Below are 461,373 nucleotides of genomic sequence, written 5' to 3'. Positions count from 1 at the left end.
CAGGCACAAAAGACTCTCCTAATTATGAAAAAAACACTTGCCCACCTAAGAAACGGACTGAATACACAATCGGCTGAAGCTGTTTGCCAAATTATTCATAAAGAAATTAATACAAGCGCAGTATCCATGACCAACTCATCGGAAATTTTGGCACATGTTGGTGTTGGTGATGAACATCACCGCCCGAATAGTCCCATCCAAACTCAAATCACCTTAGATGTTATTCAAAAAGGGGAAATCATCACAGCAGACCATGAGTTAATCAATTGTTGTATTAAAGGATGCAAACTGGGGGCTGCGGTCATAGCGCCATTACAACAGCGGGGAAAAACCATCGGAACATTGAAATTTTACTTCCGGTCTGAAAAAGAAATCACTCCAGTCATAATCGAATTGATTACAGGGCTCAGTGCCCTTCTAAGCAACCAGCTGGAATTGGCCGATTCCGATAAAGCCCATCAACTGGCGAAGGAAGCAGAAATCAAGGCGCTTCAAGCCCAAATAAGCCCCCATTTTCTGTTTAATACGCTGAATACGATTCTTTCATTAATTAGGGTAAATCCAACGAAAGCACGGAAATTGCTTGTCTATCTTTCGCATTTTTTAAGGCAAAATTTATCGGTCACAACCCAAAATTTAACAACGCTTGAGCAGGAACTAAAGCAGGTGAAAGCCTATTTAGCAATTGAAGAAGCTAGATTCATAGATAAATTAACGATTGTCTATGAAATTGAGGATAATGCCTTATTACAAGGTATACCTCCCCTTACCCTGCAGCCGATTGTCGAAAATGCGATTAAACATGGCATGAAAAATAAAGAAAGCAATTGTTTGATCAAAATAACAATTTTCACACAAAATCAGGCTACCTATGTAAAAGTGAAAGATAATGGGCATGGAATGACAAAAGAACGGTCTGAGCAAATATGCAAAACGCCTATTTCATCAGAAACAGGCAGCGGACTAGCTCTTTATAATGTAAACCGCAGGCTGACCGCAATGTTCGGGGATCAAGCCGCTCTAAAAATTAAAAGTGAACTAGAAAAAGGGACGGACATTACTTTTTCCATACCATTTGTAGAGGTGATGCAACAATGGAACCAACCACCATCCGAACACTCATTGTCGATGATGAACCATACAGCCGGGATGAATTAAAGCATTTGTTAGAGGCTTATCCTTCTATTCAAATAGTCGGCGAAGCAGAATCGGGAGAAGCTGCGGTGATAAACGCCATACAGCTTCAGCCTGATGTCGTCTTTCTTGATGTCGAAATGCCAAAGATAAACGGAATGATGGCTGCCAAAGCGTTAATGGAGCTGAAAAAAGCCCCATTAGTCGTGTTTGCGACAGCCTACCCGCAATTTGCCGCTGAAGCCTTTCGCTATGATGCAGTCGACTATTTGCTGAAGCCGTATGATGAAGAGCAATTGCAGGAAACGGTTGAACGGATTGAAAGAAAGCTTAATACACATAAGGAAACCGATCTTGGCAAAACGACCGGAAAGCTTGCCGTTGAGTCAGATGGGGAGATCTATTATCTCGAGCCAAAGGATCTCCTCTATATTGTCAGAGATGATAAACTAACAAAATTAATAACAAAAAATGGCGAGTTTGAAACAAAAACCCCTTTGAAGGATTTAGAAAGCCGGCTCATTGGCTTTGGATTTTTCCGGATTCATAAAAGCTTTCTTGTAAACTTGGAACATGTCACCCGGCTTTCCCCTTGGTTTAACGGAGCCTATCAATTACAAATAGAAGGAAGAAAGGAAATGCTGTCTGTCAGCAGAAATTATGTCAAAGCACTAAGGGCTAAATTAGAAATATGACTTTTTTCCTAAGAATTGTGAACTTTTTCGTAATTTTTTGCATTTTATACCGATTATAAAACATCATAATCTTAATTTTCTACCTTTCAATCTCAAATCTCCCCTCATTCCCCCTTTCTTTTTTATACTATTCTATGTAACCGCATTCATTTTTTTATAAAGGGGGAAGAGAATTTGTATACATTTTTAGCGGGCATAGCCCTGTTAGTCATTGGTTATTTCACATATGGAAAGTTTATTGAAAAAGTTTTCGGGGTAAAAGAAGAGCGGGCAACACCTGCCTATGTAAATAATGATGGTGTTGACTATGTGCCAATGAGCACTCCAAAGAATTCATTAATACAATTATTAAACATTGCCGGAACCGGCCCTGTTTTCGGTCCAATTATGGGTGCACTTTATGGACCAGTTGCATTTATCTGGATTGTTGTCGGCTGTATTTTTGCCGGTGCGGTACATGATTATTTAACAGGAATGATTTCCATCCGCAACAAAGGTGCTCACTTACCAGAACTTGCAAGCAAGTTTTTAGGAAAAGTGATGAAGCACGTTGTTAACGCCTTTGCTGTACTATTACTTTTATTAGTTGGTACCGTGTTCGTTTCAACACCAGCTGCCCTGCTTAATGTTTTAATGGACGGTAAAATTGCTATTGGCATTATTATCGCAGCTATTTTCCTTTATTACATTTTAGCGACTTTACTGCCAGTTGATAAGATCATCGGGCGCTTATATCCTTATTTTGGTGCGTTACTGGTCATCAGTGCTGTTGGAGTTGGAATCGGTTTAGTTGCAACAGGTGCTCCAATTCCGGAATTATCCTTCCAGAATTTCCACCCTGCTAATGCACCGATTTTCCCACTGCTATTCTTTACGATTACATGTGGTGCGCTTTCAGGATTCCATGCAACACAAACACCAATTATTTCACGTACGACCCAAAAGGAAAAACAAGGTCGTAAAATTTTCTACGGCATGATGATTGCAGAAGGAATCATTGCGATGATTTGGGCTGCTGCAGCAATGAGTTTATTCGATGGTTATAAAGGATTAAATGAATTGCTAGCTGCCGGCGGACCTGGTGCGATTGTAAGTGAAGTTTCAACAAGAATGATGGGTGCAATCGGCGGAACTCTTGCTGTACTTGGGGTTGTTGTCCTTCCAATCACTTCCGGTGATACGGCATTCCGTAGTGCTCGTATGATTATTGCAGAATACTTAAATATCGCACAAAAGAAATTTTCCAGCCGTCTATGGATTGCGATGCCATTATTTGCAATCTCTGTTGTGTTAACGCAGATTGACTTTAACATTTTATGGCGTTACTTTAGCTGGGCGAACCAAGCGACTGCCGTTATTGCCCTGTTCGTAGGTGCGATGTATTTATACATTGCCAGAAAGAATTACTGGATTTCCCTTGTTCCGGGTTCATTCATGCTGGTAATGGTTATTACTTACATCTTAAATGCACAAATTGGTTTCGGCCTTCCAATGAATATTGCCTGGATCGGCGGGTTCATCGGTGCAGCAGTATTAATTGCACTATTCTTCCGTGCAGCTGCAAAGGCCCGCGCTAATAACCTTCCTCTTGAAGTGGACATTTCCGATTGGAATCAGGTGGCGTAAGTGGGCTGCTGCAGTCCGGAATATCGGAAGGTTGTCAATGAACAGGAAGCAAAGATTAACCAGAAGGAAAAGGATTCCATCCCACTTTTGGCTAAAATCATAATCGTCAATATAACAGTTGGGGCCCTTGCAATTTTGTCGTTTCAACTGTGACTCTGGGTGTGCGCTTTTTATATTTTTAATAATCCACTATAAAATTGCTTATATATCATTCAAAACTGCAAATAAATAAAAAAAGGCCGCCAACATTAAAAATTGGCGGCTATTCCTTATCCCATTTTCTTTTTAAACTCTAAGAAAAATTCCAATGAACCCGGGTTAGCTAATGAGTCTAGGTTTACCGCTTTTTCCACAGGTGTTCCCATTAAGATTTTCTTGATTGGTACTTCGAGCTTCTTACCATTTAGTGTTTTCGGCAGCTCTTTTACTGGAAAAATTCCATTTGGTACGTGCCTTGGTGAGCAATTTTGACGAATGACCAGGTTAATCCGTACTTTCACATCTTCAGTAAGCTCAGCCCCGTCTTTTAACACGACAAATAGCGGCATATACGATTGTTCACTGGATAGTGGAATATCCACAACTAAACTATCAACTACTTCGGGGATGCTTTCTAAAGCACTATAGATCTCACTCGTCCCCATCCGGATGCCGCCGCGGTTAATTGTTGCATCGGAGCGGCCGTAAATCACCGCACTGCCGCGTGAAGTAATTTTGATAAAATCCCCATGGCGCCAAACGTCAGGAAATACATCAAAATAACTGTCCCGATATCTTTCACCGTTCTCGTCATTCCAAAAGTAAATTGGCATCGACGGCATCGGCTCAGTTATCACCAGTTCTCCAATCTCATCGATCAATTCTTCTCCTTGATCGTTAAATGCCCTTACTGCAGCACCGAGGGAACGGGCCTGCAATTCACCAGAGTGCACAGGCACTAGCGGAGAGCCACCTACAAATGCGGTACAAAGATCTGTGCCGCCGCTAGTGGAAAACAGCCAGACATCTTCCTTGACCTCTTCATAAACCCATTCAAAACCGCTGACAGGAAGCGGAGAGCCAGTGGAACCAATGCTCTTTAATGAGGACAGGTCAAATTGTTCCTTCGGTTTTACTCCTGTTTTCATGCAACCGGTGAGAAAGCTCGCACTTGTTCCGAATACGGTCATTTTTGTTGATTCCGCAAACTTCCATAACGTATTGAAGTTTGGATAGCCAGGATTTCCATCGTATAATAGAATAGTAGAGCCTACCAACAGCCCGCTTACAACCACATTCCACATCATCCATCCTGTCGTCGTGTACCAGAAAAATCGATCTTCAGCTTTTAAATCATTTTGCAGACCGCCCATTTTTAAATGCTCCAGTAGTATACCTCCCTGGCTTTGGACAATGGCTTTCGGCTTACCCGTCGTGCCAGATGAGTACAAAATCCAGAGAGGATGGTCAAATGGAACAGCCTCAAAACGAAGGACCGCATCACGATTTTCGGTAATCACCTCATCCAATAACACTGCTTCAGATAAACCGCTTACATTTGGACTCGTATGTAAGTAAGGAATCATAATCGTTTTTTCCAATGTCGGCAGTTCTTCCTGGATTTTCTTAACCATTTCCAGGCGATCAAAGTCCTTTCCCCCGTATCGATAACCATCGACAGCAATTAACACCTTTGGTTCAATCTGTTTAAACCGGTCAATCACGCTCATGATCCCAAACTCCGGTGCACAGCTTGACCAGACCGCACCAATACTGGCACAGGCCAAAAAGGCCGAAATCGTTTCATGAATATTCGAAACATAAGCTGCAACCCTATCCCCCGGCCCAACACCTAATGATTTTAAATAGGCCGCAATTGCTGCTGTGTTCTTCTTCAATTCAGGCCAACTAAGTTCCGCTTGCGGACGTAATTCTGTTTCATAAATAATTGCAGCTTTATCAGCTGCATCATTTCGAAAAATGTGCTCCGCGTAATTTAATTTTGCACCGGTGAACCACTTCGCACCCGGCATTCGTTTATTAGTTAATACCTCGTCATAAGGAGTTTTTGCTTGCACTTCATAGAAATGCCATAGCGCTGACCAGAACCCTTCAATACTAGTGACAGACCATTGCCACAGTTCATCATAGGTTTTAAAATGCAGCCCCCTTGTTTCCTCAAGCCACATCATAAATTTTTTCATATTAGATTCAGCTTGCAATTCCTGGGAAGGCTCCCACATCAGCTTGCCTTCCGCTTTATCAACTGTCATCTTTAGTCCCCCATCCCTGAACTGTTTTCATTATTTTTCGAAAAATCTAATACTTACCATATACGAGTTGGGAATCTGATTTTCCTTCTTTACAGGTTAAAATTTTTCAATATTTGTTGCGGGGCGCCCTTTTCGGGGAATTCTTCAAATTTTCCTGCCGTTTTGTCCATGCCCTAGAGGAACAAAAAGACATATTTTATAAGAACGGATAAGGAATTCTATAAACAGCAAAGATTGGAGGATTTTTTTTGGACACTGTCATGCATTTAAATTTAAGAGTGGACCCCACTCAGTATATACCCCAAATTCGTGAAGTGCCGGGATACGATTATATCCATCTAGTACGACAGCCAAAATATATGGTGGATCTCTCCCTTTTAAACGACAAGGTCTATTATCTAAGTGAAATTTTTTCACCAAGGAAATTTGTGAAGAAAAACAATATCTCTCTTTTACATGCGCATCACGGTCAATTAGGCGTAATGCTGCTCCCGTTTAAGGAAAAAACCAAACTGCCGCTGGCCACTAGTATACGCGGCCGCGATGCAACGATGGCAAATCAGCCAGTTGGTTTCTTAGAGGGAATGAAACTGCTTTTTCAACAAGGAGATGTATTTTTTCCTGTTTGTCAGTATTTAGCCGATCGGATCAATATATGGGGCTGTCCTAACGATAAAATCAGGGTGTTGTATGGCGGAGTCGATCTGAATCAATACCATTACAGGGCTCCTAATCAAACAGATACTCAAAATATTTTATCAGTCGGTAGATTAATAGAAAAAAAGGGTCATCATGTCCTGATGAAGGCCTTTCATAAAATTAAAGGGAAATTCCCCAAAGCTACCCTTACCATCATCGGCAGGGGTGAATTAGAAGGTTACATGAATTCATTAGCTGCGCAGTTGCAATTAGGAGATTCATTCCGGCTCCTCCCTCACCTTACGAAGGAAAAAGTACGTGAACATATGGCAAATGCCGATTTATTCTGTGCCGCAAGCATCGTTGCATCCAATGGTGATGTAGAAGGGATACCAAACACAGTAAAAGAAGCGATGGCAACCGGGATTCCTGTTATCACGACCAACCATGCTGGTATTCCAGAAATAGTTACCCATGAACAAGAAGGGATTTTAGTTCAAGAAAATGATGTAGATGAACTTGCAGAAGCACTTGAGTTCATGCTGTCAAACCGGAAAAAATGGGAAGACTATACTGTTGCAGCCCGTCAAAAGGTAGAGCAATTCTTTGACTTAGAGAAACAGCTGAAGATGCAAGCTGCTTACTATGATGAGCTGTTAGGAGGGTCAGCATGAGAAAATTTCATGGTATTAAGAAGAAAAAGGAGAAAAAGAATCAGATTAACAAGACTATGGTAAAGGATTTCAAGGCGATAAAGGTAATAAAAGGTGAGAAAACTTTAGAGATTCATAACCCGACTCACTATCCCCTTGTTGGATCTGGTTCACAAGGGGCAGTATTTCAACTATCAGAGGACAAATGTGTCAAAATATATGCAAACCCCGAACAAGCCACTATGGAAGCAGAAGCTCTTAAAGCTGGTCAGCTTTTATCCTTCTTTCCAAGGTTATATGATTATGGTGAAAATTTTGTCGTGATGGAGTATTTTAACGCACCGACATTAAAAGAATACCTAAAAAATTCCACTCATATACCTGAATCAATCGTAAAGAGGCTGTTAGCGATTTTGAAAGAATTAAAAAAGGCAAAATTTACAATGGTGGATGCTCCGCTAAGACATATTTTTGTGCTGGAAAATGAAGAATTGAAAGTAATTGATCATGTGAATGCCTTTAAACGAAACCATCCCATTCCCTTAAAATTATTGAGGGATTTAAATATCATTCTATTAAAGGACTCCTTTTTATCACAGGTTAAGAAACTAGAACCAACTATGTTTCGAGAATGGGGGAAATTTTTAAACATAAAAAAGGTCGACTATCAAAACCTTGCTGTTTCTTCAGGAGGTTCAGGTGAAGCTGTAAAAGTAGATCACGCCAATGCACACCTACTGATTGGAAAAGGACATCAGGGTGCAGTGTTTCGTGTTTCTGAAAATCGCTGTGTCAAAATTTATGGAAAAACAAATCATGCCAAGCAGGAACAAGAAGTTCTTTTATCAGCGAAAAAATTATCCTTTATCCCAAAAGTTTTTGAAACTGGGGATAATTTCGTTGTTATGGAGTTTTTAGCAGGACCTGATTTAAATTCGTTTTTAAAAAAACAAGCAAATTTATCCGAGGACGTTACGAAACAATTACTTGAAATATTAACTCAGATGAAAAAGTTTGGTTTTAAGCAAATTGATGCTCCTTTAAGACATATCATTGTAACAAAAAATGGATTTAAATTAGTCGACCATGTTTACTCATTCATCCGTAATCAGGAGCGACCTTTAGAATTATTCAAGGACCTTCATATCAGAGGCTTTTTAGAGACATTTCTTGAACAAGTAAAGGTACTTGATATTAAAACCTATAAAGAATGGACTAAATCTCCAATCACTCATGATGAAGAAGGAATGATGTTAAAGTGAGGCAAATTTTAGTGACAGGGGCCGCTGGGTTTATTGGTTTCCATCTGTCTAAAAGGCTGCTATCACTTGGTTTTCATGTGATAGGTGTTGACAATCTTAATAATTACTACGATGTCCATCTTAAAAAAGAACGGCTGAAAATTCTTGAAGAACAGCCTAATTTTACATTTTACCTAATAGACCTAACGGAACGGGAAAAATTAAATGAATTATTTACTAAAAATCATACTGAGTTGGTCGTCAATTTAGCCGCTCAGGCTGGTGTCCGCTATAGTTTAAGAGATCCCCATTCATACGTTCAATCAAACCTCGTTGGTTTTATGAATGTGCTGGAAGCTTGCAGACATAACGGGACAAAGCATTTGATTTATGCCTCCTCAAGTTCGGTTTACGGAGCAAATCAACGTCTTCCCTACTCGACACAGGATTCTGTCGATCATCCCATCAATATTTATGCTGCTACGAAAAAAGCCAATGAGCTGATGGCCCACAGCTACAGCCATTTGTATCAGCTGCCAACAACAGGACTCCGTTTCTTTACGGTTTACGGTCCATGGGGACGACCGGATATGGCCTATTACACCTTTACAAAAAATATTTTTGAAGGCAAGCCGATTAAAATGTTTAACTATGGAAACATGGAAAGAGATTTTACGTATATTGATGATATTGTCGAGGGAATTATTCAATTGCTTGACCGTCCCCCGGAGGCAAGACAAATATCGAAGGAAGCCCATAATTCAATTACTGCCCCTTACAAAATTTATAATATTGGTAACCATAAACCAGTGAAATTACATGATTTTATTCAAATATTAGAGAATCTAATTGGTAAAAAAGCCATCATCGAATCTTGTCCAATGCAGCCAGGAGATATGAGGGTAACATATGCTGATATCAGCGATTTACAAACAGATACTGGCTTCCTTCCATCGACCACCATTGAAGAAGGGTTATACCGTTTTGTTGAATGGTACAAACAATGGATGATTAAGTCTAACTTTTAGAGATTAAAAAATCTGATTCGTCACGGTTGCTGGTGACATGTCATAAAATAATTACGGAATTTTAATGATAAGGAGGTTAATCCCATGACCCCTGAGGAACCTCAACGTCCTGACTCCCATGATGTAATGGTTGATTTTATGAATTCCATTGCAATGGAAGAGATTGCAATTTCACATCTTCTAAATGCAGAAGCAAAAAAAATGCAGGCGTTTGTTGGGAAAGAACTGGATTTCCCGACCAATCCCAGCAACGTGGAAATTTTTCAATTTAACAAAGAGGCTGCACGGTTTATCGAAACATTAGTTATAAAGGAATGGTTATTGCTGCGAAAATTCCAGAGTGTATCGGATTATTTTTCCAAAAGGTCTGAAAGTTCTCTTCCTAGTCCTCCTCCTAGTCACCCTTCTCCACCCTGTGAAGGTCCACTGGAAATGTAATCGTTGTTTGAAAGGGGGAAACAGCTCATGGATTTTTCAAATAAAATGATAACCCCCCTCTGCTGTTTAAATACTGCCGTTAATCAATATATAAATGCTATTTATGAGATGGTTTATGCGATTAGCATTCAAAAAAGCGAAACTGCCGATGTTTCCGCTTTTGCTGACTCCATTAAAAACGGTGTGATTCCCCAGCTCCAGGCCATTTTAGAAATAGAGCGGCTGCTGCTACGAAAATTCATTTATCTTCTCGAATATTTTCCAATTGATGGGAAAGATACGGTTTATGAGGCTGACACCCTTAATCGAAAAACAAAAATCGTTCAATTAAACAGGGTGCTGCACCAGCTTTGTCCAAACGATTCTGTCATAGAGGACACGATTGAGGCGATATTTCAACTAGATGCCCAAAAAAAGAAGGTTATTGAATCATTTTTTCAGTGTAGACAGAAAAACGACCCAAAAACCGTTTGGCTTTCGGTGTAGGTAGAATAGATATTCGGACGGATTTAGAAGCGCTTAAGGCGCTTTTTTAAATTAGAAGGGTTTATTTTTTATAAGCAGTTTTAACGTGGTAAAATAAAATAAAGTCAGCTAAGTCAGAAGGGTTATTATTGATCAATTTAAATAGCAATTTATTAGGTTTTTTCGTGACAATTATTTATGCCTTTTTTGGAGGTCTAATTTTCTCGGCCTTAAATACCCCCATTCCATGGCTTCTCGGTCCGATGACGGCGGTTTTTATCGGTGCTCGATTTGGACGATTTCAATACAATTGGCCAAGCTGGATTCGTAATGCCGGCTTGATTATTGTGGGATATTCTGTCGGTCTTTCGTTTACAAAGGAAGCACTCTTTGTCGTTATCGGAAAATTGCCGTCCATGCTGCTGGTAACCGTTTTGTTGGTTTGCTTTTGCGCTGGGATTGCTTTTGTCGTTTCGAAACTGTCAGGTGTAGATTATCCGACCGTGCTCACAGGGAGCATCCCCGGAGGACTGACACAATTGATTATTTTTGCAGAAGAAATGAAAGGTATCGATCTCACCACGGTTACATTTTTACAAGTAGCAAGATTGATGATGATTATCTTCTTTGTTCCATTTCTTATTTTAGGACCTTTTTTTAAAATTCGATACAGCAGGTGCCACAAGACGATATGTTGCTCAGCGTTGAGAGTTCCTTGCATGGGAATTTAGGAATCCTGCTTTTGCTTGCTGTTATTTGTATACTAAGTGCTTTACTTGCAAAAAAACTTAAATTTCCAACACCGCATTTGTTGGGACCCATTTTGGCAACAGCGATTTGCAATATTACCGGTTTACACGGTCCTGCCCTATCCGCTCCATTACTGGATCTTTCGCAATTTATGATTGGAGGCTACATAGGTCTGCTATTGAAACCGGAGAAATTAAACCATAAAGCACGGGTGATCTCTCTTGCTTTAATTAGTGGAATCGTGATGATTTTAGGATCATGGGGCTTAAGTCTGCTGCTTGTTTATTATTATCACATCTCCGCCGCCACCAGCTTTTTAGGCGTGGCACCCGGAGGAATGGATCAAATGGCGATACTCGCACACGAGGTGAATGCTGATTTATCTGTGGTCACCGGGTATCAATTATTCCGCTTATTCTTTATTTATTTCGCTGTACCGCCGCTGTTGAGGTTGCTATTCTTGAAACGAAAGGGAAATACCGACTAGAACTTCGGTATTTCCTTATACGCCATTTTCAGAATAATCTCCCGATGCTGCGGATATTTTTCCAACAGCTCGTCCTGGGTAAATAATTCAAAGTCCTGGAAGTCGAAACCTGGTGAAACCATGCAGCCTACCAAGGAGCATGTCCCTTCTTCTTTGACGGAAGATCCAAAAATAGAGTTTTTTGGAACTAGTGCTTGAGGCACCTCACCCTTTTCCAAATCCATCCCTAATTCGATTTCTTCATACTCTCCATTTTCATGAATAACATGAACAGTCAATGAACATCCGCCATGGTAATACCATAATTCATCCGATTTTAACCGGTGGAAATGGGAAATATCCTTTGAGGTTAACAAAAAATATATACTCGTATATAGCTTACGCTGGCCTGCGTAATTAACACTTAGCTCCTTAGAAGAAACTTTTTCCCCTGATTCAAAAGTCCTTTTGTAATAACCGCCTTCCGGATGGGGAGTCAGCCCCAGCTTGGTCGTCCAATATTCTAATTCACTTATTTTCAATATAAAAAACCCTTTCATTCGTATTGTCACTTCAATTCATTTACTATTATATCCGTTAAAAGGAGCCCTTTTAAAATTTTTGACTAATTTTGAGAAAAAATAACGATGGACTATTTTAAAATCCCTGATATAATGCAATATATGAATATATTACACTTATAAAGGTGGGCACTATGGGGAACACTTGTAGGTATGTTGTCAATGCTCTTGGTAAGGGTGGGGAAACATATTATACACAATGCAAAGATAAGCACGAATTAAAAAAATGGATTGCAGATAACCAGGAAAAATTAGTCATGCACGAACTAAACATTACAGACAAAAATCAGCACCCATTATTGAAACTATTCAAACCGAAAAAAATATTTTAGAAATTGGAGACGCCATCCCTTTAAGGAGCGGCGTCTTAGTTTTTGAAGCGCTCGATTTGATTAGTCAAAAACGTTAGTTTATTTTATGACCCTTTCCACTAAGTAACCGTTGCTTTCAAAATTGGCAAGCAAGCCTTCTTGTCCTTCTAAATGTCCTGCTCCAACAGCAGCAAAATAAATATCCCCGCTATCTATATAAGACTCAAGCTTTTTAATCCACCGTTTATTTCTCTCTTCAACCAGAATTTTATTTTGCCATTTTTCCACGTCATTCACAGGGATTTCATCGTCAAGTTTAATTTCTCCTTCTATGTAATCCTTAAATAAATGATTGAGCCCCTCTTTCGCTTCTGTTAATGGCGGAATTTGTTTTATTAATTGATCTGCCTCTGTTTCCGGATATGCCTTTTGAATGAGGTCAAAATGCTCTTTTGGGGACTCTAAAAATTTATAATTTACATGATAATTAGTGGCCAGTTCAGATATTTTATGATCAACCCCATAATCAACACTTAAGCCAGCTGTTTCTGCATTTAAGAACTGATTGATTACATACCAGAGCTTATAGTCCTGAAGGGATTCATACTTTACACCATATTCCTTGGCTCTTTCCTGTAGGTAGTCTTGGGATTCCTTTGATAGATAATGATTGAGAGTTTTACCATTACCTAGGAGAAATACCTTTTCATCGATTGATTGCTGATAGTCTCCCCTGTCAATCCCTTCACCATCCGTTTCCGTGACCAAATATTGTGAATCCTTCAGAGCCTCTTTGATTTGCTTTGGGAAAGGATACATTTCCTCTTTCCCAATGTGTATCGTTCCGAGTAAATACATATAGTGGTCACCTTTGCTGATTTTATAAAACGGCCATTTCACATTGAGCTGTGGCTTTTCTTTCGCATGATTAACGGTAGAGCAGCCAACTAAAGAAAACCCTGCAAGAAGTGAAACAACTAACAACACAAAACCTTTCAAGTTTAAAGACACACCCTTTCGTTTACCAATATCACCCAAACTATCCACCTCAGGCGTACAAAATGGACGGTTTGCCTTTTTGTGGGGTCAGGCACCAACTTCCTCGATTTCGTCCATAACGAATTTTCGCTTTTGGATATAAAGGAGTCTGATGGATAAAGCGATTCCTGCTGCGAGGAGGCCGACCGTTAGGCCGATCCAGTAGCCTCTTGCGCCTAGTTGTGTGTAATGGGCAAGGGCATAGCCAATAGGAAGACAAATGGCCCAATAGGCGAACAATGTCATTATAAAGGCGAGATTAACATCCTTGTAGCCTCTTAAAGCCGCCTGGGCAGTTGCCTGGATTGCATCCGAAATTTGGAAAAACAGGGCAAAGATTAAGAAATACGCTGTTAAATTGATGACCGCCGTTTCATTGGAATAAAACCCTGCCACCTGATAACGGAATCCGACCACGAACAAACCGGTTACGACCGCAATTACTACCGCCAAGACAATCCCAAGCCAGCTGTAATCCCTGGCATCTTTATAGCGTTTCGCCCCGACTTCATAACCTACTAAAACTGTCAAAGCCATTGAAATACTAATCGGAATCATGTACAAAAACGAAACGATATTTAAAGCTGACTGGTATGCTGCCACTGTCGTTACACTGAACTTACTTATTAAAATGGTGACAACTGCAAACATGCTTGTTTCGAAAAAGGTTGAGAGACCCATCGGTATCCCGATTTTTAAAATTTCCTTGCACTTTCCCCACGAGAATTCCCTCATATCGGTAAACACTCGATAGGCAGCAAACGGCTCTTCCGCTTTAACAATATAGACAGTAAAAGCTAAAATTGCCCAATACGTAATCGAGGTCGCATACCCCGCACCAGCGCCGCCTAGCTCAGGAAATCCCCATTTCCCGAAAATCAACACATAGTTCAAAAAGAAATTAACCGGAAGCGAGGAAATCATAATTACCATCACTACCCTAGTTCTCCCTAAAGCGTAGATAAATGACCTTAATACATTAAATAAAAATAAGGGTAATATACCAAAACTGAGTCCTATTAAATAGTCACGGGCAGTCCTCTGAACTCTTGCAGGCAAATCCATCGTAGCTAAAAGTGGCTCTAAAAGAAAGAATCCAAAAAAGATAATTATGATGGTTATAATAAAAGACAAATATACCCCTTGCTTCACTACTGAAGCAACTTCATTACTTCTTTTTTCCCCAAAATACTGTGCGGCAATAGGTGAGACTGCAAGCAAGATGCCGCTAAGCCCTGTAAAAACCGGATTCCAAATCGATGATCCAATCGCTACTCCGGCAAGATCAGCAGAATTATATTTCCCTGACATGATCGTATTAAAAAACACCATCGAAAACATGCCAAGCTGGGTGATTAAAATCGGAATTAACAGCACAAAGATCTGCTTTGTTTTTCCTTTTAAAGAAAAAGTTTGATTCATGATTGACTGCTCCTTGGAAAATATGTATCAAAATATCATTATAAGCTAAATTTTAGCATTTTTCCGCATCTAAATTGGCAAAACACAAAAAGACAGGAATAATCCTGTCTTGGTTGATTAAATTTCTTATTAATTTTCCCCTAGTTTTAATGTCCTTGACCATAGGTTCCGTGCCCATGATGGTAGCCATGTCCCGGATAATAGCCGCCGTGTCCATGGTGGTAGCCCATTCCTGGATAATAGCCGCCGTGTCCATGGTGATACCCCATCCCCGGATAATAGCCGCCATGTCCATGGTGGTAGCCCATCCCCGGATAATAGCCGCCGTGTCCATGGTGGTAGCCCATTCCTGGATAATAGCCGCCATGTCCATGATGGTAAGAGTCCATACCCGGAGTACCAACACCAGCGCCTGCACCAACATTTGCGCCCATTCCTGGCATTCCAGCACCTGTTCCAACATTCATACCCATCCCAGGAAAACCGCCAGGCATTCCCATAAATTGTCTATCCATTCTGCATCTCCTCCTCATATGGTTGCACAATAGTGTATGTGTCTATATGAAAAAAGGAATAGGTAATTGCCCAAATACGAAGCCATATTTCGTTCCTAGCATTAATTTGAAAACTGTGATTGCTATCACCACATCACCGCCAATAAGTTTTAAAATAGATTCAGGAGGGGATAGGTGATTATTCTTATGGAAAAGCAGTTCAATGACTTAACGATTTTTGAAGAATATCGAAACAGACAAGTCGTTTTGAATTATTATCAAGATGACGATTTTTTATGGAAACGAGATTGCTTTCATTTTGAATCGATTCAAGTTGATATCAGGAAACTAATATTCTTCAAAAAAAATGGCATTATCGTTGAAATTCCTCTTATGGAATATACATCGGCGGTGATTAACAATGACTTTCAAAATTATTATATTTTCAAGAATGGTACAGACCGATTGGAGATATATTTTCCTCATTAGAATGAAAATGGGGACCCCGCAAAGGAGTCCCTTTTATTTTTTCATAAGTTTAGATGGGTTGTTAATTTTATACAAGACAGGAGCTTCTACAATAAATTCCTCTTCTACATCTTTTCCTTTGGCCAATTTCTTTGCTACAACTTTTCCATCAAATTCAAGCAGCTCTCCTGGAGCCAGTTCAAATTTTTTCAGCGTTTTGCTGTGGCTGCACCAGGCAAGTCCTAGATCGAGTGGATTTTCCTGCTGGATTTGAACGTTTTCAAGAACGACTACCTCGTCATTTTCCTCATTAAAAGGATTATAGGTAAAGGCGAATTGTTTTACATTTGCCGTAAAATGGACCTTTTCAGCAGGAAGTTCAAGTTTTGCTGCTTTTGCTTTTTTAGGTTTTGGTTCAGATGGTTTGGAAGTCTTTGATTCAGCTTTTTTGATGGCCGTTTCCACTTCTGGTTCAGCCTCATTTGCTGAGCTGCTGTCTTTATCGGATGCCATTTCTTTAATCTCCTTATCCTCTAAAGCAGTTATTAAGCTTTCTTTACCAAAGCTCGATTGCTGCATCTCTTTCAAAAACGCAGGATGAATACTGGTCAACTTCCCATCCGGAAATTCGATGATTAACGTGTTAAACTCAGCAGTATTTCCATATATTTCGTACCCTTTAATAGAAACTGGCTGCTGGAAATTACGATCCTTGTACCAAAATTCCTTCTTAGCCGTGGATAATCCCCACTCCTTTAGCTTCTCTTTCATGTGCTCCTCATCGCGAAAGGTTTCGTATTCACCTTTTGGCGGCAGGTACTGGATTTGCTCCGATTGAGGTGCTTCAGTCGTCATTTTTCGCACACCCTTCCGTATGTAGTTTGAACCTATTATAACAGTTCCATAATTGAGGATAAAAGAATCCGAACATTCATTTTTTATATTTCAGATTTTGGCAAAAATTTTTCGTGCAATTTTAGTTTTTCCGAGTATAATAGCTTTGTATATCATAAGAAAATGGTGGAAAACATGCATGCGGACTTATAACGAAAAAATTAGTATATATCACGGAATGGTGTCAACTATTGCTTTAAATTTAGCAAGCAACTATTTTCCCATCTTTGCCATTACAATATTGGGTGCCACCAACTATCAGGTTGGCTTAATCAGCTCCCTCCCGCCGCTTGTTGCCCTCATTGTGACGATTCCGGCAGCGATTTTGCTAAACCGGCTGGAGCAGCAAAAGAAAATCGTTGCTCTGAACGTGTTTGGGGCTAGAGCAATGTTTTTGCTTTTAATTGGAGTTGCTTTTCTACCTCCCGCCTATCAAGCATGGGTGTTTCTATTGATTATTGCCTTAATGAACGTTCCTGGAACAATTTCAAATATTGGCTGGCAGACCTTGATCAGCGGGATGATCAGTGAAGAGCGAAGAGGGACATTCTTTAGTGACCGCAATCGCTTATTAACCGTCGTTGGAATGGTGACGATGCTGATTATTGGGATAGTCATGAAAAAACAATCGTACAACCCTGCTGCCTATCAAATATTATTTTTACTGGCATTTATTTTTGGTCTAATGGAAATGTTTTTCTTGTTTAAACATAAAGAAACGGTCCAGCCCAAAACGGGCGCTTCCAAACAAAATTCCTACATGGACTGGTCGATTTTTAAGAATCAAGGGTACAAATTGTTTCTGATTGCTGCTTTATGCTTTAATTTTACCTGGCAAATGGCGTGGGGTATATTCAATATTTATAACGTCAAATATGCCCATGTGACCATTCTCTGGATTAGTATTTTCTCCGTCGGGAACCAGTTGGTACAGATTTTTACCTTTCCATTGTGGAAAAAATGGGCCGAGCGGAAATCAAACACTTTAGTGTTCGTCTGGGTCGCCGTTGGTATGGCAACAGCACCATCGATGACTGTTTTATCAACCAATCTATATTATTTAACCTTTGTCCAAATGACATCCGGCTTTTTTGTATCTGGTACAACACTATTACTATTCAATCTATTATTGGAGAAATCGCCAAAGGAAACCAGAACCTACTGCATCACCACTTACAACGTCCTGCTCTCCTTTGTCGCATTCATCGCACCACAAATCGGAATCTGGCTGCTCGAAACAACAGGAGTTCACCTATCCATGCACATCAACAGCCTCCTCCGATTCATGAGCGCTGTAGTCTTCTTCGTGATGTATTTGAAATCAAAAACATCATCCTCTGTATCATCGGTGTCAGGCACCACCCGTGGACAAATGTAGCAATTTGTCCACGTGGGGTGGACAGTAGGCTGATGGAGAAAAATCTACTTCTTTTTTTGCTGATCTTTTTCCTTGAGGACTCTTCAGACCCTCTTTTTGGATGGCATCTGTCCTCTTGAACTCCTTTTTAAGTAATCTAGTTAAATCCCCCAATTATATACAAATAAAACCCCTTGCTGCATCATACTTTGTATAGAGCACCGAATTATGCAATCTGGAGGTTTAACAGCTTATGATTAGAATTAACTATCAGATTGTCAAGCCGGAGGATCTGTCTAATGAGTTTACCAGTGCTGAAAACAATGCAATCATTAAGCAAATGGGCTCCTATCAGCAAGTTTATCAATATCAAACCATCCAGGAATTAAAATTTGAGCTCTTCTTTCGTTCCAATATAATGAAGGCTGCGCGTGAATTAAATAGCAGCGGGGCAAAGTTTACAACATTTAGCTATGCCTTTCCAAATAAAAAATACTGGGACCGGCTCAGCAATGGAGGGTTCCTGCTCAAAAACAACGTCAGCCCTTCCACTGCGATTCTTGATATCCTGAAAAACGGAAAGCTCTATGCCTTTGAATGCTCTACCGCCATAGCCATCGTTCTCTATATAGCCACACTTTATTCGATTGGAAGCTCAAGATTTGATTTTCTGTTCACCAGACTTTACCTGATGGATTGGCAATTTGATGATGATCTTCCCATTCATCAAAAAAATGGGGATGACTATCTGCCTGGCGATGTACTCCACTTTAATAACCCTGACTTTGACCCGAAGCAGCCGCACTGGCGCGCTGAGAATGTAGTGTATTTTGGAGACGATCAATATTATGGCCACGGCGTTGGCATTCGCAATTCACGTACTATCATTGACTTCCTTAATAAAAAAAGAAAGCCATATCCAAAGATTTCAGCTTATCTCATGAATATGATTACTAGACCTGATTATAAAGCCTTCTTATAACTCTTATATGGGATGGTCACAATAAAGGTCGTCCCGCTTTCTGCTTTTGAATGCACTTCCATCATTCCATTCATTTTTCCAAGACTTTGCTTCACTAAATATAATCCATGACCCCGATTAGGACCTTTCGTCGAAATGCCTTTCAAAAAAATTTGCTCCATATGCTCCTCCGCAATTCCACCGCCAGTATCATGCACTTCCATCACAAGGACCTCATCATAATAATCAAATCGTAAAATGACCTTTTTCACTGGTCGTCCCTGGACTGCATCCAAGGCATTATCAATTAAATTCCCAAGTATCGTAATGACTTCATGTATGGTTTCCGTCTCCTCTGGTTTAGGAATGCTGCCTTCACCCTCAATCAAAAAGTCGCAGCCATTTTCTCTTGCATAGCTGAGTTTGCCTAAAATAAACCCGGCTAGCACAGGATCCTTAAAGCAGCTGACAACAAATTCTACTTCATTTTGCTGCTGATCAGCGACCTTTTCAATATAGGATGAAACGGCCTGATAGTCTTTCATTTGAACTAATCCCGAAATGGCGTGTAATTTATTTCTAAATTCATGTGCCTGAGTTCGCAGTGCTTCAGCATATTGCTTTACACCGGTTAACTGTTCAGCCAGCAATTTGATTTCCGTTTTTTCTCGGAAAGTAGTAATAGCACCGACTATGCTTTCATTTACTTCAACAGGAACTGAGTTTGTAATAAGGGTAATTCCATTTAGGTCATGCTCTTGGTCTAATAATGATACTCCATTATCTAAAACGGCATTAAGCTGAAAATAAGGCATGTAATCTTTAATTTTTGAGCCTATTGGAGACTCATAATAACCCGCCTCATGGAAAAGTCTAGTCCCTTCCGTATTCACCAAGGTAATTATCCCACTCTGATCGACTGCCAAAATCCCTTCCTTCGTCGATTGCAGCATGGCACTTCGTTCTTCTAACAATTTAGCAATTTCTATTGGCTCCAACCCAAATAAAATTTGTTTAACCTTTCTCGCTAGAAAAAGCGCGCCGAGAATTCCAACCACTAATCCCGCACCAACTCCGATATAAATAAATGTCCGTGCTTGCCCACTTGTCTTATTAACTTGTTCAAGCGAGATTCCAACAGCCACAGCCCCTATTTGCTTGTGCTGCCTATCATAAATTGGTGTGAAAGCACGTAAAGATATCCCTAAGGTTCCTTTTGCAATCGAAATATGCTCTTTCCCGTTTAATACCGGTCCTTCGTCCCCGCCGACAAAATGCTTTCCGATCTCACGCTTATTTGGATGCGACTTTCGTATTCCCTTCATATCCATCACGACAACAAAGTTCACTTTAGTCACACGTTTGATTTCGTTCGTGAAGGTTTGAATATCATCTTCACTATCATGACGACTGAGCCCATTAATGACAACCGGCGACCGTGCCACAATCCGGGCAATATCGGTTGCTTTTTCAGCCTGACTGCTCTCAATTCGCTCCGAAATCCAGTTGGAAATTAACAAATCCGTTACAAGTAACGCTAATAAAACCACTGTCAATACGAGTAAAATAATCGTTGTTTTTAAAGTAAATCTATTGCCTTTAAAACCTCTCTGCCCCACAATCATTCCTCCTGATTTATGAAGGAATAAACCTTAATACATTGCGTACCGATTAACAGGTCTGCCCACCCCGCCATACTGGATGTGAAGCTTTACTCTTCCTTCCTTTTCTAAATAATCCAGGTATCTGCGTGCCGTAATCCGTGCAATACCAATGCTTTCTGCCACTTCTTCAGCAGATACCGGATTATTCTGCTGAGAAATAAACATGGCTACCTTTGTAAGTGTATTGAAATTTAGGCCTTTTGGTAAATTTCCTTCATTAGACTCATTTTTTGTATTTTTAAAAATAATTTCATCTAACTCAGTCTGCAAGATTGACTCTTTTTCAGATAATTTAATTCGATATTCTTTATAGTTTTCTAACGATTTTTTAATTCGTTCAAAGGTAAATGGTTTCATGATGTAATCAATAGCCCCTTGCTGCAGAACCTGATGAATTGTGTCAACATCATCTGCAGCTGTAATAGCAATTACATCAACAGATAATGCCTTTGAGCGAATGCCTCTTAGCATGTCCACCCCGCCTAAATGCGGCATGTATAAATCAATAATCGCAAGATCCGGCCGCAATTCGTGAACCAATTTTATCCCTTCCACTCCATTGGAGGCTGTTCCGATGATGGAAAACCCATCAATTTTCTCGATAAATTGCCGGTGAACTTCCCTGACCATTGGATCGTCCTCTACTAAAATTACTCTTATCGGAAACACGTATTTACCTCCACAGTATTGATAATCATATTTTATTTTATAAAAAGCGGCACATTCACACAACTATTTTTACAAACCTGTATTACCACTTCGATCAAACCCCACTTCCTTGTACTATAACAAAAGGAACAATAAGAACAATATGACCAAAATAACATCATTTTCTGAATTTTTATTATCATTGAGTCAGGGGAATGAAAACGTTGTCAAATTAAACAAAGGGGTTGGAATTATGAAGATTAATTTTAAAAATCTGACTGTCCAAGTAATCTGCGGGATTATTCTTGGTATTATCATCGGATTTCTATTTCCGAAATTTGGGGCAGAATTAAAGTTTTTAGCGGACATTTTTATAAAATTAATTAAAATGGTCATCGCACCAATTGTCTTTTTCACGATTGTAATTGGAATTGGAAGCATGGGCGATTTAAAAAAGGTTGGTCGTATTGGCGGTAAGGCACTACTTTATTTTGAAATCATAACTACCTTTGCCCTCGCAATTGGTTTAATTGTCGTAAATATTATTAAACCAGGTTCTGGTTTTAATACTTCACACGTCAAGGGCGGGGATATTTCACAATATACTTCACAAGCCGCAGAAACGAGCCACGGGGCGATTGAGTTTATTTTAGGAATCATTCCCGATAATTTCGTTGGGGCAATGGCAAAGGGCGAGCTCCTTCCGATTCTTTTCTTCTCGGTACTTTTCGGAATAGCGCTTGCTTCCTTCGGGGAAAAAGGAAAGCCGCTAGTTCACTTATTTGAACAATTGACAGAGGTCTTTTTCAAGATTGTTAACATCGTCATGAAGTTTTCACCAGTCGCAGCTTCCGGTGCAATGGCCTATACAATCGGTAACTTTGGTCTCGGTTCGCTCGTGTCTCTAGGAAAATTAATGGGCAGTGTCTATTTAACAATGTTCTTATTCATCGTGATTATACTTGGTGCAGTAGCCAAATTGTATGGCTTTAACATCTTAAAATTTATTGTTTATATAAAAGAAGAAATATTGTTAGTACTCGGTACTTCTTCCTCCGAATCAGCTTTACCTAGAATGATGGAGCGGCTGGAGAAATATGGCTGCTCTAAGTCTGTGGTCGGACTTGTGGTTCCAACGGGGTATTCCTTTAACTTGGACGGTACTGCTATTTACCTTTCCATGGCAGCCCTCTTTATTGCACAAGCTTATAATGTAGACATTACAATCTGGCATCAAATTACCTTGTTAGGGATATTAATGTTGACTTCTAAAGGTGCAGCTGGTGTAACAGGTTCTGGTTTCATTACCCTTGCCGCTACCCTTTCAGCCTTCCCGGTTATTCCTGTTGAAGGAATAGCTTTATTGCTGGGTGTTGACCGCTTTATGTCTGAAGCACGCGCGATTACCAACTTAATCGGTAACGGTGTAGCAACAGTGGTTGTCTCTAAAATGGAAAATGAATTCCATCCAACTTCGGAAGTTAAAACAAAGAAAAAAGACATGTCGATAAGTGCGTAATAAATAAAAACCAGAGATGCGATCTTCGGATCAAATCTCTGGTTTTTTGGCTCAAAAAAGTGTTAGCTGTTTTTCAAAGGGTTTTGGCTACTTTTTCAACTGTTTTGGCTACTTTTTCAACTGTTTTGGCTTTTTTTTCAACTGTTTTGGCTATTTTTCATGATGTTTTGGCTATTTAGACATTTTCTGTAAAAATTACATCCATATAAGGTTGCGATCATAATTATCAGTATCTGATACCACTTTCACTTATTTAACATTTACGAATGCATCTTCTGCGTTTACTTTCTGGTTGATGACTTTGGTTTCTTTTAACCAACTGGCGACTTTGTCCCATGTTTGTGGGTCTTGGTAGCCGAATGGTTTGTCTTTGGCGTCCATAAGCGGCAGAAGGATGTCTAAGCTTTTCGTTTCGATATCCTTCTCCAGCGGGGATGATTTTTCCTCATGCTTTAATAATATTGAAAGCCCTTCTTCTGGATGCTCTGCCACATATTCTTGACCTTTCGTCATCGCTGCAACAAACTTTTTAAATACCTCCGGCTTCTCTTTTAACCCTTTTTCACTTCCAACCATAACTAATTCGTAATAATCCGGAACACCGTATTCTGCAGGGTTCAACGTTCGCATTGGGTGCCCTTCTTTATCGAGCAATAATTTCTCATGATTGATGTAACCACCGATCAAAGCATCCGTTTTCTTTGTAGCCATTGCCGGAATCAAATCCCAGCCGACATCGACCATTTTTACCTTTTGGGCATCACCGCCCGCTGCTTTCACCATTGTATTGATAATCGCTTCATCCAGTGGGATTGATGGATACCCAACAGTTTTTCCCACTAAATCTTTTGGAGATTGTATAGGACCATCTTCAGGAACCATTACTTGGTTCAACGGATGGCGGACAATGGCGGCAAATGATTGGACAGGAATATCCTCTCCCCTTGCAACAAGCACCTCCGGCTGATAGCTCATGGCCATGTCGATTTTTCCGGCAGCAACGAGTCTTAAAGGATCATTCGTATCCGCAGGCATTTCAATTTGCACATCCAAGCCTTGCTCCTTAAAGTAGCCCTTTTCTTCAGCTGCAAAAAGAAACGAATGGACAGCATTTGGATACCAATCTAGCATTAAAGTAACTTTTTCCAACCCCTTTTCCTTCCCTGCTGTTTTTGCAGACTCTTCCTTACCGCAGGCACCTAAAACAACTAAGCATAGACTAAATATAATCAATAGAATTTTTTTCATAAAAATTGACTTCCTCTCCTGAAGTTTAGTTAACATAATGTATTTACAGTAATTTATAATTACCGGCACTTTAAGCAAGCTACCGGCAGATTTTCAACCTTTACCGGCACCTGGACCGTCCCATATTCCAAGTACACCAATGCAGCAGAAGAATCGCCCCTATGTTTCCTAGCGTCCTCTCATTACATTTTTCAACAACCGCTTTTCTATGAAACTAATTACTAAAAATAGGCAGATTCCCATTAAAGACAATAGGAATATGGCTGCGAATACTGAGTCCGCCTGTAAATTACCGGACATCCTGCGGCTGAAGTATCCTAAGCCTTCGCTTGCCCCGAGCCATTCACCAATCGTTGCCCCTGTGACACTGTACACAACGGCCATTTTTAACCCTGATAGAATGGAAGGCAAGGCCATGGGTACCTGGATTTTTTTAAAAATCATCCAGCGGTTTGCTCCCATCGTCCGTAGCAGCTCCCGGTATTCATTTCCTCCCGCCTTCAGTCCGTCATAGGTACTAACGACAATAGGAAAAAAAGCAATTAAAAACGTAACTGCCACCTTGCTCCAAATCGTATAGCCGAACCAAAGAATAAAAATCGGTGAAATCGCGATCAGCGGCACCGTTTGTGAAATGACAAGGAAGGGATACAAGATTTTTTCTAACGAACGTGAGAAATGCATCCCGATACCGAATAAGAGTCCACCTGCAAGTGAAAAACCAAAACCAATTAAGACTTCCAAAAGGGTTGCAGGCAAATGCTCTCCAAAAAGCAGCTCTCTATTTTCCACAAGCGAGCCCCAAATAGCTGTTGGGGAAGGCAAAATAAATGCTGGAACCGCCCCGGCAAGTACAATCCACTCCCAAATAGAGATGAGGCAAATCACAGCAAGGAAAAACAAGCCATAATCAGCGGTCCATTTTTTCCATTTAGTTTTCATGATGAATCAGCCGCTCCAGTTCTTTTCTTAACTCTATAAATGCTGGTTGGTAGATTTGCTCCGAATTTCTTGGTCTTGGCAGGTTAACCTTCCATTCTTGAACATTGCCATCTCCTATTAGGTAAATCCTGTCACTTAACAGAATTGCTTCCTCCAAATCATGGGTGATAAACAATACAGTCTTCTGCAAATCCTCCCAGAGACCAAGGAGCCAGCTGTGCATTTTCCGTTTCGTTAAGGCATCCAAGGCTCCGAATGGTTCATCAAGCAATAACAGATCTTTTCCAGTCATCATTGTTCGTAAAAAAGCGGCCCGCTGCCTCATTCCACCGGAGAGTTCATCTGGAAAGGCGTTTTCATAGTCTGATAAACCGAAGCGGGATAACCATTCGCGTGCCTCAGCCAGATTTCCCTTCTTCCCCCTTACTTCCAAGGGAAGCAATACGTTATCGAGAACGGGTCTCCATGGTAATAGCAAGTCCTTTTGCGGCATGTAGCCTACTTTGCCTAAACGTCCTCCAGAAAAATCCCCGTTAATCCCGATTTTGCCCTGGTCCGGTTCTAATAAACCGGTAATCAATTTAAACAGCGTACTTTTTCCGGATCCACTTGATCCAATCACAGACACAAATTCTCCGGGATTGACGGTTAGATTTATTTTTTGAAAAATCGGCCTGTTTCCTTGGAAGGCATATGTTAAATCATGGATGGATAACATCAATGTGTCAGACAGGCCAATCGCCCCCCTCATAGGCCATATCCCAAAACATATATTCAAACCGTGATGTGGTCAGGAAGTGTTCTTCTAAAATTGCTAATTCACGCTCTGGCTTTCCGTCCGTCAGACGATCTAAAATGTCTATCAGCCATAACGATAACGAACCAAATTCATCAGAAGAATACATGGTTACCCAATCACCATATAAGGAATGATCTTTCGAACCCGGGCAGGTTTCAGCCAGCAATTTGCCAATTTCCCAATAGCTCCACATACATGGAAGCAATGCAGAAATTAATTCTTCCAATGACCCGTTTTGTGCTACCTTCAGCATGTAGCTTGTATAAGCTAAATTATTAGGCAGCGGTTTCGTCTCTTCCAACTCTTGGCTGGTGATGCCAAAACGTTCCGCATACTTGCGGTGAAGGTCCATTTCACCATGTAAAATCTCGTCCAGCAGCTTGGCAAATGCCGCCATCGTTTCAACGTCATGAGCTTTCACAGCACCGTAAGCAAACATCTTAGAATAATCAATCAAATATACATAATCTTGTTTCATATAACGGATAAATGACTCAACCGGCAGCTCGCCCGTCCCCAAACCGACTACAAATGGATGCTGATGTGTTTTTCCCCAAATATCTCCTACTTGTTTAAACAGTCTTTGTGAAAATTTCATCCTACTCTTCCCCCTTTTTCGTATTACACCATTCTGCAATAAACACAGCCATAACCTTTGTAAAATCTAGCAGCTGCTGAACTTCTACTTTTTCGTTAACAGCGTGAGCATCTTCAAGTTTTCCTGGTCCGAAGATAACTGTAGGAATTCCTGCCCGGCCAAGCCAGCCGGCATCTGTAACGGTCGTCGACATGCCAACAGCTGGCATATGTCCCAGCAATTTTTCGTAGGAGTTTGTTAGCGCATGCATGCCTGGATGTTCGTTATCCAATTCTAATGAAGGAAAAATTTCTCCCCGGTCGACAATCATCGATTTCCCGCCCCAGTTAAATTGCGGCGGATTCTCTCGAAGCCACGGATCCGCTGCTGAAACCGCACGGATATGATCCTCAATTTCCTTGATAACCTCTTGATAATCTTCATTCGGGTAAAAATGAACCGTGATCCACAGTGCACAGCGGTCGGCGACAAAAGCGGCGTGCCTGCCTCCTTCTATCACCGCTGGATTTATCGTATTCGTCCCCGGTGGAAATCCTTCGTAGGATTTAGTCACTGCCCAGTGGCGCTCAAGCTCCTGCAGACCTGTGATGATTTTCACCATTTTCTCTATCGCGCTGGCCCCTTTTACACCACCGCCAGCATGAATCATTTTTCTTCTCAGACCATCATGATGGGTTTCCTTACTTTCAATCGTAATCCATCCGGTGATCACACCGCCTTGTCCTTGAATATGTAGGTCGCTTGTATCCACCACAACAGCATAGTCAGCTGAATACCCTTTCTCCACACATGCAAGAGTTCCAGCCTCACCAACCTCTTCACCGATTACTGACTGAAATTGAAGGTCGCCTTTAAATGAGACGCCAAGGTCTTGCAGCAGTTTGATGGCAAATAATGATGCAGCAATACCGCCCTTCATATCAGCAGCCCCGCGTCCATAAAGATAGGAATCTTGGATTCTAGCTGCAAATGGTGATGAATGCCACTCCCTTTCATCGCCAACCTCCGCTACATCCACATGGCCATTGACAATTAAACTATTATATTCTGTTGAAGCTTCCCCTTTTAATATTCCAACTACGTTTGGGTCCTCAGGGTACACTTCCCATTTATCCGTTTTAAATCCCATCTGCTCTAAATATGTTTTGATAAAGTCTTGGATATCATTTGTATTTCGTGCAGGCGGACTTACTGTGGGATATGAAATTAATTGGCTGAGCAGGTGGATTAGTTCCGCTTTTCGTTCTTCCACTTGCCGTGAGATTGTTTCAACAAGACGTTCCATTTTTTCTCCCCCATTTCCCTTTTTGTACAAAGAAACCCGCTTACCAAAACAGCGGATAGCAGGTTTACTTTCGAAGCAGTTCATGTTTCAATTGTCCTCCGCTGGTATGTTCCAGTTCTAGTTCAAAGGGTTCTGACAGTACCAGTCCATCTCAATCCAAGCTGGCTTCCCCTAGCAACAAATTTTATTTTGATTTTAGAACATGAACTTCATCGGCTGCCCCTACATGCAGAACTTTCTTTCGTAAAAAAACAACTAAAATAACAAATCCAAGCAGCGCTCCCGCAAATGAGCTAAAAATAAACAAGGGAATAAATCCGAATAACGTTGCTTTTTGCCCCAAGAAAAGAGTTGCGATTGGATAGCACAAAATGGCACCTATGATTCCCGTTCCAATTACCTCACCTATGACTGCATGATAAATTTTCTTTGTTTTTGCAAAAATTAACGCCGCCAATAAGGCACCAACCATACTTCCTGGAAAAGCAAATAGGGATCCCGTGCCCATTAGATTTCTAAGAAGCGAAACACAAAAAGCTTGTGCAACGGCGTAAACAGGGCCTAAAAGAACTGCTGATAAGACGTTTAGAAAATGCTGCATCGGGAATACCTTGGTAAAACCCACCGGAATCGCGACCACGCTGCTTGAGACAGTGCCAATAGCAATCATCATTGCCGTTAAGGTCAATTTATAGGTTTTCTTCATTTCGATAGACCTCCATCTTTAGGGCATTAGCTGCTTCCAGTGGTGATTCTGCATGGCTAATAGCCGTGATAACCGAAACACCATCGGCCCCCGCTTTAATCACACTTGCTGCATTATTACTTGTAATTCCGCCAATCCCGACAATCGGAATGGTGAATCCCTCGGAGCGTAATTTTTCAATTAGCCTTGTTCCTTGGGACCCTTTGGCGTCTTTCTTTGTGGCAGTTGGAAAAACAGGACCAATTCCAAAATAGTCTGCGCCTTCTTGTTTCGCCGCTGCAGCTTCCTCCATTGTGTGAACAGAAACACCCAGGATTTTTTCATGACCGATTTTTTCCCGAACTATATGAATTGGTTCATCTTCCTGTCCGATATGAACACCGTCCGCATCAAGCTCGACTGCCAGCTCGAGGTCATCATTCACTATGAAAGGAATCTGATGCTGTTGACAAATTTGTTGCAGCTCTTTCGCCAGCTTGTATTTGGCAGTACCTGTTAATGCCCCTTCACCTTTTTCACGAAATTGAAAAAGGGTGATACCGCCTGCGATTGCCTCTGTTAATACTTCTTTAGGTGGTTTTTGGCAATTTGGACTGCCCATAATAAAGTAGACTTTTAAGGCCTGTTGTAGATTTTTCATCTTGGTGCATACTCCTTTACGGCATTTCTTTTTTGATATGCCCAATGGTTTGTAGGTCCGTGCCCATGTCCAACTTGGATTTGGTCTTCAATTGCTGCTTGGATAAATTGCTTCGCAGTTTGCACAGCTTCTTGTATACTTGCTCCTTTTGCCAGCTCAGCGGTTATTGCAGCGGAAAAAGTACAACCTGTACCATGGGTATTTTTCGTATTCATTCGTTTGCTTGTATACGTGTAGAATTCTTTCCCATCAAATAATATATCGATGGATTCAGAAGGATCTTCATCATGACCACCTTTAATGATGATATTGCTGACGCCTAGTTCATATAATTTTTTGGCAGCGTCTTTTTTCTCCTGGGAGGTTTCAATCGTCATTCCTGTTAGGACCTCAGCTTCCGGAATGTTTGGTGTTATCACTTTTGATAGCGGCAATAAGTATTTTTTTAGCGCTGATATGGCTTCTGTTTGCAGCAGGGAAGCACCGCCTTTAGCAATCATGACGGGATCAACCACAACATTTTTCCATTGGTATTTTTTTATTTGTATTGCAACAGCTTCAATAATTTCCGCATTAAATAGCATGCCTGTTTTTATTGCATCAGCACCGATATCTTCACCAATGGCATAAATTTGGTTGACGACGGCATCTGCTGTCATAGGATATACACCATGGACTCCTAATGTATTTTGTGCTGTGACAGCGGTGAGGGCGGACATTCCGAAAACGTTCAGTTCTTGAAATGTCTTAAGATCTGCCTGAATTCCTGCCCCGCCGCCGGAGTCAGAACCAGCAATTGTTAAAGCTTTTTGCATTATAATCGTCTCCTTTTTGATTGGTATATTTACTGGAAACCTAGAACAAATTGGAGGAATCCCCTTTACGTGACCAAGAGCCCTGGTTTTTCCTCCGTTCGGGCACGTATGCGCTTTCAACCTAATCGCAAAAACAAAATTATTGCACTATTTTAAATGAACCCATTCGATAAAGATCCTTATCTCCAACTAGTGACAATTGATTCAAAAATTCAATCTGGAAACTTCCTGTTCCCTGGCCATAAGTTTTTTCAACAGCCTTTTCTGCAGCAACGCCATAAAACATTAAAGCAGCAGTCGATGCTTTTAGTACATCCTTTTCCACTCCCGCAAACGCACCGATGACCGAGGTTAACAAACAGCCTGTCCCTGTTACCTTCGTTAAAAGCGGATGTCCATTTGCCACCACATAGGATGTGGTCCCATCCGAAGCAACATCCTCTTTTCCGGTAATCACAACGATGCAATTCAATTTACGGGCGGCTTCTGTTGCAAGTGTCAATACATTTCCTTCCGAGGCCCCAGCATCGACCCCTTTAATCTCCCATTTTTCTCCTATTACATTAGCTATTTCAGCTGCATTGCCCCTAATCACGGCAACCTTCACTTTAGACATAATTGTTTGCGCACTTTCTGTCCTAAATCGGGTCGCTCCGGCTCCCACCGGGTCGAAAATGACGGGGACATCAAGTTCATTTGCACTCATTCCAGCTAGAATCATAGATTCTACTGTCTGCCCATTTAACGTGCCGATATTTAAAACAAGGGAACTAGCAATCTTCGCCATATCCGCGGCTTCCTCCGGGGCATTTGCCATAACAGGGGAGGCTCCAACCGCCAGCAGCCCGTTCGCCGTAAAATTGGTTACCACTGTGTTTGTGATGTTATGTACAAGTGGGTTCTCATCCCTAATTCTTTGCAACATCTTACATACGTCGTTTTTATCCATGGTAGTCTTCCCCTTTTTGTAAAATAAAAAAGCCAGTTCCTTTTTATGGACCTGGCTTGTTAGCATTAATATAAAGCACACTGCTACTTTCCTCCGCTGGTATGATCCAGATCAGGTCCGAAGGGTTAAAAACTCGATCGTCTTCTCTCAGCCCGCAAACAGGGCACCCCCAGTAGATATTACTCTTATTAAATTAAATTAAATTCATCATACTCCGCTGGCATTTAAAAGTAAAGGAAATTGTTCCAGTTACTTTGCTTCACATCTTTAGTTGAGGGAAAATACTAAATTGTGCGATTCTTTTTTCCAAATCTTTTTTCGCTAATTGTACAAGATACTTCTCATCTTCGTATTGAACCTGTTCCTCACAAAACCTAAATAGGTTTCGTAAGTCCTCAAATTTTAAAAGAGAAATCTCTTTTAGATTCCCATAAGCCTCCAAACACTCATTCTTATATGAATCTATAATCTGCACGCCTTTAGGGGAATATTTTTCATCAAGAATTAATAGGGAAAAATAAAAGTCTTTCTTTCCAGCGTAATCTGACCCAATATCAATATTTCGCAAAATCTGATTTCGACTATTATCATGTACTGTCTTCATGCTTATATCACTTTTATATTTCACTTCGATAAACCAAACAAAATGATCATTTTCCAGCATGACATCCACCTCAGTGGGTCCTTCTGGATTTTGAACTCCTGCTGGAGGTGTGAATTTCTTCCACAAGGAAATCTTCATGTCTTGGACAATGTCATATCGAAGTTTCCGGAATGAAGCTTGGAACAGCTTAGGAAGCCACAATTCTGGGTCAATTTTCTGCAGCGTTCGAAAAATATTCCACGTTACAGCATCTTCGCTATTTTCACTTCGAATGGCTTCAAGCTTTGGAGCGCGCATTTTCAGAAAAACACGATTATATTTATCAATGATGATGTTATCTTTATAACTGTCATAAATAAAAACGCCTGATTTTGTTAATGAGCCTTTAGGATTCATTATGAATAGCCTCCCGCACTCTTTTCTATTATTAATTCGGCTTTTTTTAAAAATATCCTTTTTAAAAAAGATAAACCCCAATGAAAACTGGGGTTTTTAAGGAATTTATTATATTTCCTGCTTTGCCAGCTCCATCAGTTCCTTCAATTCATTTGTAAACCCTTTTACGGCACGATTCTCAAGTACTGTAACCGGAACTCCTAAAAATCCGTACTTTTCCACTTCCTTTTGAAACTTTGGATTATCAGAAATATTCCTCGTTTCAAACTGAATCCCATCCTCTGTAAGTACCTTTTTCACCATCGTACATTCGATACAATCATTAGTGGTATAAACAATTACTTTTTTCCCCATTCTAATTTTCCCTTTCTAATTTTATAGAACAATCAGCACATTCTTCATTAACTACCATTATAAAACAAGTCACCATATTTCGCTCAATTCCGACACCATCAATCGATAATTGTCTTTTCCTGCGCTTTCCCGAGGAATATTTCCTTCAGGATACACTAACGTGGAGTATTTATACACCTATGTAATCAACCCAATTCTCACATCCCCAGTCATCAAAATAAGACCATAAAAACAAAAAATCCTCATACCTGCGCAATCCGGATCATCAAAACAACTTTCCCGCCAATTTGTCCACCTCAGGTGGACAAATTGGCAGGATTGTCTTTCTATGGTGCCTGACACCATTTCCCTTTTATTTCCCTAAGATGTTCCATGACGGCTTGTTTTGTGTCTGATCTTTCGAGGGCAATGTCGATTGTGGCTTTGACGTAGCCGATTTTGTCGCCGATGTCGTAGCGTTTTCCTTGGAAATTGTAGGCGAGGACGGCTTGGTGTTTGTTTAGTTCGTTGATTGCGTCGGTTAGCTGTAGTTCTTTGCCTTGTCCAATTGGAAGTCTCTCTAAGATTGCAAAGATATCCGGGTGTAAAATGTATCTGCCCATAATCGCTAAATTCGATGGGGCTTCCTCTTTTTTCGGCTTTTCTACCAGAGCTGCAATATAGTTCAAATTTGCTTCATCCATTCCCCCCCTTGGCTTAATAATCCCGTACTTATGAACATCTTCTTTCGGAACATTTTGGACCGCAACCACCGAACTTTGATAATAATCAAAAATATCCACCAGCTGCTGCAAACAAGGTGTTTCCGAGACGACAATATCATCTCCTAATAAAACGGCAAACGGCTCTTTCCCAATAAAGCTTTTGGCACATAGAATGGCATCACCTAATCCTTTAGGCTCTTTTTGACGAACATAATAGATCTTCACTAGACTTGATATTCTTTGAATTTCCTCTAAAACTTCCAACTTATTCCTCTTGAGTAATGTATCTTCCAGCTCATAGGATTTATCAAAGTGGTCCTCAATCGACCTCTTCCCTCTGCCGATAACCATAATGATTTCCTCAATCCCTGATGCAACAGCCTCTTCTACAATATACTGAATTGTTGGTTTATCAACAATTGGCAGCATTTCTTTGGGCTGCGCTTTAGTAGCAGGTAAAAAACGAGTACCGAGACCGGCTGCTGGAATAATGGCCTTTCGGACTTTCATAAACTCCCACCTTTCAACAACTCCTTACTCTCTTTTATATGCAAAAGGCCAACCCCCGGTCACGACGGAAACCTATTTCTCGCTTAATACTCAAGAATAAATGCAGGATATTTTTTCTACCAACTACGAGAATCCAGAACAAACCCCAGTTGTCAAAAAACTCCCACCATTTAAGATTGGGAGTTTTTTAGGTTTTTTAAGTTTTTGATGCAATAATGTAATGGCCGATAGACTGTTTTAATAAAATGTTTCATGATATCAGGCAGTTCTTTATTCCGTCTTGTCACCAAAGCAGTCACCATCGCCTTCTTTTCTTCCTTCGAAACATTCCACTCCTCTGGGATTAAAGTGACAATCTCTTCGATTAAAAGGATTGGAATCGTTTGTATCAGTTCCAATTGCTCATAAAATTGCTGCTCATCCTCAATAAACAAAGCCATCATTTGATGGGTAGCACTCTTTATCAAACTCATAGGGAGATTTTCAATATCTGCCTGCTCCCAGGCAAACCCTCCAAACACTTCAGCATGATCGATAATCCAAATTTTAAAAGAACGTGGCGATTCTTCACGAAGCAGAATATTTTTCCGCGTTCTATCACAATTATAAAGCCAATAATCAAATAAAATGACTCCAGCTAAAGACTGATAATTATTAATTCGGCAAATATTTGCAGCTTGATGGCCATCAAAGCAATCCGGTACAAATACGGATGCAAATTGATAGGGGGTCTTACTCATTTCTGCCAGTTCAGGAACTTGAGATGAAAATTCTTGAGGAATTTCAATAATCTTGGCAAAAGGTATGGGAAGATCTAAATAACGTCCAAGACAGTAACCAACCCATTCATTCGGTAATGATTTTTCAAACCCGGACTGAAAATATTTTACGACATAATCCTTCCCATCACTAAAAGTAATGAGATGGGCATTCGATTTTCCTTCCAGTTTTCTTTTATATGTTACAGGCTCCATCATGGTATATCCCCTTTCACCTTGTCATTCCCGCTCTTTAGGATAACCTTTTTTAGAAGCTCTACATATTGTTCAGCGACTACTTCAATCGCAAACTTCTCTTCCATTCGTTGAATCGCTGCCTTTGACATTTGACGCTGCAAAGCCGGATCATCTAGGATTGTATAAAGCTGTTTAACAGCATCATCAACATTTTGTCCGCGAAATAACAATCCTGTTTCACCATGAGCAACAATCTCATTAATTGGCATGATGTTTGAGGCAACAACAGGTACTCCGCAGATCATTGATTCTATAAAGGTATTGCCAAAGGATTCCGATTTTGTTGTCGCTAATGTACAGCCCCCTGATTGACGGATTTTAGCATAAGCATGAGGCATTTGTTGGTAAGGTATAACAGGAAACCATTTAATCATATCTTCAAGATGTTCCTTTTTCCACACATCTGCAAATTCTTCCCGCTGGACACTTTGAGCACCGCCGATTAACCAAATCTCAATATCATTTCTTTCACTTTTAATTTTCTTTGTTACTTCGACTAACATCGGCCAGTTTTTTCGTTTATCAATCCGGCCAATCCACCCAATAATTTTCTTTTCTCTAGGAAGAATTGGAACATTTGAATAATCAATTTCCTCCGGTGGCAGGGCATGGAAAAAAGAGGTATCGACCCCGTTGTAAATGACATTGATGGGAGTATCCTCAACTAATATGGAAACTAACCTTTTTTGATATTTTGAGGGGACAATGATTAGCTGCGGTTCAATCCGTTTAAAGGATTTTAAATGGGGTGATAGCTTGATTAGTTCAGGCGTACGTGCCTCTATTAATATAGGACCTTCAAATTGAGCTTTTCGAATCCATTTGTAAGCGGCTTTTGTATCAACCACAATGATTGCATCATAGGCATTCTGCTTTATAATTTTTATAATTTCTTCGTCATCCCTAGTTAAATACACTTTGGCAACATCCCGCATGATATGATGTCCGCCATGGTCTGTCGTATAAAGGAACTCCGTTTCAATGCCATGTTTTTTAAAATAAATCGCACGGTTTCGCCAGCCGGCATTTACTCCGCCAACGGTAAGTAAACGCCAGATGACAAGTACTTTCATGTTTGTATCACCTCTCATGTTGGGAACCTCCTCAGAACTTTTAAGAAATTATTTCTTTTTGCTGCCTGTATATTTTTTGCGGCCGTTCTCATCATTGTATTTCACTTTTATTTCCTTTTTAAGATCTTTATCTTTTGACTTAGATTTTGATTGCTTATATGACTTTGTACTGGACTGGCTTCTACTTTCACGGAACCCTGTATACCTGCGTGTATTTTTATTTTGATCAGACTTGGAAGATGCAACCTTAATTCCCATGCTTTCCAATTCACGCTCATCCCAATAATTATCGATTTCTTCCATTACTTTGTCTGGATCTTCACCACGAGCAAGCATTGTTTTGACCCATTCTTCTTTAAACACTTTGTGCATTAATCCTTCCATCAATAGAACGTAATTTTTTTCATCATCACGAGTTAACAGCTTATCACTTTCCGTTTTCAACGATTTCTTTTTTTCCTTTTTCTTCTCCTCGTCCGGTGTTTCATTAAGAATCAATTGGTAAATTTCCCTGGACAATTCTTCCATACGGATATAATGCAGCCATTCCTCATAAAGCTGCGGTGATAATGCTTGTACATGTGACAGAAAAATTTCCTTATTGTCATCCCCAAGCGAATTTAATAATTTTCGAGGATAAGGATACACACGGTCACGCCAAACAGTCCTTGCTACATCAATTACTTTTAAACTCCCATCCTCCTGTAAATAAATTTGCCGTTTATGATGATCAATCCGCTCATATCCAATTTCTTTAAACACGATTAACATCTTGATTAATTTATCGGATAATTCCTCTGTTAATGGCTGGGATTGCAAATATTCTCTTAGATCTACCCCTCTTACGAAATCCATTGCAATATAAAGCTTTCCTTTTGCATGAATTTTTGGAAATAGGTTCGTATGCTGTCCTAGTGACAGTGCATAATGCTCTCTGTCACAATCCTCCTGGTTCCCGAATACCTTCACACAAATATCATCTGAATAACGAAATACAGCTCCTTGACGACCTTTTCCAATCAATTTAAGTGGTGAATTATTGACTACTTCCACATCAGCATTGATTAAATTCGTAACCTTAATCTTCTTGGTCCATTTTCTCAGTTTTTCGGTATCCATAATTTTCCCCCTCTCCACATTATATGTTGGAATATAGGTATTGGTTTTAGTTGTAAATTTACAGCCAACCCTTTATTCCTACAAATCGGTTTAATTATGAAAATCCTTTCTGCCTTATATAGTAAATTCAAGTAAACAGCAGATTGTAAAGGCAAATATCCAGATTCCTCATTTGAAATAATTACTTTGTCTATTTTTTATTATATTTTCGATAGGAAATTAAGGTTCTGAACTATTACGGATCTTCAATATTTTTTTCTTAAAGGGCAGCCCATTTTTCTTTATGCAGGACAAACGTCCTCGCTTGTCCGTCGTGTTTACATATTATATTTCTTGAAGGAGCCCTATTCTGGGGGGAGAAAGGGGTGGGTGATCAATGTTTTCCGTTGCTATTTTCATGATTGTGTTAGTTTTGTTAGTTGCTTTACTTTTAGCGACAGCTCTTAATGTAAACACAATGCCATTATTAACAGCAATCCGTGCATTATTAAACTGTTAGTTTTATCTTTTCAATTAGCTCATTTACGGCCCCATTAATCCATTTCCCTAGAAGTTATTTCTTTTAGAAAAATCTTCTAGGGTAAATTTTTGTCTTTTTTATTTTTACACGGCATCCGCACACACCTATTTCGGGCAAATATCATACCTTAGACAAATAAATGATTGTAAAGAAGGAGGTAAAAACGGTGAGAAATGATAATAATGACCAAAATAAGGGAAATACAATCAACCAAGACGCCGTCATGAATTTAGCAAATAACCTGTTTAAAAATGAAAGTTCTTTTGATATCTCTTCCATAATGAGAATGGCGACGAATTTGTTGTCAAATGATGCCCTGATGAACTCTGTTCAGGCAATTTCACAGCCAAATACAGCCGCCTCCCATTCAAATAACGTAATGGGTATACCTGATCAATCTCACTCTGCTGGCAATCAAACAGAGGAAACAGGAAAAACCTTTCCTGAAAATAATCTAGTAGATCAGCTCGCTAAACTAGCAGCTTCAGCCGTATCAGCTGAGGATGTGGCGATGCAACCGGGCCCGGAAAGCAACGAGATTAACCAAACGACTAATATAGCTGCAGATAACAGCACCACAGCTCCAAATCGTTCTGAGTACTTTATCATTAGCAGTCAGCTAGAACAAATTACAAAGGACATTTTGGACATAAAGAATGAACTCCAGGCATTAAAGAAGGAAGATTTACTGGATAAAGTTAATAAAAAAGCAGGCAAAAAACAAAAAAAGAAAAAATAATTCATTTTTTCTAGTATGTAAAAAAACCTTGAAGAGTTTTAACTTTTCAAGGTTTTTTATGAAGAATAATTTTCTTCGATTTAATAATTATACGGTCACAACATTAGGCTCTACTGAGAATTCAACACTATTTCTTAATGTTTGTGAAATGAAGCAGGCTTTTTCAGCACGAACAGCTATCTCATTCAGCTTTTCTTGGGTAGCTTCAGTGTCAGCAGTTATGTAAAATACAGGCTTATGCGTAATTTGCTTGAAATGTAATTTGCCATCTATTTTCTCAACCACACACTCTGAATGAACCTCCAACTTTTCCACTTCAATTTTCCGATTACTTAGCATCGCAGCGAGAGTAATCATATAGCAGTTGTTTGATGAAGAAATGAGCAGCTGCTCCGGATTCGAGCCAATTCCTGGCCCATCCAATTCACTTGGAGCGGACACCTCAATGCTTAAATCATTCCCCAAACATATTTTCCCTTTCCCATTACGATCGCCCTGCCATGAACCTTGAACTGAAAAAAGTATACTGGTCACGTTTAAACTCCCCCTTAAATGAATGCACATCCTAATTATAATCCTTGCCAAACGAAAAAACACCGATCTACATCAGAACGGTGCTCAAAGTGAATAAGTGTCCACCCCAGAAGGACAAAGCTAGCAAAATGTCTTTTTGTGGTGCCTGACACCAAAATCAAAAATAAACTAAACCAGCTGTCCGCCTCTGAGAACCACTTGGCCATTTTTCACAACGGTATCGGTGTGGTTTACTCCATATGAGTATTGAAGTTTCATATAATTTTCAATGTTAAAAATAGTGACATCGGCTTTTTTGCCGACCTCTAAGCTGCCGATCTCACGGCCGCGATTGATGGCATGTGCAGCGTTGATGGTTGCAGCCGTAATGACTTCCGCCGGTGTCATTCCCATTTTTAAACAGCCTAAACTCATGATAAATGGCAGGGATACGGTTGGTGACGATCCTGGGTTACAGTCAGTAGACAATGCTACAGGTACCCCTAGGTCAATCATTTTCCGACCATTAGCCGATTCGGCCATTAAAAAGTAAGCCGTTCCTGGCAGCAGCACGCCGACAACTCCTTTTTCGGCCATTGCCTTCATACCTTTTTCAGAGGCTTTCAGAAGATGATCTGCGGAAATAGCACCGACCTCAGCCGCAAGTTCCGCCCCTTCATACGGTTCGATTTCATCCGCATGGATTTTGGGAATCAGCCCATGACGCTTCCCAGCTTCTAAAATCACCCGTGACTGTTCCGGCGTAAATACCCCTTTTTCACAAAAGACATCATTGAATTCCGCTAGCCCTAATTCCGCCACCTTCGGAATCATCTCTTCCACCAATAGATGAACAAATTCATCCGGTCTCTCTTTGTACTCCTTTGGGACTGCATGCGCGCCCATAAAGGTAGAAACGATATCAATCACATGCGATTCGTTCAGCTGCTTTGCTACTTCCAGCTGTTTAAGCTCAGTCTCCCAGTCCATTCCATAACCGCTTTTGGCTTCCACAGTTGTTACACCATGGCGCAAAAATTGATTTAACCTGTTATAGCTTTGCTTGTAAAGCTCCTCATGTGGTGCTGCCTTTGTCGCTCTTGTTGTCGCGTGAATCCCGCCGCCAGCATTCATGATATCCATATAAGTAGCACCTTGCAGACGCATATTGAATTCATTTTCTCGGCTCCCGGCGTGAACAATATGTGTATGTGGATCAACGAGTCCAGGAGTAACAAGCTTCCCGGCTGCATCGATAACCTCTGCTTCGGAAAGACGTCCTTCATATTTTTCCGCCAGCTCAGTGTCAGGCCCTACTGCTTGGATGACACCATCCTCTATCCACACGCTGCCATTTTCAATGATTCCAAGCTCAGACATCTCACCCTTCACACGGGGAGCATCGGAGCTCCCCTGAAGAGTGACAAGCTGAGCAGCATTTCTAATAAAAACTGCTTTACTCAAGTTACAACATCCTTTCAGTCTATTAGTCTTGCTTTAGCATCGGCATATGGATGCCCTTTTCCTTTGCTGTTTTAATCGCAAGTTCGTAGCCGGCATCTGCGTGGCGGACAACTCCCATACCAGGGTCAGTCGTTAATACACGCTGCAATCGAACTTCTGCATCCTTCGTACCATCCGCAACAATAACCATTCCCGAGTGCTGCGAATATCCCATACCGACACCGCCGCCATGATGCAGAGATACCCAGCTTGCGCCGCCAACTGCGTTAATCATCGCATTTAAAATCGGCCAGTCAGAAACAGCATCACTGCCGTCTTTCATCGACTCCGTCTCGCGGTTTGGCGAAGCAACAGAACCAGCATCTAAGTGGTCACGGCCAATAACAATTGGTGCAGACACTTCACCTGAAGCCACCAAATCATTAATGATTTTACCGAAACGTGCACGGTCACCATACCCTAACCAGCAAATTCGTGCCGGAAGTCCTTGGAAGGCGATTTTTTCCTGTGCCATTTTAACCCATTTACAAAGATGCTCATCATCTTTAAATTCGCGAAGCAATGCTTCATCAATTTTGCGGATATCCTCAGGGTCGCCTGATAGTGCTGCCCAGCGGAATGGTCCTTTTCCTTCACAGAATAACGGACGAATGTAAGCAGGAACGAAGCCAGGGAAATCGAATGCATTCTCAACTCCTTCATCCTTCGCTACCTGACGGATATTATTACCATAATCGAAAGTAACCGCACCTTTTTGCTGCATTTCAAGCATTGCCTTTACATGGATTGCCATGCTTTGCTTAGAAAGCTTTACGTATTTTTCCGGATCTGCTTTGCGTAGTTCAGCAGCTTGATCTAGGCTGAAACCAACCGGTACGTATCCGTTTAACGGGTCATGGGCTGATGTTTGGTCAGTTAATACATCAGGATTGAAGCCTTTTTCAATCATTAATGGTAAAATTTCTGCCGCATTTCCTAACAAGCCGATTGATAAAGCTTTTCCGGCTGCCTTTGCTTCATGCGCCATTTTCAATGCTTCATCTAAATCATGTGTTTTCACATCAAGGTATCTCGTTTCAATCCGGCGGTCGATTCTCCATTCATCGACCTCAATTGCAATACATACACCATCGTTCATTGTTACGGCAAGCGGCTGAGCCCCGCCCATGCCGCCAAGACCGGCAGTAAGTGTGATTGTATGTTTTAATGAACCGCTGTACTCTTGGCGGGCAAGTTCGGCAAATGTTTCATAGGTTCCTTGAACAATTCCTTGGCTGCCGATATAAATCCAGCTTCCTGCTGTCATTTGTCCATACATGATCAAACCCTTTTTATCTAGCTCGTGAAAATGCTCCCAATTGGCCCAGGCAGGGACTAAATTTGAATTAGCAAGCAATACGCGTGGGGCATCCTTGTGAGACTTCCATACTACCACTGGTTTCCCTGATTGAATTAACAATGTTTCATCCTCTTCAAGCTCTAAAAGCGTTTTCACAATTGCATCAAAAGATTCCCAGTTACGTGCAGCCTTCCCGATACCGCCGTAAACAACCAAATCCTCCGGTCTTTCGGCTACCTCTTGGTCGAGATTGTTCAATAACATACGTAGTGCTGCTTCTTGAATCCAGCCTTTCGCATGTAATTCAGTTCCTTTATAATTTTTAATAACTCTTGATTCTGATGTTTTTGTTTCCATTCTTTCCACTCCTTTTTCAATTTCAACTTGTTTTTATTATAAAATGTAAATCTTCTGAAAAAAACAGATATATAAATAGAAATCGGATAGTTTTCATAGATTAGGATAGATATTATGGATACATCATTTCCAATAAATATTAATATTTTTAGTAAATGATAATATTTTTAGATTAAAAAAGACCCCAGTTACCCGGAGCCGATTTCGTTATTCACTATATTTACTTTTTTACTGCGAAACTCTCTAGGTGACAGCCCGACAAATTCTTTAAAAATCCTGCTAAAGTAATTTGCATTTTGATAACCGGTAAGTGTTGAGATTTCTTTAATTGGTTTATTCGACTCAATTAATAACCTTTTTGCTTCTTTTATCCGAATTCGAATAAGTACATCAGTAAAGCTTGAACCCGTTTTTGACATCAAAAGGTGGCTAAAGTAAGAAGGATTTCGATCGACATAGTGCGCTACATCCTCCAGCCGTAGATCGTTTTTCCAAAAATTCGCCTCCATATAGGCTATTCCGCGTTCAATTGGATCTGGCATGAAATTGCGGATACTTGTTTCTGCACCGTGGAAAATTTTTTGTATAAATAAAACTAAATTTTGGACCGTTCGGTAAAGTACAGTGTCATATAATATGGAATTGAAAATATAACGGTACTCCTGCTCAAAACTGGCGTCTTCATCCAACTTATAGGTTTTCATATATCTTCTTACTTGAGCAAGAATACTTGTCAGCCTGATTCTTACCAGACCTGGATCTGGATAAGGATTATTTAATTGAAGAAATTCATCATAAAGCCATTTTTTGATTTTTTCAATATCCATATTTGTTAACATATCGACCCAAGTTCTCTGTTCGGGAGGTGTTAAGAAAGGATCGATATGAACCCATTCTGCTATGTATTCAGATTCCATCACCTGTTGATATCCTTTATAATAGGTAAGCTCCAGCATTTTTCTTGTTTGTAAATACTTTTGATTTAGCGAAAGCTCTGTAGAACATCCGGAATGAATGACGATGGCCAGCGGGTCCGAGAATTCCTCCTCCCAACGCCTCATGGCTTTTTGACATTGTTCCTTTATATGCTGACAATGTTGCGAAAACAAAAGAATGACCATATCACTAAGTGGAAAAACACCATGAAGGTCTTTAAAAGAAAACTCCGTTAAAAACGCTTGCAGGGTGGCTAGAGCCTCGCTGCTTTCTGTTTGGAACGCAACAATATGATAATTCTCCGTCCCGTATGACTGATCCATGAATAAAGCTTCATAAGAAAGGTCTTTGTAAGAGTTTAGGCTGTTGGTTCCGGTCGAATTGGATTTTAACCGCAGCTGACGTGCTGCCTTTTGAAAGGCGGATTTAACTTTGGCTGTTGAAAAAGGCTTGATCATTAAATCCAATGCCTGCATATCAATTGCTAAACGTGCTTTTTCAAACGTTGCCTCTGCACTGGTTAACAAGAGCACCGGCGAATAAATTTGCATCAAATCACGGAAGGACGACCAATCATTCTGGCCCACCATATCCAGCTCAAGCAGAACCACATCAGGAGATTCCCGTTCAAACAACACAACAAATTCCTGATAATCCCCCGCCAAAAAAATATTCTCCACCGAAATCGCAGATGATTTCAACAGCCACTTCAACCCTTCCCGCTCATTCAAATCACGATCCGCAATCAACCACTTACCATCCATAACGATTACTCCTTTTCCCTATCTTCCCTTCTCTTATTTTACTTCATCATAGATTTCCGCGCTATTTTGATACCACTTTGGTGCTATTTGCTGCAATTGGTGCCTCAATTTGGTGCCTGACACCTTCCGTGGACATTTGTCCTCCTGGGGTGGACACTCATGCTTTATTTCAATATCTTTGTTTTGTTCCGCTTGTTTAAACGGAATGTTTTTGCTGTGAATTGGGAAACGCTATAGGAAAATGACTAAGGGGTGATGCAGTGTGCAGAAATTATTTATTTTGTTTGTATTAATGTTCGTTTTTACGATTACGAACATTCGTGCTCATGGTAACGTCCTAGAGGACAAAATACCAGTTAGAGGGATTTATGTCCAAGCCTCCAATACCCAAGGACCGAAGTTTAATCAATTATTAGCGCTTGTCAACCAGTCCGATTTGAATGCGATGGTAATTGATATAAAGGACGATCATGGCACACTCACATTCCAGCCGGCCAATAACTCGCCCTATTACGATATTAGCAGACCCTATATTAAAGACCCAGCAAAGTTAATTCAAACATTGAACCAGCACAACATTTACCCAATAGCAAGAATAGTGGTTTTCAAAGATAATGTACTAGCGAAGTCAAACCCGGATTGGTCCTTCAAAACCCCAAAAGGGATTTGGAAAAATGGTCGCGGAGACTCATTTACGAATCCATTTGTCAAGCAGGTCTGGGACTATAATATCGGAATTGCCATCGAAGCGGCAAATATGGGGTTTAAGGAAATCCAGTTCGATTATGTAAGATTTCCAGAAAAGTTCGAGACATTTGAAACCTCTCTTACTTATACCGGGCAAACAAAAGAGAGAAGCCGTGTATCGGCCGTTACCGAATTTGTCAAAACGGCTCATGAAAGACTAAAGCCTTACGGGGTTAAAATGTCAGTCGATATTTTTGGCAATGCAACTGTTATTCCGGAGGCACGTGGGATCGGACAGAACTTTGCAGAAATTTCCCAGCATGTAGACGTCATTTCTGCCATGATTTATCCCAGTCATTGGACCAGTATTTTTGGGATAAAGAAGCCTGATTTAGAACCATATCGTCTTATTTCAGAGTATGCCAAGGTAGAGAAAGACCGCCTTAAAAAGCTGACTGCTCCACCAATTTCACGGCCATGGCTTCAAGATTTTACAGCCTCATATCTCGGTAAAGGTAATTATCAGGTCTACGGAAAAAAAGAAATCGAAGATCAAATCCGTGCCTTACACTCTCAGGGAATCAATGAATTTTTATTATGGAACGCTGAAAACAACTACACACCCAACGTCAACTATAAACCATATTAACAAAAAAAGGACCAATCCCCTATTCATGAGGTGATAGCGGTCCTATTTGTATATATTTGTAAAATCATCCGCCCCACGTGGACAAAATCCTATAGCTGTCTTTTTGTGGTGCCTGACACCAAAGTTGATCCCAATATCATTTCCTTTTCGATATGGCTGGCACGGATGCCGAATTTTGGTTTTAGCTGCCCAACGTCAATTTGTTCGTCGAGCAGTATTTTGATGGCGAGGTAGGGCATGTTGATGCCGGAAAGGCAGCTGATATGCATGCCGCCGCTCATGCGTGGGTTAATTTCTAGCAATTTGGGAATTCCTACATTATCATATTTCACTTGAATGTTAAATACATAAGGAATTTTGTATTCGAGGTGAAATTCATATGCAAGCTCAATCAACTCCCGATGATCCACCAGTTCCCGGACTCTGCCGTCTCCTTTCATTCTCGGAATAGCGGCAAAGAGCTTCTCAAAAGAACCTACACAGTCAATGCTGTATTCTCTTCCTTCAAGATACTCCATCACCATTAAATCCGGAAAAGTTTCCTGCTGGCCTAAAATGTCACAGGCATAGTTGAAAGGCATCCGAAAACTTGTGCCATGTCGGAATAGCTGATCAATTGAATCCATTTCATCTTTTATAACGCGAAATCCATTTGCCCCTTCTCCAATCACCGGCTTAAAACAAACCTTTTGCCCTTTTTCCTTTAACTCCATATAAGCCTTTTTAAAATCAAAAACATTATTGACGACCTTATACTCTGGAATGGTAAAAATCGAACCGCCTCTTTTTTTCAATAGCATTTGATATGTGACAGCCTTATTGTCCATCATTTCCATCAGCCCAGCGTCAGGGCAAACTAACACCTTAACACCCATTGCTTCAAAATCATACAATCGTTTCGATATTAAAACATTTTCCATACGCGGAACAAAAATATCAATGCCATGCATCCTGCAAAAATCAAGACAAAAATCTACGTACTCATCCCCCGTAAGATCGGGCTCTTCAAAAGCAAAATCACAATATTGTAAATAAAGCGCATCTTTATTTGGATGACTGCCATAAATAATAAATTTTCGCTGATCCTCATTATTACGTATCATTTCCATATAATGCGAAACAGTCGTAAACCATCTGTTAAACCAAATCTTCATTTAAATATCCTCTTTCATGTTATAGTTATTTAATTTCCACTATGTTCCAGTTGGAAAAATATTATATCATGAAAATATTTAAATTCAAATTTGTTGTTTACATAATTCATATTATGTATACTAATTTCTAAAAAAAAAGACAGTGAATAACAAGGCTATTTTATATAGGAAAACAATTTTCTCAAAAAGAACTTAAACAACCTTGTCCTTTAACCAGTCCATTGCCTGATTCTCAGATATCCCTTTTATTAGACCTAATTCACTGATGAAAAACTTCCGAGCGGTCTCCAGCATTTGCTTTTCGCTTTGATTAAGTGCTTTATTACTGTTTATACGCATTAAATCACGTACAACCTCAGCTCCGTCTTTAAAATTTCCGGTTCTCAATTTTTCCGAGTTAATTTTGTATCTTTCCTTCATAGAAAGAGTACTATCGGTTTGTCCGTGTTGGATAATATTTAAGACTTTTTCAAGTGTAGGACTATCTGAAACTAATCGAATACGGGCTTTTTTTTCTTTTCCAACAGGAATCATAACCCGCATTTTAGTGCTTGGTATTCTTATAACATAATAATTTCGTTTCTCACCTAATACTTCCTTTTCTTCAATAGCTTCAACAACGCCAGCGCCCTGCATTGGATAAACAATGTAATCACCAACTTGAAACAACTAAAAACACCTCCAAATTTTGAACCATTTCAATCATAACACACATTCACTTTTTTATCAAATTTTTAATTATAACACCAATTAATTATTATCGTCAATATAATTTTTTTATTTTTTAAGTTTATTACTGGCTTTTTTGCTCAGATGCCTGAACGTCTATTTTTATTTTTTAAAAAACTCTGAAATAACCTTTCCTTATGATCTCAATTCCTGCTGCATATAGTAAAATGAAACTAGCATGACATCTATTATCGGAGGATTCCATGAATCGACTTACCGACCATCTCATTATCATCTCTTTTGATTGCCTGTCAGCTTTAGATTTACCTATTTTAAAAGACTTGCCACACTTTCAATTCATTCTAAAGAACGGAGCCCATGTGGAAAACGTCCAAACCGTTTATCCTTCTGTGACTTATGCCTGTCATACCTCGATTGTGACTGGAAATTATCCAAAACGTCATGGAGTTATTAATAATACCCTTCTTCAGCCTAGCCGGGAGTCACCAGATTGGAATTGGTACCGAGATGAGATCAGCGGGACAACGCTTTATGACGAAGTAAAAAAGGCAGGCATGACAACGGCGGCCCTATTATGGCCAGTAACCGCCAAAGCGAATATAGACTATAACATGCCGGAAATTTTCGCCAACCGCCCATGGCAAAATCAAATTTTAGTGTCACTGATGAATGGAACCCCCAGCTTCCAATGGGAATTAAACCAGCTTTTTGGTCATATCAGGAATAGGCTTAATCAGCCGCAATTAGATGATTTTGTCCTTGAATCAACGGTCCATACAATTAAGACAAGAAAGCCGAATTTATTGATGGTTCACTTTACAGACCTTGATACCCAGCGTCATAAGCATGGCTTCTCTTCTGATGAGGCCATTGCAGCCATTAGGCGCCACGATGACCGTCTTGGCAAAATTCTAAAATCTTTAGAGGATGGCGGCATCTATGAAAATTCAACCATTGTCTTGTTAGGTGACCACAGCGCCCTTGATGAAAATAAAGCCATTAAGCCAAATGTACTTTTACTGCAGCAGAATCTCATCACCACCAGTCCAAACGGCAGGGTGAAAAGTTGGAAGGCGTACTGTAAAAGCTGTGATGGCTCCGCATATATTTATCTTAAAGATTCATATGATACTGCTTCATTAACAAAAGTAAAACAGGTGCTAGATTCTTTGATTAATGATTCAAACTCCGGAATTGAATCTTATTTGACAGGTGCACAAGCTGCAGAAAAAGGGGCTGACGGTTCATGTGCCTTTATGTTAGAAGCTCATAGAGGATATTACTTTTTAGAAGATATAAAGGGGGAATATATCCAAACAATCACTGTCGATGACGTAAAAGCTGATTCTAAATATACACTCGCCACCCACGGTTACTCACCCGAAAAAGAAAACTATGGAACCATCCTTATGGCAGCTGGAAACGGCATAAATCCAGTCACTCTCCCCTTCTGCCGGCTTATCGATGAAGGGCCAACCTTTGCTAGATTGTTAGGTGTTAGTTTAGGTGAAACCGATGGCAAAGTGTTAAAGGCGTTATTAAAAATATAAGGGGGTTTTAAGATGGGCCGGATGTCAAAACAAGAAAAAAGCTGGGTATTTTACGATTGGGCCAATTCAGCCTACTCCATTCTAATAACCACAGCCGTATTTCCATTGTATTTCAAAGCTGCAGCTTCAGAGGCCGGGCTTAGCGCCACAACTTCGACTGCATATTGGGGCTATGCCAATTCGTTCGCCACACTGCTCATTTCTATTTGTGCACCAGTACTCGGAAGTATTGCTGATTTTAAAGGCTTCAAAAAACGCTTTTTCACCTTTTTCTTCGCATTAGGAATTATATTTACCTTTATGCTCGCTGTTGTTCCGAGCAATCAATGGCTGATTCTTTTAATTTGTTATATGCTCACCGTCATTGGTTTTGGGGGAACGAATATTTTCTATGACGCCTTCCTGGTTGATGTTACCACGGAAGAACGAATGAACCGAATCTCCTCCCATGGCTTTGCCATGGGTTATATCGGCAGTACGATTCCCTTTATTTTAGGAATCGCGTTGATTATTTTATCACAGCAGCAAATACTTCCAATCTCTGTTTCCATCGCCAGCCAGCTTGCCTTTGCCATTACCGCACTGTGGTGGGGGTTATTTACGATTCCAATGCTGAAAAATGTAAATCAGGTTTATTACAAAGAACGTGTTGCCAATCCGATTACCAATAGCTTTAAGCAGCTTTTTGAAACCTTTAAAAAAATCAAACTATATCGTCCGTTGTTTCTCTTCTTACTAGCTTATTTCTTCTACATTGACGGGGTAAATACGATTATTACAATGTCAACAGCCTACGGTTCAGACCTAGGAATTGATTCCACGAATCTATTAATCATCTTGTTTGCGACCCAGGTGGTGGCAGCGCCATTTGCAGTACTGTACGGCAAGCTTGCGGATAAATTCCAGACCAAAAGAATGCTGCTTGTTGGAATATTTGTCTATATTGTCATTTGTACGTATGCCTATTTCTTAAAAACGGTATTGGATTTCTGGATCCTGGCTATGCTTGTCGCCTCCTCCCAAGGCGGGATTCAGGCGTTAAGCCGCTCCTATTTTGCCAGGCTTGTTCCAAAGGAAAATGCCAACGAATTCTTCGGCTTCTATAGTATCTTTTACAAATTTGCTGCCATCTTAGGACCATTCTTAGTAGGTATCACAGCACAGATGACCGGCAATACAAACAGCGGTGTTTTCAGCTTAATTATTTTATTCATCATAGGCGCTGTCATCCTGTTAAGAATCCCTAAATCGACCGAAATACCGCAATCCAACTTGCTTTCACAATAAAAGACTCCATCAGTGATCTGACCCCATAAAGTTGGACAAAAAATTTTATGCTGATTGCTCGGTGGTAAGAAGCCTGTATTGTACAGGGCTTTTACCACCGAGTTTTTCTTTAATTCGATAATTGTTATAATCATTTATCCAATCTGCTGCAGCCTCAGCGACCTCCTCAAAGGATTTGTAATCGTGTTGATAGATTTTTTCACATTTCAAAAGGTGGAAGAAACTTTCCATTGCTGCATTATCAAGACAATTTCCTTTTCGCGACATACTTTGAAATACATGATGCTCCTTAAGTTCCCTTACCCAGCTATGATGTTGATATTGAAACCCTTGATCCGAATGGACAGTGGTCCGATAAGGTAGCTTAGGAAGTGCCTCAAGGGCTTCATGCAACGGTTTTAAAGCAAAACTTACAGTTGGATGAAGACTAATGTTAAAAGCTAAAATTTCACCAGAGTAAAGATCCATAACAGGTTCCAGATAACAGCGATGTTCTGTGGACTTGTCTCCCCGGCGTAACTCAGTGACATCTACTGTAAGTTTTTGATATGGTCGGTCTGTTTTAAACCGACGATGCAGACGATTGGGGGCAACTTTACCAACTGTCCCTTTATATGAGTTATATTTCCGACTTTTCTTGGTAAATGCTTGTGATCGTAAGTGATGTTCCTGCATAATGCGCTGGACCTTTTTATGGTTTACCTTCCACCCACGATTTTTTAATTCAAGATGAATGCGTCTATAACCATAAGCTGAATTATCCTTTTTGATTGCTTTAATTTCATTTATTAACCCAGATTATTGTGTTTAGTTTCTTCATGATTTTGATAGTAGAAATATACACTTTTCGGAAGGTCGACGACCTTCAAAATCTCTGATAAACGATATTTTTCCCTTAATTCAGTGACTACTTTCGCTTGCTTTTACCGGTATCCACGGGTCCCTGAATTAAGGCTCTTAGCTTTTTTAGGTATTCATTTTCAATCCTTAACATACGATTTTCACGTTTTAATCTTTCAAGTTCGGAGGATTCCTCTTCTTTCGCCTGTTGATGATCATTTTTAGCTGTCATTTGTTCTGGTCTTCCTCTCCGTTTAATCAGAGCTTTAATGCCTATCTCTTCATAAGTCTTCTTCCAAGTCCAAATTGTACTGGGTGTATTTATATTAAAATGAAGAGCAGTTTCAGGTAATGATGCCCCATTTCTCTCCATCCATTCTAATACTGCTAGCTTAAACTTACCATCATAAACACTCTTGGTATTTTGTATATCAAATGCTTTATTCCCATATTTTTTGTATCGATTCACCCAATCAAGAACAGTTTGCTTACTGCCAATCCCATATTTCTTTGCCAGTTCTCCCAATCCTCCTCCATTTAAATACTCAAATACAATCTTTGCTCGATATTCACTTGAAAACTTAACCAAACTAAAAACCCCCTAACCTGGATATTAGTCCAACTTAAGGGGGTCGCTTCATCAGCGGAGTCTTTTTTTACTCATTTTTTCATCAACTTTTGAATAGTAACCAGCACCTCATCCAAAACCTCTATGTCGCCTTCCTGAATTCTTTCAACCACACAGCTTTTTAAATGGCCTTCCAATAAAATTTTTGCTACACTATTTAAGGCCGATTGAGTAGCGGAAATTTGATGGATGACGTCATCACAATATGTGTCTTTTTCAATTAATCCTTTAATGCCGCGGATTTGTCCTTCAATTCGATTTAATCTCGTGACTAAATTGCTTTTCACTTTATCGGAATGATGGCTTTTACGCTGACTGCCCTCATGTGTACAACAGGATGGATCCAGTAAATCTTCATGGCTCAATTCATTTGACATTTTAACGGCCCCCTCTCTTTGATTGATTATAACATACCCCCCTACCGTAATGCGACGGGTGTGAATATTAAAACATGCTTTGATTGCAAGAAATTTTTTATTATTTTAAGCAACACGGAGTTATTTTACGATTTTTCGGATTTCTTCGCCAATATCGCCTCAAATCCTTCATTTTCGACTTTGTTCAATTAAACACATGATGGTAAGATGTTAACTATGTATCATAGGAAGTCGCAAAAATGACAAAAACCGGAGGGATTTGTATCAATCAGTTAAAATTGAACTACACGCACGATATGGAAAAAGCCATGTATAGCGCCCATGGAGTATGTTTTGCCGACTACAGCAGAAAGCTTGACGTCCGTATGAAAGTCGAAAGACGACGTGAGCGTGAATATTTACAAAGTCAGCACATTTTGACAAATATCGAGAAAAAACTGCATTATTAAATTCCACCCAAAAGCTAGTCCATCTGGATTAGCTTTTTTTATAGAATTCAGGTTTAAAATTAAAACATTTTGGAAAAAAATGAATACAATTATTTAATAAAAAATACTCATTAACCGTACATTTTATTCGCAATCCTGATCCACTATCCTTTATAATATCATCATATATTACTTGAAAGGTGTTGGTTAAATTGGCAAACCAAGCTGAATCTAAAAAGAATATCTCTGTAAATTCCACGATTTCGTTAAAAGGAATTGTGAAAGCCATTTTCAACGATACCGTTCATGTCCAAATTGGCGGAAAAATTATTACAATCCCAACTTCTGAGTTCTTGGTTGAAAAGCCAGCACAGTGAAATTATATTACCCACAAGGTCCAACAAGGTTATTCTATGATGGACCTTATTTTTTTATAACTCATTTTTCATTGAAAAATCTCTATTCACGCTTCACCATCATTCCGTAATTTCTCTAACACTTCAGGCGGAAAAACCAACCGGCAAATCACTTTTGCCAGCTCTTGATAATTTATCCTATTTCCACCTTGTCTTTCTTTTTCGTGCCCATTTTCGACTAATATCATGATGGACCAGGCAAGTATATCAAGATCCAAATCCCTCCATGTTAATCCTTTTTCATAGATTAATTGTAAACCAGATAATATTCTTGCATGGATTCTTATTCTTGCTGCCTGCATAACCTCGGCAAGTTCTAAGTCTTTTGATAAGATTTCAGGTAACACGCGGTAAAGTCCAGATTTTTGCAGCCGATTCGCATGTGTTTCCAAAAGAGATGCCAATACGAATTCGGGATTACTAGAAAACCAATGTGGCTCAGGGGCAAGGAAATTATCAATTTCATCCTCCAAAAGAGCCATCAGCAGCTGCCGTTTATCTGAAAAATAACGATAGAATGTTCCTGTTGCTACCTTGGCATGTGCAGCAATTTCTTTCGCAGTTGTCTGCTCATATCCTTTTGCAGCAAATAAAATCTGTCCGCTTTCAAGCAGCGCCTTTCGTTTTTGCTGTGCTCTTTCCTGCCTTGGGATAAAAGGGAATTCACCAACCAAATAATCTTCTTTTTCCGACATGATTACCACCTCAATTCTCATATTATCACAATTCTAAAAAATGAACTATAGTTCACTTTTTCATTGACAATAGACACATTACCATGTAATACTTGAACTACGGTTCATGTTATGCTGTATCCCTTAATACACCCCTTTAAAAATAAAACATAACATGACCGATTTTTTTATTATTTTCACCAAATTCCTTCTTAAATAAGAAGGATATTAACAGATTTTTCCGAATAATATTAATGTAACTTCTTTATCTTTATCTATATTTCTTTGACTAATTTGAAAGGTGTTGATTTTTTATGGCCGTCCAATCTGAAGAAAAAAAAATCTCAATTAATTCCACCATCTCACTAAAAGGAATTGTAAAAGCCATTTTCAACGATACCGTTCATGTTCAAATTGGGGGAAAGATCATTCCGATCCCAGTATCTGAATTTGCAATTGATAGAAAATAAATTAAAAACGATGTCTTCTTGTTAAGACATCGTTTTTTTGCGGCTTCTTTGATAACAAAAACAAGTTTCAACATGATCATTCACCATTCCAACTGCCTGCATGAAGGCATAACAAATCGTTGAACCGACAAACTTAAAACCGCGTTTCTTTAAATCCTTGCTTAAGCGGTCACTGATGTTGGTTGTCGCGGGAACCTCGCTTAAATCTTTAAAATGATTTTGAATCGGCTTGCCGTCAACAAATGACCAAATATAATCCGCAAAAGACCCGAATTCCTCCACAACCTTCAGATATGCTTTAGCATTAGTCACAACTGCATTTATTTTCAGCTTATTTCTAACAATTCCTTCATTATGTAAAAGCTCTTCCATCTTATGTTCATCATAGGCAGTAATTTTTTCGGCATCAAAATTATCAAAAGCCTTTTGATAATTCTCCCGTTTCTTCAAAATCGTGTACCAGCTTAACCCTGCTTGTGCTCCTTCCAAGTTTAAAAACTCAAACAGCAAACGATCATCATATACTGGAACTCCCCATTCGTGATCATGATAGTCAATGTACAATGGATCTTGATTGACCCATCCACAGCGGCTTACATTTTCCATTTTCATGAAATGCACCTCTTTTCCCTTCCATTTTATCCTATCCATAAAGAACAAGGAAATGAAAAAACAAAACTCCTGTTATAAGGAGCTTTAGCTTTTATAAATCTATTTTTTTCATCTCTAAGATGACAATATGTGCAGGTTCTGTTGCAGAAATGTGAATATCTTCTTCTAGGATTTCTAATGCATCTCTTTGGTTTAATTCCATTGTATTAACCGTAGATTTACCTTCCACCTGGACCATATATGCTTGTCTGCCTTCACCGACTGGGAAACTAATATCATTCCCCTTATCAAGTTCCAGGGCATAGACATTAACATCTTGATTTATTTTAATTGGGGCATTTCCCGCTTTACTTGAAACCATATGAAGCCATTGATTTTTCCTGTCTTCCCAATTAAAACGGTAATCGCCATAGCTTGGTGTATAGCCGTTTTTATCAGGAATGATCCAGATTTGTAAAAATCTCAATGTTTGCTCGCCAAGGTTGTGTTCACTATGATACACACCGGTTCCAGCGCTCATATATTGAACATGACCGCGGGAAATCGTACTCTTATTTCCCATGCTATCACCATGAGTAAGTTCACCATCAACAACATATGAGATGATCTCCATGTTTTGATGAGGATGTAAATCAAATCCAGTACTATGAGCAACCATATCATCATTAAGTACACGTAACATTCCAAAATGGATATTTTTCGGATTATAGTACTCTGCAAAGGAAAAGTGAAAAATACTTCTTAACCATCCTAAATTACTTCTACCCATATTTTCATTATCTATTTTTCTAAGCATGTTCCATACACTCCTTTTTCCAACTCTCAATCGATTTTATCTCGAATTCAAGATAATAGTAATCCAATTATTTATTTTTGTCAAAGTGCCAAGAAGAAATGGTGAAGATTGTTAATATATAAATAATATTTTTTTAATAGAAGACAGGCTGCCGAAGCAGCCTTCCTTCTATTCATACACTTACCATGTTACCAATTTAAGGTATGAGAGTTGGCAGGTTGTTTTTCAATGCGGCAAATGTTTATTCAAAATAAATTCCAAAATAATGCTCAAATATACAGTTTCATTAGCATAGCCCATTATTGTCCCCTCCTTTATTATGTAAGCATAGGATATCAAGAACAAAAAATAATGAGGTGGAGTGTGATATGGGCTTATATATTAATAAAAAACAGCTGCCGGGTTTATATAAAAATCTTAATGAAATAAAAGAACCGAATCAAGCGTATTCAAAGCAGGATTTTCTTACTGAGTTAATGAAGCAACAGGATAAGACCAATACTGCCTTACAAAATTCCTTAAGCGAATTAAAATCCCGTTCACTTGTCCAAGAACAAAGCCAACTTCATCAATGGACCCAGGTCGATCGGCAGCTTCAAGAATTAAGAAAAAGCAATTTGGAACAAAAGGACTTTGAAACACAGATTGTTCACTTTTTACAAAGCTTGAATGAGAAGAATGGTGATTTCCAAAGGATTCTAGAGAACGAGGCTCTGCTGAAAGAAGATATCATCGAAAATGTTAACCGCCTTAGTGCCAGCATTCAAGAAATTTCTAACAGGCTGGAAAAACAAGGAGAAACAAATCAGATGCTTAGTCAGCGATTAAACGAACAGCTTGAATTGCAAAAGGATGCAACCGCTAAACAAGAGGATTTTCAAGAGGACGTTTTGCTGCGGCTGGACAACCAAGAAGCATTGACGGAAAAAATTGTCCGGCAGCTGAACCATATCCGGTCGATTATTTTTGAACGGACAAACTTTTTGGCATCTAAAATTGAGGATGGATATAAACTCACATCGTCCTATGTTTACAAACTGATGACCGGCTCCGATAAGCCGTTAACCTTTTTCATGTTAAATCAACAAAAAGAAGAAAAGCACAAAAATCTAGAATAGCTACCTAAAGCAAGCAGCTTCTCTTACATGAAGAAATAAAAAATGTCCATGCATTATCACATGGACATTTTTTATTAAATTTCCACTTTATTAAAAACCTCAGTCAGTACAGGTACAATTTGTTTCTTACGGGAAACAACGCCCTTTAATGTTGCCGAATTGTCAGATAGAGTTACATTGTAGGCTCTTTCCACAGCAGCAGCTTTTCCGCCAAGCGCTAGGGCAACGGAATCATTTGTTAAGATATCAGTAATCACAAATAAGAATAGATCTAAATTCTTATCAGCAATTTTTTTATTAATAGCAGCTTCTAATTCTGCTTTACGGACAAGCACATCAGATGGGTCCACTGTGTTCACTTGCGCAATTTCCACCTTGCTTGAACCCATTTCGAAGCCTTTGGCATCAAGTGTCAATAACTCCTCGATCGTTTTGGTGCTAACATCAGCACCAGCCTTCAGCATCTCTAAGCCGTAAACATTGGCATCTACGCCGGCGATTTCTGCTAATTCATGTGCAGCAATTACATCTTCATGAGTGCAGGTTGGAGATTTGAAAAGCAATGAATCAGAAATAATCGCAGAAAGCATTAGTCCAGCGATCTCCTTGCTGATGGTCTTGCCATTTTCCTTGTACATTTTATTTAAGATCGTCGCTGTACATCCAACAGGCTCACAGCGGTAATATAGAGGATCACTTGTTTCAAAGTTAGCTATACGGTGATGATCAATTACCTCAAGAATACGGACATTGGTAATATCATCGGCACTCTGCTGGCGCTCATTATGGTCAACTAAGATAACGGACTGTGCTTCTTCCGAAACCTTTTCAACTAAACGTGGTGCCTCAGCCTTAAAGGTATCAAGTGCATATTGTGTCTCACCATTGATTGCACCAAGGCGAACAGGCTCTACATTCAATCCTAATTGTTTCTTCAAGTCAGCGTAAGCAATCGCTGAACAAATGGAATCTGTGTCAGGATTTTTATGTCCAAAAATAAAAACTTTTTCCATTGTTACTACTCCCAATCCTTTTAAAGTATAAAGGTCATAAATTTTTGAAAAAATGACCCTAATGGAAATTATATATGATTACGCTAAAGGATTCAAAAAAAAATAAGTGATTTTTTCAAATCACCTTTATATTATATTCTAAAAATGGAAAGTTGTGATTTATTTTACGACTCATTTCTCAATGGTTTAATAAAGCCGAAACACCACAATTTCCATCACCTCACTTTTAATTATGTTTCTTCATTTAAAATCATTCATCTTACTTTACTCCTTCCTCAGCAAAGAAATATGACCATTTTTGACTATTTTCTAGTCCATTTACAAATAATAAGAATGATATTCCTAATGAATATCGTCGTTTCAAAAATCCTTTATAGAGGTGATTTGATGAGCTACAGAGAGCGTTTAGATGAAAAGTCAGAGCTATTTCACCACACTTGGACGAGACCGAAACGTCAGAAGTCTCAAGTAAATGGCCAAACGCAATTGACGCAAAACACAATCATCTTAAGGAGTAATGCCAAAGCTCACCGTTGGTAAGGGATTGGCAAAGAAACGAATGCTGGAGGAAGCTTAACGCATACTTCCGGATCGAAGAGAAACCTTTCCTAAAAAATAGGGAAGGTTTTCTTCATAATTTTATTGATTTTCATTTGCCTGGGGTTTACCATAAAATCTAGTAAATTAGACAACAATAAGGAATGGTGATTATGTTCACAATTAGAGATGCAGAAATGAAGGATTTAACCGTAATCGTGGACATTTACAATTCTACAATTGCTGGCAGAATGGTCACAGCAGATCTCGAACCAATCCATGTCGAAAGCCGAATTCAATGGTTTCACGAGCACTCCCCTTCATTCAGACCGTTATGGGTGGTTGAAGATAAAGGTGTTATTTGCGGCTGGCTTAGCTTTCAATCATTTTATGGCCGCTCAGCCTATAACGGTACGGCTGAAATCAGCATTTACCTGCATCAAGACTACCGTGGAAAAAAACTTGGTAAATATTTAATTGAAAAAGCAATAAGTATCTGCCCTGAACTAAAAATCAAAACATTACTTGGGTTTATTTTTGCTCATAATGAGCCGAGTATAAAGCTATTTTCACAATTCGGATTTGAAAAATGGGCCCATCTGCCTAATGTAGCAGAATTAGATGGGATCGAGCGCGATCTTGTGATTGTAGGAAAAAGAGTCTCTTAACTTCTTCTATTTCGAGAATAATTAGATTCCAAAACCATTCAATTTCTTGTACTATATAGTAGGACAAATGTTTTATAAAATTACAAGTATTGATTAGGAGTATTTCATGCAGAAAAAAAAGCTTATCCTCCTTTACATTCTTATAAGTATTATTTGGATATTTGGGTCTAATTATTTCATTTACAATTTTTTCTCAGATTCCTTTAATGTAGTAGCAGCAAGGATAAAGGAAGTAATATATGTCATTATTACAGGCGGATTTTTTTACTTTTTTGTCAGCAAAACTGAAGAGTTGCATACGTCAAAAGAAGATCAGCAGCGCCTTTCTACCTTAATTAACTCGATGGTGGACTTTGTTAACTTTAAGGATGGAGAAGGCAGATGGATTGAAGCTAATAATTTTGGCCTGAAATTATTTCAACTAGAAAACGTCGACTATCGCGGAAAAAAAGACTCTGAGCTTGCTGAATATACGGACTTTTATGCAGAGGCATTAAGGTTTTGCGAAATTTCAGACGAACAAACGTGGAAAAATGGGGAAATTACCCGTGTAGAAGAATCCCTGCCCACTCCAGATGGCACTATCAAGATTTTTGATACAATTAAAGTGCCGCTTTTTAACCCTGATGGCACGAGAAAAGGTTTAGTTGTTATGGGGCGCGATATTACGGAAAGAAAAGAAATGTTAAAGGAATTACAGGAACGAGAAGAACGCCTTAGACGAACAGAAAAGCTGTCGGTAGTCGGGGAGTTATCTGCAAGCGTTGCCCATGAAATCCGCAACCCCTTGACTTCATTAAAGGGCTTTGTTCAGCTCTTGCAGGTAGAGGATGCAAAACATCAATAGTATTATCAGATAATGTTAGATGAATTAAACCGCATCAATCATATTGTTGGGGAGCTTTTGCTATTAGCCAAGCCGCAACATGTTAAATTTTCAATAACCTGGGTTCAAAAACTGCTGCAGGATGTAATCTCCTTACTCGGAACGGAAGCAAGTTTATATAATGTACAAATAAAATCTGCTTTTCCCAAAGAGGAGCTTTTCATTGAATGTGAGCCAAACCAGCTGAAGCAATTATTTATTAATATTATAAAAAATGCGATTGAAGCCTCCATCAATGGCGGTAAAGTTACCATTAGTCTAAAAAAAGAACAAGAAAACCGGATTTTAATCATGATTAAAGACAATGGCTGCGGCATTTCTCAAGAAAGATTGCAGAGGATTGGGGAGCCTTTTTATTCTTCCAAAGAAAAAGGGACCGGATTAGGTCTAACCGTCAGCTTTAAAATCGTACAATCACATGGGGGTACCATTCGATTCGAAAGTGAAAAGAATGTGGGAACAACCGTTTTTATTGAATTACCGATGGAGCAGCAACAGATGGCAGGTTCTCACCCGCAATAACAATTAAAACTGCCTAAACTTAACTGTTTGGGCAGTTTTTTTATTCTATGATGCAGCTTCCTTTGACTGTTTTCGGCGATTTCGAAAAAACGCAATGACTAAAAGCAGGCAAGGCACAATAATTTGCAATGGCCAATGCAGATAAATTGGAACAATATCTAGACCCTCTCGAATATGTTCTGTATAGTTGGAAGCAATCATTAATGCAGTTAATAAAATTAGGATTCCAATTGGTAAACTTATTGTTCGGTAATCCTTAAATTGAAACAGGCTCGCTGTTCCCGCAACAGCTGCATAATAGAAAATCGCTACTTTAATAAAACCCGCAATCATTAGATAGATCATGAACAAAACATCAAGCCGCTCAATAAAATTAAAAAGCTGAATCCTACTAATCGTTGAAAGCAGCGGGTATGGTGAGCGCATAAATAAATCAATTCCTAATGTCGTAATATTAATGATTGTAGCAATCGTAAAATTAATTCCACTTAGAATCATCCCAGAGATACAAACTAGTTTTGCTTTCTTCGCTTGGTTTAAATAAGGAAGCAGCATGGTAAAAACAACCATCTCACCAAAAGGGAAAGTCAGCGTGCCTTTAAAGGTAGTTTTTAAAATCTGAATCCAGTCACTCTCCAGCACAGGTTTTAGGTTTTCCAAATGTATCAACCCGGAAAAAATGATGAGAAAAAATCCACCGATCGCCATTAAATAAACAACCACAAAAAACAGTTCTCCCACCCTGGCAATCACTTCAAAGCCTTTTTGAATGGCATAAGCATTCGTAATTATCATTAAAGACATCAGGAAAAACAGCGGTGTATGTGTGTAAATTGTTGATGTCAATAGCTCGCCGAAGTCCCTTAGCACCCTTGCAGCAAGGTAAGCAAAATATAAAATATAAAAATACGCCATGATCCTTCCCGGCCATTTACCAATTATTTTTTCTAAATAACTTGTCAGGGGAAGGTCAGGAAAATATAAAAAAAGACGGTAATAAACAAAGAAAAGCCCTACACCCATTGCCATGCCAAGTAAAACCGCAACCCAGGCATCTTGTTTCAAATTAAGCGGAAAACCCACTAGTATTGCGCTGCCCATTTCGAATAAAACGACTAAAACAAACAGCTGTTTAGCACTTATCTTTGCTTTTTCCACAGGACCTTCCCCCTTTCTATTATTTTTTCAAATCCGACCAAAACGGTTTACCCCTTAAACCTGACTCTCGGTAATAGCTTTTAACATTTATTTGATAATCCATATTGGCAAACTGATTCCCCCAATCATGTTTGATTTCTCCCCAAATCTTAGGGTGATTTCGATGAATATTTTCCCCGAAGCCGAAGATGTCTGCTTTATATTCTTGAACCTGTTTTATAGCTGACTCCACTTCACTTTTAATTTGGGCAGATACTCTATTTTCGAGCACTTCAATCTTCTTTGGATCTTCGTTATCAAAATCCGTATTAATTTCACTCAACTTAAACGCAGTTTCAATATTGATGTTGGCAAATGGCTTGCCGTTTTTAATAGAAACAGCAACTTTCGTATTAGATAAAAACGGAGTTGTACTTACTGCATCTTTAATCCCATTCCAATTAAAATCGATGTCCGTCCCTTGCATTTTATTCATCAGCCAAACAGCACCACGAGCATTATTGTAATCAAGCCAGCCCGCTAATTTCCCTTTCCTAATCACAGCAAGCCCATCAGCCGTAATCATAGCCGGAGGTTTTGTCGTATTAATGTTTTGTGGGGATGTTCCTTTCTCTGTACTGCCTTCCATGATAAAGCCGCTAATTACTGGTTCTTTCCCAGAGCTGGTAATCCCCTGCAAAAGATCGTCTATCGTGACTTTTATATTTTCACCGAGCATCGCCTCTGTTGCTTCAAGCGTCTTGATAAATCTATTCATCGGGAGCTTATCTAGATTTGTAATTACAGATATTAAATCTTCCGCCTTTCTATCTTTAGCAATAATAACCACCGTTGTCGTGCGAAATTCAGGATCTCTGTCAAGAGCATCTAATACACCAAGAATCCCCTCTCTGGCCAAGTCTTCACCGATGACAACAATACTAGTATGGGAATAGTACAGCTCCCGCGGAATCTTTTTTGTTGCTCTTCTGCTTGCTTCTGTTAAATTATTTCCCGAACTCTTGTAGACAACAACAGGTGGCCCCTGCCCCCCGCTGCCGCCATTTTGACTTGATGCTACATTTGCAGGTACAACTACCTGAAATGTTACATCATATTTTTCATTCCCCGTCCCTTTATCGATTCCAAGTGCCATGACAAAAGCTAAATCCGTCAGTTCTCGCTGGTTCCAGCAGCCTCCAAGAAGAGGTATAACGATGATCAACAACATAAATATTCGAATAAATGAATTCATCGTCTAATTACCTTTCGTATCATCTGATTCATGTGAATTTCCATGTTTTGGCGGAGCAGGCTTTTGATTCTCCCCAGTTCTAACGATATTTCCTCTTGCAATATGTCTAGGGCGGTATTTAAGAGCCCAAATGGGATAACGAATAAATACATCCTGCTGATTTTCCCCGCTAAACGGGGCTACTGGTGACATATATGGAACCCCAAAGGAACGCAATGAACACAAATGGATCGCCATGACTATTAATCCAAGCATAATACCAAAAAATCCAACAAGTGCCGCCAGAGCCATCAGTGCAAAACGCAGCAGTCTTGCTGAAATCGCCATCGCAAATACAGGTGTAGAAAAATTGGCGATAGCTGTTATTGATACGACAATGACCATAACCGGTGAAACGATACTTGCTTGAACGGCTGCCTGACCTATGACAAGCGCTCCAACAATCGACACAGCCTGTCCGACGGCTCTTGGCAGGCGTAATCCAGCCTCTCTTAGAATTTCAAAGGTGACTTCCATAATTAATGCCTCTACAAAGGCCGGGAAAGGGACATTTTCCCGCTGTGCCGCAATCGCAATTGCCAGCGTGGTCGGGATCATTTCTTGATGAAAGGTAGTAGCCGCAATATATAATGATGGTCCAATCAATGCGATAAAAAAAGCTAAAATTCTTAACATCCGAACGCTTGTCGAAAGATCAAAGCGAGAATAATAATCATCGGGTGCTTGGAAAAATTGTACAAACACAGCCGGAACAGTTAGCACAAAGGGGCTTCCGTCGGCAACAATCGCGATTCTGCCTTCGAGCAGCTGCGAAGAAACAACGTCCGGTCTTTCCGTATGGTAAGTTGTCGGAAAGGACGTAAACGTCTGCTCTTCAATCAATTGTTCTACATAACCGGAGTCAAGAATCGCATCAATATCTATCCGATTTAATCTTTGTTTTACCTCATTCACAATTTCTTCATCGGCAATACCTTTTACATACATGATAGCAATATCGGTTTGTGTCACCCTGCCAATTTTCATTGATTCAATCCAAAGATTCGGACTCTTAATTCTCCTGCGAATCAATGCAGTATTCGTTCTTAGCGTCTCAGTAAAGGCATCCTTGGGCCCGCGAATGGATAATTGCTGTGTGGGTTCAGCAATCGAACGTGTCTCCCCGCCTCTCGTTTCCCCGCTAATCGCTTTATTACAGCCATTCAATAAAATGATGGAACAGCCTGATAATAATTTATCGAACAATTCATTCCAATTAGTAATTGTACTAACCGACCCTAGAGCAACAGTTTGGTCCAATACAAATTGAAAAAGATCAAACTCTTCAATTGGAACCTTTTTATCCATGAGCGTTTCCAAAATAAACTCATTAATGCCTTTACCATCAACCAGACCATCGATAAAAAGCAGAGCCCCTTGGTATGGACCAATCTTTAATTCTCTTATCCCTAGATCCGCACTATTACCTAATTCACCTTTAATACGTGAGATATTTTCTTGATAATCTTTATGAATTAATAATTCCCCCGGAATAGAGTGATCGAGCTTTTGACGAAAATTATCATTTTTCCTTTGCACTTGTTTCTTTTTTAACATTTTGGTTAAAATCGACACAAATACCGCCCCACTTTTAAACCTACTTTTGTTCTGGTTATGTTATCCAAAAAGGCTTATTTTATCCAAGGTATAAAATTTTTGAAATGAATAATTCGGGGCTCCAATGAGAAACTAGGATATATTTCCAAATGAGGTGAATCGATTGAAAACCATTGTCGTCATGTTCCTATTGTCATTATCAATGATCATTCTTGTGACCCTATTAGATTTCGCGATGGGCTTCGGTCGAACTGAAATAATTAGCAAACAAATAAAACCTTTCCGGGTATCAGAAAAAACTGATATCACCATAATGGTCCTTTTTGCCCTTTATTTTGTTATAAAGGTAATTGTAGGATTTGTGAAACAGATTCAACAGAACAATGGACAATAAAAGAACCCGCCATTAAGGCGAGTCTATATCATTCGTTATATTTGATTGAAGGTCCTTTTGACGCTTTCTTTTAAGTCCTGTAAACCACACTGCCGCTTTTTGATACCATCTTCCATGCTTTCTTTGTCTTTTCCCGTAAACATAACGATTCCAAAAATAATAGATTAATTCTTCCAAAACAGCAATAAGGACGATAACTAGAATGAAAAGGGTCATCCAATACCACATAATAAGAGCTCCTTTTTTTACTAAGTTAGTTCATCCTATTCCACTGTCCTTAATAGAATTACTAATTTCCAGCTAATTGGGTTTTTTATAATTCATAGCCCTGACACTGTCACGATAGCCTTTTGTTGTTGGGTCTTGGACAAGACCGAGCATCGACAGCAAGACAAAGACAGCATTCGCAAACATTAGTATCCAATCCTTAATGGCATCCGTAAGCTGAAAATCAGTTACTCCTAATGAATTCAGTCCAGCCAATATTATTTGTGTGACGATTAATAGCTGTGAAATAAAAGCAATCACCCAATTGCGATTTTGAAACCGAACCTTCCAGTTAATCATTCCCCCACCTCGCTTTAATAGAATTTCTTTCTATTATTATATGCGGGTGACGGCGAATGGTTGTCCATTTTAAAAAAACAGGCTGTCCAAAACGGTGTCAGGCACCATGTGAATTTTTCACATGGTGCCTGACACCTTAACCGGGTTTATACCTCTCTTCTCAATGCTTTTAACACATCAACTTTTACAGCCCGTTGTGCTGGCCGGTATCCCGATATAATTGTCACAACGTAGCAAATCACGATACAAATGATTGGCAGGATGAGCGGAATATCACTAAAGGTCAAACCTGCCGGCATTTCCTCCCCAAATGCCTGTTTAATGATGAGTGGTATTGAAAAATTCACAGCATAACTAATTCCGTAGGAAACGATAGTCCCAATTACAGCTCCAATCAGGCCGATATAGCTGCTTTCCAGCAGGAAAATACGCTTGATTGTTTTCGGATTTGCACCGATCGCCTTCATGATCCCGATTTCCGGTGCCCGCTCCGTTACTGCCATTGTCATCGTATTGTAAATTCCAATGGACGCAATTAATATTGCAATTGTCCCAATGAAGATGAGACCCGCTTTGGCGATTGTAAAGACCATATTGATTTCCTTTAACTCATTTACAACAGAGTAAGTTGCATAATTTTTATCTTTTAATTGGTCAACAATTCCTTGAACAGCTTCCATGTTTTTTGCATAAATTTTCACTTCATCATAAATACGTTCGTTTGTTTCAGGATTTTGCTGCTGCGGTTCATCCGGACCAAGAATGGCTCCATTTGGTGTCCCGGTAAAACTCTCAATCTCCTTTAATACTTGATCGGAAATGAAGACGCTCCTATCCTGCATCCATTCTCTTGTTGGCTTTTTGCCAATCCCTACAACGGTTAACTGCAGTTTTTTCTCTACATGCTTACCGTTTTTTAATTGTTTAACTGTTAAATCTAGCTTTTTGTCAATTAAATTTTCAGGATAACGGTATTTTTTCTTCACATGACCTTTGTTATCATACAAATCTTCTACTTCGTCCGTTGTTCCCAGATTTAATGGAAAATCATAACCAACGACCACTTCATTTTCAGTCTTTGGCAAACGTCCTTCCGACAATTCAAATCCTGCTTTTACTTCAGAAGGAAAATGGCTCACATACGTTTCTGCCCCTTCTTGATAATTTCCTATTTTATATGTACTCTCCTGCTGCAGCATGATCTTTCTTGTTACAGCTTTTACCTTCCCGACCTTTTCAAGAACTTGAATATCCTTAATGTTTATCGGACGAAACCCTCCGTCTTTAACCTCTTTTCCATGGACATCAATTTGAGTCACAATTCGTTGTTCCAACATTTCTTTTACTACTGATTTTTGCAGCCCGAATCCTACTGAGGCTAATACGATAAGAAAAGCGCATCCCATGGCTGTTGCCAGGATAGTCATAAATACCCGAGTTTTATTTTTCTTCATATTTTGCCGGACGAAGCGAAATTGGTCTCTTAGTTTCATACCAATACCCCCTCCTCGACAATTTTTCCATCACTTAATTCAATCGTCCGATGGCCGATTTCGGCTACCTTGTCATCATGGGTGATGATGAGAAAGGTAATTCCTAGATCACGGTTCAATTCCTTAATGAATTGAAGTAAATCCTCTTCTGTTTCACTATCAAGACTTCCGGTCGGTTCATCGGCAAGAATAATGGGAGGATTCACGATTAACGCCCGGGCGATACTCACCCGCTGCTGCTGCCCGCCTGATAATTCACTAGGGTAGTGATCCTGATATTCTAGTAATCCAACCCTTTCTAGCATTTCCTCCGTCTGCTGTTTTCGCTCTCGGTCACTTACCCCTTTTAAAATTAACGGCAGCTCCACATTTTGAAATGCAGTCATGCTTGGAATCAGTTGAAAGCTTTGAAAGATAAAGCCAAGATGATGTATCCGGAAATCCGCTAACTTTGCTTCATTCAGCTCAGATACCTTTGTGCCATTTATCCAAATTTCACCATCTTTTGGACGAATAAATCCGCTGACCAAATTAAGCAAGGTTGATTTTCCTGACCCGCTCCTGCCAACAATGGTCATAATTTCACCTTTTTCAACTTTAAACGAAATATTCTTTAATACCGGAATAATCGTCTGTCTACCCTTTTTACCTATGACAAACTCGTGACTTAAATTATTGATTGTAATCATTTTTTCCTCCTGATTTTTCCTACTTCACTTTAATAGACGTTTATCATCCATATTTCCCCTTCAGTTTTTTGAAAAAATTTCATCCACCTTATGATTGGTCTTTTTGGTTAAGAAAACTTATAATATAAAAAGCAAAAATCCCTATTAAGGTAAGGAGACACAATGGAAAAATTACGTCCACTTTGGGAATTCATTGTTCGTTTTTGGAAAAGGAAACATTTAACGCAAATTCTGTTATTAATCATTTTGGTTGTTGTACTTGTGACCATTCTATATTTTGCCTGGCTGGCATCACGGGCTAATGTCCAGTCATTAAAAGAAGGCCTAAGCCAGCCGACCGTTATTTATGACAAGGACGGCGACATGGCAACAAATGTGGCAACGAACCGAACAAAAGGTGTAAAGATTGAGGAGCTTCCAAAATTTGTTCCAAATGCCGTTGTTGCTATCGAGGATGAGCGCTTTTATGAGCATGGAGGCTTTGATATTAAGGGCATTGCCCGTGCCTTTTTTGGCAACCTGCTCTCAGGGAGAATAACAGGAGGCGGCAGCACTCTCACACAGCAGCTGACAAAAAATGCCCTGTTATCGCCTGAACGAACATATAAGCGTAAGGCTGAGGAATTATTTTTAGCTGTCAAAATCGAAAAGGTTTATAAAAAGAACGAAATACTGCAAATGTATTTGAATCAAGTGTATTTCGGCGGCGGTGCATGGGGGATCGCCAACGCCTCAAAAAAATATTTTGATAAAGATATTAAGGATGTCACAATCAGCGAAGCAGCGATGCTTGCCGGTCTTTTGCACTCGCCAAATTATCTTAACCCTTATAATAATTACGATTTGTCAATGAAACGCAGGAACGTTGTGCTTGGCAAAATGAAAGAGCTTGGTATGATCACAGATGCTGAGTATAAGGAAGCGAAACAGGAAAAAATTCAATTGAAAGATGGCGGCGGCAGCTTTATTGAACGGAAATTTCCTTATTATGTTGATGCTGTTTTAAATGAGGCAATATACAAATACGGTTTGACACAGGAAGAAATATTAACACGGGGATATCGTATTTATACTGAATTGGACCAAAACCTGCAAACGGGGCTTGAAAAAGTTTATGCAAAAGATTATTTGTTCCCGCGTGGAATGGGAGGGCAAATCGTTCAGAGTGGTGCTGTTTTAATGGATCCTGCATCAGGCGGTGCCCGGGCGCTGGTAGGCGGAAGAGGTGAGCACACATTCCGCGGCTTTAACCGAGCCACACAATTACGCGCCCAGCCAGGTTCATCCATTAAACCGCTTGTTGTTTATACACCAGCATTGGAAAACGGCTATAAATACTCATCTGAGCTTGAGGATAAGCCAATGACAATCGACAAGTATAAACCAGAAAATTTCTCAAGAACCTATCAAGGGAAGGTTCCAATGTATAAAGCATTAGAAGAATCCTTGAATATTCCTGCCGTTTGGCTGCTTAACAAGGTTGGCTTAGATAAGGGGCTCGGCAAGTTAGATAAATTCGGAATTCCTGTTGAAAAAGCGGACAAGAACCTCGCAATTGCTCTTGGCGGCATGAGTAAAGGTGTATCGCCCATGCAAATGGCCAATGCCTTTTCAGTTTTCCCGAATGGCGGAAAACGTCAGGAAAGCCATTTGATTACAAAAATTGTTGGCCCAACGGGGAATATAATTGCAGAACGGGAGCCAGTTACAACAAAAGTAACCTCGAAAAAGGTGACAGATGAAATGACCTCAATGCTGCTCAATGTCGTCGAAAGCGGAACAGGACGCCGTGCCCAGATCCCTGGTGTTCAGCTCGCAGGAAAAACAGGTTCAACCCAGCTCCCGTTTAGCGGCGTATCAGGAACAAAGGATCAATGGATGGTTGGCTATACGCCAAATTTGGTCGGGGCAATCTGGATTGGTTTTGACCAAACAGACCGAGAGCATTACCTGCAAAGCGCAAGCTCATCCAATGTTGTTCCGATTTTCAAAGAAATCATGAGTACGTCTGCGGCCAATCTGCCAAAAGAAAGTTTTGATGTTGTCTCAATTAATGACCAGCTTGCCGGTAAATCGAAGGCAGGTTCCTTCGAGGATCAAGCAAAGCAAATCAGCAAGGAATTAAATGAAAACGCCAAAAAGTTTGGAAACACCATTAAAGAGCAGGCACCTAAGTGGAAAGAGGGCTTGGACAAGGTAATCTATACAATTGGTGAAACCATTGATTCCATCTTTGAAAATGTAAAGGAAATAAGACAATAGCACGCCGGTTTACGGCGTGCTGTTTATTTTTAATGAATGAATGAAGTTTTCGGCGAGCTTATTTAATAGTTCTTTTTGTTCATTATTAAAAGTGCAAATAAAGCACGTTGCAGGTCCCGAGGATTTGCACAAATCCACGTCAGATTCTACTTTTTCCTTCGTTAATTCCAATTCTGGAAACATTCTTTGAAGCTCGTATAAGATCCCCTTCGATCCGACCGGCCAGGCAAGAACCCCATTTAATTTGCTTACCTCAAGGAAAACCGACAAAGGGACAACTTCGTTCCCCCGTTGGATCACTTCATCACCTACTAAAGGCTGTCCAATAACAGCCAAGTTTACACTATTAAAATTTTGAATCTCCGATTTTTTATCAGCTGTTTTTTTACCAATCACTATTACTCCAAAAGCCGATTGCATTAATTGAAAATTGCTTTCCGTACTGCCTGTAATAGAAACATCGAATAGACCAAGTTCAAACAATCCTTTTTGAACACCCTTTACCAGCTCTTCCCACGGTTCATTGCCGCAAAAATTATGAAGAACAACCGAAACAGGAGCCCCTCCTGCCGCAATACATTCCATTGCGGCCACCCGAAACGAATAATAGGCAACTGTTTCGTATGGAACATGGACATGGTCATGCTCCTTCATCCCAATGGCACCACTATTATCACTGGAAATAATCAGGAAGCTTCCCCCTTCAAAAGGAAGTGTCAGGACATTCCTCATCGTTTTACCGTCCCTTTAGAAAATCCATGTGAAACAAATGAAACGAGACGAGGAATCGCAATCATGGCAATAATGGTATTCAATATCGAGCCGATCACCAATGAAGGAACCATCGCTGTATAAAATGCTTTACTGATTAAAAAGATAAATGGAATCGGAGCCGCAAAGGAATTTCCAAGCACGAAAATTCCACCGGCCATTACCTTTTGTTTTTTATAGACAACGCCAAATAACCAAACAAGAACAGCCATTTCCCCTGCAATCAAAAAGTGCATCGGACCTAATGGGAACCCTCCCAACAACGCTGATATTAAATGTCCTAATGCTCCTACTAACGCTCCAGCGCCACCGCCTAACACTGCAGCTGCTAAAAGTGCTGGAAAAGCATCCAGGGCAACACTCGCTACTACCGCAGGAACCTTAATAGATGCTCCCACGACGGATAAGGCGGTAAACATGGCACACATGCTGATAAATTTTCCGCTAAGCTTACTTTTCATCTTTCCGCTTCCCATCGCGAAACACCTTCGCACTGCGGACATACTCAACATCCTTTACATTTAAACGGCAATTGATTACCCTAGCCAATGCAAAGAAATAGTCTGAAAGCCTGTTTAAATATTGTAAAGTAAGTACAGGGGTTTTTGAGTCTGCTTTTAAAAGTGATACTACTAATCTTTCTGCCCTTCTTGTAACCGTTCTGGCAATATGGATGGAAGCAGCCGGTTTAGTTCCGCCAGGTAAGATAAACCTTTCTAATTCCGGTGCCTCTTTAATATATTCATCAATTTTCGCTTCTAAAAAATCAATCGATTCTTGCTGAAGTTTTACAGGGCGCTTTTCAGTCACATTTGCCAGATCACCGCCGCAGTCAAATAACTCATGCTGAATTTTTTCTAGATCATCAAGTACATCTTTGAAAACTTCATGGTCAAGTTCGGTTACCGCTTGTCCAACAAAGCAGTTCACTTCGTCAACTGTACCATATGCCTCAACACGGATATCATCTTTATCAACCCTGCCGCCAATGATACTTGTTTGTCCTTTATCACCTGTTCTTGTGTAAATTCGCATTAACAATCTCCCCCTGATTTAATTGTTTGATTGATGCCATACCAAATAAAATCTACTTTTTCTGCTTTGGCTGCTAGATCTTGATAGGCCCAGCCAGTTACATCCCGCCAAAGGCGGTTTTCTTTTTCCATTGGAACAATTCCTTTTGTGATATCTGTTCCGATTACCACGACTAAGCGATTGGGATCGGCTTTCTCCCAGCGGTGCCAACCATTTAGACAGCAATTCCAGATCTCCCGGCATTGGTTAGCATCATCATGTTGTTTAGTTAATTCTCTAATCCAAATCTCAATTCCTTCTAAAACCAGTAAATTAGTAGTTATGGCCAATTCAGCCGGGAGTAAGCCATTTTCATATGCTGAAACCCAAACTGCATCTTTATATACTTTCTTTACCCAAGCTCTTTTGCCGTTAAAGGCACCTCCTGTAACAAAATGCATCGTTCACCTCTCCTCAACCCTTCACGTGAAAAAGTTAGTTCAACCCCTGCATCATGCGGTATATTCCAGTCCCAAAAATCCTTTACTTCCTGAGCATATGCAGTTAACAAATAACGAATCACCCCACCGTGTGTAATAACAGCACAGCGATGAATATTTTTTGAAAAAATTGCAGTTGTCAGAGTTTTCCACCCGGCATCAACTCGGCTTGTGAATTCCTGAAAAGACTCTCCGTTTGGCGGATTGTAACGAAAAGGTTCTGACAGCCAGTGACGATAAAGTTTATGATCCTTTAAGTCTTCATATGTTTTTCCTTCCCATTCCCCGAAACTCATTTCCCTAAATTCTTGCAGGTAAACCGGAGATGTATTCGGAAACATAAATTGGGCAGTCTCAGCACATCTTGCTAAATCACTGGAAAAATAAGCACCATAATCCTTTTTCGGTGACAATGACTTCGCTTCGGGACATAATGGTGAATCACTCCAACCTAAATACGCCCTTCGCTTGTTTGCTTCAGTTACTCCATGACGAAATAATGCAATAACCACACAGTCATCCATAGAATCAGCTCCGTTCCTTCCACGGCTGCACCAAGTACATCACCCGTAATCCCTCCAAACCACTTTATCACCTTCCGGCGGGCGTAAAACAAACAGACCACAGCTGCAGCTAGTAAAATCCCGGTAATCGGTAAAAGAAAAACACTTACCAATAAATAGATTGGATATATCCATAATGCTTCCAACTTAGCGGCATTTTGAAATAGAAAGCCAAGACCCTCCCGCTTTGCTGATTGAACCGAAAGAAGCAGGACGCCCATGACCGCTTTGCTGAAAAAAGGAATTGCTGCTATCAAAATAAATGACATCAGGTGAGCATTTTCAGTAATTTCATAGATAAATAAAAACCGAGAACTTAATAGCAGGATAATCGACATGACCCCAAATGCACCTGTTCTAGGATCCTTCATAATCTCCAGTCGTTTTTCTTGATCGCGATAGGAAAAGTAAGCATCGCTTGCATCCATCCAGCCATCAAGGTGGATACCGCCTGTAAGAACAATGGTCATTAACCATAGTATGAAAGCAGCAGCCAAATGGGAAAACGGTGTGTATTCAAGCAATAGATATAATAAAAAGGAATAGATAAGTCCTTGAAATAACCCCTGTAATGGGAATGCTTGAATCGTCCTTTTAAGATGCACTTGATCCATTGGAAATTGTTTTGTAATAGGAACAGCAGAAAAAAATTGCAGCCCAATCAAAAACCCTCTAAAGAATTTCATTTTTTAATGCCCCAGTTATCGATAATTTCTTTTATTACGTCCCATCTAAGCAGGCTTTTCATTTGCGAGGCAACCTCATCCAATTTTGTATTCCGGTCCTCTTTATGGCCGGCCGTCTGAGAAGAAATTCGGCTTGAGGATAGTGAGTCCTCAACGTCAATCATATGATTTTCTACATATGGCAGCACCCCAAGTACCGGGATGCCTGTTTTTGCTTCAAGCCATTTGATTCCATCCTGAAATAGACCAACGTCTCCGTGAAACTTATTAATGATTACACCAACAACCCGCTCACGTTCTTTTGGCTCCAGCAGTTCAAGTGTACCTACAATACTGGCAAATGCCCCGCCGCGGTCTATATCGGTTATTAGAATTACAGGGACATCCGCAAGCTCCGCCACCTTCATATTGACTATCTCGCGGTTTTTTAAATTGATTTCTACCGGACTGCCCGCACCTTCTATCACAACTGTCTCAAATTCATTTTCGAGCCGGGCAAGGGATGTTTCGATAACGGCTATGGCCTTCTCATAAAAGCTCTCCCTATAAGCTTTTCCGCTAATAATGTCAATTTGCTCGCCTAAGAAGACAACTTCGGATTCTTGGTTGGGACGGGGCTTTAATAAAATCGGGTTCATCCACTCAGTCGGTTTAATTCTGGCAGCTTCCGCCTGAATTGCCTGAGCAATGCAAATCTCCTTGCCATCCGGGGTGAAAGTTGAATTATTGGACATATTCTGCGACTTAAATGGGGCAACTTTGATCCCTTCATTTGCAAGGATTCGGCATAACACCGTCACAATAAAACTTTTTCCTACATCAGATGCCGTCCCTTGAATCATGATTCCCTTCATCGCTGCACCCCTTTCATTAAAACCGGAACTCCGGCTTCTACTAAAAATGCCTGATCGGCTTCCTTTACTAGTTCTTGATGAATTCTCCCTAGCAATTTGCCATATGTAAAAACAAGCTCATTGCCGGCCAACGGTTCGTTTAAAACCTCATTGCTAACCACAATGAGTGCCTTTGCTTGGTTTTTAAGCTTTAAGATCCCTGATACTACACTTTCTTGTACATTAGTTAAAAAAAGATTGTCCCAGACATGCCCTCTGCTAAATAATTCGTTATTTAACAGAGTCGTAACACAATCCAATAAAACAATATCCTCCGAATTGAATGATGAAACAAGCTCACCAATATGAACAGACCGTTCTACTGTTTTCCATTGGCATTCTCCTGTTTCCCTGTCGCGCTGATGTTTTTCAATCCGTTCTGTCATCTCGGGATCTGATGGAACACCAGTAGCAAGATAGTTAAGCTGTCCTCCTGTTTCTATTGCGATTTCCTCAGCATGCTTTTCAGCAAAGCTGCTCTTTCCGCTTCTTACACCGCCAGTGATAAAAATCAAGGAAGCATTATGTGACAGCACGCTCAAATACAGTACCTCCAATCCATAAAAAAACCAAGAATAAAAATACTGTTCTAGTTAAAATTGTATTAGCCTGAATGATATGATCTGCTTGAATCGGATGAATCGGGTCTCCCATTTTTGCCCGGTTTGACACGATTCCCTTGTAGTAATTGGTTCCCCCGAGCTGGATTCCTAAAATACTGGCAACAGCCGCTTCACCCCAGCCGCTGTTTGGACTAGGATGCTTTTTAGCATCACGAAACAAAACCATCCATGCCTTTTGATAATTCATCCTTTTGGGACGATTGCCAATAAGCATCAGCATGCCTGTTAACCGGCTTGGAATCCAATTCATCACATCATCCCATTTCGCAGACGCCCAGCCAAACTCCTTATATCGGTCACTAAAATTCCCTACCATGGAATCACATGTATTCACTGCCCGGTAAACCATTGCCAGCGGTGCACCGCCTATTAGAGCCCAAAATAATGGGGCTGTTACCCCGTCACTCGTATTTTCTGCCACCGTTTCAATCGCGCCCCGCGAAATTTCAGCTTCATCCAATTGATGGGTATCCCTTCCGACAATATAAGAAAGTTTCTTTCTAGCCTCGGGAAGGTCACCATTTTTTAACGGCTCATAAACCTCAATGGACGCCTCTTTTAAGCTTTTTTGCGCAATGGCAGCAGCAATAGTGGCACCTTCCACCGCTACTCCAACAAATGGGTGAATCTTGTAAGCAATGAAAACAAAAATAAATACTGCCGCAAATACTAGAAATACGACAAAAAGGAGCATGGCCACTCCCTTAAATTTTTTAAATCTTCCATTGTTTAAGCGATTCTCAGAATAGGATATCAGTGAACCAATCCATCGTACAGGATGCGGCCAATTAGGGGGATCACCGATTATCATATCAATAAAATAAGCAATCGTTATGGCGGCCAAATGATACATCATCACGATCGTTTCCTCTTTTGTGATTTTTGAACTGCATTCGTAGTACAATGGTACACTGCTTTACTTATTAGCTTCCCAAGAGGAGTAACCGTCCCGGCATAGTCCAATCCTTTTCCTGCTTGCGTTGCCGCAATTAATATACTATCAGTCGACGTCCCTGTAGCTATTGTCCCTGTTATCTCATCCCTGACTTCTAGATCATGCAATGCTTTAGTCTTGGCTTCCGTAGCGGTCATAATACTTTGAATGAATGCTTCTTCGGTCAGTTCCCCATTTACAAATATCCAAGTATTAATGGTGCCAGGCATCATCTCCACTCCGTGCATATCACTGTTGGAAGCATCCACAGCATTGCCAACTCCTGCGGTTACGACAACAAAGATAGAAAATCCACCGGCTTCAAATAACCTATATTCGACGTCCGCAAGCAGTACTGCTGTCATCATCCCAACCGTTTCTGATGGTTCAAATCCTTTGGATAGTAAAAACGAAGCCATTTCTTCACGATGGTCGCTGCAGTTATAATCTTTACATACATGACGATTTACAAATGTTTGATGCCAGCCGGTACCCGACCCGATCACACCAGAGGACATGGTCCTCAACGGGTTTGGCGATTTTAAACAGATGATCTCATCAGATTGCAGCAGTAACGATTCGTTAATCTGGATTAAATTTTCCAGCTTCTGCTTTTCAGGGAGCAGGACCATCTGGGGGGCCGCAACTTTTGGATGCGGATGCTTCTGGATTTTCGTTTGATACACATCGCGAATGGTTTCCTCGCGTATTACCTCATTTGGAACATGATTGATTTTAATCCTTCCTTTTTCAAGCAATAGCAAACGGTCGCAATATAGTCCGGCAAGGTTCAAATCATGAAAAATCGAAATGACTGTCAGCCCATTTTCTATCGTCCATTGTTTTAACAGGTCAAGCAGTTCCTTTTGATAGGATAAATCTAAATGGTTCGTTGGTTCATCCAGTAAGAGGATCTCCGGCTCCTGTGCTAATGACTGTGCGAGAAATACACGCTGCTTCTCGCCGCCAGACAATTCCTGGATATTTTTTTCTTGAAATTTAGATACGCCAATCTGCTTCATCACCCTTTGGACTACTGCTTCGTCCTCTTGACTCCATGTCTGAAACAAACCCTTTTGATGAGCATACCGGCCAAGCGCTACCGTTTCTTTGACCGTATAGGAAAACGACTGTGTAGAATGCTGGGATAATACGGCAATCTTTTGGGCCAGCTGTTTTGGACTGTACGTTTGCAGCCGCTTTCCTCCTATAAGAATTTCCCCTTGCCCGAACGGAAGAATGCCGCTAAGCATTTTTAACAGCGTTGTTTTCCCGCTGCCATTTGGACCAAGGATGCCGAACAGTTCCCCTTTATTAACACTGAATGAAATATCTTTTACCACGTCTTCTCCTGAATAACCGCCAGAGACATGTTGAACGCTTAGCATCCCTATCCACTTCTTTCCATTCTTTTTCTTTGCAATAAAATAACAGCAAATACTGGTGCGCCGATCAAGGCCGTAATAACGCCAATCGGCAATTCAGTCGGTGAAATAATCGTCCGTGATATTAAATCAGCAAGAATTAAAAATCCGCTGCCTATCAAAATCGATAATGGCAAAAGATGTTTATGATCTGGTCCCCAAACCATTCTTGCCAAATGCGGTATCACCAAACCAACAAAACCAATGGTGCCTGACACTGCCACTGCCGCCCCTGTTAAGATGGAACCGGCTGTAAGGATGACCAGTTTTCTTTTTTGGACGTTGACTCCTAAATGCTGGGCACGTTCTTCCCCAAATGACATAGCATTTAGTTCTTTGACATTTAATAGAAGAATGCCCGAGCCAATGATAAAAAACGGCAGGATAATCTTAATATATTCCCAGCCGCGCATCGAGACACTGCCAAGCAGCCAACCAATAATTTGCCGCAGTTCATCTCCTGTTAATGCAATCATAAGTGAAATCACCGCTCCTAAAAACGAGCTGAAAATTATCCCGGTTAAAATAATGGTTTCCACCCGCATAGAGCGTTCAATTTTCCGAGCAAAAGTGAGGACACTAAAAATTGTGATAAATGAAAAAAGAATACTTAATAATGGCAAAGTAAAATAGCCGACAAATGGAATAGACAGCTTGAAAAATAACGTGATAACCGCACCGACAGATGCCCCGGAGGAAACCCCCAATGTATATGGGTCGGCAAGCGGATTCCGCAGCAGTCCTTGGAAGGCTGCCCCTGCAATCGCAAGCGACGCACCAACAAGACCCGAAAGAATAACTCTTGGCAAACGGATATTAAGAACGATACTTTTAAACATCGGTTCCACATCGTTAATCGAAAAACCAAATAATTTGGCCCCAATAATTTTTATAATAATAGGAACTGGCACAGATACAGTACCAATGCCAATCCCTAATAAAATTGAAATAATTAAAAATATCCCGGCAATCGTATATGCAGCTATTTTATTATTTAAAAACTTCCGGATAGATGGCCTTAGCAAGATCCTCTACTCCTTCGATGATTCTAGGACCTGAACGAGTCACACGGTCTGAATCAACATCGATTACTTGCTTATTCTTCACAGCATTTACGTTTTCCCAGCCTTTTCTTGATAAAACCTGATCGACTGGATTTTTCACATAATAGCCATATGTAGTCAGGATCACATCTGGATTGCGTTTAATCATCGCTTCTTGATCAATCTTTGCCCAGCCGTTTAAATCACTGGTAATGTTTTCAGCGTTAATTATTGTTAACATTTCATTCATGAATGTGTTGTTCCCTGGTGAATAGATTTCTGGTGCAGGTGATACTTCTACTAATACTTTTTTCTTGTCTTTTATTGTTGCAGCCTTTTCTTTAATCCCAGCAAGCTTTTCCTTCATTTCGGAAACAAGCTCTTCTGCTTTTGTTGTTTCTCCAGCAGCTTTCCCAACCATCAGAATTGAATCATAAACTTGATCAAAATTTTGTGCGTCATTGACAGTTAGTACAGCAATTCCAGCATCCTGCAGCTGCTTCAATCCCGCTTCAGAGTTATGGGCAGAAGAAGCGTGTGCTAAAACCAAATTGGGCTTCAAAGCAATAATTTTTTCTAAATTAATTTCCATTCCGCCAATTTTCTCTTTCTTTGTTACATCTTCCGGATAATTATCAAAGTCAGAAACGCCGACAACTTCCTTACCAAGGTCTAGAGCATAGGCAATTTCAGTGTTACTTGGAATTAGAGATACGATTCTTTCAGGCTTCTTGTCGATGACAACATCATCATTTAGGGCATCTTTAACCGTTACCGGGAATGTTACTTGTTCTGTTTTTTTGGTTTCAACATTTGTTTTATTTTCTTCTTTTACTTGTTCTTTCTTTTCTGCACAGCCGGCTAATGCTCCTACTATTAATAAAAGTATGAACAAGAGTGAATATAATTTCTTCATTTTCCTACCTGCTTTCTCATAATGTAACAAAAAATATACCTTTCATTGCCAATCCAACACAAAAAAACATCCCCAAACTTAAGAGGATGTTGGTTTGATTAGATTCATTTACGAAAAAGTAAAGACGTCTAGTCTTCCATACCTCCCTATCCTCGTAGGTTTTTTGGCATAATCGAAATAGGCAGGTCTCCTGGCTCATGGTCATTGCATCCTAAGTCTTCCCATCAAATTGACAGTGACATCGTATAGAACTGCTACCATATACAGTGGCGGGACCGCGTTGGCTTTTCACCAATCTTCCCTTTTAAGCTAAAAATCTAAAGATCTTTAAGCACCTATGTTCATTTTAAGTATATTTTGTCTACTTCATTATAGAAAATGTTTTTTCATTTGTATATGATTTTCGACAAATAATTTCATGCTCCAGGTTAAACTTCCAGATTCCTGCATAAGTTTGCCATTTCAATTGCTGAGGAAGCAGCATCCCAGCCTTTGTTTCCAGCCTTTGTGCCGGCACGTTCAATCGCCTGCTCAATTGAGTCTGTTGTTAATACACCGAAAACAACAGGAATTCCAGTTTTTAATGAAGCAGCGGATACCCCTTTTGCAGCCTCATTACAGACATAATCGAAATGTGGTGTGGATCCTCGAATAACAGTACCAAGTGTAATGACCGCATCGTATTTTCCGCTTTGCGCCATCTTTTGCGCAATCAACGGAATTTCAAATGCACCTGGAACCCATGCTACATCTACATCTGTTTCATTTACGCCATGTCTTTTTAATGCATCTTGTGCCCCGCCTAATAATTTGCTGGTAATAAACTCATTAAAACGGCCAACAACTATTCCTACTTTCAAACCTGTACCAACTAAATTTCCTTCAAAAATATGTCCCATCGTTTAATCCCCCATTAAGTTATTTGTTTAATAGTGAAGCAGATGCCCTAGCTTATCATGCTTGGTACGTAAATATTTTTCGTTTTCAGCTCTGGCCTCCATCTCAATCGGCACCCGTTCAACAACCTCTAGATCGTAACCTTTTAGACCCTTAATTTTCCGCGGGTTGTTCGTTAGAAGCATTATTTTCCTAACACCCAAATCCTTTAAGATTTGTGCACCGATTCCATACTCCCGTAAATCTGCCTTGAACCCAAGCTTTTCATTTGCCTCAACCGTATCATAGCCCTGTTCCTGGAGTTTATAGGCCTTTAATTTATTGAGAAGTCCAATACCACGCCCTTCTTGACGCATGTATAAAAGAACGCCATTTCCGGCCTGCTCAATTTGCGACAGGGCTGCATGCAGCTGAGGTCCGCAGTCACAGCGGTAGGAACCAAACACATCACCCGTTAAACATTCGGAGTGAACTCTGACTAAAATTGGCTTTTCCGGGTCAATTTCTCCTTTTACTAAAGCGACATGCTCCTTGTCGTCAACTAGATTGGAATACCCAACTGCTTTAAAATCACCAAATTCAGTTGGCAGTTTAATCTCCACCTCCCGCTTAACCAATTTATCCTTTTTGTTCCGATATTCAATTAGATCCTTGATTGTTACCATTTTCAAATTAAGCTTATCGGCAATTTTACGGAGCTGAGGAACACGCGCCATTGTACCGTCCTCATTCATAATTTCACAAATAACGCCTGCAGGTGCAGCACCGCAAATAGCAGCAAAATCCACTGCTGCCTCGGTATGACCTGTTCGGCGAAGCACTCCGCCTTTTTTAGCAACCAGCGGAAAGATATGCCCAGGCCGTTTAAAATCGTCTGCCTTTGATTCTGGATCAATCATGCTCAGGACCGTTGCCGACCGCTCGAATGCTGAAATACCGGTTGTCGAATATTTATGGTCGATACTGACCGTAAAAGCAGTTCCATGTGAGTCTGTATTTACGGCAACCATTGGCATCAAGTCAAGCTTATGTGCTAATTCTTCTTCAATTGGAACGCAAATAAGTCCCCTTCCATGGGTAGCCATGAGATTAATCACATCTGGTGTGGCTTTTTCAGCCAACACTAGGAAGTCTCCCTCATTTTCCCGGTCCTCGTCATCACAAACTATAATGACCTTTCCTTCCTTTAGGTCAGAAATCGCTTCTTCAATCGTATCAAACATGCTTACTCACTCCTTTGTTTTAGTATAGATTCAGAAGAATTAAAGAAATCCATTGTCTTGTAAAAACTCCGCTGTTAATCCTTGTTTAGTTGATTGCTGCTGGTCCCCTTTGAGATTTTTAAAAAAATGTCCAACATATTTTCCAATCATATCGCATTCCAGATTAACGATATCGCCAGGTCCCTTAAACCCTAAAATTGTTTCCGATAATGTATGTGGAATCAATGACAGCGTAAAACTATTTTCTGTTACCGCAAAAACGGTAAGGCTTGTCCCGTCAACGGCGATAGATCCTTTCAGAATGACATATTTCATTAAGTCAGGATCTGCCTCAATCTCATAATAAACTGCGTTTTCAAATGCATTCTTGCTCTTAATCACGCCGGTGCCGTCAATATGACCTGAAACAAAATGCCCGCCAAACCTGCCACCGGCTGCCATCGCTCGTTCAAGATTCACTTTTGAACCTCGTTTCAAATCTTTTAAGCTTGTTGCTTTGACTGTCTCCGGCATGACATCGACTGTAAAGCGATGTCCGGTAAATGAAGTAACGGTCAAACAAACTCCGTTCACCGCAATACTATCACCAAGATGAACATCTTCAAGAATTTTCTTTGCCTCAAGGGCCAGAACAAAAGAATTTCCGGTCCGCTTCATTTCTGACAGAATACCAATTTCTTCAATGATTCCGGTAAACAAAATCCATCCCCCTTATCTAGGCTCTGCAATAATTCTTACATCCCGGCCAATAAGATCGACCTGTTTCAAATTTAAATCAATTGCCTCAGCCATCATTTCCATTCCCGGACCGCCAAAAGAAGAAGGTGCAAGCTTACCGCCAATTAATTTCGGTGCGATATAGCTGATGAGTTGCTGAAAAGCACGCTCCTTTAAAAAGCTGCCATGCACCTCAGCGCCGCCTTCGACAAAGAGCGATGTAATCCCTCGTTCACCTACTACCTTTAGCATTTCCTTAATAGAAATGGACTTACCTGCCATTTTAATTATTTCAATGCCAGCATTGCGAAATATCTTTTCTTTTTCCACGTCTATCTCGGAACCTGTAATAATCCATGTAGGCGCTTCTTTGTCGGTTACGATTTTTGCCTCTTCCGGTGTTCGGAGATGGGTATCCAGAATAATTCTTATCGGGTTTTTACCTCCATTAGAAAGCCTGGTCGTTAGGGAAGGATTATCTGCTAAAACCGTATTTACCCCCACCAAAATACCATCATGCTGGTGCCGAAATTGGTGGACATCAGCACGAGCTTCTTCTCCCGTAATCCACATACTATCACCCGTTACCGTCGCTGTTTTACCATCTAGAGTAACAGCAGATTTTAATGTAACGTAAGGAAGTCCTGTTTGAATGTTATAAAAAAACACTTTATTCAACTCTCTGGCTTCCTGCTCCAGCAGCCCTATTTCCACTTCAATACCAGCTTGTTCCATCCGCTCAATTCCTGTTCCGGCAACACGCGGATTCGGATCTGTTGTTGCGACAAAAACCTTTTTGATTCCAGATTTAATGACTAAATCCGAGCATGGCGGTGTTTTTCCATAGTGGCTGCAAGGCTCAAGAGTGACATACAACGTAGAACCCTGTACCTTTTCACCAGCCATACGAATAGCATGTACCTCCGCATGAGGTTCCCCTGCTTTCAGATGTGCACCCATGCCAATTATTTGATTGTCCTTAACAAGCACAGCACCGACAACCGGATTTGGTGAAGTTTGTCCTGCCGTTCCTCTCGCAAGGTTTAAAGCAAAATCCATGTAATACGCATCATTCATCATTTTGTCTCCTTCTAAAAACGTAAAAAAGCCCTGAATATCAATTCAGGGCTCAGTAAAAGACAATAGGAAAGTAAGGCTTAAACATACAGATTTTTTTCCTGTGTCTAAACCTAAATCTTTTCCTTCTCCCATCCAGACTGTAACTGTCGGCTCTGGAGTTTCACCAGATCCACCGTTTAACATTACTGTTAAACGGGTCACGGACTAAGAAGCATCGCTTCATCACCGCCGGTAAGGACTTTCACCTTGCCCCGAAGGAATTATTCAATTAAGATAATAATTTTTATTATACAGAAAAAAGTCCAAAAAGGGAAATAGCCTGCTTAATTTATGTAAAAAAGAGAAGCAAGCGCTTCTCTAAAATAGTTAACTTTTATAAGTTTTTACAGGTAAATAAATTTCAAAATGAAGATTTCCAGCAGCATTTTGCTGTTTATGTTCTTCTTTATAAATTTCTAGACTTAGTGCTTGGTGGTCCTGTTCGTAACCATATTCCTCCATCCAAGCTAATAATCTACGGTATGTATTTTCAACCTCCTCAGGACTTCCTTTATGAGTGGTGCACACATAATGTTTACGCGGAATCGAAAAACCGACCATTCCATCAGGGATTTCCTCAACCTCTTCAACTGGTGTTGTTACATAATAAGTAAACTCAGATTCCCGGCTATGGAATGGTGCAATCAGCACCGGTTCTTTCGTCTGAAGCGGCACCTCTTCAATACGTTCCTCCAACAACTGAAATAGACTAGGAATTTTGTCCGTTTGGGAATACGATCCATTCCATGAAATACCAACGACTTTTATTTCTTCTTTTTCAACCACTTTAATACCCATATGACCCCTCCTTCAATCTATCATATTTCTATTATTCTCATAATATCACTGAAATTCCTGCCAAATTATTTGATAAAAAAATTAATTTTTGCTATCTTTAAAAAATTTTAGCAAACAAATTTTTCATTCAAAACATTTTTAAATATATGTTTGAGCAACAAACCGATTAATTTTACATTATTTTCCTATACCTTTTTTCGACAAAAAAAACAGAGGATGAATCATCCTCTGCAATCATTAGTAACCCGTATCAACTTCTGAGGTTAAGTCCTTAATTCTTCCATTGTGGAATTCTAATTTCCCATATGAAAGACTTTGCAGCTCCTTCCAGACTCTCTTCTTTTCTAAATTTGATTGTTTAATAATTTGATCCCGCGAAATTCGAAATGGCTCAAAGGACATGACCATTTCCCCATTGGCAATATCCAAATGCAATATACCAGTTTGGGCCGCATTTCCACTAATATAGTTTGGAAATAAAAAGTTTCCTAATGAATAAGCAATAGGTTTTCCTTTGTAATACTCAAACCCCTGAAGCACATGAGGATGACTGCCGATAACACCATCCGCTCCAGATTCGATCATATTCCTAGCCCATTCACGTTGAAACAGTTCCGGAGTGCGGTTCTTTTCAACCCCCCAATGAATAAAAACAAATAAAAGATCCGTCTCCGCTTTTTCCTTTTGGATTGTATTTTCGATAAGGTTAATGTCATAGCCATTTGCTAAGCCTGGTCTTGTGTCTGTCGCTACCCATGAATAATCAGGCAGGACTCTTGAAAAGGCTAATATTTTGACGATTTTCCCTTTTATCATGTATTTCTTTGCTGAATAGGCTTCTTCCTTATTTAAACCGCCTCCGACATAATCCACGTTATATTGTTTTAAATTAGCGATTGTATCAGTAAAACCTGTTTGCCCATAATCAAGCGAATGGTTATTTGCTAAGCTTACAAGCTGAAAGCCAGCATTTTTTAACCCGGATAAGGCTTGCGGGTGCGACCGGAACGTATATTGTTTATCTTGCTTATTTCCTCCTGTGGTAATTGCCGTCTCCAAATTCACCACATTTAAATCGCTGGAGCCAAGCTCTGATTTAACATATTCAAACGGATAATCAGGCCCCTTCTGTTTGACTGTTTGTTTAACAGACCAATCAAACATTGCGTCACCTGCAAAGGATAACCGAATCGGTTCATCCGCTATACTTTCATTAGGCACAATCGGGTGAATATCCGTAACGGCCGTCTTAAGCCCCGCAAGAATATCAAAGCAGCTATTCCGGTTTACATAGACTGGTTTGATATACTTTCCAAACAGTTTAGCTTCAATAAATGAATAGAAAAAACTGCCCTTTTCTGCTTTTACAACGTGATTTCCCATAGGTTTTAAGTACTCGCCTAAATCCGCCTGCATTTTCTGCAGGTTATTGGATTGCTCTGCTTTTGCCGAGATGCTTAAACATCCTTGAAAAATAAATATGAATAAAAGCATACAAATAAAGTATTTATGATTAAGCATTTTCTTCCCCCTCTTGTTACTACAACCTAGTTTAATAGAGAAGATGCTTCGTATTTGTCGTAATCTGTCGAAGGTGTTAGCTTTTAGTTTTATTAAGGGTTTTAAGAACTACCGCTTCCCATTGATTCCAAGGGATTAAGTTCTTTAAAAGAATGGTCATTCCCACTCCTTTGCCGATTGAAAAGCGTAGGGTTGGCTTTTTCATTCTCGCGATTGCTGCTATTTTTTTGGCAACTGTCACCGGGTCGCCATGGCCGGATTCTCCTGATAAAATATAGTTTTCAAGTTTTTGCATATGCTCGAAATAAGGGGATTCCGTTTGAGAGGGGGTTACCTGCCTGCCAGTTGACCAAATATTTGTCTTAAACGAACCTGGCTCTACTAAGACAACATCAACCCCAAAAGGCTTCATCTCTAAGCGCAGACTTTCACTCCACCCCTCAAGGGCATGTTTAGACGCACAGTATGGAGAGAGCCCCGGAAAAGCCACCTTCCCACTGATACTGCTAACATTGATGATCTTGCCGCTCTTTTGTTTTCTCATGTAGGGGAGAACAGTCTTGGTTACGGCGATGACTCCAAATACATTTGTCTCAAATTGCTTGCGATATTCATCTAATGGAACTTCCTCGACAAAACCGCCGGCAGCGTAGCCGGCATTATTCACAAGGACGTCTACCCTTTCTACTGTTTCAAGAAATGATTGAAATTTATTGATTGAAACCTCTGATGTGACGTCCAGTTCGTGAAGAGTAATGTTCGTTTCTTGATTGTATTTTTTAGCCTCCGTTAATAGATTGATACTTTTTTCGAGGTTTCTCATTGTCGCGACCACTTTAAACCCCGATTTGGCCAACTCCATTGTAGTTAACAAGCCAAACCCACCCGATGCACCGGTTACTATTGCGGTTGGTTGGTTCATTTATTGATGCCTCCTTTTTATAGTGCTTCTTTGGGCGACTCACAGATATATTGCTTCAAGTCGCAGATAAAATGGTCCGACTCGCAGATATATTGCTTCAAGTCGCAGATATATTGCTAAAACTCGCAGATATATTTTTAAAATAGATATTTCTTACCAAATATCAAATTGAGATAACTAATATCATAAGTAATAGTTTAAAATTCAATTATATTTTCGAAAAAGACCTAAATATATGTAAATTTTAGCAGAAAAACTCTGTTATTCCTCATAAAAATAACAGGAAATTAACCTTTTATAAAAGTTCGATAATATTCCACAGACTATGCAAAAATTAGTTGCTTTTTCATTTAAAATAGTGAGGAAATGATTAAAGGAGTGATGTGTATTGATAGGAAAAGAACGTGGTATACCCATTTTCATTTTAATTTTAGAAGCCATTTTACGGCGCCTCCCAAAGTTCCATGTAAAATACCCCCTAATCGTTGAGGAACTGGAAAGAAGATGGGCCGGGTTTCGAGGAGAGGAAGCACTCGACTTTTATTTACGATCCCTGCTGGATGATGAATACATAATATTCCATGATTTAAACTTTCCCGACGATGAGTATAATTGCCAAATCGATACCCTTCTATTGACCTCAAGATTTGCCCTAATCCTTGAAATAAAAAATATGACCGGAAAACTAACATTCGACACAGAGAATGAACAATTTTTTCAAAATAAAGATGGAATTGAAAAAGGTTTTTCTGATCCCATTGCTCAGGCAGAAAGACATCAAAAGTTTGTCCAACAACTGCTTGCCAAACATAACATGCCGCCGGTTCCAGTCGATTATCTAGTCGTCATTAGCAATTCCAACGCTCTTCTAGCATTCAAGGGAAACAACCACAAAGTTATAAAACGGGTTTGCAAATCACATAGCATGCTAAAGAGGATTCCATTATATGAGCAGAAGTATGGTAACGTTAAATTAACTCCTAAAGATCTACGCAAATTAAGTAAACTTCTAGTTAAATTGAATACTCCTCCAACAAAATACATTCTTCAAAACTATGGAATCAAAAAGTCAGATTTAAAATTTGGGGTTCATTGTCCAACATGCGATTATCTGCCCCTTTCTCGTAAGAAATTAAAATGGTACTGCCCTTCCTGTCAAAGCTTTTCGAACAATGCTCATGTTTATACATTATTGGATTATTTTTTATTGTTTGATTTAAAAATTACAAACCAACTGTTTCGTGAGTTCGCACAAATAACTTCACCAGATGCCTCAGGCAGAATGCTGAGGTCAGTTAATTTAAAATATTCCAGGGCAAATAAGGGCAGATATTACTTTGCAAATAGTAAACAATTAGAAAACTTAACAAAAAAATACCGCTCCCCTCGTCGAAAATCGTAAGTCGCAGATATATCACTTCAACCCGCAGATAAAATGTGTTAAGTCGCAGATATATCACTTCGACCCGCAGATAAAATGCGTTGAGTCACAGATATACTGCTTCAACCCGCAGATAAAATGCGTAAAGTCACAGATATACTGCTTCAACCCGCAGATAAAATGCGTTAAGTCACAGATATATCGCTTCAACCCGCAGATAAATTACTTTCAATTAATAAAAACTAGCCGCTCTCCAAAATAGAGCGGCCTAGCACCAGTTTCTTAGATTATTTCACTTCCTGCGGCACCTGTAAGTTCAAGCCTTTTGCGACTCGTTCACCGTACTCTTGATCCGCCTTATAGAAATGCTGGATTTGACGCAGCTTGATGTCATCTCTTTCAACTGGTTTCATTGCAGCGACAATATTTTCAACCAAACGACCGCGCTCATCCTCAGACATTAAACGATATAGATTGCCGGCTTGTGTATAGTGATCATTATGGTCATACGCAACCTGTGCAGCTTCGCCGGAAACCTCAAATGGCGTTTGTTTATATTGAGGTGCCTCCTTCGGTCCGCCGAAACTGTTTGGCTCATAGTATACAGAGCCGCCGCCATTATTATCAAAACGCATCGCACCATCACGCTGATAGTTTTGTGCTTCTACTTTTGGACGGTTAATTGGCAGTAAGTTGTGATTTGCGCCAACACGGTAACGATGGGCATCGGAATAAGCAAAGAGACGCCCCTGGAGCATCTTATCCGGCGATGCTTCAATACCAGGAACCATTGTACCAGGTGAAAATGTCGCCTGCTCAACCTCGGCAAAATAGTTTTCAGGATTCCGATTTAGTACCATACGTCCTACTTCAATTAATGGATAATCCTTATGGGACCAAACCTTTGTCACATCGAACGGATCAAAACGGTAGGTATTGGCATCCTCTAGCGGCATGATTTGTACATGCAGTCTCCATGCCGGGAAATCACCATTCTCAATTGCATTAAACAAATCCTCTGTATGATAATCTGGATTCTCACCTGCTAATTTAGCAGCAACATCATTGGCCATATTCTTAACGCCTTGTTCCGTGATAAAGTGATATTTCACCCATACAGCTTCTCCTTCAGCATTTCCCCATTTAAAGGTGTGGCTTCCATAGCCATTCATATGGCGTAATGTCGCCGGAATACCGCGGTCGCCCATTAAGTAGGTTACCTGATGCAGCGATTCAGGTGACAGGCTCCAGAAATCCCAAACCGCATTTGGATTTTTCAAATGGGTTCTTGGGTCTCGTTTTTGCGTATGAATGAAATCTGGGAATTTGATGGCATCCCGGATAAAGAAAATCGGTGTATTGTTTCCTACTAAATCATAGTTTCCTTCTTCTGTATAAAACTTAACTGCAAAACCACGCGGGTCTCTAACGGTATCAGCTGAACCGAGCTCACCGGCCACAGTTGAGAATCGAATAAACATCGGCGTCCGTTTGCCCACTCCATTGAAAAGCTTTGCCTTCGTATATTTGGACATATCGTTAGTCAATTCGAAATAGCCATGAGCCCCAGCACCTTTCGCATGGACAACCCGCTCAGGTACACGCTCGCGATTAAAATGGGCCAGTTTCTCTAGTAAATGTACGTCTTGAATTAACGTTGGCCCGCGTCCTCCTGCCGTCATTGAATTTTGATTATCCCCAACCGGTGCTCCAGTCCCTGTTGTCAAATGTTTGTTTACATTACTCATTTGATCACCTCGTAAACTATTTTTAAAGCTTTAATTAAATTATAATATAAATCTTATAAAAATCAATACTAAATTATAATAACTATAATATAGTATTAACTTTAATTAAATTCATATTAAACTCACTATTAAATACGTATTAAAAAGAAAGGACATTATTCCAATTTGAAGGAATAATGTCCTAAAAATTTCTATTCTTGTTTTAAAACCCATTTCCTGATGGCTTTCGCTACTCCATCTTCTTCATTTGAAGACGTAATCCAATCAGCCGCTTGCTTTAAGGTGTCCTGGGCATTCCCCATTGCTACTCCAATTCCAGCTTCCTTTATCATAATCAAATCATTTAAGCTATCACCCACAGCCATGACATTATTCATTTCAATACCTAACATGCTGCAAACCAATTCAAGTCCTCGTGCCTTGTTAATCCCTTTACAATTCACTTCAATATTATTTGGCGCCGAGTTGCTTAATTCAAATTCATCTCCTTCTACAAGCTGTTCGTAAATAGTCTTTAAAGCAGCCTCATCATTTATATGAAAGCCAAATTTCATCCATTCTACTGAATTGAGATCTTCAGGCATTTCATCACGCCAATTGCGTTCCGTGTTAATTGCCCAAAATGATGTTTTATACTGCTTAGCTAACCCCCACATCCTCTCAATGTACTCAGGTTTCATAACCGTTCTCCTAATTAATTGTCTATTTTCATCCCAAACTTCACTCCCATTTACGGTAACCAAATAGGAATCAAGGCCAAGTGCATCGGCGTGAGGATGACAGGTCTGATATGATCTGCCCGTACTCAGCACAACCTTCACACCTTTTTCCTGCGCTTCTTTAATCGCTTTACGGTTTGCTTCGGAGATTTCATGATTATTTCTCAAAAGCGTCCCATCCATATCAAGTGCTATAAGTTTAATATTAATATTGTTTAAATCCATGCCCGGTCTCCCTTCCATTTTCCACTTTCATTAGAGTACCATGTTTTATTACCATCATTCAAAAGACACGTTTTAAGTTTACATAATATTTTTATCACAAACAAAAGGATCTGCGAAAAAAGGCACCATGTGAATTTTACACATAGTGCCTGACACCAATTTTATTTTGAACTGTTTTTCCTTTTTGTCCTCACCAATTGGTAACCGATAAATGTTATGTAGAGCGGAATGGCGACGTATATAAAATAAGGAAAGCGATGATGTTCTTTTTTAAATACAATGTAAATGGCGTAGCCCAAGAAGAGAGTAATGATGATGCCGTATTTAGGCAGCGGCACTTCTTTTAAGCTTGGAATTTTGATCGTACTCACCATCAAGATACATATTACAAAAAACGCAACGGGAAGTATAATACTAGGCATCTTACCGTGAAATAATGTTAAAAAAGTTAGGATCCCGCCGCCTGCTGTAATTGGAACACCAGTGAAATATTTTAGTGATGACTTTACAGCGTTAATGTTAAAACGCGCTAAGCGATATGCGCCAAATAACGGAAAGAGGCCTGAAATGGCCATGCCCACCACACCAAACGCCGAAAAATAGGCATAATACGCCATCATCGCAGGTGCAACCCCAAAGGTAACGATATCTGCAAGGGAGTCTAATTCTTTTCCGAAATCACTTTGCACTCGCAGCATCCTGGCAATCCGCCCGTCCATGCTATCAAGCATCATTCCAATTAATATAAGAATTGCGGCATTCTTATAGTCTCCCACCGCAGAATACATGACCGACAAAAATCCAAAAAATAAATTAAAAAGGGTAAATAAATTCGGAATACTGTTCCTGATAATATGTATCACTCCTGTTTTTAAAAAACGGTATTACTACTATTGATTTCTCAATATGTTTCTAGTCTTATACCTTTTTTCTTTGTAATATTGGAAAAAGAATATGGCTAAGGACACCCATACTGCGCTCGCAAGATAACCACCGACAATATCACTCGGATAATGTACACCCAAATATATCCTGCTTATTCCAATGGCTAAAATCATGATGATGCTAAAAATAATTAGGATGCTTCTCCCAATCCTAGTGGATATGTGGCGCCATAGCAAGAAAGAAATCATTACATAAACGGTAAAAGCGCTCATCGCATGACCGCTCGGGAAACTGTAGCCGCCAATCTCGATTAACCGATGAAAATCAGGTCGGACACGATGAAAAAATTGCTTCAACAACTGATTTATAATCGCAGTCCCCATTACTGCAGCGATAAACAAGATCAGTTCTAATCGATGCTTTAGCACTTTATAAAGGAAAAAAATGAGAAGTACACTAAGAATAATAACAAATTTTGTTGAACCAATAAAGGTAAAAAATTTCATCACCTCCGTTAATCCAGGCGATTCCATCCCCTGTACCGCAGCAATAATCGAGTTATCAAAGCCGATAATTTGATGGTCGCTAATCAGCATTGATACAAAAGCAAAACCAATTACGCAAATCACACTAATCACAAAGGCGATCATAAGATACAATCTTAATTTCATGCATAATACCTCACAAATTTGTTTGAAATTTTATTATTTGAAAAAATGTTTGTTTCATTCCTTTAAACTAAAAGAATAAGGCAGTTCACTAGAATAGCCTTATTCCTTATTCTATATAATTTTTAAACTTTATTCGAGTCTATAGAGTTAAACTTAAACATCAGCTATCTTTAAGCGGAATTTTTGATGGACGTTTTTGTGTTTTATCCTTTGAGAAAAACCAGCCTGCAGCTGCAATCCCTACAAGAACAAGATAGAAGGTTACTTTCCACACAGTCGAGTGGGCAAATTCCTCACTAAGAATGGAAAGTTCCGGATGCGAAAGTGTATATACGGCAAGCTTTACGCCAACCCAGCCAACTATCGTAAACGCGGCGATTTCCAATCCGGGCTTATTTTCCAACAGCCTAACAAATAGGTTAGCAGCAAAGCGCATGATGATTAAACCAATTACTCCGCCAGCAAAGATAACTAAGAATTTACCCCCATCAAGACCGCCAATATTCGGAAGCGGTGTATTTGGAAGCACGACCGCCATTGCTACTGCAGCAAGAATCGAATCGACAGCAAAAGCAATATCTGCAATTTCTACCTTTAGAACGGTCATCCAAAAACCACTCTTTTTATTAGTTTCGTTCTCTTTCGTAGCCTTATCCTCTGCCTTGCCTTTGATAACTTTACGAAAAATATGATTCCCAGCCATAAAGAGTAAATAAATTGCCCCGATTGCCTGCACCTGCCATACATCGACGAGAAACGAAATCGCGAACAATGAAGCAAAACGGAACACAAATGCTCCGGCCAATCCGTAAAATAAGGCCTTTTTACGTTGTTCTTCAGGAAGGGGCTTTACCATAATTGCCAATACTAGTGCATTATCGGCAGCTAACAGGCCTTCCAATGCAACCAAAATAAGTAAAACCCAGCCATACTCCAAAAAAATTGATAAATCCATCCAAACTCCTCCTCTAAACTTAATATTTCTATAAATACTTCCCTAGCCATTAAAAAAGGCCTTTACTATTAACAGTAAAGGCCTAGGATAAACATCAAAAAGACCTTTACTGTAAAAGTAAAGGTCTTGCTAACAACGTTCACGTTGCCAATAAAGCCGGAGAAAAATTTCTCGAGAATGACGACTTTATTGTAGCAGCTACTCCCCTTTAAAAGGAAATATTTTATTACTCTTACTATATTATTAATTTTGCCGACTGTCAATAGTTTCTTGAAATTCTATTTTTCTTCCAATCCATAAACCTCAGAATATTTCTCTTCTAAATAGTCCACAAGATAATCAGCGTTTAATTCTTCACCGCTTACCTTAACAATTATTTCATTTGGTGTGTAGAGCTTGCCGTATTGATGAATGTTTTCCTTTAACCATCCTTGAATCACATCAAAGCGGCCGTTTTCAATATGGGACTTAAATTCAGGAAGCACTTTTTCAATCGTCCGTAAAATTTGGGCAGCGTAAAGATTCCCTAAAGAATAGGATGGAAAATAACCAATCCCGCCAAATGACCAGTGTACATCCTGTAGTACGCCTTCGGTATCTGATAAAGGAGTAATACCAAGGTAATCCTGCATTTTTTTGTTCCAGATTTCAGGGAGATCCTTCGCTTCAATCTCGCCGGAAATTAGCGCCTTTTCAATCTCATAACGGACCATAATGTGTAAGTTATACGTTAATTCATCCGCTTCCACGCGAATAAAAGAGGGGCTGACGGTATTCACGGCGCGGTAGAATTCATCCTTCGATACATGGGCTAATTGTGTTGGGAAATACTCCTGCAATGTCGGATAAAAATAGCTCCAAAATTCCTTGCTGCGGCCGATCATATTTTCTAAAAATCGTGATTGCGATTCATGAATACCGAATGATGTACCGCTTTGTAAAACCGATTCCTCAAACTCGGGATTAATCTGCTGTTCATAAATCCCATGCCCTGCTTCATGAATCGTTCCGAAAAGTGCCGAACGGACATTATTTTCTAAGTAACGCGTTGTCAGCCGAACATCCCCGATATTAACAGTTTGCGCAAATGGGTGGACGGTTTCATCAAGCCGGCCTGCCTCCATATCAAAGCCAATAATCGGCAGGATAAAACGATTAAAATCCTTTTGTTTTTCAATAGAAAATGTTTGCTCAAAAATCTCATTTCTAGTCTGCTTTCCGTGTTTTTGAATACGGTTTAGAAGATTAACGCTTGCTTCCCTTAATTTAGCAAACAACGGGTCGAGTATTTTCACCGTCAACCCTGGTTCAAATTCATCTAACAAGGCATCATATGGGTGATCCTTATATCCATAAATCTCTGCAAATTTCCGCTTATACTCCACAATCTTTTCAAGAAACGGAAGGAATTTAGCAAAATCATTATCCTCTCTTGCCTCTTCCCATGCATCATTTGCCTGTCCGGTAAGGATGGCGTATTCCTGAAAAAATTCAGCCGGAATGCTCTTTGATTTTTGATAATAAGACTTGTACTCTCTAACCTTCGCTTTTGTCACCTCATCCAAGGCACTTATATTCTCTGATGCGGAAAGCGTATCTAGCAGACTCCCCATTTCCTCTGACACGGAAAGCTTAAATACTTCCGTCCTTAGTGTTCCCGCAGCTTTGGCAAACACATTTCTCCCTTTTTTCGGCGCCATTACCTTTTGGTCCCAATCAGCCAGACCAATAATGCTGTAATAATGTGTTATCTTTTGGTCTAATGCTTGGAATTGCTCCAATGCATTTTGTAAGGGTTGTTTCACCGTCGTCTGTTCCATTCATAGCCCCCCTAATCAATTCTTCAAGGATATAAATTGAAAGAGTTTACATCCTTTACCATTATAAAACAAAAATTCCAACATAGGGGGATTTTTAAAGTTAATTGATTGACATTAATATTTCTAAAAACAAATTTTTATTCCCATATTCTTTGCATAAATTCCACCTCTCCTTGGAAAAATTAAGCAGTAGGACTAATAATAAACTTTATTCCCAGGAGGAATTTCTAAATGTTAGATAATCCGTGGATGTCAGTCGGAAAGCCAGAACCTAGAATTGATGCAGTTGAAAAAGCTGCGGGAACTGTTCGATATACGGCAGATTATACAGCCCCAGGGTTACTGCATGCAAAGCTGGCTACAAGTACTAAGGCCCACGCCAAAATAAAATCAATTGATGTAACTGAAGCATGGAAGATACCTGGAGTCCGTGCAATTGTAACAGGGAAAATGTTCCCTTTTCATATCGGCCCAATATTAGCCGACCGTCCGCCGCTTGCATTTGAAAAGGTCCGCTATTTTGGTGAACCGCTGGCAATTGTTGTCGCTGATCATGAATACCAAGCAAAGCAGGCAGCTGGCCTAATAAAAGTAGAATATGAACCACTTCCTGTAGTTAATTCAGTCAGGGAGGCATTTCAATCAAATGCCCCATTGATCCATGAAAACTCCGGACAATATATAAAAATTATTAGCAATGTGTACCCCGTTCAAGGCACGAATATAGGCAGTCATATTAAAATCCGTAAAGGTGATATTATCACGGCTTGGGAAAATTGCGATTATAAAGTGAAAGAAACGTATTCGTTCAATCTCTCTGACCATGTGGCGCTGGAACCGCGATGTACTCTCGTAGAAATTAACCCAGCCGGAAAAGTGGTAGTTCATTCGACGACACAGTCCCCTTTTACGATTAAGAAGGTGTTAAATCAATTTTTTAATATTGAGGTCGGAAATATCATAGTCCATGTCCCTCTTATAGGGGGAGCTTTTGGCGGTAAAGGTACCGTTCAATTGGAGCCGCTTGCCTATTTAGCCTCCAAAGCTGTTGGTGGAAAAATGGTGAAATTGGAATATGACCGTGAAGAAGATCTTATAACTGCACCAGGACATATTGGCCTCGAAGCCACAATTGCTCTTGGAACTAATAAGTCAGGGAAGCTACTTGCTGCTCAGTATACATACTTAATTGATTCAGGAGCGTATACTGACCAGGCTGCTGGCATAACAAGAGCAATGGCTCTTGATTGTACAGGTCCATATGATATTGCAAATGTCTGGTGTGATTCCTATTGCATGTATACGAATCATCCATATGCCACTTCCTTCCGCGGCTACGCCCATCCGGAGCTGACATTTGCCGTTGAACGAACAATGGATCAACTGGCTAAAAGGCTCAATTTTGATCCAGTTGAGCTAAGAAAAATCAACGCCATAAAGCCGGGCAATAGCTCTCCAACCAGGACCATGCTTAACGCCAATAATATCGGGGATGTCGTCCAATGCATCGACAGAGCCAAAGAATTAATTGGCTGGGATGAGAATTCCCTCCGCAAGAAAACCACCGATGGCAAAGTTAGAACAAAAGGAATCAGTACCTTTTGGAAAACTTCAACCACGGCAACAAATGCCCAGTCAGGTGCTATTTTAAAATTTGAGGCGGATGGGAGTGTTAATTTAAACTGCGCTGCAATTGAATTAGGACAAGGAACAAAAACAATTCTAGCCCAAATGGTTGCAGAACGATTGAAGATGGACATTAATAAGGTTCACGTCACGATGGAGGTGAACACCCAGACAGATCCTCATCAATGGCGGACTGTTGCAAGCTCAACAACTTTTTTAGCCGGCAGAGCAGTAATGAATGCCGCGGATGATGCGATTTCGCAATTAAAACGAACTGCTGCGACTGCCCTTCAATGTTCTATGGAGGATTTAGAGGTCGGAGGCGGCCGTGTGTATTTAAAATCAAGCCCCGAATACGGGGTGAAAATCGAAGATATCGCTCTTGGCTATAAATATCCTAATGGCCATGCCGTTGAAGGACAGGTTGTCGGCCATGGTAGATACATACAGCGCCATCTCACCCCAATGGATAAAGATACCGGCTTCGGAAAACCTGGCCCATGGTGGTCTGTAGGGACACAGGCTGTAGAAGTTGAATGGGACCCAAAGGATTGTACTTATACCATTTTGAAAGCAGTGACTGTGCTTGATGGCGGAAAAATCATTAACCCGATGACCGCTGTCCAGCAAATGCGCGGCGGTATGTATTTAGGATTAAGCTTTGCCAGTCAGGAAGCGTTTCTATTTGATTCCCATGGCACTGTCCTGAACCCGCAATTGCGCACATACCAAATTATGCGATTTGGCGAGCAGCCGGCAGATTATATTGTCGACTTTATTCAAACGCCGGCGGCTGATGGTCCTTACGGAGCCAGAGGCATTGGGGAATATGGAGTTATTGGCATGGCGGGTGCCCTCGCAAATGCCCTGTCAAGAGCGGCAGAGGTGGAGTTAAATCACCTGCCCCTGATACCTGAACGAATTTGGAAAACGCGGAAGGAGATGCAAAAATGATACCATTTGACTTTGACTATTATCGGCCGGACAGCATCTCGGAAGCGGTTCAAATATATGAGACATTAGCTAAGCAATCCAAAAAAGTCCTATTTTATAGCGGCGGAACGGAATTTATTACGTTTTCACGAATTAATCAGCTTTATGCGGACGCGGTAATTGATCTTAAAGGTATTCCTGAATGTAATACGTTAGAGATGCAAGGGGAACAAATAGTCATTGGTGCTGCTGTCTCTTTAAACAAAATCACGGAATCTAATTTATTTCCATTATTAGGGCAAACAATTAAAAAAATTGCCGACCATACATCTAGAAATAAGATTACCATTGGCGGAAATCTCCATAGCCGGCTCATTTACCGCGAATCGGTTTTGCCGCTCTTGGTTGCAGAGGCAGAGGTTAGACTAGCCGGCAGTGAAGGTGAAACGACGGTTCAGCTGGAGGAGATTTTCAATCAACAATTAAGTACCAGTCCCGGTCAATTTTTAGTTCAAATAATTGTTCCAAAAACTTATACTGATTCACCATTTGCAAGTTTTAAAAAGACAAAAATGTCAAAGGTAGGCTACCCTATTGTCTCGATAGCGGCAATTTTAAAGAACAAACAGATACGAGCAGCACTGAGCGGCGTTTGCGAATATCCATTTCGATCGGTTGAAATAGAGGCCGCACTAAACGATTCATCATTATCAATTGAAGAAAAAATAGAGAAAGCTGTAACGCTATTACCATCACAAATTATTGACGATATCCAGGCATCGAGTGACTACCGGGAATTTGTATTAAAAAATACTTTACATGAAACAATGGAAGCACTGGGGGCGGCTCATGGATGATAACAAACGGAACATCAAAAACAGTTGTAAAGCTTCATGTCAATGGAGAAACCCGGGACGTCATGATTCGGTCCGCGGATACTCTATTACAAACCTTACGCGAGCAGCTTGGTTTAACAGCGGCGAAACGAGCTTGTCAAAACGGCGACTGCGGTGCCTGTACCGTATTAGTGAACGGTGAACCAACACATTCGTGCCTTTCCTTGTCAATTGAATCCGTTGACCAGCACATTACGACTATTGAAGGTTTTAACAATTCATTTATTCAGCAGGAATTCGTAGACAAATGGGCTATCCAATGTGGGTTTTGTACACCTGGTTTCATCTTAAACTGTTATGCTTTGGCAAATAAACATCCAAATGCGGACGATGCGACCATTGAAGAATGGATGCAGTCTAATCTTTGCCGCTGTACTGGTTACCAAGAAATTAAAGAAGCTGTAAAATCGGTGCTGCAAAAGCATGCGGGTGGCTCTGTTTCGTAATAAAATACCCAGCTTACTTTTTCCAGAAGCTGGGTTAATTGTATTATCCTTTTTTAAAACTATTATTTCCAGAATTCAGGGACTCAATGAGGTTGAGTGTTTGTGAGGCCTGTTCTATTTGCTGTTGAACCTGTTCCAGTTGCTGCTGCTGAGCAGTTGTTGCCTGAGTAACCGCAATCCCTTGCAATTGATTTAATTGCTGGGTTGCTTGGTTTAGCTGTTGCTGTGCCTGCTGCAAACCTTGGAGATTTGCCATCTGTACATTCTCCTTGATGGCATGTGAAGCTTGCTGCATCGTCTGTAAGGCCAGCTTTTTCTGTACTTCAAATTGCTGCTCCATCATCGTCTGACTTTCTTTTAGCTGCTGCTGTTGCTGAAGCATTTGCTGCTCCTGAATGGATTGTGGTTGCTGCTGCGATTGTATTGGGCTGTTCTGTGGTTGATGCTTATTCATGAATTGTCCTCCTTTCGGTTACGATAATCATTATTAATTTTTTTTACTTACTTTAGTTTATCCGCTAAAGCACTACGTATCCATGTAAAGGAAGTGAAACAGTTGGACAAACAGAAGAAGAAAACGTCTCATTTCCCCTTTCGACTAAACGTCCTTTTTTTCAGTGTATTTGTGCTGTTTTCCATCTTAATCTTAAGGCTCGGCTTTATTCAAATCGTCCATGGGGAAAATTATAAAAAAGATTTGGAAAGAAAAGAGGATATTACTGTCAGCAATCCAGTTCCTCGGGGAAAATTGTATGACCGCTATTTTAGAGTCATCGTTGATAATGTCCCAAAAAGTGCGATTACCTTTACTAACCAGGGGTTTAGTCAAACTGAAATGCTCCAAACGGCTGAACGTTTAGGGCAATTGATTGAGAAAAACACCGACAGGGTAACGGACCGAGATAAACGAGATTTTTGGATGATGAAGCATCCTGCCCTTGCCGATGCTAAAATTACAAAACATGAAAAAGACCTATATGCAGCCAAAAAATTATCAGATCGAGACTTGTATAAATTAAAACTAGATCGCATAACGGACGAGGAATTAAAAAAGTTTTCAAAACAAGAATTAAAAGTACTGGCCATTTTCAAAGAATTTACAAGCGGATATAAATTCATCCCGCAGATTGTCAAAAATGAAAACGTTACCGATGAGGAATTCGCCTTTGTTAGTGAAAATCTTCAATCACTTCCCGGGGTGGACACAACAACGGATTGGGAACGGTTCTATCCGTTTGACTATACATTACGATCTGTATTGGGTAAAGTAACAAAATCGGAAGAGGGTCTGCCTGCTGAACAATTAGAATATTTTTTAGCTAGAGATTACCATCGTAATGACCGGGTAGGCAAAAGCCAGTTAGAATCTTACTATGAAGAAATTCTTCGTGGACATAAGGCAAAAATTAAGAATATCACGGATAAAACTGGAACAGTAATTGAAACCCAGCAGGTCATCGATGGCAGAAAAGGAAAAGACCTTGTACTAACAATTGATATGGATTTACAAAAGGCAGTGGATCAAATTGTTGAAGAGGAACTCTTGAAGGCTAAAAGATGGCCGGGCACTTGGCTGACTGACAGAGCGTACGTTGTCTTAATGGACCCTTACTCGGGTGATATTTTGGCCATGTCAGGCAAAAAATTAACTCGAAATGACAAAACAGGACGTCTTGAAATGCAGGATGATGCCCTAGGCACTTTTACTACCACCTATAGTGTAGGGTCCGCGGTCAAAGGAGCCACGATTTTAACAGGATACAAAACAGGGGCGATTTCACCAGGAACTGTGTTTGATGATACTGGGATAAAAATAAAAGACACACCCATCAAAAAATCATATGCCTATTTAGGAAGATTAAATGAAATCACCGCTTTAAAGAAATCCTCAAATGTTTATATGTTCCATACGGCCATTCGAATTGGAAAAGGACATTACGAATACGATAAACCGCTTAATTTTTCTAATAAAATGGCTTTCGAAACGATTCGCAATTCATTTGCTTCCTTTGGTCTTGGAACGCGGACGGGAATTGATTTGCCGAATGAACAAACAGGGTTTAAAGGGCAAAGCAGACTTCCCGGTTACCTGCTTGATCTTGTGATTGGACAATATGATACCTATTCAACGATGCAGCTGGCCCAATATGTAGCGACAATCGCCAATGGCGGGTATCGGATGCAGCCGCATATTGTAAAAGAAATTCGAAATCCAGTTCAAGGCAAGGATAAATTAGGTCCAGTTTTGAAAGAAATTTCACCCACCGTCCTTAACACCATTGATGCTAAGGACGAATGGCTTCACAGGGTGCATACCGGCTTTCGCAAAGTGATGCAAGAGCCTGGCGGGACTGCTTACAAATTTTTCAAAGGGGCAAAATACTCCCCTGCTGGAAAAACAGGAACCGCTGAAGCCTTTTATGATGGCCCTTTACGACACAGGTATGGCAAAGAACCCCCGCCTGTCATGAATTTAAGTTTGGTAGGCTACGCGCCAAGTTCACATCCGGAGGTAGCGATGGCTGTTCTCGTACCATGGGCCTACCATGGAAAAGAGGATAACAAAGCAAACCTAAAAATCGGCCGCAGGGTGTTAGATACGTATTTTAAAATGAAACAGGGGTCCAATTACTGATTGAGCCCTGTTTGTTTGATGTGGGCTAATTGAAGCTGCTTCAACACCAATTGAACATGTCTTCCCGCTAATTGACGTGCCTCCCCCGGCCAATTGCTGCCAACATTAAAACAATTAGCTTAGCCCCCCGGCTCCTCCTTCCTCAGCACCGATTTCACCGCTTTTTCAATTTCGATATAACTTGTACAACGGCAAATATTTGATTCCAGCCACTCTTTGATGATTCGATCATCGGCATCTGGATGCTGCTTGAGCAGCGAATGACAATTCATAATAAAACCCGGTGTGCAGTAGCCGCACTGAAAGGCAAACTCTTCAACGAAGGCACGTTGAATCGGCGTATCATGCAAGCCTTCGATTGTTACCACCTCTTTTCCAACGGCCTCTACTGCCAGCATTAAACATGACTTCATTGGCCAGCCATCCACATTGATTGTGCAGGCACCACAGTCTCCATTTAAACAGCCAGGCTTTGGTCCTGTGAGACCAAGCTTCCCACGTAAGGCAAAAAGGAGGGTATCTGAAGCCCTGACCGTTATAGTCCGAACTTCCCCATTGACATGTAAAGTAATCGTTTTTGACGCCACTCTTGTTGCCCCCTTATATTAGCAGTCAATTAAACTACTAATTATTCCAATGCTACTAGTGCATCATATAACAAATTACGCAGCACAAATAAACGATATTGGGCTGACCCTTCGACATCATCTAAAATAGGTTTTGGCAGAACCGAAAGTGCTCCATCAATTCTCTCCTCCATAGACCCCTGCCGGTTTAAGTATGCCTCTGCTTCCTGTGAACGAAATGGAAAGGGGCAAAGTCCACTAATCGCTACCCGGAATTCCTGGTCTATTTTTAAAGCAGCAATAGTGATTAATGGATAGCCGGTATCCCATTGTTGTCGCCGTTTAACCGTGAAAAACGGGGCCTCAATAAAGCGGCGTTCGGTTGCCGTTTGTACAAGAAGTTCTCCTTTTTTCAGCTTTAATTGTTGTTGAAAAATGTCATTAATATGAATTGTCTGAACACCTTCCGGGCCGACAATTAACAGTTGGCTATCCGCTAGTAACAACGGTAAGACCGCTTCCCGGTAAAATATTTGTGCACAAATATTGCCGCCTAATGTAATCTTGCCCCGGGCAGTATGGTCGGCTACCTCACTGGCAACCTTGGTCAGCAGCGGAAATGGATTAGCCTCCTCTATTTGTGTTAACGAAAGTGCCCCGCCAATGAACAAATAGTCACCGCTATACTGCATTACCTTACATTCTGGAATGTTTTTAATATCGATCACTGCATCTGAAAATGCTAAATCAATTCGGCCCAAAGTAATTAATTCTGTACCGCCTGAAAAAAACATGGGCTGTTTGCCCTGCTGCTCCAAATACCTAAATAACTCGACTGCCTCCTTTAACGACTTCGGCTGGAAATAATCAAAGTCAAATGGAAGCATTTTTGGCCGCCTCCTTTGCCCGCCAAACTAATTCTGGTATTAATGGTAAATGGTGCAAGGAGACCCCCGCAGCATTTGATAAGGCATTTCCCAGCGCTCCGGGCATCCCCATTAGGCCATGTTCTCCAACACCCCGGGCTCCATATGGTCCATCAAGCTGCGGAGTTTCTACAAAACCTACTACATATTGGGGATTTTCCCCGTATCTCAGCGGCCGGTACGTGCGAAGCTGCGGGTTCAGAACACGGCCCAGCTCATCAAAGTAAAATGTCTCTCGGCCGGCAAAGGCAAGGCCCATACTCATTGCCCCCATCACTTGACCGAGGGCCGCTTTTTCATTCATTACATTGCCGATATCGACAACAGTACACGCCTTAATCAGCCTATACGTATAATCTCGTTTATCAAACTCAATCTCCACGCCATATGCCGCAACCGTCCATTCCGGACCGGGCTTTCCCGCTCCTGTTTCAGGATCCAAATGCGTCAAGTGCCGCAAAATATAGCTCCCCCTGCCAATGATTTGCTGCCCAATCGTTTCACCGTTTGGATACTTATAACCGTAACCAATGTCTTTAAAGTGAAGTCCAATAGAGGGGTCATCTCGTAAAAACACACGGCTGTCGGCAATTTCGAGATCATCCTTTGGAGCTTTTAACACGCATGCAGCGACCTCTTTTAGTTGCTGAATTACATCCTCTGCCGCCCTTAAAACAGCCCTTCCGCCCATAAACGTTCCCCGGCTTGCAACGGTTTTCCAGTGCTCCGGTGTCGTTTGGGTGTCCACTTCCATCCTCACGTGAATGTTATCCACATCCATTTTTAAACGTTCAGCAAGAATTTGGGCCAAGACTGTTTTCGTACCCGTTCCAATTTCAACAACGCCTGACATTAAATTGATGGAGCCGTCCCGATTGAACGTCAAGATCACTCCCGAAGGTGCATCAGAATCGATTGTAGAGGTTTTCCAGCTGCAGCTGACACCTTTCACGCGGACATATCTTTTATTAACTTCCTTAATAATTCCTTCGTCCCAATTAAAAAGTTCCTTTAATTTATCTATACACTTCCTGAGATTGCCTACATTACTCTTATTTAGCTTTACTCGTGTCGGTGTTGTATCCCCTGGTTTAATGGCATTAATATATCTGAGCTCCAGTGGATCCATATTTAATTTCTGTGCGAGTAAATCCATAGTCCGTTCAATGGCAAACGAAAGTTCAGAATGGCTGAAGCCCCTAAATGGAGATGCATAAGGATGGTTTGTGTACATGCAATATGAATCACACCAGAGATTTTCAATATCGTAAGGTCCTGTACAATCAACAGCACCCGACCTTGTTACATCCACTGCTTTATCGGAATAGGCTCCGCCATCCCATAAATACCGAATTTCAGCCGCCCTTATCCGGCCATTTCGATCGGCACCAAATTTAACTGTCGCATCTAAACCAATATGACAAGGGGATGTAATGATATCTTCTTCCCTGGAATTAAGCAGTTTTACCGGTTCGCCGCCTACTGCCTTTGAAGCCAAATAAGCAAGTACCTCAAGCTGTACAGAGGCCTTTCCGCCGAAAGCACCGCCAACAAGCGGTGTATGAACGATGATTTTGCCCATATCCTCACCAAAGTAGTCGGCAATTAATCTTTTAACCATAAATGGTGCCTGTGATGATGTCATTATTATAATTGTGCCATCTGGCTTGATTTCAGCTGTTGCACATCGCGTCTCCATTGCTGCATGATCTGACGGGGCAAATGAAAAACTTGCTTCCACCACTGTTTCACTTTCTGCCCAGCCCTTATCCATCTGCCCCTTGCGAATTTTATAAAGAGTAGCTATATTGGTGCCTGGCACCGGATGAGAATCCTCTTCTTTTTTATACTCCCCTAAGTGTTCATGAACTAAGGGTGCTCCCTTTTGAAACGCTTGTGTCGGCGAATTGACGACAGGAAGTAATTCATATTGGACTTTTATTAAATCAGCCGCCGTTTTAGCCTGTCCTGGGGTGTCTGCCACAACAAGGGCAACGGGTTCACCGTGGTAGCGAACCTTTTCAACAGCAATGGGCGGACGGTCACGAATGGCTTCCCCTGTGAGCGGGTAATGTTTTCCGGCAATAATCGCCCTAACTCCAGGAACTTTCTGGGCGTTAGACGTATCTATACTAATGATTTTGGCATGACCATAAGGGCTGATCACCATTTTACATGACAATATCCGTCCCGTTTGATAGTCATGAGTATATTTAGCCCGTCCAGTCACTTTCTCAGCAGCATCTTTACGAATAACACTCTTTCCTATTACCTCCATACTAATCCCTCCTGCTACCATTTAACGATGACGAACAGCTGAACATATTCTTAGCAATTACAAAAAGACATGACATCCTCCCTTATTTATATTTAATGGGAGGCTATTCCTAGAATGATTATTTAGATTCAAAGTTTTTAAAAAATAATAGAACATTGTATTTTGGAAACAATTAGTGATATGGCAGTTATTAAGAATCTATCTAAGGGAATGACAGTCTTGAAAAAAACTCGTGCATTATTTATCACTGCTGTTGCCTCAGGAACGATGTTAAACCCGCTAAACTCATCAATGATTTCTCTGGCCTTGCATAGCATTCAAAAAGATTTCCAGCTGTCTTTTACGACAGTTTCTTGGTTAATTTCATCGTTTTATTTAGCTAGTGCCGTAGCCCAGCCTGTAACAGGTAAAATTGGTGATATTTTTGGCCGTAAAAAAACATTTTTACTTGGGCTTACCCTTGTGGGACTGTCTGCTTTTGGCGCTCCGCTTTCCACAACTTTCATGATGCTCTTGGTAATGCGTCTTGTACAATCCATCGGCAGCAGTGCTATATACCCGTCAGGCATGGCATTGATTCGCGATCATATAAAAGAGCAGCAAGCATCCGCCTTAGCAGTACTATCAATTTTTGCGTCGGCCATGGTAGCGCTTGGTCCGACTATAGGGGGATTCTTAATTGTCTGGGGCCATTGGCCTGCTATATTCTGGGTTAATTTTCCGTTTGTAATAATTAGTTTTCTATTGGGCTGGTACATGTTTCCAAAGGATGTGAAAAAGGACAAAGAAACCGTAAAAAACTTACTCGCTCATCTCGACTTTCTTGGTATCGGATTATTCGCTCTTGGAATGATCTTTTCCCTCTGGTTTTTATTATCCTTTGAAGCAAAAATCCATTACTTTTCAGCAGTTGCAGGGATCATCTTTTTATTCCTTTTTGTCTTGAGAGAAATTCGAATTAAGGAACCTTTTATTGATGTAAAAATCTTTAAATCCCATCCAAAACTAACTTTGGTTTACATCCAATTCATCCTATTAAATATTTACTTCTATTGTTTATTTTTCGGTCTGCCCAGTTATTTTCAAGAAGTTATGGGACTGAGTGTGGAAAAAAGCGGACTGTTAATGTTATTTATGTCCGGTGTTAGTATCATCATCTCTACAGTCACGGGAAAATGGACAGATAAAGCCGGGGTAAACCAGCCCATTATTGCTGGTGCCTGCTTGGCAATAATCGGCGGGTTTGTCTTTAGTTTTTTCTTTGTTGGTGCTTCCTCTTTGGTCATTGGCGGTACCTTAGCAATTATGGGTTTAAGCTACGGTATTGGCAACGTGGTTCTACAGGTAGCGATGGTAAAAGAAAGCCCAAAAGCTATAATTGGCACTACTTCAGGATTATTTCAAACTTGCAGATATTTGGGGTCAATTTTTTCTTCTATTATTCTTGGATTAATTTTTGGTGAGCAAATTTCAGCAGAGAAAATGAAAATCGTCGGAGAGGTATTAATTGTTACTGGTTTTATCAGCGGTTTCATGAGCTTATGGTTTTCGAAAGAAGGTTTTAAATTCCTGAAATTTGGACGAGCATGAATTTTTCTTAAACTATTAATGCTTCGTTCATAGTTTGTTCATATTTCTTGGTTACTATAGAAACATGGTTCAGGAAAGAACCTTTCAACCTCCACCCCCTTTATATAGATTTATTTTTCAAAGGCCCGGCAAATTGCCGGGCAATTTTTTTATTTGTTTTTCCACTCTTACGTATACTTATTAAATTCCCTGTCAATAACAATAGCAAACAATAGTCAGAGAGGTGTTATTGATTGAAGGGAATCTATTTTATCAATGATCGCATGACACTAGATGGTTTCGCTAAGGAAGACAGTATTTTATTGCAAACGGAACCAATCATGAAATATATAAAAGAACGAAACATTCAGGTCGTCAAACTTAATCCATACCAATTAAATGATTATTACACCAATCCACATGCACTTTTATATGACCTAAAAAAAGAAAACAAGCAATTGGATTGCTTGATTTATTTCTCGCTTCAAGTATTGGAGGATTATATTTATTCCTATCCAGCAAAATGGCTCATTTTAAAAAGTTTCTTTAAAGAAGTTGTTGCCGTTGAAAACCAAAATGATCATAACATTCAAAGAGTGATTTAATTTGAAGACTTTTTTTCCATTCGACGATACACAATCACTAAGTTGATGAGGAACAGAATAAGCAAGTAAACACCGTATAATCCAAATGAGTACAGCTTATTCTCATTAAATGATGCACCCGCATAGGACAGGATCAAAATATTAGGGATTTTGCCAAGTGTTGACGCAGCAAAAAAAGTAACCCATTTAACATGACTTAAGCCGCAAATAATATTGACCACTGGTGCTGGTATGATCGGGATCAGCCTGCAGGTCAGAATTGCTAAAAATGAATTGCGGGTCAGCAGTTTTTCGTATTCCTGGACTTTTGGATATTTCTGCAGTTTTTCCTGTGCAAAATCCCTAAATCCATATCGGCTTAAAAGATATAACCCCATTGTTCCTGCCATCGCTCCGGTTAAGGAGATGACCACTCCTTGAGCTGTACCGAAGACCGCTCCGATTACTCCAGCTAATACAGGAAAAGGAATCACAGGAAAAAAGACACAAATCGCTACCAGCAGCATACTAATGGCAATTGATAGTGTCCCGCCCTCTTTTATTACCTGCAGCAAAGGATCTTTTTGAAAAAGCCCAACCACAATGATTAATAGAAAAATAATAATACTAACTATTCTTTTAAACATTATTTCCCCACCTAACACATCGTTTCTTATAACTATCATACAACAGTTTTAATAGAAGGAAGAAACTTCAAATATCGTAATTATTATTGTTTCCACTATTAAAATAGGAAAAATTTGATAGGATTGTAGAAATATTGTAACAAACCGCTCAGACACAGTCTAATAACCAATTTATAATAAACCTATAGAAACAAAAATTCGGTTACAAAAAATTTTCTAGAAACTCGGTGATAAAAATGCAAGGAATTGGAAAAGGACACCCCCATGGAGCGGGAAAAGCAATTGATTATGACGAAAACCCATTTATCATTATCTGGGAAGTAACAAGGGCATGTCAGCTGAAATGTGTCCATTGTCGTGCTGATGCACAAGTAACCGCTGATCCGCGTGAATTGACGCATGAAGAAGGTTTTCGTTTGATTGATCAGATTTACGAAATGGATAATCCGATGCTTGTTTTTACCGGCGGTGATTGTATGATGCGTGATGACTTGTTTGAATTAGCAGATTACGCTATTAGTAAAGGCATGCGTGTGTCCATGACGCCAAGCGCGACACCAAATGTGACAATCGAGAAAATGAGACTGGCCAAAGAAGTTGGTCTTTCCCGCTGGGGCTTTAGTCTCGATGGCCCTACTCCGGAAATACATGATCATTTCCGCGGGACTCCTGGTTCTTTTGAACTTACGCTTGAGAAAATTAAATTTTTAAACGAATTAGAAATGCCGTTACAAATTAATACTGTGATATCTCGTTACAATTATGATTTACTTGAAGAAATGTCCAGGCTTGTTGCTGATCTCGGGGCGGTAATGTGGTATATCTTCCTGCTTGTCCCAACCGGACGCGGACAATTAGATGCCTGCATTACACCGGCAGAGCATGAAAAAGTATTCCGCTGGTTATATGAATTAAGTAAAACAGCACCCTACGATATCAAAACAACCGCGGCACAGCATTACCGCCGGGTCGTATTACAGCAGAAAATGCGTGATCATTTAATCGAAAAAGGCGAAATTCATTATGAGGATACGATTACAACTGATTTTGCTTCCATGCATGACGGCTTAAAACGTGCACCAAAGGGCGTCAATGACGGCAATGGCTTCATCTTTGTTTCCCATATTGGGGATGTCCTGCCGAGCGGATTGCTGCCGATTGTCTGCGGTAATGTCAGGGAGAAGCCGCTTGCTGAAATATACCGCGAATCCGAAGTGTTAAAACAGCTTAGAAGACCTGACAACTATAAAGGAAAATGCGGAGTGTGCGAATATAACAAAGTTTGCGGCGGCTCCCGCTCAAGGACCTATGCTGTAACCGGCGACTACTTGGAAAGCGAACCGTTCTGCGTCTACATTCCACAGGCTTTGCGATGAAACACAGAAAGTTTCTTTTCTTGCTCCCTACAAGTTTCTTATTTATTTTATGAAGAGGCATTCCACATGTCGGAATGCCCTTTTCCTATTCAATTAACCCCGTATCAGTAATTTTCACCTTGGTTACAACCTTAAAGGTAATCTTCGGATAAATCCTCTTCCATTGCTGCCAATCATCATTGTTAAAATGACGCGAACGATAGCGGATGCCAAATCCAAGCGGGTCCACATCTGCCTTTTGAATTTTTACTAAAAGATCTTCAAACTCCTTATTTAACGACTTTTCTGCAGCTTTTTCATATCCCGATAATTGATTATTTGTTACACGCCTATTTGTCTCCTCCAGTCTGCCCTTAACGGAAACTTCAAACTTAATATAAGGGTCTTTCCCTTTAGGGGTATGTATTTTATATTTAGCTTTCACTTGTTGTGTATCAATGACAACTGTTGTTTTCCCTTTGGTCAATTTAATTGCACTTTTTTCTTCTTTGGATTTTAAAAAATTTAACATTTTGGTCTCTTCCGGTGCAAGATGTAGAATCATGTGGGATTTATTAAATAGACCAACTGAATTTATTTCAAAAATTTGTTTTTGTGCTTCAATGATCGGTAAAATTGGGTCAATTCCTCTTTCAATTAAGCGATATTTGAAATCAAACAACAATGATGGAATGATATATGGTGTTTCAGAACCATCCTTTCCTAAGGCTAGGAATATAGCATTGGACGGCAGCTGCTCTGATTTTGGTTTGACATTTAAGACATCTTGCGCGGTAGGTTTTCCAATTGCTACCCAGGCAATCCCCTGAACATCACGTCTTCTTGGAAACCAGTAATAGATTCCAGCATTTCCTGAAGTTTTGACAACCTCCTCACTAAGAATAATAACTTTGGCATGGCTGAAATCAATCTCCTTATCTACCTTTGTCTTTAAAATCCTTACTGCCTCCGACATAGAATCAGCCTTTTCTGATACAATACTAAATTCATTAGGTTGATCCTTAGATGCACTAGGAATGGCAAATTTCAAGCTGATAAGGTACTTTTTTGAGCTGTTTTTTGCAAGATCGACGCCGATACTGACGACAAATAGGCGTTTATCGATATCTTTAAAACCACATCCGCTTAATAAAAAGACTGCACTGAAAACGAGGCCGTAAATTCTCCAGTTGCCGATGGTTCTCACGTTTTCTGCCTCCTTGCCCATATATAAAATAAACCTACAACAATTATTTCCAATCCAAACCTACTAAGCATCCAATGGACTGTAATTTTATTTAGCAGCAAGGTATGAAAGAAAAGGGCACAGGCGACCGATATGCAAGCAAAGACTGCCAGTACTGCCCAGTCCTTTTTTTTACTTTCTTTATAGGTTCCCTTTATTAATTCATAGGACAAATGCCAATGGACGGAGACACTCATAAGTGTAATGCCCATGTAAAAAATTAAAAATAAAAAGATCACCCGCTCGATTGGACTATAGACCAATCGGAGGGAATCGGAGGTTGATATCCATGGATAAAGATATTCCTGGGCTCCGTCAGAACCGTGAAATCCTATAGGAATAAAGAAAGTCGTAAATAAATTGAATAGTCCCAAGAAAAAGACCATGATAAAATTCCAACCCTTAATTTTCCCTTTAATGATTCGATTAAAAATAATTAAATTAGTATACCCTGCAAAAATATAGGAAGCAGCTGCAATCGCTTTTAGGCTTGGTTTTGTAAAAAGATGAGTACCAACTTCGAGGATTGAGTCCCAAACTAAATAGTCACTTGTAAAAGCCTTAAAAATAATAAATAATATGAGCGGAGTGTTTAAAAACAGGACAATTTCAAGTAAATACATGACCCTTTCTGTAGAAAGCTTGGTTATAAGCAAAATTCCCGCTAAAAAAACGGATAAAAGATACATAAATGACATTTCAGGATTTACAAATCGTCTTAAAATATCAACAAATCCTAATAACGAAATTAGTCCTGCAGTAAAAGCTGCAAATGAAATAATGCCAAAAAGGAGATTTATGATCCAGCGTTTCCGTGATCTTGCAAATATCTCTGGAAACCCTTTTTCGGGAAACTTGGTTATTGCCTTTGTAAATAATACATTCAAACTAAATCCTATAGGGATGGCAATCAGTGTCCCCATTACCGCTCCATTGTAGCGATATTCAATCAGAATTTTTGGAACAAACATTATGACATTAATCAGCATATTTAACAGAATTAAATATAAATAGTAACGATTCATGCGCCTCTCTCCTCGATTGCAGGCTATTCCTTATGCGGTTTACTTTGTACTAGAGTGAGAAACGGCTCACCAAAACTATCAAGCTTTACTAAATAAGCGATAAAGATGAAAAAACCAATAACAACTCCCACTATTCCAAAGAAGGTTGCCGATGCTAAAATAAAGTATTTTACAATTCGAACTGAGAAGCTAAAAGCATTAATCGGCACGACGAAATTTGAAATCGCTACAGCCGATACAATAATGATCATTATATTACTCACTAAACCTGCCTCTGTCGCTGCTTGTCCTAGAATTAAACCGCCTACAGTAGTCGCCGTCGGGCCGATGGCTTTTGGCAGACGAATACTCGCTTCCGTCAGCATCTCCATCATGAAAAGCATCAGCAGTACTTCAATAAAAGAAGGATAAGGCACAGCATTCCGGCTCCCAGCAATCGATAATGCCAGCTGCACCCGATAAATCTCCGGATTGTAGCTTGTCGTAGCCACATATAGTCCCGGCAGACAAACACTAATAATAAAGCCAATATAGCGTAATAACAGGAGAAATCTCCCTACCCAATACGTCTGGTAAATATCCGCCATAGACGCCATAAAATCTTTCATAACCGTAGGCAAAATAACAGCAAAGGGCGACCCCGCTACAAGCAGAATCACTTTTCCTGTAGCCAAATTCACGGCAACCCGGTCAGGACGTTCTGTCACAAGCATTACCGGAAACAGAGCTCTGTTGCTTTTTTTTATCGCATCGAGCAATTGTTCACCCGTTTGGAACATTTGGATATTAACATTTGATAAAAAATCTTTTATCTTGTTTAATGTTTTCGGGTCGGCATACCTCGTATCATGAAGAATCATGACCTCAGTCTTTGAAATTTTCCCAACGGTTGTTAATTCTACATTTAGAAAAGCCTCCGGGTAACGCTTTCGAATGAGACCTAAATTAGTTGGCAAGCTTTCACTAAATCCTGATTGCGGCCCTTGAATCGTGGTTTCCACTGTCGTATCTAAAACTGAATTATTGCGGTCTACTTTACTATCAAATAGCAGAACTGAATCCTGATAAAAAAGAATTGCTACCCCGTTTAATATTTCATTAATCGTCTTTTCTTCCGTCTCGTACGATTTTATTTGCGGGATGGATTCTAGATAATTTTTGAATTCATCAGGATGCTGCTGTTCGAAAAATGGCTTATATAATTTATCATGGAGGACTGCTTCGTCACTTATTGATTTAATATAAAAAACTTCCAAATATTTTTCTTTTGTATGCAGCTCCTTAAAGACTACATCAGCTGCTTTTGGGATTTTTCCTTTAAGACGTTCCTTAATTTGTTCCACTGCAATTGTTGGCATCTTTTCTACCTCTCAATTAACTGCTTGTATTCTACCTTTCCTCAACGACTGGTATTTTATGCAAAAAAGTGCAGGTAAAAAACAATGAATGGAGTATTCAGGATTTCACAATTTGACATCAATTTAGGATTGTTGTTATGCTTGTTTTACTTAACTGAACCGGAGAGTTTTTATGATTAGAACATTAGCGGTCACAAAAAATCATGATGTAATAAAAGATGTAGACATCACAAAGCTGGTGGCGGAAGATTTTCTTTGGTACTGGATTGATTTTAATGAACCATCCGAAGCGGAAATTGACCTTCTAAGAGAACCGTTAAATTTTCATCCATTAGCAATAGAAGACTGTATCTTTACCTTACAGCGACCAAAGCTTGACTATTATGAGGGCTACACCTTCTTTGTCACCCAATCCCTTAATCAAGGAGACGTAACAAGAGAAGAGATTGATTTCTTTCTTAGCGAACATTTTGTTGTGACCTTCCATCACAAACCTTCAAAGGAAATTAATGAGGTATGGGTTAGGTTGAGTGAGGCTGTTCATACGAAGAAATGGGACCCCTCACACATTTTATATAATGTGATTGATAAAATGGTGGACAATTATTTTCCACTTGTTTATCAAATAGAGGATAAGTTAAATCAAATTGATGAAAATTCAAAAGGAAGAACAATGGAGGTGCTGCTTGAGGATTTATTTGATACCCGGCATGATCTCCTATCTTTACGGCATACAATTACACCGATGAGGGATCTCGTATATCGAATTCTTAACTCACAGCGGATGACGTATATTCATGGAAAAAAAGAATACTTTTCTGATATTCACGATCATTTGCTTAAATTAACGGAAATGATTGAAGCAAACCGCGAATTGACAACTGATATTCGGGACAGCTATATATCCATTAATTCACATCAAACAAACCATGTGATGAAAGTCCTAACCGTGATTACCACAATCTTTATGCCATTAACTTTTATCGTCGGCCTGTATGGAATGAATTTTCACTATATGCCAGAATTAAACTGGCGATACGGCTACTTTGTAACACTTATTACCATGTTTATAATTGCCTTAGGGATGTCCTGGTGGTTCTATAAAAAAGGCTGGTTTAAATAGGAAAAGGGTGTCAGGCACCATGTGAAAAATTCACATGGTGCCTGACACACCTTTAATTTATTCCGGCTCCTTCCAGTTTTCATAAACAACCGTTCCGCCGGTTAAATCAATGGTATTACGTTCGCCTTTATAATACATTTTTCCGTTCTTTTCGATGATTAAATGGTCATACGTATACACCTTCTGACCGTTCGGCAGGTCGATGACTACTTTTTTTCCTAGCTTCTCTGTTGGCGCTTCAATTTTGATGGTATTCTGATAGTATTGCAAGAATCCAAATACCCCTGCGCTTACAATCATACATGTTATGATGAAAAGTAATAGACCTCTCCATGGCGATTGCTTCGGCTTTTGGTTGTATAGTTCTGCTCTGGTCAATTTTCCCCTCTCCCTTACTGCATTGAAGATTATCGTTTTGTTTTTTTAATAGTCTGAACACTTGCATTTATCTCCAATTTATAGCCGTTTTATTCTCGATAAAACAATCACTACCTATCCTATGCGGCAGATTAAAAAAATTGCAGATGAGAGCTTTATTAACATGAATTTTTCTATTAGTTATATAATATAAAGGAAATAAATTTTGAGAGGAGAAGGTTTATGGTATACCCGAATATCGAAGAAATATTTCCATTATTAAAAAATCTAGTATCAATTCCTAGTCCATCAGGTAACACCAATGAAGTGATTACCTATGTCGAAAAATTCCTTTCGGAATTACAAATTACAACTCGGAGGAACCGGAAGGGTGGATTAATTGCAACAATAGAAGGTAAGGATTCGAGCCAACATCGGATGTTAACCGCGCATGTTGACACACTCGGGGCAATGGTCAAGGAGATTAAACCGAGCGGCAGATTAAAAATTGACTTAATTGGCGGCTTCAAGTACAACTCTATTGAAGGTGAATACTGCCAAATAGAAACAAGCAACGGAAAAAAATATAGCGGGACGATTCTTATGCATCAAACATCTGTCCACGTCTATAAAGACGCTGGCAAAAAGGAACGCAATCAAGATAATATGGAAGTCCGCATTGATGAAAAAGTACATAGCGAACAAGAAGTACGCGCCCTTGGGATAGAAGTAGGCGATTTTGTTTCATTTGACCCGCGCGTCGAGGTAACACCTAGTGGTTACATAAAATCTCGTCATTTAGACGATAAAGCAAGCGTTGCAATTCTATTACAGTTAATGAAGCAAATAAAAACAGAAAATCTTCACTTACCATACACAACCCATTTTTTAATTTCAAACAATGAGGAAATCGGCTATGGCGGTAACTCCAACATCACTCCGGAAACGGTGGAGTATCTGGCTGTAGATATGGGGGCGATGGGAGACGGTCAGTCAACTGACGAATATACAGTCTCTATATGTGTCAAGGATGCAAGCGGCCCTTACCATTATGAATTACGAAAACATCTAGTACGTCTTGCTGAGGAGAATAACATCCAATATAAATTAGACATTTACCCATACTATGGCTCTGACGCTTCTGCAGCCATTCGCTCCGGGCACGATATTATTCATGGGTTAATTGGTCCTGGCATTGACTCGTCTCACGCATTTGAACGCACTCATAAATCATCAATCGAAAATACAGCTAAGCTTTTATATCACTACATTCAGTCTAATTTAATTCAATAAATTTTACGAATAAACGGAAAGTAATTTTAAATTTATAATACTAGAATAATGAGTAGCCACCCGCTATAATGATTCTGTAGACTACTCATTGCTAGGAGTTGAATTCATGCTTTCAAATATTGGAATGCCCGGATTAATTTTAATTTTAGTGCTTGCTTTAATTATATTCGGTCCTAATAAGCTTCCCGAAATTGGCCGTGCCTTCGGTAAATCGATTCGAGAATTTAAGCGTGCGACTGATGGAATAACTGATGATATTAAAGAAGAAATAAAAAGCGACATCCAAGAAGCAAAAAAAGAGACAGTTAATTTAAAAAAATAACTTAGAAAAACATCCCCTGAATTGTTTCGAGGGATGTTTTTTTGTTCTTACCTTCTCGATTTGTCTGCTAACGCTTGAAATTGATTCATTAACTTTTTCCGGGACTTATCGTTTCGAAGTAAATATGCTGCTCCTAATGCAGCTGTTGTCATCATTAATCCCTTCCGTTTCATACAGACCCCTCCTTATGATATATCATTCTTACAATTCCCACTCAATAAAGATTTTATGAAATTCGGGATTCGTTCTTCCCCGTCGAAAAAGCAAAAAAGCCAATTAAGTTTGATTGGCTTTCAGGCTGTCGAAAAACTTTCGACAGCCTTTTATTTTAAATTTTTACTTTAACAATTCACCAAATTAATATTATTATTAATATCGGCTTCTCAACAAGTCTGTTGATTTGCGCTCCAGGTGCTTCGCTTTCCGCGGGCGTGCCGGGGAGTCTCCTCGGCGCTGAAGCGCCTGCGGGGTCTCCCCTGCCCCGTACTCCCGCAGGAGTCTTCGCGCCTTCCGCTCCAATCAACAGGGTGGGTATTCAATAAAGACCTCCATCCCATCAAAAAATAATAAAAAAAGCGGTGAAATTAATGTTTAAGCCAAAAGAGTTTAGCCAAAGCGAATATGAATTTGTTTCTATTGATGAACTGGTTCCTACGATTTCCTTCTTCGATTGATCGATAAATATATTGATTTTTCGTTTCTTCTTAAAAAAATTCGTCCTTATTATAGCGATAATAACGGACACCCTACTGATCCCCTGATTCTATTTAAAATGATGTTTATTGGCTATATTTACGGCATTCGTTCTGAACGTCAATTAGAAAGGGAAATAAGAACAAACGTAGCCTACCGCTGGTTTTTAGGTTAAAAATTCAAGGATTCAGTTCCACCTCACTCTACGATTAGCTGGAATAGTCAACATCGATTTAAGGATACAACTATTTTTCAGGAGGTTTTTGATGAAATTGTGCTTTTAGAATGAAGCACAAGATGGCTTCACTCCTGCCGGTTACGGGGATTGTAAAAGAGCAAGTAAACAGACTCTTCTTACTGGAGCCTGCGAAAATATAAAAGATAGCAACACATTTAGCTAGGTTGGAAAAGGTGTGTTGCAATTCTTTAGGTTGATTTGCCCCCTGTTGATTGGAGCGGAGGGCACTCGACTCCTGCGGTATCGAGAGGTCACTGGAGACCCCACAGGCGCAAGGCGCCGAGGAGGCTCCAGGACCTCCCCGCGGAAAGCGAGTGCACGGAGCGGAAATCAACAGGCCCCGTTAGCATGGGCAATCTTATTATATAATCCGTATTTTAGGATCTGACAAATGAAAAATTGCCGAGAAAAAATACCCTCTCTCGACAATCTGAAAGCCAGACCAGTTTGATTGGCTTTTTCCCAATATTCTTATTCTGCCAGCATTTCTTTCATTTTGGCGTTATGTGCTTTGTAATGGTCTAACAGCTGATTAAGAATGTCTTTAGCCTGCTTGTCATCCTTGTTCTCAATAGCTGTTTGCAGGTCTCTGAATTTTTTCCAATGTGCCATATATTTGCCGCCATGAATCTCCTTCATAAATTGTTCCTTGGTAATTTTCCCTTCTTCCAGCAGCTTCTTCAAATTCTGCATTTTCTCCAATTTTTCCTTTTTCCATTGCTCGCGTTTTTTAGCATTTTCGGGTTTCTTCCACTGTTTGCGAAGCTCTTTCTTTTCCTCTATAGCTTGAGTCCACTCTGATTTTTTCTCTGGAGTATATTGCTCAACCCAAGAAAGAAGCTTCTGTTCCCGTTCCAGCATCTGTACATGCCAATCCTTATGCATTTTATGATGTTGGTGATCTCTATTGGTGTCAGGCACCGTCCCCTGCGCCGTTGCAAACCCAGATGTTGAAAAAATTAATCCTAACGCTAAAATAAATACGTTTAACTTCATGTTTTTCACCTTCCACTATTCCTTTTTTAATAAAGTGCTTCACAAGAAGTTAGCATACCCAGTAAAGCAAAAAAAATTTACCATTTCGGCAAATAATTAGTAATTATTTCTCAAGAATGCAAAAGACCCCTTTCTCATTTTGAAAGGAGTCCATTCATTTAATAAACATCTTTTTTCGTAAACACCATAAATGATACCAGTAATGCGGCGGCCCACCATACAAGCAGCACCGACATAGAGAACGAAAGATTCATCCCTTCAATCGGCGGCGCATTGCCCTTCATATAGTCAGTTAACCTGAGATTTACCATGAAAAAGTATTTCGCTGATTCCCAGGACGAAACCATATTACTAAGGATAGCCCCGGATATTAGGGCCGCAAGCATCACGCCCATGCCAGCTGCTGTACTCCGAATCAGCACCGAAAGCATGAAGGAAAGTGTACCAACCACGATTGCCACAAACCAAACAAGCCCTAAGTCCATTAATAAAAACTTCCACAGACTTAATAATTTTACATCAGATGTATTTAACCCCTCGTCCGTTACATGAAAACCCGTTAAAATCGGCGCCCCAAATCCCTTATAGCCAAATACAACACCCGAAATAGCATAAGATAAAAAGCCGGTTATGGCTATAATTAAGGATATCGCTAAACAAAGTGTTATGTATTTACTAAGCAGTACCTTCCACCTGTTGACTGGCCTTGTCAGCAGAAGTTTAACCGTACCAAGACTATGTTCTGATGAAACAAGATCACTGGCGATCACCATCACCATTAAAGGGATAAATAAATCAATCGAGTTTTCAAGAAAAATCCGCATGAAGGTTGGTGCACCCGGTTCCGCAGGATTAATATCATGATCCAGATAATATTGTTGCTGCTGAAGCGAAATTTGCAGCTGCTTTTTCCATTCATCAGAAATTCGGCTGCTGCTAAGCCGATTGGTTGTATCAACAATTTGCTGCTGGAGAATTGTACGCCAATCACTTGTTCCTAATTTTTCCCTTTGTGTTTGTACTTGTTTATATTGGGCATATGTAAACAGGATCACTAAAACACCTATAATCAGGGCAATAACGACCAGTCGTTTCTTGGCAATGAGTTTCAACATTTCATTTTGGACCAATTTATTCAATCGTTTCACCTCCGGTCAGTTCGAGGAATAAATCTTCCAGCACCGGCATTTTGCGATTCATTTCCAACACGGACACACCAGCTTCGACCAGCTGTTTATTCCATTCTGGTGTCATTTGTTCATTATATTCTGTCCAAAGTGTACCGTCTTCTTTTTCTTCGATCCCGGTTAATGCTCCTAACACTTCTTTCCCTTTAAAAAATGGATCGAGGCGCCATACCATTTTTTCACGATTTGATAGAAGCTTTTGTACTGTGTCTGTCCGAATGATGGTACCTTTCGCAATTATCGCCACCCGGTCGCATAAAAGCTGGATTTCGCTTAGCAGATGGCTTGATACCAGAACACTTAACCCTTCCTGTTCAGCTAGAAAGCGAATGAACTCTCTCATTTCGCGGATACCTGCAGGGTCTAATCCATTTGTCGGTTCATCAAGAATTAAAACTTTTGGGTTGCCTAAGAGGGCCTGTGCTATTCCTAGGCGCTGTCTCATTCCCAGTGAATAGGTTTTAACTTTATCATGTATTCTCTCGGATAAACCGACAAGCGCCGTGACCTCTTTAATCCGTCCTTCCCCAACGCCATCAAGCATTCGAGCAAAATGCAAAAGATTATTATAGCCTGACAGGTATGGATACAACTCCGGGTTTTCCACGATACAGCCAAGGTTCTTCAGGGCACCTTTAAAATCTTCTGCAATATTGCTGCCACAGATATGAATGCTTCCTGATGTCGGTTTGATCAATCCTACGAGCATACGGATGGTTGTTGTTTTTCCAGCGCCATTCGGTCCAAGAAAGCCAAATACCTCTCCTTCCCGCAAATCAAAGGTCAACCCTTTGATAATTTCCCGTCTTCCAATAACTTTCCTTAAATCCTTAACAGATAATGTGATTTTTTTCTCCATATATATCTCCTTACCAGGTAAGCAATGAAGCAACACGTTCTGCGATTAGCCGATACCCTTTTGTATTGGGATGAAATTTATCGGAATACAAGTAGTCATTAACCTTTAACTCAAACAGATCGAAAGTAGGTACGAACACAATCTTTGGAAACTCAGCACTTACCTCCGCACTGTCATAATTCCAGTGGCGGATAACTTTGGACATTTCTTTACCTTGGTCTAACTCAATGAATGGATTATACAAACCGACAAAAAACACATTGGCTTGTTTATTGTTCTTACGGATTTGTTCAAAAATAAATTTTAAATTGCTGAGGTATTTCTTTTCAATTGCAGCAATATCTTCTGTTTGGAAATCCATTAAACCTTCTCCGCTGCGAAATAAATCATTACCGCCAATAGTTACCAATACGACATCCGCTTTTTGCAGCTGCCTTCCTACTTCTTTTTGCTGGATTTGCTTTTTCAATTGATCAGATCTTTGTCCGTTAATGCCAAGGTTTGTCAGCTGGACTGATTTTTTGCTCTTTTCCTTTATTTCATCAACTAAAACACCAACATAACCTTTTCCTGTCTCATCACCGGTCCCTCTCGTAAGGGAGTCCCCTAAAGCAACAATTGTCAATCCCTGTTTGTTTTCTGCCTCAGTGGAAACATCAGCTTCATGTACAACCTTTTCCGGTTTGCCGGCATAATAATCCCCCACAGCCCAGCCAAGCCCAACGAGCCAGAGGAGACAAAAAAATACTGCGATTATGGTAATCGATCGAACCATATTCTTACTCAAAAAGCTCAATCCTTTCTAGCATTTTTCTTACTTTTATTTAAACATAATTATGGAAGGATTCAAACTTTTAGTCTTACAAATAATGCTAAAAAGAAGGCATTAAAAAACCCGGCAGCTAAATTTCGATACCGGGTTTTGTCTCATTATACTAATGCAGCTTTAGGACCAAAGAATTCGAAATGAATACGTTCTTCTTGTACTCCTAATTCTGTCAAGGAGCGATTAATAGCCTTCATAAATGGCAGCGGGCCACAGAAGTAAAAATCAGCATCTTTTGTAGGAACTTTCTCATCTAACCAATCACGTGTTACATAACCTTCAACATCAAAACGATTGTTTTTACGATCCTCTTCTGTTGGTGAATCATAGAAGAAATAGGAAGTTACATTTTCGAGCTTAGTAAGTTCTTCTACTTCATCTCTTAGGGCATGAACATTTCCGTTTTGTGCTGCATGGATAAAGATAACTTTTCGCTCTGGCTGAACGTCCGCCACAGTTTTCAGCATACTCATCATTGGTGTTAAGCCGACGCCGCCGCTTAAAAGAACTACTGGCGTTTCCTTATCTGTATCAAGTACGAAATCTCCTGCTGGTGCACTAATTTGAAGAATTTCCCCTTCTTCTACACTGTCGTGCAGATAGTTAGACACCATTCCATCCGGATTTGGTGTACCTGCTTCACGCTTTACACTAATACGGTAATAGTCCTTACCAGGTGCATCAGATAAACTGTATTGACGGATATGGGTAAATTTTTCGCCTTCAATATCCAGTTTTATACTAATATATTGACCAGGCTGAAAATCAGCAATTTCTTTGTGATCCACAGGTTTTAAATAGAATGAAGTAATAACATCACTTTCCACAACCTTCTTTTCAACGATAAAGCGGCGGAATCCATCCCAGCCGCCTTTTTGTTTTGCAGCCTCTTCATACATTTCTGCTTCTACGCTGATAAAGGCGTCTGCAATAACACCGTAAGCTTTAGCCCATGCATCAATTACTTCATCTGTTGCAGCATCGCCAAGGACATCTTTAATGGCCAAAAGTAAATGTTTTCCGACAATTGGATAATGCTCTGGTTTAATGCCAAGACTTCTATGTTTGTGACCAATTTGCTTTACAACTGGAAGAATAGCCTCAAGGTTATCAATATAGGCAGCCGCAGCATAAACTGCTCCGGCAAGCGCTCTTTGCTGTCTGCCTTGCTTTTGGTTAGCATGGTTAAATATATTTAATAATTCAGGGTGATTGCCGAACATTAACTGATAGAATCTGGTGGTAATTGCTTCTCCGTGTTGTTCTAACACAGGTACTGTTGATTTAACGATATCGATTGTTTTTTGATCTAACAATTTAAACACTCCTTATGTTTTCACTATATCCATAGGTGATTATATGAAAAAAAACACTTCAATTAAGTGATTTAAATCACATGTCCCCGTTTTTGAGTAATTCTGACTATTAATAAAATTCAGTTCCCCTTTATTACGTTATCCCAAATATGCCAATGTCTAGTATAATATGGAAATACAAGAGATGATGGCGGGGTAATATAGAATGAATAGACGAAAGAAAGTGTTATCGGTCATGGGTATAATAATCGTTTTGGGGTTAATTTATGTTGGGTTCTTACAATTCAAAATTAGCCAATATAGTCAAGAGAAAGTACCAAATAACGCAGATTATTTAATTGTTTTGGGGGCAAGAGTAAAGGGGACAGTTCCTTCATTGGCCCTTGCCAGCAGAATTGAGACTGCCGCAGACTACTTAAAGAAAAATGAAAAGACCATCGTGATTGCATCAGGTGGAAAAGGGCCTGGGGAGGATATCTCCGAAGCGGAAACGGTCAAAAGAGAGCTAGTAAACAGAGGAATTAATGAATCTAGGATTATTTTAGAAAATAAATCGACTGATACATATGAAAATATCCGTTTTTCGAAAAAACGCTTACCTCCTGATGCCAAGTTTGGCCTGGTGGTAACGAATACCTTTCATGTATACCGTGCAGTATCGCTTGCCGGTGACCAAGGACTTAAGGTTGAAGGACTTCCGGCTAATACACCAGCGATGGCGGTTGTTAAATCCTATACTAGAGAATATTTGGCGATTACAAAGTATTACTTAGTGAAATATATTCTGCAATGAACTTAACAACTAAAGCCGGGATAGAATAAAGGCTGGGATATTAGAGTCCAGCCTTTATAGCATACCTTTTTCAGCTATTTTGATAGAAATATATTTTTCCTTCCTTTTCCGCTATCTTGACCTGACCAAGTGATTCCAAGTAAGTTAGATTGGTAATCGTTTGATAAAAAGCAGAACCTGCACGCTCCTGAGAAAGGTTTCTCCCATATACTTGCTGTGAAACTTCAAAGGCGGTACTTCCCTGTTCATTAATAGCATCATATGTTTGGTTCCATCTTTTTTGATAATGAGACATCATTAATTCAATTCTTGCCATTAAATCAGGAATTGGCTCCCCATGACCGGGAAGAACATATTTGGCCTGGCATTGCATCAGCTTTTCAAGCGCTTGAAGATAGTCTTTTAAAGGGTTATCACCCTCTCCATTGCAAATCACAATCGGATTAATAGAATTTAAGATATGATCGCCAACGAAAAGCACCTGATTTTTCTCATTAAAGAAACTAAAATGGTCGGGAGAATGTCCAGGGGTCCAAATCGTATTATAGCTGTAATCGCCAAGAGGAATTTCTTCATTTTCATCAAATACCATATCAGGATCAAATTGATAGGATTTATATTGATGAAACCTGTTATCTTGTTTTCGAAAAAGTGGTCCTCCATGCCTTACTAAAAATAAAGCATGAGGATTAAAATATTTTTCATTAATAAATTGAGCGCGGATTTTGTTTAGTTCCGCATAGCTTTTTGCTGCCATCCAAACAGGGACATTAAACTGCTGCTGAAACCATCCCGCTAAACCAATATGGTCTGTATGAGCGTGTGTAACCACAACCTTTTCAACTACTAAGCCTTCGCTAATTACTTTTTGCCAAACAGCAATTGCTTCCTCTGTATAATCACCAGTATCTACAACTGTATAGCCCCTTTTTCCTTTGATTAAATAGCAATTTACATTTCCAAAATCATAAGGAATTGGAACTGTCAACAGAAATACATCATCCAATATTTTTTGCATCAACTGAATACCCCCTTACTTAAGAATACCGGCGATTATAAAACCTGATGAGGGTTAAAATATATGCACTATCGAACCATGACCGTACCCCCATCAACCATAATCGTCTGTCCAGTGATGTAATCAGCATCTCGACTGGCTAAAAATACGGCTGCCCGCCCAATATCTTCCTCACAATCGCCAAGACGGCCAAGCGGGATAAGCGAGACCATTTTATTGTAAGCGTTTGGATGTTCCTCCTGTAATCGTTCAACGCCTGGTGAATTGGCAATTGGCGAAATAAGGTTTACATTTATCCCATACCTGCCCCATTCAGTTGCTGCTACACGAGAAATTCCACGGATTGCTTCTTTTGCTGCTGCATATGAGGCTTGTTTGCTCAGTCCAATCATACCTGCCCCTGAGACAAAATTAATCACCTTTCCTTTCGATATTTTTAAATACGGCAACGCACTTTTCATTAAAATAAAGGTTGACCAAAAACCTGTATTCAAGGCAAGGTCCATTACCTCTTCCGTCGTTTCCTCAAAAATCACATTTTGAGAGGTTTGGGCATTATTCACTAAAATATCAAGTACTCCAAACCTTTCAATTACCTTTTCAACTATAGCTGGCAGCTTATTACGATCTGCTAAATCTGCCTGTATAAATAAGGCATTACAACCTAACTTCAACAATTCCTCTTCCGTTCTTTTTCCTTTTTGTTCGCTTAATCCTACAAACACAACTGAGGCTCCTTCTTTAGCGAAGGCATGGCAAATTCCTCTTCCGATACCCGACGACCCGCCTGTAATCAAGGCTACTTTATCTTTTAATTTCAATCTCATAACCTCCTAATCTTAATAAAAACTTTTGTAATCATTTGAATATTTATGATATTATTTTTACAATTAAGAAAAATGACATTTTAGGAGCAATTAGTTATGCCCATAACTCCAGCAGATTTTGTTATTGAAAATGCCTCGGTAATTACGATGGACTCACAATGCCCGTTTGCTAAAGGCGTTGCTGTGGCAGATGGAAAAATCACTGCACTTATTTCCTCTGAAAATGAAAACTATCCCATTAAACCTGGCGGTAAGCGTATTAACGGTAAAGGATTAACCCTGTTACCTGGGCTTATTGATGCACATTGTCATCTTCGTGCGCAGATCAGCCACGAATTATCAGTGTCATGCAGCCGCAATTCAATTAATTCTATTGAAGAAATCATCAATGCTATACGTCAAGAGGCGAAATGTTTACCACCTGGGACCTGGATTCGCGCAACCGGATATGACCCTTTCTATCTAAAAGAAGAACGGCATCCAAATCGCTGGGATTTAGACCAAGCAGCTCCAAACCATCCTGTTCGTCTGCGCCATGTAACTCGTCATGCTTCAGTCCTCAACAGCGCAGCACTGACCCTTGCTGGAATTGGCCCAACTAGTTCAGAGCCTCCAGGTATGAAGGTCGATCGTAACTATGAAACAGGAATGCCAACGGGAGTGATCTATGGCGGTGATACTTGGCTTTCTCAATTTGTCATACCTCCCATCACCGCAGCCCAGCTTAAAACAGGGGCAATCCATTTACAAAAGAAGCTGCTTAGTAGAGGAATAACTTCTGTCCAGGATGCTACCCCAACAAATGGACTCGGAGACTTAGAGTTTTGGGCAAATAGAATAGATCAGGAAAATTGGTCAATTCCAATTCAATTAATGGCGAATGAAAAAAATCATCTCACTTTGACTAAGCACCTGGCAAAAGAATTCTCCCCGGAGATTTCAACACGCTTAGAAATGGGATCTGTTAAGGTAGTACTTGAAGCACTCCCAGAACTTTATCCGTCTCTGGATGAACTGTCCCGTATTGCAGTTACAGCAACCAGCCGAAATGTGCCAATTGCCGTTCATGCAGTGGATCCTGAAATGGTTTGGACTGCTACAGAAGCCATTCGCTCAGCTCAGGACAACTATCCAGAAAAAAAAATCCGCCATCGGATTGAACACCTTAGTCTATGTCCGGATGCATTTTTACCGGCAATTTCTGAGTTAGGAATCATCGTAGTGACCAACCCCAGCCTTATTTATAATCATGGTGACCGTTACCTTATCGATGTGGATCCACTTGAACAGGAGTGGCTTTATCGTATGAACAGCTTACGATCAGCAAATATCTCAATGGCTGCTGGTTCAGACGCACCTATTGCTTCTTTCGATCCGTGGATTGGGATTAAAACAGCCTGTATTCGTGCTTCCATTTCCGGCAATGTTGTTGGTCCGGCCGAAAAGCTAAGCCGCTGGCAGGCTTTAAAAATGTATACAACCGGTGCTGCACTTGCTGGCGGCTGGGAAAAAGTCCGAGGTAAAATCCATCCTGGTTACCAAGCCGATCTTATCGCTTTGGATCTAGATCCCCTCAACTGTTCTTTGGAAGCGCTCAGTCATATTAATGTCCTGGCAGCCTGGTCCAGCGGAAATCTTGTTTACTCTGGAAAGCCCATATTTTCACTATTTTCATAGTTTGTCAAAAATTGTTTCTTCCCTTATAATGAATGTAACTTTCATCTAGGAAACAATATAACTGACAAATGACATCAGAATATAGCATTATGGGGGACATCATGAACACTAAAAAAACGATTCATCGATTAAGTACTGTAGATAATGCCATTTCACTTCTAGCGATGTTTCTTAAATATGATTCTGTTGGACTCATGGATGTGGAACGCGAGTTAGGTATCAGTAAGACGGCCGCTTTTCGCCTAGCAGCCACAATGACTGATCGTGGTTTTTTGATAAAAAACACCAAAACCAAACAGTATTATCCAGGACCGATTCTTTTTCAATTGGTACAGAAATTCCAAGTGAATGACATTACAACAGTTGCACAGCCATTTATTCAGGAATTAGCGCAGCTGACAAATGAATCTATTTATCTATCCATTCGATCAGGAAATAGCTACATTTTTTTAACTGGGGTTGACAGTATCCATCCTGTTAAAGTTACCATCCCCTTTGGCGATGAAATAGATTTATATGTAGGTGCTGCAGGCAAGGTCCATATGGCATACATGTCAACTGTAGATATTGATACCTATTTCAAGCGAACAGAGTTCGAAAAAAATTCTTCGGTAAGCATTGAAAATTTAAAGGTTGAACTAATTCAAATTAGAGACGCTGGCTATTCTACAAGTTTCGGCGAAGCTTACCCTGATTCCGGGGGGATTGCTGTACCAATTTGGGGTCTCAGTGAGGAGCCAATTGCTGTACTTGGTCTTTTTCTCCCAATGACACGTCTTCCCCAAGATAAACGTGATCAACTAATTAAATTAGTGATAGATTTTGCTGAGAAAATATCGGCTGAATTTATAAGAAAGCAGGAAACAATAAAATGAACAGCGCGTCATTTAAATAAGTTCCCTAATAAAGATCATCTTCTTGTTGCCCATGATCGTGCCACGAGAACCTTTTCCCTGGCAAGCCCTTGTGATAACGGCATCTCTAGACCATGAGCCACCAGTGATTTAATCCATTTTGCTGAATTAGGATTACGTCCAACGAGTGCTTTCATATAATCAATAGTGGTCTCAAGAAGTTTCTCCGATGGTACGATCATGCTAATCATTCCTCGCTCCAATCCCTCCTCAGCTGTTATTCGATTGCCGAAAAGAGCAAATTCTAAGGCTAAGCCCTGATGTACCAGTCTAGGGAGACTTTGGGTCCCGCCTGCTGCCGGTATCATTCCCAATTTGGCCTCTGGAAGCGATAGGATGGTTCCAGGCGCTGCCATGCGAAAATCACAAAGCATTGCCATTTCCAGACCAGATCCAACGGCAAAACCATGCAAAGCTGCTGCAAGCGGTTTTGGAAACCGTCTGATTTCATCCCATAAATCCCGCTGCAGTCTTATTCTCCGTTTCCTTATGACTGAAGGTTCTGTTCCAAATTCAGTTAAATCTGCTCCCGCACAAAATCCCCTTCCTGCCCCGCAAATAACAAGACCATTAACAGATGGGTCATCCCGAAAAGCTAATATTGCTTCATATAATCCATCCCGTATCTCTACATTAAAAGCATTTAGATTTTCCGGGCGATTTAATGTAATTACTGCAATAGGTCCATCCTTTTCCAACAGGACCGCCGGTTCTTTTCCGTACATTTTGCTGCCTCCTTTTTACAGTAATAATGACAAACTTTTTAGCAATTATTCACCGATAAAATTCGGAGTTCGCTTTTCGAGGAAGGCTTGAACCCCTTCCATTCGGTCCTGACTTGTTTGCAGAAGCATATAAACATCAAGCTCCAACCGTAATGCTTGTTCTAAAGGTAATTCACTGCCTTTAAGGAGACACTCCTTCGTATATTGCATAGAAAGGCTTGACATATTAACAAGCTGCCGAGCCTTGTTGCAGGCTTCTGACAAAACCAAATCATCCTCTGTTAATTTGGTTGTTAAACCTAATTTCAACGCCTCAGATGCCTGGATCACATCCCCTCCCAAGAGCATCGACATGGCTGGACCTTTTCCAATTATTCGTGGTAACCGCTGTGTGATTCCTCCAGCAGGAACCAGTCCCCAAGAAGATTCCGGAACAGAAAACAATGCATTTTCGGAAGCATAGCGGATGTCTGCTATACATGCCAGACTAAGACCTAAAGACGCACAATACCCTTTAATTGCCGCAATAATCGGAACAGGCAACCGCGCCCACTCCTCAATTGCCGCACATGCCAAGCTTAAGGCAGAATATGACTCGTCAAAAGAATTTTCTACGCCATCCGGAGGATGAAGACCGATTGAAAAGCTTTTTCCATGCCCACCCAATACAATCACTTTAATGTTGTCTTTTTCCTGTAAATCACGGGCAATGCTTAACAGTTCTTGTGCCAATTCAGGATTGAATTGATTGTGGTTTTCAGGGTTATTCAATAAAACATGGGCTATACTATCATCGACCCAGACGTCAAGGTATCGGTATTTCATCAAAAAACCTCCTCTTATCTTAAAAAATTGCATTAAAAAACGGATGCTAATTCTGTATTACTACATGACTCGACTCGCTTAAGCACCTCATCCATGTGCTGACCAAGTTCTGGCGGTGGATTTGTTTGTGCCTCCCAGCCATTACTCTTCCAAGGCATTCCTAATACCGGCGGTCCTTCATCGATTACTAATCGTGAAATCTCCTCTTTAAGAGCAAGCTCTGAAATACCATACACTCTGTTATGAATACTCGGCGTTTTCGGTAATCTCCTATTTAATAAATAATCTGCAGTAAACTGGCAAGCGATTTCATACTGAGAGGCATCTATATGAGTCCCTTTTCCTTCACGCTTTCGAAAAATAAGTGCCGCTGCCAAAGCAAATGCACCATGAATTCCAGCGCCTATATCGCTTACCGAAAAACCAGGCAGCCACGGTATTTCGCTCTCTTTAGCAGAATTTTTAGTTAGCGAAGCTATGCCTGACATTGCCTCTAATGTAGGACCATAGCCAACAAAATCACGATAAGGACCTGTCTGTCCGAATGCAGAAAGAGAAACAATCGTAAGGTCTGGTCTAGCTTTCCAAAGTTCTTCTTTAGATAACCCAAAATTAGGCATAACTCGCGGACTAAAATTTTCAATAAGCACATCACTTACTTTGACTAAATCTAAAAATCGGATGAGGTCTGATTCTAAGCGAAGATCCAACTGGATTCCTAACTTATTGCGATTCAATTCCCTAAAAAAAGGGGCTTGTGAGCCCCGATTTGAACGAATCCCGTCAGGTCGATGAGGGGCCTCTATTTTAATGACCTCTGCACCTAGATCTGCAAAAAGTCTAGTACAATAGGGACCCGACCACATTCCGGTCAAATCGAGAATCCTAAGTCCCTTCCAGGAACTTTTTTCAAAGTAAGTATCACTGTTCTTTAAGGGAACAGGTCCTGTATGCGCCTTCCAAGGAAGCCGCATTCCAGGTATGCCAGCAGTCGATTTGTTGAAAAAGCTTCGAGCATCTAGCTGCGGGCAATGTAGTACTCCATCTGGAGTCTGAACCTTTGCAAACGGCATACGAAAAGCCTGACCTATCAGAAATAATTCTTCACTTGTCATTCGGCTGCTCCAATTTCCCAAGGCTTTTTCCAATGCTACACAATCCAACCGGCGTCCTTCATTACTGGACCATTCCCTTCGACGAGAGAGTTCTGCCCATCCCTCTAACAATTCCCACTTTTCGTCTACAGGAGCTCCGATAAAAACCCAGCTATCAAGGGCAGGCAGGATTGCCATTGGGGCCAATTTGTTATGACGGTTACCGGACCTGCTCCGGGAAATTCCACTTGCCAAAAAGGTGGAAAACGCTCCTTCAAGGGCGCTAACAGCAATAGTAAGAGCTTGAATTTGCACTAAGCGGGGCTTTCCCGTCCAACCTCTTTCAAGCAGAGCCAATAATCCTGCAGCTGCCGCATGAGCACCAACTAAATATGCAGCCGAGTATCCTCCGACAGCAAGAGGTGGAAAATTTGGATCACCGGTAAGATCCATCCATCCCCCAAGCGCTTGAAGAGCATGCTCCTCATCTAAGTCCACGCCTTGCGGTAATTCGATGTAAATGCCAATCCAAGATTTCTCCATTTTGGCAGCCAGAATTGATTTTAACTTTAGAGATAAATGACTATCCCAAAGAACGATATCCCATTGTTTACTTAAAAGATTCATGACTGTATCGTTAAACTCCAGCTCACTGCAGGTTTCAATTATCTCTTTTTTGCAGTCTCTAAAGTCTGATACAGATGTAGTAACCGTTATAACCTTTGTAACCTGAGCACCGCTTTCGGCGAAGAGTCTTCCGGCATAGCCGCCAGAAGGTCCGGTCGTTAGTTCCAAAATCCGCAGCCCGGTTAATAGATCATTTTCAAGCTCCTTTACCATGAATCTTTTCACATCCTCTGATATTGATTAGTCTGCTGTTGGCAAGGCAACAGGTTTTTTTAGCTGCATGTTAATCCCACAGCATTGAATCGCTCCTTCTCCAGCCTTTGTGCAAAGAACTTCACTCCCGCACTCCTTACACTCCAAACGTTTTCCAAGCTGATTTGCCATCACTATCTCTCCTTTCAACATCTAGTTAGCAGGTTAGCTATTAATGATGTCCTTTCATATGAATCTCTAGGATTATTTCTTTTCTAAAGGTATCCCGCAGCACTTCATTTCTGTCTTCCCTACTTTTGTCACGATAAATTCACTTTCGCATTTCGTACATCCAAGTTTTGTACCGATCTTAATTGACACTTTAATCCCCCCTAGCCTTTATATAACAGCGTTTACCGTTATTTGTTCATCTTGGCACCCAATGGTTCAACCCCAATGATTTCTCTTTGCTCAAATTTTTTAATCTGTTCATCTGACCGGCCCAAAATGCCCTTTAATACATAATCATTATGCTGTCCAAGCTTTGGGGCGGGACTGTGGTGTTCAAGACGTGTACTAGAGAATTTAACCGGCCACGAAGGAAAAGCATGAGTTCCGGTAAGATCTCGTGATACTTCTTGGTACATCCCTTGTAAAAATGGATCTTCCTCCATCTCATCTACCTCTAGTACAGGACCAGCACATATTCCTGCCTTTTGTAGCAAATTTGCGGCATCATAATGACCTAGCTGCAGCGTCCATTTTTCAATCAGCCCGTCTAATTCATCTTGATACTCACAACGGCCTACTATAGTTTGAAACCGTTCATCTTTTGCCAATAATGGGCTGTCAATTACCTTACAAAACTTTTCCCACTCATCATCATTTCTAATCGAAATAGCCACCCATGAATCTTCTCCTTTACAGCGGTATACTCCGTGTGGGGCCATATTAGGCTGACGATTCCCAACCCGTCCCCAATTCCTGCTGTTCATTGAGACATCTGCGATTGGCTGTCCAATTAGATTAGCGCATGCTTCTGCTTGAGCTACTTCAATAAATTGACCTTTGCCTGTTCGTTGTCTATATTCAAGAGCTGCCAACAGTGCAAATGCTGTATGAAAACTTGCAATGACATCGCCAACTCCAGATATAATCATCGGATTCTCATTTGGGTACCCGTTTGTCTGGGCAATCCCTGATAAGATTTCAAACGTGTATGCGAAGCCAGGTTTATTACGATATGGGCCGGTTCTTCCATAAGCTGGCATAGACACAAAAATAATTCTCGGATTTACCTTACAAAGTTCTTCATAGGAAAGCCCGAAGTTTTCCATTACCCTAGGGGAAAAATTTTCAATTACCACATCGCTTTTCGTCACTAATTCCTTAAACAACTCGATTCCTTCTGGATCATTCATATTGAGGGTTAATCCTAATTTGTTCAGGTTAGCGGCATTCCATTGCGGGCCAAGCTCCCACCAATCCTTTTCTCCAGGAGGCGCCATCGTATACCTAAATCCATCAGGAAACTGTATCGATTCAATCTTAATAACTTCGGCTCCAAGTGCGCCGAGATATGATGTACACATCGGCCCTGACCACCACATACTGAGATCAAGGATTCGAATTCCTTCCAAAGGAAAAGATGACACTGTTCTTACCCCCTTTTATTAAAATTAAAGGCTGTTTTCGTAATATTTGTTGTTTTCACTTCAGTTTGAACTCAAAACACAGTAACCCTCGAAATAAAATTACGCTTTTAAAAAAGACTTTCGAATATATCAGCGAATTTTTGAAGGATATCGGCGAATCGAGAACATTTATCGGCGAATTTCAAATTTTATCGGCGAATCCAGCCGCTTTATCGGCGAATCAAAAAACAACTTTTTTAAAAAGTGCCAAATTAAATAACACCATCCGCCGCCATACTTTTTAGTTCAGCTTCCGAATATCCCATTAATCCGTTATATACATTTGAATTATGTTCACCCAACAATGGGGCGGGACTGTTAATTTTCCATGGTGTTTCTGACATCCGGTATGGAGCGCCAGGCTGAGCCACTCTTCCCATTACAGGATGGTCAACTTCAACGAAAAACTCCCGTTCTTTGTACTGCGGAAAGCTAAGCATTTCTTCAAAGGTTGGAACTGGGTTCACCGGAATCCGCCACTCTGTACCAAGCTGGATAATTTCCTCTCGGGTATGCTCCATCAGCCATTTATCGAATCTTTCTTGAAAAAGTTCCTTGTTTTGTAATCGGTGATAAAGGGTTGTAAATCTGGGATCATCAATCCAATCGTACATCTCCGTCATTAAACAAAAATCTTGCCAGTGCTGTCCTGTTAAAAGATTAATACCGATATACCCGTCCTTACATTTCTCAATACTTGGCAACATAACATAGCGCTGCCTATGCTTAGAGGGACTTGATGGAAATGAATTTTGTACAGTAGGATAGGATCTTTGCAATAAGCCGCATTCCGTAATCGAAACATCGACATGTGTTCCCATCCCTGACATTCTTCGATTGGCTACAGCGGCCATGGTGGACATGGCAGCAAACGCTCCAGTAATATACTCTAGTATTCTCAATGGGCCGCCTGCCCTTAATGGTTCTCTTGTAGGCTCGCCTATTGAACTAATAAAACCACTCATTGCCTGCGTAATTAATTCTGTCCCCTTATAATCTCGAAATCTACCTGACTGGCCAAAGTTGGATATAGATGTCATGATTAAACGCGGATTGATTTCTTTTAGTTCTTCATAACTCAATCCTAAGCTGTTCATCACTCTCGGACTAAAGTTTTCCACGAGGATATCGGTATCACGAACTAATTTTTTAAGAATTTCTGCACCACGTTCGCTTTTTAAATTTAGCGTAATCCCTATCTTATTGTTGTTTAAATAGGCAAACAGCCCGCTTGCATTTAGATTTGGAACGTCATCTGGATATGGTCCCTCTTGCCTGGAAGGATCACCCGTTTTTGGCTGTTCGATTTTAATGACCTGGGCTCCGAGGTCCGCCAATAACTTGGTGCAATATGGTCCCGCAATATGCCATGTCAGGTCTATTACTTTCAGTCCTTTAAGGGCATGTTCTGTCACTTTTTCTCACCCCATTTCTTAGATAAAAAAAGAGAGGCATAACACATGGCTGCACACGGCATGCCTCTAGTACATTTTCAGGAATTTATTGGCGAATCAAATATTCATTGGATTGTTTTCCGATAGATTGACTGATTTGCTTTAAATGAACAGAAGCTGTTCCTAAGTTTAACTGCTGACTTTTAAAACGGCGAAAACAGAATTGCAGCGGGTAGTCAAGATCAATCCCCATTCCTCCATGCAATTGATGTGCGCCCGTTAAAACATGTTGTCCTGCTTTTCCAAGCCATGCCTTTGCGATTGCCACTTCCCTCTCAGCCGGCAGTCCTGCCTCTAAACGCCAAATGGCCTGAAAGGCAGCTAATCTTCCACCTTCAACAACAGTAAACATGTCTGATAAGCGGTGCTGTACGGATTGGTAGCTTCCGATTGCGCGTCCAAACTGGCGGCGTTCTTTTACATAATCATTCGTTACCTCCAGCGCCCTTCTAAGTACACCAGTCATTTCTACACATTGCAGCGCAGCAGCCATCTGGAGGGTCGTCTTAGTTATCGACCATCCATTATTTACTTCACCTAAAACCTCCGCGCTAGAAAGCGATACATTCTGAAGCTCCACTTCATGTAGAGGGTCTGGTCCAATGGATGGCATTGGTTTGAAATGAATACCCGGCTGGCTGTTCTTCACAAGGAAAAGACTTAACCCTTGTTCATCAGCAGATTGAACTTTAGAAGTTCTGACCAATGTAAGCAGGTAATCAGATGATTCCCCAAAAGGGACAAATAACTTTTTACCAGAAAGAGAATATCCCTGATCATTCGCAGCAGCAAAAGCAGATACATGCCTCAAGTCAAAATGGGCCTTTGGCTCTGACAAAGCTCCAGTGAAGATAAGCTTCCCTTCGGCAATTTGTGGCAGCAGCTTTTGCTTTTGTGCTTCCGTTCCGTATTCTAAAAGCGGAATTACACCATATGCAATGGTTGACAGAAACGGGGCAGGAAGCGCTGCCCATCCAGCTTCCTCCACCACCAAGGCTAAGTCCATTAAGCTTCCGCCTACACCGCCATATTCTTCCGGTATGATTAATCCGATAAATCCTAGATCGGCAATTTCCTTATAAAGAGAAGATGAATAACCATTTTTACTAGTTTCAACTTTTCTTAATTCAGAGATAGAGCACTTTTCTCTAAAAAATTTTTGCGCTGTACTTTTGAACTCTTCTTGTATTTCATTTAAAGCAAATTCCATTTGTTCACACCTCTCTTCATGTGTTCCGCCGTTTGAATTTCGGCAGTGCGAGATCTTCCCAAACCTGGTCTACCACCACTTCTACAGGCATTCCAATATAGATTTCATCCGGTTTACAATCTATCATATTTGAAATGATTCGTACGCCTTCCTCCAACTCTACGAGCACAACTTCATATGGTACTTCAAACCCCGGATGAACAGACCGATAGTAAATAACATAGCTATAAACGGTTCCTTTGCCAGTTGTCGGCACCCATTCTAATTTAAACTGCCGGCAATTATGACAAACAGGACGCGGCGGATGTGAGTAAGTACCACAATTTTTACATTTTTGCACATGCAATTGCTTTGTTTCTTGCATTAGCATCCAATAATCTATAGTATCTTCATTCACATCTGGTCTTGGAGTTGGATACTGCTTATTATATTGAACCAAATTAATTACCTCCTTTTTAAGATCAAACCACCCGTGGGAACACCTGGACCACCAGTAACTAAAGAAAGCTCAGCATCTTTAATTTGGGTTGTAGATGTACCGCGGATTTGCCGAACTCCTTCTGCAATCAAATTCATACCATGTACATATCCTTCTGACATTAAACCGCCTGAAGTATTGATGGGCAGCTCGCCATCAGGACGGATGCGATGTCCCCCCTCACAATAGGCCACACCCTCACCCTTACTGACAAAGCCAAGCGCTTCTAACTGCATTGGAATTTCCGAACTAAAGGCATCATAGAATTGGGCAACATCAATATCTTGAGGGGTAACACCTGCCATTTTGAAAATCTTCTTTCCATATTCTTCAATCTCCGGGTACCCTGTTATATCCGGTCTATAAAAACTGGTCATCTGTTCTCCATTTGTTGACATCCCTTGGGAAACACCAGAAATATAAGCCGGACGCTGTTTTAAATGCTGCGCACGATCGGCCGTAGTCACAATGATGGCAACAGCGCCATCTACATTTACACAACAATCATGTCTTCTTAACGGTGTTACATTCATTGGTGAATCCATATATTCCTCGTATGTCAATGGCCGATTATAGAATAATGCATGTGGATTTCGATTGGCATTTTCTCGAGCAACCTGTGCAATTGGAAAAAACGCACCATCTTGAATGCCATATTCATGCATATAGCGCTGTGTAAACATACCAATCCATGAAACAGGGGTTATTAATCCATATGGAAGATACATTCCCCAGTACACATCACTGTTATAGGATGACTTTGAAGTATCAAAGTCCCCAATTTTAACAGGCGCTGATGCATCACGAATAGACCTGACACAAACGACGTAATTGGCAAGACCTGCATGAACCGCAGCTGCCGCATGGGCTATTGTTCCGCAGCTTCCCCCGCCGCCATATGGCGTTTTACTAAAAAAGCTAAGATTCGGGATGCCTAATGATCGAACAATTTCAATTTGTTCCGCGGTGTCCATTGTGTAGTTAATCATTCCATCGATATCTTCTATGTTTAGTCCAGCATCTTCTACAGCATCTAAGATCGCTTCCGTTGCCATTTTAAGCTCTGTTCGTCCACAATTCCTGCTTATTTCTGTTCTTCCTATACCAACAATGGCGGTTTTGTCACATAGATTTTCCACAAATATTACCTCCTTGGCAGGGCTATAACAGCTTTGCCTGCTGCATGATTGCCGAGCGAATTCCTTCCGGTAAACTCCACCTCAACCAAGTTCTGTTCATCCACTTGATATTTTTGGATTACACTTCCGCAAAACGTCATTGTATCGCCAGGGTAATTCGGAACAGCGAGTCTCAGAACAATACTTTTTATTTCCCCAGTTGGCCCTGACCAATCCGTAAGATATTTTCCGATTAATCCATTCGTCGTAAGAATGTTCATAAAAACATTATCGGCTCCGGCTTTACGGGCTGCATGGTAATCATGGTGCACTTCCGCGTAATCATGCGTTGCGGAAATGGCTCCGCCTACCACTAATGCCGCGGTAATCTTTCGATCAAGGATAGGCAGTTCATAACCGACTTCCACATCATCCCATGTAATAGCAGCTTGGCTTGAAACGTTCATCCATCTTCCTCCTATTCTTTTGAAATGGCGTTATAGGCCAATATCGTAAAGGTTTGTTTACATACCAGTTCTTCCCGCTGGTTATAGAATTTGTAAAGAAACGTTACAAAATAACCTGGACCACGCACTGTCTGTTTTTCAGGTGAAATTTTATCAACGGAAATCGTGTAGCTGATTCGGTCTCCTAGCTTCATTGGCGCAAAATATTCCTGGCCTTGCTCGGTTGCTACAATGGATGTGTATCCCTGACTTGCCAATTCCTCAACAAGAAGCTCCATGGAGTTAGGTTCTCTGTCCGCCTTAGGCCAAAGCGGACTCATCGTATATACCTGCACCTGCATCGGCGGGGCAATAATACCACCAAATTGCGATTTTTGTGCATACTCTTCGTCCTGGTATAAAGGATTTGTATCCTCCATTACCTCACACCAATGTCGAATCATTTCCTTGCAAACCGTATCCGGTCCCTCAATCAGTTCCGAATCGATACCAACAAACTGCTTTAATTTTTCTTCCGTTAACGGCATCTTGTCTTCCTCCTTCATCAATCGGTTAAGTTTTCGAAATTGCTAACGCTTACAAAAAATTAACTTTTCGGCAGTCCAAGACCAAAGCGGGCAACAAGATCACGCTGGACATCATTAGCTCCGCCGCCAAATAAATACACGAGACGCCTTTTCGCATTTTCCGGTGCATATCCATCGGCAACTGCCCATTCGGAGCCAGTTTCAAGCTGACCAAACATCCCCATAATTTGCATACAGGTGTCAAACACCTTTTGATTAAGTTCAGCAGCAAATACTTTGTTCATCGAAGGTCGGTAAGGAGCTGACTTTTCATTGGAATGTGCCCAGGCCGCCCGGTAGTTTAGCAATCTAAGAATCTCCATTTCTACTGTTAATTCTGCAAGGTTGTCACGCACGCCAGGCTGATCAATAACACGGACCCCATCAAACTCGTTTTCACTTGCCCATTCAATGGTCTCTTCAATCATTCGCTCCATCCTTGAGTAGGTTGACAACATCAGCCTCTCTAATGAAAGCTGGGTTGTAATATACTCCCAGCCTTTGTTTTCCTCACCGACAAGTGCGCTGAGCGGAACTCGAACGTTATCATAATAAGAAACATTCGATCTCTCCCCTATCAAATTCATCGGGGTTACTGAAAACCCTGGAAGATTTGTTGGAACTAAAAAGATGGAAATCCCTTTATGCTTAGGTGCATCTGGATCGGTCCGGGCCGCAAGCCAGATGTAATCTGCCATATGAGCATTTGTTGTAAAGACCTTTTGACCATTGATGACATAAGAATCACCATCTCTAATCGCTCTTGTCTGTAAGGAGGCAAGATCCGTTCCTGCCTGTGGCTCAGTGTAACCTATCGCTACTTCCACTTCGCCTTTTAAAATCTTAGGGAGAAAGTAATTCTTTTGCTCCTCCGTCCCAAGCTTCATTAACGTAGGACCAACTGTCTCCAGTGTAATAAACGGAATATTTACACCTGTTCGTTCAATTTCCTCCAAAAATATATACTGTTCAAGCGGTGTTCTTCCCTGTCCGCCGTATTCAACTGGCCAACCGATTCCAAGCCAGCCATCCTCCCCTAGCTCCTTAATGTACTGCCGCCACAATGGTCCGCCATCCGGGTTTTCTTTAAGCTCATCTAATAGTTCTTTTGTTATGTGGCTGTCTAAATACGAACGGATTTCTTCCTTCAATTTTTGCTGTTCTTCCGTTAAATCAAAACGCATCTGAATCACCTCGATACTAGTTTTTCGATAAATTAACATGATAAATTGAACTACCTGGTCAGACTATTAAAGCTGCCTGGCGAGAAATTTTTTCGTGATGTGTTTATTTAGTGATTGGCATTAATTCGTAATGTGATTGTTGGAAAACTGTTCTTTCAGATCTTTTTTAAGAATTTTCCCTGAAGATGTACGAGGAAGTTCACAAACAAATTCAATCTTAGATGGTCGTTTAAAGCTTGATAACCGTTTCCGACAAAATTCGATCAACTCTTCTCTTGAAGGAGATTCATTTGAATTCTTGATGACTACTATAGCTGCTACCTCTTCTCCCCATTCCAAGCTCGGGATTCCAATAACGGCAACATCAGAAACCTCAGGATGTTCTAGGAGTACATTCTCAATCTCAATCGGAGAAATGTTTTCGCCGCCGCGGATGATCATATCCGAGCTGCGACCGCTTAAAAATAAGTAGCCATCTTCGTCTAAATAACCTACATCCTTTGTATTAATCCAGCCATTGACCATTGTTTCATTATTTGCATCCGGACGTTTCCAATATCCTTTCATTGCCCTTTCCGTTCTGACGTATATATTGCCGACTGTGTTGTTGCTTACTGAGTTTCCATCCTCATCAAGAATCATAATGTCTACACCTGGAAGCGGGCGCCCAACTGAAGTAAGACGGTGGATTTTTTTGGCTATCTCATCCGGTGTCCCAGTTAATTTATGATCTTCTGGCCCTAATACACAAACAGTGGAAGTCGTTTCCGTCATTCCAAATGCATTTGCAAAATTAGTGGTAGGCGGAAAAAGTTCAATAGCTCGGCGAATAACCGGAAAAGGCATTGGTGCGGCTCCGTATGATAAACTTTCAAGCGAACTAATATCTGTTGAATGAAAGTTAGGATGGTCAATTACCCACTTTAGCATTGTTGGAACCAGAAATGCCTGGGTTGCTTTTTCCTTCTCTAATGCACGCAGCCACTCTCCAGCTTCAAACTGACGCAGCAAGATTAAACGTCTGCCGCTATAAATACAGTTGCATATACTCGTCGCACCAGCTACATGATAACTAGGAACACATATGAGAGAAGATCCTTGCGGGCTGCCGTCTGCTGCCTCTGAATGGCTCATGACATATGTTGTTAATTGGCCGTATGTGATCATCACTCCTTTTGGTTTACTAGTTGTGCCGCTAGTGTATAGAAGGATGGCTAATTCGTTTGAATCAACGTCAGCAAAATCAAAATACGGATTTGTTTCACTGCCCATTATTTCTTCATAATTCAGGCAGTTTTGGTAAGTACCATCAATACAGATAATTGTTTGAATTCCACTTTCAGAAGCCAGGCGAGCTGTAATTTCAACGTAGCGATGTTCCACAATTAACGCTTTGACACCTGCATCCCGAATCATATACTCGAGTTCATCTGCCTTTGCCCGGTAGTTGATGGGAACGACTGTCCCGCCAAGTTGAAAAGAAGCAAAAAAAGTCTCTACCACTTCCGGGCAATTTGTAGCAATAAGACCAACCCGTTCTCCCTTTCCTACACCGCATGAAGCAAGCGCAGCAGCTAACCGGCCCGATCGTTCGATTAATTGTGAATAAGTCTGCCGCTGTGTTCCAAATGTAATAATTTCTTGTTCGGGAACAATGCTTGCAGCAATATTTAACAGCAGGTACGCATTCAATATATCTCCTCCCCTTATTCTCGCAATCTCCAAGTCCATTTTATGGAATTTTCTATTGCTATTGCGTTTATGATAATATATAATTACGAATATAGCAATAACTAAAAATTATAAATTTTCCAAATCTTATTTTCGTATTTTGACACAATGATTAATGATTTTCATCCGTGTGTAAAAATTTGTTAATAATTTGTTTAAGGGATCCCAGTATGAGGAGGAGTAGGTTTGAAAAATGAAAGTAAAGTAGATCGGAGAATTAAACGAACACGGCAATCATTAAAAGATGCACTAATATCATTGATGAATGAAAAGGAGCTTTGTTCTATCTCGATAACGGATATTATCAATCGAACTGACCTAAATCGCTCGACCTTCTATTCCCATTTTCGAGATAAAGAGGATCTACTAACATGTATAATTGATGAACTGATGGAAGGCATGATTAAAATCATGCAGGGGTCCTCTGCCAATCACATCAGTAATCAAATTGGATGCCGAGACCTTTCGAATTCTGCTATACAGCTATTTACATATATTGGAGAACATGCTGATTACTTTAAAATCATGTTAAATAATCATCGAGTACCCCAGCTCACACAGCGTATTTCGGAGACATTGTATAGGTTTTATTTAAATGAAATCGAGAATACTCTTGACCAAAATACACAACTAACTATTAATAGAGGGTTTTTTGCCTGCTATTTTACCTCTGTCGTTCTTGGGTTTGTCCACCATTGGTTAGTAACAACTGACATGAAATATTCCCCTGATTTTGTTGCTCAAGAACTGTCAAAAATTTTTGCAGCAAAGCTATACATTCCATATTTGCAGCCAACCGTTTTATAAGTTTTTAACGAACAACAATCCCCTATCATACAGTACCGGACAAAAGATTGAAAACTGTTGTTTAATTTCACCTTCCCCGATTTTTATACCTTTTTTATTGGTTTTACAACATTTTTGATCTTTTTAATGATTGATAATAGAGATATTTGTGTTTATAATCTGTTAGCAGAATAGTTTGAATTTTCTTTCACCTAAACGAAGATCATGACGGGAAGGAGCAGTGATTCCAAAACTTATCGTTTCTCTTTGAAAGCGCTTAATTAAAGCGAAAAATTTGGACGTACTTTTATGGGGGGATTTTTAATGGAAGGTACTGTAACAAGAAAACAATGGATCCAGTTTGTTGCTTTGGTATTTGGGGCATTTATTTGTATTGAAGCGATGGTATTTCAAGCCCCGGCTGTTCCGATTATCGCTCAACACTTTAAAGTTCCCGCATTCCTTGCAGGCCTAATCATTTTGTCATTTTATATAACATCAACGGCTTTCTATCCGCTTGCAGGGAGAATTGCAGACAGGGTCGGCAGGAAACGGGTTATTTTATTCGGGATGGTTATTTTTACTATCTCTGAGTTTGCTGCTGCTTTAAGTCCTACCTTCTCCTTCTTGCTAGTCGCTCGTGTTGTCCAAGGGTTCTCTGTGTCATGTATTTTGCCTGTTTCACTCGCTTACATCGGGGTACTTTTCCCTCCGGAGAAACGGGGAATGGCTTCTGGAATTTTCTCTGCTTTTCAAGCATTGGCTTCAACAACTGGAGCGGTAATTGCCGGATATTTAATTAGTATCTATGGGTGGCCGATTGTTTATTGGGTCAGCGGAGGGCTTACCGCTATCGGTTTTTTTGTTATATTAGCAATGGTTCCTGAATCAAAGGGTAAAGCGAGCAAATCTATTGATTGGATTGGAACCCTCCTAATCATTGTTGCTACTGGATGTCTATTAACCGTTTCAACGCTTGTAAGAAACTATGGAGCCTCCTCAGCTATAACCTTAGGAACCTTGGCAGCGGGTGTCCTATCTGCCGTTCTTTTATGGTTTAGCCAAAAACGAAAGACGAATCCGCTTCTTGAACTTTCACTATTAAGAAATCGATTATTCACAGTGGTAGTAGTTGCAAACCTAGTGATTGTTGCAGCATACCAGCTCTTCATTTATGCCATGAACTTCTTTCTTACGACCAGGCCAGGAGGCAATGTAGCCGAAACGGGCTGGTTTTACACAGCTATCTATAGCTCTGCCTTTCTGGGAAATTTGATTTATGGAAAACTATCAGACAAGTTTAACGGTAAAAAACTTTTACTTTTTATTCTCGGGGTGCCAATCCTCATCCTATTCGTTTATGCATTTTCTGTTCATACAGGTACGGCATTTAATTATATTTTTATCTTAACATTCATTTTAGGGTTTGGAATGGGAGCAACCACACCGCCGATTATTAAATATGCTTTGGGAGAAATGGCGGCAGAGAAATATGCAGCTGGTTCATCATTATTTCAATTCATTCGGGACTTTGGCGCTCCTTTTGGGCAGGTTACCGGCATAGTAATTTTTACAACACTAACCACCAGTTTTACCCAATCCGCTTTAATTAATCAGGCGGAACAGCTAGGTGTTAATTCTAGTCTTATGACTGCAGTCGAACAGGCAGGTATATCAGGAGGCACCCAAATTGACGAAGGACTCTCAAATGAATTACGAACACTTGGAATTAAGTTTGAAGATATTATGACAGCCGCTAGAGCGGAAGGTTTTTCAGATGCGTTACAAATTATTGCTTTCATTACGATAGGTATTTTTGTTCTCTCTATTATCATCACCCTCTTTATTCCAAACAAGGAGAGAAATTCGAATAATAGCAGGAAAACCGTTATCCCTTTAAAAACAGAAAATAATATGGATACAGAAGCATTATAGAGGGTTAATTCGATTGAATAAATAAGAGAATCTGTCTAAATTCATGCTAAGGAAGAGTTATTTAATGTAAGGAAAAAAAGGCCCTTCCTGCGTGGAAGAGCCTTTTATTTTTAGTATGCTTTTGCCCAATAAACCATTTGCTTTGCATCATTACCGCAGCAGACACATTTGTCTGCAATCTGTTCCTGCTCAAATGGAATACAGCGTGATGTGGCAGTAGTTTCTTCTTTTATTTTTTCTTCACAGGCCAATTCGCCGCACCACATTGCTTTAATAAAACCTGGCTTAGTTTCAAGCTCTTCTTTTAGTTCGGGAAGTGTTAAAGCAACTGATGTTCTATCTTCACGGTGCTTTAATGCTTTATTGTAAAGATTAGCTTGAATCTCATCCAATAATTCTACAAGCTTCGTCTCTAATTGATCCATTGGCACAATAACTTTTTCCAATGTATCTCTTCTAACTAATACCACTTGTTTATTTTCAATATCTTTTGGTCCCACTTCAAGGCGGACTGGGATACCTTTCATTTCGTATTCGTTGAATTTCCAGCCTGGTTTTTTATCGCTGGCATCAATACCAACTCGAACAACGTTACTTAAAGAATTCTTCAATTCATATGCAAAATCAAGTACGCCTTCCTTGTGCTGAGCGATTGGCACAATCATTACTTGAGTTGGTGCTGCTTTTGGCGGAATCACTAGTCCACGGTCATCACCATGTACCATGATCAATGCGCCAATGATCCGTGTAGTAAAGCCCCATGATGTTTGATGAACGTATTGCTGCTTACCTTCTTTGTCTAAATATTGAATTCCGAACGCTTCCGCAAAGCCAGTTCCAAAGTGATGTGAAGTTGCTGATTGAAGTGCTTTACCATCATGCATTAAGCTTTCAATGGTGTAAGTCGCTTTTGCTCCCGCAAACTTTTCCTTCTCTGTTTTCTGACCTTTCACAACAGGAATTGCTAGGATTTCTTCACAAATAGAAGCATACACATTTAACATTTTAATTGTTTCTTCCTGTGCATCCTCATCTGTTGCATGAGCGGTATGCCCTTCCTGCCACAAAAACTCTAATGTCCGTAAGAATGGACGAGTTGTTTTTTCCCAGCGGACTACGTTGGCCCATTGGTTGTATAGCTTTGGAAGGTCTCTGTATGAATGAATGATATTCTTATAATGCTCGCAGAAAAGCACTTCAGATGTTGGGCGGACTACTAATCGTTCCGCAAGTTCCTCAGAACCTCCATGGGTCACCCAAGCTACTTCAGGTGCAAATCCTTCTACATGGTCCTTTTCCTTTTGAAGCAGACTTTCAGGAATAAATAGTGGCATGTACACATTTTCGTGGCCTGTTTCTTTAATACGGCGGTCAAGCTCATTTTTAATATTGTCCCATAATGCATAACCATATGGACGAATGATCATTGAACCGCGAACGCTTGAATAATCAACTAAGTCTGCTTTGGTTACAACATCTGTATACCACTGGGCGAAGTCTTCGTCCATGCTTGTTACGTCTTTTACAAATTCCTTTGCCATTTCTACACCTCATTATTTTGTAAATATATCCAGCTCTAGCGCCTAGGGGCTCGAGGTCACAAGCCAATCCGTCAAGACGGCTAAAAAGCAGCCTTCTAGCCGGCTCGTCTTGTGCTTGTCGCCCCTGAGCAGGCGCTTCCGCTTTTAAATATAAAAAAGGCCTTGATCCTAAAAAAGGGACCAAGGCCTGGCGGTACCACCCTAAATTTATAAAGCTTATGCTTTATACTCTTACCATGGTAACGGAATTGATCCGCTTGTATCTTCAAGTATCCGATACAGAACTCGTGAGGCAGGTTCAAATGACCATCTTAAGAAACCTCACACCTATGGTTCCCTCTCTTTGTAAGACGTTTTCATTTTACTAATCCCCGTCATTGTTTCGACTATATATTTCGAAAAAATTATATATTCCCCAACGAAAAAAGTCAATTCCTGTTGCGGGATGATTTTAATAGTCCTAGTATAACATATTTGGCCAATTCATCTCGAGACTTCAGTTTATTAGATTATTAAATATTTTTAAAATATTCACGACTTTGATAAATTATTATATAAAAGAATAATATTATATTAAAATTAGTTGATAGACTAGTAAAAGTATTCAAAATGGAGGGGTATCCATGAAGGCTGTAATCCTAAAAGATAAAGTGAAAATGGGAGGAAAAATTGCTCCTTTGTATTATGAAGATGTAGAAATACCCAAACCAGGGCAAGGAGAAGTTCTTATCCGTTTACGGACTGCTTCCTTAAATAGAAGAGATGTATTTATAAGATATGGAGCCTATCCTGGAATCGTAGTCCCTTCTATCCCAGGTTCCGACGGAGCAGGAATTATTGAAAAGTTAGGCGAAGGTGTCCAAGGTTTAGAAATTGGGAATGAAGTTATCATTAACCCCGCAATTGGCTGGGGCGATAATCCAAGTTTTCCCTCCCCTAGCTTTTCTGTTTTAGGCGTACCAATGGATGGTACATACGCACAGTATATAAAGATTCCTGCTGAAAATGTTTTTCCAAAGCCAAAGCATCTTACGTGGGAAGAAGCTGCTGCAATCCCATTAGGAGGTTTAACTGCATATCGAGCTGTCGTTACAAAAGGTACTGTAAAGCCAGGAGACACGGTCATTATTCCAGGAATTGGCGGAGGTGTAGCAACCTTTGCACTTCAAATAGCTTCCGCTAAAGGTGCAAAAGTGTTCGTAACATCGAGCAGCGACAAAAAAATAGAAAATGCCATAGCGATGGGAGCGGCCGGCGGAGTAAATTATCGTTCTGAGAACTGGGTAAAAGAATTAAAAACATTGTCAGGCGGTGCCGACCTTTCGATTGATAGTATTGGAGGAGATACTTTTAATGATTTAATTCATCTCGCCAAACATGGCAGTAAAATCGTTTCGTTTGGTGCAACATTAGGACCCGTAAACAACTTAGTTATGCCTCGGATTTTCTTTAAGCAAATGCATATTATGGGAACGACAATGGGCACACCAGATGAATTTGCCGATATGATAACTCTATTTGAGGACAAGCAGCTAAGACCTGTGATAGACAAAATTTATCCCCTTCAGGACATTGATGAGGCACATCGCCAAATGGATCATGGAAATCTATTTGGAAAAATTGTGCTTTCCATACCAGAATAAATAAAACAAGAGGGTGATCTTCAATTTTTGAAGTATTGCCCTTTTTTACTCAATTAGAAAGTTACTCCCCGCATGCTTTCAAATTCAGTGAGATTCATTTAAAATGCTAGTATTAGCAATTTTTAGGGAGGATTTTGCATGAAGAACGAAAAAAAGGATGAAATCGAACTACAGGAGGAAGAAAAAGAACTCCTTCTAGAATATATAAAAATGCAAAATGAAGCCCTGAAGCGAATTTATAAGAATGTGATTGATAAACAAGAAGATTAAGTTGAAAAAGGACCTTTTTGGCATGTAATTCTAGTAACCTGAATAGAATAGTTTAGAATTCTAGTAATCTGCCGGAGGTGTGACGATGTCTAAGAGCGAAAAAGACATTCAAGCTCACTCAACTACGAACAACAATAAAAATGATGTAAAAGTGAACAATCATTTCAGTTTAACGATAAATTTTGGTGACTCCTTAAATTTACTAGCCTTAATTGCCGGAGTATATGTAATCAAAAATATCGCAAAAAGAAAGAAAAAGAAGAGAGCATTTGAAGAATAAAACAGCTGCCGACAATGGGAACCTTCTCCCCCGCTGGGCAGCTGTTTTTTAATTGACACTATTCCCCATTTCATTATATAGTTTAACACATGAATAGTTAAATAGTTTAACTATTTTTCAAACAAATGAGGTGAAGAATAAGTTGGACAACAATATGATTCAAGAATTAATTGACCGCTATATAAGCATTTCCTTTCAAGTGCACAAAAAAGCTGAATCATTGATCAAATACCAGCTTGGAAATGACTTAACAAATGACCAGCACTACATATTACGATATATCCACCTGGCGGGCAGCTGCACATCCACGGAATTGGCGGAGGTTTTTGAAGTAAATAAAAGTGCTATCACCGCCATTATTAACCGGATGACGGACAGGGGGTTAATTGAAAGAACCCGCGATGAAAACGACCGCAGGGTTGTTTACCTAACCTTAACCGAACAAGGAATTGAACTTTACCAAAAGGCTCAGGAAAAAATCCATCTTTTAGTTGAATCCATCATTACTCAATTTGAGGAACCGGAAATCACAGCTTTTATTAACACGTATGAAAAGCTGGCAGAAGTTTTAAACAATAAGAAAAAGGAAGAACTGGGGGAATAATAGTTGCGTGCAATCATTAAAGGAAAATGGTTCATCCTTATCGCCTGGGTCGCCATCATCGCTGGTCTCTTTATGGCAGCGCCGAATATGGAAAACCTTGTTCGTGAAAAAGGACAAATTTCCGTACCAAATGGCTATTCTTCAACCATGGCGGAAGAAATTCTTAAGGATGTGCAATCTAGTGAAAACAAAGGCAAAGACCTGCAAACTGCACTCGTCTTTCACAGCGATAAAAAGCTGTCAGAGAACGATTTTAAAGAAGCGGAAAAAGCGGTTAACGAGCTAGAGAAGCACAAACAGGAGCTTGGGATCACAGATCTCCTCACTCATTTTCAGCAAAAGGAACTCAATGATCAGCTCGTATCTAAGGATGGAAAAACCATCCTGGTGTCATTAAAAGTCACTGCTAATGGCCGGGAAGCAAAAGAGATTACAAGTAATCTTTACGATGCAATCGATAACGTTAAGCTTGATCACTATTATACCGGCAGCTGGGTAATTGGCGAGGATCTTGTAACTAACTCTCAAGAAGGCTTGAAAAAAACCGAAGGAATTACCGTAGTTTTCATTTTGGCCGTACTCCTGCTAGTATTTAGATCAGCAGTTGCGCCGATTATTCCGTTAATTACCGTCGGCTTCAGCTATTTAACAGCCCAGTCGATTGTGGCGATATTAGTAGATAAAGTTGATTTTCCGTTATCAACGTTTACGCAGATTTTCTTAGTTGCTGTTCTATTCGGAATAGGAACCGACTATTGTATTTTGCTATTAAGCCGATTTAAGGAAGAATTACCGAAAAACGAAAATATAACGGAAGCCATCGTGGCCACCTACCGTACTGCCGGTAAAACCGTACTTTTCAGTGGAATCGCTGTGCTAATCGGGTTTGCGTCGATTGGATTTTCCACCTTCCAGCTTTATAAATCGGCAGCTGCCGTTGCGGTTGGGGTTGCGATTCTATTAATTGCTCTCGTAACTGTTGTTCCCTTCTTCATGGCCGTACTTGGCAAAAAGCTATTTTGGCCGTCAAAAGGGAAATTAGAGCATGGTGACAGCAAATTTTGGGGCATTTTGGGCCGATTTGCACTGGCACGTCCATTCCTCGCCTTTCTAATCGTTGTCATTGTGTCTGTACCGTTTTTATTTACCTATAAAGACCAGTTATCGTTTAACTCACTCGAGGAAATCAGCGATGATTACCCTTCCATTAAAGGGTTTAATTTGATCGCCGATTCGTTTGGCCCTGGTGAATCCATGCCAACACAAATTGTCATCAAAAATGATGACCAAATGAATACATCCGAGTATATTGCCCTGACGGAACAAATCAGTCAAGAACTGAAAAAAGTGGACGATGTCAAAACGGTTCGCTCCCTTACAAGGCCAATGGGTGAACCAATCGATGATTTTTATCTTTCTAAGCAGGTTGTAAGCCTAAACGACGGACTGGGAAAAGGAAATGACGGGATAACAAAGATCAGTAACGGACTTTCCGAAGCAGGCAGCCAAATGGCAGCCAATCAGCCGAAAATGGCAGAAGCGACAAATGGCATAAATAAACTTATTAAAGGCACTTCCGATTTAAAAACCGGAATGGGTTCCCTTCAAACAGGTTTAAGTCAGATTGAGAATGGGCTGAAGGACGGCTCACTTGGAGCCCGTGATGCCCGAAAAGGGTTAGAAGAAATTGTGTCCCATTCAAAGGAACTTTTAGCCGGATATAATCAGCTATTAAGCGGCTATGAGCAGGCTGGAAGCGGTCTTGGTACCCTTAAGGGACATTATGATGAAATTGCTAATCACCTTACCCAATTACACCAAAGCTTAGCGGCCCTAGCCCCTCATTTTGCCGGACTTGAGAAGGCTCATCCGGAGATAATGGCTGACACCGACTATCAAGCTATTAAAATGACAATTAAAGGTGTAAACGGGTTTCCGGGCATTCCCGACTCACCTGGTGCTACAGCAGCAACCAAAGAGTTAGCCGGAGCATTAGCCGGGTTAAATGCCGGCCTTCAAAACGCCCAAGACGGATTGGCTTTCGCCAATACTCAATTTTCCGAAGCAATCGAAGGCCATCGCCAGCTGATCGATGGAATGGAAAAACTGGTTGCTGGCATGAAACAGCTAGAAGAAGGTCTAGCTAAAATGGAAAACGGTCAAGGGCAAATCGTTTCCAAGCTGCCGCAGTTTTCTAACGGATTAGATGGTCTAAAGAATGGCCAAGAGCAGATTCTAACAGGATTTCAAGATATGGGCGGACAGATTACCCAGCTCTCTGACGGCTTAACTCAAAGTGCGGACGGTTTACATGAAGTATCAAAAGGACTGAACTCTGCCCAAGATTACCTTGCCGATGTATCTAAGCAAAAACAAAATGGGTTTTATATTCCGCAGGACGTCCTTGACAGCAAGGATTTTGCAAAAGTGATGGATACGTACCTGTCTAAGGACCGTAAAGTGATGACCATTGACGTCGTCTTTAACAAAAATCCTTATTCGAATGAAGCGATTGACAAAATCCCTGAAATTAAAGACAGCGTAAAACGTGCTGTGAAGGATACGAAGCTGAAAAATGCAAAAGTGGCCGTTGGCGGCGTCTCAAGCATGCATAATGATCTAGATACCATTTCCGAGGGTGATTATTCAAGAACGGTTGTGTTAATGCTTACAGGAATCTTTATCATTTTGGTGATCCTGCTTCGGTCACTCATTATGCCTGTTTACTTAATCGGATCATTGGTTCTAACCTACTATACGGCCATGTCTATTTCGGAAGTGATCTTTATAAATTGGTTAGGGTACTCGGGAATTAGCTGGGCCGTTCCATTCTTTGCCTTCGTTATCTTAGTCGCACTTGGAATCGACTATAGTATTTTCTTAATGGATCGTTTCAACGAATTCCGCCATTTATCAGTTGAGCAAGCCATTTTGGAATCAATGAAAAAGATGGGAACGGTTATAATTTCCGCCGCTGTAATCTTAGGCGGTACTTTTGCCGCTATGATGCCTTCAGGCGTTCTGTCATTACTAGAAATTGCAACCATTCTTCTAATTGGTCTTGCCTTATACGCTTTGGTAGTCCTTCCATTATTTGTACCAGTCATGGTCAAAACATTTGGAGAAGCGAACTGGTGGCCATTTAGAAAAAATAATGATACAGCCGGGCATTCCAATTAATTTAAAAGCACGCTGAAATGCGTGCTTTTTATATTCTATTAAAATAAATTACTATACTCATTAAAGTATTACGATAGCCTAAAAGAGTAACTTGTCCCATAAACCAAGAATTGAAAGCGCATTCATATGCATTAAAGCACTAAAGTAAATTATACTGAAAAATATTGCAAAAATAGAAAAAATTCTTTCTATTATTTTTATTCTGTTATATAATGAAACCATCAAGGACCAAAGGGGGAAATTTATGGAAGCTTTTGTAAACTGGCTGAATGACATTATTTGGAGCCAAGCACTTATCTATTTATGTTTAGGAGTAGGTTTATTTTATTCAATTGCAACAAGATTTCTTCAAGTAAGACATATGAAAGACATTTTTAAACTGATGTTTAAAGGGGAAAAATCAGAAGCTGGAATATCATCATTCCAAGCATTAACACTTGCTTTATCTGGCCGCGTCGGTACAGGTAATATTGCCGGTGTTGCGACAGCCATTGCATTTGGGGGCCCAGGTGCTGTTTTCTGGATGTGGGTAATGGCGTTCTTGGGAGCGGGTTCCGCATTTATCGAATCTGCTTTAGGCCAAGTATATAAAACAAAGCAAGATGGTCAGTTCCGTGGAGGCCCGGCTTTCTACATTGAAAAAGGGCTGAACATTAAGTGGTATGCCGTTTTATTTGCGATTGTTACCGTTATTGCGACAGGGTTCCTATTGCCGGGTGTACAGGCAAATAGTATTGCGCTTAGTGTTGAAAACGCTTTCGGAATTAACCCCGCTATTACTGGTGCCATTATTGTTGTTCTCCTCGCTACGATTATCTTTGGCGGTGTTAAACGAATTGCTCGTGTTGCTGAGCTTGTAGTCCCTTTCATGGCCTTAGGTTATATTTTAGTCGCCTTAATCATTACTTTTATGAATATCTCTGAGTTACCTCAAGTACTAAAACTGATCTTCTCAAGTGCATTTGGTGCAGATGCTGCATTCGGAGGTATCTTGGGTGCTGCGATTTCATGGGGAGTTAAACGTGGAATTTATTCCAATGAAGCGGGGCAAGGTACCGGCCCGCATGCTGCAGCCGCGGCTGAGGTTTCACATCCTGCAAAGCAAGGAATTGTGCAAGCGTTTTCAGTTTATGTTGATACGTTGTTAGTTTGTTCAGCAACTGCATTTATGATTTTGATTACAGGCATGTATAATGTTGCTCCAGAAGGGAAACCGCAAATCGTTAATAATCTTGGCGACATGCAGCCTGGACCTGGTTATACCCAATCAGCTGTTGAGGCTGTCATGCCTGGCTTTGGTGCGCCATTTGTAGCCCTTTCACTGTTTTTCTTTGCGTTTACGACCATAATGGCCTATTACTATATGGCCGAAACAAATCTTGCCTATATCAATAAAAACGCTAAACGTCCGTGGACCGAATTACTGCTAAAAGTTGTCATTTGCGCAATGGTATATTACGGCAGCGTTAAAACTGCGGCTTTAGCTTGGGCATTGGGTGACGTCGGAGTAGGAAGTATGGCTTGGTTAAACATTATTGCGATTCTCCTTCTGTCGAAACCAGCTCTCAAGGTGCTGAGGGATTACGAAGCGCAGCTAAAACAAGGCAAAGATCCTGTCTTTGACCCAGTAAAACTTGGTATTAAAAATGCTGATTTCTGGGAAAAAGAATATAACCCGATTAAGGAAGAAAAGACTGGTTGATCTGTAAAATAAATTTTTATTAGGACTGACTCTGTTCGGGAGTCGGTCTTTTTCGTTTTAGCAGCTTTTGAAAAAACTGACCCTGCATCAAGGGTCAGTACATTTATCTATTAAACAATCATAAATACCTTTTCCAATTTTGCTAATTACCCGTCTGCTGTTATATTCATCTTCCAGTTGGTCCATTAATACTGCCGCATAGGCAGTTTTCCCCTGATATTTAAAAATGGCACAATCATTCTCTACACCTGGAAGGCTGCCTGATTTGCTGGCAACTAAAATTTTCTCGGTATTAATCGCTCCCGAAAGCTTATCATGAAACTGCTGGTAGGTCATGATTTCCAATGCCAGCTTTTGGCTTTTCTCGGACAAGCAGTCTCCTTCAGTGATTACTTTAAGACATGTAATTAAATCGGAAGCGGTAGTTACATTGTTAAGTCCACGTTGAATTGCCGCAAAATCCATCATTTTTCGCTTGAGAACAGTTTTTTCCAGCCCCAGCTTTTTCATGGACTGATTGATTGCATCCATCCCTAATAAATCAATCATCATATTCGTTGCTGTATTATCAGATACAGTTATCATCAAGGTCAAAAGATCTTTTACGGTCAAGGTTACCTGATCTGAAAGTGTCTGAAGAACCCCGGAACCGCCTACCCTGTCCTGGATGGACAGCACTTGGTTCAAGCTTATTTCACCAGCCTCTGCCTGTCTAAGCCCTTCGATTAAAATAGGAACCTTTATGACACTTGCGGACGGAAAAACTTCCTCACTATTAAAATTAAAGCACTCACCCTCAATTTCTATTGAAACGCCGGCCTTTCCCCTTAAACCTGCTAAAGCTCCAATTAGTTTTTCTTCAAATTCCAACATATCTACCTCGAAGCGGCAACCTGGGAATAATCTTGACCGCCGGTTTTGTGGTTGTCATATAAATGGCAAGCCACAAAATGCTGTTTGTGAACCTCCTGCCATTTTGGTTTTTCTAGTCCGCAAACCTCCATAGCCACCGGGCAGCGTGTTCTAAATACGCAGCCGCTTGTCGGATTTATCGGGCTTGGAATTTCTCCTTTTAATATAATCCGCTCCCGTTTGTCCTCCACATCAGGATCTGGTATTGGAATCGCCGAAAGCAGCGCCTTGGTATATGGATGCATTGGGTTTTGATATAATTCATGACTGGTTGTCAGCTCGACTAAATGCCCAAGGTACATAACACCAATCCGGTCGCTTATTTGTTTCACCATTGAAAGGTCATGAGCAATAAATAGATAGGTTAACCCTTTTTCCCGTTGCAGCCGCTTCAGCAGATTTACAACCTGTGCTTGAACAGATACGTCTAATGCTGAAATTGGTTCATCAGCAATAATAAATTCTGGATTTAACGCAAGGGCACGGGCAATTCCAATCCGCTGACGCTGACCACCGCTAAATTCATGCGGATAACGGTTCGCATGGTCCCTATGGAGGCCCACATCCTCCAGTAACTGATAAACTCGCTTTAATTGATCCTGTTTATTTGAAAACATTCCGTGAACTTCCATCGGCTCTGAGATTATTTCACTGACTGTAGACCTCGGGTTTAGCGATGCATACGGGTCTTGGAAAATCATTTGCATTTGCCGGTGAAAAGCAAACCGCTCCTTTTGGTTAAGCTTGTGAATATTTTTGCTGTTAAAAATGACTTCTCCATCGGTCTGGTCGTATAGACCAATGATAGTTCTTCCGGCAGTCGATTTCCCGCAGCCGGACTCCCCAACAATTCCAAAGGTTTCCCCTTTATTAATATGAAAAGTAACACCGTCTACTGCTTTTAAAATTTCACCCTTGCCAAGGTGAAAATGCTTCTTTAAATTTTTCACTTGTAAAAATTGGTTATTTTCCATCCTCATGCCTCCGAATCAAACCAATAGCGTCTTGCTGCACAAAGCTCTTTTTCATAAATTGTGCCAGTTATCGGAGTAATTTCGATCGTTTTACCGGTATTCGGCGAATGAAGCAATTTTCCCTCACCGTAATAAATGCCAACGTGATGAATCTTTCCCTTTCCTGCTTCATAAGCAAAAAATAAAAGATCCCCTGGTTTTAAGCCTGATTGAATATCAACCTGCTTGCCAGCTGCTGCTTGGTCATGCGCATCGCGGGGAATGATATAGCCGTTTGCCTTGCACATGGAGTAGCTGAAGCCTGAGCAATCATAACCATAACTGCTCATCCCGCCCCACAAATATGGAAGTCCAAGAAATAGTTCCCCGGCTGCTACGATATCTTTCCCTCTTCCTTTATAGCGGGCAGCTAACGATTCATACACAACAACACTTTCCCATGCCAATGCCCCTTGTCCCCCATCAGGTGTCTTAACAATCACTTTGTCATCCGCTTCTTTTAAAAGCGGGAGGACCGTTTGAAAAGAAAGCTCCAGTTCAGTTCTTCTTTGTAAAACCGCTTTTGGTTTCGCTACAACAACCACGGGTCCAGTTTGCAGGTCCCAGCCAGCCTTACTTCTAACTAACTGGGCTTTGGGGACCCAGCCTGGATACCCACTTTCATTTTTGGATGAAGGCTGTTCCGGCACAATAACATGGACCCATTCATCATTCTCCTCCAGCACCAGCACTTCCTGGCCATAAAGGACTTGTGTCTGGACTAAATTATCTTCACACAAGCCTAACCTCGTTTCATAGGTTAAGTGTTGTAACCATGAAAAAACATCAGCTGGGTTTGTTATTGCATCCCAATCTATTTCTCTAGCAGAATCATTTGTTGTCCAAACAGTTGCGACTGGAACGTTAACTAACCATTTATCCAAGTGAAACTCCCCCTTCAACTTTTACCTGCTTTATCCCGAGACCCGGTTCCTCAGAAAAAGTAATAAACCGCTGATTATATCGAATTCCCCCATCAATCATATTCTTTGACAGCATCAGCGGGGCATCAAAATCATACCGGGTTATATTTTTCTTACTGGCAGCAAAATGAGCTGCTGCCGTTATCCCAAGATGTGTTTCAATCATGCTGCCCACCATGCACTGGACACCGCAGGTTTCTGCTAATTGATTAATAATCTGTGCTTGATAGATTCCCCCCGCCTTCATTAGCTTAATATTAATTAAATCGGCACTTCTTGTTTTAAGAACTTGAAATGCTTGTCTTGGTGTAAACACAGACTCATCTGCCATAATCAGCGTGTCGACATGATCGGTAACCTGTTTCAAACCTTCGATATCCTCTGCTTTCACCGGCTGTTCCACAAGTTCGATATTTAAACCATTGTCCTCAAGCTTTCGGATCGCCCTGATGGCATCCTTTGGAATCCAGCCTTGATTCGCATCAAGCCGAATTTTAATATCGGCCCCAACCCGTTGTCTAATTTCCTTAATTCGTTCGATGTCGGTTGCCATATCGTCTTTTCCTACCTTTACCTTCAGAACATTAAAGCCTTGTTGAATATAGGAAACTGCATCATCGCCCATTTCCTCGGGGCCATTTACACTGACTGTAAAATCGGTTTCCAATTCCTTATCGTGACCGCCAAGAAATTGGTAGAGCGGCAGCTTGCATAATTGGGCGAGGCAATCATACAACGCCATATCAACTGCCGCCTTGGCACTTGAATTCCCTACTAATATCGTTTTAAGCCCTTGAAAAATGCTTTCATAGTTTAATAGACTTTTATTTTTTAAAAAGGGGGAAATTACCATATGAATAGCAGAGTCGATACTGCTCAGACTATCGCCGGTAATCACCACCGTTGGTGGGGCCTCACCCCATCCAGTGATCCCATTATCGCAGGTTATTTTGACAAAAATAGACTCTGCCACTGTGACAGTTCGTAATGCTGTTTTGAACGGTTTAATCAGCGGAACCGCTGCTTTATATGTTTCAATCCGCTCGATCCTCATTTTTTATCATTCCTTTATTTGATGCCGGAATCGACAATAAGTCTTTTTTCAGTCGTGTTAAGGGTTGCTTGAACTCCAAATGGAACGGCAATGTGGGGATTGCAATGGCCAATTTGCAGCCCTTTAATCGCAGGTTTATTTGCAAGCTTAACGTAATAGTCAATAATCTCATCCAATGTCAACGATAAATCTCTTTTTGGAAGACAATCGCAGAAATCACCGATTAGAATTCCGCTGGCTTCCTCGAGTTTGCCGGACATATAAAGCTGATTCAACATCCGATCGATTGCCCTCGGTTCTTCATTTACATCTTCTATCAATAAAAGTTTTTCCTTTGTATCGACTTCAAATCTTGTTCCAAGTGAACTTACTAATAAAGATAAATTCCCACCGATAAGCGGACCGCTAACATCCCCTTCAACAAGCACTTCTAAAGGTGATATTTCTTCAGTGTATGTTAATTTTGCCGGGCTAAATAATTGTAAAAATCTTTCTTTTGATAATGGATGGGTATCTACTTTCCCTATATCAGACCCTAGCATTGGACCGTGAAAGGTAACTAAACCTGTTTCTTGCCTGATTGCAGTATGTAAAAACGTAATATCACTATAACCCCAGAGAATTTTGGGGTTATTTCGAATAATTTCATAATCAATATTGGCGGCAATTCTGCCGGTGCCGTACCCCCCGCAGGCGCAAATTATCGCTTTAACTTCTTTGTCTAAAAACATACCATGCAAATCGTCAAGCCGCTCTAGATCCGTCCCCGCTAAGTAGCCGTTAATTTTTTCTACACTCTTACCCTTTTTTACGTTTAACCCTAGTCCAATTAAAAATTGAATCCCTCGTTCAAGGTTTTCGAGATTCGGCGGGCTGGCTGGAGCAATCACACCCACTGTATCTCCTTTTTGAAGGTGTTTCGGTTTCAAACATGTCATTTTAATTACCTCCTTTCTACTACTCTATGAGCTGAGGACAAAAGGGATGTTCGAAACGAACACCCCTTCATAAAATTATTTCTTATCTGCCCACTTTAATTCTAAATATCCAACAGGGTGGCGGACGATACCGCTGACATCTTTATTCTGTAAATATACTTGGTTATAGAAATGAATTGGAACGATTGGCGCAGCATCTAATAAGATCTTTTCAGCTTTGTACATCATCTCATAACGTTTCTTTTCATCCTTTTCATGCTTAGCGTCTTTTATTAATTTGTCAAATTCGGCATTGCTCCAGCCTGTACGGTTCATTGGCGAGTTTGTGATAAAGTTCTCTACGAAGTTGATTGGATCAGCATAGTCAGCAAGGAACGAACTGCGAGAGAATTGGAATTTCAATGCTTTTTGATCGGTTGCGAACACGCTTGATTCCATGTTGGCAAGCTTCACATCAACACCAAGGTTTTCCTTAAACATTTGTTGCAGGGCTTCAGCAATTTTTTTATGAGTATCCAGTGTGTTATAAGTTAATGTTACTTCAGGAAGCTTCTTGTAGCCTTCTTCTTCCATTCCTTTTTTCAAGAGTTCTTTTGCCTTTACTGCATCAGTTTTAATTAAATCTCCACTATGCTCACGGAAGTCATTGCCTTCAGGATCTTTGAATCCGTAGGAAACGAATCCATAAGCTGGTTTTTCTTGGTTTTTAGTTACTAATTCAACCATTTGCTTCTGATCAATCGCTAATGCAAATGCCTTGCGGATATTTTCATTTTGAAACGGTTCTTTTGTTACGTTAAAACGGTAGAAATAGAGACCTGCTTGATCTTCTACCTTTACATCTCCTTCTTTAAATAGCTTGTCAGCTAATTCAGACGGGACATCAGATGTATCAAGCTCGCCTGTTGAATACATTTGGTATTCAGTATTGGCATCATCCACCATAGCCCAGTGAACTTTATCCAATTTAACATTGTTAACATCCCAGTATTTATCATTCTTTACCATTGTAAAGTCACTGTCATGATTCCATTCGGCTAATTTGAATGGTCCATTACTTACATACGAATTTGCTTCAGCAAACCATTTCGGATTTTCCTTTGCCACCTTCTCATTGATTGGGAAAAAGCACGGATTGGCAATTACACTTAGGAAATAAGCTTGTGGGCTAATCAATGTTACTTCAAAGGTTTTTTTATCCACTGCCTTTACTTTGACATCGTCGGCAGAACCTTTACCATTGTTATACTCTTCTCCGCCTTCAATGAAATATCCTAAAAATGCAGCAGATGACCCTGTGTTAGGATCCAATAGACGTTTCCAAGCATAAACAAAATCTTCTGCTGTTACGTCATCACCATTTGACCATTTGGCATTTTCACGAATGTGGAAAGTATAAGTTTTTCCATCTTCGGAAATGTCCCATTTTTCAGCAGTTGCTGCCTGCGGCTGGTGATTTTCATCCAAGCGGGTAAGCCCTTCCATAATATTGTTCAAAGCATTCCAAGAAACAGCATCAAAGCCAATCGGCGGATCAAAGGAAGTTGGCTCTTGTCCATTATTCAAGTAAAGGACCTTCTCTGTCTTTTTCTCCTCATTCTTTCCTTTGCCATCATCCTTTGGTTCACTGCCGGCATCCTTGTTTGCTGTACAAGCGGCTAATGATAAAACCAGCATGACAGCAGCCAACAAAATCGTAAGCTTTTTCATGATTTTCCCCCTCATAAAATATTTATATTAATAGGTTGAAACCAGTCTTTTAGCACGGTCGTCCTGAAGCCAGCAATCTACATGATGTTGTGTGCTTATATATGTTTTAAACGGATAAACGCGGTCACATACTTCCATTACATACGGACAGCGGGCAGCAAAGGCGCATCCAACTGGCGGTGAAAATAAGTCTGGTGGAGTTCCCGGGATGGGAATCAAATCTCCTTTCTCCATATCCAAGCGTGGAACAGACTGCAGCAGTCCTTTCGTATACGGGTGCTTCGGCTTGTAAAAAATCTCCCGTCTTGTGCCTAGTTCCACAATTTTGCCTGCATACATGACCGCAATCCTATCGGCAACCTGGGCCACTACTCCCAAATCATGGGTGATTAAAATAATTGAAACTTCGGTTTTCTTCTGAATCTCACGGAATAGTTCCAAAATCTGCGCTTGAATCGTAACATCAAGAGCGGTGGTCGGCTCATCGGCAATTAATACATCAGGCTCGCATACTAGTGCCATCGCAATGACAATTCGCTGCCGCATACCGCCGCTAAACTGATGGGGATACTGCTTTAGCCTGATTTCCGGATTAGGAATCCCGACAAGCATTAGCATTTCAATTGCTTTTTGTTTTGCTTCTTCCCGAGTGATTTTCTTATGCTGCCTGATTCCTTCCATAATCTGCTCACCAATTGTGATTGTCGGATTTAATGCTGTTATCGGGTCTTGGAAAATCATTGAAATATTTGCACCGCGGATTTTCCTTAATTCAGGCTCCTTTAACTTAATGACATCCTTATTTTTAAAAATAATTTCTCCGCCTGTAATTCTGCCCGGCGGTTCCGGTATCAGCCTCATAATGGTTTGCGAGGTGACACTCTTTCCGCAGCCGGACTCGCCAACAATTGCTAATGTTTCTCCTTTATGTAAATCAAAGGTTACACCGCGGACAGCTTTTACTTCGCCGCCATATGTTGAAAAGGATACGTGAAGATCCTTAACCTGAAGGATTTTTTCCATAATACGGCTACCTCCTTAGTTTAGGGTCTAAGGCATCCTGCAGCCCATCACCTAAAACATTAAATGCAAACATCGTTAATGAGATAAATAAGGTTGGGAAGAATAAGCGCCACCAGTAGCCTGATAGAATTGTAGATAAACCGTCATTGGCCATCACTCCCCAGCTTGCATGTGGTGCCTGAATACCAAGTCCAATAAAGCTTAAAAATGCTTCAGCAAAAATGGCAGACGGGATCGTTAACGTCATTTGCACGATAATCGGTCCCATCGTATTGGGCAATAAGTTTTTCCTTATAATTCTTGCCGTTTTCGTACCAAATGTCTGGGAGGCGAGGACAAATTCATAGTTTTTAATCTGTAAAACCTGGCCGCGTACAATCCGCGCCATGCCGACCCAGCCGGTAATCGATAAAGCGAGAATAATTGTTGTTAAACCCGGGCCAATTACAACCATTACGAGAATGACGACAAGCAAATACGGAAGCCCATATAAAATTTCCACAAACCTCATCATCAGATTATCAGTTTTACCGCCTTTGTAGCCTGCGATTCCTCCGTAAACAACCCCTATCAGGAAATCAATTAATGCCGCCATTAAGCCGACAAATAATGATATTCTTGCACCATAGCAAGTCCGCGTGAAAACATCTCTTCCTAAATCATCTGTACCGAACCAATACTTGCTTGACGGAGGCAGGTTTTGCTGCGTTAACTTTTGTGTTTCAACCGTATATGGTGAAAACATCGGTCCAAAAATAGCCAGCAGGGCAAGGAGTACAAGAAAGAATAGTCCTGCCATCGCTAATTTATTTTTCATTAACCGATGCCACGAATCCTTCCAGTATGACAAACTCGGTCTGACAACTGCCTCTGACTCTTTGTGGTCTCGAACTTTTGGAACAAACCACTCATCAGGAATAGCGGGCGAAATACTTCTTTCTTCGTGTTTACGTAATTCCATGATTTATTCCGCCTCCTTCTTGTGCAGCTTGATCCTTGGATCTAAAAGTCCGTATGTTAAATCTACTAAAAATAACATTAAGATTAATAGAGCACTATAAAATACGGTTGTGCCCATGATAACGGAATAATCACGGCTATTAATGCTGTCAACAAAATATTTACCCATGCCGGGAATCGCGAAGATTTTTTCTATAACAAACGTACCGGTTAAAATACTCGCAGCAAGCGATCCTAAAACCGTAACAACCGGAAGGAGCGCATTTCTTAGGGCATGTTTAAAGACAATTTTTACCGGAGAAAGCCCTTTTGCCTTGGCTGTTTTGATGTAATCCTGGGTTAACACCTCAAGCATGCTGGTCCTTGTTAAACGGGCGATAATTGCCATCGGCCCAGTTGCCAGCGCCAAGATTGGGAGTACCATATGTTTGGGGCTGGACCAGGTTGCGACCGGAAAGATTGGAATATTAACAGCTAACTGCTGAATTAATACGGTTGCCATGACAAAGTTTGGAATTGATATACCTAGTACAGCGATACTCATTGCCAAGTAATCAATCCACCCATTATGCCTTAGAGCAGCCACAACTCCTAAGATAATCCCGGATATAATTGCCAAGATTAGCGTAAACAGCCCTAATTCAAACGAGATAGGAAACCCCCTGCCTAGAAGATCATTTACCGTTTGACCCGGTTTTTTAATAGATGGGCCAAGGTCACCTTGAACCAGTGCTGCTAAATAATTTCCATATTGAAGAATCAGAGGCTTATCCAGCTGGTAATAGGCTTCACGGTTTTTTTGAATTGTCTCATTCGTCGTTCTTTCTTCGTCGAATGGTGACCCTGGCACCGTATGCATTAAGAAAAAGGTTCCGGTGATAATGAGCCATAACGTGATGATCATCGCAACAAAGCGTTTGATAAAATATGTATTCATGCATGACCACTTCCTAACAGAATGTTGTTCTCATCGCGAGCTCCGTCATTACAAGCATTGCTTGATAGGCTTCTAGAATATCTTTAGCTTGGAAGCGGACAATCGTGGTTCCAGGTACTATTTCCGTCCCGGGCATTAAATTTGCCCATTCTGCTTCGCCGTAATTAGTAAATTCAATACTTAACAGTGGTTTTTCTGGAGGTGTTAGCGGTTTCACTTTATCGAAATTTTTAATGGCTAATGCTGTTTTTTCTCTTAGAAGCTGACCCGCTTTTATTGGTGTAAGCGTTTTAGCCGCGGAGCGGGAAATCGCTTCCTTTACTATTGCCGTTGTAACATTTGGAATTAACTGTTCAGCTTCACGGGCTGCATAGTCATCGCCCGCGACCATAATAACCGGTACCCCGTAATATCCGGCAACATAGGCATTAAACCCTAACTCCCCTATAGCAACATCATTAATAAACATATTGCGTACACCAAAAATCATCGAATGGGCCATTACTCCTGGCTGTGCAGCTCTGGCATGGTACCCAGTAAAAATCGCTCCAGTGAACGTTTCGTCTAAACCTTGGACCATCGAAAAAGGCTTCACATCTCCAGTTATCAGTTGTGTTTCCGAGTGCAATCTTTCAATGAGGAGATTATTCATCTTGGAATGACTATCGTTGACGATTACTTCTTTGGCTCCTGCTTCAAACGCCGAGGTCACGACATAATTTGCCTCATCTGTCATAATTATACGACCTCGTTCATAATTATGCTTTTCAGAATCAACATGAGTATGGTCAACAAGTCCTGTTATTCCTTCCATATCAACAGAAATATATATTTTCATGATTTTCCTCTCTCCTCTACTAAATTACTATTTTATTATAAAATAAAATAATGAATTATTCAAATTTTTCTTAAAATTCCGTTTCAAAGAATAAAAATCCTGAAACTTTTTCACTATTATTCCGTACATATGTAAGGAACACGTTTCGAAGTTTCCCTGCAACAATTTAGAAATTATAATAGGGATAGATGAAAGGAGAGAAAAGCAATGGGCGTCACTCTTAGCAAGGGGCAAAAAGTAGATTTGACAAAGTCACACCCGGGATTACAAAATGTTGTCGTCGGTCTCGGCTGGAATAGTAATTTGAGTTCTAATTACGATCTGGATGCCTCTGCCTTTTTATTAGGCCAAAATGGCAAGGTTCAAAGTGATCAGGATTTTGTTTTTTATAATCATCCATCGGGCGGCAATGGCTCGATTATATATAGCGGGGACAGCCGGATTGGTTTAGGAATGCAGGATGCTGAACAAATACGGATAAATTTAAACAGCGTTCCAGCGTATATTCACCGAATTGCCTTTACAATAACGATTCATGATGCACAAGAAAAGAGGCAGAATTTCGGACAAGTCTCGGATTCATATGTACGGATTTTTAACGAACAATCAGGTGAGGAACTTTTACGATACAATTTAGGTATGGATTTTACGGTAGAAACAGCCATTGTTACGGCAGAAATATACCGGCATAACGGCGAGTGGAAATTCAATGCTATTGGCAGCGGCTTTCAGGGAGGTTTAGCGGCTTTATGTAATAACTTTGGAGTTACGGTGGATGACCCGCCTGCAAGCGTCGCTTCAGTACCGCCATCTCACCAGCCTGTTTACCAGGAAAATCTACAGACGGATTTTCAACAGAACCGGAATTTAAATCAATCCTATCAGCAGAATCCTAGCTCATATAACCCTTATCAGCAATCTCAAGGACAATATGACCCATATCGTCACAGTCAAAATAACCAGCCTGCCTCTCAACAGCCGGTTCATCTGCAGCCGGAATCATCATACCAGCAGCCTGCTTATGGTTACCCTGGGCAATCTGCTCCTTCTGCGCCAAATATGAACCGTACATATGGCGGTGACGATATTAGCTGTCCACGCTGCCATTCTTCAAATGTCCGAACCGGAAAGAAAGGGTTTGGCTTAGGAAAGGCAGCTATTGGCGGCTTAATTTTGGGACCTGTTGGCCTCCTTGGCGGCTTTATCGGTAAGAATCAGTTAAAATTCAGCTGTAATAATTGCGGTAGCACATGGTCCCCTTCGCAAACAGACTATGCTGAATGGGCCAATAATCAAAAAAGAAGAGCGCAGGAATTATTTAACCGATACAAGAGCCAGGATGTATTGGATGCGGTGGTCGCCGCTTGTGCATTAGTAGCAATGGCTGATGGTTATTTGGATGCGTCGGAAAGGCAAAAGATGATTGAATTTGTCCATCAAAGTGAGGAATTACGGGTCTTTGATACGAATAAAGTCATCCAACGATTCAACCTATTTGTGTCACGAATTGAAAATGATCGTGTGATCGGACGTGCAGAGGCATTTCGTGCTCTAGGGAAAATAAGAACGAAACCGGAAATAGCTCGTTTGATTGCCCGTTATTGCATTGCGATTGGCTATGCAGATGGAAACTTTGATCACAATGAGAAACAAACAGTAGTGGATATCTGCCATGAGCTTGGGTTAAATCCTGCGGAGTTTTTGTCGTAATGTAAGAAAGCCCCGATTCCAGTTTTGACTGGGGATCGAGGCTTTTTGGTTTTTAAGTAAGGTTATTTTTGGTTAACTTCGAGAGCGGATTTTTTCTCTTTTCGGGCAATGAAACCTCTTCAATTACATAATCTTACTTATTACTGCCACACTCGCTTGTTTTCCACTCTTTTCGTTAATCCTTTCGCATCCAATCGTTCTAAGAAAGGGATCATATATTTCCGGGACAATCCCAATATATCCTTTGCTTCTCCCACCTCAAACTCTGAACCTGTATTACCGCGCAGTTTCGTTACCGCTTCATTAAACACATCGCCATAATAAGCAAACTGTTCGTCGAGCATCACGATGAGTCCCTGGTCCTCAAGGAATCGTTGTAAGTTCATTTCCAACTGGTCGGGGATTCCTGCCGCAGCAAAATAATCCTTCAAATAACGAACTTTTAATTCATCCTTTTTCAAGTCCGAAAGCAAATTCTCCGTCCGTTTTGCCCAGCTTTTTGGAACATGCGGAACGAACTCTGCCAAAGAAACAAATTGCCCTTTCCGTTTAAAAACTTGATTTGTAATCCCATTTTCGATCACGTAATCCAAAAGATTTTTCGGAAATCTTTTTTGCATCGTTTGAAGCAGCTCCGCTTTATTCACCCCGGCTTTAAGAGAGTGTTGAAGATGAAATTCCTGAAGGCGGTCAATGAGATCCTCTTCAATCGAATCTATGATGACCTGAAGCGTATATTCCTTCCCATTATATAGAACGAACTCCCCGCCATAAAGCTGCTCTGCCATTACGGCTTCATCAATTGCGGTCCATTTAATTAATTCATCATGCTGAAGGCTTTTGGCCTCCAGTAATGCGGCGGTAATCCGCTCTTTTGGTGAACCGACCTTTTTCTTTTCAAGTTCTACAATTGTTTGATTACCAAAGCGGTATTTGTCTCCTCTTGGGTCAATTACCCAGCCGCCGCCAATCGTTTCTTGCGGGCTTGGCCTCCGTAAAATAAAGCGGTCTCCTCTTTTCGTAAGAATCTCTTCCTCCAGTCTGAGCTGGCATAAGATTTCCCCATTCTCGTCTTTCACTTCATTACGGTCAAAAAACACAATTCGTCCCATTACTTCCGTTGTTCCAATATGGAGCTTAACCGGCATCCTTTGTTTGATCAAATGCTCCAGTTCATCAACAACACGGATAGCTACATCAATTACTTTCGTCACAATAAAATGCTCAGAGGAGACGACCACATCGCCCCGCTCCAAGTCTTCTTTAGAGACTCCGGAAAGATTGATTGCTGCCCGCTGTCCGGCATACGCTTTTGCCGCCGGCTGGTGATGGACTTGGATTTGCCGTGCACGAACCTCCAGTCCCTTAGGCATTATTTTTAACGTCTGGCCTTCCTCAACTGCCCCTTCGTAAACTGTTCCCCGGACAACGGTACCTTGCCCTTTTACAGTAAACACCTGGTCAATCGGCAAACGGAACGCACCCTTGGCATCGCGCATTGCTTGTTCTTTCAACGTCTTAATAATTAGCTGTTTGATTTCTTCAATTCCCTTTTTCGAAAGGCTATCAACGAGAACAAACGGAGCGTTTTCAAATACGGTTCCGTCGAGTTCTCCTAAAATGTCATCCTTCACCAGTTCAACGAATTCTTCATCAACACGGTCAATTTTTGTAATCGCAATGATGCCATTTTTTATTCCTAAAAACTTTAAAATTTCCAGGTGTTCCCGTGTCTGTGGCATAACCCCTTCATCAGCGGCAACTACAAGGACAACAAGGTCAATCCCTGCGACACCTGCAATCATTTGCCTGATAAATCGTTCATGACCGGGCACATCAATAACTGAAATTTGTATTTCAGCATCTTCATATAATGGTGCAAATCCTAGTTCAATGGAAATCTGCCGTTCTTTCTCTTCCTTTAAGCGGTCAGTATCTACGTTTGTCAACGCCTTTGTCAGCGAGGTTTTACCGTGGTCAATATGTCCCGCCATTCCAATGGTAAAATATCGTTTTTCCAAGCTTGCCACCTTCTTTAACGAACTTCTCTCTTTACTCTAGCTTGTATGGGGGGATTGTTCAAGTGAACAATTTCTAAATATAATTTCAAGTAAATTTCCAGTACAAAATCATTCACAATTTTTTAAAAATATACTATAATATTTATATAAATTTGCATTAGGGAAACATTTATTGATTAGTCAAACAAATATTGCTTTTATGAAAAATAATGAAAGGGATGGTATCTTATGAGCCACACAAATTCACTTGGTGCTCAAGCCGCGGAGCAACGGACCGTTGCAGCTGCTAGGGATGCCATTGATGGAAAAACAAAAGGCATCCGTGCATTGCTGCCATTTATCGGGCCAGCATTTATTGCGTCCATTGCCTACGTAGACCCAGGAAATTTTGCAACAAACATTCAGAGCGGGGCCAGCTTCGGTTATAAAATGCTATGGGTAATCGTCATGGCTAACCTTATGGCGATGCTTCTGCAAAACATGTCAGGAAAACTAGGCATTGCAACAGGAAGAAACCTGCCGGAAATTTGTCGTGAATATATGCCGACATGGCTGACAATGATTATGTGGGTGGTGTCGGAGCTTGCCGCAATAGCAACGGACCTTGCTGAATTTTTAGGGGCCACGCTGGCGCTAAATTTATTAGCCGACATTCCGATGCTTTATGCGGTCATCATTACAGGGATTATAACCTATTTAATATTATTGATGGAAAAATACGGATTCCGGCCATTAGAAAAATTTATTGCTGCTTTTGCGATACTCATTGGCTTATGCTATATAGTTGAAACCATGCTTTCAAAGCCGGATTTAGGTCAGATTGCTTATCATAGCGTAGTCCCGTGGCTCGGTAACAAGGAAAGCATCATGCTTGCAGTTGGAGTTATTGGAGCAACCGTTATGCCGCATGCGATTTACTTGCACTCAAGCTTAACGCAGCGACGAATAATTCCACGTAACGATTTAGAAAAAATAAAAATCCAAAAATACAGTACGATGGAAATTTTGATTGCAATGGCCCTTGCCGGCTTTGTAAACTTAGCAATGATGTATATGGCAGCATCTGTCTTTCATACAACCGGAAAAAGTGACATTGCCGACTTAACAACGGCTTATCACACTCTTACACCGCTCCTCGGTTCCGCCGCTGCCAGCGTGTTCTTGATTTCCCTGTTAGCATCGGGTATCTCAAGCTCTGTTGTCGGAACAATGGCAGGCCAAGTAATCATGCAAGGATTTGTTGGCTTTACAATTCCTGTCTGGGTCCGCCGCTTGGTGACAATGCTGCCAAGTGTAATTATCGTAGCCATTGGTGTCGACCCAACGAGAACGCTTGTTATTAGCCAAGTTATTCTAAGTATTGTATTGCCATTTCCGGTAATTGCTTTAATCTACTTTACACAAAAGAAAGAACTAATGGGCGTGTTAACCAATAAGCGAATCACAACCGTACTTTCCAGCCTGTTTGCGGCTATTATTTTAAGCTTAAATGTATGGCTGGTTATTCAGACTTTTATGGGATAAAAAAGCCGAAGTTCTCCCTTTTCCATGGGAAACTTCGGCTTTTTTCTTCTTTTCAATTATAGACCTTTCTAGCTAGAGTGCACCTTTATTTCTTAAGATTTTTCTCAAAAAAACACATATATAGTCCTGCTGTTACTTCAAGCTCTCGCTTCAACCTATATCCATTTTTAAGATATAAATTCTTAGCTGGGAGGTTGTCTTTCCCGGTTGCGACCTTAACAACTCTAATTTCAGGATAGTTTTTCTCAACTGCGCTTAATAGCTTCTGCGCAATCCCTTTCCTAAAGTGTTTTGGGTCTACGACTAACCGGCAAATCGTCAGCTTTTCCCCATCTAACGTAAAAGACAAAGCTCCAGTTAACCCCTTTTCTTCAAAATAACCATAGAACTTTTCCGAACAATTCTTTAAATCATCAATAGTTTCTACTAATGGAGGGATTTTGTAAAAATTGATTAACTTAGCTTCTATAAGATAGGAAGCCTTTTGAAGTTTAAACAAGTTCTTTAATAAACTATTATCTTGTAAATCTAGCGTTTTGATCATTTAACCTATGCTCCCTGACTTTTTTCAAGAAAGTAAATCTTTCTTGCTGGCCGGTAGACGTAAAGAGTCAATAACAAGCTAATGGCTAAAACAAAAATTGATGCACCAATGATGCTATACCTCAATGGAATAATCTCACCCGTGAACCCGATTAACAGTACAAAGGCAATTTGCAGCATGCTTTGAAAGGTTCCAAACACACTTGAAATACGCCCCATAATTTCAAGCGGTACATTGTTTTGATAAAAGGTCAAAAACCCCGTATTAGCAAGCGAATTAAAGTATCCAAGGACGATAAAGCCGATAGCAGCAGTTAAAAACGAGAAAGAAAACGCATAAATCAGGTAGCCGCCGGCGACCATTATGTAGCCTAGACCCATTAACAGCCGTATGGACATTTTTTTAGCAAAAATAGAAACGGTTGAAGAGCCAATTATGGAACCAATCCCCATAATACTGACAAGCAGTCCAAACTCCGCCTCGGATAAACCTAACACCTTTTGTGTAAAAACAACCTCTTGTGCATCCATGCCCAGTGCCACAATCCAAAAAAACTGAGCCAAAAAATAAATGATAACAATATAAGACTGATCGCGTGAAAACATCATGACCTTTTTCCAATCGTCTTTAATCATAGCGAGAGTAATTGCTTTAGTTTGGTTCTTTAGCCGCTCTGTTTCAGGCAGTAAAAACAGCATATAAGCGGAAACTAAGAAGGAAACAGCGTTAATCCAAATAGCCACTTTCGCAGATGCAATTAAGAGCAATACCCCAGCAATCGCCGGGCCGATCAAAAAGGCACCGGACGTTATCAAGCTGCGAAATGAGTTAAATTGTTTCCGGTTCTCGGCTGGAATCAAGCTCGTTATGTATGATATGGAAGCTGGATCAAAGAAAGCCTTTCCAATTGAAAGTATGAATAAACAAACATAAATGAGCCAAACGGATGGTAATAGAGGAATAATTGCTACAAGAACGGCTCGAAAAATATCCGTTAGGATCATCAATCTGCGTTTACTCATTCGATCAATAATACTGCCAGACCAAAACTTTGTTAGAATCGTTGCAATTGGCCCAATAATCCATAATCCAGCGACGGCCGCCGGTGATCCCGTTAACTTTAAGACAAAAATATTAATTGCAATTAGATAAATAAAATCTCCAAAAGTCGAAATGCCCACTCCGAACAACAATAAAAACGAGTTTCTTTTATTTGTCTTCAAGGTACATCTCCTTTTCTTCATAGAAATCGGATAGATGCGAAACTTGATTATATACTTTGATTTCCCAGCAGTTGTCACAGAATTGAATTTCATTGAGGCAGGCATTTTCGATTTTTGTCTTGCCGCGCCCCAATTTACCATTTGATAACTTGGCTAATAATGCATTGATTACTGCCCCATGTGCCACAAGCAGCACTTTTTTATCTTTGTAGGATTGATTTATTTTTTGTAGTCCTGCCAAGAGGCGATTTACAAAATCCTCCTCACCTTCTTGATTAGGGTAATTTTGGTCAGGAAACTTGGCGCGTCTTTCCTCAAATGTCATTCCTTCCACTTCGCCAAAATATTTCTCTTTAAAATCCTCCATCACGATTAGAGGTACGTTCAAGCTGTCATTTATTATTTCTGCAGTCCGTTTAGCCCTTAATAATGGACTTGTAATAATTACATCCCAATCGGAATTTTTTAAAAATCGGCCGCTTTCCTCAGCTTGTTGCATACCTTTTGCATTTAATGGAATATCTGTGCTTCCCTGCAGCCTGCCAGCCGCATTCCAATCCGTTTCCCCGTGGCGCACAATGCAAATTGTTGTCATTTATAATAATCCTTTCAGAATATTTATTTTTTTCATTGTACATAATATCCCCATAATATTCCATAAAAAAAAACGAACAATCTATGAAATAGTTCGCTTTTCCTATATTTTGTTGTTGTAATAGCCGGTTAAAAACTTCCAATCTTCTACAAACATATTCCAGAGATTTGGACGTCTTCTTACTGCTAACGGATGATATCCCACTGCTGTTGGGTATCCATTTACATCGTATATTTTCCCTCGAAGTACCTTCACCTCCGCATCGGTATTTTCAAAAAAAGACTGAACAGCTACATTCCCGAGGCAAAAAATCAGTTTTGGCTGTTTCTCTTTCAGCTGCTGTTTAAGATGGGTCATGCAAATTTGGCGAACCTGCTGTTTATCATAGGCCTTAACCGGCTTTCTTTTTAAAATAAACGTAACATACAAATCCTCCATTGTTAACCCAACCTGAACAGCTGCCTGCTGCAGCGTCTGCCTTGTGCCGCAAACCATTGGGCTGCCTTCACGGTCTTCACGGGCACCGGGATTATCGAGGATTATCATAATCCGCCCAAGCGGATTCCCCTCCCCCCACACCATGCGCGATCCATGCTGATCCAAACCGCATTCGCTGCAATCTAGCAGATGCTCCGGCGTGGGCTCCTCCGGCCAAAGTACTGGACAAAAGTCTGACATCCTTTTCCTCCAAATTTAATCTATTTTGTAATACTCGTTCTTTTTTTGCAAATAGTCTTTCTCACATTTTAAAAGTGTAAAGCGGATTGGTTTTCCTTCGCTTTCCTTGATATAATTTAGTTCCCATTTACTATTGGTAAGTTTTAAACGGACCGCCACATTCGTATGATCTGGCTTTTTAAAAAGGAGGTAAGCCTCTCCTGCACTTACTAAAAGAGTTGGTTTGCCGCGAGAGGCGACCATGAAATGTTTATGGAGTGATTCGTAATAATCATCTTTTTCCTTACCACCGTAAATAAGGTGAGCAGCCTCTAATTCTTTTTCTGTTACTTTAAAATAATTGGTTTCATCAATATCTAATTTAAGACCTTGGATAACATCTTTCATAATCATGCGATTAAATTGCTCGTTACGTATTTTTATTTTTTCAAAACATGCGGAAGATAATCTTGGCATCTCGGCATATATGTTCAGGGGAAAAGATGTAGAAAGCAGCAGATATAAGAAAAAAATAAACTTTTTCAATGCTTTTCCACCTCTAACCATGTTTTAGGATAGTATTCTTCTAGTTATAGGCGGTTATTCATTCCATTAGATTTTTCAGGAAATGTCTATGGATTTAATGATTTTTGCAGGATTACCGCCAACCACCACACTATCCCCCATTCTTACCGCCCACACCCTTTTCTAGCACGTCTCGGGCAAAATAACCCCCTCATTCTTACCGCCAACACCCTTTTCTAACACGTCTCGGGCAAAATAACCCGCTCATTCTTACCGCCCACACCCTTTTCTAGCACGTCTCGGGCAAAATAACCCGCTCATTCTTACCGCCTACACCCTTTTCTAGCACGTCTCGGGCAAAATAACCCGCTCATTCTTACCGCCCACACCCTTTTCTAGCACATCTCGGGCAAAATAACCCGCCCATTCTTACCGCCCACACCCTTTTCTAACACACCTCGGGCAAAATAACCCGCTCATTCTTACCGCCAACATCCTTTTCACCACCCACGCGAGCAAAATCCCATCCATAACAAAAACAGCGGGACCCTAACCAGGTCCCGCCTCACGCTATCTTAATTTGTAAATACAAACTCCGTCCGGCTGCCGGTTTGTCCGGCAATGACCTCTAGTCTTGCATCAATTCGTTCCTTCAATTCTGGAACATGTGAGATAATCCCAACCAATCGGCCGCTGCTCTGAATATCCATAAGCGCCTCAATTGCCTGATCGAGCGATTCAGGATCCAGTGTACCGAACCCTTCATCAATAAACATGGTTTCCAAGGAAACCCCTCCAGAGTAATTTTGCACGACATCTGCAAGCCCGAGCGCCAATGATAGCGATGCCTTAAAGCTCTCACCGCCGGATAAAGTTTTCACATGACGTTCCTGTCCAGTGTATTGATCAAATACCTGTAACTCCAAGCCACTTTGGGCATTTCCTTTGGCCCGGTCTGTTTTTCGCAATAGCTGGAATCGCCCAGATGTCATTTTTCGCAGGCGGACATTGGCCTCTCGTAAAATATCATCTAAAAATGCTGCCAATACGTAGCGCTCAAAAGTAATCCTGAAGCTGTTTTGTCCCTTTGTTATCTCATATAAATGACCAATCAGTTTATATCGCTCTTCCAGCGTCTTCATAGAATCATTCAAATGCTCAACCCGCTTATAAATCTCTTCATTTTCCCGTCTTTTCACAAATAGGTCGGTTTTTCTTCCAGTTAAATTCTCAATCTCATTTACAAGTTTCGCTAGCTCCTGTTTTAGACCCTCTACATCAGGAGCCTTCACATCTTTTAACATTTCGGTCAATTCAGTAAAGCGATCGGAAACTGAACGTAGATCTTCTCGATAACCGCGGATCTCAATCTCTAACCTTTTAATATCAGCATCAGCCAGCTTCGAACCGTGATAAACAGTATAATTATCAAAGCCCTGTTCTGCTAGGTTATTCTTAAATGTTTCACGTTCAATAACCAGCTCTTGCTCCTTATCGGCTAAAAACTTTTCCGCATCTACTAATCTAGCAAATTCTACAGCTTGCTTTTCCTTCACACCTTGAACACGCTTCTCGGCGTCCTCTAATTGTTTAACCATCAAAGCATGCTGATCCTTTAATTCAGCAAGTGTCCGTTCATATTCAGTCACTGTCCGGAGACTTTCCGGTATGAGAGTCATCATCCTTGAAAGATTTGTTTTCTTCTCGGTAAATTGAATGGTTAATTCATGTACCTCTGACGCCAATTGCTGGAGCTGCCTTTGTAAATCATGCTTTTCTGCTTCCCTTTTCTCCAGTTCCAGCTTGACCTCTTCAAGCTGGTTCATTTCCGCAGACAATTTCTTTTGCGCCGCAATAAGATCATTTTTAGAAGAGGATGTTTCTGTTTTTACCGAAAGGACATCGGTTTCTACAAATTCTGGCCTCTGAACCCGGATATCAGCCAGCATCTCTGCTAAGGCTTCGCGTTGCATTTTTTCAGCGGACTGGCATTGATATAATTTTGCTTCGTCGGCTGATTTTTCTTTTTCCCATTTAGCGGCCTGGGCTTTAGCTGCCTTTAAATCATCCTGATTTGGAATTCTGTCACCATGATCAGCAGCTGGGGATGGATGGTGCTTCGAACCGCAAACCGGACAGGCTTCACCAGCTTGAAGTGTTTCCGCTAAAAGCGCCGCTTGTCCATTCAGCCATTTTTGCTCCAAGTCCTCAACTAATGCTTTCGCATCATTTAATCTAGCCATTGTATTTTCAAAACGCCCGGTACTTGCCTTCAAGTCTTTCATTGAATTTTGATAACGGACCTGCAACTGTTGAAATTTTTCCAGCCGATCGAGTTCAGTTTGCAGCTTTTCCATCTTTCTCTCATTCTCCAAATACATCAGCTGGCCCTTTTCAATTTCTGCCTTTCGCTGCTGCAGCCAAAGTAGTCGCTCTTCTAATTCTGCGAGATTCCTTTCAGTCTGAGAATGATTATTTTTCGTATTGTTTAATGCTGTTTCTAACGATGTCGATTCCTTTACCATTGAAGCAAAGGAATACACGTCTTCTTTCATCCCTGCTAAACGATTGATCCTCTCTAGTGAAGCCTGACGCTCAGTCTCGCGCTGCTGCTCATGCTTCAGCTGTTTGTTATACTCCACGTCCAGTTCGCTCAATTTTTCAATCGTCGCTTTTATCGTCCGAACATTGTGCTCTGCTTGATCGGCCTCGCGTTTTAAGCGATGGCAAAGCTCTTCTTGTTTTGCTAATAGGGCCGCTTTTTGCGCCCGCTGAATTTGCTTTTCTTTTTCAGCAAAAATTTCTGACTGTGATTCAAGCCGGGTCTTTTGAACCTTTAACTCCTCACGAGTTTGCAGCTGTTTTAGGATCGTTTCCGCTTCAAAAAGCTGGGTCTTCAGTTTGTCCTGTTGTCCGGCCTGTTCTTTTAATTGATTATCTAATTGCTCAATCAGCTCACCAATCGCGGTGATTTCAACAAGCAAAAGCGGCATGATTATCGTATCATTTTCACTGCCTGCATCTAAATATCCCCTGAGTTCTTCATTCGTGACGGCATGAATCCTCCGGATGGCTTCATTACGGGATTGAACCTGAGATTCGACCGTTTTTCGAAGCTCAGTTGCTTCCTCTTTCAACTTATCCTCCACCATTTTATACATCTGTGTATGGAACAGCCGCTGCAAAATAACTTCCTTATCCTTGCTATCAGATGTTAACAGCTTCCGGAATTCTCCTTGAGGAATCATTAGAATTTGCCGGAATTGGTTGGCATCAATTAACATGATTTCTTTAATCTTTTCTTCAACGTCTGTTATTTTTGAGGCCAAAAGCTTTCTCTCACCGTCAGTACCCCAGCTGTAAAGTTCAGCCTTTGCTCCAATTTGTGTATAGCCATCCCCTTTGTCTTTTTTCTTCATTTGCTGGGGTGATCTTGTAATGGAATAGACTTGATTACGTAATGAAAAATCCAGCGAAACCTCAGTTAACAGTTCATCGCTGGCAAATTGGCTTCGCAGTTCGGGACCATTGCGATCCTCACCACTTGCTTTTCCATAAATCGCATAACTAATAGCGTCAAAAATGGTTGTCTTTCCAGAACCAGTTTTCCCTGAAATCACAAACATGGTGCGGTTGCCAAGCTTCGTGAAATCAATACATTCGGTCTCAGCATATGGACCGAATGCCTGCATTGTCAGTCTTAACGGTCTCATTTCAGCGCGGCCTCCCCTATTAATGCCTTTTCAAAAATTTCGGCCATTGCCGCTTTTTTATCATCTGTAAATTCAGAAGTGGTCATTTCTTTATAAAACTGTTCGAACAATTCCATTTCTGATTTTTTCTCACTTCGCACAGCACTGAGAACCTGCTTCTTTTTCTGGTCCGTCACATCGATTTTGCGTTCAAGATGCAGCACATTTGGGTATACTTGGCGCAATTTATTAATCGGATCAATTAACGCACCTTCATCTAGCAGGGTGATTTTCAAGTAGTCATTGGTTCGTTCTTTTTCATAAAATATCGGGTCAAGTAATTCTTCCATGTGCCCTTCAAGCTCACGCATATCATGTGTCGGCCTTAGTGAGCGATACCGATGGCTAAATTGCCCTTTTTCGTCCATTTCAATAATAGAAATCGACTTCTTTTGTTTTGCTTCTGAAAAAGAATATTTTAACAGCGACCCGGAATATTTTACTTTGTCGTGGCGAATGGCATCAGGACTGTGCAGATGTCCTAGGGCAGTATAGGAAAACGGTTCAAACAATTCGGCACCAACACAGCCAGACCCGCCAACTGATAATACCCGTTCCGAATCGGAAGTTTGTCCGCCTAATACAAAAGCATGTCCAACAAGAACATTCGGTTCATTAGGATTCATGTTCTTTTCCATTCTCCCAATCAATGCTTTCATCGCATCTTGATGGGAATGAATAGAATCATCCTCTAACAGCTGGCGGACTAAACCTGGTTCTGCGTATGGAATGAGATAAAAGTTCACACCATTAATTCGGAAAGGTTCGAAGTTGTTTGATAGTTTTCCAGATAAATAGAATTGACTGTGCTTGTACCACGAACTTCCAAATGATAGGCGTTCGGCACTGTCATGATTCCCGGCTATCGCCACAATCGGTGTTTTTAGTTCGACATTGATTTTAAATAAAATGTCATCTAATAATTCAACAGCATCTGTCGGCGGAACAGATCGGTCATACAGATCGCCGGCAATAATAATCGCATCGGGCTTTTCCTCCCCGACAACCTCTACAAATTGGTTCAGAACTTCCCGCTGATTTTCCGTCATATAAACGCCGTGTACTAATTTGCCTAAATGCCAATCGGCTGTATGGATAAATTTCATCGAATCACCCTATTTTACGATTTTTTACATGTATCTATTATAGCAAATTAATGTTTAAAGAAGCTTTGGTAATTGATGAAAGGATTTTTTAGACAACAAAAAACAGCCCGGTATGTTAACCGGACTGTTTGAATAGTTGTATGAGAAATTATTTCTTTGTTACGTTAGCAGCTTGAGGTCCACGAGCTCCTTCAACGACTTCGAAAGAAACTTCTTGACCTTCTTCTAATGTTTTGAAACCTTCAGTTTGGATAGCTGAGTAATGAACGAAAACGTCGTTACCGTCTTCTCCTTCGATGAATCCGAAACCTTTTTCTGAGTTAAACCATTTTACCTTACCGTTTTTCATGAAAAAAAATCCTCCTATTGGCTAAAAACAAGCCATGTTTAAAATTCACCAAATTACAACGTACCTAGCTTTACTTTCATTACCTTATCCAAACAGCGGTTAAAACCTTGAACAAGCTTTATCAGATAAATCTAATAACGTGTAACGGCTGATTAAAATTTAACATTTCTATGCAGTTATGTCAAGAAAGGGCGGGCGACAGAAACTGACATAATTCTGCCCAATTCCTTTTAAAAAAACCGGTCTAGCCTGCAATGACCATCAATCAGCACTGAAAATGAAAGCGCTATGAATATCCTGCCAAAGCTCATGTAAACCGTATGCAGATTATGTCAAATTTTGTTGAAAATCTTTTTGTATAAATTCATATTTTTTCAAAAAGCTCTTTTCTAAAAGATTGTTATTTTTCGATTCGCCGATAAAATTTGAAATTCGCCGATAAATGTTCTCGATTCGCCGATATCCTTCAAAAATTCGCTGATATATTTCGATAGTCTATTTTAAAGTGTAATCTTACATCGAGGGTTCCTGTTTTTTGCGTTCTAACTAAAGTGAAAACAACAAATATTACCAAAATAACCTTTCAAAAAGATGCAAAAACCGAAGAACATTAATTCTTCGGCATTATTGGTGCTTCTTCATCCTCTTTAAATTTATCTAATATCGTAATCGTATCGACAAGATGATTATTAAAGATTTGTTTTGCTACTGCCAAAAGTTCAATAATCATCGGATCTTTTAGGGTATAAATCACCTTATTGCCTTCTTTTGTTCCGGACACAATATTTTTAGCTCTTAGTACCTGCAGCTGCTGCGAGACTGCTGATCCTTCACTGCCGATAAGGGTTTGTATTTCATTAACGCTTTTATCCCCTTCCGCTAGGACCTCTAAGATGCGGATTCTTAAAGGGTGTGCGAGTGCTTTAAAAAATTCTGCTTTAAATCGCTGCATTTCTAAATTCAATTGATCAACTCCTTTGCTTCATTAGAAAGAGCTCTTAGCTTCTGCTTGCTGCTTTCTACTGCCTCAGAACCAGATAACGCTTGGCATTCCTTAAAAGCGAAATGTTTACAGCCCTGGCATTTATTCTTATTAATTTGCGCAAGTGCAAACTGAATGGCTTCACCAGTGTGTGTAAAAAAATGCTCATTGCCTATCGTATCATATAACCCCGTTTTCTTAAGAACTGCTTCCGGCTGTGGATTTAAACCCGATATAATCACTATACCATTTTTCGAAAAATGGTGAACAATCCTTGCCAAATTTGCTTCTCCTGTTGTGTCCATAAATGGTACTTTGCCCATTCGGAGCAGCAGTATTTTTGGTTTATAATTAATCGTACTCATGATAGTTTCTTCAAAGGTAAGCGCGGCACCAAAGAACAATGGACCTTCAATATTAAATATACTTATCTGCGGACAATCATGAGTATCCGACACCATCCCGGTTTCAACCTTTTTGCGTTTTGCCTCATAGTTTGGCAACGCTTTAGCTGTAATCATAATATCACTCATTCGTTTAACAAATAAAATCGCAGACATCACAAGTCCCACCTGCACGGCTGTCGTTAAATCGACAAACACCGTTAATAAAAAGGTAACAACAAGCACAAGAGCATCCGTCGATTTTGTTTTTAAAATATGGGCGAATACTTTTCTTTCACTCATATTCCACGCGACGACCATAAGAATAGGAGCCATACTGGCAAGAGGAATATAGGATGCATACTGAGCAAAAAACACCAATACAAGAAGTACTACTACTCCGTGGATAATACCTGACAAAGGAGAAACTGCACCATTCTTAATATTAGTGGCCGTTCTGGCAAGCGCACCTGTCGCAGGTATTCCCCCAAATAACGGAGTTACCATGTTGGCTATTCCTTGTCCAACGAGTTCCTTATTACTGTTATGACGGCTATTGGTCATCCCGTCTGCAACAACGGCTGAAAGCAATGATTCAATCCCGCCGAGCATCGCAATTATAAAGGCTGGTTTAATTAGTTTTATAATGATTTCCATATTAATTTCTGGAATATGGAGACTTGGCAAAGTGCTAGGTATTTGACCGTAAGCCGTTCCAATTGTGGCGACATGGTTAGGAAAAATTAATGTTGCCACAAGGGTAGAAACGATTAACCCAATCAATGGTCCAGGGACCTTTGGAGCAATCTTTGGCGTTACAATAATTGTCCCTAAACAAATAGCAGCTGTTAAAATGCTGTAAATATTTGTTGTATTCAGAGTGATGAAGATTTCTTGGATGTTCTTAATAAACTCTTCGTGTCTCTTTATTCCCTCTAGACCTAGGAAACTAGCAATCTGTCCGGTGAATATGGTTACAGCAATCCCCGCAGTAAACCCAATCGTAACAGGTCTTGGGATATATTTGATCAGCGAGCCAAGTCGAAAAACTCCCATTAATACAAGAATAATCCCCGCCATAAACCCGGCGATGAGCAAATTTTCATAACCGTAGGTCATGACGATACCGAATAATATCGGAATAAACGCACCAGTTGGGCCGCCAATCTGATACTTGGATCCGCCAAATAATGAGATGAGAATCCCAGCAACGATGGTCGTATAGATTCCATACTCCGGCTTCACCCCTGAAGCAATTGCAAACGCCATACCAAGAGGAATCGCAATGACTCCCACAATCAATCCTGAAGCAAGATCCTTTGGCAAGCTGGTTAAGGAATAGTGATGGAACCTTTTGTCAGTAAGCATATTCACCCTTCTTATCTCGTTATTTTGTATATCTGATTATTTGAATATACAACAATAGATTAATATATTCAAGATACTTCGTCAAAAATTTTACTCTTTACTTTGAAAAATTGACGTGTTATAATAATCAAGCGATGAGCTGAATTGTGTAAGTCGAAAATCATTCCTTAATGGAGCGCACTATGTGGAGTGCGGATTTTTCGCCACAATACGCAGGAGACGTCTGTTTATACAGACGTCTTTTTTTATTTTCCAAATGTCATTATAAAATTAGCGCTTTTTTCCTAGATAAACTAAAATAATTACGTACTTATAAAATAAGCGGAGGGATTTGTGATGAATAATCACGAAATCGATTATAAGATTTACGGAGATGATATGCAGTTCGTTGAAGTTGAGCTTGACCCACAGGAAACGGTTGTTGCCGAAGCAGGAAGCTTTATGATGATGGAAAACGATATTCATATGGAAACCATCTTTGGCGATGGCTCAGGCGGCGGCGGCTTAATGGGTAAGCTGTTTAGCGCAGGAAAACGGGTTCTTACTGGGGAAAGCTTATTCATGACAACTTTCACGAATGTTGGAACAGCGAAAAGACATGTTTCGTTTGCATCGCCATACCCAGGGAAAATAATTCCAATGAATTTAAGTGAATATGGAGGCAAAATTGTTTGCCAAAAAGATGCCTTCCTTGCTGCAGCAAAAGGTGTTCAAGTAGGGATAGAATTTCAGCGTAAATTGGGTGCTGGTTTCTTCGGCGGCGAGGGGTTCATCATGCAAAAGCTCGAAGGCGACGGGATGGCTTTTATACATGCAGGAGGAACCATTATCAAAAAGGACCTCCTACCTGGTCAATCATTAAGGGTGGACACTGGATGTTTAGTAGCAATGACAAGAGATGTACAGTACGATATTGAATTTGTTAAAGGAGTTAAAACGGCCTTGTTCGGGGGTGAGGGTTTATTCTTTGCCACACTTAGAGGGCCGGGTTCCGTGTGGATTCAATCTCTTCCATTTAGCCGCCTAGCCAGCAGGGTATTTGCAGCAGCCCCTTCACGGGGAGGCTCCAAAGACGAAGGCAGTATCGCTAGAGGCCTTTTCGATATGTTTAATGGGGATTAATGATTAAACACGAAGATGGTTCTACCGTTTCATTAAATTCAGTAAAAAGGACAGGTGCTGTCAGCCCTGTCCTTTTACTGTAATTCCGCCAAGGGATCTCTTTTTTTCATAGATATCCAACTTATCCAGCATTTCAAACTGCAACAATAACCACTTTTCGTTCCAAATTTTCACCCAAGTATGTAGGAAAGTATCACGGTCAAATATACTATTGTTGCACGGGCTAATATTACAGAACAAATAATAGTAACGAGCCTTTAGGCGCCTAAATTTGTTGGTGCCTGACACCCTAAATTGAACCGTCCTTTTGTTTCTTAATGTATTGGTCGCGTTCGCCGCCGTCGGATAATTCTTCTGAAAACTCATGATTTGGTTGCTTTCCTAGAAATTTACCTGTTTTTAGTGTTTTAGGGGGCAGATTATTATTTGGTGCAGCCTGTTCGTTCCATTCTCCCATAAGATCACCTCACTTATAACGTATTTATTGTTTATCTTGCATCACAGTAGCAAATTTACTCACAAATAGACCGATTTTGACATAAAATTATTATTACATAATAATATTTTATTTGACACACAAGCATAAATTTTCCATTTTTCCCCCATACTAAAAGAAAATTGATACAATGAGGTGAAAAAAAATGGGACTGCTCAACTCATTTAATCAGTGGAGAGAGACAAGGTATCAAAACCATCTTTCCAATATGAAAGACCAAGGCAAATGTCCTGATTGTCAAGGCCGCGGCTATACGGTTTACCCTTATAATGAATTTGCTTACTTTAACTCCTTCGATTGCCCTGGCTGTCAAGGCAGCGGCAGCTATACTGACTGGGAAGAGATGAGATAACTATTAAATAAATAACAAAATCCCATTATTGATTCGATTTAATCATAATCAACAATGGGATTTACTATTATATTGCTCTCTTAATAAGGGCTTTGTACTCATTGGAAGTTCTAATCTCGACCGTTAGTGATCCGTTTCCCACATACGTTTTTAACAAGAGCGGTACCCCTGTTGTATTTTTAAAGCGAAAATCATACCCGCCGTAGGAAACAGTAGCATCCCTTCCCTTTGGAACATAGCCAACATGAAGTGAATGGTGATGTTTCTCAATATAACTCACACCTAATTGATCGATTGCATTATATAATGTTGAAGAGGTCTGGCAAATGCCTCCTCCCACACCATCTACCAATTTTCCATCCACAGCTTCCGGTGCTCTTTGATACCCATGAGCTTCATCACTTGGTCCAACTGAGGTGTTAAAGGAAAATGGGTCTTCTTTACCGATGATCATATTATTAATAGCTTGAGCAGATAAGGCAATATTTTTCGACCTGCCCATTACATTGCTTTTGAAATACGTAGTATACGAAGCAACAACCACCTCATTTAAATGTGCTGCATCCTCTTGACTATAGCCGCTGTCAGATATATATAGCGGTACCTCTACATCCCCGCCCTTTTCGGATGCTTCCAGCATTTTTTCGGTTAGCTCTGTTTCATCCATAATGGTCTGCGGTGAACCTTTAATAATTTGCCCATCCGGTTTAAGCTTATCAAGCATCATTCGTTTGTCATATCCTGGTTTTTCATCTGTTCCTCTTGCCAATTCTCTAGACCATTCCGTAATTGCAGCCTTATATTTTACATCATCTGTACCAAAACCAAAATCCTTTGGAACAAAAGATTTTATTATTTTTTTCGTATTAGGGTCAACAATATTAACCCATACAGGCTTTTCTACCTTTTTCGTTTTTACTTTTTTCTCCACATGTTCAGTGGCATTTACTTCTTTTTCTTTCAACACTCCTTCCGAACATCCCGATAACCCTATTAAACCGCCTGCAACTATTAATAATATTGCCCCTCTCACCCTTTTCATTTCCCCTTAACTTTCCTTTTTATTTTATAGACGTCTACCTGATAAAATGGTTACAGAAAAAACCAGTTAATCTATTCCTTTTTTATATCACTTTCCTGCAAATACTATTAAACTAGTTCTCTAGTGTTTTATTTTACACTTTGCCATATTAAAAAACCATAAAATACATCGAAAACACACCTCATTTATCTACTAAATTTTTCCGTATACTCCTGCAAACAAAAGAGCATAATAAATTCAACTTTATTGTATTTACTAAGGGGTGCTTTCATGTCGGTGATAGTATATCAAACGTTCGTAATCAGGCAGGATAAATTTAAAGAAGGAATTGAGAATTTAAGAGAGATAAAAAAATTTAGAATGGAAAACTATAGTCATCAGGTAGAAATCTTAACGCCTATTTCCGGAAAGGATCATACATACGCACTACTATCTACATACGAAGGATTAGCGGAAATGGAATTACAAAACAAAAAAATGTTTGATGATGAAGAATACTTAGAGCTGATTGGTCCTTTTTTTCTAGAAAATATTGTGGAAGATAGTATGTATACACAAATTTATCGGACACTTCGCGACCAGCCGAAGGAAAAAGAAAAAAAATAAGCAAGTTAACATAGTAACAAAAAAGGCTCTTCCCTTGGAAGGCCTTTTCTGTTTAATTTTTGCGATTAATCTCTGTCTAGAAGTTCTGCTCCGGCAATCCCTGGCTTAGTCATTTCATAAATATTTAAAATAAGGTCTAATTCCTCTTCTGTTAATACATCATGCTGCAGACATAATTCGCGAACTGACTTTCCGCTTGTAATGGCTTCTCGAGCAATTCTTGCTGCGACCTCATAACCTAAATGAGGATTGACTGCAGTAATGATGCCGACACTTTTCTCTACATATTCTCTTAAACGGCCTTCATTTGCTTCAATGCCTGCTAAGCAATTATCTGTAAAGGAACGGAATCCGTTGTTCATAATGCTGATAGACTGCAGTAAATTAAAGACTAACACCGGTTCCATGACGTTCAACTCAAGCTGTCCTGCTTCAGAAGCTAAACAAATCGTATGATCATTACCAATAACTTGGAAGGCAATTTGGTTAATTAACTCAGGCATAACGGGATTGACTTTTCCAGGCATAATCGATGAGCCTGGCTGACGTGCTGGAAGCATAATTTCCGCTAAACCTGCTCTCGGACCTGAAGCCATTAAACGAAGATCGTTCGCAATCTTGGACATATTCATCATACAAACTTTTAAGGCTGCGGACACTTCAGTATAGGCATCGGTATTTTGTGTAGCATCAACAAGATGCTCCGCATTCACAAGCGGAAGACCGCTTATGTCTGCAAGCTGCTTTACAACATCCTTAATATATTTCGGATCTGCATTTAATCCAGTGCCTACTGCAGTAGCCCCCATATTAACTTCATAAAGGTGTTCCCGTGATTGCTGAATGCGCTTCATATCCCGCTCAAGGACTCTTGAATAAGCTTCAAACTCTTGTCCAAGACGAATTGGCACTGCATCCTGCAAATGAGTCCTGCCCATTTTGATAACATTTTCAAACTGCTTTGCTTTTTTCTTGAAAACCTTGTGCATATGTGCCATTGTTTCAAGGAGATTTTCTAATAGCTTCAGCGTTGAGATGTGAATCGCTGTTGGAAATACATCATTCGTAGATTGAGACATATTTACATGGCTATTCGGGCTTAAATGAAAATAATCGCCTTTCTCATAACCTAAAATTTCAAGCGCACGATTGGCTATTACTTCATTGGCGTTCATATTCATAGAAGTACCAGCGCCGCCTTGGATTGGATCAACGATAAATTGATCATGCCATTTACCCTGTAAAATCTCATCGGCCGCTTGGACAATCGCCTCTGCAAGACCGCTATATAAGCGTGTTGTATTCATATTCGCAATGGCTGCCGCCTTCTTTACAGCAGCAAGCGCTTTAATTAATTCTTCATGAATCCGGTAACCGGTAATAGGAAAGTTTTCAACCGCCCTTAACGTCTGAATCCCATAATAAGCTTCTACAGGTATTTCCTTCTCTCCTAAGAAGTCTTTTTCAATTCTCTTTGTATCCGTTTTCATTAGCTGTAATCCCTCACCCTGATTTATTATACGAGCCATATCTATCTTATCTAAAAACACGGGAAATTTGAACCCTTTTTAAGATGAAATAGCTCCATGGTTAAACTTTCTTAAAAGTCTTCCAAAAACTTCCCTATCTTCTTCTGGCCAATTCTTTGTGACCTCTGCTACCCTGTCCATTCGTGCACGTTTATCATCCCTTAATTCTTTTAATCCTAATTCGGTAATTTGAAACGTGTACGCCCTGCCATCGGTTGGATCGGGAATTTTATACAAATACCCTTTATGCTCCAATGCTGCCGCCTGCCTGCTGACAGTAGAAATATCCAATTGAAATTCACCTGCCAGTGATTTTACACCTGCAGCTCCATTTGTTGCAATTTGATGAAGAATTAGATAGGCAGAGCGATCCAAATGACCAATTTTCTTATTACCAGAGGCTGATGTAATTCGCCGAATAAGGATGGCCAGTTCAAGTTCAATCATTTCTAAAGAATTTTCCATCTCTATAACTTCCTCACATAATGCTTATTTCCTATTATCTATCATATCACAACCTAGTTTGCTTTTGTATTTTGCATAATTTTAAAAAAATGATAAACACTATTGACGATAATTAAATTAGTTGTATAATACAAACATATAGTTTCATAATACAACTAGTTCCACTTATATCCACGAACTATTAAAGGAGAAAATCATGCAAGCACACGAGATTATGATCAGTCAGGTTCATAAGGTAAAAGAAAGTGACACAGTCCGTTCAGTTATTGAAAAATTTATTGAGTATCGTATCAGCGGCCTTCCAGTGGTAAACGACAGAAATGAAATCGTTGGTTTTATCAGTGACGGTGATATTTTGCGTTATATTGGTAAACATGAGGACCGTGTAGTTGATAATTTCTATTATGCTTTTATCATAAAGGGGGATCATGAAGACTTTGAAGAAAGAGAGCATCGTTTACTCAAATTAAATGTACTCGAAATTGCTAAGCGGAAAGTGTTTCGAGTGTCTTGGGATGAATCAATTGAAAACATTGCAGCAATCTTAGGGAAAAAACAGATCAAAAAAGTACCGGTGGAGCGCAATGGTGTATTGGCTGGAATCATCAGCCGCGGGGATGTCATTAGAAACAGCTTCAAAAACTTATTATAAGAAAAAATTTTACACAAAGGGGAAATTTATATGGCATCAACATCACAGTCTGTAACATCATCTCAAAATGCGAATGATTTGACTCTCGGACAATCAAGTATTCTTAATCAGCCCAGATCCGTATGGGCCGTATTTTTCGCCTGTATTATTGCCTTTATGGGACTAGGATTAGTTGACCCGATTTTACCTGCGATTGCTAAACAATTAAATGCTTCCCAGAGCCAGGTAACTTTGCTTTTTACCAGCTATAATGCCGTCATGGCTGTGGCAATGCTGATTACAGGGATGATTTCATCAAGACTTGGGATTAAATGGACATTAATTGCAGGTATTATTATCATTGCTGTCTTTTCTGCACTTGGTGGATTATCAAATGGAATTTGGACACTTGTCAGTCTCCGAGGAGGCTGGGGTTTAGGTAACGCACTTTTTGTGGCGACTGCTTTAGCCGCAATTGTTTCACTATCTACTGGTGGAACTGCAAAAGCAATTATTCTGTATGAAGCAGCAATTGGACTTGGAATCTCTGTAGGTCCGCTTCTTGGCGGCTGGTTAGGTGCTATGTCTTGGAGAGGTCCATTTCTAGGCGTCGCAGTACTAATGGTCGTTGCCTTTTTTGGGCTTTTACTATTAATGCCAAAAGCTACAAACCAGAATAATAATAAGGTTAAAACATCCTTAATGGATCCCTTCCGAGCCTTAAAACATCGTTCTTTGCTAGTATTCGGGATTGCTGCAGCACTATATAACTTTGGCTTCTTTACTTTACTTGCCTATGCACCATTCGTGATGGGGTTAGATGAACATGGATTGGGCTTTGTCTTTCTGGGATGGGGTATTCTTTTAGCCGTCACCTCTGTTTTCATGGCACCTAAACTTCAAGAGCGGTTTGGTACAATTAAATCAATGTGTACAATGCTGATTTTATTTGCCTTAGTACTCCTTGCAATGGGAATCTGGACGGAGCAGCAATGGGTCGTAATTGCATCTGTTATTATCGCCGGTGCACTATTAGGTAATAATAATACACTTATTACAACCGCTGTTATGAATTCAGCACCTGTGGAACGTTCTACTGCTTCCGCCGCCTATAGCTTCCTTCGATTCATTGGCGGAGCAATTGCACCCTATTTTGCTGGCCGTTTAGCAGAAATTTTTAATCCCTCAGTTCCTTTCATTACCGGAGCAGGATTTGTCCTTCTAGCGGTTATCTTTATTTGGGTAAATACCCGTCATATCCAGCACGTTGACCAAGCCGAGGCTGGACATTAATAAAAGGGGTCTCTGTCGAAAAAGACAGAGACCCTCCTTTTATTTACTAATGAATTCCCTTCTTCTTAAAACGCCCTCCACGAACTTCCGAAATATCGGCAATCGCTAAAAATGCTGAAGGGTCAATTTCTTCAACAATTGTCGTTAATTTCGATTCTTCGAGCCGTGTAATGATACTAAAAATAACCTTCTTAGTATCACCGGTAAAAGCACCTTCTCCTTTCAGGTACGTAACTCCCCGGCCCAAGCGAGCATTAACGGCATCACCAATTTCTTCAGCAACATCACTAATAATCCAAACTGATTTAGATCCTTCTAGCCCTGCAACTATTCCGTCAATCGCTTTTGATGCAATAACATAAGCGAGAAGTGAGTACATCGCCCTGTCCCAGCTAAAAACGAAGCCTGCAGTACCTAAAATAAAGATGTTCATAATCATAATAATTTGTCCGACTGAAAAAGGAACCTTATTATTAATTACTATCGCTAATATTTCTGTTCCATCTAAGGCACCGCCATTACGAATAACTAACCCAACCCCAATACCTAAAACCATTCCTCCAAAAACAGTGGCTAGAAGAATATCATCTGTAAAAGGTGGAATTGGATGAAATATAGCGGTAAAAATCGATAAGACGATAATTCCATAAATAGTTGAAAAGGCAAAAGTTTTCCCCATTTGTTTATAGCCCAAATAAACAAATGGCATATTTAAGATAAAGAGGAAAATTCCTAGTTTCCAACCGGAAATATATGAAATCATAATAGAAATACCTGTGATACCGCCATCAATAACGTTATTAGGAACTAAGAATATTTCAAGCCCTGTTGCCATTAAAATAGCACCAACTGTAATACCAATAATACGTAGAATAACTTTTGATAAAGGCAGTTTGCGATGTTTAATGGCTGCCATTAATTGTTCTGTTTGTTCTGTCACAAAATCACCCTTTATTTTTGACTCTGCTGAATCTTAGTTTGTAGTTTTTCCAACTAATTATTTGTCCTTAAAGTAATTTTACCATTTTTTTCACTAAATATGAACCTGAGTTCATGTTATTTGACACAAAAAACAGCGAACAGTATGGACTGTTCGCTAGATTTGGTTCTATTCAGTAAATCCGGCCATAAAATCATCCGGATCTGGACCAACACGTTCATCTTTGTTCAAACCATCAATGGTTTGCATCTCTTCATTCGTTAATTCAAAATCAAAAACATTTGCATTTTCAATGATTCGCTGCTCTTTAATGGATTTTGGTATTGTCACAACTTTTGATTGTAAATCCCAGCGCAGAACAATTTGGGCAGCTGATTTGCCATATTTTTCAGCAAGTTGATTAATAATAGGATCTGATAGAATTTGTCCTTGCTTTAGCGGTGACCATGCCTCAAGCTGAATCCCTTCTTTTTGACAGAATACAAGCAGTTCCTTTTGAGTTAAGTGTGGATGATATTCCACTTGGTTAACCATTGGCTTGATTTCACAATCCTTAATCAGTTCTTCTAAATGATGAACTTTAAAATTACTTACCCCTATTGCCCGTACACGGCCATCTTTATAAAGCTTTTCAAGTGCTTTCCAAGTCTCTTTATATTTATTTTTCCCTGGCCAATGAATTAAATATAAATCTAAATAGTCTAAGCCTAGTTTTTGTAAGCTTGTTTCGAAAGCCTCAAGAGTGGATTGATAGCCCTGATCAGAATTCCAGACCTTTGAAGTAATAAACAATTCTTCTCTAGGAACCCCTGATTCTAGAATCCCTTTACCTACACCTTCTTCATTTTTATACACTGCTGCAGTATCGATGCTGCGGTAACCGTTTTTAATCGCTGCTTTTACGGATTCAATTACTTCTGAACCCTCTTGTACTTTAAAAACACCCAGGCCAAACCAAGGCATTTGTACACCATTATGTAATGTGGTTATATCCGTTAAACTTGTTGGCATTTTTCTATCCCCTTTCTATTTTTTACCTATATTTATACTACATTAAATTTAAAAATCTATCCAATCGGAAACCTATTGGATTGTTAGTTTACTTTCCTGAATAAATAGTGGAAAAGGAAGTAAACTATTCCCTAATTAAAAACAATAACAAGGAGTCTGTATGATGGATCAAGAAATGTCTTATGGAAGTGATTATAAATTTATTCCGGCTACCTCAATTGGAAGCGGTGTTGGGGTAACTGTTGCTCCGGATGTATATTGCCATACTATACAAATTGTAAATATTGGTTTAATTGGTGCGCCGAAGTCAAATGAATTTGTATTAATTGATGCCGGGATGCAAGGTTCAGCAGACGATATTATTTCTTTAACTGAAGAACGCTTCGGAGAGGGCAGCCGGCCAAAAGCGATTCTGCTGACCCATGGACATTTTGACCATGTAGGAGCCATTATCGAGTTAGTTGAGCATTGGCAGGTTCCAGTTTACGCCCATGAACAGGAACTACCTTTCCTAACAGGGAAAACTAGCTATCTGGAACCGGACCCAACTGTAGAAGGAGGAATGGTTGCCAAGATGTCGGCGATGTTCCCTAATGAACCAATTAATTTGGGAGAATCAGTTCAGGCACTCCCTTCTGATGGAAGCATTCCATTTTTGCCTGAATTTCGCTGGATTCATACACCAGGGCATTCACCAGGACACGTCTCATTCTTTAGAGATAGTGACCGAGTGTTAATTGCCGGTGATGCGTTTGTGACTGTCAGACAGGATGCACTGTATAAAGTCTTAATTCAAGAAGAAGAAATTAACGGCCCGCCAAGATACTTTACAACAGACTGGCATGCGGCCTGGGAATCAGTCAAAAGACTGGAAGAATTAAAACCTTCCGCTGCCATTACTGGCCATGGTGTCCCCATGTCAGGAGACCACTTATCAAACGGTCTGCAAAAATTAGCGAATCAATTTGACAAAGTCGCTATTCCAGATTACGGAAAATATATATAACAAAAAACAAAGAGTGTCAGGCACCATGTGAATTTTTCACATGTCCAGCTTCAGCGCCTAGGCGCTTCCGCTTTTCTTGGTGCCTGACACCCGATATACTGACTTACGCCATTACTTTACAGATATTGTTAGTAAATTCGACTGGGTCTTCGATTGGGAGACCTTCGATTAGCAGTGCTTGGTTGTATAGCAGGCTGGTGTATAGTTCCAGCTTTTCTTTGTCGTTTGCAAAAGCAGCTTTCAATGATTGGAATACTTCATGCTGGACGTTTATTTCCAGCACCTTGTCTGCCTTAACGTTCTGATTATTTGGCATTGCATTCAATACTTTTTCCATTTCAATGGAGACCTCTCCGTCAGAGGTTAAACATACTGGATGGGATTTTAATCGTTTGGAAACTCTGACTGCCTTTACTTTATCACCTAGAGCTGCCTTCATTGCTTCAAACAGATCTTTATTCTCGGCTTCTTCAGCGGCCGTTTCCTTTCCGGTTTCCTCTGCCTCAATACCCAAGTCCCCGCTTGATACTGACTTAAATTCTTTTTCTTGATAGCTCATAATCATTTTAATTGCAAATTCGTCAATATCATCGGTGAAATAAAGAATCTCATAGCCCTTATCCGCCACCAATTCAGTTTGCGGCAGCTTCTCGATTCTTTCGTTTGTTTCGCCGACAGCATAGTAAATATATTTTTGATCCTCCGGCATTCTGGAGACATATTCTTCTAAGGTAACGAGCTTTTTCTCTATAGATGAATAGAACATCAGCAGATCCTGCAGTTCCTCTTTATGAGTGCCGAAGTCACTGTAAACCCCAAATTTTAATTGGCGTCCAAATGAATTGTAGAATTCCACATACTTTTCTCGTTCATTTTTCAAAAGGCTTTGCAATTCACTTTTGATTTTTTTGTTGATATTTTTTGCAATCAGCTTTAATTGACGGTCATGCTGCAGCATTTCTCTAGAGATGTTTAACGATAAATCCTCGGAATCCACCATTCCCTTCACAAAGCTGAAGTAATCAGGAAGCAGGTCAGCACATTTATTCATAATTAAAACACCGCTGGAATAAAGCTCTAACCCCTTCTCAAACTCTGGTGAATAATAGTCAAATGGAATTTTTTCCGGAATATAAAGAATTGCGTTATATCGTACAGCCCCATCCACACTGATGTGAACAGATTTTAGCGGCTTGTCAAAGCCATAGCGCTTTTCCGCATAGAAGTTATCATAATCTTGCTGGGTCAGCTCTTTTTTATTTTTACGCCAAATTGGCACCATGCTGTTAATAACTTTTTCTTCAACAATTTCCTCGTATTCATTCTCGCTGCCCTCTTTTAACTTACTGGAGGTCACATCCATTTTAATGGGATAACGAATGAAGTCAGAATACTTTTTAATGATGTCTTTTAAGCGGTACTCCTCTAGGAATTCATCATAATTCTCATCTTCCGTATTTTCCTTAATGGTCAAAATGATATCTGTTCCGACAGCATCCTTTTCACAATGGGAAATCGTATAACCATCTGCACCCTTAGACTCCCACTTATAGGCTTCATCGCTTCCTAATGCTTTACTGATTACCGTTACTGTATCAGCCACCATAAATGCCGAATAAAAGCCGACACCAAATTGACCGATAATATCATAGCCATCTTTCAATTCATTTTCGTTTTTGAACGCTAAAGAGCCGCTCTTTGCAATCGTACCAAGATTATTCTCCAGCTCTTCTCTCGACATACCTATACCAGTATCGCAGATCTTTAATATTCTTTTCTCTTTATCTGCGGTTACCTTTATGTAATAGTTGTCTTTATCGAATGTTAATGATTCGTCAGTTAGCGCCTTGTAGTAAATTTTGTCAATGGCATCACTCGCGTTTGAGATTAACTCTCGTAAAAAGATTTCATGATGGGTATAAATAGAATGAATCATCATGTCCAATATCCTCTTGGACTCTGCTTTAAACTGCTTGGTTTCCATAGTGATCTCTCCTTCAATTTTTGACACTGTCATTATAATCGTTAGAAAGGGGGCTAATCAAACTATTAGCACTCATCCATTGAGAGTGCTAACAATTATTTTAATATCACAAAATCTACTATTAGTCAATATATGTGGTTAAAATCTTTCTACTATCTCACTTTGCCTCAGCCATTTAGTAGCAACCCACTTTTCCCCTTCAACAACCGGAATACTGCTATGAAGCGACATTCGGTCTACCTGCCCTTCACTGTTGCCATAGTGGAAAAAGACTGCTGACCCTTTCTTGGGAGTGACTGATATCCCAGCCTTTGGAAAAATAGTCTCACCGCCCGCCTGAACATTGTTTAAATACATTAATACTGTACCAATACGCTGGCCGCCGGTACTTAATTGTATTTTGTTTTCAGGAAAATAATCAAAATGTGGTTTATATTCCTCGCCCACTTTATAATTTAACACCTGCATCCCTTCCCCATTTTCAATCGGGAAATCTGTTAATTCTGCTAATCTTTGTTCAATCCTGCCAATTAAAGCTGTCTCATTTAATTGATAATATGTTCCTGAACTTGTCCTTCCTGATGCCGTCTTAATCTCTCCCGTAACGGAATCAACGACCTTTGACGGCTTTAACCGACTGATTGATATCTCTATTAATCTATCACATTCTTCATCACTTAATACATTGTCCAAATAAACAATGAAAGGTTTTTCAATTTTCATCAATACTTTAATATCACGGTCCGATGTCGAAATAATGGTACCTTTTTTACAAATTTCAGGTATTTCATATAAATAAGGACGAGGCTCACGGATTACGGTCTCAATTGGATTATTATTCATCAATTTTAATAGGGTTTTATAAGAAAATATTGGATCAAAACCTTTTTTAATCATCGCATTGGCGATTTGCTCGGGATGAACACCTGACTTGAGGGTATTTAAGATCCAGTCTTTTAATTCACTTGAGATATGGGCTATTTTTTCCATTCGATCATCCCCTCTCCTTTTATTCCTTCTAAAAAATATTTTATCATAATTTGGCAGAATGATAACGATGGATATTTATCAACTTTCCTAAATTTCAAAAAAAAAACAAACAGCTTAAAATTGCTGTTCGTTAATATAAGTTATAAAAATGGTAATGTCACCTTAACAGTTACCCCTCTATGATTATTTAGAATCTGGAAACTTCCCCGATGATTTTCAATAATCTGCTTACTAATCATCAAACCCAATCCGGTTCCTCCCTCTTTCGTAGAAAAAAAAGGCTTGCCGATTCGTTCTAAATCTTCTTTTGGAATACCGCACACTTGATCAATGAAACTAATTTGAACGGATTCCACTCCACAGAGCTCGACGATAATCGTAATTTCTCCGCCGCCGGGCATCGCTTCAATTGAATTTTTCAGAAAATTAATAAATACTTGCTTTAATTGATTTTCGTCACATCTTACTTTCGGAATCTCGGATCTATATTGAATGGAGACTTTGATATTATTTAAATTTGCTTGCGTATCAATAAGAGCTTTTACGTGTTCTAAAATTGTAATTAAGTTTGTTTTTTTAAATTTTAACTCCTGTGGCTTTGCCAGCATTAATAATTCGCTTAAGATTAATTCTATTCGATCCATTTCGGCATTAATAATTTCTTTATACGAATTATTCTTCTCATCATTACTTTCCATTAACTGAAGAAAGCCTTTGATTGCCGTCAATGGGTTTCTAATTTCATGAGCAATCCCGGCAGCTAGCTGACCGGCAACTGTCAGCTTTTCAGATTCAAGCAGTAACTTTTGTGTTCTTTTCTTTTCCGTAATATCCCGTACAATGATATGCCTAGCTGGAGTATTTTGATAGATGGTTGGGATTGATTTGACTTCAACCTCAATGATTTCACCATCATTTCGGATAATCTTTTCTTCGATAAAATTAACCGGATGACCGTTTTCAACGTCCTGTATTCTCTTTTTAGCAATCTCCAAATAAGAAGGATGGAGAAAACTCATTACATTCTTCCCAATTAGTTCATCTTTGCTGGCAGCACCGAATAAATTTACCGCTGTATCATTGGCGAAGAGAATTAAGTCTTTCCCTGCTATAATGACTGCATCCGGAGAATGCTCTACAATCTCCCTGTAGGTTTCTTCCCGCTGGCGTATTTCTTCAAGTAATATTTTTCTTTTTTGTTTGATTTCAGTAATATTTTTCGCAACGCCATAAACACCAACAATCTCTTCATTGATCAAAATAGGATAATTCGTTATATTAACATCAAGGATTTCTCCATCACTGCGGGTAATTTGGCAATCAAAGTTTTCAAGCTTTCCTTCTAATGATTTATAAAAAAAAGATAATGCCCGCTCTAAATGCTCCAATGAAACTACCTTCATATAGGTCATTTTTGTGAATTGTTCCTTTTCATAGCCAAACAGTGTTTCACATGCAGGATTTAAAGGGATAAAAAAACCATCCAAGTCCATTATGTAAATTGCATCGGAATCACATGCTAAAAGCGGATTATATCTTGTCAGGCTATCCGATATATAGTTTTCTAGTATTAACCGTTTTTCTCTTTTTATAACTGATATAGAACTATTCATCTCTCTCTAAAAGTTCCTTTCTGTATACTTTTATAAAAAAAGCCAAATTAGAGATAGACAAATTCCTATTTCTAATTTGGCTTATGTCTAGTTCAAGATATGTCTAGTTCATTCCCACCAGATTTATTTTGTTGGATTTATAATCAAAACAATGGTACTTCGATCAAATTTTCAGTCCCAATCCAATGACGTTCGTAATAAAAATGGATTCAAAATTAGTATTATTATGAAGCAGAGCTTTTTCTAAATTTCTCTTAGCAACCTTTAATGTAAACGTTCTCAATAGGAGAAATAAAGTTTCTTTGATACATAGTAATGATGAATCTTTCATTGAAACAAACACAGACCCCGAACCTTTTTTAAAATTAACCCTAAGTAGGTTCCCTATGTACCTTTCTCCTGTTTAGTATTCGTTTTCAATTTACTCATTCCTTTTCAGATACAAGCATTATTTCTTTTATCCTATTATAATTTTACTGGTAATTGATTTAATTATCAATAAAATATTTCTTTTTTTTACCATTTTATTATCATTGCTGCTTCCTAAAAAATTCATATTGAAAAAAATCAGCAACGATTTGTTAACTGCACCAAACCTTGTTGGACATCTTAATGATCTTGTCAGCATTTTTCTTCATATTCCCTTATCTCGTCACATAAAATGGACAAGAAGGCAGTTCCTTAGGGGGGGATGGCATGTGAAAATCAGTTTTCTATATGATTTTATTAGGGATTATTTTTATTTTTCTTACCAATGAAAAGACCTTTATTAACGTATATATGTTTATTTTTTGGTGCTATACTACAAGGCATGTCCATGTCTTTATTTTTATTCCCACATTCTATCCCTTCCGGTGGAGCTGCAGGTCTTGCTATTTTGATGAACTATTGGTTTAATCTATCGCTTGGTTTTTCATTGTGGCTCGCAAATATTGTGTTTCTGCTCTTTGCGTTAAAATATTTTGGTTATACTTGGACATTTCGTACCATCCTTTCTGTTGCCACAACTTCAACAGTTGTAACGATTTTATCTGCCCAAGCTCCCCATATTCATGTACATATTTTATTAGACCTAGCTGCCGGTTCCGTTTTCTTTGGAATTGGGGTAGGTTTACTGATTCGTGCCGGGGCATCAAGCGGCGGGATGGTCATTCCGGCATTAATGATTGCTTCTTATAAAAATTGGAGCCCGGGAAAGGTAATGATGGGTATTAATCTATTCATTTTCTTATTTACCGCTTTGGTGATCGATTATAAAATCGTCATTTATGGAGTAGTTTGCCAATTTTTCTCCACCAATATCATTGACTTTATCTATCATTTAAAATTCCAAAAGCTAATGTTCTTAAACGCAAATTGGAGAAGAAGATAAAAAGGAAGATTCCCGCTATAGGATCTTCCTTTCTTCTAAATAACTGATAATTTTCATCACTGATTGTTCAATTGTCAATTTATTCGTTGAAATTACTACTTCCGGTTTACCGGGCACTTCATAAGGTGAGGATATGCCTGTAAATTCTGGTATTTCCCCTTTACGCGCTTTTTTATATAAACCTTTTGGATCCCTGTTCTCACAAATGTCAATAGGGCAATGTAAATAAATTTCGATAAACTCCCCAGCAGGAAACATCTTTCGAACTAATTCCCGGTCTTGTAGAAATGGCGAAATAAAGGCAGTAGCGACAATTTGCCCGCTGTCAACAAACAGCTTTGCGACTTCTCCGATTCTGCGGATATTCTCATTCCGATCCTCTTTGCTAAAACCTAAATCACTATTTAATCCATGACGTATATTATCGCCATCTAATACATAACTATTGATACCCCGTTGAAACAATTCATAATCAACGGCGTTAGCCAATGTAGATTTACCTGATCCCGATAAACCCGTAAACCACAAAACAGAACTTCTATAACCGTTCTTTTTATAGCGATCCAATTTTGTAATTGTAGGCCGATGCCATATAATATTTTTCTCCATCCAGTACACCCTTTAGCTTTTTGTAATAACTTCTTTCATTCCTTCAATTAAGATATCAACTACCTCAGGCCTGCTGAATTCCTTTGGCGGCTGTTCGCCGTTTTTTAACATTCCTCTTACCTTTGTCCCCGATAAAATCACATGATTTGATTTGTCATGCGGGCAAGTTTTTTCTGATGCCATGTTTTCACATTTTTTGCAGTAAAAGCTGTGTTCGAAAAATAGCGGTTTAATTCCTAGCTCTTCTTCGGAAAAATGACTAAATATTTTTTGTGCATCATATGTCCCATAATAATTACCGACACCAGCGTGATCTCTCCCTACAATAAAGTGGGTACAGCCAAAATTTTTCCTGACTAAAGCATGAAAAATGGCTTCCCTCGGTCCAGCATAACGCATCGCTGCGGGAAAAACAGATAAGAATGCCCGGGTTTTTGGATAATAGTTTTCAAGCAGCACTTGGTAGCTTTTCATACGGATGTCACTTGGAATATCATCCGCTTTCGTCTCTCCTACAAGCGGATTTAAGAATAACCCATCAACAATTTCTAATGCTGATTTTTGAATATATTCATGCGCCCGATGTACAGGATTACGAGTTTGAAATCCAACCACCGTTTTCCAGCCTAATTCAGCAAATTTTGTTCTTGTTTCAATTGGATCTAAATAATATGAAGTAAATTGTGTTTTTGGAGGTTTATTAACTAACGTAATTGGACCGGCAATATAGGTATCAGGCCTATTAAAGAGCTTTCTCACTCCGGGATGAGCAGGATCTGTTGTTTTATAAACCTTTTCTGCTTCTAGTTTTTTATTAGGTGCAAATTTTTCCACCACTTCTATCACACCGTAAACCTTATGATGATGAACTAATTTAATCGTATCCCCAATTTTAATTTCTGCAGCCTTTTGTTCGCTAACTGCTAATGTAATCGGCAGGGACCAAGGAAGTCCATTGGCAAGCCGCATATGGTGAACAACAGATTCATAATCAGCTTTTCCCATAAATCCTTCAAGTGGACTATAAGCTCCATTAGCAAGCAACTCTAAATCACTTAATTCAAGAGGTTCTAATTCAACGTAGTTACAAGCAAAATCTGTCTTTAACTCTAAATTTATTCGATTGATTAATTTTCCGCCATGCGGTACACTTTTACTCACCATTTTCTCCTCCGTAAACCGGTAAATGTCATATTTGATGAAGCCCGCACTCTGTTTTTGTATATCCTGCCCACCTGCCCGCACGAGAGTTTTTGTCGTCCATGACTGCTGCTGTACATGGGGCACAGCCGATACTCGGATATCCCTGGTCATGCAGAGGATTATAATCGAGCTTATTTAATTGGATATAACTCATAATATCCTCCCAGGTCCAATGTATCAGTGGACAAACTTTAATCTTTTGAAATTTTTCATCCTTATTTATATATTGAGTTTGGCTTCGTGTCGCTGACTGCTCACGGCGAAGACCAGAAATCCATGCTTTTGCCCCCTTTAGAGCATCTTTTAGCGGGTCTACCTTGCGTAATTTGCAGCAAAGATTGGGATTATGCTTCCAGAGCCCCTCTCTAAACTCCTTTGCTTGCTCTTCTAAAGATAATTTGGGTTTAATCATTGTAATCGTAAGTGAAGGGTAGCGTTCTTTCACTTGTTCAATCAATTCATAGGTTTCCGGAAAATGGAGCCCCGTATCAAGAAAAACAATTTTTGCATCTTTATTGATCTTATGAATTAAATCTATTAATACAATCCCTTCAGCTCCAAAGCTGCAAGAATACACAATTTCCTCTTTATACTCTTGAAAAGCCCATTTTAAAATGTCAAGATAATCTCCATGCAGTTCCAAAATATTCAATATTCTTTTGTCATCCCATGTATCATATGTTAATTGTACACCCAAGCCTTACCCCTCCAACGCATCCAGCAACGAAAGTGTAATACACTCATTGTTAGCCACAGTTATTTTATTCATCTCATTTATATGACCGAAACGGGAAAAGGAAATAAGCCCCCTTATCCATGAACCATGACCAAAAACCAAGATATTGGAAAAATCTTGATACTTCTGGACAAATGAAATAATTCGATTCTCAAATTGAATGATACTTTCACCTAAAACTAATGACAAGGGGTTTTCCAGCCAATTACCGCCATGATCATCAAGTAGTACACCCTTTGAATAGCCTTCGTACGGTCCAAAGTCCAATTCATCCAGCAATCGTTCCGTTTCAGGATAAAAGCCATAGTGGTGTGCAGTTTGCCGGGTCCGTTTTAAGCTGCTGGCAAGCACTAAATCGAATGGTGATAGACGGTTTAGTGTTTGCAGGTTTTCATCAATCCCCCGCTTGATATCAGGAGTAACTTCAGCTATTGCTATATCCTTTCTCCCCTGCAGTTTTTGCTTCTTATTCCATTCCGTGGGAAGATGCCTAATTAAGGTAATTTGCATTCAAGATCCTCCATATAGAATGTTTCACTTCTTAGCCCGCAGCGCTGGGTTTCTAACACTAGTACATCCTGAAGCTTTACATTTCCTAAATTCACATTTGAACCAATTTCTTTAATAAAATACATTTGATGCTTGGGAGAAGGCGCCTCAAAAATAATTTTATTTGGATCAATTTCTTTTAGAAGTTCTTGAATTAATTCTGACTTTACCGTACCGCCTTTTTCATAAATCCCGGAGGTTCCGGAGTCTCTTCCCTCTGTAATGACATATTCACACCCTGCCTCTAATAAAAGCTTAATTTCCTCTTTCCATTTTGCTATTGGCATGACCTTGTCAGAGTCTTTTGATCCTACCTCGGAAATCACTTGAAATTCCTCTTTAAAATAAGAAATGATATGGAGGCGTTCATTTAATGGTATATCAATCGTTCCATTCGAAATTTCAACCCATTCAATGCCTAAATTGTGTAAATAGGTCTTATATTCAGGTAATTTATTTTGGTAATAGCATTTTTCAAACAATGTTCCACCGCAATATGGCTTAATATCAAATTCCTTATAAACTTCAATTTTCTTTTTAATATTCGGTGTCACATACGCAGACCCGATGCCAATTTTCGCTAAATCGATTAAATGGCTGTAATCAGATAAATTATTTATTAATTCACCCATTGGGGTACCTAAGTCGATAATCGATGTTAATCCATAGGTTCTGATTCCTGAAGTCCTTTTTGGTAATGATAAAAAATCCATGGGACAAGAGTCGCCTCCTCCTTTTTTCTAGGATAGATTATTCAAAAGATGGGTGAATGTGTAAGTATTAGGCATTTCCCTTAGAAATTAGGCATTCGCCTTGAATAACTTTTAGAATCTTTCCAAAAACTATAATCGCTGAAACTTCAAGTTAGGGGTGTACATTCATTGCCAAAGCAAAAAAGTAAAGGCTTAACCATTCTTGCAATTAGTTCCATCCCGCTCATTCTTGTCTTGGGTAACTCGATGTTGATCCCTATACTGCCGAAAATGAAAGCTGAACTCGATATCTCACAATTTCAAGTCAGCCTGGTGATTTCCGTTTTTTCTATTGCCGCGGCGATCTCCATCCCTGTGCTGGGATATTTATCTGATCGATTTTCAAGAAAGGCAGTCATTATACCAGCGCTGATATTATATGGCAGCGGTGGATTACTTGCCGGTGCTGCAGCAGCATGGTTCGGAAAATCCTATATGCTGATTCTTGCTGGAAGGATCATGCAGGGAATAGGAGCTGCAGGAACGGCCCCTATTGCCATGGCGTTAACTGGGGATTTATTTAAAGGCGGGGAGCAAAGTAAGGTTTTAGGCCTTGTAGAGGCCTCGAATGGGTTTGGAAAAGTCATTAGCCCAATTATAGGGTCACTTTTGGCTCTCCTATTTTGGTATGCAACATTTTTTGCCTTTCCAATTTTTTGTCTTATAGCGATTCTTCTTACCATTTTTTTTATAAAAGAAAAGAAAGCAGAAAAAGAACCTCCCCCTGTCGGTGAGTATGTAAAGGGGCTTGTGTCTGTATTTAAAACAGAAGGACGCTGGCTGTTTGCCGCTTATTTAACAGGGGCTGTGTGTTTATTTACTTTATTTGGAATTTTGTTTTATATTTCGGATATTCTCGAAAAAGACCATCAAATTGATGGTTTATTAAAAGGGGCAATATTAGCCATTCCTTTATTATTTATGACAACTACTTCCTACTTTACAGGAAGTAAGATCGGTAAAAAAATGACGCTGATGAAAGGATTAATTATTTTTGGTCTGTTACTGATGACTGCTTCCTTTGCCAGTTTAACGTTCTTTCAAAAACTAATTCCATTCTTTGCTGTTCTTGTCATCAGCAGCATTGGAACAGGGCTTGTTCTCCCTTGTATTAACAGCTTTATTACAGGATCGGTTCCAACCGATCGTCGTGGATTTGTCACCTCACTTTATGGTTCTGTACGCTTTCTGGGAGTAGCAGTCGGGCCGCCGATCTTCAGTAAGTTAATGGATTGGTCCCGTCCCGGCATGTTTTTAACAACAGCAGGCTTAACATTATTATGCAGCTTACTCTGTATGGTACTAATAAAGGTGGCAAAAAAGAAACCGTCAAAAGAAAATGATACCTTATTTGAAAAATTACAGTTTTCTTAAAGGAGTAGATCATTCTTGCCTATATTTTTTTCACCCGAGGTAATAACGCCGGAATACCAGGTGTTAAATGTCATTGATGCAAAAAATAAAGGAGTAGGCAACGTCGCCTTTTTATTTGCAGAGAAAAAATTATATGTATATGGAATTTTAGAGGAAGAAGAGGTTGGAGCGGACTTCCGGGATTTAGTTACTCCTTATATAAAAGGATTAGCAAAAGCAAAACCGGATCTTGATATTCTCGCATGTTTATATGTCGGCTGCAAAAAAATTAAATTAAATGAGGATGAAGAAGAATCATAATAAAAAGGCTTTCTATCCAGGTTAATAAAACAAACCGAGGATTGGGAGCCTTCTTCATTTAAGGAAATGGGCTAACAAGGCGTTTAACTATTACATATTTTATGGATGAAATATTAGAAAAATGGAGTGTGTGCCCAATGAGTATCGGCATCATAATAATGGGGCTTTTTATTGGCTTCATGGTCGGGTTAACTGGAGTTGGCGGGGCGGCTCTTTTAACACCGGTTCTTATTTTATTAGGGATCAATCCCGCAATTGCTGTCGGTACGGACCTTGCGTATAATTCAATAACCAAACTTTTTGGGTCTCTTCAGCATTGGAGACAAAAAACAATTAATTTGAGTTTAATGAAATATTTGGCCATCGGCAGTATTCCGAGTGCCATTTGTGCTGTTGGGCTGCTCCATCTATTTGATTCCTTTTTCCATAATCAAGAACAAATTATTAAGCATGCTCTGGGATATGTATTAATTTTAGTAGCGCTGGCTACCTTAGTCAAAACATTTATGAAAAGGAACTTAGAATGGAACAGCCTGCAGCTAAAACCTGTTCATGAAAAGAAAGCCTTAACTATTACCATCGGCGTAATGTTAGGCTTTATTGTCGGCCTGACTTCCATTGGCTCCGGTTCTTTATTTGCCCTTGCTATGCTATATCTTTATCGAATGAGCCCCTCTGAATTAGTAGGAACTGATATTGCCCATGCCTTCTTATTGGTGACTGCTGCAGGAATCATGCATGCCGGTATTGGTAATGTTGATTATTTATTAATGATCAACCTGTTATTAGGTTCAATCCCGGGTGTCTTGATCGGGAGCACCTTTTCAGCTAAAATTCCTGCCAAGCCTTTAAGAGCCGTTATGGCTGTAATGATATTATTTAGCGGGTTGAAATTAATCTAAAAAACTTGTCCTTCTATTAAAATAACCAACATATACTGTTGGTGAACGGCAGCTGTATAGGAGGATGATATGTTTATTTTTATTGAAATAGCGGTCTTAGGAATGGCGTTATTGAGAGTTCTTTCCGGCAGCATCGAAATCTTTGCCGCTATCTTAATGATTAAGTTTAATTCAGTTGAAAAAGCACTTATGGTTAATAGTTCTCTTGCCCTGGTCGGACCAATTATCTTAATCTTAACAACGACAATCGGGGTCCTTGGAATGGTTGGAAATATATCACTTGGTAAGATTCTCTGGATTTTTCTCGGGGTCAGCTGTATTTTAATTGGGGTGAAATCTTAAAAAGACACACCAGTAATCGGGGTGTCTTTTTGCGTTATTAATCATCATCACTATTATACCATTCCTCTTCCCATTCATCTTCTTCCCATTCACTGCACCATTTATAATTTCTCTTTTGAAATGTTAGGATATAATTTTTCAACATAGCCATTCGCACAATTTTTTGCTCTTGCGTTAAAGCACCTGCATAAGCATAGGTTTCAATCAATTCTAAATAATCCATATAAATACGATGGTAAATGGCATCAAGGCGTTTTTTCTGTGCTTCAGTATAGTGAATGTCGTGGGTGCAATCTAAATCTAATTCTATTCTTTCTTTCAGGTTTTTCGGTTTCTCAGATTTATGATTCGAATCATCCATCACATGATTTTGATTGAAAAAGAAAGCTTCTGCACTGGAGTGAATGGAAAATGCTGCATAACTAATGAAAAAAATTAGTACAATCACATACTTTTTTATCATCGGGTTTCTCCTTCGTAGAAAATAGAAAGTTGCATATCAAATTTGACATGCAACTTCAATGAATTTCCATTAATCATCTAAACGATCATCGTCTCCATCACGGTCATCATCATCATTGTCGCCATTGTCATGTTTACCATCACGAGACCCTTCTTTTTCCACTTCTACAACTTGACCTGTCTTAGCATCAATTTCTACTTCGTAATTGGCATCTGAGCCCTTAATAATGACCTCGTAATACTCTCTGCCGTCATCCATTTCCAATTTCACTTTAACAACTTCACCTTTTACTTTCTTCAATGCTATCTCTTCAGCTTCTTTTTCCGAAATACGGTTATTTACAGCCTCTAATGAATGGCCATCCTTAGCATATGTAGTCTGAAAACTAAAACCAAATGAAATCAATAAGGCTGCTAATAAAATTAATTTTTTCAACAATCACACACTCCTTTATTTTTTATTATCTTTTGTAAAGAGGAAAAAACTTATTCATCTTGCCAATTATTTTAGATATTAATTAATTTGTCCAAAAAATACTGACAAGCTGGGTAAATACCGTTACGATTCGAGGGCACCTCGCAAATAATACTATATGAGCTAAATTACGGTTAGGAGAGAGGATGATGGCTACGCTCGGATTTTTCGGTTTTTTCAAACCGTTTGTCCAAAAAATGGCAAAGGTTAAAGAATGGTTTCATAAGTCGAAAGCTAATCAGATAACAGAAAAGAGGATGATGGATATCAATTGGGTGCTGGGGATTGAAAGTCCCTATTATCATAGTACGAAATTTACGATTGAACAGCAGTCCGTCACCATCAATGGATACCAGACTACCTACAATCATTCATGGCCGGTCAAATATTCGATTGTAAAAATCAATAAACTCGGAACATCCATAACATACTTTGATAGCGTTGTTTTTTATGGTGATTATTCGGAAAAAGAGTTCAAGCATACGTTTCATATTCCCAGCGGTTCGGATTATCAACTGGAAGTCTTTAATTATTACAAGTATCAGTCAACTGGGAAAGTAAAAGTTGTTCGACAAGATACCTAATTTTCTGCAGTCCAAGACTTTTTTGTTTCAAATAACAATTTGTCTACTACCATTGGGAGTTCTTCACATATCTTGAAAGAGCAAATTATATAAAAGGAGCGTGATTAACGGGATGTTTAGTTTAACAGGAGCTGAAATAAGTCATTTTCTATTAGCAATGGGATGTTTACTAGCAATGGCACATTTACTAGGGTTTCTTGTAGAGCGTGTATATATTCCGCGTGTAATTGGCGAGGTTGCTGCAGGGTTAGTTCTCGGGCCAACGTTATTAGGGCATTTTTTCCCGGAAGCATTTCAATGGTTATTTCTAGGTTTTCCTATGGAGGACAAGTTATTTGGGCTTCTCTACCAATTTGGTTTACTGATGCTAATGTTTTGTTCGGGATTAAAATTTCAAACACATTTCAATAAAGAAGATATTAAGATTACCTCCGCATTAGTAATCGGTGCGACTATTCCCGCCTTTATCGTTGGCTGGTTTGCAGCAGATATTTTCAACCTTTCACCTTATCTAGGCACCGCTGACAATCCATTGGCGCTGAAAATTGTTATTGCTGTTTCTATAGCCATAACGTCCATTCCAGTAATATCTAAAATTTTCATTGATCTTGGAATTATGCAAACCAGGTTTGCAAAAATAGTAATCGCCTGTGCCGGAATCCATGATATTTTGCTCTGGGTTGCTTTAGGATTCGCCACTTCTATAGCCAGCCAAGGCGGAGTATTCACTGCGGGTATTGCATTTAAAAGTATAGGAATTTCATTCGGGTTTATTATTGGAACTTTTGTGGTGGGATATTTTCTATTCAAACGAATGACCATTATAAAGCAAAATCTTTTATTTAGATCCTCCAATCTAGGGTACTTCCTATTTATTATGTTTATGCTCTCCTCACTTGCTGGCAATCTTCATGTTGAAACCATATTCGGAGCGCTCCTTGCAGGGATTGTTGCCAAATTCGCCCTTCCTAAAGCGATTTCTGAAAGGCTGGAACAGGGTGTTACAAATATTTCATTTTCATGGTTTATCCCCATTTACTTTGCAACGGTTGGGCTGCAATTGGATCTAGTCAAACACTTTGACCCGCTGTTCTTCTTTGGTTATTTTCTGTTTGCTACTTTAACACAAACTTTAGCCGTCTATATCACTTCACGTTTTATTAAACAAGACCATTTAACCAGTTTTAACTTAGGAGTAGCCATAAATAATCGTGGAGGTCCAGGTATCGTCCTTTCTTCTGTAGCCTACACAGCCGGAATTATTAATCAGGAGTTTTTTGCAATCCTGGTTATGCTAGCCTTGATTACATCCTGGATCCCTGGAACGTGGCTCCGGATTGTAGTGAATAAAGGCTGGAGACTCATGCCTGGTGATGAGAATTTAATTCCGCACAAAATAAATGAAGATGATAAAATCAGATCAATAAATCAGTCCGGATAGCCCGGCACACTAATAATCAGTGGGGAAATATACCCCACTGATTATTAGTGTGAAAAAGTAGGTTTTTCTGTTCCGAAACCCACTCTCATTCTAATTATTTCCGGATTTAGGTTGATCTGCCACATCAGGATCGAAAATGTTCGTGCCGCTGGCTACAGTATTTGAAAACACCACTCCACCAGTATTGATTACTCCTGATCCAGCAAATGTTTTGGAGGTTAACTTTGGTGTTGTAAAGGCAGCATCACCAATATTTAGAATACCATCGGTTACATTAAGAATTTCTAACGGTCCAATAATTACAGGCATAAAATCCATCCTTTTATAAATCACTCATTTGTACCGAATTCACATCGACTTTCATCCATTCACAATATGTTTCGGTCATTACATTTGTGCCTATTAAAACAGGGACATTTTCTTATTTTCAGATACCGGAGAGAATACAAAAAAACACCATAGTGATACCTTTTTTCGAAAAACTTATTAGAAAAGGTATCTTTCATTAGTAAGTATTACTTTTTTAACCAGTTTAAAGCAGAATTCACAACAACAGCAACTCCCAATGGAATGACACCTTCATCAAGAACAACATTTGGATTATGAAGTGGATAATTCCGATCTCCTAATCCATTGGCGCCCGCCCACATGAACATGGTTGGAACAAGGTTGCTGATATAGGAGAAATCCTCTGTGCCTGACAACGGTTCCTCGTTAATCTCCAATTTCTCTTCACCAATTACCTCTTTTACAAACGGTGCCATTTGCTCGCACAATTCTTTATTATTAACTAAAGAAGGAGTAGAGATGGTTTCAAGATTATAGGTACCGCGCATCATTTTAACGGTAGCATCAATTATTTCCGGAATTCTTTTGAATAAATGCTCCCTCACCTCAGGATTAAATGTACGTAAAGTGGCATCAAGATGAGCAGTATCAGGAATAATATTTGCGGCAGTTCCTCCCCCCATCTTTCCAATCACAAGAACAGCCATTTTCCTTGGGTCAATTTCTTTCCCTACTACACTATTTAACTGAGTGTAAACTGCATTAATAATCATTAATGGATCGATAGCCTTTTGTGGTTCAGAACTATGGCCGCCTTTTCCCTGTACTTTTAAGAAAAAGCCGTCCAATGACGACGCAGCGATACCAGGCTTATAACCGAACTTCCCAACTTCTAAACCAGGATCGACATGCAAGGCAAGTGCCGCATCTACTTTTGGGTTTTCCATCAGCCCATTAGCCACCATATCCTTTGCTCCAGCACCAATTTCCTCTGCCGGCTGGAACATGATTTTAACGATTCCGTTAATTTCATTTTCTTTTTCCTTTAATAATTTTGCCGCACCAAGCATGAACGTCGTATGGATATCATGACCACAGGCATGCATATATTCATTTAGTGATTTAAATGTCAAGTCTGTATTTTCTTTTATCGGTAACGCATCCATGTCGCCTCTTAATAAAAGCGTCTTTCCTTTCCCATTTCCAATCGTTACAACCAGCCCAGATATCCCAACCTTTTTCGGCTCCAGTCCCATATTTTTTAATTTTTCTTCGACATAGGCAACCGTTTTGGGCAAGTCAAAACCGAGTTCAGGATTTTGATGAAAATATCGGCGGTGCGCGATCAGTTCATCTTTTATTTCTTCCGCACGTGATAATATAGGATTGATTGTTATCGTATTATTCATTATTATTTTCCCCTTTCTTTTTAATAAATTGTAAGTATAGACTTGAAAACGTTTACAACATCTATGGTGTTATAATATTTTCTTACTCGCTTTTACGAAGTGCAATAATTGTGCCAAAATTTTTAAACTTATTAATATTTTTTGTGAACTTTTTCTTAAACTTTTAAAATCAATTAAAAATGTTTATTATTAAAGGGGAATTTTTCCAAAATTATTTATGAGCTTTTCACAATAAAATATTTCTTAGTAAAGTATTTTTTACTACTTGTAAAATATTTTTTACTAAGAGAAAAGGAGCTTAAGGGGCTACAGAAAATAAAAAAAGGAAGCAGGGTGTAAGCCATAGCCCCCCTGCTTCCTTCATACTATCCTTTATTGCCCCTGCCAAGGAATTTAATTTTACCATAATATATACAAAACTGTCATGCAGGATTGTTTATTTTAACCGTTTCTAGTATTAGTTACCTTCTCTCTGGATAAGGCAAATTTAAATTGCTCGATTAGGATAGGAACGATTTCAAAGGCATCGCCAACAATACCATAATGACAGTTTTGAAAAATGGGGGCTTCTTTATCCTTATTGATGGCAATGATTAAACCTGAATTTTTCATCCCCACTATATGTTGAATCGCACCAGAGATTCCAATCGCAAAATAAATTTTTGGTGTTACTGTCACACCGGTTTGCCCTACCTGGTGAGCATGGTCGATCCACCCTGCTTCTACCACATCCCTGCTGGCACCTACTGCTCCCCCAATCGTTTCCGCCAATTGGTGAATTAACTGAAATCCCTCATAGCTCCCCAGCCCTTTCCCTCCAGCAACAATGATATCGGCCTCGTCAATTCTTACTTTTTTAACTGTTTCCTTTACAATTTCCAAGACCTTTGTCCGAATATCTTCTTCTTTTAAGGAGATCGTTTCTTCTACCAATTTGCCTGTTCTCCCTGATTGAGGGTCTAGAGCCTTCATAACTTTTGCGCGTACCGTTGCCATTTGCGGCCGATATTTTTTACATAAAATCGTGGCCATAATATTCCCGCCGAAAGCCGGTCGGCTTGCCAGCAGCAACCCGGTTTCCTCGTCAACATCCAGCTCAGTTGTATCTGCCGTCAAACCTGTCGGTAGATCAGTAGCCACTGCGCTTGCCAGATCTTTTCCCGTTGAAGTGGCCCCGAATAGGATTATTTCCGGTTTGTATTTATCCGTGCAATCCAGCAACGCCTTCATATAGGATTCGGTCCGGTAATGTTTAAATATCGGTTGATCATATACATATACCGTATCTGCTCCATATTCAAAAACGGTCTTCGTTAAGTCTTTGATATTCTCCCCGATTAAAATGCCAGCTAATTCTACTCCCCGTTTATCTGCCAGCTTTCTTCCAGCTCCCAGCAGTTCAAGCGATACAGAAGCAACCATTCCTTCTTTATGTTCTATGAATACCCAAACACCCTTATAATCTTGGAAATCCAACTATATTCCCTCCTTCAGATCAAACAGTTCTTTCTTTTCAAGGACGACAGAAAGCAACTGCTCAACTTGTTCCCTTGGGTTCCCTTCAAGGAACGTCCCACCTGCCGGTTTTGGCGGAGCCCATACCTTGGAGACAATCGTTGGTGATCCCTTCAAACCTAGCTGCTTAATATCCACTTCCTCTAGATCATCCACGGACCAAATATGAGGCTGATATCTAGCAGCTTTTATCATATTTGGAAGTGGAGAATATGGGACTTCATTAATTGTTTTTTCAACAGAAAACAAACAAGGCAAGGTGGTACGAATAACTTCAAACCCATCCTCCAACTTGCGATGGACAATGGCGTATCCTTCGTCTTGATTGACTTCTACTACTTTATTCACGGAAGTCAACGGTGGAATGTCTAGTCTTCTTGCGATTCCAGGACCGACTTGTCCGGTATCACCATCGATGGACATTTTCCCGCAAATAATCAAATCGACGGGCTTATGTTTTGTGATCTTTTCAATTGCCTTTGTCACGGCATAGCTCGTTGCCAATGTATCTGCGCCCGCAAACCGGCGGTCCGTAATCAAATAGCCCTCATCGGCACCTATTTCAATGCACTTTTTGATCGCATTTACCGCTGGAGGAGGCCCCATCGTAACAACAGAAACGATTCCACCATATTTTTTCTTAAGACGAACCGCCTCTTCAACAGCATGGGCATCATACGGATTTAATATCGCAGGCGCCGTCCTCCGGTCCATCGTGTTTGTCTTTGGATTCATTTTAATAATTTTGGTGTCAGGCACCTGCTTGATACAGGCCACAATATGCAGCATTTAAACCCTCCTTAATAAAAAACAAATGTTTTTTTACTAAATCGCAATGTGGAACTTTTCATCGGTTTTTCAATTAAAGACTCATTACACCTGTTTACTCTTACTTTATTAACTATGAGGTACTAACATTCGGATTTTTCATAATTATATAAATAAACATGCTAGTTTGGGAATTTTTTTAAAAATCATATTGTACGGGTTCATATTTGGCAATCGCAGGGATTGAACCGCCAGACATGGCATCACTTCCTGCACTGACGAAGGTAGAAAAGTCTTCCAAGCATTTGAAAAAAAAGCAAAATTAACGTGTGATAATTCGTAATATTCTTTTAATTATCTTTTATATGAAAAAATGTTAAGATAATTAGATATGCTATTAAAGAAAGTGTAGGTGGTTAACATACTAGAAATTAAGACATCGCCGTTAAGTGATGGCGAATTTAATCGTGGAGTATTTGCAACCGTTGATATAAAGAAAGGCGAGCTGATCCATAAAGCTCCAGTCCTTCCCTATCCTAATAGGGAGCATGTGCATATTGAAAAAACGTTGCTTGCAGATTATGTATTCGAGTATGGCAAAAACCATACCGCAATCTTGCTCGGTTACGGTATGTTATTCAATCATTCGTACGAGCCAAATGCAACTTATGAGATCAACTTTGAGAACCATACATTTGACTTCTATGCCTACACAGATATAAAAGAAGGGGAAGAAATACTTATCAACTACAATGGTGATGTAGATGATAAGGAACCGCTGTGGTTTGATAAAGAACAGGATTCAAGCAAAGATTAAAAAGATGGCAGGAAATTAGGCTTAAAAAATGATATTAACCTTCTCTAATTATATCTGGGCTTTCTCATCCATGAGAGCTGCCCCTGTCTTACTTGCCCTGCCAGTTCTGCCAAAATTAAATTATTTAGTTATCAAAAGTGATAACCATAATATTATTATCGAATTATTTATGGAAGGTGAGAGAAAATGGGGAAAAGTCTTTTTACAGTTGGAGAAGAAGTCAAAATTAAAGCATCCGGTGAATCAGTAACAATCTCTAAATGTCAATATGTTAAAAACATGAAAAGGTACTCATACATCGTTAAAGAATATCCAAATACTTTTTATTTTGAAGAAGAATTAACTGAAGAATAACATGGATTATGTGTTACATTGCTCAAACATCTCTGTAATTGAATAAGCCTCAACTTTTACTGATTTTGCTATAGGTTTAACACGTCTTAATAAGTTTTGCCACAACATAACAACCCCTTCCATAATAAAAATTATGGAAGAGTTTTTTTATTTATAGGTTATATATATTTTTTTATTATAGTCTGTCACAGTTTTTGCATAGACCCGACTAAATTCGATTTTGAATAAATATGTTATTTTAGAATATATTTGCAGGATGCAGCAAGGTTTCGAAGGATAACGCAATATCTGATATATTCAAAACAGTCTTTAAAACTGCCTCTTAATGTATCCTTCCTTTCTTGCAATTTATTTTGAGAATTGCTGGAAAATTTGGATGACAGCCGGTCCCAGTATGACGATGAAAAGGCTGGGAAAGATGAAGAACACGAGGGGAAAGAGCATTTTGATTGGTGCTTTTTGGGCTGTTTCTTCTGCTTTCTCCCTTCTGCGCTCTCTGACGTCTACTGCTAGAATTCGGAGGACCTTGACCATTCCTGTGCCCAGTTTCTCTCCCCGGAGGATGCTATTAATAAAGACTGTAATCTCTTCTGCTTCCAATCTGTCCCGAACGCCTGATAATGCCTCTTTTCGCGTCAGACCTAAACGCATTTCTTCCAGGCACCGCCGGAATTCACGGGCAAGAACTCCCTCTTGTTTGCCGATTACTTTACTGAGGGCCGAGTCAAATCCTAAACCCGCTTCGAGGGAAACCAATAAAAGATCAACAAAATCCGGCAATTCCTTTACTGCCTGCGATTGCCTTTTGGCTATTTTTATTTTCATGTAGCGTTTTGGCAGCAGGATTCCGATTCCGATTCCAATGGAGGCGACAATAATTAATGTACCTCCGCGAAAACCCAGCAGCAGTCCATAACACACAGCGATGAAAGGCATTCCGAAATCGAAAGCCAGCTGCAACAGCCGGTAATCTGCTGCCCGCATGTTAAAAGGGTTGCCGGCCTGGCTCAATTGCTTTTCCAGCTTTTCAGCCTTTTTTCCCGGCATCCTCTTGGATAGGTTTTTTTTGGCATCCAGCCAAAGAGGCAAAAGTACACGTTGCTTAAACGGAACCCTTTTCTTTTCCTCTTCTGCAGAAAGGACAGGAGCATTCGTTTTGACTTGATTATCCAACAGAAACTTTTCAACCCGGCTTTCAATCTGACTTTTCTTCTCGAAAGGAATGGATAATAACCCAAAAATAAATAGCAGGACAGCGGCAAAAAAGGCAGCGTATAACATGACTACACCTCGATCCTAATAATTTTTTGAATCAGCCAGAATCCTAAAATCCCAGAACCAAGTGCTGCAACAACTAGAATGATTCCAATTGCATTTGTAAATAGGACCTTAATATAGGAAGGCTGCATGAGATAAATCAATCCGCCCAGTGCAAACGGCAGAGCTCCAATTACGGCTCCAGACATCCGCCCTTGCGCCGTTAGTGCCTTGATTTGGGCCTGAATTTTCTGCCTTTCCCTTATAGTCTCCACTATCATGGATAAAACTGTGGCCAAATTCCCGCCTACCTGACGTTGGATTAATATAGCTTGTATCATAATATCTAAATCCTTACTCGGCACGCGATCATATAGATGATGGAGTGCGTCGTCCATACTGATTCCATATTGCATTTCTTTCAGCACCTGTTCCATTTCTTCCCTCATCGGAGAGGATGATTCCTCCGAAACGGCCTTTAACGCTTGATTAAAGCTGTAACCCGCCCGCATGGAACTGATTATGGTCGAAATCATATCCTGCAGCTGGTCGTTGAATTTTCGTATCCGTTTTTTTTGTTTCATCGTTAATTGAATCCTAGGAAACATATACCCGATAAGAAACCCAACCAGTATGAATAATAACTGCCCTGTTAGTAAGAAAAGCATTCCACTGAAAATCCCGCCAAAGATCCACCGGAATGCAGTATATTCGCCGGCGGTCCAGGAAGAACCGGCACTATCCAAAAAACGCTCCACTTTCTCGTTAGTTTTTCTTTTATTCAAATTTTTTTTGATCCGGTTATTGGATTTTTGGGCCCATTTCATGATCTGCAGACGTTCTTTCTTTTGTTTCTTTTCCAGTCCCTCTACTGGAATTGCTTGTTTTTCTTCCTCTAATAAATAATAGGTAAGCCGTTTGTCCATCCGGCTTTGTTTAGAACCAAACAGTTGAAGGAAAAGGAAGAAAAACAAAAAAACAAGAGCCGCAAAGGCAAAATAAACAAATATATTGAGTACTGCCATCTAGGTTTAATCCTCCTCTTTTTCAAAGAAAATAGACGGCGGAATATGAATGCCGGCATGTTCGAAACGGTCATAGAAGGCTGGACGTACTCCAGTCGGCACAAGCTTGCCAATAATTTTTCCATTGGAGTCTATACCTTGCTGCTCAAAAACAAAAATATCCTGGAGAACTATCACGTCACCTTCCATTCCCTGGACCTCGGTAATATTCGTAATCTTTCTTGAACCATCCTTCAACCGGGATTGTTGGATAATCAAATCAAGTGCACCGGCGATTTGTTCACGTATTGCCCGGATCGGCAGTTCCATCCCAGCCATCAATACCATTGTTTCCAAGCGGGAAATCATATCCCGCGGGCTGTTGGAGTGGCCGGTTGCAAGCGAACCATCATGGCCTGTATTCATGGCCTGAAGCATATCCAATGCTTCCGCTCCGCGCACCTCACCGATCACAATCCGTTCCGGCCTCATCCGCAATGAATTTCGGACAAGGTCACGAATCGTAATCGCTCCTTTTCCTTCAATATTCGGCGGCCTTGTTTCAAGCGAAACCACGTGCTCCTGGCCTAATTGCAGCTCTGCTGCATCCTCAATCGTGATAATCCGTTCATCATTTGGAATGAAAGATGACAAAACATTCAGCGTAGTCGTTTTCCCGGAACCCGTCCCTCCGCTAACAAAAATATTCAACCGTGCTTTCACACAGGCTTCAATAAAAACAGCCATTTCTTTGGTCAATGTACCGAAAGCTATTAAATCGTCCATCGTCAAGGGGTCCGCAGAGAATTTCCTGATTGTTACAGTCGGACCGTTTAACGCCAGCGGCGGCACGATGGCATTAACACGTGATCCGTCAGGCAGCCGGGCATCGACCATAGGGGAGCTTTCATCAATCCGGCGGCCTAAGGGAGCTACAATTTTGTCAATCATATTCATGACATGCTCGTTGTCCCTGAATTTGATTTCCGTCAGTTCCAGCCTGCCTTTCCGTTCTGCATATACCTGATTTGGCCCATTAACCATAATTTCACTTACATTATGGTCTGCTAAAAGCGGGTTAATCGGTCCAAATCCTGTAATATCATTCACCAGCTCCGTAATCACCATATGGCGGTCCACATTTCCTTGCAATGCTGCATCACCCTGAATAATATCTTGTGCCATTCCTTCAAGCTTAGTGGTGATATCTTCCGGACTGTCATACACAAATCCTTCTAATATTTTTCTCTGCAATTCTTCCTTTAGCTTTTTATTTTTTTCATTATATTGAGGTGAAAAATTGATGGGAATAGTTCCCTTTAATTTTGTTTTAAGCGTGCCAGCCGGTTTTTCCTTTTTTGGCTGAACGGCTTTTTTCTCGTTTTCCAGTTTAACCGATGACATTTCGGGGACATTCGGTTTGTCCTGTCCGCCATCTTCTGCCTGACGTTTAACGTCAGGTGCTGCATCTTGCTTCCGTTCTGATCCGCTCCTTATAGGGGAAGGTTCAGAAACTTCCCTTTCTGGCATGGGCGGGCTTTTGTGTTGTGTTGCTTCATTTGAGTATTCCGGCAACCCGCTGTTTCTCTGCCCAATAGAAGAAGGACGGTTAGATTTTTCTTTCATCTTTTCTAATAATCCCAACGCTATTTCCTCCTTTTTTTCTTTTTAAAGAGAATAATTTATCAAGCAGAGGCTGCTTTTTCCGCTCTTCCAACAGCTGCTCATTCGAATCTAAGTTCGCAGCAATTTTAAATACCGCTTTAGCAATATCGGAGCTTGGCTTCCCAGTAACAAAAGGAATACCGAGATTTAACGATTTAGATGCAACCGAAAAATTATTCGGAATCGAATAAAGATGATCCACCCCCAGTATTTCTGGTACCTGGCTTGCTTCAATCACACTTTCCATTGTTGATCGGTTCAAAACCACTTTTACCTTGTTACGCATTTCCAACGTTTCAAAAACTTTGAGCAGCCGTTTTGTATTTTTAATTGAAATGAGTTCCAAGGTCGTCATTAGGAGGATTTCATCTGCTATTTCCATAAAAGAGAGCGTTTGATCATTCAGACCCACTCCAGAATCCACGATTAAGTAATCATATTCCTTTAAAATGGTCTCGCATACTTTACTAATGATAGCTGTGGTAATTAAATCGGCCAGTTCCGGACTTTCCGGAGCAGACAGCACATGAACACCGCTCGAATGTTTGGACAGCAAATGATTCAATCTGTACGTATCCAATTTGTCAATGCTGTCGGCAGCATCGGTGATTGAAAAGGAAGAACCTATATCCATGGCTACATTCACATCTCCAAATTGAAAATCCCCGTCCATTAAAGCAACCTGCAGCTTTTTTTTATGTAATGCAATGGCCAGGTTAACGGCCAGCGAGGTTTTCCCGACTCCACCCTTTGCACTGTAAATGACGGCCATTTTCCCCTTTCGGCTTTGTGTTTGCAGCTCTGAACCTTCCATTACGAACCCTCCGCTTTCGTGTCTTCTGATGTATGTTTGCTTTGTAAAATAAAATTCAGGGTCCCCATTTTTGAGGCTCTGATAAGTTTTACGGCATCTTTCTGCCTGACTTCAACTGTAATTGTGTCATACTCGGCAAAAGCATCAGTTGTTTTAATCCTTCTGCCGGCCGCCAGCACTCGTACATTTTCCTGGACAACGGTTGTGACTTCCGCAGCGGCTGATCCATCCAGCGAAGGGCCGGTATAAACAATATCGATCCGGTCTTCGGGCTCAATCATATTGGCCAGCGTCTCTATTTTTCCGCCCGGAAGGGTTACAGCCCTGTTATTCTCCATTATTTTTTCGGTTATGTTTTCAGCCTTCTGCAATGTTTGAAGATGATTTTGTAAAATCACTTCCCCTGCTGCGAGGTCGGCTGCCGCATATTTTCCAACAATCCCGGCAGGGTCGGATATGGCCTCCGGCAGAACATTTTTTACAGGGACTTTAACGGTCTTTAACATCTTGTCCGTCACTTTCGCACCCTTTTTAATTGGTTCTGCAGCCGCGATAACCGATTTCATTTTCTCTTGGCCGTTCTCCTGCTGTGATATTTGCCTGGTGTATTGATAAAAAAGAAATGTGGTAAAGCCGGCCAGGATTATGGAGATTATTAATATTGTCTTTCTATTCACGTTTTCTTCACCTACTCTACAAGCCTCGACATATAGGCCCCTCGATCGACGCTTCCTGTTTTAAATGTGCCGGTATCAACTCGTTTAATAAACGTTCCAATAACAGCTGTATCATTTGTATTCATTGGCTGCTGTAAGTAGAAAAAGGCAAATCCGGTAACCTTAATCGATTGTAATTGATTGCTACTTGATTGATACGGTTTATAAACAATAATCGGAAGAATCCGTGCACATTCCCGAACCGTTGGATCCCCGCCTGGATTGGGGCAGTGGTTGATCCGATAGTTAATCCCTTCCTTAGTAGAGCCGGCAATATTCCCTGTCTGCGTTGGTACGATATCTCCAACAGAAAGGGCCTGGTCAAAACCATATTTAAGCGTTTCTAAATACGTTTTTGCTCCGGTCCCCGCCAAGGCCAGAACTCCGAAATTACCGCTGCCAGAATCCCCCGCCCCTACTTTTAGGGAAATCGTCTGTCCGTACGTAATAGGGGTTGATTCGTCAACACCAAGTGGAATGGCACCATATAATGAACCAATAGGGAAAATTTTTGCCGCCGCTGTTTCCCTGATTGTCGTTCCTTCCATGCCGAAGATTTTAGCAAAGGCAAATGGAACCTCTTTTGTTAAGGAAACCCGCACCTGCTGATTTAATTCAATTTCCGTATTTTCCATGCTGGACTGTTCATTGTAGGATGCCAAAACCGTATTGACGACACTTTGGACACGGGCCGGTTCGCCGTTCGTCAGCTCTTGGGAGGCGGACAGGGCAGCGGTTGTGGCTGATTTTTTTAAATCACTTTTTGCTTTATAGACAAAACCAATATCCACGACGAGACCAATCATTCCGATGAGGAATACCATTGAAAAAGCAGCAAGCGCCACGATTTGCCCCTGTTCATTTCTTATTAGCAAGCGGCTTCTTTTCATTAGTGCTTTGATGATCGTTTGAAGCATAGTCTTTTCCTCCACAATTCCCGCCTTTTATTACTCCACCCGGACGGTAGACTTTGCCGTAAGGTTATACGGAGAAAGAAATTGGTCAAAGATTGGCGTTATGTCAGCCATCGGATAAGATAAGGTAACGGTTGCGTAGGTTCCTGATTTTCGTAAGGCCAGATCCGGTGAAACGGCTACTTTAATATCTGACGGATGGCCGACTGCAGATTTACTTTGCACATACTGGATGATATCGGCATCGGTTTTGCCCAGTCCGGCCAGACGGGAAGCTTCCTGCGCAGTTATGTTTAAACTTAAATAATTAAAAAGGACTAATCCCATGTTAATCATCCCTACCATCATAAATAGAAAAACGGGGACTACCAAGGCAAATTCAACAAGTGACTGTCCCTGCTCCCTCTTAAGGAGCTTTATGATTTTTTTACCATACTACCACTCTCCCTTCGAGAAAAAGGGTAAGAATTGCACCTCCAGCAATGGCCACCCCGTAAGGATAGGTTTTTTGCTGATTAAACACATACGGCATATTCTGTTTATTTCTTAACCCAACTAAATAGATAAATAGTTTTTGAATCATTCCTTTTCCAAACAGGATTAGAAATAAAGCGATTACTCCCCCAATAAGGGACATGTAAATACCTGTATATATGACGAATACCCATCCTTTCAAAGCACCGACTAACGCAAGAAGCTTTACATCTCCCGCTCCGATGCCCCCAAGAAAAAATGGAATAATTAAAATGAAGGCTCCCATGAAAAAACCGGCGATGGAAAATGCCAGCCCTTCCCATCCCCCTTGTATAAGATGAAATATAAAGCCGAGGATTAAAACAGGATAAATTAATTTATTGTATATTTTTCTGCTCTTTAAATCTGTGTACACCGAAATAGCCAGCACAGCCAGTAATAAACCATCGAGAAACATACACTTATCTCCTAATCAGTTGTAGTCTCTTTTTAAAAGAGCCCTGCAACAAATTGTCGCAGAGCCTTTTTTATTTACTCAGGAGGTGTAGTATCACCAGGTAATTTACCAGTAACTTTTTCGAACAGTGCACTGATTTTATCTCCAAAGGCGATCATAGCTCCTACGGCCGCAAGTGCAATCAAACCTAAGATTAACCCGTATTCAGTCATCCCTTGTCCTTCCTCTGCTGATAACAATTCCTTTAGTTTTTCCTTAATATTTTCATTCATGATCATCCCTCCATTTATCGTGATTCTTTTATTTTAATAGTTCCAGGGTTTGTCCTTCCTGAATTCCCTTTTTCTTAATGCTTCCACTCTTAAGTTCAATGACGGAAGTTATATTTGGAAATATCTTTCCGACTCTCCCGGATTCTAACTGTTCTTCCAATCCAACTACCTTCCAATCCTTGTCCAAATACAGAACATCAATTGGAAATTTCATAAAAAACGTGTGAATAGCTTTACATGGGTGCAGATACAAACCGCCGCCGATGGATAATTGCCGCCGGAACATCAAACCTTTCAATCTTGCAAAAAACGTAACAGCAGGTTCAATAGAATCGGCAATCGTTTTTCCATTATCGCGGCAGACCAATTGCACGCGTCTCACCTCCTTAAATGATAGATTCTTAATAAAATCACCCCCGCCTTTTACCGAAGGCGGGGGTGTATTAACTCATGTTCCCATCTTTCGGCAGCTGGCTGACTTGGCGTCTAACGCTTTAGTCCCTGTAGCTTTGCGTCGCTGGTTTTCACCAGGTTTGCTATTATCGGGATTTTACAATATTCTACAAAACCGATATTTTTCATTCACAAAAAATGATTTTGGTGAAGCTGTCTAAGCATGTCAACACCTTTTTCGTATTTTTTGGTTTGTAAATCTACTTTCCTGTCTCAGGCAGTATATAAAACTATAAGAGGCCTCTTCTGCCAAATCTGGAAAACAAAAGCCATGTTTTCCGATATTTATAAGTTACCCGATTTTCCATTTTCAAAACACGGATGCAGTAAAAGCATACTTATTCCCTTGATCTTGAGTCGTTTTTTTACAAAGAGGTATTGTGTAGAGAACTTCTTTAACTTGTTGTTCAACTCTTTTGAGTTGTTTTGCAGGGAGGTCATATTCCGTTCAAGAAAACAAAGTTAGTTTCCTACACTTGATACAATGAAAAAGGGTACCGTCTCCAGTTTGGAGACAAGTACCCTTTTCACTTCAATCCTTAAAATTCTCTGTTGTCTAAAGTTCGTATTTGTTTGATTCAACGGAGTGACCGGAGTATTGTATGGATCATTTGATCTTATGGTTACGTCTGTATCGTTTTGATTCATACTTGTATCCCCCCTCGTCCTTCACGTAGACGGTTTTATCGGCGTTCCACCACAACAAGGAATTTACCTTCTTTTACATAGCCCTCGTAACGGTCTGCCTCATCTTCAGGAATTCCTAGTCCAATTAAAACTCCTGCCAAGCCACCTACACCTGCTCCGGCGGCCGCCCCTGTCAGGGTAGCAGCTATTGGCCCAGCCGCTACAATAGGTCCGATACCTGGTATAGCAAGGGCACCTACGCCTGCAAGCAATCCTAATACTCCACCAAGTGCCCCACCTGTTGCAGCTCCAGTAAGTGCACTTTTTTCAGTTGTCGTACCAGTAGTATCATTAATGTCTTTAACAACGTCTGTGTCTTTCCCGATAACTGAAATATCTTCGGAAGCATAACCCTGTTGTTTTAAATCTTCTACCGCCTGAATAACAGCTTGTTCAGTATCGTAAACTCCCACCAAATGCTTTTCATGTTCGTACATTGAAATTCCTCCTATGATTAGTTGTCCTTATTTTAGCTACCCGCCCTGAGGAGGAATGAAACATTCATTTTTTTATCGCTTTGGCAATTTCAATATTTTTTAAACAGGACAGCTTTTATCTGGTTGGTATTTTTAAGGTACACACTCTCATTTCTCAAGGCATTCTGGATAAGTCAGTCTTTTGGTGTCAGGCACAAGTTAATTTTCCGAACAATTCTTAGCCAGAAATGTGGCAGAGGCGGTAACTCCACCAAAAACTATAAAAAGTTGAATTGCTCACACGTTTTGGGAGAACATACAAAAAGAAGCTGCCCAGCAGTTTGAGCAGCTCATTAAGTAAATAATATGTAAGTTTGGCCATGCGTCCATTTGGTGTCCACTTATGTAATTTTTACGTATCCTTCTAGGTCAGAAAAACCTTCTATTCTCAAATTCTAAAAACGCCTCATAAGCCCTTGATATGACTGACTTGGCGGGACTGCGTGGGAATCGAACCCACCAGACCTGGCACGCAGGTCTCAAGCAGTTTTGAAGACTGTGGAGGACACCAGTACCCCATCCAGCCCCGTGTAGTATATTTTTTAAGCTTAAACTTGTTTAATTTGTTATTGCAATCCCTATATTACAATGGAATATAGTATTTATCAATAAAAACGCCTGTATTGTCAATAATTCGACAACTTTTTCAATATTTTCTATTACAGATCTTTACTTGTCTTTTCGTCTTTAAAAAGACTATAATTATAAGATGAAATACTTGTGTTTTGTAGGTGAGAATTGATGCTGCATGGTTGGTTTTTATGGTTTATTCTATTTTGGGTTGTCTTTCTCGCAGGTATGATGGCGATTGGCGGCTATTTTATGTTTCGAAAATTTTTGAAGAAGATGCCAAAGGAAGACGGCAAATCGGTAATGGATTGGGAAGAGCATTATGTGAATGAATCCCGCCATTTATGGGGGCAGGAGGAAAAAGATCTGCTGGAGGATTTAGTCAGCCCTGTACCTGAACTCTTCCGCGATGTGGCCAGGCATAAAATCGCCGGAAAAATTGGGGAGATTGCCTTGAAAGAAAAATCCACTAAAATTACGGAAGATCTAGTGATCCGCGGGTATATTCAGGCTACACCAAAACGGGATCATAAATTTTTACGTAAAAAGCTTTTTGAGAATAAAATTGATGTTACTCCTTATGAGCATTTGTTTTAAACCGTCCTTTTCTCAGGACGGTTTTTTGTATAATTAAAGGCAAATTTTTTCTCCGTTTGAACGACATAAGTGAAATCTTATAAGTTCTAGGTATTCAGTTTTGCATTTTTATATACCTGTGCCTTATCGTCACCTCAATGTGCGAGCTCAGTCTATTTTTCTCCGAGTAAAGGTCATCCAACCTCTCTATGTAAACATCCCACTCAAATTTTCACCTGCATGTGCACATTAAGACAAAAAACACCGACCGAAATGATCAGTGTTTCCCCATTTATACAAGCTTTATCCCATGAAGCTCTTTATATAGTTTCATATATGAACGGTACATGGCAATTCGCCATGGCACAATCATGCTGAAGGCCAGCAGGAAGAACATACCGCTTAATTGTCCGAAGTCAATCGTACTGCTTAAGATCGTCTTAGCCACCAGACGGACAACTAGTAACCCAACTAAAATGAAAATAAAAGCCTTTGACCGTTTTAAATAAATATCATTATCACGAATTTCAAACTTCGAGGTTTTAATTAGTAAAATGGAAAACACCATACCTACAACCACAGCTTCAAGAATTTCCATTGGCGTTAACCTAAACTGCGGCACAATATACATTAGCGCCCCGCTTGACATAAAGACTGGCGGTAATAAGATCTTTTTTCCACTTGTTGGTTTCTTCGCTGCCTTCATTCGAACAAACAGAGCGAAAATACCCATTAATACTGCACCAATTGAAGAAACAACAACATAGTTCATGGATTCATTCTTCCCTTATCAACATATTTACGTTACTCATTATACTGTAAAAGCAGTGAAAATGAGAAAAAATTTTACTCAATTCTATTCCCAAATTTACATCCAACAAGGAACTAGATACAAAAAAAGGAAAAACCATTTAAACTAATTGTTAAATGGCCATTAATTGAGATTAAAGAATAACCTTCAATCTAGTATCCTTGAAATAACAATTAAAATCCAGTGAAATCCCCAAAAAACGTTTGAAAGATAGAAATAATCCTTGTCATCCAGTCAAAGAACAACACAATCCCCATCACGATCATAATATAGCCGCCAATTTTCATGATTTTCACGCTGTGCTTTCTAATCCATTTCATCCGGCCGATAAAGAATGATAAAATTAGGAAAGGAATTGCAAAACCTAATACATAGGCAATCATGTAAACAAGACCCGATCCCGGATTTGACGCAGCAAGCGTAAGGACTACCGCTAGAATAGGACCTGTACACGGTGTCCATCCTGCTGAAAATGCCATACCAATTAGGGCTGAGCCGATGTAACCAGATGGACGGTTTTTAAATTCGAAGCGGCGATCCTTCATCATAAAATCAGGTTTTAAAATTCCAACTATAACTAAACCAAAGAAAATAATAAAAATACCGCCAAGCTGCCGAATTAAATCCTTATATTCCCTAAAGAAACTTCCTATAAATGATGTTCCAAATCCCATTGCGATAAAAATGACTGAAAATCCAATCAGGAAAAATATAGTGTGCAACAAACTGCGTTTTTGCAGCATCGCATTTTCAGTTTTTAATTCATCAACAGACATACCCGTTATGTAAGATAAAAACGCTGGATATAGGGGTAAACAGCAAGGTGAGATAAAACTCAAAAATCCTGCCCCTAATGCTAAAAATATATTTACATCAGACATATTAACACTCCTACCATAGTCGATACCCTTTCATTCTAACAAAACTTTCACTTGAATGATATTGAATAAACTTGAATATTTTGTGACCAACAAAAACCTATAGTACTTAGATAATTTCTTCACAAAGACCTTTGAAAAAATTTACATCTTAGGTTATACTAGTAAAATAACGATAAAAGTCAAATTATGTCTATCTACACCAAAGTTTTGAAATCTATCCGGAAAGGACATTGGCCGTGATCAAAACAGAATTAGTTGCCCTAATCGAAAAAAAACGTGCTGAATTAATTAAAGCTGCTAATACAAACGGCTTAACATCCTCCGTTGCCATCCGCTGTAGTCAAGAGCTAGACCAACTATTAAATGAATATAATCGAAAATATATTAAAAGGGTCCCTTCTACATCCTATTAGTAGCCGGACAAGTTCAGAACAACAAATCATGATAAATGATAAAAGCCTGGTCTTTGAATCCCAGGCTTTTTCGCTTTAGTTGACCACATCCTCCAGGCGCTCTGCTGCCCCATTCTGGAGGAGAAACATTTTATGATATAAACCGCCATGTGCCAATAGTTCTTGATGCGTCCCACGCTCGACAATTTCACCCTTATGCAAAACAAGAATTAATTCCGCATCCTGAATCGTGGATAAACGATGAGCAATTGCAATCGTAGTTCTGCCTTTCCGCATGTTTGCTAAAGCAGTTTGAATTGCTTCTTCTGTTTCAGTATCAATATTAGCGGTTGCCTCGTCGAGAACTAAGATTTTAGGATTGGCAGCAATTGTCCTGGCGAAAGCAATCAATTGGCGCTGCCCGCTTGAAAAGGTAGAACCGCGCTCAACCACCTTATGATCATAACCATCATCCAGACGTTCAATAAAGGTATGGGCTTGAACAAACCTAGCAGCCTCTTCCACTACCCGATCTGTCATATGGCTGTTATGGAGGCGGATATTATCTTTAACAGTCCCATAGAACAAAAATGGATCCTGTAAAACTAAGCCCATTTTCTTTCTAAGTCCATTCTTTGAGAAATCGCGTATCGATTGTCCATCAATGAGGATATCACCACGTTCAAATTCGTAAAAGCGCATCATCAAATTAATGATTGAACTCTTGCCGCTGCCAGTATGGCCAACGAGCGCAACTGTTTCTCCGGGATTCGCAGTAAATGAAATATTTTTTAACACATCTCGTTTCCCATCATAGGAAAAGCTTATATTCTTGAATTCAATTTTCCCCTCAGCAATGGATTGAGGCTGCTCTTCATTCTGACAAGGTGCGAGCTGCTGTTCATCTAATAATTTGAACACTCGCGATCCAGCAACAATCGACTGCTGAAACAAGGAAAGACGCATCATCATCTGATTCACTGGTTCAAAAACTCGATCGAGGTAATTGATAAACGCATAAATTACCCCAATTTGAATGGAATACGTTAATGACGTTATTCCAAAATAACTTAATACAATAATTAATGCAAAAATATAAATTAAATCAATCGCTGGTCTTAATAATAGACCATCAATTTTGATATTTTTCATGCCGGCATCATAATGTTTCTCATTTATATTACCAAACTCTTTACGCAGACGTTTTTCTTGACGGAACACTTGGATGATGGACATACCTTGAAGCGATTCGCTGAGTTTCGCATTCAGCTGGCTGAGCCTTTCACGCATATCAAGATAAAATTTGGAGCTCATTTTTCGATATAACACGATGACAAAGATTAAGATTGGAACGATAATAACACAAAAGAACGCCAATTTTACATTCAATATAAACATGGTAATGAAGATCCCTGTTAGCAAAAACCCGCTTTGAATAAACGTGGAAATAACCGTAACAAACATTTCTTTGATAGCTTCAGTATCATTAGTGACTCGTGACACGATACTGCCGGCAGGCGTTTTATCAAAATATTTTAAACCAAGCGCCTGCACTTTTGAAAAAATATCAATTCTTAACTGCTGAATAATATATAATGCGATTTCCTGAAATTTTACTTGCTGAAAAAATAACAGGACTGATTTAACAATTTGAATGGTCATATAAGTGGACCCAAGAAAAAGCAATGGCTTAAATTCCAATTTGCCGGGCTGTAAGTAGTCATCTATAAAGATTTTAACTAAAATCGGCAGAATAATATCCCCAATCGTTGTTAATAGCAGCAGGAGAAAGGCCCAAGTAATCATTCTTTTATGTGGCTTTGTATAAGAAAGCAGACGAAATAAAACCTTTCTTTGCTCACGACCTGAAAGCTCTATTTTTTCTTCCATTTCATTATCCTCCATGCTCAACGAGTTCTTCAAGCTGCTGGTGTAAATACATTTTTTTGTACCAACCGCCTGCTTTCATCAGTTCCTCATGTGTTCCTTTCTCAATAATCCGGCCATCCTCCAAGACAATAATTTGGTTCGCATGCTGAATGGCACTTAGACGGTGAGAAGTAATAAAGGTTGTTTTCCCCTCACGGTTTTGTTTCAAGGAGGAAAGGATGGCCTCTTCAGTTTTCGCATCAACTGCCGACAGAGAATCATCAAGAATTAGAACCTCTGGATTCAAGAGGAGTGCCCGGGCAATCGAAATTCTTTGCTTTTGACCACCGGATAGGGAAACGCCCCGCTCCCCAACAACTGTATTATAGCCATGTGTAAACTGCAAAATATCATCATGAATATTGGCTAACCTTGCCGCATGTTCAACCTCATGAGCTGCAGCGTTTGGATTCGCGAACGCAATGTTTTCAGCTACATTAGCGGAGAATAAAAAGTGATCCTGCGGCACATATCCAATTGCTTCCCGTAATTTATTTAGTTTATAGTCTAGGATTCTAGCGCCTCCAAACAGAATCTCCCCTTGGTACCCTTCAAATTCTCGAATTAATAGCTTCAATAATGTTGTTTTTCCCGAACCAGTCTTCCCTACAATTCCAAGTGTTTCTCCTCTAGTAAGGTTAAAATGGATATCCTTTAGGGCAGGCCGTGATTCTCCTGGATACGTAAATTCAGCCAGCCGATATTGAATGTCGCCGCATGGAACAATCTCTAAAGCGTTTTCCTTATCGGTAATGTCCACCTTTTCTCTTAAAAGCCCTGAAACACGATCATAGGAAGCACGGCCGCGTTCAACAATGTTAAACAACCAACCGAAAGCGAGCATTGGCCAAATTAATAAACCTAGATAGGTAGTAAATGAGATTAATTGTCCGATCGTCAATTCCCCGTTCAGGACATACTTTCCCCCGAACACAATGGCAAAGAAGAAGGAAATGCCCGTAATAATCGAAATTGTCGGATCATAAAGAGAATCAATTTTTGCGACGAGCATATTTTTTTTTACAACATCCTCTGATTGTTTCCTGAAATCTTCGATATCTTCTTGTTCCTGTCCGAACGTTTTGATTACTTTAATCCCCATAATGCTTTCTTGGGTTTTGTCATTAAGGGATGAAAACGCTTCCTGTGCTTTATAAAAACTTTTATGGAGCATTGTCCCAAACCAACTGGTCAACAACGCCATAAAAGGCATGGGGATCAAACAAATTAAGGTTAATTTCCAGCTAATTGTAAAAGCCATAGCAATAATCACAAAGCCCCCGGTTGACAGAGAATCAACTAATGTCAGCACCCCAGCCCCTGCCGTTTGCTGAATAGCTGCCAGGTCGTTCGTTGCATGGGCCATTAAATCTCCAATTCGGCTCTTTTGATAAAAGGCCGGGGACATATTGGTAAAGTGATGATACAAACGATTCCTCAAAATTTTACTTAGCTTGACTGCCGAACCGAAAATCATGATACGCCAATAATACCTTAAGACGTACATGACCAGCCCAGTTACGACAAGTACTAACATCCACTTGATAAGCAATCCCCTTGTCATCGTTCCTTCGTTAACATGGTCAGCGATTAAACCAATTACTTTTGGCGGAACGAGCTGAAGCAATGCGACGAGCAACAATAGGAAAACTCCGGAAATATACGACTTTTTCTCCTGTTTAAAAAACCAGCCCAATTGTAGAAATACCTTCATAAATCCGCCCCCAAAACACATTTGAAGTCTTTTTAGCACTTAAAAGTTAAATATGATTAAACATTTAGGTTCTCGAAGTTTCATTTTAACAAATATTTGTAAAATAATAAAGATTAAGACACAAGTTTTATTCCAAGAAAAAAGCACCCATATAAAATGAGTGCTTGTCCGTTTTATTTCATTTGCTTGTTCATTGCCTGCATCATTTGGTTGATCTTCTTTTGAGAAGGCTTCATACCCATTTGCATCATCATTGTTTTTAACATTTGTTCATTAATCGGTGGATTTTTCTTTAAATAGCTCATCATATATTTGCGAGCGATGAAAAATCCTAGCGCTACACCAGCAACTAATGCTAGTATACCTACTAGAATGTACATACCCATTCAACTTCCTCCTTCATGTTGTCTACCATACAACAGTGTACTAAATAAAACGGATTTAGACAATATTTCGTTTTATTTAGACAAATTTTCTTTCCTTAATGGGCTTAAGCCAGCCGAACTGCTCATGTTCAAGGTCGATTGCTAGAAATGATGATTCGCACTTTCTGAGCACTTCAAAAAAAGCAGTCTCTGCCTCATAACTTCCTTGTGCCTCAACTGTAATTAAATCTTGAAATACTTCTAACTTTGCCATACTTATTTTTCCACTTAATTCAATGGTATATGCACCACGTTCCGCTTTAAATCCCTTTGTTCTTCCTAGTTGTTTTTGAATAAGTTGATGAATCTTTAAAACCTCTAATTTTTTGGATATATAGTCAATTTGTCTTTTGGTAATAAATTTTAGCTCGCCGTTCGCATTTTGATGTTCTTGAAAAAGTTGAAAAAACAATCGTTCTCGTCCGAAGTAATGAGCGGCAAATTCATCTTCTATTAAATAAAGCTGATATATTCTCACACAGACCTCTCCTTCGCTGACAACTCTTTTTTTCATTATAGAAAAGAAGTCACGAAACATTTGTCTTACGGCGGCAAAAACTTTCACTAATTTTGTCGAATTGAAATCTATCCTCTATTATTTATACAAATTCGCTATACAGCCAGATTTTCCTCCCACAAAAAAGAGAGTACGGATTAATTCCGTACCCTCGTGATGCATTTCTATTTTTGTAAAAGTCCTTTTACTAAAGATACAACATTATTAACGTTAAAGCCGTATTCATCCATCACTTTTTCACCTGGTGCAGAAGCTCCAAATTTATCAATTGCTAGTACTTCACCTTCATCACCAACATATTTATGCCAGCCTAGTGATGCACCAACTTCAATACCAAGACGTTTTTTCACATTCTTTGGAAGGACAGAATCTTTATATTCCTTGGTTTGAGCTTCAAATCGGTCCCATGAAGGCATACTTACTACAGAAACTTCTACACCTTCTCCTGCTAGTATCTTTTGCGCTTCCACTGCTAGACTCACTTCCGAGCCGCTTGCGAGTAATAAGGCATCTGGAGTTTCTTTGTTGGTTGGAGCAACCACATATGCCCCTTTCGAAACACCCTCATATGCATTTTGGTCTGTTCCTTTTAATGTCGGCAAGTCTTGACGGGTTAAAACTAGAGCTGTTGGCTTGTTAGTAGATTCTACTGCTAATTTCCATGCTGCAGCCGTTTCATTACCATCAGCTGGACGAATTACTGAAAGATTCGGCATCGCACGTAATGCTGCTAGCTGCTCAATAGGTTCATGAGTAGGTCCATCTTCACCAACCGCAATACTATCATGTGTAAATACATATGTTACTGGAAGGCCCATTAAGGCAGCAAGACGAATGGCTGGGCGCAGATAATCAGAGAAAACAAAGAATGTTCCTCCAAATACTTTCACTCCACCATGAAGGGCAATACCATTCATTGCAGCACCCATCGCAAATTCACGAACACCAAACCAAATATTTCGGCCTTCATATGCACCTGGCATATAGTCGGTTGTTCCTTTAATCATGGTTTTATTCGATCCGGCAAGGTCTGCTGAACCGCCAATTAGAATCGGCAGGTTTTTAGCAATTCCATTTAACGCTTCTGCTGATGAAGCTCGGCTTGCAAGGCCTTTTCCTTCACTATAAACTGGAATATCTTTATCCCAGCCTTCAGGGAGCTCATGCTTTAATGCCAGGTCAAGCTGTGCGGCAAGTTCTGGATACTCGTTTTTGTATTGTTCAAAAAGTTCGTTCCACTCTTTTTCCTTCTTCTCGCCATTTTCTACAATCAACTTGTGGAAGTTCTCGTAAACGCCCTCTGGAACAAAGAAATCTTCCTCAAAGGTCCATTTGTAAGCCTCTTTTGTCAGTTTTAATTCATCTGCTCCAAGCGGTGCACCGTGAACGCCTGAAGTACCTGAACGATTAGGAGAACCATAGCCTATAACCGTTCTTACTTCAATCATAGTCGGTCTGTCGAGATCATTTCTTGCTTCTTCAAGGGCAGATGAGATTTCTTCAAGATTATTTCCATCTTCCACACGAAGATATTGCCATCCGTATGCTTCGAAACGCCCCTTTACACTTTCAGAGAATGATTTGTTCAAGTCACCGTCTAGAGAAATATCGTTTGAATCATAAAGGACGACTAAACGACCTAACTTTAAGTGGCCAGCTAGGGAGGCTGCCTCAGCGGAAACGCCTTCCATTAAGTCCCCATCACCGCAGACACTGTATGTAAAATGGTTCACAAGTTCGTATTGATCCTTGTTATAAACACTTGCTAAGTGTCTTTCTGCCATTGCCATACCAACTGCCATTGCTATGCCCTGACCAAGCGGGCCAGTTGTTGCTTCTACCCCATCTGTATGCCCAAATTCCGGGTGTCCTGGTGTTTTGCTTCCCCATTGACGGAATTGTTTTAAATCCTCCATGGATAGATTATAGCCTGATAAATGAAGCAGACTATATAATAATGCTGACCCATGCCCTGCAGATAAAACAAATCGATCGCGGTTAAACCAATGAGGATTTTTTGGATTGTGGTTCATAAATCTGGTCCATAATGTGTAAGCCATTGGAGCTGCCCCCATTGGCATACCTGGATGTCCTGAATTCGCTTTTTCGATAGCATCGATCGATAGCGTCCGGATTGTGGAAATGGATAAATCATCAATCGTATTAAACATTAATTACATCCTTTCTCTATACACTAGCAAAATGAATACAACTTTAATAATATAGTGCAACAAAATTTTATTCAACAAATTACCGCTGATAAAAACGGTTAATCTTAATTTTACACAGAAATATTTTTATATGTAAAAAAAAAGGAATACAAAACAGGTGTATTCCTAGTAAATTCAATGAAGATTATTCTTTTTTCTTGCCTTAAGTTTAGCTGGTGTTACGTCATTTCCTAATGGATCAATAAACTTAGTATTCGTTAATGTATCTAGCATATTCGAGCGAAAAACTGCCAAATACTCACTTCTTAGCTTTGATTGCTCTTTAGCTTCTATTTCGGTTAAACCTGTTTCTTTTGATTTTCTTGCCAGTTCATTGATTCTAGCTAATTTTTCCTTGGATAGCATTCAGGCACATCCTTTCAAAAACTACTTGCATAAAAAATAATTTACTAAAAAAAAGCCATAATGACAAGGAAATTAGCTTTTATTCCTCTTTTTGCTGTTCTAAATATTCTTGGTATCTCCTATGTACAGTTGCTTTAGATATATTATATCCAAATCCCCTCATAGTAGCTGCTATTTCAGAAAAAGTCAGTCCATTTTTGCGCAGCCTGTCAATTTCTTCAATGGGTACTTCAATTCGTTCTCTGCCTGAATGCTCGCCTAGATTGTCTAAATTTCTCTCCGGTCTGTACCCTTGCTGAACCGCCCGCTTCATTCCCCGCTTTATTTTCACATTATGAAGCTTTCGCTGATATTCCTCTACCATACTAACGATTTTAAGTACCATAGAATCAGATTCTGACAGCTGCAGTTCGCCATTATGGGAAATACTGAAAAGTTTAATGCCTTCTTTTAAAATACAGTGTAAAAGGGCAATTTTGGCGTTGCCCCTTCCCAGTCTTGTTTCATCCTGAATTAAAACTGCCTGGACGCTTGGATCTTTAATCCTTTCAAGGAGCTCAAGAATCCCATCTCTTTCAAAATCGTATCCGCTTGCCTGCTCTTTAATAATCTTATCAATTTCCAATCGATTCCTTGCTGCTAACTGAATTAACTCTTCTTCTTGGCGTTCAAGGGAAGTTTCCTGAGTTTCTTTCTTTGTACTTACTCGGCAGTAGATTATGGCTTTCATACTTTTTTCCTTTCTATTGCTCAGGGCCACTTGCTAATTCTCCAGGAGACAGGATTTTGTTGCTAACTGGAATGATAATCTCTTCCCCCGGGTATATTTTGTCCTCGGTATTCTTATTATGTAATTTTACCCAATTGACGAAATCTTCGTTTGAGAGTGAATGCTGGTCAGCGTATTGTTTTGATAGTTTCCAAAGTGAATCCCCTTCAGAGACTGTAATCTTTAAGTATTGTTCCGATTCCTCGGGACTGTTCTGAAACGAAATGATAGCGGCAAAAGAAAAACTTAATAAAATTAGAATAATAGCATATGAGTATTGGTTCCATAGTTTCTTCATCACAAAACACCTCTTAACAGAATGTACGTTCGTTATTTGATTTTATTATAATCCGAACGTTTGTTTTATGTCAACATTTTTTCGAACTTATGTTTGTATAACATTTACGAACATGGTATAATTAAGCCAACAAAACCCAGGCGAGGTGCATTTTATCATGGTAAAAATATCAAAACGTCAACAGGATATTCTTGAGTTCATCAAAGATGAGGTTAAGAGTAAAGGTTATCCACCTTCCGTTCGTGAAATTGGCGAAGCTGTTGGACTAGCATCAAGTTCAACTGTTCACGGTCATTTAGCTAGACTAGAAAGTAAAGGTCTTATTAGACGAGACCCAACCAAACCTAGGGCTATTGAGATATTGGAAGTGGATGAAAATGCCCATATTCCGAGAAATCAGGTTGTGAATGTGCCTATATTAGGGAAGGTAACGGCCGGTCTTCCGATTACTGCAATTGAAAACATTGAGGAATATTTTCCGCTCCCAGAAAGATTAGCACCAACTGACGAGCAGGTATTTATGCTGGAGATTATGGGTGAGAGTATGATTGAAGCAGGTATTCTCGATGGTGATTACGTAATCGTAAAGCAGCAGCAAACTGCAAACAACGGTGATATCGTCGTTGCAATGACTGAAGAAGATGAAGCAACTTGTAAGAGATTTTTCAAGGAAAAAGACTATATCCGTTTGCAGCCGGAAAACTCCACAATGGAACCAATCATTTTAAATAATGTATCTATATTAGGAAAAGTCATTGGCGTTTATCGTCACATTCATTAATAAAAACAGCCGGCATCTTTTTCATGCCGGCATTTGTTCTATTTACAATTGAAAGCCCCGGCACGTTAGCCGGGGCTTTCACATTTTTTAATACATTGACATATATTGCTCACGTTCCCACGGGTGGACAACGGTACGGAACATATCCCATTCAATCTCTTTTGCATCTACAAACCGCTCAAAGATGTGCTCCCCAAGTGCAGAAACAATCACCTCATCTGATTTTAATAAATCTAATGCTTGAGCCAGTGTAGCCGGCAGATCCAAAATCCCTTCTTCCATACGCTCTTCCTTGCTCATCACATAAATATTACGGTCCACTGCTGCAGGTGGAGTTAATTTATTCTTAATTCCATCAAGACCAGCTTTCAGAAGAACGGCCATAGCCAGGTAAGGATTTGCTGACGGATCCACACTACGAACCTCACAGCGTGTACTTAAGCCGCGTGATGCCGGAATACGCACAAGCGGTGAACGGTTTTGCGCTGACCAAGCTACATAGCATGGTGCTTCATAGCCAGGAACAAGCCGCTTGTATGAGTTTACAGTTGGGTTGGTAACCGCGGTGAAGTTTGGCGCATGCTTAAGAATTCCTGCGATAAACTGGCGGGCCGTGTCACTCATTTGTAAGTCTCCAGTTGGGTCGAAAAAGGCATTTTCACCACTGTTAAATAAAGAAAGATTCATGTGCATCCCTGAACCTGCTACTCCAAACAACGGTTTTGGCATGAAGGTAGCATGTAATCCATGCTTTCTGGCAATTGTTTTTACGACAAGTTTAAATGTTTGAATTTGGTCGCAGGCAGTTAATGCATCGGCATATTTAAAATCAATTTCGTGCTGCCCTGGAGCCACTTCATGGTGAGAAGCTTCAATTTCAAATCCCATTTCTTCAAGTTCAAGAACGATATCACGACGGCAGTTTTCCCCAAGGTCTGTAGGTGCGAAGTCAAAATATCCGCCTTTATCATTTAGCTCTAATGTCGGTTCCCCTTTTTCATCTAGCTTAAACAAGAAGAATTCTGGCTCTGGTCCTAAGTTAAAATCCGTAAAGCCAAGTCCCTTCATTTCTTCTAAAACGCGTCTCAAGTTGTTACGAGGATCTCCAGCAAAAGGAGTACCGTTTGAATTGTAAATATCACAAATTAGACGGGCTACCTTTCCTTTTTCCGCTGTCCACGGGAACACAACCCAAGTATTTAAATCAGGATATAAATACATGTCAGATTCTTCAATTCGCACAAATCCTTCGATTGATGAACCATCAAACATCATTTTGTTATCTAGCGCTTTTTCTAATTGACTAATTGGAATTTCAACATTCTTAATTGTCCCAAGGATGTCCGTGAATTGCAGGCGGATAAATTTAACATTTTCCTCATTTGCCAACCGTTTGATATCTTCTCTTGAATACTTTGCCATGATCATACCTCCGATGTAATTTTAAATTTAATGAAAAAACCGTGAAAGGTCACCTTGACGCAATGACGAACGGTTCAATCTTCCCGAATGAAGCAATTCGTTGCGAAGCAGCTTTCTTAGCTGTTCGTCAGTTAACTCACGCTTCTCCTTTTTCATCTGCTGCTCCTGTTCATTTGCATGCTGTTGTTTGACCAGGAATAGCTGTTTAATTCCAGCCATGTTCACTCCTTGATCAATTAAATCTTTAATTTCTAACAGCCTGTCAATATCATTTAAGCTAAAAAGACGCCTGTTTCCCTCTGTTCTGGCCGGAGAAATTAATTGGTGTTCTTCATAATATCGGATTTGTCTTGCTGTTAATTCTGTCAGCTGCATGACAGTTCCAATGGGAAACAGAGGCATTGAACGGCGAATTTCTTTCCCACTCACCTAATTTCTCCTCCTTCAAAAAAATTTATATTGCAATTATATTTGGTGACAGAAAAGTTGTCAAGTTCATGTCAGAAAACCTAACATGACTTTTTCTAAAAAAAGAACAGCTAGTAAAAGCTGTCCATAATGTTTTATTTTATTTCGATTAATCGTTTTTCGAGTAAATGATCGATTGCTAAACAAACCGCCATTTTTACATGTGCATATGTTAGACCGCCCTGTACATAAGCAACATATGGAGGGCGAATCGGTCCATCTGCTGTAAGTTCAATGCTTGCGCCTTGTATGAAGGTGCCTGCAGCCATAATGACATCATCCTCGTATCCAGGCATATAGCTAGGATATGGTGTAACATAAGAATTTATCGGTGAAGCAAACTGAATGGCTTGGCAAAAAGCAATCATTTTTTCACGGTCATCAAACTGAACGGATTGAATTAGGTCAGTTCGTTCGGCGTCCCATTTCGGCGAGGAGTTCATCCCTAGTTTTTCAAGTGTTGCTGCTGTAAATACAGCCCCCTTTAAAGCCTGTCCGACAACATGTGGTGCTAGAAAGAAGCCCTGATACATTTCCTGAAGACTATATAATGATGCTCCTGCTTCCGCGCCAATTCCAGGTGAGGTCAAACGATAGGAGCAGGCTTCTACCCATTCTTTCTTTCCGACGATATAACCGCCTGTTTTGACAATTCCGCCCCCGGGGTTCTTAATCAGCGAGCCTGCCATAAGATCTGCTCCTACATGGCAAGGTTCCATTTCTTCTACAAACTCCCCGTAGCAGTTATCCACAAACACAATAACATCCTGTTTGATTTCTTTTACAAATTTAATCATTTCTCCAATTTCGCTAACTGTAAAGGACGGTCTTGTGGCATAACCCTTAGAACGCTGAATGCCGATCATTTTTGTATTCGGCTTTATTTTTTTCTCCACCTGCTCCCAATTAATCCCGCCATTATTTGTCAATGATACACTGTCATATGAAATTCCAAATTCCTTTAATGAACCGACACCGTTCCCTCGTATACCAACGATTTCCTCAAGCGTATCATATGGTTTACCGGTAATATAGAGCAGTTCATCACCGGGGCGAAGCACACCAAATAAGGCTATTGAAATGGCGTGTGTTCCTGAAATGATTTGCGGGCGAACAAGTCCTGCTTCACCACCAAAAACATCGGCATATACCGATTCCAGCGTATCTCTGCCAGTATCATCATAACCATAGCCTGTTGATGGAATGAAATGAGTATCACTGACTCTATGCTTTTGAAAACTTTTTAGTACACGAAATTGATTTGATTCTATTCGTTCGTCGATTTTTTTATGTACTTCCGTTATTTGCTGTTCGACTTCCTTTACAATCCTTTGTAGCTTTTCCCCATTTTGTAACTGTTGAAACATGTTGTAAACTCCTATCTAACCTTTATATTTCTGCAATTGCCCTGTAATATGATGATCTCTCAGCGAGTACCCTTTGCAGTGGTACATTTGGGTATCTTCATCAAATTTTAGTTCTCTTAAAATCGTATCGTTCTTTAATTGTGATAATAATTTTCCTTCTGTTGAAGGAACCTGCACTTCATAGGAATCCATTAAACCCACCATGACCTGTTCAATCTTACCTTTTAAAGCCTGACGGTCTTCCCTGTTAAAGGCGCTGATAAAAATGGACGGCGTGTCAGCCGTTGGCACGAAATCAGGATGTTTGATATCCCTTTTATTGTAAGCCGTTATTTGCGGAACATTTTTTACATCCAGTTCTTCAAGCAGCTTACCGACCGTTTTTTCATGTTGATAGTAATCTGGGTTAGACATATCAACCACCTGAAGGATTAAATCAGCTTCCTTTACCTCTTCTAGAGTCGAGCGGAAAGCCGCAATTAAGGCAGTTGGCAAGTCCTGAATAAAACCGACCGTATCCGTAATCAGCGCATGATATCCGCTAGGCAGAATTAATTTACGTGTCATTGGGTCAAGTGTCGCAAACAGCTGATTTTCTTCATAGGACTCCGCTTCTGATAATCTGTTGAACAAAGTAGACTTTCCGGCATTCGTATATCCAACTATTGCAATTTGGAAGGCTTTATTCTTTTTTCTTCTTTCCCGATACCGGTCTCGATGCTGAACAATAACGGATAGCTGTTCTTTAATATCATCGATTCGGCGGCGGATATGCCGTCGATCTGATTCAAGCTTTGTTTCCCCAGGTCCTCTCGTCCCAATTCCCCCGCCAAGCCTTGACAATGCCGTCCCCTGCCCGGCAAGTCGTGGAAGTATGTATTGTAACTGCGCAAGTTCAACCTGCAATTTACCTTCTTTCGAACGGGCTCTTTGTGCAAAAATATCTAAAATAAGCTGCGTCCTGTCAATGATCCTGGCATCAATTTCAGAAGCTAGGTTTCGTTTTTGACTTGGAGACAATTCGTCATTAAAAATGACGATTTCCGCCTCCAGTTCCTCAACAAGCAGCTTAAGCTCTTCTACCTTTCCTTTACCGATATATGTAGCAGGATGAAGACGTTCCCGTTTTTGAACAACAGTGGCCAATACTTCACCTTGGGCAGTTTCCGTTAAGGAAACTAGCTCTTCCATTGAGTAGCTGAAACGTGCATCATCGTCCGATGTTTGACAGCCAACAAGAACAGCTGTTTCTTTTGTATTCTTTTGTTCCAAAGAACATCACCCTTTCCCAAGAACTCTACTTCACATCATAACAAAAAACACAATAATACTCTAATAACGTTAATAATTTTATTGTTCTGTAAAAAAGAAGAATTATAATCATCCAGCTTTAAAATTCAAACAAAAAACGGCGGATTGTTTAAAATCTGCCGTTTATTTTAATTCCTATCCATCCTCGTCAAAGACCAAGTCATTACTCCTAATCGTCATTAAATCATGTCTGTCATAGCTATTGACCATCAACAGTCTCATCGCCTGAGCACGAATTGATTTTTCAATAATATTTCGAACATAGCGTCCATTTGAGAAACTGGTAGGACTTAAAACTGCCTTGACCCAAATTAAATGATCTTTTAATTTCTTCTCGGCCCCGTGGCTTAACAAATACTCTCTCTCCACAAGCATTCTAGCGGAAATTTCCATTAATTGTTCTATACTATAATCAGGGAAATCAATCACCAGTGGAAAGCGGGAATGTAAACCAGGATTTAATGATAAAAAATATTCCATTTCACGAGAATAGCCTGCAAGTATAAGGATAAACTCATGCTGTTTATCCTCCATATGCTTCACAAGCGTATCAATGGCTTCCTTGCCGAAATCTTTTTCACCTCCACGGCCTAAAGAGTAAGCTTCATCAATAAACAAAATCCCGCCTTGTGCTTTCTTAATTAAATCTCTTGTCTTTTGTGCTGTATGGCCAATATATTCACCAACAAGATCTGCCCGTTCCGCTTCAATCAGATGCCCTTTTGATAAGACATTCATTTTTAGAAACAATTTGCCTATCAGCCTTGCAACGGTTGTTTTGCCTGTACCGGGATTTCCTTTAAACATCATATGGAGCGCCTGCTTTTTTGCTTTCAACCCCATATCCTCACGTTTTTTATTCACATAAATCCAGGCATAAATTTCTTTTATCATTCGTTTCATTTCTTCCATACCAACTAAAGCTTCAAGCTCCTCTTCAATTTCCTTTAGGGCTGAATGCTCTGGGGGAATGACCTTTGGAGCAACTTGAAAGTCAGGTAATTCTTTTGTGATGTTTTTTCGTTTTGGGGAATTGAGAACAACCTTTATTTGGCCATTGCTTTTCATTCGATTTGGTTGGTCCAAAGCTTTCACCTCTTTTCTTGCGAACACCTTGCGTAGAATAAGCATAATCCTTCATTTTATTTGTATTCACAGTCCGGTGAAATCATTATTATTTCCTAGAGAAATAAAAAGAGCCCGAAGAATGGGCCCTTGTGTTTAATGGTTATGTTTTATTGCTGTTCTAATTCAAGCTGAACATTTCTTTGCGGAGCAAACGTAGAAATGGCATGTTTATAGACTAATTGCTGCTTTCCTTCTGATTCAAATAGAACTGTAAAATTATCAAAGCCTTTAATGCAGCCTCTTAATTGGAATCCATTTAACAGAAATACCGTAACATGAGTATTGTCTTTACGGCATTGGTTTAAAAATTGGTCCTGAATGTTAATCGTCGTTTTCATTATGAATATCCTCCTCTTTTATCTCTACTAATATGTATTCGATTTTATTTGAAGCTTTCCTTCAACGTATTGTGAAATTTCCGCTTCTTTTTTTGACAAATTGTTCACATTTGTTATATCAAACCATTTTACCTCCATTTTGTTACGAAACCATGTTAATTGTCTTTTGGCATATCGCCGGGAGTTTTGCTTTAGTTTCTCGACAGCCTCATCAAGTGAGATTTCACCATCCATGTATTGATAAATCTCTTTATAACCAATTGCCTGGATCGATTGGCAACCCCTTAGACCCGATTGATAAAGCTTTTTGACTTCTTCTAAAAGTCCTTGCTCCATCATTTGATCAACCCGGGCATTAATCCGTTCATAGAGCTTTTCCCGTTCCATCGTCAAACCGACAATTGCTGTATCGTACAATACCTCATTTTGCCCTGTGTTTTCATATTCATCCTTTGTTTTTCCAGCTTGATGATAAATTTCGAGGGCTCTAATCACTCTTCTGACATTATTCGGATGAATATCCGCAGCACTCTTTGGGTCAACCTTCAATAACTCCTGGTGCAGGACTTCATGCCCCAATTCATCTGCTTTCTGTTCAAGCTGCCTGCGGAAATTCTCATCTCCTGTCACATCGGAAAAATTATAATCATTGATAACAGACTGAATATATAATCCTGTTCCACCAGCAATGATTGGCAGCTTTCCTCTATCGGTAATCTCCGAAATTTTCTCTCGAACGAGCTGTTGGAATTCTGCTGCAGAGAAACTTTCATTTGGCTCTTTTATATCAATTAAATAATGGGGAATTCCTTCCATCTCATCCTCGCGTATTTTTGCCGTGCCTATATCCATTCCAAGGTAGATTTGCATGGAATCCCCGCTGATAATTTCGCCGTTAAATCGTTTAGCCAATTCAATACTTAGCTTTGTTTTTCCTACTGCAGTCGGTCCAATAATAACCAATAATTTTTCTTTTGCATCCAATATTTTCACACTGCCTCTATTTTCAATTTCAGCGGAAAGAACGAGCCTTCCACACCTATGGTATCACAATTTTTAAAAAGCAGTTGAACATCTAACAAGTATATACAAAAAAATAAATTCTATGCGCGAAGGATATATTAATTTATTTTTTCATCTATTACAAAATAGATATCTTTTGCGTGCTAAGTTACAAAACTTTAACGGTTAAATTACAAACAGCTTTCTACCCACAGAATCATGATAAGCTTGTTCGTATGTTATTTTGTAAAAATAACACGAAATTTGTCAGATCAGCTTAGGAAACACGGGGTCGGTTCTTCTGTTTCCTGCAAAAATATATGAAAAAAGGTGAAAATCATGTTACAAACATTTGATATTGGAATTGATTTAGGAACAGCAAATATTTTAGTGTATAGCAAAAATAAGGGGGTTGTCCTTAATGAGCCCTCCGTTGTAACAATTGATACAGTGACAAAAAATGTGGTAGCCGTTGGTGCAGAGGCAAAAGAAATGATCGGTAAAACACCGGAAAAAATTATGGCTATCCGCCCATTAAAGGATGGCGTGATCGCAGACTTTGATGTGACAACCGAAATGCTTAAGCAAATTATGAAGAAGGCATCCAAAAAAATGGGCTTAGCCCTTAGGAAGCCTAATGTGGTGGTTTGTATTCCATCCGGTTCAACAAGCGTTGAAAGAAGAGCGATTCAGGACGCAGTTAGAAATGCCGGAGCCAAAAAAATCATCTTGATTGAAGAGCCAGTTGCGGCAGCAATTGGTGCAGGATTACCTGTAGATGAGCCTGTTGCTAATGTGGTAGTTGATATTGGAGGCGGGAATACAGAAGTGGCGATTATCTCTTTTGGTGGTGTTGTTTCTTATCATTCGATTAAGATTGGCGGTGATCGCCTTGATGATGATATTATTCAATACGTCCGTAAAGAGTACAATGTACTTATAGGGGAAAGAACAGCTGAAAATGTGAAAATGGAAATTGGTTATGCGCTTATTGATCACGAAGAAGCTTTTATGGATGTCCGCGGTCGTGACCTTGTTACTGGACTGCCGAAAACTGTGAAACTATCATCCTATGAAATTCGCAATGCGATGAAAGAAGACTTTCTGCATATTTTAGAGGCAATCCGAGCTACACTTGAAGATTGTCCTGCCGAGTTAAGCGGTGATATTGTCGATCGCGGCGTTATCTTAACTGGCGGCGGAGCATTAATGAATGGGATGAAAGAATGGTTAAGCAAAGAAATTTTCGTCCCTGTCCAGCTAGCTGAAAGTCCGCTAGAATCTGTTGTACTCGGCACAGGAAAAGCACTTAAATATGTTGGTAAGCTTGTAACTGTTGCACGATAATTGTTTTTTTACGGAATAAAATTATTTTTTTAAGATGACAGGGTTTTGTTTTTCATCGGTCTTATAAATTTTTATCCCTAAAATCCCCATTACCCTGAAAAAAAACAAGTCCGATTCACACAAAAATGGAATCGGACTTGTTTATATGCTACATAACCCGTTTAAACATCTTTTCCATTTCATAAATGGAATAATGGACAATTATCGGTCTGCCATGCGGACATGTAAACGGATCGGATGCTTTTCTTAGGTCATCTAACAAGGCTTGGATTTCATCATTCCGAAGATGGCGGTTCGCTTTAATCGATGCTTTACAGCTCATCATAATCGCTGCTTCTTCACGGAGTTTTTTAATATCCACCTTTTTCATTGCCAGCAGCTGCTCAATCATATCTTCAATGATTTGCTTCTCTTCGCCTTTTGGGAACCATTGCGGATGGGATCTGATAATAAAGCTGTTTAAGCCAAACTCCTCAAGAAACACTCCAACCTTCTCGAGTTCTTCCTGATGCTCCATAATTTTCACATATTCATCCGTCGAATATTCAAAGGTTAATGGCACAAGCATTTCCTGCAGTTCTGACGTCACTTGCCCAACCTTGTCCCGAAAGTACTCATACTTTAACCGTTCTTGGGCTGCATGCTGATCAATGATATATAGGCCATTTTCGTTTTGAGCAAAGATATAGGTTCCATGCATCTGCCCAATCGGATACATCCGCGGGACCCGGCTCTCGTTTTCCGTTGCTGCCAAGTCAGTACTCGGTTCAATGTGTTCCTCAGGATCATCATTCATAATGTCGACCTGAAAAGAATCCTCATCCTCTACGATGGATTGGACTTTATTTGTCACATATTCTTGCTCTTCATGGACATTCTGCTTTGTATCGGAAAATGTTAAAGCAGGAGCCTTGTATACTGGTTTCTGAAATGTTTCATAAACAGCAGGCTCTAAATTTGGCTGCACTTCATGTAAAATACCAGCATTGCCTCTCGGTACCACAGCCTTTGACAAAAACGTCCCTTCATTAAGATCCAGTGCCGTCTGTTCAGATTTCACACTTTCTTTTTTCACTGAAGAATACGATGTGGGAATCAAAACTTTTGACTTAAACTCGTTCTTAATCATATTTGTAACCAGCTCATTAAGTTCTGCTTCTTTACTAATCCGTACTTCCATTTTAGATGGATGGACGTTGACATCGACAAGTAAAGGATCCATTTCAATATTTAATAAGACAAGCGGATAACGGCCAATTGGCAATAATGTATGATAGCCTTCTTGAATCGCCCGAACAAGCGCATAATTTTTTATAAACCTGCCATTAATCATCGTTGAAATATAGTTTCGAGATGCTCGCGTTACTTCCGGCATCGAAGCATATCCAGTGATTTTGTAATCCAATGATTCTGCTGAAACGGGGACAAGCTGCTTGGCAATACTCATACCGTAAATGGCCGCAAGTACTTGGCGGACATCTCCGCTTCCGTTGGTTTGCAGCAGCTGACGTTCATTATGGATTAACCGAAAAGCCACCTCCGGATGCGCCAGAGCGAGACGATTCACGACGTCCGTTATATTTCCTAGTTCTGTATGAATCGTCTTCATGTATTTCAAGCGAGCAGGTGTGTTAAAAAACAAATCCGTTACAGTTATATCCGTCCCCCGTCTGCTTGAAGCCTTCTCAAACGTTATCACCTTACCGCCTTCCACAACTACTAAACTGCCAGGCCCATCCCCAGTGGATGTCTTCATTTCAAGCCTAGAAACAGAAGCAATACTTGGCAAAGCCTCACCGCGGAAGCCGAGTGTGCGAATTCGAAATAAATCATTTTCATCTTTTATTTTACTTGTGGCATGCCGGTGAAATGCCAGAAGCACGTCATCCTCTTCAATCCCGTTCCCGTTATCGGTGATACGGATTTTGGCCAATCCCGCTTCCTCTACTTCAATTTCAATTACGGTGCTCCCAGCATCGACCGCGTTTTCCACTAGTTCTTTCACAACTGAGGCGGGGCGTTCGACTACTTCTCCCGCCGCTATTTTATTCGATAGGGCATCGTCTAATTGAATGATCTTCCCCATTTTTCCGCCTCCTTGTTATCTTTAGCCTTTTACCTTTTTTTGCAGCTCATAGAGCATATTAATCGCCTGAAGAGGTGTAATATCTAATAAATCTAACTCGCGAATTTTTTCTAACACTTTTTTCTCTTTAGAAGATAATTCCGCTTTCTTAACTTCCTTCGGCTCATCAAAGAATGACAGCTGGGCAGCAGGCTGTTCTGTAGACTTTTGTTCTTCGGCTGCTGTTGCGGTTTTGTCTTCCTTCACTGCAGGGATTATTTCAACCCCGACTCCCGGCTGCTCTAAGGCAGTTAATATTTCGTTTGCACGGTCGATTAATTCTTTAGGCAGTTCTGCTAACTGTGCCACATGAATCCCATAGCTCTTATCAGCCGGTCCTTCTTTGATTTTATGAAGAAACACAACCTTGCCGTTATGTTCAATCGCGCTAACATGAATGTTCTTTAATTTACTTAATTCTTCCTCTAACACTGTCAGCTCATGATAGTGCGTGGAAAATAAGGTTTTTGCGCCAATTCGGTTATGAATATATTCAATAATCGCCTGCGCTAATGCCATTCCGTCATAGGTTGAAGTCCCGCGCCCAATTTCATCAAATAAAATTAAACTGTTCTGGGTGGCGTTGGCAATTGCATTTTTCGCTTCCAGCATTTCGACCATGAACGTGCTTTGCCCGGAAATTAAGTCATCCGCAGCACCAATCCGGGTAAATACTTGATCAAAAATCGGCAGCACTGCTTCTGTGGCCGGAACATAACAGCCAATTTGGGCTAAAACCGATGTCAATGCAATCTGACGCATAAACGTACTTTTACCGGACATATTTGGACCAGTGATCAACAGAATTTCACGGTCAGGATCCATAATACAGTCATTCGGTACATATTCCTGTGAGTTTAATACCTTTTCAACTACCGGATGACGACCATCCTTAATCATCACACGGCGCTCATTAGAAAATTGCGGCTTCACATAACGGCGGTTTTCACTAACCTGGGCAAAGCATTGCAAGACATCAAGCTCGCTGACTGTCTTGGCCAAAGCCTGCAGACGGGGAATATATTCCTTAACGATTTCACGAATTTCCGCAAACAAGTCATATTCCAGTTCGCCGATTTTTTCTTCGGCTTGTAAAATTAACGCTTCTTTTTCTTTTAATTCGGGAGTAATAAAACGCTCCGCATTCGTTAATGTCTGCTTCCGCTCATATCGGCCTTCTTCTAATAAATGAAGATTAGCTCTTGTCACTTCAATATAATAGCCAAATACTCTGTTGTATCCAATCTTCAGCGATTTAATCCCGGTCTTTTCACGTTCCTCTCGCTCCAGCTGGGCAATCCACGTCTTTCCGTTTCGGCTGGCATCGCGATATTGATCAAGCTGTTCATTGTAGCCATCACAAATGATGTTCCCCTCTTTTAATGAAAGTGGAGGATTTTCAACAATTGCCTGCTCCAATAAGTCGGTAACCTCTTCACATGGATCAAGATGTTCAGCAATTCCATTCATTTCTTCATTCTGCATGCTTAAGAGGATTTGTTTTAAGAAAGGCACCTGCATCAACGAACGCTTTAACTGAACTAAATCACGAGCATTCACATTTCCAAAAGCAACCCGGCCGGCTAAACGCTCTAAATCATATACTTCCTTCAATTTTTCCCGTAGTTCCTGACGTTCAAAAAAATGGTTCATGAACACATCCACAAGATTGTGTCGATGTTCAATTTCGTTCTGGTCAATTAATGGGCGGTCAATCCAATGCTTTAGCATTCTGCCGCCCATTGCGGTAATCGTTTCATCTAAAAGCCATAATAAAGAACCCTTTTTCCCTTTAGAACGGATGGTTTCGGTTAATTCAAGGTTCCTTTTGGAATAGTAATCAATCTTCATAAATTGATGAATCTGATAAGTGGTCACTGGCTGCAAGTGGTCAAGACTTCTTTTTTGGGATCGATACAAGTAGTTAAACAGCCTTGCCGCAGCTTGTTTTAATTTTTCCTGATTCAGTTCTTCTAATAGATGGGCAAATTGCATTTCTATTGAACTATTATCTTCAAAGGAAATCGCCAGCACATCACGCTCACGCATTTTCTTTTGGAGCTCACCGTCAAAGCTGCTGGCAACAACGACTTCCTTCGCACCTAAAACGGCCAATTCATTCAACACATCATCAAAATTGCTTGAAAGTAACGTAACTTTACTCTCGCCTGTTGAAATATCATTATAAGCTACAGCAAATGTTTGATCCTCAAATGCTGTAATTGAGGCAATATAATTGTTTTCTTTATCAGTGAGCCCTTTCCCCTCCATCAGTGTTCCCGGTGTGATCAGTTGGACAACTTCACGCTTCACCATACCTTTAGTTTGTTTCGGGTCTTCCATTTGCTCGCATATCGCAACTTTGTACCCTTTTGAAATCAGCTGTTCAATATAATTAGCTGCGGAATGATAAGGAACGCCGCACATCGGAATCTTTTCCTCGAGGCCACCTCCACGGCTTGTTAACGTAATTTCTAATTCCTGCGATGCTTTGATGGCATCGTCAAAAAACATTTCGTAAAAATCTCCAAGGCGAAAAAATAAAAAGGCATCCTGATAATCTGCCTTAACTGTTAAATATTGTTGCATCATTGGCGTGTAAGCTGCCATCATGAACCCCCACTGCTTTTAATTCTTCGAGTATCTTCGACATATTATTATAACATAAACCATACTGACTTTATCAGAATGAAAAATCTTCTATTAAGAATAAGCCCTATGGACTAAGAGATGTCCAACGGTGTCGTAATATTCAAATTTATTTAAGTTATTGTCACATGTTATGATATTTATAAGGGCGGTGGATGTATGGAGTGGTTTGGCGGAAGCAATAAAAATTATCAGTTTGAAATGTTTTCAGACAGCCATTTTGCTATTTTAGCGCTTTTATTAATTGTTTCTATTGGAATTTTTCTTTTGAAGAAAAAACTTGGAGCTATAAATTTACAAGCTGCTGAAATTGGCTTATCAGCATCGCTTATCATGTTGGAAATAACTTATCATCTCTGGATGATTAGTACTAGCACCTGGAATAGCAGTCACTCCATTCCGTTAGAATTATGCAACATCAGCTTTTTCTTAACTATTTTACTGTTAATCACAAAGAAAAAGCTATTCTATGAAATTCTTTTATTCACCGGTTTATTAGGGGCGTCACAGGCTTTAGTTACGCCATTATTATCCTATGACTTCCCGCACTTTCGCTTTTTCCACTTCTTCTGCACCCACTTAATGATGATTTGGGTGCCATTATATTTTACTTGGGTTAAAGGTTACCGGCCAACTATTTGGTCTGTTGTCAAATTATTGGTGTTTTTAAATGTACTAATGCCGGTGGTAATGTTCATCAATAAACTAGTCGCAGGTAATTATATGTTTCTAAGTCAAAAACCAAACAGCTCAAGCCTGCTGGACTTTTTAGGACCATATCCGCTTTATATCATTTCAATGGAAGGACTGCTAATTGTGCTGAGTTTGATTGTCTGGCTCGCCTTTCGTGAAAAAACAGAACTTCAAGAAAAAGCACCAAAATATTTCGCAAATTAAGCATTTTTATTTGACCTTTTTCGATTAACTTATTATAATAAATATCGTTCCTTAAATTGTCCTTTTAGCTCAGCACGAATGAATCAGCTTCTAAGAATTATCATCAAGCGTACTGACCGAACCGCTTCTTGAATATGCTTTCTGAGATCAGGATGGGATTTTTAGATTTAAGTGTACAAAAAAACCTATAATTCGTTATTACTTGTCCTAGTAGCTCAGCAGGATAGAGCAACAGTTTCCTAAACTGTAGGTCGGAGGTTCGAATCCTCTCTGGGACGTACAAAAACCCTTGCTATAGCAAGGGTTTTTCTGTTATATCCTGTTATAGTCATAACTTTTAAACAGGATTTTTGCCACCAATGTGCCACCAAACACTACCAATAGCTACCCATAAAAGCCTAAAATAACTAAGATGGTAATCTAAAACAGGATATTGTTAATAACCCGAGTGATTATCTTTACGCTCAGCCTTTTTCTGCTCCCTTTTAGAGTCCTTATGAATCACATATTTAATGCAATAATCTTTCAATTTAATCGGCATACCATCCCCCTTTCTCGACAACCTGCAAAGAGCTCAATACTTACTTATTTACTTGAATTGACTGATAATATTTTTCCATATACCTGTTTGCATCTTTTTCAATCCATCGTTCATCATGTGGGGTACTATCTTTATATGGGTGTTTAATCATTTCACCAGTTCGATCTTGCCAATAGTGTCGCAATTCGTGTGCAAGAGTTTCAATCATCTCTTTTTTAAATTCATCTTTAGAAGGATACTGATCTTTCGAAAGGAAAACTGGATCTCCGTTCTCATCACGCTCGGTAAGATATCCATACGGATATAAGTCAATAGTATTAGTACCTTCATCATATACTATTTTATTGCTATCACTCCAAGTTGTATAAGATCTACCACTATACCATCCTATATAATCATCATCTCTAACACCTTTATTTATTGTAATTCTACTTAAAATCCCGTCGTCTTTAACACCTAAATCTTTTAATATCAATGGACCTTGAGTTTTAACAATTTCTTTTGTCATTTCTATTGCTTGTTTATTAGTCAATTGTTGTTTAGCTTTAACCTCATCTTCATGAATGGAATATATTATGACACCCGTAATAACACATACAAAGACAAAGAAGTTAAAGATTTTTTGACCCATGTTTATCTCTCCCAATAATTTCTTGATCAATGATCTTTTCAAGAGTTCGTCTATCAACTAGTTTACTTCACAACTCAATTCAGCATAAATCTAAAAAACTTGTTTTATTTTTCTTGTTGAGCACCAATAAAAGGTTTATCTCCCTTATTCCCCTTTCTCATCCTCGATTAAGATTTGCTATTACATTAGACCTAAACCATTAGAAATAAAACGAATCATTTGAACTAAATTATACCATTTATCGACATTTATTGAATGAAAATTGTGTCAATAGACACAGAACATTAGTTATTAAACTTTCGAATCCTCTCTAACACATATTAAAACCCTTGCAGCCGCAAGGGTTTTTTCGTTTTTACTAAAATTCAAATCAACGCATTTCTAAAAAGTAAAAAGTAAGTAATATCACTGTACTGTTCATTTAGATAATTCTTTAAACCAATCTAGCAATAAGCCAGATGTTTCGTAATCACATTCTGAAAACCACTTAATATATCCCATTTCGCGTGGATCGAGAGGTCGCCCTAAACCTTTTTCTAATGCTTCAGTGAGTTGTTTTTCCTTAACTATAAAATCAACAAAACGATACTGTTTCATTTTATTCATCCCTTCATAGTTTGCTCTTACAAACCAAAAGAGTCATGACCTTGATCCCTGCCGTTTTGTTTCATTTTTAAAAAGAAAGTCCAATTTTTCAGCTGCATCCTGATCAGCACTTTTTAAAGAATGTCCATAGATATCCATGGTTGTTTGAATATTTGAATGACCAAGGCGGCTACTAATCGTTTTCATGTGTACGTTTTGATTAATTAGTAATGTAGCAGCAGTATGGCGAAGAGCATGAAAACGGATTTTCGGCAGCCCATATTTGCGAAGAAATTCGGGAAACCAACTACTTACAGTGGTTGGGTGCATAGGTTTACCATCCCAAGTTGTAAATAAACGGTCCGATTCCTGCCATTTGTCACCGACTCTTAACCTGTCCTTATTTTGTTCTGCCTTATACACTCTTAATAAAGCTATTATTGATCCAGAAACTGTAATACTTCTAACCGATGTTTCATTTTTAGGGGATTTAGTAATAATCCCTTTACCAGCTATATACTGACTTGATTGACAAACATGGATTGTAAAACTCTCAAAATCTATACGTTTCCATTCGAGTCCAAGCAATTCTCCTTGGCGCATTCCAGTCGAAACAGCCAAATTTATTAACACCTTATATTTTATATCTTCATGCTCCACTGCTTCCAAGAGTGCTTGAACCTGCTTTTCATCATAAACATTGGTCTGCTTTTTTCTTACCTTGGGTGAATCGACTTGAGAAGCAGGGTTCGAATTAAGAAACTGCCATTTTACTGCATACTGCAGTATAGTTCTAAGAAGGCGATGATGATGAACAATGTACTGATCTGATAATGGACCTTGTTTTCCATCTAAGCGTATTTCCGTATCTTTGAGATTTTTGTAAAACTCAACTAAATGTATTGGTTTTATTTGTTCAAGTTTGAAATGCCCTAACGCTGGGATTATTCGGTCATTTAGTAGCCCCATATATAAATCTAAGGTTTTGGGAGCAAGGTTTTGCGTGCCATGCATCTCAATCCATTTATCGGCAAATTCCGCAAGTGTAAGTCTTGATGGTTCTACATAACTACCCTTTTCAATTTCTGTAACAAATTTAGCTAATTCCTTTTGAGCCTCTCGTTCACTCTTTGCTTTAATAGTCTTGTAATGCCTAATTCTTTTGCCATTTGCATCATACCCGTGACTAAATGATAATTCCCAAGATTCTTTTCCGCGTTTGCGTAAATTTCCTGCCATTAATTAATACTCCCTTATTCGTTATTGTAAAAGGTTTGAAATTCCATGATGGACTTTCGAACCTTATGAAATACTTAATTCTTAACGCGTTGATACTAATTTCATTTTCGGCTGTTGAACACTCTCATGCTCCTTCTCTTCCATCCAGTCGTCTAAAGCATCCTTCCGAAAAAGAACACGACTACCCACACGAATACAAGGAATTTCTTTTCGTTTTGTAATATCCAAAATGAGCCAATAAGAGATACCGATATATTTTGCTGCTTCCTTTGCACTTAATGTTTGACGTTCCATTTTAACTAGCCTCCCTTAGGTTATAGCCTCATTTCTTATACACCGTAATAATATATAATTAACAAGGTTTAATATACTCATATAAATGTAGACAAGTGTAGCAACTACGTAGGTATTCATGAGAAAGAAAATCTACGTTTTATTTAACGATATTCCCACTATTTGAGTAGCGAAATTATTTTGTGTAGATAAAGTAGACATTTTTTTCAAAAACTCTTTTTATAAATTATTTTCTTGGTTTAAATACCTTCGAAGTGTAATTCCAATATAACCATCCAATGGGTTTGATTTCCTTAATCTGAATTTTGACTGTTTTACTGGCAATTTTTTAATTTCGTTAAAAAATTCTTTTTTGTTTAAAATATTTTGACAGTTATCTTTACTAAAAATTAAATATGCTTGGAATAGATCTTTTTTGTGAACCCTAAATCGGTCATTTTTCGAGTCAATCAAGCATTCAGTATTTATAAAATCATTTATGTTACTCATTTCATTTTGGTATTGCTTTTTGAAATCAATTGATTCATGAGATTCTGTAAAAATAAAATTATTTCTTATTAGCCTCTGTAGCCCTTCTACAGCCCATCGAACAATAAAATCTTTTTCTGAAAGGAGTTTTTCCTTTAATTTATAGTCCCTTTTATTCTCAGGAATGGTGTTATTAAAGACTGTAAATAATATTCTATCGATAAAAGCGGTTGTGTTATCGAGTGTTTTTAATTGGAACATAGAGTTACCTGCCATAATAATTTTTGCACGATTTACAAAATGTATTGGCAATTTATACTTTCTATCCGCTCTCAATCTATCATTTCCAGTCAATGCCTTGATTGTGCTTATATTGTTTAAAATCCCATCATTTAACTCACCACAAACATTAAGCTTTTTCTTGAATAAATCAGCCAGAACAAATTTCCCTCCTAGCTCGTGAAGCGGAACATTACTTGTATATTCTTCACCAATAATATCCGTCAACAATTCAAGTATTGTACTTTTGCCCGTATGCGGTTGCCCAATTAAAACAAACCATTTTTTTGCATTTGAATAATTTGATATCACATATCCAAACAACTCTTGCAGTTGTTTGGATTTTTCCTCGTCACCATCAGTACATTGATTGATAAAATGCAAAAAGTTTTTTCCTTTAGATTCTCTATTACAATAATTAGCGTTAATAAAATTGGTAAATCGATATTGAGGTGAATGTTTGATTACTTTATCCGTTTTCATATCCAAGACACAGTCATTAAAATTTATCAGATTAGGGTATGCATCCAAATCATCTTCCTCAATTTGAATTTCAGCACAACTCTTTAACCGGTCGATAATATCATCCACTCGACTTTTTGAAAGTAATCCTGCTATTTTTGATGACCATCCAGTCCGTACTAAAGTCCTAATTTCATATTCTTCAAGTTCATAGAAGTACCCTGTAAAATTGTTATAAAGGTAAAGGTTTCCCTTCAAACATATTAAATTATGCTTTTCAAGTATTTTCGAAAAAATAGAGTGCTCTATGTTTTTATGATTAAATTCCCCCTGTTGTTTATCTTTTATGACGTTTTCATTATTTTCTCGCATTAATTTACCATTAGACTTATCCGGCAAAATCAAATCAGGGATTTTAACTTTTTCATTTTCTAATAAATTTTTTTCCATGAATTGCTCATTTACTTCCCCGTACTCCAATTGTGACAAATCAAATGTATTTTCATTTTCATTTTCATTCCCTATTGAATTTTTTTCCATAAATTGCTCATTTAATTCACCATAATTCAATTGCGATAAATCAATTGCCCTGTTATTTTCATTATTTATTTCTTGATCATCCATATATTTATTTGGAATTTCATTAACTGGTAAATTGGATAACCTAATTACCTTAGGCTTACTAATTTCTGCTACCTCATTTTCTTCCAAAAAGGTTTCTGGGATTGAAGTCTTTGGCAATTCATTTATTTTTTTACGTATTTCATCTCCTAATTCGCTTATCGACACGGTAATTACTCCCTCATTGATTATTAATCTTTATTCTCTACAGATACATCCTCTTCTTGAAGGTAGCCTTTAACCCTTGGAAAAATAGACGAAATTAAAGTAAAGGCATTTGTTCTAAAATCTGGTATTAATGATTCTTTTTTGGTGTTAATTTCACTAATTTTATGCTGCAATTCACTATTAAAAATGCTTAATTGTGCAAACGAATTTTTTTCAATATAAGCAATTATTATCCCTCTCTTGGTAAAATCAGTTTGTTCGCTAAATTCAGATAAATATTCTTTACTGTATACATGAAGGCACTTTTCATCCGAATCTCTACGATCAAAAATTATTCGAAGTTCTTCATTCCTCTGTTGTAATAATTCATTTTCAAATAATAAAGATAATTTTCTATCGCCAATAATTCCGTTACAAATCCTATATTCTGGCGTAACATAACACAACAGTAATATCGTTGGTTCAATTCGAGTATCCCCAATGCAGACATACGAGTTATTACCATCACTTGCTAATAATTGGATATCAATATTACCATCTGCCATTTTTTTTATGAGCTTTTCCTCAACCTTAGAAAATTCATTACATAGAGCCATTATTTATCTCTCCTCTTTAATATTTTTTACACACTAAAAGTAACATGGGGGATTTCAGGGTTAGTTTTTAGATAATTGCAAATTAATACCCTAAATCCTTGATAATAATAAAGCCGCTTCCTTTAAGTAAGGAAGCGGCTTTATTATGTTTATATTTTTTTATTTATAGTCAGATAATTTTTCAACATTAAGTTGCTCTATCTTTTCAGATATCTTTTGTTCATTAAAATATTTTTCAAATGGCTCTTCAAATTCTGGTATTTTATCATCAGAATGTAATGCCATTTCAGTTACTAAAGATTTCGCCAGCAGACAAAATAAATAATCCAAATTCTCTGGAAAACCGCCATTTTTATTTATTTCTTTTGCGGTAATTTCTATGGTTTCCTTACAAAACTGTTCTCGATGCTTTTTGAATTTATTTACATTCATGTATAAATCATCAAAGTTATTCGAATACTCCAACTCGTCTAATTGGAAAATGTACTCTCTTTTTAATTCTAATACACTGTAACATGGATTATTTTTCAAAATAAAGCACAAAAATAATTTTTTCTTAACTCTCCTTAATTGGGTTGCTTGCTCCTTATCATCTACAAAAGGATCTTTTACCGAAAGCGTTCCTTGCGGTGCTTTAATTCTGTCTTTAATAAAATCCTTTAAGAGTGGCAAATAGAAAAAGATTAACCAAAATAACCTATTATATCCATCCTGGGTTTTGGTAAAAAGAAATTCATTATCTTCGGCAATGAACCGTTCTACAAAATATAGTTTTAAGCGAATGTCCTCAATTAAAGACATTGAAGCAAGAGCCTTATAATAATTATCCTTCCTGTTTGAAGACATCTTAATTAATTTTTCTTTCGGCAACATTGACTGTACCTTTAGCAAGAAAAATATATTTGTTTCCCTCTCGAATTCTATTATTTCTCTTGTCGGGTTAATATTATAGCCATTTCCGGTTAATAAACCTTTAATCTGATTAATATGCACTAATAAGTCTGAAAAGAAATCCTTTGAGCTATCCTTATCCAATGATTGCGGTTTAATAGGTCTTTTCTTATTTACAAAATGATTAAAGTAAAAAGGAAAAAGCGTGTGGTTTCTTTTATGGAAAGGATATACAGGATCATAATAATTTTCATTTTCCTTTGTTAAATAAGTCTTTTTAATATTTTTTTGTGCATCAATAACACTTAACAAATACTGTTGAAAAGAATCTGATTCAACAAGAAAAAGTTCATTTTGTACCTGTTCAAATAGTTCACCTATCGTGGTATTTATCAATGGTTCTTCACAATAATTCCTAATTAATTCCATATCATATTCATTAAATGTTGCCGCTTCCTCAAATATCAAATGAAGAACGTATTTTTTCACATGATCTTCGACCAACGAAGGTTCTAAATCTAAACTCCTACATATTTCATCAAATGGCTCTCCAAGTTCTATTGCTCTAAAAATTTTTTCGTATGTTAGTTCTTCATCATCCTTAATATTAAATTGTAATCCGAGTTCTGCACACAAAGCTTTTCTTTGATCCTTAGTTAGCATATCGCACCTCATTAAGAAAAATTACAAATCAAGTATAAACTTTAAACAATTAAAATAGTATATTCCATACTCATTGCACAATAAAAATTTATCCTAATTAAGCATTACTAATCATTAATAATGAACAATAATCTAAAAAAATCATCAGGGGGCAATGTACAATGTTTGAAATGCAGAACGATATTTTAACCGTAGAAGAATTAATGGAGGTACTATACATTGGAAGAAATTATGCTTATAAATTACTTAATAGCGGAGAAATAAAAGGATTTAGGGTCGGTAGATCCTGGCGAATCCCCCGAAAATCACTTGAAGCATTTGTATTAAATAAATGCACAAAAAAAATACTCACTTAGGACTGTCTAAGTGAGTATTTTTTTGCCCTCTGGTGGAAATTTAATTTTTATACCACCGTCATCTATTTAATTTAATTTTTCCAGTTCCATTTTCTCCAAACAATTTTTTCAACACCGACCGCTCTTTGAAAATCGTCTTTCAAGAACATCAAAAAATTACTGTTATTTTCAAAATTTCCTGTTATACAAACTGCGCTAAATTGATGGCAATTATCAAATAGAAGATGATAATTTCTACTTTCTGACAATTTCTCTTCTGCATTCCAGGCTGCTTTGTGATAACCAATTGCAGTATTCACTCCATCATAACACGGGACATAAATTTCATAATTAATAGTAGAAATATTGCCCGTAAATTCATTTAAACCTTCCTTTTTTATCCTCCCTTTTCCATCCATAGATATAATTTGTTTATTTCCAATATAAATTCCAGAGTGTTCTGCTAAACCGCCAAACAATTCTGTGTAAACTAAAGATCCGTAAGCGGGTTCGAACTTTTGAATGCTGTACTCAGAAGTATTACTTGATCTAATAGTTGAAGAATTTATGTTAATTTTTTCAAAATACTCTGGAAGAGAACCGTGCTTTTCAATAAACAAGCCTAATTGTTTATTAATCCAATCAAAAACTTCCATTTTAAACACCACCTAAAATTTTTATTATTTATTCATTTCCTATTCTTTAAGTTCAGCTAGACAGGCATCAATAAAGTCTACTAGAGAATCTGAAAGATTAAAATTCAACTCAATATCAACCTCAATTAGCGGAGTACCAATAGTTAAAGTAATATTATCTACTCCCATCTTTTGAAACCTCTCCCGTTTTTAATATTTGGCTCCTTTTTGAATTCATTTTACATAAGCCTCACCCGCCTTAAAAATAAATAGACGAAGTCACATACAGAAAGCAAAAAGAAATAACTAAAAATGTGCATTTTAAGAGCTCAAGTTGACCCTCAAAGAACACTTTTTCGATTATTTTCTTGATTACTTCCTGATGACTTCGTCTAATGTTTAATAATTATTCTTGAATTACACTATTATTTTAAATAAATTTCAGTGGATTTGCAATATTGAAAATATAATATTTGCATTATTCAAAAAAAGTAAAACGCCAATTAAATATGCTGTTTTATTTTCTAATATTGAAATAACTATGCACTAGTCTCATTCAGCTTCTTTTGAAGCCCCTGTTTTGTAAAATCTGTAATATTTGTTGATCAGACACCCCTCCTCTATTTTCTTATTGAACCACTCAATGAATCCATCGCTGCTCCCAGCAAGCAGTCAGTATCCATAACACCGCCGTTTATCATTTTTATTTTTAGTTGAACAAAAAAGAACACCACCAATTGGAAGTGTTCTTTTCTCCTTTAATTAAGATATCCTTTTTCTTTCAATGAAGTATAAACTCCGTCTCCAACAATAATATGGTCAAGGACATCAATGCCAATAATTTTCCCAGCCTCGACTAGCCTTTTTGTAACCTCAATATCTTCACGACTTGGTTCCACCTTTCCTGACGGATGATTGTGACCAACTAGTATTGAGGCAGCATTTGATAAAATGGCTGATTTCATCACTTCCCTTGGATGAACTATACTAGCGTTTAAGCTGCCAATATGACAAATATTGATAGATACTGGCTGGTTTTTTGTATCTAAGGAAACTACAATGAAATGCTCTCTATCCTTGTCGGATAAGAACAGATTTAATAATTTGTAGCCATCCTCTGGAGATCGAATTGACCGTTCTTTGTAAAGAAGGCTTGATTCCTTTACTAACCTTAATGAGACAATATTTACTCGTTTGGCTGATTGCATATTAATACCTCCTAGATTGTATTCCAGGTAATAATATATATTTAACTTTGTATATAAAACGGATACTGACAGGTATGCAAAACTTCTGGTTATAAGATTTATGTAACAGTATTGGGAATTCACTATTAAAATGTAACTAATAAGTAAATTTTTAGTATAATGGGAGCAGATGGATTAAGGAGGTTTCCAGCATGGTATACCAACCAGAAGCAGAACTTGAGAAAAAATTACATACACAGCTTGTTAATCTAGGTTACAAAGCTGTAAAAATAGCAGACTACGAAGCATTATTAGCTAACTTCAAGCTACAACTCAATACATTTAATGAACATAAACTAAATGGACAACCGTTAACAGATATAGAATTTAAGAGAATTCTTACATTAATCGAAGGAAAAAGCATTTACGATTCTGCAAAAATTTTACGTGATAAGCTCCTGGTTGAACGTGAAGATGGGACTCAATTATATGTAGAGTTACTCAATACGAAAGAATGGTGTAAAAACCTTTTCCAAGTCACAACACAAACAACGGTGACTAGTAAATACACAAATCGCTACGACGTGACGATCCTAATCAACGGCTTACCACTAATTCAAATTGAATTGAAACGACGAGGACTAGATTTTAAAGAAGCGTTTAATCAAATCCAACGCTATCGTCGTCATACTTTCCCTGGTTTGTATCGTTTCCTACAAATTTTTGTCGTTAGTAATGGTGTCGATACAAAATACTTTTCGAATTCTGATTACGACATTCAATTTGGGTTCACATTTTTCTGGTCGGATGAGAAGAATGAACTGATTACAAATTTACATGATTTCGCTAGTGCGTTCTTAAAGCCATGTCATTTAGCAAAAATGATTAGTCGTTATATGGTCATAAATGATACAGATAAAGCGTTAATGGTAATGCGCCCTTACCAAGTGTATGCAGTTGAAGCACTGGTACAGCGTGCAACAGAATCAAATAACAATGGTTTCATTTGGCATACAACAGGTTCTGGGAAAACTTTGACTTCATTTAAAGCTGGTCAAATTCTTGCAGATGAAGATAGTATTAAAAAGGTATTCTTCCTTGTTGACCGACAAGATTTAGATAGTCAAACTATTTTAGAATTTAATAAGTTCCAAAAAGGCTCTGTAGACCGTACAAACAAAACGGAAATACTCATCGATCAAATCAAAGATCCAATGAAGCGTTTTATTGTAACGACAATTCAGAAAATGAACAATGCGATTAAGAGTCCAAAATATGTAAAGATTATGGAGCCTTACAAACAAGAACATGTTGTCTTCATCATTGATGAATGTCATCGCAGCCAATTTGGTGATATGCGAAAAGAAATCGATCGTCATTTCAAAAACGCTCAATACTTTGGCTTTACAGGAACACCTCGTTTCATAGAGAACAAAAGCCAAGATGGTCGTACAACTGCCGACCTATTTGAAAAATGCTTACATCATTACTTAATTAAAGATGCAATTCGTGATGGCAACGTACTTGGCTTCTCTGTTGAATATATTCGTACATTCAATGCCAATATCAATGAAGAAGATGATACAAAAGTACAAGCGATTGATACGGATGAAGTGTGGCATGACGAGCGACGCCTCAATCTTGTAGCAGATCATATTTTGGACAATCATGTACGTCGTTCGAAGAGCAAAGGCTATTGTGCCATGTTTGCAGTTGATTCAATTCCTACATTGATACGGTACTATGACATTCTGAAATCGAAAAATCATCATCTAAAAATCGCTGGTATATATTCATATGGGCAAAATGAGGACAGTGATGGAACATGTGAACATTCTCGTGAAGCGCTAGACCGTATGATTACAGATTATAACAAAATGTTCGACACAGACTTCTCGACAGAAACATGGGATCGTTATTTTTCTGATGTATCGAAAAAATTGAAAAATGCTCAAGTAGATATTTTACTTGTCGTAAAAATGTTCCTAACTGGATTCGATAGTAAGCCACTTAATACACTCTATGTAGATAAGAACATGGTGTATCACGACTTGTTGCAATCATACAGTCGTACAAATCGTGTAGAGAAAGCAACTAAGCCTTACGGAAATATCGTTTGCTATCGAAATTTAAAAGACAATACAGATGATGCGATTAAACTATTCTCTAGAACAGATAATGTTGATACGGTTTTAATGGGTAGCTATGACAAATACCTAAAAGCTTTTAGAGAAGCAGTGAAAAATTTAAGAAAAATTGCAGTCATTCCAGAAGAAGTAGATGAGCTAGAACGAGAAGAAGATAAACGTCAATTCATTATCGCTTTCAAAAATGTCACGAAATTACTTCAACGTTTACAGTCATTTTCGGATTTTAAGTTTGATGAAACAGAGCTAACGATTTCACAGCAATCATACGAAGATTTTAAGAGCAAATACTTCAAAGTATACGAAGAATTTAAGCGAAGCGAAGTGCCAAAAGAATCGATTTTACATGACATCGACTTTGAGTTAGAGCTGATGCATACAGACCGTATTAACGTCAGCTACATTCTGAATCTCATTGCGAACCTTAACACAGAAGATGAAAAAGAACGGGAAAAAGAGATTCGTTTCATCAAACAGGAATTAGATCATGCATCTGATCCAAAGCTACGTCTAAAAATTGAACTGATTAAAGGTTTCTTAGACAAAGTCGCACCAACTTTAGCTTCTCATGAATCTGTCATCGATGCATACAATCGATATGAAGAAGAAATGAGTGAGCAGGAACTTGCATCATTTGCCAAAGAAGTAGAAATTGAAGATAAGATATTACGTGAACAAGTATCGACATATGAATATTCTAATTTAATTGAAAAAAATACAATTATGGACTCTTTATCAGGATCGTTCTTGAAAAAGAATAAAGCAATCAAAGCGATTACTTCATTCATTCGTGACTTTGCAGAAAAATACGGTGCGTAATTACCATATTTTTCCATTAAATTCTATTTATTAAGAAAGAGCGCTAAATCAGCGCTCTTTCTAGTTATTTTAAAAAATATCAAAAAATACAAAAACATTGATATTTTTTAAAATATCAATTATACTAAATCCTACAAGTACTGATATATTAAAAAATATCAAAGGAGGGATGTTGTGAAACTTCATCAAATTGCACAATTTACACAAGGGGCTTTTGCGAATCGATTGGAAACTTTCTCTAACAACGTTGAGATAACAAAAGTCAAACTGCTCTCACTAAAAGAATTTAACGAAACCCTTGGACTTTCTTATCGTATATCAAATGAAAAAAATGTTGAAATAATTGTACCAAAAGAAAAATTAACACCTCAACTACTAACAGATACAAATAGTCTTATTTTACACACACATACCCAAAAGGTTGCTTTGTTACCTGAGAAATATAGCAGGTTATTACTAACAAATAACTTTATCAAAATTCAATTAACAAATGATGTAGATTCAGCCTTCTTTGAATGGTACTTTAATGAACATCCATCAGTTCAAAAACAACTGTCTGTGTTAAGTGAAGGAACAGTCATTTCATTATTGAAGCTATCGCATTTAAAGGATTTAGAAATTGACTTACCACCCATCCAAAAGCAAATAATTATAGGAAAAATCGCTCAGTTGAAAAAGCGACAAGAATCTTTAATGGCTGAAAAACGCGAATTACAACAGCAATATATTCAACAAAAACTAATTCAAAGTATCAACGTGAATTAATTAAACTTAAGGAGGAACTTATTATGACATCAAGTGAAAAACAACGTCAACAACAAGCTGAATTGCATAAAAAATTATGGGCAATGGCAAATGACTTACGAGGTCAAATGGATGCCAGCGAATTCAAGGATTATATTTTAGGATTAATCTTCTACCGTTACCTATCAGAAAAAGTAGAGGCACGAGCAAACGAATTACTTAAGGACGATAACATTTCTTACGCAGAAGCATGGGTAAACGAAGAGTACAAGGAGGACTTGGCAGAGTACCTTATCGATGAGTTAGGTTATATAGTAGAACCTCAATTTCTCTTCTCACACTTCCTTGAGGAAATCGAAAAAGGAGCAAATGGTAACTTTGATGTAGAGATGCTACAAAACGGTGTAAAAGCAATTGAATCATCTACTTTAGGGACTGACAGTCAAGATGATTTCCAAAATCTATTCGACGATATGGATCTAGCCTCATCACGTTTAGGACGAACAGTAAAGGAGCGTACAAATTTAATCAGTAAAGTAATTGTCAACATTGCAGAAATTCCATTTTTACAAGATGATGTAGAAATTGATATTTTAGGTGATGCATACGAATATATGATTTCTCAATTTGCAGCAAACGCAGGAAAAAAAGCTGGCGAATTCTATACACCACAACAAGTCTCTAAAATATTGGCGAAAATTGTGACTGCTGGTAAATCAGAAATTCGAGATGTATATGATGGTGCTTGTGGCTCTGGATCTTTACTACTTCGTGTAGGTAAAGAAGCGAAAGTACACAAATACTATGGACAAGAAAAAGTATCGACAACATACAACTTAGCTCGAATGAATATGTTGCTGCATGACATTCCATATCAACGTTTTGATATCCGTAATGCCGACACATTAGAAGAACCTCAACACTTGGAACAACGTTTTGAAGCAATCGTTGCGAACCCTCCATACAGTGCGAAATGGAGTGCGGATGACAAATTCAAAGAAGATGAGCGCTTTAGTGCCTATGCAAAGCTAGCACCAAAATCAAAAGCAGACTTTGCCTTCATCCAACACTTTATTCATCAATTAGATGATAACGGTACAATGGCAGTTGTTTTACCACATGGTGTCCTATTCCGTGGTGCAGCAGAAGAAGCAATTCGTAAATACCTAATTGAAGAAAAAAATTACTTAGATGCAGTCATTGGCTTACCAGCAAATATCTTCTATGGTACAAGCATTCCAACGTGTATTCTTGCATTCAAAAAATGTCGCAAGCATGATGAGAATGTGTTATTCATTGATGCTTCCCATGAATTTGAGAAAGGGAAGAATCAAAACCTTTTATCAGATGAACACGTTGAAAAAATCATCACTGCATTCTTAAGTCGTGAAACTATTGATAAATATTCATACACAGCAACATTAGAAGAAATTAAAGAAAACGACTATAACTTAAACATTCCTCGTTATGTTGATACGTTTGAAGAAGAAGAACCAATGGATTTACAAGCAGTGGCACAGCGTCTGAAAGAAATCGATGAGGAAATGGTAGAAGTAGATCGTGAGTTAGAAAAATACTTTAAAGAATTGGGAGTGTAAAGCTTGTTTAAACATAACCATGAGCATATCGAAACAACTCTGGGTGATATTGCTACATTTCAAAAATCCTACTCCTTCTCTAGGGAAATGGAAGGTGAAGGATTTGTTAGACATATTCACTATGGTGATATTCATACAAAGCTCCCTAGTGTTATCACAAATCATGGAATTTTACCAACAATAATTGAAAATAAAGATTTTCAATTAATTAGCTACGGAGATATTTTAATAGCGGATGCGTCTGAGGATTATAAGGACTTGGGCAAAGCTGTGTGCTATTTAGATGATACTGAAAATCCTGTTATTTCAGGACTTCATACACATCGTTTTAACATAGACAATGAAAAAGTAATCCCTGAATATCTAATTAATATCTTTCAAACACATCGCTATCGAAAATTTGTTTGGAGAATGGGTACGGGTGTCTCTGTTTTAGGTTTATCTAAATCAAATCTAGAAAAATTTCCGATTTATTTCCCATCAAACGACATACAGAAAAAGGTCGCTCACTTTTTCAATTTCATCAATAGAAAACTTTACCTTCAACAAGAAATAATCGACTTACTGAAGGAGCAGAAAAAAGGTTATATGCAGAAGTTATTCAAACAGGAATTGCGATTTAAAGAGAAGAATAAGGTCGATTATCCTGCATGGAAAAAAATCAAACTTGGAAAGTTAACTAAAAAGACTGGTAAAAAAAATTCAGAAGGGATGAGATATCCCGTTGCAGCTATCAGTAACAAAAAAGGATTCACATTAGAAGGGGAAAAAAATTATTCAAATGCAGATGTTGATATTAAAGCATATAAGTTAGTCCATAAAAATGAATTTGCTTATAATCCTGCTCGAATAAACGTTGGATCTTTTGGCTTTCAAAATGTAGCTGACATAGCGATAGTCAGTTCTCTATATGTAATTTTTAAAACATTACCCACATTATCAAATGCATATTTAAAAGCTTATATGCACTCTAGTTATTTTAATCGAGACGTTATTAAAAATACGGAAGGTAGTGTTCGTGAATATTTATTCTACGAGAATTTTTCAAACATTAAAATTCCCTTACCTTGTATAAAAGAACAAGAAAAAATAGCTGAATTCTTGTTGAAAATAGATTCCAAAATTCAATTAGAAGAACGAAAATTAGAATCACTTCAAGAACAAAAAAAATGGTTCATGCAACAAATGTTTATTTAGTTCTATGGGGAATATAATTGAAATATATTCCCCATAGGTTTCAATTTAATGAAAAGAATAGGGATGTGATGCACTTGTTTTACGGAACGAAGCTTTTCTATAAAGTTCTTTATTATGTTACAGCAATGGCTCCAGCTTACTTTCTATTCTTACTACAAATAAATGATAAATTTAAAATGGCTTTCGATACTAATATTTATTTATTGTGCCTTATTTTGTTTATCATCATCAACACGTTAGCATACCTGTTAAAAAGTAGCTTATATAGACACTATATAAAAGAGCGCGGTAACGAAGTGCCATCTAGTGAAATACCGCAATATTCCGAATCTAATTTAGAAGAATCTAATGGAAGTGTTATTTCCTTCTTACTAGGTAACATCATTCCTGGTGTTTTAATTATGGAAAATTCATTGAATGAAGCTATCGTTGTTTTCGTATTACTACAAATCCTTATTTTCATTCTCATCATGAAAAGTTCAGACATTTTCCCCAATATCCTACTTATCATAATGGGTGTGGATCTTTGTAAAACAAAAGAAGGAAAATACATATTTATTTTCAAAAAAGATATTGTATCAGAAACTAAAGTTTTTCAAATAGGTGATTCTGCAAAATCAAAAACGTTTATTACCATTTATAAAAAGTGAGGTAAAAATATGAATTTAATAAGAATCTGGGTATGTACATCAAAAAACGCTAATCTTCATCGAATTTACAGCTTACAGACGGGTAAAGAGGAGCGGACTGCTATTTATGAATGCTTTGAATCAGATTTAAATAATAAATCTGTATCGGATTCCGATTTAGAAAAGCTGAATGGTGATGCACTAATTGATGATATTCCATATTACATTACCTTTGACTATATTGACACAAATAGTTATTTATATTCGTTCAAAGAAAAAATAAAAGAAATTCTAAATCCAAACTGTCCATCAGTAATTCAGTTTTCAAAAAACCCTTTAAAGCAAGGAGAAATCAAAAATTTAGAAGAAGATGAAGGCATCAAATTTATAATTGCCCAATCAAACGACGAATTATATTTCTTACATGCTTCTAACCATGCAATTATTAAAAATAAATTAGTTTTGAACTTCGATATTAATGAAAATTCATCAGTGCTCACTGTTCCAAAAGGGATTCAAGTACCAAGTACGATTACTGCTAAACTCGATTGTGCTACAAGGAAATTATATGTCTATGATGTTAATAAATTTGAGAGCATGTTGACGTTGAATGAAAACCAAAAAGCAAAATCACAAGCTACGTTAAATAAATTCAATGCTGGTGAATATAAAATTTCTTCTGATCAATATGTGTTCAAAGGATTGGGCTCACAAGACGTACAGCAAAAGCTTCAAATGAGTAAACGAGCTATTAGGCGTCTATCGAAATATCAACCTTCAGAAAGTACCTACTCTATCGGAAAAATTAAAGAAGCGGTTGGAAGATTAGATCCAAGTTTACAAGTAAGCTTCAATGATACAACAAAAGAAATCATGATTTCACCTGATACTGCCAAAACTTTTGTAGGCATTATTCATAACACTATTATTGAACGGCTAATTTCGGGAGACGTAGAAATAACAGTTTAATATGACAATTCCCAGTATAATAATGTTTTCAAATTATTAGTACCCTTTAACTATTAAAATAACACAACAGCACCTCTCACACTTTTCTCAGAGATGGTGCTGTTGCTATCTTCAGAATAAACTCACTTACATATATATACGTTCTATACTATTAATTTGAAACGAAAAACCCTCATTTACTTATGGTACGGTTCGGGGCAAGATAACCCAAACTTCCCATCCAACCTAAATATGGTAAAAAAATAGTATGAAGTGGCTCACTTTTGAAGTAATCACTCTGGCTAAGATTAATATTGACAAAACATTAAGAGCTTATTTTTAAAATCAACAGGAAAAATAGGATTTATTAAATATACTTCTTCAAAATCTTTATTTCAAAAGAACTTAACCCTTGTAAAACTTTAGCGTCTAAACTAATCTTTAACCTTATATCATCTATGTTTTCACAGTCAGTAAATCTATCTGAGATTTTACTTATAATATTTACTGGCACCCCAGCCTCTTTCAAAGCTATTTGATGTTTACTGATATAACCAAATTCAAGCTTTGTAATAAGTGGTTTTAAATTAATGCCTTCTTTTCTCTTATATTTCTCCTCGTACACAAAATTAAATAGATTTTCAAATATTGTTAAGTATCGTGGCAATGCAAACTCAAAATAATGACTTATTAAATAAAATGTTGTACGTACTTTTGTATCAATTTGCTTACCATCTTGTTCCCTTATCAACTCTTTAATTAATGGACTCCTGTAAATATAAAAATTCGTCAATCGTTGCAAATTTCCTATCGAAATTGTTCTATCTGTAGCATCACGATCATTAAACAAATATTGGTGACAAAGTCCAACCATCGTAGACAATTGGGATTTATTGGGTAAACTCCCCTTAAAAATCATTGTCGATAATAATAGTTGGTTATTTCTTAGATAATTAATAAATTGTACTTGATTATACACAGGAATAAATTTATTTGCCTTAATTATGTGAAAAGGAATCTTTTGTCGATTTAATTCAGATTCAGCAATATTTCTTCTTTCCAAGTTCTTTCCCACTAAATCTTCCTTATCTATTTGAATAGTTGCTTCAGTTTCAAGCTCTTCATTATCATAATAACTAAATTCAATGGTTCCTTTATCTTTTTCTTCTGTAACTTTCTCTAAAAGGATAACTCTTCCTAGAAAATGGGATAAAAATCTTCCAGCTCGTCCTTTTATGTTTTTAACATCAAATCCACTTAAAAATGAATCTGATTTACCTTTAAAGTTGTCATAAATAATTACATTTTTGGCTGATGTATTGACTCCTTCGGTTAAAGTTGAAGTACACACCAAAACATCAATTCGGTCATTATTAAATGCTTCCACTATTTCAGTCTGAATATGTTTTGGAATAGCACTATGGTGGAAGGCTACTCCTTTTTCTAAAAACTCCGCAAGTGACCACTCACTATGAATATTTTCTTTTATATAAGATATCAAGTCAGTATCATATTTTCTATCTCTGGATTGTGAAATCTTTTTAGCTTTCCCTTCTACTCTACCTCTTTGCCCTAAATAAACTAATGATTGACCATTTAATGACTTTAAAACATTAAATAAATTTATATCTTTATCTTTTCTCCTTTTAAACGTCATATTTTCAATTGTATAAGATTCATTATATGGCAATGAATGAATATCAATGGTATCCTTCTGAACAATCTCAGCATTATATTTTCTAAATACTGCACCGGTTTGTTTTAAAAATTCCTTACTAAATCCATCAAAATAAGGTCCAATTAAATAAAAGTCAGCTCTTTTTTTTGTTAGTCTATATAAACAATGTGTAAAAATTGGGCTTCGGTCAGAATCATCTTGTATTTTATAGATTTCATCCATTGTAAAGAAATCAATCTCTAGATTAGGATACTGATCCAAAATCATATCCATCTTTTCCGGAGTTAAAATAAAAATATTTTTTTCTTCTGTAACTGGTTGAGCCATTGAGATAATAAAATTGTAATCGAATAAATAATCATACCCTTTAAACTTATGATACGTTTCATTTAACAAAGCAATAGTTGGTAATATAATTGCGATATTTCTATAAGTGTTATGAGCTATAATTTCTGAGATAATTCGAGATTTTCCAAAAGAAGTTGGTGCACTTACAACCAATCGTCGATGTGCTTGAAAATCGTCAAATAATCTTTTTTGGTCTCTCGTTAAAACTGTTTCTGTATCAAGCGTATAAAATTCCTTGCTTAATAAATCCATAAATGAAGTAGAAATATTTTCTTTAAAATCTTTTTCCATTTTTTCATACATATCAGAATATAAAAATACCCTTGATGCCACTATACAGTCATACAACAACTGTTGAATAAATGTATCTTTTGGTTTACTCTCTGCAACATGACAAATGACAGACAGACCTAAATTGTATATATTGTCCTCTTTGGAAGAGAGTAATGGATAAGCCTTTTCTAATAAAATCTTATATTGCTTAAAAGTAAGTTTTTTTTCTTTTTTTAACTGTTCAATTAAGTTATTAATCAATACGTAGTTGTCATTATTTACTCTCATTACCGCATCACCTCTTCCAATAGTTCAAGGCGGTCTTTAATCTCCTTTACAGATTGAAACGGAATCACTAAAAATAGTACTTCAATATTCGGTTTCAATTGTAATTTTCTACCATTTATATTTTGGAACTTTTTTTAAAAATCTTTTTCCATATTCAAAAGGAATTCTGCATCTTCAATAGAATCGTATTTTTTTAGAAGTGCACTATCGTACGTAAGCAAAACTGGTATTTTAATTTTAATTTTATCTAGTGATACACCCCCATTTAATAAATCGTTTAAGGCTTCATAATGTGGAAACTCTTCATTTATCTCGATATTAGAACTTAAAATACTTATCTCGTCATTTAAATAATCAATTTCACAATGTTCTTCTATAGATTCTATAGCTCCCGCTATTGCATTCGAAAAACTATTGTGAAATTTTGCTTCCCCCAACCACAAATAGGTTTGTCCTTGCTCTACAGTAAAGTGAGCACAATCAAATCCTTTTATTTGATCTTTTTTTGAACTCCGTAGTCTAACCTTTGTGACGAACTTATTTGTTGGGAAAAATACTGATAACATTAAAAATAGTAATAATTCACCATAATCTCCCTTACTATATTTATGTGCCTTCGAGATCCTATCCCATGCTTTTCTTTCCATTTCTCCAAAGTCATCACTTTCTTTCCATTTTTTTATTTCATCTGGAGTCAAGGCAAAATGAATTACTGAGTCTTTAATGATTTTTACTAATTCCCTTTGTCTATATGAACCGTTTTCATAGTCAAGAGTAAAAGGATGCTTTTCAGATGTTAAAGTGCTGCTCAAGTTAAATTTAAAAATTAGGTTCTTTATTCTCCCTTTAAGTGCTTTCATAATAACCCCCATAGGTTTAAATTATCTAATTAATGGAAAATACTAATCTTATTTTACTATAAACTTTATTTAGTATTTAGAAAAGTAAAATATTTTTGCAAAAAATAAAGAGCCTATCTTTTTGAGAGGCTCTTGGTTCTTTTAAAGCAGTTTTATTCTTTCTTTACTAGGTAATAAACTCAAAGTTTAAGAACATTTTTTTACAAACTTTCCTTTTTTACATAATATGATTTTAAGAAAGAAATCAATGAGGAAAATAACCAAACTCATTTATTGTTTGTTATCGCTATACCTAATGGTTGCAGTTCTCTTCTTTTAATATTAGTTTAAATGGACATAAATGTTGCCACCAATCTGCCACCAAACATTACAAATCACCGCCTATACCTACCAACTTCTCCTAACGTTAAACCAAAACAACCTTATTAAACCTGACATTGGACCATATAATACAGATTAATATTACACATTCCTAAACTGTAGGTCGGAGGTTCGAATCCTCTCTGGGACGTAGAAAAGCCTTGAGTTTTCAAGGCTTTTTATTTTGGTCACAAAAAGCTTGAAGGAAGGGCCTGAAAAAATTTTTAACCTTTAACTCTCTATATTAAGTTCCTGCGCCGGCCCTCCATTGATATTTAAAATACGAGCTGTTTGAGGCTGTATTTCTAGAAACACATAGTTAGGGTCTTCCGGGCCTTCAAACCATTTATTAAATGTTCCTTCCCAGTACTTATTCTTTAAGGTTTGTGAATCATTTATAGTAGAGATGCCAGTTATTTCAACATAGGCATCAGTTTGTCCATTCATTTCATACCCCAACAAAACAGCAACAGATGGATTTTTTTTAATTTCATTTACTTTTTCTGTGTCCAATTTAGTTGGAGTGTATAATGTTAAGTCATCGTTATAAAATGTCATATACCGTGAATGAGGCTTATTATTTTCTACCGATGACAAAATACCTGTTTTATGATTTGAGATAATCTTGAGCATTTTATCTTTTAATTCTTCGTTCATGGGTCCATACTCCTTTATTAGTCATATTATTTCTCTCTTATAATCCCCATTTATGAAAAATATATATTGCAGGGAAACCCCCGATAACCAGTAGAATATAAAAAAGAGATCGGCCTGATGCCAATCCCTTTAAATCTTCAAGATATCTTATTGTACATATTATTTCATAGGTGATAGGTCACTTCCTGTTACTCACTTATGATTTGTCATCGTCTCACCAGTATTTTTATCGCTATAATCCACCATTTTAAAACAATTTTACTTTTTTCCTTCCCAAGCGCTCATGCCGCCATTAACATTTGTAACCTTTGTAAATCCCATTTTTTTTAGTATTTTGCTTGCCTTTTGGCTTCTCATCCCACTTTGGCAAATCACAACTACCTCTTTATCTTTGGAAAGCTCATTTGATTTTTGAGCAAGTTGGTGAACAGGAATATTTTTAAATCCACCGATATGATTTCCTTTAAACTCCCCAGGTGTTCGGACATCAACAAACTGCTTATTCTTGTCTTTTAATTCATTTTTTAATTCTGTTGTTGAAATCTGCCTAACACCTTTTACAGGTAAAATTCGTTGTATGATCAAAATTAAGAAAAGTCCAATTAATATATAATTTACATATTCCAAGTGCAGCCTCTCCTTTGATATTATGCAGGGGAAAATCCCCCTGATCGTTAAATAAACAGGTTTACATTACCTTCCTCGGCGTCTGCTAAGTACGCTGCAACACCTGCATATTCAATTGATTCCAATAATTCCTCTTGTTGAAGCCCCAACAAATCCATTGTCATTGTACAAGCCACTAATTTAACCTCCTGCTCTTGAGCCATTTCAATTAACTGTGGAAGTGACATCGCATTATGCTTTTTCATAATATCTTTAATCATTTTAGGACCAAACCCGGCAAAGTTCATTTTTGATAGTCCCAGCTTATCCGCTCCTCTAGGCATCATTTTTCCAAACATTTTTTCCATAAACCCTTTTTTTACTGAAATATGTTCATCCTTACGAAGAGCGTTTAATCCCCAAAACGTATGAAAAATGGTGACCTCATGATCATAAGCAGCTGCACCATTTGCAATAATATAAGCTGCCATTGCTTTATCATAATCTCCACTAAATAGGACAATCGTTGTTTTTTTCTTTTCTGTCATATAGAAGCCTCCTGAATGTAAAATATTCAATTAAACCATTACACGTACGCGTACGGGTATTTATAATTCGAAAAAATTATCCTTTTTTAATCCAAAACTTAAATACCGCATTTTCCTCTTCATGTTTCAATAATTCATGTCCAGATGATTTAGCCCAGGCAGTAAGGTCATTTTTTGAACCTTTATCAGTTGTATGAATTTCTAATACTTGACCAGATACAAGTTCATTCATCGCTTTTTTTGTTTTTACAATTGGCATTGGACATGCTAATCCTTTTGCATCTAATACTTTAGCTATATTCATTGTGAAATCCTCTCCTCTTACTTTGATAATTACCCATATGGGTATAATAATGAATAAAATTAAAGAAGGTGTCAACCTTTTTTATTAGCTTTTTCTTATCTACTTTTACCCACTCTAATACCAATAGGAGTATTTGTATTTAGAAAATAAAACACCCTCCAAGATATTTATTAACTCCTTTTTGGGTATGAGGCTTCCTTAAAAAACTGCATCTTTCATAACAAGGAAGATTATCGGCTTTTTACTAGCAAATCGACAGCTTCTTTTACCATTTCTTCCATGCTTCTTTCCTCTTGGTCGTTCGCTTTTTGCACACATTCCACTAAGTTAGAACTGACGATAACACCAATTGTCCGATCAATAACAGTTCTAGATGCAGACAATTGAGTGATTACCTCTTTGCAATCCTTGTTATCTTCCATCATTCTTAAAATTCCTCTTAACTGTCCTTCAATCCGTTTTACTCTATTTTTAATTTGATCATTGTAATCCATGTTCTTACCTCCTCTAACAGTAATTATTCTCTATTTTTAAAGAATTTTCCTTTAATGAAATTTTGTTATTGTCAGAAATGGTATATCCCACGATCCGAAAACCTTTTTGTCTTAATAAACGGATTCCAAAATTTTTTTCAAGTGAACCAGATGCCACAATATATAAGTCACCTTTCGGAATCTGGTTAATATTTCTTTTTAGGTAGGCAATCGGTATATTAATTGCACCTTTGATAGGTTCCTTGTAAGATTCATTATAGTCCCTAATATCGATTACATATATTTTCTTTGGTTCAGGATCCTTCAGATTGATTAAATCAACACCAAAAACCGGAAAATATCTTCTATATAAAATAAAAGAAACAATTATTGTTATCAAAAGTAGAAATTTCATTTAAGCCTCCTTCAATGATGACAATTTTCATTGACTGGTTTAATGTTATACCCCATTGGGTATTTTGTCAATAGGATTTTGAAAAGATTTTTTAAGTGTGCAAAATTATCCTTCTAAATCATCTTTCCATTCTAAAATGCAACCTGGTTTATTTTTTTCATGGCCTAAACTATTCGTTTTAAAAAAAGCATGGCCCCAAAAAAATTCAGGGCATGCTTTATTTGTAAAAATATTTATTTTTAAGGAAATTTCGTAATAAAAGTATAAGAGGTTGAACTTACTTTTTAATGTTTTTCAATCCAAAATTTAATTATGCTTTTTTCTATTTCTGTTTTTAAAATGGTATGACCTGCATTTTTTGACCAAGCAGGTAAATCGTTTAAAGCTCCCTTGTCGGTGACATGAAGCTCTAAAACTTGTCCGCTATGCAATGAATCAAGGCCTTTTTTTAATTTGATGATTGGCATTGGACAGGTTAGGCCGCTCACATCTATAACAGAATCGACATTTATTATATTTGTCTTGTTCACAACTGTTTCCCCAAGGTCGTTAGTTGATGTTTCAATATTTTTGTTTACATTGCTTCCGAACACGGAGGAATATGTTTTCCATCCGCCATCCACATTTTTAACATGATAGCCGTTGTTTTTTAAAATTCTGCTTGCCAAATATCCTCTCAGACCCACCTGGCAGCTGACATAAATGGTCTGATCCTTTGGAAGCTCTTCTAATCGATTCCTTAAATCATTTAAAGGAATATTGATGGACCCTTCGATAAAACCAAATTCACGCTCCATTGGCTCACGAACGTCGATTAACAGTCCTCCTTCTACAACAATATTGTCAACTTCATGCCACTTGACCATTTCCAATTCGCCCTCCATGATGTTGGAAGCAACATAACCAGCCATATTAACCGGATCTTTTGCAGATGAATATGGCGGGGCATAAGACAATTCAAGGTTCGTCAAATCTTCTACTGTCAATCCGCCTTTTATGGCAGTTGCAATTACGTCGATACGCTTATCCACGCCATCTGCTCCAACTGCTTGGGCACCGAATATTTTTCCGTTTTCTTTATCAAAGATTAATTTTAAGGCAATTGGAGCTGCTCCTGGATAGTACCCAGCGTGTGAGCTTGGGTGAATATGAACAACTTCATATGGTACCCCTAAACGTTTTAATGTTTTCTCATTATTTCCTGCAGCAGCAACCGTTAAATTAAACACCTTGGCAATCGATGTACCCATTGTTCCTTGATACTTCTCTTTTTTGCCCATCATATTATTTGCAGCAATCCGACCTTGACGATTTGCTGGACCTGCCAGCGCGATCATCGCCTTCGTTCCGCTAATATAATCGACGACCTCGACTGCATCGCCAACGGCATAAATATCTTCATTGGAGGTCTGTAAGTATTCATTAACAAGGATTCCTCCACGCTCTCCCAGCTCCAACCCAGCTGTCTTTGCTAATTCATTTTCCGGTCTTACTCCAATGGATAGAATCGTCATATCGGTTTCAATTTCTGTTTCATCAGAAAGAATAACCTTCTTCCCTTCATCAGCAAAAGATTGTACTCCATTTTCTAATATGAGCTTAATGCCTTTTTCTTTTAAATGAGCGTGTAATATACTAGCCATTTCAAAGTCAATAGGTGCCATAATTTGATTGGCCATTTCAATAATGGTCACTTCGATTCCTCTATCTGCTAGGTTTTCTGCCATTTCAATTCCAATAAATCCGCCGCCAACCACAACTGCTTTTTTAGGATTCTTAGAGTCAACATAATTTTTGATTTTATCCGTATCCGGTATATTTCTTAATGTAAATAGTGACTGATTTGTATTGATCCCTGGGATTGGTGGTACAATGGGTCTTGCCCCCGGTGATAGTAATAATTTGTCATAGGTTTCTTCATACACCTCCCCTGTTTGTAAGTTTTTGATTATCACACTTTTATTTTCAGGAATTATGCTTAATACTTCACTCAAATTGCGGATATCAAGATTGAAGCGCTCTGACATTCCTTTTACGGTTTGTACCAATAATTTGCTTCGATCCTTGATGGTTTCACCAATATAGTAAGGCAGTCCGCAATTTGCAAATGAAATATGCTCCCCGCGTTCCACAAGAATGATTTCTACTTCTTCACTTATTCTTCTTAATCTGGCAGCTGCAGTAGCTCCGCCAGCAACTCCACCTACGATGATTACTTTCTGTGCCATGTTTTTTCCCTCCAAGTAATTTAGTAAATCTTATCAATTAAGAAAAAATAATAATTATCACATATACCCCAGTAGGTTTAATACCTATACGGGTATTATAGAATGTAATAAAAAAATGTGAAGTTCTTTTTTGTGATTTTCACATTTTCTTCACATTTAATTTCCACAGATTATTCACATTTAAAGATAAGAGGGTGACTCAAAAAGTTTTTGAATGACAACTCTATTGGGCCGGCTTTGATTTCAGCTTTCTGAACAAAAATAAGGCTGTCCTTGAAGCTGTTAAGTGACTTTTTTAGGACAGCCATTTTTTTGTTTATGCTAAAGGCAATTCAGCGCCTCTCCAAATCTTCTAATTCCTTCATGTATTGATTCTTCATCTTCCCTTGCAAATGTAAAACGAACAAAGCCCTTTTTAGACCCCATTGTGGAACCCGGGACAAAAATGACTCCACTTTTGATGGCTTCCTCCAGCAATTGCATCTCATTATAGTCTCTTTTCAGCCTGCACCATAAATGAATTCCTCCTTGAGGAATGGAAAATTCCACTTGATCTCCTAAAAAATGCTTAAGGCTGGTGACGATTTGACTCTTTCTTTTCTCTAATTCCTTAACCAGACTTTCTAAATGCATTTGGAAATGTTCCGATTTTAGAAAATCATTGGCAATCCATTGATTAAAACTTGCATGCCCAAAATCAATTTGTTGTTTTGCATCGGACAACCTTTCAATAACCGGTACTGGTCCTATAATCCAACCGATCCTTAAGCCTGACGCAACGATTTTCGATAACGAACTGATATATAAAACATTTCCATGGACATCCATCGATTTTAATGTTGGAATTTCTTCCCCTGTAAAAGAGGTTAAACTATATGGATCATCTTCGACAATTGGTATCCCATACTCCAAAGAGAATTCTAAAATGGCTTTTCTCTTCGCTTCACTGAAGGTCGCCCCGGTTGGATTCTGAAATGCCGAATTTAAAAATAACATTCTAATTCGGTGCTTTTTATATAATGCCAGCAAATCATCCGGATTAATGCCATCGTTCCCTACTGGTAAAAAATATGGTTTGATTCCTGCTGTTTTAAATATTGGAAGATTGTAATTATAGGAGGGATCCTCCAACGCAACTGCATCTCCTGGCTTTAACAGGCATTGAACAACCAGGTGCAGCGCTTGTTGGGCACCGGATGTAATTAAAATAGATGAAGGATTTGTTTCAATTCTTCGATATTCACTTACATGCTTAGCAATGGTCTCTCTTAATACCCTGTTCCCTTTTGGATGGTCATACCCTAAACTTCCTGCAAACGATCTAGTTGACGTAATCTCTCGTAAGAATTTCTTTGGAAAAAGATTTTCCGATAATTCCCCGCTTGCAAGATTAATCAGCTTATATCCAGCTGCTTCCCTTCGTATTTTTTGTGTGACAGGCAGATTGGGTAAAAATGAGCCCGCCTCGATATATCTGTTCCAGCTTGGTATACGCTTCTTGGTGATTCCCCATATATCCTTGCTGATTGTGGTCCCGCTCCCCCTATTTCGTTGGATTAGTCCGTTTGCTTCCAGCTCGGCATAGGCAGCCACTACTGTACTTCTGTTTATATTAAATTCCTTTGCTAAATTTCTCTCGGAGGGTAATGGTTTATCAGGTGGAAACGTGCCATCCGCAATTCCGTTTTCGATAAATTCCGCAAGCTGCTTATATATCGCTTTTTTGACTTCTCGATCCGGTTTCCAATCCATAAACAACATTCCTTATATAATCTTTTATTTATTAAAACCTATCGCAGTAAGACAATAGGCTTTTTAGGGACTATTAAGTAAAAAACACAATAAACAGCGCTAGAACAATGAAACTTAGCGGAATAACAACAGCATAAATCATAGTTAAATTTTTTGTATTTTTTTTCGTTGAGCTGCTATAGTTTTCATCAGCTTTTCCAGCTATGAATAATGTTGCAATAATAGCAATGATGATGACTACGAAAACCAAAGTAGTTAATATCCCCATATGACACCTCTTATAACCTCATTTTAAAACTGTCTAATTAAGTACTAATTTTATTAAACTTATTAAAATTATAATATATGTTTCATAATAATTAACCATCCAATTTCTATTAAAATAGACCATCCACTTTTAAAAAATTCGCTCCTTCATGTAACTCTAAACCCCACAAAATGGATGGTATAAAAAACATTCAATTGGCGGTTATAAAAACAGCAAATTCTATTATGATGAAAGGATAGCTTTTCCAAAAAGTTTATCATACAATACACTCAAACTGGCAAAATCCTAAATATTACAATATTTTGTATAAGGAGTATTAAATACATGAAAAGTATCCTAAAAAAAAGCGGTTTTAGAGACTATAGCTTATTCTTCAAGGACTTAAATTATCAAAATATTTCTGCAGGGCTGGTGGCCGGAATTTTCATCATCACGGGTCCAACTGCTCTTATATTAGAAGCATCGGCAAATGGGAACTTTAGTCCGTCCCAGACAACCCTTTGGATTTTTGCAGTATACGTTTTTGGAGGGTTATTTGGAATTTGCCTCCCTTTATACAGCCGGGTACCGATTGTTGGCGGCCATACGCTTACTGGTGTTGCCTTTCTAGCAACAGTAACATCACAATTTACCTTTCATCAATTAATCGGCGCCTATCTGATTTCTGGTCTATTGATGGTACTCATTGGAGCTTTCGGCTTCTTCTCCAAATTAATAAAGCTTGTTCCTAAAGAAATTATTTCTGCCATGCTGGCGGGAATGATTACAAAGTATATGGTGAATTTTATTGTTTCTACCAACGAACTACTCTTAGTCGGATTCATTCCATTAATCGCATTTTTTGTTTTTAGCAAATGGAAATTAAAAATTCCTCCGGTCATTGCTGCTATTTTATTTGGAATTATAGGCTTGATTCTCTTCCATCCATTACATAATATTGTTTGGACCAATGCGCTGATGATGCTTGTAATACAGCTGCCAGAGTTTAATCTATTAAGCTTCCTTTCAGTATCGATTCCTCTTGCTCTGCTCATTTTAAGCAATGATGCGGCGGTTGCGGTTGGTGCATTGGAACAAAAAAATTATCAGACCCCAATCAAACAAATTATCTGCTTTAGCGGGTTATTTTCAATCATTACAAGCCTTTTTGGTGGACAATCCGCGAATATTGCAGGGATGGGGACTGTTATTTGTTCGGATGAAGAGGCTGGGCCAAAGGAAAAGAGATATATGGGTGCCGTTGTTGCTGGTGTCCTTCTGCTCATCTTTGGGTTGTTTTCGTGGAGTCTCGTACCGCTCATTCAAGCCTTACCGAAAGATTTTATTTCCGTTATCGTGGGGTTTTCCCTTCTCGGTGTATTCGGGACTAGTTTACATCAGGCTTTTTCAAGACCTGCTATGAAAATGAGCACTTTATTCGCCTTTATTATTGCCCTTTCCAATATCACCATTGTAAATATAAGCGCTCCCGTTTGGTCATTGCTTATCGGAACAATTATAGCAAGATATATGGAAGGAATTACGACCGCTCAAAGAAAGCAACATTCGAAAAAAACAGCGTAGCTTGTTCCGTAAGTATTATCAGATTTATGATGTTCTCAAATCCTTATAGGAGATTTTCCGGGGTTTGAGACATCCGCCTTTTCTTAATGAAGGTCCTATTATTTGGAACAAGTTACCGAGTTATCCAATAAAATAAAACTAGCTAAATCATTATTTTAATGGCCCAAACTTAAGGAGTGGTTATATGGGAGCCATTAACGGAAAAGAATTTATTGAACGGATTGATCGGCTTAACGCAAACATTTGGCTTGACGGTAAAAAGGTTGAAGGAAAGATTTCCGAGCATCCTGCATTTAAAGGGCTTATTCAAAGTAAAGCATCGCTCTATGATTTACAGCATGACCCTGACCTCCAAGACAAACTAACCTATCTATCTCCTAAAACGGGAGAACCAATTGGACTTTCCTATTTACAGCCTAAAACCTACAAGGATTTATTAAAACGACGGACAATGATGGAAATTTGGGCCAAGCACACCCATGGGATGATGGGAAGAAGTCCTGATTATATGAATTCTGTCATCATGGCTTTTGCTTCATCAACAGGCATTTTAGAAGGCAGAGAAAACTGTTTTCCTGAAAATATTCAATCCCTTTATGAAAGGGCTAAAGAATACGACCTGTCATTCACACACACATTTATCTCCCCTCAAGTGAACCGCTCACAGCTTAATATTGATTTTTCTAAAGAGCCGATTTCCGCCAGAGTAATAGACAAAAATGAAAATGGGATTATCGTGAAAGGAGCCCGCCTCTTAGCAACTCAAGGGGGACTAACCGATGAGGTGCTGGTTTATGCAGCAGGTGGAATCTATACTGAAGCAGATGCCTATGCCTTCTCTATTCCTTCCGATACAAAAGGGTTAAAGTTTATTTGCCGGGAATCATTTGTTAACGGCGACTCCCCATACAATTACCCGCTTAGCTCACGTTATGAGGAAATGGACACCATATTAGTCTTCGACGATGTTTTAGTTCCCTGGGACCGTATCTTTATTTACGGTAATATTGATGCGGCAAATGAATTTATGCAGCAAAGTTCATTCCACAATTTCGCCACCCATCAAGCGATTACTAGACAAATTTCTAAAACGGAATTCGTTCTAGGTGTAGCCGGGCTTCTTGTAGAAACAATCAATGTAAGCTCATATCAGCATATCCAAGAAAAACTATCCGAGATTATCGTGGGTCTCGAAACGATGAAGTCTTTATTAATCAAATCGGAGATAGAAGCGGAAGTAGATCAGTGGGGATATTTGAGACCAAGTATGCCTCCGCTCCAAGTCGCAACTAATATTTTCCCAAGAATTTATCCACGTTTTAGTGAAATTATTCAATTAGTAGGTGCCAGCGGTATGGTTACAATACCAACTGAGGAAGATTTTAAGTCTATTAATCGATTTGATTTGGACCAATACCTTCAAGGTGCTTGCAGAAATGCCAAGGATCGAGTAAAAATTTTCCGTCTGGCTTGGGAACTGACAATGAGTTCATTCGGCACAAGGCAAACCCATTATGAAAGATATTTTTTTGGCGACCCTATACGGTTATCCAGTCTTTTATATAAAAGTTATCCGATAGAAGAGGAAATTAAGAAGGTTACTGATTTCCTTGAATTAGATGACCAAAACTAATCGCTCATTTAAAAGTTGTCCTCAAATATTTTTTGAGAACAGCTTTTTTATATTTCATTGGAATTGTCCTCTATGTTACATTATAAATAATCTGATTCTTGAAAATACTTTAATTAAGGGGGACTTCACTAATGGAGCATTTCTTTCTTTTTATTTTTATGTGCTTTCTTCTTATTATCCTGCCCGGGCCGGATACGGCCATTGCAACTAAGAATACCCTTACAATCGGGAAAGCAGGCGGGCTCAAGACCTTATTCGGGACCTGCTGTGCGCTGTTAATTCACACAACAGCTGCGGTAATCGGCTTGTCAGCACTTATCGTAAAATCCGCGCTGCTATTTTCCATTCTTAAATATGTAGGCGCCGTTTATCTGGGCTATCTTGGATTTAAAACATTATGGTCATTAAGGAAAAATGAAGCAGCCGCATCGTTAGAAGTGACTCCTAAACAAGGGTCTGCAAAGTTGAATTGTTTTCGTCAAGGGTTTTTGACTAATTTGCTTAACCCAAAAGTTGCGGTCTTCTTCCTGACCTTTTTACCGCAATTCGTAGACCCTGGGCAAAAACCATTACTCCCGTTTCTGATTATGGGGTTAACGTATACATTATTAACAGCAATCTGGTTTATCCCATATATTTATTTAATTAACCAAATCAGTGCATTCATGAAACGCCCCTCAACCGAAAAAGTCGTTCAAGGACTTACTGGTGTGGCATTGCTCGGTTTCGGCATAAAATTGGCACTTGAGAAAGCTCATTCATAAAAGGACCATTAATGGTGTCAGGCACCATGTGAAGTTTTCACATAGTGCCTGACTCCGTTTGCTTTTTGGATAACAAAGGCCGTTGGTTTTCCCATAATACATTAACAGGTAGATTAAAGTAGTTGGAAAGCTGTTCGCTTGAAAGGATTTCATCTGTGTTTCCAGCGGCAAATACTTGGCCTTCCTTTAATAGTAATGTTTTATTGAAAACAGGTAATATTTCATCGACATGATGGGTTACGTAAATAATCGTTGGTGTATTGGGTTTTGCCGCAATACATTCAACTATTTCAAGCAGTTGTTCACGGGCAATGAAATCTAACCCATTAGTAGGTTCATCAAGAATCAGCAGAGATGGTTCCCCCATAAGGGCACGTGCTATTTGAACCCGCTGTTTTTCTCCTTGCGATAATGTTTCATATCTCCGGTTGGCATACTCATCGCAGCCCAATTCCTCAAGTAATGCGCCTGCCTTTTCCCTTAATTCATCAGTCGGTGATTCATATAGCCCAATAGAGGCGAATGCGCCGCTTAACACTACCTCCAATGCATTATCATTTGGATATAACTTTTCCTGCAAGGAAGAGGAAACAAATCCGATCTGTTTTCGAAGCTTCTCGCCCAAATAGGTCTTTCCGAATTCCATTCCAAGTACGGTGAGCTTCCCTTTTGTCGGGAAATTATAGGCATTTAGTAAATTTAAAATCGCTGTTTTACCGGAACCATTTAGACCATATAGTACCCATTGTTCCCCTTGCTTAATTTTCCAGTTAATATTTTGTAAGATCCATTTACCCTCTCGTTTTAGCGAAACATCCTCAAGATGTATTACCATTTTTTTAGATCTCCTCTCCAGCTAATACTTGTTCCAGAAATATAATTTAAATACCAATCTAATCCCCAATAGTATGGGTGACTTTAAGCGTTTATCACCGAATCCAGCTCGGTTATAGGTGATTTGAATGTTATCGCTGAAAATTAAATTTTATCGGCAATTCGATAACTTAGGCCTAGTCTATTTATTATAGTATCAAAATTTTCGGAAAATAAAAATATAGTTTTTGTAATCGAGTAGAGGGAAAATAAGTTAATTATTTTCGCCCCTCTCACACCACCGTACATACGGTTCCGTATACGGCGGTTCAATTTATATTACAGTGTGTACTTTTAGATAATGTTCTGAAGCAGAGGGAAGTCCCCTCTGCTTTAGTCTTTTGTTTGAGATTGCTCTTTGGACAACTTTCGATAGTCCAATGTACCGGTAACCTCTTCGACAGAAGGTTAATCCTTTCGCTTCTTCCTCCGGAATCCCTAATTGAATAAGCGATTTAATTTGTTTTCTAGGTACCTTCCATTGCTTCCAGATGATGACTCTAATTCTTGAGCGAAGCTTCTTATCTATCTCACTCATTGCTTTTTTCATATTTGAGATTCTAAAGTAATTAACCCACCCAAGTATGACTTGTTTCAGTTTTAAAATTCGGAAGTCTAGCGGAACACTCCAGTTTCGCTTTGTTAATTTTCGAAGCTTCCTTTTAAGCTTTTGTATTGAGATGGGATGGGGTCTTACTTGATACCTCTTGTTATTAGTATCGTAATAATACCCGAATCCTAAGAATTTTAGATCTTTTGGGCGAGAGATTTTGCTCTTCTCTACATTGACTATTAATCCTAGTTTTTCTTCTATAAATCTCACGATTGATTTCATCACTCTGTTTGCTGCTGCCTCACTCTTTACAAAGATGAGAGCGTCATCGGCGTATCTCACAAACAATAGGCCTCTTTTCTCTAGTTCCTTATCGAGTTCATTTAACATGATATTACTTAATAATGGGCTAAGGTTTCCTCCTTGCGGAGTCCCGACTGGTGTTTTTTCATATTTCCCTTTCACCATGACTCCACTGACTAAGTATTTTCTGATTAACGAGATGACATCCACATCATCTATTGAGTTGGCAATGATTCGCATGAGTTTATCGTGATGAACTGTATCGAAGAATCTTTCGAGGTCAATGTCTATCACCCAATCGTGTCCATCATTCAAAAATTCCAAGCTTTTTATAATAGCCATTTCACAGCTTCTTTTTGGTCTAAAGCCGTAGCTGAATTCACTAAATTGCTTTTCAAATATCGGACTGAGAACTTGATGAATGGCTTGTTGAACTACTCTATCCACTACTGTTGGTATTCCCAATTTGCGCATCTTGCCATTTTCTTTTGGGATTTCCACTCTTAAGGCAGCTTGTGGTTGGTATTTTCTTGTTCTGATGCGCTGACGTAGCTCATCCTTGTTCTCTCTCAGATATTGTTAAAGTTCTTCAACTGTTACTCCATCGACCCCACTCGCACCTTTATTTTTATAGACACGCAGGTAGGCTTCGTTCATATTTTGATTACTTAGAATCCGTTCTAAAAGTTCCACACTCGTTTCTCCTTCCCTCTCACGTAGTAAGTGATAGCTCCATTTTGGTTAGCCTTTGAGATACGCTCATACTTTCACCATTAATACATTCGGAGTACGTCACTTACGCATTCGTGGTGTTGAAACACTATAAATTGTTCAGCCCTTCATGAATTAATTTCACTACTATGGCTTCTGCTGACTTCTTGCGGCTAACCTTTTTCGACTGTACTTTCCGTACATCCGCAAGACCTCCCAGGGTAAGACAACTATCTTTCCTCTTTTACTCGCCTAATTTACTCTACAAAGTTACGCACATCTTTTGGACTTTAACTTGTAATGGAGTCTCATCCCTTTATAAAGCCTTAGTATCAGATTTCTGTTCGTCGAGCCAAGATTTTATTCCACGCTTCCTTCAGCCCGTACCTCACGGTAAGTACCTTGCGCTTCCTTAGTGGTTGGTCGATGTGTACCCCCACAGTGGACTTTCACCACCTAGATAGTTGCCATGCCTGGCACACATTTAAAAAGGGGAGCCAGCATCCTTGGCACCCCTTCAAAATCTATTAGTTTAAAAGATTCTCTCTTAAAATAAACTGCGCCAGCTCTTCCATTTGATCAGAAATAGCACGATCGCTTTCAAGCGGCGGACAAATCTCACGGATTTTGTCTAAGTACTCTCTCGTTTTCGGAGCAAGGTCTCTTTCTGCACCTTCTAGGTAAATTGCTTGGGAAGCACAAATCAGTTCAATAGCGATTACCCTAGCTGAATTGTGAATAATCTCTCTCGCCTGCCGGGAAGCGATTGTACCCATGCTGACATGATCTTCCTGATTTGCTGATGTTGGAATTGAATCGACACTTGCAGGATGTGCAAGCACTTTATTCTCAGAAACCAGGGAAGCTGCTGCATATTGTGGAACCATTAAACCGCATTCTAAACCCGGATCCACCGCTAAGAATGGTGACAAGCCGCTTAACTGCGGGTTAACCAGCCGCTCTATTCTGCGTTCAGAAATATTAGCCCACTCTGCTGATGCAACCTTCAAAAAGTCCATAGCAAGGGCAATGGGCTGGCCATGGAAGTGACCTCCCGAAATGATTTCTCCACTTTCTAATACAATCGGATTATCTGTTACCGCATTCATTTCTACCTTTAAACGGTCTTCAACATACTGAAAGGCCTGCCAAGAGGCACCGTGTACTTGCGGAATACAGCGGATGGAATAGGCATCCTGAACACGAATTTCTCCCTGATGGGTAATTCTTTTACTGCCTTCTAGCCATTTCCTCATCCTTGAAGCAACTAATTCCAGCTCCGGATGCGGCCGAACAGCTAGCAGTTCGCTTTCAAAAGCAGAAATAATCCCTTTAAGCGCTTCCATTGTTAAACATGCGGCCATATCAGCAGCTAAACCTACACGCTCTGCTTCATTAATGGCAATTGTTCCAACAGCAGTCATGGCCTGTGTCCCGTTTATCAAAGCAAGGCCTTCTTTAGCCTCTAAGGCTACTGGCTTAAGCCCTGCACGTTTAAGCGCTTCTCCTCCCGGAAGGATTTCCCCGTTATATTCCGCTTTACCTTCTCCTACTAATACAATCGCAATATGAGAAAGAGGCGCTAAATCACCGCTTGCCCCCACTGAGCCTTTACATGGAACAATAGGATGAACCCCTGCATTAATCATGCTAATTAACAGATTTAACGTTTCCTCTCTAATTCCTGAAAATCCTTTTACCAATGAATTTGCCCGAAGCGTCATCATCGCCCTTACAACTGGCGTTGGCAGCGGTTCACCAACACCAACTGCGTCTGCCCGCAAAAGATTCAACTGTAATTTAGCAATATCATCTTTTTCAATCTCGATATCACTTAACTTACCAAACCCGGTGTTTACGCCATATATTACTTTCCCATCATTAATCTGCTTCTCAATACGTTCCCGACTGGCACGCACTCTTATTAAGTTTGCTTCAGGCACGGTAACATGAGCCATCCCTCTAGAAATTTTTTCAATCTTGTAACGGTCTAAAGTTAATCCATCAAGCTCAATCAATTCTAAGTCTACTAATTTACTATTGCTCATTTATACGTCAACTCCATTTATAAATCACGCTGAATTTTCTGTCTATTGGACTATTATAAAACTAATGCCGCAATTACACCAAATACAAAGAGAGGGATGTTGTAGTGAATAAAGGTCGGCACACATGTGTCCCAAATATGATCATGTTTCCCGTCTGCATTTAAACCGGATGTTGGACCAAGTGTACTATCTGATGCCGGTGATCCAGCATCCCCTAAAGCTCCTGCCGTTCCAAGTAAAGCAGCTGTTGCTAGCGGACTAAAGCCGATTACCATGCAAAGCGGTACGAAAACAGCTGCCAGGATTGGAACTGTTCCAAACGAAGTACCAATGCCCATTGTAACTAATAAACCAATTAATAATAAAACGATTGCTGCTACAAGTTTGCTGCCTCCAACAATGGAGTCTACAGCCTGGACTAATTCTGTAATCGCTCCTGTTTCCTTTAGAATGGTGGCGTATCCTGATGCAATCAACATAACAAAGGCAATAGCCCCCATCAATTTTACACCATCTTGAACAAGCTGTTCACCTTCACCAAGTGTCGCAATTCTGCCGGCAAACATAACGATTATCCCGGCAAGAGCCCCTAATACAAGCGACCCTGCCATAAGCTGGGTTGCAAGAGCAATTACAATAGCTCCTAACGTGATATAATCCTTTAAATTAAACTTTCTCTTTTCTCCTTCAGAGGCTGCACTAACCTCAGCAAATGCTGCCATTGGATCATCTTCACCATAGTTCCTTGGTTTACGATAAGTGACAAAAATAGCGATAATTAAACCTACTATCATCCCAATTGCAGGAATAAGCATCGCTAATGGAATTTGTGATTGGGCGATTTTCATGCCATTAGCATTCATCTCGGACGTAATAATTCCATGGAAAATGATCCCGTATCCCGCCGGAATAACAATATATGGTGTTTTCAATCCAAATGTCAGCGCACAAGCCATCGCTCTTCGATCCATTTTTAAATAATTGAAAAAAAGCAGTAAAGGCGGAACTAAGATTGGGATGAATGCAATATGAACAGGAATTAGTGTTCCGGAAAGACAAGCAATACCGGCAAACATGAATAAAAGAATAATTTTGCTTTTTTTCTTCATAGCAAGCAGCTTATTAATTAAGAGATTCGTAATGCCTGAATACGCGATCATTGCAGCAAAAATACCTAGTAATACATAACTTAATGCGGTTTGTGCCTGACCGCCCATTCCACCTATCATCGTATTGACGGTATCTGTTAAAGATAGATTTGCTGATATTCCCGCAACGATTGCCGAAATGATTAAGGCAAAAATAACATGTACCCGGCAAAGACTTAAAATGGTTAAAACAAGTACAGAAATTACTACTGGATTTGTTAACATTTTTTCACCTCTTGGAAAAATATTAGTTTTTAACAGACTAATTGACTTGCAGTATGATTTTCATAAAGGATGCGTGACCCCTCCATATTTTTGTCAGAGCTTTTGCTTTAAATTAGGGTCACGCAATATTTGCAAGTTCCTAAATGATTTTTATTTCTGTCTGTACAGAGGTGATAATCCTTGAACCTATTTTTCTTTGTGGTTTTCATACCATTGTTCGATAAGTGCCGCGGTCAGCCTGCCAGTGTTTACTAAATTTTCTACGCTTATACATTCTCTAAAGGAATGGATATTCTGGAATCCAAGTCCAAGCGTAATTGTTGTTAATCCATTTTCATTAAGAACGTTGGTATCCGCTCCTCCTAGTGTTTCAGTTAAATATGGATTTACATGAATATTTCTAGCAGCCTTTAATGCTGTTTTCACCAAGATGTCTTCTTTTGGTATGTCGAATCCTAAATATTTTTTCTCAACTTTGATTTTTACTTTTCCACCCTTTTTCTCAGCTGCTTTCTGCATCACTTCTTCCATATGCTTAAGCTGAGCATCCAGCTTTTCCTTTGAAAAACTTCTGACCTCTCCTGCAACTGTTACACTGCCAGGAATAATCGAAGTCAGTTCGCCGCCGTTGATGATTCCGACATTAGCCAGTGTGCCTTCTTCAATTTGTCCTAGCTTCATGTTGGAAAGCCCTTCAGCGGCAATTAAAATTGCACTGTTACCTTCTTCCGAGTTAAGGGCAATATGGGCCGCATTTCCTTCAACTTCGAACCAAACACGGGAGCTATAAGGTCCCTTAAGAATGATTTGCCCGACATCGCCGCTGCTGTCAAAAATATAACCGGTTTTACTTTTCGCTTTAGAGTAATCCAAATAGCGAGCACCGACGAGTCCCGGCTGCTCATTGACCGTTAGGATAAATTCAATTGGGCCATGTGGAATACCGCCTTCAATGATTGCTCTGATGGCCTCAAGATATGCCGCTAATGCTGCTCGATCATCTGCCCCCAAAATTGTTGTACCGTCAGAATGAATTACACCATCTTTAATGACTGGTTTTAAGCCTTCAGTCGGCAAAACCGTATCCATATGGGTAGAGAAGAATATTGGTGGAATTGATGAGTCGGTTCCTTCATGCCAGGCAATCAGGTTCCCTACTTCACCATCAAAATTTTTATGAGCATCATCAAACTCCAGCGTAAATCCAAGCTCTGGCAGGGCCTTTTTTAAATAATCTGCAACCAGCTGTTCCTTTGTACTTGGTGCATTTATTTTCGCTAATTCTAAAAATAAGTCTAATAGACGCTCTCCATTTACCTGCTCGGCTGCACATGATGAAAGTTTGGTCGTCATTTATAAATCCCTCCAAAATTTAAGCTTTGCGGTTTACTACTATTTCTCCGCTTTTAATCACTGTTTCGACAACATTAACTCCAAGCTCATATGCCACATGCTTATAGGTTGGCACATCCCAAATCTGTAAATCAGCTAACTTCCCTTCCTGAATAACTCCGCGGTCATCAAGGTTAAGGGCTTTCGCGCCGCCCGCTGTTGCTGCTTTTATTGCTTCTTCAACGGAAAACTTATACAAACGGCAGGCAAGCTGAATGACAAACTGCATGGATTGTGTATAGCTTGCAGGACATAAATCAGTGGCAAGAGCTATTTCCACTCCTAAATCAAGCATCTGTCTTGCCTCGAAAGGACGCTTATGACCGACGGCAAAATCAAGGGCAGGCATGAGGACTGCTGTTACTTTCGCCTCTGCTAGCTTTTTCATTGCCTCAACAGGAGTGTAATTTAAATGATCAATAGAAACCATCTTCATTTCTGCCGCTAAGTCGGATCCCCCTATATAAGAGTAGGCATCCGCATGAATCTTCGGTTTCATTCCATACTTTAAGCCAGCTTTAAGAATTCGCTCAGATTCCTCGGCAGTAAAATAACCTTCATCACACCAAACATCACAAAACTCTGCCAGTTTTCGTTCGGCAACTCTCGGAATCATTTCATTGATAATGATGTCAACATATTCCTCTTTTGTAAGGTTTTCAGGGATTCCATGGGCTCCTAAAAACGTATTGATTACATCAAGCGGTGTTTCTTCTCCAAGACGTCTGCTTACTTCAAGAATTTTGATTTCACTGTCTGTCGTCAAACCGTAGCCGCTCTTACTTTCAACTGTTGTAATCCCGTATTCAAGCATTGTTAGCATACGCTTCTTCGATTGTTGGAACAATTCTTCCGCCGGCGTATTCCGTGTCAATTCAATTGTACGGTTCGGTCCGGTTGTTATGGCAAGCTGCTCAAGCCTTTCCGGTTTTCCAGTTAGCTTTGCCGCATATTCTTCAACCCGGGTTCCGTGAAACACCAAATGTGTATGAGAGTCGACGAAGCCGGGGACAACAACTTTACCTGCAGCATCAATCAAACTGGCCGAATCAAATTCAAATTGTCTCTTTATCTCTTCCTCAGATCCAACACCAACAATTTTGTCATCTTTCATTGCAATCCAGGTATTCGTGATTACACCAATATCTTCCATTGAATCGCCTATACAAGTTACAACCTCTTCTGCCTGAGCAATGACTAAATCAACCTTTGTCTTCACCTTCGTTTCAGACATTTTTCAAACCTCCATGATTATTTTTCACTTAACTAGCTGTACTAGAGGTGTTTAGTTTTCTATAAAAATCACAGCTCGCTTTTATAAAAACAGAAAAGCAAGCGGTGTGATTAACAAAAAAGAAAAGATCGTTCTTAAGAACCAGATTAAAAGAATATCTCTCATCTTCAACGGGATTTCCGTAGACATAATGCAAGGAATTAACGAAGAAAAAAAGAGAATCACTGAAATAGACAAGGATCCTATAATAAACCTAGTCTCTAAACTGGTTTTCAAAACGACTAGTGATGGTACGAACATGTCTACTAGATTTATAGCCGCTGCCTTAGCCGCAAGGAATGGTTCTGGTATTTGCAAAAGTGCTGTCAATGGGTAAAAAATATAGCCTAGATAATCAAAAACGGGTGTCTGATTCACTAATATTAAGCCTAATAAACCGATTGACATAATCGTCGGCAGAATGCCCATTGCCATTAGGACACCATCTTTTACATTATCATAGATATTTTTCCACAGTTTAGGAGCAGATTCCACTGTAACCATTGCTTGATTCCAGGCCACTTTCACCCGGTCTTTCTTAATCACTTCTTCAGGATACCCTTCACCGGAATAATAATCATCGCTCATTTTGCTGATGGGTCTAAGCCGGACTGTTATCGCTGTGACTGCAAACGTGACGACTAATGTTAACCAAAAGTAAAGATTCCATATATGCATTAAATCCAATGTTTTAGCGACAACAATCATAAAAGTGGCGGAAACAGTTGAAAAACCTGTAGCAATGATCACTGCTTCCCTTTTTGTATATTTTCCTTCCTTATACACTCTATTGGTAATTAATAGACCGATAGAATAGCTGCCAACAAATGAGGCAACGGCATCTATTGCTGACCTGCCTGGAGTTCTCCAGATTGGTCTCATAATGGGCTGCATAAATATTCCGATAAACTCTAATAATCCATATCCAACAAGCAAGGCCAAAAATACAGCACCAATTGGAACGAGCATGCCTATTGGAATCAGTAAGAAATTCAACCAATATGGCCCCATATCTTCTGCCATCAGCCAGGCAGGACCGATATTAAAAATGACCAAGATCGTAGCGACGGCTCCAAGAATTTTAAATAAAGAAATAACCGCATCCACCGCACTTTTATTCCATGTTTTCTTATAGAATGGGTGGATTGCGCCTAATACAACTATTATTAAGACATAATAGGAAGCGCTGTTACCAATCAAAGATCGAACCCATGTTACAAAATGATCTAAAGGAATAGAACTTTTTCCATTCCATTCGATTGGAATAAAGAACATAAAGATACCAATTGAGCTGAAAAGTAAAAACTTCAGGATATTTGCAATGGAATAAATGGACGGCTTATTATTAATATTTTGATTTAGCTGATGGTACTCAACAGATTCTCGGAGTTCACTCATAAGTTCTCCTCTCCCAATACGATTTATGAAGCCAGTATAGAGGAAGTTATTAAAATTAATTTTCATAGGCCGTTTTTGTATACTTTGTTGCTTTTTCTACATTTAAGGGTAACAAAAGTAGTTAAGAAAATAGATTCAATGATTTTTTCGGCGAATTATCCATATTTTTCGGCGGAAAGAGATTTCTTATCGGCGATATTTTGATTTTATCGGCGAAAAGAGCAAATTTATCGGCTATACAACAACAATCTTTACAAAAAGAGACTATTCATAAAATTGTTTTCTTAAAAAGCAGGACTGCCCCTGAAGGTCATTTCACATCTACTAAGGGGCAGCCGCAATTTACAGTAAAATTAAGCCTTTACATTTTCTTTCTCTAAATCCTTTGGACCAAATGTAGCTTTTGGTGACCACCATAAAGGAACTTTAATGCTTTCATCTGTCAGTTTACCTTTTCCGTTTGCAACGTCACGGGCAGTTTCATAACCTGCCTGCGCGTGTCGGATAACCCCGATGCCAGAGTCAACTGTCATTGCTACTTCAAGTCTCATATCTGATTCTGCTGTACCATCAGCAATCATTGTTACACCTGTATGAACCGCTTCACCCATGGAGTAGTTAGCCTGGAGAGCGATTAGATCACACATACCAACAGCGTTTAACAAACCGTTCAGTACTGGCCAGTCAGAGATTAAATCTCCGCCGTCTTTCATATTTTCAGATTCGAAAGTTGGATTTACGATCGAACCAGAGTCTAGGTTGTCACGAGAGAAGGCCACAGGTCCGGCAAGCTCGCCTTTACGGATCATGTCATTTACCTTTAAAGCAAATTTCTTACGCTGACCAAAGCCCATGTAACAAATACGTGCCGGAAGTGCTTCGATAGGAATATGTTTCATCGCAAGTTTAATCCAGCGTGTTACAAGCAGGTCATCACTGAATTCTTTAAGAATCATTTCATCGATTTTACGTAAGTCATCTGCTTCACCTGATAGACATACCCAGCGGAAAGGACCGCGGCCTTCACAGAATAATGGACGGATGTATTCAGCTACGAAGCCTGGAAGGCGCTTTGCTTCTTTTTCATCAAATCCGGCATCAATACACTCTTTACGAATACTAGTACCGTACTCGAAAGATTTAACCCCAAGATCTAAGAATTTGATTAATGCTTTCAGCTCACGAATCATTGTCGCGCGGGCCTTTTCTAAGTAAAGCTCACGGTTTGTATCACGCAGCTCTTCAGCTTCTTCTACAGAGTACCCAGATGGCAGATAAGAAATTGGGTCATGTGCAGGCGTCATCGATGTAGTAATGTCTGGCAACCATCCAGTTTGAAGTACTTGCTCAAAAATGTCAGCAGCGTTCCCAACAACCCCGATTCCGATTGGCTTTCCAGCAGCAGCATATTCCTTTGCCATTGCAATAGCTTCATCCAATGAATCTACTAAAACATCGATAAATTGCTTTTCAATCCGGCGGTTAATAATTTCTACGTTTGAATCACAAAGGATTGCAACCCCGCCATGCATGGTCATAGCTCTAGTTTGGTTCCCGCCCATTCCGCCAGCACCGGCAGTTAATAGGATTTTTCCTACAAGAGAATCATTATAGTGAAGACGGGCAATTGCTGAAAGAGTTTCGAATGTACCTTGAATAACGCCCTGTGTTCCAATGTATTCCCAAGGGGCAGCAGTGTAGTTAGCGTACATTGTTAAATTTTTGTCTTGAAGATCATAGAAAGTCGGCCAGTCAGCTTTCATAATATTTGTTGTAGCCATTACTACTGTTGGCGCATATTTATGAGTTTTGAAGATGGCTACAGGCATACCGGATTGAACAACCAGCGTTTCATCATCTTCCAGCTCTTTTAATGATTTCACAATGGCATGGTAAGATTCCCAGTTACGTGCTGCTTTACCAATACCTCCATAAATCACTAACTCTTCTGGCTTCTCAGCATTTTCCATATTATTTTCAAGCATTCTTAAGATTGATTCTTGTCTCCAACCTTTACAGCGTAGAACGTCTCCTCTTTGCGCTTTTACAGAATACAAAATTTCTGGTTTTGACATTTTTATTTCCTCCTAGATTGTAAATGTAGTATTATGTGTACTCGCTTTTATATATTGCAAGTTGCGTGCCAAACTAAAACTAAGCCTCATTTTTTATATTTTTCAGCAAAACACCCTATTAAACAATAAAATCATCCTCTTTTAAAGCCAACATTTGGAAAGTTAGTGCAGATAGATTTTGCATAGTTTTTTCGAAAATTCAGTTGTACCAGCCGTTTTGTATTGAAAACGGTTACATCAAGAGGTGTGCAGATAGTCTTTGCATGCAGAGTATTTAAATAATTCAAAATAAGTGTTATATTCATAAGGAGGTCGTTTTATTGAGAGGGGGACTGAGGATTGATTGCAGAGTCAATCGGTTCTATTTTAAAAAGTTATGTTGACGGGGTTATTGTATTAAATGAAACGTTCCACATCTTATGGTATGATTTTAAACCTACCCTCCCCTTAGAGATCATTGAGGGCATACATATTTCTGTACTTTTTCCCTTTGATCAGGAAAAATTAGTAGAAAACACAAGGTTTCCCATTGAATTGAACCAAAGAAAACTTATGGTTGAGGTAAAAAAGTTTACCGCAGATACTAACTATGTTGTCTTATGTATAGAAGACATGACTAATATCATGGAAAAGCCCAGCACAAGACTATATTGCCTTGAAAAAATTATTGAATCACTTGATGAAGGTGTGATGATGAGTGACCATGATGGCAGGATTGTGTTGTATAATCATGCACAGGAAAAACTTGAGGGGCTCGACCACCGCGATATAATAGGGAAACATTTATGGGCAGCATACAATTATAACCCACAATACTCAGAGCATAGACATACGTTTAACACGGGCAAACCAATTTTCTCAAGGTATCGGGCACATTCTACCGTGAATGGAATTCCAAGGTATGTGAATTACAGTACGTTTCCGATTCAAAAAGATGGTGAGACTATTGCTGTGTTTTCAATCAGTACAAATGAATCCCATTTAAAAAATCGGCTGCATCAAGCTATTGAATTAAAAAGGCAAATTGCTCAACCTGATTCAAGCAATCAGCCCTTAAAAAATGGGACCTCTTTTACATTTGAAAACATTAAAGGCAAAAGTCTTGCCTTAAAGAATTTAATTCAAGAGGCTCAAAATATTGCGATCCATAATACCGATGTATTAATTGTTGGAGAAACAGGGACCGGGAAAGAACTGTTTGCCCAAAGTATGCATAATCACAGTCCGAGGTCAGATAGTCCGTTTGTTGCAGTGAATTGTGCAGCAATACCTGAGACCCTTCTTGAAAGCACGCTATTTGGGACAGTTAAAGGGGCATTTACTGGAGCCTCCAATCAAATTGGATTATTTGAATATGCTAAAAATGGTACACTTTTTCTTGATGAGATTAATTCCATGCCAATGACGCTTCAATCGAAATTGATGCGGGTTTTACAGGAACGTTTGGTACGGAGGGTCGGTTCAAATGATGTAACTCCTGTAGAGTGTACGGTCATTAGCGCGTCCAATGAGGACCCGGTAAAGTTGATTGAAGAAGGTAAAATGCGTCTTGATCTATTTTACCGAATTGCCCATACAAGTATTTTCATTCCGCCATTAAGAGAACGAACGGAAGATATTTTATTTTTTATTGACCACTTTATTGAGAAGTATCAACAGAAATTTAATAAATCTGTCCCGGACCTGTCAGCAGCATTACGAACGATGCTGCTTCAATACCAATGGCCCGGAAATACAAGGGAACTTGAACATCTTATTGAAAACTTAATTATTCAAACGAATGAATTAGATATTGAAATTAATAGCGAGCATCTACCTGCCTATTTACGAAATAAGATTGTGTTGAACAGTTCCTTAAAAGGGCAAAAGCAAAAGGAGATAATTAAGAACCCGCTAAAATCAATCTTTACGAATTCTCAAGAGCATTACATTCAAAAAGTTTTGGAAGAGACCAACTGGAATATCTCTAAAGCTGCGAAACAACTGGGGATTACGAGACAAAGCCTGCAGTATCATATAAAAAAGCACGGGCTAGTAAAGCCTTAAACGAAAAAAACCAGCTTACACTGACAAAATTCATCAGTGATAAGCTGGTTTTTTTCAGCCATTTTCTTCTTTTAGACTTCTGTATTTCCCGCTATAATAAATCAGTGGCAACTCCTCTTCCAATTGAATATTTGTTACTTTCCCAATAAAAAGGGTATGATCTCCCTCCACATGTGAAGCTGACACTTCACATATAATTTGCGCAATGGCACCTGGTATCACTGGTATATTTCCGAGATAGTCAAATACAACTTGTCGTTGTTCTTTAAGCTGTCCGGCAAAAATCATCGATAATTCCTTTTGACCCGCTGCTAATATATTGACAGAAAATGTTCCGCTTTGTTTTATTTTTTTCAGCATTTGTGCTTTTTCAGCGATGGAGATGACCACCAGCTTTGGGTTTAGGGAAACCGACATAAAGGCATTTGCTGTCATTCCATGCACCTTGCCGCTCACCTCTGTCAGGACTACCGTTACCCCTGTTGCAAACTTCCCCATCGCATTACGAAATTGACGATCATCCATGTTACTGTCCCCTCTCTATACTTAAACTATTAATTAAAGCCTATGTGTAATTCTGAACGGAAATGATGTATTTTACTTTATTTTTATAATCAGCCAAGATACACTAGAAATAAACAATTTCATTTATTGACTTAAAAAGAGGTGCACACCTTGAGGTTTCCAGTTTTAGAGACAAAGAGACTAAAATTAATCGAAATTACCCATCAACATTTGGATAGTATTTTTGGTATTTTATCACTTGAGGAAGTAACAAAATACTATGGGACTGATCCATTCATACTGCCAGCAGAGGCAACAAAATTAATTGATATGTATCATAAAAACTTTAATGAAAAACGGGGGATCCGTTGGGGCATTAAACTTAAAGAAAATCAAAAAATCATCGGTACCATTGGCTTAAACGCACTGCAGCTGAATAATAAACGTGCCGAAATCGGTTATGAACTGCACCCGGCATATTGGCGAAAGGGCTTTGCTACAGAAGCATTGAATGAGGTTCTTGATTTTAGTTTTCAACAGTTAGAATTATATCGGATGGGTGCCGTTGTTTACCCCGAAAATACAGTATCGTTAAATCTACTTAAGAAGCTTGGGTTTAGCGTTGAGGGACTGCTGCGCGGGTACATTTATCAAAATAATGAATCTCATGATACATATGTGCTGTCCCTTTTAAAACATGAATGGAAAAAAAGCCAGGGAGAATAACCTGGCTTTTACTCTTCAAAATAATTCTTAAACTCTTTGGGATCTTTTATTTCCCCGCTTTGATAATACGGGTTTTGGTCCATAACATTCTTCGGATCAAGATTCGTTTTAATGACAATCATCGGTTCAGATGGCATTTCAGCAATAATTCGGTCATTCAGTTTATCAAAATCAGGTACTTTTTTATTCCCAGGCTCCTTTGGCTCCATTATATACACCTCCAATAATTAAGGTGCTTATTTTCAACCAAAACATTCAATTTGTAAAAAAGAAAAAACTAGGAAGTAAAAACCTCCTAGTTATGTTTATTCTTCTTCGCCGCCGACTAAGAAATCCGGGTTTAGCTCTTCAAATTCTTCGTCGTCAACATCCATTCCCCACTCTTCATCCTCATCTTTACAGCCTTCAGGATTGACTCTTACACAAACCTTCGTCTCACCGATGACTTCAACAAGGAATTCCCTTTCTACATGGACGATAATCCTGTTGCCGTTTGGGGAAATTACGGCTTCACAGGTATTTGGCTGTTGCAGCACTTTGGCGACAATTTCGTTATCATCCAGGCAGTCATGGTCACGATACTTCAACTTTATGACATCAGTGTATTGAACACGTTCTGTTACGACTTCTGTTTTGGTATTATCATTGAACGAGTACCAAGAGTTGATGTCATATGAGCCATGAATTTCCACCGTCTTACCAACTTTTTTCGCGTTGTATTTATGGTTGATAACCCAACAGCCGAGAATGCTCGATGGATTATGTGCCGGGCTAATCGTATGATTGGACTGGGTATATTTACGTCCTTTCGCGACTACGGCTTTGGTAATAATCTCTCTGTATTCTCCCATTTCGCGCGAACCCTCCTCATTTCTGTTTCATTTCATCCTATGCGAATGTCTAGACTAGTGTGATTTTAAATTTTTTAAATACTGGATAAAAGTTTAGTCATGACATCTTATGCTGGATGAATGGAGGTGTGCTTACATGAGTTACTATCGACGTAGGGAATCTCAATAAAAAAACCAAGCTGAAAAATACAGCTTGGTTCATAAAATCAATGTTCGTGGTCACAACCATTATCGCAAGAGCCGCCATTTTTAATGCTGGCGCCTGTTTCCCCGCTTAATAAATCTCCGCCTGTAGATGTAATAATTTCATCAGTTACCGTATTGGAGATTGTTGAAGCAATTAATTGAAGTAATTCATTGACTTCAAGCTGAGATTGTTTGAATTCCTGAACGACTGGAATCCCATCCAATTCCGCTTCGATGGAGGCAATTTTATCCTCCACTTTTTTTAATGCCTCTGGTTTACCATAATGCTGAAGATTCACAGCTTGCTTTTGCAGTCCTTTAATATCAGCAATTAAAGTCTTTACTTTCGGATTATCATGAATATGTGCTTCCGCTTTTTTAAAAAAGTCCACTTCATCCGTCTCTGCAATCATTCGTGCTAAATCCGCTGCCCGAGCGACGATATCGTCTTTTGTATACTTCGCCACTTTATTTCACCTCTGCTGGTTCGATTTCTTCCACCATTTCTCCATTTAATGACCAAGTTTTGGCTTCATTAATTTTTACTTTGACAATATTTCCGATGGCGGTTTTTGGTCCTTTAAAGTTGACTAACTTGTTCTTTGTTGTGTAGCCCGCTAGAACATCAGGATTGTTTTTGCTTTCCCCATCAACTAGTACTTCAACAATTTGTCCCTCGTATTTCTTCATTGCCTCTGCAGAAAGCTCATTTACAAGGTTATTTAAACGCTGCAAGCGCTCTTTCTTCACTTCCATTGGAACATTATCTTCCATCTTAGCGGCAGGAGTGCCTTCCCTTGGTGAATAAATAAATGTATAAGCAATTTCATAACTTACTTCACGATATAGGGATAAAGTTTCTTCAAATTGCTCATCTGTTTCATTCGGATATCCAACAATAATGTCCGTTGTAAGCGATACATTCGGAATTGCCGCTTTAATCTTTCTGACAAGCTCCAAATATTGTTCTCTTGTATATTTACGGGCCATAATTTTGAGTACTTCTGTTGAACCTGATTGAACTGGCAGGTGAATATGATCCATCAAATTGCCGCCTTTTGCCAGAACTTCGATTAAGTGATCATCGAAGTCACGCGGATGACTTGTCGTAAAGCGAATACGCGGGATATCAATTTTTCTGATTTCATCCATTAAATCACCAAGGCCATACTTGATATCTTCAAAATCCTTCCCATAGGCATTAACGTTTTGCCCAAGCAGTGTGATTTCCTTATAGCCTTGAGCCGCTAAGTGGCGGACCTCCTGGATGATTTCCTCAGGACGGCGGCTGCGTTCTTTTCCCCGTGTATAAGGGACAATACAATACGTACAGAACTTATCACAGCCGTACATAATGTTAACCCATGCCTTGATTTTGCCGCGGCGTTCTTTCGGAAGGTTTTCAATGACGTCACCCTCCTTAGACCATACCTCAATAACCATTTCTTTGGATAAGTATGCTTCATTTAAAATTTGAGGCAAACGGTGAATATTATGAGTACCAAAAATCATATCCACCTGCTGATACGTTTTTAAAATTTTATTAACAACTGATTCCTCTTGTGACATACAGCCGCAGACACCAAGAAGCAAATCTGGCTTTTCCATTTTTAATGCTTTTAAATGCCCGAGCTCTCCAAATACTTTGTTTTCGGCATTTTCACGAATAGCACATGTATTAAGAAGAATAACATTGGCATCCTCTGTGCGATCAGTTGGCTCATATCCTAGTGCCAAAAAGATGCCCGCCATAACTTCTGTATCATGCTCATTCATTTGACAGCCATAAGTCCGAATATAAAATTTGCGGCCTTCTCCCATCCCTTTAAATTCCTCAGGGATTGTAAAATCATTGTGGTATTGAACTTCTTCCTTCCCACGTTTTTTTGCATCTTTTAATGAAGGCGCTGTGATGACTTGTGTAAAATACTTGCTGTAATCCTTGGCGGATTTTTTGTCCGAAGAATTAGCTTGTTGGTTGTCTAATCTTTGTTTCTCGTTCACTTTATACGTTCAACTCCTTGCTGTTATTGCGTTTTTCTGTAATCAAAATGAGTTTGTTTTAATAATCTTCAACCCTTCAATTATAAGCTAGGATTATGGCAAACTCAAGTTGATTTCACTTCCTATTTGCGGTAATCCCTTAGTTTTACCGTTTCCACCTTTATTATTAGGATAGACACAAATAAAAGACCCTAACCCATAGGGGCTAGAGTTGATTAATTAACGGGATAAGAGTAACCTTCTTATTCAAGAAACGCACCAATTAATTGAAGAAAAGATTTTTTAAAACAAATCCCCAATATAGAACAATATACCGAAAATAGTACCTATAATAATCAAAATAGTGGTTTTCTTTGAAAGTTCTCTTTCCCATTTACGTGAAAACCTCCTTGATAAACCCCTATCATCATTATTAGTTTCCTTTTTTAATTCCTTATAAAACCTATATGACTTGAAAGTTAAATATAAAAATATACCTATCGAAATTACAGCAGATATTGTTCTTAACCAATTCATCAATTTCACCCTTAATATTAAAGTGTTTCCTTTATACATTTCCCTGCGATATATGATTTACTCAAATTCTACTATCCTGCCCCGTTAGTTCAATAAAATTTTACACTTTCTTAAACCTGTTTGGGAAGAACATAAAGATTTCCTTCTTAAGTCTTCAAATAAAAAATCTATGTGTAAACTCAGGTAAGGAAAAGGTGAAATAATTGGTTTCCCTATGTTAAGGTGTAAATAGATAACACAAGGGGATGTGTTTTTTAAATGAGTAATGAAATAAATATTTTAGAGTTTAACGAATACATAGACAAAAACAAAAGTGCTTTTTTATGCGGTAACGGGTTTAGCATGAATTTTGATAGCGACTTTGGACGTATATATGATAATTTATTAATCTCTCATAAAAATGTAATTTACAATTCATCTTATGAAATAAAAGCTAATAAAAATTTCACTCGCAAATGTATTGATAATTTTCAAAATGTTAAAAGGTTCTTGCGTAACATTTCAGAGGATTCCTTATTTGAAATTTTTAATGATGCCTTAATTTTTGCTGAATCAATAAGAGAAAATAGCAAGTTAATTGAAGAACTGTTGGAAGAAAAATTAATTACAAAGCTAGTGTTTGGATTAAGCCAAATTGATATATTAAATCGAATTTGTGATGTAGGTAAAAATAAAGGCATTTCTTATGTAAACATTGAACATTGGACTACACTTATATACTTTTATTTTGCAATTAAAAAATTAAACCCGAATTACTATCAATTTCCTAGTAATAACTCCTTTATTACCGTTTTGAAGGTAGGAAATAAAAGCCCAATAAGACTACTACCACAGGAACAACAATTAAATGAAGATGTCATATTTAATGGATTCACAACCTATTATCGGTTTCTGTTTTCCATAGCCATATTTTCAAATGGGAAAGCGTTGGATATGAGTATGTTATCAAACATCAATAACCTTGATATGAAAAATATAAAGAATTTTTTAAATAAATTCGACTCGCTGCTTTCACTTAATTACGACAAGATAATGGAAAATATAGTGGGTGACCGTGTGGAACATTTCCATGGGGAATTTGTTAAAGATAAGACAGAATATGTATTTTCTCAAAGTTTAGGATTTAAATACACTAACGGTTATGTTAGTTTCTCGGATATTTTAATTGGCGACTTCTTTATTTTCAAAGCTTTTTTACCAGTTGTTAATACTATTACAAAGAATCCTTATAACAAAAAAGTACCCCGTTTTTCTGACAAAATGGATGCTTTAATTAATGATAATTCAATAAACAACATTGTTATCTTTGGCATGAACATAGAGAATGACCAACATGTTTTAAGAAATATAATGTTAGCATTTTACTTTTCTCAACAACCCAATCCACAAATTATATATTGTTATTTCACACCAGAAGAAAAGAAAGATTTTCAAGAACAATTTGAAGCGGTTATAACATTTAGCCCAGAAGTAAATGAATATGTAAAAAATATAAATGTTAGTTATATAAAAACGCAGGAAATATTAAGAGAATACTTTTATATCGAATAAGGGGGGCTTCCTGCGGGAAGTCTTTTTTAATAACCCTTTTTCTCACTCCCTTTTAGGTCGATTGTCTTCGACGATTCGACGGCTATAACATTTTAGCCATAAAAAAAGGAATCCCCGTTAAGGAATCCCCTATATTAAAATCCTGCCTTCTTTAACCACATGTTCCCCATTAGAATCCTGACGGTAAACAATGCCTTGTGCAAAAGTTCCTTGGTTCTTATAGAATCCTGTTTTCTTAAACTTGGTTAAAGCTTCCCTTGTATCATCCACAATAAAGAAGCAAAGATATTCCTTGTACCCATTATAGAAAACAACTTTATACATTATTCTTCTTCCTCCGTTGGAAAAAACATAAATTCGTATGACTTGCCTTCCATATCTTCAAGATAAACCGAAATGTAATCATTATTAGTAAAGATGTTAGTTCCTAATCCTGTATAATGACTAACTTTGTACGGTATCCCCTCTATTACCATTGAAGGCTTTTCCTTTAAGTTCTTAAATACATTGGAAATATTCTCTTTTGGAACTTTTGCAAAGGAATAATCTCCACTAGGGAAAACGGTAAAGACTTCTATTTCATTTGATACTCTATCTTGACGGTATTTTTCATAATCCTCTACCGTTTTAGGGAAATTGTAACCACTGTTATAAGCCATTACTTTTCACCTTCTTCATTATTATCACTGGAGGTTAAAAAGGAAATATCAGCATTGATAATTTTACGCTTTCTTCCTTCTTCTAGGTTTTCCCCACCAATAACAAAGACAGTTCTTTCATCCTGTACTTGGTGACGAATAACAAAGTCTCCATCTATTTTAGACATTAGTTCCATAGCCTTTATTTTGTCACTGGCATTAACAGGGGCTTTGATTATTTCCCCCGTTTTAAAGTTAGGGTAATAATTATAATCTTCTCCCTTTGCAATGTTGGTCAGTAGTTCCAGTTTCTTAGTAGTTTGTATTACTAACGGTTTAATGTGAAGTTCCTGAATCTGTTTTATCTTTTCTTGCACCAGTGGATTATCTAAATACTTATAACCTGTTGTTCGTGATTTAATCCCCACTTCTTCAATAGCCTTCTGTAAATTCTGACCATGTGCAATATAGGCATAACAAAAAGCTTCCTGTGATTCTGATAAATAATCAGGCTTGGATTTACCGTTTCTTGTATCATGTTTCTTTAATTTGTTTTCCATAGTTTAACCTCCTTAATAAAAAGAAAAGAGAAGCCCTTAAGCTTCCCCTATCTCCTGTTTGATTTCTTTAATTTGGTCATCCAGTTCATTTAATTGACGGTTAATAGTTCCATCCCTGTAAGCTGTAACATCTGCATTATAGGCATTAACCTTTTCTGCAAGGCTTGCCTTATCTGCTTCATACTGCCTTAATACGGTTGTACTCTCTTCAATGGATAGCCCTGTTAAATCAGGTTTTACAGGTGCTTCTATCTTGTGTAAAAACTCTTGGTACTTAACACCGTCACTAATTAATAGTTCTTTAACCTTGGCTGTACCTTTAACTTCTACAAGGTCGGCTTGTAATAGCTTGTAAGCATGGGGATTCTGATTCTTAAGGGCTATGCGTTCCTGATAGTCCAGTGAATCAAATGACCGTACAATGTCCACTGATACGGAAGAATCTTGCCCGGTATTTACCTTAAGAAGCGTACCATCTACCGAATGGAAGAAAGTTGATTCCCTATGTTCAAATTTACCACCAATAACATTTCCTACCGTTTCCCTAAGAATCGCCTTTTGTCCTTCTAGGTTTCTTACTTCTGCCTTTTTCTTATCGAATAATTCCCCTAGTTGCTTTTCCATCATACGTTTAACAAAGTCTTGTTTTCCCATTATTTTCTCCCCCTTTTATTGTTCGGTACTGGATTGAATCCTAACTGCCTTAACCGTTTCCAAGATGATTTAGTAAAATCTTCTGTAACCTCTTTTGTTCCATCACTAAACATTACAGTTGTCTGCAAACCCAATATATTTGACCGTTTTATTACTCTTTCATATGTCTTAGCGTTTTTGTACTTACTCACTTACTGCACTTCCTTTTCTAGATTATAAAAACAGTTCCCCCACCCTCCGAAGAGAATAGGGGTCAGCCCTCACAATCCTGTCATAAGGGGTAAGGTTCTTAGATGGTCTTACAGTAGCTTAACGGTGGTCTGTTACGTTGTTTCTTCTTAACTTTCTCCTGCAACCAAAGAGAGTTAGTTTGTCTTCCGTATCGGTGACCATAATAAAAAGGCGGTGGGGCAACCCCTACACACAAGAGTAAACCCCACCTTAAACAAAGAGATTAAACTAGAAGGACAAATCCACCATTTGTCGTTTTGAAAAGGGCTTGAATCCATGACCCTTTACGGAAGGCTTTCCACACCTTCATTCAACCTACCTTTAATTGGAGGTAATAGACAACTAAAGATAGGCTGTAGAAAGTGAAACAGTTTAATGACGTATTCAGGTCAAGCGGTTAACCTTCGATAATCTTGTAAAGTATTACGATGAATCCACTTCCTAGAACAAACTGAATAAGTTCTATCATGATACCTTATCCTCCAATTCTCTTAATTGCTTGGTCTTAACCCCTATACCGTTCCTTTCCAAGAATGATTTAATAAGGTGTAAATGATTGTTTAACTCTGTATTCCAGTCTTTTTCCTGCCTAGCTGCTTTTACACACTCTTTACAATTGGCATGTGTAGCTGATACGAATCCCCCTTGTATCGGCTTGGTTTCATAACACTTTTTACAAGTCTTTTCCAATTCGTATCAACTCCCTTCCTTATTTGGTTGGTGCTGTGAATAGATGGTCTAACCAGTGTTTTTGTTTTGGTTGTGGCTTAACCTCTACTGGAAAAACATAAGTTTCGGTAACCTTAACTTTTGGTCTTGGCACTTTTAGCCACCAGTAGCATTTGGATAACTCTTCCTCTGTTAGTAGGTCAATAATTTCCTGTTTTGCTTGTTTGATATTCTTGGATACTCTTGAATCCTCTGTACTGTAATAATTGGCAACCTCTTCCAAAGTGAATCCACCTGATAGGTAAAGCTTTAACTGGAAATATCTTGCATAACGTTTCTTGGATTCCTTGAAGTAGTTTTCTATTTTGTTATCAATATGTTTGGGTACTACCTGCTTAACTACTGGTTTAGGTGTTAACATTGAAGGCATCATTAAATCAGCCATATTAATTAGCGTTCCATCCACATCTTCCATGTAGTAATTATGATTGTAGCAAGTTGATTCTATGCTTTTCTCAGTTAATCTATTAGACTTCTCAAGGGAAGGAAAGCGACTTAAGCTAATCTCCATGATTGTTTTTGCTACCTTGTTATTTACTAGCTTTCTTGCATTTTCTGCTGTTTGTTCTTGCATTTTAATGGATTGATTTTCGTGACGTTTCATGTTAACACCTACCTCCTGTAGTATGATTATTTTTTGTTATCTTGTTTCCCCTTCACCTTATTACTCCGCTTTTTAGGTGTGTACCGTAACGGTCTAAAAGGGTTTAGCCTAAATATGTTGGCAAATCCTTTCGTACAATGTTTCTAACTCTTCTTGTGTCTTTTCGGACAGTAAATCTAAATTTAATCCTTCAAGATACTCCTTAACCTCTTCTAAAGAATCTGCTTCAAAGTCTTCCAGTACATCTTCAACGAAATCACCTTCAAACGGTTTAATTTCACTGGTGAATGAAGCCCCTGTTTCTGTTTCCAAGTGACTTATAAAGCTATCTCCCCAAGTTTCATGCAATCCTTCATAAGAAGTAAATTTATCTTTTTGGTTTTTCTTTACATTGATAAAGTTAAGGAAATCCCCATTAATGGCTTTTTTCATCCAAGCATCAAAGGAAATATTTTTATCTGTAAGGTTAAACTTTTCCACTTCTCTTAATCCATGATTCATTAAGTGGGCTTGTAAGCTATCAGCATCAAACGGTTTATTCTTTCCAATCCTGATACCTTCAATCTCCTTATCTACCTTTTCATTTACCAGTTTGATTAGTCGCTTTAGTTGGCTGTCTGTAGCATTAAATTTTTTCATGATGTTGTTCCTCCTTGGTTGTGTGTTTAATTTGTTTGGTTCTAAAAAAGAATCTTCTAATTACTTAACGAGGTGAGTGCCAAGATATGCACCCCTACTTACTAATAAAGTGAAACACCCATATCTGTACCCATGCTGATAAAACTTTTTGAAATAATTTTTAGCAGGTATAAAAAACCTCCTAATTACTTAACAAAGTGAGTGCCATAATATGCAACCCTATCAAGGAAACTTTTATTAAAAACTTTCTATACTACTTAATAAAGTGAAGTACCTATATCTGCACCCATACGGAGAAAAGTTTTTGAAAAAAAATCAGAGTGGGAGGAATTTTTTTAAAACTTTTTTTAAAGAAGCCTAATTTACCGTTCTAATTTAGATTGGAATAACGGAGTAATATAGTGATTAAGTTTAATTACTTAGTTGATAATAGAAAGAAAATAACTGATTAAGAAATAAACTGCCGAAGGCAATCAGTTATATTAAAAACACTTCAATATATTTAAAGAAGTTAATATTATAAGAGACTAAATTCTCCTTACAGTCGAATTTAAAATCGTTACATAGTATCTATAACGGTATATGTAGTTTATTAATATAAAGGTTTATAACAAGGGGATAAATTAACGGTATATGTTTTTATTAAAAAAGATATTATGTACACTTTTTGTCCACCTTTTACACCGCTGCTTTTTCATACCATTTGCTGGAAATCCCTTTATATCAAGGTTTATCGGAATGAAGTGGGTCAAATTATGTCCAACCTAGTTAACATTTCGCCAAACAAATGTCAATAGTAAATTGTTGGGAATAAACCAAATCACATAAAAATATTTATGTCAATGGTAATTTTAGGGTTGATACAAAATCACATAAAACCAATTTTATCAATAGGGAATTTATTCCAACCAAGGGGGTTATTTGTAAAAGGGATTTGTCTAGATGTACCGCCAAGTCAATAGGGATTTTATAGCGGTGAAGTGTTACTATCATACATCAGATATACATACCAAATGGAAATAAGTGGGTTGATATTTGCGGTAATCCAAAGAGGATTATTTTTAATTTAGAGGATACTGTATGGTTATTAATGGAAGGGTTGAATGCGATATTCATTTATATGTATAATTATAACCGTACATACAGCAATGGCTATACCCCCACCCCTTACCATAAGAGGATATATATTCCACATCCATTGGATATTTGCACCAACAGGAAATAAAGGTATCCCCTACCTTAGTTACCATATCACACCAACTTATAACGGTTCATTCCCCTATTTCCAACTACCACCAATTAATCCATATACCTACATATTGTCATATCATGTCTTTGTTACCATACAATACCATTTAACATAGTTTGTCATTTTAAAACAATAAAACCATTTGTTGCCCATTAAGGTATGATTAACCAAGTTTGGATATAAATGGTAGGTGGGAGGGGATGTTTAATTTTACCAATATTTGGCAGGTGGGCATTAATATCTAATACATTTATCAAAATAAATCGGGGCATCCATTTTTATTTTTTTTCAAAACAAACTTGACGGAACTGCCCCGTATTTTATAATCACATTCGTTAGCTTAATATTACTTACCTTCTTGTTTTGATATAATTTTGTAATCAATTATGAACTTTGAATATGGAAGGTAATGTATGACAAACCAGTTATCTGATTCCATATTAGGAATGCTTGATGGTAATTTAAGTTCTACATTACTAATTTCAACGTGTAGGTATCTCCCAGCTTTGTAAGGACTTCTGTACTCAAATTCAGTCGGAACACCTTCGACAACTCTATAATTATTTGTTAAATAAGCAGGAATATCTAACCAATGAGGATAAACAAACATTAAAACTATTGTAGCAATTGTATAAAGAATACGTTCTGCGAATTGAAAGCTTTTGTTAAAGAGTATTACGGCACAAAAAAAAGCAAGGAAAAGTGTGCTTACAGAGATAATCCAAAAAGTTTCCTTTATCTCAAATTTGTTTTGCAATAACAATCCTATAGAACCGATAGCTAGGAAGACATACCAAATACGTCTTATAAGTTTGTTAAATGGATTAGAAGGTAACTTTTCTTGATTATCGGATTGTTTGTTCATTACTTTTTTCCTTTCATTTTCCCTTATCTTTCCATAACATTTTTAGATTTATTCCTTTATTCAAACTAATCATGCCCTGGTAGTGGAAAACAAACAACTAACCTGCCCCTTTCTAAAAAAAGAACCTACCGATAAAAGGTAGGCTTGTATCATTGAATATTCTCTAATTATGAATACTTCTTTCTAAGAGTGGATAACGGTGAAGCGTTCCTTCCTCTTTCTAGTACGGTCTTATCTTCCATTGATTGAATATATCTTTCGGTTGTCGCTACATGGTTATGTCCTAGTAAACGACTAACCGTATAAAGGTCTGTATGCCCTAGAGAGATTTGTGCATAGCTTCTCCTACATGAGTGTACTAAAAGCTTTACATCTACCCCACAGGCTTTCCCTGACCGTTTAACAACGTTTAGAACTGCTTCATGACCCATTCTACCGATTGATTCAATATCCTTCTTTAATCCTCCACCTTTGGTACGAGTACAGACAAACAGGTAGGGGCATTCTTCTCCTTTTAGGTACTTTTCCCTTGCCCTTCTATACTTGATAATCTGACGCTTTAAATGAAGGCTTACAGGCACTAATCTTTGTTTGTTACCCTTTCCCCTAATCAGGATAGCATCATCAAATACATCCTCTAATTTAATTCCTGATAATTCTGCGGAACGTATTCCAGTTTCAAATAAACAGGTCAAAACAGTTTTATTCCTAACATCCATAAAGTTACTTCCACAATAGAAGTCAATCATTTTCTGAATGTCATCAATGCTAAACGGTTTAATCATTACCTTTTCTTCCTTAAGTAGTTCAATGTCTTCCAGTGGGTTGTCTTTCAGTATCTTTTCTTTGATACAAAACTTATAGAAGTTATTCAAGGTCTTTAATTTGGTGTTTATTGTATTGGCTTTGATTTCTTTATCTAGGAGGTACTTAATGTACCGTTTAATGTGTCTTGTACTGGCATCCTCTAGTTCAACCTGAAAAGATTCCCACAGCCATCTTTCAAACTGTAATAGAATGGCTTTCTTATTCTTGACGGTTGCCTTGCTGTAATTTTGGATTTCGATTTCTGTAATGTAGTCTTCTAGTGATAGGTTCATTTGCTGTAATCCCTCGCCTTTTTAGTATTAGCGAAGATTATGGCAAACTCATTATTTAAACTTTGCGGAAAGTGGCTTGAAGCCATGCGTAGCAAGGGCTGAAGGGGAACGAAGTGACGAGTCCATCCTTGGCGGATTTTTTGTCCGAAGAATTAGCTGTATTTACTTGCTGACCTTCTAAACGTTGTTTTTCATTCATGTATGAAATAACCCCTTTCTTAGCAAAATAAAAATACTATTTTTAGAATCACTTTTTTACCTGGACAGTGAAATATAGAATGCTTTGTCCGCACATTATTATAGTATAAAGGTTTCATTCTTTGAAAACAATAGAAAATCCAGGTGTGCTAAAATTGACACATATGTATAAAAAATCCCGGGAGCAGTTCCCGGGATTTTTGATATAATCTTACATAAATTCTGCAACTAATTTATCAAAGTGTTCTTGGTTAAGATCAAGATCAGCTTCTGTTAATGGTTTTTCAGAATAACCATGAATTAGCTCTTGATAAGAAGGACGCTCAGTGTTTTGGTAAATTAGTCCTGTTACTAGGCCATTATTTTTCATTAAGGTTTGCATAGCCATTTCACGGTTAGACGGATCATAGCCTTCAACATCGCTCAATTTTGTAAGATTTTCTTTAAACCAGTCATAAGTGTTGATCTTATTGTAAGTAACACATGGGCTGAATACGTTAATTAAAGAGAAACCTTTATGGTTAATACCTGCTTCGATTAATGCTACAAGGTCTTTAAGATCAGTTGAGAAGCTTTGGGCCACAAATGTTGCTCCCGCTGTAAGTGCCATTTCCATTGGTGAAATAGCTTGTTCAATTGATCCCATAGGTGTAGATTTTGTTTTAAAACCTACTGCCGAACGTGGAGACGTTTGGCCTTTAGTTAAACCATAAATTTGGTTATCCATAACGATATAAGTCATATCAATGTTACGGCGGATAGAGTGGATTGTATGAGCCATACCAATAGCATAACCATCACCGTCACCACCGGAAGCGATAACAGTAAGGTCACGGTTAGCCATTTTAACCCCTTGAGCAATTGGCAGAGAACGGCCATGGATTCCGTGGAAACCATAGGAATTAATATATCCAGAAATACGTCCAGAACAGCCGATACCAGAAATTACAGCTAAGTTTTCTGGCTCCAAGCCGACATTTGCTGCCGCACGTTGAATTGCTGCTTGTACAGAGAAGTCGCCACAGCCAGGGCACCAGTTCGGTTTTACATCATTACGAAAGTCTTTAAAAGTGGCCATTTAGAACAACTCCTTACATTTTGAATGAACTTCATGAGGAAGGAATGGATTTCCATCATATTTAATAAACTTGGTAATTTTTTCAGCATAGCCAACATTCATTTTCATGATATTTGCCAATTGACCAGTTGCATTGTTTTCAATTACAATTACCTTTTTAGCTGATTGAACTAGCGGAAGCAGTTCATCAGTCGGGAATGGATGAACTAAACGTACATGGGCATGGTTTACTTTCATTCCATCTTTTTCAAGACGTCCCATCGCTTCTTCAATAACCCCGCGAGTAGAATTGAATCCAACGATTAATAGGTCAGCCTCTTCGTGTGGTGCATTTTTGTATACAGGTGTATCGAATCGAATATTTTCAACTTTACGTAAGCGCTTATCCATTTGCGCAATACGGTTAGCAGCTGATTCAGATGGTTTACCAGTTTCAGCGTGTTCAACACCAGTAACATGGTGAATCCCGTTCTTCGTACCAGGAATGGTACGTGGTGAAATACCATCTTCAGTTACTTCATAACGCTTAAAGTAACCTTTGTTAGGAATTTCAGGCAGTTCTTCCGTTACAAGCTTTCCACGACGAATTTCTACTTTTGAGAAATCAAGTGGTTCAACAGTTTGCTTTCCAAGTGATAATTGTAGATCAGATAAAATGATAACTGGACATTGATATTCTTCAGCAAGGTTAAATGCCTCCGCAGTGTCATAGAAAGCTTCTTCTACAGTACTTGGAGCAAGGACGATTTTTGGAATTTCACCATGTGTGCTGTAAATCATCGCCATTAAATCAGATTGCTCTTGTTTTGTTGGCAGACCTGTTGAAGGGCCTCCACGCTGTGTATCTACAATTACAAGCGGAACTTCCGTAATACCCGATAACCCAATTGCTTCTGTTTTTAAAGACAATCCAGGGCCAGAGGAAGCTGTTATGGCACGAACACCGCCATAAGATGCACCAATAGTCATTGTTACAGCAGCAATTTCATCTTCTGTTTGGATTACTGTACCGCCTAATGCTGGTAATTTCTTAATTAAATACTCCATAATATCGGAAGCTGGTGTAATTGGGTACGCTGCCATAAAACGGCATCCGCCAGCTAGGGCACCTAGAGCAATGGCATCGTTACCAATCATGAACATGCGGTGTTTACCGTCAGCCTTTTCAAGCTGCATGGTTGGAACGTTTCCATCCATTTTTTCTTTCGTATATTCAAAACCAGCATTGATAGCATCCATGTTTTTTGCTACAACTTGGTCGCCTTTTTTGCCGAAAATTTCACGAACAACTTCTTCAAATACGTGAATATCTAAATCTAAAATTGCTGAAGTAGCACCGATTGCTACCATGTTTTTCATTAATGATGTTCCTAATTCTGTTGCGATTTCAGTGAATGGAACAGCATATAATGAAGCTTCAGTGTCTTCAGGCTTTTTTGGATCAAATTTTGCGTCAGCAAGGATTACTCCATTGCTATGTAATTCTTTGTAGTTTAAATCAATTGTTTCTTGGTCAAATGCCACAAGGATATCTAAATCATCGGAAATAGAACGAACTTGAGTCGTACTTACTCGGATTTTATTGTTGGTGTGACCGCCTTTAATGCGTGATGAAAAGTGACGATAACCATACAAGTAATATCCCAGGCGGTTCAATGCGATTGCAAAGATTTCCCCAGTACTTTCAATACCTTCCCCTTGTTGTCCGCCAACTTTCCATGAAAGTTGATTGATCATTACTTACACCCCTTTGGATATGTAAAAGATAAGTAGATTGAATCATGTATTAGTGTAGCACTTTTCCAAGTAAATCACTAGAAATTAGTCTATTCTTTATTTATATAGTCCAAAAACTAGAATCATGGATGTCCACTAAACGCTTTCAATTCTAGACCTATGTACCAAAAAATGCAACCCTTTAGAACAAATTATTGTCTAAAATATGTATATTTTTTTATTATTTTAATTCAATACTTTCTTTAGAGGAAAACCGTCCCATTAAAAAAGGCATTACCCTTATTCTTATATATCTTTGTCAAAATATTTTTAGTTTCATTGCCTTTGTTTCCAAACTAATTTTTGTATCTTACAATAATGTTTTTCACATAAAATGGGGCGGTTACAAAAAAATGTTATATTTCCGGACTTTTAAAAATACCCACAAAAAAACCTGCTTGTTTTTAACAACCAGGCAGGTAAGTAATAAGGTTCTTTATTTCCACGTAATATACTTGGAATTCTTTCCTAACGTGGTTCTACAATTAACTTAATAGCTGTGCGTTCTTCCCCGTCAATTAAAATATCGGTAAACGCAGGGACACAAATTAAATCAACTCCGCTAGGTGCTACAAATCCTCGAGCAATGGCTACTGCCTTTACGGCTTGATTTAATGCACCCGCACCAATTGCCTGTATTTCTGCCGCACCTCTTTCACGCAGAACTCCAGCAAGTGCACCAGCTACAGAATTAGGATTAGATTTTGCTGAAACTTTTAATATTTCCATTCCTAGCTCCCCCTTGTAAAATCCCGATTCCGCATGAGCAGTTTCATGAACCAAATCAGGTATATAACATTCCACTGCTACTATATTCAGGAAACTATAGACATATTCCGGCTTGGACAAAAAAAGTCAATTTAAATGCTTTATAAAAGGTGTAAAAAAGGTGTCAGGCACCATGTGAATATTTCACATAGTAACTGACACCTACTTTATGAATAAAACGGCTGATCGTCATTAATACGAATCGGTTCAATTTTTTTTGCGAGTCCTGTCTTGCGGTCCAATTCTATGTTTACAGCGCTTAACTGATTTCTGCCGCCTTCAGGGACTTCAAAACGGACAGGGAGGCCAGTAAGGAATCTTTTTAGAACTGCAGACCTTTCCACACCTAAAATGCCGTCATATGGCCCTGTCATTCCTACATCAGTTAGATAGGCAGTTCCACCTGGCAAAATACGATGATCCGCAGTTTGTACGTGTGTATGGGTACCGACTACAGCAGAAACTTTACCATCTAAATACCAGCCAAGAGCCTGTTTTTCGCTGGTTACCTCAGCATGGAAATCAACAAAAATGAACGGGGTTCTTTCTTTGGCAATAGAAATTAGTTCATCCGCTTTTTGTAAAGGACAATCAATCGGATTCATGAACGTCCGGCCTTGTAAATTAATGATAGCCACTTCTAATTGATTGATTTTGATAAAAATAAGCCCTTTACCAGGGGTGTTTTTCGGGAAATTTGCTGGACGGACTAAGTATTTTGCTTCGTCGATGAATTCAAAGATTTCCCTGTTATCCCACGCATGATTCCCAAGTGTAATGGCTTGTGCTCCCTGCTCCAAAAATTGACGGTAAATTTTTTCCGTAATCCCTTTTCCACCAGCAGCATTTTCGCCATTAATGATTGTTAATTGGGGACTATATTTCTCTTTTAATTTTGGCAAATATTCTTTCACCATATCTCTTCCCGGTGAACCTACAACATCGCCGATAAATAATAAATTCATTTAAAGACCCTTCCATTTAAAAAATTCTTTTCTTGTTAGATTGTACCACAAATATTTAGCAATAAATAAAGCGGTGCATTTGCACCGCTTTATTTTGCGTATTCTACAGCCCGTGTTTCACGGATGACTGTCACTTTAATATGCCCTGGATAATCTAATTCTTCCTCAATACGTTTGCGAATATCTCGTGCTAATCGATGTGCCGCCAAATCATCAATTGCATCCGGTCTAACGATAATCCGTACTTCGCGTCCAGCTTGAATAGCAAAGGATTTCTCAACACCCTCATAAGATTCAGAAATCTCTTCAAGTCTTTCAAGTCGACGAATATAGTTTTCTAATGTTTCACTGCGAGCGCCTGGTCTAGCAGCAGACAGGGCATCAGCAGCAGCAACGAGAACTGCTATTATCGAAGTAGGCGGTGTATCCCCGTGATGGGATGCAATGCTGTTAATTACTACTGGGTGTTCCTTATATTTTGTTGCTAGTTCCACCCCAATTTCAACATGGCTTCCCTCAACTTCATGGTCAATCGCTTTACCGATATCATGAAGCAAACCTGCGCGTCTTGCCAGCGTTTCGTCCTGACCAAGCTCAGCAGCCAGCAAACCTGAAAGCTGTGCCACCTCCATTGAATGCTTTAACACATTTTGTCCGTAGCTTGTACGGAATTTAAGGCGACCAAGAATCTTAATGAGATCAGGGTGAAGTCCATGAACGCCAACTTCAAAGGTAGTTTGTTCTCCAACTTCACGAATGTATTCATCTACTTCACGACGGGATTTTTCAACCATTTCCTCAATTCGTGCCGGGTGAATACGACCATCTTGGACAAGCTTCTCAAGTGCCAGGCGGGCAGTTTCACGACGGATTGGGTCAAATCCTGATAGAATGACTGCTTCAGGAGTATCGTCAATAATCAAGTCAATTCCTGTTAATGTTTCAAGGGTACGAATGTTCCGACCTTCACGGCCAATAATTCGGCCCTTCATTTCATCATTTGGCAGATTAACGACCGAGACAGTTGTTTCCGCAACGTGGTCAGCAGCGCAACGTTGGATTGCTAGCGACAAGATTTCTTTCGCTTTTTTATCTGCTTCCTCTTTCGCGCGATTTTCGCTTTCCTTAATCATCATAGCGGTTTCATACGAAAGCTCTTTTTCCATTCTTTCTAAAATGATGGTTTTAGCTTCATCACGCGTTAAGCTCGAAATTCGTTCGAGTTCAGTTTGTTGTTTTCTTACCAACTCGTCCACTTTGCTTTCCATCTCTTCAATATGCTGTTGTCTTTGGTTTAGAGAATCATCCTTCTTTTCTAAAAGATTTTCACGCTTGTTTAACGTTTCCTCTTTTCGATCTAAATTCTCTTCTCTTTGCAGTAAACGGTTTTCTTGTTTTTGCATTTCATTTCTTCGTTCACGAACCTCACGTTCTGCTTCTGAGCGAAGCTTGTGAATTTCATCCTTTGCTTCCAGCAAAGCTTCTTTTTTCAATGCATCAGCATCACGTTTCGCGTCTTCAATTATCTGTTCTGCAGCATTTTTTGCACCTGTAACTTTTGCTTCAGCAATGGATTTATGAACAAAATAGCCAACAACGGCACCGACGATAAGGCCAAGCAAAATGGAGATGATAGTAATTGGTTCCATCGTTACACCTCCTCTTGCTATGAACTTTTTTACGTTTTTAAGTGTCGGCATGTACATTGTTTAGACTCAACATACAGCAAGCACTAAGGCTTTTCGAATTGTAATATTACCAAAAATGTAAAATATACATGTTAATTGTAAATGTGTATAAATTCATTGTCAAGGTTTACTCGAATTAGCTTTTTCAAATATTTAGAAATCAAAATCCAAATTTATTATTTTTTATGTATAATTATTATTATATCTGAATAATTATTCCTGTATCATAAAGGGCAAAACCTTAATAGGTTTTGCCCTAGCATGTTAATCTAGTAATTCATATTGCTCATCATCATTCGTTTCAGTGACAGTTTTATCGCCATCTAAACCATAATGATCACGAATCTTTTGCTGGATTTCAAGGCGAACATCAGGGTTTTCCTTTAAATACAGTTTCGCATTTTCGCGTCCTTGTCCAAGTCTTTCATCGTTGTAGGAATACCAAGAACCGCTCTTTTGAACGATATCTAATTCGGAACCTAAATCAATAATCTCGCCTTCCTTAGAAATTCCTTCTCCATACATAATATCGACTTCTGCAGTTCGAAATGGAGGTGCAACTTTATTTTTGACAACTTTAATCTTAGTCTTGTTACCCACCATGTCGTTGCCTTGCTTTAATGTTTCAGCACGGCGGACTTCAAGACGAATTGTCGAGTAAAATTTCAGCGCACGCCCTCCAGGCGTAGTCTCTGGCTAACTCTATAGATTTACCATTTCTATAGTATGGACTATCTCTTCATCTCTATTTAATATAGAGAGCCTTGCACTTCCGGCAGCAGCCTATTCCCTGCCGTACGCTACTCAGTTAGCTTAAAAATCAAAGCCCCTTTCGCTAGTCTCTACACCTTCCTCAAAACATTGTAAGGCTTGGCACGGTATTACCCATTTCTTGGAGGGCTTCACCGTTAGCAATGTCTCCATTACACCCCTAGGCAATCGGGTTCACAAGGTATTTTTCATGCTATCACTAGCAAGGGAAACCCAGTATAAACTCCTTAATCTATCAATAGATTAAGCAACTACAAGTTGATTTCCAAACATTACTCCGACTTTTTCCCGGATTTGGTTTATGAAAACTGCAATTGTCTTGGATTTATTAATTGCACCAGATAGTTTACGAAGTGCTTGCGACATTAAGCGAGCTTGTAGACCTACATGGGAGTCCCCCATTTCGCCTTCAATTTCAGCTTTTGGAACTAATGCTGCAACAGAGTCGATAACAATAATATCTACAGCACCGCTTCGTACTAAAGCTTCCGCGATTTCAAGCGCCTGCTCACCAGTATCTGGCTGAGAAAGTAATAACTCATCAATATTAACACCTAATTTTTGGGCATAAGTAGGATCTAGGGCATGCTCCGCGTCAATAAACGCTGCTTGTCCGCCTGCTGCCTGCACTTCAGCAATGGCATGCAAGGCAACCGTGGTTTTACCCGAGCTTTCTGGTCCATAAATCTCAATTATTCTTCCTCTAGGATATCCACCCACTCCAAGCGCTGTATCAAGTGCTAAAGAGCCGCTTGGTACCGTTGAAATCTTCGTCTCGGTTTGCTCTCCCATTCTCATGATAGAACCTTTACCGAATTGTTTTTCTATTTGTTTTAGCGCCATTTCTAACGCGGCCTTACGGTCACTCACAAATAGACCTCCTTTATGAAAATGTAATTATTGCTGAAATCTATCAAAACGAACCCTACTAATAATATAACCTCTTTCCAGTCATTTGTCGAGTAAAAACACGAACATTCATTCGACCTGTTTCCAAACTATTTTTCCTGGAATTATAACCAAAATACTCCTCATTATGAGATTATCTGCAGAAATTTTCATGGAAAACAAATTATCCCAATACTTTCAGATAATTTGTAAAGGGAACTAAGTATTCCGAAAAATAATAACAACCCCAAGCCGAAACTAAGGATTGTAAATTTATTTTTTAATTAGTATTTATTTTATTACTCTCACAATGAACAACCATTGAATCCAACAATTCCTCTATTGGCATTTTTTAGAGGCTCTTCAATTTTTATAAACTATTTATTTCCCCAGCCACTTTGGAGCGCGCTTCTCATTGAATGCAAATATTCCTTCCAGCCGATCTTCTGAGTTAGCGCATTTGTAATAAGCCTCAAGTTCGAACGCTATCCCCGTTGCTAAATCAGTCTCAGTTCCTTTATTAACTGCATTTTTCAATGCTTTTAATGAAAGAGGTGCGTTTTGCGCGATACTTTCTGCAATTTTAATCGTTTCTTCTAATAAAATATCAACTGGGAAAACATGATTTATTAGCCCCCATTGCTGGCCTTCCTTGGCGGTAAAACGCTTCCCTGTATATAGCAATTCTTTTGCTAAACCAATTGGTATAATTCTTGAAAGCAGCTGGGTCCCGCCAATGCCAGGAATGAGGCCAAGTTTTGCTTCGGGTAATCCAAAAGAAGCATGCTCTGCTGAAATTCTGAAATCACAGCTAAGGGCGATCTCCAATCCGCCCCCAAGTGCATAACCATTAATGGCACAAATCACGGGATATGGAAATTCTCTAAGACTTTCCGTGACTTTTTCAAAATAATCATGCTGCTTTTTCCAATCCTTCTGTGACATGCCATTGCGTTCCTTTAAATCAGCGCCAACACAAAGACTTTTTGTACCTGAACCAGTAATAATTAAAACCCTAACTTTTTCATCATATTTTAGTTCTTCAATCGCTGCGATTATTTCTATCGCCATTTTTGTATTTAAGGCATTCATGGATTCCGGTCGGTTTAAGGATAAAACAGCAATTCCTTGTTTTTTTGCATCCCATTCAAGTTTAATAGTTTCGTAAGAATTAACCAACATTGTTTTGTCCCCTTCCAATTTGGGTATAATTTCAAACAACTTCATTTGGAATCGAATACATTTTGAGTTTTTTCAAATTTTTTAGTAATCTGTCCAAGCAGCTCATAAGCAAGGATTTCCTATAACTCCCTCTCTCATTCAACAGAAAATTATATCTTAAGAATACTGAAACCTAACGAAACAGTCTATAACTTTCTAAATTTTCTATATATTTGAATCCAATTACTTTCCGTAATAAAAAAAATCACAGAACGCTTATCCAGCATTCTGTGATTCCCTTAAATTTTTGATTAAAAAATAGCAGCCAAACTTCACAGCACGGCTTCGATTCGCAGCTCTTGTTCCGCCTAAAGACATTTTTTCAACGATTGTCGGGCGGCCTTTTACCGTAATGCCAATATAAACCGTCCCCACCGGCTTTCCTTCCAGTTCATCAGGACCAGCTACGCCAGTAAAACTAATACCAATATCGGTGCCAAAAATCCTAGCCGCATTTTCCGCTAATTCCTTGGCACATTGTTCGCTGACAGCACCATGGTTTTCAAGCGTTTCCTGCTTAACCTGTAAAATGTGCTGTTTGATTTCATTTGCATAGCAAACTATTCCGCCCTTAAATACAGAGCTTGCACCAGACATAGAGGTAATTTCCTGCTGAAATAAACCGCCTGTCAAGCTTTCCGCAGCAGTAATTGTTAATCTCTTATCCTTTAACAATTTTGTCAGCTCTTCTAAGAGTGAAGAATTATCATAACCATAAATATACTGTCCAACCCGCTGCCTGATTTGATTTTCCACTTTATCCAACATCGACAAAGCCACAGCTTCATCGGTATGTTTTGCAGTCAGCCTTAAAGTAACCTCACCATCACCGGCAAGAGGTGCAATCGTAGGATTACTTTGCGCATCAATCAGGTCAATAATTTCCGTTTCTAATGCTGCTTCACCAATTCCAAAAAAGCGCAGCACTCGAGATACGATTTTGTCATGTAAGCCTGCCTTGGCTGAAAGTGCCCTATTTCCGTATTGTAGAAACATTGGTTCCATTTCCTTCGGCGGGCCAGGAAGAAGAATATAAATTTGCTTACCCTTTTCCAACACCATTCCTGGAGCCATTCCGTAATCATTAGGAAGGACTTGTGATCCTTCTAAAATGAGCGCTTGTTTTCGGTTATTCTCTGTCATGATACGGTTTGTCCGTTTGAAGTAAAGCTCAATTCCCGCTAACGCCATATCATCCATAACAAGCTGCTTACCAAGATGACGGGCAATCGTTTCTTTTGTTAAATCATCCTTTGTTGGTCCAAGTCCGCCTGTAAAAATAATGATATCGGAACGCTTTTCAGCAATATCAATTGCAGACTTTAGTCTATCGGGGTTATCACCAACGACAGTATGAAAATAAACATTAATCCCCAGCTCCGCTAGCTGCTGCGACAAAAATCTGGCATTTGTGTTTACGATTTGTCCTAATAAAAGTTCTGAACCAACGGCGATAATCTCTGCATTCATTTCGGGTCGACCCTTCCTAAGAAAACTTCTTACTTTGAATTTTTAAACACATGGCTGTTTTTCACAAAATAATCCCAGCCAGACCAAATCGTAAAAATTAAAGCAACCCATAACGCCAATATATCAAAACGGAATGGAATCAAAGCAAAAATAATATTATGTAATAATATATCCGATATGGCGATAATCTGCGCCCATGTTTTAATTTTTCCAAGCATATTAGCTGCCACTACTTCGCCCTCACCTGCAAGCAGCAATCGGAGTCCAGTAACAGCAAATTCCCTGCTAATAATAATAATGACAATCCATGATGGCGCATAAACATCATTCAATTCGACTAAAACAATTAATGCAGAAGAAACAAGAAGCTTATCTGCAAGAGGATCAAGAAATTTCCCCATATTCGTCACTAGATTATACTTACGGGCATAATGTCCATCAATCCAATCAGTGGTGGACGCGATAATGAAAATAATAGCACCGATAAAATGGGTAACAGGAATATCCGCTCCTAGTAAATGTATTATCCCCCAGTCCAAGGGGACAAGCATAACGAGCAAGAATAAAGGTATTAATAAAATTCTTGATACGGTTATTTTATTTGGTATATTCATTTAATTTTCCTCCTAAAAACACGAAAAAGCCAATAGATTCCAGGCACTTTGAAACATGAAGAAGAAGTGAAAAATAGTCATCAGCTGATGACTATTCGTTCTTAGGAACATATTGAATCGTAATGTCCTGCCGAACCTGTTTAGATGGATCCGCTGCATATTCAAGCTTTTGGTCATTCACAAAGATATCTGTCTCATAGGCTCTTCCAACGACAATATAAGCTTCCTTTTCTGATGAAAAATCAATTTCCTGACTTTCAGCTGACCCTTTTTTTAACATTCCAGAAAAAAAGGATTTCCCTTTGCCGTTTCTGATACTGACCCATGTTTCTCCTGTGGATACTACCTTCACGACAAATTTTTCGGCATTCTTCAATTCAAAAGTGGACTTCCTGCCTTGGCTGTTAACAACTGTTAACGCCTGATTAGCTTCTTCTTCTGCAGTTTTTGTTGTTTCCTCATCTGAGGTGCCTTTAGCATTATCCTTCTCTTGATTCTTTTGCTCTGTCGGTTTTGTTTCATTTGCTTTTGCTTTGTCAATATTATTCTCTACTTTAACCGGTTCAGTTTCCTGTGTTCTAGTTTCGTTTGTATCGCTGCCCGTATTATTTGAGGCGAAATAATATATTACCCCCGCGACCCCAATAACAAAAACACCAATTAATATTTTGGGAAGAATATCAAATATTTTTGCATTTCCTTCTGTAAGTGCCTTATGTGTTTTGACACGCGATAGCTGCTGCGGCAATTCTTCATTATGAGAAGCAGGAATTTCATTTTTATAGGTTTCAAAAATTTCATCCGGGTTTAGTTCCAGCGCCTCTGCATATTGTTTGATAAAAGCACGAACATAGAAATTTCCTGGCATACTTGAATAATTGCCTTCTTCAATTCCAATTAAATATCGTTTTTGGATTTTTGTAATGGATTGCAAATCATCCAAACTTAAATTTTGGGCTAAACGGGCTTCTTTTAATCGATTCCCTAATTCAGTCACTAAAAAACACCTTCCAATTTATTAAAAATTAAAATCACCAAAATCGGACCCGGAAAACATACTGTGCTCATCTACAACGTCATATGTAATAACTTCATCTGCATCATTTCTGAGCTCAATAATATAATCAAAATCATCAAGTGTATATTCTGAGTTTTGCACAAAGATATCGGGATGCTCAATCACTTTTACCGCTGGCATTCGCATAATTTCCCTAACAAGCTGCCAATGTCGTTCATTGGCACGTCTAGTTGAAACGATTCCATCCAATATAAACAAATTGTCAGCGTTATACTCATCCTTAATCAGCTGGTTCCGAATTGTTTGCTTTAATAATGTGGATGAAACAAATAACCAGCGTTTATTCGCACACACACTGGCGGCAACAAGTGACTCTGTTTTACCAACACGAGGCATTCCGCGAATACCGATTAACTTATGACCTTCCTGCTTAAATAATTCTGCCATAAAATCCACTAATAAGCCAAGCTCATCCCTTACAAAGCGGAATGTTTTTTTATCATCGGCATCTCTTTGTATGTATCGTCCATGGCGGACAGCGAGCCGATCACGAAGCTTTGGCTCCCTTATTTTAATTACTTTTATTGTGTCCATTTTATGTAAAATTGACTCTAGCCGTTTTATTTGATTATCATCGTTTGCTAACATGAGCAAACCGCGTCTTCCTTCATCAACACCGTTAATGGTTACAATATTAATAGAAAGCATACCTAAAAGAGAAGAAATATCGCCTAGCAAGCCGGGGCGGTTTTTTTGGATCTCGTATTCTAAATACCATTCTTTTTTCATAATAAACCCCCTAAGAAAATTCGACAATATTTTCACATATTATTACCTAACCCTTATCATAAATGATTTTACTGGAAGATGAAAGAAAAAACACAGAGAAATAAGATTTATTAAGAAAAAAAAGAGAGAGAGGATGCCCCTCTACTCTCTTATGTTTAATTCCACGCTTTTAATTTATTGTTTAACAAGCTTGACCATCACATTTGCGATTGCCTGTTGCTCTTGATCGTTAGCAACAGACCACATGTCTGAAAGAACTCGCTGCTGCTCATTTTTAGGATCTACATTTTGGGCTAAGTAGTCACCGATTTGATGAGCCAGATTACCGATGGCACCTTCACTCATACCTTGAGTTTGCGCATTCTGTAGTCGGTCACCAAGAAAGTCCTGCCATTCTTTCCAGTTATCTAAAACAGACATTGTTTAACCTCCTTGTATTTATGATACAAGGTTATTTTGCTGATTACAGACGAAAACTATACATAGAGAAATATGAATTTTTTACGTATACCATCCTCCGTTTACAGCAAGTACCTGTCCCGTTATATAGCCCGCCTTATCAGATAATAAAAATGCTGCAGCATGAGCAATCTCCTCAGGACGGGCAAGTCTTCCCATGGGGATCTCAAATCTAATTCGCTCCACTTCGTCTTCTGTAAAACCCTCCATCATTGGTGTAGCAACTGCTCCCGGGGCAATTGCATTGACACGGATTCCGTTAAGAGCAAGTTCCTTACTGAGCGCTTTAACAAAAGATATTTGGGCACCTTTTGCTGCAGAATATGCTGCTTCACAGGCTGCACCAGTCTGCCCCCAAATTGATGTAATCATAATGATATTCCCTGAACCCTTATGTAGAAATTTAGGCAATAAATCTCTTGAAAGTAACACAGGATTTAAAACATGAACATTCAGCAAAGCTTCAAGGTCCTCTTGAGTAAGATCCATTAATAATCCATAGTAGCTATTCCCGCTGCAATGAATGATGGCATCAAGTGAAAATATTTGCGAGGAAATTTTTTTATAACCATCAGCCTCAGTTAAATTCGCTTGAATAGGGATATATTCCCCTCCAAATTGATTTAATCTTTCCAATAACTCTCTAATGGACTTTTCATTTTTATTATAATGGAGATATAGATGATAACCGCTTTCAGCTAAATGATAGGCAATCGCTTGTCCAATTCCTCCGCTCGCTCCCGTAATTAAGACAAATTTCCTCATTTTCTTCACTCTTTCTAAAAAACTAAGCTTTCTTAAAAAACACAGGAAAGCGCCGGCTAATGCGGCGCTGCCTGATTATTTATTCTTAGGCACAACTTGACATACTGAAAAACGCTCTTCGGAAATTACTTCCCCTGCCAATGATTCTACATCACTTAGGGAGATTCCTTCAAGTGTTGGTACAACATCAAATAGGTCCATATCATTGAAGGCATACCGGGTAAATTGGTTAGCGATATATTCAGGTGAATTAACGGCTCTTAAAAAAGCCCCTATCTTTTTCTTCTTCGCTCTGTCAAGTTGCTCCTCTGTAAACGAACCTTTTGTTTTGGCACTAAGCAATATCTTTTCAATTCTTTCCGCCAGTTCATCAGGGTTTGTTGTATCTCCGCCTACCATGGCAAACCCAAAGCCCTGTTCCTGTGTGTAATCAAATGAAAACGAATCATCCACTAATCCATCATTATAAAGTTCGTAATAATGGTTGGAGCTTTTACCAAATAAGAGATCCAGCATCAGGTTCATCGTTAATTCATTTTTTAACATCTCAGGTCCTGATTGGTCAACATGCAGTGCTTTTATTCCCACTAAACATTTCGATGTTTGAACATTCATCTGCAAAACCTGTTTTTTCTCGGCAGCATTTGCCGGCTCCTCATCAAACTTTCGTTTAATTTCAGGCATATCTTTATAATCCTTCTTTGCCTGATTTTCGCGAACTTGATTCATAATCTTTTCTGGATCAACAGGTCCAACGATAAACAGGAGCATATTACTAGGATGATAAAAAGTATTATAGCACTCATACAGCCAATCTTTTGTAATATGGGAAATGGATTCAATTGTACCTGCAATATCAATACGAACAGGATGGTTTTGATAAAGATTTTGAATTAACCCGAAATATAAACGCCAATCTGGATTATCATCATACATCGTAATTTCCTGACCGATAATTCCTTTTTCCTTCTCCACTGTTTTTTCCGAAAAATAAGGACTTTGAACAAAATCAATCAGTGTTTCCAAGTTTTTTTCAACATCAGCGGTGCTAGAAAATAAATAAGCCGTTCTCGTAAAAGAAGTAAAAGCATTGGCAGAAGCACCTTGTTTACTGAATTGCTGAAAGACATCGCCATCTTCCTTTTCAAACAGTTTATGCTCCAAAAAATGAGCAATCCCATCAGGAACTTTTACAAATTCACTTTTACCGAATGGAACAAAAGTATTATCGACCGATCCATACTTTGTCGTAAACGTAGCATACGTTTTATTAAAGCCTTTCTTTGGTAAAATATAAACTTCCAGGCCATTGGCCATTTTTTCATGGAAGAGTTCTTCTTTTAACTGGTCAAAAGTGATTTGCTCCATTATTCCCCCGCCTCCGATCCGGTTAAGAAATAAATCGTATCAAGATCGATTTTACCTGCAATCTTTAAAATCTCATCTCTAGTTGTTTTCTCCATTTCTGTCAGCCATTCATCAATTTTTATCTTTGTCCCTGCGACCACATTGTGATAGAGAATTTCCAGCAGCCCTCTTGAAGTGTCAAGAGTCTCTAATATCTGATTTCGAATTACGGCTTTTGTCTGTAACAATTCTTCATCAGTAAATTCCCCTTTTTTCATTGCTTCCATTTGTTCATTAATGATTCTTACCGCTTGGTCAAAGTTTTTTATATCTATACCAGACATTACCATCATTAAACCTTTATGGCTTTCCAAACGGCTGGCAGCGTAATAGGCTAGGCTTGCTTTTTCCCGGACATTTATAAACAGTTTCGAATGGGAAAAACCTCCGAAGATTCCATTAAAAACTTGAAGTGCAAAATAATCTGGATCTCCATAAACAATATTTGTGCGATAGCCAATGTTAAGCTTCCCTTGCTTTACATCTTGTTCTTCTTTTACCTCATTAACTTCAGACCTCTTCTGAATATCATGCTCTGGTGCTATTTTAGGTGAACGTTCTTCAAATTGGAGCAGTTCTGAGGCAATTTCTTTCACTTCTTCCTCTTTTACATCACCAACTACAAATAAATCCATTTCATCTTCAGAAAAAGCCTTTTTGTAATATTCATATAAGTTCTCTGCAGTGATTTTCTCTACATCCTCTGCCTCACCATTCACCTGCAAAGCATACGGCTCTCCTTTACACATTTCTTCAATTAAACGGACATTAGAGTATCGCATTTTATCATCGTAAACAGATTGAATGCGTTGTTTTAAAGTCCGCTTTTCTTTCTCCAGTGTTTCCTGATCAAAACCATTCTCAGTCACGTTTGGATTTGTTAAAATTTCTGCTAATAATTCAAATCCTTTTTTTAGTAAAGGGCTTGGGTCGCTTAGAAATTTTTCATTGGCTATTTCAATTAAAAAACTAATGATATGGTATTCACCTTTTTTCGCTAAATCAACGAATAAAGTGGCTCCATAAAGATCATCCATGAAGGAGCGGAGTGTTGTAGTTGTCGAATATTTTGCGGTACTGCTTTGCATTACTTGCGGCAATAACGCCCTCAGTGTAACATCCTCTTTGGCTAATGGAGCTTTCATTCTCCAAACAAGGGTATTCGTTTTATATTTATCAGTTTCAATTACATGCAGTTTATAACCATGCATTTGTGTCAGTTTTTCTTTAATCGTTTCCATCTCCATCTACTTTCCTCCTTTTAACAAGGTTCTTTATTAATCATATGTAAACATTTTTCTTTATATTTTTCCCACGTAAACAAAAGCTATACTTAAGACAATAAGTTTACATGTTCCATAGAAGAAAGAACCCCCGGATCAACCGGGAGTTCTCTCATTACTATGCAGAAAAATACCATTTAGAAGGGGAAATTAACGTTTTCCTGAATCAAATGGTTCTCCCGCCGCTTTTGGTGCCCGTGATGATTTTGAGAAAACAACTAAAGCGAGCAGCGTCACTACATAAGGGAAAATCTTAAGAATGATTGGAGGAATGACTTTTAATTCTGGAATAACTTGAGATACGTTAGCAATTGTACTGGCAAAACCGAAAAACAATGTTGCCGCTAACACCCCCATTGGCCTCCATTGTCCAAAGATTAATGATGCCAGCGCCAAAAATCCTAGTCCTGAAACAGAACCTGTAAATTCTCCTGCATAAGTTAGGATTATTAAAGCACCGCCTAGTCCGGCAAAAGCACCGGAAATCATTACACCGCTATAGCGGATTCGGCGGACATTGATACCCGCGGCTTCCGCTGCCTGAGGAAATTCTCCACAGGATTTTAAGCGGAGACCAAATTTTGTTTTATTAAGAATAAAGGCACTGATAAAAAGTACCAATAATATAAACCAAGTGGTTGGATAGGTTTTTGTAAAAAATAAATCTCCAATAACCGGAATAGACGATAGCACTGGAATATCCATTGGTGAAAAACCGCTGGTGATTCTTATATTTCCACTCCCAGTAATATTTCTTGCTAAAAATACCGTCAAAGCCATAGCAATCATATTAATGGCCGTACCGCTAATAATTTGGTCCGCACTTAAATTAATGCTGGCAAACGCATGCAACAAAGAAAAAATAATCCCAATAACTACTGCCGCCAATAATCCAATCCAAAGAACAAGTGTATGATTTGACATTGTTTCCTGGAGATAATGAACGGTAATTGCACTCGCAAATGCCCCCATTATCATCAAACCTTCTAAACCTATATTTACTATCCCGCTTCTTTCACTAAACAGACCGCCTAATGCCGTAATAAGAAGAGGAATCGTGAATACTATTGCATAAGGAAATATTTGTTCAATTATTGTCCACATTTTAAGATACTCCCTTCTTACCAACAGGTCCATTCATTTCCTGCCCAGAACGACGTTTGCGAAATCTATTTAATAAGCGTTCAATTAATACACTTGTGGCAGCAAAATAAATAATAATTGCAATGATGGTATTGGCAAGTTCCGGCGGGATCTCAATCATTGCATTCATAAAGCCTGTCCCCGAATATAAAATTCCGAAGAGAATAGCTGCAAAAAAGACGCCAACAGGTGTGTTAGCACCCAACAAAGCTACCGCAATTCCATCATAACCCTGGGATGGAAGAATTCCAATCTGGATACTTGAAGCATTTCCTGTATACAGTGCTACACCTCCAAGACCGGCAAGAGCTCCCGAAATAAACATAGATAGTATGATATTTCTATTGACGCGCATTCCGGCATATTCCGCGGCGTAGCGATTGAAACCAACAGCTTTTAATTCAAATCCCATTGTTGTCTTATTGATAATAAAGGCGATGATAATAACAGCAATAATCGCAAAGAAAATTCCCATGTTAATATAAGACCCTTGGAACATCTCTGTTAAGAAAGGAGATCTCAATGTTTGCGCTTCTTCCAGTTTGCGGGATTCGGTTTCAAGAAACTCTCCTTTAAAATAGCCTGGTACAACATAATAAACGGTCCAATAAGCAATCCAGTTCATCATTATAGTTGATACGACTTCATGGACATTGAACTTCGCCTTTAATAGGCCTGGAATAAAGGCCCATAAGGCTCCGCCTAAAAGACCAGCAAGGACCATCATAAGAATTAAAATAGGTCTTGATACATCAAAACTTAAGGCAACGGCTGTGGCACAAAGTCCGCCTATCAGCATCTGGCCAGAACCACCGATGTTAAATAATCCAGTTCGAAAAGCAAAGGCAACAGACAGACCGGCAAAAATTAAAGGTGTTGCAGTTGCCAAGGTATTTCCAATCCGTTCAATATTCCTAAGTGCACCTTGGAATAAGTAGGTATAACCTTCTAGTGGATTGCTCCCTATCAGTACCATTAAGATCCCACCGGCAACCAGCCCCAAAATAATGGCTATAATTGATACTATGGTATGTCTCATATGCTTCTCTCCTTGTTTACTCCTGCCATCATCAAACCTACTTCGTTCTCATTCGTTTCTGAAGATTTTACGATTCCAATTAACTCTCCATTATTAACGATGGCAATACGATCCGAAAGCTGCAATACTTCATCTAGTTCAAGAGACACTAAAAGGACAGCCTTTCCTTTATCTCGATGCTCAATTAATCGTTTATGAATATATTCAATTGAACCGACATCCAAGCCTCGTGTAGGTTGTACAGCAATAAGCAAGTCAGGGTCTAATTCAATTTCGCGGCCGATAATTGCCTTCTGTTGATTCCCTCCAGATAAGGTTCTTGCAATAGATGCTGCCCCCTCCCCCGAACGCACATCAAAGTTTTCCATTATTTTCTTGGCATAACCCCGTATGGCAGATGTATTAAGCAGTCCAAACTTAGCAAACGGCGGTTTATTATAAACCTCTAACACCATGTTGGATTCCATCGTGTAGTCAAGTACCAAACCTCTTTTATGTCGATCTTCTGGGATATGACTGATACCTTTTTCGATTCGCTTTCGAATTGGAATGTTGGTGATTTCCTCATTATTTAAATAAATCGTTCCAGATTCCACTTTACGAAGCCCTGTAATTGCTTCTACAAGCTCTGATTGCCCATTTCCTTCTACTCCAGCAATACCGACAATCTCCCCTTTATTTACTTCTAAGGAGAAATTTTTAAGTCCCAAAACTTTTCTATTGTTTTTAACAGAAATAGAATCTATTTTTAGTACAACATCACCTGGTGCACTTTCTTTCTTATCCACTTTAAAGTTGACATGGCGGCCAACCATCATTTCTGCAAGACTTTCTTCACTTGCTTCTGCCACATTTACGGTTCCAATTCCTTTTCCACGTCTAATTACTGTACAACGATCAGCAACCGCTTTAATTTCTTTCAGCTTATGGGTAATAATAATGATGGATTTTCCTTCTTTGATAAGGTTTCGCATGATACTCATCAATTCATCTATTTCACTTGGAGTTAAAACTGCAGTCGGTTCATCAAAAATAAGAACCTCTGCTTCTCGATATAGCATTTTTATAATTTCTACTCTTTGTTGCATTCCTACTGAAATATCTTCAATCTTTGCATGTGGGTCTACATTTAAACCATAATGCTGGGACAATTCTCTAATTTTTTTAGCAGCTTTGTCAATATCAAGGACCATTCCTTTTATAGGCTCGCTGCCAAGAATAATATTTTCTGTAACTGTGAAATTTTCAACAAGTTTAAAATGCTGGTGAACCATTCCAATACCTAGTTGATTGGCGATATTTGGGTTTGTAATACGCACCTCGTTTCCACGTACCTTGATTACCCCTTGTTCAGGTTGATACATTCCGAATAAAACACCCATTAAGGTAGATTTTCCAGCGCCATTTTCACCTAATAAGGCATGTATTTCTCCTTTTTTTAATGTCAGGGTAATATTATCATTTGCAACAATACCAGGAAACTCCTTCCTGATATTTAACATTTCAACAACATAACTCATAGCAGCACTCACCTTTATATTTAGACTCAGGTTTCATTCAATAATAGGGAGTCCCTATCGCTACACAAAAATGGAAGAAACTTAAAAAATATATAAGAGCCAATTTTGTTCTATTTTAATATGGTTTCTAGTCACAACAATAATACATAAAAGAGACGGAACAAACCGTCTCTTTTATGACATGTTTACTTGAATAAATCCCCTTTTTCAGCAGAGACTTTGATATCGCCAGATTTAATCTTTTCATATACTTCTTTAACCTTTGCCACTGTATCGTCGCTTAGGTTAGGGTTTTTATCAGGTATTCCGACCCCATCATTCTTTGCATCAAAGATTAAAGTTTGACCGCCAGGGAACTTTCCATCAACTTCATGTTGAATTGTATCAACTGTAGCGTGGCCGATTTTCTTCATTGCAGAAGTCAAAATAATGGATTTATCTCCCTCATAAATTCCATCTGCATACTGGTCAACGTCAACGCCAACAATCCAAACCTGTTTGCCTGCCTTTGCACGGTCTTTTGCTTCTTTGATTACACCAACACCTACACCGCCAGCAGCAGTAAAGATTACATTTACACCACGATCAAACATTTGAGCGGCAATTTGTCCACCAGCAGCTACATCATTAAATGATCCTTGGTAAAGTACGTTTTCAGCTTTCATGTTAATTTTCGTACCTAAGTTTTCATTGGCATATTTAACACCTTGCTGGAAGCCCCAGTTAAACTTTTGTACCGCAGGAATTTCCATACCGCCGATAAATCCAGCTTCACCTTGTTTTAATTGAACAGCAGTAGCTACTCCAGCTAGGAAGCCTGACTCATGTTCAGCAAAGAAAATAGCGACTGTGTTATCTTTTACAACTGGCTTATAGTCACCTTTATGCGGGTTCCCATCAAGAATTACAAATTTAGCATCTTTATATTTATCTTGGGCTTGGTATATAGCCGTTTCAAATTTAAAGCCTGGAGTCACGATAAACTTATATCCTGCATCGTATAAATTGCCTATTTCTTTCAGATAGTCTGCTTCTGTTTCTCCAGACGGTTTAAGATATTTTTCTTGGATTCCAAGTTCTTTTTTAGCTTGAAGAATTCCTTCCCAAGTACCTTGGTTAAAGGATTTGTCATCAATGGTCCCTGAATCAGTAACCATACCTACTTTAAATGCTTTTTTATCAGTATCTTTACCGCCAGCATCATCCCCGCCGCCACAGGCAGCTAACATCGTGCCCGCCGCTAAAACCATCGACATGATTAAGCCAAACTTACGTTTTTTCAAGGTATTGTACCCCCTATTTGTAGTTTGATTAAGTAGAAATGCTTAAAGCTTAAAATGGTTGCGTTTTCAAAAGTAGTAAAGAAAGCTACACGCGCTTTCTTAGTACATGAAAACGAAACTTATCTGCTTTAAAGTAGTTTACCGAAAATAGGACAGGTTCATCCATTTCGTCGTAATGCATTTGTTTTAGCACTAACAAAGCAGTTTCTGGATCACATTCAAGAATTGGGGAAATTTTATCATGATAGCCGATCGGCTCAATTTGAGCTACCGCATATGTAATTCTCCTGTTTGCCTCTTCACCTAAAATATTGAAGATAGACTCTTCTTCATGTGAAAAGGTTTCTGGTAAAATATGAGCAGGGACTTTGTCAATACAATAGACAACCGGTTCCCCATTTGCAGTTCTTACCCTCTCGATCACGACCATTTCCTCATTTTTTGAATACGAGAAACGGCGAATGTCTTCTTCGGTGGGTTCTTGTTTTGATGATTTTAAGAAAATGGTTCCTGGTTTCATTCCAACCTGTTTAATCATGTCAGTGACACTATTTAATTGTTCAATTCCTGAAGTGAATAATGGCTTTGAGTTAACAAAAGTCCCCACTCCATGCCGCCTTATAATAACACTGTCTTCCTCAAGAATCCTTAGTGCTTCACGGAGAGTTGCCCTGCTTACTCCAAGCAATTTGGCAAGATCGAACTCAGAAGGTAATTTTTCTTTTTCTTTATAAACCCCTTGTTCAATATCCTGCTTCAGGCGATCAATTACTTGTAAATATAAATGCCGGTTATCTGACTTAATAAACATTTGCTTCCTCCAGCCTTTTTCCTAAGACATCAGACATCTGATCATTCCTACTAATCGAGATTTATATTACCATTTTTTCCGTTATAAATAAATAGGTATTCATGATTTTGTCGGAAAAAGGCATGGTGACTGCAGTTTTCATAATTTAGCTATAGCATTTATGGTGATTTTTGTTATAATTTTATTTTGTCTTTAACATTACGATGTTTGTTCCTCACTATTTGTTTTACTTACCAGTACTGCACGTGGTTTACTTCCTTCATATGGTCCTACCACTCCGCGAGCCTCCATTTCATCAATTAAGCGTGCAGCTCTTGTGTAACCAATCCGAAATCGGCGTTGCAGCATAGAAACGGATGCGGTTTGCATTTCAATGATCAACTCAACTGCTTCATCATATAATTCATCCTCAACAGCACCAGTTACTTCAGGAATATCGTCAGGGATCATTTCGTCTTGATATTGCGCCTTTTGCTGAGAAATGACAAATTCTACTATATCCTCCACCTCTTGGTCAGAAAGAAAAGCACCTTGGACGCGTACTGGCTTCGAGGCCCCGACCGGCATAAATAACATATCCCCTCTGCCAAGCAGTTTCTCAGCCCCGCCCATATCGAGGATGGTTCGTGAGTCTGTAGCGCTTGATACAGCAAAGGCGATTCGAGAAGGGATGTTAGCTTTAATTACTCCGGTAATGACATCAACCGATGGTCTTTGTGTTGCGATAATTAAATGGATACCTGCAGCTCTGGCCATTTGGGCCAAACGAGTAATGGAATCTTCTACATCGTTTGATGCCACCATCATTAAATCTGCTAACTCATCTACGATAACGACTATATATGGCAGTAATGGCTGTTTGTCATTTTCTTCAAGGTTATGTCTTCTAATATGGTCATTATATCCTTCAATATTACGTGTCCCTGTATAGGAAAATAGTTCATATCTTCTTTCCATTTCACTTACAACTTTCTTTAATGCCTGGGATGCTTTTTTAGCATCTGTAACTACCGGCGCCAATAAATGGGGGATTCCGTTATAAACATTTAATTCGACCATTTTAGGGTCAATCATCATTAATTTTACTTCATGGGGCTTAGCCCGCATTAATATGCTTGTAATAATACCATTGATACATACACTTTTCCCGCTTCCAGTCGCTCCCGCTACAAGGAGGTGAGGCATTTTATTTAACTCCGCATCGACAGCTTCGCCAGTTATATCTCGGCCTAAACAAATTAAAAGCTTTGCTTCAGGTTTATCATGCTGAGTAGCCTCTAAAACTTCCCTTAAAGACACCATCGCTATTTCCGAGTTAGGAACTTCTATTCCAATTGCTGACTTACCTGGAATCGGTGCTTCAATTCGAATATCTTTTGCCGCCAGCGCCAATGCCAAATCATCACTAAGGCTTACAATTTTACTTACTTTAACTCCGACATCAGGGTGGACCTCATATTTTGTCACAGCAGGCCCTAAATGCACTTGGGTTACGCGGGCTTTTACGCCAAAGCTTTGAAAAGTTCGTTCAAGTTTTGCAGCATTTGCGTGTATAAGCTCATATTCTCCTGTTTGATCTGTTTTCTTCGGTAATTTTAGCAAACTAAAAGGAGGCAATTCATAGTCAACATTTTCTACTTCAGTAAATGTAATATGTGGTGCAAGATCGTCTTCGCCTTCTTCAGTTTCATTTTTCTTCCCTGCAGCTGTGTCCGTGTGGTCATGTTCCTGTTTAATTTCTTCTGTATAGGCACGGTCTGCAAAACTAGAAATAATCGGTTCAAGATTTCTTGTTTCTTCGACTAGGTGCTGTTCCTCAATATGTTCAACAGCCATACCAGCATCTTGACGATTCTGGCTTCTTTGCGAACTTCTTTCATTTTTCTTTTCTTGCTGTTTTTGCTTCCACTCGCTAAGATCATTTTTAAAGGCTTCCCATTGATTTTTTGAAAAACCAAAGATTGCTGTTACGATTTTTCCCACTATGTCCCCTACTGATTTTCCAGTCAACAAAATAAAACCGATTAAGATAAAAATAAAGGCAATAATTTTTGTACCTGTTTCTGCAAATAAATAATGAAATAAAGCAAACAAAACCGCTCCAAGAATTCCGCCGCCGAGATCGGTTGTACTCGTCTCGCCCCTTACTTCCATCATAAATAACTCCCACGTATTACCGATTACACTTGGATTCTTAAATTTCCCGTCATTTGTAAGCAGGCGAAACAATGTTACATGACTCAATAAGAGGAGTGCAGAAATGATAAAATAACTTCCTATTAATTTGAGGTGAAAGAAAAAAGGAATTGCCCGTTTCCACATTAAATAAACACTAAATAATACGAGACCGATTAAACAGAGCATATACCATTCCCCCATCCAAAAGCGGAAGAAAAGAACAGTTGCTTTTCCAACAGCTCCAAGCTTTGCAATTGAGATTATTGCTAATGCCAGGATTGCTAATGCTGATAATTCGTATTGAATTGTTCGTTTCATTTTATTATCTCTTCTTTTTGGTTGTCTTCTCTTTTTTTTGGCCATTTAATCACCTTATTAATTAATTATGTATTTTACCCACTATGGCTTGTCCAAATTGGGCAAACATATATGAATCTTTATTCCATACAAAAGGAAGAAAGCAGCCCCATTGGCTGCTCTTGTCTACCTAACCTAATTATACCATAATTACCTGCTAGAAAGAGACCTCCCCATCAAGGCTTGCGAAAGAAATTTTTGCACCAGGACAAACCTTCGTATCCATAAAATGCTGCGGGTCACTGCTTAAGATGCGAACTACCTGAACATAGTGCGGGTCTGATTGTTCCACTAATAATGGTATACCTTGGTAATTAACCATTTGCTGCTTCCCAAAAGCTTCCGTTTCAGGTGGATATACAACATCATGCGGCATCATCGTGTATAAAATCATTGAATCAGCCCCTCTTTATTTGCCTTTTTTAGTTCAATTAATTCATTTAACTTCTTCATTGCCTTACCGATACCGCCAACTTCATCAATCAATCCATATTTTACAGCATCTGCTCCAATTACATTTGTTCCTATGTCCCTGGTTAAATTTCCTTTGGCGAACATTAAATCTTTAAAGGTATCTTCTGAAACTTTTGAATGCTTAGTAACAAAATTTACAACACGGTCTTGCATTTTATCTAAATATTCGAATGTTTGTGGAACCCCAATTACAAGGCCAGTTAACCTGACTGGATGAATCGTCATGGTAGCTGTTTCCGCAATAAAGGAATAGTCGCAGGAGACCGCTATCGGAACCCCGATAGAATGACCACCGCCTAAGACCATCGAAACAGTTGGCTTTGATAATGTTGCCAGCATTTCTGAAATAGCCAATCCCGCCTCCACATCACCGCCGACAGTATTTAAGATAATGAGAACACCTTCTATATTGGGATTTTGTTCAATCGCCACAAGCTGTGGTATAAGATGTTCGTACTTCGTTGTTTTATTCTGCGGCGGAAGTGCCAAATGACCCTCTATTTGGCCTACAATTGTAAGGCAATGAATTTTTGAATCATTCGATAGCTGGGGCACATTAGTTTGTCCAAGCTGCTGTATTTTATCTACTATAGCAGAAGATGGATTTTCCTCTTTTTGAGGTTCTCCTCCTTCAGGTTGATCGGCTGCTGTTTTTGGTCGAAAATCCTGTTCCATTGTAATACTCCCTTCCAAGCATGATATTTTTTAGTATTTGCCCTGGACACAAATTCATCCCTTTTTTCAATAATAAAAGGCACTAGTGATAGAGAATCAACCTCTATCTTACTAGTGCCGTATTGTTTTATCTATTTTTAAACTTCCATAATGATTGGCAGAATCATTGGCCGTCTCTTGGTTTGATCATATAAGTAACGATTTAATTCATCGCGGATCTCCTGTTTTAAGCTTGACCACTCAAATGAGTCCTTCATGATATTTCTTTCCACAATCTCTCTTACTAATTTTGTTGAATCGTCCATCAATTTTTCGGATTCACGGACATACACAAACCCCCTGGAGAGGATTTCTGGCCCTGAAGCAATTTTCTTTTCTTGTTTTGTTAATGTCACCACAACAATCAAGATACCATCCTGTGATAATAGCTTTCGGTCCCGTAGAACAATATTTCCTACATCACCTACACCTATACCATCAATTAGGATATTGCCAGAAGGAACTTTTCCGGTAATGGAAATGCCCCCATCCTTCCATTCAACGATATCGCCGCGGTCTGGGATACAAATCTGGTCCTCTACTAGACCGCATTCCAATGCCAGCTTACGATGAGCCATTAATAATCGATATTCTCCATGGACAGGAATGAAGTATTTGGGCTGCATCAAGTTAATCATAAACTTCAATTCTTCTTGACTGCCATGACTTGATACATGTACTGCTCGTTTTCCTGCTATCACATTCGCTCCAGCTCTTAAAAGCATATCAATCGTTTTAGATAAAAATAGTTCGCTTCCCTTAAGCGGCGATGCAGCAATCAATACAGTATCGCCTTGCTGAATATTAAAAAGCTTGTGAGTTTGCTTCGCCATTTTCTGTAATGCTTCAATTGGTTCACCTTGACTTCCAGTCATTAGGATCACCAACTCACTATCTTGATAATCTTTGATTTCACTTATTGGAATGATTACATCATCATTTACTTCTAAATACCCTAGATCAAGTGCAATATGGTATATGCGTTCTAGACTTTTCCCTACCACTGCCACTTTACGCTTATTCTCTTTTGCAGCATTGAAAATATGTTGAATTCGATTAATATCCGAGGCAAAGCATGCAGCAATTATTCTCGCAGAAGCATTGTAAAAGGCATTAGACATTTCTCTGGCCACGATCGCTTCGGATGTAGTATATCCAGGCTTCTCAGCCTCCGTACTATCTGAAAGTAAACATAAAACCCCTTGTTCACCGATAGAAGCCATTTTTCCTATTTCTGGTTTATAAAGTTTTGTTGCAGCTTGATCAAATTTAAAGTCACCGGTATAAACGATAATACCTTCTGAGGTATGAATACAAACACCGATTGAATCAGGAATACTGTGATTTGTTCTGAAAAAGCTGACATCCACCGAATCTAAATTTACGATTGTATTGGAGTCGACTTCTATAAACTTGGTTTTTCCTTTGTATTCCTGTTCCTTAAGTAAAGCATGCGCTAATGCCAGCGTTAATTTCGTACCATAAACGGGAACATTGATATTTCCAAGAACATATGAAAGTGCACCAATATGATCCTCATGTCCGTGAGTTAAGAAAATAGCCTTTACTCGATCTTTATTATCCTTTAAGTATGTAATATCAGGAATAACCATATCAATGCCCAGCATTTCTTCCTCGGGGAACATTAAGCCGGCATCAATAACAAATATGTCCTTGTCCACCTCAACAAGATACATATTTTTTCCGATTTCTCCTACACCACCAAGTGCAATTAACTTGATGGAATTATTTTTCTTCTTTACCACTATCTATACCCCTCCAATGCTGTATTTTTTTCTATAAATCCTTTTTGTCTGGCTCTGGCTCCGGCTCCTTACAAACGAAAGTATTGAACATTCCAATTGGTCCGATCGAAATCAGTTATGACTATTATACTTGAAATACGAAAGCCTTTACAACCATTAAACCTGGACTCTTTTTTGTTTAATAAATAGAAAAAAGCCAACNNGTTGGCTTTTTTCTATTTATTCAATTGCATTTAACAGTGCGATTAATACAGAGCGTTCAAGCTCTGTTAACCCTATAAGCGGAAGTCTGACAGAACCTACATCGAGCCCCTTGATCTGTAACGCTGTTTTAACCGGTGCTGGACTTGGTGCTGCAAAAAGGCCCTGCATCAATGGCAGAAGCTTTTGATGGAGTGTTGCAGCCTTTCCATGATCGCCTTCAAAAAATGACCGGATCATATCCTGTAATTCATTACCAATTACATGGGATGCAACGGAAACTACCCCTGTTCCTCCAATTGAAAGAACTGGAATTGTTAGGCTGTCATCTCCGCTATAAAGAAGAAAATCATCATCGGTATTCGCAATAATATGGGTCATTGCACTTAAATCACCACTGGCTTCTTTTACCGCTTTGATATTTACAATTTTTGAAAGCCGAATAATCGTCTCAGGGTGAATCGTAACTGCCGTCCGTCCAGGAATATTATAAATCATGACCGGAAGGGTTGTTGAATCAGCTACTGCTTTAAAGTGCTGATACAACCCTTCTTGGTTCGGCTTATTATAGTAAGGGGAAACCAGCATAATCCCATCTACACCAAGCTGCTCTGCTTTTTTCGTTAATTCAATCGAGGCATAGGTATTATTGCTCCCTGTACCTGCAATAACTGGAATTCTTTTGTTTACAACCTTTACAACATGACTAAATAATGCCAGTTTTTCTTCTTTTGATAAAGTAGGGGATTCGCCTGTTGTACCAGCAACAACAAGCGATTCTGTCCCATTATCAATTAAATAATTTATTAATTTTGTCGTTTTAGTAAAGTCAATATGACCTTTTCGGTTAAAAGGGGTTACCATGGCTGTAGATAGGCGCCCGAAATGAACCATTTTTTCTACTCCCTTCGAAATCTACTGATTATCCCAAAGCAGCTTTTCACTAGTCCATGTTTTTTAATGAGGCCTCTATATCCATACGGTCAAATTCAATTGATTCTTCCTGTAAATGAAAAGCATCATGCAAAGCATTAACCGATTGAACTAAATCTTCCTGCTTCACTAACACCCATATTGTCGTATGACTGTCAGCAGACTGTAAAATCCGAATCCCTTTATTCGAAAGAGCGGTAACAATTTTAAATGTAACTCCAGGGACTCCTGCAATTCCTGCTCCTACTACAGAGACTTTTGCACAGTGCCGTTCAACGATAGGTTCATGACCTAATTCCGTTAAAACTCGGATTGCCTGGTCGGTCATTTCATCTGTAACTGTATATACTACACTGTTAGGTGAAATATTGATGAAGTCTACGCTAATTTTTTCATTTGCCATTGCCTTAAAAACTTCTGCCTGCAGGTAATACTGGTCTTTTTTTGCATAAACCTTTATCTGCGTTACATTTGAAACATGGGCAATCCCAGTTACAAGCCGTTCTTTAATATCACTGCCGCGGCTATTTCGATTAAGAGTAGTAACTAAGGTTCCTTTGGCATCCGAATAGGTTGAACGAATTCGAATCGGCACCTTTGCCTGCATAGCGATCTCTACTGCTCTGGGATGAATAACCTTCGCCCCCTGATATGCCATATTGCATACTTCTGTATATGTTACAACCGATAGAGGACGTGCATTTTCAACTATTCTAGGATCCGCCGTCATAATCCCTTCGACGTCGGTAAAAATATCGATCCACTCTGCATTAAGAGCAGCCCCGAGAGCGGCTGCCGAGGTATCGCTGCCCCCGCGGCCGATTGTTGTTGTATCTCCATTTTTCGCTGCACCCTGGAAGCCGGCAACAACCACAACATCATTTTGCTCTAATTCCCGAAGTAGACGATCACATTTCATTTCAACAATTTTTGCATTCGTATGGTCGTTATTTGTCCGAAATCCTGCTTGAGCTCCGGTTAAAGCTGTAGCATTTATCCCGCTTTCACTCAGCATATTCGCAAAAACAACACTAGAGATGACTTCACCGCAGGACATTAATAAGTCTTGCTCCCGTTTTGAAAGCTTGCCTGCACTCGTGCTTACCAGAGAGAGAAGTGTATCTGTTGCATATGGGTCTCCCTTTCTACCCATAGCTGAAACAACAACTACTACTTTATAGCCATCAGCTAATGACTTTTCAATGTGTTTTAGTGCATGTTTTCGACTTTCTTCATCCTTAACAGATGTACCGCCAAATTTTTGAACAATGATTTTCATGGTGACACCTAAACCTGCCTTTTTTGATGTTACTTAGATTTTACAATCCCTAATTCAACTAATCTTTCAGCGATTTGAACTGAGTTCCAGGCCGCCCCCTTCAGCAGGTTGTCTGATACAACCCACATATGAAAACCTAGCTTCTCATCAAGATCTTGCCTAATTCTTCCTACAAAGACATCATTTTTTCCAACACAATCAGCAGGCATTGGATAAATTTGATTATCCGGATCATCCTGCAATACAACACCAGGGGCATCCTTTAACAATGCTTTAATTTCACTAGCAGTTACGCCTTCTGCTTCAATTTCGAAATAAACAGATTCAGAATGGCCTACTGCAACCGGTAAACGGACGCATGTTGCTGCAACTTGCAGGTCTGGTAAATGCATAATTTTTTTCGTTTCATTAATCATTTTCATTTCTTCAAATGTAAAGCCATTATCTTGGAATTTATCAATTTGAGGAATCGCATTAAAGGCAATTTGATAATGTTTTTTATCGGAACCTACCGGTAAAATATTTGCCTCAAATTCCTCTTCGTTAATAATGGATTTTGTTTGATTCATTAATTCTTCAACTGCTGCGGCACCCGCACCGGAAACAGCTTGATAAGTCGAAACAATAACTTTTTTCAAACCATATTTCTTACGGATTGGTTCCAAAGCCACTACCATTTGAATAGTAGAACAGTTTGGATTTGCAATAACTCCATTATGCTCATGCAGGTCAGTTTCATTTACTTCAGGAACAACTAATGGCGTATTTTCGTCCATCCGGAAGGCACTCGTATTATCGACAACGACTGCACCGCGCTTTACAGCTTCTGGTGCAAGTTCCTTAGAAACACTGCCTCCTGCACTAAATAATGCAATATCGACATCTTCAAAGCTCTCAGGCTTCGCTTCTTGAACGGTAATTTCTTGACCATTCACATTTACTTTTTTACCTGCAGACCGAGCCGAAGAAAGCAAGGTTAGTTTTTTGATAGGGAAATTCTCATTTATTAATGTTTGAATCATTTGTTGTCCAACCGCGCCTGTTGCCCCTACAACGGCAACATGAAATCCATTTTGCTGACTCATTTCTAGTTCCCCTTTCGTATACACTGGCTGGTTATTTCAATTTTTTAGAATATATGTTTGACTGCCAGTATTCATCATCATTTTATTTTACTTCATCAGCAGGAAAAATGTGTACCTACTGATGAATGATTAATTTATTTTAACATATTCCTTTAAAGAAATAACCTTTTTTGAAAGGGGAGGTGAAATTATTCACTATCTTTATATTTTTCAACAATAACCGGCTGAATTTGTTTCCCTTCTATAGCAGCCTCTACCGTTTCTGTCAATAATGACATTCTTGCAACCATAGAATTTGGCTTCTTAACAGGATCATCCTGACCATAAGGAATAAAAAATATATTTTTCGTGGACATTAACCTCATTAAATTAACACCATTTAGACCAAGAGCATCATTAGTCGAAATGCCTAGAACAACTGGTTTTAAATTTCTTAATGTTGCTTTTGCTGCCATTAAAACGGGACTATCATTAATGGCATTAGCAAATTTACTCATCGATACACCTGTTAGGGGAGCAACAACCATACAATCCAGCGGCATCTTTGGTCCTAAAGGTTCTGCCGCAACAATCGAATCGATTGCTTTATTGCCGGTTAAATCCTCAATTCGCTGTACCCAATCCTCCCCTTTACCAAAACGGGTTTCTGTGTTTTTTACCGTATAGGATACAACAGGAACTACCTCTGCACCAATTTGCACGAGCTTTTCAATTTCCGGAAATACTGCATCGTACGTGCAATGCGAGCCCGTTAACCCAAAACCTATTCTTTTACCTTTTAAACTCATTATGCATTCCCCTTTCGGTTTATTGTGGTCTCTTGGAGCAGCTGCGTGAGAACATCCGCTAAGATTTGCCCTGCTGTTTTCGGGGCAACAATTCCAGGCAGACTTGGGGCAAGCAATGCTTTAATACCGCGTTTTTCAGCATAACGGAAATCAGTCCCCCCCGGTTTGGATGCTATATCAATAATGAGCGTTTGCGGAGGCAATTTTGCAATGACTCCTGCACTGACAATTGGTTGTGGAATAGTATTAATTAAAATATCAGTAGCGACTACTTCCTTTTCGATATTGCTTAACTGGAATGGTTCAAGACCCATTTCCGTAATTCTTGCTAGATGCTCACTTTTTCTTGCTCCCACTTTTACCTTCGCACCTAGGGCATGAAATGCTCTTGCAATACTCATACCACATCTTCCTAATCCAAGGATCGTTACATTCGAACCATGGATGGTAAAGTCGGTATGCTGAATAGCCATCATAATGGTTCCTTCTACTGTTGGGATGGAGTTATAAATGGCAACATCGTCTCTTGAAAATAACTGTATAAGTTTTCTTCCTGATTGTTTTACAATCCCATTTAAAAATTCATTGCTAATCCCAGAATAAATAGTACAATGTTCGGGGGTTTTTACCAGGATTTCTTCTGTTAAGACTACCTTTTCATTAGAAAAAATCGTTTCTACCTGCCCTTCTAAATTTGTGCCAGCCACTGGCAAAATAATTGCATCTATATTCGAAAAGTCAACCTCATCCAGTTTTTCCTTGACTGCACCTGTGAAGGCGTGGTCAAGCTGTTCAAAGCCTATTAGTGAAATCCGTGCATCTAACTCGGTTAACTTCCGGATAATTTCCAGCTGTCTGGCATCTCCACCAATAACGGCTATCTGTATCCCTGTCAGCATGAAAACATTCACCTTCTTTTTTTGGAAACTTATTTGGTGAACCAAGCCACCATCTACTATAAAAATTTATCGAGAAAACTACTTCTTGCCAATAAAGTGGTGGAGCAGAGCTTAGCTGCACTGCCTTAGAGTCTTAAAATGAAAATTACCGCTGCAAATTAGTAATAAAGAAATACTCTTGTGGCGCTCCGCCCCTTTACCGTAAAATCCTTTCAAGGAATACTAATTCTACTTATCACTTCACCATCTTATGTAAGACTGTTTCAATCTGTGAGTTTTCCACCCATAAGAAAAAAAAAGCCCAAGCAAAAGTTCATTTGCCAGGACTTTAGAAAAACTCTATTCTTCATCAGGAATATCAATAATAATCATTTCGGGACCTATCTTTTTAATATGATTCCAAGGAACCCTAATCTCTTCTCCTTGTTTTCTGAAACCGAACCATTTTAACGATGGAATCAATAGGGTTTGAATTTGTCCGGTATTTTCATTTATTTCTAAATCGGTTTGCCCCAGGATACCTAGACGTTCCGCTTTTTTCACATCGACGATTTCTTTTCCGCTTAATTCACTTAACCTCATATAAGAACTCCTCTCTATCCTTTTTATATAAGTTTATAGAGGGAAGTCCATAATTAGACTAATGAAAAAAACAGTTCGAATTCACGAACTGTTTTCTTGGTATTAAAAGGTATCAGGTATATCCCCATCAGGGCTTATTAATGAAATGGAATAGTTATCCGTAAAAACTCTACTTCCCATATCATTTACGCTCTCTTTTGTTACTTGATCAATTTGTTCAATAATCTCATCCAGCGAGCGGTGTCGCTTTAACAAAAGCTCGTTTTTACCATTTCGGCTCATTCGGCTATTGGTACTTTCTAAGCTAAGCATTAAGCTGCCTTTTAACTGCTCTTTACTGTTCGTTAATTCTTTATCAGTAATCCCATCTTGTTTCAGTTTATTTAATGTTTCCTGAATAGTTTCAAACAAAACATTTAACTGCTTCGCCCCGGTACCGCCATAAATCGTTACAATACCGCTATCCTGGTAAGCTGAATGGTAGGAGAATACAGAATAAGCTAAACCCTTCTGTTCACGGACATCTTGGAATAATCTTGAACTCATACTTCCCCCTAAAATATTATTAAGGGTAATTAAACTGTAGATATCCTCGTGCCCAACCCTCAATCCTTCAAAACCAATACATAAATGGGCTTGTTCTGTTTCCTTTTTTCGAGAATTTTTATTGGAATGAAACGATGGGACATTTTCGCTTTCTTCTCTATTTCCACCTTGATACGCTCCGAAATACTGTTCCACTTCTTTAATAAACGTTTCAGGTACATTGCCTGCAATGGATACTACAACATTTTCAGGTGTGTATCTTTCATAAATGTATTCTCTTAATGAATCTCCATTAAACGTATTTAATGTTTCTTCTGTTCCCAGAATCGGATATCCAAGCGGATGATCACCATAAACAGCTCTGCTTAGCAAGTCATGGACAATATCATCAGGAGTATCCTCATACATTTTTATTTCTTCAAGGACAACATTTTTTTCTTTCTTTAACTCTGTCTCATCAAAAGTTGAGTTAAAAAACATATCGGCGAGCACATCTAAAGCAAATTTTGAATGGGTATCCAAAACCTTTGCATAATAGCATGTGTACTCCTTTGAGGTAAAGGCATTTACTTGTCCGCCAATACTATCGAATGATTCGGCAATTTCTTTTGCCGACCTAGTGGTAGTCCCTTTGAAAAACATGTGCTCAAGGAAATGAGAAATTCCATTGGTTTTAGGATTTTCATTTCTTGATCCTGTACCGATCCAAATCCCAATAGCAACTGATCGAACGGTTGGAATTTGTTCTAATACGATTCTTACTCCATTATTACAAGTATATTTGGTTATCATCAACTTCCTCCTGTCTGTAAACAGCAGATGCTACTACTCCATTGTTCATTATACCTTTTATAACTATTTTCTCCAACTTTTAACTTAATCTTGTATGTTCATTTCATTATTCTTTCTTCATTTAATAAGTTAGATACTGTCCCGATTTTTAATTTTTTCTGTTTGATCAGTGTGATTAAGCGATCAAGGGAAGCTGCTGTCGATTCAGTTGGATGCATTAGAACCATTGAACCATTGTCAATTTTACCCATTACGCGGTTAATAAGTACTTCCGGAGTTGGTTTCTTCCAATCAACTGTATCAACTGTCCACATTACAGTCTTCATATTTAATTCTTTAGCCACTTTCACTGTTTCATCTCGATAGCTTCCGCTTGGAGGAGCAAACAAATTACATTTTACTTCTGTTGCTGCTTCAATAATTTCATTAGTTTTTACCATTTGTTCCCTTGCCTGAGCTGCTGTTAATTTTGCCATATCAGGATGGGAGTAGGAGTGATTACCAACCTCGTGACCTGCACTTACAATCATTTTTGCCAGTTCCGGATTTTTTTTGACCCAATTACCTTCCAAGAAAAAACTGGCCGAAACATTGTGTTTTTTTAAAGTGGCGAGCATATCGGATAGATATTCATTCCCCCAGGCTACATTTATGATAAACGAAACCATTGGTTTATCCGGATGTCCACGATAGATGGGGGATGCAGGTAGATCATTTAGATGGATTTTCGGTTTTATTTGGGTAAAAACTAATTTCTTTTCGTCAAAAACACCTAGCTTTTTCATATTTTTATACGATGCGGAAATATCGACTTTAACCCCGCTATATCCTGGAATCGCTTTCCAAACTCGATCTATTTTTGCATCAGAAGGCGGTTTTTCATATGTAGATGCATTTTTTTTAATGCTTTCCATTAATGAATTTGATTCTTTTACTGCTGGAAGGGCATTTTCCTTCAAACCAGTTACATAATTATTTACAATTGGTGTGTTAACAAATATCCACACAGCTAAAAAAAATAATACTATGATCATTGCCTTTTTCATTCTACCTTTCCCCCTTCCATACAGATTATGTATCGAAAGGACAAGGTAGAACATTTGAATAACCAAAGTCAAAAGTTGGTGTGTGTATTTCCGCTCCAAGCAACACAATCAAAATAATAAAAAGCCAGAGTCCTATATATAGGCTCTGACTCGTTCAGTTGATCATTTTTGTTCTTCAGCCTTTTCTCGCTGCTCTTTTAGGACTGCTTTACGTGATAAGTTGACTCGGCCTTGTTTATCAATTTCCGTAACCTTGACTAACATTTCATCTCCAAGCTTAACGACATCTTCCACTTTGCCAACACGCTCTTCAGCAAGTTCGGAAATATGAACTAAGCCATCTTTGCCAGGGAAAATTTCAACAAAGGCACCGAACTTCTCAATTCTCTTTACTTTTCCAAGATATAGCTGTCCAACTTCAACCTCGCGAACGATATCTTCAATAATTTTCTTTGCTTTGTGATTCATTTCGGTGTCAGATGATGCAATAAAAATCGTACCATCCTGCTCGATATCAATTTTTACACCAGTTTCTTCAATAATCTTATTGATTTGTTTTCCGCTTGGTCCGATGACATCACGAATTTTATCAGGATTGATGTTCATGGTTAAGATTTTAGGTGCAAACTTTGAAAGTTCAGCTCTTGGTTCAGCAATGGTTGAAAGCATTGAATCCAAAATCTGCATTCTGCCCTTTTTAGCTTGCTGTAGAGCTTCTTCTAAAATTTCACGAGACAGCCCTTCAATTTTAATATCCATTTGTAATGCTGTAACACCTTTTGCGGTTCCAGCTACCTTAAAATCCATATCTCCAAGGTGATCTTCCATACCTTGAATATCGGTTAGTACTGTATAATATTCACCGGATTTAACTAGACCCATGGCAATTCCGGCAACAGGAGCTTTAATTGGAACACCGGCATCCATCATTGCTAATGTACTTCCACAAATACTTGCCTGTGATGTTGAACCATTTGATTCCAAAACCTCTGAAACAAGACGAATTGTATACGGAAAATCTTTTTCAGATGGAATTACTGGTTCAAGGGCACGTTCACCAAGGGCACCATGTCCAATTTCCCTACGGCCTGGTCCACGGATTGGTCCAGTTTCCCCAACACTAAATTGCGGGAAGTTATAGTGATGCATAAACCGTTTTTCTTCTTCGATCCCAAGACCGTCAAGGATTTGGACATCCCCCATTGCACCAAGTGTACAAATACTTAATGCTTGTGTTTGTCCACGTGTAAATAAGCCAGAGCCATGAGTACGCGGCAGAATACCTACCTGCGAGGATAATGGCCTAATTTCATCTATTTTACGGCCGTCTGGGCGGATTTTTTCTACGGTAATTAACCGGCGAACCTCACCTTTAACAATCTTGTCCAATATTTGTTTTACCTGTTTTAAATCATCTTCTGTGGCTTCTTGTTCCTCATATTTGGCTAGTACGTGATCTTTTACTTCTTTTATCGCATCCTCACGGGCATGCTTTTCTTGGACTTGAATCGCCTTGATCATATCAGCTTCACATAGCTCTCTGACCTCTGACTCAAGCTCTTTATCAACTTCATAAAGTGTTATTTGCAATTTTTCCTTGCCGATTTCAGCGACAATTTTTTCTTGGAATTCAATTAAGCGTTTAATTTCTTCATGACCAAACATGATGGCTTCTAACATTGTTTCTTCCGGTACTTCATCTGCACCCGCTTCAACCATGTTAATCGCATCTTTTGTTCCAGCCACTGTTAAATGAATATCACTTTTTTCAGACTGTTCAACGTTTGGATTAATAACAAACTGATTGTCGACTCTACCAACCACAACACCAGCAATTGGTCCTTCGAATGGAATATCTGATACACTAAGTGCTAAAGATGACCCGAACATAGCCGCCATTTCAGTGGAACAATCTTGATCCACACTCATAACGATACTGATTACTTGAACTTCATTCCGGAAGCCATCAGCAAAAAGCGGGCGAATTGGCCGGTCTATCAAGCGGCTTGCAAGAATCGCCTTTTCACTTGGCCGCCCTTCCCGTTTAATAAACCCTCCGGGAATTTTTCCTACTGCATACAAACGTTCTTCGTAGTTAACTGTTAATGGAAAGAAATCTAAATTTTTCGGTTGTTTCGAAGCTGTTGCTGTGCTTAATACTGCCGTATCACCATAGCGGACTAAAACAGCCCCATTAGCCTGTTTAGCCAGCTGCCCGATTTCAACCGTCAGATTACGCCCGGCCCAATCGGTGGAATACACATGTTTCTGGTGGTCCATATTTTTACCCCTCTCATCTAAACTACTTAGGAGGATGATGCGAAATATATATTCGCTGTAATCATCTTACTAATTCAATAAATATAAAAAAAGCCTGTAAAAGCTTATGTTATCAATCCAAATTATTATTAGTATGCACAAATAAGTCCTGACTTAAAATATGTATTAAATATTCATTTATCTTTTTTTACTAATAAAAAAGCGGGAAAATTCCCGCTTCTGTAAACTAACGACGTAAACCAAGCTTATTAATTAACTCACGGTAACGCTGTACATCTTTGTTACGAAGGTAAGTTAAAAGATTACGACGCTTACCAACCATTTTCAACAGACCACGACGTGAATGGTGATCTTTTTTATGAACGCGTAAGTGACCGTTCAATTTGTTGATTTGTTCAGTAAGGACAGCGATTTGAACCTCTGCAGATCCAGTATCATTCTCATGAGTTTTGTACTCATTGATGATTTCGTTTTTACGCTCTTGTGTGATTGCCATCCATGTTCACCTCCTAATTTTACAAATCCCCTGTTACCCAGCAAGCGTCGGTGACTCGACTTGCCAAGCAAAGGTTATTTTTAATACGTAGATAAGAATACAACTTTTTACGCCAAAATGCAAGTTTTATCCTTAATAATATCCAGGTTTATCATTCAATAAACAATCCGTCTAGAAAATTTGTCGATTTTCTTTAAAATAATGTAACGCATTTTGTTTATCCTGTTCAATTTGTCTTACAAGTTCTTCAATTCCGGAGAATTTTTGTTCTTTTCGAAGATAGAGATGCCATTCAACGACAACTTCTTCCCCATAGATATCTTGATCGAATTCAAATAAATGAACTTCAATGGAAATCTTTTTAGCATTTTGATTAAAAGTGGGCTTATACCCAACATTACAAACACCTTGATACCAAGTATTATTAACCTTCATTCTCACCGAATAAACCCCTAGCGGCGGGATAATATACTCATCATCTACATCAATATTTGCTGTTGGAAATCCAATTGTTCTTCCGCGTTTATCCCCGTGTATCACGATTCCAGTTGTCGTATAATATCTCCCCAAAAGATTGGGAAGCAGGTCAGCTTTTCCTTCCCGTAAAAGGCTGCGGATTCTTGTCGAGCTTACTTTTTCATTCCCCTCAGTGAGCTCCGGTATAACAGAAAAAGTAAATTCCTCTCTAGAATGAAAAGGCAATGTTTCCATGTTACCTTTTCCCATTCTTCCATACGTATAATCGAATCCAGCTACAACATGTTTAACATTAAGACCAATAATATATTGATCGATAAATTCCTGGGGGAGCAGGTTTGCAAATTCTGCAGTAAAATGAACAATAAACATATAATCAATCCCAAGCTGCTCAATAATTTTTATTTTCTCTGTTAAAGGAGAAATATACTGAACATGCCTTTTATCTTTTCCCAATACAACTGAGGGATGGGGGTCGAAAGTCATCACCGCACTGCTCAAGCCCAATTGAATTGCCTGTCTTTTCGCTTCTAGAATCACTTGTTGGTGGCCCCTATGTACACCATCAAAATAACCAAGTGCCATAGATAATGGCGGTATATCCTGTTTCTCCAAGTTTAATGGAAACTCTAGCATCTTTACTTCCAATTGAAACTCACCTTTTCTATACCGTAACCTTTTATTCTAGTTCATTTCTTAATACCTTAACAGGTTTTAGAAGGTTTGGCTTATTAGGATGCCTTGCATAAATAGCAATTGCCATACCATCTTTTGTTTCAGCAATAATAGGTCCGTTACAAGTTTTTAAATATTCTGGTATGTCTAATAATGCACCATTTTTCACTTTCTCTGCTACTTTATCATTTATTTTTAATTTCGGCAAATGAGAAAGTGCTGTCTCCAGCGGCTTCAAAACCTCTTCTACCGTTCCTTCTTCCGCCATTTCACTCACTTCTTCCAGCGTGAAACAGTCATCCAACGTAAAAGAGGCAGATTGAATCCTAACCAAGTTTGACATATGGGCAGGATAACCTAATTTGTCTCCAATCATAACAGCCAATGTTCTAATATATGTACCTTTACTGCAGGCTACTTTAAACCTAAAGGTAATGGTATCTCCCGTCCATTCCATCTGTTCATCGAGCAGTTGAATCGAATATATCGTTACTGTTCTAGAAGGACGTTCGACTTCAATTCCTTTACGAGCATATTCATAAAGACGAACACCGCCTACTTTTACAGCCGAAAACATTGGTGGCGTTTGCACGATTTCACCCGTTAAGGCTTCAAACACATTGAGGATTTCATTACGTGTAATTGGACGGGTTACTGTCTTTTTTTCGACTATATCCCCAGTTGCATCTTCCGTTGTCGTCGAGAATCCAAGTGTCACTTCTGCTTCATAGGTCTTCCCGGCATCGGTTATGTATTCGGCAATCTTGGTAGCTTTCCCAATGCAAATTGGCAAGACACCAGTTACCTCTGGGTCTAATGTTCCCGTATGTCCAATTTTTTTGGTTTTTAAGATTTTTCTTAATTTAAAAACACAATCATGACTTGTGATGCCCTTTGGTTTATATAATGGCAAAATCCCTTCCATATTTCCTCGCTCCTTCTATCCGAAAAAAATGGATAGACGATTGTCTATCCATTTTCCCAAACGATTCTTACTCTTCGTCATTTGTCTCCATTGGTTTATCGTCTGTATGGAGCTGATGAAGAAGTGTTTCAATTCGATTTCCATAATCGATTGATTCATCAAATTCAAATATAATTTCAGGTGTTTTGCGCAGCCGAATACGGTGGCCAATTTCAGACCGAATAAATCCTTTTGCCTTAGCGAGGCCTTTTAAGGTATTCTCCTTTTGCTCGTCATCACCTAAAACAGAAATAAATACTTTTGCTTGTTGAAGATCTCCTGTTACTTGAACATCGGTTACCGTCACAAAACCGATCCGTGGATCTTTGATTTTGCGTCCAATAATATCTGTCAGTTCTTTCTTCATCTGCTCTCCAACGCGGTTTGGTCTATGGCTCATCACATTCACCTCTTAACTTAAAGCCATTCAATTTCGGTGATCGTTCTTTCAATTTCTGGAAATGAATCAATTAATTTCAGTGCATTTTGCAGTTCGTGTTCAGCCCCGGTTCGTGCTTGTGAGACTGCAGCAATCGCGATCCTTGTTCTTTGCCAAACATCTTGATAGTCAACCTCAGCCACAGAAACATTAAATTTTTGCTTTAAGCGGGTTAGAATTCGCTGCAAAACCGCACGCTTTTCTTTTAAAGAATGAGCGTCATATATGATACATTCACAGTCGGCGACGCCGATAATCATTTACGTTCCACTTCTTGCATTATATATGCCTCAAAGACATCTTCTTCTTTAACATCATTAAAGTTTTTAATGGTAATACCACATTCATAACCTTGGGCAACTTCCTTCGCATCATCCTTGAAGCGTTTTAATGCATCAATTTCTCCTTCAAAGATGACTACACCATTACGGATAACACGAACACCGCTGTCACGAGTAATCTTACCATCCGTTACATAAGAACCAGCAATTGTTCCAACCTTCGAAACTTTAAACGTCTGACGAACTTCAGCTTGACCAATAATTTTTTCTTCAAATTCAGGGTCAAGCATGCCCTTCATTGCTGCTTCCATTTCTTCGATTACTTTATATATAATCCGGTGTAGACGAACATCTACTTTTTCTGCTTCGGCAGCACGTTTTGCATTGGCATCCGGCCGGACATTAAAACCAATAACAATGGCATTAGAGGCAGCAGCAAGCGTGATATCCGATTCGTTAATTGCGCCTGTTCCATTATGAATGATTTTAATATTTACGCCTTCAACATCTATTTTATTTAATGAAGCAGCTAAAGCTTCTGCAGAACCCTGAACATCAGATTTAAGAATAACGTTTAGGTCCTTCATTTCGCCCTGCTTTAATTGTTCAAAAAGATTATCTAAGCTTACGCGGGTCTTTTCTCCTCGCTGTGCAACTAGGGCTTGCTGTGCACGTGCTTCTCCAACCTGGCGGGCTGTCTTTTCGTCATCGAACACAACAAACCGGTCACCGGCCTGCGGTACATCATTTAAACCTGTAATTTCAACAGGAGTTGAAGGCCCAGCTTCCTTTACACGGCGGCCTTTGTCATTAACCATTGCGCGAACACGACCAAATGTATTTCCAACTACAATAGGATCGCCAATTTTTAATGTACCATTCTGAACAAGCAACGTAGCAACAGATCCGCGGCCCTTATCTAATTGAGCTTCAATCACGGTTCCCAGTGCTTTGCGATTTGGATTTGCCTTTAGTTCTGCCACTTCACTTACAAGCAGAATCATTTCTAATAGGTTGTCAATTCCCTCGCCTTTTTTCGCTGAAATCGGTACAAAGATGGTATCGCCGCCCCATGCTTCTGCAACTAAACCATGTTCGGTAAGTTCTTGCATGACACGATCAGGATTGGCTGCTTCCTTATCCATTTTATTCACAGCTATAATGATTGGAACCTCAGCTGCCTTAGCATGGTTAATCGCCTCTACCGTTTGCGGCATGACACCATCATCAGCAGCAACTACAAGAACGGTAATATCAGTTATTTGTGCACCACGTGCCCGCATTGTTGTAAATGCGGCGTGTCCAGGTGTATCAAGGAAGGTAATTTTCTTACCATTTTCCACTACTTGATACGCACCGATATGCTGGGTAATTCCACCAGCTTCACCTTCAGTAACCTTCGTATTCCGAATGGAATCGAGTAATGTTGTTTTTCCATGGTCAACGTGCCCCATGATCGTAACAACTGCAGGCCTTTCCACTAAAATTTCAGCAGCATCCTCAGTGAAGTAGACTTCTAAATCAGTTGTATCAATCTTGATTTCTTCTTCTACTTCTACACCGTATTCTCCAGCAATCAATTCAATTGCATCTTTATCTAAAACTTGGTTAATAGTCGCCATTACACCAAGTAAAAAGAGCTTTTTAATGATTTCAGAAGGTTCACGGTGAAGCTTTTTACCAAGCTCTGCCACTGTTAATGATTCAGTAAAAGTAATTTTTGCAGGAAGCTCTTTTTCTTTTTTCTTTTGCGGAGCAGCTTGCTGTACTGGCGGCTGATTTTTCCGCTTGTTTTGGTTATGATTTCGATTTTGATTTTGATTTTGATGAGATTTAGCCTTCCCTTTTCCCGGTTGGAAGGCTTTGTTTTCTTTTGACTGGTATTCTTGATCGTGCTTTTTGCCTTCTTTATTTTTCGGCGGCACAGCAACCTTTACCTTATTTGGAACGACTAACTTATCGTCATCCACCTCAAATGTTTTCGGTGCTGCTTTACTTGTTACATTTTGCTGCACATTTGGATTATTGGTTGGTTTAGGCTGTCCTGGTCGATTATTTGGTCTTTTAGCTTGAGAAGTATTCGCCGTTTTTTGCTGGTTATGATTTATCTGTTTTTTCTCTCGGGAATTACTATCTTTTTTATTGTAGGCTGCATCAAGCTTTTTAATATCTGAATCCTCTAATGTTGCCATATGGTTTGTAACCTCTATATCCATTTCCTTTAATTTTGTAATGATTTCTTTACTTGAAAGATTATGCTTCTTTGCATATTCATAAACACGTAGTTTACTCATTATTTTTCACCCCCGCTAGAATTAATCGAGCAACGATACCAGTTTTTTTGCAAACCCATCATCCAGCACAGCTACAACAACGCGGGCTTCTTTTCCAATCGCTTGACCAAGAAGATGACGGTTTTCCACCATTTTCACTGGGACCATATACGAATTACATTTATCTGTAATTTTTTTTGTTGTATTAAAAGATGCATCTCTGGATAATATTATTAGTTTTGCTTTTCCATTACGGATTTCTTTGATGCTTAGTTCTTCACCCGATATAATTTTTCGTGCTCGATTAGCCAATCCAAGCAATGAAAACCATTGATTTTCTTTCATTTGGTTGACAAGTTCTCCTTCTCTATTAACTCAAGAAGTTCCTCATAGATCTCAGCCTTTACTGTTACATCTAAATGGTTTGACAAGATATTTTTTTTCTTGGCTAACTGAACTGCTTCTTTATCTTTTGAAAGGTATGCACCTCTTCCGGATTTCTTTCCGGTTAAATCAATCGATACTTCCCCTTCTTTTGAGCGAACGATGCGAACGAGTTCTTTTTTCGGTTTCATTTCACCGGTAGCCACACATTTGCGCATAGGAACTTTTCTTTTAGTGTTCACGCCCATTCACCTCACATTACTCTAACTCTTCATCGAAATTAAAATCCGTATCAACTTGATCATCAAATAACTTAATTATTTCTTCACGTGGGTAGATTCCCAATTCCCGTGCTTCTGATTCTGATTTGATGTCAATTTTCCAGCTGGTTAATTTTGCAGCAAGACGGGCATTTTGACCCCGTTTCCCAATTGCTAAAGATAGCTGATAATCCGGGACAATGACTGTAGTTGCTTTTTCATCCTCATTCACAATGACATCTAGAACTTTTGATGGACTTAAAGCATTGGCAACAAAAACGACAGGATCGTCCGACCATTTGACAATATCTATTTTTTCACCTTTTAATTCATTTACAACCGCCTGTACTCTTGCACCTTTTGGTCCTACACAGGATCCAACAGGATCAACTTCAGGATTATCGGAATGAACAGAAATCTTTGAACGGTCTCCAGCTTCACGGGCGACTGATTTAATTTCAACAGTACCATCATAAATTTCAGGAACTTCAATTTCAAATAGGCGTTTTAATAGTCCTGGATGTGTACGTGAAACAAAAATTTGAGGTCCCTTAGTGGTCTTTTCAACTTTTGTGATAAAGACTTTAATCCTATCATGAGGTTTATATCGTTCATTTGGCATTTGTTCATTTACTGGCAGCAGGGCTTCAATTTTCCCTAAACTGACGTAAATAAATTTAGAATCAAGCCTTTGGACAATCCCTGTCATAATATCTTCTTCACGGTCAATAAATTCGGAATAGATAATGCCTCTTTCCGCCTCACGTACACGCTGAGTGACAACTTGCTTTGCAGTTTGTGCGGCAATTCTGCCGAAATCCTTTGGTGTCACTTCCATTTCTACTACATCTTCTACTTGGTAATTCGGATTAATGCGTCTAGCATCTTCTAATGATATTTCAAGACGAGGATCAAAAACTTCATCAACAACTTCCTTACGGGCAAAAACACGCATTGAACCTGTTTCTAAATTTAAATCAATCCTAACATTCTGAGCCTGATTAAAATTACGTCGATATGCCGATATTAGTGCCGCCTCAATTGCATCAATCAAAACGTCCCTGGAAATACCCTTTTCTTTTTCCAGAATTATAAGAGCATCCATTAATTCGCTGCTCATTTGGTTGTATCCCCCTAATCCTTTTTTAAATTATGATTTTCAAATCTTTATGAAAATGTTACTGCCAACCTCGCATTAGCAACTTTTTCATAAGGAATGTCGATGGTCTTTTTTCGAGTTTTAATTTTTATCTCTACTTTTACGATTTGGCCATCAAATTCTAATAAAGTACCTTCAAAGCTTTTTTCTCCGTCAATTGGCTCATATGTTTTTATAAAGACATTTTTACCGATTGCCCTTTCAAAATCCTTATGTTTTTTTAAAGGCCGTTCAGCTCCAGGAGAGGATACTTCAAGAAAATAGTTATGTGGAATTGGGTCAATCTCATCAAGTTTTTCACTGAGACGTTCACTAACCAGACCGCAATCCTCGATATCAACACCGTTGTCTTTATCAATATATACGCGAAGAAACCAGCTTTTTCCTTCTTTGACATATTCAATTTCTACCAGTTCGATCTCAAGTTCTTGACAAATCGGTGCAGCCAGTCCCTCGACCACTTCAGTTACTTTGCTCATGTAATACCTCCTTTTCCACATTTAAACTATGCTATGTAGTGCATGGAAATTTTATCAAAGTAACAAGAAAAGCAATAGCGCCTCTCTGGCGCTTTAGCTAGACAACAAAAAAACCGTCGTAAACAACACGAAAGAGTGGGAGGGCCCCCACTCTTAGATACGAGAGTAATCATTAGTATTTCCAATAAAACTATACCATAACCATTTTCTATATGCAAATCCAAGGATTTGAATGACCTTAGAATAGGGAAAGCTGATTTTGTTCTGGCAGTGATGCTAGACAGCCTTGCCGATCTAAATATTCAAGGATGGTTTTTGATACCTTTCCGCGCTGCTGCAAATCTTCTTTTGATAAAAACTCTCCATTTTCACGTGCTTTAACAATGTTGACAGCAGCATTTGTTCCAAGACCCGGGATGGAATTGAATGGTGGAATTAAGGAATTACCTTCAATGATAAACTCAGAAGCATCCGATTGATACAAGTCATAATTTTGGAAGCTGTAGCCTCTTTCAGTCATTTCAAGCGCCAGCTCTAGGACTGTTAATAAACTTTTCTCTTTGTTGGAAGCTTCCAGCCCTTTTGCATTAATCTCTTCAATCTTGGCTCGGATTGCTTCAGAACCCCGTGTCATCGTTTCAAGATCAAAGTCTTCAGCTCGAACGGTAAAATAAGCAGCATAGTACAATAGCGGCAGGTGTACCTTAAAATAGGCAATACGCACTGCCATTAACACATAGGCTGCAGCGTGAGCTTTCGGAAACATGTATTTTATCTTTTTACATGAGTCGATATACCATTCAGGTACTTCATTCTTCCTCATTTCAGCTTCCATTTCTTCGGTTAAGCCTTTCCCTTTACGAACAGATTCCATAATTTTAAAGGCAAATGAAGGTTCGAGTCCCTGATAAATCAAATAAACCATGATATCATCACGACATCCAATTACTTCACTAAGGTTACATGTCTGATTGTGGATTAATTCTTGTGCATTTCCAAGCCATACATCTGTACCATGTGACAGACCGGAAATTTGAACAAGTTCAGAAAATGTGGTCGGTTTTGTATCCTCTAGCATTTGCCGGACAAATCTTGTTCCAAATTCCGGGATACCAAACGTTCCGGTTTTACACATAATTTGCTCTTCCGTTACACCTAATGTTTCCGTACTGCTGAAAATTTTCATAACTTCCGGATCATCTGTTGGGATAGTTTTCGGATCAATCCCGCTTAAGTCCTGCAGCATTCTAATAACGGTCGGATCATCGTGGCCAAGGATATCAAGCTTTAAGACATTATCATGGATAGAATGGAAATCAAAATGCGTTGTTTTCCATTCAGAATTTCTATCGTCTGCCGGAAATTGAATCGGTGTAAAATCATACACATCCATATAATCTGGAATAACGATAATTCCACCCGGGTGCTGACCTGTTGTCCGTTTTACACCTGTACAGCCGGATGCTAAACGTTCGATCTCGGCATTACGCATATGCAGATTATGATCCTGCTGATAGGCTTTCACATAGCCAAATGCTGTTTTATCAGCCACCGTACCAATTGTACCCGCACGATAAACGTAGTCTTCACCGAACAATACTTTAGTGTAGTTATGTGCCCGAGGCTGATATTCACCTGAGAAGTTTAAGTCAATATCCGGCACCTTGTCCCCTTTGAACCCAAGAAATGTTTCAAATGGAATATCATGACCATCTTTACGATATTTAGCACCGCACTGAGGACAATCCTTATCAGGCAAATCAAACCCAGAGCCGACTGAACCGTCATTAAAAAACTCAGAATGTTTGCAGTCAGGACAAACATAATGCGGCGGTAATGGATTCACTTCCGTTATCTCTGTCATCGTAGCAACAAAGGAAGAACCAACCGAGCCACGTGATCCAACTAAGTAACCGTCATCCAAGGATTTTTTTACAAGCTTATGAGAAATCAAATAAATAACAGCAAATCCATGACCAATGATACTTTTCAATTCTTTTTCAAGACGTGCTTCGACAATCTCTGGCAGCGTGTCACCATAAATTCTATGCGCCATGTCATAGCTCATTTGCCGCATTTCATCTTCTGCACCTTCAATTCTTGGTGTGTATAGATCGTCTTTTATCGGTTTAATGACATCAATCATATCGGCAATTTTATTCGTGTTGGTGACAACAATTTCTTTAGCTTTTTCAGCACCAAGAAATGAAAAGGCATCGAGCATTTCATTTGTTGTTCGAAAATGAACATCCGGAAGTTCATGGCGATTCAGCGGGTTTGCACCGCCTTGAGAGCTGATTAAGATTTTGCGATAAATTTTATCATTTTCGTTCAGATAATGAACATTTCCTGTAGCAACTACTGGGATTCCAAGTTTATCTCCAAGAGATACGATATTGCCAATTATTTGTTCAAGTGCATTTTCATTGCGGATTAATTCCATCTCGATAAGGGGTGCATATACCTGTTTTGGCATAACTTCAAGATAGTCATAAAAACGGGCAGCTTCCTCCACTTCTTCTGGACCCTTCTGCATCATTCCTTCAAATACTTCACCTTTATCACATGCTGAACCGACAATAATCCCTTCGCGATATTTTTGCAAAATGGAACGAGGAATTCTTGGTACGCGGTAAAAATATTTAATATGTGAAATTGAAATTAACTTAAATAGATTTTTTAAGCCAGCCTCCGTCTGCGCTATAAGCGTGCAATGATAAGGTCTCGCCCGCTGATAGGCATTCCCTTTTCCCATATTTTCATTGAACTGATCATGATATTCGATCCCTTTGTCAGCAGCATCCTTTAACATTTTCAATAACAAATAGCCGGTAGCTTCTGCGTCATAAATTGCCCGATGGTGCTGTGTCAATTCTATATCGAATCTTTTGGCTAAAGTATTTAGGCGGTGATTCTTTAATTCCGGGTATAGAAAACGGCCAAGTTCCAGGGTATCAATTACCGGGTTTTTCGCCTTTTCAAAGCCGATTTTTTTATATCCGACATTTAAGAAGCCCATATCAAAGGATGCATTATGGGCAACAAGAACAGCGTCCTCGGTCCAATCATTAAACTTCTTTAACACCTCTGATACTTCTGGGGCGTTTTGTACCATATCATCTGTTATTCCCGTTAAATTAATGGTTGTTGCGGACAAACGGTGATGTGGATTAGCAAAAGATTCAAACCGGTCAATGATATCACCATCTTTTACCTTTACGGCAGCTAGTTCAATTATCGTATCGTATACTGCGGATAAACCTGTCGTTTCCACGTCGAATACGACATACGTATCCTCTGCAAGCAAGCGGTGTGCATCATTATAGGCAATTGGTACACCATCATCCACCAAATTTGCCTCAACCCCGTAAAGAATTTTGATATCATTTTTTTTCCCTGCACCAAAAGCCTCAGGGAATGACTGTGCAACTGCATGGTCAGTTATCGCAATGGCTTTATGCCCCCATTTTTTCGCTTGTGCCACAAGTGCACTAACTGGTGTAACAGCATCCATCTGACTCATCGGTGAATGGAGATGCAATTCTACCCGTTTTTCGCCTTCAGGTGCTGTATCCTTCCGCTGGACAGGCTTTATTTCATGAATATCATTTGCGATCATCACGAGGTCGCGGACAAAGGTATCATTTTGGATACTTCCCCGCACCTTTACCCACATGCCTTTTTTCACACGTTGAAATTGATTCGCATCCTCTTTATCACGGGAAAACATTTTAACCATAATAGAGCTTGTGTAGTCTGTAATTTTAAACGTAAGCAGTGAGCGTCCGCTTCTTAATTCACGGATTTCAGCATCAAAGATATACCCTTCAAGTACTACTCTTCTTTCTTCGTCAACAATATCAATCATGCTTCTTTGTTCACTGTCATCCTTAATGGTAAGTCCAATCGATAGCGGTCCTTCAGCAGACTCACCATTTGCCTGGTCACCTTCTGCATCTTTCTTCTGCATTTCTACCATTGCCAAAAGCGCTCGTTCCTGGTCTTCTTTTTCCTTAGCAAGTAAGAATTTCTGATACTCTTCATTCTTTTCTATATTATTGACTTCTGTTTCAATTGATAACATTGGAAAACCGAAGGATTGAAGAATTTGTCCAATAACGGGACCATATTTATTTTTTAGCGTCATCCCTTCTGTTTCGTTATGAACAGTAACGATTAGTTTAAGCCCGTTAAGCTGGGGAATTTGTTCATTTAAAAGTTTTGTAAGAGGCGGTGACATTCCATCAATTTGTTGAATGCAATGACTCCAGTATTGTTGTAATAGTTCCCCAGTAAATGCGGAATTTTCTACATTGATTTCGTAAGAAATATTCGCGATATTTGAAAAAGTTCTTTCAAGCCGCGTTGCAAACTGGATATAAACATTAAAGGGAAGGATTGCTTCAAATAAAAATTGAAAATGCCACTTCCTCGTTTTCTTTTCAACTAACAGCCTTTCAATTTGCGCATTGTTGAAATACACTACAACAGCATCCTCAACTAATTGCAGCTGCTGGAGCAAGAGTTGGAATCGCTCTTTATTGCCCAAGGCATGTTCGCTCATCGTTCTCTCTCCCATCTAAAAATCTCTATCTATTTCTTTTCAAAAAGTAATTATATCACATCAACTTGACTGATTTGGTTTTATCCCACAAAAAAACTTCATCCATTTTCCGTAAATAATAAGTTTACATAAAAAAAGAGGAACCACTGGCGGGTTCCCCAACTTTATTATTTCAAGAAAAACCTTTGAATATCATTCCATGTAACTACTAGCATAAGCAGCATCAGTAAAGCAAAGCCAATAAAATGGACCATTCCTTCTTTTTGTCTGTCAATTGGTTTTCCTCTGACAGCTTCGATTGCAAAAAACATCAGCCTGCCGCCATCAAGCGCGGGAATAGGCAATAAATTCATGATTCCTAAGTTAATGCTGAGAATTCCTGCCCATTTCATTAAGTAGTATATCCCCGATTTTGCCACTTCATCGGTTGAATAGTAGATCCCTACAGGACCGGAAAGTGCATCTATTGAAAATTGTCCGGTTACTAGCTTCCCAACCATCACAAAAATTTGAGTAGTCCAAAAATAAGTTTCTTTCGCACCTGTAGTAATGGCTTGGACCGGCGATTTTTCTACGGGACTGTAAACCCCGATAATCCCCATTTTCTTTCCATCAACTGTTTTTTCTTGCGGTGTCACCTGGACATCTTTTTCTTGTCCATTACGTACGATGGAAAAATCGAGTTTTTCATTCGGATTTTGACGGATGATCTCCACTACATCATTCCAACTTGTAATTTCGGAACCATTAATACTTTGAATAATATCTCCTTTTTGAAGTCCCGCAGCTTTAGCAGCACCATCAGGGGTAATCACCCCTAATTTTGGCTCATTAGTAGGTACACCCTGTAGTAAAGCAATGAGAATGAAGATAATAAAAGCAAGCACAAAGTTCATCATTGGCCCAGCAAAAATTGCCATAAACCTTTGCCCTAACGTTTTTGAAGAAAATTGCCTATCAATCGGGGCAATTTGCGATTCCACCCCGTTCTCAACAATTACAGCCCAAGGTTCTATTGAAAAAGTCTGTAAGCTATCATTTTCATCATCAGGATATCCTTTTATAATCAGATTCTTTTCAATATCTGCATATTCAACTTCAACAATCCGGCAGTTAGGAAACTTATCTTTATTATTTAAAATGATTTTAGATACTTTTTCTTCCTTATTAAATAATAGCCCAATTCGATAGCCAGGCTTAATTTCCACCATTTCGGGGTCTTCCCCTGCCATACGGACAAAACCGCCAATAGGCAGCAGCCGAATTGTATAAGTTGTTTCTCCCTTCTTATGAGAAAACACTTTTGGACCCATTCCAATGGCAAATTCACGGCATAGAATGCCGGCCCTTTTGGCAAAAATAAAGTGACCTAATTCATGAAAGAAGACCAGTGCACCAAAAATCACAATAAAGGCAATAACTGTACTCAAAAATAAAACCACCTTTTTTTGGGGTAGAGAAGTTTTTCAACTTCTTCAACGGTTTACAATTCCGCTTTTCTTATAAGAGTGATTGTACATACTGTCTTGTTTCCTTGTCAACTTCTTGGATTGTACTTAAGCTTGGGTAATTAATGGCTTGATGATTGTCCAATGCTTTTTCAACCAAATCTTCAATTTGCAAGAAACGAATCTTGCCTTCCAAGAAGGCCGCAACAGCTGTTTCATTTGCAGCATTTAAAACGGTTGGCATTGTGCCTCCTGCCCTCCCTGCCTCATAGGCAAAATGCAGGCAGCGAAAGCGGCTCAAATCCATCTCTTGAAAATGCAATTGACCGATTTTTGCCAAATCTAGACGATGGCCAGATGGAAGCGGTATACGCTCGGGATATGTGAGCGCATATTGAATGGGAACCCGCATATCTGGTGTCCCAAGCTGAGCAATAATACTAGAATCATGAAATTCAACCATAGAATGAATAATGCTTTCTTTGTGCAGCAGAACGTCAATTTTTTCATATGGCAGATTAAAAAGCCAATGTGCCTCAATAACTTCTAGTCCTTTATTCATCATGGTTGCAGAGTCAATTGTAATTTTTGCCCCCATCGACCAATTAGGATGGTTTAAAGCTTCTTCCACTGTAACTTGCTCTAATTCATTCCGAGTTCGGTCGCGAAAGCTTCCTCCAGACGCTGTTAGGATCAAACGTTCAATATTTTTTTCTCTTTCTCCTTGCAGTGATTGAAAAATTGCAGAATGTTCGCTGTCTACAGGTAAGAGTGAAACGTAATTTCTTCGTGCTGCCTCCATTACCAAATGGCCCGCAGTAACCAGTGTTTCTTTATTAGCAATGGCAATTGTTTTCCCACACTCAATCGCCTGTAAAGTGGGATTCAATCCTACACTACCCAGCACAGCATTAACAAGGATATCTGCCTTTTCGTAAATCGCTGCCTCAATTATTCCCTCATCCCCATATGTGAAATTTGTATGAGGGAATTCTGCTTTTAATGTATCAAAATCACTATAATTTTGGACAGAAACAAGTTCTGGCTGGAATTCAACGATAATTTTTCGAGCTAATTCGATGTTTTTTCCAATGGACATTGCCGCTAATCTAAATTCACCAGGATGCTCGCGAATAATGTCCAGCGTTTGGATGCCAATTGAACCTGTGGCTCCTAATAAACTTATTTTCTTCAAACTATGTCATCTCCTGAGTTTGCGGTTTAAGACCAGATGTGAAATAAATGGAGTAAAGGCAAAACAAATAATAAGCTGTCAAAACGGTCTAAAATACCGCCATGGCCAGGTAAAATATTACCTGAATCCTTTACATTAAAATGGCGTTTATAAGCCGATTGAACAAGGTCGCCAATCTGTCCAAAAACGGAAAGGATAATCGTCATTCCCATTAATGTAACAATGTTTGCATCAAAGTTTGGTAATACTCCAAATAGAATGGCCACTACAACCGCACAAACTACACCGCCAATGGACCCTTCAACCGTTTTATTAGGACTGATTTCCGGCCAAAGCTTCTTCTTTCCGAATGCTTTCCCGATAAAATAAGCACCAGAATCAGTTGCCCAAATAATAAATAATGTATAAAAAATATATACAAGTCCTGCTTGACGTGTTTCAATAAAAAAGAAAAAGCCAATTCCTACGTAAATAGCAGATAAAATAGAAAAAGCCGCATCTTCAAAGTTAAAGCGATTTTTTGTAAGGACTGTATATGTCAATAATAACAGAATCAAGACTATTCCAATTTCTGTTTTGGAATAATAAAAATCCTCAATAATTTCATTTGGAAGAAGAAGGACCCAAAGAATTAATAACGATAAAAACCCATATGGAGAAAAAACATTTAGTTTCTTCATCCTGATTAACTCATATAGTCCAACGCTTGCCAAAACATAAGTTAACAGCAAAAAAGGAAGGCCGCCGTAAAATACAATTGGCACAAATAACGCTGCAGCGACAACGGCAGTTATGATTCTTTGCTTCATTTATTTTTTCAACACCTTTTTAATAGTAAGAAGGCTAACAAATGATATTGTTGGCCTAATTTATATTGGAATTACATTATTGCTGGTTATATTCCCCCAAAGCGGCGCTGCCGTTTTTGGAATACCTCAATAGCTTCCAGTAAATGCTCCTCATTGAAATCTGGCCATAACACATCTGTAAACCAAAATTCTGAGTAAGCCAATTGCCATAGCATAAAATTGCTTAAACGGATTTCCCCGCTTGTACGGATTAATAAGTCAGGGTCGGGGAATTCAGAAGTCATCAAATAGGAGGAAAAAACCTCTTCATTAAGTTCAGACTCCTCTATTTTCCCACTCTTATAATCCGTTACAACCTGCTTTACAGCATCGATAATTTCCGCACGACTGCCATAATTCAAAGCAAAGTTTAATACAAGACCATCATTATTTTTCGTTTTTTCCATAGCTTTTTCTATTGCGCGGAGTGTATGTATTGGCAGTTGATTTTTATACCCCATCATTTTCACTTGAACATTATTCTCCACGAGCTCGGGAAGAAATGTACCAAGAAACTCCTCTGGAAGCTTCATAATATAGTCGACTTCATTTTTAGGCCTTTTCCAATTTTCTGTCGAAAAAGCATATAATGTTAATGTTTTTATACCAAGATCACTTGCCAGCATAGTAGTTTTACGAACAACCTTCATTCCTTCATGGTGGCCAGCAACCCTTGGCAATGCCCGTTTTTTTGCCCATCGGCCATTACCATCCATAATGATGGCAACATGTTCGGGAACTGGTGACTTTTTAATTTCCTCTATTTTATCTCGGAGTATGGAAGAGTTATTTTGGTTCTTCCAAAGCCTTATTTTATTAAACATAACATTGCTCCTCCAAATACTTATTCATTTCCTCCGAAAATAAACCTTTAACCTGTATGCATATATGTATCGGATATCTATTAGTTAGCATGCTTCTATCATACCAAATAATCCAAAAGATATCTCTTTAAATACCTATGTAAATAAAAATGAATTCAGAATAAGCTAAAATAGGAAAAAAACCCCCTTAAAAGAGGGTCTATGATTCCAATTATACTTCCATAATTTCTTTTTCTTTATCTTTTGTGATTTGATCGATTTTGTTGATGTGATCATCTGTCAGTTTTTGAATATCATCTGAATATCCACGAAGGGCATCTTCAGTAATTTCGCCATTTTTCTCTAACTTTTTCAAATCATCATTTGCATCACGGCGAACATTACGAATGGCAATTTTCGCTTCTTCTGATTCTTTCTTCACCAATTTCACAAGTTCTTTTCTTCGCTCTTCTGTTAATTGTGGTATGGCAAGGCGAATAATTGAGCCGTCGTTGGATGGATTTAATCCAAGATCTGACTTCAGAATCGCTTTTTCAATTTCCCCAAGAATTGACTTATCATAAGGCTGAATCACTAGCAGTCTAGCTTCAGGAGTTGAAATACCTGCTAGTTGATTGACAGGTGTTGGTGCTCCATAATAATCTACTGTAATTCTATCCAATAATGAGGCGCTCGCCCTTCCGGCACGGATACTCGCAAGCTCTCTAGTATACGCTTGAATTCCTTTTGTCATTCTTTCTTTTGCCGAATTAATGACTTGTTTTGGCATTAATTTTTCCCCCTAACAATTGTACCGATTTTTTCACCCATAACTGCTTTTTTAATATTTCCTTGTTCCGTAATAGAGAAAACAATTAACGGGATATCATTATCCATACATAGCGAAGATGCCGTTGAATCCATGACAGCCAAACCTTCTTTAATAACATCAAGGAATGATAAGTCGTCATATTTCGTTGCATTCGCATCAAACCTTGGATCTGCCGAATAAACACCGTCAACATTATTTTTTGCCATTAAAATAACTTCTGCATCAATTTCTGCTGCTCTTAATGCTGCTGTAGTATCTGTTGAGAAATATGGGTTTCCTGTACCTGCTGCAAAAATGACAACGCGTTTTTTCTCTAAATGTCTCATCGCCCGCCGTCTAATATACGGCTCAGCTACTTGACGCATTTCAATCGAAGTTTGCACACGGGATTCAATCCCTAAATGCTCTAAGCTGTCCTGGAGAGCTAAGGAATTCATAACCGTTGCCAACATTCCCATATAATCTGCTGTTGCCCGGTCCATGCCCATTTCGCTGCCAATTTTTCCGCGCCAAATATTGCCGCCGCCTACAACTACCGCTACTTCTACTCCCAGTTCAGCTATTTCCTTTACTTGTGTGGCAATTGATTTAATTACAGAAGGTTTAATTCCAAAGCCCTCATCTCCGGCTAATGCCTCCCCGCTTAATTTTAATACCACGCGTTTGTATTTTGGACTACTCATATAAACCTCCGTATGTAAATTTAAAAGCATAAGCGCCTTGGACTGCCCCGACAAGCATAAGACGAGCCGGCCGGAAGGTTGCTTTTTAACCTTTGCGACTTATTGGGCTTTCCTTGTCGGGACTAGGCACTAGAGCTAGCTATTTTAAACATATTTTTCTTTAAAAATAGGGAACACACATCGTGTCCCCTATTCAAAATCTATTACAGTAACATTCCCTTAAAACCTCATTGTTGTTTAGTCTTGAGAAAAGTTGACTATTGTTTATTCACTTGATTCATAACTTCTTCAGCGAAGTTATCTTCGCGCTTTTCAATACCTTCGCCTACTTCATAACGAATGAACTCGCGAAGGGTAGCACCTTTGGACTCAACAAACTGACGTACTTTTTGATCTGGATTCTTAACGAATGCCTGGTCAAGAACACAAACATCTTCAAAGTATTTTCCAAGACGACCTTCAACCATTTTCGCCACGATGTTTTCTGGCTTGCCTTCATTAAGAGCTTGCTGTGTTAATACTTGACGCTCATGCTCTACTTCTTCTTGTGAAACTTGGTCACGAGACACATATTTAGGATTCAATGCTGCGATATGCATTGCAACATCTTTTGCAGCTTCTGCGTCAGTTGAACCTTCCAACACTGTTAAAACAGAGATGCGTCCGCCCATGTGTAAGTAAGCACCAAAAGCATCATTATCTGTTTTAGATACAATTGTATAACGGCGTAGTGTTAATTTTTCTCCAATTTTCGCAATTGCAGCATTAATGTGGTCATTAACTGTTGCACCGTTTTCCATTGTTTGTGTTAAAGCTTCTTCAACACTAGCAGGTTTGTTTTTCAAAAGATGTGCAGCAAGATCTTTAACAAGAGTTTGGAAACCTTCGTTTTTCGCAACGAAATCAGTTTCAGAGTTTACTTCTAAAATAACCGCATCATTGCCTTCAGTTACGATTGAAGTTAACCCTTCTGCAGCAATACGGTCAGCCTTTTTAGCTGCTTTTGCAATTCCTTTTTCACGTAAGAAATCAATAGCTTTATCCATGTCACCATTTGTTTCAGTTAAAGCTTTTTTACAATCCATCATACCTGCGCCTGTTTTTTCACGTAATTCTTTTACCATTTGAGCAGTTACTGCCATGTGTAAAATCCTCCTTAAAATAGACTATGTACACCTATCTTAGCCATTTCAGCTATAGATAAAACTTTGTCTTGATTATATTTCTTTAAAAAAAGGTGATAAAGGGTCTCCCTCTTATCACCTTTTTTAAGTTTACACTATAAATTTACGCTTCAACAGCTACTTCTTCACCTTGTTTAGCTTCAAGGATCGCATCTGCCATTTTACCTGTAAGAAGTTTAACCGCACGAATCGCATCGTCGTTCGCTGGAATAACAACATCGATTTCGTCTGGGTCACAGTTTGTATCAACAATTCCTACGATAGGAATGTTTAATTTCTTTGCTTCTGCAACTGCGATACGCTCTTTACGAGGGTCGATAATGAACAATGCATCTGGAAGCTGCTTCATATCTTTAATTCCGCCTAAGAATTTCTCAAGACGTTCTTGTTCTTTCTTTAATTGAACAACTTCTTTCTTAGGTAGAACTTCAAAAGTTCCATCTTCAGCCATTCTTTCGATGTCTTTTAAGCGGCCGATACGCTTTTGAATGGTTTCAAAGTTTGTTAATGTACCACCTAACCAACGATGGTTAACATAGTACATTCCAGAACGGATGGCTTCTTCCTTAACTGAATCTTGAGCTTGCTTTTTTGTACCAACAAAAAGCATAGTTCCGCCGTTAGCTGCAAGTTCCTTCACCCAGTTGTAAGCTTCTTCAACTTTCTTAACTGTTTTTTGAAGGTCAATAATGTAAATGCCGTTACGCTCAGTGAAGATATATTTCTTCATCTTAGGGTTCCAACGGCGAGTTTGGTGTCCGAAATGTACACCAGCTTCAAGCAATTGTTTCATTGAAATAACTGACATGTTTCTTTTCCTCCTAATGGTTTGTTTTCCTCCGCCTATATCATCTTTAAACAGAAACTGTTAAACAGCACCATCCGTTTAAATCAATAAGCGTGTGTAATAACACCATGAAATAATATAGCATAGACAAAATGAACAATCAAGTTTTACTTTTAAAAAATTAGGTGTCAGGCACCGTGTGAAAATTTCACATGGTGCCCTGACACCCTTTTAGTTTCATTACTTAATGTGATTTGAGCTTTTCAAGTTCTACTAAGAACTTATCGTTTAGAACTTTGATGTAAGTTCCTTTCATACCAAGAGAGCGGGATTCGATGACGCCGGCGCTTTCAAGTTTTCTTAGTGCGTTAACAATAACGGAACGGGTGATTCCGACTCGGTCTGCAATTTTGGATGCGACTAGTAAGCCTTCATGTCCATTTAACTCTTCAAAGATATGCTCAATTGCTTCAAGCTCACTGTAGGATAATGAGCTGATTGCCATTTGAACAACTGCTTTGCTTCTTGCTTCTTCTTCAATTTCTTCTGATTTTTCACGTAAAATCTCCATACCGACAACAGTCGCGCCGTATTCAGCAAGAATCAGGTCATCATCAGAAAATTTATCATGCAGTCTTGCAAGAATTAAAGTCCCTAAACGGTCACCACCACCAATAATCGGAACAATAGTTGTTAATCCTTCACGGAATAAATCTCTGTTTTCTTCAGGGAAAGCAGTATATTCACTTTCTACTTCAAGGTTTGGCGAAGTTTCCATCACATTAAATAATTTATTTGTATACTCTTCTGGAAATTGACGAGCCTCGAACATCTTTTTCATACGTTCATTTTCAATTTGCTGATAAATAGATAACCCAAGAAGTTTTCCACGTCTGCTTACGATAAAAACATTCGCTTCAATTGTTTCGCTTAGAGTATCAGCCATTTCTTTAAAGTTTACTGGTTTTCCAGCTGCCTTTTGTAATAACACATTAATTCTTCTTGATTTTGTTAATAAATCCATTTGTTTCTTCCTCCTAAATAACTACAACCATTATTAAATTTTAATGTAATTCAAACATTGCCCTATATTAGGTAAGTTTAAAAAGCCTAACCATTTTTACTATAGAATGAATTGACTTAAATCCTTATTTTTTGAGATAGCTCCTAGTTTTTCGTCAACATATTGCGGTGTAATCGTGATTGTCTCCAAGGTGATATCAGGCGCTTCAAATGAAAGATCCTCTAAAAGTTTTTCCAAAATAGTATGAAGTCTTCTGGCACCAATATTATCTGTATTTTGATTGACTTCAAAAGCTATTTCTGCAATCCTACGAATAGCATCGTCAGAAAATTCAATTTGTATACCTTCTGTTTCCAATAATGCTCTATATTGCTTTATTAAGGCATTATCAGGTTCGATTAATATTCGATAAAAATCATCAACAGTCAGCTTCGTTAGTTCAACCCGAATTGGCAGGCGTCCTTGAAGCTCCGGAATTAAATCAGATGGTTTTGCCATATGGAAAGCCCCTGCAGCAATAAATAAGACATGATCGGTTTTAATTGGACCATATTTTGTTACCACTGTCGAACCTTCTACAACTGGCAGGATATCCCTTTGAACCCCTTCTCTTGAAACATCAGCAGATGAACCGCCAGTGTTTTTGCTGGCAATTTTATCGATTTCATCAATAAAAATAATACCCGTTTGCTCGGCACGGTAAACTGCTTCAGATGAAACTTCATCCATATCAATAAGTTTGGAAGCCTCTTCATTCGTTAATACTTTCCTTGCTTCCCGAACTGTTAATTTCCTTTTCTTATGTTTCTTCGGCATAAAGCTGCTAAGAGCATCCTGCATATTCATACCCATTTGTTCAATCCCTGAGCCTTGCAGCATATCAAACATAGATGGTGTTTGCTCTTCTACTTCCACTGTAACCACTTCATTCTCTAATTCACCAAGGGCTAATTTTTCTCTTACAATTTTCCGCTTTTCTTGAATAGAATAGTCTTCTTGCGGTGTTTCTTGTTCGGCAGAAGAATTACCGCCCCCAAATAACATCTCTAATGGATTTTTGTAATTTGTAGATTTCTTAGCAGCTGGAACTAACAATTCAATAAGCCGGTTGTTGGCATTTTCCTCCGCCCGTTCCTTTACACTCTGCATCCGTTCTTCTTTTACAAGCCGCACAGCGGTTTCAGCAAGATCACGGACCATCGATTCAACATCACGACCCACATAACCTACTTCTGTAAACTTAGTGGCTTCCACCTTGACGAAAGGTGCACCAACAAGTTTGGCAATTCTACGGGCAATTTCAGTTTTACCAACACCTGTAGGACCAATCATGAGAATATTCTTTGGAATAATTTCATCCCTTAGATTTTCATTCAAAAGACCTCTTCGATATCTATTTCTTAGAGCAACAGCAACCGCCTTTTTAGCATCCTTTTGCCCAATAATATATTGATCAAGTTTTTCAACTATTTGACGAGGTGTTAAATTGGTTGTTTTAGACATTTTATGTCTCCCTCCCATTAAAGCTCTTCAACGATTATGTTGTGGTTTGTATAGACACATATTTCCGCAGCCATTTCTAAAGAAGCCTTTGCGATTTGGTTTGCAGATAATTGTTCACCCGCATACCTTTTAAGAGACCTGCCTGCTGCCAATGCATAATTACCGCCAGAGCCGATTGCAAGAATTCCGTCATCAGGTTCAATAACTTCCCCCGTACCAGACACCAGCAATATATTATCACGGTCCATTACGATAAGCATCGCCTCAAGTTTTCTAAGTACTCTGTCGCTTCTCCACTCTTTAGCAAGCTCAACTGATGCCCTTTGAAGATTACCATTAAACTCCTGAAGCTTGCTTTCAAACAGTTCAAAAAGGGTAAAAGCATCGGCGACAGAACCTGCAAAACCGGCTAATACCTTCCCATTAAATATCTTTCTAACTTTTCTCGCTGTATGCTTCATCACAACCGCATTACCTAATGTAACTTGACCATCACCGGACATAGCACACTCGCCATTATGGTGAATAGCAAAAATTGTTGTTGCGTGAAATTGATTCATTTAAGACGGTCCTCCCTTTGGAGTAATAATTTGTATAAGACAATTTGTACAGTTTAACTTATGTAAAAAATTTTCAAAATATCATTAACAATTTGGAGGAAAACTTATCTTCCATTACCTTAATGAATAACCGTAAGTATCACTGCAAAAGAACTGTAAGTCTCATGTTCAAATATGAACAATGGAATCCACTTAAACATATTGATAATGATTCAATTGTTTATTTTGAATAATTCCAAAGCAATTGTAAATACTTGACTACTAACTTTAATAAAAATTTCACATTTACAAACAAATTACCTCGCAAAGGCTACTACATATTAACACACTTCCATAGCCCTTGCAATAAAATTTACAAAACCTTCACAAAGTTCTGAATTGTCTCTAACGCACGTTTTGCATGCTGCAAATTTCTTTCCTGTTTTCCCCTAATCTTAACAGGTAATTCAGGAAATAACCCAAAATTTGCATTCATAGGCTGGAAATTTGCTACATTTGTTGAGGTAATATATCGAGCCATACTTCCAATTGCCGTTTCTGTCGGAAACTCTACAGGTTCATCTCCTTGAACAAGTCGAGCTGCATTTATTCCTGCAATTAATCCACTAGCTGCGGATTCAACATAGCCTTCTACACCTGTCATTTGTCCAGCGAAAAATAAATCTTTACGGTTTTTAAATTGATAAGTAGCCGAGAGAACCTTTGGTGAATTAATAAACGTATTGCGGTGCATGACTCCATAGCGGACAATTTCAGCATTCTCAAGTCCGGGAATCAGCTGAATAACTTCTTTTTGTGGTCCCCATTTTAAATGGGTTTGAAAACCAACTATATTATATAATGTTCCAGCTGCATCGTCCTGGCGCAATTGGACAACCGCAAAAGGTCTTTTCCCGGTTTTCGGATCTTCTAACCCCACCGGTTTCAATGGACCAAAAAGCATTGTCTTTTTGCCTCTGGCAGCCATTACTTCAATCGGCATGCACCCTTCAAAAAATATCTCTTTTTCGAACTCTTTTAATGGAGCGGTTTCCGCAGAAACAAGTGCTTCATAGAAGCGGTTAAACTCTTCTTCGGTCATAGGACAATTGAGATAGGCGGCTTCCCCTTTATCATAACGCGATTTTAAATATACCTTTTCGATATCGATGCTGTCTTTTTCAATAATTGGTGCTGCAGCATCATAAAAATAAAGATATTCTTCACCCGTAAGACCTTTTAGCTTTTCCGATAACTGTGGACTTGTCAGTGGTCCTGTTGCAATGACCGTCGGGCCTTCAGGTATTTCTATTACTTCTTCGGTAATTACCGTGACATTTTCATGATTTTTTACCATTTCTGTTACTTTTGCAGCGAATTCATGCCTGTCAACTGCTAAAGCACCCCCTGCAGGTACAGAGCAAGCATCTGCTGCTGCGATGATTACTGAATCAAGCTGCCTCATCTCTTCCTTAAGGACACCAACTGCATTTGTCAGCGTATTGGCCCTAAGCGAGTTACTGCAGACTAATTCAGCAAATTTATCTGTATGGTGTGCCGGAGTTTGTTTAACTGGGCGCATTTCAAAAAGGCGAACCTTTACACCCCTTTTAGCTATTTGCCAGGCTGCTTCACTTCCTGCTAGACCGGCACCGACTACATTAACCATTACATCCTTCATGATGACCTCCTATATTTCTTCCTGTTTGCAAATTTGAAAGAGAACTATATATGTATACCTTTCCCTTATTAAGGTCCATCTTGCATTGTACTACACGTTTTGCAAACAAAAAAGTTTTTAGTTTTAAATAACATGTAAAAGAGTGGACAAATTGTCCACTCTTTAGCTTTGTGCCTCTTCCTTGTAGTCACAACTAACACATTGGACTTGGACACCTTTCTTCAATTTCTTTTCAACCAGGAGTCCTTCACATTTCGGGCAAGTTCTTGGCAATGGTTTATCCCAAGAAATAAACTCACATTCAGGATATCGGCTGCAGCCGTAAAATATCCTTTTCTTTTTACTCTTTCTTTCGATAATTGTACCTTCATTACAGCTTGGACAGGTGACACCGATTTCTTTAACGATTGGTTTTGTATTTCGGCAATCAGGGAAATTGCTGCAGGCCATGAATTTCCCGTAGCGTCCCATTTTAAATACCATTGGACTGCCGCAGTTTTCACAATCCTCACCTGCGGGTTCATCTTTGATTTCTATTTTTTCCATTACTTGTTCTGCTATTTTTAAATGCGTCTCGAATTCTTTGTAAAATGAATCAATCAGTTTGATCCAAGGCATTTTCCCATCTTCAACATTGTCTAAACCTTTTTCTAATCTAGCGGTAAATTCCACATCGATGATTTCCGGGAAAAATTCCACCATCACTTCATGAACAATTTCCCCAAGTTCAGTTGGCACAAAGCGTTTGTTGTCCAGACCAACATAGCCACGCTTTTGAATCGTATCCAGCGTCGGTGCATAAGTAGAAGGTCGTCCAATGCCTAACTCCTCAAGTGTCTTAACCAATCTTGCCTCGGTATATCTTGGCGGCGGCTGGGTAAAATGCTGCTTGGGTTCAATATCTTTTTGAAATACCTCATCACCCTCATTTAGGTCAGGCAGCATTTTATTAATTTCATCCACTTGATCATCTGAGCCTTCTACATAAAGCTTCATAAATCCCGGGAATTTTACTTTCGATCCAGTAGCACGGAAAATGGCGTTGCCATTTTGCAAATCAACACTCATTGTATCCATTACAGCCTGTGCCATCTGGCTGGCCAAAAACCGCTCCCAAATTAATTTGTACAAGCGCAGCTGATCTCTTGAAAGGAAGGCCTTTAAACTATTAGGGTCCCTAAAAGAGCTCGTTGGCCTGATGGCTTCATGAGCATCCTGTGCGTTCGACTGTTTTTTCTCTTTTCTTTGTTCTGTTTTTAAATAGTTGTCCCCATAGGCACTCTTAATATAATCCGCAGCCTCTGTCTGTGCAACCTCTGAGATTCTTGTTGAATCTGTTCTCATATAGGTGATTAAACCAACCGTTCCTTCACTGCCAAGTTCAATTCCTTCATAAAGCTGCTGGGCAAGCATCATCGTCTTTTTAGCACGAAAATTTAATTTTCTTGCTGCTTCCTGCTGTAATGATGATGTGGTAAATGGTGGTGCTGGATTTCGTTTTCGCTCTTTTTTACTAACAGAAATAACCTTAAATTTATTGCCTTCCATTTCCCGCAAAATCTTTTGTACATCTTCTTCGGACTTTAAATCTGTTTTTCCTTGGCCAGCAAGAGAATAGAAAAAACCGCTGAAATGGTTTGTTCCTTTAAGGAATTCCCCTTCAATCGTCCAATACTCTTCAGGTACAAAGGCTTGAATTTCCTTTTCCCGGTCAATAATTAGTCTTACTGCAACTGACTGCACCCTGCCTGCACTTAATCCTTTTTTCACCTTTTTCCACAACAGCGGGCTGATATTGTAACCTACAAGCCGGTCCAAAACCCTCCGTGCCTGTTGGGCATCCACCAAATCCATATTTATCGAACGCGGATGTTTAAAGGACTCCTTGATCGCATCCTTAGTAATTTCGTTAAATACGACACGGCAGTCAGATTCCGTATCTACCCCGAGACTATGCGCCAAATGCCAGGCAATTGCTTCCCCTTCACGATCAGGGTCGGCTGCTAGAAAAACTTTCTTTGCTTTTTTAGCTGCTGTTTTTAATTCCTTTAAAACAGGTCCCTTCCCGCGAATCGTTATATATTTAGGTTCAAAATTTTGTTCCACATTAACGCCCATTTGACTCCGCGGCAAATCTATTACATGACCCATAGATGCTTTTACTTTATATTTTTTTCCTAAGTATCGTTCAATCGTTTTCGCTTTAGCAGGCGATTCTACGATTACTAGAAATTCAGTCATGTTCCATTCCTCCTTAAATTAAGAGGGAAAATATGAAAGCGCCTTGAAAATGACTTGCAGCCTTTTTTCATTAGTGCTTACAATTTGAGAAGTTTTCTAAATTCCAAATTCCATTGAACCAATTTGTTTCAGAGAAAATATTTTACAAAACTCCCATATCCCAAAATATAATTAATCATTATTTATTTACAATATTATTTTTTCTTTTTTAAGTTATTCTTTTTTTCGAACATCTGTTGGAAAATGTATAACATATTAGAAATAATTTCAACCTTTTTATACTAAATTTTATCCCTTTATTCAAGAATACTTCATATTTTAATAAATTTCCTTTAATTTAGTTAGAGTTTTATCTTATTTCTTCTAAAATATCCTCTGCTTTAGTGACAAGTTTTGCCCCTTGTTGAATTAAATCATTCGTACCATCTGAATAAGGGTTAAAAATGCTGCCAGGAAGCGCAAATACTTCCCGCCCTTCAAGTACAGCATAATTTGCTGTAATCAATGAACCGCTTTTTCTTTTTGCTTCTATAATAAATGTACCGCGGGATAATCCGCTTATAATCCGATTCCGAGCTGGGAAATGCCATCTTTGAGGCTTCGTATCAGGCGGATATTCCGATAGGACCAGCTGAGATTTCATCATCTCCGCAGCCAGGTTCATATTTTCTTTTGGGTAAATATGATGGAATCCGCCAGCAATTACTCCGATTGTATGCCCGCCATTTTTAATGGCATATTCATGAGCAAGGGTATCTATACCTTTTGCAAGGCCGCTGACAATGAGGATTTTATTTTGAATTAATTTCGGGAACAGGAGCCGAACGGCATTTTTCCCATATTGGGTTGGCTGTCTAGAACCAACAACGGCAAGTTTCGGATCTTTGCCAAGTAATGATACATCACCCTTTGCAAACAGCGCCCATGGCGGCTGATAAATTTCCTTTAAATAGCTGGGATAATCTTTGTCAAAATAAGTAATTACCGTTATTTCGTTTGCTTTGTATTGGCGAATTTGATCATGAATTTTGTCGGGATGAAAGGATTCAATTGAAGAAGGTGTGGAAGGTTTTTCATTAGCGGCAAGGGCCATTTTCAGCTGTTCAGCCAATTGATAGGGATGAAAGGATGCTAGTGTCGGATCTTTTTTCAATATTAGGAATACGTTTCTCCAAGTACTATTTGGATAATGCAGTATGGTGATTAATTTTTCATTAAATTCATGCATCGACAACAATCCTCCGTTTTAATAATTTTCAAATGCACAAATAGCCCCTCAGGAATGAGGGACTATTTCAGGTAATCATGATGTTTATGATTAATGTCTAGTTCAAGCGCCAAGGCGCTTGCGCTTTTTAATGTGTCTTACACTTTTCGTAAAGACCTTTTTCTTTTAGGACTTCGATTAAAGTTTCTCCCATTACAGAAGGTGTTTCAGCTACTTTAATACCGCATTCATTCATGACACGGATTTTTTCGTCTGCTGTACCTTTACCGCCGGAAATAATTGCGCCAGCATGGCCCATGCGCTTTCCAGGAGGTGCAGTACGACCGCCGATGAAGCCCACAACAGGTTTAGTCATATTAGCTTTAACCCATTCCGCTGCCTCTTCTTCAGCTGTTCCGCCGATTTCACCGATCATAATAACTGCATATGTTTCAGGGTCTTCATTGAAGGCCTTTAATACATCGATAAAGTTTGTTCCGTTAACAGGGTCACCGCCAATACCAACAGCTGTAGTCTGGCCTACTCCTGCTTGTGTTAATTGGTGTACTGCTTCGTAAGTTAAAGTACCAGAGCGGGAAACAACACCGACATGGCCTTTTGTATGGATATAACCAGGCATGATGCCAATCTTACACTCATCTGCAGTAATAACCCCTGGACAGTTAGGACCAACTAAACGAGTCTTCTTGCCTTCCATATAACGTTTTACTTTAACCATATCTAATACTGGAATATGTTCTGTAATACAAATAACAAGATCTAACTCCGCATCAACTGCTTCAATTATAGAATCAGCAGCAAATGGGGCTGGAACATAGATAACAGATGCATTTGCACCAGTAGTTTCAACAGCTTCTTTTACAGTGTTAAAAACCGGTACTCCTTCTACTTCTTGGCCGCCTTTACCTGGAGAGGTTCCGCCGACAATTTTAGTACCATATTCAAGCATTTGCTTAGTGTGGAAACGGGCAGTTCCGCCTGTTATTCCTTGAACAATAACCTTTGTATCTTTATTAATAAAAACGCTCACGTTAATTCCCCTTTCTTTCGATCCTATTTCACTAGTGAAACGATTTTTTGTGCGCCGTCTGCCATGGATTCAGCAGCTGTAATGTCTAGACCTGACTCAGAAAGGATTTTCTTCCCTAAGTCAACATTCGTTCCTTCTAAACGAACTACAAGTGGAATGCTGAGTCCAACCTGCTTCGCTGCTTCTACAACACCTTCAGCAATGACATCACACTTCATGATGCCGCCAAAGATATTAACAAAAATACCTTTTACGTTTGGATCAGAAAGGATAATTTTAAATGCTTCAGTTACCTTTTCAGCTGTTGCACCGCCCCCAACATCAAGGAAGTTAGCCGGTTCACCGCCATAGTGCTTCACGATATCCATTGTAGCCATCGCAAGACCTGCACCGTTTACCATACAGCCAATATTTCCATCTAAAGCAATATAACTTAAGTCATATTTTGATGCTTCGATTTCTTTTGGATCTTCTTCTTCAAGGTCACGATATTCTAACACGTCTTTTTGACGATATAAGCTATTTGCATCAAAGTTTAATTTTGCATCCAATGCGATTACTTTTCCATCGCCAGTAACAACTAATGGATTGATTTCCGCGATTGAGCAGTCTTTCTCAATATAAGCATTGTAAAGACTTGTCATGAACTTAACAGCTTGGTTAACCAATTCTTTAGGAATATTGATATTGAATGCAAGACGGCGTGCTTGATATGGCATTAAACCAAGAACAGGATCAATTTCTTCTTTGAAAATCTTCTCAGGAGTGTTTGCAGCCACTTCTTCGATTTCTGTACCGCCTTCTTCAGACCCCATTAATACAACTCTTGAAGTAGCACGATCCAATACTAAGCCCACATAGTATTCTTTTTTGATGTCACAGCCTTCTTCAATTAACAGACGCTTGACTTCTTTACCTTCGGGACCAGTTTGGTGTGTTACTAATGTTTTACCTAGAATTTCGCTAGCGTATGTACGAACCTCTTCAAGGTTTTTCGCTACTTTAACACCGCCGGCTTTTCCCCTGCCGCCTGCGTGGATTTGTGCTTTTACGACACAAACTTGCGTACCTAGTTCTTTTGCCGCTTCTACAGCCTCTTCAACCGTGAAAGCTACTTTTCCATTTGGAACCGTTACTCCATATTTTCTGAGGATCTCTTTCCCCTGATACTCATGGATATTCATTTCCCATCCTCCTATATCTTACTCTTTCGAAAAAATTGACTCCGTTTTCATTTTATATAATGATACAACCCTTGTCCACCATAAAGTATAAAATTAATGTTCCACTCTATTTTCAAGGTTTACAAAGTAAATATGTCCTAACCTAGGAAATATTTGTTTTTTTACAATAATAAAAAACAGGCAATGACATGCCTGTTTTTATTATGCTGGAAGGAAACTGATTTTATGAAAATAAATTAGGCTCAACAAAATCTTTGATTGGAGCAAAGGATTTTCGATGATACTTTGTGATTCCATGTTGCTGAATGGCCAATAAATGCTCTTTCGTTCCATACCCCATGTGATGGTCAAAGCCATACGCAGGATACTGCTGCGCTATCTCCTTCATCAGCTGATCCCTAGCCGTCTTAGCCAAAATAGAAGCCGCAGCGATTGACACACTCCTTGCATCTCCTTTAATAATCGATTCTGATGGATAAGGGGTTTCTATTTTCATAGCATCAATTAATAAAAAATCAGGAGGTGTTGGCAAGGAAGCGATTGCTGCCTTCATTGCTTTTTTTGTCGCTTGATAAATATTTATTTCATCAATTTCATTTGCATGAATCATAGCTATGCTAAATGAAACAGCTTCTTTTTTAATGATTTCTGCGTATTCCTGCCGTTTTTTTTCAGAAAGTTTTTTTGAATCATCTATTCCTGCTAAGAAAAAATTATGGGGTAAAACAACAGCAGCGGCTACAACCGGCCCAGCAAGCGGACCCCTGCCCACTTCATCTATCCCGGCAATTTGTTCGAAGCCTTCTGCCCAACATTTACGTTCATATTGGGTCATCTCAAAAAATTTGGCCTCAAGGAACTTTTCTTCCTCTCGTCGTTTTCTCCATTTGGTCAAACTTTTTTGAACGCCAATTCGTTCATCTTTTTCAAGTTCAAGAATAAATGGATCTAATTCATTAATAATCTCAGCTAAACTTTCTTCGATTTGGGCAATTGAGGGTCGTTTCATGTTTGTCACCTAAAAAAGTTTTTTTAATATATAGAATGATCATTAAAAATCGCTCGGTTTTTCAAGCGAAATGGGGCCAAATTTCTCAGAGCGGAACTCACGGATGACAAGTTCTGCTACTTTATCATAATCAACCATACCTCCACCCATCAAACAGCCTCTCAGTCTGCCGATATGATCAAACAGGGCAACAGCATCTTCAGGAAGTTCCGTTAGCTTATACCGGTCCTTAAGGCGCTCTGGGTAAAAACGTTCTAAGTACTTTAGCGAATAAATTGTTAAATCATGCAGGTTTAATAATGTATCCTTTATCGCTCCCGTGATTGCCAGCTTCATCCCGACCTCTTGGTCTTCAAACTTTGGCCACAAGATCCCTGGTGTATCAAGGAGCTCCATTTCTTTACCAACCTTGATCCACTGTTGAGATTTCGTTACACCAGGAGTATTTCCAGTTTTAGCGATATTCTTTTTTGCAAGACGGTTAATCAGCGTGGATTTTCCGACGTTTGGAATTCCAACAATCATCGCTCGGATCGCCCTCGGCTTGACCCCTTTTGCTTTTAAGCGGTCAAATTTATCCTTAAGAATTTCCTGCGAAGCTGTTGTTATAGTTTTCATGCCTTCTCCTGCCTGAGAATTTATTGCAAGAGACTTTATCCCCTTTTCAGCAAAGAAGTTCATCCATTCCTTTGTTACTTCCCGATCCGCCATATCTGCTTTATTTAATAATACTAATCTCGGCTTATGTTGAATTATCTCATCAATCATTGGGTTTCTAGAAGAATAGGGAATTCGCGCATCAACTAGTTCAAAAATGATATCAACAAGCTTTAATTTTTCCGTGACCTCTCTTCGGGCCTTAGCCATATGGCCCGGAAACCATTGGATTGTCAATGCAGCCACCTCCTATTGCTGTATACTATTCAATATGTGCATCTTTCAACGGCCAAAAGACAATGCTTGCCTTTCCAATGACTTTACTCATCGGTACAGTTCCAATATGTCTTGAGTCCTTACTAAAGCGGCGATTATCCCCCATAACAAATAATTCACCTTTCGGAACTGTAGTACGGCCTATTTTTTCTTCCAAAGTAAAATCATCTGTAAGCGGACCATCTTCGACCTGATCCTTATATTCTTCAAGATAAGGTTCCTTATATGCCTTTCCATTTACATATAAGGTATCGTTTTTATATTCGATATGATCCCCAGGCAGGCCGATCACACGTTTTATGTAATCCTTATGTTCCGGTGCATGAAAAACAATAATATCAAAGCGCTTAGGTTCCCCAATTTCATAGCTAATTTTATTTACAATCATCCGGTCTTGGTCTTTCAGCGTTGGCATCATGGACAGTCCATCAACGACAATTGGAGCGAAAAGAAAGTAGCGAATAATCGCTGCTAATGCAACTGCAATTAAAAGTGCCTTTGTCCATTCCCAAAGTTCATTTTTCTTTTTTGTCATACATTACCCACCAATCTTGCAAAAGTCTTATAAAGATTATTGTACATAACTTACATCCAAATAACACGACAGTTACTCAGTTTTTAATGAAATTTTAATATTTTTATGTTCTAAAATGTATTAAGGCAGATAAGTATGTATAAAAAAAGAGCTTGCCATGCAAGCTCCTTTTTTTCATATTAGCGAATTTCTTTAATACGAGCTTTCTTACCGCGAAGGTTACGTAGGTAGTAAAGCTTCGCACGGCGAACTTTACCGCGGCGGATTACTTCAAGCTTCGCAATTTTTGGTGTGTGTACAGGGAATGTACGCTCAACGCCTACTCCGTAAGAAACTTTACGAACTGTAAAAGTTTCGCTGATTCCACCACCACGACGCTTAATCACAACACCTTCAAATAACTGGATACGCTCACGAGTACCCTCGATAACTTTAACGTGTACACGTACAGTATCACCAGGACGGAACGAAGGAAGGTCAGAACGAAGTTGTTCTTTTGTGATTTCTTCAATAATTTTATGCATCGTTTTCAACTCCTTCCAACAGATGCTCATGCACATAATACAAACAGCTGCAGCGGAACATCGTTATAAGACCTTTTCTGAAAGGTTTCAGTTAAAGTCACAAGATGTATAATACCATATTTATTTCAAGCCTGCAATACTAGTTGTCTTCTTTTTCAACTTCTCGGAGCCATTTTTCTTGCTGAGGTGTAAGTTCCATTTTCTCTAACAAATCAGGTCTTCTTTCCAATGTTCGCCTTAAAGCTTCTTTATTTCGCCATTCCTCGATCATTTTATGATTTCCGGATAGAAGCACTTCGGGTACCTTCATACCGCGAAAATCAGCCGGCCTTGTATAATGAGGGTGTTCTAACAATCCAGTACTAAAGGAATCCTTCTGGTGAGATTCCTCGTTGCCTAACACTTCCGGTAATAGGCGGACAACACTATCGATTACAACCATGGCACCAAGTTCGCCGCCTGTTAAAACATAATCACCAATGGATATTTCATCGGTTACAACATGCTTACGGATTCGTTCATCATATCCCTCATAGTGACCACAAATAAAAATCAAATGCTCTTCTTTTGCTAATTCTTCAGCCTTCCGCTGATCATATCTAGTTCCCTGAGGGCAAAGGAGGATCACTCTTTGATTCTTACTATCTGCCCTTTCTTTAAGGGCAGCCACACCGTCAAAGATTGGCTGCGGCATTAACACCATGCCTGCACCGCCGCCGTATGGATAATCATCAACAGACGAATGTTTATTATCAGAAAACTCTCGAAAATTGACCACATTATAGTGGACAGCCGACTTTTCAGCCGCTTTATGTAATATTGAATGTCCCAGTACCCCTGTAAACATTTCTGGAAAAAGCGTCAGGATGTCAATATGCATCATGATAGAAGCCCTTCCATTGGTTCTATTATTACTGTTTTTTCCTTAACATCAACTTTCTTGACAACATCAGCAATATATGGGATTAAAACCTCTTTGCCGTCTTTTCCTTTTACGACCCAAACGTCATTTGCACCGGGAGTGAGTATTTCGCTTATCTTTCCAAGTACTTCACCAGATGTGAGAAAGACCTGGCAGCCAATGATTTCATGAAAATAAAACTCATCCTCTTCCAATTCGCTTAACTGCGACTCTGGCACCTTCAAAATGCCATCCCGAAACTTTTCCACTAAGTTGATATTTTCAAGTCCTTCAAAAATTAATAAATTAAAATTTTTATGGGTACGATGATGTTTAACAGTTAATTCAATGGGTTCATTCTCATTTTTCATAAATAAAAATAACTTATTACCAGCCTTGTATCGTTCCTCAGGAAAATCCGTCTTGGAGATAACACGTACTTCTCCTTTTATGCCATGGGTGTTTACAATTTTTCCAACATTAAACCATTTTTCCATAATCTCAATCACCTTCTATCTTATGTCCTCGATTATACCATCTTTAATTACAATCGTTGGCTGCCCTGCTTCTTCATTCCATACATCACCGACTTTTACTTCTATAAGTGCTTGAACTTCCTTTTCTTTTAATTCACTTCCTAATGGTAGGATATGTAATTGTTCGATTTGAAACTCAAGAAGCTTAATTTTTTCCTTCCTCATTTGAATTTCTTTTTCAAAATGCTTTTTAAGTGTAGTTGGTGAGAAGTTTTTAGTTCTTTCCAAACGTTTTAATTCAAATTGAAGTTGATCGCATTCCTTCTGAAGTTGAAGTTTGCGGGATTGGTATTGGTCAAAAAGCTGCTGTTTGCTCGTTTCTGTTAATATTTGTTTTACCACAACGGTCTGGATTAGCTGCACGCGGTTTCCTCCTCTAGGCTACGGCTTTTCCTATAGCAAAAAAGGGAGGAATCAATCCCTCCCTTTTATCTAGATGCAAAAAGCTATTCACCAATTTCTAGAAATATTTTCTTTTGTTGTGAAGATCCTGCTGCATAAACAACAGTCCTAATGGCTTTTGCAACGCGCCCCTGCTTTCCAATCACTTTACCCATATCCGCCTTGTTAACAGAAAGATGATAAGTAATGCGAGTATCTTCCTCGGCCGTGCTGACACGGACATCTTCAGGAAAATCAACTAGAGGCTTAACAATTGTTTCAATCAATTCTTTCATAGCCGCTAAATTTACTTGCTCAATTTAGCATTATGGAATTTCTCCATAATACCTTGTTTAGAGAAAAGGTTACGAACTGTATCAGATGGTTTTGCACCATTTTGTAACCATTTAAGAGCTAATTCTTCATTGATCTCAACTAAAGCTGGTTCTGCAACAGGGTTGTAAGTCCCAACTGTTTCAATGAAGCGTCCATCACGTGGTGAACGAGAATCTGCAACTACAATACGATAGAAAGGAGTTTTCTTTGCTCCCATACGTTTTAAGCGAATTTTTACTGCCATTTTAATAGCACCTCCGAATAGTTTCACACAAGATAGTATAATATCAATTTATTTTTGATTTGTAAAGTGTTTTTTCTTTACACACAGTATTACCAATATTTACTAAAATAAAACAGGATATAAATTGAACTTTGATAAAGTCCAGCTCCAGCACCTAGGGGCTCGCAGGTCTACAGCCAATTCGTCAAGAAGGCTAAAAAACAGCCTTCTCGCCAGCTTGCCTTATGCCTTTCGCACCTGGTCAAAGCCCTTCCGCTTTTCGTTTTAAAATGGATTAAAAGGAAATTTAAATCCACCTTTTTTCTTTGCTTTTTGCTGCATGCCTGTCATTTGCTTCATCATTTTTTTCATATCTTCAAACTGTTTAAGCAAACGGTTTACTTCCGCAACTGTACGACCGCTGCCTTTGGCAATCCGGCGCTTGCGGCTTGAATTCATAAGTTCAGGGCGAAGCTTTTCTTCCTTCGTCATCGAACGGATGATTGCCTCTACATGGGAGATTTGTTTTTCATCGATTTGAATATTATTTAAGCCTTTAATCTTGCCTGCTCCTGGCATCATTTTTAACAGTTCGTCGAGCGGCCCAAGCTTTCTGACTTGACCAAGCTGTTCTAAAAAGTCATCAAGCGTAAAAGAGGCTGTCCGCATTTTCTGTTCTAACTCTTTGGCTTTTTCTTCATCGATATTTGATTGCGCTTTTTCAATAAGTGTCAGTACATCACCCATACCGAGAATTCTTGATGCCATTCGTTCAGGGTGAAACGGCTCAATGGCATCCATTTTCTCTCCAAGACCAACAAACTTAATTGGTTTATCCGTAACGGCGCGAATTGAAAGCGCTGCTCCTCCTCGTGTATCACCATCAAGCTTTGTTAACACTACTCCGGTAATACCGAGCTGTTCATTAAAACTTTGGGCAACATTGACGGCGTCCTGACCCGTCATCGCATCTACAACCAAGAAAATTTCATCCGGCTTTGTTAATTCTTTAATGTCCTTTAGCTCATTCATTAAGGCTTCATCCACATGAAGACGACCTGCTGTATCAATCAGGACATAATCATGGTGATCCTCTTTAGCTTTTGCAATGGCCTGTCTGGCAATTTCAACCGGACTTACTTGATCCCCTAATGAGAATACCGGCATGCTTAATTGTTTACCCAGAGTTTCAAGCTGTTTAATGGCAGCCGGACGATATATATCGCCAGCCACGAGTAAAGGCTTACGATTATATTTTTTTCGCAGCAAATTGGCCAATTTTCCAGTCGTTGTTGTTTTACCGGCACCTTGCAGGCCGACCATCATAATGACTGTAGGCGGGCGGTTCGATACAGCAATTTTACTCTGCTCGCCGCCCATTAACAACGTTAATTCTTCATTTACAATTTTAATAATCTGCTGACCGGGCGTTAAGCTTTTTAGTACTTCCTGCCCTACAGCCCGTTCACTAACTTTTTTAACAAAATCTTTGACGACTTTAAAGTTGACGTCTGCTTCAAGCAGAGCTAGACGTACTTCACGCATCATTTCTTTTACATCCGCTTCTGAAACTTTACCTTTTCCGCGGATCTTTTGAATCGTACTTTGCAGTCGGTCGGCTAATCCTTCAAATGCCATCAATGCCGCCTCCTAATCTAAATTCTCCAACTTCGCAATTGTATCTAACATTGCCTGCTTTGAAGGGTCCTCCTCCAACAGCATTTTTTTCATTTTTTTTATTAGCTCTGAACGTTCTTGAAATTTCTGCAGCAGCAAAAGCTTTGCTTCATATTCCTCAAGCATTGCTTCTGTCCGTTTAATATTATCATAAACGGCTTGGCGGCTGACCCCATACTCTTCGGCAATTTCACCAAGTGAGTAATCATCAAGATAATAGAGAGACATATAGCTTTGCTGCTTCGGTGTTAACAACGAGTTATAAAAATCATACAAATAGTTCATTCGCGTTGTTTTTTCAAGCAAACATGAGCCCCCCTTGTTAAGTGAAAAGCCTTTACAAAGAGTTTACACAGCGATTATGTTTCTGTCAAGAAATTATCTTTACAACGCTAATGATGACACTTTTTGTCTCTTATAAATCTGCTTTTTCAACTTGCTCGGCAAATAGACCGTACACATATTTCTCAGCATCAAATTCCTGCAGGTCATCCATTCTTTCACCAAGACCTACAAACTTCACTGGAATATTTAATTCTTTGCGAATTGCCAATACAATCCCGCCTTTAGCGGTACCGTCTAATTTAGAAAGAACAATCCCGCTGACATTTGTCGCTTCTTTAAACGTTTTAGCCTGAATTAAAGCATTTTGCCCAGTTGTTGCATCAAGTACAAGCAGTACTTCATGCGGGGCACCTGGGATTTCCCGCTCAATGACGCGCTTCACCTTTTCAAGCTCTTTCATCAAGTTTACTTTATTTTGCAGACGTCCCGCTGTGTCACAGAGCAAAATATCCGCTTTACGAGATTTCGCGGCGGCAATCGCATCGAACATTACGGCCGCAGGATCAGATCCTTCAGCCTGCTTAATCGTTTCAACACCAACCCTGTCACCCCAAACCTCGAGCTGTTCTATTGCACCGGCACGGAATGTATCGCCCGCTGCTAACAGTACTTTTTTCCCTTCACTCTTAAATTTATGGGCGAGCTTGCCGATTGTAGTTGTCTTTCCAACACCATTAACCCCGACAAATAATATTACCGTGAGACCATTCTCCTGGATATTCAAATCAGAGGATAATTCCTCACCTGAATTGTAAATATCGACAAGCTTTTCCGAGATTACACTTTGGACCTCCGCAGGTTCTTGGATATTACGACGTTTTACCTCCATTTTAAGCTCATCAATCAGCTCCATGACCGTATCAAAACCGACATCTGCCTGAATAAGAATTTCCTCTAATTCTTCGAAAAATTCTTCGTCCACTTTACGATATCTGGCAACCAAATCATTTACTTTCGAGGAAAAATTATTCCTTGTTTTCGATAGACCTTCTTTGAACTTTTCTGTTACAGAATCCGTTGATTTTGTGATCTTTTCTTTTAGTTTCTTAAAAAAACTCATACATTCACTTCCCTTAAAATTATTGTTCTACTAGTTCCTTCGTTTCTTCCAGCCGAACGGATACAAGCTTTGAGACGCCCGATTCCTGCATTGTCACTCCATAGAGAACATCCGCTTCCTCCATTGTCCCTTTCCGGTGGGTGATCACAATAAATTGAGTCTCTGAGCTGTAACGTTTTAAATATTGGCTGAAGCGCTGAACATTCGCTTCGTCTAGGGCTGCCTCAACCTCGTCAAGGATACAAAAAGGAACAGGTCGTACCTTTAAGATTGAAAAAAGTAAGGCAATTGCCGTCAATGCCCTTTCTCCCCCAGATAATAAACCAAGGTTTTGCAGCTTTTTTCCCGGTGGCTGGGCGACAATTTCCACGCCAGTATTCAGAATATCCTCCGGATCTGTTAGAATCAGGTCTGATCTGCCGCCGCCAAAAAGAACCCGAAAGACCGGTTCAAATTGTTCGCGAATTCCATCGAACGTTTGTTTGAAACGCTTTTTCATTTCTTCATCCATTTCATCAATGACCTGGAAAAGGGTATCCTTCGCTTCTTGTAGATCGGTTTTTTGTTCATTTAAAAACTCGTAACGTTCCGAAACACGCTCGTATTCTTCGATTGCCCCAAGATTCACATTACCAAGCTCATCAATCGCGAGCTTTATCAGCTTTACCTTTTTACGGGCCTCCTCAACAGGGACGGTTAATGGGTATTGCTCTTTAGCCCCTTCAAACGATAATAAGTATTCTTCCCTTAAGCGGGCAAGCCGGTTCTCCAGGTCCACATCCATACGATTCAATTTTACTTCCTCGTCCTTTAAAACAACTGTCATTCCTTTATGGAGTCGCTTCACTTCTCGGGCTTCGAGTTCTAAATGTTCTAATGTCTCTTGAAGTTCTAGACGCTCCTGCCTTCTAGAAGTAATTAATTGTAAAGTGGCTTCTTTATCTTGCTGCTTTCGCTTAGAGGCAGCTTCTAATTGTTCCTCGCCTGAAGTGCTGCTTGACATTTCTGTCGATAACAGATTTAAATCTTCGGATAGAATGGACAGTTTTTGCTCATTTTCTTGCAGCTCCGCTTTAATGGCCGCAAACCGCTCTTTCGTGTGTGAATACTGTTCATTCTTTGATGCCAGCTTAATCTGTAGATTGTTAATCTCGTTGGTAATGGCCTCTTTTGATGTAAGGTCTTGAGTCTTTTGTTCCGTCAATTGCACGATTTGTTTATCGAGTTCAGCAATCTGTAATTGATAGGCTGTTAACGCTTGGGAAATGGTATCTCTTCTTTTGCCTAAATTACTAATCTCATCAAAAAATTGACCTTTTTCGAGATCATAGATCGCCAATCGTTCATTAATATTTTTCTCTTCCAGCTCCGCTTCGCGAAGATCTCCCTTTAAGGTTTGTTCTGTCAGCCTTAATTCTTCGCCTGACTCTCGCATCGATTCAAGCTCGAGCTCCCCTAACCGGACTTCTTCTTTTAATGACTTGACAGTTTGCTCAAGATCAGCTGTTTTTTCTTCCATTATGACCAGCTTTTCCTTTAGATCATCAAGCTCGCCTTTTCTAGTTAACAGGGAAGATGTCTTTTGTTTCACAGCACCGCCTGTCATCGATCCGCCAGGATTGACAACATCGCCTTCAAGAGTTACCAAGCGGACACGGTACTGAAGAATTTTCGCTAACTCATTGGCACCCTTTAAATCTTTCGTAATGATAACACTGCCTAAAAGATTGTTCATTACCTCGACATATTTATCCTTAAATTGGACAAGTCTAACAGCTGTACCGATGAAAGAAGGATGGCTTTGTATTAAACTAATTTGTGCCTGAGACAATGGCCGTCCTTTCATAACACTTAAAGGTAAAAAGGTCGCTCTACCAAAAGAATGCTGCTTTAAATATTGAATAGCTGTACGCGCATTTGTTTCGGTATCAACGACAATATGCTGCAAAGCTCCGCCAAGAGCAGTTTCAAGCGCCACACTATATTCCTTAGGAACATGGATTAGTTCAGCAACTGCACCTTCAATCCCTTCAAGCTTCGTGCCTCTTGCCTTTAACACCTCTTTAACACCTTGAAAGAAGCCTGAGTAATCCTCTTCCAGTTCTTCGAGCATTTCCTTTTTTGATTTAGCCTGCTGCAATAGCTGATAGGCTTGATACAATGTTTTCTCTTGTTTTTGGTAGTTATTTTTTAATACTTCAAGCTGTCGCTGTAATTCACGATAACCAACCACTTGTGTATCAAGTTTTTGACCTAATTCATCAATCCTTGCTTGAATGTCGGACTTTTTCTTTTCCGCTTTCTGCCGCTCTAACAGAAATTTTTCATTCTCCTCATCAAGACGGACACTTTTTCTTTCCTGCTGCTTTGACTGTTCCTCAATGTATCTTAACTCGTTTTTCGCACCAGCTTGTTCGTTTAACAGCTCGATATATTCGCTTTTTAAGTCGTCAATTTTTTCATCAATATTTTCACCAAACAATAACAGTCTTTCCTGCTTCTCCTTAAGACGTGTTTGCAGTTGTCGAACCTGCACTTCAAGCTGTTCAACGGATACAGCCAGCATATCTCGATTTTGTTGTTGAGCAGCAATTTTATCCGCTAACTCAGCAATATTTATTTTTAGCTGATCTTTATTATTTGCTGCATTTTTCCGTCGTTCTTTTAATACTTCCTTACGACCTTCAAGCTTTTCAAGTTCCTCACTAGCATGGAGAAGGACATTTTGAAGCTCTGAAATCGATTCATCCAGGGCGGAAGTTTTATCTCTTGTCTCAATAATTTTAGCTTCCTTTAGCTGGAGTTCGCTCGAAAGCTTAAGTTCCTCTTGTTGGTGCTCGTTCAGCTGTTTAGAAAGACCTTCCCATTCCTGGTTTAATTCTTCAATTTCAAGTACTGTTAAGGCTACTTCAAATTTTTCAAGCTCTGCTTTTTTCTCTAAATAGTCTTTCGCCATTGAAGCTTGCATCTTAAGCGGTTCGACCTGTGCTCCTAATTCATGAAGAATGTCATTTACACGATTTAGATTTTCTTGCGTTTCGGCTAATTTTCCTTCTGCCTTTTTCTTTCTATTTTTATATTTTAATACTCCTGCTGCTTCTTCAAAAATCGTCCGCCGATCTTCTGCTTTGCTGTTTAATATTTCTTCTACTTTTCCTTGGCTGATTATTGAAAATGCTTCCCGGCCAAGTCCAGAATCCATAAATAAGTCAATAATATCCTTTAATCTGCACGGCTGTTTATTAATCAAATATTCACTGTCACCTGACCTGGAAACTCTTCTAGTAACACTTACTTCGTTGTACGCGATCCCTAGGCCTTGATCCTCATTATCTAACGTTAACGTAACCTCAGCAAAATTAAGCGGTCTCCTTGAGTCGCTGCCGGCAAAAATAATATCTTCCATTTTACTGCCTCTGAGTGATTTGGCCGACTGTTCCCCTAATACCCAGCGGATGGCATCGGTAATATTGCTTTTTCCGCTGCCATTCGGTCCTACCACCGCGGTTACTCCTGTTACAAAATCAACACTGATCCGGTCAGCAAACGATTTAAAGCCAATAATGTCTAACCGTTTTAAAAACATTCCTTTTAATCCTCCCTAAATGCTAAAAGGGATTTCTCCTCTCAAACATTTGTCCATTCTAAGTTGCCTTTGTTTTCAATACCGATAAAGCCATTTGTGCAGCATGCTGTTCGGCTTCCTTCTTTGACCGGCCCGTCCCAATTCCTAATTCTTCCCCATTTAAGGTGACCTTTGAGACAAATTCTTTATTATGGGCAGGTCCTTTTTCCTGAAGGACACAGTATTCGATTACACCTGTACTATCTCGTTGTACTAGCTCCTGCAATTGGCTTTTAAAATCCATCACATGAGAAAAAGCACCGGCATTAATTTTAGGAAAAACTGTTTTTTCTAAAAATCCAATTACTGTTTCAATTCCTTGATCCAAATAAAGTGCCCCAATGAACGCTTCAAAAACATCAGCAAGTAATGCTGGCCGTTCTCTTCCGCCTGTCATTTCTTCCCCTTTGCCGAGCAAAATTAATTTGCCAAACCCTAGCTCATTGGCAAAGGTAACAAGTGACGGTTCACAAACTATGGCAGCCCTTAGTTTTGTCAGTTCTCCTTCGGTCATTGTTGGATATTTTTTAAAGAGGAATTGAGAAACAGTCAGTTCTAGTACAGCATCTCCTAAAAACTCCAGCCTTTCATTATCTTCAAAAGGCTTTTTTCGATGCTCATTCACATATGATGAATGAGTAAAAGCATGTCTTAATAATTTTTCGTTTTGAAATACAATCCCAATTAACTGTTGCAATTCTTTAAATTGGGGTTCTTTTCTACGATGATTTACTTCCTTTTCTTTCCCATTCCAGCGCATTAAAGTCTCCACCTTGTTCTAATTTCAGCCTGCTATTGTTAGTTTAAGAAAAACAGCCGCAAAACGCAAAGAAACTTGGCAATTTAATAGATAATGCCAAGTCTATTTTACAGAAGAAAGCCCCGTTTGAAAACGGGGCTTTGCTGAATGGCTCTAACGAAATTACTTTTTGCTATTTATGTAGTTAACAGCATCACCTACAGTGGCGATCGTTTCAGCATCTTCGTCAGAAATTTCCATATCAAACTCATCTTCTAATTCCATAACTAATTCAACTACGTCAAGGGAATCAGCACCAAGATCATCTTTAAATGAAGCCTCAAGTTTTACTTGGGACTCGTCCACACCTAAACGGTCAACGATGATCTTTGTTACACGTTCTAATACTTCTGCCATGCTCTTCACCTCCCCTCAAGCTATTATAAAGGATTTCAATTAAATAATACAGACCAACTTTGAGAATTGTCCAGCCTCAGCGGCTAGGGGCTCTGTGGTCTACAGCCAATCCGTCAAAAAGGTTAAAAAGCAGCCTTCTCGCCGGCTCGACTTATGCTTGTCGCCCCTGGGCAAGCCGCTTCCGGATTTCTACCTACATTACCATTCCGCCGTCAATATGAATCGTTTGTCCTGTAATATAGGCAGCATCATCAGTTGCTAAGAATGCAGCTGCTTTGGCAATATCCTTAGGTTCTCCTAAACGAGCTAAAGGAATTTGTTTTAACATTTCAGCCCGGACATCTTCCGGAAGCTTATCGGTCATATCCGTCGTGATAAAACCAGGTGCAATAGCATTTACAGTAATATTACGGGAAGCAAGCTCCTTAGCAGTTGTCTTAGTTAAACCAATGACTCCGGCTTTAGCTGCCACATAGTTTGCTTGGCCAGGGTTTCCGCTGACACCCACAATTGAAGCAATATTAATGATTCTTCCTTTGCGCTGCTTCATCATTTGTCTAGTTACCGCTTTTGTCACTAAGAAAACCCCTTTAAGGTTAATATTAATGACATCATCCCATTCGTCTTCCTTCATTCTCATTAATAAATTATCCTTTGTGATGCCGGCATTATTAATAAGAACATCTAAACTGCCGAAATGATCAATAGTCGCTTTAACCATTTCAGTAACTTCACCTGAATCAGATACATTACACTGGATTGCAAAAGCATCCCTTCCAAGTGCTTTAATCTCATCCACAACTTCATTTGCCTTTGCTTCACTGCCGGCAAAATTAACTGCTACATTTGCTCCCTGTCTCGCAAGCTCAATAGCTATTTCCCGGCCGATTCCCCGGGATGCCCCCGTAACAAGCGCGGTTTTCCCTTCTAAACTCATAGTTTTTCCTCCTTTAAGGCATCAATTACTGCAGAAGCACTTGCTTCATCTGATACGGAATATGTTGTAACCGTCTTATCAATCTTTTTAATTAAGCCAGAAAGAACCTTTCCTGGACCAATTTCAATAAAGGTATCTACACCTAGAGCAATCATCTTTTGAATTGAATCTTCCCAAAGAACAGGTGAATAAAGCTGTTCGATTAATAGATCCTTAATATCAGACTTTGAACTGACAGAATCTGCAGTTACGTTTGCTACCACTGGTATACGGGCATCATTCATTTCAAGTCCATCTAATACTTCCCGCAGCTGAGCAGCGGCCGGCTTCATTAATGGCGAATGGAATGGACCGCTGACTTCAAGCGGCAAAACCCTTTTGGCACCAGCTTCCTTCGCCTTGACACCAGCAGTTTCTACACCAGCTTTTGAGCCGGAAATGACAATCTGTCCAGGACAATTCAAATTAGCAAGAGCAACAGGTGAACCTGATTCGGTAACTTCTTGAGTAACTTCGGAAAGTTTTTCTCGCTCAAGTCCTAAAACAGCAGCCATTGAGCCTTCTCCGTTTGGGACGGCATTTTCCATAAATTCGCCCCTTTTTCTTACAGCATAGACTCCATCCTCGAAAGTTAAGACCCCTGCAGCTACAAGCGCGGTATATTCCCCTAAGCTATGACCGGCAACGAAGTCAGCCTTCACACCGGATTGTTGGAAAAAGTCTAATAGAGCGATGCTCGTTGTCAGGAGAGCAGGCTGTGTATTCACAGTCAACGTTAATTCTTCCTTTGGCCCTTCAAAAATCAAACGGCTTAATGGAGTTTTTAAGGTTTCGTCAGCCTTGTTAAAATACACCATTACTTCTGGATATTTTTCTGCAAGGTCTTTCCCCATTCCAACTGCCTGTGAGCCTTGGCCAGGAAACACAAATGCAATTTTTTTCATCGTAACACCCCTGTTATTGTTTCGTTTCTTCGATCGTTTGTTTGATTAAGCTTACGACACTATTTGCAGCCATTTCCCTAGTTTGTCGAACAGCACTAAAAATCGCCTGTGCGTTCGAGGAACCATGTGCTTTAATAACCGGCGCCTTTAAGCCAAAAAGCGCGGCACCGCCATATTCTGAATAATCCAGCGTGTTTTTAAGTTCCATAAGGTTAGGCTTTAAAACAGCAGCAGCCAGCTTGGTTTTAAAACTGCTCATTAAAGTTGTTTTTAACATTTTAAACATGGATAAGGCTGTGCCCTCAATCGTTTTTAATACCATATTTCCTGTAAAGCCGTCTGTAACCACGACATCAGCGGGACCATTAAGCAAGTCACGGGCCTCTACGTTGCCAATAAAATTCAGATTCGCCGTTTTTAACAGTTCAAATGCATGCTTTGTCAGTTCATTTCCCTTTTTCTCTTCGGTGCCGATATTTAATAGACCGATCCTTGGACTCGTTATGCCTCTTACCTTTTGACAATAGATGGATCCCATAATAGCATATTGCAGCAAATGTTCAGGTTTGGCATCTGCATTTGCACCAACATCTAAAAGCAGGAAGCCCTCGCCGCCAATCGTTGGCAGGGTTGGCGCTAATGCCGGGCGGTCAATCCCGTCAATTCTTCCAACTATAAACAGGCCAGAGGCCATAAGTGCACCTGTGTTCCCCGCGGAAAGGCAGGCATCTGCTAATCCGTCAGCTACCTGCTGTGCCGCCAATACCATTGAGGCATTTTTCTTGCGGCGGACTGCTCTGACCGGTTCATCCGTACCAAGGATGACGTCAGTTGTATGTATTACCGAAATTCGATCATGGCGTGTTAAAGTTTCATTTATTTTATTTTCGTCACCGACAAGGATAATTTGAAGATCAGAGAAGGCCTCTACCGCCTTCATCGCCCCTAAGACGATTTCCTTTGGGGCATTGTCCCCGCCCATCGCATCGATTGCAATTTTCATCTGTCTCATCCTTTAGTTAGTTTTCGAACGGTACATTTCAAAGTCTCCGGTAAAGACAAGTTCATTATTCACATAACTCGTTACTTCTACAAAAGTTCTGCCAATATTTTCATCAATCTTGCTAACTCTTGCCTTTGCCACGACACGTTCATTTAGTTTAACCGAACGCTTAAATTGTATATTGGCCTTAGCTGTAAGTGCTAACTCATCATTAATCACTGCTACAGCAAGAGAGTTTGCCTGAGCAAACAGATGGTGCCCACGAGCAATTTGGTTCCGTTTGAAAACATGCTCTTCCTTTACATCAAAAATAGAAATGGCACTTTGATCGAGTTCAATATCGATAATTTCTCCAATTACTTCATCCAGCGGCAATGAGCGGACTTCATCTTCAAATCGTTTCTCAGCCACCGTTTTAATACGTTCACGAAGTTCGGGAATCGATAACTCCAACCTGTCCAAACGAATCGTCTGAACACTCACTTTAAATTTTTCAGCCAGTTCTTCATCTGTTACAAAGGGGTTTTCATTTATAGTTGCAGTTAATAATGCCTGACGTTCTTTTTTATTTCTGCGCATTTCATACACCGTCCGAGATCTTATGACTAGGTACTAAGAGTAGTATAAAATTTAAAAAAGCAGATTGCAAGAATAACTTTCTTTTCTGCAATCTGCCTTCTTTAACTAATCGAGCTTTTCTCCTTCTAAAACCCCAGCGTCCTCAAGCTGTTTTCTTACATAACTATATTCAGGGGAAGTCCAAAAATACGACGATTGGATTAGTACTGCAGCATCATTCCGCGCTGTTTCCAAGGCACGGTAATCATGAACCATATCCGCTACCTTAAACTCTGGAATACCGCTTTGTTTTTTCCCAAAGAAGTCACCAGGCCCCCTGAGCTCCAGATCTTTTTCACTTAGGACAAAGCCATCGTTTGTTTCGGTCATGATTCTCATTCTTTCCTGACCCGTTTCAGATTTTGGATTTGCCAGCAAAATGCAATAGGATTGATCGCTTCCCCGGCCGACACGGCCTCGCAGCTGGTGCAGCTGCGATAATCCAAATCTTTCGGCGTCATATATAACCATTATCGTTGCATTTGGGACATTTACACCAACTTCAACCACTGTTGTTGACACTAGCACCTGCACTTCGTTTAAGCTAAAGGCTTTCATTACTAAATCCTTTTCTTCAGAGCTTAATCGTCCATGCATCAATCCCACGCAATATCGATTATGAAAATAGTGGCTCAAAGCTGTATGAACATCAATCGCATTTTGGACATCCAGCTTGTCCGATTCCTCAATTAAGGGACAAATAATATAGGCTTGATGTCCCTTTGCCAATTCCTGTTCGACAAAACCGAGGACGCGCTCCAACATTTCCGGTTTAGCCCAGTAAGTCTCAATTGTTTTTCTTCCGGCGGGCATTTCATCAATGATTGAAACATCCATTTCACCAAATGCGGTAATGGCCAGCGTACGAGGAATTGGTGTTGCCGTCATAAACAATACATCTGGATTTTCCCCTTTTTCACGCAAAATCCGCCGCTGTCCCACACCGAAACGATGCTGTTCATCTGTAATCACCATTCCCAAACGTTTAAAGGAAACGTCATCTTGTATTAAGGCATGGGTACCTATTAAAATATCGACACTCCCTGTGGATAATGCCTCGAGAATCTCTTTCCTCCGCTTTCCTTTAATCGAGCTGGTCAGCAGTTCACACCTAATATTAAATGGCTCTAATAATTGCTTTAAGCTCCCGGCATGCTGTTCTGCTAAAATTTCTGTCGGCACCATTAAAGCACCTTGCAAGCCTGCTGTTACTGAAGCATATAAGGCTATGGCTGCAACAACTGTTTTTCCAGACCCAACATCTCCCTGTAATAAACGGTTCATCCGGTACGGGGAGGACATATCCTTTAAAACTTCATTCACTACTCGTTTTTGGGCATTAGTTAATGGAAAAGGCAGGCTTGAAATAAACTCATTCAATTTTGGATGATCATATGGTTGACTTATGCCAGGAGATTGCTCCCGTTCGAATTTTCTTAAGCCCTGCATTTTTAATTGAAATAAGAGAAATTCCTCATATACGAAACGTCTCCGTGCCTGTTTGACATCTTCTTGATTTTGCGGAAAATGCATAGCTTTAATAGCTTCCCGGCGTCCTAGAAGACGATATTTTTGGAGCAAAATTTCAGGCAGAGTTTCTTCAATAAAACTGCCAAATTGCTGAAAAGCCAGATTGATAAATTTCCGCATTCCTTTTGTTGATAGTCTTCCCTTTAATGAATAAACGGGTTCAAAATCATGCTGCTTTGTATTGGAACCTAAATGCAGCTCATTTGCCGTGATCGTCTGACGATGAGCATCCCATTTTCCAGTTACCGTGACCGTATCATTCATCGTAATTTTATTTTTTAAGTAGGGCTGGTTAAAAAAGACTGCCTTGATAAGATATCTATCAACTAGAATCCGTATAGTCATCTTTGATTTTTTTCTACCATAATAGACAAGAGAAGGCTCGCTATGAACCTTCCCTTCGACTGTCACTTTCTCATCATGCTGAACCTCTGCTAAATCACGAAGACGATAATCCTCATAACGATAAGGAAAATATTCTAATAAATCCTGAATCGTTCCGATTTTCATTTCAGATAAAATTTCGGCAGTCTCTTCGCCTATACCCTTCAATACTTCTACTGATTGGTTTAGATATTGATTCACTTTTCTTGAAGCGGCATCCCAAAGATCTTAGCCTCAAGTTTCCGGCCAGTCGGAGTTGCCGCCAACCCTCCCTGTGCTGTTTCTTTTAATGCGGTTGGCATTGATTGACCAATCCGATACATAGCATCAATCACTTCATCACATGGGATTCGGCTTGTAATTCCAGCTAAAGCCATATCTGCTGCCACCATGGCATTAGCTGCCCCCATGGCATTACGTTTCACACATGGGACTTCCACAAGTCCCGCAACGGGGTCACATACCAAACCAAGCATATTTTTTAAAGTAATGGCCATCGCTTCGGCACATTGCTGCGGTGTACCACCTGCCATTTCAACTATGGCAGCTGCTGCCATTCCGGCAGCAGAACCTACTTCTGCCTGACAGCCTCCTGCAGCACCAGAAATCGAGGCATTATTTGCTACCACAAAGCCGAATGCACCCGCTGTAAAAAGAAACGAAATCATCTGTTCCCTTGTAGGATTTAGCTTTTTCTTAACTGCAAACAATGTTCCTGGAACTACTCCGGCAGATCCTGCAGTCGGTGTGGCACAAATCGTTCCCATTGCCGCATTTACTTCATTTGTTGCAACCGCTTTACTAACGGCATCTAAAATCGTTTCACCTGTTAAGAAATTTCCTTTTTCAATATATTTCTGTAACAGGACAGCATCCCCGCCCGTTAAACCGGAATGAGAGGTTACTCCATTAATTCCACGTTCAACTGCTTCCTCCATAACAGTAAGATTCCTGTCCATCAAAGCCATAACTTCCTCTTTCGAGCGTCCTGTTACCGTTACTTCCTGCTCGATCATAATTTCAGAAATTTTTTTGTCTTGACTGACTGCTAGCTCCACTAATTCAGCTACATTCCGAAACACAGAATGACCCCCTTGATGATGAATTCACTTTTTAAGTTAATCGACAATTTTAGTTACTTTAAGAATGTTTGGCAATTGCTCGAGTTCCTCAATCAGCTGGTCATCGATATTCTGATCCACTTCTATCGTCATTAGTGCCATTTTCCCCACTTCTTTTCGAGCAACTTCCATATGGCCAATATTGATTTCGTACTTGGCAAGTGCATTTGCAACACTGGCAATGGCACCAAAGCGATCATTATGAACAACAAGTATCGCTGGATGATTCCCTGATAGCTTTAATTCAAAACCATTTAATTCGGTTATTTCAATTTTCCCGCCGCCAATTGAAACTCCGACTAATTCTAATTCTCCGTCATGGTCACCAATAATGACTCTGGCTGTATTGGGGTGATCAGTTATGGCGTCCTCTTCAATAAATGTAATTTTCATTCCGTGCTCTTTAGCAATATTTATTGCATGGATAATCCTTTGATCATCCGTATCAAAATCAAGCAGGCCGCCAATCATAGCAACATCTGTACCGTGCCCTTTATAGGTTTGTGCAAATGAACCGTATAATGAAATATTTGCCCATTTTGGTTCTCTTCCAAACAAACTGCGGGCCACACGTCCTATTCTTGCTGCACCGGCTGTATGTGAACTTGAAGGACCAATCATGACAGGACCAATAATGTCAAATACACTTCTATACTTCATAAAATTTCTCCTCTCTATTTTAACTATATCTATTACTATCTCTATTCAATTTCGAAAAAACATCTCATGTTATAAATAAAAAAGAAAGGTGAATCCCCTACGAGAGACCCACCTTCTATTTTAAACGTTACTTATTCAATTGAAAAGATAAAAGAATATAATGGCTGCTGTCCATTATGAATCTCAATTTCAACATCAGCAAAATTTTCCTCTAAAAACTGTGTAAGCTGATCTACTTCCGTTTCTGATACATCTTCACCATAGATGATCGTTAAGATTTCAGAATCCTCATCCATCATTTGTAGAAGCAACTCTCTTGCTGCTTCGCCTTTGTCCTTGTTTTTTACGATTATTTTCCCTTCAGCGATTCCCATGAAATCATCTTTTTCAATTTCGAGCCCATCAATTTGCGTATCGCGGACAGCATAGGTAATTTGACCAGTCTTAACATGGGACAGTGCGTCCTTCATTGCTGATTCATTTACTGCAGCATCCGCAGATGGATTAAAAGCTAGAAGGGCGGAAAGACCTTGCGGAACGGTTTTAGACGGAATCACGTAAATCTCATCATCGGAAACTTGTACAGCCTGCTCTGCGGCCATAATGATATTTTTGTTGTTCGGCAAAATGAATACCTTTTTAGCATTCACTTTTTCAATAGCCTTTACAATATCTTCGGTGCTGGGATTCATGGTTTGACCGCCTTCAATGACTACATTGGCCCCAATACTTTTAAATAATTCTGCAATCCCTGATCCCATGGAAACAGCTATGATTCCGTATTCCAGTTTTTCTTTAGGTCCTTCGGGAAGGTCAGTGACTAAGGCGGTTTTCGTTTCGCCGACAATATTCGAATGCTGCTGACGCATATTTTCGATTTTCATATTAATTAGGCTGCCGTAACGCTGACCATAAGTTAATACTTCACCAGGCTGTTCAGAATGTATATGAACCTTTACAAGTTCATCGTCGGAAATCACGAGCAGGGAATCACCATATTGACTAAGGTCATTACGGAAAACTTCCTCTTCAAACGGGTTTTGTGCTATTTTTGCTGATTCAAACTTCACCATAAATTCAGTGCAGTAGCCAAATACAATATCTTCCGTATTTATATGACTTTGAACACTCTTATGGTGTTCAGCATTCACCAGTTCATCCATTGATGGAAGAACATTTGCTGTTTCGGATAGCTTTTCTCCTTTTAGTTCAGCAAGAAACCCTTCATAAACACAGACAAGCCCTTGGCCGCCGCTATCTACTACACCTACTTCTTTTAATACAGGCAAAAGATCAGGCGTTCGTTTCAAAGAAGCTTTTGCTTCCTTCAGAACCGCTTCCATAATAATTGTTATATCTTCAGCTTTTTCAGCAGCCTGAGTACCAATTTTTGCAGCATCTTTTGCTACAGTTAAAATGGTTCCTTCTACCGGTTTCATAACCGCCTTATAGGCTGTTTCTACCCCAGCTTCAAGTGCATGGGCAAATTCATGTCCTGAAATAACTGCCTTATTTTCAATGGCCTTCGCAAAGCCACGAAATAATTGAGAAAGTATTACCCCAGAATTCCCTCGGGCTCCCATAAGCAAACCTTTTGACAAGGCCGTACCGACCTTGCCTATATGCTCTTGAACATTATTTTTTACTTCCTTTGCCCCGGACGTCATGGATAAATTCATATTTGTTCCAGTGTCACCATCCGGTACAGGAAAAACGTTTAACGCATCTACCATCTTAGCATTTGCTGCCAGATGATTAGCACCTTGAATGACCATCTCAGCAAAACGTTTTCCATCTAATGCTGTAATTGACACAAACTTTCCTCCTCACTACGAGTTCGTCACACGAACTCCTTGAACGTAAATATTTACCGAACTTGCAGCAAGTCCCACTGTTTTATCAAGGGTATATTTTACCTTTGACTGCACGTTATGGGCAATTTCGGAAATTTTAGTTCCATAGCTGACTATAATGTACATATCAATATGTAAATCCTCATTTTCCTGGCGAACAATGACACCACGAGTAAAGTTTTCTTTTCGCAGTATTTCAGTTAAACCGTCTTTGATCTGATTTTTAGAGGCCATACCGACGATTCCATAGCATTCAATTGCCGCTCCTCCAGCAATGGTAGCGATTACTTCATTTGAAATATCAATTTGTCCGTACTTTGTTTGTAATTCAATGGACATGAATCGTTCCCCCTTTGGATTATAGTTCCATGGCTACAGTTATTTTACTATAGGAAAGGTAAGATTGAAAGTCCTACCTCCCTTTAAACTATGAGAGCATTTCTAATTAGTTATTGTCAAGGCTTTTTTCTTGAAAGGATTTAATACAAGTATTGCATTCATATTCGTTGTATGTTAAATTATTAAAGTATGTGAAGGCTAGAAAATTTGGCTAAGCCATTTTTCTATATTCAATTTCGTAAACAATAGCTGTTAAGCTTTCGGTAGTTAAGGAGGGAAATAATATGCCACGTAAATGTGTTGTAACTGGAAAGAAAACCACAACTGGTAACGCACGTTCACACGCTATGAACGCAAATAAGCGTACATGGGGTGCTAACTTACAAAAAGTTCGTATTCTTGTTGATGGAAAGCCAAAACGTGTTTGGGTTTCTGCAAGAGCGTTAAAATCAGGTAAAGTTGAACGCGTATAATTAATGGGCATCCTTATATAGGATGCTCTTTTTCGTTTTATCCTCCATTATTATTCCCTAAAAGCAAAATAAAAAGCACCCAAATGCTTGGGTACTTCATGTTTATTAAAAGGTATTGAGCCATGCTTTAAGTGCTGAATATTTTATTTATTCTTTTTTATTAAACACACCAATCATCGCTCGGACAATTCCGCCTAAAAATTTCGGCAGTTTAATCGTATAAAATTTCATACTGTCCCTCCTCAATCTCACGTCTCTTCTCTCATCCATCGTATGCTTTCGAACGTCAATACCATATTATTCAAACGAACGAAATCAGTACCACCTTGCAAAGCCTATTAATCATGACTTCTTATCACTATTAATATGCCTTCGGAAAATGAAAAAGTACCATTATCACTAATAAGTTCATTACTAATACATAGTGTAGAGCCAAGAGAAATATGACGATTTTTCAAAGGATATTTAAACCCCTCCAAAGTAAGATTTGTAACATCAAGGGTTAATGGAACAAACGATATATATTTTTCATCTGCTTGTTTCTTTATTTTATACGTCCCTGGCGCCTTAAGGAAAACTTCATTGTGACGGTCAATTAAAAAAATGTCTGTTGACTGATTTGTTTTTACTGGATTAATCAGGAGCTGCACATTAGCAAATAAATGGTCAAGCCTGCCGCCGGTAGCTCCAAATAGACGAATAATTTTTGGTTTCTTCGCTAATGCCCAATTAAGCGCAAGTTCCATATCAGTTTCATCCTTTATAGGCTGAAATCGTTTCAATTCCGCTACTTCCGTTTCGATAAATAATAACTCCTCAGGTGAAACTGAGTCAAAATCCCCAAAAGCAATATCAGGTTTAATATTCCTTTTTAACAAATGAAAAACTCCACGGTCTACACCGACCCAAATGGCATTATCCTCCATATAATGACGTAGATCAGGTAAATGATCAACTGGTCCTCCAGCAAGAATATTAATTATCATTAACGTTCCTCTTTTCTATAGCTAAAAAGCCGGGCTTTAGGGCCGGCTTCTTAGCTGCGAAATCGCATTTGCATAATTTTCTTGATTGTAAATAGCAGAACCTGCAACAAGAACATTGGCGCCAGCTTCTACGCATTGCCTTGCTGTATCTGCATTCACGCCGCCGTCCACTTCAATTTCAATATTTAATCCTTTTGCTTCTGCCATTTGTTTCACCTGGCTGATTTTAGACAAAACCTCCGGAATAAATTTTTGTCCGCCAAATCCCGGATTCACCGACATTAATAGAACCATATCAACATCTGCAACAATATGCTGGATGGTATCCACTGGTGTCGCTGGATTTAAGACGACTCCAGCCTTGATGCCGAATGATTTAATATTTTGAATGGTTCTGTGCAAATGGCGGCATGCTTCTACATGGACCGTAATATAATCAGCTCCTGCTTTGACAAACGCTTCGATATATTGATCAGGATTTTCAATCATGAGATGGACATCGAGCGGCAGTTTTGTAACCGGACGGATTGCCTCGACAATCAGCGGGCCAATCGTTATATTGGGTACAAAATGGCCATCCATTACATCGACATGAATGTAATCAGCTCCTGCCGCTTCAACGGCTGTAATCTCTTCCCCCAATTTTGAAAAATCAGCTGAAAGGATCGAGGGGGCAATTTTCACCATAATTAATACCTCGGCTTTCTATCTTTAATTTCTAGCAAAAAATCAACATAATGCTCGTATCGATATGGAGGAATATCCCCAGTATCAACTTTTGCTTTAACAGCGCATTTTGGCTCTTTTAAATGAAGACAGCCGCGAAATTTACAATCTTCACCAGCCTTCACCAATTCAGGAAAACAATGGGTTAAATCCTCGGCCTCGATATTGGTAAATTCTAAGGAACTGAAACCCGGTGTATCGGCAACAAGACCATTGCCAATTTTTATTAATTCCACATGTCTTGTTGTATGTTTTCCTCTTCCTAAATGGGAGGAAATATCATTCGTTTTCAGTTCAAGGTCGGGTCTAAGGACATTAAGCAATGAAGATTTACCTACCCCAGATTGACCCGCAAAAACGGATATTTTATTTTCCAAATGCGGGTTTAATCGGTCAATTCCAGCTTCCGTTTCAGAAGATGTTAGAATAACTTCATAACCCGCCTTTGTATAATCCTTGGCATAGGATAAGATCGTTTCCTCCTGCTCATCAGTCGTAAGATCCATTTTTGTAATACAAATTAACGGTTCAATATGATTAAATTCAACCAAAACAAGAAAGCGGTCTAACAGTGCTGGACTGAAATCTGGTTCCACAGCTGAAAACACCAGTATTGCTTGATCAACATTCGCAATGGGCGGGCGCTGTAATTCATTTTTTCGCTCTTTCACTTCTAAAATGTAGCCCTCTTGGTCATTTTCAGCTTGAAATACAACCTCATCCCCTACCAGAGGGGTAATTTTATTTTTTCTAAAGACCCCTCTTCCGCGGCATTGGATGATTTGATTATCATGAAAAACATAATAAAAACCGCTTAATGCCTTGATAATTTTCCCTTCAGGCATAGCATCCCTCCTTGCTGATTTACTTTTTTGTCCATTGTTTCATTTAGCTGTCATACTTAATCAATATCGGAATAGTTAATTACTTCTTCTGTATATACACTACCATCCTTCATAATCCTATAACCGGCTTTTTTCCCATAAGGGATCATTAATTCAATTGTAATTTTTTTTGTTTCTTTTATCGTAAATGTTTCTGACGGTTCTGTCATGGTTCGACTCAAGTCATCAATATAAACCTGGACCACCTGTTCCTTTTCTGGGTTTTCAGGGTCTGGCTCATATGGGATTGTAATATCTTTAACCACCTTTTTAGGCGGCTTTTCCCCTTTTGAAATGATTACTGTTACTTTATCGCCCTTTTTCAGCTCTGCACCCTCTTTAGGTGATTGGGATATAATCATTCCTGCCGGTACTATATCATCATATTGTTCCTGCGATGCATCCAAGGTGAGTCCGACTAAAGCAGCATAATCCTGGGCACCTTTTAAACTGTATTGAGTCAAATCTCTTAACACGATAATTTCTGGCCCCTGGCTGACTTCGAATTCCAAGACTGTTTCTTCAGGAACCACTTTTTCGCCTTCCGGAAGATTTTGGCTGAGAATTGTCCCTGGATCACTATCATCATGCTTCTCTATCTTCTTTATATCTTTAAAATTATCATTTTCTAACAGCCTTAGTACCTCGTCATACTGTCTGCCAACATAATTTGATAATTCAAGTTTTTCTTTTCCTAAACTAATATAGATGGAGACTTTTGCTTCTTCTTTAACTGTTTCTCCGGCTTCAGGATCGGTTTTAATGACTAACCCTTCATTAACCTCATCATCAGTTATCTCAATTTTTTGATCAATCCCAAGTCCTTTTAGCTTTAATTTTGAAATTGCATCATCCACTGCCATTCCGCTTACATCTGGTACTTTAACATCCTTTGCAGCGAGTAATCCTGGTAAAAACAATGCAGATAATACCCCTAAAATACTTAGTATAAGAAAAATAGTAATAAAGACGAGCGGCCATTTTTTCCTTTTTTTATTCTTATCTTTCCCGTCCTTGCCGGGGTTTTTAGGATTCTCTTTCGCCTTTTCATTTTTATGAACTAAGGTCTCATCCAAATTTTTAAGCGGCTTATCATCCGTGATGATCGGAATCGCTTTAGTCGCTTCGTCATCATCAGGAATGGTGAATTTCGGTTCATTCATCCTCTCTGGGTCGAGAGCAGTTCTTAGATCCTCTTCCATTTCGTCCACACTATTATAACGATGAAATGGATCCTTAGCAGTTGCCTTTAAGACGATATTTTCAACGCTTTGCGGAATTTTCGGATTCCAGCGGCGAACCGATGGTGTCTCTGATTGAAGGTGCTTCAAAGCAATAGATACTGCCGATTCTCCTGAAAAAGGCAGCCTTCCGGTTAATAGTTCGAACATAACAATGCCTAGAGAATAAATATCTGACTTTCGATTCGCCATCCCGCCTCTTGCCTGTTCAGGTGATAAATAATGGACAGACCCTAAGACCGAGTTGGTCTGGGTAATTGAGGTTGCACTAAGCGCCATAGCAATCCCGAAGTCAGTAATTTTCACATTACCGGTATGGTCTATTAATATATTGTGCGGCTTAATATCGCGATGGATAATATGATTATGATGGGCATGAGAGATCGCCGATGCCAGTTGTCTCATAATCCCGATTGCATCTTCCACTCTTAATGGCGAGTTTTGTTGTATGTATTGTTTGAGTGTTTGGCCATCTACATATTCCATCACAATATAATATAGTTCATTTTCTTCTCCGACATCATAAATATTAACAATATTCGGATGTGCAAGGCTTGTAGCAGATTGAGCTTCCCTGTGAAATCTTCTGATGAATTCTTCATCATTTGCAAAATCAAGCCGCAGCATTTTAACAGCGACATCGCGGTCAAGAATCATATCGTGAGCCAGGTAGACATTGGCCATGCCACCACCGCCGATGATATGTAAAATTTTATAGCGGCCGCTTAATCTTTTACCAATCATCATCTAAACATCACCCCGTAGACACTCAGAAAACTCCGCAATTACTAAGGTGATGTTATCCTCTCCGCCATTATCATTTGCAAGCTTGATTAGTGTTCCGGCTTTATCATCAAGTGAATCTTCATTTAACAGGATTTCCGACATTTCTTTTTCAGTTACTTTATTAGAAAGGCCATCTGAACATAATAACAGAATATCTCCCTCTTCAAAAATAATGGTTGCAATATCAATCTCCACTACTTTTTCAGTTCCCAGTGCCCTGAGTAATACATTTTTTCTTGGATGATGCTCTGCATCTTCCTTGGAAATTTGCCCTGTCCTTACTAATTCATTTACAAGTGAATGATCCTCTGTTATTTGCTTAAATCCGGTTTCATTTAAAATATATCCCCGGCTATCCCCAATATTTGCTAAGGTTGCAAAGCGGTCGGTTGTGATGGCAGCTACGATGGTTGTCCCCATGCCATCACATTCAGAATTATTCGATGCATGTTCTAATAGTTTATAATTGACTGCCGTTATTTGATCTTCCAGCCACTTTTCGGCAGCATCTGCCGTAATAATTCCCTTAGCCGCTTCCCATTCCTGCTTTAAATGGGAAACACTCATTTCACTTGCTACATCACCTGCACGGTGACCGCCCATCCCATCTGCTACAATGGCAAGGCGGCTGCCGTCCTGATTGACAAAGATTCCTCCTGCATCCTCATTATGAAGACGTACTTTCCCTTTGTCTGTTTTAAATACCGCTTTCATACCTTCACCTCGTCTCCTCTTTTCGCTCCTTTGCACGAAGCTGTCCGCATGCTGCATCAATATCATGACCTTGCTCACGACGAATTGTTACATTAATTCCACGATTTTTCAATGTCTTCTCAAACGCAAAAATCTTTTCCCTTGGTGTTCTCACATAGTCCCTTTCAGGTACATAGTTTACTGGAATAAGATTCACATGGCACTTTAGACCTTTTAATAAGTCAGCCAATTCCTCCGCATGCTCAGTTGAATCATTAACATTACCAAACAGGCCGTATTCAAAGCTAATTCTTCGCCCTGTCTTATCGATATAATACCGTACCGCTTTCATTAAGTCATCAAGTTTATATGCCTTATTGATAGGCATTAATCTTGTACGTAATTCTGTATTCGGAGCATGCAATGATATTGCAAAGTTGATCTGCATGTTCTCATCCGCAAATTTATAGATCTTTGGAATAATCCCGCTTGTTGATACCGTAATATGACGTGCGCCAATATTTAACGCTTTATCATGGTTAATGATTTTTAAAAATGAAAGCATATTATCATAGTTATCAAACGGCTCGCCAATACCCATGATAACAACTGAGCTTACCCTTTCACCCGTTTCATCGAGTGCTTGCTGCACCTTCACCACTTGAGCCACAATCTCTCCCGCTTCGAGGTGCCGCTTTAAGCCGCCAAGGGTTGAAGCACAAAAGGTACAGCCAATGCGGCAGCCAACCTGTGTCGTCACACACACGGAATTTCCGTAATCGTGACGCATTAAAACCGTTTCAATGGAATAGCCATCTTGAAGTTCAAACAAGAATTTAATCGTACCATCTGCTGATTCTTGCTGAATAACTGTATTTAATGTCGTGATTTGAAACTGATCTGCAAGCTTCTCTCTCAATCCCTTTGATAAATTACTCATTTCATCAAACGATGTAACTCTTTTAGTATAGAGCCAATTAAAGATTTGCTCGGTACGAAAAGATTTTTCACCATTCTCTTGCAGCCATTCTGTTAGCTCATGAAACTGGAGTGTGTAAATTGATTTTTTATTTTCTTCCAATGTTGTTTTCTTCTCAGTTGTATATGATTGTTCCAACTGTTACACCTTCTTTCTTAATGCTGCAATATAAAATCCATCAGAACCAAAATCCTGTGGGAAAATTTGCAGGTCATAGCCTGTAATTAGGGGTTGAATAGCTTCTGGCATTCGTTGTTTTAATGACAAATCCCCTTCAAAATCTGGATTATTTTCTAAAAATACCTTTACTGTATCTTCGTTTTCTTGTTTATCTACTGTGCAGGTACTATATACAAGAATACCTCCTTTTTTCAATAAAGGGGCTACTGACGTTAGCAGATCTTGTTGGATGCTGCTTAACCGTTCTATATCTTTTTCCATTTTCGTATATTTCATGTCAGGCTTTCTTCTCATTACCCCAAGACCTGAGCATGGAGCATCAAGCAAAATTCGATTGAATGTCTCATCCTTGAATTTTTCTTGTATATCTCTTGAGTCAGACACATTTGTTTTTATATTAGATAACCCTAACCGGCGGGCATTTTCATTAATTAATTTTACTTTATGCTGATGCAGATCAACCGAAATGACTTCACCAGTATTATTCATTTTTTCAGCAATATGCGTACTTTTTCCTCCAGGGGCTGCACATGCATCAAGGATAAATTCGTTTTCCATTGCCCCTAATGCATAGGCTGCAAGCATCGAGCTTTCATCTTGGATTGTTAACATACCATATTTAAAGGCAATTGTGGAAGCCAAATTTCCCTTTAACGACCTTATTGCTTCAGGAATGATTGGGCTTTTTTCAATATCAAAACCATCCTCTTCCAGAATTGCTGTACATTCATCCCGGGTAATCTTTGTAAGATTAACCCTTGCTGTTTGCATTGGTGCTGTTAAATTCATTTCACACATTTCTCTTGTTTTTTCATAGCCAAATTGGTTAACCCATCGATTCACAAGCCATATTGGGTGACTCGTTTCTAGCGACAATCTTTCGTTAAGGTCAGAAACCTCACTAAAAGATGGAAGGCCATTTCGTTGAATGCTTCTTAATACTCCATTTACCAAACTGGCAATTCCTTTATGCCCTCGGCTTTTTGCAATTTCCACTGCTTCGTAAATAGCAGCTCTATCTGGAATACGATCAAGGTAAACCATTTGATATAGGGTAAGTCGTAATAAATGATGAATCCAATTTGCTAATTTTTTATTGTCTTTAATGAATGGCTGTAAAAAGAAATCGAGCGCCATTCGTCTTTGTAATGTGCCATATGTCAATTCTGTTAGTAAGCCAATGTCAATTGGCGACAATTGATTTTTTTCTATTACATTGTTTAGCAGCAAATTACTATAGGATTGGTTTTTCTCAATAGCAACAAGAAGATCCATCGCTATTTCACGTACATTCTTTTTTGTTTTGGTCGTCATATTATTCTCCTAATTTACTGCCTAATAAAATTTTCGCACCTGCGCCACGTAAAAATTGTTCACTTTTCATTTTTGTTTTCCCTGAAGGCTGTAACTCGATAATTTTAACAGCGGTATTATTACCACTTTTAACCGTTAATCCATCTGGCTCTATACTTATTATTGTCCCTGGCTTAAGAGCAACTGTATTGTGTACCTTCTTGGCCTGCCAAATTTTTAAAACCTGTCCATTCAATGTTGTAAAGGCAACTGGCCATGGATTTAACCCCCGGATATGGTTGTAGATTTCTTCACCTGTTTGTTCCCAGTTGATTTTTTCTTGTTCTCTTTTAATATTCGGAGCAAAGGTTGCATACTCCTCATTCTGGGGAATCGGGGTTAGACTGCCTTCTAGCAGCTTCGGTAAAGTTTCTGATAATAGTTTAGCTCCCGCAGCACTTAATTTATCATGTAATGTACCTACATTATCCTCTTCGGCTATCGGAACTTCAACAGCAGTTAAGATATCTCCTGCATCCAATTTTTCTGCCATATACATTATGGTGATTCCAGTTTTCTCCTTGCCTTGTAAAATCGCATAATGAATTGGAGCACCGCCTCGAAGTTCTGGCAAAAGTGATGCATGAACATTTATGCATCCATATTTAGGTGCCTCCAGCAGTTCTTTCGGTAAAATTTGTCCAAATGCAGCTGTTACAATTAAATCAGGTTCTAAATCAAGAATCCTTTGCAGTTCTTCCGGCTGGCGAATTTTTTCCGGCTGAAATACTGGTATTTTATTGCTTATTGCTTCTACCTTTACAGGTGGTGGTGTTAAAACCCTTTTGCGCCCCACAGGTCTGTCAGGCTGGGTGACGACCCCGATCACCTCATAGCCATCGTGAATAATTCTCTGCAAGACCGGTACGGAAAAATCGGGCGTTCCCATAAATATAATTCTGGTCATTCACTTTCTACTCCTTCTAGCTCATCTTCCTCAAGATACCTCGTAACCTTAGAAGTAAATAATATTCCATCAAGATGATCAATTTCATGCTGAATTGCCCTGGCAAGAAATCCTTCTGCATCAAGCTGGTATTTTCTTCCCTTTCGATCGAGTGCTTCAATTTTGACATAATTTGCCCTTGTTACTTCACCATATAATCCAGGAAAGCTCAAACAGCCTTCAGGGCCAGTTTGTTCTCCTTCCTGATTTAATATTTGAGGGTTAATCATTTCGATTGTTCCCAATTCATCATCAATATCTACAATCGCAATTCTTGCATCTAAGCCAATCTGCGGAGCTGCAAGACCCACTCCGTCGAATTCAATCATTGTGTCATACATATCATCCAGCAATTTCACAAGTTTTTTATCAAACTTGACCACCTCTTTACATTTTTGCTCAAGGATCTCTGCTGGGTAATTTACAATTTTACGTATCGCCAAAATAGTTCCTCCGTCAGTTCAATCATATATATGAAGTTTATTGTTTATCATTTTCACCCAGATTACATTAAGATAAACGGATTTATATCAATCGAAACCTGCAGACCGTTTTTCGTTTCTGTTTGATACTGATCAAGTATTTTTTTCAAGATTCTGGTTAAATGTGGTTCCCGCTTGTATTTTATCAGACATTGATAACGATATCTATTATTAATCCTAGGGATTGGTGATGCTGCCGGTCCCAAAATCACAGCTTGATTTGAAACTTGGGAACGAACGAAATTTACAATTTTCTCTGTTTCCGAGACCACCGACATTAAATTTTCGTGGGTTAAGGTAATGAGCACTAAATAATAAAAAGGCGGATAATGATGAAGTTTTCGCATCATCATTTCACGATGATAAAAGAAAGCATAATTTTGTGTACCCGCAAGTTCAATGCTGTAATGCTCCGGGGTATAGGTTTGAATAACGACTTCACCAGGCAGTTGATGTCTTCCTGCTCGCCCGCTTACTTGTGTCAATAATTGAAAGGTTTTTTCTGAGGAGCGGAAATCAGGTAAGTGAAGCATCGTATCTGCTGACAAGACACCAACAAGAGTAATGTTAGGGAAATCTAAGCCTTTGGCAATCATTTGTGTTCCTAATAGTATGTCGGCTTTTCCATCCTGAAAGTCTTTTAATAATCTTTCATGCGATCCTTTTCTTCCTGTCGTGTCGACATCCATGCGAATAACCCTTGCTTCAGGAAGAATCTTACCCAGTTCTTCCTCTACCTTCTGCGTTCCGCTGCCAAAATAACGGATATATTCACTTGAACATTCAGGACATGCTTTTGGTATATGATCCTCATAGCCGCAATAGTGACACTTCATCCTGCTTCCTGCGCGGTGATAAGTAAGGGAGATCTCACAATTTGGGCAATTTACGACATATCCGCAGTCACGGCACATGACAAACGATGAATGCCCTCGCTTATTTAAAAACAAGACGGACTGCTGCTTTTTTTCGATCCGATCCTTCAGCATCTCGAAAAGCTTTCTGGAAAACATTGAACGGTTTCCGGCACGGAGCTCTTCACGCATATCAACAATTTCAACAGATGGCAGAGGCCGTTCATTCATTCTGCTTGAGAGCGTGAGCAATTGATATACCTTTTTTTGCGCTCTGGCAAATGACTCTAAGGATGGAGTAGCACTTCCAAGAACAACTGGACAGTGATAGGTTTTTGCCCTTTCAATCGCAACATCCCGAGCATGATAACGCGGCATATCTTCCTGTTTATAACTTGTTTCATGCTCTTCATCAATAATGATGATGCCAATATTTTCAAACGGAGCAAATATCGCCGATCTTGCACCGACAACTACCTTCACTTCTTTACGCTGAATCTTGCGCCACTCATCATACTTTTCCCCTGCAGAGAGGCCGCTGTGAAGGACAGCAACTAAATCCCCGAACCTTCCTTTAAATCTATTGACCATCTGAGGCGTTAAAGAGATTTCCGGCACTAAAACAATAGCCTCTTCCCCTTTTTCAATAACTTTCTGAATCGATTGCAGGTAAATCTCTGTTTTTCCGCTTCCAGTTACACCATAAAGTAAAAATACCTCATGCTTTTCGGATTCAATTGAAGCGAGAATAGGTTCAATGACGTCAGCCTGGGCAGAAGTTAATGGTAATGGAGTGGAATGCTCGAATATCCTATGCTCGAACGGGTCACGGTATACTTCCATTTCCTCTTCGGACAAAAGTTTTTTCTCCACAAGAGCCTTTACCGTAGCGGTCGAAGCATTCGCTTCTGCCAGCAGCTGTCGTAATTCTATCGGATTAGGATGATCCAAAAAGAAGTGTAAAACTTGCTTTTGTTTTTCCGCATTTGACGGAAGTCGTTCCATTTCTATCTTTAAATCTGCTGTACTCATTAGCGGGGAAACAACTTTCATCTGCTTTTTCTTAACCCGTTCCTTGACAACATAAACAACCTCAAGAAATCCTTTCGCCGCTTCTCGCTGCAAAATAGATACTAAGCCGTTTTTTAGTGCTTTATCCCAATCGAGACTATTATTATTTATAAAAAAAGATTGAATCGCTTCTGGCAAGCATTCTTCTTTCATCCCGGGTGCAAGCTTTACCTTTTTTTCGTATTTTGCTTTTAATGCTGCAGGCAGCATCGCCTGGTATGCAAAAATTTTAAAACAAAGGGTTGTTTCAGTAAGCCACTCACCAAGATGCAATAATTCCTTATTTAATACCGGTTCCAGATCCATTGGTTCAATCATTTCCCTCAGCTGCTTTACTTCGGATTCAGTTTTAATTTCTGTGACAAACCCTTGGATCTTTCGAGGGCCAAACGGAACAATCACTCTCATACCAGGCTGAATCACTTCATCCCATTCATCAGGGACCAGATAATCGAACGGTCGATCCGTTTGTTTTGTTGGAACATCAACAATTACACTAGCGATTTTCATTTCTTCCCATTTCCTTTAAGAGTGAGGTCACTTCTTCGATAATTTTTTCCGCAACCGCTGATTTTGACATAATTGGCCATTCTAGCACCGTACCATCACGTTTATACAAAGTGACAATATTTGTATCTGTACCAAACCCTGCCCCTTCAGTTTTTACATTGTTTGCAACAATCATATCGGCATTTTTTTTCTCTAGTTTTTTCCGTGCATAGTCAGCGACATTATTGGTTTCTGCCGCAAAACCGATGAGCAATTGGTTCGTTTTTCTTTGTCCCAGTTCAAACAGAATATCTTTTGTCCTTTCAAGCTCTAGCATGGTATCGCCTTCTTGTTTTTTTACTTTATGAGCATAAGTGGTTTTCGGACGATAATCAGCGACTGCAGCTGTTTTAATGACTACATCAGCATGATCAAAATGCTCAAGAACAGCCTTATACATTTCCTCCGCACTTTCGACCTTAATTACCTCAATCCCATGAGGACTCGCAAGTTGGACCGGTCCAGACACTAAGACAACATGCGCTCCCTGCCTTTTTGCTTCCTCAGCAATTGCATAGCCCATTTTGCCGCTGGAATGATTGGAGATAAAACGAACTGGATCTATTTTTTCACGGGTTGGTCCTGCTGTAATTAAAACGGTTTTTCCCTTTAAAAGCCGGGTGCTGCTCTTCGAAAAATAGTGGTTCATGATTTCTACAATTTTCTCCGGTTCTTCTAAACGCCCTTTACCTACGTAGCCGCAAGCAAGATAGCCCTCGCTCGGCTCAATAAATTGATACCCATATTCCGCTAAAAGAGTAAGATTCTTTTTCACAGCTGGATGATCATACATATGGACATTCATAGCAGGAGCAATCCACACTGGTGCTGTGGAAGCAAGTAGAGTCGTTGTAATCATATTGTCAGCGATTCCGCTTGCTAATTTTGCGATTGTATTTGCCGTTGCCGGGGCAACAAGAATCAAGTCTGCCCAGTCAGCAAGATTGATATGAGCTATTACTTTTGGGTTATTTTCATCAAAGGTATCTGTATATACCTCATGGCGGGATAATGCTTGAAAGGTTAACGGGGTAACGAATTTTGCAGCTGACTCGCTTAAAATAACTTTTACATGGGCACCAGCCTGAACAAGCTTACTTGTCAACGCAGCGGCTTTATATACAGCAATCCCCCCTGTTACACATAATAAAATTTTCTTTTCCCTAACCATCATAAATTCCCCCACGTTTTATTCTTATTTCTATTATGATGGAACAAAAAAATTTTTTCACTAATTTTCCTGTTCTTTCGACAAAATTCAAAATAAAAAAGGCTGACATAAGGGTGTCAGGCCTTTTTTACGTCTCTAGAAGAAGTATAATCGAGTTATGAATTTGCAGGTGTATCTGCTTTTTTAGCAATTCGATAAGTAAGTTCGCCGCTATAAATTTCCTCTAGCGCTTTACCTACATATTTATAAGACACATATTTTGGGAGTCTTTCATCCTTTACCTGCTGCATGACTCTGGCGCGCTTTGCAGCTACAGATACTAGTGAATATTTTGAATCGATTTTCTCTAATAATGAATCAATTGATGGATATAACAATCTTATTCAACCTCCAATAATTTTTTGTATACATGTTCTACTCGTTCTCTGCGGCAATGTTCAGCCACAACAATCGATTTAATTCGCTCACATGCAAGATCCACTTGATCATTCACAACAACGTAATCATATAATTCCATCATTTCGATCTCTTCACGTGCAGTAAGCATCCGATTATGGATAATGTCCTCAGTTTCTGTTCCTCTGGTCACAATCCGATTTTTTAATTCGGATAAACTTGGCGGCATGAGAAAAATGAATAAGCCTTCAGGAAATTTTTCACGAACCTGGCGGGCTCCTTTTACCTCTATTTCAAGAAAGACGTCTTTCCCTTCATCAAGTGTCTGCCGGACATAATCGACTGGTGTACCATAATAGTTTCCAACAAACTGCGCATACTCTAGAAGCTTGCCATTTCTTATTAATGCCTCGAATTCTTCATGTGTTCTAAAAAAATAGTCTACCCCATCCACTTCGCCTTCACGGGGTTTACGGGTAGTTACCGAAATCGAATACTCAAAAGCAGTATCTGCTTGAGAAAAAATTTCCTTTCGTACCGTACCTTTTCCAACCCCTGATGGTCCGGAAAGTACTATCAGCAATCCTTTTTCCTGCATTTAATAAATCCTACCCTTCCTCAATAGTCTCATCACGGTCCGATAAACGATGGGCAACCGTTTCCGGCTGAACAGCGGAGAGAATCACATGGTCGCTATCCATAACAATAACCGCGCGAGTACGTCTTCCATATGTAGCATCAATCAATGACCCACGGTCACGTGCGTCTTGGATAATTCTTTTTATAGGAGCAGACTCCGGGCTGACAATTGAAATAATTCGATTCGCTGAAACGATATTTCCAAATCCAATATTGATTAATTTAATCCCCATGCTAACCATCCAATCATCAATAATAATATTTTGACCGTGTCAAAGATTTTGTAAACTTATTTCTATTCGATATTTTGTACCTGTTCTTTTAGCTTTTCAAGCAGACTTTTCATTTCGACTACTTTCTTCGCAATATTTGAATCATTCGCCTTTGAACCAATAGTGTTAGCCTCCCGGTTCATCTCCTGAACAATAAAATCAAGTTTTCTCCCAATTGGGTCGCAGGTCTTTAATGTTTGAATAAATTGCCCAATGTGACTTTTTAATCTGGTGATTTCTTCATTGATATCAGCCTTTTCAGCAAAAATAGCTGTTTCAGTTAATATTCTCGCCTCATCAATCTGCCCATTTAAATAATCTTGCATTCTTTTTGTCACACGGTCCTTATACAACTGAACAACAACAGGGGCTAAAATTTGCAATTCTGCTACATTCGTTTCCAATTCGGCTGTGATTGCATGTAAATCAGATTTTAGTTCCTCTCCCTCAGCCAATCGCATTTGTTTAAGCTGCATTACAGCGGCTTCAGTTGCACGAAGAACTAATTGCTCGAGACCTTCGTTATCTGCTTCTTTTTCTTCTATATGTATAAGCTCTGTGTGACTAAGTAAATCCTGAAGAGTGACTGTCCCCTCAATCCCATACACTGTCCGAGCATGCTTAATAAATTGATAATACTCATCAAGCAGATTCCAATCAACGTGGATTTTTCGGGTAATTGCCCCTTCTCCCTCCAGGCTGACGTATACTTCTACCCTGCCGCGACGGATATGTTCGTTTATTTTTTTCTTTATTTTATCTTCAATTGTTAATAACTGCCTTGGCATCCGTATATTTATTTCACAAAAACGGTGATTTACGGTTTTTATTTCGACATTTACTGAAAAAGCCTCTGACTCTGCCTTTCCTCTCCCAAAGCCCGTCATACTAATTACCATCCGCTTGCACATCCATTCTCTGAAAGGCTACTAAGTAAAAAACCAAAAGGTAATAGAATGGACTCTATTACCTTTTGGATTATAACATACTTTATTTTGTTTTTCTTAACAAAAATGAACCAGCTAGTAAAAAAGTTGGAACTGATGATAGTCCAATAATTAACAGCCAATCTTTCGCTTGAATCGGCAATGTATGGAAAACAGGCTGAAGAGGCGGATAATAAATGACTACAAACATTAATGCAAGTGAAGATATGACCGCCCAAACAAGATATTTGTTCCCAAACGGGTTTCGAGACAAAACGGAAATTTCACTGCGGCAATCAAACACATGAATGAGCTGAGCCATTACTAGAGTCGCAAAAGCTATCGTCTGCGCGTACTCTAATTGACTTGGATCGTTATGATAGATAATCATAAAGGCTATTAATGTAACAATCCCAATTAAGAATCCACGCGAAATCACTTTCCATCCTAATCCTCGTGAAAAGACCCCTTCATTAGGACTTCTTGGTCCACGCCTCATCACATTTTCTTCCGGCTGATCCAATCCGAGAGCCATAGCCGGCAGCCCGTCAGTTACTAAATTGACCCAAAGGATTTGGATTGGAACTAATGGTAATGGCATTCCCAAAATCATCGCAAAGAGCATTACCAAAATTTCACCAACGTTAGAAGCAAGCAAATAACGGACAAACTTGCGGATATTTTCATAGATATTTCTTCCTTCTTTGATCGCTGCTTTAATTGTTGCAAAGTTATCATCTAATAATACAAGCGAGGAGGCCTCCTTCGCCACATCTGTTCCAGTTATCCCCATTGCTACGCCAATGTCTGCTGCTTTTATCGCTGGAGCATCATTCACTCCATCACCCGTCATTGCCACAATATGACCACGATTTTGCAGTGCTCTAACAATTTTTAATTTATGTTCAGGTGAGACCCTAGCAAATACGGACACATCTTCAACAACAGCTTCAAGCTCCTCTACTGTCATTTGTGATAGTTCTTTCCCCTCAACAACCTTGCTCTTTTTCGTAAGAATTCCAAGCTCTCCAGCAATTGCTTTTGCTGTAATGACATGGTCACCGGTAATCATCACTGTTTTTATTCCCGCTGCCTTACATTCCTTCACAGCATCCTTTACCTCAGGCCTCGGCGGATCAATCATTCCTTGAATACCGATTAATGTCAGTTTATTCTCTGCTTCCTGTTCACTTAAAATCACTGTGTTATGAGAAATCGGCTTAAATGCAATGGCAATTGTCCTAAGTGCATTTGATGCTAAATTATTGATTGCATTCTGAACCCTAGTTTGTTTATCTTGGTTTAAAAATTGACTTTTTCCATCCCAAAGAATCGATTCACAAATGCCTAAGATCACATCAGGTGCACCTTTTGTAACGATAAAATGCCTTCCTTGTTTATCCTTCACATGGATACTCATCATTTTCCTTGCTGAATCAAACGGAAATTCCTTTATAATTGTGAACTCTTCCAGCAGTTTTGAACGGTTAAGTCCAGCTTTCATGGCACTAACCAATAATGCTCCCTCAGTGGGGTCACCGTCAAGAATATATTCCTCATCCTCTTGGTATATGTCAGAATGGTTACACAGCATCCCAAAAATAAGCATTTGCTGCAATGCCTTTTCATCTTTAGGAATGACTTTTTGTTTATTGCGGTAAAAGTCACCAGTTGGCTGGTAGCCAATTCCATCTACTGTCCAGGTTTGTTCACCGCTCCATAGATGGGTAACAGTCATTTTGTTTTGTGTCATCGTGCCCGTTTTATCAGAACAAATTACGGATGCACAGCCTAACGTTTCAACAGCTGGAAGCTTACGGACAATTGCCTTTTGCCTGATCATTTTTTGAACTCCAAGCGATAATGCCACCGTTACAATTGCCGGCAGTCCTTCCGGTATGGCTGCTACTGCCAATGATACACCAGCAAGGAACATTTCATAAATTTCATGTCCCCTCATAATCCCAATTACAACAACAAGCAAAGTCAAGAATAATGCCACCGTAATGAGAATTTTCCCCAACTGTTCCAAACGGCGCTGCAGCGGTGTTTCTTGAGATTCAGCACTTTGCAAGAGTCCGGCAATCTGGCCCATTGCCGTTTTCATTCCTGTTGCGATGACTACTCCAATACCACTGCCTCTTGTGATCATCGTACCCATGAAGGCGGTATTTTCCATATCACCAATGCCGGGACTGGGATTTGATAAACAGTCTATATGCTTGGCTACCGGAACAGATTCACCGGTAAGCGCCGACTCTTCAATTTCCAAACTATTGGATTCTATAATCCGGACATCTGCCCCAATCCTGTCACCGCTGGAGAACTTTAAAATATCTCCAATCACTATTTCCTTTGAGGGTACCTTAATCCAGTGCCCGTCTCTTAATACTGAAACCTGAGGTGCAGATAGTTCCTTTAAAGCTTGTAGGGATTTTTCTGCCCGCCTTTCTTGGTAAAACCCAAGAATCCCATTTAAAATCACGATGGCAATAATCGCGATGGCATCAATATATTCTCCGAGTAAACCAGAAATTAAGGTAGCTGCAAGCAGTACCAAAACCATAAAATCTTTAAATTGGCTAAAGAATAATAGCAGGGCAGATTGCTTTTCCCCTTCTTCTAATTCATTAAACCCATGCTGCTTAATCCTTTCCTTCACTTCCTCCTGTGTTAAACCCGATGAAAAGTCGGTTTCTAAGGCCTTTTCTACTTGTTCGATCTCCATCTCATGGAACTTCATCCGACCATCTCACTTCCCCCTTGTATCGACTATAATGTAAAGGATATTGCCTTGATTTCATTATTTATCCTTATTGGCTGACCTCTAAAGAAAGCTTATTCAGGGCCGTCCAAAAAAATGCTATTATTAAGTCTTATAGAGTAAAATAAGACAGAAGGAAATAAAGTAGGATATAATGAAGGCATTATAGTTATCTAGAAAAGGATGTTTTTTTCAATGTCATTCGATGGTTTATTTACAAAAGCGATGGTTCAAGAGCTTTCCCGTCAGCTTAAGGGCGGCAGGATTAATAAGGTACATCAGCCATATAAGAACGAAGTCATTTTAACAATACGTTCTGGCGGTGTGAATCATAAACTGCTGTTGTCGGCACATCCTAGCTACGCCAGGGCTCAGTTGACTAGAGAAGCGTATGATAATCCGAGTGAACCGCCAATGTTCTGTATGCTTTTGAGAAAGCATATTGAAGGGCATATACTAGAAGATATATATCAGATTGAAAATGATCGAATGATTGTTTTTGAAATTAAAGGGAGGAATGAAATCGGAGATATTAGTTACAAGCAGCTTATCATTGAAATAATGGGAAGGCACAGCAATATTGTATTAGTCGATAAAAGACGCAATCTCATTCTTGATAGCGTGAAGCATGTTTCCTTTGCCGTTAATAGCCACCGGGCTATCCTGCCTGGCCAGCCATATATTCTGCCGCCTGCACAGAATAAGCAAAATCCTTTTACGGCTAGTGAAGAAGATGTAGAAAGAAAATTGGATTTTAATGCAGGCAGGCTGGATAAGCAATTAGTTGAAAATTTCGCCGGTACATCACCGCTTTTTGCTAAAGAAGTTCTTTTTAAGAGCGGCCTTGCAAACCGAACAACGGTTCCGAAACACTTTATTGAATTGATAAGAAAAATTGATAATAACAATCTCTCCCCTGCTATCATGACTACAGAATCTAAGGAAGTCTTTTACCTGTTTCCTATTGAGCATGTAAAAGGAGAAATAAAAACTTTTCCTGCAATTAGTGACATGCTTGACCGTTTTTATTTCGGCAAGGCCGAACGGGACAGGGTGAAGCAACAAGGTCATGATATTGAACGCTTTATTATCAATGAAAAAGAAAAGAACGAAAAAAAAATTGAAAAACTTGAAGCAACTTTAAAGCTTGCGGAGCAGGCAGATCAGTTTCAGCGTTATGGTGAGCTGCTAACAGCTAATCTTTACGCCGCCAAAAAGGGGATGAAGGAAATCGAAGTCCTCGATTATTATGATGAATCAGGCGCTACAATGATTATTCCGCTTGACCCGCGTAAAACACCGTCAGACAATGCGCAAAAGTATTTTTCCAAATACCAAAAAGCAAAAAATTCCGTTACGGTTGTCCTTGAGCAAATTGCTCATGCCAAGGAAGAAGCCGCCTATTTTGATAATCTATTACAGCAGGTGTTAACAGCTTCTCCAAAGGATTTACAGGAGATTCGGGAGGAATTGGTTGAAGGTGGATATATTCGTGAACGCCAAAAACGACAAGGTAAAAAAGTAATGAATGCAAAGCCGGTTCTTGACCTCTTCCAATCATCCGACCATACTGAGATTATTGTCGGTAAAAATAATAAACAAAATGATTATTTAACCAATAAACTGGCGGCAAGGGATGAAATTTGGCTGCATACAAAGGATATTCCAGGCTCCCATGTCGTCATTAGAAGTAAGGAACCTTCCGAACAGACGATTAAAGAAGCAGCACAGCTGGCCGCTTATTTTTCCAAGGCTAGAAATTCCAGCTCAGTCCCCGTTGATTTTACAAAAGTCCGGCATGTTAAAAAACCAAGCGGGGCGAAACCAGGGTTTGTGATTTATGATCATCAACAGACTGTTTATGTTACTCCTGATGAAGAAATTGTACTTAAATTGAAAAAAGGCGAATAAAAAAAAGCCCCCTGGGGCTTTTTTTTATTCGTACTGTTTACTCCATTGTGCTGGGTCTTTACTCCATGAAAGCAAACTTTCTTGATCACTTTGACCAATATAACCTTTATCTATTGCTACAGACACTAATGTAGGAAAATCTGTAAGTGACTTGCTGTTAATACCTTCCTGGGCAAATGCATCTGTACCCTTTTGAAGTCCATATGTAAATATGGAGACAGCACCTAATACTTCACAGCCAGCCTCTCTTAATGCATGCACAGCTGTAATCACACTGCCGCCCGTTGAAATTAAGTCTTCAACCACTACAACCTTTTGTCCTTGTTCTGCTTTTCCTTCAATTTGATTGCCTTTTCCATGACCTTTGGCTTTAGAACGAACATAGCACATTGGCAGATTCATTAACTCACTAACCCAAGCCGCATGGGGAATCCCGGCGGTTGCAGTTCCAGCTACCACTTCCGTATCAGGGAAGTTTTCTTGAATCAGCTTTTGCAAGCCTTCGGCAATTTGTCTTCTAACTCCTGGATAAGAAAGTGTAAGGCGATTATCACAATAAATAGGAGAACGCAAACCCGATGTCCAAGTAAATGGTTCATTTGGTTTTAATGCTACGGCATTAATGTCTAATAAACTTTCTGCTATCTTTTCTTTCATTAGTTAACTCCCTTCCATATTTTCAGCCATTGTTGATAGCTTTCGAGCGGGTTCGATGATCTTGTAATAGAACGACCAACTACAATCGAACTCACACCCGCATTTCTAGCAGATTCAGGTGTAGCAATCCGCTTTTGATCTTGGGTTTGATCTTGGGGCATACGAATTCCCGGACAAACTGTTAAAAATGAATCCCCTGCTTTTTCGCGAATCGCGCCTGCTTCCCAAGCAGAGCAGACAACTCCGTCTAATCCTGCATCTTTTGTTAGAGAAGCATAATGCAAAACAGACTCCTTTAAAGTAACAGGAATAAGCTGTTCCTTGTTCATTTGCTCCTCTGAAGTACTAGTTAATTGCGTTACTGCGATACAGTATGGCCGCTTTTTACCGGAAGCAGTACCTGCTTCCAAACCTTCCAAAGCCGCCTGCATCATTTCCTTTCCGCCGGCAGCATGCACATTCACGAGGTCGCAATCAAGCCTTGCCAGACCCTTCATGGCGCTTTTCACTGTATTTGGGATATCATGAAGCTTTAAATCAAGAAAAATTTGATGCCCTGCTTCTTTTAAAAGATGAATAATCGCCGGACCTTCTTGATAAAAAAGTTCCATTCCTACCTTGACAAACAGTTGTTCACCTTCAAAAGGCTGTAAAAATTTCTGCACTTCATTTACGCTGGCAAAATCAAGCGCGATGATTAGCGAATGATCCATGTTACTTCCAGCTCCTTCCGGTACATTCACTGATGTGTTCAAATCCTAATTTTTCTAATAAGAGTGGTAATTCTTCAATAATAGTCGGACATACAAACGGATCAACAAAATTCGCTGTACCAACCGCAACTGCACTAGCTCCAGCATAGAAAAATTCTATTACGTCTTCTGCTGATTGAACCCCTCCCATACCAATTATCGGCAGTTCAACAGCTTGACTGACTTCATAAATCATGCGAATGGCAACGGGCTTTACCGCTGGACCAGATAAACCGCCGGTTCGATTTGCTAAAATCGGTTTCCCTGTCTTTAAATCCAGCCTCATGCCTACAAGTGTATTGATCATCGTTAGACCATCCGCACCGCCTGCCTCGACTGCCTTCGCCATCTCAACAATATTCGTAACGTTTGGCGATAATTTCACGTACACTGGAACCTCTGATACTTCTTTCACTTTTCTTGTTAAGTCACGGGCTACCTCTGGTATTGTACCAAAAGCAATTCCCCCTGTCTTAACATTTGGACAAGAAATATTTAATTCAAGGGCATGAACATTTGAAGCTTTAGAGATTTCCTTTGCCACCTCTACATAATCCTCTTCTAATGAACCAGCAACATTGGCAATAATCGGGACATCATATTGAGAAAGCCATGAAAGTTCTTCCGACATAACCTTTTTTAGACCTGGATTTTGCAGGCCAATTGCATTTAGCATTCCTGCCCGTGTTTCCGCTACCCTAGGCGTTGGATTCCCAAATCTTGGCTCTGTAGTGGTTGCCTTTATCATGATTGCTCCAAGGGTGCTCAAATCATAAAACTGACTGTACTCCCGTCCAAATCCAAAACAGCCTGAAGCAGGCATGATTGGGTTTTTTAACTTTAAACCTGGCAAATCAATGTTTAAACGACTCATAGCATTACCTCCCCAGCACGGAAAACCGGTCCATCGCTGCAGACTTTCTTATAGGAGGTTCCATTTGGATCTTCTCCACTTTTGCATACACAGGCAAAGCAAGCACCAACACCACAGCCCATCCGTTCTTCTAGAGAAAGAAATAATCTTTTATTAGAATACCCCTGCTCAATTGCTTTTAACATTGGGGTAGGACCACAAGTATAGATACAATCAAAGCTTAAGTCTTTCATGATATCGGTGACAAACCCTTTTGCACCATATGAACCGTCAACTGTAGCGACAAAGGTTTCGCCATTTTTGGAAAACTCATTTTCATAAAAAACCGCTGATTCCGTTTGGAATCCAAGGACGTGTATTACCTTAACTCCTTTTGCGGTTAATTGATTAGAAAGTTCGTAAAGAGGTGGAACACCAATCCCGCCGCCAACAAGCAGGGCTGTTTCAGCAATGCTGACTTCTGAGACAGGAAAACCATTCCCTAATGGCCCAAGGATATCTAATTCCATCCCCGGTGCCATTTGAGATAAGAGTGATGTGCCCTGCCCATCCTTGCGGTAGATCATTGTCAGCTGTTTTCTTTTTTTATCATAAGAAGATATACTGATTGGTCTTCTTAAAACCGGATCCCAAGAATCAGTTACCCGAATATGAACGAACTGGCCAGGCTCATTAATTTCATCTACTAATTCGCCTGCCACCGTTAATTCATAAATATCTTTTGCGATTTCCTTATGTTGAAGGATTTTACACAATTCTTTTTTTATCAAGCAAAAACTGCCTCCTTTTTCCCAACAGACATGGCTTCTGTCGAGAAATTCATTGATTCAATCACTTGAAGGATTGCATCGGCTGTATCTAATGAGGTTAAGCAAGGAACACCGTTTTCTACTGCCTCTCGACGAATCCTAAACCCGTCACGCTCAGGTTGTTTACCCTTTGTCAATGTATTGATAATGAATTGTGCTTCACCATGATGAATCACGTCTAAAAGTGTTTTCCCTTCAGAGCCAATTTTTCCGACTACTTTGACAGGAAGTCCGGCAGCCTGTAGTACAGACGCAGTACCGCTTGTCGCCATTAAGCGATAACCAATTGCTGAAAAGCGTTTTGCAAGTTTTAAAGCCTCTTGCTTATCTTTATCAGCAACCGTAAATAGTACTGATCCAAATTTTTGGATTTTCATGCCAGAAGCAACCAGTCCTTTATAAAGAGCTTTTTCGAGCGTGATATCCTTACCCATTACTTCCCCGGTAGACTTCATTTCAGGTCCAAGTGATATATCAACGTCTTTTAGCTTGGCAAATGAGAATACTGGAACTTTTACATATACACCAGTTTTTTCTGGAATAATTCCCGGTGTAAAGCCCTGGTCAATGATTGACTGTCCTAAAATTGCCTTTGTCGCGATTTTCGCCATCGGTACATTTGTGATCTTACTTAAAAATGGTACTGTCCGGCTTGACCGCGGATTAACTTCAAGCACGTAGACTTGGTCACCTGATAAGACATACTGGATATTCAGCAGACCTACAATGTTTAATCCTATTGATAATTTTTCCGTATATTCAACAAGAGTTTGTTTCACTTTTTCGGAAAGTGTTTGCGGCGGATACACAGCAATCGAGTCCCCTGAGTGAACACCAGCGCGTTCGATATGTTCCATAATCCCCGGGATTAACACATTTTTACCATCACAGATTGCATCCACTTCTATCTCTTTACCGGTTAAATAACGATCAATCAAGACTGGGTGTTCAGGATTGATTTTCACCGCATTTTTCATATAATGAAGCAGCTCTTCTTCTTGGTAGACAATTTCCATCGCACGGCCACCTAAAACATAGGAAGGCCGGACGAGTACGGGATACCCAATTTCCTGGGCGATCACAAGCGCCTCATCTACAGATAAAGCCGTTTTCCCAAGTGGCTGCGGAATGTTAAGCTGTTCTAGGGCTTGCTCAAATTTATCTCTATCTTCAGCCCGGTCTAAATCCTCAAGGGTTGTTCCGAGAATTCTCACGCCATGGTTAATTAGCTCTGCTGCCAGATTAATAGCTGTTTGGCCGCCAAATTGAACAACCACTCCAATTGGTTTTTCCAAATCAATAATGGTCATGACATCTTCAATTGTCAAAGGTTCGAAATACAGTTTATCAGAGATACTAAAATCCGTCGATACCGTCTCTGGATTGTTATTAATAATAATTGCTTCATAGCCTGCTTCTTTTATTGCTTTTACGGAATGGACGGTCGCATAGTCAAACTCTATTCCCTGGCCAATTCGAATCGGGCCTGAGCCGAGAACAATTACACTTTGCTTTTCAGTTACTAATGACTCATTTTCCTCTTCATATGTGCCGTAGTAGTATGGTGTTTCAGATTCGAATTCAGCTGCGCATGTATCTACCATTTTAAACACAGGGACAATTCCGTTTTCTTTACGCAGCTTATAAATTTCAGGTTCCGACTGATTCCACAATTCAGCTATTTTTTTATCAGTAAACCCTTTTTGTTTTGCTTCCAAAAGCAGCTCAAGGTCAAATTGATTTTCAGCAAGCTTTGCTTCTAACTCTACAATGCCTTCCATTTTCTTCAGGAAGAACAAATCAATTTTGCTCCATTGGTGAATGGTTTCAATGGAAGTTCCGCGTTTTAAGCTCTCTGCAATGTAAAACAGGCGTTCATCTCCAGCTTTACGAATCCTTTTCTCCAGCAATTCATTCGGAATTTCCGCTGCGTCATTCAATTCGAAATGATGCACGCCTGCTTCAAGCGAGCGAATGGCTTTCAGTAAGGATTCTTCGAAAGTTCGGCCCATTGCCATAACTTCCCCTGTAGCCTTCATTTGCGTACCAAGTGAACGGTTTCCTGATTCGAACTTATCAAACGGCCATCTTGGGATTTTCGTAACGATATAATCAAGAGCAGGTTCAAAACTCGCATATGTTTTACCAGTAACAGGATTTAACATTTCATCAAGGGTAAGGCCAACCGCAATTTTGGCAGCTAGTTTGGCAATTGGATATCCTGTTGCTTTTGAGGCAAGCGCTGATGAACGGCTGACCCTTGGATTAACTTCAATAATGTAATATTCAAAGCTATTAGGATCTAAAGCAAGCTGGACATTACAGCCGCCTTCGATACCTAAGGCACGAATAATTTTTAGAGATACATTTCTTAACAGCTGATATTCCCTATCACTTAATGTTTGGCTTGGTGCAACGACAATGGAGTCACCAGTATGAACTCCGACAGGGTCAATGTTTTCCATATTACATACAACTATGGCATTGTCATTTGAGTCGCGCATGACTTCATATTCTATTTCTTTAAACCCTGCAATACTTTTTTCAAGTAAACATTGATGAACAGGACTATTTTTTAAACCACTCGTTACGATTTCATCCAGTTCCTCTTGATTATGACAAATACCGCCGCCTGTGCCTCCAAGGGTATAGGCAGGGCGAACAATCACTGGAAACCCAATTTTTTCAACAAATGCCTTTGCTTCGTTCAATTCATGGATAATTTCACTATCAGGAACAGGTTCATTTAACTCATTCATCAGACTTCGGAATAATTCTCGGTCTTCAGCTTTTTCAATCGCAGCGAGCTTCGTTCCAAGGATTTCTACCCCGCATTCTTCCAATACACCAGAATTCGCTAATTCCACGGTTAAATTAAGTCCTGTTTGACCTCCTAGCGTGCCTAAAATCGCATCAGGATGTTCCTTGCGGATAATCCGGCTGACAAATTCAAGTGTTAATGGCTCTATATAGACAGCATCTGCAATCTCTATATCTGTCATGATTGTGGCAGGATTGGAGTTCACCAGAATCACGCGGTAGCCTTCTTCTTTTAAAGCGATACATGCCTGGGTGCCGGCGTAATCAAATTCTGCAGCCTGACCAATCACAATCGGTCCAGATCCGATAACTAAAATGGAGTTTATATCTGTACGTTTTGGCATGTTGCTGCAACCTCCTGTTTTTTAGATTCAATCATTGCGAAAAATTGATCAAATAAATTGCTCGCATCCTCTGGACCCGGGGATGCCTCAGGGTGATATTGGACAGTAAAGGCCGGATAATCTAAATGTTCCAATCCTTCGATGGTTCCATCATTTAATGCAATATGAGTAACCGATAATCTTGTATTTTTTAAAGACTTTTCCTCGACCGTATATCCATGGTTTTGAGAAGTAATCGCAATCTTTCCGGTAGCAAGGTTTTTAACAGGATGATTTGACCCGCGATGGCCAAACTTCATTTTGATAGTGTTGGCCCCGCATGCAAGAGCAAATAGCTGGTGGCCAAGACAAATACCAAAAATCGGAACTCTCCCAAGGATTTGCTGAATCATATGGATGCCTTCAGGAACATCTTTGGGATCCCCAGGTCCATTTGTAAGCATAATTCCGTCTGGTCGTAATTGCAGAATTTCGTCTGCTGTTGTGTGATACGGTACCACTACAACATCACAATCACGTTTATTTAATTCACGTAAAATGCCATGCTTCATTCCAAAATCAACTAGAACGATTCTCTTTCCTCTACCAGGACTAGGATATGGATTTTTTGTTGAAACCCTTCTTACTTGATCAATCGGAAGTCTTGTTTGTCGTAATTGTCGAATAACCTCGCTTGGGTCAGACTCAATACTGCAGATTGCACCTTTAACAGTCCCTTGGTTGCGAATAATCCTGGTTAATTTTCGTGTATCGATTCCAGCAATTCCAGGGATATTTTTCTTTTTTAAATACTCGTCAATCGTAAATTCACTTCTCCAGTTGGACGGGAAGTCAGTTGCTTCTTTGACAATAAGTCCTTTTACTGCCGGATTAATGGATTCAAAGTCATCACGATTAATTCCATAATTTCCAATCAGCGGATAGGTAAGCATGACAATTTGTCCGCAATAGGAGGGATCAGAAAGAATTTCTTGATAGCCTGTCATTCCTGTATTAAAGACAACCTCTCCTATAGTATCCATATGGCTGCCGAATCCGTCTCCAACAAATATCGTGCCATCTTCTAAAATCAGTTGTGCTTTCATACATTACAACTCCTTTTCCCAAACTATTTGGCCGTTTGCTATTGTCATTTCCGGCCATCCTTTACATTTCCAGCCTGTAAATGGCGTATTTTTTCCTTTTGATAAAAACTCTTCAGGATTAATTTCTTTTTCTTCACTTACATTAAGCAGAACAAGGTCAGCAATCGCACCTTCTTCGATTCTTCCATATGGAAGATCAAATGCTTCCGCTGGTTTTTTCGTTAAATAGTCAATTAATTGCTCGAGTGAAATAATATTTTTTAGAACAAAATGTGTGTATAACAATGGAAAGGCAGTTTCTAGGCCGACAATTCCGAATGGTGCCAATTCCATTCCTTCACTTTTTTCCGCTTCCGTATGTGGTGCATGATCCGTTGCAATAAAATCGATGGTCCCATCCAAAAGGCCTTCTATTAAGGCTTCACGGTCAGAAGTATCACGAAGCGGCGGATTCATTTTGTAATTCGCATCTAAACCAGGGATATCATCCTGAGATAATAGTAAGTGATGCGGTGTTACTTCTGCAGTTACTTTAATTCCTGCTCTTTTCGCATCTCTTACCACGCGAACGGATTCCTTTGTACTGATATGACAGACATGGTAATGACAGCCAGCAGCTTCTGCAAGAAGCACATCCCTGGCAATCTGCACAGATTCACATACAGATGGAATGCCGTTCAAGCCGTTCTTCTTTGAAAAGGAACCTTCATGGACACACCCCTTATTTATAAGAGTATTTTCCTCACAGTGGGCTACGATTGCCATATTTACCTCCGCTGCCTTACGCATTGCAGCAAGCATCATATCAGCTGATTGAACCCCCACCCCATCGTCCGTAAAGGCAAATGCACCTGCTGCTTTTAACGCTTCAAAATCTGTCAGTTCATTACCTATCTGTCTAACAGTAATAGACGCATAAGGTAAAACTCGCACATTTGCGGTTTCTTGGATTCGATTTTGCAGCCATTCCATTTGTTCTTTAGAATCAGGAACCGGTCTAGTATTCGGCATTGCGGCAACCGTTGTAAAGCCTCCTTTTGCTGCAGAAAGAGTTCCAGTTGCAATCGTTTCTTTTTTCTCACCGCCCGGTTCGCGGAGATGAACATGCAGATCAATAAATCCAGGTGAAACCAGTTTCCCAGCAGCATCTATCGTACGATCTACGGTTGTGTTGATCTTTGGATTGATTTTCGTAATAATGCCGTCCTCAATTAAAATATCTGCCTCTTTTGTTACTCCCTCATATGCTAGATAATTGGCGTTCTGAATAAGAATTTTCATTAGTATATCCTCCTTGTATGCTTTCGAGTGATCTTTTTAGTACAGCCATTCTGACGTAAACGCCATTTTCCATTTGTTTAAATATCCTTGAACGTTTGCATTCGACAAGACTATCCGCTATTTCTACATTTCGATTGACAGGAGCGGGATGCATAATGATTGCATGGGACATCATTTGCTTTTCCCTGTCTAATGTAAGCCCAAATTGTCGATGGTAATCTGCAGCAGTAAAGCTCCCCTTTTTTTGATGCCTCTCATGCTGAACTCTTAAGAGCATGACAACATCTGCTTGTAGGACTGCTTCATCGATTGGTTTAAATTTTTGTGAGCTTAAGCTGTGTTGGTCAAACCATTCTTCTGGTCCTGAGAAAACCACTTCTGCCCCAAGTCTTGTTAAGGCATCTGCATTAGAACGGGCAACTCGACTGTGTCTGATATCCCCAATAATGGCTATTTTTAGACCAGCAAATCGTCCAAACTCTTGATAAATGGTTAATAAATCGAGGAGTGATTGTGTTGGATGATGCCCACAGCCATCTCCTCCATTAATGATGGGGATATTGACTCTGCCAACGAGCTCATCAAAGTAGCGATCCTGTCCATGGCGAATGACAAGTGTATTCACACCTATTGCTTCAAGTGTTTTAACTGTATCATAAAGAGTCTCTCCCTTTTGAACGCTGGAGGTTTGAACTTCAAATGGAATGACACTTAAACCTAATCTTCTTTCTGCAACTTCAAAACTGCATTTTGTTCTAGTGCTATTTTCAAAAAACAAGTTAGCAGAAAACATCTGACCCTCTGGCTTCCATACCATACCTTCTGAAAACTTCATAGCATCTGCTAAGATTTGTTGAATCTCTTCCACCTTTAATTCGTTTGTAGTAAACAAGTGGTTTATCATTTTTATCCCCCCGTTATTATGTATTGGGTAAAAAAAGACCCTGACCATTAGATCAGGGTGCAAGAAATTATTATTAATGAAGGTTCAAGACAGGAATCCCCTCATTATAATCATTACACCCTTATAAGCCTCTCTGGACTTCTTTTAAAAGGTTGCCTACAATTATGCAGTTTTTATATCATCATTTGATTCTTCAGTTTCAAACATATTCTCACTTACTTTTGGTCTTCCTGGAAGTATGACGTTTAATAACACTCCGAAAATTGCCGCTAAAGCCATCCCTTGAATTTGAATATCCTTAAATGGCAGTTTCAGAACTGCACCACCAATTCCAATAATTAAAATCACGGAAGCGATCACGAGATTTCGTTTATCATCAAAGTCAATTTTACTGTCAACCAACATTCTTAATCCTGATGAAGCGATGATTCCAAATAACAGGATGGATACACCACCCATTACCGGGGTAGGAATACTATGGATGAGAGCAGTTATTTTACCAATAAACCCAAAGATAATCGCAAACACGGCTGCTCCTGCTAGCACATAGACACTATAGACACGGGTAATGGCTAGGACACCGATGTTTTCACCATAAGTTGTTTTAGGCGGCCCGCCTACTAAGGCGGAAATAATAGATGCTGTTCCATCACCAAGAATAGACCGGTGCAGACCTGGCTCTTTAATATAGTCGCGGCCTACAACTTTGCTTAGTATAAGCTGGTGTCCGATATGTTCGGAAATGGTGACAATTGCTACTGGCACCATTAGCCAGAAGATATCCCATGTGAATTTTACTTCAAAGCTTACAAATGGGATAATAAACTGCGGCATTTCAAACCAATCTGCTTTCAATACTGGTGCAAAATCAACAACCCCGACAAGCAGTGCGTATACATATCCAACAACGATTCCAGCTAATATCGGAATAATACTTAATATTTTTTTCGCAAATATCGAGAAAGTAATCGTGGCAGCTAGGGTTACTAAAGCAACCGAGAAGTGAAGCACGCTATAGTTTCCAGCTGGATTATTTGTTGCCATTCCAACAGCTGTCCCTGCAACAGACAAGCCAATAACAATAATAACAGGTCCAACCACAATTGGTGGAAGCAAATTCATGATCCAGCGGTATCCAGCTTTCCTGATAATCAAAGCTATAATTCCATATACAAGTCCTACAAGGAAGGTACCTGCCATTGCCGCACCTGGACCCAACGATTCATTTAAAAACTTTATTGGGATAATATAGGCAAATGAAGAACCTAAATAGGCAGGAACTTGAAATTTAGTAATAATTAAAAATGCTAATGTTCCGAGTCCGCTTGAGATTAAGGCGATTGCCGGATCTAAGCCCACTAAATATGGAACTAGAATGGTTGCACCAAACATGGCAAATAAATGCTGTATACTTAGGGTCAACCATTGAAGTGGTTTCGGTTTATCGTCGATGTCTAATATTGGTTGGTTGTTCATATTGATCTCCCCTGATATGATGAATGGTACTATTATTTTCTACACTTTTTAAAATAAAAAACCCTCTATGTCCATAAAGTACAAAGAGGGTTTTGTAATGCCATAAGAATTGGCATATCCCCCTTTGTCAGACTCTCAGGACTGCATTTAAAAGGGTAAATATTTAGTTATCAAATATTCCTACTTGATCTTCTTGATCAACTTCCTTTAGTTCAACAACAATTTTTTCGCTGCTGGATGTTGGGATGTTTTTCCCAACATAATCTGCCCTGATTGGAAGTTCACGATGTCCACGATCCACGAGAACTGCCAGCTGAATAGCTGACGGCCGTCCAATATCCATTAGCGCATCTAAACCAGCTCTAACTGTTCTGCCAGTATACAAAACATCATCAACTAGGATTACTTTTTTATTATCTATCTCGAACGGAATATCGGATCCTTTAACTAGTGGTTCATTGGTTTCGGTCTTCTTCGTTAAGTCATCCCGATATAGCGTAATGTCCAGCTCACCGACCCGAATCTGATTCCCTTCAATCTGTTCAATTTTGGCAGCAAGGCGCTTTGCTAAATAAATCCCCCTAGTTCGGATTCCAACTAATACACAATCGCTGATTCCTTTGTTTTTCTCAATAATTTGATGAGCTATTCTCGTCATTGCCCGGCCTATCGCTTGTTCATCAAGTACGATTGCTTTTTGGCTCAACTAAGTCACCTTCTTTATTATAGTAACTAAAAAACCTCTCACCGTTCGTGGCGAGAGGTACAATGATTCTGTAATAAATGGGTGCAAAACCCAATATCCGTATCCTTCTCAGCCTCACGGGACTGATCTTAAAGGCTTATTCAACTAATGAAATCTTACTTTATTAAAGGCAATTTGTCAATGATTATTTTCTTAGCTGTGTAAGAAGGTATTCCATCTCATCAGGCAGCGGCGCTTCAAATTCAAGATATTCATTTGTTCTTGGATGTATAAAACCAAGAACACCGGCATGAAGAGCTTGGCCGTTTAGATCCAGCGTTTTCTTTGGTCCATATTTAGGATCTCCAGCAAGCGGGTAGCCAATATATTTCATGTGGACTCGAATCTGATGTGTTCTTCCCGTTTCTAGTTGACATTCAACGAACGTAAAGTCATTAAACCTTTCAAGCACCTGAAAGTGGGTGACAGCATGCTTCCCATTATCTACCACCGCCATGCTTTGCCGGTCCTTACTGTCCCTCCCTAGTGGTGCATCAATCGTGCCGAAATCATGAGGGATAACTCCGTGGACAATCGCTTTGTATTTTCTTGTTACCGTTTTTTCTACCAGCTGATTAACAAGACTCTCGTGAGCCAAATCATTTTTAGCCACCATCAATAAACCGGATGTATCTTTATCAATACGGTGAACAATACCCGGTCTTAATACTCCGTTAATGCCAGATAAATCTTTACAATGAGCCATTAAACCATTGACAAGAGTTCCAGTCATATGTCCTGGTGCAGGATGAACGACCATTCCTCTTGGTTTATTCACCACTAAAACATCTTTATCTTCATAATATATGTCTAGATCCATTTCTTCTGGAATGACATCCAGTTCCTCTGGTTCAGGAATTGAAATTTTAATAACATCATTCAAACTGCATTTGTAATTGGTTTTTACAGTTTTTCCATTTACAAGTACTGCCCCTTCTTTAATCCATTGCTGAACCTGAGTCCTTGACCATTCATCATCTAACCCAGAAATAATCTTATCAATGCGGTCGCCCTGCTGTTCATCAAGAACGGTGTGTTCCATTTTCTCCATATGTTTTCTCCTTTGATTGTCTTTCTTCAAGCAGCATCTGAATCATTAAAAGTCCTACGCCAATGACTAGGGCCGAATCTGCAATATTAAATACAGGGAAATTATAGCCGAAAATATATGTATGAATAAAATCAACAACTTCCTTGCGAATGACTCGGTCGATAAAGTTCCCAATCGCACCACCCAGCATTAGGGACAAGGAAACACCTAACAGCCTCTTGCCTCTTGCCGCTTTATGCAGATAATACATAATACCGATAATAACAATGATGGTAATAATGTAAAAAAGCCACATTTGCCCTTGCAGAATACCCCATGCGGCTCCGCGATTGCGATGAGAAGTGATATATAAAAAATTGTCTATAAGTGGAATACTTTCTCCTAGATACATTTTGTGTTCGATTAACCATTTGGTTATCTGGTCTAAAACAATGACAAAAAGTGCGATTAAATAATAAAACACTAAGAAATACCCCCACATAACATGACTTTCTTCCTTAGAATTTTAGCATACTTAATCGCAAAACAACAATGTAACGTTATGAAAATGGAGCAAGAATTGGTTTTTTATAAAAAGTTTCAATGTTTTCGGAGTCTTTGAGTGATTTTAGAGTAGGGATCATCTTTAATAAATCATCCGAGATCAGTTCCCCGGAGATTTCACAATGACCATAATTGCCATGTTCGATTTTACTGATTGCCGTCTGTACATCCTTAAGTTCTGCTTCTAATACGCTGACAAACCAGTCCTTTTTCTTCTGTTTGAGTAGTGATTGTTCTAATTCATATTTCGTTTGACGGAGTTCCCAATACATCTTTTCCTGCTCAGCATTCATTATGTCGTTACCTCCGTTTCATCATTTGTTTTATTATCTCCGCAAGCTTCAAGCTAACACGGTAAAACATTTGACATCACGGACAACAATTAACGGAGAAGGAAAAAAGCCCCTGTAAATAATACAGGGGCCTCATGCTTATAACTTTTGTGAATAGTTTTCCTTTACTACATCGGCACAGCGTAAGCAAAGTGTTGGGTGTTCAGAGTTTTTCCCAACATCAGGTGTAACAACCCAGCAGCGTTCACATGTTTCCCCTTCAGCCTTGGTTACAACAATGGCTGCTGAATCGAGTTTTATAGCATTTTCAGGAGCGGCTTCATAGTACCCAGCAACTTCAAATCCAGAAACGATAAATAACTGGGTAAAACTTTCATGAATGGACTCCAAAAGAGCTTTTGTCTTTTCATTAACATATAAAGTTACCTTAGCGGTTAACGATTTTCCAATTATCTTCTCATTTCGCGCCTCTTCAAGTGCTTTTAATACTTCGTCACGAAGCTTCATGAAAGCTGACCATTTTTCCTCTAAAGCCTTCGCTCCATCAAGTTCTTGGTATTCAGGCATATCTGTTAATTGAACACTTTCCTCTGTCACTCCAGGGATAAACGGCCACACTTCATCAGCGGTATGCGAAAGAATTGGCGACACCAATTTTGTCAGCGCAACTAAAGATTCATATAATACAGTCTGAATTGCACGGCGCTCATGATTGTCCTTAGCTTCAATATATAAAACATCTTTGGCAAAATCTAAATAGAAAGAACTTAAATCAAGGGTACAGAAATTGTTTACCGCATGATAAATACCAGAGTAGTCGTAATTTTCATAGGAATTACGAACATGCTTAACGAGTTTATTTAATTTAACAAGCATAAATTGGTCTACTTCACGCAAATCTTCGTAAGGAAGTTTATCTTTTCCCGGATCAAAATCAGCTAGGTTTCCTAACAAGAAACGGAAGGTATTACGAATTTTGCGGTAAACCTCAGCAACTTGTTTCAATATTGCATCAGATACACGTACATCAGCCTGATAATCAACAGATGCAACCCATAGCCTTAGAATATCTGCCCCTAATTGATTCATAACTTTCGCAGGGACAACGACATTACCTAGTGATTTACTCATTTTGCGACCTTCGCCATCAAGCACAAAGCCGTGGCTTAAAACCCCTTTATATGGGGCCTTTCCTGTTACAGCAACAGCGGTTGATAACGAAGAGTTGAACCAGCCTCGGTATTGATCGGAACCTTCAAGGTAAAGATCTGCCGGTCGGACTAAATCTTCTCTTTCAACAAGAACCGCTTGATGTGAAGAACCTGAGTCAAACCATACATCCATGATATCTGTTTCTTTCGTGAATCGGCCATTCGGACTGCCAGGATGGGTAAATCCTTCAGGCAGCAAGTCCTTGGCCTCACGCTCAAACCACACATTCGAGCCATGCTGGCGGAATAATTCGGACACATAATTAATCGTTTCATCCGTAATAATTTCTTCACCATTTTCTGCATAGAAAACAGGAATCGGTACACCCCATACCCGCTGTCTAGAAATACACCAGTCTCCGCGGTCACGTACCATGTTGAAAAGTCGGGTTTCACCCCAAGCAGGTACCCATTTTGTCTCCTTCACTGCCTCAAGCAATTGTTCACGGAAATCCTTGATGGATGCAAACCATTGAGCAGTTGCACGGAAAATGACCGGCTTCTTTGTTCTCCAATCATGCGGATAGGAGTGGGTTATGAATGTCAGTTTTAACAGCGCGCCATTTTCTTCAAGCTTTTGACCGATTGGTTTATTGGCATCTTCGTAAAATAGACCTTCAAACCCCGGAGCTTCACTTGTCATGTAGCCCTTATCATCTACAGGGCAAAGAACTTCCAAGCCATATTTTTGACCAACCAGGAAGTCATCTTCCCCGTGACCCGGTGCTGTATGAACGCAGCCTGTACCGGCATCCGTTGTTACATGCTCACCAAGCATAACTAATGAATCGCGCTCATATAACGGGTGGCTGGCAATGACATTCTCTAATTCAGCACCTTTTACCTTCTGTACTACCTCAGGGCTTTCCCAGCCAATTTCGTTTGTAACAGCTTCAAGCAGGCTCTCAGCAACTAAATATTTATGTCCATTTTCGCTAACCACAACGTATGTTAACTCAGGATGTACCGAAATCCCTAAGTTGGCTGGAATTGTCCAAGGTGTTGTTGTCCAGATGACAATTTCCGTTTCCTGGTCTAGTACCCCCTTGCCATCCTTCACCTTAAAGGCAACATAAATAGATGGGGAACGCTTATCATTGTATTCGATTTCTGCTTCAGCAAGCGCGGACTCACTTGACGGGGACCAATATACGGGCTTTAACCCTTTATAAATATAACCCTTTTTCGCCATTTCACCGAAAACTTTAATTTGCTGCGCTTCATATTCCGGCTTCAGTGTAATATATGGGTTATTCCAATCACCTCGAACACCGAGACGTTTAAACTGCGACCGCTGATTATCAATTTGTTCATACGCATATTCGGTACAAAGCTTACGAAATTCAGCAACTGTCATTTCTTTTCTTTTGACACCTTTATTGGTTAATGCCTGCTCGATAGGCAGTCCATGTGTATCCCATCCCGGCACATACGGTGCATGGAAACCGCTCATTGATTTAAAACGGACAATAAAATCCTTTAAAATTTTGTTAAGCGCGTGACCCATATGGATATCCCCGTTTGCATATGGAGGTCCATCATGCAGGACAAATATCGGCCGTCCTTTAGTGCGTTCTTGAACTTTTTGATAAATATTCATTTCTTCCCATTTTGCTTGTAAATCAGGTTCGCGCTGTGGAAGATTACCGCGCATCGGAAACTCTGTTTTCGGCATTAGCAACGTATCTTTGTATTCCATCTTTCTTCCTCCAATTACATACTATTGAATAGAATAGACATTTTGACAAATAAAAAAAACCTCTCATCCCAAATAGGGACGAGAAGGTTTATTCCCGCGGTACCACCCTGATAGATGGAACTAACTATTAATTCCATCCTCTTTGATTCGTAACGTGAATAACACGCCTAGGCTTACTTTTCTTATGAAAAAAATGTTCAGCCCGGAACTCATGGGTGATCTTCCAATTTATCGGCTTTATCAGGCTTTCACTCTCCCTGATTCGCTTCAAAAGCTTGTGAAAAATTGTACTGTCCCAATCATCGTCATTGCCATTCTTTATAACTTGTTAAGAAATTATATGCTACTAGAGCACCTTTCGTCAAGCTAATGAATCTTCTTCTTCGTGGATTTTTAACTCTGTTGCATCCACTTCATACTCTAACAAGTGATCCCAGTCATCCGTATTCAGCATATCAAGCTGTGCTTCAATCAACATTTTAAATCGGGTGCGGAATACCTTGGACTGCTTCTTCAACTCCTCTATTTCAAGAGCAATTTTTCTAGCCTTCGACAGGGATTCATTAATAATTCGGTCGGCATTTTTCTCGGCTTCTTTAATGATCAGCTTAGCTTCCTTTTGAGCATTACGGCGGACCTCTTCCCCAGCTTCCTGAGCAATTACAATTGATTTATTCAGTGTTTCTTCAATATTTATAAAATGACCCAGGCGGTCGTTCATATCATTTAAACGTTCTTCTAATTCCTTCTTCTCTCGAAGGACCAGTTCATAATCTTTAATAACTTGGTCTAAGAATTCGTTTACTTCATCCTCGTCGTACCCTCTAAAACCTTTATTAAATTCTTTATTATGAATATCTAACGGCGTTAACGGCATGATGCCACCTCCAACAATCTCTATATGTATTAGGTAATATTCGACAAGGTTTTCGAAAATCCTTCAAAAAAATTCGAATTTATTTTTGCCTTCCAACAACGATTCGCCATTTTTCTTTTTTGGTTTTTCCTTCAATCTGAAGTATTTTCATTCTTCCATGGCCGCGAACGGAAATTAAGTCCCCTTCATCACAATGGAACGAAGGATTTTCAATCGCAGTCCAATTGACTTTTACAGCCCCCTGTTGAATAAACGTGAGTGATTTCTGCCGTGAAACATGAAAAACACTGGATATAACAGTATCCAAACGCAAAGAAGATACTGTTACATCCATTTCTCCCCATAGTTCCTTTGGTGCCAAGGCATAATTGAGCGGCTTCTCAACAAGCTTAATACCCGCACGGCCAATTGCCTCAATATTGTTTTTAATATAATCACTAATTTCTTGAGCGGTAAAAAATTGTATTTGATCGTCGTTTATGAGAATATCGCCAAATTTTCCGCGTTTTACCCCAAGTGACATGAGCGTCCCTAAAACCTGCCGATGTTCTATTGTAACAAATTTTTTTGGGTAATGGATTTCAAATAAAGATATTTGAAAATCATCTTCGTTTGGTGTTAAGTAATCTGGATATAAAAATGCCCTTTTTCTTTCACCGTCATTGGTGCCGCCAAACAAGGAATATTTAATATCTCCATTTTCACCAACAATCGTTTTTAAAATATGCTGCTCCCGGGGATCAAGAAAATCAGTTAACCTTGAGGTATAATGCAGTTCGACATTTTCCTTCCAGTCCAATACCTGATCAATATACTCTCTTTCCTCTGGCCGAAAATGTTGATAGATGTTCATATTGACACACAACCTAAATGAATTTATTAACCAAGCATGTGATAGACGCTGTATAAGCCTCTTTGAGCAAAATTTAATACCAGGAACGCTACGATTGGTGAAATGTCAATCATCCCGATGGACGGAATAATCTTTCTAAATGGTTCCAAATACGGCTCGCAAATTCTTGCTAAAAACCTGCCGATTGACGTCTCACGAGCATTAGGAAACCATGACATGAGGATATAAATAATCAATGCCCATGAATAAATTTGAATGATCTGCTGTAATAAACTAATAACGAAATACATTTTGTACTACCACCTCACTTTATGGATATCTTGTTCTGGAAATAAATCAGAAATATTTCCAGACACCTCAACATTATCTGGTGTACATAAAAAAATGCTCATACCAATCTTTTGCATGTCCCCGCCAAGCGTATACACGACACCGCTTAAAAAGTCGATAATTTGCCGCCCTTGTTCATGGTCAATGCGCTGTAAATTAACCACCACTGCCCGGCGGTTCTTTAAGTGATCAGCAATATCTGTTGCTTCTGCATAGGTCCCTGGTTCTACGAGAATAACTTTTGAAGCTTTTTGCACAGTTGTAGATTTTTGTACACTTTGGAGGCTAACAACATTTTGAGCCCTAACAGATTGTATCGGCTGCTTTTTTACTTCGACACTTTCTTCCAAATCTTTACTGTCATCATATTGATCTTCTAAAAAGAAAAATGTTTTTAATTTTGATTTAATCGTCATCCTTTTCACCCCTACTCATCTTCACCTACAAGTGCTGTACCAATTCTGACCATTGTGGCACCCTCTTCTATTGCGATTGCAAAATCGTTGGACATTCCCATCGAAAGTTCTGTACATGGAGCAAAATCCAGATTTAGCGCTTGAACTTGCTCACGAAGCTTCCGAAGCTTACGGAAACACTCCCTTAGAACAAGTTCATCATTTATAAATGGTGCCATTGTCATTAACCCTTCAACACATATATTCTTAAATGTACGGAGTGATTGAATAAATGGAATCACTTCTTCAGGCGGTAATCCATGCTTAGATTCTTCTGCGGATACATTTACCTGAACAAGACATTTTATTTTTCGGTTAGCTCTTTTATTAATTTCCTCTGCCAAGGAAAGCCGATCTAATGAATGAATATACTCCACCTTATCAATGATCTTCTTTACCTTTCGCGTCTGAAGGGTACCAATATAATGCCAGACAGGCTTGTCCCCGAGAACCTCCCACTTATTTAAAAGTCCCTCATCCCGATTTTCACCTAAATCTGTTATCCCGGCCTCTAGTGCCTCATTAGCTCTTTCTATACTTACATATTTCGTCACGGCAATTAATCTTACCTCATTAGGTTCTCGATTTGCCTTCCCACATGCTTGATTAATTTGCTCTTTAATATCTTCAAGTTTTGCTGCTACTTTCATCAATGATTTGATATCTCCTTCCAACCAATAAAACTTAGCATTCTTCCTGTTTTGCCTTGATCACGGCGATGGGAAAAAAACAACTCCTGGTCGCAGCTAGTACATAGATTGGACATTGAAATTTGCTCGTCCGGGATACCCGCTTTTAGAAGAATAAGCCGGTTTAACTGCCGCAAGTCTAATGAAAATTGGCCGTCACTAATTAAATTATATGGCTTTCTATCGACATCTTCTAGTATATTTTCTACTAATTTGACGACACGATTATCTACAATATAACATTTTTCGCAAATAGAGGGACCAATGACTACATGAATATCTTTTGGATTGATACCATCAGTTCCAAATGCGGCAACCATCTTCTTGGAGATTTGGGACACTGTTCCTTTCCAGCCGGCATGTGCCGCCCCTATCATCTTGGCATTCGGAGCAATAAAAAAAAGCGGCACACAGTCTGCGAAAACAAGTGTTAACAAAATCCCCTCTTCATTTGTATAAAAACCATCCGTACCTTTAAAGGATTGTTCATAGGAAACTGAACCTTTCCCACAATCCTTTTTTTCTACTCTTTTCAAGCCAATATCATGAATTTGCTCAGCACCAACCCATTGATCCAATGGAAAATTAAGCAGGTCCGCGACTTTTTCTCTATTTAAATATACATGGTTAACTTCATCATCAACATGAAATCCTAGATTAAGCGTTTCAAAATCCCCTTTGCTTACACCGCCGATTTTGGTTGTAATTCCGGCAACAAGCCCAGGAAATTGCTTCATCCAGCTTTCGATTGTCAAATAGGATTCATCTTTCCTAACAAAGGGTTCCATTACATATACCTCTTTTGTTTTTTCTATAGTTTACCATGAAAAGAAAAATCGTGCATACTATCCCTCATCAGATAATTTTTCTTCAAATCCTTTATATCTTACCAAAATCACATCTTGGCCAATTTTAATGATATTTTTCCATGGGATGACGATTTCTTCTTCTTTTCCGAAAAAACCGAGAACTCTTCCGTTCCCGGAAATCACAACAGCTTCAATTTTCCCCGTTGATAGGTTTATTTCAATATCGCCAATATTACCAAGCCGCTTGCCATCTGATACATTTACGACATCCTTTATTTGAAAATCCGAAATTTTCACCACTCTCATCACTCCCGCTTCCCATACTATAACTAAATATATGTTTGAATTTAAGATTATATCAATGAAAAAAGCTGCCCAAATGGCAGCTTTAGCTTTGAATGTTTTTATTCATTTGTCTAATTGCCGCTTTTTCTAAGCGGGAAACCTGTGCCTGAGAAATGCCAATTTCATCAGCCACTTCCATTTGTGTTTTACCTTGAAAGAACCTTTTCCGCAAAATTAATTTTTCTCGCTCATTTAATCTTCGCATACCTTCTTTTAATGCGATTTCCTCAATCCAATTAATATCTTTATTTCTCTCATCACTTAATTGATCCATAACATAAATAGGATCGCCGCCATCATTGTAAATCGGCTCAAAAAGAGACACGGGATCTTGAATCGCATCTAAGGCAAAGACAATTTCTTCATGCGGCACCTCTAAAACCTTGGCTATTTCCTCTGCTGTTGGTTCCCTTGATGTTTCACTCATTAATCGTTCCCTTACCTGAAGGGCCTTGTAGGCAATATCCCGCAGGCTGCGGGAAACGCGGATCGGATTATTATCACGTAAGTAGCGCCGTATTTCACCAATTATCATTGGTACGGCATAAGTCGAAAACTTTACATTCTGACCTAAATCAAAATTATCAATTGATTTCATCAGTCCGATACAGCCAACCTGAAATAGATCATCAACATATTCGCCTCGGTTATTAAACCTCTGAATCACGCTTAATACAAGGCGTAAGTTGCCGTTGACAAGCTTTTCGCGAGCAGTAAAATCGCCCTCTTGCATTTGCTTGAAGAGTATTCTCATTTCTTCGTTTTTTAAAACTGGAAGTTTTGATGTGTCTACACCGCAAATTTCAACTTTATTTCGAGTCAATTCTGTTCCCTCCTTACAGGAGCTGCTGTACAAAAAACAGTATCTCCGTAGGAATAAAAAATATGCACCTGTCCATTCGTATGAACAGGTGCATATTCATCAGAAATTGCTCTTAAATCGTGAATTCTAAAGGTTTTTAGCAGAGGAAAATTTTTTCTTTTTTAGACCATTTTGTTAAATTCCTTCCGCAGTCTTTTGATGATTCTTTTTTCCAGTCTCGATATATAGGATTGGGAAATTCCAAGCATATCAGCAACATCTTTTTGTGTTTTTTCTTCACCATTGGTTAGACCAAATCGCAGTTCCATGATTTGCTTTTCCCGGTCAGTTAACTGATGCAAAGCCTTTGATAATAATTTTCGGTCTACATTTGCCTCAAGATCCTTTGTAATAATATCATCGTCTGTCCCTAAAACATCGGATAACAATAATTCATTCCCGTCCCAATCAATGTTTAATGGTTCATCAAAGGAAACCTCTGATCTTATTTTATTATTTCTTCGCAAATACATCAGAATTTCATTTTCAATACATCTTGATGCATATGTAGCAAGTTTGATTTTCTTTTCTGGATTAAATGTATTGACAGCCTTAATTAATCCAATTGTTCCAATACTGATAAGATCCTCAATATTAATACCGGTATTTTCAAATTTACGGGCAATGTACACGACTAAACGAAGATTTCGTTCTATTAAAATTGATCTAGCCGCTTTATCACCAGCTGGCAGCTTTTTTAATAATACTTCCTCTTCATCTTTGCTTAAAGGAGGCGGCAATGCTTCGCTTCCACCTATGTAAAAGACTTCATCTGTTTTAAGACCCAATTTCATTAAAATTTTATACCAATAGTAGGATAAGCGAATTTTCCACTTAATCATTTGTGCTCCCCCTTCTAAATTATGAACTCTCGAGTATAGTATTATTAACTCACTTTCTCATTCTCTCCTTGAGATTTTGGACCTGTCATCATTTTCGGATGAACAATACATTCAAATGCATCATCTTTTGAAAGCTGCTGCATTGTAAATGATATAAGACCCTTTGGGCATATATATCGATCACCATTATGTTCAATCAAAATATTATCAGGTCTAAGGGCCGCTATAAGCGAATGCTCTTGTCCAACCACACTGTAGGGAACAATCCTCAATCTGCCTTGCCACTCACCAGGTAACTCATCGCTTCCCATTAAGATGGATTCAGGCTCAACTGCTATTTTTCTTATTGGAAGCGGAAATATCTCCAGTTTATTTCTCACTGAAACAAACATAACAGGGAGCCTTGATAATGGGTCATATAGCTGATTACCACTATCAATAAGCCCCTTAAATGTAAAGGTTTCATCCTCGATTTCCACTTGCACTTTGACGATTTGTTCATATTGAATTTTTGTCATTTCCATGCTCTCGATATTCTTTCTTGAAAAATGCCAGGCGATCGGGAAGCCTATTAGAACAAACATCCAGCTAATTGGATCACCAAGCCCCTTCACACTTGAAAGCAAAAGCTGCTCTGAAAGCTTAGCATCATATTGAGAAAAATAGTGGGCACCAATTAATGCTCCGCCAATTAAAAACGTCGAGACATATAATGTAAATAATGCTTTCATAAAAAATGACAAGCGTTTGTACCCAAATGTAACCAATACCATCATGAAGGAACAAAACAATTTAGCAATGGGATGGTTAGAATAGACATTTAATGGGGTAAAAGATAATAAAATAATTAAAGACCCTGTAAAACCTCCTGCTGCTAACCTCCAAAACCGGATTTTTCTTTTTAGAAAAATAGCTGTTAAATAAAGAAGGAGGCTATCAAATAAAAAATTTAGCATCCAGATTACATCTAAATAAACAATCACTAAGCTTCCCCCTTTATTTACCTCCCAACAAGGGCTGCCCATTCTTCTACTATCCATCCGCATTTCTACTATTCTGTTTATGGAAAAGTATAACCTACTTGCATGCTTGAAGTGTGTCACTTTCTGTAATCAAAACAGCGAAAATTTCCACTATTACCAACGGAATTTGTCAAATTAATTATAAAAACAGAAAAGGCATAATCTCACATAGAGATTATGCCTTTTTACGCTTACTTTAAATTTATCTTTTACGATTTCTATTTCGTAAGAAGGTTGGAATATCCAATGTTTCTTCTTGGAGGGAATTGCTGTTATTTCGAACCGGTTCCTGTGGTACCTCTTCGCGTTTTTGTTCCCTCTTTACAGTACTAGTAACTTGCGGCTTTGCTTGTCCAAAAGTTGGGCGTGCTGCTTTTGGCTGTATAACTTCTTCATTAAAGCCTGTAGCAATTACCGTTACAATAATTTCATCCTTTAGATGCTCGTTGATGACAGAACCGAAGATCATGTTTACTTCCTGATCAGATGCAGAAGCGACAATATCAGCAGCTTCCTGAACTTCATATAGACTTAAATTCGCACCGCCGGAAATATTCATCAAAACACCCTGTGCTCCGTCAATTGAGGTTTCAAGCAATGGAGAACTAATGGCTTTTTTCGCAGCTTCAGCCGCACGGTTTTCACCAGTTGCCATACCAATCCCCATTAACGCAGACCCTTTATTAGACATTATTGTTTTAACATCGGCAAAGTCTAAATTAATTAAACCAGGAACAGCAATTAAATCAGAAATCCCTTGAACCCCTTGACGAAGTACATTGTCCGCTTCGCGGAACGCTTCAAGCATCGGTGTGCTTTTATCAACAATTTCAAGGAGACGGTCATTAGGAATCACAATTAAAGTGTCCACCGCTTCTTTCATTGCGCCAATGCCGCCGGAAGCTTGATTTGCTCGTTTCTTGCCTTCAAATGTGAATGGACGTGTAACCACCCCAACAGTTAATGCGCCAAGGTTTCGAGCTATCTGAGCAATTACTGGTGCAGCCCCTGTTCCTGTACCGCCGCCCATACCAGCAGTGACGAATACCATATCAGCACCGCGTAATGCCTCTTCAAGCTGCTCCTTGCTCTCTTCTGCTGCCTTCTTCCCAACTTCTGGGTTTGCACCTGCGCCTAGACCGCGTGTAATCTTTGCGCCTATTTGCATTCTTACTTCAGCTTTAGAAAGATTTAACGCTTGAGCATCAGTATTTACAGCGATAAATTCTACACCTTGTACACCATGCTCAATCATACGGTTAACCGCGTTATTACCGCCGCCGCCTACTCCGATTACTTTTATCGTTGCAAGAGAATCTAAATTTGTATCAAATTCCAACATGAAAAATCCTCCTAATTCGTCGATATTCCTTTTTCGTTAACCCTATTCGAAAAAGTAACCAAGGAATTTTTTTACTTTTGATGACATCTTTTCTTCCGGATGTTTTTCTACTTTAGCTTTTGGCTGTTGTTGTTTTGGTAATTTCTTTTCGGCCGGTTCAGAAACAGCACCTTGTGAACTAGCAGTGCTGCCTGGTAATCTAGCATTCTTGTATGCATATTTAATTAAACCAACCGCGGTTGTATATAGAGGTTCTCTTACACCGATATAGTCTGGTCTGGCAATTCGGACCGGATTTTTAAACATATCCTGAGCGAGCTCCAGCACACCCTGCATATTTGCAGTCCCGCCTGTTAAAACGAACCCGCCAGGCAGTTCGTTTACACCTAAACGTTTTAATTCTTTAGCAACTAGTTCAAAAACTTCTTCCATTCTTGCTTCAATAATTTCCGAGACATAAAGTTGATTAAATTGTTGATGCTGATCACTTCCAATAATCGGAACACTGAAAAACTCATCTTCAGAGGCATGATCATAGAAAGCATGTCCATATTTTACCTTAATATTTTCCGCATCCTCAGTAGAAGTGTGCAATACCTTTGAAAGATCATTTGTTAGCATATCTCCGCCTACTGGAATTACACTTGCAGCTTTTAAATATCCTTCTTCAAAAACGGCTATTGTCGTGGAGCCGCCGCCAATATCGATAAGAGCAACACCAAGATTTTTCTCATCCCTTGATAGTGCATAATCTCCCGCCGCCAGCGGTTGAAGAATAATATCCGAAAAATTAAGACCAGCCCGCTCAACACAACGAATGATATTAGCTAGAATGGAATTTGAGCCAGTAACCAGTGTCCCATCCATCTCTAAACGAACACCAATCATTCCCCGAGGATCGTTAATTTCATCCTTTCCATCCAGTATAAATTGCCTTTGGATAACCCCCATATTCACTCTTTCCGGGGGGATTGAGCCAGCATATGCTGCTTCAATTACCCGAGTCACATCTTCGTTGGTTATTTCGCGATTTTGTCCAGAAACAGCAACAATCCCATGACATGGCTGGAGCATAATACTGTGGCCGGGAATCCCAACTACTACTTCATTAATCTCTAAGCCCACCATTCTTTCCGCCTGTTCGATTGCTCGTTTAATTGAATGAACGGTGTCGTCCATATCGACGATTGATCCTTTTCGTAAACCTTCTGATTTTACATTTCCAACACCAATTATATTTAAAGAGCCTTTTCCTGAGTCATTGACCATTTCACCAATGATTACCTTTACACTGGATGTACCGATGTCAAGACTAACATATATTTCATTGCTGTTCATTCTTTGGCACCTCCTTAAGATTTCCTTTCAGTCGAACAACAATTTCTTTTGTTAAATTTAAGTTTTTATATACATATCTTATAAAATTATTCGTCACAACTGAATGATTCCCTTTAAAAATTTTCATCTTTTTTCTAATTTTTCTTTGTTTGTTGACCATTTTGTTAATAATATTCGCCGTATTACGGCAATATTTTGAAACAGCCTGACTCCAAAAGCAAATACTGCTGCTAAATACAAGTCTACACCAAGATGTACACCGAGAAAAGCTAAACTTGCAGCTAGTATTATATTAAAAAAGAAACCTGAAACAAAGACTTTTTCATCATATATATTTTGTAAATATGCCCTGATTCCGCCAAATAATGTATCAAAAGCCGCAAGTACAGCGATGGACAAGTAATTGGAATATTCTTCTGGAATTCGAATTTCTGTTAACAAACCGAGGATGATTCCAATAATCAACCCTATAAATGGAAGCCACATTAGGAACCCCCTCCTTCTTCTGCAGGCTCCATGTACCGGATCCGAATAGGATTACTATAAGCAGGAATGGTAATGTTTGATTCAGGCTTGCCAATAGTTAACCGCAGGCTTTCTATAAAAAATTCATCTCTTGCTTTTGAAACCTTCATTCGGTTATATAACTTTTCAGCAGTACTTTGATCAGAAACTAATACTTTTACTTCTACCGGCAGATTCTTTATGGTGTGTCCGTCAATTTTTGTTTCTGAATTTATGTCTCTAATGACGGTAGTATTAATAATTCTTTGACCATCAATAGCTATATTTCTTGCTTCATACATATTCAATTCATTTAATAATCTTTGAAGCAGTTCAGGTGAAACAACATTTGTCTGGTAATCGCCTATCTTAATGTCCTCAATAACCGGCTCAATCAGCAATGAAATCCCTGGGCCTGTTATTTCCGTTAATCCCGCCTCACTCTTCAATTCTTCCAAAGTATCCCGCAATGCCTGCTCCTTACTTTGTTTTCGTTTAGATTCATAGGCAGCTAGTTTCTCTTCCGTTAATCGTATTTGCTTTAATAAGTTACTTTGGATTTCTTTTTCTTTTAATAAGGCTTCTCGAAGCTGCCAAATATCCCGGGTGTCGCGCTCGTTCGGTTTTTGAATCGACTGGAATTGAACTGCAATCATAAATCCAATTATCGCTGCAATGAATGTAAAACTTATATCCACCTTTTTCTTATCCACTATAGATTAACCACCTAAAATTGGATCTAAAATAATATTATCTGCTTTCTCCAATTTAAAAATAATATTATCATTAACCAGTTGATCCTTCACCCCGCCTGTTAGGTTTAAAGAAGAGGAGAGAACATCCGGATCTCCAATTGCTGTAATGATAAATGGCGCAGGGTATGGGACTCCATCAACTGTTATAACCGGCCCATTACATACAATGTATGAATGACTAGTCAGCCTGGCACCATTAATAGCTACGGCGGCAGCTCCCGATATGTACAGTTCATTAATCACCTTAAAGACGTGATGTTCATGAACTAGATAGTTATTCACATTATCCTCCCTTGGATTATAAGCCCCATCTGAAAGTGTAACCTTTACTCCTTTTCCCTTAACCTTCACTTTCCCCATAAACAATCGGTATTTTTCGGTATCCTCTGCAAAATTCGAAAAAATTTGCGCCTCTTTAGCAAGTTCTTTTTCATTTTTTTGAACCTTCTCTTGCTTTTCTTTTAACTCTGATTGAAGCTTTCGATTTCTTTCTTCTTGATCGATCAATTGATTTCTAAGTGCCAAGGTTTGTTTATATTGAACATCCGTCATCTTTGGTTTTTCGTTCTCAATTTGTGTTAAATGATAGGAAAACGCAATAATAAACCCAAGAACAAGGCTGACTAGGGACAAAATAACGTGGTTACCCTTAACCCTCATCCTATTCAACCTCTTTTTCCTCCGATTCTGTTTCAAATGCCTTAAAATAGGAGCCAACTTCTAGGTCGATAATTCCTTTTTTATCGGAATCTAATTGGCTTTTGATTGAAGGATAGTGTGCCATCTTTTGCGAAAAACTCCTTAAAGTTGCACTAACCTCAAAGCCATCATTCATAAATAAGGAAATATGATAAGGATCAGTTTTTGTTGGAGTATAATGGATTTCGGAAACTGAATTAACAATTTCCTTTGGAAGAGTTTCTAGGCTTTTTATCATTTCGATAAGGGCTGCCCCTTCTTTAAATTCTAAAAGAATCGGAGAATTAACCGGAATGATTTTAGATTTTTTGTTTTTTAAAACCTTGCCATTGTCCATTACAGGAAAATAATCTTGTTCTTGTTTGAGATAAGCAATTCTTTTAAATTCTTTCACCTTAATCTCGATTGTGTTCGGCCAGTGAATCTTCACCTCTGCACCTTTTACTTCGGACAGCTTTCTTAAACGCGCAGCAACCTCCGCCTGATCAACTTTCCAAATATTAGAATTATTCGTTATCGTGCTTTTCCGAATAATTTCCTTGTCGGAATAAACCTCATTTCCGTTAACTATGATCGACTTGACACGGCTTAAAGGTGATTGTGTGTAGGCAATGATAACAATCATGGTAAAAAACAATAATAACAGCATTACCAGCCGTCTGTTCGCTTTCCGACGCCTTTGTTCTTTTAACTTTGGTATGCGGTCTTCTAGAGCAACTATTTTCCCGTTTTCCATTTAAAATCCTCCACCTTACAAGTGGTACACGATAAATCTACTAAACAAGTTTGTCCATCTTTAGATAAGAGTAAAAAAGAGAAAACACCGGCACGATGAATCATGCCGTCATGCATTTTCTCAGGAATTTGTCCTATAATATTATCAGCTATTATAACACAAAAATTGTAACTTTTGTGTCTATTTCTTCTTACCTCCTGCCAATAATTTCAACCTCTGTTTCCATTTTTATTTGATATAAACTGTAAATTGTATCTTTAACATGCTGGATAAGCGCAAGCACATCCCCGGCAGTGGCATTACCTGCATTAACGATGAAATTCCCATGCATTTGAGAAATTTCAGCACCGCCAATTTTGTAGCCCTTTAAGCCAGCTGCCTCAATTAACTTTCCAGCATAATTTGGTAAAGGATTACGGAAAATACTTCCGGCACATGGGAAATTCCATGGCTGCGTAACTTTACGATAATCTTTATTCTTTTGCATCAAAGCTACTATTTCGGAGCGTTCACCCTCTTTCAATTGAAACACTGCCTCAACTACGATACCTGGGCGTTTTTTTTGCAAAATCGATGTCCTGTATGAGAACTCCATTTCTTCATTTGTAAGCCATTCCATTGATCCATCATCAAATAATATATGGGCTTTAGTTAAGATGTTACTAATATCTGAACCGTGCGCCCCAGCATTCATATAAACAGCTCCGCCGACTGATCCCGGAATGCCGCTGGCAAATTCTAGCCCTGACAGGCCTTTCCGGCTGATTAACGTAGACAAACTAACTAGTGAGTGGCCTCCGCCTACTTTAATCTCAGTACCGCTAATCTCTAAATGGTCTAAACCTTGCCCAAGTTTTATGACCGTACCTTCTATCCCATTGTCCGAAACTAATAGATTTGATCCTCTGCCAATCGCCCGCCAATTTAAATGATGTGTTTCAATAACAGTCATTACCTTTTTTAAGCTTTCAACTGATGATGGTTCAATAAACAAATCAGCCGGACCGCCAATTTTAATCGTCGTATGATTCGCAAGCGGTTCATTACGCTTTAGATATCCGACATTTAAAGCTTGTAACTCCTTTATAATTTCATCCATAGATATCACCCTTACTTTCCTACAATACTTATGGCGTCTTACGCCCTTTTCTAACATCCGTATTATTTTAATTTATGCAAGAACTGAAATTGGGCTACTTATGATTTTCCTTTATCAGCTGTTCCATTACTTTATAAAGCCTTGATGCGGAATCAGGAACACCCATTTTCTTAGATTTCAGCTTCATTTCTTCAATTGTTTGTTTATTTAACATAATTTGGTCAATATGTCCTATTAGTGTACTGCTGGTTAAATCTTTTTCTAACAGCAGCTCAGCTGCACCGTGATCACTAAGGGCCCGAGCATTTTTTTCTTGGTGATTATTCGTTACATAAGGGCTTGGAATTAAAATGCTGGGAATTCCAAGTGAAGTCAGCTCAGCAAGTGTTGTTGCACCTGCCCTCGATACTACTAAATCCATGCCGGCGAGAACCTCCGGCATATTATGAATAAAAGGCTTAATTACAACATTATCCGGATTCCCGACAAGTTCGGCTTCCTTTTTTACATCCTCATAATGAACATCGCCGGTTACATAAAGAACTTGGTATGGCTTAGCCGAAAATTCAGGAAACGCTTTTACCACCGCTTCATTAATCGGTCTGGCTCCCCGGCTGCCTCCAAAGATTAATACTGCTGGTTTTGTAGTGCTAAGACCTGCAGAAAGCCGTCCTTTAATCCCATCTTTGCCTAAAACCTCAGAGGCGCGGGGATTTCCAGTGAAAACTGTTTTTTCTGCTGGGAAGAATTCCTTAGCTTCATCAAAGCAAATGGCAATCTTGTTTACATAGCGGCTAAGGAATTTATTTGTAAGCCCAGGGACGCTATTTTGTTCATGAATGATTGTCGGAATACCAAGCTTGGCTGCTGCATATACAACAGGCCCGCACACATAACCGCCAGTCCCGATTACAACGTCAGGAGCGAATTCCTTTAAATATTTCTTGCTGTCTTTTACTCCTTTAAGAAAACGAATTATTGTTTTGAAATTTTCAAAGGAAAGTTTTCTTCTAAAACCAGTTATATGAATTGACTTAAAAGGAATATTTTCACGTGGTACAAGTTTGCTTTCTAGTCCATTTTGGGTACCTATGTATAGAAACTCAGCATTTTTATTTACTTTTTGAATTTCTCTAATCATGGCAAGTGCAGGATAAATATGTCCACCTGTACCACCGCCGCTTACTGCTATCTTCATTTTCTCACTCCTAAAAACTTGCTAAACACATTCTACTATAAAAACAAAGGAAAAAAAGCCTATGAAAAAATAATGTTATGGAAATGTAATGAAATATTCGTATACACAAAATAAAAAAGAACCCTGCAAATAACAGGGTATTCTTCAATATCTGGAATAGCGGCTAATATTCAAGAGAACACCGATTGCCATAAGCATTAACGTTAAGGAAGACCCCCCATAACTTAAGAATGGCAGAGTAATCCCGGTAACCGGCATTAGACCAGTGACAACACCAATATTAATCATAACCTGAATGGCCACCATTGCAATAATACCAACTGCAAGGAAGCTCCCATATAAATCGGGTGCTCCTAATGCAATGCGAATCCCTCTCCATAAAAGCAGAGCGAATAAAAGAATAATAAATGAACCGCCGATAAAACCTAACTCTTCCGAAAGTATCGCAAAGATAAAATCCGTTTGCGGTTCCGGCAGATAAAAGAACTTTTGTCTGCTCTCCCCAAGCCCCAGCCCGAATAGACCTCCGGGTCCAATCGCATAAAGTGATTGAATGATTTGGAAGCCGCTCCCAAGCGGGTCGGACCAAGGATCAAGGAACGATGTAATCCGTTTGATTCGATATGGAGCGGATGCAATAAGTCCAACAAAACCGGCAACGCCTAATAATCCCAAGAAAACAAAATGGCTTACCCTTGCACCAGCGATGAAAATCATGACAACGCATGTTCCCATCATTACCGTACCAGTACCCAAATCTGGCTGCAGCATAATCATTGCAAAAGCCACAAATGCAAGCCCTAGAGAAGGTACAAGTCCTTTCTTAAAGGAAGTAATCAGCTTTTGCCGTTCCGAAAGAAATTTGGCAAGAAAAGCAATCATTGCAAGCTTCATAAATTCAGAAGGCTGAATCGAAAAAGCACCAACACCAATCCAGCTTCGTGAACCATTTCGAACATTCCCTATCCCAGGGATGAGCACAAGAATTAATAAAACAAAACAAACGATTAAGATTGTTTTCGCCCATGTTCTCCAGTTCAAGTAATTGATGTTCATGATAAAAAACATCGCAGCTACTCCCACTACCGCAAAAAGCGTCTGCCTTTTGGCAAAAAAGAAAGAATCGTGAAATTTATATTCCGCCCAAATTGCGCTAGCACTATACACCATAATAAGTCCTACTGCGAGCAGTGTGAATGTTACAATCATTAAAATAAAGTCGGGAGTCGTTCTCTTTGTCGGCACACTATACACCTCAACTAACAAGTTTTCGGGCTCCACACTATGCCAATCTAAGATGTCTAGCTCCAGCGCTTTCGCTTCTCGTGGTACAAGCCTCTATTTAAGCTTATGCACCGCATCGATAAAAATGTCTCCTCGGACTTCAAAAGTTTTATATTGATCCCAGCTTGCACAAGCAGGAGATAACAAAATAACGTCACCTGGATTTGAATTAGCGAATGCAGCAGGTACGGCCTTGTCAACATTATCGACACGCTTAATCACATTTATTCCCGCTAATTGGCCAATCCGTTCAAGCTTAGGTGCAGTCTGCCCAAAAGTAATCATAGTTTTTACATTTTTCAAAAAGGGAATAAGTTCATCAAATTCATTTCCCCGATCCAAACCTCCCGCCAACAAGATAACTGGAGATTGAAAGGCATTAAGGGCTTTAATTGTTGCTAAGATATTAGTTGCTTTTGAATCATTATAGAATTTCCTTCCATCTAATTCTGCAACGAATTGCAGACGGTGCCTTACACCAGTAAAAGACGTTAGCACTTCATGAATAGAACTATTATCTACACCGGAAAGCTTTACTGCCGCAACAGCTGATAAAATATTTTCCAGATTATGAGTCCCCGGCAGGGCAATGTCTGCAATTGGCATCACCTTTTCATTATCAAAGCAAATCCATCCATCTTGAATGCAGGCACCTTCCTTCAATACCTTTTTCGTTGAGAACGGAACAATTCTAGCGTTGGAATGACGGGCAATGTCCATTGTTTCCGCTTGGTCTGCATTTATAATCAAAAATTCATCTTCTGTCTGATTTTTAGTAATATTCGCTTTCGCAGCAATATAATCCTCTTTGCTGCCATGGTAATCAAGATGGGCATCATAAATATTTGTGACAATCGCAATTTTAGGATTAAAGGTTTTAATCCCCATTAGCTGGAAGGAAGATAATTCAATAACAATGGTATCCTCCATTGCAGCCTTTTCCGCCACACCAGAAGCAACCGTGCCGATGTTTCCGGCAATTAACGGCCTTTTATTACCGGCCTTCATCATTTCATAAACCAGTGTTGTTGTCGTCGTTTTTCCATTTGTACCGGTTATACCGATAAAAGGAGCCTCAGATATTTGGTAAGCAAGTTCCACTTCTGTGATTACAGGTATCCCCTTTTCAATGGCACTTTGGATCAATGGATTTTCATATGGAATGCCGGGATTTTTGACAATCAGTTCGAAACCTTCGTCTAAAAGCTCAATCGGGTGTTCACCACATATAACTTTAATCCCTTGTTCCAAGAGTCCTTGTGCCTCGGGATTTTCAGAAAAAGGCTTTTTGTCATTAACTGTAACAAAAGCACCAAGCTTATGTAATAGGGAAGCAGCCGTTACACCGCTTTTGGCTAAACCTAATACGAGAATTTTTTTATGATGATAAGTCTTTATCTGCTTCAATTACAACCACACCTCGATATAGATTCCTAAAATAGCAAGAATTAATCCAACACTCCAAAAAGTCACAACGACTCTCCATTCTGACCAGCCAATCAGTTCATAATGATGATGCAACGGGCTCATACGGAAAATCCGCCTGCCTGTTGTTTTAAACGATGCGACCTGAAGGATCACGGATAATGTCTCAATAACAAATACACCGCCAATTATAATAAGCAGCAATTCCAGCTTGGTTAAAATGGCAATCGTTGCAATTGCCCCTCCAAGAGCCAGTGACCCAGTATCTCCCATAAACACCTTGGCAGGGTGTGCGTTGAATACTAAAAATCCTAGGACAGCGCCAACAACCGCCACAGAAAAAATGGCAATTTCCATTTGCGATTGGCTCCAAGCAAGGACAGCAAATGCCCCAAATGCAATAGCTGCAGTGCCTGACACCAGGCCGTCAAGGCCATCTGTCAAATTGACAGCATTAGAAAATCCAACCAGCCAAAAAATGATGAAAAATACGAAAAACCAACCCAAATCAATGCTTGAGTCCGTAAAAGGAATATTGATGTCTGTAGAGTATCCTTTTTGTTTATAAACTAAATAAAATATAATGGAAATAATAATTTGTCCTAAAAGCTTTTGTTTAGATGTGAGACCCAAGTTTCGTTTCATAACCACTTTAATAAAATCATCTAAAAAGCCAAGCAATCCAAATCCTAGTGTAACAAGCAATAGCAAATACGTTTTGACCGTCGGTTCTGAAAATTTCCCGGTCATGACAATCGTTGTAATCACAATCGAAAATAAAATCATAATGCCGCCCATTGTAGGGGTTCCCGATTTTTTCTGATGTGATTTTGGCCCCTCTTCACGAATGCTTTGTCCAAATTTCAACCTACGCAAGAAGGGAATAAATACTGGTGAAAGTAATACCGAAATAAGAAATGCCATAATTATAGGAAAAAAAATAACTTGCTCCAGCATTTTACCCCCTCCTTTCTGAATTGTTTCTTTTTGAATCTGCGATTTGATTTACCATTACTGCAATATCATATGTTTCATTATTTTTATTAAGAAGTTTTTTATTTGAAAATTTAAAGTTAGTAATATCCATATTGTGATTTTTTTCTCCATTTAAATAATCTAAATATAACTGCAGCAGCTGTTTCACCGCTTCCGCTAAATCCAACGTAAAAAAGACCGGAAAATGATTTGGCGTATAGGGAGGAAGACTTTTCCCCTCCTCCCAAATAGCTGCTACCGCTCCATTTGCTATAGCCTCTATCAGTTTATCCTCCTGATTATTAAGCGGGATAAACAATCCTTTGCTTTGTAAAACATTTGCCTGGTCAGAAACTGTATGGAATAAAATATAATCCTCAATTCCTTGCTTCTCAGGAAATAAGATGGCTAAATCGTTAGACGTCAAATACATGTTTATCTCTCCTCAATCGCTTCCCTTGCGACAAGCCGGTCATCAAAATCATGAATGACGTTACCAATCTGTTGATAAGTTTCATGGCCTTTCCCAGCAATTAATACAACATCACCTGTTTTAGCCTGGTTTATAGCCTGCTTAATTGCTTCTCTGCGATCTTCGATAACTAAATATTCCTTACCTTGTACCCCTGCTTCCATCTCCTTCAGGATTGCCATAGGGTCTTCACTTCTTGGATTATCGGAAGTGAAAATTGGATTTGTAGCATTACAGCAGGCAATTTGGGCCATTAACGGACGCTTGGTTCTGTCTCTGTCACCTCCACAGCCGACAACAACGAACACCCTTTTCTTAGCAAAATGTTGAATTGTTTTTAAGACATTTTCAAGACTATCTGGCGTATGAGCATAATCCACGATGACAGTGAAATCCTGACCAGCATTTACAATCTCAAACCTTCCTGCTACCCCATTAACCTGTTCGATTGAGATTATGGCCTCTTGTATTGAAATCCCCGAAACAAGGCTTGCCGAGATAGCTGCTAATACATTATAAACACTAAACTTGCCAAGCAGCTGCAGCTGAACCGGGTATTTTTCCTGACCAATTACAAGATCAAAACGGGTTCCAGAAGAAGTCATCTGAATATTGGCTGCCTGAATATCTGCCTTTTGGTCAATTCCGTATGTATATACATGCGCGGCTGTTGATCTTTTAAATATTTCAGATGCAGCATCATCAGCATTTAAAATGGCAAATTTCGGCCGTTCACTATGAAAAGAGTTTCCTAGCTGGGCGAACAATAAGCTCTTGGCCCGCTTATATTCCTCCATTGTTTTATGATAATCAAGATGATCCTGGGTCAAATTAGTAAACACAGCTACATCATAATCGCAGCCATGAACTCTGCCTAAATCCAGGGCATGCGAAGATACCTCCATAACAGAAGTTTCAACACCCTCTTTAACCATTTGGTGAAAAGTTTTTTGCAATGTCAAACTTTCTGGAGTTGTATTTTTCGTTTCAATCCTTTTATCGGCAATCTTCGTATACATTGTCCCAATAAGGCCCGTTTTTTGACCGCGGTCGGCAAAGATTTTTTCAATTAAGTGACTCGTTGTCGTTTTTCCATTTGTTCCAGTAATGCCTATTAAGCGCAGCTGTTGTGTTGGGTGTCCGTAAAAGGCATCTGCCAGGACTGCCATCGCTCTCGCGGTATCCTTCACTACAATAACCTGAACGTCAAATTTAAGCGGTCTTTCGGCAAGTATTGCGACAGCACCATTTTGGACAGCAGATGCCGCAAATTCATGGCCATCGACCGTATACCCTTTAATACAAATAAACAAGCTTCCGTTTTGCACCTTTCGATTATCGTTTTCAATCGAAGTTATTTCCGGGTTTTCTCCTTTGAACGGGATTAACGGATGCAAAAACGTAAGCAGCTGTTGCAGTTTCATTTATTCTCAAATCCTCTCGTGACCTTACATGTCTTTGTCAAGAGATACAGTCCCTCCTGACGAAAGTTCCATCTTATTTTACATGAAAATAAATTTTTTTGCTATTTGTTCAACAAGTTTATATGAAAAAAGGGAGGCTAATATTCATTACGCCAGCCCTTTTCCATGTCTAATTAATCGCCCTTGCCGAAGTAAAGCCTGATTTTTGATCCTTCTTTTACTTTTGTTCCTGCCTCAGGAGATTGGCTTACAACAACATCACCTTCCCCGCTAGCATCAATTCTTAAATTAACTAGCTGCTGTTGAAGCTCATTTTTCGATAAGCCAACAAAATCCGGCAGTTTGATTAACGGAGTATCCGGCCACTTTATTTTTTTATCAATTTGCTCTTTTCTAGGCTTCACTTCCATTGCATTCAAGCCATCCTTCATAATATTGCCGACAATAGGGGCGCTGATTGTACCGCCAAATGCCCTTACTCCTTTTGGGTTATCTACGGCTACATAAACAATGATTTGTGGATCATCCGCAGGAGCGAATCCAATAAAAGAAACAATAAAGTCATTTTCTAAATACCTTCCACCCTTGGCTTTTTGTGCTGTCCCAGTTTTACCGCCGACACGATATGAATCAACAAACGCATTTCCCCCGGTACCTTGAGCGACAACACTTTCAAGAGCGTGGCGAATTTCTTTTGATGTTTTTTCGGAAATTACTTTCCTTTTTTCAACCGGAGTATTTCTCATAACCACTTCTTTTGTTAGTGGGTCAATTAATTCCTTTGCAATAAATGGCTGATATAATGTTCCCCCATTTACTGCTGCAGCAACTGCAGATACTTGTTGGATCGGCGTTACCGAAACACCTTGTCCAAACGCAGTCGTCGCCAACTCAACCGGGCCAACCCGATCCATATTAAATAATATACCTGTTCCTTCACCCTGTAAATCAATTCCTGTTTTCTGACCAAAGCCGAAATCCTTAATATATTTAAACAACTTTTCCTTTCCAAGTCTTTCCCCTAACTCTACAAACCCAGGGTTACAGGAGTTTTGTACTACCTCTAAGAATGACTGATCCCCATGTCCGCCTCTTTTCCAGCATTTTAATCTAGCACCTGCCACTTGAACAGAACCTGAATCATGGAAGTGTTCTTTTTCCAGATTAACTTTTCCTTCCTCTAAAGCCGCAGCAAGAGTAATAATTTTAAAGGTAGACCCCGGTTCATAGGTCATCCACACAGGAAGGTTCCGGTTATATACTTCTTGCGGGACACTTTGAAATTTTGCTGGATCAAAAGTCGGGCGGCTGGACATCGCTAAAATCTCCCCATTATTTGGGTTCATTGCTATAGCAATAATACCATTAGGATTATACTTTGCTTCCGCAATATCTAGTTCCCTTTCAACAATTGTTTGAATTTTCGAATCAATTGTTAGTTTCAAATCAAGCCCGTTGATTGGATGTTCATAATCATCGGCCATATCATTCATTCGTTCTCCTTTAGCATTTGCGTAAAATTTAACAGACCCTCTTTCTCCGCTAAGCTCTTTGTCATAATATTTTTCAAGGCCCATTAACCCCTGGTTGTCCACGCCAGCGAAACCTAGTACATGTGACAAATAACTCCCATTTGGATAATGGCGTTTTGAATCTTCCCCAATATATACCCCATCTAGGCCTAAAGCACGAATTTCCTTTGCCTTGTCATGGGAAATTTTTCTACCTTCCTTAATCCGAACGATTCTTTCTTTTTGAGTAATTTCCCGATATGCCTTTTCTTTTGACATATTAAGAATAGACGCTAACTTTTCGGCCGTCATTGACGGGTCTTTCACCTGTCTTGGCACCACCCAAACAGTTGGTGCACTGATGTTTGTTGCGAGAGGTACTCCATTCCTGTCAACAATTTGCCCTCGTTCAGGTTCAAAAGGTATATTTCTGCTCCATGAATCTTTTGCTCTCGCAGTCAGCATATCACCTAAATAGAACTGTACATACCCTAATCGGACATCAATAATTAAGAAAATAAGAATTCCTGTGATTAAAGCAATTAATAACCGTTTTCGGACAGTTACATTGGAAACACGCATTATGAACGATCCTCCTTTTCAGTATCGTTCATTTATATGCTTGTACTTTTTCATATAGAACGTTCCCAATAGAATCAAAAAAATCCCGCTGTTGCAGCGGGATCATTGTTAATCTTGAATAGTAACCTCAGTATTTTCATCAGAGGCTGATTTTTCATCCTTGGAAGCCTTCGATTCTTCAGTCCACTTTTCTTCAGGTGTTTTTAAATTAACGATTAGAAAATTCCCCTGGGTCAGAAGCGCACCAGGTTTGATATTTTGTCCAACAACATATCCCTTACCTTTTGTACTTAATTTAAGTCCTGCAATATTTGCTATCTTCATCACATCTCTTAAAGACCAATTCGTCATATCAGGAGCTATTAAATCCCCATTCGTTTGAATAATGACCTTTTCACCTTCTAAAACAGTCGTTCCTGACTTAGGAAGCTGTCCGGTTACTTTTGTTCCATTTCCAATTACAACAGCATCTAGGCCTTCCGCTTTTAAACTCTTTTTCGTCTCATCCACTGACTTTCCTTGATAATCTGCCAACTTATTAAGCGATGTTTTTTCAAGCTTGGAGGGCTGGATATTTAAATAGTGCAAACTGTTTTGCATGACAGGATTAAAAACTGCAGAGACTGGGATTGCTCCTTGACCTGCATCCAATCCTGTTAACTCCGGCTGCTGCACAGCCACGTAAACTATCAATTTTGGATTTTCCTTTGGTGCCATGCCTAAAAAGGAAAACATATAATTATTGACACCTGTTAAATACCTGCCATCAGGCCCGGGAATATTAGCCGTTCCGGTTTTCCCGGCAACACTGTAACCATCGATTTTATAGCGACCGCCTGTACCGTTTTTCGAAGTAACAACTGTTTCTAAATAATCCCGTACTTTTTTTGCTGTTTCTTCAGAAATCGGTGTACCTGCAACCTCCGGTACGGTTTCCTCAATGGTCTTTCCGGTATCATGATTCACAATTTTTTTCACCACATGCGGCTTTAGCATTTTCCCATCATTCGCAATCGCTGTTGCAGCCTGAATTTGCTGAATCGGTGTAATAGCCGTTCCTTGACCATAGGCTGTCGTTATTTTTTCAATTGGCCATGTATACGCAATTTTTCCGGATGTTTCATCCGGAAGCTCAATTCCAGTAGGTTTATCGAAGCCAAATTTCGTTAAATACTTTCTCAATGTATCAAAGCCTAACTTTTCCTTGGCAATTTTCGCAAATGCTGTATTGGAAGAACGCTGTACACCTTCCAAATAGGAAATCTTACCCCAGCCCGAATAATTGTGATCATGAATAGCCTTATCCTTATTCGTAACTCGATAAGAGCCGGACATATATTTTTCATTAGGGTTAAAAACCCCTTCCTGGACAGCAGCAGCGAGTGTGAATATTTTCATTGTCGAACCAGGTTCAAAAGACGTTTCAATCGCTTCATTATGCCAGCTGTCATTAATTCCTTCCTTTGTTTTTGGATGGAATGTCGGGCGCTGCCCCATTGCTAATATATCGCCTGTCTTGGGATCGGCAACAATCGCTATAATTTTTTTTGGTTTATATTCCTTACTCACCTTATCCAAAGCATCTTCTAAAAATGTTTGAATTTTTTTATCGATGGTTAAATATACATCGTTTCCGTTCTCGGCCGGGGTTATTTTTGGTTTATCATCAGGCAGAATATAACCCCACACATCGCTTTCAAAATTCACCTTTCCATTTTTCCCGGTCAGCTCTTTATTGAACGATTTTTCAATTCCCATTTTACCTATTGTTTTATAAGTCTCATTCTTTTGTTCAAGCTGATCGGCATAACCAATTAAATGGGATGCAAAAACCCCGTTAGGATAGAAGCGTTTTGAATCACGTTGAAAAGTAATTCCCGGTAAATGTAGATTTTCAATTTTTGTTTTTGTATCATAACTGATATCTTTACCAGCCTTGCCGAATTCTACTTGGAACTGTTCCTTCTTAATTCCATTGGCTAAAATCCGATAAATCTCCGTTTCATCCATGTTAAGAAATTTTGAAAGTTCCTTGGCTGTCATCTCCGGGTCTTTGACATGTCTTGGCTTTTTCGGGTTAGTCGTCATCTTTTTGCTCAATATCGCTACTAATTTGTATGCAGCCGTATCTTCAGCAACAATTTCGCCATTGCGGTCAAGGATATCACCTCTTGATGCCTTTATGACGCTCTGATGGGTATATTTTTGCTGAGCTTTGGCAGCAATGGGCTGTCCCGCTGCTTCCCCTGTGATTTGAATAGAAAGGTATCTAAAAAGTACTACAAAAAAGAGCAGACCGAATATTACAAACAATATCGCTGCTCCCACATTCATATATGGCTGTTTCTTAATCATTGTGCAGGCACTACCTTGACGTTGTTATCATTAAGCTCAAGACCCATCTTTTTAGCTTCTTTGTAAATTCTTTCGTAGTTGCTTAAATCCTTAACTTGAACTTGCAAATCGGCATTAACCTTTTTCTGTTCACTAATCTTTGTTTCAACGTTTTGGATTTCCTTATTCATTTGATAAATGGTTGCCTGATTGGAAATAAGGTGAACAGCACCAAAACAAACCAGCCCGGCAAATGCCACGCTCATAATTTTTTCTCCTGGAGTCAGCCAGGACTTTTTTATTTTTATTTTTATTTGCCTTTCTTCCTTAATTGTTTGGTCCACTCGCTGCTGTTGTTGAATGTTCCTGGCAAGATTACTCACGCATTTCCCCTCCGGTTTATATTTTTATATTTTTTCTCCAATTCGAAGCTTCGCTGACCTCGCACGATTGTTTTGTTCAAGTTCTTCATCAGATGGAAGAATTGGTTTTCGTGTAATTAACTTTAATATAGGCTTGTACTCATCCGGAATAATTGGCAGCCCATGGGGCAAATCTGGAGTTGAACTCGCATTTTTAAAGGTTGCTTTACAGATTCTATCTTCTAAAGAATGAAAAGTAATGACACAAATTCTTCCACCAGGGTTCAGTAAATCAATAGCCTGGTTTAGAGATTGTTCAAATACAGCTAATTCATCATTCACCGCAATTCTCACTGCTTGAAAAATTCGCTTTGCCGGATGTCCGCCCTTCCTTCTAGCGGGTGCAGGAATTGCCTCCTTAATTAATTCCACTAATTCGCCAGTTGTTTCAATAGGTTTTATCTCTCTTGCTGTTTCTATTTTTCTGGCAATTTGCTTTGAAAATTTCTCTTCGCCGTAGCGGAAAAAGATACGGACTAGTTCTTCGTAAGACCAATGATTAATTACGTCATAAGCAGAAATAGGCGCATCTGTGTCCATCCTCATATCTAACGGTGCATCATGATGATAACTAAAGCCTCTTTCAGGTGTGTCCAATTGAGGAGAAGACACCCCAAGATCATACAAGATTCCATCCACCTTATAGATCTCGCGATTCTCAAGCTCTTCACGCAAATGCAGAAAATTACTTTTAATGATTTCAAAGTTTTGGCCATATTCAGCGAGTTTCTTAGTAGCATGGGCAATAGCTGTTTCGTCCTGATCAAATGCAAACAGTTTGCCGCCCGCCGATAACTTTGAAAGAATGTAAGAGCTATGACCTGCCCCTCCTAATGTGCAATCCACGTAAATTCCATCCGGCTTAATATTTAAGCCATTAACAGCTTCGTCTAATAATACAGTTGTATGTTTAAACATATTCGTACCACCTTTTCCAATCAAACCTTACAGAAAATATATTGATATAACTTTCCCATTATATATCAAAGCCAATCATATTTTCTGCTATTTCCGCAAAAGAATCTTCAGATTGTGAAAAATAGTCTTCCCAAATCTGTTTGCTCCAGATTTCGATTCGATTGGAAACACCCAAAATCACACATTCCTTGTCAAGCTTTGCATATTGCAAAAGCGGTGCTGGGATATTAATCCTTCCCTGTTTATCAAGTTCACTCTCTGTTGCTCCGGAAAAGAAGAAACGGGTAAAAGCGCGGGCATCTTTTTTCGTCAGAGGCAAAGCTTTTAATTTATCTTCGATCAGCTTCCACTCTGATAATGGGTAACCAAATAAACATTGATCCAAACCTCTAGTGATAATGAACATATCGCCAAGATCATCACGAAATTTGGAGGGCACAATTAAACGACCTTTATTATCAATGCTGTGATGGTATTCACCCATGAACATACCCACTACCCCCACTTTCTATTAAAAATGTACCACAATCCCCCACTTTCCACCACCTATTTTTAAACAATTCGCCCCTTTTTCTCAAAAACCCTCTTTTCTAATTAATTTTTTTATTAGAAAACTGGCCGATTGGCGAGCCTTTAGCGAAGACAGAGGCGTAGTTGCACTAATGCCTGATAAGAAAGTTATACTTTCCTATCGGCAAAAAAATAGAAACCCCACCGCTTTGAAGTGACCCCTAAAAGTT

The 461,373-nt window shown here is 39.2% G+C and carries 446 protein-coding genes, 2 tRNA genes, 5 pseudogenes, 4 riboswitches and 2 other annotated features (1 of these 459 only partly in view); of the genes and pseudogenes, 91 read left to right on the top strand and 362 right to left on the bottom strand.

Annotated features, from left to right (window positions below; genetic code table 11):
- The 4 genes from IE222_RS02240 to IE222_RS02225 all read left to right on the top strand — a co-directional run.
- Nucleotides 1-1,158, top strand: the 3' portion of a protein-coding gene (locus IE222_RS02240; protein WP_191269246.1) for a sensor histidine kinase. 645 nt of this gene lie to the left of the window's left edge; 1,158 of the gene's 1,803 nt are visible here — the last part of the coding sequence; its start codon lies off the left edge, out of view; the stop codon is at nucleotides 1,156-1,158.
- Nucleotides 1,095-1,829: a LytR/AlgR family response regulator transcription factor gene (locus tag IE222_RS02235; RefSeq protein WP_191269244.1), complete on the top strand. Its 735-nt coding sequence runs from the start codon at nucleotides 1,095-1,097 to the stop codon at nucleotides 1,827-1,829. Before IE222_RS02240 ends, IE222_RS02235 begins: the two co-directional genes overlap by 64 nt.
- Before the next feature lie 174 nt (nucleotides 1,830-2,003).
- Complete coding sequence (locus IE222_RS02230; RefSeq protein ID WP_191269242.1) at nucleotides 2,004-3,455, top strand: carbon starvation CstA family protein; 1,452 nt, start codon at nucleotides 2,004-2,006, stop codon at nucleotides 3,453-3,455.
- Nucleotides 3,456-3,608 carry a hypothetical protein gene (locus tag IE222_RS02225; RefSeq protein WP_191269241.1) on the top strand — a complete coding sequence of 51 codons (153 nt, stop codon included), beginning with the start codon at nucleotides 3,456-3,458 and terminating at the stop codon, nucleotides 3,606-3,608.
- 116 nt (nucleotides 3,609-3,724) lie between these two features.
- Here the strand turns inward: IE222_RS02225 and IE222_RS02220 are convergent, their stop codons facing one another.
- Nucleotides 3,725-5,707 carry an acetoacetate--CoA ligase gene (locus IE222_RS02220; protein WP_191269239.1) on the bottom strand — a complete coding sequence of 661 codons (1,983 nt, stop codon included), beginning with the start codon at nucleotides 5,705-5,707 and terminating at the stop codon, nucleotides 3,725-3,727.
- A 248-nt stretch (nucleotides 5,708-5,955) separates the two neighbouring features.
- Between IE222_RS02220 and IE222_RS02215 the strand changes: the two genes are divergently transcribed.
- From IE222_RS02215 to IE222_RS26285, 7 genes are all read left to right on the top strand, one after another.
- The gene (locus IE222_RS02215) at nucleotides 5,956-7,020 is read left to right on the top strand and encodes a glycosyltransferase (protein ID WP_191269237.1); all 1,065 of its coding nucleotides are present in this window, start codon (nucleotides 5,956-5,958) and stop codon (nucleotides 7,018-7,020) included.
- The gene (locus IE222_RS02210; RefSeq protein WP_223282552.1) at nucleotides 7,017-8,261 is read left to right on the top strand and encodes a hypothetical protein; all 1,245 of its coding nucleotides are present in this window, start codon (nucleotides 7,017-7,019) and stop codon (nucleotides 8,259-8,261) included. The genes IE222_RS02215 and IE222_RS02210 overlap by 4 nt, the downstream gene beginning before the upstream one ends.
- Nucleotides 8,258-9,268 (top strand): NAD-dependent epimerase, encoded by a 1,011-nt coding sequence (locus IE222_RS02205; protein ID WP_191269235.1) that lies wholly within the window; start codon nucleotides 8,258-8,260, stop codon nucleotides 9,266-9,268. The genes IE222_RS02210 and IE222_RS02205 overlap by 4 nt, the downstream gene beginning before the upstream one ends.
- Before the next feature lie 84 nt (nucleotides 9,269-9,352).
- Nucleotides 9,353-9,706: an alpha-helical endospore appendage domain-containing protein gene (locus tag IE222_RS02200; protein WP_191269233.1), complete on the top strand. Its 354-nt coding sequence runs from the start codon at nucleotides 9,353-9,355 to the stop codon at nucleotides 9,704-9,706.
- A 27-nt stretch (nucleotides 9,707-9,733) separates the two neighbouring features.
- The gene (locus tag IE222_RS02195) at nucleotides 9,734-10,192 is read left to right on the top strand and encodes a hypothetical protein (protein WP_191269231.1); all 459 of its coding nucleotides are present in this window, start codon (nucleotides 9,734-9,736) and stop codon (nucleotides 10,190-10,192) included.
- A gap of 128 nt (nucleotides 10,193-10,320) precedes the next feature.
- Complete coding sequence (locus IE222_RS26290) at nucleotides 10,321-10,902, top strand: AbrB family transcriptional regulator (protein WP_223282551.1); 582 nt, start codon at nucleotides 10,321-10,323, stop codon at nucleotides 10,900-10,902.
- Nucleotides 10,863-11,408: an AbrB family transcriptional regulator gene (locus IE222_RS26285; protein WP_223282550.1), complete on the top strand. Its 546-nt coding sequence runs from the start codon at nucleotides 10,863-10,865 to the stop codon at nucleotides 11,406-11,408. Before IE222_RS26290 ends, IE222_RS26285 begins: the two co-directional genes overlap by 40 nt.
- Here the strand turns inward: IE222_RS26285 and IE222_RS02185 are convergent.
- Nucleotides 11,405-11,929, bottom strand: coding sequence for a cupin domain-containing protein (locus tag IE222_RS02185; protein ID WP_223282549.1), 525 nt, complete (start codon nucleotides 11,927-11,929; stop codon nucleotides 11,405-11,407). The two genes, IE222_RS26285 and IE222_RS02185, sit on opposite strands and share 4 nt — an antisense overlap.
- Before the next feature lie 173 nt (nucleotides 11,930-12,102).
- Between IE222_RS02185 and IE222_RS02180 the strand changes: the two genes are divergently transcribed.
- Complete coding sequence (locus tag IE222_RS02180; RefSeq protein ID WP_191269227.1) at nucleotides 12,103-12,300, top strand: hypothetical protein; 198 nt, start codon at nucleotides 12,103-12,105, stop codon at nucleotides 12,298-12,300.
- Nucleotides 12,301-12,378: 78 nt separating this feature from the next.
- Here the strand turns inward: IE222_RS02180 and IE222_RS02175 are convergent, their stop codons facing one another.
- The 3 genes from IE222_RS02175 to IE222_RS02165 all read right to left on the bottom strand — a co-directional run bounded on the left by IE222_RS02175 (nucleotide 12,379) and on the right by IE222_RS02165 (nucleotide 15,254).
- A complete protein-coding gene (locus IE222_RS02175) occupies nucleotides 12,379-13,317 on the bottom strand; it encodes a TraB/GumN family protein (protein WP_191269225.1) in 939 nt (312 codons plus the stop codon).
- Nucleotides 13,318-13,365: 48 nt separating this feature from the next.
- Complete coding sequence (locus IE222_RS02170) at nucleotides 13,366-14,739, bottom strand: MATE family efflux transporter (RefSeq protein ID WP_191269223.1); 1,374 nt, start codon at nucleotides 14,737-14,739, stop codon at nucleotides 13,366-13,368.
- Nucleotides 14,740-14,885: 146 nt separating this feature from the next.
- On the bottom strand, nucleotides 14,886-15,254 hold the full coding sequence (locus IE222_RS02165; RefSeq protein ID WP_191269221.1) for a hypothetical protein: 369 nt from the start codon (nucleotides 15,252-15,254) through the stop codon (nucleotides 14,886-14,888).
- Nucleotides 15,255-15,428: 174 nt separating this feature from the next.
- Between IE222_RS02165 and IE222_RS02160 the strand changes: the two genes are divergently transcribed.
- Entirely contained in the window at nucleotides 15,429-15,722 is a 294-nt protein-coding gene (locus IE222_RS02160) for a hypothetical protein (RefSeq protein ID WP_191269219.1), read from the top strand.
- Between the two features lie 33 nt (nucleotides 15,723-15,755).
- On the opposite strand, the gene IE222_RS02155 is transcribed toward IE222_RS02160, so the two are convergent.
- Entirely contained in the window at nucleotides 15,756-16,556 is an 801-nt protein-coding gene (locus IE222_RS02155; RefSeq protein WP_191269217.1) for a hypothetical protein, read from the bottom strand.
- A 178-nt stretch (nucleotides 16,557-16,734) separates the two neighbouring features.
- On the opposite strand from IE222_RS02155, the gene IE222_RS02150 reads away from it, so the two are divergent.
- Both IE222_RS02150 and IE222_RS02145 read left to right on the top strand, forming a co-directional pair.
- Nucleotides 16,735-17,973 (top strand): MFS transporter, encoded by a 1,239-nt coding sequence (locus IE222_RS02150; RefSeq protein ID WP_191269215.1) that lies wholly within the window; start codon nucleotides 16,735-16,737, stop codon nucleotides 17,971-17,973.
- Nucleotides 17,974-18,205: 232 nt separating this feature from the next.
- Complete coding sequence (locus tag IE222_RS02145) at nucleotides 18,206-18,934, top strand: protein-glutamine gamma-glutamyltransferase (RefSeq protein ID WP_191269213.1); 729 nt, start codon at nucleotides 18,206-18,208, stop codon at nucleotides 18,932-18,934.
- Here IE222_RS02145 and dcuS read toward each other — a convergent pair.
- Together dcuS and IE222_RS02135 are read right to left on the bottom strand one after the other, a co-directional pair.
- The gene (gene dcuS, locus IE222_RS02140) at nucleotides 18,916-20,532 is read right to left on the bottom strand and encodes a DcuS/MalK family sensor histidine kinase (protein ID WP_223282548.1); all 1,617 of its coding nucleotides are present in this window, start codon (nucleotides 20,530-20,532) and stop codon (nucleotides 18,916-18,918) included. The two genes, IE222_RS02145 and dcuS, sit on opposite strands and share 19 nt — an antisense overlap.
- Before the next feature lie 33 nt (nucleotides 20,533-20,565).
- Nucleotides 20,566-21,246: a response regulator gene (locus IE222_RS02135; protein ID WP_223282547.1), complete on the bottom strand. Its 681-nt coding sequence runs from the start codon at nucleotides 21,244-21,246 to the stop codon at nucleotides 20,566-20,568.
- Between the two features lie 232 nt (nucleotides 21,247-21,478).
- On the opposite strand from IE222_RS02135, the gene IE222_RS02130 reads away from it, so the two are divergent.
- Nucleotides 21,479-22,744: a dicarboxylate/amino acid:cation symporter gene (locus IE222_RS02130; RefSeq protein ID WP_191269210.1), complete on the top strand. Its 1,266-nt coding sequence runs from the start codon at nucleotides 21,479-21,481 to the stop codon at nucleotides 22,742-22,744.
- Nucleotides 22,745-22,993: 249 nt separating this feature from the next.
- Here the strand turns inward: IE222_RS02130 and IE222_RS02125 are convergent, their stop codons facing one another.
- From IE222_RS02125 to IE222_RS02055, 15 genes are all read right to left on the bottom strand, one after another.
- Nucleotides 22,994-23,992: an ABC transporter substrate-binding protein gene (locus tag IE222_RS02125; protein WP_191269208.1), complete on the bottom strand. Its 999-nt coding sequence runs from the start codon at nucleotides 23,990-23,992 to the stop codon at nucleotides 22,994-22,996.
- 168 nt (nucleotides 23,993-24,160) lie between these two features.
- Nucleotides 24,161-24,934, bottom strand: a complete 774-nt coding sequence (locus tag IE222_RS02120) for an ABC transporter permease (protein WP_191269206.1) — start codon at nucleotides 24,932-24,934, stop codon at nucleotides 24,161-24,163.
- Nucleotides 24,924-25,685, bottom strand: coding sequence for an ABC transporter ATP-binding protein (locus tag IE222_RS02115; RefSeq protein WP_223282546.1), 762 nt, complete (start codon nucleotides 25,683-25,685; stop codon nucleotides 24,924-24,926). Before IE222_RS02115 ends, IE222_RS02120 begins: the two co-directional genes overlap by 11 nt.
- Nucleotides 25,660-26,331: a thiaminase II gene (tenA, locus tag IE222_RS02110; RefSeq protein ID WP_191269202.1), complete on the bottom strand. Its 672-nt coding sequence runs from the start codon at nucleotides 26,329-26,331 to the stop codon at nucleotides 25,660-25,662. The genes IE222_RS02115 and tenA overlap by 26 nt, the downstream gene beginning before the upstream one ends.
- Before the next feature lies 1 nt (nucleotide 26,332).
- A complete protein-coding gene (locus IE222_RS02105) occupies nucleotides 26,333-27,616 on the bottom strand; it encodes an acetylornithine deacetylase (protein WP_191269200.1) in 1,284 nt (427 codons plus the stop codon).
- A gap of 184 nt (nucleotides 27,617-27,800) precedes the next feature.
- Nucleotides 27,801-28,322, bottom strand: a complete 522-nt coding sequence (thiW, locus tag IE222_RS02100) for an energy coupling factor transporter S component ThiW (protein ID WP_191269198.1) — start codon at nucleotides 28,320-28,322, stop codon at nucleotides 27,801-27,803.
- Entirely contained in the window at nucleotides 28,306-28,962 is a 657-nt protein-coding gene (gene thiE, locus IE222_RS02095; RefSeq protein WP_191269196.1) for a thiamine phosphate synthase, read from the bottom strand. The genes thiW and thiE overlap by 17 nt, the downstream gene beginning before the upstream one ends.
- Nucleotides 28,959-29,777, bottom strand: a complete 819-nt coding sequence (gene thiD, locus IE222_RS02090; RefSeq protein ID WP_191269194.1) for a bifunctional hydroxymethylpyrimidine kinase/phosphomethylpyrimidine kinase — start codon at nucleotides 29,775-29,777, stop codon at nucleotides 28,959-28,961. Before thiD ends, thiE begins: the two co-directional genes overlap by 4 nt.
- Before the next feature lie 139 nt (nucleotides 29,778-29,916).
- Nucleotides 29,917-30,726 carry a hydroxyethylthiazole kinase gene (thiM, locus tag IE222_RS02085; RefSeq protein WP_191269192.1) on the bottom strand — a complete coding sequence of 270 codons (810 nt, stop codon included), beginning with the start codon at nucleotides 30,724-30,726 and terminating at the stop codon, nucleotides 29,917-29,919.
- Between the two features lie 71 nt (nucleotides 30,727-30,797).
- A riboswitch (TPP riboswitch) is annotated at nucleotides 30,798-30,907 on the bottom strand.
- Between the two features lie 78 nt (nucleotides 30,908-30,985).
- On the bottom strand, nucleotides 30,986-31,726 hold the full coding sequence (locus IE222_RS02080) for a hypothetical protein (protein WP_191269190.1): 741 nt from the start codon (nucleotides 31,724-31,726) through the stop codon (nucleotides 30,986-30,988).
- Nucleotides 31,727-31,834: 108 nt separating this feature from the next.
- Nucleotides 31,835-32,080: a glutaredoxin family protein gene (locus IE222_RS02075; protein WP_191269188.1), complete on the bottom strand. Its 246-nt coding sequence runs from the start codon at nucleotides 32,078-32,080 to the stop codon at nucleotides 31,835-31,837.
- 326 nt (nucleotides 32,081-32,406) lie between these two features.
- A complete protein-coding gene (gene galU, locus IE222_RS02070) occupies nucleotides 32,407-33,294 on the bottom strand; it encodes a UTP--glucose-1-phosphate uridylyltransferase GalU (protein ID WP_191269186.1) in 888 nt (295 codons plus the stop codon).
- Between the two features lie 170 nt (nucleotides 33,295-33,464).
- Complete coding sequence (locus IE222_RS02065) at nucleotides 33,465-34,271, bottom strand: HipA family kinase (RefSeq protein ID WP_191269184.1); 807 nt, start codon at nucleotides 34,269-34,271, stop codon at nucleotides 33,465-33,467.
- Nucleotides 34,268-35,401, bottom strand: coding sequence for a glycosyltransferase family 4 protein (locus tag IE222_RS02060; RefSeq protein WP_308435574.1), 1,134 nt, complete (start codon nucleotides 35,399-35,401; stop codon nucleotides 34,268-34,270). The genes IE222_RS02065 and IE222_RS02060 overlap by 4 nt, the downstream gene beginning before the upstream one ends.
- Nucleotides 35,402-35,431: 30 nt before the next feature.
- The gene (locus IE222_RS02055; protein WP_191269183.1) at nucleotides 35,432-36,502 is read right to left on the bottom strand and encodes a serine/threonine-protein kinase; all 1,071 of its coding nucleotides are present in this window, start codon (nucleotides 36,500-36,502) and stop codon (nucleotides 35,432-35,434) included.
- A gap of 376 nt (nucleotides 36,503-36,878) precedes the next feature.
- Between IE222_RS02055 and IE222_RS26675 the strand changes: the two genes are divergently transcribed.
- Nucleotides 36,879-37,001, top strand: coding sequence for a hypothetical protein (locus IE222_RS26675; RefSeq protein ID WP_275671420.1), 123 nt, complete (start codon nucleotides 36,879-36,881; stop codon nucleotides 36,999-37,001).
- Between the two features lie 187 nt (nucleotides 37,002-37,188).
- Complete coding sequence (locus IE222_RS02050) at nucleotides 37,189-37,761, top strand: hypothetical protein (protein WP_191269181.1); 573 nt, start codon at nucleotides 37,189-37,191, stop codon at nucleotides 37,759-37,761.
- 87 nt (nucleotides 37,762-37,848) lie between these two features.
- On the opposite strand, the gene IE222_RS02045 is transcribed toward IE222_RS02050, so the two are convergent.
- The 4 genes from IE222_RS02045 to IE222_RS02030 all read right to left on the bottom strand — a co-directional run bounded on the left by IE222_RS02045 (nucleotide 37,849) and on the right by IE222_RS02030 (nucleotide 43,134).
- On the bottom strand, nucleotides 37,849-38,295 hold the full coding sequence (locus tag IE222_RS02045; protein WP_191269179.1) for an OsmC family protein: 447 nt from the start codon (nucleotides 38,293-38,295) through the stop codon (nucleotides 37,849-37,851).
- Between the two features lie 168 nt (nucleotides 38,296-38,463).
- Entirely contained in the window at nucleotides 38,464-39,738 is a 1,275-nt protein-coding gene (gene hutI, locus IE222_RS02040) for an imidazolonepropionase (RefSeq protein ID WP_191269177.1), read from the bottom strand.
- A gap of 22 nt (nucleotides 39,739-39,760) precedes the next feature.
- Nucleotides 39,761-41,434: a urocanate hydratase gene (gene hutU / locus IE222_RS02035; protein WP_191269175.1), complete on the bottom strand. Its 1,674-nt coding sequence runs from the start codon at nucleotides 41,432-41,434 to the stop codon at nucleotides 39,761-39,763.
- 188 nt (nucleotides 41,435-41,622) lie between these two features.
- A complete protein-coding gene (locus IE222_RS02030; protein ID WP_191269173.1) occupies nucleotides 41,623-43,134 on the bottom strand; it encodes a helix-turn-helix domain-containing protein in 1,512 nt (503 codons plus the stop codon).
- A gap of 262 nt (nucleotides 43,135-43,396) precedes the next feature.
- On the opposite strand from IE222_RS02030, the gene IE222_RS02025 reads away from it, so the two are divergent.
- Entirely contained in the window at nucleotides 43,397-44,470 is a 1,074-nt protein-coding gene (locus IE222_RS02025) for a putative glycoside hydrolase (protein ID WP_223282545.1), read from the top strand.
- An 89-nt stretch (nucleotides 44,471-44,559) separates the two neighbouring features.
- Here IE222_RS02025 and IE222_RS02020 read toward each other — a convergent pair whose 3' ends face one another.
- Both IE222_RS02020 and IE222_RS02015 read right to left on the bottom strand, forming a co-directional pair.
- Nucleotides 44,560-45,624, bottom strand: coding sequence for an ATP-grasp domain-containing protein (locus IE222_RS02020; protein WP_191269171.1), 1,065 nt, complete (start codon nucleotides 45,622-45,624; stop codon nucleotides 44,560-44,562).
- Nucleotides 45,625-45,816: 192 nt separating this feature from the next.
- On the bottom strand, nucleotides 45,817-46,293 hold the full coding sequence (locus IE222_RS02015) for a CarD family transcriptional regulator (RefSeq protein WP_191269169.1): 477 nt from the start codon (nucleotides 46,291-46,293) through the stop codon (nucleotides 45,817-45,819).
- A 263-nt stretch (nucleotides 46,294-46,556) separates the two neighbouring features.
- Here IE222_RS02015 and IE222_RS02010 point away from each other — a divergent pair, with 263 nt between their 5' ends.
- On the top strand, nucleotides 46,557-47,864 hold the full coding sequence (locus IE222_RS02010) for an alkaline phosphatase family protein (protein ID WP_191269167.1): 1,308 nt from the start codon (nucleotides 46,557-46,559) through the stop codon (nucleotides 47,862-47,864).
- A gap of 12 nt (nucleotides 47,865-47,876) precedes the next feature.
- Nucleotides 47,877-49,151 (top strand): MFS transporter, encoded by a 1,275-nt coding sequence (locus IE222_RS02005; protein ID WP_191269165.1) that lies wholly within the window; start codon nucleotides 47,877-47,879, stop codon nucleotides 49,149-49,151.
- A 45-nt stretch (nucleotides 49,152-49,196) separates the two neighbouring features.
- Here the strand turns inward: IE222_RS02005 and IE222_RS02000 are convergent.
- Both IE222_RS02000 and IE222_RS01995 read right to left on the bottom strand, forming a co-directional pair.
- Nucleotides 49,197-50,580: pseudogene (locus tag IE222_RS02000) on the bottom strand (IS3 family transposase).
- 71 nt (nucleotides 50,581-50,651) lie between these two features.
- Nucleotides 50,652-50,996 carry a metal-sensitive transcriptional regulator gene (locus IE222_RS01995; RefSeq protein ID WP_223282544.1) on the bottom strand — a complete coding sequence of 115 codons (345 nt, stop codon included), beginning with the start codon at nucleotides 50,994-50,996 and terminating at the stop codon, nucleotides 50,652-50,654.
- Between the two features lie 239 nt (nucleotides 50,997-51,235).
- Between IE222_RS01995 and IE222_RS01990 the strand changes: the two genes are divergently transcribed.
- Entirely contained in the window at nucleotides 51,236-51,445 is a 210-nt protein-coding gene (locus IE222_RS01990) for a YuzK family famiily protein (RefSeq protein WP_191269382.1), read from the top strand.
- Nucleotides 51,446-51,636: 191 nt separating this feature from the next.
- The gene (locus IE222_RS01985) at nucleotides 51,637-51,801 is read left to right on the top strand and encodes a hypothetical protein (protein ID WP_191269163.1); all 165 of its coding nucleotides are present in this window, start codon (nucleotides 51,637-51,639) and stop codon (nucleotides 51,799-51,801) included.
- Between the two features lie 86 nt (nucleotides 51,802-51,887).
- Here the strand turns inward: IE222_RS01985 and IE222_RS01980 are convergent, their stop codons facing one another.
- A complete protein-coding gene (locus tag IE222_RS01980; RefSeq protein WP_191269161.1) occupies nucleotides 51,888-52,535 on the bottom strand; it encodes a TetR/AcrR family transcriptional regulator in 648 nt (215 codons plus the stop codon).
- A 293-nt stretch (nucleotides 52,536-52,828) separates the two neighbouring features.
- Between IE222_RS01980 and IE222_RS01975 the strand changes: the two genes are divergently transcribed.
- Entirely contained in the window at nucleotides 52,829-52,984 is a 156-nt protein-coding gene (locus IE222_RS01975; RefSeq protein WP_191269159.1) for a hypothetical protein, read from the top strand.
- A gap of 21 nt (nucleotides 52,985-53,005) precedes the next feature.
- Here the strand turns inward: IE222_RS01975 and IE222_RS01970 are convergent, their stop codons facing one another.
- Nucleotides 53,006-53,596: a DNA-3-methyladenine glycosylase I gene (locus IE222_RS01970; protein ID WP_370464995.1), complete on the bottom strand. Its 591-nt coding sequence runs from the start codon at nucleotides 53,594-53,596 to the stop codon at nucleotides 53,006-53,008.
- Between the two features lie 91 nt (nucleotides 53,597-53,687).
- A complete protein-coding gene (locus tag IE222_RS01965; protein WP_191269157.1) occupies nucleotides 53,688-54,392 on the bottom strand; it encodes a pirin family protein in 705 nt (234 codons plus the stop codon).
- A 368-nt stretch (nucleotides 54,393-54,760) separates the two neighbouring features.
- Between IE222_RS01965 and IE222_RS01960 the strand changes: the two genes are divergently transcribed.
- The gene (locus IE222_RS01960) at nucleotides 54,761-55,510 is read left to right on the top strand and encodes a hypothetical protein (RefSeq protein ID WP_191269155.1); all 750 of its coding nucleotides are present in this window, start codon (nucleotides 54,761-54,763) and stop codon (nucleotides 55,508-55,510) included.
- Between the two features lie 74 nt (nucleotides 55,511-55,584).
- Here IE222_RS01960 and IE222_RS01955 read toward each other — a convergent pair whose 3' ends face one another.
- Nucleotides 55,585-56,523 carry a manganese-dependent inorganic pyrophosphatase gene (locus tag IE222_RS01955; protein WP_191269153.1) on the bottom strand — a complete coding sequence of 313 codons (939 nt, stop codon included), beginning with the start codon at nucleotides 56,521-56,523 and terminating at the stop codon, nucleotides 55,585-55,587.
- 387 nt (nucleotides 56,524-56,910) lie between these two features.
- On the opposite strand from IE222_RS01955, the gene IE222_RS01950 reads away from it, so the two are divergent.
- The 3 genes and pseudogenes from IE222_RS01950 to IE222_RS27015 all read left to right on the top strand — a co-directional run.
- Nucleotides 56,911-57,063, top strand: coding sequence for a YpzG family protein (locus IE222_RS01950; protein WP_191269367.1), 153 nt, complete (start codon nucleotides 56,911-56,913; stop codon nucleotides 57,061-57,063).
- A 170-nt stretch (nucleotides 57,064-57,233) separates the two neighbouring features.
- On the top strand, nucleotides 57,234-57,728 hold the full coding sequence (locus IE222_RS01945; RefSeq protein WP_370464994.1) for a GNAT family N-acetyltransferase: 495 nt from the start codon (nucleotides 57,234-57,236) through the stop codon (nucleotides 57,726-57,728).
- Between the two features lie 220 nt (nucleotides 57,729-57,948).
- Nucleotides 57,949-59,136: pseudogene (locus tag IE222_RS27015) on the top strand (ATP-binding protein); the annotation flags it as partial.
- Nucleotides 59,137-59,181: 45 nt separating this feature from the next.
- Here IE222_RS27015 and IE222_RS01935 read toward each other — a convergent pair.
- From IE222_RS01935 to IE222_RS01925, 3 genes are read right to left on the bottom strand one after another with little or no spacing between them, the layout of a single operon-like run.
- Complete coding sequence (locus IE222_RS01935; RefSeq protein ID WP_191269149.1) at nucleotides 59,182-60,294, bottom strand: GerAB/ArcD/ProY family transporter; 1,113 nt, start codon at nucleotides 60,292-60,294, stop codon at nucleotides 59,182-59,184.
- 19 nt (nucleotides 60,295-60,313) lie between these two features.
- Complete coding sequence (locus IE222_RS01930) at nucleotides 60,314-61,528, bottom strand: Ger(x)C family spore germination protein (protein ID WP_191269147.1); 1,215 nt, start codon at nucleotides 61,526-61,528, stop codon at nucleotides 60,314-60,316.
- Between the two features lie 3 nt (nucleotides 61,529-61,531).
- Complete coding sequence (locus IE222_RS01925) at nucleotides 61,532-63,124, bottom strand: spore germination protein (protein ID WP_191269145.1); 1,593 nt, start codon at nucleotides 63,122-63,124, stop codon at nucleotides 61,532-61,534.
- A 163-nt stretch (nucleotides 63,125-63,287) separates the two neighbouring features.
- On the opposite strand from IE222_RS01925, the gene IE222_RS01920 reads away from it, so the two are divergent.
- Entirely contained in the window at nucleotides 63,288-63,518 is a 231-nt protein-coding gene (locus IE222_RS01920) for a YczF family membrane protein (protein ID WP_191269143.1), read from the top strand.
- Nucleotides 63,519-63,530: 12 nt separating this feature from the next.
- Here IE222_RS01920 and IE222_RS01915 read toward each other — a convergent pair whose 3' ends face one another.
- The 4 genes from IE222_RS01915 to IE222_RS01900 form a co-directional block, all read right to left on the bottom strand.
- Nucleotides 63,531-63,746, bottom strand: a complete 216-nt coding sequence (locus IE222_RS01915) for a hypothetical protein (RefSeq protein ID WP_191269141.1) — start codon at nucleotides 63,744-63,746, stop codon at nucleotides 63,531-63,533.
- Between the two features lie 72 nt (nucleotides 63,747-63,818).
- The gene (locus IE222_RS01910; protein ID WP_191269139.1) at nucleotides 63,819-64,085 is read right to left on the bottom strand and encodes a phage holin; all 267 of its coding nucleotides are present in this window, start codon (nucleotides 64,083-64,085) and stop codon (nucleotides 63,819-63,821) included.
- Between the two features lie 146 nt (nucleotides 64,086-64,231).
- Nucleotides 64,232-65,578, bottom strand: coding sequence for an ABC transporter permease (locus tag IE222_RS01905; protein WP_191269137.1), 1,347 nt, complete (start codon nucleotides 65,576-65,578; stop codon nucleotides 64,232-64,234).
- Nucleotides 65,575-66,267, bottom strand: coding sequence for an ABC transporter ATP-binding protein (locus IE222_RS01900; RefSeq protein ID WP_191269135.1), 693 nt, complete (start codon nucleotides 66,265-66,267; stop codon nucleotides 65,575-65,577). The genes IE222_RS01905 and IE222_RS01900 overlap by 4 nt, the downstream gene beginning before the upstream one ends.
- A 162-nt stretch (nucleotides 66,268-66,429) precedes the next feature.
- On the opposite strand from IE222_RS01900, the gene IE222_RS01895 reads away from it, so the two are divergent.
- Nucleotides 66,430-68,529, top strand: coding sequence for a transglycosylase domain-containing protein (locus IE222_RS01895; RefSeq protein ID WP_191269133.1), 2,100 nt, complete (start codon nucleotides 66,430-66,432; stop codon nucleotides 68,527-68,529).
- Between the two features lie 9 nt (nucleotides 68,530-68,538).
- On the opposite strand, the gene IE222_RS01890 is transcribed toward IE222_RS01895, so the two are convergent.
- From IE222_RS01890 to IE222_RS01800, 19 genes are all read right to left on the bottom strand, one after another.
- Entirely contained in the window at nucleotides 68,539-69,261 is a 723-nt protein-coding gene (locus IE222_RS01890; RefSeq protein ID WP_191269131.1) for an ATP-binding protein, read from the bottom strand.
- A complete protein-coding gene (locus tag IE222_RS01885) occupies nucleotides 69,258-69,761 on the bottom strand; it encodes an ECF transporter S component (RefSeq protein WP_191269129.1) in 504 nt (167 codons plus the stop codon). The genes IE222_RS01890 and IE222_RS01885 overlap by 4 nt, the downstream gene beginning before the upstream one ends.
- A complete protein-coding gene (locus IE222_RS01880; RefSeq protein WP_191269127.1) occupies nucleotides 69,751-70,335 on the bottom strand; it encodes a cob(I)yrinic acid a,c-diamide adenosyltransferase in 585 nt (194 codons plus the stop codon). Before IE222_RS01880 ends, IE222_RS01885 begins: the two co-directional genes overlap by 11 nt.
- Nucleotides 70,335-70,775 (bottom strand): bifunctional adenosylcobinamide kinase/adenosylcobinamide-phosphate guanylyltransferase, encoded by a 441-nt coding sequence (locus tag IE222_RS01875; protein WP_191269125.1) that lies wholly within the window; start codon nucleotides 70,773-70,775, stop codon nucleotides 70,335-70,337. Before IE222_RS01875 ends, IE222_RS01880 begins: the two co-directional genes overlap by 1 nt.
- Entirely contained in the window at nucleotides 70,727-71,338 is a 612-nt protein-coding gene (locus IE222_RS01870) for a histidine phosphatase family protein (RefSeq protein WP_191269123.1), read from the bottom strand. The genes IE222_RS01875 and IE222_RS01870 overlap by 49 nt, the downstream gene beginning before the upstream one ends.
- Entirely contained in the window at nucleotides 71,296-72,063 is a 768-nt protein-coding gene (gene cobS / locus IE222_RS01865; protein ID WP_191269121.1) for an adenosylcobinamide-GDP ribazoletransferase, read from the bottom strand. The genes IE222_RS01870 and cobS overlap by 43 nt, the downstream gene beginning before the upstream one ends.
- Nucleotides 72,060-72,917, bottom strand: coding sequence for a cobyric acid synthase (locus tag IE222_RS01860; protein ID WP_191269120.1), 858 nt, complete (start codon nucleotides 72,915-72,917; stop codon nucleotides 72,060-72,062). The genes cobS and IE222_RS01860 overlap by 4 nt, the downstream gene beginning before the upstream one ends.
- Nucleotides 72,914-73,492: a bifunctional adenosylcobinamide kinase/adenosylcobinamide-phosphate guanylyltransferase gene (locus IE222_RS01855; protein ID WP_223282556.1), complete on the bottom strand. Its 579-nt coding sequence runs from the start codon at nucleotides 73,490-73,492 to the stop codon at nucleotides 72,914-72,916. Before IE222_RS01855 ends, IE222_RS01860 begins: the two co-directional genes overlap by 4 nt.
- On the bottom strand, nucleotides 73,479-74,438 hold the full coding sequence (gene cbiB, locus IE222_RS01850; RefSeq protein WP_191269119.1) for an adenosylcobinamide-phosphate synthase CbiB: 960 nt from the start codon (nucleotides 74,436-74,438) through the stop codon (nucleotides 73,479-73,481). Before cbiB ends, IE222_RS01855 begins: the two co-directional genes overlap by 14 nt.
- A complete protein-coding gene (locus tag IE222_RS01845; protein WP_191269117.1) occupies nucleotides 74,435-75,901 on the bottom strand; it encodes a heme ABC transporter ATP-binding protein in 1,467 nt (488 codons plus the stop codon). Before IE222_RS01845 ends, cbiB begins: the two co-directional genes overlap by 4 nt.
- Nucleotides 75,902-75,903: 2 nt before the next feature.
- Nucleotides 75,904-76,962, bottom strand: coding sequence for a FecCD family ABC transporter permease (locus IE222_RS01840; RefSeq protein WP_191269115.1), 1,059 nt, complete (start codon nucleotides 76,960-76,962; stop codon nucleotides 75,904-75,906).
- Nucleotides 76,928-77,896, bottom strand: a complete 969-nt coding sequence (locus IE222_RS01835) for an ABC transporter substrate-binding protein (protein WP_191269113.1) — start codon at nucleotides 77,894-77,896, stop codon at nucleotides 76,928-76,930. The genes IE222_RS01840 and IE222_RS01835 overlap by 35 nt, the downstream gene beginning before the upstream one ends.
- A 163-nt stretch (nucleotides 77,897-78,059) precedes the next feature.
- Nucleotides 78,060-78,250: riboswitch (cobalamin riboswitch) on the bottom strand.
- Nucleotides 78,251-78,324: 74 nt separating this feature from the next.
- Entirely contained in the window at nucleotides 78,325-78,795 is a 471-nt protein-coding gene (ribH, locus tag IE222_RS01830; protein ID WP_191269111.1) for a 6,7-dimethyl-8-ribityllumazine synthase, read from the bottom strand.
- Nucleotides 78,796-78,822: 27 nt separating this feature from the next.
- The gene (locus IE222_RS01825; protein WP_191269109.1) at nucleotides 78,823-80,016 is read right to left on the bottom strand and encodes a bifunctional 3,4-dihydroxy-2-butanone-4-phosphate synthase/GTP cyclohydrolase II; all 1,194 of its coding nucleotides are present in this window, start codon (nucleotides 80,014-80,016) and stop codon (nucleotides 78,823-78,825) included.
- 39 nt (nucleotides 80,017-80,055) lie between these two features.
- Nucleotides 80,056-80,715 (bottom strand): riboflavin synthase, encoded by a 660-nt coding sequence (ribE, locus tag IE222_RS01820; RefSeq protein WP_191269107.1) that lies wholly within the window; start codon nucleotides 80,713-80,715, stop codon nucleotides 80,056-80,058.
- Nucleotides 80,716-80,727: 12 nt separating this feature from the next.
- A complete protein-coding gene (gene ribD / locus IE222_RS01815) occupies nucleotides 80,728-81,810 on the bottom strand; it encodes a bifunctional diaminohydroxyphosphoribosylaminopyrimidine deaminase/5-amino-6-(5-phosphoribosylamino)uracil reductase RibD (protein ID WP_370465002.1) in 1,083 nt (360 codons plus the stop codon).
- A 119-nt stretch (nucleotides 81,811-81,929) separates the two neighbouring features.
- Nucleotides 81,930-82,076: riboswitch (FMN riboswitch) on the bottom strand.
- Nucleotides 82,077-82,179: 103 nt separating this feature from the next.
- Complete coding sequence (locus IE222_RS01810; protein ID WP_191269103.1) at nucleotides 82,180-82,650, bottom strand: GyrI-like domain-containing protein; 471 nt, start codon at nucleotides 82,648-82,650, stop codon at nucleotides 82,180-82,182.
- A gap of 237 nt (nucleotides 82,651-82,887) precedes the next feature.
- Complete coding sequence (locus IE222_RS01805) at nucleotides 82,888-84,171, bottom strand: CapA family protein (RefSeq protein ID WP_223282541.1); 1,284 nt, start codon at nucleotides 84,169-84,171, stop codon at nucleotides 82,888-82,890.
- 76 nt (nucleotides 84,172-84,247) lie between these two features.
- Complete coding sequence (locus IE222_RS01800; protein ID WP_191269101.1) at nucleotides 84,248-85,093, bottom strand: oxidoreductase; 846 nt, start codon at nucleotides 85,091-85,093, stop codon at nucleotides 84,248-84,250.
- 388 nt (nucleotides 85,094-85,481) lie between these two features.
- Between IE222_RS01800 and IE222_RS01795 the strand changes: the two genes are divergently transcribed.
- On the top strand, nucleotides 85,482-86,495 hold the full coding sequence (locus IE222_RS01795; RefSeq protein ID WP_191269099.1) for a nuclease-related domain-containing protein: 1,014 nt from the start codon (nucleotides 85,482-85,484) through the stop codon (nucleotides 86,493-86,495).
- 266 nt (nucleotides 86,496-86,761) lie between these two features.
- On the opposite strand, the gene katA is transcribed toward IE222_RS01795, so the two are convergent.
- The 6 genes from katA to IE222_RS01765 all read right to left on the bottom strand — a co-directional run bounded on the left by katA (nucleotide 86,762) and on the right by IE222_RS01765 (nucleotide 93,497).
- Nucleotides 86,762-88,222 carry a catalase KatA gene (gene katA / locus IE222_RS01790; RefSeq protein ID WP_191269098.1) on the bottom strand — a complete coding sequence of 487 codons (1,461 nt, stop codon included), beginning with the start codon at nucleotides 88,220-88,222 and terminating at the stop codon, nucleotides 86,762-86,764.
- Between the two features lie 191 nt (nucleotides 88,223-88,413).
- Nucleotides 88,414-89,166 (bottom strand): Cof-type HAD-IIB family hydrolase, encoded by a 753-nt coding sequence (locus IE222_RS01785; RefSeq protein WP_191269095.1) that lies wholly within the window; start codon nucleotides 89,164-89,166, stop codon nucleotides 88,414-88,416.
- 161 nt (nucleotides 89,167-89,327) lie between these two features.
- Complete coding sequence (pssA, locus tag IE222_RS01780; RefSeq protein WP_191269093.1) at nucleotides 89,328-90,029, bottom strand: CDP-diacylglycerol--serine O-phosphatidyltransferase; 702 nt, start codon at nucleotides 90,027-90,029, stop codon at nucleotides 89,328-89,330.
- Nucleotides 90,030-90,056: 27 nt separating this feature from the next.
- On the bottom strand, nucleotides 90,057-90,722 hold the full coding sequence (locus IE222_RS01775; protein ID WP_191269091.1) for a phosphatase PAP2 family protein: 666 nt from the start codon (nucleotides 90,720-90,722) through the stop codon (nucleotides 90,057-90,059).
- Between the two features lie 160 nt (nucleotides 90,723-90,882).
- Nucleotides 90,883-91,677, bottom strand: a complete 795-nt coding sequence (locus IE222_RS01770) for a TerC family protein (protein ID WP_191269089.1) — start codon at nucleotides 91,675-91,677, stop codon at nucleotides 90,883-90,885.
- A gap of 278 nt (nucleotides 91,678-91,955) precedes the next feature.
- Nucleotides 91,956-93,497, bottom strand: coding sequence for a carboxypeptidase M32 (locus IE222_RS01765; protein ID WP_191269087.1), 1,542 nt, complete (start codon nucleotides 93,495-93,497; stop codon nucleotides 91,956-91,958).
- 231 nt (nucleotides 93,498-93,728) lie between these two features.
- On the opposite strand from IE222_RS01765, the gene IE222_RS01760 reads away from it, so the two are divergent.
- The 3 genes from IE222_RS01760 to IE222_RS01750 are packed head-to-tail and all read left to right on the top strand — an operon-like array spanning nucleotide 93,729 to nucleotide 97,398.
- Complete coding sequence (locus tag IE222_RS01760) at nucleotides 93,729-96,077, top strand: xanthine dehydrogenase family protein molybdopterin-binding subunit (protein ID WP_191269085.1); 2,349 nt, start codon at nucleotides 93,729-93,731, stop codon at nucleotides 96,075-96,077.
- Nucleotides 96,074-96,913, top strand: a complete 840-nt coding sequence (locus IE222_RS01755; protein WP_191269083.1) for an FAD binding domain-containing protein — start codon at nucleotides 96,074-96,076, stop codon at nucleotides 96,911-96,913. The genes IE222_RS01760 and IE222_RS01755 overlap by 4 nt, the downstream gene beginning before the upstream one ends.
- Nucleotides 96,910-97,398 (top strand): (2Fe-2S)-binding protein, encoded by a 489-nt coding sequence (locus IE222_RS01750; RefSeq protein WP_191269081.1) that lies wholly within the window; start codon nucleotides 96,910-96,912, stop codon nucleotides 97,396-97,398. Before IE222_RS01755 ends, IE222_RS01750 begins: the two co-directional genes overlap by 4 nt.
- A 43-nt stretch (nucleotides 97,399-97,441) precedes the next feature.
- On the opposite strand, the gene IE222_RS01745 is transcribed toward IE222_RS01750, so the two are convergent.
- Nucleotides 97,442-97,852, bottom strand: a complete 411-nt coding sequence (locus IE222_RS01745; protein ID WP_191269079.1) for a hypothetical protein — start codon at nucleotides 97,850-97,852, stop codon at nucleotides 97,442-97,444.
- Between the two features lie 102 nt (nucleotides 97,853-97,954).
- Between IE222_RS01745 and IE222_RS01740 the strand changes: the two genes are divergently transcribed.
- Nucleotides 97,955-100,033 (top strand): peptidoglycan D,D-transpeptidase FtsI family protein, encoded by a 2,079-nt coding sequence (locus IE222_RS01740; protein ID WP_191269077.1) that lies wholly within the window; start codon nucleotides 97,955-97,957, stop codon nucleotides 100,031-100,033.
- 119 nt (nucleotides 100,034-100,152) lie between these two features.
- Here IE222_RS01740 and IE222_RS01735 read toward each other — a convergent pair whose 3' ends face one another.
- The 3 genes from IE222_RS01735 to IE222_RS01725 are packed head-to-tail and all read right to left on the bottom strand — an operon-like array spanning nucleotide 100,153 to nucleotide 103,803.
- Nucleotides 100,153-100,620 carry a (2Fe-2S)-binding protein gene (locus tag IE222_RS01735; RefSeq protein ID WP_191269075.1) on the bottom strand — a complete coding sequence of 156 codons (468 nt, stop codon included), beginning with the start codon at nucleotides 100,618-100,620 and terminating at the stop codon, nucleotides 100,153-100,155.
- 41 nt (nucleotides 100,621-100,661) lie between these two features.
- A complete protein-coding gene (locus IE222_RS01730) occupies nucleotides 100,662-101,486 on the bottom strand; it encodes an FAD binding domain-containing protein (protein WP_191269073.1) in 825 nt (274 codons plus the stop codon).
- Nucleotides 101,473-103,803, bottom strand: coding sequence for a xanthine dehydrogenase family protein molybdopterin-binding subunit (locus IE222_RS01725; RefSeq protein ID WP_191269071.1), 2,331 nt, complete (start codon nucleotides 103,801-103,803; stop codon nucleotides 101,473-101,475). The genes IE222_RS01730 and IE222_RS01725 overlap by 14 nt, the downstream gene beginning before the upstream one ends.
- Before the next feature lie 210 nt (nucleotides 103,804-104,013).
- On the opposite strand from IE222_RS01725, the gene IE222_RS01720 reads away from it, so the two are divergent.
- Nucleotides 104,014-105,393 carry an MFS transporter gene (locus IE222_RS01720; RefSeq protein ID WP_191269362.1) on the top strand — a complete coding sequence of 460 codons (1,380 nt, stop codon included), beginning with the start codon at nucleotides 104,014-104,016 and terminating at the stop codon, nucleotides 105,391-105,393.
- Nucleotides 105,394-105,626: 233 nt separating this feature from the next.
- Nucleotides 105,627-105,977: a hypothetical protein gene (locus tag IE222_RS01715; protein ID WP_191269069.1), complete on the top strand. Its 351-nt coding sequence runs from the start codon at nucleotides 105,627-105,629 to the stop codon at nucleotides 105,975-105,977.
- On the opposite strand, the gene IE222_RS01710 is transcribed toward IE222_RS01715, so the two are convergent.
- On the bottom strand, nucleotides 105,974-106,603 hold the full coding sequence (locus IE222_RS01710; RefSeq protein WP_191269067.1) for a TVP38/TMEM64 family protein: 630 nt from the start codon (nucleotides 106,601-106,603) through the stop codon (nucleotides 105,974-105,976). The two genes, IE222_RS01715 and IE222_RS01710, sit on opposite strands and share 4 nt — an antisense overlap.
- Nucleotides 106,604-106,839: 236 nt before the next feature.
- On the opposite strand from IE222_RS01710, the gene IE222_RS01705 reads away from it, so the two are divergent.
- A complete protein-coding gene (locus tag IE222_RS01705; RefSeq protein WP_191269360.1) occupies nucleotides 106,840-107,979 on the top strand; it encodes a TIGR04053 family radical SAM/SPASM domain-containing protein in 1,140 nt (379 codons plus the stop codon).
- A gap of 85 nt (nucleotides 107,980-108,064) precedes the next feature.
- On the opposite strand, the gene IE222_RS01700 is transcribed toward IE222_RS01705, so the two are convergent.
- From IE222_RS01700 to IE222_RS01690, 3 genes are read right to left on the bottom strand one after another with little or no spacing between them, the layout of a single operon-like run.
- Nucleotides 108,065-109,165: a Ger(x)C family spore germination protein gene (locus IE222_RS01700; protein ID WP_223282540.1), complete on the bottom strand. Its 1,101-nt coding sequence runs from the start codon at nucleotides 109,163-109,165 to the stop codon at nucleotides 108,065-108,067.
- Nucleotides 109,162-110,229, bottom strand: coding sequence for a GerAB/ArcD/ProY family transporter (locus IE222_RS01695; RefSeq protein WP_191269063.1), 1,068 nt, complete (start codon nucleotides 110,227-110,229; stop codon nucleotides 109,162-109,164). Before IE222_RS01695 ends, IE222_RS01700 begins: the two co-directional genes overlap by 4 nt.
- Nucleotides 110,230-110,252: 23 nt before the next feature.
- Nucleotides 110,253-111,587 carry a spore germination protein gene (locus IE222_RS01690; protein WP_191269061.1) on the bottom strand — a complete coding sequence of 445 codons (1,335 nt, stop codon included), beginning with the start codon at nucleotides 111,585-111,587 and terminating at the stop codon, nucleotides 110,253-110,255.
- Between the two features lie 172 nt (nucleotides 111,588-111,759).
- Between IE222_RS01690 and corA the strand changes: the two genes are divergently transcribed.
- Nucleotides 111,760-112,710, top strand: coding sequence for a magnesium/cobalt transporter CorA (gene corA, locus IE222_RS01685; RefSeq protein WP_191269059.1), 951 nt, complete (start codon nucleotides 111,760-111,762; stop codon nucleotides 112,708-112,710).
- Nucleotides 112,711-112,767: 57 nt separating this feature from the next.
- Here the strand turns inward: corA and IE222_RS01680 are convergent, their stop codons facing one another.
- Entirely contained in the window at nucleotides 112,768-113,088 is a 321-nt protein-coding gene (locus IE222_RS01680) for a hypothetical protein (protein ID WP_191269057.1), read from the bottom strand.
- 222 nt (nucleotides 113,089-113,310) lie between these two features.
- On the opposite strand from IE222_RS01680, the gene IE222_RS01675 reads away from it, so the two are divergent.
- Nucleotides 113,311-114,360, top strand: a complete 1,050-nt coding sequence (locus IE222_RS01675) for a M42 family metallopeptidase (RefSeq protein ID WP_191269055.1) — start codon at nucleotides 113,311-113,313, stop codon at nucleotides 114,358-114,360.
- Nucleotides 114,361-114,466: 106 nt separating this feature from the next.
- A complete protein-coding gene (tatA, locus tag IE222_RS01670) occupies nucleotides 114,467-114,682 on the top strand; it encodes a twin-arginine translocase TatA/TatE family subunit (protein ID WP_191269053.1) in 216 nt (71 codons plus the stop codon).
- A gap of 47 nt (nucleotides 114,683-114,729) precedes the next feature.
- On the opposite strand, the gene IE222_RS26670 is transcribed toward tatA, so the two are convergent.
- Nucleotides 114,730-114,855 (bottom strand): hypothetical protein, encoded by a 126-nt coding sequence (locus IE222_RS26670; protein ID WP_275671418.1) that lies wholly within the window; start codon nucleotides 114,853-114,855, stop codon nucleotides 114,730-114,732.
- Between the two features lie 414 nt (nucleotides 114,856-115,269).
- On the opposite strand from IE222_RS26670, the pseudogene IE222_RS26270 reads away from it, so the two are divergent.
- Nucleotides 115,270-115,655, top strand: a pseudogene (locus IE222_RS26270) (transposase); the annotation flags it as partial.
- A 429-nt stretch (nucleotides 115,656-116,084) separates the two neighbouring features.
- On the opposite strand, the gene IE222_RS01660 reads toward IE222_RS26270, so the two are convergent.
- The 5 genes from IE222_RS01660 to hmpA all read right to left on the bottom strand — a co-directional run bounded on the left by IE222_RS01660 (nucleotide 116,085) and on the right by hmpA (nucleotide 120,797).
- Nucleotides 116,085-116,609 (bottom strand): hypothetical protein, encoded by a 525-nt coding sequence (locus tag IE222_RS01660; protein WP_191269049.1) that lies wholly within the window; start codon nucleotides 116,607-116,609, stop codon nucleotides 116,085-116,087.
- Nucleotides 116,610-116,767: 158 nt separating this feature from the next.
- Complete coding sequence (locus IE222_RS01655) at nucleotides 116,768-117,748, bottom strand: ABC transporter permease (RefSeq protein ID WP_191269048.1); 981 nt, start codon at nucleotides 117,746-117,748, stop codon at nucleotides 116,768-116,770.
- A complete protein-coding gene (locus IE222_RS01650; RefSeq protein ID WP_191269046.1) occupies nucleotides 117,741-118,655 on the bottom strand; it encodes an ABC transporter ATP-binding protein in 915 nt (304 codons plus the stop codon). Before IE222_RS01650 ends, IE222_RS01655 begins: the two co-directional genes overlap by 8 nt.
- A gap of 10 nt (nucleotides 118,656-118,665) precedes the next feature.
- Complete coding sequence (locus tag IE222_RS01645) at nucleotides 118,666-119,442, bottom strand: SGNH/GDSL hydrolase family protein (RefSeq protein WP_191269044.1); 777 nt, start codon at nucleotides 119,440-119,442, stop codon at nucleotides 118,666-118,668.
- A 143-nt stretch (nucleotides 119,443-119,585) separates the two neighbouring features.
- Nucleotides 119,586-120,797 carry an NO-inducible flavohemoprotein gene (gene hmpA, locus IE222_RS01640; RefSeq protein WP_191269042.1) on the bottom strand — a complete coding sequence of 404 codons (1,212 nt, stop codon included), beginning with the start codon at nucleotides 120,795-120,797 and terminating at the stop codon, nucleotides 119,586-119,588.
- Between the two features lie 205 nt (nucleotides 120,798-121,002).
- On the opposite strand from hmpA, the gene IE222_RS01635 reads away from it, so the two are divergent.
- Nucleotides 121,003-121,590, top strand: coding sequence for a YdcF family protein (locus IE222_RS01635; RefSeq protein ID WP_191269040.1), 588 nt, complete (start codon nucleotides 121,003-121,005; stop codon nucleotides 121,588-121,590).
- Nucleotides 121,591-121,660: 70 nt separating this feature from the next.
- Here the strand turns inward: IE222_RS01635 and IE222_RS01630 are convergent, their stop codons facing one another.
- Both IE222_RS01630 and IE222_RS01625 read right to left on the bottom strand, forming a co-directional pair.
- A complete protein-coding gene (locus IE222_RS01630; RefSeq protein WP_191269039.1) occupies nucleotides 121,661-122,608 on the bottom strand; it encodes an MBL fold metallo-hydrolase in 948 nt (315 codons plus the stop codon).
- Nucleotides 122,609-122,676: 68 nt separating this feature from the next.
- The gene (locus tag IE222_RS01625; protein ID WP_191269037.1) at nucleotides 122,677-123,435 is read right to left on the bottom strand and encodes an SDR family NAD(P)-dependent oxidoreductase; all 759 of its coding nucleotides are present in this window, start codon (nucleotides 123,433-123,435) and stop codon (nucleotides 122,677-122,679) included.
- Between the two features lie 96 nt (nucleotides 123,436-123,531).
- Between IE222_RS01625 and IE222_RS01620 the strand changes: the two genes are divergently transcribed.
- Entirely contained in the window at nucleotides 123,532-125,112 is a 1,581-nt protein-coding gene (locus IE222_RS01620) for an amidohydrolase (protein ID WP_191269035.1), read from the top strand.
- Between the two features lie 101 nt (nucleotides 125,113-125,213).
- Nucleotides 125,214-125,987, top strand: a complete 774-nt coding sequence (locus IE222_RS01615; protein ID WP_191269033.1) for an IclR family transcriptional regulator — start codon at nucleotides 125,214-125,216, stop codon at nucleotides 125,985-125,987.
- A 35-nt stretch (nucleotides 125,988-126,022) separates the two neighbouring features.
- Here IE222_RS01615 and IE222_RS01610 read toward each other — a convergent pair whose 3' ends face one another.
- The 13 genes from IE222_RS01610 to IE222_RS01545 all read right to left on the bottom strand — a co-directional run bounded on the left by IE222_RS01610 (nucleotide 126,023) and on the right by IE222_RS01545 (nucleotide 139,352).
- The gene (locus IE222_RS01610; RefSeq protein WP_191269031.1) at nucleotides 126,023-126,751 is read right to left on the bottom strand and encodes an enoyl-CoA hydratase/isomerase family protein; all 729 of its coding nucleotides are present in this window, start codon (nucleotides 126,749-126,751) and stop codon (nucleotides 126,023-126,025) included.
- 45 nt (nucleotides 126,752-126,796) lie between these two features.
- On the bottom strand, nucleotides 126,797-127,576 hold the full coding sequence (locus IE222_RS01605) for an enoyl-CoA hydratase/isomerase family protein (protein WP_191269029.1): 780 nt from the start codon (nucleotides 127,574-127,576) through the stop codon (nucleotides 126,797-126,799).
- Between the two features lie 32 nt (nucleotides 127,577-127,608).
- Nucleotides 127,609-129,510, bottom strand: coding sequence for a CoA transferase (locus IE222_RS01600; RefSeq protein WP_191269027.1), 1,902 nt, complete (start codon nucleotides 129,508-129,510; stop codon nucleotides 127,609-127,611).
- A gap of 27 nt (nucleotides 129,511-129,537) precedes the next feature.
- Entirely contained in the window at nucleotides 129,538-129,681 is a 144-nt protein-coding gene (locus tag IE222_RS01595; protein WP_191269024.1) for a desulfoferrodoxin, read from the bottom strand.
- A 227-nt stretch (nucleotides 129,682-129,908) separates the two neighbouring features.
- The gene (locus IE222_RS01590; protein WP_191269022.1) at nucleotides 129,909-131,144 is read right to left on the bottom strand and encodes a CaiB/BaiF CoA transferase family protein; all 1,236 of its coding nucleotides are present in this window, start codon (nucleotides 131,142-131,144) and stop codon (nucleotides 129,909-129,911) included.
- A gap of 251 nt (nucleotides 131,145-131,395) precedes the next feature.
- The gene (locus IE222_RS01580) at nucleotides 131,396-132,598 is read right to left on the bottom strand and encodes a CaiB/BaiF CoA transferase family protein (RefSeq protein ID WP_191269018.1); all 1,203 of its coding nucleotides are present in this window, start codon (nucleotides 132,596-132,598) and stop codon (nucleotides 131,396-131,398) included.
- Between the two features lie 85 nt (nucleotides 132,599-132,683).
- Nucleotides 132,684-133,847 carry an acyl-CoA dehydrogenase family protein gene (locus IE222_RS01575; RefSeq protein WP_191269016.1) on the bottom strand — a complete coding sequence of 388 codons (1,164 nt, stop codon included), beginning with the start codon at nucleotides 133,845-133,847 and terminating at the stop codon, nucleotides 132,684-132,686.
- A gap of 16 nt (nucleotides 133,848-133,863) precedes the next feature.
- Nucleotides 133,864-134,286: a Zn-ribbon domain-containing OB-fold protein gene (locus tag IE222_RS01570; protein ID WP_191269014.1), complete on the bottom strand. Its 423-nt coding sequence runs from the start codon at nucleotides 134,284-134,286 to the stop codon at nucleotides 133,864-133,866.
- 5 nt (nucleotides 134,287-134,291) lie between these two features.
- Nucleotides 134,292-135,464, bottom strand: a complete 1,173-nt coding sequence (locus IE222_RS01565) for a thiolase C-terminal domain-containing protein (RefSeq protein WP_191269012.1) — start codon at nucleotides 135,462-135,464, stop codon at nucleotides 134,292-134,294.
- A 5-nt stretch (nucleotides 135,465-135,469) separates the two neighbouring features.
- On the bottom strand, nucleotides 135,470-135,910 hold the full coding sequence (locus tag IE222_RS01560) for a hotdog family protein (RefSeq protein ID WP_191269010.1): 441 nt from the start codon (nucleotides 135,908-135,910) through the stop codon (nucleotides 135,470-135,472).
- An 11-nt stretch (nucleotides 135,911-135,921) separates the two neighbouring features.
- Complete coding sequence (locus IE222_RS01555; RefSeq protein ID WP_191269008.1) at nucleotides 135,922-136,437, bottom strand: MaoC family dehydratase; 516 nt, start codon at nucleotides 136,435-136,437, stop codon at nucleotides 135,922-135,924.
- A 59-nt stretch (nucleotides 136,438-136,496) separates the two neighbouring features.
- Nucleotides 136,497-137,699, bottom strand: coding sequence for an acyl-CoA dehydrogenase family protein (locus IE222_RS01550; protein WP_191269006.1), 1,203 nt, complete (start codon nucleotides 137,697-137,699; stop codon nucleotides 136,497-136,499).
- Nucleotides 137,700-137,780: 81 nt separating this feature from the next.
- On the bottom strand, nucleotides 137,781-139,352 hold the full coding sequence (locus tag IE222_RS01545; protein WP_191269004.1) for a class I adenylate-forming enzyme family protein: 1,572 nt from the start codon (nucleotides 139,350-139,352) through the stop codon (nucleotides 137,781-137,783).
- 225 nt (nucleotides 139,353-139,577) lie between these two features.
- On the opposite strand from IE222_RS01545, the gene IE222_RS01540 reads away from it, so the two are divergent.
- Together IE222_RS01540 and IE222_RS01535 are read left to right on the top strand one after the other, a co-directional pair.
- On the top strand, nucleotides 139,578-140,198 hold the full coding sequence (locus IE222_RS01540; protein ID WP_191269002.1) for a TetR/AcrR family transcriptional regulator: 621 nt from the start codon (nucleotides 139,578-139,580) through the stop codon (nucleotides 140,196-140,198).
- Between the two features lie 303 nt (nucleotides 140,199-140,501).
- Complete coding sequence (locus IE222_RS01535; protein ID WP_191269000.1) at nucleotides 140,502-142,112, top strand: MFS transporter; 1,611 nt, start codon at nucleotides 140,502-140,504, stop codon at nucleotides 142,110-142,112.
- A gap of 110 nt (nucleotides 142,113-142,222) precedes the next feature.
- Here IE222_RS01535 and proS read toward each other — a convergent pair whose 3' ends face one another.
- Nucleotides 142,223-143,653, bottom strand: a complete 1,431-nt coding sequence (gene proS / locus IE222_RS01530; RefSeq protein WP_191268999.1) for a proline--tRNA ligase — start codon at nucleotides 143,651-143,653, stop codon at nucleotides 142,223-142,225.
- A 172-nt stretch (nucleotides 143,654-143,825) separates the two neighbouring features.
- Nucleotides 143,826-144,040, bottom strand: a binding site (T-box leader).
- A gap of 236 nt (nucleotides 144,041-144,276) precedes the next feature.
- Between proS and IE222_RS01525 the strand changes: the two genes are divergently transcribed.
- The 6 genes from IE222_RS01525 to IE222_RS01505 all read left to right on the top strand — a co-directional run bounded on the left by IE222_RS01525 (nucleotide 144,277) and on the right by IE222_RS01505 (nucleotide 151,332).
- On the top strand, nucleotides 144,277-145,296 hold the full coding sequence (locus tag IE222_RS01525) for a zinc-binding dehydrogenase (RefSeq protein WP_191268997.1): 1,020 nt from the start codon (nucleotides 144,277-144,279) through the stop codon (nucleotides 145,294-145,296).
- Between the two features lie 138 nt (nucleotides 145,297-145,434).
- Nucleotides 145,435-145,566 carry a hypothetical protein gene (locus IE222_RS26665; protein ID WP_275671416.1) on the top strand — a complete coding sequence of 44 codons (132 nt, stop codon included), beginning with the start codon at nucleotides 145,435-145,437 and terminating at the stop codon, nucleotides 145,564-145,566.
- An 85-nt stretch (nucleotides 145,567-145,651) separates the two neighbouring features.
- Nucleotides 145,652-145,846: a hypothetical protein gene (locus IE222_RS01520; protein WP_191268995.1), complete on the top strand. Its 195-nt coding sequence runs from the start codon at nucleotides 145,652-145,654 to the stop codon at nucleotides 145,844-145,846.
- A gap of 142 nt (nucleotides 145,847-145,988) precedes the next feature.
- Nucleotides 145,989-146,450 carry a MarR family winged helix-turn-helix transcriptional regulator gene (locus IE222_RS01515; RefSeq protein ID WP_223282539.1) on the top strand — a complete coding sequence of 154 codons (462 nt, stop codon included), beginning with the start codon at nucleotides 145,989-145,991 and terminating at the stop codon, nucleotides 146,448-146,450.
- Nucleotides 146,451-146,453: 3 nt separating this feature from the next.
- The gene (locus IE222_RS01510) at nucleotides 146,454-149,630 is read left to right on the top strand and encodes an MMPL family transporter (protein ID WP_191268993.1); all 3,177 of its coding nucleotides are present in this window, start codon (nucleotides 146,454-146,456) and stop codon (nucleotides 149,628-149,630) included.
- Nucleotides 149,631-149,874: 244 nt separating this feature from the next.
- Nucleotides 149,875-151,332 carry an alanine/glycine:cation symporter family protein gene (locus IE222_RS01505; RefSeq protein ID WP_191268991.1) on the top strand — a complete coding sequence of 486 codons (1,458 nt, stop codon included), beginning with the start codon at nucleotides 149,875-149,877 and terminating at the stop codon, nucleotides 151,330-151,332.
- Between the two features lie 87 nt (nucleotides 151,333-151,419).
- Here the strand turns inward: IE222_RS01505 and IE222_RS01500 are convergent, their stop codons facing one another.
- The 10 genes from IE222_RS01500 to dppA all read right to left on the bottom strand — a co-directional run bounded on the left by IE222_RS01500 (nucleotide 151,420) and on the right by dppA (nucleotide 161,640).
- A complete protein-coding gene (locus IE222_RS01500; RefSeq protein ID WP_223282538.1) occupies nucleotides 151,420-152,205 on the bottom strand; it encodes a serine hydrolase in 786 nt (261 codons plus the stop codon).
- Nucleotides 152,206-152,207: 2 nt separating this feature from the next.
- Nucleotides 152,208-153,218, bottom strand: coding sequence for an ABC transporter ATP-binding protein (locus IE222_RS01495; protein ID WP_191268987.1), 1,011 nt, complete (start codon nucleotides 153,216-153,218; stop codon nucleotides 152,208-152,210).
- Nucleotides 153,219-153,220: 2 nt separating this feature from the next.
- Nucleotides 153,221-154,141, bottom strand: coding sequence for a C40 family peptidase (locus IE222_RS01490; protein WP_191268985.1), 921 nt, complete (start codon nucleotides 154,139-154,141; stop codon nucleotides 153,221-153,223).
- Nucleotides 154,134-155,234, bottom strand: a complete 1,101-nt coding sequence (locus IE222_RS01485) for a dipeptide epimerase (protein ID WP_191268983.1) — start codon at nucleotides 155,232-155,234, stop codon at nucleotides 154,134-154,136. Before IE222_RS01485 ends, IE222_RS01490 begins: the two co-directional genes overlap by 8 nt.
- 14 nt (nucleotides 155,235-155,248) lie before the next feature.
- Nucleotides 155,249-156,172 carry a S66 peptidase family protein gene (locus IE222_RS01480; protein WP_191268981.1) on the bottom strand — a complete coding sequence of 308 codons (924 nt, stop codon included), beginning with the start codon at nucleotides 156,170-156,172 and terminating at the stop codon, nucleotides 155,249-155,251.
- 75 nt (nucleotides 156,173-156,247) lie between these two features.
- Nucleotides 156,248-157,882 (bottom strand): peptide ABC transporter substrate-binding protein, encoded by a 1,635-nt coding sequence (locus tag IE222_RS01475; RefSeq protein WP_191268979.1) that lies wholly within the window; start codon nucleotides 157,880-157,882, stop codon nucleotides 156,248-156,250.
- Nucleotides 157,883-157,909: 27 nt separating this feature from the next.
- Complete coding sequence (locus IE222_RS01470; RefSeq protein WP_191268977.1) at nucleotides 157,910-158,905, bottom strand: ABC transporter ATP-binding protein; 996 nt, start codon at nucleotides 158,903-158,905, stop codon at nucleotides 157,910-157,912.
- A gap of 7 nt (nucleotides 158,906-158,912) precedes the next feature.
- Nucleotides 158,913-159,866, bottom strand: a complete 954-nt coding sequence (locus IE222_RS01465) for an ABC transporter permease (RefSeq protein WP_191268975.1) — start codon at nucleotides 159,864-159,866, stop codon at nucleotides 158,913-158,915.
- A gap of 3 nt (nucleotides 159,867-159,869) precedes the next feature.
- Nucleotides 159,870-160,802, bottom strand: coding sequence for an ABC transporter permease (locus tag IE222_RS01460; RefSeq protein ID WP_191268973.1), 933 nt, complete (start codon nucleotides 160,800-160,802; stop codon nucleotides 159,870-159,872).
- Nucleotides 160,803-160,815: 13 nt separating this feature from the next.
- Nucleotides 160,816-161,640, bottom strand: coding sequence for a D-aminopeptidase DppA (gene dppA, locus IE222_RS01455; protein ID WP_191268971.1), 825 nt, complete (start codon nucleotides 161,638-161,640; stop codon nucleotides 160,816-160,818).
- 207 nt (nucleotides 161,641-161,847) lie between these two features.
- On the opposite strand from dppA, the gene IE222_RS01450 reads away from it, so the two are divergent.
- Nucleotides 161,848-163,350: a TerD family protein gene (locus IE222_RS01450; RefSeq protein WP_191268969.1), complete on the top strand. Its 1,503-nt coding sequence runs from the start codon at nucleotides 161,848-161,850 to the stop codon at nucleotides 163,348-163,350.
- Between the two features lie 140 nt (nucleotides 163,351-163,490).
- Here IE222_RS01450 and selB read toward each other — a convergent pair whose 3' ends face one another.
- A complete protein-coding gene (gene selB, locus IE222_RS01445; RefSeq protein WP_370465001.1) occupies nucleotides 163,491-165,344 on the bottom strand; it encodes a selenocysteine-specific translation elongation factor in 1,854 nt (617 codons plus the stop codon).
- Between the two features lie 255 nt (nucleotides 165,345-165,599).
- On the opposite strand from selB, the gene IE222_RS01440 reads away from it, so the two are divergent.
- A complete protein-coding gene (locus IE222_RS01440; RefSeq protein WP_191268965.1) occupies nucleotides 165,600-166,895 on the top strand; it encodes an Nramp family divalent metal transporter in 1,296 nt (431 codons plus the stop codon).
- 85 nt (nucleotides 166,896-166,980) lie between these two features.
- Here IE222_RS01440 and IE222_RS01435 read toward each other — a convergent pair whose 3' ends face one another.
- From IE222_RS01435 to IE222_RS01390, 10 genes are all read right to left on the bottom strand, one after another.
- Nucleotides 166,981-167,439 (bottom strand): GNAT family N-acetyltransferase, encoded by a 459-nt coding sequence (locus tag IE222_RS01435; protein WP_191268963.1) that lies wholly within the window; start codon nucleotides 167,437-167,439, stop codon nucleotides 166,981-166,983.
- 5 nt (nucleotides 167,440-167,444) lie between these two features.
- A complete protein-coding gene (locus IE222_RS01430) occupies nucleotides 167,445-168,662 on the bottom strand; it encodes an MFS transporter (RefSeq protein ID WP_223282537.1) in 1,218 nt (405 codons plus the stop codon).
- The gene (locus IE222_RS01425) at nucleotides 168,649-169,257 is read right to left on the bottom strand and encodes a histidine phosphatase family protein (RefSeq protein ID WP_191268959.1); all 609 of its coding nucleotides are present in this window, start codon (nucleotides 169,255-169,257) and stop codon (nucleotides 168,649-168,651) included. Before IE222_RS01425 ends, IE222_RS01430 begins: the two co-directional genes overlap by 14 nt.
- 102 nt (nucleotides 169,258-169,359) lie before the next feature.
- The gene (locus IE222_RS01420; protein ID WP_191268957.1) at nucleotides 169,360-169,935 is read right to left on the bottom strand and encodes a uracil-DNA glycosylase; all 576 of its coding nucleotides are present in this window, start codon (nucleotides 169,933-169,935) and stop codon (nucleotides 169,360-169,362) included.
- Between the two features lie 15 nt (nucleotides 169,936-169,950).
- Entirely contained in the window at nucleotides 169,951-170,460 is a 510-nt protein-coding gene (locus IE222_RS01415; RefSeq protein WP_191268955.1) for a hypothetical protein, read from the bottom strand.
- Nucleotides 170,461-171,014: 554 nt separating this feature from the next.
- On the bottom strand, nucleotides 171,015-174,152 hold the full coding sequence (locus IE222_RS01410; RefSeq protein WP_191268953.1) for an SbcC/MukB-like Walker B domain-containing protein: 3,138 nt from the start codon (nucleotides 174,150-174,152) through the stop codon (nucleotides 171,015-171,017).
- Nucleotides 174,149-175,297 (bottom strand): exonuclease SbcCD subunit D, encoded by a 1,149-nt coding sequence (locus IE222_RS01405; RefSeq protein WP_191268951.1) that lies wholly within the window; start codon nucleotides 175,295-175,297, stop codon nucleotides 174,149-174,151. The genes IE222_RS01410 and IE222_RS01405 overlap by 4 nt, the downstream gene beginning before the upstream one ends.
- A gap of 148 nt (nucleotides 175,298-175,445) precedes the next feature.
- A complete protein-coding gene (locus tag IE222_RS01400; protein WP_042463935.1) occupies nucleotides 175,446-175,646 on the bottom strand; it encodes a cold-shock protein in 201 nt (66 codons plus the stop codon).
- A 610-nt stretch (nucleotides 175,647-176,256) separates the two neighbouring features.
- Nucleotides 176,257-176,610 carry an ArsR/SmtB family transcription factor gene (locus IE222_RS01395; protein WP_191268949.1) on the bottom strand — a complete coding sequence of 118 codons (354 nt, stop codon included), beginning with the start codon at nucleotides 176,608-176,610 and terminating at the stop codon, nucleotides 176,257-176,259.
- Nucleotides 176,607-178,379, bottom strand: coding sequence for a SulP family inorganic anion transporter (locus IE222_RS01390; RefSeq protein WP_191268947.1), 1,773 nt, complete (start codon nucleotides 178,377-178,379; stop codon nucleotides 176,607-176,609). The genes IE222_RS01395 and IE222_RS01390 overlap by 4 nt, the downstream gene beginning before the upstream one ends.
- Before the next feature lie 336 nt (nucleotides 178,380-178,715).
- Here IE222_RS01390 and IE222_RS01385 point away from each other — a divergent pair, with 336 nt between their 5' ends.
- Nucleotides 178,716-179,501 carry a TIGR00266 family protein gene (locus tag IE222_RS01385; protein ID WP_191268945.1) on the top strand — a complete coding sequence of 262 codons (786 nt, stop codon included), beginning with the start codon at nucleotides 178,716-178,718 and terminating at the stop codon, nucleotides 179,499-179,501.
- Nucleotides 179,502-179,790: 289 nt separating this feature from the next.
- Here the strand turns inward: IE222_RS01385 and IE222_RS01380 are convergent, their stop codons facing one another.
- A complete protein-coding gene (locus IE222_RS01380; protein ID WP_191268943.1) occupies nucleotides 179,791-179,958 on the bottom strand; it encodes a hypothetical protein in 168 nt (55 codons plus the stop codon).
- Between the two features lie 184 nt (nucleotides 179,959-180,142).
- Between IE222_RS01380 and IE222_RS01375 the strand changes: the two genes are divergently transcribed.
- The gene (locus IE222_RS01375) at nucleotides 180,143-180,349 is read left to right on the top strand and encodes a methionine aminopeptidase (protein ID WP_191268941.1); all 207 of its coding nucleotides are present in this window, start codon (nucleotides 180,143-180,145) and stop codon (nucleotides 180,347-180,349) included.
- A gap of 67 nt (nucleotides 180,350-180,416) precedes the next feature.
- On the opposite strand, the gene IE222_RS01370 is transcribed toward IE222_RS01375, so the two are convergent.
- The gene (locus tag IE222_RS01370) at nucleotides 180,417-181,391 is read right to left on the bottom strand and encodes a VanW family protein (RefSeq protein ID WP_191268940.1); all 975 of its coding nucleotides are present in this window, start codon (nucleotides 181,389-181,391) and stop codon (nucleotides 180,417-180,419) included.
- A 270-nt stretch (nucleotides 181,392-181,661) separates the two neighbouring features.
- Between IE222_RS01370 and IE222_RS01365 the strand changes: the two genes are divergently transcribed.
- Nucleotides 181,662-181,997: a hypothetical protein gene (locus IE222_RS01365; protein WP_191268938.1), complete on the top strand. Its 336-nt coding sequence runs from the start codon at nucleotides 181,662-181,664 to the stop codon at nucleotides 181,995-181,997.
- Nucleotides 181,998-182,062: 65 nt separating this feature from the next.
- Here the strand turns inward: IE222_RS01365 and aspA are convergent, their stop codons facing one another.
- Complete coding sequence (gene aspA / locus IE222_RS01360) at nucleotides 182,063-183,487, bottom strand: aspartate ammonia-lyase (RefSeq protein WP_191268936.1); 1,425 nt, start codon at nucleotides 183,485-183,487, stop codon at nucleotides 182,063-182,065.
- Nucleotides 183,488-183,565: 78 nt separating this feature from the next.
- Nucleotides 183,566-183,991, bottom strand: a complete 426-nt coding sequence (locus IE222_RS01355; protein ID WP_191268934.1) for a MarR family winged helix-turn-helix transcriptional regulator — start codon at nucleotides 183,989-183,991, stop codon at nucleotides 183,566-183,568.
- Nucleotides 183,992-184,187: 196 nt separating this feature from the next.
- On the opposite strand from IE222_RS01355, the gene IE222_RS01350 reads away from it, so the two are divergent.
- Nucleotides 184,188-184,643 (top strand): CBS domain-containing protein, encoded by a 456-nt coding sequence (locus tag IE222_RS01350; protein ID WP_191268932.1) that lies wholly within the window; start codon nucleotides 184,188-184,190, stop codon nucleotides 184,641-184,643.
- 30 nt (nucleotides 184,644-184,673) lie between these two features.
- A complete protein-coding gene (locus tag IE222_RS01345) occupies nucleotides 184,674-185,915 on the top strand; it encodes an MFS transporter (protein ID WP_191268930.1) in 1,242 nt (413 codons plus the stop codon).
- 46 nt (nucleotides 185,916-185,961) lie between these two features.
- Here the strand turns inward: IE222_RS01345 and IE222_RS01340 are convergent, their stop codons facing one another.
- Both IE222_RS01340 and pgoN read right to left on the bottom strand, forming a co-directional pair.
- Nucleotides 185,962-186,831, bottom strand: coding sequence for a YitT family protein (locus IE222_RS01340; protein WP_191269356.1), 870 nt, complete (start codon nucleotides 186,829-186,831; stop codon nucleotides 185,962-185,964).
- A 192-nt stretch (nucleotides 186,832-187,023) separates the two neighbouring features.
- Nucleotides 187,024-187,866, bottom strand: coding sequence for a glyoxal/methylglyoxal reductase (gene pgoN / locus IE222_RS01335; protein ID WP_191268928.1), 843 nt, complete (start codon nucleotides 187,864-187,866; stop codon nucleotides 187,024-187,026).
- A 163-nt stretch (nucleotides 187,867-188,029) separates the two neighbouring features.
- On the opposite strand from pgoN, the gene IE222_RS01330 reads away from it, so the two are divergent.
- Entirely contained in the window at nucleotides 188,030-188,872 is an 843-nt protein-coding gene (locus tag IE222_RS01330; protein ID WP_191268926.1) for an MBL fold metallo-hydrolase, read from the top strand.
- Nucleotides 188,873-188,975: 103 nt separating this feature from the next.
- Here the strand turns inward: IE222_RS01330 and htpG are convergent, their stop codons facing one another.
- The 3 genes from htpG to IE222_RS01315 all read right to left on the bottom strand — a co-directional run bounded on the left by htpG (nucleotide 188,976) and on the right by IE222_RS01315 (nucleotide 193,459).
- Nucleotides 188,976-190,856 (bottom strand): molecular chaperone HtpG, encoded by a 1,881-nt coding sequence (gene htpG, locus IE222_RS01325; protein ID WP_191268924.1) that lies wholly within the window; start codon nucleotides 190,854-190,856, stop codon nucleotides 188,976-188,978.
- 138 nt (nucleotides 190,857-190,994) lie between these two features.
- Nucleotides 190,995-191,846 (bottom strand): 2OG-Fe(II) oxygenase, encoded by an 852-nt coding sequence (locus IE222_RS01320; protein ID WP_191268923.1) that lies wholly within the window; start codon nucleotides 191,844-191,846, stop codon nucleotides 190,995-190,997.
- Nucleotides 191,847-191,986: 140 nt separating this feature from the next.
- On the bottom strand, nucleotides 191,987-193,459 hold the full coding sequence (locus IE222_RS01315) for a PAS domain S-box protein (protein WP_191268921.1): 1,473 nt from the start codon (nucleotides 193,457-193,459) through the stop codon (nucleotides 191,987-191,989).
- 754 nt (nucleotides 193,460-194,213) lie between these two features.
- Between IE222_RS01315 and IE222_RS01310 the strand changes: the two genes are divergently transcribed.
- On the top strand, nucleotides 194,214-194,831 hold the full coding sequence (locus IE222_RS01310) for a YitT family protein (protein WP_191268919.1): 618 nt from the start codon (nucleotides 194,214-194,216) through the stop codon (nucleotides 194,829-194,831).
- Nucleotides 194,832-194,846: 15 nt separating this feature from the next.
- Here IE222_RS01310 and cysC read toward each other — a convergent pair whose 3' ends face one another.
- From cysC to IE222_RS01285, 5 genes are read right to left on the bottom strand one after another with little or no spacing between them, the layout of a single operon-like run.
- On the bottom strand, nucleotides 194,847-195,440 hold the full coding sequence (gene cysC, locus IE222_RS01305; RefSeq protein ID WP_191268916.1) for an adenylyl-sulfate kinase: 594 nt from the start codon (nucleotides 195,438-195,440) through the stop codon (nucleotides 194,847-194,849).
- Between the two features lie 12 nt (nucleotides 195,441-195,452).
- Nucleotides 195,453-196,601, bottom strand: a complete 1,149-nt coding sequence (gene sat, locus IE222_RS01300) for a sulfate adenylyltransferase (protein WP_191268914.1) — start codon at nucleotides 196,599-196,601, stop codon at nucleotides 195,453-195,455.
- A gap of 28 nt (nucleotides 196,602-196,629) precedes the next feature.
- A complete protein-coding gene (locus IE222_RS01295; protein WP_191268912.1) occupies nucleotides 196,630-197,340 on the bottom strand; it encodes a phosphoadenylyl-sulfate reductase in 711 nt (236 codons plus the stop codon).
- Between the two features lie 3 nt (nucleotides 197,341-197,343).
- Nucleotides 197,344-197,889, bottom strand: a complete 546-nt coding sequence (locus IE222_RS01290; RefSeq protein ID WP_191268911.1) for a histidine phosphatase family protein — start codon at nucleotides 197,887-197,889, stop codon at nucleotides 197,344-197,346.
- Nucleotides 197,874-198,641, bottom strand: coding sequence for a phosphosulfolactate synthase (locus IE222_RS01285; RefSeq protein WP_191268909.1), 768 nt, complete (start codon nucleotides 198,639-198,641; stop codon nucleotides 197,874-197,876). Before IE222_RS01285 ends, IE222_RS01290 begins: the two co-directional genes overlap by 16 nt.
- Nucleotides 198,642-198,809: 168 nt before the next feature.
- On the opposite strand from IE222_RS01285, the gene IE222_RS01280 reads away from it, so the two are divergent.
- The 4 genes from IE222_RS01280 (at nucleotide 198,810) to IE222_RS01265 (ending at nucleotide 201,598) form a co-directional block, all read left to right on the top strand.
- Nucleotides 198,810-200,054 carry an MFS transporter gene (locus IE222_RS01280; protein ID WP_191268907.1) on the top strand — a complete coding sequence of 415 codons (1,245 nt, stop codon included), beginning with the start codon at nucleotides 198,810-198,812 and terminating at the stop codon, nucleotides 200,052-200,054.
- Between the two features lie 15 nt (nucleotides 200,055-200,069).
- Nucleotides 200,070-200,354 carry a hypothetical protein gene (locus IE222_RS01275; RefSeq protein WP_191268900.1) on the top strand — a complete coding sequence of 95 codons (285 nt, stop codon included), beginning with the start codon at nucleotides 200,070-200,072 and terminating at the stop codon, nucleotides 200,352-200,354.
- Nucleotides 200,355-200,491: 137 nt separating this feature from the next.
- Entirely contained in the window at nucleotides 200,492-201,256 is a 765-nt protein-coding gene (locus IE222_RS01270) for a sulfite exporter TauE/SafE family protein (protein WP_191269353.1), read from the top strand.
- 69 nt (nucleotides 201,257-201,325) lie between these two features.
- On the top strand, nucleotides 201,326-201,598 hold the full coding sequence (locus IE222_RS01265) for a YqhV family protein (protein WP_191268898.1): 273 nt from the start codon (nucleotides 201,326-201,328) through the stop codon (nucleotides 201,596-201,598).
- A 37-nt stretch (nucleotides 201,599-201,635) separates the two neighbouring features.
- Here the strand turns inward: IE222_RS01265 and IE222_RS01260 are convergent, their stop codons facing one another.
- Nucleotides 201,636-202,061: a DUF2680 domain-containing protein gene (locus tag IE222_RS01260; protein WP_191268896.1), complete on the bottom strand. Its 426-nt coding sequence runs from the start codon at nucleotides 202,059-202,061 to the stop codon at nucleotides 201,636-201,638.
- A 69-nt stretch (nucleotides 202,062-202,130) separates the two neighbouring features.
- A complete protein-coding gene (locus tag IE222_RS01255; RefSeq protein WP_191268894.1) occupies nucleotides 202,131-202,496 on the bottom strand; it encodes a PepSY domain-containing protein in 366 nt (121 codons plus the stop codon).
- Between the two features lie 185 nt (nucleotides 202,497-202,681).
- Here IE222_RS01255 and IE222_RS01250 point away from each other — a divergent pair, with 185 nt between their 5' ends.
- Nucleotides 202,682-203,119 carry a hypothetical protein gene (locus IE222_RS01250; protein ID WP_223282536.1) on the top strand — a complete coding sequence of 146 codons (438 nt, stop codon included), beginning with the start codon at nucleotides 202,682-202,684 and terminating at the stop codon, nucleotides 203,117-203,119.
- A 112-nt stretch (nucleotides 203,120-203,231) separates the two neighbouring features.
- On the top strand, nucleotides 203,232-204,560 hold the full coding sequence (locus IE222_RS01245) for a cation:proton antiporter (RefSeq protein ID WP_191268890.1): 1,329 nt from the start codon (nucleotides 203,232-203,234) through the stop codon (nucleotides 204,558-204,560).
- A gap of 90 nt (nucleotides 204,561-204,650) precedes the next feature.
- Here the strand turns inward: IE222_RS01245 and IE222_RS01240 are convergent, their stop codons facing one another.
- The 4 genes from IE222_RS01240 to IE222_RS01225 form a co-directional block, all read right to left on the bottom strand.
- The gene (locus IE222_RS01240; RefSeq protein ID WP_191268888.1) at nucleotides 204,651-204,869 is read right to left on the bottom strand and encodes a spore germination protein; all 219 of its coding nucleotides are present in this window, start codon (nucleotides 204,867-204,869) and stop codon (nucleotides 204,651-204,653) included.
- A gap of 206 nt (nucleotides 204,870-205,075) precedes the next feature.
- On the bottom strand, nucleotides 205,076-206,257 hold the full coding sequence (locus IE222_RS01235; RefSeq protein ID WP_191268886.1) for a M20 metallopeptidase family protein: 1,182 nt from the start codon (nucleotides 206,255-206,257) through the stop codon (nucleotides 205,076-205,078).
- Between the two features lie 441 nt (nucleotides 206,258-206,698).
- A complete protein-coding gene (locus IE222_RS01230) occupies nucleotides 206,699-207,733 on the bottom strand; it encodes an electron transfer flavoprotein subunit alpha/FixB family protein (protein WP_191268884.1) in 1,035 nt (344 codons plus the stop codon).
- A complete protein-coding gene (locus tag IE222_RS01225) occupies nucleotides 207,734-208,561 on the bottom strand; it encodes an electron transfer flavoprotein subunit beta/FixA family protein (protein WP_191268882.1) in 828 nt (275 codons plus the stop codon). It abuts the gene before it with no gap.
- A 400-nt stretch (nucleotides 208,562-208,961) separates the two neighbouring features.
- On the opposite strand from IE222_RS01225, the gene IE222_RS01220 reads away from it, so the two are divergent.
- Both IE222_RS01220 and IE222_RS01215 read left to right on the top strand, forming a co-directional pair.
- Nucleotides 208,962-209,357, top strand: a complete 396-nt coding sequence (locus IE222_RS01220; protein WP_191269351.1) for an SET domain-containing protein — start codon at nucleotides 208,962-208,964, stop codon at nucleotides 209,355-209,357.
- Nucleotides 209,358-209,543: 186 nt separating this feature from the next.
- The gene (locus IE222_RS01215; RefSeq protein WP_191268880.1) at nucleotides 209,544-209,711 is read left to right on the top strand and encodes a hypothetical protein; all 168 of its coding nucleotides are present in this window, start codon (nucleotides 209,544-209,546) and stop codon (nucleotides 209,709-209,711) included.
- 348 nt (nucleotides 209,712-210,059) lie between these two features.
- Here the strand turns inward: IE222_RS01215 and IE222_RS01210 are convergent, their stop codons facing one another.
- From IE222_RS01210 to IE222_RS01150, 13 genes are all read right to left on the bottom strand, one after another.
- A complete protein-coding gene (locus IE222_RS01210) occupies nucleotides 210,060-210,992 on the bottom strand; it encodes a type II secretion system F family protein (protein ID WP_191268878.1) in 933 nt (310 codons plus the stop codon).
- A gap of 2 nt (nucleotides 210,993-210,994) precedes the next feature.
- Entirely contained in the window at nucleotides 210,995-211,993 is a 999-nt protein-coding gene (locus tag IE222_RS01205; protein ID WP_191268876.1) for a type II secretion system F family protein, read from the bottom strand.
- Nucleotides 211,994-211,999: 6 nt separating this feature from the next.
- On the bottom strand, nucleotides 212,000-213,376 hold the full coding sequence (locus IE222_RS01200; protein WP_191269349.1) for a TadA family conjugal transfer-associated ATPase: 1,377 nt from the start codon (nucleotides 213,374-213,376) through the stop codon (nucleotides 212,000-212,002).
- Nucleotides 213,377-213,581: 205 nt separating this feature from the next.
- On the bottom strand, nucleotides 213,582-214,451 hold the full coding sequence (locus IE222_RS01195; protein ID WP_191268874.1) for a CpaE/TadZ family protein: 870 nt from the start codon (nucleotides 214,449-214,451) through the stop codon (nucleotides 213,582-213,584).
- Entirely contained in the window at nucleotides 214,451-215,128 is a 678-nt protein-coding gene (gene cpaB, locus IE222_RS01190; RefSeq protein WP_191268872.1) for a Flp pilus assembly protein CpaB, read from the bottom strand. The genes IE222_RS01195 and cpaB overlap by 1 nt, the downstream gene beginning before the upstream one ends.
- Before the next feature lie 11 nt (nucleotides 215,129-215,139).
- Nucleotides 215,140-216,084, bottom strand: a complete 945-nt coding sequence (locus tag IE222_RS01185) for a pilus assembly protein TadG-related protein (protein ID WP_223282535.1) — start codon at nucleotides 216,082-216,084, stop codon at nucleotides 215,140-215,142.
- Nucleotides 216,085-216,114: 30 nt separating this feature from the next.
- Nucleotides 216,115-216,501, bottom strand: coding sequence for a TadE/TadG family type IV pilus assembly protein (locus tag IE222_RS01180; RefSeq protein WP_223282554.1), 387 nt, complete (start codon nucleotides 216,499-216,501; stop codon nucleotides 216,115-216,117).
- A gap of 7 nt (nucleotides 216,502-216,508) precedes the next feature.
- A complete protein-coding gene (locus tag IE222_RS01175; RefSeq protein ID WP_191268868.1) occupies nucleotides 216,509-217,012 on the bottom strand; it encodes an A24 family peptidase in 504 nt (167 codons plus the stop codon).
- Nucleotides 217,013-217,086: 74 nt separating this feature from the next.
- Nucleotides 217,087-217,284: a Flp family type IVb pilin gene (locus IE222_RS01170; protein ID WP_223282534.1), complete on the bottom strand. Its 198-nt coding sequence runs from the start codon at nucleotides 217,282-217,284 to the stop codon at nucleotides 217,087-217,089.
- 28 nt (nucleotides 217,285-217,312) lie between these two features.
- The gene (locus tag IE222_RS01165) at nucleotides 217,313-217,657 is read right to left on the bottom strand and encodes a DUF192 domain-containing protein (RefSeq protein WP_191268866.1); all 345 of its coding nucleotides are present in this window, start codon (nucleotides 217,655-217,657) and stop codon (nucleotides 217,313-217,315) included.
- 89 nt (nucleotides 217,658-217,746) lie between these two features.
- Nucleotides 217,747-217,832, bottom strand: a riboswitch (cyclic di-GMP riboswitch).
- A gap of 367 nt (nucleotides 217,833-218,199) precedes the next feature.
- Entirely contained in the window at nucleotides 218,200-218,385 is a 186-nt protein-coding gene (locus IE222_RS01160; RefSeq protein WP_191268864.1) for a hypothetical protein, read from the bottom strand.
- A 35-nt stretch (nucleotides 218,386-218,420) separates the two neighbouring features.
- Nucleotides 218,421-218,861 (bottom strand): general stress protein, encoded by a 441-nt coding sequence (locus IE222_RS01155; protein WP_191268862.1) that lies wholly within the window; start codon nucleotides 218,859-218,861, stop codon nucleotides 218,421-218,423.
- A 470-nt stretch (nucleotides 218,862-219,331) separates the two neighbouring features.
- Nucleotides 219,332-219,428: transfer RNA gene (locus IE222_RS01150), tRNA-Sec, on the bottom strand.
- Between the two features lie 213 nt (nucleotides 219,429-219,641).
- Between IE222_RS01150 and IE222_RS01145 the strand changes: the two genes are divergently transcribed.
- Nucleotides 219,642-220,067, top strand: a complete 426-nt coding sequence (locus IE222_RS01145) for a DUF2621 domain-containing protein (RefSeq protein WP_191268860.1) — start codon at nucleotides 219,642-219,644, stop codon at nucleotides 220,065-220,067.
- Nucleotides 220,068-220,338: 271 nt separating this feature from the next.
- Here the strand turns inward: IE222_RS01145 and IE222_RS01140 are convergent, their stop codons facing one another.
- The gene (locus IE222_RS01140) at nucleotides 220,339-220,818 is read right to left on the bottom strand and encodes a CcdC family protein (protein ID WP_191268858.1); all 480 of its coding nucleotides are present in this window, start codon (nucleotides 220,816-220,818) and stop codon (nucleotides 220,339-220,341) included.
- Between the two features lie 212 nt (nucleotides 220,819-221,030).
- On the bottom strand, nucleotides 221,031-221,738 hold the full coding sequence (locus IE222_RS01135; RefSeq protein ID WP_191268856.1) for a cytochrome c biogenesis CcdA family protein: 708 nt from the start codon (nucleotides 221,736-221,738) through the stop codon (nucleotides 221,031-221,033).
- Nucleotides 221,739-221,974: 236 nt separating this feature from the next.
- On the opposite strand from IE222_RS01135, the gene IE222_RS01130 reads away from it, so the two are divergent.
- Nucleotides 221,975-222,151 (top strand): aspartyl-phosphate phosphatase Spo0E family protein, encoded by a 177-nt coding sequence (locus IE222_RS01130; RefSeq protein WP_191268854.1) that lies wholly within the window; start codon nucleotides 221,975-221,977, stop codon nucleotides 222,149-222,151.
- Between the two features lie 75 nt (nucleotides 222,152-222,226).
- Here the strand turns inward: IE222_RS01130 and IE222_RS01125 are convergent, their stop codons facing one another.
- From IE222_RS01125 to yneA, 8 genes are all read right to left on the bottom strand, one after another.
- Nucleotides 222,227-224,020 carry an ABC transporter ATP-binding protein gene (locus IE222_RS01125; protein WP_191268852.1) on the bottom strand — a complete coding sequence of 598 codons (1,794 nt, stop codon included), beginning with the start codon at nucleotides 224,018-224,020 and terminating at the stop codon, nucleotides 222,227-222,229.
- 4 nt (nucleotides 224,021-224,024) lie between these two features.
- Entirely contained in the window at nucleotides 224,025-225,773 is a 1,749-nt protein-coding gene (locus IE222_RS01120) for an ABC transporter transmembrane domain-containing protein (protein WP_191268850.1), read from the bottom strand.
- Between the two features lie 173 nt (nucleotides 225,774-225,946).
- Complete coding sequence (locus tag IE222_RS01115; RefSeq protein WP_191268848.1) at nucleotides 225,947-226,159, bottom strand: YneF family protein; 213 nt, start codon at nucleotides 226,157-226,159, stop codon at nucleotides 225,947-225,949.
- A 76-nt stretch (nucleotides 226,160-226,235) separates the two neighbouring features.
- Nucleotides 226,236-226,676, bottom strand: a complete 441-nt coding sequence (gene sirA, locus IE222_RS01110) for a sporulation inhibitor of replication protein SirA (protein WP_191268846.1) — start codon at nucleotides 226,674-226,676, stop codon at nucleotides 226,236-226,238.
- A gap of 203 nt (nucleotides 226,677-226,879) precedes the next feature.
- Entirely contained in the window at nucleotides 226,880-228,886 is a 2,007-nt protein-coding gene (gene tkt, locus IE222_RS01105; RefSeq protein ID WP_191268844.1) for a transketolase, read from the bottom strand.
- A gap of 174 nt (nucleotides 228,887-229,060) precedes the next feature.
- Nucleotides 229,061-229,291, bottom strand: coding sequence for a DUF896 domain-containing protein (locus tag IE222_RS01100; protein ID WP_191268843.1), 231 nt, complete (start codon nucleotides 229,289-229,291; stop codon nucleotides 229,061-229,063).
- Nucleotides 229,292-229,370: 79 nt separating this feature from the next.
- Entirely contained in the window at nucleotides 229,371-230,021 is a 651-nt protein-coding gene (locus IE222_RS01095; RefSeq protein ID WP_191268841.1) for a YneB family resolvase-like protein, read from the bottom strand.
- A gap of 13 nt (nucleotides 230,022-230,034) precedes the next feature.
- The gene (gene yneA, locus IE222_RS01090) at nucleotides 230,035-230,358 is read right to left on the bottom strand and encodes a cell division suppressor protein YneA (protein WP_191268840.1); all 324 of its coding nucleotides are present in this window, start codon (nucleotides 230,356-230,358) and stop codon (nucleotides 230,035-230,037) included.
- Between the two features lie 157 nt (nucleotides 230,359-230,515).
- Between yneA and lexA the strand changes: the two genes are divergently transcribed.
- The gene (gene lexA / locus IE222_RS01085) at nucleotides 230,516-231,139 is read left to right on the top strand and encodes a transcriptional repressor LexA (protein ID WP_191268837.1); all 624 of its coding nucleotides are present in this window, start codon (nucleotides 230,516-230,518) and stop codon (nucleotides 231,137-231,139) included.
- Nucleotides 231,140-231,226: 87 nt separating this feature from the next.
- On the opposite strand, the gene glnA is transcribed toward lexA, so the two are convergent.
- The 7 genes from glnA to miaA all read right to left on the bottom strand — a co-directional run bounded on the left by glnA (nucleotide 231,227) and on the right by miaA (nucleotide 238,157).
- Nucleotides 231,227-232,561 (bottom strand): type I glutamate--ammonia ligase, encoded by a 1,335-nt coding sequence (gene glnA / locus IE222_RS01080; protein WP_191268835.1) that lies wholly within the window; start codon nucleotides 232,559-232,561, stop codon nucleotides 231,227-231,229.
- 27 nt (nucleotides 232,562-232,588) lie between these two features.
- Complete coding sequence (locus IE222_RS01075; protein ID WP_275671414.1) at nucleotides 232,589-232,990, bottom strand: MerR family transcriptional regulator; 402 nt, start codon at nucleotides 232,988-232,990, stop codon at nucleotides 232,589-232,591.
- A 134-nt stretch (nucleotides 232,991-233,124) separates the two neighbouring features.
- Nucleotides 233,125-234,396: a methionine gamma-lyase family protein gene (locus IE222_RS01070; RefSeq protein WP_191268833.1), complete on the bottom strand. Its 1,272-nt coding sequence runs from the start codon at nucleotides 234,394-234,396 to the stop codon at nucleotides 233,125-233,127.
- Between the two features lie 15 nt (nucleotides 234,397-234,411).
- The gene (gene hflX / locus IE222_RS01065) at nucleotides 234,412-235,668 is read right to left on the bottom strand and encodes a GTPase HflX (protein ID WP_191268831.1); all 1,257 of its coding nucleotides are present in this window, start codon (nucleotides 235,666-235,668) and stop codon (nucleotides 234,412-234,414) included.
- Between the two features lie 174 nt (nucleotides 235,669-235,842).
- On the bottom strand, nucleotides 235,843-236,793 hold the full coding sequence (gene spoVK, locus IE222_RS01060) for a stage V sporulation protein K (protein ID WP_191268829.1): 951 nt from the start codon (nucleotides 236,791-236,793) through the stop codon (nucleotides 235,843-235,845).
- Nucleotides 236,794-236,942: 149 nt separating this feature from the next.
- On the bottom strand, nucleotides 236,943-237,173 hold the full coding sequence (gene hfq / locus IE222_RS01055; RefSeq protein WP_191268827.1) for an RNA chaperone Hfq: 231 nt from the start codon (nucleotides 237,171-237,173) through the stop codon (nucleotides 236,943-236,945).
- A gap of 27 nt (nucleotides 237,174-237,200) precedes the next feature.
- On the bottom strand, nucleotides 237,201-238,157 hold the full coding sequence (miaA, locus tag IE222_RS01050; protein WP_191269341.1) for a tRNA (adenosine(37)-N6)-dimethylallyltransferase MiaA: 957 nt from the start codon (nucleotides 238,155-238,157) through the stop codon (nucleotides 237,201-237,203).
- Between the two features lie 357 nt (nucleotides 238,158-238,514).
- Between miaA and mreBH the strand changes: the two genes are divergently transcribed.
- Nucleotides 238,515-239,522, top strand: a complete 1,008-nt coding sequence (mreBH, locus tag IE222_RS01045; RefSeq protein WP_191268826.1) for a rod-share determining protein MreBH — start codon at nucleotides 238,515-238,517, stop codon at nucleotides 239,520-239,522.
- A gap of 148 nt (nucleotides 239,523-239,670) precedes the next feature.
- On the opposite strand, the gene mutL is transcribed toward mreBH, so the two are convergent.
- Both mutL and mutS read right to left on the bottom strand, forming a co-directional pair.
- A complete protein-coding gene (gene mutL, locus IE222_RS01040; RefSeq protein WP_191268824.1) occupies nucleotides 239,671-241,608 on the bottom strand; it encodes a DNA mismatch repair endonuclease MutL in 1,938 nt (645 codons plus the stop codon).
- A gap of 21 nt (nucleotides 241,609-241,629) precedes the next feature.
- On the bottom strand, nucleotides 241,630-244,257 hold the full coding sequence (gene mutS, locus IE222_RS01035; RefSeq protein WP_191268821.1) for a DNA mismatch repair protein MutS: 2,628 nt from the start codon (nucleotides 244,255-244,257) through the stop codon (nucleotides 241,630-241,632).
- Nucleotides 244,258-244,455: 198 nt separating this feature from the next.
- Between mutS and IE222_RS01030 the strand changes: the two genes are divergently transcribed.
- Both IE222_RS01030 and IE222_RS01025 read left to right on the top strand, forming a co-directional pair.
- Nucleotides 244,456-245,193 (top strand): YwaF family protein, encoded by a 738-nt coding sequence (locus IE222_RS01030; protein WP_191268820.1) that lies wholly within the window; start codon nucleotides 244,456-244,458, stop codon nucleotides 245,191-245,193.
- Between the two features lie 204 nt (nucleotides 245,194-245,397).
- Nucleotides 245,398-245,471 (top strand) — tRNA-Arg (locus tag IE222_RS01025).
- Between the two features lie 303 nt (nucleotides 245,472-245,774).
- Here the strand turns inward: IE222_RS01025 and IE222_RS01020 are convergent.
- From IE222_RS01020 to IE222_RS00990, 7 genes are all read right to left on the bottom strand, one after another.
- A complete protein-coding gene (locus tag IE222_RS01020; protein ID WP_191268819.1) occupies nucleotides 245,775-246,365 on the bottom strand; it encodes a DUF3920 family protein in 591 nt (196 codons plus the stop codon).
- A gap of 417 nt (nucleotides 246,366-246,782) precedes the next feature.
- Entirely contained in the window at nucleotides 246,783-246,962 is a 180-nt protein-coding gene (locus IE222_RS01015) for a hypothetical protein (protein ID WP_191268818.1), read from the bottom strand.
- Nucleotides 246,963-247,004: 42 nt separating this feature from the next.
- The gene (locus IE222_RS01010) at nucleotides 247,005-248,189 is read right to left on the bottom strand and encodes a tyrosine-type recombinase/integrase (protein WP_191268817.1); all 1,185 of its coding nucleotides are present in this window, start codon (nucleotides 248,187-248,189) and stop codon (nucleotides 247,005-247,007) included.
- An 81-nt stretch (nucleotides 248,190-248,270) separates the two neighbouring features.
- On the bottom strand, nucleotides 248,271-248,483 hold the full coding sequence (locus tag IE222_RS01005) for an excisionase family DNA-binding protein (RefSeq protein WP_191268816.1): 213 nt from the start codon (nucleotides 248,481-248,483) through the stop codon (nucleotides 248,271-248,273).
- 219 nt (nucleotides 248,484-248,702) lie between these two features.
- Complete coding sequence (locus IE222_RS01000) at nucleotides 248,703-250,481, bottom strand: DNA primase family protein (RefSeq protein ID WP_191268815.1); 1,779 nt, start codon at nucleotides 250,479-250,481, stop codon at nucleotides 248,703-248,705.
- A 23-nt stretch (nucleotides 250,482-250,504) separates the two neighbouring features.
- Nucleotides 250,505-251,077, bottom strand: coding sequence for a hypothetical protein (locus IE222_RS00995; protein ID WP_191268814.1), 573 nt, complete (start codon nucleotides 251,075-251,077; stop codon nucleotides 250,505-250,507).
- Nucleotides 251,078-251,236: 159 nt separating this feature from the next.
- A complete protein-coding gene (locus IE222_RS00990) occupies nucleotides 251,237-252,631 on the bottom strand; it encodes a hypothetical protein (protein WP_191268813.1) in 1,395 nt (464 codons plus the stop codon).
- Between the two features lie 161 nt (nucleotides 252,632-252,792).
- On the opposite strand from IE222_RS00990, the gene IE222_RS00985 reads away from it, so the two are divergent.
- The gene (locus IE222_RS00985) at nucleotides 252,793-252,987 is read left to right on the top strand and encodes a helix-turn-helix domain-containing protein (protein WP_191268810.1); all 195 of its coding nucleotides are present in this window, start codon (nucleotides 252,793-252,795) and stop codon (nucleotides 252,985-252,987) included.
- A gap of 71 nt (nucleotides 252,988-253,058) precedes the next feature.
- Here IE222_RS00985 and IE222_RS00980 read toward each other — a convergent pair whose 3' ends face one another.
- From IE222_RS00980 to radC, 3 genes are all read right to left on the bottom strand, one after another.
- Nucleotides 253,059-253,622, bottom strand: coding sequence for a hypothetical protein (locus tag IE222_RS00980; RefSeq protein WP_191268808.1), 564 nt, complete (start codon nucleotides 253,620-253,622; stop codon nucleotides 253,059-253,061).
- A 39-nt stretch (nucleotides 253,623-253,661) separates the two neighbouring features.
- Nucleotides 253,662-253,790 (bottom strand): hypothetical protein, encoded by a 129-nt coding sequence (locus IE222_RS26660; protein ID WP_275671413.1) that lies wholly within the window; start codon nucleotides 253,788-253,790, stop codon nucleotides 253,662-253,664.
- A 569-nt stretch (nucleotides 253,791-254,359) separates the two neighbouring features.
- A complete protein-coding gene (radC, locus tag IE222_RS00975) occupies nucleotides 254,360-254,809 on the bottom strand; it encodes a RadC family protein (RefSeq protein WP_191268806.1) in 450 nt (149 codons plus the stop codon).
- A 191-nt stretch (nucleotides 254,810-255,000) separates the two neighbouring features.
- On the opposite strand from radC, the gene IE222_RS00970 reads away from it, so the two are divergent.
- The 6 genes from IE222_RS00970 (at nucleotide 255,001) to IE222_RS00945 (ending at nucleotide 262,891) form a co-directional block, all read left to right on the top strand.
- Nucleotides 255,001-257,754, top strand: a complete 2,754-nt coding sequence (locus IE222_RS00970) for a type I restriction endonuclease subunit R (protein ID WP_191268804.1) — start codon at nucleotides 255,001-255,003, stop codon at nucleotides 257,752-257,754.
- A 174-nt stretch (nucleotides 257,755-257,928) separates the two neighbouring features.
- Nucleotides 257,929-258,519: a restriction endonuclease subunit S gene (locus IE222_RS00965; RefSeq protein ID WP_191268800.1), complete on the top strand. Its 591-nt coding sequence runs from the start codon at nucleotides 257,929-257,931 to the stop codon at nucleotides 258,517-258,519.
- Nucleotides 258,520-258,542: 23 nt separating this feature from the next.
- Nucleotides 258,543-260,096, top strand: coding sequence for a type I restriction-modification system subunit M (locus IE222_RS00960; protein ID WP_191268799.1), 1,554 nt, complete (start codon nucleotides 258,543-258,545; stop codon nucleotides 260,094-260,096).
- Between the two features lie 3 nt (nucleotides 260,097-260,099).
- Nucleotides 260,100-261,293 (top strand): restriction endonuclease subunit S, encoded by a 1,194-nt coding sequence (locus IE222_RS00955; RefSeq protein ID WP_223282533.1) that lies wholly within the window; start codon nucleotides 260,100-260,102, stop codon nucleotides 261,291-261,293.
- A 74-nt stretch (nucleotides 261,294-261,367) separates the two neighbouring features.
- Nucleotides 261,368-261,943, top strand: coding sequence for a KwaA family protein (locus tag IE222_RS00950; RefSeq protein WP_223282532.1), 576 nt, complete (start codon nucleotides 261,368-261,370; stop codon nucleotides 261,941-261,943).
- A 9-nt stretch (nucleotides 261,944-261,952) separates the two neighbouring features.
- Nucleotides 261,953-262,891 carry a hypothetical protein gene (locus IE222_RS00945; protein ID WP_191268797.1) on the top strand — a complete coding sequence of 313 codons (939 nt, stop codon included), beginning with the start codon at nucleotides 261,953-261,955 and terminating at the stop codon, nucleotides 262,889-262,891.
- A 346-nt stretch (nucleotides 262,892-263,237) separates the two neighbouring features.
- On the opposite strand, the gene IE222_RS00940 is transcribed toward IE222_RS00945, so the two are convergent.
- The 11 genes from IE222_RS00940 to IE222_RS00890 form a co-directional block, all read right to left on the bottom strand.
- Nucleotides 263,238-265,457, bottom strand: a complete 2,220-nt coding sequence (locus tag IE222_RS00940; protein WP_191268795.1) for a helicase-related protein — start codon at nucleotides 265,455-265,457, stop codon at nucleotides 263,238-263,240.
- A 134-nt stretch (nucleotides 265,458-265,591) separates the two neighbouring features.
- Nucleotides 265,592-266,317 carry a HamA C-terminal domain-containing protein gene (locus IE222_RS00935; protein WP_191268793.1) on the bottom strand — a complete coding sequence of 242 codons (726 nt, stop codon included), beginning with the start codon at nucleotides 266,315-266,317 and terminating at the stop codon, nucleotides 265,592-265,594.
- A 591-nt stretch (nucleotides 266,318-266,908) separates the two neighbouring features.
- Nucleotides 266,909-267,334, bottom strand: a complete 426-nt coding sequence (locus IE222_RS00930; RefSeq protein WP_191268792.1) for a pyridoxamine 5'-phosphate oxidase family protein — start codon at nucleotides 267,332-267,334, stop codon at nucleotides 266,909-266,911.
- A 258-nt stretch (nucleotides 267,335-267,592) separates the two neighbouring features.
- Nucleotides 267,593-267,961 (bottom strand): rhodanese-like domain-containing protein, encoded by a 369-nt coding sequence (locus tag IE222_RS00925; RefSeq protein ID WP_191268790.1) that lies wholly within the window; start codon nucleotides 267,959-267,961, stop codon nucleotides 267,593-267,595.
- A gap of 47 nt (nucleotides 267,962-268,008) precedes the next feature.
- Nucleotides 268,009-268,488 (bottom strand): DsrE/DsrF/DrsH-like family protein, encoded by a 480-nt coding sequence (locus IE222_RS00920; RefSeq protein WP_191268788.1) that lies wholly within the window; start codon nucleotides 268,486-268,488, stop codon nucleotides 268,009-268,011.
- Between the two features lie 76 nt (nucleotides 268,489-268,564).
- Nucleotides 268,565-268,792, bottom strand: coding sequence for a sulfurtransferase TusA family protein (locus IE222_RS00915; protein WP_191268786.1), 228 nt, complete (start codon nucleotides 268,790-268,792; stop codon nucleotides 268,565-268,567).
- A 230-nt stretch (nucleotides 268,793-269,022) separates the two neighbouring features.
- A complete protein-coding gene (locus tag IE222_RS00910) occupies nucleotides 269,023-269,286 on the bottom strand; it encodes a metal-sensitive transcriptional regulator (protein ID WP_191268784.1) in 264 nt (87 codons plus the stop codon).
- Nucleotides 269,287-269,299: 13 nt separating this feature from the next.
- Nucleotides 269,300-269,680 (bottom strand): rhodanese-like domain-containing protein, encoded by a 381-nt coding sequence (locus IE222_RS00905; RefSeq protein ID WP_191268782.1) that lies wholly within the window; start codon nucleotides 269,678-269,680, stop codon nucleotides 269,300-269,302.
- Between the two features lie 284 nt (nucleotides 269,681-269,964).
- On the bottom strand, nucleotides 269,965-271,908 hold the full coding sequence (locus tag IE222_RS00900; RefSeq protein WP_191268780.1) for a CoA-disulfide reductase: 1,944 nt from the start codon (nucleotides 271,906-271,908) through the stop codon (nucleotides 269,965-269,967).
- Nucleotides 271,909-272,229: 321 nt separating this feature from the next.
- Nucleotides 272,230-273,660, bottom strand: coding sequence for a MocR-like pyridoxine biosynthesis transcription factor PdxR (pdxR, locus tag IE222_RS00895; RefSeq protein ID WP_191268778.1), 1,431 nt, complete (start codon nucleotides 273,658-273,660; stop codon nucleotides 272,230-272,232).
- Nucleotides 273,661-273,733: 73 nt separating this feature from the next.
- Complete coding sequence (locus IE222_RS00890) at nucleotides 273,734-273,928, bottom strand: hypothetical protein (RefSeq protein ID WP_191268776.1); 195 nt, start codon at nucleotides 273,926-273,928, stop codon at nucleotides 273,734-273,736.
- Between the two features lie 324 nt (nucleotides 273,929-274,252).
- Between IE222_RS00890 and IE222_RS00885 the strand changes: the two genes are divergently transcribed.
- The 3 genes from IE222_RS00885 (at nucleotide 274,253) to IE222_RS00875 (ending at nucleotide 277,888) form a co-directional block, all read left to right on the top strand.
- On the top strand, nucleotides 274,253-275,491 hold the full coding sequence (locus tag IE222_RS00885; RefSeq protein WP_191268774.1) for a benzoate/H(+) symporter BenE family transporter: 1,239 nt from the start codon (nucleotides 274,253-274,255) through the stop codon (nucleotides 275,489-275,491).
- A 184-nt stretch (nucleotides 275,492-275,675) separates the two neighbouring features.
- A complete protein-coding gene (hpaB, locus tag IE222_RS00880; protein WP_191268772.1) occupies nucleotides 275,676-277,124 on the top strand; it encodes a 4-hydroxyphenylacetate 3-monooxygenase, oxygenase component in 1,449 nt (482 codons plus the stop codon).
- 131 nt (nucleotides 277,125-277,255) lie between these two features.
- Nucleotides 277,256-277,888: a LysE family translocator gene (locus tag IE222_RS00875; protein ID WP_191268770.1), complete on the top strand. Its 633-nt coding sequence runs from the start codon at nucleotides 277,256-277,258 to the stop codon at nucleotides 277,886-277,888.
- Nucleotides 277,889-277,925: 37 nt separating this feature from the next.
- Here IE222_RS00875 and IE222_RS00870 read toward each other — a convergent pair whose 3' ends face one another.
- The 8 genes from IE222_RS00870 to IE222_RS00835 form a co-directional block, all read right to left on the bottom strand.
- On the bottom strand, nucleotides 277,926-278,723 hold the full coding sequence (locus tag IE222_RS00870; protein WP_191268768.1) for an ABC transporter ATP-binding protein: 798 nt from the start codon (nucleotides 278,721-278,723) through the stop codon (nucleotides 277,926-277,928).
- Nucleotides 278,724-279,035: 312 nt separating this feature from the next.
- Complete coding sequence (gene ltrA / locus IE222_RS00865; protein ID WP_370465000.1) at nucleotides 279,036-280,157, bottom strand: group II intron reverse transcriptase/maturase; 1,122 nt, start codon at nucleotides 280,155-280,157, stop codon at nucleotides 279,036-279,038.
- A 698-nt stretch (nucleotides 280,158-280,855) separates the two neighbouring features.
- Nucleotides 280,856-282,376 carry a histidine ammonia-lyase gene (gene hutH, locus IE222_RS00860; RefSeq protein WP_191268766.1) on the bottom strand — a complete coding sequence of 507 codons (1,521 nt, stop codon included), beginning with the start codon at nucleotides 282,374-282,376 and terminating at the stop codon, nucleotides 280,856-280,858.
- Between the two features lie 53 nt (nucleotides 282,377-282,429).
- Nucleotides 282,430-283,749 carry a Na+/H+ antiporter family protein gene (locus IE222_RS00855; protein ID WP_191268764.1) on the bottom strand — a complete coding sequence of 440 codons (1,320 nt, stop codon included), beginning with the start codon at nucleotides 283,747-283,749 and terminating at the stop codon, nucleotides 282,430-282,432.
- 186 nt (nucleotides 283,750-283,935) lie between these two features.
- Nucleotides 283,936-285,102 carry a M20/M25/M40 family metallo-hydrolase gene (locus tag IE222_RS00850; RefSeq protein ID WP_191268762.1) on the bottom strand — a complete coding sequence of 389 codons (1,167 nt, stop codon included), beginning with the start codon at nucleotides 285,100-285,102 and terminating at the stop codon, nucleotides 283,936-283,938.
- A gap of 19 nt (nucleotides 285,103-285,121) precedes the next feature.
- A complete protein-coding gene (hutI, locus tag IE222_RS00845; protein ID WP_191268760.1) occupies nucleotides 285,122-286,375 on the bottom strand; it encodes an imidazolonepropionase in 1,254 nt (417 codons plus the stop codon).
- An 81-nt stretch (nucleotides 286,376-286,456) separates the two neighbouring features.
- A complete protein-coding gene (locus tag IE222_RS00840) occupies nucleotides 286,457-287,812 on the bottom strand; it encodes a YjiH family protein (protein ID WP_191268758.1) in 1,356 nt (451 codons plus the stop codon).
- Between the two features lie 353 nt (nucleotides 287,813-288,165).
- The gene (locus tag IE222_RS00835; RefSeq protein WP_191268756.1) at nucleotides 288,166-289,887 is read right to left on the bottom strand and encodes an N-tau-methylurocanate hydratase; all 1,722 of its coding nucleotides are present in this window, start codon (nucleotides 289,885-289,887) and stop codon (nucleotides 288,166-288,168) included.
- Nucleotides 289,888-290,226: 339 nt separating this feature from the next.
- On the opposite strand from IE222_RS00835, the gene IE222_RS00830 reads away from it, so the two are divergent.
- The gene (locus IE222_RS00830; protein WP_191268755.1) at nucleotides 290,227-291,933 is read left to right on the top strand and encodes a sigma-54 interaction domain-containing protein; all 1,707 of its coding nucleotides are present in this window, start codon (nucleotides 290,227-290,229) and stop codon (nucleotides 291,931-291,933) included.
- A gap of 54 nt (nucleotides 291,934-291,987) precedes the next feature.
- On the opposite strand, the gene IE222_RS00825 is transcribed toward IE222_RS00830, so the two are convergent.
- Complete coding sequence (locus IE222_RS00825; protein ID WP_191268753.1) at nucleotides 291,988-292,458, bottom strand: flavin reductase family protein; 471 nt, start codon at nucleotides 292,456-292,458, stop codon at nucleotides 291,988-291,990.
- A gap of 150 nt (nucleotides 292,459-292,608) precedes the next feature.
- Between IE222_RS00825 and IE222_RS00820 the strand changes: the two genes are divergently transcribed.
- Nucleotides 292,609-293,163 (top strand): GNAT family N-acetyltransferase, encoded by a 555-nt coding sequence (locus tag IE222_RS00820; RefSeq protein ID WP_191268751.1) that lies wholly within the window; start codon nucleotides 292,609-292,611, stop codon nucleotides 293,161-293,163.
- An 8-nt stretch (nucleotides 293,164-293,171) separates the two neighbouring features.
- Here the strand turns inward: IE222_RS00820 and IE222_RS00815 are convergent, their stop codons facing one another.
- The 5 genes from IE222_RS00815 to IE222_RS00795 all read right to left on the bottom strand — a co-directional run bounded on the left by IE222_RS00815 (nucleotide 293,172) and on the right by IE222_RS00795 (nucleotide 296,720).
- Complete coding sequence (locus IE222_RS00815; protein ID WP_191268749.1) at nucleotides 293,172-293,372, bottom strand: hypothetical protein; 201 nt, start codon at nucleotides 293,370-293,372, stop codon at nucleotides 293,172-293,174.
- A gap of 96 nt (nucleotides 293,373-293,468) precedes the next feature.
- The gene (locus IE222_RS00810) at nucleotides 293,469-294,014 is read right to left on the bottom strand and encodes an outer spore coat protein CotE (protein WP_191268747.1); all 546 of its coding nucleotides are present in this window, start codon (nucleotides 294,012-294,014) and stop codon (nucleotides 293,469-293,471) included.
- Between the two features lie 206 nt (nucleotides 294,015-294,220).
- Complete coding sequence (locus IE222_RS00805) at nucleotides 294,221-294,667, bottom strand: YlbF/YmcA family competence regulator (RefSeq protein WP_191268745.1); 447 nt, start codon at nucleotides 294,665-294,667, stop codon at nucleotides 294,221-294,223.
- Nucleotide 294,668: 1 nt separating this feature from the next.
- Complete coding sequence (gene miaB, locus IE222_RS00800; RefSeq protein ID WP_191268743.1) at nucleotides 294,669-296,204, bottom strand: tRNA (N6-isopentenyl adenosine(37)-C2)-methylthiotransferase MiaB; 1,536 nt, start codon at nucleotides 296,202-296,204, stop codon at nucleotides 294,669-294,671.
- 282 nt (nucleotides 296,205-296,486) lie between these two features.
- Nucleotides 296,487-296,720, bottom strand: coding sequence for a hypothetical protein (locus IE222_RS00795; RefSeq protein WP_191268741.1), 234 nt, complete (start codon nucleotides 296,718-296,720; stop codon nucleotides 296,487-296,489).
- Between the two features lie 258 nt (nucleotides 296,721-296,978).
- Here IE222_RS00795 and IE222_RS00790 point away from each other — a divergent pair, with 258 nt between their 5' ends.
- Entirely contained in the window at nucleotides 296,979-298,271 is a 1,293-nt protein-coding gene (locus tag IE222_RS00790; protein WP_191268739.1) for a hypothetical protein, read from the top strand.
- Nucleotides 298,272-298,400: 129 nt separating this feature from the next.
- Here the strand turns inward: IE222_RS00790 and IE222_RS00785 are convergent, their stop codons facing one another.
- The 97 genes and pseudogenes from IE222_RS00785 to IE222_RS00310 form a co-directional block, all read right to left on the bottom strand.
- Nucleotides 298,401-298,595, bottom strand: coding sequence for a hypothetical protein (locus IE222_RS00785; protein ID WP_191268737.1), 195 nt, complete (start codon nucleotides 298,593-298,595; stop codon nucleotides 298,401-298,403).
- The gene (locus IE222_RS00780) at nucleotides 298,595-298,930 is read right to left on the bottom strand and encodes a hypothetical protein (RefSeq protein ID WP_191268734.1); all 336 of its coding nucleotides are present in this window, start codon (nucleotides 298,928-298,930) and stop codon (nucleotides 298,595-298,597) included. The genes IE222_RS00785 and IE222_RS00780 overlap by 1 nt, the downstream gene beginning before the upstream one ends.
- Nucleotides 298,930-299,469, bottom strand: a complete 540-nt coding sequence (locus IE222_RS00775) for a terminase small subunit (protein WP_191268732.1) — start codon at nucleotides 299,467-299,469, stop codon at nucleotides 298,930-298,932. Before IE222_RS00775 ends, IE222_RS00780 begins: the two co-directional genes overlap by 1 nt.
- Before the next feature lie 36 nt (nucleotides 299,470-299,505).
- Nucleotides 299,506-300,123: a hypothetical protein gene (locus IE222_RS00770; RefSeq protein ID WP_191268730.1), complete on the bottom strand. Its 618-nt coding sequence runs from the start codon at nucleotides 300,121-300,123 to the stop codon at nucleotides 299,506-299,508.
- Entirely contained in the window at nucleotides 300,123-300,314 is a 192-nt protein-coding gene (locus IE222_RS00765) for a hypothetical protein (protein ID WP_191268728.1), read from the bottom strand. Before IE222_RS00765 ends, IE222_RS00770 begins: the two co-directional genes overlap by 1 nt.
- A gap of 505 nt (nucleotides 300,315-300,819) precedes the next feature.
- Nucleotides 300,820-301,044, bottom strand: a complete 225-nt coding sequence (locus tag IE222_RS00760) for a hypothetical protein (protein ID WP_191268726.1) — start codon at nucleotides 301,042-301,044, stop codon at nucleotides 300,820-300,822.
- A gap of 19 nt (nucleotides 301,045-301,063) precedes the next feature.
- A complete protein-coding gene (locus tag IE222_RS00755; RefSeq protein WP_191268724.1) occupies nucleotides 301,064-301,687 on the bottom strand; it encodes a hypothetical protein in 624 nt (207 codons plus the stop codon).
- Between the two features lie 108 nt (nucleotides 301,688-301,795).
- Nucleotides 301,796-302,326, bottom strand: coding sequence for a hypothetical protein (locus tag IE222_RS00750; protein ID WP_191268723.1), 531 nt, complete (start codon nucleotides 302,324-302,326; stop codon nucleotides 301,796-301,798).
- A gap of 1,595 nt (nucleotides 302,327-303,921) precedes the next feature.
- Nucleotides 303,922-304,440, bottom strand: a complete 519-nt coding sequence (locus tag IE222_RS00745) for a hypothetical protein (protein WP_191268721.1) — start codon at nucleotides 304,438-304,440, stop codon at nucleotides 303,922-303,924.
- 167 nt (nucleotides 304,441-304,607) lie between these two features.
- Nucleotides 304,608-305,540: a tyrosine-type recombinase/integrase gene (locus IE222_RS00740; protein ID WP_191268719.1), complete on the bottom strand. Its 933-nt coding sequence runs from the start codon at nucleotides 305,538-305,540 to the stop codon at nucleotides 304,608-304,610.
- 55 nt (nucleotides 305,541-305,595) lie between these two features.
- A complete protein-coding gene (locus IE222_RS00735) occupies nucleotides 305,596-305,739 on the bottom strand; it encodes a hypothetical protein (protein ID WP_191268717.1) in 144 nt (47 codons plus the stop codon).
- Between the two features lie 210 nt (nucleotides 305,740-305,949).
- The gene (locus IE222_RS00730; RefSeq protein WP_191268715.1) at nucleotides 305,950-306,816 is read right to left on the bottom strand and encodes a 2-oxoacid:ferredoxin oxidoreductase subunit beta; all 867 of its coding nucleotides are present in this window, start codon (nucleotides 306,814-306,816) and stop codon (nucleotides 305,950-305,952) included.
- Entirely contained in the window at nucleotides 306,817-308,553 is a 1,737-nt protein-coding gene (locus IE222_RS00725; RefSeq protein WP_191268713.1) for a 2-oxoacid:acceptor oxidoreductase subunit alpha, read from the bottom strand.
- Nucleotides 308,554-309,060: 507 nt separating this feature from the next.
- Nucleotides 309,061-309,321 carry a stage V sporulation protein SpoVS gene (spoVS, locus tag IE222_RS00720; protein ID WP_038541258.1) on the bottom strand — a complete coding sequence of 87 codons (261 nt, stop codon included), beginning with the start codon at nucleotides 309,319-309,321 and terminating at the stop codon, nucleotides 309,061-309,063.
- A gap of 206 nt (nucleotides 309,322-309,527) precedes the next feature.
- Nucleotides 309,528-310,325, bottom strand: a complete 798-nt coding sequence (locus IE222_RS00715; protein ID WP_191268711.1) for a TIGR00282 family metallophosphoesterase — start codon at nucleotides 310,323-310,325, stop codon at nucleotides 309,528-309,530.
- Between the two features lie 89 nt (nucleotides 310,326-310,414).
- Complete coding sequence (gene rny / locus IE222_RS00710; protein ID WP_191268709.1) at nucleotides 310,415-311,974, bottom strand: ribonuclease Y; 1,560 nt, start codon at nucleotides 311,972-311,974, stop codon at nucleotides 310,415-310,417.
- Nucleotides 311,975-312,277: 303 nt separating this feature from the next.
- Nucleotides 312,278-312,538, bottom strand: a complete 261-nt coding sequence (locus tag IE222_RS26870) for a recombinase RecA family protein (protein WP_370464999.1) — start codon at nucleotides 312,536-312,538, stop codon at nucleotides 312,278-312,280.
- Nucleotides 312,530-312,697: pseudogene (locus IE222_RS26865) on the bottom strand (recombinase RecA); the annotation flags it as partial. The gene IE222_RS26870 and the pseudogene IE222_RS26865, both read right to left, overlap by 9 nt.
- Before the next feature lie 348 nt (nucleotides 312,698-313,045).
- Nucleotides 313,046-313,654, bottom strand: a pseudogene (recA, locus tag IE222_RS00700) (recombinase RecA); the annotation flags it as partial.
- A gap of 399 nt (nucleotides 313,655-314,053) precedes the next feature.
- Nucleotides 314,054-314,854, bottom strand: a complete 801-nt coding sequence (locus tag IE222_RS00695) for an enoyl-CoA hydratase-related protein (RefSeq protein WP_191268707.1) — start codon at nucleotides 314,852-314,854, stop codon at nucleotides 314,054-314,056.
- Nucleotides 314,855-315,109: 255 nt separating this feature from the next.
- Nucleotides 315,110-316,363, bottom strand: a complete 1,254-nt coding sequence (locus IE222_RS00690; protein ID WP_191268705.1) for a competence/damage-inducible protein A — start codon at nucleotides 316,361-316,363, stop codon at nucleotides 315,110-315,112.
- 29 nt (nucleotides 316,364-316,392) lie between these two features.
- Nucleotides 316,393-316,977 carry a CDP-diacylglycerol--glycerol-3-phosphate 3-phosphatidyltransferase gene (gene pgsA, locus IE222_RS00685; RefSeq protein ID WP_191268703.1) on the bottom strand — a complete coding sequence of 195 codons (585 nt, stop codon included), beginning with the start codon at nucleotides 316,975-316,977 and terminating at the stop codon, nucleotides 316,393-316,395.
- 91 nt (nucleotides 316,978-317,068) lie between these two features.
- Complete coding sequence (locus IE222_RS00680; protein WP_191268701.1) at nucleotides 317,069-317,974, bottom strand: helix-turn-helix domain-containing protein; 906 nt, start codon at nucleotides 317,972-317,974, stop codon at nucleotides 317,069-317,071.
- A 21-nt stretch (nucleotides 317,975-317,995) separates the two neighbouring features.
- Entirely contained in the window at nucleotides 317,996-318,787 is a 792-nt protein-coding gene (locus tag IE222_RS00675) for a YmfK family protein (RefSeq protein ID WP_191269337.1), read from the bottom strand.
- A gap of 171 nt (nucleotides 318,788-318,958) precedes the next feature.
- The gene (locus IE222_RS00670) at nucleotides 318,959-319,204 is read right to left on the bottom strand and encodes a DUF3243 domain-containing protein (protein WP_191268699.1); all 246 of its coding nucleotides are present in this window, start codon (nucleotides 319,202-319,204) and stop codon (nucleotides 318,959-318,961) included.
- An 81-nt stretch (nucleotides 319,205-319,285) separates the two neighbouring features.
- Entirely contained in the window at nucleotides 319,286-320,008 is a 723-nt protein-coding gene (gene ymfI, locus IE222_RS00665; protein WP_191268697.1) for an elongation factor P 5-aminopentanone reductase, read from the bottom strand.
- A 75-nt stretch (nucleotides 320,009-320,083) separates the two neighbouring features.
- Nucleotides 320,084-321,376, bottom strand: a complete 1,293-nt coding sequence (gene yfmH / locus IE222_RS00660) for an EF-P 5-aminopentanol modification-associated protein YfmH (RefSeq protein WP_191268695.1) — start codon at nucleotides 321,374-321,376, stop codon at nucleotides 320,084-320,086.
- A complete protein-coding gene (gene yfmF, locus IE222_RS00655; protein WP_191269335.1) occupies nucleotides 321,376-322,656 on the bottom strand; it encodes an EF-P 5-aminopentanol modification-associated protein YfmF in 1,281 nt (426 codons plus the stop codon). Before yfmF ends, yfmH begins: the two co-directional genes overlap by 1 nt.
- A 192-nt stretch (nucleotides 322,657-322,848) precedes the next feature.
- Nucleotides 322,849-323,802, bottom strand: coding sequence for an ABC transporter permease (locus IE222_RS00650; RefSeq protein ID WP_191268692.1), 954 nt, complete (start codon nucleotides 323,800-323,802; stop codon nucleotides 322,849-322,851).
- A gap of 1 nt (nucleotide 323,803) precedes the next feature.
- Nucleotides 323,804-324,880 (bottom strand): ABC transporter permease, encoded by a 1,077-nt coding sequence (locus tag IE222_RS00645; protein WP_191268690.1) that lies wholly within the window; start codon nucleotides 324,878-324,880, stop codon nucleotides 323,804-323,806.
- On the bottom strand, nucleotides 324,877-326,400 hold the full coding sequence (locus tag IE222_RS00640) for an ABC transporter ATP-binding protein (protein ID WP_191268687.1): 1,524 nt from the start codon (nucleotides 326,398-326,400) through the stop codon (nucleotides 324,877-324,879). The genes IE222_RS00645 and IE222_RS00640 overlap by 4 nt, the downstream gene beginning before the upstream one ends.
- Nucleotides 326,401-326,585: 185 nt before the next feature.
- Nucleotides 326,586-327,656, bottom strand: coding sequence for a BMP family lipoprotein (locus IE222_RS00635; protein ID WP_191269333.1), 1,071 nt, complete (start codon nucleotides 327,654-327,656; stop codon nucleotides 326,586-326,588).
- A 112-nt stretch (nucleotides 327,657-327,768) separates the two neighbouring features.
- Complete coding sequence (locus IE222_RS00630; RefSeq protein ID WP_191268685.1) at nucleotides 327,769-328,494, bottom strand: GntR family transcriptional regulator; 726 nt, start codon at nucleotides 328,492-328,494, stop codon at nucleotides 327,769-327,771.
- A gap of 198 nt (nucleotides 328,495-328,692) precedes the next feature.
- Nucleotides 328,693-331,035 (bottom strand): FtsK/SpoIIIE family DNA translocase, encoded by a 2,343-nt coding sequence (locus tag IE222_RS00625; protein ID WP_191268683.1) that lies wholly within the window; start codon nucleotides 331,033-331,035, stop codon nucleotides 328,693-328,695.
- Nucleotides 331,036-331,186: 151 nt separating this feature from the next.
- Nucleotides 331,187-331,423 (bottom strand): YlzJ-like family protein, encoded by a 237-nt coding sequence (locus IE222_RS00620; RefSeq protein WP_191268681.1) that lies wholly within the window; start codon nucleotides 331,421-331,423, stop codon nucleotides 331,187-331,189.
- Nucleotides 331,420-332,178 (bottom strand): ClpP family protease, encoded by a 759-nt coding sequence (locus IE222_RS00615; protein WP_191268679.1) that lies wholly within the window; start codon nucleotides 332,176-332,178, stop codon nucleotides 331,420-331,422. The genes IE222_RS00620 and IE222_RS00615 overlap by 4 nt, the downstream gene beginning before the upstream one ends.
- Before the next feature lie 137 nt (nucleotides 332,179-332,315).
- Entirely contained in the window at nucleotides 332,316-333,983 is a 1,668-nt protein-coding gene (locus IE222_RS00610) for a ribonuclease J (protein WP_191268677.1), read from the bottom strand.
- A gap of 219 nt (nucleotides 333,984-334,202) precedes the next feature.
- Complete coding sequence (dapA, locus tag IE222_RS00605) at nucleotides 334,203-335,078, bottom strand: 4-hydroxy-tetrahydrodipicolinate synthase (protein ID WP_191268675.1); 876 nt, start codon at nucleotides 335,076-335,078, stop codon at nucleotides 334,203-334,205.
- A 49-nt stretch (nucleotides 335,079-335,127) separates the two neighbouring features.
- Nucleotides 335,128-336,396 carry an aspartate kinase gene (dapG, locus tag IE222_RS00600; RefSeq protein ID WP_191268673.1) on the bottom strand — a complete coding sequence of 423 codons (1,269 nt, stop codon included), beginning with the start codon at nucleotides 336,394-336,396 and terminating at the stop codon, nucleotides 335,128-335,130.
- Nucleotides 336,397-336,425: 29 nt separating this feature from the next.
- Nucleotides 336,426-337,481, bottom strand: a complete 1,056-nt coding sequence (asd, locus tag IE222_RS00595; protein WP_191268672.1) for an aspartate-semialdehyde dehydrogenase — start codon at nucleotides 337,479-337,481, stop codon at nucleotides 336,426-336,428.
- Nucleotides 337,482-337,669: 188 nt separating this feature from the next.
- Nucleotides 337,670-338,269 (bottom strand): dipicolinate synthase subunit B, encoded by a 600-nt coding sequence (gene dpaB / locus IE222_RS00590; protein WP_240009751.1) that lies wholly within the window; start codon nucleotides 338,267-338,269, stop codon nucleotides 337,670-337,672.
- Complete coding sequence (dpaA, locus tag IE222_RS00585) at nucleotides 338,269-339,168, bottom strand: dipicolinic acid synthetase subunit A (RefSeq protein WP_191268670.1); 900 nt, start codon at nucleotides 339,166-339,168, stop codon at nucleotides 338,269-338,271. Before dpaA ends, dpaB begins: the two co-directional genes overlap by 1 nt.
- A 339-nt stretch (nucleotides 339,169-339,507) precedes the next feature.
- Nucleotides 339,508-339,750, bottom strand: coding sequence for a YlmC/YmxH family sporulation protein (locus tag IE222_RS00580; protein WP_191268668.1), 243 nt, complete (start codon nucleotides 339,748-339,750; stop codon nucleotides 339,508-339,510).
- Between the two features lie 102 nt (nucleotides 339,751-339,852).
- Entirely contained in the window at nucleotides 339,853-341,088 is a 1,236-nt protein-coding gene (locus IE222_RS00575) for a M16 family metallopeptidase (RefSeq protein ID WP_191268666.1), read from the bottom strand.
- A gap of 98 nt (nucleotides 341,089-341,186) precedes the next feature.
- On the bottom strand, nucleotides 341,187-342,134 hold the full coding sequence (locus tag IE222_RS00570; protein ID WP_191268664.1) for a polysaccharide deacetylase family protein: 948 nt from the start codon (nucleotides 342,132-342,134) through the stop codon (nucleotides 341,187-341,189).
- Between the two features lie 162 nt (nucleotides 342,135-342,296).
- Nucleotides 342,297-344,414 (bottom strand): polyribonucleotide nucleotidyltransferase, encoded by a 2,118-nt coding sequence (gene pnp, locus IE222_RS00565; protein ID WP_191268662.1) that lies wholly within the window; start codon nucleotides 344,412-344,414, stop codon nucleotides 342,297-342,299.
- Between the two features lie 226 nt (nucleotides 344,415-344,640).
- Nucleotides 344,641-344,910: a 30S ribosomal protein S15 gene (gene rpsO, locus IE222_RS00560; protein ID WP_191268660.1), complete on the bottom strand. Its 270-nt coding sequence runs from the start codon at nucleotides 344,908-344,910 to the stop codon at nucleotides 344,641-344,643.
- Nucleotides 344,911-345,081: 171 nt separating this feature from the next.
- A complete protein-coding gene (gene ribF / locus IE222_RS00555; protein WP_370464993.1) occupies nucleotides 345,082-346,035 on the bottom strand; it encodes a bifunctional riboflavin kinase/FAD synthetase in 954 nt (317 codons plus the stop codon).
- Nucleotides 346,036-346,066: 31 nt separating this feature from the next.
- The gene (truB, locus tag IE222_RS00550) at nucleotides 346,067-346,987 is read right to left on the bottom strand and encodes a tRNA pseudouridine(55) synthase TruB (RefSeq protein WP_191268658.1); all 921 of its coding nucleotides are present in this window, start codon (nucleotides 346,985-346,987) and stop codon (nucleotides 346,067-346,069) included.
- Nucleotides 346,988-347,054: 67 nt separating this feature from the next.
- On the bottom strand, nucleotides 347,055-347,426 hold the full coding sequence (rbfA, locus tag IE222_RS00545) for a 30S ribosome-binding factor RbfA (protein WP_191268656.1): 372 nt from the start codon (nucleotides 347,424-347,426) through the stop codon (nucleotides 347,055-347,057).
- Between the two features lie 17 nt (nucleotides 347,427-347,443).
- Nucleotides 347,444-347,725, bottom strand: coding sequence for a DUF503 domain-containing protein (locus tag IE222_RS00540; RefSeq protein WP_191268654.1), 282 nt, complete (start codon nucleotides 347,723-347,725; stop codon nucleotides 347,444-347,446).
- Nucleotides 347,722-350,040 carry a translation initiation factor IF-2 gene (infB, locus tag IE222_RS00535; protein WP_191268652.1) on the bottom strand — a complete coding sequence of 773 codons (2,319 nt, stop codon included), beginning with the start codon at nucleotides 350,038-350,040 and terminating at the stop codon, nucleotides 347,722-347,724. Before infB ends, IE222_RS00540 begins: the two co-directional genes overlap by 4 nt.
- A gap of 21 nt (nucleotides 350,041-350,061) precedes the next feature.
- Nucleotides 350,062-350,364 carry a YlxQ family RNA-binding protein gene (locus tag IE222_RS00530; protein ID WP_191268650.1) on the bottom strand — a complete coding sequence of 101 codons (303 nt, stop codon included), beginning with the start codon at nucleotides 350,362-350,364 and terminating at the stop codon, nucleotides 350,062-350,064.
- Nucleotides 350,361-350,645: an RNase P modulator RnpM gene (gene rnpM / locus IE222_RS00525; RefSeq protein ID WP_191268649.1), complete on the bottom strand. Its 285-nt coding sequence runs from the start codon at nucleotides 350,643-350,645 to the stop codon at nucleotides 350,361-350,363. Before rnpM ends, IE222_RS00530 begins: the two co-directional genes overlap by 4 nt.
- A gap of 16 nt (nucleotides 350,646-350,661) precedes the next feature.
- The gene (gene nusA, locus IE222_RS00520; protein WP_191268647.1) at nucleotides 350,662-351,783 is read right to left on the bottom strand and encodes a transcription termination factor NusA; all 1,122 of its coding nucleotides are present in this window, start codon (nucleotides 351,781-351,783) and stop codon (nucleotides 350,662-350,664) included.
- Between the two features lie 47 nt (nucleotides 351,784-351,830).
- Nucleotides 351,831-352,301 carry a ribosome maturation factor RimP gene (gene rimP / locus IE222_RS00515; RefSeq protein ID WP_191268645.1) on the bottom strand — a complete coding sequence of 157 codons (471 nt, stop codon included), beginning with the start codon at nucleotides 352,299-352,301 and terminating at the stop codon, nucleotides 351,831-351,833.
- Nucleotides 352,302-352,539: 238 nt separating this feature from the next.
- Complete coding sequence (locus IE222_RS00510; protein WP_191268643.1) at nucleotides 352,540-356,865, bottom strand: PolC-type DNA polymerase III; 4,326 nt, start codon at nucleotides 356,863-356,865, stop codon at nucleotides 352,540-352,542.
- A 167-nt stretch (nucleotides 356,866-357,032) separates the two neighbouring features.
- A complete protein-coding gene (rseP, locus tag IE222_RS00505; RefSeq protein WP_191268642.1) occupies nucleotides 357,033-358,295 on the bottom strand; it encodes an RIP metalloprotease RseP in 1,263 nt (420 codons plus the stop codon).
- A 70-nt stretch (nucleotides 358,296-358,365) separates the two neighbouring features.
- A complete protein-coding gene (gene dxr, locus IE222_RS00500; protein ID WP_191268640.1) occupies nucleotides 358,366-359,508 on the bottom strand; it encodes a 1-deoxy-D-xylulose-5-phosphate reductoisomerase in 1,143 nt (380 codons plus the stop codon).
- Between the two features lie 26 nt (nucleotides 359,509-359,534).
- Nucleotides 359,535-360,317, bottom strand: coding sequence for a phosphatidate cytidylyltransferase (locus IE222_RS00495; protein WP_191268638.1), 783 nt, complete (start codon nucleotides 360,315-360,317; stop codon nucleotides 359,535-359,537).
- Between the two features lie 86 nt (nucleotides 360,318-360,403).
- Nucleotides 360,404-361,180: an undecaprenyl pyrophosphate synthase gene (gene uppS / locus IE222_RS00490; RefSeq protein WP_191268636.1), complete on the bottom strand. Its 777-nt coding sequence runs from the start codon at nucleotides 361,178-361,180 to the stop codon at nucleotides 360,404-360,406.
- Nucleotides 361,181-361,391: 211 nt separating this feature from the next.
- Entirely contained in the window at nucleotides 361,392-361,949 is a 558-nt protein-coding gene (frr, locus tag IE222_RS00485) for a ribosome recycling factor (RefSeq protein ID WP_191268635.1), read from the bottom strand.
- Nucleotides 361,949-362,674: a UMP kinase gene (pyrH, locus tag IE222_RS00480; protein WP_191268633.1), complete on the bottom strand. Its 726-nt coding sequence runs from the start codon at nucleotides 362,672-362,674 to the stop codon at nucleotides 361,949-361,951. The genes frr and pyrH overlap by 1 nt, the downstream gene beginning before the upstream one ends.
- 257 nt (nucleotides 362,675-362,931) lie before the next feature.
- Nucleotides 362,932-363,816: a translation elongation factor Ts gene (gene tsf / locus IE222_RS00475; protein WP_191268631.1), complete on the bottom strand. Its 885-nt coding sequence runs from the start codon at nucleotides 363,814-363,816 to the stop codon at nucleotides 362,932-362,934.
- Nucleotides 363,817-363,961: 145 nt separating this feature from the next.
- Complete coding sequence (gene rpsB, locus IE222_RS00470) at nucleotides 363,962-364,666, bottom strand: 30S ribosomal protein S2 (RefSeq protein ID WP_191268629.1); 705 nt, start codon at nucleotides 364,664-364,666, stop codon at nucleotides 363,962-363,964.
- 223 nt (nucleotides 364,667-364,889) lie between these two features.
- The gene (gene codY / locus IE222_RS00465) at nucleotides 364,890-365,669 is read right to left on the bottom strand and encodes a GTP-sensing pleiotropic transcriptional regulator CodY (RefSeq protein WP_191268627.1); all 780 of its coding nucleotides are present in this window, start codon (nucleotides 365,667-365,669) and stop codon (nucleotides 364,890-364,892) included.
- Between the two features lie 99 nt (nucleotides 365,670-365,768).
- Nucleotides 365,769-367,172, bottom strand: coding sequence for an ATP-dependent protease ATPase subunit HslU (gene hslU / locus IE222_RS00460; RefSeq protein ID WP_191268625.1), 1,404 nt, complete (start codon nucleotides 367,170-367,172; stop codon nucleotides 365,769-365,771).
- A 17-nt stretch (nucleotides 367,173-367,189) separates the two neighbouring features.
- Nucleotides 367,190-367,732, bottom strand: a complete 543-nt coding sequence (gene hslV / locus IE222_RS00455; RefSeq protein ID WP_191268623.1) for an ATP-dependent protease subunit HslV — start codon at nucleotides 367,730-367,732, stop codon at nucleotides 367,190-367,192.
- 352 nt (nucleotides 367,733-368,084) lie between these two features.
- Complete coding sequence (trmFO, locus tag IE222_RS00450) at nucleotides 368,085-369,392, bottom strand: FADH(2)-oxidizing methylenetetrahydrofolate--tRNA-(uracil(54)-C(5))-methyltransferase TrmFO (protein ID WP_191268621.1); 1,308 nt, start codon at nucleotides 369,390-369,392, stop codon at nucleotides 368,085-368,087.
- 162 nt (nucleotides 369,393-369,554) lie between these two features.
- Entirely contained in the window at nucleotides 369,555-371,633 is a 2,079-nt protein-coding gene (topA, locus tag IE222_RS00445) for a type I DNA topoisomerase (RefSeq protein ID WP_191268619.1), read from the bottom strand.
- A 349-nt stretch (nucleotides 371,634-371,982) separates the two neighbouring features.
- Nucleotides 371,983-372,861, bottom strand: a complete 879-nt coding sequence (dprA, locus tag IE222_RS00440) for a DNA-processing protein DprA (RefSeq protein ID WP_191268617.1) — start codon at nucleotides 372,859-372,861, stop codon at nucleotides 371,983-371,985.
- Nucleotides 372,862-372,988: 127 nt separating this feature from the next.
- The gene (gene sucD / locus IE222_RS00435; RefSeq protein WP_191268615.1) at nucleotides 372,989-373,891 is read right to left on the bottom strand and encodes a succinate--CoA ligase subunit alpha; all 903 of its coding nucleotides are present in this window, start codon (nucleotides 373,889-373,891) and stop codon (nucleotides 372,989-372,991) included.
- A 23-nt stretch (nucleotides 373,892-373,914) separates the two neighbouring features.
- A complete protein-coding gene (gene sucC / locus IE222_RS00430; RefSeq protein WP_191268613.1) occupies nucleotides 373,915-375,075 on the bottom strand; it encodes an ADP-forming succinate--CoA ligase subunit beta in 1,161 nt (386 codons plus the stop codon).
- 223 nt (nucleotides 375,076-375,298) lie between these two features.
- Entirely contained in the window at nucleotides 375,299-376,084 is a 786-nt protein-coding gene (gene rnhB, locus IE222_RS00425; RefSeq protein WP_191268611.1) for a ribonuclease HII, read from the bottom strand.
- A gap of 42 nt (nucleotides 376,085-376,126) precedes the next feature.
- The gene (gene ylqF / locus IE222_RS00420; protein ID WP_191268609.1) at nucleotides 376,127-376,978 is read right to left on the bottom strand and encodes a ribosome biogenesis GTPase YlqF; all 852 of its coding nucleotides are present in this window, start codon (nucleotides 376,976-376,978) and stop codon (nucleotides 376,127-376,129) included.
- Nucleotides 376,979-377,003: 25 nt separating this feature from the next.
- Nucleotides 377,004-377,552: a signal peptidase I gene (gene lepB / locus IE222_RS00415; protein ID WP_191268607.1), complete on the bottom strand. Its 549-nt coding sequence runs from the start codon at nucleotides 377,550-377,552 to the stop codon at nucleotides 377,004-377,006.
- Nucleotides 377,553-377,731: 179 nt separating this feature from the next.
- The gene (rplS, locus tag IE222_RS00410; protein ID WP_191269327.1) at nucleotides 377,732-378,076 is read right to left on the bottom strand and encodes a 50S ribosomal protein L19; all 345 of its coding nucleotides are present in this window, start codon (nucleotides 378,074-378,076) and stop codon (nucleotides 377,732-377,734) included.
- Between the two features lie 139 nt (nucleotides 378,077-378,215).
- On the bottom strand, nucleotides 378,216-378,959 hold the full coding sequence (trmD, locus tag IE222_RS00405) for a tRNA (guanosine(37)-N1)-methyltransferase TrmD (RefSeq protein WP_223282530.1): 744 nt from the start codon (nucleotides 378,957-378,959) through the stop codon (nucleotides 378,216-378,218).
- Nucleotides 378,956-379,474, bottom strand: a complete 519-nt coding sequence (gene rimM, locus IE222_RS00400) for a ribosome maturation factor RimM (protein ID WP_191268605.1) — start codon at nucleotides 379,472-379,474, stop codon at nucleotides 378,956-378,958. The genes trmD and rimM overlap by 4 nt, the downstream gene beginning before the upstream one ends.
- Before the next feature lie 15 nt (nucleotides 379,475-379,489).
- On the bottom strand, nucleotides 379,490-379,876 hold the full coding sequence (locus tag IE222_RS00395) for a YlqD family protein (RefSeq protein WP_191268603.1): 387 nt from the start codon (nucleotides 379,874-379,876) through the stop codon (nucleotides 379,490-379,492).
- Between the two features lie 83 nt (nucleotides 379,877-379,959).
- Complete coding sequence (locus IE222_RS00390; protein ID WP_191268602.1) at nucleotides 379,960-380,190, bottom strand: KH domain-containing protein; 231 nt, start codon at nucleotides 380,188-380,190, stop codon at nucleotides 379,960-379,962.
- 11 nt (nucleotides 380,191-380,201) lie between these two features.
- Nucleotides 380,202-380,474: a 30S ribosomal protein S16 gene (gene rpsP, locus IE222_RS00385; protein ID WP_191268600.1), complete on the bottom strand. Its 273-nt coding sequence runs from the start codon at nucleotides 380,472-380,474 to the stop codon at nucleotides 380,202-380,204.
- Between the two features lie 264 nt (nucleotides 380,475-380,738).
- Nucleotides 380,739-382,091 carry a signal recognition particle protein gene (gene ffh, locus IE222_RS00380; RefSeq protein ID WP_191268598.1) on the bottom strand — a complete coding sequence of 451 codons (1,353 nt, stop codon included), beginning with the start codon at nucleotides 382,089-382,091 and terminating at the stop codon, nucleotides 380,739-380,741.
- Between the two features lie 12 nt (nucleotides 382,092-382,103).
- Nucleotides 382,104-382,436: a putative DNA-binding protein gene (locus IE222_RS00375; protein ID WP_191268596.1), complete on the bottom strand. Its 333-nt coding sequence runs from the start codon at nucleotides 382,434-382,436 to the stop codon at nucleotides 382,104-382,106.
- 109 nt (nucleotides 382,437-382,545) lie between these two features.
- Nucleotides 382,546-383,535 (bottom strand): signal recognition particle-docking protein FtsY, encoded by a 990-nt coding sequence (gene ftsY / locus IE222_RS00370; protein WP_191268594.1) that lies wholly within the window; start codon nucleotides 383,533-383,535, stop codon nucleotides 382,546-382,548.
- 19 nt (nucleotides 383,536-383,554) lie between these two features.
- Nucleotides 383,555-387,121 (bottom strand): chromosome segregation protein SMC, encoded by a 3,567-nt coding sequence (gene smc / locus IE222_RS00365; protein ID WP_191268592.1) that lies wholly within the window; start codon nucleotides 387,119-387,121, stop codon nucleotides 383,555-383,557.
- Between the two features lie 58 nt (nucleotides 387,122-387,179).
- On the bottom strand, nucleotides 387,180-387,920 hold the full coding sequence (gene rnc / locus IE222_RS00360) for a ribonuclease III (RefSeq protein ID WP_191268590.1): 741 nt from the start codon (nucleotides 387,918-387,920) through the stop codon (nucleotides 387,180-387,182).
- Nucleotides 387,921-388,082: 162 nt separating this feature from the next.
- On the bottom strand, nucleotides 388,083-388,316 hold the full coding sequence (acpP, locus tag IE222_RS00355; protein ID WP_191268588.1) for an acyl carrier protein: 234 nt from the start codon (nucleotides 388,314-388,316) through the stop codon (nucleotides 388,083-388,085).
- A 193-nt stretch (nucleotides 388,317-388,509) separates the two neighbouring features.
- Nucleotides 388,510-389,253: a 3-oxoacyl-[acyl-carrier-protein] reductase gene (fabG, locus tag IE222_RS00350; protein WP_191268586.1), complete on the bottom strand. Its 744-nt coding sequence runs from the start codon at nucleotides 389,251-389,253 to the stop codon at nucleotides 388,510-388,512.
- Nucleotides 389,250-390,197, bottom strand: a complete 948-nt coding sequence (fabD, locus tag IE222_RS00345) for an ACP S-malonyltransferase (RefSeq protein WP_191268584.1) — start codon at nucleotides 390,195-390,197, stop codon at nucleotides 389,250-389,252. The genes fabG and fabD overlap by 4 nt, the downstream gene beginning before the upstream one ends.
- A 13-nt stretch (nucleotides 390,198-390,210) precedes the next feature.
- The gene (plsX, locus tag IE222_RS00340; protein WP_191268582.1) at nucleotides 390,211-391,200 is read right to left on the bottom strand and encodes a phosphate acyltransferase PlsX; all 990 of its coding nucleotides are present in this window, start codon (nucleotides 391,198-391,200) and stop codon (nucleotides 390,211-390,213) included.
- A 12-nt stretch (nucleotides 391,201-391,212) separates the two neighbouring features.
- The gene (gene fapR / locus IE222_RS00335) at nucleotides 391,213-391,779 is read right to left on the bottom strand and encodes a transcription factor FapR (protein ID WP_191268580.1); all 567 of its coding nucleotides are present in this window, start codon (nucleotides 391,777-391,779) and stop codon (nucleotides 391,213-391,215) included.
- A gap of 105 nt (nucleotides 391,780-391,884) precedes the next feature.
- Nucleotides 391,885-393,933 (bottom strand): ATP-dependent DNA helicase RecG, encoded by a 2,049-nt coding sequence (gene recG / locus IE222_RS00330; protein WP_191268578.1) that lies wholly within the window; start codon nucleotides 393,931-393,933, stop codon nucleotides 391,885-391,887.
- Nucleotides 393,930-394,814 carry an L-serine ammonia-lyase, iron-sulfur-dependent, subunit alpha gene (gene sdaAA, locus IE222_RS00325; protein WP_191268576.1) on the bottom strand — a complete coding sequence of 295 codons (885 nt, stop codon included), beginning with the start codon at nucleotides 394,812-394,814 and terminating at the stop codon, nucleotides 393,930-393,932. Before sdaAA ends, recG begins: the two co-directional genes overlap by 4 nt.
- Nucleotides 394,815-394,850: 36 nt before the next feature.
- Complete coding sequence (gene sdaAB / locus IE222_RS00320) at nucleotides 394,851-395,513, bottom strand: L-serine ammonia-lyase, iron-sulfur-dependent subunit beta (RefSeq protein WP_191268574.1); 663 nt, start codon at nucleotides 395,511-395,513, stop codon at nucleotides 394,851-394,853.
- A gap of 131 nt (nucleotides 395,514-395,644) precedes the next feature.
- Nucleotides 395,645-397,327, bottom strand: coding sequence for a DAK2 domain-containing protein (locus tag IE222_RS00315; RefSeq protein WP_191268572.1), 1,683 nt, complete (start codon nucleotides 397,325-397,327; stop codon nucleotides 395,645-395,647).
- Between the two features lie 15 nt (nucleotides 397,328-397,342).
- Nucleotides 397,343-397,705: an Asp23/Gls24 family envelope stress response protein gene (locus IE222_RS00310; RefSeq protein WP_191268570.1), complete on the bottom strand. Its 363-nt coding sequence runs from the start codon at nucleotides 397,703-397,705 to the stop codon at nucleotides 397,343-397,345.
- Between the two features lie 284 nt (nucleotides 397,706-397,989).
- Between IE222_RS00310 and rpmB the strand changes: the two genes are divergently transcribed.
- The gene (gene rpmB, locus IE222_RS00305; RefSeq protein WP_066393509.1) at nucleotides 397,990-398,178 is read left to right on the top strand and encodes a 50S ribosomal protein L28; all 189 of its coding nucleotides are present in this window, start codon (nucleotides 397,990-397,992) and stop codon (nucleotides 398,176-398,178) included.
- A gap of 147 nt (nucleotides 398,179-398,325) precedes the next feature.
- Here rpmB and spoVM read toward each other — a convergent pair whose 3' ends face one another.
- The 17 genes from spoVM to IE222_RS00220 form a co-directional block, all read right to left on the bottom strand.
- Nucleotides 398,326-398,409 carry a stage V sporulation protein SpoVM gene (spoVM, locus tag IE222_RS00300; RefSeq protein ID WP_066395955.1) on the bottom strand — a complete coding sequence of 28 codons (84 nt, stop codon included), beginning with the start codon at nucleotides 398,407-398,409 and terminating at the stop codon, nucleotides 398,326-398,328.
- A 107-nt stretch (nucleotides 398,410-398,516) separates the two neighbouring features.
- Nucleotides 398,517-399,164, bottom strand: coding sequence for a thiamine diphosphokinase (locus IE222_RS00295; RefSeq protein WP_191268568.1), 648 nt, complete (start codon nucleotides 399,162-399,164; stop codon nucleotides 398,517-398,519).
- A 36-nt stretch (nucleotides 399,165-399,200) separates the two neighbouring features.
- Nucleotides 399,201-399,851 (bottom strand): ribulose-phosphate 3-epimerase, encoded by a 651-nt coding sequence (gene rpe / locus IE222_RS00290; RefSeq protein WP_191268566.1) that lies wholly within the window; start codon nucleotides 399,849-399,851, stop codon nucleotides 399,201-399,203.
- 2 nt (nucleotides 399,852-399,853) lie between these two features.
- On the bottom strand, nucleotides 399,854-400,735 hold the full coding sequence (rsgA, locus tag IE222_RS00285) for a ribosome small subunit-dependent GTPase A (protein WP_191268564.1): 882 nt from the start codon (nucleotides 400,733-400,735) through the stop codon (nucleotides 399,854-399,856).
- A gap of 56 nt (nucleotides 400,736-400,791) precedes the next feature.
- A complete protein-coding gene (pknB, locus tag IE222_RS00280; protein WP_191268562.1) occupies nucleotides 400,792-402,762 on the bottom strand; it encodes a Stk1 family PASTA domain-containing Ser/Thr kinase in 1,971 nt (656 codons plus the stop codon).
- Nucleotides 402,763-403,515, bottom strand: coding sequence for a Stp1/IreP family PP2C-type Ser/Thr phosphatase (locus IE222_RS00275; protein ID WP_191268560.1), 753 nt, complete (start codon nucleotides 403,513-403,515; stop codon nucleotides 402,763-402,765).
- 4 nt (nucleotides 403,516-403,519) lie between these two features.
- Nucleotides 403,520-404,611: a dual-specificity RNA methyltransferase RlmN gene (gene rlmN, locus IE222_RS00270; protein ID WP_191268558.1), complete on the bottom strand. Its 1,092-nt coding sequence runs from the start codon at nucleotides 404,609-404,611 to the stop codon at nucleotides 403,520-403,522.
- Nucleotides 404,612-404,614: 3 nt separating this feature from the next.
- Nucleotides 404,615-405,967 (bottom strand): 16S rRNA (cytosine(967)-C(5))-methyltransferase RsmB, encoded by a 1,353-nt coding sequence (gene rsmB, locus IE222_RS00265; protein ID WP_191268556.1) that lies wholly within the window; start codon nucleotides 405,965-405,967, stop codon nucleotides 404,615-404,617.
- 1 nt (nucleotide 405,968) lies between these two features.
- On the bottom strand, nucleotides 405,969-406,913 hold the full coding sequence (fmt, locus tag IE222_RS00260; RefSeq protein ID WP_191268554.1) for a methionyl-tRNA formyltransferase: 945 nt from the start codon (nucleotides 406,911-406,913) through the stop codon (nucleotides 405,969-405,971).
- Entirely contained in the window at nucleotides 406,910-407,395 is a 486-nt protein-coding gene (gene def / locus IE222_RS00255; protein ID WP_191268552.1) for a peptide deformylase, read from the bottom strand. The genes fmt and def overlap by 4 nt, the downstream gene beginning before the upstream one ends.
- A gap of 62 nt (nucleotides 407,396-407,457) precedes the next feature.
- Nucleotides 407,458-409,869 (bottom strand): primosomal protein N', encoded by a 2,412-nt coding sequence (gene priA / locus IE222_RS00250; protein ID WP_191268550.1) that lies wholly within the window; start codon nucleotides 409,867-409,869, stop codon nucleotides 407,458-407,460.
- On the bottom strand, nucleotides 409,856-411,079 hold the full coding sequence (gene coaBC, locus IE222_RS00245) for a bifunctional phosphopantothenoylcysteine decarboxylase/phosphopantothenate--cysteine ligase CoaBC (RefSeq protein ID WP_191268548.1): 1,224 nt from the start codon (nucleotides 411,077-411,079) through the stop codon (nucleotides 409,856-409,858). The genes priA and coaBC overlap by 14 nt, the downstream gene beginning before the upstream one ends.
- 155 nt (nucleotides 411,080-411,234) lie before the next feature.
- Nucleotides 411,235-411,456, bottom strand: coding sequence for a DNA-directed RNA polymerase subunit omega (gene rpoZ / locus IE222_RS00240; protein WP_191268545.1), 222 nt, complete (start codon nucleotides 411,454-411,456; stop codon nucleotides 411,235-411,237).
- Between the two features lie 2 nt (nucleotides 411,457-411,458).
- Nucleotides 411,459-412,073, bottom strand: coding sequence for a guanylate kinase (gmk, locus tag IE222_RS00235; RefSeq protein WP_191268543.1), 615 nt, complete (start codon nucleotides 412,071-412,073; stop codon nucleotides 411,459-411,461).
- A gap of 10 nt (nucleotides 412,074-412,083) precedes the next feature.
- Nucleotides 412,084-412,347, bottom strand: coding sequence for an extracellular matrix/biofilm regulator RemA (gene remA, locus IE222_RS00230; protein WP_191268541.1), 264 nt, complete (start codon nucleotides 412,345-412,347; stop codon nucleotides 412,084-412,086).
- Between the two features lie 62 nt (nucleotides 412,348-412,409).
- Nucleotides 412,410-413,285: a YicC/YloC family endoribonuclease gene (locus tag IE222_RS00225; protein WP_191268539.1), complete on the bottom strand. Its 876-nt coding sequence runs from the start codon at nucleotides 413,283-413,285 to the stop codon at nucleotides 412,410-412,412.
- Nucleotides 413,286-413,376: 91 nt separating this feature from the next.
- A complete protein-coding gene (locus IE222_RS00220; protein WP_191268537.1) occupies nucleotides 413,377-416,055 on the bottom strand; it encodes a calcium-translocating P-type ATPase, SERCA-type in 2,679 nt (892 codons plus the stop codon).
- 216 nt (nucleotides 416,056-416,271) lie between these two features.
- Between IE222_RS00220 and IE222_RS00215 the strand changes: the two genes are divergently transcribed.
- Entirely contained in the window at nucleotides 416,272-417,987 is a 1,716-nt protein-coding gene (locus IE222_RS00215) for an Rqc2 family fibronectin-binding protein (protein ID WP_191268534.1), read from the top strand.
- Nucleotides 417,988-418,011: 24 nt separating this feature from the next.
- Here IE222_RS00215 and pyrE read toward each other — a convergent pair whose 3' ends face one another.
- The 42 genes from pyrE to mraZ form a co-directional block, all read right to left on the bottom strand.
- Nucleotides 418,012-418,644, bottom strand: coding sequence for an orotate phosphoribosyltransferase (gene pyrE, locus IE222_RS00210; RefSeq protein ID WP_191268533.1), 633 nt, complete (start codon nucleotides 418,642-418,644; stop codon nucleotides 418,012-418,014).
- Entirely contained in the window at nucleotides 418,644-419,357 is a 714-nt protein-coding gene (gene pyrF, locus IE222_RS00205; protein WP_191268531.1) for an orotidine-5'-phosphate decarboxylase, read from the bottom strand. Before pyrF ends, pyrE begins: the two co-directional genes overlap by 1 nt.
- Nucleotide 419,358: 1 nt before the next feature.
- A complete protein-coding gene (locus IE222_RS00200; RefSeq protein WP_191268529.1) occupies nucleotides 419,359-420,270 on the bottom strand; it encodes a dihydroorotate dehydrogenase in 912 nt (303 codons plus the stop codon).
- Nucleotides 420,267-421,040: a dihydroorotate dehydrogenase electron transfer subunit gene (locus tag IE222_RS00195; protein ID WP_191268527.1), complete on the bottom strand. Its 774-nt coding sequence runs from the start codon at nucleotides 421,038-421,040 to the stop codon at nucleotides 420,267-420,269. Before IE222_RS00195 ends, IE222_RS00200 begins: the two co-directional genes overlap by 4 nt.
- Nucleotides 421,037-424,243 (bottom strand): carbamoyl-phosphate synthase large subunit, encoded by a 3,207-nt coding sequence (gene carB / locus IE222_RS00190; protein ID WP_191268525.1) that lies wholly within the window; start codon nucleotides 424,241-424,243, stop codon nucleotides 421,037-421,039. The genes IE222_RS00195 and carB overlap by 4 nt, the downstream gene beginning before the upstream one ends.
- Nucleotides 424,222-425,328 (bottom strand): carbamoyl phosphate synthase small subunit, encoded by a 1,107-nt coding sequence (locus tag IE222_RS00185; protein ID WP_191268516.1) that lies wholly within the window; start codon nucleotides 425,326-425,328, stop codon nucleotides 424,222-424,224. Before IE222_RS00185 ends, carB begins: the two co-directional genes overlap by 22 nt.
- 3 nt (nucleotides 425,329-425,331) lie before the next feature.
- On the bottom strand, nucleotides 425,332-426,609 hold the full coding sequence (pyrC, locus tag IE222_RS00180; protein ID WP_191268509.1) for a dihydroorotase: 1,278 nt from the start codon (nucleotides 426,607-426,609) through the stop codon (nucleotides 425,332-425,334).
- Nucleotides 426,569-427,510, bottom strand: coding sequence for an aspartate carbamoyltransferase catalytic subunit (locus IE222_RS00175; RefSeq protein WP_191269323.1), 942 nt, complete (start codon nucleotides 427,508-427,510; stop codon nucleotides 426,569-426,571). Before IE222_RS00175 ends, pyrC begins: the two co-directional genes overlap by 41 nt.
- 165 nt (nucleotides 427,511-427,675) lie before the next feature.
- Nucleotides 427,676-428,989 carry a solute carrier family 23 protein gene (locus tag IE222_RS00170; protein ID WP_191268507.1) on the bottom strand — a complete coding sequence of 438 codons (1,314 nt, stop codon included), beginning with the start codon at nucleotides 428,987-428,989 and terminating at the stop codon, nucleotides 427,676-427,678.
- A gap of 163 nt (nucleotides 428,990-429,152) precedes the next feature.
- Nucleotides 429,153-429,695, bottom strand: coding sequence for a bifunctional pyr operon transcriptional regulator/uracil phosphoribosyltransferase PyrR (gene pyrR / locus IE222_RS00165; RefSeq protein WP_191268505.1), 543 nt, complete (start codon nucleotides 429,693-429,695; stop codon nucleotides 429,153-429,155).
- 184 nt (nucleotides 429,696-429,879) lie between these two features.
- On the bottom strand, nucleotides 429,880-430,785 hold the full coding sequence (locus tag IE222_RS00160; protein ID WP_191268503.1) for an RluA family pseudouridine synthase: 906 nt from the start codon (nucleotides 430,783-430,785) through the stop codon (nucleotides 429,880-429,882).
- Nucleotides 430,757-431,248: a signal peptidase II gene (lspA, locus tag IE222_RS00155; RefSeq protein WP_191268502.1), complete on the bottom strand. Its 492-nt coding sequence runs from the start codon at nucleotides 431,246-431,248 to the stop codon at nucleotides 430,757-430,759. The genes IE222_RS00160 and lspA overlap by 29 nt, the downstream gene beginning before the upstream one ends.
- Before the next feature lie 76 nt (nucleotides 431,249-431,324).
- The gene (locus IE222_RS00150; RefSeq protein WP_191268500.1) at nucleotides 431,325-431,621 is read right to left on the bottom strand and encodes a hypothetical protein; all 297 of its coding nucleotides are present in this window, start codon (nucleotides 431,619-431,621) and stop codon (nucleotides 431,325-431,327) included.
- Nucleotides 431,622-431,759: 138 nt separating this feature from the next.
- Entirely contained in the window at nucleotides 431,760-434,531 is a 2,772-nt protein-coding gene (ileS, locus tag IE222_RS00145; protein WP_191268498.1) for an isoleucine--tRNA ligase, read from the bottom strand.
- Nucleotides 434,532-434,602: 71 nt separating this feature from the next.
- Nucleotides 434,603-434,843 (bottom strand) — a binding site (T-box leader).
- A gap of 49 nt (nucleotides 434,844-434,892) precedes the next feature.
- On the bottom strand, nucleotides 434,893-435,408 hold the full coding sequence (locus IE222_RS00140) for a DivIVA domain-containing protein (RefSeq protein WP_191268496.1): 516 nt from the start codon (nucleotides 435,406-435,408) through the stop codon (nucleotides 434,893-434,895).
- A gap of 79 nt (nucleotides 435,409-435,487) precedes the next feature.
- Entirely contained in the window at nucleotides 435,488-436,261 is a 774-nt protein-coding gene (locus IE222_RS00135; RefSeq protein WP_191268494.1) for a YlmH family RNA-binding protein, read from the bottom strand.
- A gap of 26 nt (nucleotides 436,262-436,287) precedes the next feature.
- Nucleotides 436,288-436,551 (bottom strand): YggT family protein, encoded by a 264-nt coding sequence (locus IE222_RS00130; RefSeq protein ID WP_191268492.1) that lies wholly within the window; start codon nucleotides 436,549-436,551, stop codon nucleotides 436,288-436,290.
- A 6-nt stretch (nucleotides 436,552-436,557) separates the two neighbouring features.
- Nucleotides 436,558-437,007, bottom strand: coding sequence for a cell division protein SepF (locus tag IE222_RS00125; RefSeq protein WP_191268490.1), 450 nt, complete (start codon nucleotides 437,005-437,007; stop codon nucleotides 436,558-436,560).
- Between the two features lie 11 nt (nucleotides 437,008-437,018).
- Entirely contained in the window at nucleotides 437,019-437,696 is a 678-nt protein-coding gene (locus tag IE222_RS00120; RefSeq protein ID WP_191269321.1) for a YggS family pyridoxal phosphate-dependent enzyme, read from the bottom strand.
- Nucleotides 437,696-438,523 carry a peptidoglycan editing factor PgeF gene (pgeF, locus tag IE222_RS00115; RefSeq protein ID WP_191268488.1) on the bottom strand — a complete coding sequence of 276 codons (828 nt, stop codon included), beginning with the start codon at nucleotides 438,521-438,523 and terminating at the stop codon, nucleotides 437,696-437,698. Before pgeF ends, IE222_RS00120 begins: the two co-directional genes overlap by 1 nt.
- A gap of 57 nt (nucleotides 438,524-438,580) precedes the next feature.
- A complete protein-coding gene (locus IE222_RS00110) occupies nucleotides 438,581-438,844 on the bottom strand; it encodes a YlmC/YmxH family sporulation protein (RefSeq protein ID WP_191268486.1) in 264 nt (87 codons plus the stop codon).
- Nucleotides 438,845-438,932: 88 nt separating this feature from the next.
- A complete protein-coding gene (sigG, locus tag IE222_RS00105; RefSeq protein ID WP_191268484.1) occupies nucleotides 438,933-439,712 on the bottom strand; it encodes an RNA polymerase sporulation sigma factor SigG in 780 nt (259 codons plus the stop codon).
- 161 nt (nucleotides 439,713-439,873) lie between these two features.
- Complete coding sequence (gene sigE, locus IE222_RS00100) at nucleotides 439,874-440,593, bottom strand: RNA polymerase sporulation sigma factor SigE (protein WP_191268482.1); 720 nt, start codon at nucleotides 440,591-440,593, stop codon at nucleotides 439,874-439,876.
- A gap of 44 nt (nucleotides 440,594-440,637) precedes the next feature.
- Nucleotides 440,638-441,576 carry a sigma-E processing peptidase SpoIIGA gene (spoIIGA, locus tag IE222_RS00095; RefSeq protein ID WP_191268480.1) on the bottom strand — a complete coding sequence of 313 codons (939 nt, stop codon included), beginning with the start codon at nucleotides 441,574-441,576 and terminating at the stop codon, nucleotides 440,638-440,640.
- Between the two features lie 241 nt (nucleotides 441,577-441,817).
- On the bottom strand, nucleotides 441,818-442,957 hold the full coding sequence (gene ftsZ / locus IE222_RS00090; RefSeq protein ID WP_191268478.1) for a cell division protein FtsZ: 1,140 nt from the start codon (nucleotides 442,955-442,957) through the stop codon (nucleotides 441,818-441,820).
- A gap of 42 nt (nucleotides 442,958-442,999) precedes the next feature.
- Nucleotides 443,000-444,295, bottom strand: coding sequence for a cell division protein FtsA (gene ftsA / locus IE222_RS00085; RefSeq protein ID WP_191268476.1), 1,296 nt, complete (start codon nucleotides 444,293-444,295; stop codon nucleotides 443,000-443,002).
- A 123-nt stretch (nucleotides 444,296-444,418) separates the two neighbouring features.
- Nucleotides 444,419-444,781, bottom strand: a complete 363-nt coding sequence (locus tag IE222_RS00080; RefSeq protein WP_191268474.1) for a small basic family protein — start codon at nucleotides 444,779-444,781, stop codon at nucleotides 444,419-444,421.
- The gene (locus IE222_RS00075) at nucleotides 444,781-445,512 is read right to left on the bottom strand and encodes a DUF881 domain-containing protein (RefSeq protein ID WP_191268472.1); all 732 of its coding nucleotides are present in this window, start codon (nucleotides 445,510-445,512) and stop codon (nucleotides 444,781-444,783) included. Before IE222_RS00075 ends, IE222_RS00080 begins: the two co-directional genes overlap by 1 nt.
- Before the next feature lie 6 nt (nucleotides 445,513-445,518).
- Nucleotides 445,519-446,214, bottom strand: coding sequence for a DUF881 domain-containing protein (locus IE222_RS00070; RefSeq protein WP_191268470.1), 696 nt, complete (start codon nucleotides 446,212-446,214; stop codon nucleotides 445,519-445,521).
- A gap of 1 nt (nucleotide 446,215) precedes the next feature.
- On the bottom strand, nucleotides 446,216-446,989 hold the full coding sequence (locus IE222_RS00065; protein ID WP_191268468.1) for a cell division protein FtsQ/DivIB: 774 nt from the start codon (nucleotides 446,987-446,989) through the stop codon (nucleotides 446,216-446,218).
- Nucleotides 446,990-447,179: 190 nt separating this feature from the next.
- On the bottom strand, nucleotides 447,180-448,088 hold the full coding sequence (murB, locus tag IE222_RS00060) for a UDP-N-acetylmuramate dehydrogenase (RefSeq protein ID WP_191268466.1): 909 nt from the start codon (nucleotides 448,086-448,088) through the stop codon (nucleotides 447,180-447,182).
- 94 nt (nucleotides 448,089-448,182) lie between these two features.
- Complete coding sequence (murG, locus tag IE222_RS00055; RefSeq protein WP_191268464.1) at nucleotides 448,183-449,286, bottom strand: undecaprenyldiphospho-muramoylpentapeptide beta-N-acetylglucosaminyltransferase; 1,104 nt, start codon at nucleotides 449,284-449,286, stop codon at nucleotides 448,183-448,185.
- 144 nt (nucleotides 449,287-449,430) lie between these two features.
- On the bottom strand, nucleotides 449,431-450,495 hold the full coding sequence (gene spoVE / locus IE222_RS00050) for a stage V sporulation protein E (RefSeq protein WP_370464998.1): 1,065 nt from the start codon (nucleotides 450,493-450,495) through the stop codon (nucleotides 449,431-449,433).
- Between the two features lie 129 nt (nucleotides 450,496-450,624).
- Nucleotides 450,625-451,977 carry a UDP-N-acetylmuramoyl-L-alanine--D-glutamate ligase gene (gene murD / locus IE222_RS00045; protein ID WP_191268462.1) on the bottom strand — a complete coding sequence of 451 codons (1,353 nt, stop codon included), beginning with the start codon at nucleotides 451,975-451,977 and terminating at the stop codon, nucleotides 450,625-450,627.
- On the bottom strand, nucleotides 451,978-452,952 hold the full coding sequence (gene mraY, locus IE222_RS00040) for a phospho-N-acetylmuramoyl-pentapeptide-transferase (RefSeq protein ID WP_191268460.1): 975 nt from the start codon (nucleotides 452,950-452,952) through the stop codon (nucleotides 451,978-451,980).
- Nucleotide 452,953: 1 nt separating this feature from the next.
- Nucleotides 452,954-453,403: a hypothetical protein gene (locus tag IE222_RS00035; RefSeq protein WP_191268458.1), complete on the bottom strand. Its 450-nt coding sequence runs from the start codon at nucleotides 453,401-453,403 to the stop codon at nucleotides 452,954-452,956.
- Between the two features lie 2 nt (nucleotides 453,404-453,405).
- Nucleotides 453,406-454,866: a UDP-N-acetylmuramoyl-L-alanyl-D-glutamate--2,6-diaminopimelate ligase gene (locus IE222_RS00030; protein ID WP_191268456.1), complete on the bottom strand. Its 1,461-nt coding sequence runs from the start codon at nucleotides 454,864-454,866 to the stop codon at nucleotides 453,406-453,408.
- A 173-nt stretch (nucleotides 454,867-455,039) separates the two neighbouring features.
- Nucleotides 455,040-456,959, bottom strand: a complete 1,920-nt coding sequence (locus tag IE222_RS00025) for a stage V sporulation protein D (protein ID WP_191268454.1) — start codon at nucleotides 456,957-456,959, stop codon at nucleotides 455,040-455,042.
- Nucleotides 456,960-457,067: 108 nt separating this feature from the next.
- A complete protein-coding gene (locus IE222_RS00020) occupies nucleotides 457,068-459,314 on the bottom strand; it encodes a penicillin-binding protein (protein ID WP_191268452.1) in 2,247 nt (748 codons plus the stop codon).
- On the bottom strand, nucleotides 459,311-459,676 hold the full coding sequence (ftsL, locus tag IE222_RS00015; RefSeq protein ID WP_191268450.1) for a cell division protein FtsL: 366 nt from the start codon (nucleotides 459,674-459,676) through the stop codon (nucleotides 459,311-459,313). The genes IE222_RS00020 and ftsL overlap by 4 nt, the downstream gene beginning before the upstream one ends.
- Nucleotides 459,677-459,700: 24 nt before the next feature.
- On the bottom strand, nucleotides 459,701-460,633 hold the full coding sequence (rsmH, locus tag IE222_RS00010; RefSeq protein WP_191268448.1) for a 16S rRNA (cytosine(1402)-N(4))-methyltransferase RsmH: 933 nt from the start codon (nucleotides 460,631-460,633) through the stop codon (nucleotides 459,701-459,703).
- Nucleotides 460,634-460,691: 58 nt separating this feature from the next.
- Nucleotides 460,692-461,123, bottom strand: a complete 432-nt coding sequence (gene mraZ / locus IE222_RS00005; RefSeq protein ID WP_191268446.1) for a division/cell wall cluster transcriptional repressor MraZ — start codon at nucleotides 461,121-461,123, stop codon at nucleotides 460,692-460,694.
- Nucleotides 461,124-461,373: the final 250 nt, after the last annotated feature.

The organism is Neobacillus kokaensis, from assembly GCF_014656545.1.
Taxonomy (GTDB): Bacteria; Bacillota; Bacilli; order Bacillales; family Cytobacillaceae; genus Neobacillus; species Neobacillus kokaensis.
Note: the sequence above shows the minus strand (reverse complement) of the source record. Positions and strands in the feature narration are given on the sequence as shown.

Excerpts from the sequence above, each read along its gene's own strand:
- IE222_RS02235 (WP_191269244.1), top strand. The coding sequence starts at position 1,095 with ATGGAACCAACCACCATCCGAACACTCATTGTCGATGATGAACCATAC.
- IE222_RS02220 (WP_191269239.1), bottom strand. The coding sequence starts at position 5,707 with ATGACAGTTGATAAAGCGGAAGGCAAGCTGATGTGGGAGCCTTCCCAG.
- IE222_RS02210 (WP_223282552.1), top strand. The coding sequence starts at position 7,017 with ATGAGAAAATTTCATGGTATTAAGAAGAAAAAGGAGAAAAAGAATCAG.
- IE222_RS02200 (WP_191269233.1), top strand. The coding sequence starts at position 9,353 with ATGACCCCTGAGGAACCTCAACGTCCTGACTCCCATGATGTAATGGTT.
- IE222_RS02195 (WP_191269231.1), top strand. The coding sequence starts at position 9,734 with ATGGATTTTTCAAATAAAATGATAACCCCCCTCTGCTGTTTAAATACT.
- IE222_RS26285 (WP_223282550.1), top strand. The coding sequence starts at position 10,863 with ATGTTGCTCAGCGTTGAGAGTTCCTTGCATGGGAATTTAGGAATCCTG.
- IE222_RS02180 (WP_191269227.1), top strand. The coding sequence starts at position 12,103 with ATGGGGAACACTTGTAGGTATGTTGTCAATGCTCTTGGTAAGGGTGGG.
- IE222_RS02170 (WP_191269223.1), bottom strand. The coding sequence starts at position 14,739 with ATGAATCAAACTTTTTCTTTAAAAGGAAAAACAAAGCAGATCTTTGTG.
- IE222_RS02165 (WP_191269221.1), bottom strand. The coding sequence starts at position 15,254 with ATGGATAGACAATTTATGGGAATGCCTGGCGGTTTTCCTGGGATGGGT.
- IE222_RS02155 (WP_191269217.1), bottom strand. The coding sequence starts at position 16,556 with ATGACGACTGAAGCACCTCAATCGGAGCAAATCCAGTACCTGCCGCCA.
- IE222_RS02150 (WP_191269215.1), top strand. The coding sequence starts at position 16,735 with ATGCGGACTTATAACGAAAAAATTAGTATATATCACGGAATGGTGTCA.
- IE222_RS02145 (WP_191269213.1), top strand. The coding sequence starts at position 18,206 with ATGATTAGAATTAACTATCAGATTGTCAAGCCGGAGGATCTGTCTAAT.
- IE222_RS02130 (WP_191269210.1), top strand. The coding sequence starts at position 21,479 with ATGAAGATTAATTTTAAAAATCTGACTGTCCAAGTAATCTGCGGGATT.
- IE222_RS02125 (WP_191269208.1), bottom strand. The coding sequence starts at position 23,992 with ATGAAAAAAATTCTATTGATTATATTTAGTCTATGCTTAGTTGTTTTA.
- IE222_RS02120 (WP_191269206.1), bottom strand. The coding sequence starts at position 24,934 with ATGAAAACTAAATGGAAAAAATGGACCGCTGATTATGGCTTGTTTTTC.
- IE222_RS02115 (WP_223282546.1), bottom strand. The coding sequence starts at position 25,685 with ATGAGGGGGGCGATTGGCCTGTCTGACACATTGATGTTATCCATCCAT.
- tenA (WP_191269202.1), bottom strand. The coding sequence starts at position 26,331 with ATGAAATTTTCACAAAGACTGTTTAAACAAGTAGGAGATATTTGGGGA.
- IE222_RS02105 (WP_191269200.1), bottom strand. The coding sequence starts at position 27,616 with ATGGAACGTCTTGTTGAAACAATCTCACGGCAAGTGGAAGAACGAAAA.
- thiW (WP_191269198.1), bottom strand. The coding sequence starts at position 28,322 with ATGAAGAAAACCTATAAATTGACCTTAACGGCAATGATGATTGCTATT.
- thiE (WP_191269196.1), bottom strand. The coding sequence starts at position 28,962 with ATGAAAAATCTACAACAGGCCTTAAAAGTCTACTTTATTATGGGCAGT.
- thiD (WP_191269194.1), bottom strand. The coding sequence starts at position 29,777 with ATGCAAAAAGCTTTAACAATTGCTGGTTCTGACTCCGGCGGCGGGGCA.
- thiM (WP_191269192.1), bottom strand. The coding sequence starts at position 30,726 with ATGGATAAAAACGACGTATGTAAGATGTTGCAAAGAATTAGGGATGAG.
- IE222_RS02080 (WP_191269190.1), bottom strand. The coding sequence starts at position 31,726 with ATGAATCCTAAAGGCTCATTAACAAAATCAGGCGTTTTTATTTATGAC.
- IE222_RS02075 (WP_191269188.1), bottom strand. The coding sequence starts at position 32,080 with ATGGGGAAAAAAGTAATTGTTTATACCACTAATGATTGTATCGAATGT.
- galU (WP_191269186.1), bottom strand. The coding sequence starts at position 33,294 with ATGAAAGTCCGAAAGGCCATTATTCCAGCAGCCGGTCTCGGTACTCGT.
- IE222_RS02065 (WP_191269184.1), bottom strand. The coding sequence starts at position 34,271 with ATGATGGAGCCTGTAACATATAAAAGAAAACTGGAAGGAAAATCGAAT.
- IE222_RS02060 (WP_308435574.1), bottom strand. The coding sequence starts at position 35,401 with ATGAGAGGTGATACAAACATGAAAGTACTTGTCATCTGGCGTTTACTT.
- IE222_RS02055 (WP_191269183.1), bottom strand. The coding sequence starts at position 36,502 with ATGGATACCGAAAAACTGAGAAAATGGACCAAGAAGATTAAGGTTACG.
- IE222_RS26675 (WP_275671420.1), top strand. The coding sequence starts at position 36,879 with ATGTTTTCCGTTGCTATTTTCATGATTGTGTTAGTTTTGTTAGTTGCT.
- hutU (WP_191269175.1), bottom strand. The coding sequence starts at position 41,434 with ATGGAAACAAAAACATCAGAATCAAGAGTTATTAAAAATTATAAAGGA.
- IE222_RS02030 (WP_191269173.1), bottom strand. The coding sequence starts at position 43,134 with ATGGATGGTAAGTGGTTGATTGCGGATCGTGATTTGAATGAGCGGGAA.
- IE222_RS02020 (WP_191269171.1), bottom strand. The coding sequence starts at position 45,624 with ATGAAGATTTGGTTTAACAGATGGTTTACGACTGTTTCGCATTATATG.
- IE222_RS02010 (WP_191269167.1), top strand. The coding sequence starts at position 46,557 with ATGAATCGACTTACCGACCATCTCATTATCATCTCTTTTGATTGCCTG.
- IE222_RS02005 (WP_191269165.1), top strand. The coding sequence starts at position 47,877 with ATGGGCCGGATGTCAAAACAAGAAAAAAGCTGGGTATTTTACGATTGG.
- IE222_RS01995 (WP_223282544.1), bottom strand. The coding sequence starts at position 50,996 with ATGTCAAATGAATTGAGCCATGAAGATTTACTGGATCCATCCTGTTGT.
- IE222_RS01990 (WP_191269382.1), top strand. The coding sequence starts at position 51,236 with ATGACAAAAACCGGAGGGATTTGTATCAATCAGTTAAAATTGAACTAC.
- IE222_RS01980 (WP_191269161.1), bottom strand. The coding sequence starts at position 52,535 with ATGTCGGAAAAAGAAGATTATTTGGTTGGTGAATTCCCTTTTATCCCA.
- IE222_RS01975 (WP_191269159.1), top strand. The coding sequence starts at position 52,829 with ATGGCCGTCCAATCTGAAGAAAAAAAAATCTCAATTAATTCCACCATC.
- IE222_RS01970 (WP_370464995.1), bottom strand. The coding sequence starts at position 53,596 with ATGAAAATGGAAAATGTAAGCCGCTGTGGATGGGTCAATCAAGATCCA.
- IE222_RS01965 (WP_191269157.1), bottom strand. The coding sequence starts at position 54,392 with ATGCTTAGAAAAATAGATAATGAAAATATGGGTAGAAGTAATTTAGGA.
- IE222_RS01960 (WP_191269155.1), top strand. The coding sequence starts at position 54,761 with ATGGGCTTATATATTAATAAAAAACAGCTGCCGGGTTTATATAAAAAT.
- IE222_RS01955 (WP_191269153.1), bottom strand. The coding sequence starts at position 56,523 with ATGGAAAAAGTTTTTATTTTTGGACATAAAAATCCTGACACAGATTCC.
- IE222_RS01950 (WP_191269367.1), top strand. The coding sequence starts at position 56,911 with ATGAGCTACAGAGAGCGTTTAGATGAAAAGTCAGAGCTATTTCACCAC.
- IE222_RS01945 (WP_370464994.1), top strand. The coding sequence starts at position 57,234 with ATGTTCACAATTAGAGATGCAGAAATGAAGGATTTAACCGTAATCGTG.
- IE222_RS01930 (WP_191269147.1), bottom strand. The coding sequence starts at position 61,528 with ATGAATTCATTTATTCGAATATTTATGTTGTTGATCATCGTTATACCT.
- IE222_RS01925 (WP_191269145.1), bottom strand. The coding sequence starts at position 63,124 with ATGTTAAAAAAGAAACAAGTGCAAAGGAAAAATGATAATTTTCGTCAA.
- IE222_RS01915 (WP_191269141.1), bottom strand. The coding sequence starts at position 63,746 with ATGTGGTATTGGATGACCCTTTTCATTCTAGTTATCGTCCTTATTGCT.
- IE222_RS01910 (WP_191269139.1), bottom strand. The coding sequence starts at position 64,085 with ATGATTAACTGGAAGGTTCGGTTTCAAAATCGCAATTGGGTGATTGCT.
- IE222_RS01905 (WP_191269137.1), bottom strand. The coding sequence starts at position 65,578 with ATGAAACTAAGAGACCAATTTCGCTTCGTCCGGCAAAATATGAAGAAA.
- IE222_RS01900 (WP_191269135.1), bottom strand. The coding sequence starts at position 66,267 with ATGATTACAATCAATAATTTAAGTCACGAGTTTGTCATAGGTAAAAAG.
- IE222_RS01895 (WP_191269133.1), top strand. The coding sequence starts at position 66,430 with ATGGAAAAATTACGTCCACTTTGGGAATTCATTGTTCGTTTTTGGAAA.
- IE222_RS01890 (WP_191269131.1), bottom strand. The coding sequence starts at position 69,261 with ATGAGGAATGTCCTGACACTTCCTTTTGAAGGGGGAAGCTTCCTGATT.
- IE222_RS01885 (WP_191269129.1), bottom strand. The coding sequence starts at position 69,761 with ATGAAAAGTAAGCTTAGCGGAAAATTTATCAGCATGTGTGCCATGTTT.
- IE222_RS01880 (WP_191269127.1), bottom strand. The coding sequence starts at position 70,335 with ATGCGAATTTACACAAGAACAGGTGATAAAGGACAAACAAGTATCATT.
- IE222_RS01875 (WP_191269125.1), bottom strand. The coding sequence starts at position 70,775 with ATGCATTTTGTTACAGGAGGTGCCTTTAACGGCAAAAGAGCTTGGGTA.
- IE222_RS01870 (WP_191269123.1), bottom strand. The coding sequence starts at position 71,338 with ATGGATGACTGTGTGGTTATTGCATTATTTCGTCATGGAGTAACTGAA.
- cobS (WP_191269121.1), bottom strand. The coding sequence starts at position 72,063 with ATGAAATTCTTTAGAGGGTTTTTGATTGGGCTGCAATTTTTTTCTGCT.
- IE222_RS01860 (WP_191269120.1), bottom strand. The coding sequence starts at position 72,917 with ATGAAGGGAATCATGATTCAAGGGACGGCATCTGATGTAGGAAAAAGT.
- IE222_RS01845 (WP_191269117.1), bottom strand. The coding sequence starts at position 75,901 with ATGCTAAGCGTTCAACATGTCTCTGGCGGTTATTCAGGAGAAGACGTG.
- IE222_RS01835 (WP_191269113.1), bottom strand. The coding sequence starts at position 77,896 with ATGAAGAAATTATATTCACTCTTGTTCATACTTTTATTAATAGTAGGA.
- ribH (WP_191269111.1), bottom strand. The coding sequence starts at position 78,795 with ATGGGACATATTTTTGAAGGAAATTTAGTTGGTACAGGTTTGAAAGTA.
- IE222_RS01825 (WP_191269109.1), bottom strand. The coding sequence starts at position 80,016 with ATGTTTGATACGATTGAAGAAGCGATTTCTGACCTAAAGGAAGGAAAG.
- ribD (WP_370465002.1), bottom strand. The coding sequence starts at position 81,810 with ATGAATGATGCGTATTACATGGATTTTGCTTTAAACCTTGCGAGAGGA.
- IE222_RS01810 (WP_191269103.1), bottom strand. The coding sequence starts at position 82,650 with ATGGGTATTAAAGTGGTTGAAAAAGAAGAAATAAAAGTCGTTGGTATT.
- IE222_RS01805 (WP_223282541.1), bottom strand. The coding sequence starts at position 84,171 with ATGCTTAATCATAAATACTTTATTTGTATGCTTTTATTCATATTTATT.
- IE222_RS01800 (WP_191269101.1), bottom strand. The coding sequence starts at position 85,093 with ATGAACCAACCAACCGCAATAGTAACCGGTGCATCGGGTGGGTTTGGC.
- katA (WP_191269098.1), bottom strand. The coding sequence starts at position 88,222 with ATGAGTAATGTAAACAAACATTTGACAACAGGGACTGGAGCACCGGTT.
- IE222_RS01785 (WP_191269095.1), bottom strand. The coding sequence starts at position 89,166 with ATGGATTTAAACAATATTAATATTAAACTTATAGCACTTGATATGGAT.
- IE222_RS01775 (WP_191269091.1), bottom strand. The coding sequence starts at position 90,722 with ATGAAATTAAGATTGTATCTTATGATCGCCTTTGTGATTAGTGTGATT.
- IE222_RS01770 (WP_191269089.1), bottom strand. The coding sequence starts at position 91,677 with ATGGATTTATCAATTTTTTTGGAGTATGGCTGGGTTTTACTTATTTTG.
- IE222_RS01765 (WP_191269087.1), bottom strand. The coding sequence starts at position 93,497 with ATGGAACAGACGACGGTGAAACAACCCTTACAAAATGCATTGGAGCAA.
- IE222_RS01760 (WP_191269085.1), top strand. The coding sequence starts at position 93,729 with ATGTTAGATAATCCGTGGATGTCAGTCGGAAAGCCAGAACCTAGAATT.
- IE222_RS01755 (WP_191269083.1), top strand. The coding sequence starts at position 96,074 with ATGATACCATTTGACTTTGACTATTATCGGCCGGACAGCATCTCGGAA.
- IE222_RS01750 (WP_191269081.1), top strand. The coding sequence starts at position 96,910 with ATGATAACAAACGGAACATCAAAAACAGTTGTAAAGCTTCATGTCAAT.
- IE222_RS01745 (WP_191269079.1), bottom strand. The coding sequence starts at position 97,852 with ATGAATAAGCATCAACCACAGAACAGCCCAATACAATCGCAGCAGCAA.
- IE222_RS01730 (WP_191269073.1), bottom strand. The coding sequence starts at position 101,486 with ATGCTTCCATTTGACTTTGATTATTTCCAGCCGAAGTCGTTAAAGGAG.
- IE222_RS01725 (WP_191269071.1), bottom strand. The coding sequence starts at position 103,803 with ATGGAGGTAATAGGAAAGAGTGTTATTCGTAAAGATGCTGCTGAGAAA.
- IE222_RS01720 (WP_191269362.1), top strand. The coding sequence starts at position 104,014 with ATGACAGTCTTGAAAAAAACTCGTGCATTATTTATCACTGCTGTTGCC.
- IE222_RS01710 (WP_191269067.1), bottom strand. The coding sequence starts at position 106,603 with ATGTTTAAAAGAATAGTTAGTATTATTATTTTTCTATTAATCATTGTG.
- IE222_RS01705 (WP_191269360.1), top strand. The coding sequence starts at position 106,840 with ATGCAAGGAATTGGAAAAGGACACCCCCATGGAGCGGGAAAAGCAATT.
- IE222_RS01695 (WP_191269063.1), bottom strand. The coding sequence starts at position 110,229 with ATGAATCGTTACTATTTATATTTAATTCTGTTAAATATGCTGATTAAT.
- IE222_RS01690 (WP_191269061.1), bottom strand. The coding sequence starts at position 111,587 with ATGCCAACAATTGCAGTGGAACAAATTAAGGAACGTCTTAAAGGAAAA.
- corA (WP_191269059.1), top strand. The coding sequence starts at position 111,760 with ATGATTAGAACATTAGCGGTCACAAAAAATCATGATGTAATAAAAGAT.
- IE222_RS01675 (WP_191269055.1), top strand. The coding sequence starts at position 113,311 with ATGGTATACCCGAATATCGAAGAAATATTTCCATTATTAAAAAATCTA.
- tatA (WP_191269053.1), top strand. The coding sequence starts at position 114,467 with ATGCTTTCAAATATTGGAATGCCCGGATTAATTTTAATTTTAGTGCTT.
- IE222_RS26670 (WP_275671418.1), bottom strand. The coding sequence starts at position 114,855 with ATGAAACGGAAGGGATTAATGATGACAACAGCTGCATTAGGAGCAGCA.
- IE222_RS01660 (WP_191269049.1), bottom strand. The coding sequence starts at position 116,609 with ATGAAGTTAAACGTATTTATTTTAGCGTTAGGATTAATTTTTTCAACA.
- IE222_RS01650 (WP_191269046.1), bottom strand. The coding sequence starts at position 118,655 with ATGGAGAAAAAAATCACATTATCTGTTAAGGATTTAAGGAAAGTTATT.
- IE222_RS01635 (WP_191269040.1), top strand. The coding sequence starts at position 121,003 with ATGAATAGACGAAAGAAAGTGTTATCGGTCATGGGTATAATAATCGTT.
- IE222_RS01630 (WP_191269039.1), bottom strand. The coding sequence starts at position 122,608 with ATGCAAAAAATATTGGATGATGTATTTCTGTTGACAGTTCCAATTCCT.
- IE222_RS01625 (WP_191269037.1), bottom strand. The coding sequence starts at position 123,435 with ATGAGATTGAAATTAAAAGATAAAGTAGCCTTGATTACAGGCGGGTCG.
- IE222_RS01620 (WP_191269035.1), top strand. The coding sequence starts at position 123,532 with ATGCCCATAACTCCAGCAGATTTTGTTATTGAAAATGCCTCGGTAATT.
- IE222_RS01615 (WP_191269033.1), top strand. The coding sequence starts at position 125,214 with ATGAACACTAAAAAAACGATTCATCGATTAAGTACTGTAGATAATGCC.
- IE222_RS01610 (WP_191269031.1), bottom strand. The coding sequence starts at position 126,751 with ATGTACGGAAAAGAACCGGCGGTCCTGTTGGAAAAGGATGGACCTATT.
- IE222_RS01605 (WP_191269029.1), bottom strand. The coding sequence starts at position 127,576 with ATGAAATACCGATACCTTGACGTCTGGGTCGATGATAGTATAGCCCAT.
- IE222_RS01600 (WP_191269027.1), bottom strand. The coding sequence starts at position 129,510 with ATGGTAAAGGAGCTTGAAAATGATCTATTAACCGGGCTGCGGATTTTG.
- IE222_RS01595 (WP_191269024.1), bottom strand. The coding sequence starts at position 129,681 with ATGGCAAATCAGCTTGGAAAACGTTTGGAGTGTAAGGAGTGCGGGAGT.
- IE222_RS01575 (WP_191269016.1), bottom strand. The coding sequence starts at position 133,847 with ATGGAATTTGCTTTAAATGAAATACAAGAAGAGTTCAAAAGTACAGCG.
- IE222_RS01560 (WP_191269010.1), bottom strand. The coding sequence starts at position 135,910 with ATGAACGTTTCAAGCCAAGCTGCTATTACATGGGATGATGTGGAAGTC.
- IE222_RS01555 (WP_191269008.1), bottom strand. The coding sequence starts at position 136,437 with ATGCCGTTAACGGAAGAAAAATTAAAGCAGTTTGTTGGTATCGATTCG.
- IE222_RS01550 (WP_191269006.1), bottom strand. The coding sequence starts at position 137,699 with ATGTTAATTTATCGAAAAACTAGTATCGAGGTGATTCAGATGCGTTTT.
- IE222_RS01535 (WP_191269000.1), top strand. The coding sequence starts at position 140,502 with ATGGAAGGTACTGTAACAAGAAAACAATGGATCCAGTTTGTTGCTTTG.
- proS (WP_191268999.1), bottom strand. The coding sequence starts at position 143,653 with ATGGCAAAGGAATTTGTAAAAGACGTAACAAGCATGGACGAAGACTTC.
- IE222_RS01525 (WP_191268997.1), top strand. The coding sequence starts at position 144,277 with ATGAAGGCTGTAATCCTAAAAGATAAAGTGAAAATGGGAGGAAAAATT.
- IE222_RS26665 (WP_275671416.1), top strand. The coding sequence starts at position 145,435 with ATGAAGAACGAAAAAAAGGATGAAATCGAACTACAGGAGGAAGAAAAA.
- IE222_RS01520 (WP_191268995.1), top strand. The coding sequence starts at position 145,652 with ATGTCTAAGAGCGAAAAAGACATTCAAGCTCACTCAACTACGAACAAC.
- IE222_RS01505 (WP_191268991.1), top strand. The coding sequence starts at position 149,875 with ATGGAAGCTTTTGTAAACTGGCTGAATGACATTATTTGGAGCCAAGCA.
- IE222_RS01500 (WP_223282538.1), bottom strand. The coding sequence starts at position 152,205 with ATGTTGGAATTTGAAGAAAAACTAATTGGAGCTTTAGCAGGTTTAAGG.
- IE222_RS01495 (WP_191268987.1), bottom strand. The coding sequence starts at position 153,218 with ATGGAAAATAACCAATTTTTACAAGTGAAAAATTTAAAGAAGCATTTT.
- IE222_RS01485 (WP_191268983.1), bottom strand. The coding sequence starts at position 155,234 with ATGAGGATCGAGCGGATTGAAACATATAAAGCAGCGGTTCCGCTGATT.
- IE222_RS01480 (WP_191268981.1), bottom strand. The coding sequence starts at position 156,172 with ATGACATGTTTGAAACCGAAACACCTTCAAAAAGGAGATACAGTGGGT.
- IE222_RS01475 (WP_191268979.1), bottom strand. The coding sequence starts at position 157,882 with ATGAAAAAGCTTACGATTTTGTTGGCTGCTGTCATGCTGGTTTTATCA.
- IE222_RS01470 (WP_191268977.1), bottom strand. The coding sequence starts at position 158,905 with ATGGAAAAAATCCTTCAGGTTAAGGATCTTCACGTATCCTTTTCAACA.
- IE222_RS01465 (WP_191268975.1), bottom strand. The coding sequence starts at position 159,866 with ATGGAATTACGTAAACACGAAGAAAGAAGTATTTCGCCCGCTATTCCT.
- IE222_RS01460 (WP_191268973.1), bottom strand. The coding sequence starts at position 160,802 with ATGAATACATATTTTATCAAACGCTTTGTTGCGATGATCATCACGTTA.
- dppA (WP_191268971.1), bottom strand. The coding sequence starts at position 161,640 with ATGAAAATATATATTTCTGTTGATATGGAAGGAATAACAGGACTTGTT.
- IE222_RS01450 (WP_191268969.1), top strand. The coding sequence starts at position 161,848 with ATGGGCGTCACTCTTAGCAAGGGGCAAAAAGTAGATTTGACAAAGTCA.
- selB (WP_370465001.1), bottom strand. The coding sequence starts at position 165,344 with ATGGCGGGACATATTGACCACGGTAAAACCTCGCTGACAAAGGCGTTG.
- IE222_RS01440 (WP_191268965.1), top strand. The coding sequence starts at position 165,600 with ATGAGCCACACAAATTCACTTGGTGCTCAAGCCGCGGAGCAACGGACC.
- IE222_RS01435 (WP_191268963.1), bottom strand. The coding sequence starts at position 167,439 with ATGATCAAAACGCTAGATTTACAAGATAATAGTTTATTAAAGAACTTG.
- IE222_RS01425 (WP_191268959.1), bottom strand. The coding sequence starts at position 169,257 with ATGACAACAATTTGCATTGTGCGCCACGGGGAAACGGATTGGAATGCG.
- IE222_RS01420 (WP_191268957.1), bottom strand. The coding sequence starts at position 169,935 with ATGTCAGACTTTTGTCCAGTACTTTGGCCGGAGGAGCCCACGCCGGAG.
- IE222_RS01410 (WP_191268953.1), bottom strand. The coding sequence starts at position 174,152 with ATGAGACCGTTAAGACTGACAATGCAGGCATTCGGTCCATATGCTGAG.
- IE222_RS01405 (WP_191268951.1), bottom strand. The coding sequence starts at position 175,297 with ATGAAATTTATCCATACAGCCGATTGGCATTTAGGCAAATTAGTACAC.
- IE222_RS01400 (WP_042463935.1), bottom strand. The coding sequence starts at position 175,646 with ATGAAAAACGGTAAGGTAAAATGGTTTAACTCAGAAAAAGGTTTCGGA.
- IE222_RS01390 (WP_191268947.1), bottom strand. The coding sequence starts at position 178,379 with ATGCTTACTGACAAAAGGTTCCATCACTATTCCTTAACCAGCTTGCCA.
- IE222_RS01385 (WP_191268945.1), top strand. The coding sequence starts at position 178,716 with ATGAATAATCACGAAATCGATTATAAGATTTACGGAGATGATATGCAG.
- IE222_RS01380 (WP_191268943.1), bottom strand. The coding sequence starts at position 179,958 with ATGGGAGAATGGAACGAACAGGCTGCACCAAATAATAATCTGCCCCCT.
- IE222_RS01375 (WP_191268941.1), top strand. The coding sequence starts at position 180,143 with ATGGGACTGCTCAACTCATTTAATCAGTGGAGAGAGACAAGGTATCAA.
- IE222_RS01370 (WP_191268940.1), bottom strand. The coding sequence starts at position 181,391 with ATGAAAAGGGTGAGAGGGGCAATATTATTAATAGTTGCAGGCGGTTTA.
- IE222_RS01365 (WP_191268938.1), top strand. The coding sequence starts at position 181,662 with ATGTCGGTGATAGTATATCAAACGTTCGTAATCAGGCAGGATAAATTT.
- aspA (WP_191268936.1), bottom strand. The coding sequence starts at position 183,487 with ATGAAAACGGATACAAAGAGAATTGAAAAAGACTTCTTAGGAGAGAAG.
- IE222_RS01355 (WP_191268934.1), bottom strand. The coding sequence starts at position 183,991 with ATGGAAAATTCTTTAGAAATGATTGAACTTGAACTGGCCATCCTTATT.
- IE222_RS01350 (WP_191268932.1), top strand. The coding sequence starts at position 184,188 with ATGCAAGCACACGAGATTATGATCAGTCAGGTTCATAAGGTAAAAGAA.
- IE222_RS01345 (WP_191268930.1), top strand. The coding sequence starts at position 184,674 with ATGGCATCAACATCACAGTCTGTAACATCATCTCAAAATGCGAATGAT.
- IE222_RS01340 (WP_191269356.1), bottom strand. The coding sequence starts at position 186,831 with ATGGCAGCCATTAAACATCGCAAACTGCCTTTATCAAAAGTTATTCTA.
- pgoN (WP_191268928.1), bottom strand. The coding sequence starts at position 187,866 with ATGCCAACAAGTTTAACGGATATAACCACATTACATAATGGTGTACAA.
- IE222_RS01330 (WP_191268926.1), top strand. The coding sequence starts at position 188,030 with ATGGATCAAGAAATGTCTTATGGAAGTGATTATAAATTTATTCCGGCT.
- htpG (WP_191268924.1), bottom strand. The coding sequence starts at position 190,856 with ATGGAAACCAAGCAGTTTAAAGCAGAGTCCAAGAGGATATTGGACATG.
- IE222_RS01320 (WP_191268923.1), bottom strand. The coding sequence starts at position 191,846 with ATGGAAAAAATAGCCCATATCTCAAGTGAATTAAAAGACTGGATCTTA.
- IE222_RS01315 (WP_191268921.1), bottom strand. The coding sequence starts at position 193,459 with ATGAATAGTTCTATATCAGTTATAAAAAGAGAAAAACGGTTAATACTA.
- IE222_RS01310 (WP_191268919.1), top strand. The coding sequence starts at position 194,214 with ATGAAAAGACCTTTATTAACGTATATATGTTTATTTTTTGGTGCTATA.
- cysC (WP_191268916.1), bottom strand. The coding sequence starts at position 195,440 with ATGGAGAAAAATATTATATGGCATCGGCCTACAATTACAAAATTGGAT.
- IE222_RS01290 (WP_191268911.1), bottom strand. The coding sequence starts at position 197,889 with ATGCAAATTACCTTAATTAGGCATCTTCCCACGGAATGGAATAAGAAG.
- IE222_RS01285 (WP_191268909.1), bottom strand. The coding sequence starts at position 198,641 with ATGGATTTTTTATCATTACCAAAAAGGACTTCAGGAATCAGAACCTAT.
- IE222_RS01270 (WP_191269353.1), top strand. The coding sequence starts at position 200,492 with ATGAGTATCGGCATCATAATAATGGGGCTTTTTATTGGCTTCATGGTC.
- IE222_RS01265 (WP_191268898.1), top strand. The coding sequence starts at position 201,326 with ATGTTTATTTTTATTGAAATAGCGGTCTTAGGAATGGCGTTATTGAGA.
- IE222_RS01260 (WP_191268896.1), bottom strand. The coding sequence starts at position 202,061 with ATGATAAAAAAGTATGTGATTGTACTAATTTTTTTCATTAGTTATGCA.
- IE222_RS01250 (WP_223282536.1), top strand. The coding sequence starts at position 202,682 with ATGATGGCTACGCTCGGATTTTTCGGTTTTTTCAAACCGTTTGTCCAA.
- IE222_RS01245 (WP_191268890.1), top strand. The coding sequence starts at position 203,232 with ATGTTTAGTTTAACAGGAGCTGAAATAAGTCATTTTCTATTAGCAATG.
- IE222_RS01240 (WP_191268888.1), bottom strand. The coding sequence starts at position 204,869 with ATGCCTGTAATTATTGGACCGTTAGAAATTCTTAATGTAACCGATGGT.
- IE222_RS01235 (WP_191268886.1), bottom strand. The coding sequence starts at position 206,257 with ATGAATAATACGATAACAATCAATCCTATATTATCACGTGCGGAAGAA.
- IE222_RS01225 (WP_191268882.1), bottom strand. The coding sequence starts at position 208,561 with ATGCTGCATATTGTGGCCTGTATCAAGCAGGTGCCTGACACCAAAATT.
- IE222_RS01215 (WP_191268880.1), top strand. The coding sequence starts at position 209,544 with ATGGGGAAAAGTCTTTTTACAGTTGGAGAAGAAGTCAAAATTAAAGCA.
- IE222_RS01210 (WP_191268878.1), bottom strand. The coding sequence starts at position 210,992 with ATGTTATACGCTGCCTTTTTTGCCGCTGTCCTGCTATTTATTTTTGGG.
- IE222_RS01205 (WP_191268876.1), bottom strand. The coding sequence starts at position 211,993 with ATGGCAGTACTCAATATATTTGTTTATTTTGCCTTTGCGGCTCTTGTT.
- IE222_RS01200 (WP_191269349.1), bottom strand. The coding sequence starts at position 213,376 with ATGTCATCGGTTAAACTGGAAAACGAGAAAAAAGCCGTTCAGCCAAAA.
- IE222_RS01195 (WP_191268874.1), bottom strand. The coding sequence starts at position 214,451 with ATGGAAGGTTCAGAGCTGCAAACACAAAGCCGAAAGGGGAAAATGGCC.
- IE222_RS01185 (WP_223282535.1), bottom strand. The coding sequence starts at position 216,084 with ATGCTTCAAACGATCATCAAAGCACTAATGAAAAGAAGCCGCTTGCTA.
- IE222_RS01175 (WP_191268868.1), bottom strand. The coding sequence starts at position 217,012 with ATGTTTCTCGATGGTTTATTACTGGCTGTGCTGGCTATTTCGGTGTAC.
- IE222_RS01170 (WP_223282534.1), bottom strand. The coding sequence starts at position 217,284 with ATGAATGAAAATATTAAGGAAAAACTAAAGGAATTGTTATCAGCAGAG.
- IE222_RS01160 (WP_191268864.1), bottom strand. The coding sequence starts at position 218,385 with ATGAATCAAAACGATACAGACGTAACCATAAGATCAAATGATCCATAC.
- IE222_RS01155 (WP_191268862.1), bottom strand. The coding sequence starts at position 218,861 with ATGTACGAACATGAAAAGCATTTGGTGGGAGTTTACGATACTGAACAA.
- IE222_RS01145 (WP_191268860.1), top strand. The coding sequence starts at position 219,642 with ATGCTGCATGGTTGGTTTTTATGGTTTATTCTATTTTGGGTTGTCTTT.
- IE222_RS01140 (WP_191268858.1), bottom strand. The coding sequence starts at position 220,818 with ATGAACTATGTTGTTGTTTCTTCAATTGGTGCAGTATTAATGGGTATT.
- IE222_RS01135 (WP_191268856.1), bottom strand. The coding sequence starts at position 221,738 with ATGTCTGATGTAAATATATTTTTAGCATTAGGGGCAGGATTTTTGAGT.
- IE222_RS01125 (WP_191268852.1), bottom strand. The coding sequence starts at position 224,020 with ATGGAAGAAAAAATAGAGCTTTCAGGTCGTGAGCAAAGAAAGGTTTTA.
- IE222_RS01120 (WP_191268850.1), bottom strand. The coding sequence starts at position 225,773 with ATGAAGGTATTTCTACAATTGGGCTGGTTTTTTAAACAGGAGAAAAAG.
- IE222_RS01115 (WP_191268848.1), bottom strand. The coding sequence starts at position 226,159 with ATGGGTATGTACATTCTAGTAGGTATACTAGCATTAGTTGCTGGTGTA.
- tkt (WP_191268844.1), bottom strand. The coding sequence starts at position 228,886 with ATGTTTAATACGATTGATGATTTATCCATTTCCACAATCCGGACGCTA.
- IE222_RS01100 (WP_191268843.1), bottom strand. The coding sequence starts at position 229,291 with ATGCTATCCAAGGAAAAATTAGCTAGAATCAATGAACTGGCAAGAAAA.
- IE222_RS01095 (WP_191268841.1), bottom strand. The coding sequence starts at position 230,021 with ATGAAAGCCATAATCTACTGCCGAGTAAGTACAAAGAAAGAAACTCAG.
- yneA (WP_191268840.1), bottom strand. The coding sequence starts at position 230,358 with ATGAAGAAACTATGGAACCAATACTCATATGCTATTATTCTAATTTTA.
- lexA (WP_191268837.1), top strand. The coding sequence starts at position 230,516 with ATGGTAAAAATATCAAAACGTCAACAGGATATTCTTGAGTTCATCAAA.
- glnA (WP_191268835.1), bottom strand. The coding sequence starts at position 232,561 with ATGGCAAAGTATTCAAGAGAAGATATCAAACGGTTGGCAAATGAGGAA.
- IE222_RS01070 (WP_191268833.1), bottom strand. The coding sequence starts at position 234,396 with ATGTTTCAACAGTTACAAAATGGGGAAAAGCTACAAAGGATTGTAAAG.
- hfq (WP_191268827.1), bottom strand. The coding sequence starts at position 237,173 with ATGAAAACGACGATTAACATTCAGGACCAATTTTTAAACCAATGCCGT.
- mreBH (WP_191268826.1), top strand. The coding sequence starts at position 238,515 with ATGTTACAAACATTTGATATTGGAATTGATTTAGGAACAGCAAATATT.
- mutL (WP_191268824.1), bottom strand. The coding sequence starts at position 241,608 with ATGGGGAAGATCATTCAATTAGACGATGCCCTATCGAATAAAATAGCG.
- mutS (WP_191268821.1), bottom strand. The coding sequence starts at position 244,257 with ATGGCAGCTTACACGCCAATGATGCAACAATATTTAACAGTTAAGGCA.
- IE222_RS01030 (WP_191268820.1), top strand. The coding sequence starts at position 244,456 with ATGGAGTGGTTTGGCGGAAGCAATAAAAATTATCAGTTTGAAATGTTT.
- IE222_RS01020 (WP_191268819.1), bottom strand. The coding sequence starts at position 246,365 with ATGGGTCAAAAAATCTTTAACTTCTTTGTCTTTGTATGTGTTATTACG.
- IE222_RS01015 (WP_191268818.1), bottom strand. The coding sequence starts at position 246,962 with ATGAAACAGTATCGTTTTGTTGATTTTATAGTTAAGGAAAAACAACTC.
- IE222_RS01010 (WP_191268817.1), bottom strand. The coding sequence starts at position 248,189 with ATGGCAGGAAATTTACGCAAACGCGGAAAAGAATCTTGGGAATTATCA.
- IE222_RS01005 (WP_191268816.1), bottom strand. The coding sequence starts at position 248,483 with ATGGAACGTCAAACATTAAGTGCAAAGGAAGCAGCAAAATATATCGGT.
- IE222_RS00995 (WP_191268814.1), bottom strand. The coding sequence starts at position 251,077 with ATGGCTCTATGTAATGAATTTTCTAAGGTTGAGGAAAAGCTCATAAAA.
- IE222_RS00990 (WP_191268813.1), bottom strand. The coding sequence starts at position 252,631 with ATGCTAACTAAGGATCAAAGAAAAGCTTTGTGTGCAGAACTCGGATTA.
- IE222_RS00985 (WP_191268810.1), top strand. The coding sequence starts at position 252,793 with ATGTTTGAAATGCAGAACGATATTTTAACCGTAGAAGAATTAATGGAG.
- IE222_RS00980 (WP_191268808.1), bottom strand. The coding sequence starts at position 253,622 with ATGGAAGTTTTTGATTGGATTAATAAACAATTAGGCTTGTTTATTGAA.
- IE222_RS26660 (WP_275671413.1), bottom strand. The coding sequence starts at position 253,790 with ATGGGAGTAGATAATATTACTTTAACTATTGGTACTCCGCTAATTGAG.
- radC (WP_191268806.1), bottom strand. The coding sequence starts at position 254,809 with ATGCAATCAGCCAAACGAGTAAATATTGTCTCATTAAGGTTAGTAAAG.
- IE222_RS00970 (WP_191268804.1), top strand. The coding sequence starts at position 255,001 with ATGGTATACCAACCAGAAGCAGAACTTGAGAAAAAATTACATACACAG.
- IE222_RS00960 (WP_191268799.1), top strand. The coding sequence starts at position 258,543 with ATGACATCAAGTGAAAAACAACGTCAACAACAAGCTGAATTGCATAAA.
- IE222_RS00945 (WP_191268797.1), top strand. The coding sequence starts at position 261,953 with ATGAATTTAATAAGAATCTGGGTATGTACATCAAAAAACGCTAATCTT.
- IE222_RS00940 (WP_191268795.1), bottom strand. The coding sequence starts at position 265,457 with ATGAGAGTAAATAATGACAACTACGTATTGATTAATAACTTAATTGAA.
- IE222_RS00935 (WP_191268793.1), bottom strand. The coding sequence starts at position 266,317 with ATGAAAGCACTTAAAGGGAGAATAAAGAACCTAATTTTTAAATTTAAC.
- IE222_RS00930 (WP_191268792.1), bottom strand. The coding sequence starts at position 267,334 with ATGAACGAAGAATTAAAAGATAAAATGCTCAAGATTATCTCAAATCAT.
- IE222_RS00920 (WP_191268788.1), bottom strand. The coding sequence starts at position 268,488 with ATGACAGAAAAGAAAAAAACAACGATTGTCCTATTTAGTGGAGATTAT.
- IE222_RS00915 (WP_191268786.1), bottom strand. The coding sequence starts at position 268,792 with ATGAATATAGCTAAAGTATTAGATGCAAAAGGATTAGCATGTCCAATG.
- IE222_RS00910 (WP_191268784.1), bottom strand. The coding sequence starts at position 269,286 with ATGGATTACAATGATCAAATTAAAAATAGAGTAAAACGGATTGAAGGA.
- IE222_RS00905 (WP_191268782.1), bottom strand. The coding sequence starts at position 269,680 with ATGAAATTTCTACTTTTGATAACAATAATTGTTTCTTTTATTTTATAT.
- IE222_RS00900 (WP_191268780.1), bottom strand. The coding sequence starts at position 271,908 with ATGGCACAGAAAGTAATCATCGTAGGTGGAGTTGCTGGCGGAGCTACT.
- pdxR (WP_191268778.1), bottom strand. The coding sequence starts at position 273,660 with ATGGATTGGAAACCGGATCGAGAAGTCAAAAAAGCGATATATAAGCAG.
- IE222_RS00890 (WP_191268776.1), bottom strand. The coding sequence starts at position 273,928 with ATGGGGATATTAACTACTTTGGTTTTCGTAGTCATCATCATTGCTATT.
- IE222_RS00885 (WP_191268774.1), top strand. The coding sequence starts at position 274,253 with ATGAAAAGTATCCTAAAAAAAAGCGGTTTTAGAGACTATAGCTTATTC.
- hpaB (WP_191268772.1), top strand. The coding sequence starts at position 275,676 with ATGGGAGCCATTAACGGAAAAGAATTTATTGAACGGATTGATCGGCTT.
- IE222_RS00875 (WP_191268770.1), top strand. The coding sequence starts at position 277,256 with ATGGAGCATTTCTTTCTTTTTATTTTTATGTGCTTTCTTCTTATTATC.
- IE222_RS00870 (WP_191268768.1), bottom strand. The coding sequence starts at position 278,723 with ATGGTAATACATCTTGAGGATGTTTCGCTAAAACGAGAGGGTAAATGG.
- hutH (WP_191268766.1), bottom strand. The coding sequence starts at position 282,376 with ATGAGCAATAGTAAATTAGTAGACTTAGAATTGATTGAGCTTGATGGA.
- IE222_RS00855 (WP_191268764.1), bottom strand. The coding sequence starts at position 283,749 with ATGTTAACAAATCCAGTAGTAATTTCTGTACTTGTTTTAACCATTTTA.
- IE222_RS00850 (WP_191268762.1), bottom strand. The coding sequence starts at position 285,102 with ATGACGACCAAACTTTCATCATGTGCAGCCGAGCAGGTAAATGGAGAG.
- hutI (WP_191268760.1), bottom strand. The coding sequence starts at position 286,375 with ATGTCTGAAACGAAGGTGAAGACAAAGGTTGATTTAGTCATTGCTCAG.
- IE222_RS00840 (WP_191268758.1), bottom strand. The coding sequence starts at position 287,812 with ATGAGTGAACTCCGAGAATCTGTTGAGTACCATCAGCTAAATCAAAAT.
- IE222_RS00835 (WP_191268756.1), bottom strand. The coding sequence starts at position 289,887 with ATGTCAAAACCAGAAATTTTGTATTCTGTAAAAGCGCAAAGAGGAGAC.
- IE222_RS00825 (WP_191268753.1), bottom strand. The coding sequence starts at position 292,458 with ATGGATGATCGTCAATTTCGTAATGCGATGGGGAAGTTTGCAACAGGG.
- IE222_RS00815 (WP_191268749.1), bottom strand. The coding sequence starts at position 293,372 with ATGGAGCCAAAGGAGCCTGGGAATAAAAAAGTACCTGATTTTGATAAA.
- IE222_RS00810 (WP_191268747.1), bottom strand. The coding sequence starts at position 294,014 with ATGGGAGAATACAGAGAGATTATTACCAAAGCCGTAGTCGCGAAAGGA.
- IE222_RS00795 (WP_191268741.1), bottom strand. The coding sequence starts at position 296,720 with ATGAATTGGTTAAGAACAATATCTGCTGTAATTTCGATAGGTATATTT.
- IE222_RS00790 (WP_191268739.1), top strand. The coding sequence starts at position 296,979 with ATGAGTAATGAAATAAATATTTTAGAGTTTAACGAATACATAGACAAA.
- IE222_RS00785 (WP_191268737.1), bottom strand. The coding sequence starts at position 298,595 with ATGTATAAAGTTGTTTTCTATAATGGGTACAAGGAATATCTTTGCTTC.
- IE222_RS00780 (WP_191268734.1), bottom strand. The coding sequence starts at position 298,930 with ATGGCTTATAACAGTGGTTACAATTTCCCTAAAACGGTAGAGGATTAT.
- IE222_RS00775 (WP_191268732.1), bottom strand. The coding sequence starts at position 299,469 with ATGGAAAACAAATTAAAGAAACATGATACAAGAAACGGTAAATCCAAG.
- IE222_RS00770 (WP_191268730.1), bottom strand. The coding sequence starts at position 300,123 with ATGGGAAAACAAGACTTTGTTAAACGTATGATGGAAAAGCAACTAGGG.
- IE222_RS00755 (WP_191268724.1), bottom strand. The coding sequence starts at position 301,687 with ATGAAACGTCACGAAAATCAATCCATTAAAATGCAAGAACAAACAGCA.
- IE222_RS00750 (WP_191268723.1), bottom strand. The coding sequence starts at position 302,326 with ATGAAAAAATTTAATGCTACAGACAGCCAACTAAAGCGACTAATCAAA.
- IE222_RS00745 (WP_191268721.1), bottom strand. The coding sequence starts at position 304,440 with ATGAACAAACAATCCGATAATCAAGAAAAGTTACCTTCTAATCCATTT.
- IE222_RS00740 (WP_191268719.1), bottom strand. The coding sequence starts at position 305,540 with ATGAACCTATCACTAGAAGACTACATTACAGAAATCGAAATCCAAAAT.
- IE222_RS00735 (WP_191268717.1), bottom strand. The coding sequence starts at position 305,739 with ATGAATGAAAAACAACGTTTAGAAGGTCAGCAAGTAAATACAGCTAAT.
- IE222_RS00730 (WP_191268715.1), bottom strand. The coding sequence starts at position 306,816 with ATGGCCACTTTTAAAGACTTTCGTAATGATGTAAAACCGAACTGGTGC.
- IE222_RS00725 (WP_191268713.1), bottom strand. The coding sequence starts at position 308,553 with ATGATCAATCAACTTTCATGGAAAGTTGGCGGACAACAAGGGGAAGGT.
- spoVS (WP_038541258.1), bottom strand. The coding sequence starts at position 309,321 with ATGGAAATATTAAAAGTTTCAGCAAAATCTAATCCTAATTCTGTAGCT.
- IE222_RS00715 (WP_191268711.1), bottom strand. The coding sequence starts at position 310,325 with ATGAATTTATTATTTATCGGCGATGTTGTAGGTTCACCGGGAAGAGAT.
- rny (WP_191268709.1), bottom strand. The coding sequence starts at position 311,974 with ATGGAACCAATTACTATCATCTCCATTTTGCTTGGCCTTATCGTCGGT.
- IE222_RS26870 (WP_370464999.1), bottom strand. The coding sequence starts at position 312,538 with ATGTATGGAGAAGGAATTTCTAAGGAAGGCGAGATTATTGATTTAGGT.
- IE222_RS00695 (WP_191268707.1), bottom strand. The coding sequence starts at position 314,854 with ATGTTGGTTAATTCTTACGAAACTATTAAACTTGAATGGGATGCAAAA.
- IE222_RS00690 (WP_191268705.1), bottom strand. The coding sequence starts at position 316,363 with ATGAATGCAGAGATTATCGCCGTTGGTTCAGAACTTTTATTAGGACAA.
- pgsA (WP_191268703.1), bottom strand. The coding sequence starts at position 316,977 with ATGAATATACCAAATAAAATAACCGTATCAAGAATTTTATTAATACCT.
- IE222_RS00670 (WP_191268699.1), bottom strand. The coding sequence starts at position 319,204 with ATGTCTGTTTTAGATAACTGGAAAGAATGGCAGGACTTTCTTGGTGAC.
- ymfI (WP_191268697.1), bottom strand. The coding sequence starts at position 320,008 with ATGAGGAAATTTGTCTTAATTACGGGAGCGAGCGGAGGAATTGGACAA.
- yfmH (WP_191268695.1), bottom strand. The coding sequence starts at position 321,376 with ATGGAGCAAATCACTTTTGACCAGTTAAAAGAAGAACTCTTCCATGAA.
- yfmF (WP_191269335.1), bottom strand. The coding sequence starts at position 322,656 with ATGGAAACGATTAAAGAAAAACTGACACAAATGCATGGTTATAAACTG.
- IE222_RS00650 (WP_191268692.1), bottom strand. The coding sequence starts at position 323,802 with ATGTGGACAATAATTGAACAAATATTTCCTTATGCAATAGTATTCACG.
- IE222_RS00645 (WP_191268690.1), bottom strand. The coding sequence starts at position 324,880 with ATGAGACATACCATAGTATCAATTATAGCCATTATTTTGGGGCTGGTT.
- IE222_RS00640 (WP_191268687.1), bottom strand. The coding sequence starts at position 326,400 with ATGAGTTATGTTGTTGAAATGTTAAATATCAGGAAGGAGTTTCCTGGT.
- IE222_RS00635 (WP_191269333.1), bottom strand. The coding sequence starts at position 327,656 with ATGTCGATGGTTTTAGCGGCGGGCACGATGTTAGCTGCCTGTGGCGGC.
- IE222_RS00630 (WP_191268685.1), bottom strand. The coding sequence starts at position 328,494 with ATGTTTATTAAGTCAGATAACCGGCATTTATATTTACAAGTAATTGAT.
- IE222_RS00625 (WP_191268683.1), bottom strand. The coding sequence starts at position 331,035 with ATGGCCAAAAAAAAGAGAAGACAACCAAAAAGAAGAGATAATAAAATG.
- IE222_RS00620 (WP_191268681.1), bottom strand. The coding sequence starts at position 331,423 with ATGATTTTATACACGATGATGCCGCATGATGTTGTATATCCACCTGAA.
- IE222_RS00615 (WP_191268679.1), bottom strand. The coding sequence starts at position 332,178 with ATGGAACAGGATTTTCGACCAAAAACAGCAGCCGATCAACCTGAAGGA.
- dapA (WP_191268675.1), bottom strand. The coding sequence starts at position 335,078 with ATGGTTCATTTCGGGCGCCTATCTACAGCCATGGTAACCCCTTTTAAC.
- dapG (WP_191268673.1), bottom strand. The coding sequence starts at position 336,396 with ATGAAAATCATTGTTCAAAAATTTGGCGGTACATCTGTTAAGGATGAA.
- asd (WP_191268672.1), bottom strand. The coding sequence starts at position 337,481 with ATGAGTCAGCAAAATGGATTTCATGTTGCCGTTGTAGGGGCAACAGGC.
- dpaB (WP_240009751.1), bottom strand. The coding sequence starts at position 338,269 with ATGAGTTTAAAAGGTAAAAGAATAGGTTTTGGGTTAACGGGCTCGCAT.
- dpaA (WP_191268670.1), bottom strand. The coding sequence starts at position 339,168 with ATGCTGACAGGGATACAGATAGCCGTTATTGGTGGAGATGCCAGACAG.
- IE222_RS00580 (WP_191268668.1), bottom strand. The coding sequence starts at position 339,750 with ATGAGGTTAAGTGAATTAAGCGGAAAAGAAATCGTCGATGTGAAAAAA.
- IE222_RS00575 (WP_191268666.1), bottom strand. The coding sequence starts at position 341,088 with ATGATAACCAAATATACTTGTAATAATGGAGTAAGAATCGTATTAGAA.
- IE222_RS00570 (WP_191268664.1), bottom strand. The coding sequence starts at position 342,134 with ATGAAAAAGGCAATGATCATAGTATTATTTTTTTTAGCTGTGTGGATA.
- pnp (WP_191268662.1), bottom strand. The coding sequence starts at position 344,414 with ATGGACCACCAGAAACATGTGTATTCCACCGATTGGGCCGGGCGTAAT.
- rpsO (WP_191268660.1), bottom strand. The coding sequence starts at position 344,910 with ATGGCAATCACACAAGAGCGTAAAAACGAAATCATCAATGAGTACAAA.
- truB (WP_191268658.1), bottom strand. The coding sequence starts at position 346,987 with ATGGAAGGGATTTTGCCATTATATAAACCAAAGGGCATCACAAGTCAT.
- rbfA (WP_191268656.1), bottom strand. The coding sequence starts at position 347,426 with ATGAGCCATAGACCAAACCGCGTTGGAGAGCAGATGAAGAAAGAACTG.
- IE222_RS00540 (WP_191268654.1), bottom strand. The coding sequence starts at position 347,725 with ATGATTATCGGCGTCGCCGACTGTGAATGTATCATATATGACGCTCAT.
- infB (WP_191268652.1), bottom strand. The coding sequence starts at position 350,040 with ATGAGTAAACTACGTGTTTATGAATATGCAAAGAAGCATAATCTTTCA.
- IE222_RS00530 (WP_191268650.1), bottom strand. The coding sequence starts at position 350,364 with ATGAAAGAAAATCAATGGTTTTCATTGCTTGGATTGGCTAATCGAGCA.
- nusA (WP_191268647.1), bottom strand. The coding sequence starts at position 351,783 with ATGAGCAGCGAATTAATGGATGCTCTTATAATTCTGGAAAAAGAAAAG.
- rimP (WP_191268645.1), bottom strand. The coding sequence starts at position 352,301 with ATGAGCAAAGTAACTGAAGTGGTCGAGGGACTGGCTGCACCGATTTGT.
- IE222_RS00510 (WP_191268643.1), bottom strand. The coding sequence starts at position 356,865 with ATGAGCGAACATGCCTTGGGCAATAAAGAGCGATTCCAACTCTTGCTC.
- IE222_RS00495 (WP_191268638.1), bottom strand. The coding sequence starts at position 360,317 with ATGAAGCAAAGAATCATAACTGCCGTTGTCGCTGCAGCGTTATTTGTG.
- uppS (WP_191268636.1), bottom strand. The coding sequence starts at position 361,180 with ATGTTTAATAAAATAAGGCTTTGGAAGAACCAAAATAACTCTTCCATA.
- frr (WP_191268635.1), bottom strand. The coding sequence starts at position 361,949 with ATGCCAAAACAAGTCATTAATTCGGCAAAAGAAAGAATGACAAAAGGA.
- pyrH (WP_191268633.1), bottom strand. The coding sequence starts at position 362,674 with ATGAGTAGTCCAAAATACAAACGCGTGGTATTAAAATTAAGCGGGGAG.
- tsf (WP_191268631.1), bottom strand. The coding sequence starts at position 363,816 with ATGGCAGTAACTGCTCAAATGGTAAAAGAATTACGTGAAAAAACAGGC.
- rpsB (WP_191268629.1), bottom strand. The coding sequence starts at position 364,666 with ATGTCAGTTATTTCAATGAAACAATTGCTTGAAGCTGGTGTACATTTC.
- codY (WP_191268627.1), bottom strand. The coding sequence starts at position 365,669 with ATGGATTTATTAACAAAATCAAGAAGAATTAATGTGTTATTACAAAAG.
- hslU (WP_191268625.1), bottom strand. The coding sequence starts at position 367,172 with ATGTCTAAAACAACCAATTTAACACCTCGTCAAATAGTTGAAAAACTT.
- hslV (WP_191268623.1), bottom strand. The coding sequence starts at position 367,732 with ATGAATCAATTTCACGCAACAACAATTTTTGCTATTCACCATAATGGC.
- trmFO (WP_191268621.1), bottom strand. The coding sequence starts at position 369,392 with ATGAAGGATGTAATGGTTAATGTAGTCGGTGCCGGTCTAGCAGGAAGT.
- topA (WP_191268619.1), bottom strand. The coding sequence starts at position 371,633 with ATGACTGAATTTCTAGTAATCGTAGAATCGCCTGCTAAAGCGAAAACG.
- dprA (WP_191268617.1), bottom strand. The coding sequence starts at position 372,861 with ATGCATGAATTTAATGAAAAATTAATCACCATACTGCATTATCCAAAT.
- sucC (WP_191268613.1), bottom strand. The coding sequence starts at position 375,075 with ATGAATATCCATGAGTATCAGGGGAAAGAGATCCTCAGAAAATATGGA.
- rnhB (WP_191268611.1), bottom strand. The coding sequence starts at position 376,084 with ATGAAACGACCCTCAATTGCCCAAATCGAAGAAAGTTTAGCTGAGATT.
- lepB (WP_191268607.1), bottom strand. The coding sequence starts at position 377,552 with ATGACAAAAAAGAAAAATGAACTTTGGGAATGGACAAAGGCACTTTTA.
- rplS (WP_191269327.1), bottom strand. The coding sequence starts at position 378,076 with ATGCATAAAATTATTGAAGAAATCACAAAAGAACAACTTCGTTCTGAC.
- trmD (WP_223282530.1), bottom strand. The coding sequence starts at position 378,959 with ATGATGCATATTGACATCCTGACGCTTTTTCCAGAAATGTTTACAGGG.
- rimM (WP_191268605.1), bottom strand. The coding sequence starts at position 379,474 with ATGGAAAAATGGTTTAATGTTGGAAAAATTGTAAACACCCATGGCATA.
- IE222_RS00390 (WP_191268602.1), bottom strand. The coding sequence starts at position 380,190 with ATGAAAGAATTGATTGAAACAATTGTTAAGCCTCTAGTTGATTTTCCT.
- rpsP (WP_191268600.1), bottom strand. The coding sequence starts at position 380,474 with ATGGCAGTAAAAATTCGCTTAAAACGTATGGGAGCAAAGAAAACTCCT.
- ffh (WP_191268598.1), bottom strand. The coding sequence starts at position 382,091 with ATGGCATTTGAAGGATTAGCCGACCGACTGCAAAGTACGATTCAAAAG.
- ftsY (WP_191268594.1), bottom strand. The coding sequence starts at position 383,535 with ATGAGTTTTTTTAAGAAACTAAAAGAAAAGATCACAAAATCAACGGAT.
- smc (WP_191268592.1), bottom strand. The coding sequence starts at position 387,121 with ATGTTTTTAAAACGGTTAGACATTATTGGCTTTAAATCGTTTGCTGAC.
- rnc (WP_191268590.1), bottom strand. The coding sequence starts at position 387,920 with ATGCGCTGGAATGGGAAAGAAAAGGAAGTAAATCATCGTAGAAAAGAA.
- acpP (WP_191268588.1), bottom strand. The coding sequence starts at position 388,316 with ATGGCAGAAGTATTAGAACGTGTAACAAAGATCATCGTTGACCGTTTA.
- fabG (WP_191268586.1), bottom strand. The coding sequence starts at position 389,253 with ATGAGTTTAGAAGGGAAAACCGCGCTTGTTACGGGGGCATCCCGGGGA.
- fabD (WP_191268584.1), bottom strand. The coding sequence starts at position 390,197 with ATGAAAAAAATTGCATTTGTGTTTCCTGGCCAAGGCTCACAGGCAGTT.
- plsX (WP_191268582.1), bottom strand. The coding sequence starts at position 391,200 with ATGAAAATTGCAATCGATGCGATGGGCGGGGACAATGCCCCAAAGGAA.
- fapR (WP_191268580.1), bottom strand. The coding sequence starts at position 391,779 with ATGCGCAGAAATAAAAAAGAACGTCAGGCATTATTAACTGCAACTATA.
- sdaAB (WP_191268574.1), bottom strand. The coding sequence starts at position 395,513 with ATGAAGTATAGAAGTGTATTTGACATTATTGGTCCTGTCATGATTGGT.
- IE222_RS00310 (WP_191268570.1), bottom strand. The coding sequence starts at position 397,705 with ATGTCCATTGAATTACAAACAAAGTACGGACAAATTGATATTTCAAAT.
- rpmB (WP_066393509.1), top strand. The coding sequence starts at position 397,990 with ATGCCACGTAAATGTGTTGTAACTGGAAAGAAAACCACAACTGGTAAC.
- spoVM (WP_066395955.1), bottom strand. The coding sequence starts at position 398,409 with ATGAAATTTTATACGATTAAACTGCCGAAATTTTTAGGCGGAATTGTC.
- IE222_RS00295 (WP_191268568.1), bottom strand. The coding sequence starts at position 399,164 with ATGATAATTAATATTCTTGCTGGAGGACCAGTTGATCATTTACCTGAT.
- rpe (WP_191268566.1), bottom strand. The coding sequence starts at position 399,851 with ATGGTGAAAATTGCCCCCTCGATCCTTTCAGCTGATTTTTCAAAATTG.
- rsgA (WP_191268564.1), bottom strand. The coding sequence starts at position 400,735 with ATGCCTGAAGGGAAAATTATCAAGGCATTAAGCGGTTTTTATTATGTT.
- pknB (WP_191268562.1), bottom strand. The coding sequence starts at position 402,762 with ATGATGATTGGTAAAAGATTAAGCGGCCGCTATAAAATTTTACATATC.
- IE222_RS00275 (WP_191268560.1), bottom strand. The coding sequence starts at position 403,515 with ATGAAAGCGGTATTTAAAACAGACAAAGGGAAAGTACGTCTTCATAAT.
- rsmB (WP_191268556.1), bottom strand. The coding sequence starts at position 405,967 with ATGACGACCAAAACAAAAAAGAATGTACGTGAAATAGCGATGGATCTT.
- fmt (WP_191268554.1), bottom strand. The coding sequence starts at position 406,913 with ATGACCAGAATTATATTTATGGGAACGCCCGATTTTTCCGTACCGGTC.
- priA (WP_191268550.1), bottom strand. The coding sequence starts at position 409,869 with ATGAAAATCGCTAGTGTAATTGTTGATGTTCCAACAAAACAAACGGAT.
- coaBC (WP_191268548.1), bottom strand. The coding sequence starts at position 411,079 with ATGGTTAGGGAAAAGAAAATTTTATTATGTGTAACAGGGGGGATTGCT.
- gmk (WP_191268543.1), bottom strand. The coding sequence starts at position 412,073 with ATGCAGGAAAAAGGATTGCTGATAGTACTTTCCGGACCATCAGGGGTT.
- remA (WP_191268541.1), bottom strand. The coding sequence starts at position 412,347 with ATGGGGATTAAATTAATCAATATTGGATTTGGAAATATCGTTTCAGCG.
- IE222_RS00225 (WP_191268539.1), bottom strand. The coding sequence starts at position 413,285 with ATGGTAATTAGTATGACGGGCTTTGGGAGAGGAAAGGCAGAGTCAGAG.
- IE222_RS00220 (WP_191268537.1), bottom strand. The coding sequence starts at position 416,055 with ATGAAGTTCCATGAGATGGAGATCGAACAAGTAGAAAAGGCCTTAGAA.
- IE222_RS00215 (WP_191268534.1), top strand. The coding sequence starts at position 416,272 with ATGTCATTCGATGGTTTATTTACAAAAGCGATGGTTCAAGAGCTTTCC.
- pyrE (WP_191268533.1), bottom strand. The coding sequence starts at position 418,644 with ATGAAAGAAAAGATAGCAGAAAGTTTATTAGACATTAATGCCGTAGCA.
- pyrF (WP_191268531.1), bottom strand. The coding sequence starts at position 419,357 with ATGGATCATTCGCTAATCATCGCGCTTGATTTTGCCAGCGTAAATGAA.
- IE222_RS00200 (WP_191268529.1), bottom strand. The coding sequence starts at position 420,270 with ATGAGTCGTTTAAACATTGATTTGCCAGGTTTAAAGTTAAAAAACCCA.
- carB (WP_191268525.1), bottom strand. The coding sequence starts at position 424,243 with ATGCCAAAACGTACAGATATAAACTCCATTTTAGTTATCGGATCTGGA.
- IE222_RS00185 (WP_191268516.1), bottom strand. The coding sequence starts at position 425,328 with ATGAAAGCACAACTGATTTTAGAAGATGGCACGATATTTGTTGGAGAC.
- pyrC (WP_191268509.1), bottom strand. The coding sequence starts at position 426,609 with ATGAAAATTCTTATTCAGAACGCCAATTATCTAGCATATGAGGGAGTA.
- IE222_RS00170 (WP_191268507.1), bottom strand. The coding sequence starts at position 428,989 with ATGAACAACCAACCAATATTAGACATCGACGATAAACCGAAACCACTT.
- IE222_RS00160 (WP_191268503.1), bottom strand. The coding sequence starts at position 430,785 with ATGGAGAAAATGGAACACACCGTTCTTGATGAACAGCAGGGCGACCGC.
- IE222_RS00150 (WP_191268500.1), bottom strand. The coding sequence starts at position 431,621 with ATGAATGCTGAGCAGGAAAAGATGTATTGGGAACTCCGTCAAACGAAA.
- ileS (WP_191268498.1), bottom strand. The coding sequence starts at position 434,531 with ATGGAATACAAAGATACGTTGCTAATGCCGAAAACAGAGTTTCCGATG.
- IE222_RS00140 (WP_191268496.1), bottom strand. The coding sequence starts at position 435,408 with ATGCCGTTAACGCCGTTAGATATTCATAATAAAGAATTTAATAAAGGT.
- IE222_RS00135 (WP_191268494.1), bottom strand. The coding sequence starts at position 436,261 with ATGAACATCTATCAACATTTTCGGCCAGAGGAAAGAGAGTATATTGAT.
- IE222_RS00130 (WP_191268492.1), bottom strand. The coding sequence starts at position 436,551 with ATGTATTTCGTTATTAGTTTATTACAGCAGATCATTCAAATTTATTCA.
- IE222_RS00125 (WP_191268490.1), bottom strand. The coding sequence starts at position 437,007 with ATGACGATTAAATCAAAATTAAAAACATTTTTCTTTTTAGAAGATCAA.
- IE222_RS00120 (WP_191269321.1), bottom strand. The coding sequence starts at position 437,696 with ATGAAAGTAGCAGCAAAACTTGAAGATATTAAAGAGCAAATTAATCAA.
- pgeF (WP_191268488.1), bottom strand. The coding sequence starts at position 438,523 with ATGGAACCCTTTGTTAGGAAAGATGAATCCTATTTGACAATCGAAAGC.
- sigE (WP_191268482.1), bottom strand. The coding sequence starts at position 440,593 with ATGATTAAGTGGAAAATTCGCTTATCCTACTATTGGTATAAAATTTTA.
- ftsZ (WP_191268478.1), bottom strand. The coding sequence starts at position 442,957 with ATGTTGGAATTTGATACAAATTTAGATTCTCTTGCAACGATAAAAGTA.
- ftsA (WP_191268476.1), bottom strand. The coding sequence starts at position 444,295 with ATGAACAGCAATGAAATATATGTTAGTCTTGACATCGGTACATCCAGT.
- IE222_RS00080 (WP_191268474.1), bottom strand. The coding sequence starts at position 444,781 with ATGTGGCTTCCATTTATAGGGTTGATTATTGGAATCATCCTCGGTTTG.
- IE222_RS00070 (WP_191268470.1), bottom strand. The coding sequence starts at position 446,214 with ATGAGGGTTAAGGGTAACCACGTTATTTTGTCCCTAGTCAGCCTTGTT.
- IE222_RS00065 (WP_191268468.1), bottom strand. The coding sequence starts at position 446,989 with ATGGAAAACGGGAAAATAGTTGCTCTAGAAGACCGCATACCAAAGTTA.
- murB (WP_191268466.1), bottom strand. The coding sequence starts at position 448,088 with ATGGATGAAATTATAAAGGAGTTACAAGCTTTAAATGTCGGATATCTA.
- murG (WP_191268464.1), bottom strand. The coding sequence starts at position 449,286 with ATGAAGATAGCAGTAAGCGGCGGTGGTACAGGTGGACATATTTATCCT.
- spoVE (WP_370464998.1), bottom strand. The coding sequence starts at position 450,495 with ATGATTGTAACATTCACACTGCTCGCAGTAGGACTTATTATGGTGTAT.
- mraY (WP_191268460.1), bottom strand. The coding sequence starts at position 452,952 with ATGCTGGAGCAAGTTATTTTTTTTCCTATAATTATGGCATTTCTTATT.
- IE222_RS00035 (WP_191268458.1), bottom strand. The coding sequence starts at position 453,403 with ATGTATTTGACGTCTAACGATTTAGCCATCTTATTTCCTGAGAAGCAA.
- IE222_RS00030 (WP_191268456.1), bottom strand. The coding sequence starts at position 454,866 with ATGAAACTGCAACAGCTGCTTACGTTTTTGCATCCGTTAATCCCGTTC.
- IE222_RS00025 (WP_191268454.1), bottom strand. The coding sequence starts at position 456,959 with ATGCGTGTTTCCAATGTAACTGTCCGAAAACGGTTATTAATTGCTTTA.
- IE222_RS00020 (WP_191268452.1), bottom strand. The coding sequence starts at position 459,314 with ATGATTAAGAAACAGCCATATATGAATGTGGGAGCAGCGATATTGTTT.
- rsmH (WP_191268448.1), bottom strand. The coding sequence starts at position 460,633 with ATGTTTAAACATACAACTGTATTATTAGACGAAGCTGTTAATGGCTTA.
- mraZ (WP_191268446.1), bottom strand. The coding sequence starts at position 461,123 with ATGTTCATGGGTGAATACCATCACAGCATTGATAATAAAGGTCGTTTA.